Source organism: Methanosarcina vacuolata Z-761, assembly GCF_000969905.1.
Taxonomy (GTDB): Archaea; Halobacteriota; Methanosarcinia; order Methanosarcinales; family Methanosarcinaceae; genus Methanosarcina; species Methanosarcina vacuolata.
In genome coordinates, this window is sequence record NZ_CP009520.1 from 2,941,247 (window position 1) to 3,402,619 (window position 461,373).

Annotated in this window: 363 protein-coding genes, 9 tRNA genes and 3 pseudogenes (1 of these 375 running past the window's edge); 183 read left to right on the plus strand and 192 right to left on the minus strand. The window is 40.2% G+C overall.

Annotation, left to right across the window (positions count from 1 at the left end):
• Both MSVAZ_RS12160 and lonB read right to left on the minus strand, forming a co-directional pair.
• Positions 1 to 1,074 carry the 5' portion of a TldD/PmbA family protein gene (locus MSVAZ_RS12160; RefSeq protein WP_198146841.1) on the minus strand. 255 nt of this gene lie to the left of the window's left edge, so 1,074 of the gene's 1,329 nt are visible here — the first part of the coding sequence; its start codon is at positions 1,072 to 1,074; the stop codon falls past the left edge of the window.
• Positions 1,075 to 1,085: 11 nt separating this feature from the next.
• Positions 1,086 to 3,182 (minus strand): ATP-dependent protease LonB, encoded by a 2,097-nt coding sequence (gene lonB, locus MSVAZ_RS12165; protein ID WP_048121328.1) that lies wholly within the window; start codon positions 3,180 to 3,182, stop codon positions 1,086 to 1,088.
• A gap of 942 nt (positions 3,183 to 4,124) precedes the next feature.
• Here lonB and MSVAZ_RS12170 point away from each other — a divergent pair.
• Positions 4,125 to 5,075 (plus strand): tetratricopeptide repeat protein, encoded by a 951-nt coding sequence (locus tag MSVAZ_RS12170; RefSeq protein ID WP_048121330.1) that lies wholly within the window; start codon positions 4,125 to 4,127, stop codon positions 5,073 to 5,075.
• Positions 5,076 to 5,166: 91 nt separating this feature from the next.
• Here MSVAZ_RS12170 and MSVAZ_RS12175 read toward each other — a convergent pair whose 3' ends face one another.
• Together MSVAZ_RS12175 and MSVAZ_RS12180 are read right to left on the minus strand one after the other, a co-directional pair.
• Positions 5,167 to 6,828 (minus strand): IS1634 family transposase, encoded by a 1,662-nt coding sequence (locus MSVAZ_RS12175; protein ID WP_048120006.1) that lies wholly within the window; start codon positions 6,826 to 6,828, stop codon positions 5,167 to 5,169.
• Between the two features lie 289 nt (positions 6,829 to 7,117).
• Positions 7,118 to 7,456, minus strand: a complete 339-nt coding sequence (locus MSVAZ_RS12180) for a hypothetical protein (RefSeq protein ID WP_048121332.1) — start codon at positions 7,454 to 7,456, stop codon at positions 7,118 to 7,120.
• 225 nt (positions 7,457 to 7,681) lie between these two features.
• Between MSVAZ_RS12180 and MSVAZ_RS18920 the strand changes: the two genes are divergently transcribed.
• Complete coding sequence (locus MSVAZ_RS18920; RefSeq protein ID WP_084626137.1) at positions 7,682 to 11,062, plus strand: tetratricopeptide repeat protein; 3,381 nt, start codon at positions 7,682 to 7,684, stop codon at positions 11,060 to 11,062.
• 237 nt (positions 11,063 to 11,299) lie between these two features.
• Here MSVAZ_RS18920 and MSVAZ_RS12190 read toward each other — a convergent pair whose 3' ends face one another.
• Positions 11,300 to 11,512 (minus strand): zinc ribbon domain-containing protein, encoded by a 213-nt coding sequence (locus tag MSVAZ_RS12190; protein ID WP_048121334.1) that lies wholly within the window; start codon positions 11,510 to 11,512, stop codon positions 11,300 to 11,302.
• Positions 11,513 to 11,720: 208 nt separating this feature from the next.
• Here MSVAZ_RS12190 and MSVAZ_RS12195 point away from each other — a divergent pair, with 208 nt between their 5' ends.
• The 3 genes from MSVAZ_RS12195 to comE all read left to right on the plus strand — a co-directional run bounded on the left by MSVAZ_RS12195 (position 11,721) and on the right by comE (position 15,291).
• Positions 11,721 to 12,179, plus strand: coding sequence for a hypothetical protein (locus tag MSVAZ_RS12195; RefSeq protein ID WP_048121336.1), 459 nt, complete (start codon positions 11,721 to 11,723; stop codon positions 12,177 to 12,179).
• A gap of 558 nt (positions 12,180 to 12,737) precedes the next feature.
• On the plus strand, positions 12,738 to 13,988 hold the full coding sequence (locus MSVAZ_RS12205) for a cysteate synthase (RefSeq protein WP_048121340.1): 1,251 nt from the start codon (positions 12,738 to 12,740) through the stop codon (positions 13,986 to 13,988).
• Between the two features lie 154 nt (positions 13,989 to 14,142).
• On the plus strand, positions 14,143 to 15,291 hold the full coding sequence (gene comE / locus MSVAZ_RS12210) for a sulfopyruvate decarboxylase subunit beta (RefSeq protein ID WP_157206084.1): 1,149 nt from the start codon (positions 14,143 to 14,145) through the stop codon (positions 15,289 to 15,291).
• Between the two features lie 200 nt (positions 15,292 to 15,491).
• Here the strand turns inward: comE and MSVAZ_RS12215 are convergent, their stop codons facing one another.
• Both MSVAZ_RS12215 and MSVAZ_RS12220 read right to left on the minus strand, forming a co-directional pair.
• Entirely contained in the window at positions 15,492 to 16,808 is a 1,317-nt protein-coding gene (locus MSVAZ_RS12215) for a methanogenesis marker 16 metalloprotein (protein WP_048121344.1), read from the minus strand.
• A 142-nt stretch (positions 16,809 to 16,950) separates the two neighbouring features.
• Positions 16,951 to 17,718, minus strand: a complete 768-nt coding sequence (locus MSVAZ_RS12220) for an MBL fold metallo-hydrolase (protein WP_084626138.1) — start codon at positions 17,716 to 17,718, stop codon at positions 16,951 to 16,953.
• Positions 17,719 to 18,248: 530 nt separating this feature from the next.
• On the opposite strand from MSVAZ_RS12220, the gene MSVAZ_RS12225 reads away from it, so the two are divergent.
• The 8 genes from MSVAZ_RS12225 (at position 18,249) to MSVAZ_RS12255 (ending at position 19,892) form a co-directional block, all read left to right on the plus strand.
• Positions 18,249 to 18,322, plus strand: a tRNA-Val gene (locus MSVAZ_RS12225).
• A gap of 95 nt (positions 18,323 to 18,417) precedes the next feature.
• Positions 18,418 to 18,492 (plus strand) — tRNA-Phe (locus MSVAZ_RS12230).
• A gap of 7 nt (positions 18,493 to 18,499) precedes the next feature.
• A tRNA-Gly gene (locus MSVAZ_RS12235) sits at positions 18,500 to 18,571 on the plus strand.
• Positions 18,572 to 18,630: 59 nt separating this feature from the next.
• Positions 18,631 to 18,704: transfer RNA gene (locus MSVAZ_RS12240), tRNA-Val, on the plus strand.
• Between the two features lie 94 nt (positions 18,705 to 18,798).
• Positions 18,799 to 18,873, plus strand: a tRNA-Phe gene (locus MSVAZ_RS12245).
• A 7-nt stretch (positions 18,874 to 18,880) separates the two neighbouring features.
• Positions 18,881 to 18,952, plus strand: a tRNA-Gly gene (locus MSVAZ_RS12250).
• 602 nt (positions 18,953 to 19,554) lie between these two features.
• A complete protein-coding gene (locus MSVAZ_RS21580; RefSeq protein ID WP_269746773.1) occupies positions 19,555 to 19,683 on the plus strand; it encodes a hypothetical protein in 129 nt (42 codons plus the stop codon).
• On the plus strand, positions 19,680 to 19,892 hold the full coding sequence (locus MSVAZ_RS12255) for a MoaD/ThiS family protein (RefSeq protein ID WP_048121346.1): 213 nt from the start codon (positions 19,680 to 19,682) through the stop codon (positions 19,890 to 19,892). The genes MSVAZ_RS21580 and MSVAZ_RS12255 overlap by 4 nt, the downstream gene beginning before the upstream one ends.
• 491 nt (positions 19,893 to 20,383) lie before the next feature.
• Here MSVAZ_RS12255 and MSVAZ_RS12260 read toward each other — a convergent pair whose 3' ends face one another.
• Positions 20,384 to 20,782, minus strand: coding sequence for a hypothetical protein (locus tag MSVAZ_RS12260; protein ID WP_011308457.1), 399 nt, complete (start codon positions 20,780 to 20,782; stop codon positions 20,384 to 20,386).
• Between the two features lie 1,397 nt (positions 20,783 to 22,179).
• Here MSVAZ_RS12260 and MSVAZ_RS12265 point away from each other — a divergent pair.
• The 3 genes from MSVAZ_RS12265 (at position 22,180) to MSVAZ_RS12275 (ending at position 27,438) form a co-directional block, all read left to right on the plus strand.
• Complete coding sequence (locus tag MSVAZ_RS12265) at positions 22,180 to 23,463, plus strand: HEAT repeat domain-containing protein (protein WP_048121349.1); 1,284 nt, start codon at positions 22,180 to 22,182, stop codon at positions 23,461 to 23,463.
• Positions 23,464 to 23,528: 65 nt separating this feature from the next.
• Positions 23,529 to 25,442, plus strand: coding sequence for an outer membrane protein assembly factor BamB family protein (locus tag MSVAZ_RS12270; protein ID WP_048121351.1), 1,914 nt, complete (start codon positions 23,529 to 23,531; stop codon positions 25,440 to 25,442).
• A 79-nt stretch (positions 25,443 to 25,521) separates the two neighbouring features.
• Entirely contained in the window at positions 25,522 to 27,438 is a 1,917-nt protein-coding gene (locus MSVAZ_RS12275) for an outer membrane protein assembly factor BamB family protein (protein ID WP_084626139.1), read from the plus strand.
• 496 nt (positions 27,439 to 27,934) lie between these two features.
• Here the strand turns inward: MSVAZ_RS12275 and MSVAZ_RS12280 are convergent, their stop codons facing one another.
• Positions 27,935 to 28,543 carry a hypothetical protein gene (locus MSVAZ_RS12280; RefSeq protein ID WP_232316085.1) on the minus strand — a complete coding sequence of 203 codons (609 nt, stop codon included), beginning with the start codon at positions 28,541 to 28,543 and terminating at the stop codon, positions 27,935 to 27,937.
• A gap of 279 nt (positions 28,544 to 28,822) precedes the next feature.
• On the opposite strand from MSVAZ_RS12280, the gene MSVAZ_RS12285 reads away from it, so the two are divergent.
• From MSVAZ_RS12285 to MSVAZ_RS12295, 3 genes are all read left to right on the plus strand, one after another.
• A complete protein-coding gene (locus tag MSVAZ_RS12285) occupies positions 28,823 to 29,302 on the plus strand; it encodes a hypothetical protein (RefSeq protein ID WP_048121355.1) in 480 nt (159 codons plus the stop codon).
• A 719-nt stretch (positions 29,303 to 30,021) separates the two neighbouring features.
• Positions 30,022 to 30,105 (plus strand): hypothetical protein, encoded by an 84-nt coding sequence (locus MSVAZ_RS21310; protein WP_332310051.1) that lies wholly within the window; start codon positions 30,022 to 30,024, stop codon positions 30,103 to 30,105.
• A gap of 196 nt (positions 30,106 to 30,301) precedes the next feature.
• On the plus strand, positions 30,302 to 31,705 hold the full coding sequence (locus tag MSVAZ_RS12295) for an MATE family efflux transporter (protein WP_048121357.1): 1,404 nt from the start codon (positions 30,302 to 30,304) through the stop codon (positions 31,703 to 31,705).
• 264 nt (positions 31,706 to 31,969) lie between these two features.
• Here MSVAZ_RS12295 and truD read toward each other — a convergent pair whose 3' ends face one another.
• From truD to MSVAZ_RS20440, 7 genes are all read right to left on the minus strand, one after another.
• The gene (gene truD, locus MSVAZ_RS12300; protein WP_048121359.1) at positions 31,970 to 33,286 is read right to left on the minus strand and encodes a tRNA pseudouridine(13) synthase TruD; all 1,317 of its coding nucleotides are present in this window, start codon (positions 33,284 to 33,286) and stop codon (positions 31,970 to 31,972) included.
• A gap of 38 nt (positions 33,287 to 33,324) precedes the next feature.
• Entirely contained in the window at positions 33,325 to 34,569 is a 1,245-nt protein-coding gene (locus tag MSVAZ_RS12305; RefSeq protein WP_048121361.1) for a transglutaminase-like domain-containing protein, read from the minus strand.
• 126 nt (positions 34,570 to 34,695) lie between these two features.
• Entirely contained in the window at positions 34,696 to 35,043 is a 348-nt protein-coding gene (pth2, locus tag MSVAZ_RS12310; RefSeq protein WP_048121363.1) for a peptidyl-tRNA hydrolase Pth2, read from the minus strand.
• A 250-nt stretch (positions 35,044 to 35,293) separates the two neighbouring features.
• On the minus strand, positions 35,294 to 36,283 hold the full coding sequence (mptN, locus tag MSVAZ_RS12315; RefSeq protein ID WP_048121365.1) for a tetrahydromethanopterin:alpha-L-glutamate ligase: 990 nt from the start codon (positions 36,281 to 36,283) through the stop codon (positions 35,294 to 35,296).
• A gap of 258 nt (positions 36,284 to 36,541) precedes the next feature.
• Entirely contained in the window at positions 36,542 to 36,931 is a 390-nt protein-coding gene (gene nifU / locus MSVAZ_RS12320; RefSeq protein ID WP_157206085.1) for a Fe-S cluster assembly scaffold protein NifU, read from the minus strand.
• 39 nt (positions 36,932 to 36,970) lie between these two features.
• Entirely contained in the window at positions 36,971 to 38,161 is a 1,191-nt protein-coding gene (gene nifS, locus MSVAZ_RS12325) for a cysteine desulfurase NifS (RefSeq protein ID WP_048121368.1), read from the minus strand.
• A gap of 549 nt (positions 38,162 to 38,710) precedes the next feature.
• Positions 38,711 to 39,013, minus strand: coding sequence for a hypothetical protein (locus tag MSVAZ_RS20440; protein ID WP_048121370.1), 303 nt, complete (start codon positions 39,011 to 39,013; stop codon positions 38,711 to 38,713).
• Positions 39,014 to 39,035: 22 nt separating this feature from the next.
• On the opposite strand from MSVAZ_RS20440, the gene MSVAZ_RS19620 reads away from it, so the two are divergent.
• A complete protein-coding gene (locus tag MSVAZ_RS19620; RefSeq protein WP_084626140.1) occupies positions 39,036 to 39,266 on the plus strand; it encodes a hypothetical protein in 231 nt (76 codons plus the stop codon).
• A gap of 476 nt (positions 39,267 to 39,742) precedes the next feature.
• Here MSVAZ_RS19620 and cobT read toward each other — a convergent pair whose 3' ends face one another.
• From cobT to radC, 11 genes are all read right to left on the minus strand, one after another.
• Complete coding sequence (gene cobT, locus MSVAZ_RS12335; RefSeq protein WP_048121372.1) at positions 39,743 to 40,792, minus strand: nicotinate mononucleotide-dependent phosphoribosyltransferase CobT; 1,050 nt, start codon at positions 40,790 to 40,792, stop codon at positions 39,743 to 39,745.
• A gap of 810 nt (positions 40,793 to 41,602) precedes the next feature.
• The gene (proS, locus tag MSVAZ_RS12340; RefSeq protein WP_048121374.1) at positions 41,603 to 43,045 is read right to left on the minus strand and encodes a proline--tRNA ligase; all 1,443 of its coding nucleotides are present in this window, start codon (positions 43,043 to 43,045) and stop codon (positions 41,603 to 41,605) included.
• Positions 43,046 to 43,775: 730 nt separating this feature from the next.
• Complete coding sequence (locus MSVAZ_RS12345) at positions 43,776 to 44,417, minus strand: ZPR1 zinc finger domain-containing protein (RefSeq protein WP_048121376.1); 642 nt, start codon at positions 44,415 to 44,417, stop codon at positions 43,776 to 43,778.
• Positions 44,414 to 44,797 carry a cell division protein SepF gene (locus tag MSVAZ_RS12350; RefSeq protein WP_048121378.1) on the minus strand — a complete coding sequence of 128 codons (384 nt, stop codon included), beginning with the start codon at positions 44,795 to 44,797 and terminating at the stop codon, positions 44,414 to 44,416. Before MSVAZ_RS12350 ends, MSVAZ_RS12345 begins: the two co-directional genes overlap by 4 nt.
• 170 nt (positions 44,798 to 44,967) lie before the next feature.
• On the minus strand, positions 44,968 to 45,453 hold the full coding sequence (locus MSVAZ_RS12355; protein WP_048121380.1) for an RNA-binding protein: 486 nt from the start codon (positions 45,451 to 45,453) through the stop codon (positions 44,968 to 44,970).
• Between the two features lie 155 nt (positions 45,454 to 45,608).
• Entirely contained in the window at positions 45,609 to 46,763 is a 1,155-nt protein-coding gene (locus MSVAZ_RS12360; protein ID WP_048121382.1) for an MFS transporter, read from the minus strand.
• A 457-nt stretch (positions 46,764 to 47,220) separates the two neighbouring features.
• On the minus strand, positions 47,221 to 48,339 hold the full coding sequence (locus tag MSVAZ_RS12365; protein WP_048121384.1) for an MFS transporter: 1,119 nt from the start codon (positions 48,337 to 48,339) through the stop codon (positions 47,221 to 47,223).
• Positions 48,340 to 49,865: 1,526 nt separating this feature from the next.
• Positions 49,866 to 51,656, minus strand: a complete 1,791-nt coding sequence (locus MSVAZ_RS12370) for a thiamine pyrophosphate-dependent enzyme (RefSeq protein ID WP_048121386.1) — start codon at positions 51,654 to 51,656, stop codon at positions 49,866 to 49,868.
• 210 nt (positions 51,657 to 51,866) lie between these two features.
• Entirely contained in the window at positions 51,867 to 52,811 is a 945-nt protein-coding gene (gene mmp11 / locus MSVAZ_RS12375) for a methanogenesis marker protein 11 (RefSeq protein ID WP_198146842.1), read from the minus strand.
• Positions 52,812 to 53,246: 435 nt separating this feature from the next.
• A complete protein-coding gene (locus tag MSVAZ_RS12380; protein ID WP_048121389.1) occupies positions 53,247 to 53,825 on the minus strand; it encodes a flavodoxin family protein in 579 nt (192 codons plus the stop codon).
• A gap of 201 nt (positions 53,826 to 54,026) precedes the next feature.
• Positions 54,027 to 54,716: a RadC family protein gene (gene radC / locus MSVAZ_RS12385; RefSeq protein ID WP_048121390.1), complete on the minus strand. Its 690-nt coding sequence runs from the start codon at positions 54,714 to 54,716 to the stop codon at positions 54,027 to 54,029.
• 275 nt (positions 54,717 to 54,991) lie between these two features.
• Here radC and MSVAZ_RS12390 point away from each other — a divergent pair, with 275 nt between their 5' ends.
• From MSVAZ_RS12390 to MSVAZ_RS12400, 3 genes are all read left to right on the plus strand, one after another.
• Complete coding sequence (locus MSVAZ_RS12390; protein WP_048121391.1) at positions 54,992 to 55,849, plus strand: molybdopterin synthase; 858 nt, start codon at positions 54,992 to 54,994, stop codon at positions 55,847 to 55,849.
• A gap of 281 nt (positions 55,850 to 56,130) precedes the next feature.
• Positions 56,131 to 56,865 (plus strand): molybdenum cofactor guanylyltransferase, encoded by a 735-nt coding sequence (gene mobA / locus MSVAZ_RS12395; RefSeq protein WP_084626141.1) that lies wholly within the window; start codon positions 56,131 to 56,133, stop codon positions 56,863 to 56,865.
• 239 nt (positions 56,866 to 57,104) lie between these two features.
• Complete coding sequence (locus MSVAZ_RS12400; RefSeq protein ID WP_052727973.1) at positions 57,105 to 59,765, plus strand: COR domain-containing protein; 2,661 nt, start codon at positions 57,105 to 57,107, stop codon at positions 59,763 to 59,765.
• A gap of 225 nt (positions 59,766 to 59,990) precedes the next feature.
• Here the strand turns inward: MSVAZ_RS12400 and MSVAZ_RS12405 are convergent, their stop codons facing one another.
• The 3 genes from MSVAZ_RS12405 to MSVAZ_RS21320 form a co-directional block, all read right to left on the minus strand.
• On the minus strand, positions 59,991 to 60,500 hold the full coding sequence (locus MSVAZ_RS12405) for a DUF523 domain-containing protein (protein WP_048121392.1): 510 nt from the start codon (positions 60,498 to 60,500) through the stop codon (positions 59,991 to 59,993).
• A gap of 263 nt (positions 60,501 to 60,763) precedes the next feature.
• A complete protein-coding gene (locus MSVAZ_RS21315) occupies positions 60,764 to 62,620 on the minus strand; it encodes a PGF-pre-PGF domain-containing protein (protein WP_052727974.1) in 1,857 nt (618 codons plus the stop codon).
• A gap of 728 nt (positions 62,621 to 63,348) precedes the next feature.
• Positions 63,349 to 63,543: a hypothetical protein gene (locus tag MSVAZ_RS21320; RefSeq protein WP_229396899.1), complete on the minus strand. Its 195-nt coding sequence runs from the start codon at positions 63,541 to 63,543 to the stop codon at positions 63,349 to 63,351.
• Here MSVAZ_RS21320 and MSVAZ_RS21325 point away from each other — a divergent pair.
• Positions 63,503 to 64,147, plus strand: a complete 645-nt coding sequence (locus tag MSVAZ_RS21325) for a DUF7847 domain-containing protein (RefSeq protein ID WP_449288754.1) — start codon at positions 63,503 to 63,505, stop codon at positions 64,145 to 64,147. The genes MSVAZ_RS21320 and MSVAZ_RS21325 overlap by 41 nt on opposite strands.
• A gap of 648 nt (positions 64,148 to 64,795) precedes the next feature.
• Here MSVAZ_RS21325 and MSVAZ_RS12420 read toward each other — a convergent pair.
• Together MSVAZ_RS12420 and MSVAZ_RS12425 are read right to left on the minus strand one after the other, a co-directional pair.
• Entirely contained in the window at positions 64,796 to 65,704 is a 909-nt protein-coding gene (locus tag MSVAZ_RS12420; protein ID WP_048121396.1) for a TIGR00269 family protein, read from the minus strand.
• A gap of 240 nt (positions 65,705 to 65,944) precedes the next feature.
• A complete protein-coding gene (locus MSVAZ_RS12425) occupies positions 65,945 to 67,069 on the minus strand; it encodes a DUF21 domain-containing protein (RefSeq protein ID WP_048121398.1) in 1,125 nt (374 codons plus the stop codon).
• Between the two features lie 474 nt (positions 67,070 to 67,543).
• Between MSVAZ_RS12425 and MSVAZ_RS20445 the strand changes: the two genes are divergently transcribed.
• The 7 genes from MSVAZ_RS20445 (at position 67,544) to MSVAZ_RS12460 (ending at position 75,261) form a co-directional block, all read left to right on the plus strand.
• Positions 67,544 to 67,846 (plus strand): hypothetical protein, encoded by a 303-nt coding sequence (locus MSVAZ_RS20445; protein ID WP_157206086.1) that lies wholly within the window; start codon positions 67,544 to 67,546, stop codon positions 67,844 to 67,846.
• A gap of 159 nt (positions 67,847 to 68,005) precedes the next feature.
• Positions 68,006 to 69,484 carry an MFS transporter gene (locus MSVAZ_RS12435; protein ID WP_048121401.1) on the plus strand — a complete coding sequence of 493 codons (1,479 nt, stop codon included), beginning with the start codon at positions 68,006 to 68,008 and terminating at the stop codon, positions 69,482 to 69,484.
• 61 nt (positions 69,485 to 69,545) lie between these two features.
• Positions 69,546 to 70,214 (plus strand): flavodoxin family protein, encoded by a 669-nt coding sequence (locus MSVAZ_RS12440; RefSeq protein WP_048121403.1) that lies wholly within the window; start codon positions 69,546 to 69,548, stop codon positions 70,212 to 70,214.
• A gap of 348 nt (positions 70,215 to 70,562) precedes the next feature.
• Positions 70,563 to 70,874, plus strand: a complete 312-nt coding sequence (locus MSVAZ_RS12445) for a glutaredoxin family protein (RefSeq protein ID WP_048121406.1) — start codon at positions 70,563 to 70,565, stop codon at positions 70,872 to 70,874.
• Positions 70,875 to 71,025: 151 nt separating this feature from the next.
• Positions 71,026 to 71,529, plus strand: a complete 504-nt coding sequence (locus tag MSVAZ_RS12450) for a ferredoxin-thioredoxin reductase catalytic domain-containing protein (RefSeq protein WP_231592226.1) — start codon at positions 71,026 to 71,028, stop codon at positions 71,527 to 71,529.
• Between the two features lie 983 nt (positions 71,530 to 72,512).
• Positions 72,513 to 74,414, plus strand: a complete 1,902-nt coding sequence (gene gatE, locus MSVAZ_RS12455; RefSeq protein WP_048121410.1) for a Glu-tRNA(Gln) amidotransferase subunit GatE — start codon at positions 72,513 to 72,515, stop codon at positions 74,412 to 74,414.
• Positions 74,415 to 74,877: 463 nt separating this feature from the next.
• Positions 74,878 to 75,261, plus strand: a complete 384-nt coding sequence (locus tag MSVAZ_RS12460; RefSeq protein ID WP_048121412.1) for a response regulator — start codon at positions 74,878 to 74,880, stop codon at positions 75,259 to 75,261.
• Positions 75,262 to 75,442: 181 nt separating this feature from the next.
• On the opposite strand, the pseudogene MSVAZ_RS19640 reads toward MSVAZ_RS12460, so the two are convergent.
• Together MSVAZ_RS19640 and MSVAZ_RS20450 are read right to left on the minus strand one after the other, a co-directional pair.
• Positions 75,443 to 75,837: pseudogene (locus MSVAZ_RS19640) on the minus strand (IS1 family transposase); the annotation flags it as partial.
• A complete protein-coding gene (locus MSVAZ_RS20450) occupies positions 75,837 to 76,001 on the minus strand; it encodes a hypothetical protein (RefSeq protein ID WP_156151084.1) in 165 nt (54 codons plus the stop codon). The pseudogene MSVAZ_RS19640 and the gene MSVAZ_RS20450, both read right to left, overlap by 1 nt.
• Before the next feature lie 1,235 nt (positions 76,002 to 77,236).
• Here MSVAZ_RS20450 and MSVAZ_RS12465 point away from each other — a divergent pair.
• Together MSVAZ_RS12465 and MSVAZ_RS12475 are read left to right on the plus strand one after the other, a co-directional pair.
• A complete protein-coding gene (locus MSVAZ_RS12465; RefSeq protein ID WP_048124008.1) occupies positions 77,237 to 77,821 on the plus strand; it encodes a YIP1 family protein in 585 nt (194 codons plus the stop codon).
• An 883-nt stretch (positions 77,822 to 78,704) separates the two neighbouring features.
• Positions 78,705 to 78,992 carry a hypothetical protein gene (locus tag MSVAZ_RS12475; protein WP_229396880.1) on the plus strand — a complete coding sequence of 96 codons (288 nt, stop codon included), beginning with the start codon at positions 78,705 to 78,707 and terminating at the stop codon, positions 78,990 to 78,992.
• A gap of 301 nt (positions 78,993 to 79,293) precedes the next feature.
• Here MSVAZ_RS12475 and MSVAZ_RS12480 read toward each other — a convergent pair whose 3' ends face one another.
• Positions 79,294 to 80,352, minus strand: coding sequence for an acyltransferase (locus MSVAZ_RS12480; protein WP_048121418.1), 1,059 nt, complete (start codon positions 80,350 to 80,352; stop codon positions 79,294 to 79,296).
• Between the two features lie 672 nt (positions 80,353 to 81,024).
• On the opposite strand from MSVAZ_RS12480, the gene MSVAZ_RS12485 reads away from it, so the two are divergent.
• A complete protein-coding gene (locus MSVAZ_RS12485) occupies positions 81,025 to 81,633 on the plus strand; it encodes a nitroreductase family protein (RefSeq protein WP_048121419.1) in 609 nt (202 codons plus the stop codon).
• Positions 81,634 to 82,478: 845 nt separating this feature from the next.
• Here MSVAZ_RS12485 and MSVAZ_RS20455 read toward each other — a convergent pair.
• The 4 genes from MSVAZ_RS20455 to MSVAZ_RS12505 all read right to left on the minus strand — a co-directional run bounded on the left by MSVAZ_RS20455 (position 82,479) and on the right by MSVAZ_RS12505 (position 89,048).
• Positions 82,479 to 82,661 (minus strand): hypothetical protein, encoded by a 183-nt coding sequence (locus MSVAZ_RS20455; RefSeq protein WP_157206087.1) that lies wholly within the window; start codon positions 82,659 to 82,661, stop codon positions 82,479 to 82,481.
• A 1,157-nt stretch (positions 82,662 to 83,818) separates the two neighbouring features.
• Positions 83,819 to 84,280, minus strand: coding sequence for a DUF7286 family protein (locus MSVAZ_RS21940; protein ID WP_449288755.1), 462 nt, complete (start codon positions 84,278 to 84,280; stop codon positions 83,819 to 83,821).
• The gene (locus MSVAZ_RS12500; protein WP_048121426.1) at positions 84,256 to 84,882 is read right to left on the minus strand and encodes a sarcinarray family MAST domain-containing protein; all 627 of its coding nucleotides are present in this window, start codon (positions 84,880 to 84,882) and stop codon (positions 84,256 to 84,258) included. The genes MSVAZ_RS21940 and MSVAZ_RS12500 overlap by 25 nt, the downstream gene beginning before the upstream one ends.
• 2 nt (positions 84,883 to 84,884) lie before the next feature.
• On the minus strand, positions 84,885 to 89,048 hold the full coding sequence (locus MSVAZ_RS12505; RefSeq protein ID WP_084626144.1) for a DUF7286 family protein: 4,164 nt from the start codon (positions 89,046 to 89,048) through the stop codon (positions 84,885 to 84,887).
• 745 nt (positions 89,049 to 89,793) lie between these two features.
• Here MSVAZ_RS12505 and MSVAZ_RS12510 point away from each other — a divergent pair.
• Positions 89,794 to 90,768, plus strand: a complete 975-nt coding sequence (locus tag MSVAZ_RS12510; protein ID WP_048121430.1) for a DUF2278 family protein — start codon at positions 89,794 to 89,796, stop codon at positions 90,766 to 90,768.
• Between the two features lie 277 nt (positions 90,769 to 91,045).
• Positions 91,046 to 91,645, plus strand: a complete 600-nt coding sequence (locus MSVAZ_RS12515) for a class I SAM-dependent methyltransferase (protein ID WP_048121432.1) — start codon at positions 91,046 to 91,048, stop codon at positions 91,643 to 91,645.
• Between the two features lie 1,225 nt (positions 91,646 to 92,870).
• Here MSVAZ_RS12515 and MSVAZ_RS12520 read toward each other — a convergent pair.
• Positions 92,871 to 93,149 carry a DUF5661 family protein gene (locus tag MSVAZ_RS12520; protein WP_231592227.1) on the minus strand — a complete coding sequence of 93 codons (279 nt, stop codon included), beginning with the start codon at positions 93,147 to 93,149 and terminating at the stop codon, positions 92,871 to 92,873.
• 189 nt (positions 93,150 to 93,338) lie between these two features.
• Here MSVAZ_RS12520 and MSVAZ_RS12525 point away from each other — a divergent pair, with 189 nt between their 5' ends.
• From MSVAZ_RS12525 to MSVAZ_RS19645, 3 genes are all read left to right on the plus strand, one after another.
• Positions 93,339 to 93,812 (plus strand): nucleoside deaminase, encoded by a 474-nt coding sequence (locus tag MSVAZ_RS12525; protein ID WP_048124010.1) that lies wholly within the window; start codon positions 93,339 to 93,341, stop codon positions 93,810 to 93,812.
• 372 nt (positions 93,813 to 94,184) lie between these two features.
• Positions 94,185 to 96,599: a phosphoenolpyruvate synthase gene (gene ppsA, locus MSVAZ_RS12530; RefSeq protein WP_048121436.1), complete on the plus strand. Its 2,415-nt coding sequence runs from the start codon at positions 94,185 to 94,187 to the stop codon at positions 96,597 to 96,599.
• Positions 96,600 to 97,214: 615 nt separating this feature from the next.
• Positions 97,215 to 97,379 carry a zinc finger domain-containing protein gene (locus MSVAZ_RS19645; protein WP_082091133.1) on the plus strand — a complete coding sequence of 55 codons (165 nt, stop codon included), beginning with the start codon at positions 97,215 to 97,217 and terminating at the stop codon, positions 97,377 to 97,379.
• 257 nt (positions 97,380 to 97,636) lie between these two features.
• Here MSVAZ_RS19645 and MSVAZ_RS12535 read toward each other — a convergent pair whose 3' ends face one another.
• On the minus strand, positions 97,637 to 98,287 hold the full coding sequence (locus MSVAZ_RS12535) for a MarC family protein (RefSeq protein ID WP_229396843.1): 651 nt from the start codon (positions 98,285 to 98,287) through the stop codon (positions 97,637 to 97,639).
• A gap of 422 nt (positions 98,288 to 98,709) precedes the next feature.
• On the opposite strand from MSVAZ_RS12535, the gene MSVAZ_RS12540 reads away from it, so the two are divergent.
• The gene (locus MSVAZ_RS12540; protein ID WP_048121438.1) at positions 98,710 to 98,910 is read left to right on the plus strand and encodes a hypothetical protein; all 201 of its coding nucleotides are present in this window, start codon (positions 98,710 to 98,712) and stop codon (positions 98,908 to 98,910) included.
• A gap of 393 nt (positions 98,911 to 99,303) precedes the next feature.
• Here the strand turns inward: MSVAZ_RS12540 and MSVAZ_RS12545 are convergent, their stop codons facing one another.
• The 3 genes from MSVAZ_RS12545 to MSVAZ_RS20460 form a co-directional block, all read right to left on the minus strand.
• Positions 99,304 to 100,533, minus strand: coding sequence for a calcium/sodium antiporter (locus MSVAZ_RS12545; protein ID WP_048121440.1), 1,230 nt, complete (start codon positions 100,531 to 100,533; stop codon positions 99,304 to 99,306).
• A gap of 279 nt (positions 100,534 to 100,812) precedes the next feature.
• Positions 100,813 to 101,382 (minus strand): GNAT family N-acetyltransferase, encoded by a 570-nt coding sequence (locus MSVAZ_RS12550; protein WP_156151087.1) that lies wholly within the window; start codon positions 101,380 to 101,382, stop codon positions 100,813 to 100,815.
• A gap of 955 nt (positions 101,383 to 102,337) precedes the next feature.
• Positions 102,338 to 102,478 carry a hypothetical protein gene (locus tag MSVAZ_RS20460; RefSeq protein WP_156151088.1) on the minus strand — a complete coding sequence of 47 codons (141 nt, stop codon included), beginning with the start codon at positions 102,476 to 102,478 and terminating at the stop codon, positions 102,338 to 102,340.
• 387 nt (positions 102,479 to 102,865) lie between these two features.
• Between MSVAZ_RS20460 and MSVAZ_RS12560 the strand changes: the two genes are divergently transcribed.
• Positions 102,866 to 103,930 (plus strand): Glu/Leu/Phe/Val family dehydrogenase, encoded by a 1,065-nt coding sequence (locus tag MSVAZ_RS12560; protein ID WP_232316087.1) that lies wholly within the window; start codon positions 102,866 to 102,868, stop codon positions 103,928 to 103,930.
• Here MSVAZ_RS12560 and MSVAZ_RS21330 read toward each other — a convergent pair.
• From MSVAZ_RS21330 to MSVAZ_RS12570, 3 genes are all read right to left on the minus strand, one after another.
• Positions 103,863 to 104,042 carry a hypothetical protein gene (locus tag MSVAZ_RS21330; protein ID WP_231592229.1) on the minus strand — a complete coding sequence of 60 codons (180 nt, stop codon included), beginning with the start codon at positions 104,040 to 104,042 and terminating at the stop codon, positions 103,863 to 103,865. The two genes, MSVAZ_RS12560 and MSVAZ_RS21330, sit on opposite strands and share 68 nt — an antisense overlap.
• A gap of 93 nt (positions 104,043 to 104,135) precedes the next feature.
• On the minus strand, positions 104,136 to 105,467 hold the full coding sequence (locus MSVAZ_RS12565; protein ID WP_048121445.1) for an acetate--CoA ligase family protein: 1,332 nt from the start codon (positions 105,465 to 105,467) through the stop codon (positions 104,136 to 104,138).
• Positions 105,468 to 105,953: 486 nt separating this feature from the next.
• Positions 105,954 to 106,310 (minus strand): winged helix-turn-helix transcriptional regulator, encoded by a 357-nt coding sequence (locus MSVAZ_RS12570; protein ID WP_048121448.1) that lies wholly within the window; start codon positions 106,308 to 106,310, stop codon positions 105,954 to 105,956.
• A gap of 206 nt (positions 106,311 to 106,516) precedes the next feature.
• Here MSVAZ_RS12570 and MSVAZ_RS12575 point away from each other — a divergent pair, with 206 nt between their 5' ends.
• The 8 genes from MSVAZ_RS12575 to MSVAZ_RS12610 all read left to right on the plus strand — a co-directional run bounded on the left by MSVAZ_RS12575 (position 106,517) and on the right by MSVAZ_RS12610 (position 111,986).
• On the plus strand, positions 106,517 to 107,176 hold the full coding sequence (locus tag MSVAZ_RS12575; protein ID WP_048121450.1) for a nitrite/sulfite reductase domain-containing protein: 660 nt from the start codon (positions 106,517 to 106,519) through the stop codon (positions 107,174 to 107,176).
• 443 nt (positions 107,177 to 107,619) lie between these two features.
• On the plus strand, positions 107,620 to 107,958 hold the full coding sequence (locus MSVAZ_RS12580) for a cupin domain-containing protein (RefSeq protein ID WP_048121453.1): 339 nt from the start codon (positions 107,620 to 107,622) through the stop codon (positions 107,956 to 107,958).
• A 69-nt stretch (positions 107,959 to 108,027) separates the two neighbouring features.
• Positions 108,028 to 108,372, plus strand: a complete 345-nt coding sequence (locus MSVAZ_RS12585) for a CGGC domain-containing protein (protein WP_048121455.1) — start codon at positions 108,028 to 108,030, stop codon at positions 108,370 to 108,372.
• Positions 108,373 to 108,517: 145 nt separating this feature from the next.
• Positions 108,518 to 108,946, plus strand: coding sequence for an ester cyclase (locus MSVAZ_RS12590; RefSeq protein ID WP_048121457.1), 429 nt, complete (start codon positions 108,518 to 108,520; stop codon positions 108,944 to 108,946).
• Between the two features lie 108 nt (positions 108,947 to 109,054).
• Entirely contained in the window at positions 109,055 to 109,483 is a 429-nt protein-coding gene (locus MSVAZ_RS12595) for a hypothetical protein (protein WP_048121459.1), read from the plus strand.
• A gap of 97 nt (positions 109,484 to 109,580) precedes the next feature.
• Positions 109,581 to 109,949, plus strand: coding sequence for an ATP-binding protein (locus MSVAZ_RS12600; RefSeq protein WP_048121461.1), 369 nt, complete (start codon positions 109,581 to 109,583; stop codon positions 109,947 to 109,949).
• A gap of 473 nt (positions 109,950 to 110,422) precedes the next feature.
• A complete protein-coding gene (locus tag MSVAZ_RS12605; protein ID WP_048121463.1) occupies positions 110,423 to 111,247 on the plus strand; it encodes a TrmB family transcriptional regulator in 825 nt (274 codons plus the stop codon).
• A gap of 340 nt (positions 111,248 to 111,587) precedes the next feature.
• The gene (locus MSVAZ_RS12610) at positions 111,588 to 111,986 is read left to right on the plus strand and encodes a carboxymuconolactone decarboxylase family protein (protein ID WP_048121465.1); all 399 of its coding nucleotides are present in this window, start codon (positions 111,588 to 111,590) and stop codon (positions 111,984 to 111,986) included.
• A 490-nt stretch (positions 111,987 to 112,476) separates the two neighbouring features.
• Here MSVAZ_RS12610 and MSVAZ_RS12615 read toward each other — a convergent pair whose 3' ends face one another.
• From MSVAZ_RS12615 to MSVAZ_RS12630, 4 genes are read right to left on the minus strand one after another with little or no spacing between them, the layout of a single operon-like run.
• Positions 112,477 to 113,415: an ABC transporter ATP-binding protein gene (locus MSVAZ_RS12615; RefSeq protein ID WP_048121467.1), complete on the minus strand. Its 939-nt coding sequence runs from the start codon at positions 113,413 to 113,415 to the stop codon at positions 112,477 to 112,479.
• Entirely contained in the window at positions 113,408 to 114,346 is a 939-nt protein-coding gene (locus MSVAZ_RS12620) for an ABC transporter ATP-binding protein (RefSeq protein ID WP_048121469.1), read from the minus strand. Before MSVAZ_RS12620 ends, MSVAZ_RS12615 begins: the two co-directional genes overlap by 8 nt.
• Before the next feature lies 1 nt (position 114,347).
• A complete protein-coding gene (gene nikC, locus MSVAZ_RS12625; RefSeq protein WP_048121471.1) occupies positions 114,348 to 115,187 on the minus strand; it encodes a nickel transporter permease in 840 nt (279 codons plus the stop codon).
• Complete coding sequence (locus MSVAZ_RS12630) at positions 115,171 to 116,121, minus strand: ABC transporter permease (protein ID WP_048121473.1); 951 nt, start codon at positions 116,119 to 116,121, stop codon at positions 115,171 to 115,173. Before MSVAZ_RS12630 ends, nikC begins: the two co-directional genes overlap by 17 nt.
• A 39-nt stretch (positions 116,122 to 116,160) precedes the next feature.
• On the opposite strand from MSVAZ_RS12630, the gene MSVAZ_RS12635 reads away from it, so the two are divergent.
• On the plus strand, positions 116,161 to 116,415 hold the full coding sequence (locus tag MSVAZ_RS12635; protein WP_048121475.1) for a hypothetical protein: 255 nt from the start codon (positions 116,161 to 116,163) through the stop codon (positions 116,413 to 116,415).
• Here the strand turns inward: MSVAZ_RS12635 and MSVAZ_RS12640 are convergent.
• The 4 genes from MSVAZ_RS12640 to MSVAZ_RS12655 all read right to left on the minus strand — a co-directional run bounded on the left by MSVAZ_RS12640 (position 116,377) and on the right by MSVAZ_RS12655 (position 121,630).
• Positions 116,377 to 117,069 (minus strand): class I SAM-dependent methyltransferase, encoded by a 693-nt coding sequence (locus MSVAZ_RS12640; protein WP_048121477.1) that lies wholly within the window; start codon positions 117,067 to 117,069, stop codon positions 116,377 to 116,379. The two genes, MSVAZ_RS12635 and MSVAZ_RS12640, sit on opposite strands and share 39 nt — an antisense overlap.
• Before the next feature lie 11 nt (positions 117,070 to 117,080).
• Positions 117,081 to 118,643, minus strand: coding sequence for an ABC transporter substrate-binding protein (locus MSVAZ_RS12645; protein WP_048121479.1), 1,563 nt, complete (start codon positions 118,641 to 118,643; stop codon positions 117,081 to 117,083).
• A 351-nt stretch (positions 118,644 to 118,994) separates the two neighbouring features.
• Complete coding sequence (locus tag MSVAZ_RS12650) at positions 118,995 to 120,572, minus strand: ABC transporter substrate-binding protein (protein WP_232316088.1); 1,578 nt, start codon at positions 120,570 to 120,572, stop codon at positions 118,995 to 118,997.
• 293 nt (positions 120,573 to 120,865) lie between these two features.
• The gene (locus tag MSVAZ_RS12655) at positions 120,866 to 121,630 is read right to left on the minus strand and encodes a class I SAM-dependent methyltransferase (protein ID WP_048121481.1); all 765 of its coding nucleotides are present in this window, start codon (positions 121,628 to 121,630) and stop codon (positions 120,866 to 120,868) included.
• A 277-nt stretch (positions 121,631 to 121,907) separates the two neighbouring features.
• Here MSVAZ_RS12655 and MSVAZ_RS12660 point away from each other — a divergent pair, with 277 nt between their 5' ends.
• Both MSVAZ_RS12660 and MSVAZ_RS12665 read left to right on the plus strand, forming a co-directional pair.
• Complete coding sequence (locus MSVAZ_RS12660; protein ID WP_231592234.1) at positions 121,908 to 122,816, plus strand: class I SAM-dependent methyltransferase; 909 nt, start codon at positions 121,908 to 121,910, stop codon at positions 122,814 to 122,816.
• Between the two features lie 219 nt (positions 122,817 to 123,035).
• Positions 123,036 to 124,610, plus strand: a complete 1,575-nt coding sequence (locus MSVAZ_RS12665) for an ABC transporter substrate-binding protein (RefSeq protein ID WP_232316089.1) — start codon at positions 123,036 to 123,038, stop codon at positions 124,608 to 124,610.
• 197 nt (positions 124,611 to 124,807) lie between these two features.
• On the opposite strand, the gene MSVAZ_RS21585 is transcribed toward MSVAZ_RS12665, so the two are convergent.
• Positions 124,808 to 124,939, minus strand: coding sequence for a hypothetical protein (locus tag MSVAZ_RS21585; protein ID WP_269746774.1), 132 nt, complete (start codon positions 124,937 to 124,939; stop codon positions 124,808 to 124,810).
• 527 nt (positions 124,940 to 125,466) lie between these two features.
• Here MSVAZ_RS21585 and MSVAZ_RS12675 point away from each other — a divergent pair.
• Together MSVAZ_RS12675 and MSVAZ_RS20465 are read left to right on the plus strand one after the other, a co-directional pair.
• Entirely contained in the window at positions 125,467 to 126,552 is a 1,086-nt protein-coding gene (locus tag MSVAZ_RS12675) for a glycosyltransferase family 2 protein (protein WP_198146746.1), read from the plus strand.
• Positions 126,553 to 127,164: 612 nt separating this feature from the next.
• Positions 127,165 to 127,326, plus strand: a complete 162-nt coding sequence (locus MSVAZ_RS20465; RefSeq protein ID WP_157206089.1) for a hypothetical protein — start codon at positions 127,165 to 127,167, stop codon at positions 127,324 to 127,326.
• Positions 127,327 to 127,408: 82 nt separating this feature from the next.
• Here MSVAZ_RS20465 and MSVAZ_RS12685 read toward each other — a convergent pair whose 3' ends face one another.
• From MSVAZ_RS12685 to MSVAZ_RS12765, 17 genes are all read right to left on the minus strand, one after another.
• Positions 127,409 to 128,752, minus strand: a complete 1,344-nt coding sequence (locus tag MSVAZ_RS12685) for a beta-propeller fold lactonase family protein (protein ID WP_449288753.1) — start codon at positions 128,750 to 128,752, stop codon at positions 127,409 to 127,411.
• A gap of 226 nt (positions 128,753 to 128,978) precedes the next feature.
• Positions 128,979 to 130,148, minus strand: a complete 1,170-nt coding sequence (locus MSVAZ_RS12690; RefSeq protein WP_048121489.1) for a C39 family peptidase — start codon at positions 130,146 to 130,148, stop codon at positions 128,979 to 128,981.
• A gap of 1,223 nt (positions 130,149 to 131,371) precedes the next feature.
• A complete protein-coding gene (rpsJ, locus tag MSVAZ_RS12695; RefSeq protein WP_011021276.1) occupies positions 131,372 to 131,680 on the minus strand; it encodes a 30S ribosomal protein S10 in 309 nt (102 codons plus the stop codon).
• A 36-nt stretch (positions 131,681 to 131,716) separates the two neighbouring features.
• The gene (tuf, locus tag MSVAZ_RS12700) at positions 131,717 to 132,985 is read right to left on the minus strand and encodes a translation elongation factor EF-1 subunit alpha (protein WP_048121492.1); all 1,269 of its coding nucleotides are present in this window, start codon (positions 132,983 to 132,985) and stop codon (positions 131,717 to 131,719) included.
• A 353-nt stretch (positions 132,986 to 133,338) separates the two neighbouring features.
• Positions 133,339 to 135,531 (minus strand): elongation factor EF-2, encoded by a 2,193-nt coding sequence (locus tag MSVAZ_RS12705; RefSeq protein WP_048121494.1) that lies wholly within the window; start codon positions 135,529 to 135,531, stop codon positions 133,339 to 133,341.
• 69 nt (positions 135,532 to 135,600) lie between these two features.
• The gene (locus tag MSVAZ_RS12710; protein WP_048121496.1) at positions 135,601 to 136,167 is read right to left on the minus strand and encodes a 30S ribosomal protein S7; all 567 of its coding nucleotides are present in this window, start codon (positions 136,165 to 136,167) and stop codon (positions 135,601 to 135,603) included.
• Positions 136,164 to 136,592, minus strand: a complete 429-nt coding sequence (locus MSVAZ_RS12715; RefSeq protein WP_048121499.1) for a 30S ribosomal protein S12 — start codon at positions 136,590 to 136,592, stop codon at positions 136,164 to 136,166. The genes MSVAZ_RS12710 and MSVAZ_RS12715 overlap by 4 nt, the downstream gene beginning before the upstream one ends.
• A gap of 106 nt (positions 136,593 to 136,698) precedes the next feature.
• Positions 136,699 to 137,124 carry a NusA-like transcription termination signal-binding factor gene (locus MSVAZ_RS12720; RefSeq protein WP_011308589.1) on the minus strand — a complete coding sequence of 142 codons (426 nt, stop codon included), beginning with the start codon at positions 137,122 to 137,124 and terminating at the stop codon, positions 136,699 to 136,701.
• 20 nt (positions 137,125 to 137,144) lie between these two features.
• On the minus strand, positions 137,145 to 137,441 hold the full coding sequence (locus MSVAZ_RS12725) for a 50S ribosomal protein L30e (protein ID WP_082091135.1): 297 nt from the start codon (positions 137,439 to 137,441) through the stop codon (positions 137,145 to 137,147).
• Positions 137,442 to 137,698: 257 nt separating this feature from the next.
• The gene (gene rpoA2, locus MSVAZ_RS12730) at positions 137,699 to 138,958 is read right to left on the minus strand and encodes a DNA-directed RNA polymerase subunit A'' (protein WP_048121503.1); all 1,260 of its coding nucleotides are present in this window, start codon (positions 138,956 to 138,958) and stop codon (positions 137,699 to 137,701) included.
• Positions 138,958 to 141,600: a DNA-directed RNA polymerase subunit A' gene (locus MSVAZ_RS12735; RefSeq protein ID WP_048121505.1), complete on the minus strand. Its 2,643-nt coding sequence runs from the start codon at positions 141,598 to 141,600 to the stop codon at positions 138,958 to 138,960. Before MSVAZ_RS12735 ends, rpoA2 begins: the two co-directional genes overlap by 1 nt.
• 12 nt (positions 141,601 to 141,612) lie before the next feature.
• A complete protein-coding gene (gene rpoB / locus MSVAZ_RS12740) occupies positions 141,613 to 143,427 on the minus strand; it encodes a DNA-directed RNA polymerase subunit B (RefSeq protein ID WP_048121507.1) in 1,815 nt (604 codons plus the stop codon).
• A 14-nt stretch (positions 143,428 to 143,441) separates the two neighbouring features.
• Entirely contained in the window at positions 143,442 to 145,037 is a 1,596-nt protein-coding gene (locus tag MSVAZ_RS12745) for a DNA-directed RNA polymerase subunit B'' (RefSeq protein WP_048121509.1), read from the minus strand.
• A gap of 211 nt (positions 145,038 to 145,248) precedes the next feature.
• The gene (locus MSVAZ_RS12750; protein ID WP_048121512.1) at positions 145,249 to 145,485 is read right to left on the minus strand and encodes a DNA-directed RNA polymerase subunit H; all 237 of its coding nucleotides are present in this window, start codon (positions 145,483 to 145,485) and stop codon (positions 145,249 to 145,251) included.
• Between the two features lie 88 nt (positions 145,486 to 145,573).
• A tRNA-Lys gene (locus MSVAZ_RS12755) sits at positions 145,574 to 145,650 on the minus strand.
• A gap of 620 nt (positions 145,651 to 146,270) precedes the next feature.
• The gene (locus MSVAZ_RS12760) at positions 146,271 to 147,041 is read right to left on the minus strand and encodes a UPF0280 family protein (protein ID WP_048121513.1); all 771 of its coding nucleotides are present in this window, start codon (positions 147,039 to 147,041) and stop codon (positions 146,271 to 146,273) included.
• A gap of 157 nt (positions 147,042 to 147,198) precedes the next feature.
• On the minus strand, positions 147,199 to 149,181 hold the full coding sequence (locus MSVAZ_RS12765) for a DUF460 domain-containing protein (RefSeq protein ID WP_048121515.1): 1,983 nt from the start codon (positions 149,179 to 149,181) through the stop codon (positions 147,199 to 147,201).
• A gap of 731 nt (positions 149,182 to 149,912) precedes the next feature.
• Between MSVAZ_RS12765 and MSVAZ_RS12770 the strand changes: the two genes are divergently transcribed.
• Positions 149,913 to 150,269, plus strand: coding sequence for a hypothetical protein (locus tag MSVAZ_RS12770; RefSeq protein WP_156151090.1), 357 nt, complete (start codon positions 149,913 to 149,915; stop codon positions 150,267 to 150,269).
• 527 nt (positions 150,270 to 150,796) lie between these two features.
• Here the strand turns inward: MSVAZ_RS12770 and MSVAZ_RS12775 are convergent.
• Positions 150,797 to 153,418, minus strand: coding sequence for a DUF3656 domain-containing U32 family peptidase (locus MSVAZ_RS12775; RefSeq protein WP_048121520.1), 2,622 nt, complete (start codon positions 153,416 to 153,418; stop codon positions 150,797 to 150,799).
• A gap of 1,408 nt (positions 153,419 to 154,826) precedes the next feature.
• Between MSVAZ_RS12775 and MSVAZ_RS12780 the strand changes: the two genes are divergently transcribed.
• The 4 genes from MSVAZ_RS12780 to MSVAZ_RS20470 all read left to right on the plus strand — a co-directional run bounded on the left by MSVAZ_RS12780 (position 154,827) and on the right by MSVAZ_RS20470 (position 161,509).
• The gene (locus MSVAZ_RS12780; protein WP_048121522.1) at positions 154,827 to 156,299 is read left to right on the plus strand and encodes an MATE family efflux transporter; all 1,473 of its coding nucleotides are present in this window, start codon (positions 154,827 to 154,829) and stop codon (positions 156,297 to 156,299) included.
• 354 nt (positions 156,300 to 156,653) lie between these two features.
• Positions 156,654 to 157,718 carry a calcium/proton exchanger gene (gene cax, locus MSVAZ_RS12785; protein WP_048121524.1) on the plus strand — a complete coding sequence of 355 codons (1,065 nt, stop codon included), beginning with the start codon at positions 156,654 to 156,656 and terminating at the stop codon, positions 157,716 to 157,718.
• A gap of 633 nt (positions 157,719 to 158,351) precedes the next feature.
• Positions 158,352 to 160,667: a PGF-pre-PGF domain-containing protein gene (locus tag MSVAZ_RS12790; RefSeq protein WP_048121526.1), complete on the plus strand. Its 2,316-nt coding sequence runs from the start codon at positions 158,352 to 158,354 to the stop codon at positions 160,665 to 160,667.
• A gap of 638 nt (positions 160,668 to 161,305) precedes the next feature.
• A complete protein-coding gene (locus MSVAZ_RS20470) occupies positions 161,306 to 161,509 on the plus strand; it encodes a hypothetical protein (RefSeq protein WP_048156873.1) in 204 nt (67 codons plus the stop codon).
• Here MSVAZ_RS20470 and MSVAZ_RS12800 read toward each other — a convergent pair.
• Genes MSVAZ_RS12800 through MSVAZ_RS12815 form a run of 4 tightly spaced genes read right to left on the minus strand, consistent with a single transcriptional unit; the run spans position 161,504 to position 168,383 of the window.
• Positions 161,504 to 163,099, minus strand: coding sequence for a hypothetical protein (locus MSVAZ_RS12800; protein ID WP_048121529.1), 1,596 nt, complete (start codon positions 163,097 to 163,099; stop codon positions 161,504 to 161,506). The two genes, MSVAZ_RS20470 and MSVAZ_RS12800, sit on opposite strands and share 6 nt — an antisense overlap.
• The gene (locus MSVAZ_RS12805; protein WP_048121531.1) at positions 163,080 to 164,558 is read right to left on the minus strand and encodes a hypothetical protein; all 1,479 of its coding nucleotides are present in this window, start codon (positions 164,556 to 164,558) and stop codon (positions 163,080 to 163,082) included. Before MSVAZ_RS12805 ends, MSVAZ_RS12800 begins: the two co-directional genes overlap by 20 nt.
• Positions 164,545 to 167,670, minus strand: a complete 3,126-nt coding sequence (locus tag MSVAZ_RS12810) for a tubulin-like doman-containing protein (RefSeq protein ID WP_052727976.1) — start codon at positions 167,668 to 167,670, stop codon at positions 164,545 to 164,547. Before MSVAZ_RS12810 ends, MSVAZ_RS12805 begins: the two co-directional genes overlap by 14 nt.
• Complete coding sequence (locus tag MSVAZ_RS12815) at positions 167,667 to 168,383, minus strand: hypothetical protein (protein ID WP_048121533.1); 717 nt, start codon at positions 168,381 to 168,383, stop codon at positions 167,667 to 167,669. The genes MSVAZ_RS12810 and MSVAZ_RS12815 overlap by 4 nt, the downstream gene beginning before the upstream one ends.
• Positions 168,384 to 169,043: 660 nt before the next feature.
• On the opposite strand from MSVAZ_RS12815, the gene MSVAZ_RS12820 reads away from it, so the two are divergent.
• Positions 169,044 to 169,739: a type 1 glutamine amidotransferase gene (locus MSVAZ_RS12820; RefSeq protein ID WP_048121535.1), complete on the plus strand. Its 696-nt coding sequence runs from the start codon at positions 169,044 to 169,046 to the stop codon at positions 169,737 to 169,739.
• Positions 169,740 to 169,786: 47 nt separating this feature from the next.
• Here MSVAZ_RS12820 and mprF read toward each other — a convergent pair whose 3' ends face one another.
• Positions 169,787 to 172,432, minus strand: coding sequence for a bifunctional lysylphosphatidylglycerol flippase/synthetase MprF (mprF, locus tag MSVAZ_RS12825; RefSeq protein WP_048121537.1), 2,646 nt, complete (start codon positions 172,430 to 172,432; stop codon positions 169,787 to 169,789).
• Between the two features lie 770 nt (positions 172,433 to 173,202).
• Between mprF and argH the strand changes: the two genes are divergently transcribed.
• Both argH and gatD read left to right on the plus strand, forming a co-directional pair.
• Positions 173,203 to 174,678 carry an argininosuccinate lyase gene (argH, locus tag MSVAZ_RS12830; protein WP_048121539.1) on the plus strand — a complete coding sequence of 492 codons (1,476 nt, stop codon included), beginning with the start codon at positions 173,203 to 173,205 and terminating at the stop codon, positions 174,676 to 174,678.
• A gap of 366 nt (positions 174,679 to 175,044) precedes the next feature.
• A complete protein-coding gene (gene gatD / locus MSVAZ_RS12835; protein WP_048121541.1) occupies positions 175,045 to 176,319 on the plus strand; it encodes a Glu-tRNA(Gln) amidotransferase subunit GatD in 1,275 nt (424 codons plus the stop codon).
• An 87-nt stretch (positions 176,320 to 176,406) separates the two neighbouring features.
• Here gatD and MSVAZ_RS21945 read toward each other — a convergent pair.
• A pseudogene (locus MSVAZ_RS21945) lies at positions 176,407 to 176,746 on the minus strand (hypothetical protein); the annotation flags it as partial.
• A 432-nt stretch (positions 176,747 to 177,178) separates the two neighbouring features.
• Here MSVAZ_RS21945 and MSVAZ_RS12840 point away from each other — a divergent pair.
• Both MSVAZ_RS12840 and MSVAZ_RS12845 read left to right on the plus strand, forming a co-directional pair.
• On the plus strand, positions 177,179 to 179,440 hold the full coding sequence (locus MSVAZ_RS12840; RefSeq protein WP_048121542.1) for a tetratricopeptide repeat protein: 2,262 nt from the start codon (positions 177,179 to 177,181) through the stop codon (positions 179,438 to 179,440).
• 145 nt (positions 179,441 to 179,585) lie between these two features.
• Complete coding sequence (locus MSVAZ_RS12845; RefSeq protein WP_048121544.1) at positions 179,586 to 179,918, plus strand: hypothetical protein; 333 nt, start codon at positions 179,586 to 179,588, stop codon at positions 179,916 to 179,918.
• 18 nt (positions 179,919 to 179,936) lie between these two features.
• Here the strand turns inward: MSVAZ_RS12845 and MSVAZ_RS12850 are convergent, their stop codons facing one another.
• Positions 179,937 to 180,299: a VOC family protein gene (locus MSVAZ_RS12850; RefSeq protein ID WP_048124026.1), complete on the minus strand. Its 363-nt coding sequence runs from the start codon at positions 180,297 to 180,299 to the stop codon at positions 179,937 to 179,939.
• A 138-nt stretch (positions 180,300 to 180,437) separates the two neighbouring features.
• Between MSVAZ_RS12850 and MSVAZ_RS18930 the strand changes: the two genes are divergently transcribed.
• The 3 genes from MSVAZ_RS18930 to MSVAZ_RS12865 all read left to right on the plus strand — a co-directional run bounded on the left by MSVAZ_RS18930 (position 180,438) and on the right by MSVAZ_RS12865 (position 185,561).
• Positions 180,438 to 182,459, plus strand: a complete 2,022-nt coding sequence (locus MSVAZ_RS18930) for a tetratricopeptide repeat protein (RefSeq protein ID WP_052727977.1) — start codon at positions 180,438 to 180,440, stop codon at positions 182,457 to 182,459.
• Positions 182,460 to 182,707: 248 nt separating this feature from the next.
• Positions 182,708 to 184,294 (plus strand): IS1634 family transposase, encoded by a 1,587-nt coding sequence (locus tag MSVAZ_RS12860; protein ID WP_048121546.1) that lies wholly within the window; start codon positions 182,708 to 182,710, stop codon positions 184,292 to 184,294.
• Between the two features lie 52 nt (positions 184,295 to 184,346).
• Positions 184,347 to 185,561, plus strand: a complete 1,215-nt coding sequence (locus tag MSVAZ_RS12865; protein WP_048121548.1) for an ATP-grasp domain-containing protein — start codon at positions 184,347 to 184,349, stop codon at positions 185,559 to 185,561.
• 122 nt (positions 185,562 to 185,683) lie between these two features.
• On the opposite strand, the gene MSVAZ_RS12870 is transcribed toward MSVAZ_RS12865, so the two are convergent.
• Positions 185,684 to 186,046 (minus strand): SpoIIAA family protein, encoded by a 363-nt coding sequence (locus MSVAZ_RS12870; RefSeq protein ID WP_048121550.1) that lies wholly within the window; start codon positions 186,044 to 186,046, stop codon positions 185,684 to 185,686.
• Between the two features lie 566 nt (positions 186,047 to 186,612).
• Between MSVAZ_RS12870 and MSVAZ_RS12875 the strand changes: the two genes are divergently transcribed.
• On the plus strand, positions 186,613 to 188,337 hold the full coding sequence (locus MSVAZ_RS12875) for a SulP family inorganic anion transporter (protein ID WP_048121552.1): 1,725 nt from the start codon (positions 186,613 to 186,615) through the stop codon (positions 188,335 to 188,337).
• A 97-nt stretch (positions 188,338 to 188,434) separates the two neighbouring features.
• On the opposite strand, the gene MSVAZ_RS21335 is transcribed toward MSVAZ_RS12875, so the two are convergent.
• Together MSVAZ_RS21335 and MSVAZ_RS21340 are read right to left on the minus strand one after the other, a co-directional pair.
• Entirely contained in the window at positions 188,435 to 189,070 is a 636-nt protein-coding gene (locus tag MSVAZ_RS21335) for a hypothetical protein (protein WP_232316090.1), read from the minus strand.
• Positions 189,067 to 190,518 (minus strand): alpha-amylase family glycosyl hydrolase, encoded by a 1,452-nt coding sequence (locus MSVAZ_RS21340; RefSeq protein WP_232316091.1) that lies wholly within the window; start codon positions 190,516 to 190,518, stop codon positions 189,067 to 189,069. The genes MSVAZ_RS21335 and MSVAZ_RS21340 overlap by 4 nt, the downstream gene beginning before the upstream one ends.
• 412 nt (positions 190,519 to 190,930) lie before the next feature.
• Here MSVAZ_RS21340 and MSVAZ_RS12890 point away from each other — a divergent pair, with 412 nt between their 5' ends.
• The 3 genes from MSVAZ_RS12890 (at position 190,931) to MSVAZ_RS12900 (ending at position 193,053) form a co-directional block, all read left to right on the plus strand.
• Complete coding sequence (locus MSVAZ_RS12890) at positions 190,931 to 191,860, plus strand: ATP-binding cassette domain-containing protein (protein ID WP_394297490.1); 930 nt, start codon at positions 190,931 to 190,933, stop codon at positions 191,858 to 191,860.
• Between the two features lie 3 nt (positions 191,861 to 191,863).
• The gene (locus MSVAZ_RS12895) at positions 191,864 to 192,700 is read left to right on the plus strand and encodes an ABC transporter permease (RefSeq protein WP_048121555.1); all 837 of its coding nucleotides are present in this window, start codon (positions 191,864 to 191,866) and stop codon (positions 192,698 to 192,700) included.
• Positions 192,701 to 192,792: 92 nt separating this feature from the next.
• On the plus strand, positions 192,793 to 193,053 hold the full coding sequence (locus tag MSVAZ_RS12900; RefSeq protein ID WP_048121557.1) for a UBP-type zinc finger domain-containing protein: 261 nt from the start codon (positions 192,793 to 192,795) through the stop codon (positions 193,051 to 193,053).
• A gap of 134 nt (positions 193,054 to 193,187) precedes the next feature.
• Here the strand turns inward: MSVAZ_RS12900 and MSVAZ_RS12905 are convergent, their stop codons facing one another.
• Both MSVAZ_RS12905 and MSVAZ_RS18935 read right to left on the minus strand, forming a co-directional pair.
• The gene (locus MSVAZ_RS12905; RefSeq protein ID WP_232316092.1) at positions 193,188 to 193,670 is read right to left on the minus strand and encodes a hypothetical protein; all 483 of its coding nucleotides are present in this window, start codon (positions 193,668 to 193,670) and stop codon (positions 193,188 to 193,190) included.
• Between the two features lie 237 nt (positions 193,671 to 193,907).
• Positions 193,908 to 194,438: a GDSL-type esterase/lipase family protein gene (locus MSVAZ_RS18935; RefSeq protein ID WP_232316093.1), complete on the minus strand. Its 531-nt coding sequence runs from the start codon at positions 194,436 to 194,438 to the stop codon at positions 193,908 to 193,910.
• A gap of 466 nt (positions 194,439 to 194,904) precedes the next feature.
• Here MSVAZ_RS18935 and MSVAZ_RS12920 point away from each other — a divergent pair, with 466 nt between their 5' ends.
• The 5 genes from MSVAZ_RS12920 (at position 194,905) to MSVAZ_RS12940 (ending at position 199,943) form a co-directional block, all read left to right on the plus strand.
• Positions 194,905 to 195,615 carry an SDR family NAD(P)-dependent oxidoreductase gene (locus tag MSVAZ_RS12920; protein ID WP_048121561.1) on the plus strand — a complete coding sequence of 237 codons (711 nt, stop codon included), beginning with the start codon at positions 194,905 to 194,907 and terminating at the stop codon, positions 195,613 to 195,615.
• Between the two features lie 310 nt (positions 195,616 to 195,925).
• Complete coding sequence (locus MSVAZ_RS12925; protein WP_048121563.1) at positions 195,926 to 196,636, plus strand: SDR family NAD(P)-dependent oxidoreductase; 711 nt, start codon at positions 195,926 to 195,928, stop codon at positions 196,634 to 196,636.
• 52 nt (positions 196,637 to 196,688) lie between these two features.
• Positions 196,689 to 197,357, plus strand: a complete 669-nt coding sequence (locus MSVAZ_RS12930) for a phosphoribosyltransferase (protein WP_048121565.1) — start codon at positions 196,689 to 196,691, stop codon at positions 197,355 to 197,357.
• 865 nt (positions 197,358 to 198,222) lie between these two features.
• The gene (locus tag MSVAZ_RS12935; protein WP_048121567.1) at positions 198,223 to 199,257 is read left to right on the plus strand and encodes an inorganic phosphate transporter; all 1,035 of its coding nucleotides are present in this window, start codon (positions 198,223 to 198,225) and stop codon (positions 199,255 to 199,257) included.
• Positions 199,254 to 199,943 (plus strand): TIGR00153 family protein, encoded by a 690-nt coding sequence (locus tag MSVAZ_RS12940; protein ID WP_048121569.1) that lies wholly within the window; start codon positions 199,254 to 199,256, stop codon positions 199,941 to 199,943. Before MSVAZ_RS12935 ends, MSVAZ_RS12940 begins: the two co-directional genes overlap by 4 nt.
• A 240-nt stretch (positions 199,944 to 200,183) precedes the next feature.
• Here MSVAZ_RS12940 and MSVAZ_RS12945 read toward each other — a convergent pair whose 3' ends face one another.
• A complete protein-coding gene (locus MSVAZ_RS12945; protein ID WP_048121571.1) occupies positions 200,184 to 200,408 on the minus strand; it encodes a hypothetical protein in 225 nt (74 codons plus the stop codon).
• 162 nt (positions 200,409 to 200,570) lie between these two features.
• Here MSVAZ_RS12945 and ilvD point away from each other — a divergent pair, with 162 nt between their 5' ends.
• A complete protein-coding gene (gene ilvD, locus MSVAZ_RS12950) occupies positions 200,571 to 202,232 on the plus strand; it encodes a dihydroxy-acid dehydratase (protein WP_048121574.1) in 1,662 nt (553 codons plus the stop codon).
• Positions 202,233 to 202,560: 328 nt separating this feature from the next.
• Here ilvD and MSVAZ_RS12955 read toward each other — a convergent pair whose 3' ends face one another.
• On the minus strand, positions 202,561 to 203,358 hold the full coding sequence (locus tag MSVAZ_RS12955) for a helix-turn-helix transcriptional regulator (RefSeq protein ID WP_048121576.1): 798 nt from the start codon (positions 203,356 to 203,358) through the stop codon (positions 202,561 to 202,563).
• 184 nt (positions 203,359 to 203,542) lie between these two features.
• Here MSVAZ_RS12955 and MSVAZ_RS21865 point away from each other — a divergent pair, with 184 nt between their 5' ends.
• The 5 genes from MSVAZ_RS21865 (at position 203,543) to MSVAZ_RS12975 (ending at position 205,368) form a co-directional block, all read left to right on the plus strand.
• Entirely contained in the window at positions 203,543 to 203,647 is a 105-nt protein-coding gene (locus MSVAZ_RS21865; protein ID WP_084626146.1) for an ISAzo13-like element transposase-related protein, read from the plus strand.
• Entirely contained in the window at positions 203,604 to 203,729 is a 126-nt protein-coding gene (locus MSVAZ_RS21590; RefSeq protein ID WP_269746775.1) for a hypothetical protein, read from the plus strand. The genes MSVAZ_RS21865 and MSVAZ_RS21590 overlap by 44 nt, the downstream gene beginning before the upstream one ends.
• 685 nt (positions 203,730 to 204,414) lie before the next feature.
• A complete protein-coding gene (locus MSVAZ_RS12965) occupies positions 204,415 to 204,714 on the plus strand; it encodes a hypothetical protein (protein WP_048121580.1) in 300 nt (99 codons plus the stop codon).
• A 212-nt stretch (positions 204,715 to 204,926) separates the two neighbouring features.
• On the plus strand, positions 204,927 to 205,172 hold the full coding sequence (locus MSVAZ_RS12970; protein ID WP_048108655.1) for a type II toxin-antitoxin system HicB family antitoxin: 246 nt from the start codon (positions 204,927 to 204,929) through the stop codon (positions 205,170 to 205,172).
• Positions 205,141 to 205,368: a type II toxin-antitoxin system HicA family toxin gene (locus MSVAZ_RS12975; protein WP_048121582.1), complete on the plus strand. Its 228-nt coding sequence runs from the start codon at positions 205,141 to 205,143 to the stop codon at positions 205,366 to 205,368. The genes MSVAZ_RS12970 and MSVAZ_RS12975 overlap by 32 nt, the downstream gene beginning before the upstream one ends.
• A gap of 91 nt (positions 205,369 to 205,459) precedes the next feature.
• Here MSVAZ_RS12975 and MSVAZ_RS12980 read toward each other — a convergent pair whose 3' ends face one another.
• Complete coding sequence (locus MSVAZ_RS12980) at positions 205,460 to 205,678, minus strand: type II toxin-antitoxin system HicB family antitoxin (protein WP_048121584.1); 219 nt, start codon at positions 205,676 to 205,678, stop codon at positions 205,460 to 205,462.
• A 674-nt stretch (positions 205,679 to 206,352) separates the two neighbouring features.
• Here MSVAZ_RS12980 and MSVAZ_RS12985 point away from each other — a divergent pair.
• Entirely contained in the window at positions 206,353 to 206,559 is a 207-nt protein-coding gene (locus MSVAZ_RS12985; RefSeq protein WP_048121586.1) for a type II toxin-antitoxin system HicB family antitoxin, read from the plus strand.
• Positions 206,552 to 206,767, plus strand: coding sequence for a type II toxin-antitoxin system HicA family toxin (locus MSVAZ_RS12990; protein ID WP_048121588.1), 216 nt, complete (start codon positions 206,552 to 206,554; stop codon positions 206,765 to 206,767). The genes MSVAZ_RS12985 and MSVAZ_RS12990 overlap by 8 nt, the downstream gene beginning before the upstream one ends.
• Positions 206,768 to 207,283: 516 nt before the next feature.
• On the opposite strand, the gene MSVAZ_RS12995 is transcribed toward MSVAZ_RS12990, so the two are convergent.
• From MSVAZ_RS12995 to MSVAZ_RS13025, 8 genes are all read right to left on the minus strand, one after another.
• Positions 207,284 to 208,303, minus strand: coding sequence for a PDDEXK nuclease domain-containing protein (locus tag MSVAZ_RS12995; RefSeq protein ID WP_048121590.1), 1,020 nt, complete (start codon positions 208,301 to 208,303; stop codon positions 207,284 to 207,286).
• A gap of 243 nt (positions 208,304 to 208,546) precedes the next feature.
• On the minus strand, positions 208,547 to 210,316 hold the full coding sequence (locus MSVAZ_RS13000) for an IS1634 family transposase (RefSeq protein WP_048119006.1): 1,770 nt from the start codon (positions 210,314 to 210,316) through the stop codon (positions 208,547 to 208,549).
• A 790-nt stretch (positions 210,317 to 211,106) separates the two neighbouring features.
• On the minus strand, positions 211,107 to 212,012 hold the full coding sequence (locus tag MSVAZ_RS13005) for a DNA adenine methylase (protein WP_232316094.1): 906 nt from the start codon (positions 212,010 to 212,012) through the stop codon (positions 211,107 to 211,109).
• A 2-nt stretch (positions 212,013 to 212,014) separates the two neighbouring features.
• A complete protein-coding gene (locus MSVAZ_RS13010) occupies positions 212,015 to 212,944 on the minus strand; it encodes a hypothetical protein (RefSeq protein ID WP_048121592.1) in 930 nt (309 codons plus the stop codon).
• Positions 212,945 to 212,954: 10 nt separating this feature from the next.
• Complete coding sequence (locus tag MSVAZ_RS13015; RefSeq protein WP_048121594.1) at positions 212,955 to 215,126, minus strand: hypothetical protein; 2,172 nt, start codon at positions 215,124 to 215,126, stop codon at positions 212,955 to 212,957.
• 1 nt (position 215,127) lies between these two features.
• Positions 215,128 to 215,268, minus strand: a complete 141-nt coding sequence (locus tag MSVAZ_RS20475) for a hypothetical protein (protein WP_157206090.1) — start codon at positions 215,266 to 215,268, stop codon at positions 215,128 to 215,130.
• A complete protein-coding gene (locus tag MSVAZ_RS13020) occupies positions 215,269 to 216,876 on the minus strand; it encodes an ATP-binding protein (RefSeq protein WP_048121596.1) in 1,608 nt (535 codons plus the stop codon).
• 4 nt (positions 216,877 to 216,880) lie between these two features.
• A complete protein-coding gene (locus MSVAZ_RS13025; RefSeq protein ID WP_048121598.1) occupies positions 216,881 to 217,936 on the minus strand; it encodes a hypothetical protein in 1,056 nt (351 codons plus the stop codon).
• Between the two features lie 515 nt (positions 217,937 to 218,451).
• Here MSVAZ_RS13025 and MSVAZ_RS13030 point away from each other — a divergent pair.
• Positions 218,452 to 219,294 carry an MBL fold metallo-hydrolase gene (locus tag MSVAZ_RS13030; protein ID WP_048121601.1) on the plus strand — a complete coding sequence of 281 codons (843 nt, stop codon included), beginning with the start codon at positions 218,452 to 218,454 and terminating at the stop codon, positions 219,292 to 219,294.
• A 275-nt stretch (positions 219,295 to 219,569) separates the two neighbouring features.
• Here the strand turns inward: MSVAZ_RS13030 and MSVAZ_RS13035 are convergent, their stop codons facing one another.
• Together MSVAZ_RS13035 and MSVAZ_RS13040 are read right to left on the minus strand one after the other, a co-directional pair.
• Positions 219,570 to 219,911: a HepT-like ribonuclease domain-containing protein gene (locus tag MSVAZ_RS13035; protein WP_048121603.1), complete on the minus strand. Its 342-nt coding sequence runs from the start codon at positions 219,909 to 219,911 to the stop codon at positions 219,570 to 219,572.
• The gene (locus tag MSVAZ_RS13040) at positions 219,908 to 220,198 is read right to left on the minus strand and encodes a nucleotidyltransferase family protein (protein WP_048121605.1); all 291 of its coding nucleotides are present in this window, start codon (positions 220,196 to 220,198) and stop codon (positions 219,908 to 219,910) included. The genes MSVAZ_RS13035 and MSVAZ_RS13040 overlap by 4 nt, the downstream gene beginning before the upstream one ends.
• A gap of 481 nt (positions 220,199 to 220,679) precedes the next feature.
• On the opposite strand from MSVAZ_RS13040, the gene MSVAZ_RS13045 reads away from it, so the two are divergent.
• Both MSVAZ_RS13045 and MSVAZ_RS13055 read left to right on the plus strand, forming a co-directional pair.
• Positions 220,680 to 222,188, plus strand: coding sequence for a serine--tRNA ligase (locus MSVAZ_RS13045; protein WP_048121607.1), 1,509 nt, complete (start codon positions 220,680 to 220,682; stop codon positions 222,186 to 222,188).
• 691 nt (positions 222,189 to 222,879) lie between these two features.
• On the plus strand, positions 222,880 to 223,503 hold the full coding sequence (locus MSVAZ_RS13055; RefSeq protein WP_048121615.1) for a 30S ribosomal protein S3ae: 624 nt from the start codon (positions 222,880 to 222,882) through the stop codon (positions 223,501 to 223,503).
• A gap of 114 nt (positions 223,504 to 223,617) precedes the next feature.
• On the opposite strand, the gene MSVAZ_RS13060 is transcribed toward MSVAZ_RS13055, so the two are convergent.
• On the minus strand, positions 223,618 to 226,212 hold the full coding sequence (locus MSVAZ_RS13060) for a DNA topoisomerase I (protein WP_048121617.1): 2,595 nt from the start codon (positions 226,210 to 226,212) through the stop codon (positions 223,618 to 223,620).
• Positions 226,213 to 226,887: 675 nt separating this feature from the next.
• Here MSVAZ_RS13060 and thiC point away from each other — a divergent pair.
• The 3 genes from thiC to MSVAZ_RS13075 all read left to right on the plus strand — a co-directional run bounded on the left by thiC (position 226,888) and on the right by MSVAZ_RS13075 (position 230,117).
• Positions 226,888 to 228,174: a phosphomethylpyrimidine synthase ThiC gene (gene thiC, locus MSVAZ_RS13065; protein WP_048121619.1), complete on the plus strand. Its 1,287-nt coding sequence runs from the start codon at positions 226,888 to 226,890 to the stop codon at positions 228,172 to 228,174.
• A gap of 733 nt (positions 228,175 to 228,907) precedes the next feature.
• Entirely contained in the window at positions 228,908 to 229,507 is a 600-nt protein-coding gene (locus MSVAZ_RS13070; RefSeq protein WP_052727979.1) for a UPF0228 family protein, read from the plus strand.
• Between the two features lie 244 nt (positions 229,508 to 229,751).
• Positions 229,752 to 230,117, plus strand: a complete 366-nt coding sequence (locus MSVAZ_RS13075) for a hypothetical protein (RefSeq protein WP_232316095.1) — start codon at positions 229,752 to 229,754, stop codon at positions 230,115 to 230,117.
• A gap of 173 nt (positions 230,118 to 230,290) precedes the next feature.
• Here MSVAZ_RS13075 and MSVAZ_RS13080 read toward each other — a convergent pair whose 3' ends face one another.
• From MSVAZ_RS13080 to MSVAZ_RS13095, 5 genes are all read right to left on the minus strand, one after another.
• Positions 230,291 to 231,997 (minus strand): ATP-dependent DNA ligase, encoded by a 1,707-nt coding sequence (locus MSVAZ_RS13080; RefSeq protein ID WP_048121624.1) that lies wholly within the window; start codon positions 231,995 to 231,997, stop codon positions 230,291 to 230,293.
• Positions 231,998 to 232,177: 180 nt separating this feature from the next.
• The gene (locus tag MSVAZ_RS13085; RefSeq protein WP_048121626.1) at positions 232,178 to 233,173 is read right to left on the minus strand and encodes a homoserine dehydrogenase; all 996 of its coding nucleotides are present in this window, start codon (positions 233,171 to 233,173) and stop codon (positions 232,178 to 232,180) included.
• 26 nt (positions 233,174 to 233,199) lie between these two features.
• The gene (locus tag MSVAZ_RS13090; protein ID WP_048121629.1) at positions 233,200 to 233,703 is read right to left on the minus strand and encodes an amino acid-binding protein; all 504 of its coding nucleotides are present in this window, start codon (positions 233,701 to 233,703) and stop codon (positions 233,200 to 233,202) included.
• Between the two features lie 113 nt (positions 233,704 to 233,816).
• Positions 233,817 to 233,978, minus strand: a complete 162-nt coding sequence (locus tag MSVAZ_RS20480) for a hypothetical protein (RefSeq protein ID WP_157206091.1) — start codon at positions 233,976 to 233,978, stop codon at positions 233,817 to 233,819.
• A gap of 133 nt (positions 233,979 to 234,111) precedes the next feature.
• Positions 234,112 to 235,128, minus strand: coding sequence for a helix-turn-helix transcriptional regulator (locus MSVAZ_RS13095; protein WP_232316096.1), 1,017 nt, complete (start codon positions 235,126 to 235,128; stop codon positions 234,112 to 234,114).
• A gap of 264 nt (positions 235,129 to 235,392) precedes the next feature.
• Between MSVAZ_RS13095 and MSVAZ_RS13100 the strand changes: the two genes are divergently transcribed.
• Entirely contained in the window at positions 235,393 to 236,412 is a 1,020-nt protein-coding gene (locus MSVAZ_RS13100) for an OmpH family outer membrane protein (protein ID WP_048121633.1), read from the plus strand.
• A 430-nt stretch (positions 236,413 to 236,842) separates the two neighbouring features.
• Entirely contained in the window at positions 236,843 to 237,109 is a 267-nt protein-coding gene (locus MSVAZ_RS13105) for a hypothetical protein (protein ID WP_048121635.1), read from the plus strand.
• 40 nt (positions 237,110 to 237,149) lie between these two features.
• Here the strand turns inward: MSVAZ_RS13105 and MSVAZ_RS13110 are convergent, their stop codons facing one another.
• A complete protein-coding gene (locus tag MSVAZ_RS13110; protein ID WP_048121637.1) occupies positions 237,150 to 237,479 on the minus strand; it encodes a phasin family protein in 330 nt (109 codons plus the stop codon).
• Positions 237,480 to 238,084: 605 nt separating this feature from the next.
• Between MSVAZ_RS13110 and MSVAZ_RS13115 the strand changes: the two genes are divergently transcribed.
• Both MSVAZ_RS13115 and MSVAZ_RS13120 read left to right on the plus strand, forming a co-directional pair.
• Positions 238,085 to 238,384 (plus strand): Hsp20/alpha crystallin family protein, encoded by a 300-nt coding sequence (locus MSVAZ_RS13115; RefSeq protein WP_048121640.1) that lies wholly within the window; start codon positions 238,085 to 238,087, stop codon positions 238,382 to 238,384.
• Between the two features lie 158 nt (positions 238,385 to 238,542).
• Entirely contained in the window at positions 238,543 to 239,091 is a 549-nt protein-coding gene (locus MSVAZ_RS13120; protein WP_048121642.1) for a rubrerythrin family protein, read from the plus strand.
• Between the two features lie 315 nt (positions 239,092 to 239,406).
• Here the strand turns inward: MSVAZ_RS13120 and MSVAZ_RS13125 are convergent, their stop codons facing one another.
• The 6 genes from MSVAZ_RS13125 to MSVAZ_RS13145 all read right to left on the minus strand — a co-directional run bounded on the left by MSVAZ_RS13125 (position 239,407) and on the right by MSVAZ_RS13145 (position 245,268).
• Positions 239,407 to 239,670, minus strand: a complete 264-nt coding sequence (locus MSVAZ_RS13125; protein ID WP_052727981.1) for a hypothetical protein — start codon at positions 239,668 to 239,670, stop codon at positions 239,407 to 239,409.
• Between the two features lie 74 nt (positions 239,671 to 239,744).
• Positions 239,745 to 242,612: a heavy metal translocating P-type ATPase gene (locus MSVAZ_RS13130; protein WP_048121647.1), complete on the minus strand. Its 2,868-nt coding sequence runs from the start codon at positions 242,610 to 242,612 to the stop codon at positions 239,745 to 239,747.
• Positions 242,613 to 242,654: 42 nt separating this feature from the next.
• Positions 242,655 to 242,825: a hypothetical protein gene (locus tag MSVAZ_RS19665; RefSeq protein ID WP_084626147.1), complete on the minus strand. Its 171-nt coding sequence runs from the start codon at positions 242,823 to 242,825 to the stop codon at positions 242,655 to 242,657.
• 197 nt (positions 242,826 to 243,022) lie between these two features.
• Complete coding sequence (locus MSVAZ_RS13135) at positions 243,023 to 243,229, minus strand: heavy-metal-associated domain-containing protein (RefSeq protein WP_048121650.1); 207 nt, start codon at positions 243,227 to 243,229, stop codon at positions 243,023 to 243,025.
• A gap of 589 nt (positions 243,230 to 243,818) precedes the next feature.
• Positions 243,819 to 244,463, minus strand: a complete 645-nt coding sequence (locus tag MSVAZ_RS13140; protein ID WP_048121651.1) for a flavin reductase family protein — start codon at positions 244,461 to 244,463, stop codon at positions 243,819 to 243,821.
• Between the two features lie 40 nt (positions 244,464 to 244,503).
• Positions 244,504 to 245,268: an ATP-binding protein gene (locus MSVAZ_RS13145; protein ID WP_048121653.1), complete on the minus strand. Its 765-nt coding sequence runs from the start codon at positions 245,266 to 245,268 to the stop codon at positions 244,504 to 244,506.
• A gap of 123 nt (positions 245,269 to 245,391) precedes the next feature.
• Here MSVAZ_RS13145 and MSVAZ_RS13150 point away from each other — a divergent pair, with 123 nt between their 5' ends.
• Entirely contained in the window at positions 245,392 to 245,748 is a 357-nt protein-coding gene (locus MSVAZ_RS13150; RefSeq protein ID WP_048121655.1) for a winged helix-turn-helix transcriptional regulator, read from the plus strand.
• Between the two features lie 478 nt (positions 245,749 to 246,226).
• Here MSVAZ_RS13150 and MSVAZ_RS13155 read toward each other — a convergent pair whose 3' ends face one another.
• The 4 genes from MSVAZ_RS13155 to MSVAZ_RS13170 form a co-directional block, all read right to left on the minus strand.
• Positions 246,227 to 246,475, minus strand: a complete 249-nt coding sequence (locus MSVAZ_RS13155) for a heavy-metal-associated domain-containing protein (protein ID WP_082091139.1) — start codon at positions 246,473 to 246,475, stop codon at positions 246,227 to 246,229.
• A 100-nt stretch (positions 246,476 to 246,575) separates the two neighbouring features.
• Positions 246,576 to 246,782 (minus strand): heavy-metal-associated domain-containing protein, encoded by a 207-nt coding sequence (locus tag MSVAZ_RS13160; RefSeq protein WP_048121657.1) that lies wholly within the window; start codon positions 246,780 to 246,782, stop codon positions 246,576 to 246,578.
• 767 nt (positions 246,783 to 247,549) lie between these two features.
• Positions 247,550 to 247,792 carry an SHOCT domain-containing protein gene (locus MSVAZ_RS13165; RefSeq protein WP_232316097.1) on the minus strand — a complete coding sequence of 81 codons (243 nt, stop codon included), beginning with the start codon at positions 247,790 to 247,792 and terminating at the stop codon, positions 247,550 to 247,552.
• A gap of 101 nt (positions 247,793 to 247,893) precedes the next feature.
• Positions 247,894 to 248,643: a hypothetical protein gene (locus MSVAZ_RS13170; protein ID WP_048121661.1), complete on the minus strand. Its 750-nt coding sequence runs from the start codon at positions 248,641 to 248,643 to the stop codon at positions 247,894 to 247,896.
• 715 nt (positions 248,644 to 249,358) lie between these two features.
• Here MSVAZ_RS13170 and MSVAZ_RS13175 point away from each other — a divergent pair.
• On the plus strand, positions 249,359 to 250,090 hold the full coding sequence (locus tag MSVAZ_RS13175; RefSeq protein WP_048121663.1) for a sulfite exporter TauE/SafE family protein: 732 nt from the start codon (positions 249,359 to 249,361) through the stop codon (positions 250,088 to 250,090).
• 439 nt (positions 250,091 to 250,529) lie between these two features.
• Here the strand turns inward: MSVAZ_RS13175 and MSVAZ_RS13180 are convergent, their stop codons facing one another.
• Positions 250,530 to 252,185 (minus strand): ABC1 kinase family protein, encoded by a 1,656-nt coding sequence (locus MSVAZ_RS13180; RefSeq protein WP_048121665.1) that lies wholly within the window; start codon positions 252,183 to 252,185, stop codon positions 250,530 to 250,532.
• 947 nt (positions 252,186 to 253,132) lie between these two features.
• On the opposite strand from MSVAZ_RS13180, the gene MSVAZ_RS13185 reads away from it, so the two are divergent.
• From MSVAZ_RS13185 to MSVAZ_RS13210, 7 genes are all read left to right on the plus strand, one after another.
• The gene (locus tag MSVAZ_RS13185) at positions 253,133 to 253,465 is read left to right on the plus strand and encodes an ArsR/SmtB family transcription factor (RefSeq protein WP_048121667.1); all 333 of its coding nucleotides are present in this window, start codon (positions 253,133 to 253,135) and stop codon (positions 253,463 to 253,465) included.
• A 196-nt stretch (positions 253,466 to 253,661) separates the two neighbouring features.
• Complete coding sequence (locus MSVAZ_RS13190) at positions 253,662 to 254,732, plus strand: ATP synthase subunit B family protein (protein WP_048121669.1); 1,071 nt, start codon at positions 253,662 to 253,664, stop codon at positions 254,730 to 254,732.
• 90 nt (positions 254,733 to 254,822) lie between these two features.
• On the plus strand, positions 254,823 to 256,211 hold the full coding sequence (locus MSVAZ_RS13195) for a helix-turn-helix transcriptional regulator (RefSeq protein WP_052725495.1): 1,389 nt from the start codon (positions 254,823 to 254,825) through the stop codon (positions 256,209 to 256,211).
• A gap of 873 nt (positions 256,212 to 257,084) precedes the next feature.
• Positions 257,085 to 257,420: a hypothetical protein gene (locus MSVAZ_RS13200; protein ID WP_048121672.1), complete on the plus strand. Its 336-nt coding sequence runs from the start codon at positions 257,085 to 257,087 to the stop codon at positions 257,418 to 257,420.
• 617 nt (positions 257,421 to 258,037) lie between these two features.
• Positions 258,038 to 258,988, plus strand: a complete 951-nt coding sequence (locus tag MSVAZ_RS13205; RefSeq protein WP_048121675.1) for a helix-turn-helix transcriptional regulator — start codon at positions 258,038 to 258,040, stop codon at positions 258,986 to 258,988.
• A gap of 593 nt (positions 258,989 to 259,581) precedes the next feature.
• Positions 259,582 to 259,743 (plus strand): symporter small accessory protein, encoded by a 162-nt coding sequence (locus MSVAZ_RS20915; protein WP_197078769.1) that lies wholly within the window; start codon positions 259,582 to 259,584, stop codon positions 259,741 to 259,743.
• 197 nt (positions 259,744 to 259,940) lie between these two features.
• A complete protein-coding gene (locus tag MSVAZ_RS13210) occupies positions 259,941 to 261,602 on the plus strand; it encodes a sodium:solute symporter family protein (RefSeq protein WP_048121677.1) in 1,662 nt (553 codons plus the stop codon).
• Positions 261,603 to 261,668: 66 nt separating this feature from the next.
• On the opposite strand, the gene larA (MSVAZ_RS13215) is transcribed toward MSVAZ_RS13210, so the two are convergent.
• The 3 genes from larA (MSVAZ_RS13215) to larA (MSVAZ_RS13225) form a co-directional block, all read right to left on the minus strand.
• Positions 261,669 to 262,928, minus strand: a complete 1,260-nt coding sequence (larA, locus tag MSVAZ_RS13215; protein ID WP_048121679.1) for a nickel-dependent lactate racemase — start codon at positions 262,926 to 262,928, stop codon at positions 261,669 to 261,671.
• Positions 262,929 to 263,247: 319 nt separating this feature from the next.
• A complete protein-coding gene (larA, locus tag MSVAZ_RS13220; RefSeq protein ID WP_048121681.1) occupies positions 263,248 to 264,510 on the minus strand; it encodes a nickel-dependent lactate racemase in 1,263 nt (420 codons plus the stop codon).
• Between the two features lie 318 nt (positions 264,511 to 264,828).
• The gene (gene larA / locus MSVAZ_RS13225) at positions 264,829 to 266,091 is read right to left on the minus strand and encodes a nickel-dependent lactate racemase (protein ID WP_048121683.1); all 1,263 of its coding nucleotides are present in this window, start codon (positions 266,089 to 266,091) and stop codon (positions 264,829 to 264,831) included.
• Positions 266,092 to 267,186: 1,095 nt separating this feature from the next.
• Between larA (MSVAZ_RS13225) and cooS the strand changes: the two genes are divergently transcribed.
• Positions 267,187 to 269,091 carry an anaerobic carbon-monoxide dehydrogenase catalytic subunit gene (gene cooS / locus MSVAZ_RS13230; RefSeq protein ID WP_048124042.1) on the plus strand — a complete coding sequence of 635 codons (1,905 nt, stop codon included), beginning with the start codon at positions 267,187 to 267,189 and terminating at the stop codon, positions 269,089 to 269,091.
• A 266-nt stretch (positions 269,092 to 269,357) separates the two neighbouring features.
• On the opposite strand, the gene MSVAZ_RS13235 is transcribed toward cooS, so the two are convergent.
• The gene (locus tag MSVAZ_RS13235) at positions 269,358 to 270,050 is read right to left on the minus strand and encodes a metal-dependent hydrolase (RefSeq protein WP_048121685.1); all 693 of its coding nucleotides are present in this window, start codon (positions 270,048 to 270,050) and stop codon (positions 269,358 to 269,360) included.
• Between the two features lie 309 nt (positions 270,051 to 270,359).
• Here MSVAZ_RS13235 and MSVAZ_RS13240 point away from each other — a divergent pair, with 309 nt between their 5' ends.
• Positions 270,360 to 271,544 carry a DUF2117 family protein gene (locus tag MSVAZ_RS13240; protein ID WP_048124045.1) on the plus strand — a complete coding sequence of 395 codons (1,185 nt, stop codon included), beginning with the start codon at positions 270,360 to 270,362 and terminating at the stop codon, positions 271,542 to 271,544.
• Here the strand turns inward: MSVAZ_RS13240 and MSVAZ_RS20485 are convergent.
• From MSVAZ_RS20485 to MSVAZ_RS13255, 4 genes are all read right to left on the minus strand, one after another.
• Positions 271,501 to 271,674 (minus strand): hypothetical protein, encoded by a 174-nt coding sequence (locus tag MSVAZ_RS20485; RefSeq protein WP_156151095.1) that lies wholly within the window; start codon positions 271,672 to 271,674, stop codon positions 271,501 to 271,503. The genes MSVAZ_RS13240 and MSVAZ_RS20485 overlap by 44 nt on opposite strands.
• A gap of 173 nt (positions 271,675 to 271,847) precedes the next feature.
• Positions 271,848 to 272,489: a type II toxin-antitoxin system VapC family toxin gene (locus MSVAZ_RS13245; protein WP_048121688.1), complete on the minus strand. Its 642-nt coding sequence runs from the start codon at positions 272,487 to 272,489 to the stop codon at positions 271,848 to 271,850.
• Positions 272,482 to 272,853, minus strand: a complete 372-nt coding sequence (locus tag MSVAZ_RS13250; RefSeq protein ID WP_048124048.1) for an STAS-like domain-containing protein — start codon at positions 272,851 to 272,853, stop codon at positions 272,482 to 272,484. Before MSVAZ_RS13250 ends, MSVAZ_RS13245 begins: the two co-directional genes overlap by 8 nt.
• A gap of 101 nt (positions 272,854 to 272,954) precedes the next feature.
• The gene (locus MSVAZ_RS13255; RefSeq protein WP_048121691.1) at positions 272,955 to 273,410 is read right to left on the minus strand and encodes a DNA polymerase ligase N-terminal domain-containing protein; all 456 of its coding nucleotides are present in this window, start codon (positions 273,408 to 273,410) and stop codon (positions 272,955 to 272,957) included.
• 804 nt (positions 273,411 to 274,214) lie between these two features.
• Here MSVAZ_RS13255 and MSVAZ_RS13260 point away from each other — a divergent pair.
• The 3 genes from MSVAZ_RS13260 to MSVAZ_RS13270 all read left to right on the plus strand — a co-directional run bounded on the left by MSVAZ_RS13260 (position 274,215) and on the right by MSVAZ_RS13270 (position 278,249).
• On the plus strand, positions 274,215 to 276,449 hold the full coding sequence (locus MSVAZ_RS13260) for a lectin like domain-containing protein (protein WP_232316098.1): 2,235 nt from the start codon (positions 274,215 to 274,217) through the stop codon (positions 276,447 to 276,449).
• Positions 276,450 to 277,349: 900 nt separating this feature from the next.
• Positions 277,350 to 277,895: a hypothetical protein gene (locus MSVAZ_RS13265; RefSeq protein ID WP_157206092.1), complete on the plus strand. Its 546-nt coding sequence runs from the start codon at positions 277,350 to 277,352 to the stop codon at positions 277,893 to 277,895.
• Between the two features lie 117 nt (positions 277,896 to 278,012).
• Positions 278,013 to 278,249: a hypothetical protein gene (locus MSVAZ_RS13270; RefSeq protein ID WP_157206093.1), complete on the plus strand. Its 237-nt coding sequence runs from the start codon at positions 278,013 to 278,015 to the stop codon at positions 278,247 to 278,249.
• 450 nt (positions 278,250 to 278,699) lie between these two features.
• Here the strand turns inward: MSVAZ_RS13270 and MSVAZ_RS13275 are convergent, their stop codons facing one another.
• Positions 278,700 to 279,614 (minus strand): DUF2156 domain-containing protein, encoded by a 915-nt coding sequence (locus tag MSVAZ_RS13275; RefSeq protein WP_048121698.1) that lies wholly within the window; start codon positions 279,612 to 279,614, stop codon positions 278,700 to 278,702.
• A gap of 246 nt (positions 279,615 to 279,860) precedes the next feature.
• On the opposite strand from MSVAZ_RS13275, the gene MSVAZ_RS13280 reads away from it, so the two are divergent.
• Complete coding sequence (locus tag MSVAZ_RS13280) at positions 279,861 to 280,397, plus strand: GNAT family N-acetyltransferase (RefSeq protein ID WP_048121700.1); 537 nt, start codon at positions 279,861 to 279,863, stop codon at positions 280,395 to 280,397.
• Positions 280,398 to 280,599: 202 nt separating this feature from the next.
• On the opposite strand, the gene MSVAZ_RS13285 is transcribed toward MSVAZ_RS13280, so the two are convergent.
• From MSVAZ_RS13285 to MSVAZ_RS13305, 5 genes and pseudogenes are all read right to left on the minus strand, one after another.
• Positions 280,600 to 281,010 carry a DUF3303 domain-containing protein gene (locus MSVAZ_RS13285; RefSeq protein WP_048121702.1) on the minus strand — a complete coding sequence of 137 codons (411 nt, stop codon included), beginning with the start codon at positions 281,008 to 281,010 and terminating at the stop codon, positions 280,600 to 280,602.
• A gap of 345 nt (positions 281,011 to 281,355) precedes the next feature.
• Positions 281,356 to 281,538 (minus strand): annotated as a pseudogene (locus MSVAZ_RS21350) (YkvA family protein); the annotation flags it as partial.
• A gap of 759 nt (positions 281,539 to 282,297) precedes the next feature.
• A complete protein-coding gene (locus MSVAZ_RS13295) occupies positions 282,298 to 283,467 on the minus strand; it encodes an ABC transporter permease (RefSeq protein WP_048121706.1) in 1,170 nt (389 codons plus the stop codon).
• 141 nt (positions 283,468 to 283,608) lie between these two features.
• Entirely contained in the window at positions 283,609 to 284,778 is a 1,170-nt protein-coding gene (locus tag MSVAZ_RS13300) for an ABC transporter permease (protein ID WP_048124052.1), read from the minus strand.
• A gap of 25 nt (positions 284,779 to 284,803) precedes the next feature.
• Complete coding sequence (locus MSVAZ_RS13305; protein ID WP_048121708.1) at positions 284,804 to 285,952, minus strand: hypothetical protein; 1,149 nt, start codon at positions 285,950 to 285,952, stop codon at positions 284,804 to 284,806.
• Positions 285,953 to 286,237: 285 nt separating this feature from the next.
• Between MSVAZ_RS13305 and MSVAZ_RS13310 the strand changes: the two genes are divergently transcribed.
• Both MSVAZ_RS13310 and MSVAZ_RS13315 read left to right on the plus strand, forming a co-directional pair.
• Positions 286,238 to 286,876 carry a TetR/AcrR family transcriptional regulator gene (locus tag MSVAZ_RS13310; RefSeq protein WP_048121710.1) on the plus strand — a complete coding sequence of 213 codons (639 nt, stop codon included), beginning with the start codon at positions 286,238 to 286,240 and terminating at the stop codon, positions 286,874 to 286,876.
• 270 nt (positions 286,877 to 287,146) lie between these two features.
• Entirely contained in the window at positions 287,147 to 287,725 is a 579-nt protein-coding gene (locus MSVAZ_RS13315) for a TetR/AcrR family transcriptional regulator (RefSeq protein ID WP_048121712.1), read from the plus strand.
• 735 nt (positions 287,726 to 288,460) lie between these two features.
• Here MSVAZ_RS13315 and MSVAZ_RS13320 read toward each other — a convergent pair.
• The 6 genes from MSVAZ_RS13320 to MSVAZ_RS13345 form a co-directional block, all read right to left on the minus strand.
• On the minus strand, positions 288,461 to 289,435 hold the full coding sequence (locus tag MSVAZ_RS13320) for an NAD(P)-dependent alcohol dehydrogenase (protein ID WP_048121714.1): 975 nt from the start codon (positions 289,433 to 289,435) through the stop codon (positions 288,461 to 288,463).
• Positions 289,436 to 289,483: 48 nt separating this feature from the next.
• Positions 289,484 to 289,735, minus strand: a complete 252-nt coding sequence (locus MSVAZ_RS13325; protein ID WP_048121716.1) for a hypothetical protein — start codon at positions 289,733 to 289,735, stop codon at positions 289,484 to 289,486.
• Between the two features lie 74 nt (positions 289,736 to 289,809).
• Positions 289,810 to 290,493 (minus strand): ABC transporter ATP-binding protein, encoded by a 684-nt coding sequence (locus MSVAZ_RS13330; protein WP_048121719.1) that lies wholly within the window; start codon positions 290,491 to 290,493, stop codon positions 289,810 to 289,812.
• A gap of 645 nt (positions 290,494 to 291,138) precedes the next feature.
• Positions 291,139 to 292,308: an ABC transporter permease gene (locus tag MSVAZ_RS13335; RefSeq protein WP_048121721.1), complete on the minus strand. Its 1,170-nt coding sequence runs from the start codon at positions 292,306 to 292,308 to the stop codon at positions 291,139 to 291,141.
• A gap of 164 nt (positions 292,309 to 292,472) precedes the next feature.
• On the minus strand, positions 292,473 to 293,642 hold the full coding sequence (locus MSVAZ_RS13340) for an ABC transporter permease (RefSeq protein ID WP_048121723.1): 1,170 nt from the start codon (positions 293,640 to 293,642) through the stop codon (positions 292,473 to 292,475).
• A 5-nt stretch (positions 293,643 to 293,647) separates the two neighbouring features.
• Positions 293,648 to 294,817 carry a hypothetical protein gene (locus tag MSVAZ_RS13345; RefSeq protein ID WP_048121726.1) on the minus strand — a complete coding sequence of 390 codons (1,170 nt, stop codon included), beginning with the start codon at positions 294,815 to 294,817 and terminating at the stop codon, positions 293,648 to 293,650.
• Positions 294,818 to 295,339: 522 nt separating this feature from the next.
• On the opposite strand from MSVAZ_RS13345, the gene MSVAZ_RS13350 reads away from it, so the two are divergent.
• A complete protein-coding gene (locus MSVAZ_RS13350; RefSeq protein WP_048124054.1) occupies positions 295,340 to 296,434 on the plus strand; it encodes a hypothetical protein in 1,095 nt (364 codons plus the stop codon).
• A 182-nt stretch (positions 296,435 to 296,616) separates the two neighbouring features.
• Entirely contained in the window at positions 296,617 to 296,814 is a 198-nt protein-coding gene (locus MSVAZ_RS20490) for a hypothetical protein (protein ID WP_156151098.1), read from the plus strand.
• Positions 296,815 to 296,843: 29 nt separating this feature from the next.
• On the opposite strand, the gene MSVAZ_RS13360 is transcribed toward MSVAZ_RS20490, so the two are convergent.
• From MSVAZ_RS13360 to MSVAZ_RS13375, 4 genes are all read right to left on the minus strand, one after another.
• On the minus strand, positions 296,844 to 297,527 hold the full coding sequence (locus tag MSVAZ_RS13360; RefSeq protein WP_048121730.1) for a DUF5591 domain-containing protein: 684 nt from the start codon (positions 297,525 to 297,527) through the stop codon (positions 296,844 to 296,846).
• Between the two features lie 356 nt (positions 297,528 to 297,883).
• Positions 297,884 to 299,065, minus strand: coding sequence for an aminotransferase class I/II-fold pyridoxal phosphate-dependent enzyme (locus MSVAZ_RS13365; RefSeq protein WP_048121731.1), 1,182 nt, complete (start codon positions 299,063 to 299,065; stop codon positions 297,884 to 297,886).
• An 80-nt stretch (positions 299,066 to 299,145) separates the two neighbouring features.
• A complete protein-coding gene (locus MSVAZ_RS13370; RefSeq protein WP_048121733.1) occupies positions 299,146 to 299,637 on the minus strand; it encodes an Lrp/AsnC family transcriptional regulator in 492 nt (163 codons plus the stop codon).
• 70 nt (positions 299,638 to 299,707) lie between these two features.
• Positions 299,708 to 300,085 (minus strand): 30S ribosomal protein S8e, encoded by a 378-nt coding sequence (locus MSVAZ_RS13375; RefSeq protein ID WP_048121735.1) that lies wholly within the window; start codon positions 300,083 to 300,085, stop codon positions 299,708 to 299,710.
• 573 nt (positions 300,086 to 300,658) lie between these two features.
• Between MSVAZ_RS13375 and MSVAZ_RS13380 the strand changes: the two genes are divergently transcribed.
• The gene (locus tag MSVAZ_RS13380; protein ID WP_048121738.1) at positions 300,659 to 300,985 is read left to right on the plus strand and encodes a DUF6951 family protein; all 327 of its coding nucleotides are present in this window, start codon (positions 300,659 to 300,661) and stop codon (positions 300,983 to 300,985) included.
• A gap of 218 nt (positions 300,986 to 301,203) precedes the next feature.
• Here MSVAZ_RS13380 and MSVAZ_RS13385 read toward each other — a convergent pair whose 3' ends face one another.
• The gene (locus tag MSVAZ_RS13385) at positions 301,204 to 301,614 is read right to left on the minus strand and encodes a PaaI family thioesterase (protein WP_048121740.1); all 411 of its coding nucleotides are present in this window, start codon (positions 301,612 to 301,614) and stop codon (positions 301,204 to 301,206) included.
• A 216-nt stretch (positions 301,615 to 301,830) separates the two neighbouring features.
• On the opposite strand from MSVAZ_RS13385, the gene MSVAZ_RS13390 reads away from it, so the two are divergent.
• The 11 genes from MSVAZ_RS13390 (at position 301,831) to MSVAZ_RS13440 (ending at position 315,244) form a co-directional block, all read left to right on the plus strand.
• On the plus strand, positions 301,831 to 302,532 hold the full coding sequence (locus MSVAZ_RS13390) for a methyltransferase family protein (protein ID WP_052725502.1): 702 nt from the start codon (positions 301,831 to 301,833) through the stop codon (positions 302,530 to 302,532).
• 342 nt (positions 302,533 to 302,874) lie between these two features.
• Positions 302,875 to 303,966 (plus strand): hypothetical protein, encoded by a 1,092-nt coding sequence (locus MSVAZ_RS13395; protein WP_048121742.1) that lies wholly within the window; start codon positions 302,875 to 302,877, stop codon positions 303,964 to 303,966.
• Positions 303,967 to 304,353: 387 nt separating this feature from the next.
• Positions 304,354 to 305,226, plus strand: a complete 873-nt coding sequence (locus MSVAZ_RS13400) for an ion transporter (RefSeq protein WP_197078770.1) — start codon at positions 304,354 to 304,356, stop codon at positions 305,224 to 305,226.
• A gap of 478 nt (positions 305,227 to 305,704) precedes the next feature.
• Positions 305,705 to 306,019: a hypothetical protein gene (locus MSVAZ_RS13405; RefSeq protein WP_156151099.1), complete on the plus strand. Its 315-nt coding sequence runs from the start codon at positions 305,705 to 305,707 to the stop codon at positions 306,017 to 306,019.
• Positions 306,020 to 306,902: 883 nt separating this feature from the next.
• A complete protein-coding gene (locus MSVAZ_RS13410) occupies positions 306,903 to 307,373 on the plus strand; it encodes a rhodanese-like domain-containing protein (protein WP_048121746.1) in 471 nt (156 codons plus the stop codon).
• A gap of 534 nt (positions 307,374 to 307,907) precedes the next feature.
• Positions 307,908 to 308,294 (plus strand): DUF2769 domain-containing protein, encoded by a 387-nt coding sequence (locus MSVAZ_RS13415; protein ID WP_048121748.1) that lies wholly within the window; start codon positions 307,908 to 307,910, stop codon positions 308,292 to 308,294.
• Positions 308,295 to 308,759: 465 nt separating this feature from the next.
• Positions 308,760 to 310,775 (plus strand): cation:proton antiporter domain-containing protein, encoded by a 2,016-nt coding sequence (locus MSVAZ_RS13420; RefSeq protein WP_048121750.1) that lies wholly within the window; start codon positions 308,760 to 308,762, stop codon positions 310,773 to 310,775.
• Between the two features lie 153 nt (positions 310,776 to 310,928).
• Positions 310,929 to 311,522: a Maf family nucleotide pyrophosphatase gene (locus MSVAZ_RS13425; RefSeq protein ID WP_048121753.1), complete on the plus strand. Its 594-nt coding sequence runs from the start codon at positions 310,929 to 310,931 to the stop codon at positions 311,520 to 311,522.
• Between the two features lie 343 nt (positions 311,523 to 311,865).
• The gene (gene cysS, locus MSVAZ_RS13430) at positions 311,866 to 313,290 is read left to right on the plus strand and encodes a cysteine--tRNA ligase (protein ID WP_048121755.1); all 1,425 of its coding nucleotides are present in this window, start codon (positions 311,866 to 311,868) and stop codon (positions 313,288 to 313,290) included.
• Between the two features lie 497 nt (positions 313,291 to 313,787).
• A complete protein-coding gene (locus MSVAZ_RS18940) occupies positions 313,788 to 314,042 on the plus strand; it encodes a CU044_2847 family protein (RefSeq protein ID WP_229393419.1) in 255 nt (84 codons plus the stop codon).
• A gap of 278 nt (positions 314,043 to 314,320) precedes the next feature.
• Positions 314,321 to 315,244, plus strand: a complete 924-nt coding sequence (locus MSVAZ_RS13440; protein WP_048121759.1) for a S16 family serine protease — start codon at positions 314,321 to 314,323, stop codon at positions 315,242 to 315,244.
• Positions 315,245 to 315,669: 425 nt separating this feature from the next.
• On the opposite strand, the gene MSVAZ_RS13445 is transcribed toward MSVAZ_RS13440, so the two are convergent.
• Positions 315,670 to 316,986, minus strand: a complete 1,317-nt coding sequence (locus MSVAZ_RS13445) for a metal-dependent hydrolase family protein (protein ID WP_048121761.1) — start codon at positions 316,984 to 316,986, stop codon at positions 315,670 to 315,672.
• A gap of 503 nt (positions 316,987 to 317,489) precedes the next feature.
• On the opposite strand from MSVAZ_RS13445, the gene MSVAZ_RS13450 reads away from it, so the two are divergent.
• The 5 genes from MSVAZ_RS13450 (at position 317,490) to MSVAZ_RS13475 (ending at position 328,805) form a co-directional block, all read left to right on the plus strand.
• Positions 317,490 to 318,347, plus strand: a complete 858-nt coding sequence (locus MSVAZ_RS13450) for a metallophosphoesterase (RefSeq protein WP_048121763.1) — start codon at positions 317,490 to 317,492, stop codon at positions 318,345 to 318,347.
• Positions 318,348 to 319,107: 760 nt separating this feature from the next.
• On the plus strand, positions 319,108 to 322,623 hold the full coding sequence (locus MSVAZ_RS13455) for a PAS domain S-box protein (protein WP_048121764.1): 3,516 nt from the start codon (positions 319,108 to 319,110) through the stop codon (positions 322,621 to 322,623).
• A 522-nt stretch (positions 322,624 to 323,145) separates the two neighbouring features.
• The gene (lysS, locus tag MSVAZ_RS13460; RefSeq protein ID WP_048121765.1) at positions 323,146 to 324,693 is read left to right on the plus strand and encodes a lysine--tRNA ligase; all 1,548 of its coding nucleotides are present in this window, start codon (positions 323,146 to 323,148) and stop codon (positions 324,691 to 324,693) included.
• A gap of 600 nt (positions 324,694 to 325,293) precedes the next feature.
• On the plus strand, positions 325,294 to 325,995 hold the full coding sequence (locus tag MSVAZ_RS13470) for a class I SAM-dependent methyltransferase (RefSeq protein WP_048121768.1): 702 nt from the start codon (positions 325,294 to 325,296) through the stop codon (positions 325,993 to 325,995).
• A gap of 461 nt (positions 325,996 to 326,456) precedes the next feature.
• Positions 326,457 to 328,805, plus strand: a complete 2,349-nt coding sequence (locus tag MSVAZ_RS13475; protein WP_052727983.1) for a HEAT repeat domain-containing protein — start codon at positions 326,457 to 326,459, stop codon at positions 328,803 to 328,805.
• 73 nt (positions 328,806 to 328,878) lie between these two features.
• Here the strand turns inward: MSVAZ_RS13475 and MSVAZ_RS13480 are convergent, their stop codons facing one another.
• From MSVAZ_RS13480 to argC, 7 genes are all read right to left on the minus strand, one after another.
• On the minus strand, positions 328,879 to 329,931 hold the full coding sequence (locus tag MSVAZ_RS13480) for a PDDEXK nuclease domain-containing protein (protein WP_048121770.1): 1,053 nt from the start codon (positions 329,929 to 329,931) through the stop codon (positions 328,879 to 328,881).
• 78 nt (positions 329,932 to 330,009) lie between these two features.
• Positions 330,010 to 330,861, minus strand: coding sequence for a DNA-3-methyladenine glycosylase family protein (locus tag MSVAZ_RS13485; protein ID WP_048121772.1), 852 nt, complete (start codon positions 330,859 to 330,861; stop codon positions 330,010 to 330,012).
• Entirely contained in the window at positions 330,839 to 332,275 is a 1,437-nt protein-coding gene (locus MSVAZ_RS13490) for an ADP-dependent glucokinase/phosphofructokinase (RefSeq protein WP_048121774.1), read from the minus strand. The genes MSVAZ_RS13485 and MSVAZ_RS13490 overlap by 23 nt, the downstream gene beginning before the upstream one ends.
• A 152-nt stretch (positions 332,276 to 332,427) precedes the next feature.
• The gene (gene pfkC / locus MSVAZ_RS13495; protein WP_048121776.1) at positions 332,428 to 333,897 is read right to left on the minus strand and encodes an ADP-specific phosphofructokinase; all 1,470 of its coding nucleotides are present in this window, start codon (positions 333,895 to 333,897) and stop codon (positions 332,428 to 332,430) included.
• Between the two features lie 367 nt (positions 333,898 to 334,264).
• Positions 334,265 to 335,452 (minus strand): bifunctional ornithine acetyltransferase/N-acetylglutamate synthase, encoded by a 1,188-nt coding sequence (gene argJ, locus MSVAZ_RS13500; RefSeq protein ID WP_048121778.1) that lies wholly within the window; start codon positions 335,450 to 335,452, stop codon positions 334,265 to 334,267.
• A gap of 19 nt (positions 335,453 to 335,471) precedes the next feature.
• Positions 335,472 to 335,936: a CBS domain-containing protein gene (locus tag MSVAZ_RS13505; protein ID WP_048121781.1), complete on the minus strand. Its 465-nt coding sequence runs from the start codon at positions 335,934 to 335,936 to the stop codon at positions 335,472 to 335,474.
• Between the two features lie 77 nt (positions 335,937 to 336,013).
• Positions 336,014 to 337,027 (minus strand): N-acetyl-gamma-glutamyl-phosphate reductase, encoded by a 1,014-nt coding sequence (gene argC, locus MSVAZ_RS13510; protein ID WP_048121783.1) that lies wholly within the window; start codon positions 337,025 to 337,027, stop codon positions 336,014 to 336,016.
• 858 nt (positions 337,028 to 337,885) lie between these two features.
• Between argC and MSVAZ_RS13515 the strand changes: the two genes are divergently transcribed.
• The gene (locus tag MSVAZ_RS13515) at positions 337,886 to 338,308 is read left to right on the plus strand and encodes a nucleoside 2-deoxyribosyltransferase (protein WP_048121785.1); all 423 of its coding nucleotides are present in this window, start codon (positions 337,886 to 337,888) and stop codon (positions 338,306 to 338,308) included.
• 509 nt (positions 338,309 to 338,817) lie between these two features.
• Here MSVAZ_RS13515 and MSVAZ_RS13520 read toward each other — a convergent pair.
• Positions 338,818 to 339,555, minus strand: coding sequence for a Dph6-related ATP pyrophosphatase (locus MSVAZ_RS13520; RefSeq protein WP_084626148.1), 738 nt, complete (start codon positions 339,553 to 339,555; stop codon positions 338,818 to 338,820).
• 1,035 nt (positions 339,556 to 340,590) lie between these two features.
• Here MSVAZ_RS13520 and MSVAZ_RS13530 point away from each other — a divergent pair.
• The 3 genes from MSVAZ_RS13530 to MSVAZ_RS13540 all read left to right on the plus strand — a co-directional run bounded on the left by MSVAZ_RS13530 (position 340,591) and on the right by MSVAZ_RS13540 (position 345,854).
• Positions 340,591 to 341,013 (plus strand): N-acetyltransferase, encoded by a 423-nt coding sequence (locus MSVAZ_RS13530; RefSeq protein ID WP_048121790.1) that lies wholly within the window; start codon positions 340,591 to 340,593, stop codon positions 341,011 to 341,013.
• A gap of 1,233 nt (positions 341,014 to 342,246) precedes the next feature.
• The gene (locus MSVAZ_RS13535) at positions 342,247 to 343,197 is read left to right on the plus strand and encodes a glycosyltransferase family 2 protein (RefSeq protein ID WP_048121792.1); all 951 of its coding nucleotides are present in this window, start codon (positions 342,247 to 342,249) and stop codon (positions 343,195 to 343,197) included.
• Positions 343,198 to 343,640: 443 nt separating this feature from the next.
• A complete protein-coding gene (locus MSVAZ_RS13540; protein ID WP_232316099.1) occupies positions 343,641 to 345,854 on the plus strand; it encodes a hypothetical protein in 2,214 nt (737 codons plus the stop codon).
• A 523-nt stretch (positions 345,855 to 346,377) separates the two neighbouring features.
• Here the strand turns inward: MSVAZ_RS13540 and MSVAZ_RS18945 are convergent.
• The 6 genes from MSVAZ_RS18945 to MSVAZ_RS13565 all read right to left on the minus strand — a co-directional run bounded on the left by MSVAZ_RS18945 (position 346,378) and on the right by MSVAZ_RS13565 (position 352,382).
• Entirely contained in the window at positions 346,378 to 348,729 is a 2,352-nt protein-coding gene (locus MSVAZ_RS18945) for a PKD domain-containing protein (protein ID WP_052727984.1), read from the minus strand.
• Between the two features lie 679 nt (positions 348,730 to 349,408).
• Positions 349,409 to 349,483: transfer RNA gene (locus MSVAZ_RS13550), tRNA-Pro, on the minus strand.
• A 15-nt stretch (positions 349,484 to 349,498) separates the two neighbouring features.
• Complete coding sequence (locus MSVAZ_RS20495; RefSeq protein WP_156151101.1) at positions 349,499 to 349,672, minus strand: hypothetical protein; 174 nt, start codon at positions 349,670 to 349,672, stop codon at positions 349,499 to 349,501.
• Complete coding sequence (locus tag MSVAZ_RS13555) at positions 349,647 to 350,198, minus strand: UbiX family flavin prenyltransferase (RefSeq protein ID WP_048121796.1); 552 nt, start codon at positions 350,196 to 350,198, stop codon at positions 349,647 to 349,649. The genes MSVAZ_RS20495 and MSVAZ_RS13555 overlap by 26 nt, the downstream gene beginning before the upstream one ends.
• A 169-nt stretch (positions 350,199 to 350,367) precedes the next feature.
• Positions 350,368 to 350,790 (minus strand): prenylated flavin chaperone LpdD, encoded by a 423-nt coding sequence (gene lpdD, locus MSVAZ_RS13560; RefSeq protein WP_231592247.1) that lies wholly within the window; start codon positions 350,788 to 350,790, stop codon positions 350,368 to 350,370.
• 395 nt (positions 350,791 to 351,185) lie between these two features.
• Entirely contained in the window at positions 351,186 to 352,382 is a 1,197-nt protein-coding gene (locus tag MSVAZ_RS13565) for an HD domain-containing protein (protein ID WP_048121798.1), read from the minus strand.
• 114 nt (positions 352,383 to 352,496) lie between these two features.
• Between MSVAZ_RS13565 and cofD the strand changes: the two genes are divergently transcribed.
• From cofD to MSVAZ_RS13625, 11 genes are all read left to right on the plus strand, one after another.
• The gene (cofD, locus tag MSVAZ_RS13570) at positions 352,497 to 353,426 is read left to right on the plus strand and encodes a 2-phospho-L-lactate transferase (RefSeq protein ID WP_048121800.1); all 930 of its coding nucleotides are present in this window, start codon (positions 352,497 to 352,499) and stop codon (positions 353,424 to 353,426) included.
• Between the two features lie 451 nt (positions 353,427 to 353,877).
• Complete coding sequence (locus MSVAZ_RS13575; RefSeq protein WP_232316100.1) at positions 353,878 to 354,993, plus strand: FmdE family protein; 1,116 nt, start codon at positions 353,878 to 353,880, stop codon at positions 354,991 to 354,993.
• A gap of 260 nt (positions 354,994 to 355,253) precedes the next feature.
• Positions 355,254 to 355,529, plus strand: a complete 276-nt coding sequence (locus MSVAZ_RS13580; RefSeq protein ID WP_048121802.1) for a hypothetical protein — start codon at positions 355,254 to 355,256, stop codon at positions 355,527 to 355,529.
• The gene (locus MSVAZ_RS13585) at positions 355,514 to 360,490 is read left to right on the plus strand and encodes an NACHT domain-containing protein (RefSeq protein WP_048121804.1); all 4,977 of its coding nucleotides are present in this window, start codon (positions 355,514 to 355,516) and stop codon (positions 360,488 to 360,490) included. The genes MSVAZ_RS13580 and MSVAZ_RS13585 overlap by 16 nt, the downstream gene beginning before the upstream one ends.
• A gap of 504 nt (positions 360,491 to 360,994) precedes the next feature.
• The gene (gene hpt, locus MSVAZ_RS13590) at positions 360,995 to 361,567 is read left to right on the plus strand and encodes a hypoxanthine/guanine phosphoribosyltransferase (RefSeq protein ID WP_048121806.1); all 573 of its coding nucleotides are present in this window, start codon (positions 360,995 to 360,997) and stop codon (positions 361,565 to 361,567) included.
• Positions 361,548 to 362,555, plus strand: a complete 1,008-nt coding sequence (gene dph2, locus MSVAZ_RS13595) for a diphthamide biosynthesis enzyme Dph2 (protein ID WP_048121807.1) — start codon at positions 361,548 to 361,550, stop codon at positions 362,553 to 362,555. The genes hpt and dph2 overlap by 20 nt, the downstream gene beginning before the upstream one ends.
• A gap of 148 nt (positions 362,556 to 362,703) precedes the next feature.
• Positions 362,704 to 363,297 (plus strand): METTL5 family protein, encoded by a 594-nt coding sequence (locus MSVAZ_RS13600; protein WP_048121809.1) that lies wholly within the window; start codon positions 362,704 to 362,706, stop codon positions 363,295 to 363,297.
• Between the two features lie 306 nt (positions 363,298 to 363,603).
• Positions 363,604 to 364,563 (plus strand): exosome complex RNA-binding protein Csl4, encoded by a 960-nt coding sequence (locus MSVAZ_RS13605; protein ID WP_048121811.1) that lies wholly within the window; start codon positions 363,604 to 363,606, stop codon positions 364,561 to 364,563.
• A 142-nt stretch (positions 364,564 to 364,705) separates the two neighbouring features.
• The gene (locus MSVAZ_RS13610) at positions 364,706 to 364,984 is read left to right on the plus strand and encodes a DNA-directed RNA polymerase subunit L (protein WP_048121813.1); all 279 of its coding nucleotides are present in this window, start codon (positions 364,706 to 364,708) and stop codon (positions 364,982 to 364,984) included.
• A 495-nt stretch (positions 364,985 to 365,479) separates the two neighbouring features.
• Positions 365,480 to 366,640: an O-phospho-L-seryl-tRNA:Cys-tRNA synthase gene (pscS, locus tag MSVAZ_RS13615; RefSeq protein ID WP_048121815.1), complete on the plus strand. Its 1,161-nt coding sequence runs from the start codon at positions 365,480 to 365,482 to the stop codon at positions 366,638 to 366,640.
• 416 nt (positions 366,641 to 367,056) lie between these two features.
• Positions 367,057 to 367,422 (plus strand): hypothetical protein, encoded by a 366-nt coding sequence (locus tag MSVAZ_RS13625; RefSeq protein WP_048121821.1) that lies wholly within the window; start codon positions 367,057 to 367,059, stop codon positions 367,420 to 367,422.
• A 231-nt stretch (positions 367,423 to 367,653) separates the two neighbouring features.
• Here the strand turns inward: MSVAZ_RS13625 and lysA are convergent, their stop codons facing one another.
• Positions 367,654 to 368,916: a diaminopimelate decarboxylase gene (gene lysA, locus MSVAZ_RS13630; protein ID WP_048121823.1), complete on the minus strand. Its 1,263-nt coding sequence runs from the start codon at positions 368,914 to 368,916 to the stop codon at positions 367,654 to 367,656.
• Positions 368,917 to 369,329: 413 nt separating this feature from the next.
• Positions 369,330 to 371,084 (minus strand): DNA polymerase/3'-5' exonuclease PolX, encoded by a 1,755-nt coding sequence (gene polX / locus MSVAZ_RS13635; protein ID WP_048121825.1) that lies wholly within the window; start codon positions 371,082 to 371,084, stop codon positions 369,330 to 369,332.
• 707 nt (positions 371,085 to 371,791) lie between these two features.
• Between polX and MSVAZ_RS13640 the strand changes: the two genes are divergently transcribed.
• Positions 371,792 to 371,863, plus strand: a tRNA-Gly gene (locus MSVAZ_RS13640).
• Between the two features lie 551 nt (positions 371,864 to 372,414).
• Here the strand turns inward: MSVAZ_RS13640 and MSVAZ_RS13645 are convergent.
• The gene (locus MSVAZ_RS13645; RefSeq protein ID WP_048121828.1) at positions 372,415 to 373,896 is read right to left on the minus strand and encodes a type I restriction-modification system subunit M; all 1,482 of its coding nucleotides are present in this window, start codon (positions 373,894 to 373,896) and stop codon (positions 372,415 to 372,417) included.
• Complete coding sequence (locus tag MSVAZ_RS18950) at positions 373,897 to 375,465, minus strand: restriction endonuclease subunit S (RefSeq protein ID WP_052727985.1); 1,569 nt, start codon at positions 375,463 to 375,465, stop codon at positions 373,897 to 373,899.
• Between the two features lie 238 nt (positions 375,466 to 375,703).
• Between MSVAZ_RS18950 and MSVAZ_RS13655 the strand changes: the two genes are divergently transcribed.
• Positions 375,704 to 375,988, plus strand: a complete 285-nt coding sequence (locus MSVAZ_RS13655; protein WP_048121831.1) for a hypothetical protein — start codon at positions 375,704 to 375,706, stop codon at positions 375,986 to 375,988.
• A 459-nt stretch (positions 375,989 to 376,447) separates the two neighbouring features.
• Here the strand turns inward: MSVAZ_RS13655 and MSVAZ_RS13660 are convergent, their stop codons facing one another.
• Both MSVAZ_RS13660 and MSVAZ_RS13665 read right to left on the minus strand, forming a co-directional pair.
• Positions 376,448 to 376,864: a transposase gene (locus MSVAZ_RS13660; RefSeq protein WP_232316102.1), complete on the minus strand. Its 417-nt coding sequence runs from the start codon at positions 376,862 to 376,864 to the stop codon at positions 376,448 to 376,450.
• 29 nt (positions 376,865 to 376,893) lie between these two features.
• Entirely contained in the window at positions 376,894 to 377,253 is a 360-nt protein-coding gene (locus tag MSVAZ_RS13665; RefSeq protein WP_048119490.1) for a transposase, read from the minus strand.
• A gap of 534 nt (positions 377,254 to 377,787) precedes the next feature.
• On the opposite strand from MSVAZ_RS13665, the gene MSVAZ_RS13670 reads away from it, so the two are divergent.
• Positions 377,788 to 378,363 (plus strand): hypothetical protein, encoded by a 576-nt coding sequence (locus MSVAZ_RS13670; RefSeq protein WP_048121833.1) that lies wholly within the window; start codon positions 377,788 to 377,790, stop codon positions 378,361 to 378,363.
• Between the two features lie 8 nt (positions 378,364 to 378,371).
• On the plus strand, positions 378,372 to 378,866 hold the full coding sequence (locus MSVAZ_RS13675) for a hypothetical protein (RefSeq protein ID WP_048121835.1): 495 nt from the start codon (positions 378,372 to 378,374) through the stop codon (positions 378,864 to 378,866).
• Here the strand turns inward: MSVAZ_RS13675 and MSVAZ_RS13680 are convergent.
• Positions 378,832 to 381,651, minus strand: a complete 2,820-nt coding sequence (locus MSVAZ_RS13680) for a type I restriction endonuclease subunit R (RefSeq protein WP_048121837.1) — start codon at positions 381,649 to 381,651, stop codon at positions 378,832 to 378,834. The two genes, MSVAZ_RS13675 and MSVAZ_RS13680, sit on opposite strands and share 35 nt — an antisense overlap.
• A gap of 632 nt (positions 381,652 to 382,283) precedes the next feature.
• On the minus strand, positions 382,284 to 383,753 hold the full coding sequence (locus tag MSVAZ_RS13685) for an NAD(P)/FAD-dependent oxidoreductase (RefSeq protein WP_048121839.1): 1,470 nt from the start codon (positions 383,751 to 383,753) through the stop codon (positions 382,284 to 382,286).
• 827 nt (positions 383,754 to 384,580) lie between these two features.
• Here MSVAZ_RS13685 and MSVAZ_RS13690 point away from each other — a divergent pair.
• On the plus strand, positions 384,581 to 387,340 hold the full coding sequence (locus tag MSVAZ_RS13690) for a NosD domain-containing protein (protein ID WP_048121841.1): 2,760 nt from the start codon (positions 384,581 to 384,583) through the stop codon (positions 387,338 to 387,340).
• Positions 387,341 to 387,563: 223 nt separating this feature from the next.
• Here MSVAZ_RS13690 and MSVAZ_RS13695 read toward each other — a convergent pair whose 3' ends face one another.
• The 4 genes from MSVAZ_RS13695 to MSVAZ_RS20505 all read right to left on the minus strand — a co-directional run bounded on the left by MSVAZ_RS13695 (position 387,564) and on the right by MSVAZ_RS20505 (position 394,290).
• Entirely contained in the window at positions 387,564 to 390,302 is a 2,739-nt protein-coding gene (locus MSVAZ_RS13695) for a DEAD/DEAH box helicase (RefSeq protein WP_048121844.1), read from the minus strand.
• A 271-nt stretch (positions 390,303 to 390,573) separates the two neighbouring features.
• Positions 390,574 to 392,445 carry a DUF2207 family protein gene (locus MSVAZ_RS13700; RefSeq protein WP_048121846.1) on the minus strand — a complete coding sequence of 624 codons (1,872 nt, stop codon included), beginning with the start codon at positions 392,443 to 392,445 and terminating at the stop codon, positions 390,574 to 390,576.
• Positions 392,446 to 392,869: 424 nt separating this feature from the next.
• The gene (locus MSVAZ_RS13705; RefSeq protein ID WP_048121848.1) at positions 392,870 to 394,075 is read right to left on the minus strand and encodes a serine/threonine-protein kinase RIO2; all 1,206 of its coding nucleotides are present in this window, start codon (positions 394,073 to 394,075) and stop codon (positions 392,870 to 392,872) included.
• A gap of 41 nt (positions 394,076 to 394,116) precedes the next feature.
• The gene (locus MSVAZ_RS20505) at positions 394,117 to 394,290 is read right to left on the minus strand and encodes a hypothetical protein (RefSeq protein ID WP_157206096.1); all 174 of its coding nucleotides are present in this window, start codon (positions 394,288 to 394,290) and stop codon (positions 394,117 to 394,119) included.
• A gap of 251 nt (positions 394,291 to 394,541) precedes the next feature.
• Between MSVAZ_RS20505 and MSVAZ_RS13710 the strand changes: the two genes are divergently transcribed.
• Positions 394,542 to 394,754 (plus strand): hypothetical protein, encoded by a 213-nt coding sequence (locus MSVAZ_RS13710; protein ID WP_048121850.1) that lies wholly within the window; start codon positions 394,542 to 394,544, stop codon positions 394,752 to 394,754.
• Between the two features lie 318 nt (positions 394,755 to 395,072).
• Here the strand turns inward: MSVAZ_RS13710 and MSVAZ_RS13715 are convergent, their stop codons facing one another.
• Positions 395,073 to 395,471 (minus strand): transcriptional regulator protein, encoded by a 399-nt coding sequence (locus tag MSVAZ_RS13715; RefSeq protein WP_048121852.1) that lies wholly within the window; start codon positions 395,469 to 395,471, stop codon positions 395,073 to 395,075.
• A gap of 794 nt (positions 395,472 to 396,265) precedes the next feature.
• Here MSVAZ_RS13715 and MSVAZ_RS13720 point away from each other — a divergent pair.
• Positions 396,266 to 396,559 (plus strand): hypothetical protein, encoded by a 294-nt coding sequence (locus MSVAZ_RS13720; protein ID WP_048121854.1) that lies wholly within the window; start codon positions 396,266 to 396,268, stop codon positions 396,557 to 396,559.
• An 889-nt stretch (positions 396,560 to 397,448) separates the two neighbouring features.
• Here MSVAZ_RS13720 and MSVAZ_RS13725 read toward each other — a convergent pair.
• The 10 genes from MSVAZ_RS13725 to MSVAZ_RS13770 form a co-directional block, all read right to left on the minus strand.
• On the minus strand, positions 397,449 to 398,483 hold the full coding sequence (locus MSVAZ_RS13725) for a hypothetical protein (protein ID WP_048121856.1): 1,035 nt from the start codon (positions 398,481 to 398,483) through the stop codon (positions 397,449 to 397,451).
• 642 nt (positions 398,484 to 399,125) lie between these two features.
• Positions 399,126 to 399,536 (minus strand): hypothetical protein, encoded by a 411-nt coding sequence (locus MSVAZ_RS13730; RefSeq protein WP_048121858.1) that lies wholly within the window; start codon positions 399,534 to 399,536, stop codon positions 399,126 to 399,128.
• 629 nt (positions 399,537 to 400,165) lie between these two features.
• On the minus strand, positions 400,166 to 400,672 hold the full coding sequence (locus MSVAZ_RS13735; RefSeq protein ID WP_048121860.1) for a gamma carbonic anhydrase family protein: 507 nt from the start codon (positions 400,670 to 400,672) through the stop codon (positions 400,166 to 400,168).
• Positions 400,673 to 400,990: 318 nt separating this feature from the next.
• Positions 400,991 to 401,338 (minus strand): hypothetical protein, encoded by a 348-nt coding sequence (locus tag MSVAZ_RS13740; protein ID WP_048121867.1) that lies wholly within the window; start codon positions 401,336 to 401,338, stop codon positions 400,991 to 400,993.
• Positions 401,339 to 401,811: 473 nt separating this feature from the next.
• Positions 401,812 to 402,855 (minus strand): hydrogenase expression/formation protein HypE, encoded by a 1,044-nt coding sequence (gene hypE / locus MSVAZ_RS13745; RefSeq protein WP_048121869.1) that lies wholly within the window; start codon positions 402,853 to 402,855, stop codon positions 401,812 to 401,814.
• Between the two features lie 116 nt (positions 402,856 to 402,971).
• The gene (locus MSVAZ_RS13750) at positions 402,972 to 403,172 is read right to left on the minus strand and encodes a hypothetical protein (protein ID WP_048121871.1); all 201 of its coding nucleotides are present in this window, start codon (positions 403,170 to 403,172) and stop codon (positions 402,972 to 402,974) included.
• Positions 403,144 to 403,812: a hydrogenase nickel incorporation protein HypB gene (gene hypB, locus MSVAZ_RS13755; protein ID WP_231592660.1), complete on the minus strand. Its 669-nt coding sequence runs from the start codon at positions 403,810 to 403,812 to the stop codon at positions 403,144 to 403,146. The genes MSVAZ_RS13750 and hypB overlap by 29 nt, the downstream gene beginning before the upstream one ends.
• Positions 403,813 to 403,858: 46 nt before the next feature.
• The gene (gene hypA / locus MSVAZ_RS13760; protein ID WP_048121873.1) at positions 403,859 to 404,260 is read right to left on the minus strand and encodes a hydrogenase maturation nickel metallochaperone HypA; all 402 of its coding nucleotides are present in this window, start codon (positions 404,258 to 404,260) and stop codon (positions 403,859 to 403,861) included.
• On the minus strand, positions 404,253 to 405,371 hold the full coding sequence (gene hypD, locus MSVAZ_RS13765; RefSeq protein WP_048121875.1) for a hydrogenase formation protein HypD: 1,119 nt from the start codon (positions 405,369 to 405,371) through the stop codon (positions 404,253 to 404,255). The genes hypA and hypD overlap by 8 nt, the downstream gene beginning before the upstream one ends.
• 19 nt (positions 405,372 to 405,390) lie before the next feature.
• Positions 405,391 to 405,651, minus strand: coding sequence for a HypC/HybG/HupF family hydrogenase formation chaperone (locus MSVAZ_RS13770; protein ID WP_048121877.1), 261 nt, complete (start codon positions 405,649 to 405,651; stop codon positions 405,391 to 405,393).
• A gap of 1,251 nt (positions 405,652 to 406,902) precedes the next feature.
• On the opposite strand from MSVAZ_RS13770, the gene MSVAZ_RS13775 reads away from it, so the two are divergent.
• From MSVAZ_RS13775 to MSVAZ_RS19680, 5 genes are all read left to right on the plus strand, one after another.
• On the plus strand, positions 406,903 to 408,063 hold the full coding sequence (locus MSVAZ_RS13775) for a hydrogenase small subunit (protein ID WP_048121878.1): 1,161 nt from the start codon (positions 406,903 to 406,905) through the stop codon (positions 408,061 to 408,063).
• 7 nt (positions 408,064 to 408,070) lie between these two features.
• Positions 408,071 to 409,846 carry a nickel-dependent hydrogenase large subunit gene (locus MSVAZ_RS13780; RefSeq protein WP_048121879.1) on the plus strand — a complete coding sequence of 592 codons (1,776 nt, stop codon included), beginning with the start codon at positions 408,071 to 408,073 and terminating at the stop codon, positions 409,844 to 409,846.
• Between the two features lie 25 nt (positions 409,847 to 409,871).
• Entirely contained in the window at positions 409,872 to 410,636 is a 765-nt protein-coding gene (locus MSVAZ_RS13785) for a cytochrome b (protein WP_048121880.1), read from the plus strand.
• A 91-nt stretch (positions 410,637 to 410,727) separates the two neighbouring features.
• Entirely contained in the window at positions 410,728 to 411,213 is a 486-nt protein-coding gene (locus MSVAZ_RS13790) for a hydrogenase maturation protease (RefSeq protein WP_048124075.1), read from the plus strand.
• 333 nt (positions 411,214 to 411,546) lie between these two features.
• Positions 411,547 to 411,984, plus strand: coding sequence for an SRPBCC domain-containing protein (locus MSVAZ_RS19680; RefSeq protein WP_048121882.1), 438 nt, complete (start codon positions 411,547 to 411,549; stop codon positions 411,982 to 411,984).
• A 369-nt stretch (positions 411,985 to 412,353) separates the two neighbouring features.
• Here MSVAZ_RS19680 and MSVAZ_RS13800 read toward each other — a convergent pair whose 3' ends face one another.
• Positions 412,354 to 413,274 carry a peptidoglycan-binding domain-containing protein gene (locus MSVAZ_RS13800; RefSeq protein WP_048121884.1) on the minus strand — a complete coding sequence of 307 codons (921 nt, stop codon included), beginning with the start codon at positions 413,272 to 413,274 and terminating at the stop codon, positions 412,354 to 412,356.
• 298 nt (positions 413,275 to 413,572) lie between these two features.
• Between MSVAZ_RS13800 and MSVAZ_RS13805 the strand changes: the two genes are divergently transcribed.
• The 4 genes from MSVAZ_RS13805 to cgi121 all read left to right on the plus strand — a co-directional run bounded on the left by MSVAZ_RS13805 (position 413,573) and on the right by cgi121 (position 418,345).
• Positions 413,573 to 414,820: a hydrogenase small subunit gene (locus tag MSVAZ_RS13805; protein WP_048121887.1), complete on the plus strand. Its 1,248-nt coding sequence runs from the start codon at positions 413,573 to 413,575 to the stop codon at positions 414,818 to 414,820.
• The gene (locus tag MSVAZ_RS13810) at positions 414,820 to 416,610 is read left to right on the plus strand and encodes a nickel-dependent hydrogenase large subunit (RefSeq protein ID WP_048121888.1); all 1,791 of its coding nucleotides are present in this window, start codon (positions 414,820 to 414,822) and stop codon (positions 416,608 to 416,610) included. The genes MSVAZ_RS13805 and MSVAZ_RS13810 overlap by 1 nt, the downstream gene beginning before the upstream one ends.
• A 14-nt stretch (positions 416,611 to 416,624) precedes the next feature.
• Positions 416,625 to 417,416, plus strand: coding sequence for a cytochrome b (locus MSVAZ_RS13815; RefSeq protein WP_048121890.1), 792 nt, complete (start codon positions 416,625 to 416,627; stop codon positions 417,414 to 417,416).
• A gap of 398 nt (positions 417,417 to 417,814) precedes the next feature.
• Complete coding sequence (gene cgi121 / locus MSVAZ_RS13820; RefSeq protein ID WP_231592250.1) at positions 417,815 to 418,345, plus strand: KEOPS complex subunit Cgi121; 531 nt, start codon at positions 417,815 to 417,817, stop codon at positions 418,343 to 418,345.
• A 279-nt stretch (positions 418,346 to 418,624) separates the two neighbouring features.
• Here the strand turns inward: cgi121 and MSVAZ_RS13825 are convergent, their stop codons facing one another.
• Positions 418,625 to 419,356 (minus strand): type 1 glutamine amidotransferase, encoded by a 732-nt coding sequence (locus MSVAZ_RS13825; protein WP_048121895.1) that lies wholly within the window; start codon positions 419,354 to 419,356, stop codon positions 418,625 to 418,627.
• A gap of 488 nt (positions 419,357 to 419,844) precedes the next feature.
• Here MSVAZ_RS13825 and glpX point away from each other — a divergent pair, with 488 nt between their 5' ends.
• The 8 genes from glpX to MSVAZ_RS13865 all read left to right on the plus strand — a co-directional run bounded on the left by glpX (position 419,845) and on the right by MSVAZ_RS13865 (position 428,712).
• Complete coding sequence (gene glpX, locus MSVAZ_RS13830) at positions 419,845 to 420,933, plus strand: class II fructose-bisphosphatase (RefSeq protein ID WP_048124077.1); 1,089 nt, start codon at positions 419,845 to 419,847, stop codon at positions 420,931 to 420,933.
• Between the two features lie 320 nt (positions 420,934 to 421,253).
• Positions 421,254 to 422,594, plus strand: a complete 1,341-nt coding sequence (locus MSVAZ_RS13835; protein WP_048121896.1) for a tRNA (N(6)-L-threonylcarbamoyladenosine(37)-C(2))-methylthiotransferase — start codon at positions 421,254 to 421,256, stop codon at positions 422,592 to 422,594.
• Positions 422,595 to 423,134: 540 nt separating this feature from the next.
• Positions 423,135 to 423,566 (plus strand): NifB/NifX family molybdenum-iron cluster-binding protein, encoded by a 432-nt coding sequence (locus MSVAZ_RS13840; RefSeq protein WP_048124079.1) that lies wholly within the window; start codon positions 423,135 to 423,137, stop codon positions 423,564 to 423,566.
• Between the two features lie 445 nt (positions 423,567 to 424,011).
• Complete coding sequence (locus tag MSVAZ_RS13845) at positions 424,012 to 424,389, plus strand: NifB/NifX family molybdenum-iron cluster-binding protein (RefSeq protein ID WP_048121898.1); 378 nt, start codon at positions 424,012 to 424,014, stop codon at positions 424,387 to 424,389.
• A gap of 144 nt (positions 424,390 to 424,533) precedes the next feature.
• On the plus strand, positions 424,534 to 425,766 hold the full coding sequence (locus MSVAZ_RS13850; protein ID WP_048121900.1) for a cation diffusion facilitator family transporter: 1,233 nt from the start codon (positions 424,534 to 424,536) through the stop codon (positions 425,764 to 425,766).
• Positions 425,767 to 425,868: 102 nt separating this feature from the next.
• The gene (locus MSVAZ_RS13855; protein WP_048124081.1) at positions 425,869 to 426,750 is read left to right on the plus strand and encodes an ATP-binding protein; all 882 of its coding nucleotides are present in this window, start codon (positions 425,869 to 425,871) and stop codon (positions 426,748 to 426,750) included.
• Positions 426,747 to 427,679, plus strand: coding sequence for a nucleotide-binding protein (locus MSVAZ_RS13860; RefSeq protein ID WP_048121902.1), 933 nt, complete (start codon positions 426,747 to 426,749; stop codon positions 427,677 to 427,679). Before MSVAZ_RS13855 ends, MSVAZ_RS13860 begins: the two co-directional genes overlap by 4 nt.
• Positions 427,680 to 428,055: 376 nt before the next feature.
• Complete coding sequence (locus MSVAZ_RS13865) at positions 428,056 to 428,712, plus strand: hypothetical protein (RefSeq protein ID WP_232316103.1); 657 nt, start codon at positions 428,056 to 428,058, stop codon at positions 428,710 to 428,712.
• 197 nt (positions 428,713 to 428,909) lie between these two features.
• Here MSVAZ_RS13865 and MSVAZ_RS18960 read toward each other — a convergent pair whose 3' ends face one another.
• Positions 428,910 to 429,305 carry an MFS transporter gene (locus tag MSVAZ_RS18960; protein ID WP_052725516.1) on the minus strand — a complete coding sequence of 132 codons (396 nt, stop codon included), beginning with the start codon at positions 429,303 to 429,305 and terminating at the stop codon, positions 428,910 to 428,912.
• A gap of 183 nt (positions 429,306 to 429,488) precedes the next feature.
• Here MSVAZ_RS18960 and MSVAZ_RS13875 point away from each other — a divergent pair, with 183 nt between their 5' ends.
• On the plus strand, positions 429,489 to 429,854 hold the full coding sequence (locus MSVAZ_RS13875; protein WP_048121904.1) for a cupin domain-containing protein: 366 nt from the start codon (positions 429,489 to 429,491) through the stop codon (positions 429,852 to 429,854).
• A 47-nt stretch (positions 429,855 to 429,901) separates the two neighbouring features.
• Here MSVAZ_RS13875 and MSVAZ_RS13880 read toward each other — a convergent pair whose 3' ends face one another.
• Positions 429,902 to 430,159 (minus strand): hypothetical protein, encoded by a 258-nt coding sequence (locus MSVAZ_RS13880; protein ID WP_048121906.1) that lies wholly within the window; start codon positions 430,157 to 430,159, stop codon positions 429,902 to 429,904.
• Positions 430,160 to 430,593: 434 nt separating this feature from the next.
• Positions 430,594 to 431,151, minus strand: a complete 558-nt coding sequence (locus MSVAZ_RS13885; RefSeq protein ID WP_048121908.1) for a TATA-box-binding protein — start codon at positions 431,149 to 431,151, stop codon at positions 430,594 to 430,596.
• A 742-nt stretch (positions 431,152 to 431,893) separates the two neighbouring features.
• Between MSVAZ_RS13885 and MSVAZ_RS13890 the strand changes: the two genes are divergently transcribed.
• Positions 431,894 to 432,136, plus strand: coding sequence for a cupin domain-containing protein (locus MSVAZ_RS13890; RefSeq protein ID WP_084626149.1), 243 nt, complete (start codon positions 431,894 to 431,896; stop codon positions 432,134 to 432,136).
• Positions 432,137 to 432,147: 11 nt separating this feature from the next.
• Here MSVAZ_RS13890 and MSVAZ_RS13895 read toward each other — a convergent pair whose 3' ends face one another.
• Positions 432,148 to 436,485 carry a HEAT repeat domain-containing protein gene (locus MSVAZ_RS13895; RefSeq protein WP_048121910.1) on the minus strand — a complete coding sequence of 1,446 codons (4,338 nt, stop codon included), beginning with the start codon at positions 436,483 to 436,485 and terminating at the stop codon, positions 432,148 to 432,150.
• A gap of 245 nt (positions 436,486 to 436,730) precedes the next feature.
• Between MSVAZ_RS13895 and MSVAZ_RS13900 the strand changes: the two genes are divergently transcribed.
• A complete protein-coding gene (locus MSVAZ_RS13900) occupies positions 436,731 to 437,384 on the plus strand; it encodes an exonuclease/endonuclease/phosphatase family protein (RefSeq protein ID WP_332310052.1) in 654 nt (217 codons plus the stop codon).
• A gap of 222 nt (positions 437,385 to 437,606) precedes the next feature.
• Here MSVAZ_RS13900 and MSVAZ_RS13905 read toward each other — a convergent pair whose 3' ends face one another.
• From MSVAZ_RS13905 to MSVAZ_RS13915, 3 genes are all read right to left on the minus strand, one after another.
• Positions 437,607 to 440,990, minus strand: coding sequence for a HEAT repeat domain-containing protein (locus MSVAZ_RS13905; RefSeq protein WP_048121912.1), 3,384 nt, complete (start codon positions 440,988 to 440,990; stop codon positions 437,607 to 437,609).
• A 163-nt stretch (positions 440,991 to 441,153) separates the two neighbouring features.
• On the minus strand, positions 441,154 to 442,923 hold the full coding sequence (locus MSVAZ_RS13910) for a chloride channel protein (RefSeq protein WP_048124087.1): 1,770 nt from the start codon (positions 442,921 to 442,923) through the stop codon (positions 441,154 to 441,156).
• A gap of 329 nt (positions 442,924 to 443,252) precedes the next feature.
• Positions 443,253 to 443,825, minus strand: coding sequence for a flavodoxin family protein (locus MSVAZ_RS13915; RefSeq protein WP_048121914.1), 573 nt, complete (start codon positions 443,823 to 443,825; stop codon positions 443,253 to 443,255).
• A 250-nt stretch (positions 443,826 to 444,075) separates the two neighbouring features.
• Between MSVAZ_RS13915 and pta the strand changes: the two genes are divergently transcribed.
• The 10 genes from pta (at position 444,076) to MSVAZ_RS13965 (ending at position 457,297) form a co-directional block, all read left to right on the plus strand.
• Positions 444,076 to 445,077 carry a phosphate acetyltransferase gene (gene pta / locus MSVAZ_RS13920; protein ID WP_048121916.1) on the plus strand — a complete coding sequence of 334 codons (1,002 nt, stop codon included), beginning with the start codon at positions 444,076 to 444,078 and terminating at the stop codon, positions 445,075 to 445,077.
• Positions 445,078 to 445,203: 126 nt separating this feature from the next.
• Positions 445,204 to 446,430 (plus strand): acetate kinase, encoded by a 1,227-nt coding sequence (locus MSVAZ_RS13925; protein ID WP_048121918.1) that lies wholly within the window; start codon positions 445,204 to 445,206, stop codon positions 446,428 to 446,430.
• 167 nt (positions 446,431 to 446,597) lie between these two features.
• The gene (locus MSVAZ_RS21595) at positions 446,598 to 446,720 is read left to right on the plus strand and encodes a hypothetical protein (protein ID WP_269746777.1); all 123 of its coding nucleotides are present in this window, start codon (positions 446,598 to 446,600) and stop codon (positions 446,718 to 446,720) included.
• Positions 446,717 to 447,346 (plus strand): acetate--CoA ligase family protein, encoded by a 630-nt coding sequence (locus MSVAZ_RS13930; RefSeq protein WP_232316105.1) that lies wholly within the window; start codon positions 446,717 to 446,719, stop codon positions 447,344 to 447,346. The genes MSVAZ_RS21595 and MSVAZ_RS13930 overlap by 4 nt, the downstream gene beginning before the upstream one ends.
• Positions 447,347 to 447,782: 436 nt before the next feature.
• Positions 447,783 to 448,391 (plus strand): helix-turn-helix transcriptional regulator, encoded by a 609-nt coding sequence (locus MSVAZ_RS13935; protein ID WP_048121920.1) that lies wholly within the window; start codon positions 447,783 to 447,785, stop codon positions 448,389 to 448,391.
• On the plus strand, positions 448,388 to 449,236 hold the full coding sequence (locus tag MSVAZ_RS13940; protein ID WP_048121922.1) for a hypothetical protein: 849 nt from the start codon (positions 448,388 to 448,390) through the stop codon (positions 449,234 to 449,236). The genes MSVAZ_RS13935 and MSVAZ_RS13940 overlap by 4 nt, the downstream gene beginning before the upstream one ends.
• 5 nt (positions 449,237 to 449,241) lie before the next feature.
• Positions 449,242 to 450,741 carry a HEAT repeat domain-containing protein gene (locus tag MSVAZ_RS13945; protein WP_048124089.1) on the plus strand — a complete coding sequence of 500 codons (1,500 nt, stop codon included), beginning with the start codon at positions 449,242 to 449,244 and terminating at the stop codon, positions 450,739 to 450,741.
• Positions 450,742 to 450,952: 211 nt separating this feature from the next.
• A complete protein-coding gene (locus tag MSVAZ_RS19685) occupies positions 450,953 to 453,127 on the plus strand; it encodes an S-layer protein domain-containing protein (RefSeq protein WP_232316106.1) in 2,175 nt (724 codons plus the stop codon).
• A gap of 435 nt (positions 453,128 to 453,562) precedes the next feature.
• On the plus strand, positions 453,563 to 455,419 hold the full coding sequence (locus MSVAZ_RS13960; RefSeq protein ID WP_052727987.1) for an S-layer protein domain-containing protein: 1,857 nt from the start codon (positions 453,563 to 453,565) through the stop codon (positions 455,417 to 455,419).
• Positions 455,420 to 455,956: 537 nt separating this feature from the next.
• Positions 455,957 to 457,297, plus strand: coding sequence for a YVTN family beta-propeller repeat protein (locus MSVAZ_RS13965; RefSeq protein ID WP_084626150.1), 1,341 nt, complete (start codon positions 455,957 to 455,959; stop codon positions 457,295 to 457,297).
• Between the two features lie 176 nt (positions 457,298 to 457,473).
• On the opposite strand, the gene MSVAZ_RS13970 is transcribed toward MSVAZ_RS13965, so the two are convergent.
• The 3 genes from MSVAZ_RS13970 to MSVAZ_RS13980 all read right to left on the minus strand — a co-directional run bounded on the left by MSVAZ_RS13970 (position 457,474) and on the right by MSVAZ_RS13980 (position 459,507).
• Positions 457,474 to 457,668, minus strand: a complete 195-nt coding sequence (locus tag MSVAZ_RS13970; RefSeq protein ID WP_048121925.1) for a 4Fe-4S dicluster domain-containing protein — start codon at positions 457,666 to 457,668, stop codon at positions 457,474 to 457,476.
• A gap of 509 nt (positions 457,669 to 458,177) precedes the next feature.
• On the minus strand, positions 458,178 to 458,474 hold the full coding sequence (locus MSVAZ_RS13975; RefSeq protein ID WP_048121927.1) for an Hsp20/alpha crystallin family protein: 297 nt from the start codon (positions 458,472 to 458,474) through the stop codon (positions 458,178 to 458,180).
• Between the two features lie 490 nt (positions 458,475 to 458,964).
• Positions 458,965 to 459,507: a uracil-DNA glycosylase gene (locus tag MSVAZ_RS13980; RefSeq protein ID WP_048121929.1), complete on the minus strand. Its 543-nt coding sequence runs from the start codon at positions 459,505 to 459,507 to the stop codon at positions 458,965 to 458,967.
• 306 nt (positions 459,508 to 459,813) lie between these two features.
• On the opposite strand from MSVAZ_RS13980, the gene MSVAZ_RS13985 reads away from it, so the two are divergent.
• Positions 459,814 to 461,052, plus strand: coding sequence for a phosphoglycerate kinase (locus MSVAZ_RS13985; protein WP_048121931.1), 1,239 nt, complete (start codon positions 459,814 to 459,816; stop codon positions 461,050 to 461,052).
• Positions 461,053 to 461,373: the final 321 nt, after the last annotated feature.

Sequence of the window (461,373 nt, forward strand, 5' to 3'; positions counted from 1 at the left end):
TCCTCCTCTTGAGCCTATGAGGTACATCCCGTCTTTTACTTCTTCAAGCATCTCTTCAAACCTGGCATCCCCGTTGTCTATGAAGGTATTGCTCATCCTGACAACGGGCATTGAATAGCCCTGAGCCCTGCAGTTCCCTGGAGTTCCCCCAAGTTTCGCTGCAGTTTCCCGGGAATGAAGATATGAATTAAAAACCCCGTTCTTGATTATTTCTGTCCTTTTTGATTGTGCCCCTTCGGCATCAAAAGGATAGTATCCGAACTCATGTAGGGTAGGGTCATCGATAATCGTAACAAGGGGAGATGCAATCTGTTCTCCGATCCGGTTTTCAAGGATGGAGTCCCCTTCGAGGACAAGATCGGCTTCAGATGCATGCCCCACGGCTTCATGGGCAAAAACACCAGCCAGTTCCTGGTCAAGGATCACAGGCATTTCTCCACCTTTAGGGGTTTTTGCTTTGAGAAGTTCAATTGCGGAATTTCCTGCCTTGCCAGCAAGTTCCAGAACATTTTCTTTCTTGAAAAGCTCATACCCGTAACCAAAGCGGCTCTCTCTGCCTGCCTGGTATACTCCGTTTTCCGAAGCAACTGCCGAAACCGCAAAACCGACGTTCATAAGCTCATAAGCACCTTCAATTCCATCGGAACTCCTGTATTCGACTTTAAACTCGGATTCCAGGTACATTACCTTGGTACTGTTGATGCCCTTTACTTTTGCATGGGTTTCTATGCTTTTTAAAAGATCGACTTTTTCCTCAATAGGAACATTCCTTGGGTCGATTCTGACCTCAGGGAGATTCTTTACTTCCGGAGGATTTATGGTTGCGAGTTCCACGTCTTCCCTGGGGGTATGTGCGTTCATAGAAAAAGCAAGTTTTGAGGCCGCCGCTACGCCCTGTTTAAGGTCGACTTCCCCTTCCACAGATGTATAGCCCCAGGAACCACCACAGAGAGCCCTTACACCGGCCCCCCGTGTAAAGTTTCTGGATAGTTCCTCGATCTTTCCGTTATCCAGAATAATTGAGGTGGAACTGCCCTCAATTACCCTGCAGTCATAAAATTTAATATCCTGCATAATAGTCATAATCAGTTCCTGCACCCGAAAAGGTTCTTAGCCTGCACGGAAGCGGGTGAAACCTCAGGAATATCGAAGCTGAGCTTTGTAATGTTTCGCAATTTTTCGATAATTGAGTTCTTTTTCGGACCTACAAGGCTGTGTTCCATTACCTCCGCAATAGAGGAGACAGGAATAATCTGGATTTTGTCCTTGTACGCCTTTTCGATAAGGACATCTGCCTCGTTTGCTTTGGGGATAATTACTTTCTTAATCCCGGCCCGGGCTGCAGCCTCAATTTTATAGGTAACTCCACCTACAGGCAGGACATCTCCCCTGACTGAAAGGGAACCTGTCATTGCCACGGTCTGGTCTACAGGAATCTTCTCAATGGCAGATATGACAGCTGTTGCAATGGAAACTGATGCACTGTCTCCTTCAACACCTTCGTAGGTCCCTACAAACTGGATATGGACATCATGTCTGGATATATCCGTACCTGTCATGTTCTTAATAACGGCAGAGACATTTAGTACTGCTTCCTTCGCAATCGTCTTAAGCTTACCTGTTGCTATAATACGCCCTTCGGCTCCGGAAAGTGCCGGGGTGACTTCGGATACTATGGGAAGTACAATTCCTGAATCTCCACCCATGACTGCAAGCCCGTTGACTCTGCCCACAGCAGAACCTTTTCTAAGGAAGGATTCGTAATCTTTGCGGTTTTCCAGATAACTATCTGCAAGCTGCTGTTCAATAGATCTTGCAATTCTTTTTGCTGCAAGTACGTGCTCAGCGGTTGTTAATGGAGCGCCTTCGGAATGGGCAATGTCTCCTGCCACGCGTACAAGTCCACCAAGGTCACGAAGCTTCAGGGTAAGGTGCCCTTTCCTGCCTGCCCGCCTTCTGGCTTCCCGAATTACTTCTTCCACTGCACCTTCGTCAAAGTGAGGGATGTGCCCGTCCCGAACAACTTCCTGGGCAACGAAACGGACCATTTTCTTCCGGTTCTCAGGAGTATCTTCCATAGAATCCTGCATGTAAACTTCGTAGCCGTAACCTTTTATTCTTGACCTGAGCGCAGGGTGCATCTTCTGCACAGCGTCGAGGTTTCCTGCAGACACCATAATAAAGTCACAGGGTACTGGCTCGGTCTTGACAAGAGCTCCTGAACTTCTCTCGGACTGTCCGGTAATCGGGTATTCCTTTTCCTGGAGTGCAGTCAGGAGACTCTGCTGGGATTCCAGCCTGAGAGTGTTGATTTCGTCAATAAAGAGCACACCCTTGTGGGCCTTGTGGATATCTCCGGCTTCTACTCTGTCATGAGCAGGGGTTTCAAGCCCACCGGACTGGAATGGATCGTGCCTCACATCTCCAAGCAGAGCTCCTGCGTGGGCTCCGGTTGCATCGATATAAGGTGCATGCTCTTTGTCATAGTTTGAAACCGCCAGTTTCGGGATCATCATTTCTTCTTTAGGCAAGAACTGGCGGGTTAGCATGAGAATCATAATACCTGCAATAATGCCCCAGAGTAATTGACCAACAAAATAAGAATAGATGATAATGCCCACAACAAAAAGCATCATGAGCATATTTCTGGCCTGAGCTTTCTTCCTGGCCTCCATCTTGTGAGCCATGACGATTTCTCTGCCCTTTCCGGCAGGAACTTCCCTTATTTTAGGATTGTTAAGGTCTTCCATGTTAGGATATACAAGGATATCCTTTAGCTCTTCTTTAGGGAGAAGTTCTGCCATTGCTTTCGCAAGCAGAGATTTCCCTGTTCCTGGGGTCCCTATCATCATAATGTGCCGTCTCTGACCAGCCGCTTTTTTTACGACTTCGACGGCATGTTCCTGACCCAGCACCTGGTCGATAAGAAGTTTGGGTACATCTATATTAGAAGTATTTTCAAAAGAAAAACCGATATCAACATATTCATAATCGTCCTGATCGGACTCAGACTCGGCCTTTACTTGATTGGATTCAGGCCCGGTCATACCCCCACCGGACTCCTCCTTCTTCTGATCGGCCTTAGACGTGTCTACATCCTGAACGGGCTTGCTGATGTTTTCAGCGGGTTCGTCCATCTTCCCCGAAGACTCGTCTATGTTCTGATTATTATTATACACCATGGTTAGCTCACATATTCGAACGTTATTCAATAGACGTTACTGATCGATATATATACTTGACGTTATCGAAAAAATAAATGCTTTTAGTGATAAAATGATTGGCAAAAGGAGATGCCACAATAACGAGTTCCTCAAGTTACTGTGACCCCTCCATCTTTCTGCTAATTATATTAACTTACTGCATATATAATTAACCTGCCAGTATATCTCCCATTTATAGAAATGTTTTGTTATATAGAATTAATAGGACCTTTTTGTTGTTATATCATTTGCTAGATTTTTTTGTTTGGCTATAAAATGTAATGAAAAATTAATTCTCAAATCATTTAGATAATTTCAACTCTTTTATGCTATCCCCCCTATATATACATTGAGCATTATTCGCTAATTCATACTAGAGTTACTTAAGAGCTGATTCATAACTGGTTTAGATCATTTCAGATCAGTTCAGACCGTTCAGGTCAGTTCAGGTCAGTTCAGATCAGTTCAGATCAGTTCACATAATTTCAGATCATTTCAGATCATTTAAGATCATTTCAGATCGTTTCATATCAGTTCACATAATTTCAGATCATTTCAGATCAATTAAGCCCATTTCAAACCAGTTAAGACAATTTCAGATTATTTCAGATCATTTCAGATCAGTTAAGATTTTTTGGGTCAGTTTAGGTCAGTTCAGATCAGTTCAGATCAGTTCAGACCAGTTCAGATCAGTGCAAGGTCAGTACAGACAATCTCAGATTAATTCAGACCGATTCAGGCCAGTTCAGATCATTTAAAACCAGTTATATCAGTTTAAGCCAGTTTAGGCCAGTTAGCCCAGTGCATGTCGGTTTAGAGCTAGCTTAGAGGTATCAGGACCTAACTTTAAGCTATGTCCTGCCGGCTGTCCATAAACCGGCATCGACAGCTATTTAAAAAAACAAGGGGCATTTTTCTCTTATGTCCAGAAGCAAGGTAAGAAATATTCTCCTTCTGAAGCAAATTCACAGTGCAGTAACCCATATCAAAAAAGGCAAGCTGGATAAAGCCCTTGAAACCCTAGATAAAGCCGAAGACTCTGCAAGGAAAGCAAAAGCCACTGACGCTGTATATTACATTCTTTTTATGCGCGGAGGCATCTATTATACTGAGTCGAAATACGATGAAGCCCTCGAAACCTACGAAAAGGCCCTCGATGCAGGCTTAGAACTTCTTAAAAACGATCCTGAAAACACCAATTACCAGCACTACATGGGTACAACTCTGAGCAATACCGGAAACCTTCTCAAAAGAAAAGGCGAAAATCCGCAAGCTGCGGAATATTATGTCCGCGCCCGTGAGACCTATGAAAACCTCCTGGCAAAAGAACCTGAAAATGCAGTCTTCCGGTCTGCTGCCGGCGAGAACCTGAACAATTATGCAGCTCTCCTTACGGACATGGGTTCTTTTGAGCAAGCATGCGAAGTCCTCAGTCAGGCAATTGAGCTTTATGAAAAGCTGCTTGAAGAAAAGCCAGAAAACCTGGGCTATCAGGCTGAACTTGCAGTTGCGCTCAGCCGGCTTGGAAACTGCCTGGTCCAGCAGGGCCCGGAAAAATCCGATACTGCAAAACAGAGCCTTGAAAAAGCCCTGACTATGCAGGAAAACATCTTCAACCAGCAGCCTGAAGATGCAACTATCAAAGATGCTATTGCTTTAACCCGGGAAAGGCTTGAAAAACTGGAAACAATGAAAATACAGGAAAAGCCTGAAAGCCTGGAAAACCTGGAGAATTCGGAAAATCAGGAAAAGCAAGAAAATCTGGAAGAACAGGAAACCTTGGAGAACCCGGAAAAACTGAAACAGGAAAAGCCAGAAACTCTGGAAAACCTGGAGAATCCGGAAAATTCGGAAAAGCCGGAAAAGCTTTAACTTTGCTTTCAAAGATGACTGATTTTACGTTATCCTGCGGCTTTATCTGTGTATGCCTAATAAAAGAATAATCCTACCAATAACGATTCTATTACGATGGCAGATATTTCTCCAGATTCAGAAAAGAAAATAACGATGCTTGTTTAGTGTCCATTTCTTCCACAATAATTTTGCTTTTTTTGGATTCTTTTTCCTGAACTACTGCAATCTTAATTTCAGACAGTTTTTCAATCAGTTGTTTCATAGAAAACCCATATATCTTTGCTTCCCAGGCCAAATATCTGTAGAAAAGCAGGCCAATCATAGCCAAAAATACATGAACCCTTATATTTTCATCCTTGTGGTGATAAACTGGTCCTACAGGGACAAGTAAATGGTCGTTCAACAGCTTAAAATCGTCTTCAACAAGATTTTTACTGTTATATGTTTTCACTATCTTTTTAGTATGCCACTCCTGCTTATCCGTAAACAGAATATTCTTACCAAACGTTTTTTCACACCTTTTTTCGTTTTCCTCATCAACCCAGAACTTCAACTGAGGTTTTTTCTTACCTTCAGGAGCTGCAATTATTTCGTATTTTATGACAGTCCTGAATTTTTTCAGAATAATTTCTGAAACTTCATTTTCGACACTGCTTCTGTTTCTCTCTTTTCCTTTACTGCTTTCTAATCTTCTCTGCAGGTCTTGGAGTTGATCAATTATTTTTGATTTGTTTGTTTCATAAGTGCTTTTTTGAAGTTTGTAAGTCCCTTCATTATAGGTAATTACGGTTGTGAATTCTGTTCCGTAGAACTGATGTTTTGTCCGGCACCCAAAAATCTCGCTACCTTTTGTGTTTTTATACAAGTAATTATACCTTGAAAGTGGAACATCAAGGAGTTCCTCAGCCTGATTTGCTTTTGCGGCTCCTACAAAACTCATTTTTGAGATTACCTTTTCAATGTTATCCTTAGAGTTGTTACCTTTATCGAAAACAAGAACAAGATCTTCAGAACAGATATTTAATTCAGTCAGTCGATTTATGATTTTGTCTACAATGCCCGAAAATTCTTCCGAATCAGGAACATTTCCAGGATAAGTTTCGTGAATAAAGGGTATATTGTTTTCATTTACAGCCAGTGATACACAAATTTGATTTTTGTCTTTACGATGCTTTTTGTTATATCCTTTATGAAGCAGTTCACTTTTTTCATCATAATTAGTGGCAAAGGTAAACCAGTTTGATTCATCAACAAACATTATTGATGGAGTTAACCCCTTCTCAACAAGAACCCGACAAAGGTCGTCTTCAATCTTTTTCATCGTATCTGAATCAATGTAACTCATTTGGTTCAGGAAATTCTGGCAATTTAGTTTGTGAGGAAACTTCCACATGAAAGATATTGGGGATTTTTTGAACCAGTCTTCGATCCCGTTTTCACTTAAAATGCCGTGACTTTTCCCAATTATATCGAGTAAAAGGTATTCTCCAACACTCAATCCATCTATTAATTTTTTGTCAGTATGCTTGTTTACTATGTCAATGAATCCAAGTTCTTCATTTACATGAAGGAGTGCGGCAAGCTTGCCGTACTCAAAAGACTTAAGTTTATCATAAGGCATCGATTCACATTGTTTTTTCATTTCAAGTATTTTTTCTGCACTACCCAGATAAATCTGAAAAACAGTCTTTACCTTTCCGTTAACCCTGGCAGCTTCTACAATGTACCAGTAAGGTTTGCCTTTGATAAGTTTCTTTCTCAAAAATACCATACTCTTTAATTAGGATCAACATTTATAAATACTTTTCCAATTAAATCGTTAGTATTAGACCTTTTAAAGTGAATTTAGTAGTTAGGATCAACAAATTAAAGAGAAATGAAAAGGCATCTGATAGTGGTTTTGAGGAGAAATCCAAGCAAAAATCGCACTTCTTTGAAAGTAAAGTTTAAGGATTTTATCTCAAATGCGCCGACAGCGTCATAGAGAGCTGAGTCATAGAGGAAAGCGTAATAGAGCCTGTAATCTCTTAAAGCTCGCAACAGCCCGAACACTTTAATTTTTAAAGGTTATCCTTTGAAAACAGCAGCATGTGTACATAAAGCAAAATCAGCAGTCCTGCAACGACCCCTGAGAGGAACTGGAAAGTAAAGTACGAGTAAACAACCAGCCCAAGCACGAAGAGAGTAACAAGAATGTTTGCAAGCCGGACTTTCTTCCTCATCTGGGGATCTTGAGGAGTTCCTGCTTCTTTTTCATCCAGGGAACACTCCCTTAAGTAACTCCTTTCCCTTTTTATTAGGAAATAAAGCCTCAGAATGAGAACATCAATAACTATGCCCCAGAGAAGCTGTCCGATATAAAAGGTATAAAAGAGGATAGCTGCGAGAAAAATACTCACAAGCAGCAGGTATATCTTTTCTTTTTTTCTAAACTCAGGAATCTCGATTCTACCCTCCCCCCGAATCTCGATCTTATTCTTATTTCATTTATCTGTACACATTATTTACCTTTTCCCTGTGTGCTAAGAATAAGAAGCAAAACACCTCTTATTCTCACACTTTTTGCTACAACTCCATAGTAAAAAAACAAAATGTTTAAACCATCCTGAATTTATTCTTTTATTATGTCAGAGAGTTTGAGAGATTCAGCAGAAAGACAATTTCAAAAGACTTTATCTTTAATGCAAGAAGGCAAATTAGAAGAAGCTTTAAAAGAACTTGAACAAGCCGAAGAAACCGCAAAGTTTCTCTTAAAAGATCCCAAAAACGAATTTTTTCAGTCAAACTTCCAGAAGAGCTTTGACGATGTTTTCACTCTTGGGTATAACTTACATAAAATAGGACGTTTCTCTCAAGCGCAAAATTTCTACGAACTATCTCTATTGATCTCTCAAAAACTCCTCAATAACGATCCCGAAAATATAGCTTACCAATCTTACGTAGGAGGGACACTAAACAATTTAGGAAACTTGCTTTCTGATATGGGACGCATTGAAGAGGCAAAACAAAGGTATGAAAAAGCACTCGAAATGAGGCAAAAACTACTCAAAAACGGCCCCGAAAACGTATCTTACCAATCTTACGTAGGAAAGACACTAAACAATTTGGGAAACTTGCTTAAAAATATGGGGCTCGTTGAAGAGGCGAAACAAAGGTACGAAAAAGCACTCATAATCTATGAAAAACTACTCGAAAGCGACTCCGAAAACGTATCTTACCAGTCTTACGTAGGAATGATACTAAATAATTTAGGTACCTTGCTTTCTGAGATGGGGTTCATTGAAGAGGCAAAACAAAGGTATGAAAAAACACTCGAGATCTATGAAAAACTACCCGAAAACGTATCTTACCAATCTTATGTAGGAACGACACTAAACAATTTAGGAAACTTGCTTTCTGATATTGGGCTCATTGAAGAGGCGAAACAAAGGTACGAAAAAGCACTCAAAATGAGGCAAAAACTCCTCAATAACGACCCCAAAAACATAGCTTACCAATCAGATGTAGCAATGACACTAAACAATTTAGGAAACTTGCTTAAAAATATGGGGCTCGTTGAAGAGGCGAAACAAAGGTACGAAGAAGCACTCGAAATCTATGAAAAACTACTCGAAAGCGACCCCGAAAACGTATCTTACCAATTTTACATAGGAGGGACACTGAGCAATTCAGGTGCCTTGCTTTCTAATATGGGATTCATTGAAGAGGCGAAACAAAGGTACGAAAAAGCACTCGAAATTTACACCGAACCTATGCAATACCTGACGATAGGTAGAAAGACCCATTCGATAATGAAACTTATTGAGTTAAATACAGAACAGGCAAAAAAAGACAATCAATATGATCAGATGAGATGCCTGAAAGAAGCAGTCGAGCTGTGCAAAAAATATCAGGATTTTTTTATTAAATATGAGCTGAAGCACGAAAGAGAACTGGTTACTGGGGCAGGGCTGAGTGCATATATTGACTTTCTGCTCAAGAACATCAGAGCTGAGCCCAATACAGGAAAACGTGCAGGTGAATATAAAAAAGCTATAAAAGCAGTTGAAGAGCTAAAATCTGTTGAAGAAGACGAGGCTGTTTCAAAACTATGTGATTCGACCTCATATTACCTTTCTGGAAGAAAACTTGTAAATGAAGCACTTTCTTCAAAGCAACCTAATCTGGAGCTGCTCAATCAGGCAATAGAACAGTTTAAAAAAGCAACTGAAACTTATGAAAAAGCAAACGTTTGCTATTGCGTCTATACCGGGCTGTTTGAAATTCTAACGGAAATTGAAAAATCTAAAGAAGTTGATGTGCCAAGATTAAAGAATGTTGTAGAGGAGGTTACCAGAACTCTGTCTGATGATGATAATCCAAGCATCTGCGCTTCATTTATGGACCTCCCACAGATTTTTGAAGAAAAAGATTGTAAAACTAGGGATAAACTTCTTTTTGATTTCTTGGAAAAAATTAATTCAATTGAATATCGGCCTCTTGAAAACCTTTTTGAGTATATTCACAGGAGAACAAAGGACTATTTTGAAGAGCCTTTCAACCCTATCAAGCTGATCTACGAAAATTGGAAACTCAAAGTTATCTTTGATGACCCTGAAAAAGTAAAAAGCAAGTTAACAATCAAAGCAGGAAACAGAACGCTTTTTAACAAATTCCTTACCTCCGAAGAAAAAGAAAACAATTCTCTTGAAATTGATTATCTTGAAAAAAAATATTTCCCGGAAGGAAAAGACGAAATTACTTTCAGCGTAAGAGGGCAGAAAAAACCAGTCATAAAGTCAATTGATTATTTTGAGAGCATACAAGGAAATAAGAAAATTCGGATATTACAACATGACTGCTGCAATAACTCTTTTGAAGGTTCTAATTTACGAATTGCGGCTGTGCAATTGAAATATCATGCTTATGAAGAAGATTCCATTGTGAAACTTACGGCTGATGAAGCTTATTACAGGAAAATAATGGCAATTCTTGAAGCTGTGAAGGAAAAAGCTGACATTTTGGTATTCCCTGAGTTTTCTATACCTTTTGAATATCTCGAAGATATACAGCAATATGCCGATGAAAATGGGGTTATTGTCGTTGCAGGCAGCCACTATGTTCAGGAAAAGAACCTTGAGAAGTATGGAAAACTGTTCATCCGCGAGTTTAGAGAAGAAGATTTAAGGAAAAATATCTCTCCTATTGTGATTCCTGATTCTAAAATCATACACAATGAAAAAGCGCTGGCAGCAAGGGATGAAAGAGGATGCGGTTTTGAGGAAGGTATGGAAGCAGGTGAAGTGAACCACATTCTCAAACTTAGAGAAGACCTTAGAGTGGGGGTTATGATCTGTTATGAGTATGTGACTGATGATTTGAGAAAGCGTTTGATACGTGCCTGCGACGTAATCCTTGTGCCTCAGACAAATCCATCTCCAAAGATATTTTATAGAAAAGCAAACAGTGAGCTCAATATCCAGCTTTGTGCTGGAAACCGGGCACACGTTATGGTAAATGGAATCTATACCTGGGGAAAGGATAAAACAACAATACATGGAGGGTCTACTGGAGTTGTTTTAACACTTGACAAGCACTCGTACTCAAAACTTGGGGAGAATGAAACCGTCATAGAGCCAGTTGACGGCGTAATGGAACAATTTGTATATATAATGTCAATAAATACGGATTTTAATACATCAAGGGATACTCAGACAGGGCAGGAGCCAATAACCTTAAAGCTCATCCACATTTTTGAAGAAGCTGAAATTCCCGATAAATTAAAAGAAAAAGGCAGGGAATTTGTGGAAATAATTAACAGAATAAACTCCTGTAATGATCATAATGCATTGAAATGCATGCTTATAAAAGAAAGGGGAAGTATTGAGAAAAAAACAGATGATGTTGAAACGTCCCTAATAAAACAATTCTCTCCTTTAACAAACAAACATATTCAGAATCTTGATGAACGTAAAATTGAAGAATTAAAAGAAAAATGCCTTTTTCTTGTTATCCCTAATAATTAAAATCAATCTCAGAACTAATAATGTGCAGGCTTCGTGAGAATAATTCCAAATTTTTCCGTTTATTGCACTTTCACTGATTCTTCTGCTTGGGTTCTATTCACAAAAAGGCCGCTCTCCTTCGTCGAGCGTGACAAGCTCCCGTAAAGATGCTACTCTCCAGTCCCGGACAATAAGCAATCAAAAAAACGAAAGGATGGAAAAAAAGTAATTTCCACCAAAAAATCCTTTATCGGCTAATTACGAAGTGAACAAATCGAAAACGTCTCCCAACATGCTGCTCTTGGTCTGGTAGAACTCGGTGTATTTGCAGCGCTTGCAGGTGACATGGGTGAATCTTTTGTTCTGGATATCGAAGATTTTACTTAAAAAGCCGCCTGTGGTGCGGATCTCGCCGGTTTCGTAGGTGGTATTTCCGCATTTGGGGCAGATGAAATGAATATCTTTACTCATTTTATGGCCTCTTTACTCTCTTTTAGATAATCTAAACGGTGGAATACCTTTAGTGTTGCGATATTTAATGATATTGCAAGTAGTCTAAATATAGAAACCCTTGCAATAAAAATGACGCATTTTCCGTTTTGAAATCGGTCAGGCATGATAGAAAAAAGATTTGCAGGAAAGAGATATTAAAAAAGAAGAATATTACTGAGTAAGAACCATGAAAACAAAACCAATAATTGTAATTGCCCTTCTAATCTCATCCATTCTACTGGCTGCTAGATTCGTTCCTGGAACCAGTGCAGATCAGTTCAAAGAAGGAAAATATATTCACGTTGACAATATAGTGATTCAGTTTGACAAGACTGACGCGACTGTCAATATAGACTACCATCTCAGTCCCTTTGCTCAGGTATATATATCATTTTTTGGAAGTAAAAACCTGGAGCCCAAGATTAAGGAGATTTTCTCCGAATTTAAGGAAGTAAAGATTCAAAAGATAGGAAGGTCAAGTGCCTCGCTCCAGATGCTAAATATTTCCAGGAAAGAGGCCGGGAGCTACCTGTGTGATCCTTATGAATTAGGAGTGCAGTCTGACGTTGTCACCTTTGTTTATCCTCCTAAAGGCAAGGCAAGGAGTTATGAAAATGTAAAAGTCACTCCGCCGGTCTTTTATTAAGGAAAAGAGAAACGTTGATAAAAGTTACCTGCTTAGCCTTAATTCCCCATCTACTTTTAGTTTCTTCTACCTCTTTTCTTTCTTCAATAGTCTCCTTTCCGGCACGTCATTTTTTCCTTTCCATTCCTTCGTCTTTGCTTCCCGGTTTTGTTATCATTCCTTTTCAGTTTTTCTTCTCTTTTCTTTCCAGTTTTTCCTTCTTTCTTTCTCAGATCCCCCCTCTTTCTCTTTTCTTTCCAGTTTTTCCTTCTTGCTTCCCAGTTTCGTTATCATTCCTTTTCAGTTTTTCTTCTCTTTTCTTTCCAGTTTTTCCTTCTTTCTTTCTCAGATCCCCCCTCTTTCTCTTTTCAGTTTCCCAATCCTTTTCTCCTCTAGCTGTCTTCTAGCTGTCTTATCAAATTTTTCCAACTTGTTAATTTGATAAAGTGGTTCTCTTCTCATTAGTAAAATAAAATAGCCCAATAAGACAACTAATTCAATAATATAACACAAAAAGAGAATTATATTCACTTTTCAGGAATACATATTTAATTAGAAGCCCAATTTCCTGTGATAGCGATGGGAAAATTCAAACTGAAATGTCTTAAGTGCGGAAGAGAGTACGGCCAGGAATACAGGCTCACCTGTGAGAACGATGACGCTTTTTTGCGGGCGGAATACCTCGAAAAAAGACTGGAATTAAGAAACCAGCCAGGTATCGGAAGGTTTCATTCCTGGCTCCCGGTCCAGGAAGAACTTACTACGGATGCGGGGCCTATAACTTACAAAAGTGAAGCTTTTGCCAGAGAACTCGGGCTTTCGAACCTTTATATAGGGTTCAGCGGGTACTGGCCTGAAAGAGGGGCTTTCATTAAAACCTGCAGTTTCAAAGAACTCGAAGCCCACCCGACCATGCAACTCCTGAAAGAGACCGGAGGAAAAGCCATAGTCCTTGCTTCTGCTGGAAATACCGGCCGGGCCTTTGCGCACGTATCGGCTTTGACAGGAACTGATGTCTACATAGTTGTACCGGAGTCCGGAGCTTCAAATCTATGGCTGCCTGAAGAGCCCACTGAATCTATCCATCTCATCAGTATGAGTCCAGGAAACGATTACACTGACGCTATCAATCTCGCAGGCAGGATTGCAAAGCTGCCTGGCATGATTCCCGAAGGCGGAGCAAGAAATATCGCCAGAAGAGATGGAATGGGCACTGTGATGCTGGATGCAGCAGTAACTATAGGAAAAATGCCTGATCAATATTTCCAGGCAGTCGGAAGCGGCACAGGAGGAATTTCAGTATGGGAAGCCGCAATGCGTCTCAGGGACGATGGGCGGTTCGGGCAAAAAATCCCTAAACTTCAGCTTGCCCAGAACCTTCCTTTTGTTCCCATGTACAACGCCTGGCAGGAAAAAAGAAGAGAAATCATTCCAGAACTTGACATGAAGGATGCAAAGAAACAGGTAGAAGAAACCTATGCTACCGTGCTTACCAACCGGACTCCACCATATGGGGTTATGGGCGGGTTATACGATGCACTTACCGATACTGATGGAATAATGTACGCAGTTACCAGAGAAGAAGCCATTGAAGCTAAGGCCCTTTTCGAAGCCATTGAAGGAATCGACATTCTGCCTCCGTCAGCAGTTGCAACAGCTTCTCTACTAAAAGCCGTGGAAGCAGGAAACGTTGATAAGGACGAAACTATTCTCCTGAACCTTGCAGGCGGAGGATACAAACGCCTGAAAGAGGACTATACACTTTACCAGATCGAGCCGGTAGCTACTGCCAAAAATCCTGATATTTCCTTAGACGAGCTGAATATCTAGATGAGCTGAATATCTAGACGAGCTAAATATCTAGACAAGCTGAATATCTAGACAAGCTGAATATCTAGACAAGCTGAATATCTGAGTCTAAAACAACTCTAACTAAAAACAGTGAAAATATAAAGAATATTAAGAAAGCTGAAGAGGCATGTGCATGGCAAGTCCGGAAGAAGAAGTCATAGCAATAATGAAAAAGGCAGGTATCGACCTTGCCGCAACTCTGCCCTGCGACAGGATCAAAAACCTGCTTCCCCTGGTTTCTGAGAATTTTCCTGAAATCAAGTTAACGAGAGAAGAAAATGGTGTGGGCATTTGTGCCGGGGTTTACCTTGCAGGGGGGAGGCCCATGATGCTTATCCAGAGCACAGGGCTTGGGAATATGATTAATGCTCTGGAATCACTTAATGTAATCTGCAGGATTCCCTTACCTGTTCTGGCAAGCTGGCGTGGGGTTTACGCTGAAGGAATCGAAGCCCAGGTCCCGCTTGGCACCCATCTCCCGGCAATCCTTGAAGGAGCAGGGCTTGCGTATACAATAATTGATGAAGCCGGAAAGCTATCTCTACTTGAAAATGTAATAAAAGACGCGTTTGAGAATTTAAGGCCGCATATAGCCCTAATTTCTCCGAAAGTATGGGAAAGCTCGAATTGTTGCGCCTGGGAAGCGGCTGGATTGCCCGAAAAACCCGAGATTATGGAAAGAACATGCCGTTTCAATATTAAGCAGGAAACCCTCAGACCATTAATGCTAAGGAACGATGCGATTTGCGCAATTGATTCTCAGCTTGATGGCGAAATTACGGTAACAAATCTTGGAGTTCCCTGCAAGGAACTTTATGCTTGCAGAGACAGGGAGCTTAACTTCTATATGTTTGGCTCAATGGGGCTCGTCTCGTCGATAGGACTTGGCCTGGCTCTTAGGACAGAAAAGACGGTAGTGACCCTTGACGGGGACGGCAGCCTGCTTATGAACCCCAACGCCCTGCTCGAAATTGCTAATGAAGCCCCAAAAAACCTGATTATTATTTGCCTTGACAATGGTGCCTACGGCTCCACAGGCTCGCAGGAAACCTGTGCTCTCCGCTATATTGACCTGGAAATTTTTGCAACCGCTTGCGGAATTCAGAATACGGCTAAGGTAAACAGCCCAGAGAGGTTAATAGAAGCTTTCAGTAAATTTCGGGCCATGCAGGAACTTTCCTTTATCCATGTAATCCTGAAGCCTGGAAATACAAAAGCTCCCAATATCCCCCTGAGCCCTGAAGAGGTTACAAAACGCTTTAAAGAGGCTTTAAAAGCTTGAAGTCTGAAAAAGTTACAAAACGCTTTAAAGAGACTTTAAAAGTTTGAGCTTGAAGAGGTTTAAAACAAAGAGATTCTAAAAACAAGTCTCCGAAAAAATAAGAATTAGAAGTAACATTTCAAAAAATAAAAATTAGAAGTTACGTCTTTAAAAGTAAAAATTACAGTTACAGGAGCATTAAAGGAGAGAAGAACATTGTCTTACTTTCTCCAGCTTATTTTTTCTACAGGTTCATTAAGTCTGAACCTTCCTGTGAGAATTTTCTCTTTGAGTTCTTCGGCAGCTATAATTGCCCTTGCACGATCGGACTGACGCAGTGTTACCTTAATATCTCTAAGGCAGCCTCCGGTTGAACACCTGACAGAACCCAGGTTTGCACTGAATGCTTCTCCCCTGCACCTTGAGATACAGAGTCCGCAGTTAAAGCAAAATTTCAGATTGTGTATAGCTCCGTTTTCCCCCCGACTTACCGCACCCATGGGACAGGCTTCGATTACAAGGCAATCCTTGCAATTAAGGCATTTTTCGGGTTCGTACTTAATATTCAGGTCCACGTTATCCCATACATCCCCATAGGTGATCTCACAGAGGGGAATTCTCCCTGCGAGGTCTACAAGCTTTAGCGGGATTTCCTTATCCAGCTTCAGGATATTTTCCAGCATTCCTCCGTGAAGAATGGGGATAGGAACAGCCCATGTATTGATAATTTCAGGACCAGCAGATGTTACAAACCCCCCCATGTACTCAGGGGTCATGTCATGCATATCAGCAAAACCCGTAAGGTTAGGATTATCCGGAGCGCTTCGAGTGCCAGCCCCGGTAACAAATCCGTCTGCTCCGTTGAGAAGTACTCTTGTCCCGATTCCTATAGTTTCGAGCTTGGGGTCGTTTTCAATTGGGTTTAACTCACCGCAGCCGCAAAAGGTCATTTCCTTAAACTCACCTTCAAAAGGCAGAGCGTGAAAGATGGTTTTGATAGACTCTTTTCCGGGATTTACAAACGCCCGATAATTCTTAAAGGAGTGTCTTGTTGCATTGAGTTTCGCATAGGGGATCTCAGATAACCGCGTTTCTACCGAGAAATGGTCTCCTTCACTGGTAGTTACATCAACTTTAATGTTTTTTCCTTCTACCATCTCCCTGAAAAGGTGTCCGCCCCCGTAGTTGGGATCAAACTTACTGTGAGCGGTTCCAAGTACTATCAGGTCCAAAATTCCAAGCCTTTCATTAGGGCAGGGACCAACAACTGCAGGCACGCCGTTTAGCAGGACTTCAGACGCCTTAACAAACGAATCAGGCTCTGATACTTTGAACGAAAGTACGGCATAGGTTCCACTCATAATGCCACGCGTTGCAGTTGTTACAACATCCACGTCTTCGAGCTTTATATCCTCCCCTGCTCGAATTCTTGCACTAATTTCCGTAGCCGTAAGAACGATTGCGTCTCCGGCATCAATTTTATCCTGGATTTCCGGGATTGTCCGGGACGTCTCTGTGTTATCGAATGCTCCGTTCATGTTTCCCTCAACCGGGATATTGAGTTCATCCTATTTTAGGAGTAAGGATTGCCTGAGGATCAGTTACTCTGGAGGAAAGAATAAGCGTGAAATTGGCCGTTTTAGAGAATGTGAAATTGGCCGTTTTAGAGAATGAATAAACTCAAAGGTCTTCTTTACTTTTTTTTGTCTTTTTTTCGTATGAGTTTTTTAGTTTCTGGAGAGGTATGGGTCTGCCATGACCGGGGAAATATGTCCTGCAACTTGAAGCAATCAACCCCTCCCAGCTTTCTAGAAGTTCGCGGATGTCGTTTGCAAAAGGGGGAAATACACTCCAGGGCATGACATTGAAAAGCGTATCTCCTACGAATGCAGCGTCATTTTCAATCACAAGGCTTATCGAGCCTGCAGTATGGCCAGGCGTGGAAATGACTTTTGCACCAGGGATATAGTTTCCAAGGTCATATTCGTTCCCTATTACTATATCAGGATTGACAGGTTGATATTTTGATTTGGAAACCATTAAGGAGTTCCCAATTTCCGAAATTATTTTTGAGAACCACATAGTACCTTTCGGAAAGGGAGTTATGCCCGTTTCCAGGCATCTTTTTTCGGATGCATGAACCAGAACTTTTGCTCCGCTTCGTTTTTTTATTTCGGCAAGGCAGCCTGTATGATCGTAATGAGTGTGGGTGAGAATGATCAGAACTATATTCCGGAAAACAAGGTTGTTCTGTTCGAGAGCAGTTTGAATGTTTTTGATTTTGCCCGGGCATCCTGCATCCACAAGAACTCCCCGGCCAGCTGAAACTATCAGATAAGAATTTGAGTGCCCCATTGGGATACTAATAATATTGTAAGACTTCTCGCATTCTGGTCTTTTACTTTTCAAGCTCTCACGGTCTTGCCGGTTGTCTTCGCTGGAAGTCATTCAGTTTTCTCCTCAAAATCTGGAAAGAGTTTCGTTGCTCTTTGCATGTTTTGCATTGTATTGCCTTTTGCATTGAGCCTCTAGTGCTGCCTTTATATTGAGCCTCTTTTTGTTTATTGAGTTGCTTTTACATTGAACTACCTTTTACATTGAGCCTCTTTTTGTTTATTGAGTTGCTTTTACATTGAACTACCTTTTGTTTTTCCTTTAACAGGTTTCATGTTTTCTAGAAATTAATATATGGTATTATTGACTTATTAAAAAATTAATGTTTTATAAAAACAAATCAGACGATTGAATTTGAAGAATTGTAAATGAGGGATTTTGCAATGCTTGCTGGAAAACCGAATCTCTAAAAAGATTCATCATTAGATTCCGAAAGAAAAATTAGGATACAAACTGTATAAAGATTTCATCTCTTTTAAGGTTGATTCGGTTAGAAAAGGTACATACCACCCAAAACTTATATAAATGATGATGCGCACTATGGAGTTGCACTTTTGTGCGAAAAACAGAAGCAACAAACTACTGGGCTCGTGGTCTAGACGGTTATGACGTCGCCTTGACATGGCGGAGGTCCTGAGTTCGAATCTCAGCGGGCCCACTAAAAAAATTTCCGGAGATTTTTCCGGAAAGTGAAAAAGAAAACGAAAATTCAGGATATCACTTAATCGAAGTATAACTTGAATTAACCTGCTTGCCCAGGTAGCTCAGTGGGAGAGCGCTGCCCTGAAGAGGCAGTTGTCCCCGGTTCGAATCCGGGTCTGGGCACCATCTTCAAACATCAGTAGTGTAGCGGTCATCACCGGGCGTTGCCAACGCTCGAACCCGGGTTCGAATCCCGGCTGGTGTATTACTTTTTTAATACAGTGCTTCGGATAAGTATTCCGACGCAAAAATCATAAGCAACATGGGCTCGTGGTCTAGACGGTTATGACGTCGCCTTGACATGGCGGAGGTCCTGAGTTCGAATCTCAGCGGGCCCACTAAAAAAATTTCCGGAGATTTTTCCGGAAAGTGAAAAAGAAAACGAAAATTAGGCTATCACTTAATCGAAGTATAACTTGAATTAACCTGCTTGCCCAGGTAGCTCAGTGGGAGAGCGCTGCCCTGAAGAGGCAGTTGTCCCCGGTTCGAATCCGGGTCTGGGCACCATCTTCAAACATCAGTAGTGTAGCGGTCATCACCGGGCGTTGCCAACGCTCGAACCCGGGTTCGAATCCCGGCTGGTGTATATTTAATTTTTTCCAATTTATTGAGTCACTTTCGAATAAGGTCAGGTTCAAGAATAAGGTAATTGTTAAGAATAACAGGTTGTATCGGTAAGTTTTTTACCTTTTTTCTTCTTTATCTACTCTTTTCTTTATCTACTCTTTTCTTTATCTACTCTTTTCTTTATCTACTCTTTTCTTTATCTACTCTTTTCTTTACCGGTATTTATTTGCGACATTTCCCGGACCTACCTGATATTAATATTTTTTGCTTTGAGTTTGAAATATTTATTATATTGACCAGCACTCCAATAAAACATTAGCTTCTAATTAAATACTTCCTATTTTTATTTTAAAATTTCAGTTTTAAATCTTTTTTGTCAAGCTTATGAACGATATCTGATTCAATGTTAACCTATAGTTATTGTTTGAGTTCAGAGGTGATGATATCCACGAGTTTTGAAAACCAGGTATGTTAACCAGGTATTGTCAACCAAAAAATTAATTAAAACATAAAATGATTATAATTATTGGATATACATCTCAAGAAGACAGAGAATAAGTCTGCTTGAAGAGATCTATACCAACTATGTTGCAAACCTGAAAAATCGTAAGGAGATCTAAAATGACAGGAAAGTTCCAGAAGAGAAATGCGGAAAGGAAAGGCGTTAGAAAAGAATATGAACTGGAGCAGAAGTTAATTAAGGAAGTCGTGGGCGAAATTCAGGTAAGCGGCGGTGGAGCAATAGAGTGAGTAGAAAAGTACATATAACAATCCAGGCTGGAGAGATTTCTGAGCAGACCGTAGAAGTAGCTGAGAGCGCTACCTACGAAGACCTGCTTAATACTTTGGATATAAATCAGGAAACAGTACTTGTATTAAATGGAGGGAATGCTGTTCCCCTTGATGGAACAGTCAGTTCCGATAAACTTACAATCCTCAGAGTTGTCACAGGGGGCTGAACTGCCAGCAAAAGGCAGACCCCTCCTTTATTACAATTCTTTTTTCCACCTTTTTTGAAGTTCCTGTATAGCGTTTCTGTATAGCGCTTCTGTATAGCGTTTTTATCACAGAGTTCCTTCACCCGAGTCCCGTCTCTGGGAGACGGTGCCGTTTCGCTCACTTCGCTAGTTCAAGCGGAGTAATCTTTGGAGAAAAGTTAGAGAGAGGTTCTATCTTCAACGCTCTCAGGAGAGTTAATTTACTCAAATTACCCCTGGGTCATGCATCACAAGTCATTTTAAAAACTGTTTGCCAGCAAGATATTTCAAAAAATGATTGACCGAAAACTCCACAACATGGTCGGCGTGATCAACCGGCGCAACGGTTGATCCAGAAAAGTAGAGAACAGGAATGAAAAATGACTCGAATAATTAAGATTTTTGTTTCCATAATGGTCGAATTCAAGAGAAGAATTGTCAGCCATTATGGAGCAAATTCGTTTTGAAGGTTTTTACTTTGAGGGAGTAAGAGGCACCTTTTTACTCATAACCTTCAGCTTCTTAATTGCTGAGATGGTTGCCTGAGATTCTTTGTAAATTTTGTCTTCGTAATAACTGATGATCTCGTCAACTGGCGCTGCAAGAGCATAGATCTTTATTGGGCGCCCTTTACCGGGTTTCTTTTCCGAACGAACGCTAACCCATGACTGATTGCGCATCAGCCTCATCGCAAGACTTACTTCTGGTTGTCTTAGTCCGGTACTGATTTCTATTTCACGGGATGAAGCCTCGTCAACATTCATAAGATATGCCATAGTTGTAGCGACATTTCTGGACATTCCAAGGTTTCTTAACGTTTCAATAAAAATGTGGTCGTTTTCGTCCAGCACTTTAACTTCATAGTCTTTCATGATAACCCCTTCTTTCATAGAATTTTATGGATAAGTTTGTCAGTTAAATAATATTAAGATACTTATGTTTAAGCCTTCAAGAAAGGTTTTTATAATTATCTTTTAAAACTGACGACAGTCTCTAAATATGCACACAGTATGTATATTTATAAGGTAACCTATTTCGTTTTGAAATTTTAAACATAATAAAAAACGTTTTTACGCAATGTAGTGGATTATTTCTGTTTTAAGTATAACAACCGGCATTAGAAGTAAATACCAGATGTCTATAACTGGCTACTAGAGCCCGTTTTATCCGTTTTATGAGATTGATGGGAAGAGCCTTACAGGTTGATCAATTAAACCTGTATAGGTATATAATTAGAAGGTTATTCATCTCTAACAATTAATAATGTACTCATACTATTTAAAGTTGTATATATTAAAAAGGAGTTGAAAAACTTTCAACTAGCCCTGACATGGGAAACTATTTAAGGTTTTTGATATATATCCGGTATTATAATAGTCTATTCTATATAAAAAATTTCAGGTATCATATTGACAATATTATAATTTTACTGATTAATAATTTGGACTCAGGTATCAGGGAAAAGTCGGATTCAAGAGCAACCTGAATATTTATACTCAATTCAGTGTTTGTCCATAATTATACAGTTGATATTTTCCTGATCAATTTCCGGTGCCAGAAGTGTTACATTTTGTGCATCAATATATGGCTATTATGACCTCACTGAAATTGCAAAAATACATGATGCATCATTAAGAGATGTTTAGGAATAACATCAACCAGTAGTTTATAATCAAATTTTCTGGAGCATCAAAAATCAGTAATCAAAATCAGTATTAATCTACAGGATCATTAACCATACTATCATTAACCACACTAATTGAAATCTCCAATACAGATTGAAAAGTGTCATCTTCTAAATTATACTTATGGGAATACTAACTATTTTCACTACAAACTTGATATTCATTCCAAACCCTTACGAAAACCTTGCTGAATAGAGACACCCTTGCCTTAAAAAGTCAGTTGAACAGTCCCATAATAGTTTATTAGGATAGATTCCAGTTACATGCAGATTTCCCATGCAGATTTCCCCGGCTGAATTACATTTCTTTTTCATTTGCCTTCATCATTAAACAAAATAAATTTTCCAAAAGAATAAGAAATATTTATATGTTTAAAGACTAAAAGGTCACTTCAAGCTAATTCTTAAAGATATTTCCTAAACTTTAATTTCCTAAACTTTAATTTCCTAAACTTTATTGACTATACCACAAATATATCAAAGATACTTGTAGTTATTACTATTGCATGTATTGCCGAGCACTAATTATTTGCTATGAATACCATAATCAGGCAGCTCTAAGATGAACATGGATCAAGTGGTCAAATGAGGATTGAAAGGCTAAAAACTTATCTTATATTTTTCACATTGGTTATTCTCCAGTTATCTATCTTTTCTGGTGTTAATGTAGCCAGTGCTGCTTCAGATGAGCAGGATATTGAGATCTTAATTGAGAATTTCAATGCACAGGATGTAAATGTCAAAGCTGATTCCGTAAAAGCTCTGGTTGAAGCTGGAGAAACCGCAGTAGGACCTTTAATCCAGGCGCTGGATTCCAAAGACCCGGAAATCCGTGAAAACGCAGCTATTACTCTTGGTAAGATCAAAGATGAAAGAGCTATAGATCCGCTCATCAAATTGTTGACGGATGAAGAATGGGAAGTTGAAAGTGCTGCAACCAATGCTCTTGTTGAAATCGGAAAGCCTGCTGTAGAGCCCCTGATTAAGATCTTGCAGGACAAAAACGAAGATGTTTTTCTCCAGACGAAAGTTATTGCAGTCCTTGCTGGAATAAAAGATGAAAGGGCAATTCAGCCTATGATTCAGGCCTTGAAAGAAGAAACAGAACTTGATGCAGATCTGGGTTATAACCTTGGTCTTATGGGCGAACCTGCTGTAGAACCTTTGATCCAGATCCTTGACGATGAAGACCCCAGAGTTCGGGTACGTGCAGCTGAAGCCCTCGGCAGAATTGGAGATGAACGTGCGATTAAGCCTCTTACAGATGCTCTAAATGATAAGGATGAGACTGTTCGGACATTTGCAAAAATGGGGCTTGAAAGCATTGAGACTCAAAAGAAAAATACGTTAATCGCCACTTATGGAAAGGAACGCGAATTCTATATTGAAGACCAGAGACGAGAATGGCTCGATCAACTTAACAAAATCTGCGACCTTTCGAGAGATCCCTTGGAACCTTATACTTATCCCCAGGGCCCGGTTATAAGCTCAGGCTGGGGTATTGAAAACCGCATAGGAGTAGGAATTCTGGAAGGCTCGGAAGTTAATAATTCCACTCTTGATAATATTTACAATGTATTTGACCGGTCTGGAAAAGAGATTGGAGTTAATGATGTGCCTGTTGTATTTAACTATGAAGGATTTGTTCAAGATGACCTGGTAATTGAACAGGATACGGCAGAAGAAACCGAAGAAAACAGGGAAAGTGAAGAACTAAACGTAAGTGAAGAAATTAACGGAGCTAAAGAAGCTAACGAAACTAAAGAAACGGCAAAAGATTTACAGTCGCCAGTTAGTATTCCGGGGCCTGGGATGATGTTTGTTTTGTCAGAGTTATTGATTTCAGCACTTATAGTAAACAGGCGCTGATTTGAATGTGACTCAAAAGACGCTGATTTAAATGTGATTCAAATCTTCGGTATGGGTTGAGGTATATGTGTCCTGCGATAAAGAATTCATTAATTCTTGCGTTATTATTACTTGTTTTTTCAGTAATTCCCACTTCAGTTGCTTCAGCGACTGAAATCGTTATCGATACTGGACACCATCATTTTGGTGACGATTTTAAAGAAGAATTGAATCCAGTTGATCCTGAAGGGCTGGTTTACACAGCAAATTTCACCCTGGACCCTTCAGTAGATATCGAAAGTGCAGAACTCACATTGACAGGCATAAGTATTGTTCCTGGCCCGACGGATGAATTTTCAGATAAAGTATATCTCAATGAGATAGAAATAAGTTCCCTTAATGACTATGTTCCGGCAGAAACTCTGGATTCTGTTGCAGTGAATATTACAATTCCGGTTCATCCCTCTCTTTTCAATCCAGGAAACAATACCCTGAAAATCAGCTCCGGAAGTGATGCTAATGGCAGTAACTACGATGACTTCGAGTTTTACGATCTTTCATTCCATCTAAGCGAAACTGAACCTGTAACCCTTGAGCCACCTTTGAAAGTTGCCTGGACTTATAAACTACCCTGGGAACTTGGGTATGAGATACCCTCAGAGGTAACACTTGCTGCGGGTGGAGTCCTCTACTTTGCTAGAGAGGACTTTGGAAAGACTATTATTATAGCAGTGGATGCGGAAACCGGTGTCTTACTCTGGAGTAAGGAATGGAGTGGTGAACAGGGTATTAGCCTGGGATATAATGACGGGGTTTTGTTTGCCGTACACTCCTCAAATATTGATGTACTGGACGCAAAAACCGGAAAACTGTTGTGGAGCAAAAAGTATCTGAGTGCCTCGTGGGGAAATCCCATTATTTTTGGAAATACGTTGTTTATCAGCACACCTGATGACAGATATGTGGCTGCTATTGATGCGGAGAACGGGGCTTTGAAGTGGGAATATGAATTCAACAGAACCGACTTTGAAACTGAAGGGAGCAGCTATTACAGGTTGTCAGGGCCTGTGGTGAATGGAAATATCGTGGTATTCAGATACTATGCCTCTCATTCCACCTATACCGAACCCATCGCGATACCTGAAGATCCAGAGTTAGAGCCGGAACTGGAAAAGCCCATAGTAAAAGAGGGTTTAATTGCGCTCAATGCGCATACGGGAAAGGCGATATGGGAATATGTATATCCAGGCGAGGTTTTATATTTCGAACCATTCCTTTACAGAGACCTAGTTTATACTACTCTTAGCGAGAGAGATATTATCGCATTGTCTGTTGAATCCGGAGAAGAAGTCTGGAAAACAAACAACGGCAAATGGTCAAATGTTGTTGAAGCAATAAATGGCAAGTTATTTGTTGATTTTTCAAGTCCTGGCATCTTACAGGCAGAAACTGGCGAAATCTTGAATGAGTATCCCGGTTCAAAAGTGAGTTTTTCCTCATCTGTTATCAGCGATAAATTCGTATATTCCACGGACCGGAACAATATACATGTTTCTAATTCCAGTACTGGAGAACTCATATGGAGCAGCAGCAAAATAAAAGGATATGATGTATCGAAGCCCGTACTTCACAAAGGCAAATTATACCTGATTTCATCAGAGGGGACGCTGTATGCATTTGAGCATGGGGAAGAAGGTATGTTCTTTACAAAGGGCCTGGAGAGTTCTGCATTATATTATTTCCCCCAGATTGCCATTGCTGCAATGTTAATTCTACTGGTCATACTTCTAATCAAAGTAAAAAACAGGGCCCTTATCTTTGGTTCCTGGCTAATAGCTCTAACAGGGGTTATTTTTCTATCTCTTAAAGCCTTAGAACCTTATATCGTAGGGTTTGTATTCGGATTAATGTCTGCTTTTGTCTTCTTGTTTATGTTTATAATCTTTCTAATTGGCATTGCATTTTTTAGGTATGGGATCAGGAAGGGGAAGCAGTCTTGAGGAGAATTGAGATTTTTGGAGTTGAGATTTTTGGAGATCACTGGATGAATAAAAAAATTACATAATTCGGAGAAGCATAATGAAAAGATTGTTGTTCATATCACTGCTATTGTTTGTTTCTATTCTAACTGTAGCTGCGTCCATTTCAAATGTTTCGGCGGCCGAAGTAGTTATCGATACCGGACACCATCATTTGGGTGACGATTTTAAAGAAGAATTGAACCCAGACGATCCTGAAGGGCTGGTTTACACAGCAAATTTCACACTGAACCCTTCAGTAGATATCGAAAGTGCAGAACTCACATTGACGGTCAGAAGTATTGTTTCGGGACCAACGGATGAATTTTCAGATAAAGTATATCTCAATGAGATAGTAATAGGTTCCCTTAATGATTATGTTCCGGCAGAAACTCCGGATTCCGTTGCAGTGAATATTACAATTCCGGTTCATCCCTCTCTTTTCAATCCAGGAAACAATACCCTGAAAATCAGTGCCGGAAGTGATGCTAATGGCAGTAACTACGATGACTTTGAGTTTTATGACGTTTCATTCCATCTAAATGAAACTGAACCTGTAACCCTTGAGCCACCTTTGAAAGTTGCCTGGACTTATAAACTACCCTGGAAATATGTTTGTGAGAAGCCAGCTGTTAAAACACTTGTTAAGGACGGGGTCCTCTACCTTGGTGGAGATCTTGAAGAGGGCCTTATAGCAGTTGATGCAGAAACAGGTGAACCACTATGGAATAAGGAATGGAGTGCCAGTCTGGCATATAAGAATGGGGTTCTGTTTGCTGTGCACTCTTCAAAAGTTGAGGCACTGGATGCAAAGACCGGTAGACCGTTATGGAGTAAGGAGTATTCTGATGTTGGGTGGGATAATCCCCTCGTTTTTGGAGATACATTGTTTGTCAGCACGCCTTACGACAGGTATGTGGCTGCTATTGATACTGAAAATGGCACTTTGAAATGGAAATACGAATTCAATATTACATCCTTTGAAACTGGTGGAAGCAATTATTACCAGATGTCAGGTCCTCTGGTGAATGGAAATACTTTTGTGTCCAGATATTCTGCCGTTCATTCCATCTATACCGAACCCGTCGAAATAGATCCTGATGAGCCAGAACCAGAGACTGATGAGCCTGAAGTAGAAGATGGTTTAGTTTCCCTGGATGCAAACACAGGAAAAGAGATATGGAGATACTCGAACTTAAGCACATACTCTTACAGCCCCTTCCTTTACAAAGACCTGATTTATATTGAGAATAATGGAACTATTCTTGCGTTGTCCGTTGAGTCTGGCGAAGAGGTCTGGAAAACAAATGCTGGCGAGTGGGCGGATATTATTGAAGTAAAAAATGATAGAATGCTCGTTAATACCGGCAAATCTTTCCTGTTAAATGCAAGCACCGGAGAAGTCTTAAAAGAACTCTCCTATCCCGACAAAGAATTCCCTTATCCCGAAATTCCGGTTGCTTCGTCCATGATAACTGACAAATATGTATATTCAACAGGCCCATATAACATAAGAGTGTTTAATTCCGATACCGGAGAAACGGTATGGGCCAGTAGCCGAATAAAAGGTACCTCAGTATCGGACCCAACGGTCTACAAAGACAAACTATACCTGGTTTCAACTGAAGGTATATTGTACGCCTTTGAACACGGCGAAGAAGGTTTGCTCTTTACCAGGGGGCTCGAGAACTCTGCTACTTATTATTTCCCCCCGATTGCTATTGCCGGAATGATTCTTCTGCTGGCATTACTCCTTAGAAATAGCAGTAATAAGTCCCTTGTACTTGGTCCCTGGCTGATAGCTTTGTCAGGTGTCCTTTTGCTCTCGCTTAAAGCTATCGATCCTTATACCTGTGCCTGGAGTTTACTTGGTTTTCTATCTATTCTGATCTTCTTTTTCTTCATGCCTCTAGCCTTTCTTGTTGGCATTGCGTTTCTTGTTTCCGGGATCAGAAAGAAGAAAGCCTGGGGAAAATAATAAGGAAGGGGGACTGATATTAACGCAATTGAAGTGTATAGGATCTTACCTGAAGGAGAAATGAAGAAATGATAAACAACACTGATGTATCGAAATACGGAACTGATGACAGAAAATTGTCAGATTTGAAAGATAAAACCCGGTAGAAAATAATCCTTTAATGCATTAGCCTTTTCCTTATTTTTCATTTCAGCAACCTAGTAAGCCTGTTTACAGGCTGGATAGAAAATCCTTCGGTGAGATTTGTTGTTCGGGAGATCTTCCTGAGATTGCCCCTTACTTTTGTCTTCTTCTGGCTGTTTGCACATTATGTTATCGAGAGGCCTTTATCCTTCTTTTTGATCAGAAAAACTATAAACGAGATCTGAAATGGATGGGAGTCGGGTTCGTTTTGCCTTTATCTGTGATCTTAATTTATAAAACATAAGGCAGAAAACCCCTGAGTCTTTAGCTCAGGGGATGAATGCCATTAACTTTAACCCTGATTCCTGATGCATCAGTTCGCGTTACTTGTGTCATTCTTTATTGATTCATTTCCCTCACTCTTTGTTGATTCGTTTCCTTCACTCTTTGTTGATTCGTTTCCTTCACTCTTTGTTGATTCGTTTCCTTCACTCTTTGTTGATTCGTTTCCTTCACTCTTTATTGATTCGTTTCCTTCACTCTTTGTTGATTCGTTTCCTTCACTCTTTGGTTCCAGGACATTACCAAAATTATTTGTTGTTTGTTCCGATAGATTCTGTCTCACGAGATAATCTTCGATCTCCAGTCTTTTCATTTCTTCAGGATAGTTTTCAGGAAGGTGTTCCATATCCTCAAGACTTTCAATCCGGACGGGCTCAAGTTTCTGGTCTTCTTCGAGCATTTTCCTTACCGTCTCGTTCTGTTCGGCAAGGGCGCGAATTTCATCGTTGCTGAGCCGGTTTAATTCGTCACCTTCTTCGAACCAGGGGTCGCCTTCATTAAACCAGGGCGCACCTGCGTTTTCTTCCCCTTCCTCTTCCCCTTCCCCTTGATCTGCAACTTTTTGTATGCCATCAGCAGGCGCAAAGAAGGCAACAGTCAGCAATAGCGCTATAACCAGCGCAGCCATTCCTGATTTCACGTTTCAAATCACCTTCCCTGCTCTGTCATTTATTTCTCTGTTTTCTTTTTTCCTTTGCATACTTTATCCCGACTCCATACTTTTTAAATATTAAATCTATTTGTCTTTTTTTCCTCACCTTATCAAACTAAAAGAAAAAGATTAAATTTTATATCATGATATTTTATATTAGTTTCATATTAGTTTTTTCACAGAAAAGTTATATGATTTAATATTTATTTCTTATTTTGTAAAATCGTCGATTTCCTGTATTCTACACTGGTCTGTGGAGAAGCTTTTATGAAGAAAACATGGACAGCAATAATCGTATTTTTCGTATGTGTTCTTGGAATTCTCGGTACATTTTACGAAAGCCAGCTCAAGGCAGCCGCTGATGTGGTCCTTTTTGGCCATGTGAGTTATACGGATGAGGAACTGCAGGAGTTGTATGAAAAATATGATATTACGGAAAATGACCTCAAATTTGCCAGAGGAGAACTTCCGAATTATCTGGACGGCACGGTTTTTCAAAGTAACTCAAGAGTCATTGTCAGCGAGACAGGAGAGCCACCGGAGAGTTCGAAAGAAGGTGTGGATTATGACGTTGTAATGAGCGAGCAGGAAATGTTAGCAATAATAGAGGAAGCCAGAGTGGCTTATATTGAAAAATATGGAGTAGATCCCTCAAACCCCAAAATTGACGAGGTCGACGGCTATCTTATCCCGGTACAGGAGGCAAAAAAACTCGCGTTTCTTAGCATGGTAAGAGAAAGAGAGTGAACTACTCGTTAAATCTAAAGATTTAACGGGCTTCCTAATTCATAGATGACCATCGACATTTCCAAAGGCTTTAATTCCGGCTGAAATAGCTCTCGATTTCACATATCACTGCCTTGGGGATACTTTTAAAGAAGAATTAACCACGGCTGAGTCTGAAGGACTGGTTTACGTCTTAACATTTTCCCTTAATTCGTCAGCGATATAGAAAGTGCAGAACTTATAGCGTCGGTTAAAAGCGTTGTTCCGGAATCAACTTTAGGGAATAATTTCCTTTCGTGGCCCCTACGCTGGCATTTGGGAGTCATGGAGGGCCCAATACCCTATATTCTGCCCAATGATTTCCTCTACAGCAGACTGGTTTTCATATTTATGGGCGTCGTTATGTTTGCATTTACCTGTAGAAAGTCTAAAACCTGAGTTTCGTCGTCTGTTCCTGCAGGACCTGTCCTGGAATGCAGAAGTGAATCTTATAACTATATTTTATGAATTTTATAATTATAATTTATAGTTGGTAGAAAATTTTTAATATAACTTATCCCAACAATACACCCCTTTTTTATTTATGGGGAGCAAAAGTGGAAAGTTCCAGGCTTCTTGAAAAAATGGACCATTATTATCAAAAAAATTTAAAATAATGTAAATTCTTAGAGGAATACAGAGATATTACCTGCAATGTCTTCCTCTATCTCAGGAAACTTAATTCCCTGGGCAATCCCACGATCTCCGAACTGGCAAAGACCATGGAGGTCAGCAAACCCTCTGCCAGCAACATGGTTTCTATAATGGCGGAAAAGGTCTGCTGAAAACAAAGTCTTCTACGAAAGACGGAAGGATCTGCCTGGTTGAACTTACCGATAAAGGAAAAAAGGTAGTTGAGAGCAAATACTGGGCCGATATGAGGTCCTATGAAAAGACCCGGGAAATTCTGTATGAAGAAGAACTTGAGGTTATGGAGAAACTCTTTGAGAATATAGCTACCGGGCTTGATGAGGTAAAAGTATGACAGATGAACGGGAAATGAGGTCTGCAAGTATCGGAAAGCTTTTCCTGAAATTCGTTCTCCCAGCAACTATCGGGTTGATCGTTGCTGGAATCCAGGGAGTGATTGACGGTTTCTTTGTCGGGAATGCTGTTGGTAGCCAGGGGCTTGCGGCGATAACTCTTGCATTTCCCGCACTTCTAGCCATAGTTGCTGTAGGGCACATGATCGGAATCGGGACTTCAAGCCTTGTGGCCCTGGCCCTTGGCAGAGCTAACCGACAGGAAGCCCTCAAGCTCGTACATAATGCTTTTCCCCTGCTCCTGCTTGCAGGAATAGGTCTCACCTCCATAGGGTTTGCCTTCTCGGATTCTTATCTTCGCCTCCTGGGAGCTTCTGGCCCGGTCTTTGACATGGCAAATAGTTACATTAGAGTCTTATTTTCAGGTTCTGTACTCCTCATTCTGTCCATTGCTCTCGATCCTCTTGTAAGAAATGATGGAAAACCAAGACTTGCTATGACATGCGTGGTTGCGAGTGTTCTCGTAAACATGGTTCTTGACTACGTATTTGTCATGCGAATGGGAATGGGGGTTGCTGGGGCTGCCATAGCCACGGTTATTGCTTTCTCTTTTTCCGGAATTCTGCTGGCTCTGTATTTTTTTAGCGGATGGGCCGGGCTGAGGCTAAAACCCAGTTCCCTCTCTCTGGACTCGAGAATTATTCTGAAAATTATGAAAACAGGTCTTCCTTCCTTTGCAATGCAGTTTTCAACTTTCATCCTGCTCTTTGCGAACGAGTACATGCTGCTCAGTTACGGCTCGGAACTTGCAGTTTCAGGCTATGGAATTATAGGTTACGTCTTTTCGATTTTTTCCCTGATCTTTGAAGGGATAGCAGTCGGGACCCAGCCGATCATCGGTTTTAATTACGGGGCCCGTTGTTATTCCCGGGTTGCAGGGACCTTGAAGATAGCTGTTATCTCCTGCTTCGTGACAGGGTTGATTGGTTTCATGCTTCTCTCTATGTATCCGGAACAGTTTATCCTTATCTTCAACCACGACAGCCCCGAACTCCTGAAAATTACTCTTAACGGCATGGAGATTTTCGTATTTGCCCTCCTTACCCATGGGACGGTTATGCTGGGTTCCGTATATTTCCAGTCGATAAACAAAATCAGATACGCTCTTTTTATCCAGCTAGGAACAGTTTTTCTCTTTCTCCTTCCTCTGCTCTGGATTTTACCTTCTTTACTTGACCTTAACGGGGTCTGGCTAGCAACCCCGGCTGCGGAGTTTCTGATGTTTTTGGTTGTGCTGGGCTTGCTCTGGAAAGAGTTCGGTTATCTCAAAAATGGAATAACTGTAAGTGAAGAAGGGCACTTCCATGCTTCTGAGATTGTATTAACTACCAACGACGAATAAATGGATGCATACTCCACTGTGAACACTGTCGTAAGAACTTCTCGCATACGGAATTCATGAATCCAGATATCAAGAAGGAAAAAATCGCATCGCCCTTTTCCAAGACCAGTCATAACCCGCTGCTTCCATTGTGAGCATTGCAGGCACAGGTTATTGGAAAACGACGGCTGCCCGAATAAAAAGAGTAGAAAGCTGCCTTTAGCAGCCTTTTTTTTTACGGGCTGATTTTTCTGCAGCCCGGCTTGTTTTGAGTTTCCAGCTTTCTCAGCTCATCTGCAACGGATCTACCTTCATGTACTCCCGCAGCACGGTTGTTGCGTAACTTCCCTTTGGCAGCATGAACTCAAGCACAGCTTTTGACTTTCCCGGGTTCAGTTCGTCTTCAGCAACCTCAAACTTCGGCTCAACCTGAAGGAGGATTTCCCGCCTTGTGCCTTTCGAGCTCATCTCAGGAACTTTTTCTATATTGAAACCTTGCAGAGGGACTTTGAGTTCATCGAGAACTGCCTGTTCGATCTCTCCCGGAATGCCTGACGCAAATTCCGTACTGTAACCCGGGAGGGGAGCGGTTACGAAGGCCCGGTTTCTCTTAATCAGGCGGTTCATGGCATTTACAGTTTCTGCGGTGGCTTTTTCGGTTTTTGAAGAATCCGGCAGGCCATGTTCATTCTTGAAACAGACAATATCGCCTTCTACAGCCTCATTTAAGGGAAGGCCTTTTTCGACCCTCCTGCACAGGACTGTGTTATATATGTAGGACTGGTAGCCGTGTACAAACATCCTGTAGAGGTTTTTCGGGAGAACAAGAAAAGCTCCTGCAAAATCATCCGGGTTTGCGATCAGATGGTTCATCATTGCTCTTTCATGCCCAAGGTGGAGATGATAGATTTTCAGGCCTTCTTTGAAATCGAGAGTATCTTTAACAAACTGGCGGGCTTTCCGTGTATCTTCCGGCTCATCAGGGAAGGGTTCGACAATATAGAGCAGGGCAGCTTTTTCAAAGTCTCCTTCAACAATGGCTTTTCCTACCAGATGCGTGACAGGACGTACCGAGCCGAAGCGCTGGATCCCGAAGAAGTTTGGAACGCCGCTCTGAGCCAGGATCTCTTTTGTGGTATTTTCGAGCAGTTTGTGTGTCTCCTCACTCGAATGGTTTATATTCCGGATGGTAATTCTGAAATTATTTCCCCACAGGTCTCCCAGCTCAACGGATTTTCGAGAGCGTCCAAGGACTTTCAGCTCTACGTCCTTTAAGTGGATCTTCTCAATTTCCTGGGCGTCAATATCAAAAATGCTGATTTTCTGAGTTGTAAGTGCACGTTTGTCCTTTGTGCCTGCAACACTGATTCGCTTCTGGCTTACCTGGAGGATTTTTGCGAGAGTCCTGGTCAGGTGATGTGTGTCCCAGTCGCGCTTTACTAGCTCAAGAATCAGGTATTTTCCTTCCTGTCCTTCCTCCCGGTTCGTAATTTCTCTGACAATAAAATCCTCTACTTCCTGCCGAAGCTGCCCTCCGAGGCCGTCAGTATCCGTGGAGTAAAGATTTATTCCGATCTGTTTTTCAATTTCCGGCACTTGCATGGATTAAAAACACTCCTCTATTACGTGCTTTGTGAAAATTATAAAGACCACCTGGGGTTGATATCAATAGCTTTTACTTCATTCGTATCTAAAAAGGTCCAGCTTCTATATGTTTCGTTTCCTTCAGCAGTTTTAACTTTCGCAGGGGCCGTTTTTCCGGGAAGCCCTCCTGCGTAAAGGCTTGAGGTCGGGTCGAGCATCAACCAGGAACCGTATTCGTCGGTCAGGTAATTTACATCAACGTTTCCGTAATAGGCCCTTACGCCTCTGACTGCAGCATCTGTCGCAGCGGTCCCATTGCCTATATATACTGCTGCAAAGGCATGAGTATTGGTCAGGTAGACCCGGGTTGTGCCTCCTACAGCCTCGAGCATGGATGAAAGGAGAATTGCCTGATCTTCACAATCCCCGGCTCCTATTCTCAGGGTAACGTTGGCTGGCTCCCAGATGTCATTACCTCTTGGGTCACTTACGTATTCGACCTTCTCTTTTACCATGTCAAAGAGGGCACAGACCTGATAGATATTATATGCTCCCGGATATGTGCGAGCCACCAGGACTGCCTTTTCCCTTATATCAGGTTCAGCTGGCTCCACAAGCTGGTTTATGGTCTCAAAGTAAGGCGAAGGATTGTCTCGGTATACTGGATTTGCTTTTTCTGGCATTGGCTTCAGGTTTACAGTAAAGTTTTTCAGAGAATAAGATCCGTAGTCATGCCATTTTCCTTCCGAGGTCGAGGCAAGCAGCCAGAGGACAATACTGAAATTTGCTTTTTGTTCTTCAGGGATATGAATCGGGATTACTCCGATATACTGCTCCTCACCGGGATTGATCAAAACCCCGCAGTCCTCAGAATAAATCCGACTTTCAGAGGCATTAACCGAAACCCCGTACCTGTCTATAAAAATTGGGTTTCGGCCTTCGTTTTTGAGATTGATTCTAACATAGCCCTTTCCCCCCTGGTAAAAATCTGAAGTCTGGTAGTTGCTGTTCAGGGAGAATCCAGGCTGCAACGGAGTTTTCAGGATGGGAGTGAGTTTATTTTCCCTGGGGGAGTATGTGAGTGTTGCCGGGAAAGTAAATAAAGCCGGTTGAGGTGTAAAAACACTCTCCTGGCTTTCGGAGTCCAGTCCTGAGGAGATATAACCTATTATTTCTTCTCTGAAATTCTCAATCGAATCCGAAGACAGCACTCCGGTGAGTGCGGCGAGTACGAGGCATACGCATAAAATAGCAATTATTGAGGCTACCTCTCTTCCTCTTGAAGCCTTTGAATTCCTCATGGTTTCCTCCTGAATTGAACGCAGGCGGAACCTTTTTCCTCACCAGATGATCTATTGCATCGATAGCCCAGGCTCGGTTTCATTTTAATACTGTATTCCCAAACCTGGCATTCAGGTTCTTGACACTTAAACAAGTTTAAGGTCCCGCGTAACTTTATCTATAAGCTCTTCTTTTGCCGGCCCTATTCCGAGGACTGTAACCGTTCCCGGCGGAATTTCCGTAAGTCCTGCGTCCTGTATAAGAGCAGTAGGTAGCCCTTCCCGTCTTGCTTTTTCCTTAAGTTCATACAGGTCATTAAGGGTAGGGACTTTAAGGACAATTTTTTTCTGTCCGCCTTCTTTCCATTTTTCAAGGTCACTTTTGCTTGCCCATTCTGAAGCAGAAATGGCAGCATGAGCTACCTGCACTGCAAACTTGCCTTTGGAAAGCTTCAGGTCCTCCCGGGTAACTATACACTGTTTATATTCACTCATTTTTTGCCTCGGGTTTATTGAAGGTCCGTCTGTTTCTTAAATGTTTTCAATGAGGGTATCCGGATCGGCTTTATATCTCGGTTTTGAGACTTATTCTTTGATCCTCTATATTGTGACCGAGCCGGGCCCGAAGTATTAAATCAAACAATTAAATCAAACAATTTTTAAAAATCTACGAAATTCAAATAGTTGTTCTACGAAATTCAAATAGTTGTATTTGATATTATAGGCGGCATCATTTATAATTATTTCATAAAATTTTTTCGATGTATTCTATAATATACTCTGCCGGATTTATCCCCCATGCATCAAAAATACCTTTTCCAGATGGTGTTCCATTGACTTCAAGAATTTTAGGGCCCCCCTCAGTTTGACCGGAATTAATATCAATTTCTTTACTAAGACTATCCTCGGTCATACCTTCTATAATATCAACACCGGCAAAAGTTGTGCTCACTGCCAGGGCAGCCTTTTCAGCAATTTCTTTTTGTTCTTCCGTGAGTGTACACTGGTCTGCACTTCCTCCCTGGCTCAGATTATTAACCCAGGAGCCGGATGCTGCTTTACGGTAAATTGCCCCAATAGCCTTACCGTCAACAACAAAGGCCCTGATATCTCTTCCCGGATTCTCTATGAACTCCTGTATATACAGCATACCTCTCTCTTGAAGCAGTTGAGTGAGAATTGGTTCCAGGGATGAAGATTCTACTTTTCTATCCGAAAACCGGACTTCGCCGTTCCTTACTCTTGCAATATCCTTTCCTTTATATCCAAAAACAGGCTTAATAACAGCGTCTCCAAATCTTGATATTGCCCTCAGGGCTGCTTCCATATCCTGCACAGCTACGGTTTTTGGTACAGGCAGTCCGGCCTTTGCCAGAAGATAGGAAGCATGATATTTATTTGCAGCATTCCGGATAGCTTCAGGGGAATTGACAACAGGGATTCCTTCGTCTCCCAGTTCACGAAGGATATCAAACCTGAAAGACACGCCTTCAAAAGCTCCTGCGCCCACATCTCTTACAATTATCGCGTCAAGGTCAGAAAGTTTTATATCTCCCACTTTGAAGGCCACAGTTGAGTTTTCAGCTTTCGATTCCCAAGCTGCCGAATTCATGCTGACCTTTGCAGTTCTGAGATCCAGAACAAAAGGAGAAAAACCCTTTTTTCTCGCTGCGTCAGTAAGTGCCCTGGCTGTCCAATCTTCCGGGTCAGTGATGACAATTCCTATTTTTTTCATAGATCATCATCGGGAGAATCCCAGATCAAGTTTACGATATGGAAGTACATGAGGTATGAAATACATGAGATCTGAAATGTATGAGATCTGAAATACATGAGGTATGAAATACATGAGGTATGAAATACATGAGGTATGAAATGTATGAGATCTGAAATGTATGAGATCTGAAATGTATGAGATCTGAAATGTATGAGATCTGAAATGTATGAGATCTGAAATATATGAAATCTGAACTTGTTTTCTATTTTATTTCTATCAGGTCTGTTCAGGAAGGGCCTCAAGCCCCTGCTTTTTTCGGTATTCATTTATCGCACTGTGGATTGCTTCTCTGGAAAGAACCGAACACTCCAGCTTGCCCGGAGGCAGGCCTTCGAGAGCCTCAGCAACGGCCTCGTTTGTAAGCCCCCAGGCTTCTTTGAGGGTTTTGCCTTTAATCAATTCGGTTGCCATGCTGCTGGACGCAATTGCTGCTGCACACCCGAAAGTCTTAAACTTCGCATCTTCAACTCGGTCGTCCCGAATTTTCAGGAAAATCTTCATGTGGTCCCCATGTGGATTTCCAGCTTCTCCGATCCCGCCAGCGTCCTCAATTTCCCCTACGTTTCTTGGGTTCATGAAATGGTCCATGACCTTTTTATTGTACACAAAACTCCCCCTGTTTTCATATTCCTGTACACTTGCGATTTATTTTTTACACGCGTTTTCAGGTTTATAGAATGGAGACATAGCCCTGAGCTTTTCAACGGTCTCAGGCAGGACCTCAAGTACATAATCAATGTCTTCTTCGGAATTATCATCTCCAAGGGACAGGCGAAGGGAACCCTGGGCTATCTCCGGAGGCAGTCCTATTGCTCTGAGCACATGCGAAGGCTCAGGAGAACCTGAGGAACAGGCACTCCCTGTAGAACTGCAGATCCCCATCTCGTCAAGCATGAGAAGAAGAGATTCGCCTTCGATGTATTCAAAACTGAAATTCAGATTGTCCGGAAGACGTTTTTCCGGATGTCCGTTAAGCCTGCAGTCCGAAATATTCAGGACTCCTGCAAGGAGGCGGTCTCTCAGTCTCTTCATTTTCTCATTATGCTTTTCTATATTTCCTGTTGCAAGTCCTATTGCTTTTCCCAATCCTACAATACCTGATACATTCTCGGTTCCTGCTCGCTTTTTGCGCTCCTGGCCGCCCCCGTGCATATAGTTGTCGATTTCTGTCCCTTCTCGCAAATAGAGCGCTCCTATTCCTTTGGGCCCATAGAACTTATGAGAAGAAAGAGAAAGCATGTCAACATTCTTTTCTTTCTTTTCCATCTCAAGGGGAATTTTACCAATTACCTGAACGGCATCAGTATGGAAAGGAATCTCATATTCTCTTGCGATCTCGCCTATCTTATGAATAGGCTCTATTGTCCCGATTTCATTATTCGCATACATCACCGAGATAAGGATAGTATCATCTCTAATTGCAGCTTCAACCTCTGCAGGGTCTACAAGCCCACAACTGTCTACAGGCAGGTAAGTCACATCAAAGCCCTGAGTCTCCAGGTACTTACAGGGATAGAGCACTGCATGATGTTCAATTGGTGTGGTAATGATATGTTTTCCTTTCTTTTTCCTGGCAAAAGCCGTTCCCTTGATAGCCCAGTTATCGGACTCGGTTCCTCCGGAGGTGAAATATATTTCCTCAGGACTAGCTCCCAGAGCCCTTGCAAGCTGTTCACGGGCGGCCTCTATCGCCTCTCTACCTTCTCTCCCTATTGAATACAGGGAAGAAGGGTTTCCAAAATGTTCTTTTAAAAAAGGCAGCATAGCTTCAAACACTTCAGGCTTTGTGAAAGTGGTAGCTGCGTGGTCCATGTAGACAAAGCGCTTTTCTCCCATCAGAACCCCCCTATGAAAATAGGGGTTTACGCAATATGAATTTATTGCATATTCCTCTTTCTGGAATTTTTTGCCAGATTAACGCAAGTATACTTCACCCATAATGTCGAGATTGATATAATTACTATAACTTAGCTGCTGCCTGTTAAACTGAGTCCATTAATTGACATCCAACATAAGCTAACTGATAGAGTTAAACTGAAATATCTATTTAACAGCGTCTAATAGCGTCTAATAGTTGTCTAATATCTGCCGTGAGTGCCTATCAGATAAGACCTGCTGCTGCTTTCGAATTTACTTTGATTTTCATTTTACAGTATACCTTTGAGGAAGTACGACCTCAACAAAAGGCAGCCTTTTACCCCTTAATCATATAAAAAATAATTCATTTTGAGCCAAAACTTATATCCTATCAGGAATAATATATTTGGTAGCTTGTTGTAGTATTTTGCAGCGAGGTCGGACAGGTATGATTTTTAAGCAATACAATCTTTTAGCTTAAAACGCCTTTATCTGAGGTCCTGTTCGGGGGAATTGATACGTTGTCAGTTAAAGGTCAAAAACGGCTTTTAAATGGAACTCAAGGTTGGGATCAGTAAGTTTTTCTGTACTGCTGGATATTCTTTCAGGTTCTTTGTGTACTGTCAGAATATCTTTTCGATTCCAGGGCTTTTGACCGCCTGATCTTGCAGTTTTAAAAATGGAAATCCAAGGGGGATTAGTTACGAATCGGCTAAAAATATGTCCAAAGTGCCATGCCAGATTAAAAGTGAGCTCAGATGGAAAGATAGAATACTGTAGTGTTTGTAAGTACTGGACAAAAGTGGGTACCGCAAGGCTCGATTCTATCATGATTTACGGGTGAGGACCCTGCATGAAAAATGAAGATATTTCTATGTTTTGCAGCGTATGCCAGACAATGTTAAAACGTCAAGTCCTGGGTCCTAATGTCTTCTATTATTGTCGAAACTGTGGAAGTATGATTTCGGAAGCATACTTATCAGGGGGAGTAAATATCTTCCACACTCAAAAACCGACATCTATAGACCCGACATCTTCGCCTTCAAACCCCATGAAGACGCCTGAAACTGTAATAGAGACTTAAATTGAAAAAAGGAGTTTAGTTTTTGTAAAACTGGAAAAATTAGCTTCTTAGGAGCTTTAATAGCTCTCAAGTTCTCTTTTCTAATTTTTAGTTATTATTAAGAATTTTTATCAGATCAAAAATTTTTCATTTCTTTTTATATTGATTATTGGTTTTTGAACAGCTTTACACATTTTATTCTGAAAAAAATCATCAATCTTCCTTGACTGAAAATTTCATATGTATCTGTTTTCAGCACTTCTTACCAGAACAAACGATTATAGAAATAAAAAAAAGTTAAGTTAAGATGCACATTTCAAACCCTGGCACTCTTGTGCCACTATGCTATACTAAAATGTTATTTTGTTGATATAAGGTCAATAAAATATCCAATAATCAAACATTATTTTCCTATATTGGCAGGGGTTCGAAATGTGCATTAAGAAGATTGTTTAAGGAGATTAATTCCGATAAAACCAGTTCTAAAGCGGCTTTTTTCAATGTCCTGCTTTGAGCAGTTTGCAAACGTTTTCTACTTCGGACCTGAACTCGTCCTGAGATATTCCATAAAGGCCTGCAAGATACATTGCTCCACCAGCCCCTGCGCCCTCCTTGATCGTACCAGTCTCATACCTGTGAAGCCCTTTGAGTTCGGATTTTCCAAAACCAGGGTCTGCAACGTAGACTGCGGGTACACCAAGGACTCTGGTAAGTTCAGTAAAGTTTGCGGATTTATCTTCCACAACATACCGGGTAGTGGCAATTGCCAGCTTTTCCGTATTGAAACCCAGGTGTTTTATCAGTGCATATACTGCTACCATCTGAGTACCTCCGGCAAGCACAACACTCACGTCAGTGCCCTGGAAACCTGCAACCAGACCTATAACAGCCGGCATCATCGGGTCTCCCATGCAGGAAATAGCTTTCATGGGATCGTCTTTCAGGCAGCCAAAAGTCAGACCTGATGCTTTCAAGCCTTCTTCAATGACCTGTTTCTTCAGGTCAAGGGGATTTTCATCAGCACTGCTGCTGACATTCCCGTTGTATCCCAGCGCCATTAAAACCCCCATTGCAGTTGTTGTGCCGCCTGGAATGCTTTCTCCAATAACTACATGGTCCACCTGGTTTCTGAGTCTTCTGCCCAGGAACTTTGCCCGCTCATAGATCCCCTGTACATCGTTGACTGCAACTGGTTCCCGGATATCTTCTCCGGGCTTTGCCTTGAGGTCAATGCATGGGACTTCCGGGGTTACAATAAGGCCGGAATTAATGAAATGGTAGGGAGCGTCCGTAAGTTTCAACGCCGAACGGGTCATAATTGCAGGAGTCGGAGTGTCATAAGGAGGAGTCATAGGGAGAACAGGTACACTGATAATATTTCCTGTTTCCATGAGTTCCGCATCCCCTGCAGGTGTATAGTCTGTAAGTTCAGCCGTTTTTCCTGCAGCTGAAAGCTTGGGAATATGTGCAGTTTTGGTATTGGAAAGCACACATAAAAACATCGGTCTTCTGGGTTTTCTGGTCACTTCCGGTTCGATCCAGGCCATATCATATCTCCTTTATGAATAGAATCAACTTACTCACTCACAAACTGTTGACCCGCAACCGTTGCGCCGGTTGATCACGCCGGATAGGGTTTGGGGATAAGGTTCTCAAACTCAAACTTTTTCCGGGTTTTCGGTCAAGCCTTTTTTGAAAAGGGTTGTGCCACAACCGTTGCGCCGGTTGATCACGCCGGATAGGGTTTGGGGATAAGGTTCTCAAACTCAAATGGTCAGGGTTTTTGGTCAAGCCTTTTCAAAAAACTGCTTTCCCGAAATCGTTGCGCCGGTTGATCATGCCGATAGGGTTTGGGGATAAGTTCATCAAATTCGAACTTTGCTTCGTTTTTGGGGTTTTCGCACAAACTTTTTTTGAAAAGGCTTGCGGAGGAACAGCTTTTAAGAAAGGTTGATTCTTTCTGAAATCCAATGAGAATTCTTCAACTTACTATTTAATATTTATCTATAAGCAAATATAATTTAATATTACTCAAGTTAAGTTTACTTTATTTCTCGCTCTTTTCGGGCTCAGCCGCTCAATATTAACTGAGCGTTTGTTAAAAATCAGTTGAGTACGTTTTTATATATAACTATTCCTGATAGTTTGTTTTCAGGTTCAGGTTGTAAAGACTCAACTAATAACATGCATAAAATAAAAAGAAAAAGATGAAAGCCGGAGCAGATACTTAATAATTGGCTTTCCAATTGTGCTACGCCGGCTTTTCAATTGTGCCAGATCGACTTTTCAATTGTGCCAGTCGACTTTTCAATTGTGCCAGATCGACTGTTCAATTGTACCAGAGCAGTTTTCTTGTTTTAATATGTTCTTGCCACGTAAACACGGGTTTCGGTTTCTTCTCCGCATATAGGGCACTTTTCTTTTTTGTCTCTTTTTTGCTCCAGAGGGATTCCAAGAATTCCTGCACCGATTACGTCTTCCATAGCAAGTCCGCATTCTCTCTTTCCGCACCAGGGAATTGTGGCAACACCAATCTGGATTTTTTCTTTTACTTCTTCAAGTTCGGCGCAGTCAAATATGCGGTTTTCAAGTTCGACTTTCGCTTTTTGATACAGACTTTCGTGGATTGCCTCAAACTTTGAACTCACGCCAGCTTCGATTTCAGAGAGCGGGATCTGTTCTTTTTCTCCGGAATCTCTTCTTACAGCTACAGCGACATTATTCTGAAGGTCTCTGGGACCGATTTCGAGCCTGAGAGGTACGCCTTTCATTTCCCACTTGTAGTACTTTGCTCCGGGACGAAGGTCACTTGCATCGATTTCGACTCTGACCCCGGCTTTAGTCAGGCGTTCCTTTACATCCTTGCAGGCTGCAAGTACCTCTTCAGCTCCCTTCTTGAAGATAATAGGGATAATTACAACCTGTACAGGCGCGATCTCAGGGGGCAAAACCAGCCCTTTGTCATCTCCGTGGATGGAAATCGTAGCTGCAATCGACCTTTCGGAAATCCCGTAACAGGTCTGATAGGCATAACGCTGTTCGCCATCAGGAGCTTCGTACTTAATATCAAAGGTCTTTGCAAAGTTATCTCCCAAATGGTGGACTGTACCAATCTGAAGGGTCTTTCCGTCAGGCATAACTGCATCAAGAGCATCGGTGTAATCTGCGCCCGGAAATTTATCCCAATCAGGTCTCCTTGAGCGAAGCACAGGAACTCCAAGCCTGCGGTATATTTCAGTATAGAGCCCAATAGCTTCCTTAACCTGAGCTTCTGCATCTTCCCAGGTAGCATGGACTGTATGAGCCTCTTTAAAGGAAGTAATCTCTCTAAGCCTTATCAAGGGACGTGTATGTTTTGTCTCATAGCGGAAAGTATTGACTATCTGATAAATTTTAACAGGGAAATCAGCATGTGACCTGACCCACATTTTGTACATTGGATAAATGGCAGTCTCACTTGTTGGGCGAAGGGCCAGAGGGATATCAAGGGGATCTCTTCCGCCGTGGGTTACCCAGTATACCTCGTCTTCAAAACCTTTAATATGTTCGGCTTCCTTCATGAACTCATTTTCAGGGATAAGTAGAGGGAAGAGAGCTTCCTGGTGTCCACTGTTGTCAAGAATTTCTCTGATGATATTATAGGTATTTCTTCGGATTGCAAAGCCGAAAGGGTACCAGACATATAATCCTTTTACAGGATAGCGGACATCCATTATTTCGGCCATCCAAAGGAGTTCGTTATACCATTCGCTGAATTCCTCTTTTGGAGGGAGTGCTGCTTCTTTTTCACTTTCTGCCATACCTTCACCGTATTATAGCAATCTGAAATAACTCTTAAATTCTTAAATTCATTGAACAAACTTTCAAATTGACCAACCTGGTTACTAAACTAATTTGGCAAGTGTTTAAATTGACCAGGTAGATATTAATTTGATCAATAGATGTAAATCGATCAAATAAATTGCTAAATTGACCAAATAGACGTTAATTTGATCAATACAGGTAAATCGATCAAATAAATTGTTAAATTGACCAAATAGGCGTTAATTTGATCAATAGATGTAAATCGATCAAATAAATTGTTAAATTGACCAAATAGACGTTAATTTGATCAATAGATGTAAATCGATCAAATAAATTGTTAAATTGACCAAATAAATTTTTAGGTAGTGGGTTTGAATCATTGAAAACCGAAAGCGCAAGAATCTCTCAATATATTCATTAAATACGTGAGATGTACTCGCTTTTTCGGAATTGATCAATAACTCAGGGACACGACCAATTTTTAAACTTGTCTGGTTTTCTTTCCCTCCGGAAATTCTAAAGGAAGATCTCTGGGCAGCCACCTTTTGAGTGGGTGACATTTTGAGAGATGGAACCTTGAGACTGTGGCATCCTGAGGTGAAATTACATTCATAACCATCAGTATGCCTGCCTTTATGAAATAGAAGTTAATAACTATATTGGAAGTATGCCCTTTGGAAGTATGCCCTCGGAACTTGTCAGGCTGTGAAAAACCGGAAAAAAGAATTAATCTCCGAGGAGCTGAACATTGTCTGAGACATCGTTTACGAGCTCGGATTTGTTAACATCGAAAACGACCATGCCGGTGTTTAGCGTCTCGGCTTCTTCTTCGGAGAGTCTGGTAGCCTTTACCTTCTTTGAAATGATCGCACTGTTTCCGAGAGGATCTTCGACTATGACTGTGATTTTTCTCTTGCCCTCGATCACATCTTCAAGCATACACAGGAGCTCCTCGCTGCGTAAGGATTTCTCTTTGTCTCCCTTTACCCACCTGCTCGCAGTCAGAAGAACATCCCGGACTCGTTGCAGTACGCCTTCAATATTCGTTACATATGACTCCGAAACTGATCCAGGTTCGATGGTAACTCCCATTTCCGGGATGCGGATTGTACCTGAGGTTGAACGGATGACCCTTGCATTCAGGTCTTCACTGGTTTCAACTGGCATCTCATAGCGCATGGGCTCCTTAATCGAGAGAATCATGGTATCTGCAAAACGGAAACTGCACTTGCATCTTGCACTTATATGCATGATCTCCCCGAAATAGGGAATGTTATCTCTCTGCCAGTTCATCACCAGATCTGTATGGCATAGAGGGCAGCATATTTTTGTTTCAAACCTTTCCTGTTTTAAGAAATCTTGATTCAATATTTTCCACCAGAAATCTTGGATCTGTCAATTTTAATGCCTGTAGGGGTTACAATTACGGTATTTCCTTTGACCCCTGCGATATCCCCATGAACATCGATAACAACGTCTTTCAGCTCTTTTAAAACTCTATCTCTGAGCAGGTCATCGCCTCTGATGTTTGAAATATCTACAATCAAGATATTTCCGTTATAAATTTCCTGCTTGAGCTGGGATACCTGGTTGATATTCGAGATCTCTGCGATCTTTACATAAGTTTCTGCAGGTTCGTCCTCGAGAACTTCTTCATATTTGCTGAGATCAATCTCAGTGTAATCCTCGGGACTTGTTGGACTTTTTACATTGCTGCTGCCAAGGAGCTTGTCGATGAGTTTTGCCATTTATGCGCACCTATTATATTTTTTTAAAATTCGAATCGCACTGTCCTATATTGAAATCTATATTAATTAATTTTGCTATTATAAAGCTGATCCGGATTTTCATTCAATTTAAGGGAGTTCACGTCCCCTGTCCACAGGTTTCATTCAATGAAATGTATTTTAGGGGACTTTCAGAATTCCGTGTTCCAGAGTTTGTCTCCTACATGGGTTATAGACTTTATAGCTTTACCTGAAGTAGCTTCTACCATTTCTGGCCCTCCCATAATAGCTTTTCCAATTGCAAGAGGTTTTTGATGAGTCTCTTCCACTATGATTACGAGGTCTCCTTCTTTTATTTCGGGGTCAGCCGCCACAACTCCAGGAGCCATAATATCCGCGCCGTTTGAAACAAAACGGATAGCTCCTTTATCCACGGTTACAACACGTTTTTTAAGTCCCATTTCAAGAGCTCCGCGGACGGTAGGAAAAAGATGTCCTTCTATTTCAAAAAGCAAAGGCTTGCCGTCCACCAGAATAACGGAGTATTCCTCAAGGGTAATTTTTTCCAGGGTTTTGTCTTCCAGATATGACAGCTCTTCGCCGAAAGTGGATAAAAGGTCTTTCAACATTTTGTTCTTGATATTCTTCCTTAGCTGGACTCTTGACTTTACTTTCAATTAATCACCGGATTTTCAAATGTTATGTTTTGTTTATAGCATAGGGTTTTTGTGCCTTTTAAAACTTATGTGGAGCTCTGGAGTTCTCTGAAATAGATTCCTGTCATATTTTTGTATTTATACTCAGAGTATTTGTTCAGGAATTTTAGGTATTTTTACTCAAGTTTTACAAAGAACACTGAAAGCAGCGTAATGGCACTTCCGAGAAATAGGGTCTCATAACCTAAAGTCCCAAGGAAGAAGCTCCCAAGGACCGGGCCCAGCCCGAGCCCTGCATAAATGCCGGTATTGAAAAGCCCCATTGCAAAGCCGCTTGAGTTAATTCTGGAAACTGCCGTAATAAGCCCTACGACTGCGGCTCCTCCTCCTGCTCCAATCAGGAAGAAAGCCAGTAAAGGCAGTTTCACCGAGAGAAAGATACCTGCTGCTGCAAGGATTATTCCTGTCCTGACTATATTTTTATAATTAAAATCTGCCCTGCCTGCAATCAGGGAACTGAGCATTGCAGCCAGATAAGAAACTGAAATTGCCAGCCCGAGCTCGGGTTTTGTCAGAAAGCTAGCGCTGTAATCCGCATAGTTCGCATTTAACAGACCTGTGGTTCCATAAAGAAGTACCGAAATTCCCCAGATCTTTCCCAACTCGGTTTGAAACATGGTTTTCCTGGACTTTACCAGGTAACTTTTTAATTCGGGAAGCAAAGAGGTATCCTGCTGACTTTTTACAGGACTTTTGCTTTCTGAGCGCGTAAATTCTTTTCCGTATCCGTTTGGAGAAAGCAAATCTCCGGCTTTTGAGAGAAGGAGGATGCAGGAAAGCCCTGAAAGAAAAGTGAAGCTAGCTATTGCGGTTTTAATTCCAAATCCGGCAAGCACTCCTGAGAAGAAAACACCTGCAGCTAGCCCAGCATTTAACAGGAAGTTAAACTCCCCAAGGCTTTGCTGGCTGTCTTCCCATTCTGCAAGTATGGAAAAAGCTGCAGGAAAAAAAGCCCCGCACCCTACTCCTTCCAGGAACCTGAAAATCCCAAGAATCAATGGAATGTCCGAAAATGTAATAACAAAACCTGATAAAGCGGTAAGGAGCATTCCAAATCTGATTACCTTCAGGTTCCCGATCCTGTCTGCCAGAATTCCGAGGGGCACAAGAGAAAGAAAAGCCCCCATAAAGTATCCGGAAAAGATAAGGCTTGAAACCGCAACACTTCCGCTATCTCCTCCAGCAAGTTCCGGAAGAATAGGGATTACTGCGTTTGATAGTCCCTGGAGCGCAAAAACTGAAGAATAAAGCGTTAGTTTTTTGAGGTTCATAGACTTTCCGATTATATGTACTCAGTCCTATGCTGATATTCGATTCAATGCTTATTATTTCTGTTTTCCAGAATTATTTTTACTTTTAAAAATTACTCTTATTTTAATAACTTTTCATGAATATCAGGAAATTCCGCGGAATAAATATCTTACGCAATATCTCTGTTATTCAATCAAAGGAAACTTAGTGAAATAAAACCTGATTAAGCAAATGTTACAAAAATAAGTTAAGCAAATATTACAGAAATAAGTTAAGCAAATGTTACAGAAATAAGTTAAGCAAATATTACAGAAATAAGTTAAGCAAATATCATAGAAATAAGTTAAGCAAATTTTTCACAAAGTTTTTTTTACTTGGTGACGTTGATCTTGAAAATCGATGCACCAACTCAAGCACTCAAAATTTGTACATAGTTTATTTTGTAACAACTCCTGAATGTCCCTATCAGAGGAATCTTCAATTCTTCAACATAATACCAACTGCAAGGATGCACCCATTTGCTATAAACAGCTTTTCAAAACTCACAAAACCTGTAAAAAGTCCTGCAATTATTGGGGCAAGAGAAAGCCCTGCATAGATAGTCGTATTAAAAAAACCCATTGCAAGACCTCTGTCAGCATTCATTCTGGCAACAGCGAGGGCAAAACCTACAGTTGCAACTCCTGACCCTCCTCCAAGGCTTGAAAACCCCAGCAAGGGATATTTTATTGCAGAGAGAGCACCAAGGGCTGAAAAGCCCAGTCCAATTCGTATTAAGGTTTTTTCCTTTACTTTGAAATGACCCCCAAACAGAGAGGTAATCATTGCACAGACATAAAGGCTGGAAATCGAGATCCCAAGTTGAGCTTTTGTTATAGTGCCCAGGCTGTAGTCAGGATAGTAGGCTACAAGCACTCCGATGGCTCCGTTAAGCAGAAAAGAACTGAGCCAGAGCCCAAAATTGCTACGGCTGAGGAGTTTCTTAGTTTCTCTGTAAGGCTTTATGAAAAGGCCGGAGCTTTTCAATGAACCTGCTTTCTCTGAGCTTTCAAGGCCAGCCAGTCCTCTGTACCTGGAAAACAGGCACGTTGTCAAAATGAAAGTAAGGACTGTAAAGATCAGGATTGCTCCTTTCAGGTAAGTGTCTGCCAGCAACCCCGAGAGAAATGCCCCTGTCGCCAGGCCAGCATTGAAAAGAAAAGTCAGCTCTCCTAGATAGCGTCCCGGGTTGTTGAGTTTGGATAATATGGCAAAGGAAGCCGGTAAAAAAGCTCCACAGGCAGAACCTTCTATAAACCTTGCAATTAAAAGAACCCAGAGGTTTTCGGAAAGTAGAATTGTCAACCCTGAAATTACCGTTAGAATGATACCTAAAGCTATGAATTTAAAATTGCCGAACCTGTCCGCAAGAATCCCAAAAGGTAGCATTGTTCCCAGGGCTCCGAGAAAGTAGGCGGAAAATAGCAGGCTTAAGGCGAATCCTCCAGAGGAATTATTACTCAGGCTCGCAAGCTCTGGAAGGATAGGGATAACAGCATTCGAGAGTCCCATTATGGCAAAAGCTGCTCCGTAAATCAAAAGCCTGTGAAGGTTCATAGCACTAAAAACCCTTAACCAAGTATTATAGTTTCTTGTCCGTAGTTTCTTGTTCGCAGCAGATCTTGAAAAGCGTCCTCTCAAAGGCTAAAATACCCGGAAACGATTTTTTTAAGGCCTTCTTCAGCCCTTTGCAGGACTTTATCCATTGTATAGAATAATGCGTTAAAAAGATTAAATTTGGTTACTAATCCCTGGTCTAAACATACATCACATTATTATTATAATAAACTGAATAGAATGGATAGCTATTTATATAATTAGTTTGAATAGGGGTAATGTGTAATGTGAGCGGGAAACTTTTTTCACATACCATACCCCCCACTCCCCATATGACCCCCCACTCCCCAACCCGCTCACACTACTTCTATTCACCAACTTGGTAAATATCAATCTGATCTTTTTTTTGAAGTGTCAATGAAACTTTGTTCTTAGTTTTTAGCTTCTTAATCCACTGTTTCTTCAGAATTACAGTTAACGTTCATCTCAAAACCACTTTTTGCTCTCAATTACCAGGATTATTCAGGATCAGGACGTCGCTAAAAATGTATCCTTTATGTGTTTCTCCATTCGTTTACCTCATACACTCCACCACTAATCTAACCTTCAGCTTTCATTTCAGCCATTATTCAGTTAGAAGTATAAACATCAAATCTAAACTTGTCCCCATCTACTAACTGAGGATTTCATTTAACAATCGTAAAAGGCTTGCTTAAGAATTCTTGTAAGAAGATCAGTTCCAATTGTACATTTATATGGATTGTAACTTGTTAAAATAATATCTTCTTTTCTTATAAAAAGATACTTTCCGTCAGAATAAGGTCCTTCAGATCCCAGTTCCTGCAATCTTTTAACAAAGGTTCGCCAATCGATAGGGACTAGTATATCGATTTTCAAATATATACATAATGAGAAAATAAATACATTTTATGACGCAAATATTATTTTAAAGTCACATGGAATTTTGTAACACGGAAAACGCAGCCGGTCGTATAGTGATTCTATCTGGATATTACAACCACGGAAAACACGGAAAGCACGGAAGAAACACGCCTTTACTACGGATTTCCGTGTCTTCTGTGCTTTCAGTGGTTTTCAAAAAATTCATTTCTGACATACTTTGGAATCGATGCACTGGTATCTAAGCAATTTAGTTATGGTTCATTATAATTAAGAATGAGACTAAGGATGAAATGTTGTCTATGTTACTATTAACACATCATAACTAAGTTTCATAACATTAGTGTTGAATAAACAACGAACCAAAAAAGAGAAGAACGATATATTTTAGATAGTGTTTTATCTATCAAATCTGACAAACACTTTTTACCTTGTTTGAGAATCATTTTTTCAAGAACCTTTCTTGTTCAAGAACCGTTCTGTTTAAGAGCCATTCTTTTCAAGAACCTTTCTTGTTCAAGAACCATTCTGTTTAAGAGCAATTCTTTTCAAGAACCATTCTTATGCTTACGGTTTTCAGTTGTTGTCCTGCCTCACAACTTTTTGGATTTTCCTGCCTCTAAAAATTAACAAAGTACTCCAGAACAATACTTCCTGCACTTTCCTTTTATAAATATTACAGAAAGCCCGGGAAGCGCAAGTTTTGCCAGGATCAGTTCCGAAAGTTTGGTATTCAAGATCGTCTTTTCGATTTCGTTCCCTGATTCTGTCCCATTACCAGCTTTATCAGTCACTTTTTCTGTTGAAGCTCCATCCACTGCTTTCTCTTCACTGGCATCGATATCAAAGACTGAAACATCAGGAGTTACTGCTTCAACCACTTTCCTGAGATCGGGAACGGCCTGCCCTCCGGTCATGGCTGCAACCTCATTCTGGAGTACAAGCACAAGCACATTGCAACCTGTAGCCGCGGCGCTCAGGAGCCCGAGAATACCCGAATGCGCCAGAGCGAAATCTCCGATAACGGCTATGCCTTTTTTCTCAAAGCCACATGCAACCGAGATTGCCGAGCCAAGAGCAAAACTCACATCAACTGCCGCAAGGGGTTCGGGTGCACTCCGGACGGAACAGCCCATATCGCCGGCAACCCGCACGTCAAGCGTGCTGAGATAGCGGTAAAGGGGAAGGTACGCACAGTCATTGCAGATCCCAACTCTGCTTTTCTTTTTCGCTTCGAGAGAAGTAGTATCGGCAGGTTTTAAGATCTCTTCTTCGATATGCTCAAGGGCAAATTCAAGATTTTCAATTTTGACCTGCCCGTATGGAAGATGTCCTGTCTTTTTCCCATAAACCTTGCCTGTAATCCGGATCTGTTCCTCTATAAAAGGCTCGGACTCTTCTACAACGAGTATCTTCTGATTGCTATTCAGAAAAGCCTTTATCTTTTCGAGGGGAAGAGGGTTTACAAGGCCGAGGGACAGGTGAGAAATCTCAGGATGAGAAATCTCAGGGTGAGAAACCTCAGCATGAAACTCGTTCTGCTTTTTCAGTAATTCTTCCACGACCGATGACATGAAACCTGAGGAAATGATCCCCAGATATCTATGCCCAGAACCTGATCCTTCTCCTGTATTTTTTGCTGTCCTTTTCCTTATTTCATTTAGGTCAGTGTTTTCAGCTTCCGCTTCCAGCAGAGGGTAGGTTCTGGAGTGAAAAAGCCTGTGTTTTTCTACCATTCGATTTTTCCAGATTGAACGGTCAAACTCAGGATAAGGAGAGGAAGACTTCTGAAGGCGGTTTATTTTTCCTTTAGTTCTTTCCAGACCTGCAGTGACCCTCAGAAGAACAGGCGTCCTCGTCTCTTCCGAAAGCTCGTAAGCCCGCCTCAATGCCCTGTATGCCATATCCGGCGAAGCCGGGTCAAATACTGCTATCTCTGCTATCCGGCCATACCAGCGAGAATCCTGTTCATTCTGAGAACCCTTTGCACCTGGATCATCTCCTGCAATTATGACAAGGCCGGCTCCTATGGTGTGGGTGACCGAGGTTATAAGAGGGTCTGAAAGCAGGTTCATCCCCACATGCTTTACAAGCACAAGCGCCCTTCTGCCAGAAACTGAAGCTCCTAGAGCGGTTTCAAGGGCAACCTTCTCATTTGTTAGCCATCTGGCACTATAATCCGGTATTTTAGGGGCATATCGCATTGTCTTGAAAGCTGCTGCCTCCTCAAGATCCAGAGTTTTTTCTTCCGAGGCTTTTAAAAGTTCTTTTTCCGCGGTTTTTCTTAAAAAAAGTTCCATAAGGGAAGTAACAGGATACCCGGGGACACCGATTACGAAGCTGACATTACTGTCAAGGGCTGCAAGGTAAAGGGCTTCAAACCCTGTGTATTCTGGTGCTTCTTTTTTTTCTTTCAAACTGATCCCACGCTGCGGAATTCAGAAGACGCCGAATTTAAAGTTTCGTAAAATCCGGGTTGAGACTTGAGTTCCATATAAAGTTCCATATAAAGTTCCATCTAAAATTCCATTTAAAGTTCCATTTAAATTAGTGTTCAAGCAATTTTAATCCGGTTTGAGTTTTCTATTTCGGCATCCTTGGTTTTTTATCCTGTTTTCTTAGGTTTCTTAAACGTTGTTTTTAAGTTTCTCGATGGCAAGAGGCTTGATCTCAGTACCCGGAATTATGGACTCATCAGGCCTTCCGAACCAGGGGAGAGAGGCAAGTGCACCTATTACTCCGTTGCCGTCAAGCAGAACTTCCACACCGTTTTCTCGGGCGCACTGCAAAGCCTCAGCTTTCAGGATCCTTTCAGTCCGACAGCGGTTGCTGTATTTATATAATCCTTTTGCATAGAAATCCGAAAGGACGACCAGTCCAGTTTGGGATGAAGCTGTGTATTTCTCAAGCGCTTTTTTGAAGGTATCTATCAGCCTTGATTTCGCTTTTTCATTCACACAGCCGAATTCGAGCACTGTAGACATGCAGTTCTGGGTTTTTTCCGGAACCGGGAAAAGCTGGACAAGAGAATGAGAAAGATAAACGGCTTCATGGCAGTCCAGTTTCTTTGCAATATTGTGGGTCAGGGTCCAGGTGGCTCCTACGTCTTTTGAGTCCGTGTCGTCTATGCCTATTAGGACACGGTCCCTGCGCGGGATTACAATTGTCCCCCTTGCGCATTTTTCGCCTCCTGATTCGGAGATTTTATAACGAAGAATTCCGTCTGCAAATGCCCTGCAACGGGTTGCGCCAACACCTCCGCCTCCTAACCCGGCATAGGTGATCTCCACCTCATCCCCTTTCACGATCACTGATTCGATACCTGCAGCCGCGACGGAAGGTTTGAGTTCCAGGTTTGAAGTTCCGGTTTTCATGAAATAACGGATCATATTTCCAGTCGAACGGGCTTTCAGGACAAGGGGCGCTTTTGCATAATGGTAAAGGGACCAGCAGGCCCCACTATAACAATTGGAGTGCTCAATTATCTCTGCATACTCATTTGCTGCGTCACAGATAGCATAAATGCCTCTATAAGGCACAGTATAAGGGTCATCCAGGATCACTTCCTCAATATCCCTGCTGTCCAGTGCACAGGCGTTTATATGTTTTGTAATTCAGAAAACCTCCTTTTTAAGGGAATAAGAAACTGGGAGGGAAATTTGTTTAATCGAAATGCCCGTCTCTTAAGATATATATAGATATCGTAATTTTAGTAAATTCGATAAGGTGAAATTCGATAGTACCGACTTGGCCGGACGATAAACTGCGTATAAACAACTTAATTCTGATATTTGACTATAGACCCTGATAATAGAAATCCACAGGTTCTAATTTAATAAATCACTCGCGCTCGATATGAGCTAACCGTTATAAAATAACTATTTATCTTTCTATCGGTAGGTTTACTTGCTATTTTTGTCCAGGAAATTTAAAGGGGAAATTTAAAGGAGAAATTTAAAGGAGACCTTGAAACCTTATTTTAATCCATTTGACACGCTCAATTACGCTCAACTATTATGGATTTTTTTCAATATCCACGCCATATTTTGGCCAAGGTTTTTCATATTGTCAATGCCTTCCTGATCCTGTTCTACTTCTCCAATAGCGTTTCCGTAAGCCATATTCCAGTAACTCGACCCTACAAGAAACATTTCTTTGCTATATAGAAAATTGTTCAGGGTATCAAAGGCACTTATAGCACCGCCCCTGCGAGCAGCTACAACTGAGGCTCCTACTTTATGCTTGAGAAGCCCTCGATTTCCTGCAAGTACAATACTCGCTCTGTCTATTAAGGCTTTCATTTGAGAAGTCACACCAGCTGAATATACCGGTGACCCTAGAATAATTCCATCTGAAGCAAGCATTTTTGCAAAACACTCGTTAAAAAAATCATCCGTAATGACACATTGCTTATTTTTGTTTTTATGGCAAGCCCAACAAGCTTTGCATCCTTCTATGTTTTTTCCAGATAGTTGAATGAGTTCGGTTTCAATGCCCTCTTTAGTCAATTCCTCAAATACGGTTTGAATCAGGATTGCAGTATTGCCATCTTTTCGTGGGCTTCCGTTAATGCCTATAACTTTCATAGTCTTCAACTACTTTTATTCAACTATTTTTTTCAACTACTTTTTTCAGCTACTTTTCAGCTGTTTTTTCATCTGATTTTTTCAGCTACTTTTACTTCTATATCGAAAGTTTTTGCATTGAGAGTTCCCTATTGAATTCTCTACATTAAACTCTTCTATATTGAGAGTTTCTACATTCAGAGTTCAGGTCGTTAAGTCGCTTCATCTTACAAAGCCTTCATCTTTGAGGCTTATGTATCTCCCTTCCCCGATAATAATATGATCAAGCACGTCAATTCCAAGGAGTTTTCCTCCTTCTACCATTTTCTCAGTAACCATTATGTCTTCTCGGCTAGGACTTGGGTCCCCTGAAGGATGATTATGTACCATGATTACCGATGCTGATGATTCCATAAGGGCGGACTTGAAAACTTCACGCGGATGAACAATACTCGCATTCAAGCTGCCGATAGATATGACTTCTTCTTTTAGGATCTGATTTTTTGTATCAAGGCAAAGTGTTATAAATTTTTCTTTTTTTTGTTCGCGCATTTTAGGATACATGAGTGTATATACATCCTTTGGCGAGCAAACTTTTCTTTTTGGCTCATCCACAAAAGTCTCAAGCCGGCGGGCAAGTTCGAAAACCGCAGCTATCTGGGCAGCTTTTGCCTTTCCTACCCCATGAACCTTCATAAGCCTTGAAACATTTGCAAGACTAAGCTGCTTGATGCTGTATTCTGAAAATATTCGGCTGGACAGACTGACAACATTCTCTTTATTTGACCCTGTCCTCAGGATAACTCCAAGCAGTTCTGCGTTCGAAAGCGATTCCGGCCCGTTTCGAATAAGCCTCTCTCTTGGGCGTTCCTCTTCAGGGATATCGTGAATTCTGACCTTATTTATTTCCATAATCAACCCCCTCTTTTCCCGTTAACGGAAAATTTCTCTATAAATCCAAAATTTAAGTTAGTCAAACAAGTTAGTCAAACAAGTTAGTCAAACAAGTTAGTCAAACAAGTTAGTCAAACAAGTTAGTCAAACAAGTTAGTCAAACAAGGTAGTCAAACTCTTGATAAATAATATCAAAGTTTTAATATTTGAATCTTCACAAAACACTTTCAAAAATTAAAATAAGAATAAAATGCCGGCCCTTACTTATACCGGAAAGTGCATAACGCTCTTTGATGAAAGTCATTTCAGTTGTCGGGTATAAAAAATCGGGTAAGACATCCGTAGTTTCAGCTCTTGTCCGGAATCTTTCCGGGTTCGGAACTGTGGGCACGATAAAACATATGGGTGAGCAGAGTCTCAATCCAGCAGAAACTGATACAGGCAGGCACTTTGATGCCGGGGCTGACACGGTAATAGGAATAACAGGCACAGAAGAAACAGGCACTGAGGTTGTCAGTTTTTCCAGAGACCTGAACCTTGAGGACGCGCTTGACCTGCTTTGCGACCAGGGGCTTGATTTTGCTGTGGTAGAAGGGTTCAAGGAAAGCAATCTTCCGAAAATTGCAATTGGCGACCTTCAGGGCGTTTCCAACTTAGTTTTCAGGCTGCCGGCAGAAATCGATATGCACGAAGAACTTACAGCTTCGCTTGTAGGAATAGCACTTGCACAGCCTGACCGGTACACCCTGGAAGCCCTGATAAAGAAAGCCAGGAAAAATCCTGCTATCCGAAAAGCAGGCGCAATCGGCACATTTACCGGCATTGTCCGCGAGCTGGCCGGAAACGAAAGAACCTCCAGGCTCGAATTCGAGAAATACGAACCGGAAGCTTCAAAAATCCTTGACCAGATCCGGGAAGAACTCAAACAAAAAGAAGGTATTCTTGAAGTCCTTATCCACCATAAAGTAGGCGTTATCAAAGCCGGAGAAGACATAGTATACATTGTTGTCGCAGCCGCCCACAGGGGAGAGCTTTTTTCCGCCCTCAGCGAAGCTATTGAACGCCTGAAAATTGAAGCTCCTATCTGGAAGAAGGAATTCACGGAAAAAGAAGAATTCTGGGTCCACGACAGAGAACATCCTGAAAATTAAAGGAAAAAATAGATCTAACCGACCTTCCGCAGATGTCTTGAAAAAAAGAACATTTTTCTGGCTATTGTTTTTGTGCATTTGTTCAATAATTTGCAATTATTATCTCAACTGAAACTTCCGGAAATAGAGGTTAGAATCTTTCAATGAAATTTGAATAAGCAGGGTAATTTTCAGAAAAAACGATAGCAAGAAAAATTGTGAAAATCGAATGGACATCTGCGGAAAGTCAGATCTAAGCAGAAAGGAAAATATAAATTATAGAGAAACCCGGAAATGATCCAATGGGCAGAAAAACAGACTTTAAAGAGACAGAAACCGGAAAAACAGAAGTAATAAGGGCTGAAATTGAAGAAGCCGAGCCCGAAAAAGAACAAACGAAATTCAGAAGTGCCATCGTGCTGGCAGGCGGCAGGGGCAGGCGGATGGGCACGGTTGAAAAAGCCCTGCTCGAATTTGAAGGAAAAACAATTATTGAGCGCCTGCTGGAAAGCCTTTTTCGGGTTGTGGACGAGGTTATTATCTCGTTCCGGGACAAAAAGCAGGAAGAAAAGTTCAGGCCGGTGCTTGAAAAATTTTCTGCCCGCGAAATCCGTTTCTGTTTTGATACTCTGGAAGACGCCGGCCCCCTTGAAGGCATCCGGGCGGGGCTGCTTGAATCCAGAGCAGAATATTCTTTTGTCTGCGCGGGGGATATGCCTTTTGTAAATTTCAGGGTTGTAGATCTGCTTTTTGAGAAAGCAAGTGGACATGATGCTGCCCTTCCGAAGCGGAAAGATGGAAAATTTGAGCCTCTACATGCGGTTTATTCAAAAAAATTGATTCCTGAAATTGAAAAAGCCTTTGAGAACGGAAGGTGTTCGGTACTTACGCCGGTTTTTGAAATGAAGGATGTTGTTTTTGTTGAGGTTTCGGAAATTCGGGAAATTGATCCTGAATTGAGGACTCTTGCGAATATAAATACTGCTGATGAGATGCAACGTATTATAGAGCTTTCGGGCAAAAAAGAAAAATCATAACAAATTCGATTACACGTTCGGAATAATTTTTGGAACGTTAAATTCACAAAACATCGCTTTCTGTTTTTTACCCCACATTTTTCGGCTATTCTACACTATCGATTAAAATCGAAAGTTATTTAGATGACAATTACTTCTATTTTTTGAATCAGTTTTCATTTTATGCATATATTATCAGGAATTGCGGTTTCAAAGAATTATTGAACTTTTGATTGTTTTTCTTTAGGCAGGGACTTCAGATGGAACTGAATGAAATCAAAGATCTGATTTTAAAAGCTAAAGAAAGTAACGCGACTACACTAGACCTTTCATCCAAAAGACTGATTTTGCTGCCTCCGGAAATCGCAGAACTCAAAAATCTTACTACACTTGACATATCAGGAAATCAATTGACTTCTATGCCTCCGGAAATCGCAGAACTCAAAAATCTTATTACACTTAACATATTTAGTAATCATTTGACTTCGTTGCCTCCGGAAATCACAGAACTCAAAAATCTTATTACACTTAACATATCTTCGAATCGATTAACTTCACTGCCGTCGGAAATTGCAGAGTTGAAAAATCTTACGACACTTAACATATCTAGTAATGAATTAACTTCACTGCCGTCGGAAATCACAGAACTGAAAAATCTTACTATACTTAACATATCTTCAAATCAATTAACTTCACTGCCACTGGGAATCGCAGAGTTGAAAAATCTTAATACACTAGATATATCTTGGAATCAATTGATTTCGCTACCTCTTGGAATCGCAGAGTTGAAAAATCTTATCACACTTAACATGGCTTGGAATCAATTGACTTCGCTGCCGCCGGGAATCACAAAGTTGAAAAATCTTACTACACTTTACATGTTTTGGAATCAATTGACTTCGTTGCCTCCGGAAATCACAGAACTGAAAAATCTTATTAAACTTGATATATCTCGTAATGAATTGACTTCGTTGCCTCCGGAAATCACAGAACTGAAAAATCTTACTAGACTTGACATATCTCGTAATAAATTGACTTCGTTGCCTCCGGAAATCACAGAACTGAAAAATCTTACTACACTTATCCTCTCTGATAATCAATTGACTTCGCTGCCGCCAGAAATTTTAGAATTAGGTATAGATATTGAGTGGGAAAGTAATTCGGCAGAAAAAGGAATATTCTTAGAAGGAAATCCTCTTGAAAATCCTCCAATAGAGATTGTAAAACAGGGTCGTGAAGCAGTTATCAATTATTTCAAGTCATTGGAAGGTGAAAAGAAACCGTTAAATGAAGTTAAAGTTTTGCTTGTAGGAGATGGAGAGGCAGGAAAAACCTCACTGTTAAAGAGGCTCTTAGGCGAAGGTTTTGATGGAAATGAGCATCAGACTCAAGGAATTAATATCAAAAAATGGGGATTTAAAGACAAAAATAAGGAAATAAAAGTTAATTTTTGGGATTTTGGTGGACAGGAAATAATGCATGCTACTCATCAATTTTTCCTTTCCAAAAGAAGCCTTTATATTCTTGTTCTGGATTCTAGAAGGGATGAAAAAGCCGAGTATTGGCTCAAGCACATAAAGAGTTTTGGAGGAGATTCTCCAGTACTGGTCGCCTTGAACAAGATTGATGAAAATCCCTCTTTTGAGTTGAATAGGAAGTTTTTGCAGGAGAAATACCCCTCAATAAAAGGTTTCTTCAGAATTTCTTGTAAAGAAGATAGAGGAATTGAAGGATTTTCCCGTAAATTAAAAAAAGAACTTTTGAAAGTTGAACATATGCAGATAGAATGGGCTAAAAGCTGGTTCGAGGTGAAGACAAAATTAGAAAAAATGAGTTGCAATTTTATTACTTATGAAGAATATCGAAATATATGTCTGGAAGAAAATGTGAGCGATAAGTCATCTCAAAACACGCTTGTTGATTTTCTTAATAATCTTGGAGTAATTGTACATTTTAAAGACATCTCACTGCTCGATACACATGTGCTTGAGCCGAAGTGGATTACTGAAGGCGTTTATAAGATCATAAATTCGGAGATTCTAGCTAAGAAGAAGGGAGTTCTTCGATTAAGTATGCTAGATGAAATTTTAGAGCAGAAGAAAGAAGGCGACTACTATTATCCTCCTGAACGTTATGGTTACATCATCAATTTGATGAAAAAATTCGAATTATGCTATTCAATTGACGAAGAAACTGTGCTCCTTCCTGACCTGTTGGCAGTTCCTGAGCCAAATTTTGACTTTGATTCGAATGAATCCCTGAAGTTTTTTATTGAATATGATTTCCTTCCACGCTCAATTATGCCTCGCTTTATAGTGAAGATGCACAGGGATATAGAAGATGATTTGCAGTGGAGAACAGGTGTAGTTCTCAAAAACAAACAATTTAATTCCTGTGCTGTGATCAGATCTGATAATGAAGCAAAGAGAATCTATATTAACGTAAATGGAGGTCAGAAACGAGACTATTTTTCAAGCATACTATTCAATTTGCGGGAAATTAACCGGAGTTTTGAAAAGTTAAAAGCTATCGAAAAAATTCCCCTTCCTGATGAACCCGAGATAGCTGTAAGTTACGAACACTTAGTTAATCTGGAAGAAATGGGCATTGATTTATTTGTACCTGAAGGATCAAAAAAGAAATATCGTGTGAGTGATTTGCTCGGAACAGTCAACAACTTGAGTAAACAAGAGGAATTGTTGGAAGAAATTCTGAACATTCTGAAGAAGAATAACGAAGACGAAAAACTTGAGGAAATCTTTAAATTTTTAAAGAAAATAGCTGATGAGTCTGATAATGAGGGAACTTTAGCTAAGAAACTAAATACAGTTATTATGTTGAAACCCAGTGTTGCAGGATGTGGAGTCGATTTCAACGAGGCAATTAACCTTTTTTTCAAAAGAAAAAGGCAGAAATCCTAATCAAAAAAGGAATCCAATCCTCTGTCATATGGAAACTAAAAATCCATTGTGGACACCTGTAAAAACCCATCCACAGAAAGAAACATGAAGATTCCTTCTTATAACCCTTAAATAAATCAAATAGTTAATCATGAACAGTTAATCAGGAACCAATGATTTTTACCTGATTTCTTTACATTCTGGAATCCTCAACCTTTCTTTACGTTCTGGCATCCTCGACCTTCTTTACCTTCCCGCATCCTCGATCTCAAACTTTACATTCCTCTTCTTAAGCTCTTTTATAATCTCTTCCATAAACACCCCAGGCCCCGGCGCATGCCTGTGATGAAACTCTTTTACCTTGCCTGGCTCTCCGCCAACGCTGGTTATTTCCACGCCGCAGGATGGACTTTTAGGAACGCCGAGGATTTTTATTTTTACGCCGCCGGCTGCAAGGTCTTCGAGCAGGTCTGCAAAATGGGTAAAGATTTCTCTGCAAAAGCGCCTGTAGGCAGGATGGTCAAGCTGGTCTTTAGTAATTTCCCGGCGCCTCATTCCGAAAAACATAGCTTCCGGGCAGGGGAGCTGGATAACGTTTGCGCCCCGCGTATCAATAGGCTGGACTGGTTTCACTCCTTTTACTCTTGCAAGGGGGTTGAGCAGGCAGTGACCTATGACCATGACTTCTTCGGTTTCGCCGCCGGCAGAGGGTTTTTCAGAAACGTGGGAGCACTCGTAATTTTCCAGCTTTTTCATATCCTCACCTGTATTTCGCTTAATAACGTTTTTCTCTCAGTTTCGGGCTCTTTTACAGCTTTAAAAATGGTAATCTTAAGGATATATGCTTCTATGCGCTCAAAAATCAATAATAAGAGGTGAATATTAATTTAAAATTATTTCTTCACCTCTTAAGTACTGCTACAGTTTCATCCTCGACCCTGTCACGATTTAATCCTGCCTAGACTCAATCCTGCCTAGACTCAATCCGGTCAAGAGCAACTTTGAAACTCTCCAGATTATCACTTTCTTCTAAGCAGGTATACTCCGGTAAGCCCGATTATCCCGTAAATCATTTCGAAGCCCGGAATACCTTTACTTTCTTCTTGTTCAGAAGTTTGCTCAGCGCCTGTTGTTTCATTTCCGGTATTGTTTCCAGTATTATTACTGAGGTTTTCAGTATTGGGTTCAGCCTGTGTTATATTTACGGCTTCCTCTGTTGTTGCCTTACCGGTTATTGCAAAGAATGAGAACACCTGGGGTTGTGCCGTGAAATACAGGTATTGGTCGTCTTCTTTTAGCAGGGTTACTGGCAGTTGTGACCATTTCTTGTCGCTGTAGCTATTGAGCATGATTGAATTCTGGTCGGTCTTCTTATCCTGCAGCCAGGACTTTTCAACCTTGAAACATACTTCGGGGTTTTCAATGTTCTTTGAGGTCGCAAATCCTGAGTTTCCGATCCAGAGGTTGAAGTACTTATATACCTCACCCGAGTCCAGTTCTGAAACCAGAGTGGATTTTCCTTTGAGCTGTTCGGCAATAGCTGTAATCTTACCTGCATTCTTCTTTGCATCAAAGCTGACATATACAACACAGGTTGCGTTCTTTTCGAAATCAAACATTACAGGCTTTCCGTTTAAAACCTGTGCCTGTGAAAGTTCCTTGACTTCAACGTTAGTTTGAGGTTCAGGGGAGCCACCGCCACCACCGCTACTTCCACTGCTGTGGCTGCTTCCACTACTGCCATCTGAACTGTCATCTGAATTATCATCTGAACTGCCATCTGAACTGTTATCTGAACTGTTGTCTGAAACGCCATCAGAACTGCTGCTATTATTATCTACAATTTCCTCTGGAGGCTCTGTTACGTTTTCGGAAGGATTGGTTGTTGAGTTATTTGATGCAGGAGGTAGCTCAGGCGTTGACGAATTCGCCCTTGTAAGAGCTGCATAGTCTATCTCACTATCGCTAAGTTTGACTGTCTCTTCTGCTATACCGTCTCCGTTTTCGTCATAATGTGTTTGAGAAAAGCCTGTCCCATTAGGTTTGGCCCAATAGTTTCCTGCAATATAGGGGCCACCTATAATGTTTTTCCCTGTTGATCTGGTAGTATTCCAGACGTTAGGGTAACCATAATCGTTATCAAAAATTACATTTACTGTGTTATTGAAATAATTGTTATAGATTTTGCTACTAGCATCTGCTTTATCATAAATCCCACATTTATTGTTAAAACTTATAGTATTGCCGGCAATATCAGCGCGACCTTCGTACAGCAGGGATATACCCTGATCATTTTCTGTAATTGTGTTATTTTCAATTTGTGAATTCCCTGAATCCCCAACAATGACTCCGGTTCCACATTTTGAAATCCTGTTGTTTTTGACAGTGGCACCGTAATAACATTCCCCAACAAAAACTCCGGACTCACAATTTGAAATTTCATTATCATTTATAGTAAAAGTAGAGTACAGATTTGTGTCAATGCCTGTATGATAATTCAGGATTTTATTTTTTTCAATTACGCAGTTAGAGAACTGAGCGAGATTTATTCCATAAGAAGTATCAGTACCTTTTAGGGTAAAACCTTTAATAGTTATCTCCTGTGCATCACCTGTGAGGTAAAAACCATCTCCTTGAATTGTCGTGTCTTCAGGATTACCTGACTGGGACATAATTACCATGTCGTATGTACTGAGAGTAACATTCTCATAATAAATACCAGGTTCTACAAGTATAGTATCTCCATGCGTTGCATTATCCACAGCTGCCTGTATTGATTCTCCGTTGTGTACTGTTATGTTAGCTGCAGCACCTATTCCAGATCCTGTTATAAATATAAAAAGTGATAATAATAATGCAATAAAACGATTTTTCATTTCCTACATCTCCAATTTAAGATCATTTTATTATTTTTGATATATAAGGTATATTATAACGTACACATTTGAGTTTAATAAATTTATATGTCTCAAAAAATCGCAAAATAAGTGTTTTAATTGGAAAGTCGAATATATTATAAATTACTTAAAAATTATTATCCTGACAAAGAAAAAAAATTAACTAAAAGGAAGTTTAAAAAAATAGAGGTTGACTCACGTAGGATTCCAATTTGATGATTTAGGAGATTTAGGGTATTCAGGATATTTAGCATGAAAATGTTGCCATCTGCAAGCACTTTCATTGGTGTGCGTGTTATTCGAAGAATATCATGTGCATTCAGGAGAACAGACAGATAAACTATAGTATTCAACTGACTTTCACATGGCTTTCACCTAGCTTTCACATGGCTTTCACATGGCCTTCCTCTGGCCTTCACCTGGCCTTCAACTGCTATCACCTTTGTACCGAAAATAAGAGATTATATATTTATCTTCTGCATATGTATTCAAAAATGGTATATGTGAGCCTGCATACCAGCTATACTTTTGCAATCTCTTAGGGTATGTTTGCAAGAGAAATGCAGGAGCACTGCCCTTATAAGTGGAAGGTTACAGCACATGTATGAAGATTTTGGGACAATACTTAACAGAGGATTTTACAGCTGGTTTAGAAATTTAAACATCTGTATTCCATTCATCCTTAATTTTCTGATTAATATGGTTATTTATGTTCTTTTCTTTGGCTTGATGGGCATTTTGCTCTTTACCTCAAATACAGGAAGTATTATCGATCCTGCAACCCTTTCCAACAAGGAAATTTTTTCAATATTATGGAATGGTTTTTCTGAGAACCTCGGTTTGTCCTTGTTTTTGATTTTCGTGTTTTTCTTGTTTGCGTTGCTCGTGCAGTCCTTCTTCACAGCAGGAGCAATAGGGATGGCAAAAAAGGCCTCTGAAACAGGTGATACCGGGATCTTTGATATGCTGGCTTCGAGTTCAAAAAACACCTTCAGACTTTTCCTTGCAGTCCTGTTGATTAACCTGCTTCTGCTTGTAGGAATCATATTTATAGTGCCCGGTGCCTTTGCAATAGGGGACCTGAATACGTTTATTCAAAATCCGGAAGCCTCGGTAAACGGCATGGTAGCGCTAGGCATAGGATTCATTCTCTGGATAGCTTATATTATATTTCTCAATCTCGTACTTTCCCTCAGCAGCTATGCCCTCGTGATTGACGAGCTTGGACCCCTTGAGGCTTTGGGTGAAGGTTTTCGTTTCTTTAAGAGTAATAAGCTGGACGTCTTCCTTATCTGGATAATCACTATCGGACTAGCTCTAATCGATGGATATGTCAACGAATTTATAGACACGGGAAACATCCTGTTTACAGCAATTACATCTCTGGTTCCAATTGCTATTCTGCAACCTCTCACGGCTGTCCTGTGGACACGCCTCTACCTTACCAGAAAAGGAAGAAAGCTCTATGACCCTTCAGATCTGCTCTCCGACCCGGATAGCTTCTGAAAATGAGTTTTTGAAAGGTCTTTTTAAAGGTTAATTTCTTGAAGATATTTCTGAAAGGTCTTTTCTAGAGGTTTGTTTCTTGAAGATCTTTCTGAAAGGTCTTTTCTAGAGGTTTGTTTCTCGAAGATCTTTCTGAAAAGTATTTTCTAGAGGTTTGTTTCTTGAAGATCTTTCTGAAAGATCAATTTTGAAGGATAATTTCTGAAAGATCAATTTTGAAAGATAATTTCTGAAAGATCAATTTTGAAAGATAATTTCTGAAAGATCAATTTTGAAAGATAATTTCTGAAAGATCAATTTTGAAAGATAATTTCTGAAAGATCAATTTTGAAAGATAATTTCTGAAAGATCAATTTTGAAAGATAATTTCTGAAAGATCAATTTTGAAAGATAATTTCTGAAAGATCAATTTTGAAAGATAATTTCTGAAAGATCAATTTTGAAAGATAATTTCTGAAAGATCAATTTTGAAAGATAATTTCTGAAAGATCAATTTTGAAAGATAATTTCTGAAAGATCAATTTTGAAAGATAATTTCTGAAAGATCAATTTTGAAAGGTTAATTCTGAGAGGCTATTAAAAAGTTAGTTCTGAGAGGCTGTGGCTTTTATTTTTATTTTTGTCTTTTTCTGCTTTTGTTTTCTATTTTTAAGCTCGGCCGAGCAATTTGCAGGCCTGGCATACATCTTCAGTACAGGTCTCCCCACAAATCCTGCATTTTCCAATTTTTGCGGGCGGCATTTCCTTAATAAGTGCTCCTACAAGCTTGTCAAAGCCTCTTAACAGGGAATATTTTGTTCCAGGGTGCTTTGCCTCAAAGTTGTTCAGAAGCTCCCTTATTTCTCCTCGAAGGGCTTCTCCTGCATATGGACATTCGCTGAAGTCCACAGGGAGGGAATTCACAAGGGCATAAAGTGCCACTTCTTTCTCAGGGATATTCCTCAGGGGTTTTGCCCTCAAGACCAGGCCTTCGATAGCTGCAGGCGGGGCAAGCCTGGCCATGCGCTCCACATCTCCCCTTAAATGGTTGAGAAGGATCGTCTGGGCTTCATCATCCAGGTTATGCCCTGTGACGAGTTTTGTTGCCCCAATTTCAAGCGCTGTTCTATTAAGAATATTCTTCCTGAGGACGCCACAGTAGCTGCATGCACCTTTTTCCCGGTCCATTGCAGCCAGCTCGTCCATAGTTACCCCGTGTACTTCTGTGAAGGACTTTATGATATGCCTCACCCCGAGCATCTTCGTGAGGTTTTTTGCAACTTCGAGGGAATGGGGGCGGTATCCTTGGATTCCCTCGTCTACTGAAATTGCAACGATTTCAATGTCCGGCCTGTTACCCAGAATTTTGTGCATTATATAGAGGGCAACCGAGCTGTCCTTACCCCCGCTTAGAGCAACAGCTATTACGTCATTTTTACGGACACTATACTCTTTTCGTATTGTCAGTTTGATTTTCCTTTCAACGTCTTCTACAAAATGTTTCTTGCAAAGGTGCATCCCGGAATATTTCTGAAAAATGATGGCTTCATGATTGCATTTTTTACATTTGATTGTCATTTGAATCCTTTTTTCTGCCAATTGTTTGAAAAATACTCTAAATAGCTGAAACCTGACTGACAAACAGATATAATTTTATTATTTTTAATTATTCTGTGCCAGAATTCATTTAGGAAAGGAACCGCTCGTATATATTGCTTTTTATGTATTTTTACGGAAGAGCGTTTTTACAGCTTTTTTGTCTATTTTCGGAATTTTTTCCGCATATTCTCTAATTACTCTCTCTTTTTCGGCTTATTTTCATTCTTTTTTCTGCTCTTCGCTTTCTTTCTTCTTTCCTCTTCTCAAACTTCTTATTCTAGCAACTCCTGGCTGAGAAGGTGGAACAGGCAGTTCACATCCTGATTTCAGATCACATTCTACTACAATTCCCCGCAGCAGCCGGCCCAGAATATCCGAACCCGTAATAATTCTTTTCTCCTGGTCCCAGTAGAGGATAAGATCCTGATCGATCACATCGTCTTCAGGGTATTGCGGATACACCTTAAACTGCCTGATTACTTTCTCAAGCCTGGTCTTGGGAGATCTCACCACAACCGGGAAGTGGCAGTAAGAAAGCGGAATAAATGGGCCTTTCTTGTAGACTGCATCCCTCAGGAAGCCGTCCGCATCAAGAACCATGACAGGCTCGTCCTGAGGGTTGGTAATGATTACCCATTTTTTCCCGGAGGCTTCTATCTTTTGCAGAAATGGATCAGCTGGTTCTCTTTTGAAAGGAGGAAATACCGGACGGTTATTTTCAACCGGGAGCGAGATTATGCTTCTCTGGTCTATTAGCGAGCCCTCATCGGAAATGCTGACATCGTCTATGGAGAGAAAGTTCAGAGCCCCGATTCCCTCAAAAGTGCCAATATCAGACTTTCCCGACTCAATATGCTTTTCGAGCATAATCCGCATGGACTGTTCCTTGAAGAGTTCAAGTTTTTCCCTGCCGAGCCACCAGTCAAGAATAAGGGCTGTAGGCTTGGCTACCGGATAAAGCAACGTCTGGTAGAACCGGACTACAGGGGTTAGTTTCGCTCCTAGTGACAGAGCATTTCGGGAAAAATAAGCCTGAGGTACTATCTCTCCGAAACTGGTGATCACGAAAGTAGAGAAGAGAAAAGCTGAAGCTCCTGTCAGCACGGAACCTGTAAGCTGGGCAATGAGGACATTCACAGCAATATTTCCCCAGAGCAGTGTCGTAAGCAGGAAGTTTGAGTCCCGCCGGATCTGCAAAATTTTGATAGCTTCTTTGCTGCCTGCTTCGGCCTCTATCTCAAGCCTGAGTCTACCAAGGCTGAAAAGTCCAATAGTCATTCCTGAAAAAATAGCGGACTGCATCAGGCAGAGTATGATTAGTATCCAGGTAATAATTTCATTCATTGTGAGTCTATAACCTCTATGATCTTCATATTGGCATAATTTAACATAATTTAAGTTTAATCCATAGGTAAATTATAGGTTAATCCACCAACGATTTTCGTACAAGCATAGGTTTCGGCTTAACCTGTCAATTTTTATAGATTTAACTGAGTCGCAGCCATCTTCTAAATTTGGCTTTCTGGTTTTGCATTATCTCGGCTTGTTGTAAATTTAGCCTTAAAATATAAACTTAACCTTAAGATCTTACCTCGCCTAAACCATTAATTTCTTTTAAACCTTATGCGGTTTTAACAGTACTGAAAGAAAATTTTCGGATAATCTTAATTCTAAGTAGTCTTAATTTAATTATTACTCTATTCTAATAGTTTAATTTGTGTTTTCAAATTTATTGCAACCCATTTTTTTCAAAAGGTTTGATCGAAAATCCCTGGAAACGTTTGGATTTGAAGACCTTATCCCCAAAACCCTATAGGCGTGATCACAACTCTTTTTAAAAAAAGCTTGCCCGCAACCCTTTTCAAAAAAGGCTTGACCGAAAACCCCAAGAACCGTTTGAGTCTGATAACCTTATCCCCAAACCCTATCGGCGTGATCAACCGGCGCAACGGTTGTAGCACAACCCTTTTCAAAAAAAGCTTGCCCGCAACCCTTTTCAAAAAAGGCTTGACCGAAAACCCCAAGAACTGTTTGAGTCTGATAACCTTATCCCTAAACCCTATCGGCGTGATCAACCGGCGCAACGGTTGCTTCAAGACTTTGCTTCAGCGTAATGTTTAATACAACAAATTGTACTAAATGACCGATTAGTCAGCCATAACGAGGAAAAGTATTAATGAAGAAGAGTATCGTCTCTGAAATAATCTATCCTGAGCATAAATCGATTGCGATTTTTCTGACACAAGCCTTAGATAACGACCCTTCTGATAAGTGATACACATGAAAAAAGATACAAATAACGCCGGATCACCTGCCAAAGATCCGGAAATCTGCCGTACACCTGATACTCCTGTTGTCGGCACAGGGAAACAGGTCGTGCTTCTTATTGCTATACTGGCGGGATTTATTACCCCTTTTGACGGTTCGGCAGTAAATATTGCCCTGCCTGCGATTGGGGCCGAATTTCACATGGATGCTATTGCCCTTTCCTGGGTTGCGACTGCTTACCTCCTTTCATCAGCATTGTTTCTTGTCCCTTTCGGAAAAATCGCAGACATTTATGGGAGGAAAAAGATTTTCCTCTACGGTATTACGATCTTCAGTATTTCGTCTTTAATTATGACTATGGCTTCCTCAGCGGAAATGCTGATTGGAGTGCGGGTCGTCCAGGGCATTGGAAGTGCAATGATCTTTGGGACAGGTGTTGCTATCGTTACCTCAGTCTTCCCGCCCGGTGAGCGTGGAAAAGCTCTTGGCACTTACATTACTGCAGTTTACATTGGGCTTTCCGTTGGCCCCTTACTTGGAGGCGCAATGACGCAGTATCTTGGCTGGAGGAGCATCTTCTTCGTAAATGTTCCAATAGGTATTACGGCAATTCTCCTTATCTTATGGAAGATTAAAGGTGAATGGGCTGAGTGCAGAGGGGAAAAGTTCGACCTGATAGGGTCAGTCATATATGGTATAGCGGTAGTTTCAGTAATGTACGGTTTTTCAGTTCTCCCGGACTTTAAAGGGGCTGCCCTCTTAGCTATGGGAACTCTCGGAGTAATTATTTTTGCCCTATATGAAATTAGAACACCTTTTCCTGTCCTTGATATTGGCCTACTGACAAAAAATAGAATTTTTGCCTTTTCGAACTTATCCGCACTAATCAATTATAGCGCTACTTACGCAGTGACCTTTCTTTTAAGCCTCGATCTCCAGTACACGAAAGGCTTCACTCCAGAACATGCCGGACTTATCCTGGTAGCGCAGCCGGTCATCATGGCTATGGTTTCGTCAATTGCCGGTCGGCTCTCTGACAGGATTGAACCTCGGATTGTTGCGTCCGCAGGGATGACATTTACTGCACTTGGGCTCTCCCTTCTAATTTTCCTTACAGAATCAACTCCTCTCTGGCGCCTCATTATTACTCTGATTATTCTTGGTATAGGTTTTGGGCTTTTCTCGTCTCCAAACACGAATGCAATCATGAGTTCTGTCGATAAAAGGTTCTACGGCGTTGCATCGGGAATAAACGGGACTATGCGGCTCCTTGGCCAGATGCTGTCTATGGGTATCGCAATGATGATCTTTGCAATTGTTATCGGTCCCGTAGAGATTACGCCTGAATATTATCCCCAGTTCATTTTAAGCCTGCATTATGCTTTCACGCTGTTTACGGCTTTCTGCATTATTGGAATATTCGCCTCTCTCGTGAGAGGAAAAAGGAACCCTGTAACTGACGCCAGTATCCCAGAAAAAGGCAAAAAATAATACGTTAATCCTGTGTAATTCATGTAATCATTGCGTAACCCATTTAATCTAGGTGGTAATCGTGAAAATTCTTGGAATTAACGCAAGCCCGAAAGGAAATGAAAGCAAGACTCTTCAACTGGTAAAATCCGTGCTCAAAGGCGCGGAGTCAGAAGGTGCCAACGTCGAACTGATAGATCTCTACAAACTGCGTATAGAATACTGCACAGGATGCGGAGCCTGTTATGCGACAGGAGAGTGTCCTCAGATCGATGACTTTGAGGAGCTTCTTGACAGAATTCTGAACACCGATGGAATTGTTTTTGGAGCTCCGAATTATATTAACTCGGTTCCGGCCCCTATGAAAGCTTTTTTTGACCGACTTTCGGATGCTATCCATTGCCAGATGCTGACCGGAAAATTCGGGTGCTCAGTGTCCACAGCAGGAGGAGGCAAGGCTGATGTGGTTGTAGACTATATGAACAGCGTGCTCATGACTCTTGGTGTTACCGTTGTCGGCGGCCTTGGTGTTGCAGTCGGGATGTATCCTTCTGCACTCGAGCAGGCTGCGGAAGACGCCGAAGAGCTTGGTAAAAAGCTGGCAAAATCGATTCGTGGAGAAATAAAATATCCGGAACAGGATGAAATGCATCGCCAGACAACAGAATATTTCTGCCAGCTTGTAAAATCTGATAAAGAGCGGTTTGCCCACGATTATGAATGGTATGTCCGGATGGGCTTGATAAAATAAGAATTATTCGTATTCCTTATCCTGTATGCTTGAAGATGTAGACGAAAACTGGTGTTCAAAAAACTGGTGTTCAAACTTGAAAAGCCGGGCAGATAACAATTTCTTCACACCTTTTTTGGGTTTCAAGGTGAAATTCGATCCGGCTGAAAATTCTTATTTTACTGGTCTTTTCTATTGGCATGTCTAAACTTATATACTTTAGTTTATATTTTCTTATAAGCAATTTATAATACTTGCAGCCTGGCAGAGCTTCAATTTGTCTGAAGGCTCAGATAAAAACGCGCTTTCAAGGTAAAGTAACTCATAGGCATACTGCCATAACTTCATCGTAGCCGGGGGTTTAACAGAATGGATGTATCTACTCTGGATAAAGAAAAAGGAGATCACATTTCCGGAATTGACAAAGGTAAGATTGTAATGTATGGCCTTAGCACCTGCGTATGGTGTAAAAGGACAAAGAAACTGCTTACTGATCTTGGTGTAGATTTCGATTTTATATACGTGGATAAGCTTGAAGGAGAAGAAGAAAACCAGGCTGTTGAGGAAGTAAGACACTTCAACCCTTCAACCTCTTTCCCGACAACTGTTATAAATGGGGAAAAAGCGATTGTGGGTTTTAGAGAAAAAGAAATCCGTGAAGCCCTTGGATTTCAGGGATAAATCAGACTGAAGATTTTGTAGGAAATAATTCGTTTTTCATAAAAACTTTTTTTGAAAAAGTTTTCGATAAAACTTTTTCTCAAAAATTTTTGTTTAAGGGGGAATTGGGCTGAAAGAAGAAGCCGCTGAAGAAGATATAACCGAAGAACTGGTGGACAAAGTCTATAAGCGCTTGAACAATCAGGTTGAAAAATCGGGATATCACCTTAACCCTGACGTTGAGTTCACAAAGGATCTTGTACGGGGCCTGCTCGAGAATGAACGGCGGTACGGCTACTGGTCCTGCCCTTGTAGGCTTTCTGCTAATAACCTGGAAGAGGACCTGGATATTGTCTGTCCCTGCTACTATAGAGACCCTGACCTGAATGACTTTGGAGCCTGTTACTGTGCGCTTTACGTTTCAGACGAGGTTAGCCGGGGAGAAAGAAGCGTAGAATCGATTCCTGAAAGGCGCCCTCCGAAAGAACAAAGGGATGCCGAAAGGGCCGAAGAAAAGAAAAGATCCGAGATGATGGAAACTATGGAATTTACAGGGAAACTTTCAAAACCGGTGTGGAGATGTAAGGTTTGCGGATATCTCTGTGCCATGGACGAACCGCCTGGAGTCTGTCCTATCTGTAAAGCGAAAAAGGAAAGATTTGAACGATTTATGTAAGGTTCAGTAAATTTTTTTCTTTACTGTTTTTCTTTTTAATGGAATTCTCTTCAAATTTAGTGGAGTTTCAACCACGGAAAAAATGGTAACGTCTTCAAATTTCACAGATAGAAGTTTTATAGATAGAAGTAAATTTCAGGTGTTTGCTGAAAATTTAAAAATTTAACTCAATTTAAAAACAACTTCAAGCGATGAATTCAATTTTATGACGATATGATAAAATTGTTGCACATTTTTCAAATTGGAAAATTCTCGATTGAATTTAAAGAGGATACGAGATTTCTTCTGCACAGATCAACACTAAAAATAATTTCAACACTAAAAATAATTTCAACACTAAAAATAATTTCAATGCTAAAAATAATTTTAGAGAAGAATTAATCTACCTGGGAGCAGCCAGCACTTCTTTACTTATTTACTGATTTTATTACTTCGCGAGTCAATTCAATTGCTTCACTTTTAGATTCACTCTTATATACAGAGATACCTTTATACATTTTATAATGCCTTTTACATTTAATTTTCTACTCAATAATTATTCAATTACTCAACAATTGATCAATAACAATTGAAATTGCCAGTGCAGCACCTAAAAAAGCTAAGAAAGGAATCGGGCGCAAAAAGGTTATAAAAGAAGAGAGGAAGTAATTAGCCGAAGGGCTTAAAACCGAAAGGAGAACAAAAAGAGCTGGATTTAAAAGATAAGACTTAAAAGAGAATTAAAAAGGGCTGAAGAGAATAATAAAAATTAAATAAAATTAAGAAAAGGTTACAGAAAATTCAAGGAAAGTTTAAGGGAATTCAAGGAAAGTTTACAGGAAATTCAAGGAAAGTTTAAGGGAATTCAAGGAAAGTTTAAGGGAATTCAAGGAAAGTTTAAGGGAATTCAAGGAAAGTTTACAGAAAATTCAAGGAAAGTTTAAGGGAATTCAATTAAAATTAAAGAGAATTAAGGCGCTTCCTGCTTAGATTCGGGTGAAAATATGGAAAAATATGATTATAGTGAACTTGGGCTGAAAGCCGGACTTGAAATTCACCAGCAGCTGGATTCGAAGGAGAAGCTGTTCTGCAGGTGTCCGACCCTTATAAGGGATGTCAAGGACTCAGACTTCGAGTTTTTCAGGTATCTCAGGGCTACGGAAAGTGAGATGGGAGAAAAAGACAGGGCTGCGGTGGAGCAGACCAAGATCCGGAGGAAGTATATCTATAAGGCTTATGACACGACCTGCCTTATAGAAAATGATGAAGAGCCTCCAAGAGAACTCAATAAGGAAGCCCTGGACATTTCTCTCGGGATTGCAAAACTCTTCAACATGAAGCCTGTCGACCAGATGCATGTTATGAGAAAGATCGTGGTAGACGGGTCTAACACAAGCGGGTTCCAGAGGACTGCTTTTCTTGCAAGTGATGGATTTATTGAAACCTCCCAGGGGCATTGCGGAATTGACAGCCTTTGCGTGGAAGAAGAAGCTGCCCAGAAAGTAGAGGAAATCGGAGACTCGATCATTTATTCCCTGGACAGGCTGGGAATCCCGCTTGTGGAGATCGCAACAGCACCGGATATCAAGTCTCCTCGCCAAGCAAGGGAAGTCGCCGAGCAGATAGGAATGTTCCTCAGGTCTACAGGGAAAGTAAAGAGAGGACTTGGCACGATCAGGCAGGATGTAAATATCTCAATTGCCGAAGGCGCAAGAGTCGAAATAAAAGGTGTTCAGGCGCTTGACCTTATAGAAGATATTGTCCGCAGGGAAGTTGAAAGGCAGTTAAATCTTCTTTTTATCAGACAGGAGCTTATGGAGAGAAAAGCTTTCGTCTGCGAGGAAATCTACGACATAACAGGGCTTTTTGTAGACACGAAATCCAAGGTCCTACAAAAAGGTGTGAAAAAAGGTGCAGTTCTTGCGGCCCTTCTCAGGAAGTTCGATGGGATGGTAGGCAAAGAAGTGCAGCCAGGAAGAAGACTTGGGACCGAATTTTCAGACAGGGCAAAGACTGCGGGCGTTGGAGGGATTTTCCACACCGACGAACTTCCCAACTATGGGATCACCGAAAAAGAAGTCAAGACCGTCCGGGATGCGATAGGCGCATCTGCAGGGGATGCCGTAATAATGGTTGCGGACGAACCTGAAAAAGCCAGGCTCGCAATTGAAGCGGTTATTCAAAGAGCAAAAGAAGCAATTGAAGGAATTCCTGAAGAGACTCGAAAAGCTCTTCCCGATGGAAACACCTCCTATATGCGTCCCCTTCCTGGTGCTGCAAGGATGTACCCTGAAACCGATGTGCCTCAAATCGAAATATCGCAGGAATACTTCGATTCAATTGAGGTTCCCGAACTCCTTACTGAACGAGCGAAACGTTTTGTCTCCGAAAATGGCCTGAATATAGAGCTTGCTGAAAAAATAGCTTATTCAAGGCATCTCCCTCTCTTTGAGGAACTGATAGAGATTTACAAAAAAGATGAAAATGTAAACTCAACCCTCATTGCCAGAACTCTTGTAGGGATCGTTCCTGAAATACGGAGAAACGGGGTAGAGACCGAAAACCTTACGGATGAGCATTTCAAAGGGCTTTTTGCAGCTATTTCAAATCAGGAAATCGCAAAAGAAGCAATCCAGGACCTTTTGGCCGCTCTTGCAAAAGAGCCTGAACTGAACGCGCCGGAAGCGATCTCAAATCTCGGACTCAGTGCTTTTGACCCCGAAGAAGTCGAAAACTTCATTAAGAAAACCGTCAGGGAAAGAGGAGACTTTATCAAGGAAAAAGGTCCGGCAGCTCTTGGTCCCCTAATGGGCATTGTCATGAAGGAATACAGAGGCACTGTTGACGGAAAAATCCTTAGCCAGATGTTGAAAAAAGAATTGGATAGCTTCATTAATCAGGGATAACTCCCTTCTTTTTTCGTTTATCTTTTATCTCTGTTGTTTATTCTTCATTTTTATTCTCTGTTATTTATTCTTCATTTTCATTCTCTGTTGTTTATTCTTCATTTTTATTCTCTGTTATTTATTCTTCATTTTTATTCTCTGTTATTTATTCTTCATTTTTATTCTCTGTTGTTTATTCTTCATTTTTATTCTCTGTTGTTTATTCTTCATTTTTTGTTTTTATTCATTATTTTCTTGAAAAACACTTTTTTACGTCTTCCCATACCTTAATTTTTCTTTCAAGCTCCTATTTATGAAGTAAAAAATAACTTTATATAAAAGATAACTTTTTATATTAATTAAGACATTTATACTAATAGCATTTAGTGGTAGTTGTGGGTGCAATTTTGGTACATAGGAGATGATAAGTGGCGTAATGATCCACAAGAAGGTTGCAAGATAATAACCTCAGGAGAAGATCCCCGTGAAAATACTGCTTGTAGATGATGACCCTTTGTTTTTGGAGCTATCAAAAACCTTCTTAGAAGTCTTTCATGATATATCCTCGGATACTGTAGACTCTGCAAGGGAAGCCCTTCAGAGGCTGGAGAAAAACTCCTATGATGTGGTAGTCTCAGACTATGATATGCCTTTAATGGACGGCATCACGCTCTTGAAAACTATTCGTGACAAAAGGATTGACACTCCTTTCATCCTGTTTACAGGTGTAGGTAGAGACGAACTTATGGACCAGGCAATTGAGAATGGCGCAAATTCTTTTATTCAGAAAATAGGAGACCCAAAAGCTCAGTATTCCGAGCTATCAAAGAGAATCTGGCAGGCTGTAAGTAGCAACGCAGGCTACTAAGAAGAACAAAGTAAGAGCTTTGAACCCTGCGGTAGTTCTTAACAAAATTTAAAATATTTATATCTGTCAATAGCTGTTGCTGGGTCGGTTTTCGAATCTTTTATCTTGACAGGCTTTTAAAGAGCACGACATATAACATACAATTGAGTCCACAATTTCTGCCCCTTTTGCAGGTGTATCCTTTCCCGGTTCGTGGGCACTCCCTCAAAACTCCAAAATGTTTCAAAAGAACTTCTTTATAAAGGTTCAACCCATCTGTGACAAAAAAAGGAATTTTATCTGAAAGATATTTATTAAGCAACTCAACTAACTTCTCTACAAAATACTGTTTTTTCATATACATTTAAAGCTAAATCAATAGTTTGCTCATCTTTGCGAAGATCATGATAAAAAGTGCCTGTATGGTCATTGAATACTTTGCCGCAATGTTGGTAAAGATATCTTCTATTTTTTCCCACGACTTATGTAAGTTCCAGTCCCAGTAATATTGCCTTGACCAGTAAGACCATAGAGCTTGCAGTTTTTGTTCGGACAAGCAACGTCAAAGAATTGTGGCTCTGGACCTCTTTTTCCCATTACTCATTCGGACTTAGAGGGTCTATCCTGAAAAGCAGAATCATGAATAGTGCAGTTACGGTCCCTGTCCCCCATAAAAGTGGGTCTCTGGTAAAAGTCAGGAGCACGCCCATTAACAGCAGTAAAGTCCCAATAGTCAGTAAAATCTTAAATTTTTTCTCCAATTTTTCCCCCTCATTTCCCTTTTGAGTATTAATTTTTAAGTCAGTATCAGGCGCTAAAAAACGTCCAATAATTATTCCTCATAGATAATTGGTTTTCTTTCATTATCTATTTTTTGACATTACTCCTTTGGCTATAAAATCCAGTAAGAATGATGGTTAATATAATTAGAAAGAGATACTTAATCCGGAAATAATACGGCGATGAACATTGGGTTGATAAATGGGAAGCTGAGGTAGCACTGTACTACAGGGTGAAAGAGAAAAATTCAGTTCAAACTTAAAAAAATTCATTTGAATATGAACGGCTTCAAAACCCAGGTAATTTGATGGTTACCGGCTGGTTGGCCAGGGAAGATAGCGTCAACAAATATGACATACTGAAAATATTTTCCTTATGTTTATATACTTTCATGCCGTGCGGCAAGAATCTATGCCATGGTGCGACAAGAAGTTATAAAACGTATTGCTTAGACGCTATCTCTTCCGCTTGAGATAATCCTACTAAGATATGTGTTGATAGTAGCGTCAATATGTGAAGCTCTTAGGACAACGTGGAAAGTCTCTAGTCCAAAACCAGACAATCCGCCATACGTGCCATGAAGAATCAAAAATGAACCACCGCATGAGTCGTCAAGCGTACAAGCGAAACTGGACTAATACGCTTTTGGGTTAGATGGACGGTACGCAATTATTGAAATATAAATTGTTAGATATTTTGGGGATAAGGAATATAAAAGTGTGTAAAAGTTATAACGTTTTGAGTTCAATTGAAGTTTTGCCAAAATCAACGAAATGGCATTAAAAGCAAAAAAATTGCTTAAAATAACTTATTTCATCCAAAAATCCAATCAAATGCCTTTAAAATAGAATCGCAAAATGTAGATGAATATAGAGAGGAATATAGAGTTCAGTGATTAGAGTTCAGTGATAAAAGCCTGATTAAAGATACCTATTGTTAAAAAATTATTTTATGTGATTTTCTTTTACAAATTGAGTGAAAATAAAATAGTAATTACGTGTTGAAAAGTTAACTAGAGAATTTTTCACTATTACACAACTAAAAAGTACCATAATTAAAATTAATGTTAGAATAATTCATTAAATTGAGTTTAAACTGATTTAACCAAATTTTTTAGTAAAATAAATATTATTATCTAATATTATTGAAAAATGAGAAATTTAATCGAAAAATAATAGAACCTCAATTGTATCTAAAATTTCAAAGTGAGATAGCTATGAATTATATCAAAACCTGGAAAGAGGTTATGCTAAGACCTTCTGATTTTTTCAGGAGAATGCAAACAGCTGAAGGATACACTGATCCGCTAATTTTTGCATTAATTAGCATTATCCTAAACGTGTTTTTCTTTACACTGTTCCGCGACGGTATGTTAAGATTTGGTGTTCAGCCTAGCATATTAACATCAAGCACTATGCAGGATTCGGGATCCAACTTTATTATATTTTCGAATATTATTGAACCATTTATTATATGTATCCAATGTGCCTTCATCATGGCTCAGGCATTCAATCTTGCTTCTAAAGCACTTGGAGGAACAGGAAATTACAATAGTACTGTGAATTTCATGCTTTATACAAATGCTCCAGCGGTACTTGCCTGGATTCCTATTCTCAACTTCATCGCTGGAATTTACTATGTATATCTCAACATCGTGGGTGGTATGATTGTACATAATGTAAGCATGAGAAAATCCATAGCGATTCTTCTTCTATCGGTTATACTATTCATTTTATTACTTGCCTTATTGGTTATATTTATCTTATGTATCTATTCAGCGTACGAAAAATATGCCTATTGATATTGATTTTAAGATTTCATTTAGATTTTAAAAAGCAGAGATTTCAGATATGAAAACAGTTATGGCTCCTCGTCATTATCGTGGGTAAGATGAATTTCAATTCACAGCCGTGTTGGATTTTGTGATGGTTATACACAAAAAACAGCGAAGAGCCGATAACAGAAGATTTGGTATTAACTCCCGGAGAGACCAGAAAAAATAGAAATAGTAATACGCTTAAAAAAATAAAGAATAAGACTACGAAAAAAGGGAGGACCAATGCAAGTTACTGCCCGTTTTGAAAAAAGATTACATATCCTCGTGATGGTAGGCTCAGTTCTTAATATCGTACTCATTGTGAAATTATATACAATTTCAGGAGATTGGATCCAGTTGGGGGCGATTGGTGGGTGGCTAGCAGCGTTGATGTACGCGTATCTAGTTCTAAAAAAATGTCCACATTTAGCAGATACAGAAAATTCTTAAGTTTTTGAATGAGCCTATCCCAAAAGTAATGTTATGTTGAAACATCTGCTGAAAATGGGGTACAGGGACGCAGGGGCAGAAATCTTTTTGTTGGTCATTTTCACTTTTCCGTTCATCCTATCAGACTATTTTTATTTCCTTTATGTCTCCTTAGCTGAATCACGCCCGTTCCTTATTTAACGCTGTAAATTCCAGTTGCAACTTCTTAACTTTCTCATACACTCCGAAGAACGAATAAAAGTGCATAAATTAAAATAGTAACAGAAAGTAAGGGTTTGTGACTCTTATGGATTCAACGCATGAAATATATCTCATAGCTGGAGGTCTATCTTTTCTTATACTCCTCCTACTGCTTTTGAATTTGTATAAAAGCAGGCTTATTTCATATTCACTCAGGCTTTGCAGCTGGATCTGCGGGATGGCGATAAGTTCGGACAGTCCCTGGGTTAAGATGCTTGTGCTTCATCTTGTGTTTTTCATTCGACTTCTCATGTATCTTGCTATTGTTTCTCTCGAGCAGGTCGATAAGCTAACTGCCAGAGGACTTTTGAAGCAGTATATCTCAGGTACCAGAATTGTCCTTTCTGAATATACACTCTCTTTCCTTCACTCTTCAAAAGCGATTGAAAGGCATATTCACAGCCTTGAAGCTGAACCCATAAACCGAAAAAATCGATATTTGAGAAAGAATTCTTTAAGAAAATAATCTCTAAGAAAACAAGCTCTTTAAGAAGATAATCTCTTTAAATCAGTTTTCATCTGTATTCGGTTAAGAAATCTGTTAACCATAACATGACTACTTCAATTATCTATTCATTAGGGTTTTCTAAAGGTGTTTTACGTGAAGCAGAATGCCAAATCAGATAACCCGTTTACTCTTAATGCTCATGTTCTGGAAAGAGTGAATAAGTGGGAAGCTCTGATTTCAAGGTCAAAAGTAAAAGTGTGTATGTTTTTACTGTAAAATGTAAAAGTGTAAACAATTAAACAAAATATACCATCAGAGGTTATGGAACAATCTTTTTAAGTAAAGGTACTTTTTGTAAAATCAACACAATAATAAATGATAAAACAACCAGCAAAAACGTCACCAACGGAATTGATACGATTGGGCTTAATACCTTTACCGATAACAAACGTATCCCTGACACTCCGTGTACTATAAAATGTAATAGCATTGGATGGACAAGGTATATTCCCATAGTTGCTCTACCAATTGCGTTTATTAATTTTCCAGATGCCGACCCTATACCTACTGAAAAGCGACTGAATATCGCCTTTATCAATATAAACAGACATGGGGAATAAATTACTGATGTTATGGCAAACAAAACATGAACCGAACCGTAAAAATATTCACTTCGACCAGTAAGATAATAGGTCCCAATGATCGTAACTACTATTGAAACTATAACCAGAAGACTGGATAAGTATACTATTTTCTTAGTTATCCTGGTTTTTTTAATTACATAGCCTATGAAAAAAAAACCAAAATCCCAGGTTGCAGCCACTAAGGGTATTCCATTTCTGTATCCGAGTAATCCTAATAAGCTACTTATGGGCACAAAGAAAAGCCACAATACTAAGTAATAACGTACATCATAAGCACTTGCATGCACCAGGATTCTGCGTAGCAAAGGAGTAATGAGATATAATCCGATGATTACATAGAGGAAGTATAAATGAAAATATATTTTGTTAGCAAATAATTGCTGCACAAAATTAACAGTGAATAAGCTAAGCACATTATAATTATTCTTGAATATCCAATATATCATTGACCATGCCACTAGAGGTATAACGACCTTGCTAAATCGTTTTGAAAAGAATATTTCGTCATCTTCTTGCTTATCCAGCAACAAATAACCGCTTAAGATGAGGAAAATGGGCACCGGAAACCGTATGAATCCGTTATATATGTTTGATGCCCACCAATCTGTAAGTGGGATTTTATTCCAGTAAAAAATAAACGAATCTTCTACGTGAATAGCTACGACGGCAATTATTGCAATAATTCGAATTATATCAATCCAAAGAAGCCGATTGTTTTTAGTAATATTATCCAACTTGTTACCTCTAAAAATTCAAGCCATTTTTATTAATATCCTCTAAAATTTTCTATTACAGACGGCCTCAAAACTCGATTCATTTCTACAATTAGATAATTAACTTGACATTGTTGACTTTAAAATCAGACCGGAAGTTACTCTAAAGTTCAGTTATATATCTGCCTTAAAGCAGGATGAATTATCTCAATTGCAGAATTGACTGTAGTTTTGAGACAGCTTGATTAGTGAAATTTTGTTAACTTAATTTCATACTTATTTTTAAAAATCTGACCTACAACGTACGTTAAGACATATTTAAGTTAAACTGAAAATCCGGTGTGCTTTAAATCTTAAACTATATAAAATGAGAGTGTTTTATCCTGAATTTATTTCGTTTTTTGATTTCGTTTTTTGATTTCTTTTATTACGTAAATATCGTATCCAGATGACCTAATATTTTAATTTAACTTCAATATTTGTTTCTTTTACATAATCGTTCCAAAATACCAAATGAACTGGAGTTTACTCAGCGTTTAACCTTTTACATCGCTTGTTGTTGTATTGTATATTGAACTTCCAAATGGTTTTGAACTTGCGAAATCATTTCAGGATACAACATCGATAAACGTTGTTTTTAATCTGAGATAGCAATTAAATAGATTCGCTCTTTATTCTGTTAATGGTGAGTTCTTGACCGACAATAGCATAACTACCGGAGAAAATATTTCAAATGCAGTGCTAGACAATATTTACCAGCGTCGATCTGTGCGCAACTTTTCTGACAAAGAGGTTTCCGACGAAGTAATCAAAGAGATTATAAGAGCGGGAACATATGCCCCTACAGCCGTGAATAAGCAGCCATGGCGGTTTGTGGTCATAAAAAATAAGCAGCTCATCGAAGAATATGATAAACGTGCTAAGAAAGCTTTCCTTGCTGCATACAAAGATACCGAAAACCCAGAGCTGTCAAAATTTGTGCAATTTTTATCGAAACCGGCAACTCGAATCTTCTATGAAGCGCCTGTTCTCATTTTATTGTTTGCGTCTCCCGATGTTATCAATGAGCATGACTGTTCTCTAGCCGCTGAGAATATGATGCTTGCAGCTCAATCTTTAGGAATCGGCAGTTGCTGGATAGGTCTGGCTGAAGGCCTGGGCTACGATATGGAATTCCTGAAGGAGGTAGGAGTGCCAGAGGGTCATAAGCTTATCGCGCCGCTGATCTTCGGATACCCGGCAAAGCAGAACCTTAAAGCACCTGCTCGTAATGCTGATGTCATATTAAAATGGATAAATTAACCCTCCGAAATAAGGGCATAATATAAATTTCCCACTGTTCGGGTTTACAATATATTTAGAGCCTATCCACAGTGTTTTTATTCACTTATCTTTTTTGAAGAATATGAAAAGAGGGTTGATAGCCGGTGACGATGAGAACCGTTTTTTGGAACGGGGGTGGTGGTGTATATACTTGGGTTGGTTAATACAGTTATGAGAATATGTTCCCGTTCCTGGATATAATAAGTAGTAGCATCTACTTAAATAATACTGAGAAAAATAATAGCACTGATACAATAATTGTGTGAATTTTACTAATTAATGAATTGGAATCACCTATCTGTGGCTCAAAGTGTAAATATAGTTCGGTGATAGAAGAAGCAAAAAATACTCGTAATCTGGATGATGAACAGGTTTTTAACCTGCTCGCCGATGTTTGCAGAAATTCAGATGCTCACTACGAAAGCGCCATTGGATTAGTACTAAAGAGTTAATTTTTTTACTGAGTTTAATCTTAGTGACTTTACTGGTTCTACAAACTTATTCTAAAATTCTACTCAAAAAACAAGATATAAGTAAGCGGGGAAGAGAAACCCCGCCAACGGGTTTGTGAGGGGCAGGGAAAGAATAAGACCTGCCCCTTATGATTACAGACCAAACCTAGGAAATAGGTCTGCATATGAATATCAGTGTTAAAAATATTTAAGTGTTTTCGTGGTGTTTATTTTAGATTCTCAATGTCTGTGCATGTCACAGAACCTCAGCAATTCCAGTCATTTACCACGTCAGCAAGCATAAATACAATAAACTCTTCAAATTCCTTTGGAATAAGAATGAAGCTGAGATCACTGAACTGTAATAACTTATTACGCAATTGTTGATTTGCTATTTTGATCTTGTGAGCTGCAGACGAGAGCAATCTGCAGCTCATAAGGAGATCTGTCTGGAAGTACAAGTGCATCGATTGAGAAAGAGGTTACTCCGAGACGAAGCTTTTTTGTTGAAAATAAGAGTTGTATGGATCCTGGGTATTTTTTGAATCGAATCACTTTGTACCTCCAAAATATAAATAAACCAAATTTATTATATAGTTTTTGGATATATTCTATATATTTTGAGTTTTGCTATTTAGCTTTATTTTCTTAGGGGTGATTGGCAAGGGATGAGACGTACCAGCTACCCTAAGCCTTCCTAATAAAATTATGTTTCTCAACCTGTTTTTTACTGGCGAGAGAATCTGAGGAATAGAAGAACAAGTGCCGAAAATTTTATTAGAGTTTTCGTCGAGAGTTACCTTAAGCTTGTTACTCCGTAGTCACGGAATAATGAATCAAAAGAAGTGATAATTGAGGGGGTAAGGGGGGTTTAGCATACTGCAAGCCAAAATATTTTCCGTGGTTCGTTTACGCCTCTCGAGCGCCCTTTCCTCTTTTTAAAGTTTAGCTTACATGTGTCTTTTTAGTTGAGAAAAGGGACTTTGCTTCCTCTCTTTGTGAAATTAAAAAACAAAGATTTTTATTCCGTATGAGTGTGGCAATTGTTTATCTGTTGGATATAAATCCGTTTACTATGAATTGCCAATAGAATACTTTCACTATGAATTGGTTAACTTTATGTGCATCGATACTTATTATACGTTATCTCTGAAAAGAGAAAGTATTGTCCGAGGATGCATCGTGAGTGCGTTCCTCGAAACAAATAGGTTTGCATATACATTGGAGACTATATGAAATATATACGCATAAATTCTAATGGTGTCTTTGGATTTGAAGTTTCTGATCGAACATTGTTTATGGTTTTTTTGTTATTTCTGGAGATCTTTCTTCAGTTTTAATGTTTGTGGCAGTAGTACTGCTTTTTTCTTCTTTTTATCTGTGTCCCTTTCCTATCCTTTAAGAGTATTCGTGGTAAGAGTCTCATGCCTACAAAAAGCCTTCATGTGCATAACTTCATACAGGTAATTTACGTCCAAGTCACGTAAATTTCATATACTTCAAAAAGGTGACAGAGTGGGGTTTCATCCTATAAAGAACAAAAATACTAACACATCTTATTGTAAGAATGTAAAAATAGCACTGATACAATAATTGTGTGAATTTTGCTCATAGAGCCTATCCTGAAACTCAAAATTTGATTTTTGAGTTTCGTATTTGGAACAGTCAGTTGAATACCTAATCATTAACTGATCCTGAAACCTCATGATGATTTAGAACAAAATCGGTTTTGGGATAGGCTCATTATTAAGAACGATTGCATCATCTTTTCTCACATATTTCTGACCTTTGTGACCAAAATAAGGTTCAGGAATCGCTTCATTGTCGTTATCAATGGCCGTAAAAATTTCATATTCTCCTTTTACTTCATAAGTCCACACATTAACCGTAAAAATCCAGTGTGGCGGCAATACCGGCAACCCATATGGAACAGAGGCCATCGTCCCATCCAGTTTTTTTGAAATTTTGTCTCCGATTTCACCGGAATATCTATCAGCAGTTTCATTTGCCAGATTTTTCAGCTCGCTATCAATTTTTCCAAAACCGGCATCAATAACTTCGCCTTTGTTTACTGTAAATGCGCAGATCCCATCTGCAACTCCGATTTTGATGTCGGTAACTCCTCTATATAGAATAGCTTCAAGTTCATTTACTGTCGAGATAATCTGAGGAATACAAGCACAAGTGCCGAAATCGCAGTTACTAACTTAAAAGCTGGTGCAGATGCTGATGAAGGTGAATTTTCTGAAGCTGGCTTTTTTGAAGTGGGTTGATTTTCGGACTCAGATTGCTCAGAAGTAGGAGTTTCGCCTTCGTAGTGTCCGTTGGAGATTGTGCAGTAGGCGATGGTGAATTCTCCTTTTATAGCAGGTTCATCTTCTCCAGGAAGGTTAATCTGATACCAAAAGTTTAATGGAATAGAACCTCCAGCCCATTCATCTGTAGGTACAATCGTCCATTCAAAAGTATATTTGCCAGGATCTAAAGACTTAATGTATTTTGTTTTTTCAAATTCTGATGGACCATCCACAACTTCAAAAAAATTTCCACCTAAACTGCAAACTTGCACAAACAAAGTACTGGTTTGATTTAATGTCATATCTACTTTTACTTTGAAAGGCTCTCCAATTTTAAGTGTAGGTTTTGCAACCTCTTTTCCAGGTAGTATTTTATCATTATAATAAACATCAATCGAGCCATATTGACTACTTGCAGATGCATTTCCCACCAACAGTAATAAAATAAATCCAAACCATATAACAGATTTTAAATTCACAATTAACCACCATTTTCGAGTAATAGAGCTTGATAACCCGTGGACTCTTCTGTCATACCTTTCACTTTGTCTCCTACACCTTTGGGACCAGGACCAACGATTGTTGAAGCGTAACCGTTGAACCTAAAAGTAATTGGCTTATTTTCACCGAGATAATTTTCGTTAAGAGTAATCGATTGCTTTTCTCTAACGTACTTCTGCCCTTTATGCCCAAAATAAGGTTCAGGAATCACTTCATTATCGTTATCAATAACAGTAAATACCTGATATTTTCCCACAATTTCATAAGTCCACACATTAACCGTAAAAATCCAGTGTGGCGGCAATACCGGCAACCCACATGGAACAGATGCCATCGTCCCATCCAGTTTTTTTGAAATTTTGTCTCCGATTTCACCGGAATATCTATCAGCAGTTTCATTTGCCAGATTTTTCAGCTCGTTATCGATTTTCCCGAAACCAGTGTCGATAACCTCACCTTTGTTTACTGTAACTGCGCAGATCCCATCTGCAACTCCGATTTTAATATCGGTGTCTACTCTGTTCAGAATAGCTTCAAGTTCATCAGGTTCAACAGGCGGGTTTGAATCTCGAATTTCCGTTTTCATTATAAAAGCAAGTTCAACTGCCAGTTCATCCGTTGTAGATTTTTTGAGAATTTCATTGTCCGAAAGCCCGTTAAGGTAAGTTGTCGTGACTTCCCTGATTCGACTATCCTCTATGCAGTCGGAAATAACAGGGTTTGAACTAACCTCTTGAACTACATTTTCAAGAATTTGAGACCTCATTTCCTGCGCATACATGTGTTTCAGGTTATAAACTTCCGTGTCAAGACGAGTTGTATCCAGCGAAATATTCTGCTCGCTGAGGTTCTGTTCAAGCAGGAAAACTTCTGCGTTCAGGTTGGAAATACTCTGGCTGATCTGCTGTGCCATTTCAGTTTTTACGTACTCATCGCTTGAGGCAATAATATCTCCAATTTCCTCGGAAATGCCGGTTGTGAAAACGCAGGTATTCCGGACACCCAGGGGGTAAATCGTTTTTCCGCTCATTGTGTCAGTCCATTCGTATTCCTTCCTCAGGTCAAAATCAGGGTCATGGTATAGATAGTTCGGTTTCTGGTCAACGATCAGGGTCAGATTTTCTGTCCAGTTGTATTTGCTTTCCGGCTGGCCGGTGACGGTCATTGTCGAGATTATACCCATGTCCTTCCCCAGAACCGAAGCAGCCTTCTCGATTGCAGGATTATTAAAAAGGGTCATAGGACCTGAGGTCACGCTGTCAAGCAGACCGGTATCAAGGCCTTTTTTCTCAAGGGCTTTGAGGATATAGGAGTTGAGGTCAGAATCCAGTTTACGGTTTTTCTGGTCGATATCCTCAAGCAGCTTGCTGTACGCTTCACTTTTTGCAATGTACCTGGCCGAGTCACTTGAAGCGTACATTGTTCCTGACGGCGTTAGGTACTGTTCTTTATTTACGTAAGCGTCCCGGTCTTTTTCCAGTTCCACAACAAGTTTTTCCGCAGTTTCTACCTGAAGGGCTGTTGGGTCCTGGCCGGGAGAATCAAGAAGAGAATAATTGAAGGATGGATTGTCCTTTTCCACCGAATCCAGCATTGAAAGTACTTCTTCTGCCATAATTCGGTGTAACCATGATGGGATATCGCAATTAACAGCATGTTTGGTTAAATATTTTCCATCAGGATAAGCCCAGAACATGCTTTCTATTTCTCTTAAATCCAGATATGCATCTCTGTATTTGTCGGCAGCATCGGAACAGCATGGGTCAAACCTTTCGGTTTTAGTTGTACCGTTGTCTGTGCTGTTGTCTATGCTATTTTCTATGCTATTTTCTATGTCGTTATTGCCTGTACTGTTCAAATAGAGGGTTGTTTCCCGGTATTCCCGCTCGATAGGGTCAGAATAAGTCAACAAACCGGAATAGCCGCCCGCTGGAGGACATTTGTGGTAAATTATTGTTAGGTTTTCAGCTTCGGTTTCGGCATGAGAAAGGGATACGATATTGATTTTGCTTGCAGTTTGGGAATCCGAGCCACTTGACGTATCAGAATGCGTCACAGTTGTGTAGTTTCCATCAGGCAACTGTTCCCTGGTTTTCCATCTGTAGGTATAATCGTAAGCATAGTCTATTTTCCAATTTGTCCTTATTTTGTAGGATATATCGTACCTTATTCTCCAGTCAAAAACGTGATATTCCCTATCCAGGTAGCCTTCGCTTCGGTTTTCGACCATAAGAGTATCGTTACTTACGTAGGAGAAATGAGGTTCAATCTTCACATCGGTTATATCAACCGAGTTCAGGCTGACAGATGCCGATGTGACCGACCAGCTGGTTACATCTCCTTCAGGAGGGTCAATTGAAGGGTTTAAGGATTCGGAGTAAGAAACTTGGATTGGATAATTCCAGGAATAAGACGGCACAAGAGACCCCCTGTGCGTTCCGGATGCATAATATCTCGAATACCACCTGACGGTTTGCCCGCTGAACGAAACTGATTCCGGGTCAAAATTTGCAGTGATTAGAGAGCTCATCGGGTCTGGAGAATCAAAGCCATCTCTCAGGACCTGTCCCTGGACTGATGCGGTATAAACGCTGTCCGTGACCGAATGGATGAGGTCAGGATTTTTCTCTGTCCACACATGATCGTTGAAGACCCAGCCGTCAAGAACCCCATCAGTATAATCGGATGCTGAAAGTTCGATTTTTGAACTTTTGGAGAGGTCTTCAAAAGAAGTGTTTGTCGCTTTAAGGGATTCATCTATACTTTTTTCAATATCCAGAGAGAAGGATTTATTCTGGGCAAGCGAATCGTAAGTCGTTGTCAGGTTTACACCTTTATCCATTTCGTAAGCCGAAACTGAGTTGTTAAGACTGGTAGAGTTCAAGCTGGAATTCAAGCTTAAACCTTTATTCTCTCTTCTGGAATTGAAAATGTCTTCGTAGAGGACTTTTCCATTATAGTAGCTTGTGTAGGTAAGAGCCAGAGGGTCAACCGAATCAAAAATTCTCTTCTGGGTATAAAGTGTAGCCCCATTGATTGAACTTGAAAGTGCAGGATTGGTCAGGATATTCAGAGGGCCGTTTGCATAATGCTGCCAGGGGCCATAGATAAAAGTCCTCAGGTTTGTTGCTCCCAGCACTAAATTTGATGTCGAGTCAAGCCTCGAAGAGTTTCCAAGCTCGGTTTCGTACTCCCGGACAAGTTCTTCGAGAAGAGGTTCCCTTGACGTGATCAGTGTGGAAAGCTTCATACTACTATTGAAACTTTCTCCGGATTCAAGGTTAACAAGAGTATAGTTCAGGGCAGGAATTTCAAAAACATAATAAATAGTGTAATTTTTGTCAGTAGGTGAGATTTCACGCTGCAGACTTCCGGTTACTTTTCTTATTCTTATCTGTTCGGGTTCTATATCAGGTTCCACATTAATTGCATATTCCCTGAAAGTGTGGCTGTTTCCCTGGTAGTTTGTAGAAAGCAGCGTGTTAAAAGCGTCTGCTGTGATATCTTTTACAGGGCTTACTTCAATCACGAACCAGTCAGAGGCTTTGAGTTCATCCCCGTAATAAAGTTCAATTGAAGCGTATCCCGAGGTTGCGGAATCCGGAATTTTTACGGCTTCCTCAAGTGAGACCTTCTGGAAAAAACCGGTTGCCTGGCCGTAGTTCACAGTCTTGATTTCGCGGCCTGAAGAGTCGTTGACAATCAGCAGAATATCCCGGTTTTTCCAGAGGGATTCGATCTTGCCCCAGATATCGGAAGGCAGATTTATAGAAATCTGAAGTGTATCCTCTCTTTCGAGGTTCTGGTTTTTTGGGATTACCATAAAACCGTCTTCCGAAAGCCTGCTAACAGCATCGCCTTCAGGCAGGATTACAGGGTGTTCTCCCTGCCATTCAAGGGCTTCCATTCCTGCATAATTGAGGCAGCGAGCAAGGTCGAACGAGGCGAGGTTGATGGCATCCTGCCTGGGATCACTATTCTCGGTCGTATAAATGGTTTCAGCTACTTTGCTATCTATTTTTAAAAGATATGTTGAAGTAAAGGTTGCAGCAAGCAAAATGAAAATTCCAATCACTGCATAGGGTATATAGGCACTGCTATCTTCAATGAAAGATGAAAAATCGTTAGAGGACTTCCCGACCATCAACCCCATCTCCAAAAACAGGAATGTAATAATAAATCAATTAATAAGCCAACAAAATCTAAAAAATATTAAAGAGTTTACACAATAAATACTTTACTTCTAAGAGGAAAACACTTTGTCAAGAACAATAAATTGGGCATAACTAAATATGGAAATATACGTAGGAATAAGTTAAAAATATCATAATGAATAAGTAAAAAATATCATAATGAATAAGTAAAAACTAAAAGCTTTCCGGGATGTTTTCAAGAAGATCAGGGCAAAATCGTAAAGGGATTTATTTTCAGGAAGTTGCCAGATAATTGTCATGCTATTATAATTATTTTCATGTGTATTTAGACAAATGTGTATTTGGATAAATTACTAAGATTTTCGGTCTTGCAGGGTTGATATATAGCTGGATAACCAATGATGTATTTTGGATACTTTTTTAAAAATCAATCTGAAACATAATAAATTTAAAATAATTATATAATTTCAGTTAAAGATTTTTATATTGACAACCTATTCTCATTAATTTAATTATTAGTTTAACAACTACTGCAAGGACCTGACATATTAAGTAGATTCATTCTTGCTTTACTAGGTTTTGATTGCCAATAGTCGAATGCTAGCGGAGCCAGTTCTAATTTTTGGCGATTCAGAAGAATAAAAAAGCGTTCAAATCTAGCAAAGCATCCGACCTTCAGTAAGTTATCAAAGTTCCGGGATGTGCGGGTCTTCAATAGCTTGGAGAGTAGATATTATGCCTTTAAACGGATATGGTGTACTCAAAGGAAAGGCCATAGATACGAGGAATGGCCAGGGATCAAGCCCTCATTTTCAGGTGAAAGTAAGTAATGATGACCTCTTCAGGATAGCCATTAATGTCAAATCCCAGGTTGAGCCTTCAACTGTGCTCTACTATGCAGATGAAGATTTCAGCCATCCTATCCTGAAAGACCTTGTGAATCTACCCTTTGGTTTTAAGGAACTGGAGAGCAAGCCTGATGGAATGGCGCTGGACTTCATTCGAGGCAACCTCTTTGATGCCATGCAGATGAAACTGCTGCCTCCAGACCTTCCTGGGCCTGATAACGACCTCAATGAGCTTTTCCATAAATATGTACAGAAAGCAATTTCCATGGAGAACAGCGAAATCTATGCCTTTGGCCAGCGATGGGGGCCAGAGGAGGATAAGCGTGATAAATACTTCGGTTTCAAGCCTGGAAATGGTATACACGATATACATATGAACCAGGGAAATAGCTCTGACTGGATGAACGACGATGGAGTATGGCAGGATGGTGGCATAATATTTCACTATCCGGACGAAAACCGATGGGTAGCCGTCTTCCTTGCTTTTCAGTCCCAGTCCTTCCACACTGAAGATGCCACAGGTCACGCAATCCCGGAGATTGTCGAAAAGAGTGTGTCTATAGTTGCTGCCCTGGTGAACCCGGGAGCAGGATTTGAAAGTAGTGTAACCCTCCTTAATGCCACACCTGAGCCTATTATGCTTGCCGGATGGAAACTGGTTGACAGGAAGAAGAAAAAGACAGGCCTGACAGGAACCATAGACCCAGGCTCCACCCTGCGATTTCCGATCACACAAGGATATTTCAAACTGCCCAAAACCGGAGGCATTATAACCCTTCTGGATGACAAGGGCCTGAAGGTGGACGGAGTTAGCTATACAGAGGAGGATGCCACCAGAGAAGGATGGACTATAATTTTCTAAGTCCATTCCATTAACTTTTTTGTGTCGTTAAGGTTTTACGCTTAGGTTTTATGCTTAGGTTTTATGCTTAGGTTTTATGCTTAGGTTTTATGCTTAGGTTTTACTCTTAGGTTTTATGCTTAGGTTTTACGTTTAGGTTTTATGCTTCATATTATAGGGAAAAATTTTGAGATTTATCAAATTATTTTATCTACATTTGAACATCTTCCCTTCTTATTGATAATTTTCCTTGCATATCCCAAAAAAGCTAATCATGAGAAACGCGTAAATTTGCTTAATGTCCATTGTTTCAAAGTATAACCGAATTGCACCCATATACGAACTGATAGATTTGCCTCTGGAATATTTCTTTTTCCGTGAATGGAGAAAAGAAGCTCTTTCAAGCCTGAGCGGAAAAATTCTGGAAATCGGGGTGGGCACCGGAAGAAACCTGGAATTCTATCCGGTAGGCTGTAGGGTAATAGGTATCGACAAAAGCGAAGGCATGCTCCAGAGAGCCCAGGAAAAAGCCGAGGGAAGGAAAAACATTACCCTTTATCCTATGGATGCCGAACATCTTGAATTCCCTGATAACAGTTTCGATTATGTGGTCACAACTTTTGTTCTATGTACAATTCCTGATCCAGTGAAAGCTCTTAAAGAAATGAAACGAGTCCTGAAACCATCAGGGGAATATATAGCTCTTGAGCATGTGCACAGTGACTACCCTTTTGTTGACTTCATAGAACATTTAATTAATCCGGTTCTGTTTTTCTTGCTTGGGGATCATGCAACTCGGCATACCGTGAAGAATATTGAAAAAGCCGGCTTTACAATTAAGGAAGTGAAAAAACTGGCTTTTAAGGACGTTTTCAGGAAGATCAGGGCAAAACCTTAAATTTTTTACTAACGATTCTGTTTATAGATAAACAAAATTTTAAAATTAATAGATAATTATTTTAAAAATAAGAAATATTATGTAGAAATATGTAAAAAGATTAAAACAAAAAACGGAGACTGATAAAAGTAATTTAATAAGAATAATTATCGGATCTGGAATATTTGGCTCCATTTCGACAATAAAAATGTCCTTTATTATTATTTTTTGTAGTTTCAGTTAAAAATCAGTGTCACAAGGACTAAATATTTACTTCTATATATTATTTGTCTCTTTTAATATATATTAACAATATTATAATCAACCTTTAGTAATTTTTAATTTAAATTTAATTCAAAAAGTTCTGAAAAAAACGATATCAATAGAAAGGAAGGACCGAAGAATGGATACTCATGAAAGAGCATATGCTGAAGTTAAGGGCAGAATCAAAAGAAGTCGATAGATATCAAAGCTGGGCTGCAGTTAGAGAAGAATTGAAGTGAGAGGTAAAAATAGTATAGAGAGGGATTTTCCTCTCACTTCTTTTTGCTTCTTATATACGGAACCGGAATAAGGAATGGCGAACCTCATTTCCGTTTCCCTTGAAACCCCTTCTGAACTAAAGCTGGAGGAATGGCAAAAAACCTCAATAGCTTCTTCACTCAGGCGGGGTTTCGTATTTGTGGAGGGCAGGGTTGAGGAATGGCGAACCTCTTATACCTTGCTCTGCATTTTCGCTAAATGCTACTCATGAACCCCATTCAATATTAGCATTTAGAACTGCATGATATAGAATATCAATCACATATAAAACATAAGTGGAAATGATTTTTCTTTTTCTTTGATGTAATAAAGAACACTCAAAATTTTCAAGCGGCTTATCTCCTAACTGGGCTAAAATTGCTTAAACAAGCCATAATTTGTTAAGCCATTGCACAACATAACCACAAAGAATTTATAGGAGAACTTTGAAAATTATTTAGCTAAATTCTACCGCTTGTTCAAACTAATTTTTACTACATCTTTTTCTACTTTCTTTTAAATTTCTTTTATATTTCGTTCTCTGCATGAGCTCATCCAATAACCACTTTTTTTCAGTCGAATACCCCGCTAGCTTGCTGCGGGGTACACCAGTGAAACTTTGATTTCTTTACTAACAGTAATTGTCGAACAGCCTGTAAAGGTCGGGATATTCGTGATCCTCTGCGCTCTCTTATAATAAAAACAAGATTAAGAAACACAGTGTTTACTTATTTTCCCAGAATTTCTCGGCTTCTTCTTCCATTTCTTCCAGTCTATCATAGTAATCTGGAAATTCGTTCAGATGAGCCAGGGCGATTTTCCCCGTCATTATGGGATCGTCGTTAGTAACATTTGTCAAGGGATCCTGAGTTCCATGTTCGAGCTCAACATCCATGCCTCTGCGGAACTGGTCAACATCAAACTCATCCCATTTTATTCCAAGCTGTTCCCCAACTGCTTTTGCCTCTTCAGCAGTAAATTGCTTTTTTGTCAAACTTCTCACTCCAACTGATTATTTAATCTTTGACAATTGTTTAATAATCATTTGATATTATTGAATAGATCTGTACTTAAGGATTTTCCTGTAAAACCAGGCTATGTATTATAGTTACTTCGCAAAGAGGAACTGTACTTTTGATAAAAATCTTGAGAAGAAGTGAATAAGACCATAAAAGAGTATGAGAGAGCAAAAATGCTAGACAACGATTCTTTATTTATGAAAAGGGCAATCGAACTTTCACTTGAGAATGTGAAGAAAGGCGGAGGTCCTTTTGGGGCAGTAATCGTCAGAAAAGGGGAAATCCTTGCAGAGAGCTGCAACATGGTTACTGCACTTAATGATCCTACGGCTCATGCCGAGATAAATGTAATAAGAGAAGCAGCCCGGAAACTTGATACCTTTGATCTCAGTGGCTGTACTATTTACGCTTCCTGTGAGCCGTGCCCAATGTGCCTTGGGGCGATTTACTGGGCCAGAATTGGTAAAGTTGTTTTTGCCAATACGGCATCTGACGCTCAAAAAATTGGCTTTGCAGATTCTCGAATTTATAGTGAGATCTCACGCCCTCCTCAGGAGAGAAATATAGAATTCCGACAGCTCCTAAGAGAAGAGGCCTTGAAGGCTTTTAAGGCGTGGGAAGAGTCCGAAAATAAAATAGAGTACTGAGAAAACCAGAACCAGTACTCAAATTCAAGAATAAAATCAGTAATTTAGATCCGACAGGAAACTATATTTGGTGTAAATTTTTATTAAAAATGTTTTTCTATAAATATTTTTCTAAAGAAAGGATTATTTATTGCTATTTATTTACTAAAATTTAAGCTTCCTGCCTTTATCTGCAGGTAAGCTCTTTACCAGTTTTTACTTAGCGGGATTCTTATTTATATTATTACAGCATAATTATATTGAGGGTTAGACTTAATAAAGAGTCCTCTGCTTATATAGTGGAGAGCTTTCCAAACTCTACATGAAGCTTTAAATGTATTGTCGCATATTTTAGATTACAGCAAATAATTTTAAAAGGGGATTTTCGGGGAGATGTTTGATAACAAAAGTAAGTACATCCGCTGGTTTGAAGAGACTACGATTGATGATGTCCCAATTGTCGGCGGGAAGAACGCTTCCCTTGGGGAGATGTACAGGGAGCTTACTTCAAAGGGGGTAAAAATCCCAAATGGTTTCTCAGTTACTGCTGAGGCTTACTGGTATGTCCTCAAAGCTGGAGGGATTCTAGAGAAACTTAAAAGCACAATTGAAGGACTCGATACCTCGGATATATCAGAACTTTCAAAAAGGGGAAAAGCTGCAAGGGACCTGATCCTTGGGGCAGGAATTCCGGATGAACTCTGGGAGGAGATCAAGACCGCGTATGACCGCCTATGTGAGCAGTATGGAGAAAATACTGATGTAGCCGTGCGAAGTTCGGCAACGGCTGAAGATTTGCCTACAGCTTCTTTTGCGGGTCAGCAGGAAACTTACCTGAATATTCGGGGGTATCCAGGGCTTAGAGATGCGTGCATACGCTGCTTTGCATCCCTTTTTACTGACAGGGCTATTTCCTACCGCGTGACCAATAAATTTGATCATTTCAAGGTCGCTCTTTCCATAGGAATCATGAAAATGGTCAGGTCGGACCTTGCTTCCAGCGGGGTTATTTTTACTCTGGATACGGAGACCGGCTTCAGAGACGTAGTTTTTATTACAGGGGCATATGGACTTGGAGAAAACATTGTTCAGGGACAGGTCAACCCCGATGAATTTTACGTCTTCAAGCCGACTTTCAGGCAGGGTTTTAAGCCGATTATCAAGAAAAAAGTAGGAAGCAAGGAGATCAAGATGATCTACGGGCGCGGCGATTCAAAAGTGCTCACCAGGAATATAGAGGTTCCTGAAGCTGACAGGCTGCGCTTCTGTCTCAGTGACGAAGAAGTACTCAAACTTTCCGGGTATGCTATTGCTATAGAAGACCATTACTCCGAGAAGTACGGGGAATCGCGACCCATGGACATTGAATGGGCCAAGGACGGCATAACAGGTGAACTTTTCATAGTGCAGGCAAGACCTGAAACGGTTCAGTCCCAGCGGCGTAAAGATATCCTGGAAACCTATGTACTTGAAAAAAGGTCCGAAATCCTTGCAAGAGGCAGGAGCGTAGGCGACAAAATTGCATCCGGAAAAGCCCATGTAATCCCTGATATCTCAGACCTTCCTTCTTTTAAACCTGGAGAAATCCTGATTGCGGATACCACGACTCCGGACTGGGAACCTGTAATGAAAACCGCGGCTGCGATTGTCACGAACAAAGGAGGCAGGACCTGCCATGCAGCGATTGTCAGCCGTGAGCTGGGGATTCCTGCAGTTGTAGGAGCAGGCAATGCAACCGAAGTGCTTGAAACAGGCAGGGAAATTACGGTTAGCTGTGCCGAAGGAGAGAATGGACTTGTGTACGAAGGGATTCTTCCTTTTCATAAAGATACCCTGATCCTGAAAGATATGAAACGCCCGAAAACCGAGATTATGATGAACCTTGGAAACCCGGAAGAGGCTTTTGGCCTTTCCATGATCCCAAACGACGGAATAGGGCTTGCAAGGCTGGAGTTTATCATTACGAGCTATATCAAGGTGCACCCGATGGCTCTTGTGCACCCTGAAAAGGTTAAAGACCTTAAAATCTTCCGGGAAATCGAGCAGCTTACCCGAGGCTACAGGAGAGAAGATTATTTTGTCGAACAGCTCGCCCAGGGAGTTAGTACCATTGCTGCGGCTTTCTATCCTAAGCCGGTTGTAGTTCGTATGAGTGACTTCAAGACCAATGAGTACGCAAGCCTGCTTGGAGGCAGCTATTTTGAAATGGAGGAAAGCAACCCCATGATAGGGTTCAGGGGAGCTTCCCGCTATTTTGATGAGCGCTACAGGGAAGGATATGCTCTTGAGTGCAGGGCTATGAAAAAGGTCAGGGACGAAATGGGGCTTACAAACCTTATTCTTATGATTCCCTTCTGCAGAACGGTTGAAGAAGCGCGGAAAGTTATTGACGAAATGGAAAAAAACGGGCTCAAAAGGGGAGAAAACGGTCTTCAGGTCTATGTTATGTGCGAGATTCCGAACAATGTTCTGCTTATCGATGAATTCAGTAAATTCTTCGACGGTTTCTCAATAGGTTCAAATGACCTAACCCAGTTGACCCTTGGCGTTGACAGAGACTCCGAACTTCTTGCCGCTGAATTCGATGAGCGGGACCCCGGTGTTATTAAGATTATGGCAATGGCTGTCCAGGGAGCAAAACGGAATGGAAGACATAGCGGGATTTGCGGACAGGCTCCAAGCGATTTTCCTGAAATTGCAGAGTTCCTGGTAAAAGAAAAGATAGATTCCATTTCACTTAATCCCGATTCGGTTATGAAAATCACCCTCAAGGTTCTGGAGACTGAAAAAGAACTGGAAAGGAGCTGAAAAGCCAAAAAATAGCTATTAAGATAATGAAAAACTGAAAAAGAAATTAAAAGATAATGAATAGCTGAAAAAAATCGAAAAGACAGTAAATAGTTAAAAAAGGGGGAACATAGGCTATTCGCCATTCTCTATGGATAAAATGATTTTCAATTAAGACCGCATTGGTTTTTATGAGAAAATTATGAAGATATCCACACAAAACAACAAAGAGCCGGAACATATTTAGAAAAGCTGGAAGAGTTAGGAAGATGATAATAAAAGCTAAAAAAATTAAAAGCTAAAAAGGAATCTTAAAAGCTAAAAAAGATCTTAAAAGCTAAAAAAGATCTTAAAAGCTAAAAAGAGATCTGCAAAGGAACCTGGAATATAAGAAGTGATCTAAAAAACCAGAATGAAATAATTGAAATAAGTATCGGAATAATAGATTGATTTATATCTAATTAATAATTAAAAGGGGAGAAATATTAATGCCTTTTTTAAAATATTGTCCTGAGTGCCATTCTAAACTCGAAGATGATCTCTTCGAGAAATTTCAGTATTGTCCTGTATGTGGGTACTGGACAAGAAAGGAAACTGCAAGACTTGAGCCATTAATAATCATGGAGTGAGACCGAAATGTTTGAATCTTCTGCAAAGTGTGTCCGATGCGGCACACCTCTTAGAAAGCAGGTAATCGGTTCAAATGTATTTTATTACTGTAAAAAATGCGGGTGTACATCTTCGGCTATTTCTGCCAGTACATCATCTCAAAGTGCAATTCAGCCGACAAGTCATTTTTGAAGAGACCTGCATCCAGAAATACATCTCAATAACTCTCAAAACCGAAGATTTAAAACAAAACCAGCTCAGGTCAATTAACCTTGTATGATCAGGCCGGTTTTGTGTTATATTTTTTCATTTTGCTTTCTTTTTATTGAAAAAAGTAAATCCCAATGCAACCAGTACTGACTGTTTTAATAATAGAACTCAGAAAAATGATGTAAAAATAGAATGTAAAAAACGATTCTGGAACTTTGTCCCTTTCCTGAATTACTGTCTTATTTTGTTAAACTAAATATGTTTATTAAACCTGCTGAAGTAAGGTTTACTGCAAGAGCTGCAAGAAGAAGTCCCATGAGCCTTGTAAAGACAAGCATTCCATTGTATCCTATGAATTTGTGGATTCTTCTTGAGAAGAGAAAGATGTACAGGCAGAAAATGAAAGTCAATATGATTGATACGAGGATTATTATTTTTTGCTCAATATTTTCTGTGCTTCCCATCAGGACGATTACCGTACTGATTGCACCTGGACCTGTAAGAAGAGGCAGACCTATAGGAAATACCCAGATATCTTCACGTTCCTGAGACTGCGAAATCTCTTCTTCAGTAATGCTTTCTCTTGAGATTTTGGCATGCATCATATCAAAAGCAATGCTGAAAAGCAGTATCCCACCTGCAACCCTCAATGAATCTACACTAATGCTGAACAATTCAAGTATTATGTTGCCGGTTACTGCAAAAAAAAAGGCAATTAGACAAGCAAGTGTGACTGATTTTTTTGCAATTTGATTTTTTTCGTCACGAGTCATCTTGCTGGTCAGGGAGATGAAAGTTACTACTCCGCTGATTGGACTGATAACAACAAAGACAGATGTGAATGCGTAGATGAAAAACCCGATATTTTCAGTAATTATCTCAGTTATCATCTTTTTACTCCTACCCTTTTAATACTTTATAACTTATACATATAATTTATCTTGTGGGGCATTTACGTGCTTGGTCCGAGAATCTATATTTGTATATGTTTAAGACTGACAGTGTATTCGTTAACAGGTAAAAATTAAGTATTTTTCGTAGTTTATTTATATATAAATTATGAAATATTATGAGCAGAAATTAGATATAAAGATATCCAGGAAGTCAAAGGAGTTTTAAAGTAAAACATAAGTAAGTCGAGTAATACAAGTAAGTCAATAATACAAGTAAGTCAATGAATTCTAAGTCAAGCCTTAAGTCAAGTAATACATAGCGAGTTAAGTAATACATCAATGAATTCTAAAGTAAACCATAAATGAGTCAAACAAAATATAAATGAATTCAAATCTGGATAAATACAGGCTGTGGTTTTATGAACGGGGAAAAAATCGAAAAAAAGCTATTTGAAGAACTCAATTTTATCAAAAAACAACTTGGGGAAATTAAGGAGCATATGGTGGATATAGATAGCCTGCTAACTGAGGAAGAAAAGGAACTGGTGCTTAAAAGTTTTGAAAACGAAGCAAGAGGAAAACTAGTACCTTTAAATCGGTTGGAGGAAATCAGGCTTTAAAACATATGAATTTACTTAACACCATTAGAAATATTTTTTATTGAGTCAATAACAATTTTTGCTAAAAAGAAACTTTTCTTAAGGAATGATAAAAATATAACTTCAAATTTTCAGTTTGGGAATCGATCTATAGTTCCATTTCCCTAAATAATCATTTTTGGCAACAAAAACCTTTGATATTATATTTGAATCATTCCTAAAAGACAGAATCTTACTAACATATTCTTAAACCTGCTATATTTTTGAATTATTCGCTATTCTCTATGGACAATACTATTTTCAATTCAAAACCGCACTGGATTTTATGAAAATATTATGAGGATATCCACACAAGAAAACAAAGAGCCTATTTTTGATTCCTATATTTTTCTGGGTTTACTTAAAAAATTGTTTTTACCCCAACCGGAGGATCAGGACCATGAAACTCAGATAGAGAAGGAGCAGGATAAGTCCTTCGAACTGTTTGACTCTCCAGCCCGTTCGTATAAATAAGATGAGCAGAAAGCTCATTATCAGCATAAAAGGCGCTATGTAGTAAATACTGAGGCCGGTTATCGAGATAGGGTGGACAAGCCCTGAGCAGCCCAGTATCAAAAGTATATTTGCAATGTTTGACCCTATGACATTTCCAAGAGCAATGCCAGCATAATCGCTCCGGGCTGCTGAGATGGTTACCATGAGTTCGGGAACTGAAGTCCCAACCGCAACAAGGCTTATTCCTATAAGCGTCTCCGGAACTTCCAGCAGCATAGCAAAGAAAACTGCCTGTTCGACAAAATACTTTGCTCCAATTATGATTGCAACTCCACTTGCTATAAGCTTGAAAAATTCTATTAAAAGGCTGGCTTCTTGAGGTTTTTCTTCTGTAATGTCGACATCAATATCTTTATGTTCAGGCTCTGTTTTAGATTTGGTTGTCAATTCGGTTGTCAATTCGGTTGTCAACTCGGTTGTCAATTCGGTTTTAGTTCTCATTCCAATTTTGGATTCGCTTTCGTTTTTCTTTTGGGTTATTTTTTCGGATTTCCAGGTGCCTTTTTTCATGCCTCTAGAGTTTCGATTTTCTATTCCGTATTCCCGGGCCTGGGGTTTAATTTTTGATTTCAGATCGAAAAAATATTCAAATTTGAAAAAATAAATCATAAAATCTTTAAAATAGATTTCTTCTTCGTGTCTTTTCACTTTTTCGAGCAGGAATAAAAGATAGGCGAGATAAAATAAAATGAAAATTAAGGCTTCTAACCTCGAAATTTTGAAGTCAAGCATAAAAAGAAAGAGGAGAAAAGAGGCAAATAACATTATATAGCCGTCCCTTCTTAGCATAACTTCTTCTGTCTTGATATTTGTCAGGAGAGCAGCCGTACTTGCAATCAGGCCTATATTGGCAATGTTTGACCCGAGTATATTGCCTATGACTATACCGCTTGCTTGCTGGAAAGATGCCGTAAGAGAGGATGCAAGCTCAGGTACTGACGTGCCCACAGATACAAGAGTCAAGCCTATTACAAATTCGGATACTCCAAACCTTCTTGCGATCTGAGATGATGTTAATACGAAGAGGTCTGACCCTTTTACGAGCAGTACGAGCCCGCCAAGAAATATAAGGATATTAATTACAGGCACATTGAAATGAGAATCCGAGGTTTATTTAAATATATCTTTAAACATAATATTAACCTGAAGTTGTCACACTGAAAAAATTATTTTTGAACTATAAAATGGAAAATACATAAAAAAATAAGTAATATAGTGAAATACATTAAAAAGAAAATAAACGGCTCTTTGTCATTCCCTGTGGATAAGATGATTTTCAATTCGAGATCGCATTGGTTTTGATGAAGACATTATGAGGATATCCACACAAAACAACGAAGAGCCAAATAAATAATACAAGGAAACGCTTCAAACAAGCCTCAGTTCCATCTCATAACATTTTTCACTCTGGCCGCAGATATTTTTTACCTGTTTTATTTTCCGAAAGCCTATTTTTTGGTATAAGTGTATCGCAGGAAGATTGTTTATATTGACATATAAGAGAACGGATGATATTCCGTTTGCCTTCATCTCCTCAGTACTGCTCTTCAATAACCTTTCAGCAAAACCTCTGCCTCTAAAATTTCTGTCAATTGCAATTGAGGATATTACTGATTTTTTCTCAAAGCCTTTGAGGGAAAGTGCAGGTTTTATGTAGTAGGCACAGTAGCCCACGATTTCATCCACGTTCTTTATGACATAAAATATATTTTTTGAATTCTTTGAATATCTTATAAGCTTTTCCGAGCTTCCGTTTTTAAATCCTTCGGCCTGGATTCTAAGAACTTCAGGAAGCATGTGTTCTTCTATAGAAACAATATCTCCTTTTTCTATTGACTTCCATTTTTTTACCAGTAGATTTCCAGTGGTATCACACAGCAATTTCTTAAGACTTATCAAGTACCCAATTGATCGGGCGTGAATTTTGATATTACCCATAAAAGTCACTCTTGGGCAAGGCCGTAGGTGAAATTCTCTTTTTGGAGCTTATGGCTTCAAACCATTAAAAACTTCCGACTTTTTAGTGACAGAAATTCCATACAGCCAGGTAATCATATGCACCTTAAAAAATACGATTTTTATTTAAATATATCTATTATAAATTTTAACTCTGTTCATTTAGGTAATAAGTTCAAGTTTAATTTCTTTTCGATTTCATCACTCTTCTGAGGCACTTCCGTTAAAATAATCTGGCAATCTAAGTCCAGCATATAGACTTTGCGGAATTGCTCTATAAGGTCTCCGAGGGAATATTTACTTGATAAATAAGCCTTTCGTATACAGTTTTGAATTTTTGCGTATCCATAAAGAGACAAAAATGAAATGAAAAGATGACCGAAAAGAGCAACTCGTTATCCTGTAGATAAAGCGTATCCTCTTCCAACAAGTTTATATAAGTGCCATAATGCTTTTCTACTGTATCTCTTATTTTGTACATGAGAAAAACATCTTCAGGTGTAAGATATACATTTGATACGAGCAAGATTTTTCCAGCTTTTTCCAGACCTTTGTTGAACGTATTAATGGTGATTTTATTTTTATCGTGTTGCTTAATTGAAAATCATTTTATCCATACGGAATAGTAAAGAGCCAAAATATATTCTTGTTGAAATGAAGTAAAAACTGAAATGGGTATTATCCAACTGCACAATTTAAAATGATTTTGAAACAGCCTGATGTGAAAGCGTCGCAAAAGTCCAAAATTAACTAAAATTCAGCCGATCATATCATAGCAAATAAATTTCATAATTTGATATGATGCCAATTTATGAAATTGAAGTTCGATGACTGCATGTAATTAATTAGAATCTCTAGACTTTTACGACGCTCTCGATGTAGATGTATTAAATGTTATAAAAAATTAGAATAAAGTTTTTTGTTTGTAACATACTGTTTATTTAGGCCTTTTACTTTCATCGGGTTCCTCTTCTATGTTTATTTGTTCTGCCGTATCTTCTTTCATTTCTTCTAGTGATTCTAGTTTTTCTATTAATTGTCTTTCTTTATTATCATTCTTTACTTTTCTTGCTGGCATTTGTTCACCTCTATAGATTGATGTCTGCTAGACTAATAAATATATTGAAATAATTATTATATCCCACATTTCGGCCCTCTATCAAAAATAAGATGAATTTTGCAATAACTGAATAAACTTTTTTACTCAGCAGCGGGCACATTCTCAACAAGATCAATGATTTTGGCTTGAATCCCACAATGTTCAAAAAAATTAAGTTTAAATTTTGAGAATTAAATAGAAATTTCGTCATATATAAAAATAAATAGAAAATATTAAGAAATTGATATTGAATAAGGATTAAAATTAGTAATGATCTACGAGAATAAAAAATAGTTGTGCTTTTTGAGAGGATCGGAATATAAGCTAAATGAAATTAATGTTATTGATAAAAGAGGGAGAAATTTAATGGATGATATGTTCAGATTTGCGGATGAGTTTGGCCCATTTAAGATCATCCATGTTTACGAACCGTCTGCGGACTTGAAAGCGATTCTTGTTGTGGACAATATAGCGCGAGGGCCTGCTATTGGAGGGGTCAGGATGGCCACGGATGTGAGTACTGAGGAATGTTTCAGGCTGGCAAGATCCATGACTCTCAAGAATGCGGCTGCAGATCTTCCTCATGGGGGCGGTAAAGTAGTCATCTACGGGGATCCGCGAATGCCTCAGGAAAAGAAAAGCCAGATGCTTCGAGCACTTGCCAGTGCCCTCAGGTATGAGGAGGAATATATCTTTGCCCCTGACATGGGGACAGACGAAATCTGTATGGCCTGCATAAAAGATGAGATCGGAAGGGTGGTAGGCCTTCCATGCGAGGTTGGAGGAATTCCTCTGGATGAAGTAGGGGCCACAGGTTGGGGAATTGCGCAGGCTACCGAAATAGTGTTACAGTACTGTGATTTCGAGCTGAAAGATGCTCGCGTGGTTATTCAGGGCTTTGGGGCAGTTGGGAGGCATGCTGCTCGTTTCCTGACCCAGAGAGGAGCGATTCTTGTAGGAGCTGCGGACTCAAGGGGTACGGTTCATGATCCCGATGGTCTTGACGTGGATACCCTTATCAGGCTTAAGAAAGAAGGAAAAAGTGTGCTTGACTACCCTGGAGGAAAAAAGTTTGACAGTAATGCCGTTATTGCCATTCCCTACGACATCTGGATTCCAGCAGCCCGTCCCGACGTGATCAATGAAAATAATGTCCATCTCTTGAACACTAAATTGATTATTGAGGGAGCAAACATTCCGATCACAGGAAAAGCCGAAAAAACCCTCTACGAAGCAGGTATTCTCTACGTCCCGGATTTTATCGCAAACGCGGGCGGTGTGATCTGTGCGGCTGCAGAGTATCAGGGAGCCACCCAGTGCACAGCTTTCGGGTCAATTGAAGAAAAGGTGAGAAAAACACAGCTCAGGTACTGGAAACTGCAAAAACGAAAGGAATCCTCCCAAGGGAAGCTGCATTCCAGCTTGCCGTAAAACGAGTTAAGCAAGCTATGGCGTACAGGCGCTGGTCGATCTTTTCTTCGGGGCCGGGCTTTGTGTAACCTGTCGGACTTTGTGTAAGCTTTATGTGATTCTCCAATCTCATTCTTTATTTTTTAAATTTAAAGCTATTCAGAATTTCTGAACCTCATATCAAGGTTCAGTTTATTTCTTTCCCCCGCACAATACCACTGCTGCCCTAACCGCCTGTCAGGAGTAAAAAAACCGGTATTCCGATAGACGTAAAAGCCGAAGACATTTCCCTGCTGAACCTTCCGCCCGGAGAACAGATGAGGACTGGCTTTTCACAATGACTGGCAAAGACTTTGATTTTTTCCGCGACCCCTTTGGAAAGAAGAGGTGGGCCCCACAGCAGGCTCACTATCGCAAGGTCGTATTCTTCACCAAAAGCTTCCTGTAGAGCATCAATGTAGTGTTCGTCCTTTACATTACCTGTCAGGTCAACAGGATTTCTAACGGAAGCAAAAACCGGGAGTTTCTTTCTCAGTTTGCTAATAGCTTCTATGGACAGATCGGGAACCCTGAGTCCAGCTTCCTCACAGGCATCAGCGATGGAAATTCCGATCCCTCCGCCGTCAGTTATTATGAGAACCCTTTTTCCTTTTGCCAGCGGATATCTGTTCAGGACTTTGCAGGCATCTTTTAATTCCTCATAACTTTCAACTTCTATTATACCTGCTTTCCTGAAAGCAGCTTCATAAGCTTCATATCTTCCGCTAACAGCCCCGGTATGAGAACTGGCTGCCTTTGCGCCTGGATCCCTTTTTCCGACTTTGAGAGCCACTACCGGCTTTTTTTGAACACATCCCGATGCAGCAGCAATGAACCGACGTCCATTTACCACAGACTCAATATAGAGAGCAACGGCTTTTGTTACTTCGTCTCTTGCCAGAAATTCAAGACAATCACTTTCGTCCACATCCACTTTATTTCCGTAGCTTACTACCCGTGCGACTCCTGCTCCCTCGTTTGCCATTTCGTCCATAATCATAGCGGCAAAGGAGCCACTTTGAGTAAGCACCGAAACCCCGCCACTTGAGGGCCTTTCGACTTTATCACTGCTTATAAAAAAGGTATCCACTTTTGAGGCTGTATCGTAGATCCCAAGGCAGTTCGGCCCCATAGCCCGGATCTTTTTTTTCTCCAAAATATCTTTCAGACGGACTTCCATTTCCTTTCCTTCAGGTCCAATTTCCCGAAAACCTGAACTGACAATTATTGCTCCTTTTATATTTTCCACAGGGCCTTTGAGGATTTCAAGGACAGTAGAGGCTGGCACTGCAAAAATTGCAATGTCGATTTTGTCCTTTATGTCACCAGGAGCTGGATAACATTTAAGCCCCCTGATTTCCTGGTAACCCGGATTTACGGGGTATATCTTTCCCTTAAACCCCATTTTCAGGAGATTTTCCAGGATTGTACAGGAGAGCTTTTCGGGATTTGGTGAGGCTCCTATCAGGGCTATGCTTTCAGGCTTAAAGAAAAAGTCAATCTGTCCTTCAGTGGTCATCAATGGCCTTCCGAATAATCTGCAGATTATATTTTAGATTATATTCAGATTATAGCTTTGAGCTTAAATATTTACACTTACCAAACTATGGCTTTATAGTACAAAAAGAAGAAAAATCTGAAAAAATTCGAGTGGATAAAGAAAAGCTCATAAAAGGAGATTTTAAGGAGATTTTAAGGAGATTTTAAGGATAGTTTAAGATAGTTTAAGGATAGTTTAAGGATATTTACAGAACCTTCAACCGCTACAAGCATGGAAAAACTGGACAAATGGAAGTTACAGTGCCCTTTCAGTACCTTTGTCAATGCCTTATTTTCTTTCTCGCATATTTATGTTTTTGAATTCTCATTACTTAGTGCTTGCAACGAAATAACCTATGCAACTTATAATTTATTGTAACTTTGACTGGTGACCATGATAGTGAAAATCACCACGCCAGATCGGGAATATGCATATGTTGTTCTGTGATGTGGCCTTATTCACAGTTTAGCGCTCACAGTACATGCAAATAGCCTTTTCGCACTCCTCATTCTGGAATTTCCACTTCAGTCCCCAGCGTTTAATTGCCTGTATTATTTTCACGAAATCCACTCCGCTTTCGGTCAGGTAATATTCGGATTTTGGAGGATTTGTTGAATGATCAACCTTCTTTTCAATTAAGCCCTCAGTTTCCAACTCTGTCAGCCTTTCGGAGAGAATTTTGGGGGTTATGTAGCCGAGTTTCCTTTTGAGTTCATTAAAGCGCTTTTCCTTTTTTTCCCCTTTATGCAACTCCAGAAGGATATGAATTGTCCATCTTTTCCCGATGATATTCATGGTCTTGTAGACTGTGCAGTCTTTCATAGTATAAACATAGAAACTGTCTAATATATAAATTAGTATCTCTAATATACTGATATCAAAAGAATACTAATATAAAATATGTTTTATAAAACAGATTTGTATTAATTTCCGATGAAAGTTTTCCTGTATCTGGCAAAACATAATGTCAGAACTTCTGGGAATCTAACTATGTAGTATATTTTGAAATTGTGGAGAGTCTGATAACCATGAAAGACAACTTACCGGAAAAAGGTGCAATCGTTCAGAGAGACCGTGAAACCTATGCAATCGCCCCCCATATTCCAGGAGGAATTGCGGACCCTAACACCCTCAGGAAGATAGCCGACGTTGCGGAAAAATATGGAGCCGCTGCCCTTAAGATGACTTCTGCCCAGAGGATTGCAATCGTGGGTCTGAAGGAGGAAGACCTTGATAATGCATGGGCTGATCTGGACATGAAACCCGGCGCAGCTGTAGGGCTTTGCGTAAGAAGTGTAAAGTTCTGTCCTGGGACTACTTTCTGCAAACAAGGAAAACAGGATGCAGTAGGCCTGGGTCTTAAACTGGATGAAAAATACCACGGAATGTCGATGCCTTCCAAGTTCAAGATGGCAGTTTCCGGTTGTCCAAACTCCTGCTCTGAGCCTGCCATTAAAGACATAGGGATAATGGGCACTGCAAAAGGATATACCCTGATGGTAGGAGGCGCCGCGGCTGCAAGTCCAAGACTTGCTGAGGTTGTTGCAAAAGAACTGTCAGAAGAGGAAGTCCTTGATGCAGTCGAGAGAATTGTTAATTTCTATAAAGACTCTGGCACAAAAAAGAGGCTTGGAAAGTTCATTGAAGGCATGGGCCTTGAGGATTTCAAAGCCCAGGTAGGTCTGTAAAATCAGATAAGTTTGAATGTAGCATTTACAGCTCTTAAATTGCGTTATTCAGTTTGAGTGCTTTCTGATCTGCCCCAATTCAAAGTTTTGTCTCTGTAAACTCTAACCAACTCTTAACCCACAGGACAATCCAGAGTTTCAGGGATTGAAATTCATAACACTTTCCAAAATAGCGGAAAACTTATACCGACCAGGCATATATGGGACGGGTCAGAATATAACATAGACGGACATCAGAATAACATACATAATATAAGTGTAATTAAAAAAATCCAGAATATTCTCATAAGCCTGGTCGGTATCAACACTAAGGCACAATGTTAAGGCATAATGCTAGGTTAAGACATAATGCCAGATTAAGACATAATGCTAAGTTAAAGCATAATGCTAGGTTAAAGCATAATGCTGAAAAATAAAAAACTATGGTCAAAAGGGGAGAATTAATGAAAGTTACCGAGATGAAATCCTCACCTGAAAAACCGAACCCTCACAATGTGAGTGTCCGGATGCTCTACAATACTGAACACGCGCAGGCAGTACATATAGAGCTTAAGCCTGGGGAAGCTTTAAAAAAGCACATGACTCCCACAGACGTCTTTTTCTACATTCTTGAAGGAAAAGGCATTGTTGAAATTGGGGACGAACAACAGGAAGTTAGCCGGGATATGCTAATTGAGAGCCCTGCAAAAATTCCCCACCGCCTTATGAACCCGGGAGATGAGATTTTCAGGGTGCTGGTCGTAAAAGCTCCGAGACAAACCGAAGCTACGCGCATGTTGTAAAGCGTAAAGCAAGTGTAAGGACGGCTTTTGAAACTAACGGTTTTTGAAGCGGTTCAATACGAGGCATAAATGGAAAAAAACGCAAAACCTACAAAAATTGCAGTCGTGCGCTGTGACATCGTCTCGGAAACCTGCCCGGGTGTAGGCTGCTTTAAGGCTTTCAACGAAAGAAAGTCACACTTTGAGGCCTACGACGAAAATACTCAGATGATAGCATTTTTCACATGCGGAGGCTGTTCGGGAAGGAGAGTGTACCGTCTGGTGAACACCCTCAAAAAGCATGGCCTTGATGCCGTACATCTCAGTTCCTGTATGCTTATGGAGGACACTTATCCTAAATGTCCTAACCTGGACAGTATAAAAAAGACGATTCAGGATGCAGGAATACAGGTTGTGGAAGGTACTCATCACTGAAGACAAATAACGATTCAAGACAAATAACGATTCAAGACAAATAACGATTCAAGACAATCCATCACCTAAGGCAGCTTTTGGTAAAAAGATTTATAGGCAAGAAATACATCAAAAGCCGACAGATAAACACGCAAATGGGGGAAATATGTCTACGGAAGAGAACAAAGCAATAGTTCGCCGATTCTTCGAAGAAGGCCCTTCTAAAGGAAACCCGAGTGATGCTGACGAGTTGCTGTCACCTGATTTCACTCTACATGTTCCTCTCCCTGCTTCCCCGGGAGTCAAGGGAATAAACGAAGTAATTACTGCATGCAGGGCAGCCTTCGAACACCTCAATGTTACAGTTGATGACATGATTGCCGAGGGTAATATTGTGGCTGCACGTTTTACAGCTCGCGGAGTACACAAAGGTAACTTCATGAATTTACCGGCTACAGGCAAGCCAATAACCATGACTGGTATAGAGATTTTCCGCATTAAGGACGGTAAGATCATTGAGCTGTGGGGTGAAGCTAACCTTCTTGGCCTGATGCAACAGCTAGGGATTGTTCCTGCGCCTGAAAATCAGGATTGAACGTCATCAGGTGCCGGTATCATTTACGTTTCTTGCATTTAAATTATGTTTCTTACATTTAAAACTTCATAACAAAAATAGAACTTACGAATGAGATAGGGTAATAAAATGAGCCATGATATAACTCGGGACCGGAATATCGAAGAAGATGAAAATTACGAAGGTGCAGACCTTGAGCTTCGGGACATTCCACTTCCAAACACAGGCAATATTCTCTACTCGATTTTAAACTCTTTAAACCATAATATTGCAAACTTTTATGCTTACACGAAGTTCAAAGACTATATCTCTGAAAAAACACTGGATATGGAACTGCTCCAGAGAAGCATGAGCATCCATAGAGATTTTTCAGCCCTGTTCCTTCACACTAGAGAAGAACTGGTACTCGTTTATCCCGATCTTCTGGAACAAGCCGAAAAGCTGTTGTTCAGAGGGAATACAGGCACGGACTTCATAAATTATACCCGCAAGCTGTGCAAATTAATAAATGACTATAAGAAAATGCTGTACAGGGAAGGGTATTTGCCGGAACTTTGAATGTAACTCTCACTCAAAGACATTTTATTCTGGAATTTCACTGCGTTTCACAATTAAAATATATTTTTAATTGGATGTTTCAATGGGGGTCAATTTAATGGTAAAACGAATGATAGTAAAAATTGACGAAAATAAATGCACAGGCTGCGGAAAATGTGTTGCACCCTGTGCCGAAGGTGCTATTAAAATCATTAACGGAAAAGCAAAGGTCGTATCCGAGGAACTCTGTGACGGTATGGGCTTTTGCCTCGGCATATGTCCCGAAGGCGCAATCTCAGTTGAAGAAAGATATACCGTCGAATTTAACCGGGAAAAAGCCGAAGCTCAGCCCCGGAAAAAAGATATCTCTATCCATTGCTTCACCTGTGGAGCAGGCGAAGATACCAGCTATCTCCTCCCACTCAGGCACAACATGCAGAGCCTCTGGGTCTGTACCCACTGCCTCCCAAAACTGATTCACGGTTAATCCAGTTATTTTAGAATTCAACCCTCTTGAACCATAGCGTAGCGAAAAGGGCTTCGTCCTCCCGAGACGGGACTCGGGATGAAAAGCCTATGGGTATGTACCCGCTGCCTTCCTAAATTGATTCACGGTTGATCAGGAATTTTATAATTCAGCCCTCTTGAGCGAAGCGAAAAGGGCACCGTCCTCCCGAGACGGGACTCGGGATGAAAAGCCTATGGGTATGTACCCGCTGCCTTCCTAAATTGATTCACGGTTGATCGGTTATTAAATATCTTCCATGCTGTATAGCCACCTATGGAACTCCTCATGTTTTTCGGGACCTGTTATTTCAGTTTCTACCGCTTCAAAGGTTTCCAGCAAATCTTTCTGGGCAGCCTGTAAGAGGCAGGCATCTGCGGGTAAAAAGATCCATTTTCTAATATTTGGAAATTATTTTTCAAAAAACTTTTAAGATTTCAGGAATTGAATCCTGTATGCAAAATAAAAGGCTTCTTCAGGACATAGGGCTGAGTGCTTATGAAGCAGCTGCATATCTGTCTCTCTTGAAACTCGGGATCTCCGAAGCAAATCTCGTTTACAGGGATGCAGACGTGCCCTATGGGAAGATATATACCGTTCTGGAATCGCTGGCAGGAAAAGGTTTTGTAGAAGTCCAGGCTTCAAGACCTAAAAAGTTCAGGGCGGTTGATCCTGAAATTGCCTTAAACTCATTTTTTGAAAAGCGAAAATCCGAGTTTGAAAAAGAAATAAGGGCCTTAAAGGGTTTTGTTGAAGAAGCAAAACAGGCCCTGAAAGCTATACCGGTTCAGAAACGAAAAGATGAGGTCTTCTGGACGACTGCCGTAACCGAGTCCGACATCAGAAAGTTTGCCGTTTCTACTTATGGAGAGATAAAAAAGTCAGTACTTGTAATTCCTCCTTTCTTTGGAATGCCCATCATTCCTAGCTTGCTGCCTGAAATCTTAAAAGCTATTGACCGTGGGGTTAAAATAAGGCTGCTGGCACCTCCTCGCTTTGCAGCTCTTTCTTCAGTGTTTTCAATGCAGGGAGAAGAGAATTTTGGAAAATTTAAAAAAGGCATAGAAGTGAGGCTTGTCCAGAGGAACTTTAACTCCTGCTTTGGCATCTTTGACGACAGTGTTGTGGTGCTGTTTCAACTCCATCCACAGGATAATGACCGCGTCCTTTCGGTTGTAAAAATCCGGGATACAGGGCTTGCAAAAAATATGAGTACGGAATTTGAACTCCTCTGGAATGAGGGAGAAGAGTTTGATTTTGAAGACGTAGCTGAAAGATAAGTTTTCCGTAGTCAAGGAACAGAATCTATTCACCAATTTGGAGTGAAAAATCAACCACGGAAACCGTGGAAAACACAGAATAAAGAAAAGGATAAGGAAAGAGGGAAGGATAAAGGAAAGAGGAAAGGGAAGGGTAAAGGAAAGAGGAAAGGATAAAGGAAAGAGGAAAGGAAAGGGTAAAGGAAATATGGACACAATTCTTCCGTGCTTTCCTTGTCTTCCGTGGCTATAAAGTAAATGCTTAAGTTGGGGACTACGAATTCTCAGGAATAGATAAATAACATATATACAGATACTATCATACTAATAACCAGTTGAATTATAGTAGGAGTTAACAAACATGGGAAAACATGGGGAAGAAAGTCATGAAAGACATCATGAAGGGCACAGAGAGCTTGAACACGAAGAGTTACTGGAAAGTATGAGCGAGAAACTAGGTTTTACCCCACACATTCTTGAGATCCTTGGAGAACTGGACAGCGAGTCGCTTAGAAAATATAATAGGTGCGACAAAAAATTACTGTCAGACGGCGCTCTACCTGCAAAGGTGAAAATCCTTATCGCGCTTGCTGTTGTTGCATCCAAGCAGTGTGAAAGGTGTACGGTTGTGCAGATGCAGAGTGCACTCAATAATGGGGCAACCAAAGAAGAAATAATGGAAGTTATGGATGTTATATTCATAACCTCAGGGGCACCTGCCGTAGCAGCTTGCAGGGATGCATTAAAACTACTAAAGTAAGATGTCTTTAATTTTATAGAAGACTTACATTTTTAATTTTACAAAGAATTTTTAGACGCCTGTAAGCCTGGATCTAACAGCTCGGGCTGAATTATGGTATTTATAAGACAGAAAAGCTGTAGAATTTACTAACAATATCTTTAAAATTCTCTATATTAAATTTTTTTCAAATTCATTTAGTTTAAGACGCTCTTGCGAAGAATCCATTATTAATTCCTCGGTTTTTTACTGGTATTTCGGAGTTTTCCGTCTTTCCTGAGAATTCCAGGCCCGGGCAACGGAAGCAATAGAATGTGAACTTTTCTCAGGCAGGATTGTCAGGTATCTCCAGCTACCACAATTACGCAGAGTTTCCGTAGCATTTTATCAGGTTAGTTGTTTGGACTGAATCATGTTCATCAGATTAGTCGTTGGATGGCATCATGTTCATCAGATTAGTCGTTGGATGGCATCATGTTCATCAGGTTAGTTGTAGGATGTATCACTTTCATCAGGATAGTTTTTGGACGGCATACTTTGATTTCCAGCACCTCACCAATCTCCCCGAAACATCCCGTAGTTTCTGTGGCTTTTTACAAGCATCCGTTTTCTCCCGGCATAATCTGTAGTAAGAACAGCCTGAAAAACCATCAGACAGCTCTCCAACCTCCTCCGACACCACAACCTCAAGCGACATATACCGTGCTGCATCCAGAAGAGCACGCGTATAAGGATGCAGAGGCCGGTCAAACACATCATTTCCCTCTTCAACAATCTCACCTGCATACATCACCAGTACCCGGTCCGAAATAGCCTTTGCTGCCTCAAGGTCGTGCGTAATAAACACCAGGCTGAGACCGCGTCTTTTCTGAATCTCTTTGAGCATCGTTACAATAAACGCCTGCACCGACACATCAAGCATCGAGGTCGCTTCGTCACAGACCAGCAACTCAGGCTCCAGAGCAAGCGCCCTGGCAATTACTATCCTCTGCAGTTCCCCTCCTGACAGCTCATGAGGGTATCGGGTCTTGTGCTCCGCAGAAAGCCCTACCTCTGCAAAAAGGGCATCTACATTTGCCGAAATCTCTTCTTTGGAAAAAACTCCGCAAATCACTAATGGCTCGGCAACCGACCGTTCAACCGTCCACCTCGGATCAACCACATCATCTGGGTTCTGGGGGATCAACTGGATTTTTCCCATAAACTTCCTGAGATTATTCCAGTTCATCCCTGTCAGTTTTGCCCCATCGAAAAACACTTCCCCTGAAACAGGCGCAAGTTGCTGGACAAGCATCTTTGCAAGCGTTGACTTTCCACACCCCGACTCCCCGACAATAGCTACCGTTTCACCCGGACAAACCTCAAGACCAACGCCATAGACGGCTGTTTTTTTAATAGTTTTGATCAGTCCTGATGTGTAAACGTAACGCAGGTTCTCTGCCTTAAGCATACATCCAGCACCTCACACATCTTCCGTTCATATCCACAACCGGCGGATTCTTCAGGCACCTGTCCATTTTATACGGGCATCGAGGATGAAACCTGCATCCTTCAGGCACCTCGATCATCGAAGGTGACAAGCCTGGAATTGGGTGCATACCACGCTCAGGCACCGCATCTAAAAGCGCCTGTGAATACGGATGCAAAGGTTCTTTGAAAAACACATCCTTTCCCGCAATCTCTATAATCTGCCCGCAATAGTTTACCGCGATTCTGTCTGACATCGCCCGGGCAAAACCTACATCATGCGTAATTAAAAGAAACGCACAGCCGTCCGAAGCAACCTTATGAAATATTGCTGCAATATTGCGCTTCTTAAGCACATCAATACCTTTTGTCGGTTCATCAGCGATAATAAGTTCAGGATCTGCAGCCGTTCCCATTGCAACCATCGCCCTTTGCAACATTCCGCCACTGTACTGGAACGGGTATTCCCTTTCCCGCACCTCAGGAGGGACGATATCAAAATACTTCAGAGCCCGGAATGTCCTGGCCTTTGAATCCTCTTTACTCATTCCAAGATGTGCCTGCATCGGCTCTGCAATCTGAGTGCCAACTCTTATTCCGGGATTCATCGCAAGATATGGATTCTGGGCAATTGATGCAACCGTTTTGCCGCGGACTTTTTGCATTTCCTTCTCGGAAAGAGCTGAAATTTCCGTACCGTCAAGTTCTACTTTCCCGGAAAACACCGCATTTGGAGGAAGCAACCGCATTATTGCCTGGCCAAGAATTGACTTGCCGCTACCTGACTCCCCAATCAGTGAAAAGATCTCGTGTTTGTTAATAGAAAATGTTGCATCATCAACCGCGTGAACTGTTCCCTGCCCGGTTGGGATTGTTACAGAAACACCGGATACTTTCAGTAATAAATCAGGCATATCAGAACCTCCCTTCAAGTTCAATATTTTTCATCTTCTGGTCAAGTGCATCCCGCAACCCGTCGCCGAAGTAGTTGAATGCAAGAACAGTTATCATTATAAAAAGCCCCGGGAAAAGCATCAGCCAGGGAGCAGTTGTGACATACGTACGGCCTGCATTCAGCATTGCACCCCATTCCGGTGTTGACGGCTGCACCCCAAGCCCAAGGAAACTTAAGCCGGCCGCTGCAAGAATCACATTTCCAATTCCAAGCGATGCCATAATCAAAACCGGAGAGATAATGTTTGGAAGAACATGCTTTATCATCACATAAGTGTTTGAAGCACCAACCCACCTGGATGCCCGAACGTAGCCTTTTGTCTTGACATCAAGTGTTGAACCGCGTGCAACTCTTGCAAATACCGTCCACTCGACAGCAATTAAAGCAAGCATCATGTTTTCCATCCCCTGTCCCAGAAACGCGGTAATTGCAAGTGCCAGAAACATCGACGGAAAAGCAAGGAAACTATCCGTTAACCGCATGATAACCTCATCCAGCCACCCGCCGTAATATCCTGCCAGAACGCCAAGTGTTATTCCTATTGCAAGCGAAACGCTGACAACCGCAAACCCGACGAAAAGGGATGCTCGCGCACCGTACATCACCATTGTCAGGATATCGCGGCCAAGGTTATCGGTACCGAACAGGTGGTCAGAAGACGGAGGAAGCAGACGGTTTTGCAAATCCTTTTCCGTGTAGTCATAAGGAGCTAAAACACCGGCAAACACAGCTATGAAGATAAGCCCGCAAAGAATCATCAGGGAAAAAGCAATCTGCCGGTTTTTAAGAAGTTTTATCATAGCGTATCTCCGGGTTTGCCCAAACGTAGACCAAATCTACAAAGAAGTTGACCAGAAGGAAAATGACAGCAACAAAGAGCACTGAACCCTGTACCATCATATAATCGTGGGAAAGAATTGAGTCCACCACAAGATTTCCAATACCCGACCATCCGAAAATTGTCTCAACAACAACCGAGCCGTTTAAGAGAAAACCAGTTGACAGACCGACCACCGTGATAACCGGAACAAGTGCGTTTTTCAATGCGTGCCTGATGACAACGATTTTTTCCGAAAGCCCTTTTCCGCGTGCGGTCTGGATGTACTCCTTTCCCATGACATCCAGCATGCTTGAACGGATCATCCGCATCATTACAGCCGCTGAACCTGTCCCAAGAACAACTGCTGGCAGAATCATGTAGCTGATGTCTGTCCCGTGTCCAAATCCGGATGCTGGGAGCCAGTGAATGATTACCGAGAAGAAAATTATCATCAGATAGGCTTGCCAGAAGTTCGGTATGGATACTCCGAGAAGAGCGCCAAAGCGGCAGGCGTCGTCAACAATAGTGTTATGTTTCAGAGCTGAGACTATGCCGAGAGGGATGGCGATAACAAGAGCAATTGCAAGAGCGAGAACGGAAAGTTTCAGCGTATTTTTGAATGCATTCAGAACAGTTTCAAACACCGGCTGTTCGCTCATATACGAGTAACCAAAGTCTCCGACAGCCGCACCTTTGATCCAGTTCAGATACTGGATGTAAAACGGCTGGTCAAGACCGTGGGCTATGCGGAAAGCCTCGACAGCTGCTTCATCATATCCACCCGAGGGACTCGTCATCATAATCTCTGCTGGGTCTCCTGGCGCGATGTAGATGAGTGAAAAACTCATGAATGAGGTAAATATGAGGACCGGGATGAGATACAGAGCCCGGCGGATGAAATACTCATTTAGCATTGCAGTGCCTCTGGAAAACTTCCCCTCTTCCTTGCAGAAATGAGATCCAGAAATTCCAGGTATGATGCCGAATATGATGCCGAATATGATGCCGAGTATGATGCCGAGTATGATGCCGAGTATGATGCCGAGTATGATGCCGAGTATGATGCCGAGTATGATGCCGAGTATGATGCTGCGTATTCTTTTGGATCACATTTCAGCAAAAACGAACAATATCTGTCATCTGCAATTTTGTATTCCATTTTTTATTCCTCAACATTTTATTCCGGTGGCCAGATATGGAACAGATAAATAGTCATAACCTTCCGGATCGCATCTTTTCATATACTCTGCATACTCGGGAAGAGATTTCCAGGAGACCTCAGAAAACCCATTATTTTCCATGATGTCTGTAATCATTTCAGGCGAGTTGCTGTCATAAAGCGGAAGATACTCAATTAATTCATCATGATTCCTTTCTTCCTGGTTGTAATTCCTGTTTGGAACGTATCCTGGCTGGAACCATTGGCCGTCAATTGCAAGAATCCTGCCCCCGGGTACCAGAACGCGGCAGCATTCACTAAAGAATTTATCATGGTCTGTGAGTGTCCAGAGAAGGTGCATGTTTACGATAACATCAAACGTATTGTTTTCAAAAGGCAGGTTTTCTCCATCACCTTCAACAAACTTAATTGACAGATTACGGTTCTTTGCCCCTTCTTTTGCACGTGCAAGCATCTCTTCTGAGATATCAAGAGCAGTGACATTGTGTTCCATTTCGGCAAAAACAAATGCCTGGATACCAGGCCCTGTTCCGATATCAAGGACATTGAGTTTTTTACCAGCTGGCAGCTTCTCTAAAAAGAGTTTTTGCATCAGGAGAATCTCTTCATCAAGGTGGTCACGATACATTTTCCGGTAATTTGGACTGATCTGATTCCAGTGTGCTGTAATTTTGTCTTTCATTTTTTAATCCCTCAGGCAAGTTCCATTTTCGTTGTAATGAACGTGTATTCATTTGGATAAATTTCAAAACCTTTGAGATTGGGGGAGAGTCCGTCAATTTCTTTCTTGTATGCTATACAGACCAGTACTGCATCATTCTGGACCTGTTCCTGAATCATGTCGTAGAGTTCTGCACGTTTTTCTTTGTCTGTCTCAGCCCTTGCTTCAAGAATCCACTTATCAACCTGAGGATTAGAATAGCGTAGCCATGTGGATGCGTAGGTTCCGTTTGAAAGGAAGTGGCTGGACACGAAATAGTCAGGATCTCCTACAGGTGCAACACCCCAGGAATAGAGTGCAAGGTCATAATTTCCGGCTACTGCATCAGCGCTAATTGAATTTGTTTCGGCAATTTTTATTGTAGTGGTGATGCCGATTTTTTCAAGCTGAGCGGCAATTACTTCTGCCATTGGCTGGTGTGCTGCCTGTTTTGTATAAGTCTGGATTTCAATTGTAAACGGCTTACCGTTGTAGTAGAGTTTGCCATCACTTCCCTGTTTAATTCCTGCCTCAGCAAAGAGTTTCAGAGCTTTTTCAGGGTTATAAGCGTAGGCTTCAATTTTGTCGTTCGCACTCCATGGCATGATGTCAGGGAATATTCCGATTGCTGGAGAGCCGGCAACACCTTCGAGGGCTGTGTCAACGATCTCCTGGCGATCAATTGCATAATTGAGTGCCTGACGAACTCTTACATCGTTGAATGGTGCTTTTCCTTCGTTAATGTACATGAAGTAGGTTCTAAGCGTTTCTCGGGATACGATATTAATATCAGGATTAGCTTCAAGAGTTGTGTACTCGCTTTGCAGGACATCTCTTGTAATGTCAACATCGCCTGATTTGAGCAGAAGAGTTCTTGCAGCGGCATCTTTGCTGTACTGGATAGCTATCCTGTCAATTTTTGGCGATCCGCCCCAGTAATCAGGATTCTTTACCAGTTCTATACTGGCACCAGGCTCAAATGAGATAAACTTGTATGGTCCTGTTCCAACCGGTTCTTTGTCGAGATCACTGGCTTTAGGACTTACAATTGACATGACGGTGTCTGTAAACATGAGAATCGTTGGCGCGTATGTTTCATTTGTTTCCACAACGATTGTGTAGTCATCGGTTTTGTAGACGTCTTTGATAAAAGAGTATTCTGCAGAACGGCTGTTTGATGGGTCAAGTACACGGTTAATGGAATAAATTACAGCGTCAGCATTCATTTTTGTTCCGTCATGGAAGGTTACATTCTTGCGGAGCTGAATTTCCCATTCGGTATCGTTTAACTGTTTATAGCCTGTTGCAAGTTCAGGCTGGAGACTCATATTTTCGTCGTAAGAGAAGAGCGTCTCATAGACTCCAATTCTTCGCATAGGCCAGCCTTCCCATGAAATGGAGGGATCAAGGCTTCCTCCTGTATCAGGGCCAGTCGTGAGAGCTACACGAAGAACTTTTTCTTCAGAACCCTCTGTCTGAGCACAACCCGAACAGATGACGACTGCAATAAAAAAGACTGCAGTGCAAGCAAATGATAACTTCACCCTTAACGCCATGTCAATACCTCTTATAGTCTAAAAAATTGTAATTATTCGGCTGGGTAATAATAGCATATCGTAACTATCCAGCCTAGATAAAACAATATCAATATTCATTTTTCACTTTACTGATTTTTCCGGAATGAAGAAACCTTGAAAATATCCGTTTCCAAACATAATCCTGTTATTTCAGAGATTGTTCACGGCATGTTGTTATCGTATGTCGTTGTCGTAAAAGGAGAGACCCATTATAACTCACTACAGAAGTTTTCTCCTCTGCAAATCTCTCCCCTGGGACATACATTTCTACAAATAACATCAAACCTGCTGTCTGCAAACGTTAGCTTTTCCTTGCGTCCTCCTGTAAATTTATGCAAATCCGATGTCCTTGGTGATGATTGTGTACTCGTTTGGATACATCACAAAGCCTTCAACATTCGAGGAAAGAGCATAAATTTCGTTGGCATAGAATACGGGCAGTACTGGTGCATCTTCCTGAATATGTTCCTGGACCTTATCATATAGTTCGGCCCGTTTCTCTGTGTCAGATTCGTTTCTTGCTTCGAGAATCCATTCGTCTACCTGAGGGTTTGAATAGCGGAGCCAGCCTGATGCATAGCTTCCGGTAGATAGGAAATGGGTTGAAAGGAAGTAATCGGGATCTCCGATCGGGGCCGTGTTCCATGCACTGAGGGAGAAATCATATGTCCCTGCAAGAGCGTTTTCTTTAAGTGCGGCACTTTCCAGAATTGTGACCTTTGAGGTGATGCCAATGTCTTCCAGCTCTGAGGCGATTACTTCCGCACTCGGCTGAAGAGCTGCACGTTTTGTGTAGGTCTGGATTTCAACGGTGAAGGGTTTCCCGTTGTAGTACAGCTTACCATCTGTGCCTTTCGTGATTCCTGCTTCTTCGAAGAGTTCCAGAGCTTTTTCAGGGTTATATTCGTAGGATTTAATCCGGTCGTTTGCGTTCCATGGCATGATATTTGTGAATACCCCCGTTGCCGGGATACCGGAGACTCCTTCAAGCGCTGTATCTACGATTTCCTGGCGGTTGATCGCATAAGAGAGGCCCTGGCGGACTCTGGTGTCGTTGAATGGGGCTTTGCCACCATTTACATAAAGGAAGTACGTGCGCAGGGTTTCTCTGGAAGTGACGTTTATATCAGAATTATTCTTAAGTGCTGAATACTCGCTCTGGAGTGGATCTCTGGCAATGTCTACATCTCCTGATTTTATCAGCATGGTTCTGGCCGTGCTGTCTTTATTATACTGTATGAGTACGCGGTCAACTTTTGCTTCCCCACCCCAGTAATCAGGATTCTTTTCGAGTTCAAGGCTTGTACCCGGTTCGAAGGACACAAACTTGAAAGGTCCGGTCCCAACAGGTTCGGTGTCAAGGTTTTCTGCTTTTGGACTTACAATAGACATGATAGGGTCTACAAGGGATGAAATTAATGGAGCGCAAGTGCCATTGGTTTCAATAACAATGGTGTAATCCCCGGTTTTTTGTACATCTTTGATGAAGGAGTACTCGGATGATCTGCTGTTTGACGGGTCAAGCACTCTGTTCAGCGAAAAGAGAACCGCATCAGCATCCATTTTTGTCCCATCATGGAAGGTTACACCCTTACGGAGCTGAATTTCCCATTCGGTATCGTTTAACTGTTTATAGCCTGTTGCAAGTTTGGGCATGAGGTTCATGTCTGCATCATAATAAAACAGGGTTTCATAGATGCCTGCCTGATGAACATACCAACCTGTCCAGCCGTTGGCAGGGTCAAGACTGCCGCCAGTATCAGGCCCTTCGTTAAAAACTACACGAAGAACTTTTTCTTTAGACGCCTCTTCAGTATTATCAACACATCCTGCACAGAGCAGTGCTACAATCAGAATAACGGCAATAGCAGGGACGGAGAGTTTTATTTTCAGTTTATTAAATTTCACTATTAACACCAATATACATAAATATTTAATAAATTATTAACACTATTTTTAACTAAGTTATGTATAATGTATATTTAAGGTGTGTGATTTTATTCTATAGTTATGTAGATGATTTGATAAAATTCCGAGTTTTTTGAAATAGGAACTTTCCAATAAGCTGTATCAGTGATTGGACAGCTACTCTGTCGTCGGGTTTAATCAGACCATCATTTTGAGAAGTACTGAGTGTAATTTGTGAGATTCAGAGAGTCACTGTCAAAGCCGAGATAAAAGCACAAAAAATTAGAAGGTTTTTATTCGCTCTTAATTCCAGAAATCATGTATCGATTAGTTGATGAGCTGATTTTTCGGTACCATGTCAACTCTTTTTTCTGATATTCCTGAATTTTTGAGAGATCATGAACATAAATATTAGAAAGACCTGCACTGGAAAAATATACCTTTGCCTTTTCCTGCGTAACTCCCCCCATATTTGGAAGAGCCTTCTCCACCGAATCAATATAATGATACTTTTCCTTTCGCAGCTTTGGTGTGAATAATTTTTCTAATGTATAAGTCATCTCTCTCCCGAGCTTTGCAGACAACGTCCCGTTATCCCAGCATCCTTCAATAACAATAACAAAACCCCCGGGTTTGATAACGCGTTTCCAATCTAAGAGAGCTTTTTCAGGATGCGGCAGAGTCCAGAGTAGATGACGGTTTACAACAACATCAAAAGTATTGTCCTCAAATTGTGTCTGTTCAGCATCCCCGATTTCAAATGTCATTGAAAGCCCGCACTCCTTTGCTTTTTCTCGCCCGATGCTCATCATATTTTCTGAAAGATCGATTCCCTTGACACGATGCCCCATCTCGGAAAGAACTAATCCCATTGCACCGGTCCCGCACCCAACATCCAGAACATCCAGAGGTCTGTCAGGCAGCCTGACGGAAAAAGCTTCTTTCCACAATTCTCTTTCTCCATATGTTTTCATCCCATGGTTTACGTGACAGTCATAATTCCAGGCTCCTTCATCCCAGTACTCTCTGATCTCTTTTTTTAATGTAGCATCCTCCATCTAACTCACCTTTACATTTTACTCAGAATCCCATACAGAATATATATAAGTTATTTGCTATTTATCTTATTAAAATTATGAAATAAAGAGTATAAATAATAATTTATTGCTAATTATACTGATTTAAATACATAATCTTTATAAATAATAATACTAATTAATAATTTATTCTTACCCGATAAATGTAATTTTATGAAAAAAGATGTAAAAATTACAAACTGTCATACCGGCTCTCATAATATCAATTATCGTTACGCAATCATTACGAGGGCAATTTATGACGAGGTTCAGACTTTATGACGAGGTTCAGGCAGTTATTCAGGATGAGATGCCGTTAATCCAAATTAATTATGTTACAAACACTTTCGCTCTGGATAACAATGCTGTTCCAATAGAAACAGTGTTTAATATAATTTTATTTGAGGAATCGAAAATGAATGAAATATTAGAAATGAAAGATAAATTAGAAATGAAAGATAAAATTTTAGAATACTGGGACTACAGAAGTTCTGATTATCACACAGAATATGCCAAATGTATGGACGAGGAAATTGAGATTTGGAAATCTGTTTTTTCAGAAATTCTGCTAACGGATGAAAAAATCCGGGCAGTAGAAGTTGGAACAGGTCCTGGGCTTCTGGCAATCTCTCTTGCCGCAATGGGACATGATGTAACTGGTGTTGATTTGTCAGAAAATATGCTTGAAAAAGCAGCGAAAAATGCCAAAGAAAAAGGTGTAGATGTTTTGTTAGTACAGGGAGATGCAGAAAAAATTCCTCTAAATGATGGAGAGTATGATTTCGTTTTGAGCAAGTATCTTCTCTGGACTCTACCCCAACCGGATAAATTTATGGCTGAGTGTTGCCGGCTTTTAAAAGACGGTGGCCTTATGATGATAGTTGATGGCTTGTGGTTCCAGAACCCTGATGGGACAGAAAAGAAAAGCAGTCGTTATGAAAAGTTTAATGAATTGTATTCTGATGTTAAGCCGAATCTGCCTCTTGCGAAAAACAATACACCTGAGAGGATAACTGCCCTTGCACAATCTCATGGGTTTGATGCTGTTTCATGGAGGTTTTTGGAAGATTATGATGCGTTCTTGGAACGAAATGATCCTTCTGGTCATGCCTCAAGTTATATCCAGCCTCCGCATATGGTTCTTGCAAAAAAAAGAAGTCATAATTGATTAATCTTTTTTACTCTTCGTAGTTTTGTGTTATCAAGTTGTGCACTTAAGGCATTAAACACCTTCAGAGGACGTTATTACTTATCTTTTTTTATCTGACGATTCTTATCCGCACAAAACCGCGAAGATCCGAATCTCAATTTCCAGGAAAGTCAACAAAAAATTTACTTTAATTTATACTTTAGCTATGCTTTCACAGATTCACACAGAGTGTAGGTTATGAAGAAAAATATTTCAAAATCACAGGAAATCACCCGGGCTTTCGTAATGTCAGTTGTTGTACTTGCTGTAATTTTATGTGTCGGATGCGTACAAAGCGAAAATTCGGAAGAAAAGAATCTACGTATTGTTTTACACAGTGGCCCAGACACTGGTGGAAGCCTTGATCCTGCATATAAATGGGAAGGGTGGTATACCCGGCAGACAGGAATTTATGAAACACTGTTCTACTATGATACCGAGATGAGGCTCCAGCCTGAACTTGCAACAGGCTATAAACAGTTAAACGATACCGAATGGGAAATTCAGCTCCGCAAGGGTGTAACCTTCCATGATGGGACAAAAATGGATGCTGATGCAGTCATTTATTCCATTAACCGTGTACTTGACCCATCAAACAGCCGTTCTGTCGAATACTCATTTTTGGACAGCGTTTACAAAACCGGAGAATATACGGTTGTAATTAAGACAAAAGAGCCATATGCTCCGGCAATATCTGCATTTGCCGATCCGGTTATGTCAATTGTAAGTTCAAACGCAGAAAACCTGGATACCAAACCGGTTGGGACAGGCCCCTTTAAGTTTGTCTCATTTGAATCTGGAGCCAGTATGGATCTGGAAAAGAATCCAGATTACTGGGGTGGAGAACCCAAAATTGATACTGTTTCTGTACTCTTCAACTCAGATGGGGCTGCAAGATCGCTTATGATTATGTCAAAGGATGTCGATATTTCAAGAGATTTCCAGCGCAGTGACTATGCAACCCTTGCTGCAAATCCTGATGTCCAGATTGTATCCCAGGCAGGCCTTCGTACCTTCTTCCTGTATGTGAATGGCAATAAAGCACCATTCAATGACACCAGAGTCCGCCAGGCACTTAGTTATGTGCTTAACCGTCAGGAAATTGTCGATACAGCTTTAGAAGGAATCGGAGGGGTACCGGCTACTGGTATATTCTCAGGCTCGCTTCCATGGAATGCAAATGACCAACTTGCAACCTGTGATAACGACCAGAAAAAGGCACTTGAGTTATTTTCAGAGGCAGGAATCACAAAGGGTTCAGATGGGAAAATGTATTACAACGGTGAACCTTTTTCAATTGAACTTCTGATTTATACCAAACGTTCTGCAAATCTTCCTACCGCTGAAGTAATAGTTTCACAATTAGAAAATTTTGGAATTAAATCAACAATTAGAGTTGTCGATTCCAGTACTATCCCATCTGAATGTAGTACTGGAAATTATGATCTCTCTTTGACAGATTGGGTTACAGCACCAAGCGGAGATCCTGACTATTTCCTTTCGCTTCACTATCTTTCAACAGGTTCCTATGCTGCATGGACTGGTTACTCCAATACCAAAGTTGACGAGTTGATTCTCAAGGCCAGGACGACATTTGATGCGGATGAAAGGTATAAACTCTATGACCAGGTCCAGGTATTGACTCAAAATGATATGCCATTAATTCCGATTTTCTATGGTACAGATGTTTTTGCTCTCAGTTCCAATGTAACCGGATTTGAGATATATCCAAATGAGCTGACGGTTCTGACATCAAAGATCGACCTTAAGTGAACGTGTTCAATAGAGACAGTTGCCCGGGTTTATTTCATTAACCCAGGCAATTGCTGCTCTACAGAGGTAATATATCAAAAGAACTAAAATTCATCCAGGAAGGGATTACCATTAATACAACTTTTTTTGCCTGTTTCTGCGATGTGACATCGGTTTCAATGATGCAGGAACTTCTCCCCGGAAACGTCGCTTTCGCATCAGGACTTATTCTCGGGCTTTGTGGGCGTTGAAGGAGTAGGAGCTTCGATTATTGGATAGGCTGCTGATATCATGGGATCGCTTTCGGATGCAATGTTTCTGTTGATTACTCCTACGATATTATGTCCCATTCTTGCATTGTTTGTCCGGTATCCAGCAGGGAATTAAAAATTACAACTCACAATAATCAAAGTTGAGCTGGCGCATCCCGCTGCAAGCTAGCGTGGCATTCAACTGAAATAACTATTTATCCGGATAACATTTCTAAAAATACTACCATATATACAGGTGTTAAGACACTTTTCCATACGCGGTTGAACCTATAAAATATCTAACACCGGAACTGACAGTACCTAAATAGACTTTAAAATCGCAGAACTAGTGGGGTATCACATAAAAAGTGAACTTTATTCAAATGAAACTTAAATTTTTGTATAATCTGCAGTACTGTAATTTATTCTCCGTATATGTCAGTACAAAATTATCTATATATAGAAAAAGAGTGAATTGTAAATTTATAAGTTATAATATATTGAAATAACTTATCATACTAACATAAATCGTGTTATTATAAAATTAAGTTTTTGAAATTTAGTAATTAAACTCTATTATCGTCCCAGTGTATATAGTTAGGAGAAACTGCGAAATGGCAACTGTTATGCCCCAAAGAAACAACGTCATAGCGTTTGTGCCAGCTCATAATGAAGAGAATATAATTCGCTCGACCATAGAGTCAATTCTTACTCAAACTGTCAATGTCGATGTTCTTGTAATTAGTGATAATAGCACAGATAATACTGTAAGTATAGTAAGAAGTATGGCTGCCACCAATAGTCGGGTAAGTTTGATAGAAACTGTTGGAAATAAATATAAAAAATCTGGGGCATTGAACGCTGCATATCAAAATGTAGATCTCGATTCTTATGATTATGTGTTGTCAGTAGATGGCGATACAGTTCTGGCTCCCGATCTTGTTGAACAAGCATTAGTTGAATTTAAGCTTGACCCTCTGCTTGGTGCCGTGTGCTCTCGTGCCGGTGTAGTCAAACAGGAAACTAACGGATTTTTTGAAAAGCTAGTATATCACTGGCAGTATGTCGAATATGCAGAGTTCGACAGAAGCCGAGTTAGTCAAGATAGAGGCATTAAAGTTGCTCATGGAATGTGCACGGCATATAAAGTAGAAGCAATAAAAGCAGTCATGGCAAGGCGTATAGCTACTGGAAAACTCGATTGTGCTGTGTACGATGTGCATAACATTACCGAGGATTATGAGTTGACGGTGACCTTAAAAGAACTTGGTTATCATATTGCTGCCGGTTTTGGCATGTATGCCTGGACAGATGTCCCACTAAAACTAAAAGAGTTATGGAAACAACGGGTTCGCTGGCTTCGTGGCGGGCTTGATACACTGTGGGAGCATGGGTGGAATAAAAGCACCAGAAAAGACATCCTGAACGCTGGATTCTTCTGGATTATGCTTTCTTTCCAGATTATTCTGCTATATTATGCTCTGTATGACATAGTTAGGGGTGTTTATCTGCCCAATAGAGTGTTCATTCTGGTAATGAGTATAATGTACATAGACTGTGTTTACACACTTCGATATGTGCAAAATCCAAGTAAATGGGACTATCTTGTAAGAATGACATTTATTCCACAGCTATTTTATGCGTGGTTTACTATCGCCCAGCTAGTCTATGCATACTACTTGTTCCTCTTTAGACCGAATCAGGATTGGTAATATATGTTATGGATAAAGTACTTGCAAATGTTCATTTCCGTACTGATTCTGGCTGGCGTTTTTATAAAATTGTCAAGTGATGCGTATAAAACAAGAAGTTTACAGAAAAACAGGAATGGAATATTAAAATCAAACTGGAAAATACCTGACGAAATGATTCAAAAAGCAGATTTTAAATTTGACAAATCTGAAGTGCTGTTCATCGACAAATAGAGAATCAACAAAACTATATAGTTTATAATAGGTTTACTGATTCTTGTCTTTTGCTTCAGCAAATTTTAATAACGTAGCTTCTACGACTTGCGAAGCTTAGTTTTTCATTTTGTGATTGCGAGGAAGGTACTGTCAGGTTAAACTTGCCTTTCAAAGATGTGTGATTTTACGTATCTAGAGACTTTGTTTGTGTATGCCTAATAAAAGAATAGTCCTTACGGTAACGATTTTGTTAGGATGACAGGTATTTCTTTAACAAAATTTTTGAAAGATTTTAGTTTTCGTACCTGTAGCTTTATTTTTTCTAGAATCAAAGTTGCGCTGGCGCACCCCGCTGCAAGTAACGGGTATGTTCGCGCCACCGTTTCAAATTCGACTGAATAAAAGAACACGCAAATTATGCATATAAAAGACCTTCTGAACAGTTCAAGCCTGCTTGAGAAATACCTTGGCAAGAAAGTCATGTTTCCGGAAGTAGGAGAACTAAAATTAGCTGTCGGCTTGGCTTTTGATCTTACTGCCAGGCGAAGTGAAACCAACTACAAAAGACCGGGGGATTAGCCCTTCTTTTTTTTCAAGAGGCTGAAAACAAACACGCAAAAGACATTATGCCATTCAGCTGTCTGGCAATCCAAGCCCTGTATTACTTCTTGCTGAACTTCCACCCTCCATAAAGACAGATCAGACTTTCAAATAATAAAAAACCTGGAGTAGAGATATTTTTGCTCGAATCGTTTTCACCTGGGCTATTGCCATTATCAGATTCAGAATTATTATTGTTTGAATTATTGAATTCAACAGCTTTTTTCTCTTCAGATGACGAGAATTCAGTTTCTTCGACTCCTATATCTTCAGTTGCATTGGAAGCTGTCCTTGTGCTTTGACCAGTCATATTAGTATATATAATAGGCCCAATGGCAACTCCAGTAGGATAGTTTATAGTATATTTTCCTGAATTCACAGTTGCTATAACTTTGTTTGTAGCTGTGTCAATTACGGATACATTGTCGCTTTCGGCATTTGTCACATATACCTTTTTTCCGTCCGGTGTGATTGCAACTCCTAAAGGAGTAATTCCTACATGAACTGTGGCTGTAACAGTGTTAGTTACTGTGTCAATTACAGAAACAGTGTTACCGGGGTCATTGTAGTTACCGGAGTTTGTCACATATGCCTTTTTTCCATCAGGACTGACTGCAATATCACTTGGGCTATTTCCTACGGATACGGTGGCCGTAACATTGTCTGTAGCTGTGTCGATTACAGAAACTGTGTTGCTGTCTAAATTAGTCACGTACACCTTATTTCCGTCAGGAGCAAACGCAACTTCATAAGGACTATTTTCTACAGATATAGTGGTTATAACTTTGTTTGTAATCGCGTCAATTACAGAAATAGTATTGTTGAAAGGGTTCGTAGCATAGATTTTTTTTTCGTCAGGACTAATGACAACATTACGAGTAATCATCCCCACATTAATCTGTGCCATTAAAGTATTTGTAGATGTGTCAATTAAAGAGATATTGGTGCCATCACGGTCCGTCACATAAACTTTTGTTCCTGCAGGGTTGACTGCAACTTGCATAGGATAACCTCCTACATCCACTGTGGCACTAACCTTATTCGTCGCTGTATCAATTACAGAGACAGTAGCAGTGGAGATCCCTGGGGTTACCACATATACCTTTGTTCCTACAGGGTTGACTGCAATATCTCTAGGCCAGCCTTCTACAGGCACAACGGCTTTAAGATTGTTAGTTGCTGTGTCAATTACAAAGATAGTTTCGGTGGCGATTCCCGGACTCGTAACATATGCAAATGGAGCTGCACCTGTGATACCCACCAGTATTAAAATCGCAAGTGCAGTTATTCCAAAAGCTCTTATGAGGGTACCTTCTCTGCGTGCTTTATTAGACATTCTAACAGATGAGAGTGGAACAAAAAAATTGTTAAGGAGTGTTATTAATATAGTTTTACTTTTTTTCATCTTTCAATCCCCTAAGCGATATTTATCTTTTATACCAATGCTATTATAAAAAAATAGTACTTGTGGTATTTTTTTAATATGTATATTAATATATAGTCATTTACACAAGTTTTTAACAAATATATTAAAATAAAGAAAGCTTTGATAAACTCGCTTTCTGGTTATTTATATAAAATGTATATTCAATCTTTGAAATCAGAAATTTATCGAATTATCTTAGAAGATTTCAGCGCACATATATACGCTTTTTTTCTTTACTGGAGCCCAATTCAATTTTTGGTGTACCATTCGAGCCTTCAGGCATTGGATCGTTAATATAAATATAGAAATATCCGTTTTGAATTAAGTATCCGTTACAAACTCGAAAATGATTTGGATTGGTAAGCATACTGAAAAAAGGTCTCCTCTTGTCAATTTCTGTAACAATTTCCGAATTAGTCATACTATTATCTATAGTTCCCGTTTTTCCCCATTTGTTTTTAGCCCATTTTACTATGTCAGCAGATGAGAGTCCAGACTCGGGTTCCGGATCTTTCCAGGGGAAATTGTAATATATAGACTTTTGCGTTGGAGTTGGATATCCATAGTATAAAGAAATCATTTGAATACATGCTGGACCACACCAATACTCATTTTGTTGCCCACGAAGAGGAACACCAAGTTTTTTACTTGTTGAAGCCATTACCTCCATATCGCCACTTATTTTTTTAATATCTTCTTCAGTGACTGCCGTATTAACATCAACTCCTTTATCGACTGCTGCTTGTTCTATAAATTTTGTGAGCTGATCACTTTTCTTCCATTCCTTTAAATTTTCTTCAACTCCATTCTCCAATTTCATTTCATGCATTGACCAAACCCCAAGCTCGGTTTCAGTTTCAGGTTTATCTTCTACCTCTTCAAGGGTATATGCATCTACAAATATCCGATGTTCAACTCCAGTGGTCTTATCTTTTATAACGGTCATTGCCCCTATGCTTGGGTAGCTGTATACAACCAAATTGGTTGATTTGATTTCTCCAGTTGGATAATTTTTCTTGGCAATTTCTTTTGACTTTTTCATGGCTTCTGAAGCTTTATAAGGTATAGGATCAAATGCAATGTCATTGAATGAATTTCCCAGCGTTTTATTGGCATAAATGTCAATTGTACCTATCAATTTTTTTTCTTTATATACTGAAAATTGATAAAATAATTTCTGACCATTTATGTCATAAAGCTCAATTGGTTTGGGATCAATAGATGCTTCTGTCCAGTTTTCAAAGCCTGGTGCATCGGCTGCTATAAAACTTATCATTTGTGCATTTGCGTGCTCAAAGGCTTTCTCTGCAGTTACAGAATAATTATCCTCTTTCTGTGCACTCGACTTTGTTCCAAAATCCAGTGATTTTTGCATTTTTGATCGAAAATCTGAATTAGCAAGAAGAATTCAGTTGGCTCTTCGCTGTTTTGTATGGGCTGAAAATGATTGCTTAGTTAAAAAGTAGCTAGACTAAAAAGAGAGACATCAAGCTTGAATGTGATTTTCAACAACAAACGTTTCTATATTTTAAAGATGTTGCTTTAACATTTAAGAGGCAAATGGTTATTTATCCACTCAGAACAGCGAAGAACCATCCCGTTTTTCTCAAAATCGATATTCGCTATCTAAAGATTTGAATCACTAAGTTGTATTACACGGATGATGACCATTTACAAAATCTAGTGATTTTGAATTTTACATTCATCACTAGATTTTGGTACTGAGTCGTGCACTCACAGCTGGTATCAACGCCATAACCAGCATTGTCAAAAGAAGTATTCCTATTCCAATTTTATTCTTAACCATTTATTTCACTCCTAGATTTTTCCCTAGGAGGCGGAATCAGGCAAGCTTAAATACAGACAAAGCTAACATAATAACTGCCTCTTAGGGCATCTTTTATGGAGTTCGTATGAACCGGGAAAGTACATTTGAACTCCATAAACTTCTCTTTCTTAACTCTTTATAACTTTTCCGGCCAATTTCTCTAACTGTGTGATTCTTAAACGAATTTTGAGTCTGGATTACTTTCCAATATTTTTATTGTTTAATGATTTGGCCATAAATTATTTATTTGAGTATTATGCCTCAACTCATATTCAAACATACATATAAAAGAAAAGATTAGTTAATTTTAGAATAAATAAGTTTTATTCAAGTTAATGAAAAATAAATATAGTCTTTTTTGTTTATAAATTATCCAATTCTGATTATATTAGTGTAATCAATTAAAGAGTTCGAAGGACGGGAACTTACCGTTATTGTGAGTTTACGGAATTGATCCTTCTTTTTTCCTAAAAAAGAGAGTAAAAAAGTGAAAAAGAAAAAATAAGGTAAAAAAGGTAAAATAAGGTAAAATAGGGTAAAAAGGATGCTATTAAGGATAATATCTACAAACCCATATCTAAGCAAGATCATATCTACAAAAAGACGAAATTTACATAAACGCTGGCGGAAAGGACGTCTGAATTGACGGCCGCCGGCAGATTCCTCATAAATTTATACTGAGGAAAACAATATATTCTAAAGTAAAGAAGTGAAAAGGAATTTGCAAGACCGGGTACAGAATGTTTCTGTAGCCTGTCTCTATTTCTCGATTATCCTTCGAGTACGATTTCGATATTGATATCTTTAGGAACCTGGATTCTCATAAGCTGGCGAAGTGCCCTTTCATCGGCTGCGATATCGATGAGACGCTTGTGTACACGCATCTCCCAGTGGTCCCAGGTTGCAGTTCCGTCTCCGCTTGGGCTTTTTCTTGTGGGAACTACAAGTTTCTTTGTGGGTAGCGGAACAGGTCCTGAAATATTAACTCCTGTTCTTTCCGCAATGGATTTTACCTGATTGCAGACTCCGTCCAGATCTTTGGGGCTGATGCCTGACAATCTTATTCTAGCTTTCTGCATACCTTTTTTCTCCTTAAAAAATGAAAAAGGAGAGTGTTATTTCTGCTTAACACTCATGCACATGCCTGCGGCAATTGTCATACCCATATCACGGATAGCGAACCTGCCGAGCTGTGGAATTTCTTTTACTGGCTCAATTACCATCGGCTTTGTTGGTTTGATGGTAACGATTGCTGCATCTCCGGCCTTAAGGAAGGTCGGGTTTTCTTCCTTTACCTGCCCGGTCTTCGGGTCCAGCTTCTTGTTAAGCTCGATCAGCTGGCATGCGATCTGGGAAGTGTGGGCGTGGAAAACAGGGGTATATCCGGCAGTGATTGCGGATGGGTGCTGCAGAACGACAATCTGTCCTACAAACGTATCAGCTACTTTTGGTGGGTTGTCAACATGGCCACAAACATCTCCTCTGCGGACATCGGCCTTGCCGATACCACGAACGTTCCAGCCGATGTTATCTCCTGGAAGGGCCTGTGGAATTTCTTCATGGTGCATCTCAATGGATTTTACTTCACCAGTTGCTCCGCCTGGCATGAAAACGACCTTGTCGCCCTTCTTCATGGTACCGGTTTCGACTCTGCCTACAGGCACAGTTCCAATACCGGAGATTGTGTATGCATCTTCCACAGGGATCCTGAGAGGGAGAGTGGATGGTTTTTCAGGCTGTTTGAGGTTGTCGAGGGCTTCCATCATGGTTAAGCCCTTGTACCAGGGAGTCTTATCACTGTGTTTTACGACATTATCCCCGTTGAATGCAGAGATAGGAATGAAGGGAATTTCAGCTGGCTTGAACCCGATCATCTTAAGGATACCGGATACCTGTTCCACGACTTCCTTGTATCTTTTCTCGCTGTAGTCTGAAGCATCCATCTTGTTGATTGCAACAATAAGCTGGTTGATACCGAGAGTTCTGGAAAGGAAGATGTGTTCCTTAGTCTGGGCCATTACACCATCAGGGGCTGCAACGACAAGGACAGCGGCGTCAGCCTGGGAAGCGCCTGTGATCATGTTCTTTACGAAGTCACGGTGGCCTGGACAGTCTACCACTGTGAAGTAGAACTTATCTGTGTCGAATCTCTTGTGAGCGATGTCGATTGTTATACCTCTTTCACGCTCTTCCTTAAGAGAGTCCATAACCCATGCGAAGGCGAAGGATTCCTTACCCTTCTGCTTTGCTTCTTCCTTATACTTCTCGATAATGTGTGCAGGTACAGCTCCTGCGTCATACATTAAGCGTCCGACGAATGTTGATTTTCCATGGTCAATGTGACCAATCACTGCTAAGTTCATGTGCGGTTTGTCTGCTGCCATATTATAATTCTCCTGTAATTCTGGATGAGTTTCATTCGTATATCAAATATTTACTATATTAAGATTAGGGCGGATCTCAATACTGATTCATCTTTTCTATATTCTTTTGTCCGATCAATATTGTTAGTTTTCTCTTTCCGGATACTCTCTTGAACCGCCACTTGGTAAATTTCCAGTAGTCTGGACTGCTTTCCCCAATATAGGCATACCTTATTTTAAAGTTTTCCGATTGGCCGTATTCCCAAACCAATAGGGATACTCTTCCCTTCCAGATCAGTCCGGGTACTCTTGTCTATCCTTTTCGAGGACAGATATATCCATAAAATATTAAGGAAAAGCGGAAAAGATTCCGCTTACATTGAAAGGAAGTCAGAAGCTTTGGGCAATTCTTTCTTCAGGCCCTTCCTTTCTCTGATCTGACCCACAATTTCATTCTGAATACTGGTAGGCACAGTGTCAAAGCCTCCGAATTCGGTGCTCCACATGGCACGTCCTTCAGTTGCAGACCTGATCTCACCTGCAAATCCGAACATCTCAGCTACAGGCACTCTGGCCTCAATAATTGCCAGGTCTCCTTCCGTACTCATGTTAAGAATAATTCCACGGCGGCCCTGCAGTTCCTTTGTTGCACCACCCATTAAAAGCTGGGGCACCTGAACAAAAACCTTCTGATAAGGTTCGAGCAGAGTGTCGTCTGCCGTAAGCATGCCTGCCTGAATAGCCTGCCTTGAAGCTGGAATGACCTGAGCCGGACCTCTGTGAATTGCGTCTTCGTGAAGCTTTGCATCTACAAGCACACATTTCACGTTTGCTACAGGTTCCCTTGTAAGCGGGCCTGCACGCATGACTTCCTCAAACCCATCAAGTATGAGTTCCATTGTCTCATTCAGGTACTGGATACCTTTGGTCATATCAATAAAGATATTGGAATTGAAGATCCCGACAATGCCTTTTGCTTCTTCTTTCTCCATTCCGAGATCGATAAGCTTCTGCCTGCGTTCAAGTTCAGGCAGATTCATATGGATATCACCGGACTTGATAGCATTGACAATCTCAAGGTCAAGGGGTTCCACATAGATATAGAACCTGTTGTGCCTGTTTGGAGACTTTCCTTCCATAGGTTCGATCTTTTTCTTAATGGTTTCCCTATAAACGACAATTGGCTTGCTTGTGGTGATTTCCACATTCTTGTCTCTTTCGATCCTGTGGGCAATAACCTCAAGGTGAAGTTCTCCCATACCTGCCATCAGGTGTTCCCCGGTTTCCTCATCAAGAGTGATCTGAAGGGTTGGGTCTTCCTTTGCAACCTGTCTGAGCACTTCAATCAATTTAGGCAGGTCTTTGGTATGCTTTGCTTCCACAGCCACAGTCACTACAGGTTCACTCACGTGCCTGATGCTTTCGAAAGGTGCCATTCCATCAAGGGTTGTTACTGTGGACCCTACGATTGCTTCTTTTAAGCCGGTAACTGCAGCAATGTTTCCTGCAGGAATCTTGTCCACCTCAAGCCTTTCCGGACCCATGAAGATACTGACCTGCTGGACTCTGCTTTTCTTTGCAGTCCCTGAGGTAAAGACCTCCATACCACGGCTAAAAGAACCGCTAAACAGCCTTCCTGTTGCAACTTCACCTGCGTGGGGGTCAACTGAAATGTCAGTTACCATGAACGCAAGGTCTCCGTCTGCATTTGCATGGGTCATTGAAGTTCCGATTTCGGAGTCCTCGTCTCCATGCCAGATTACCTTTACCCTGTCCTTCTGTGCTTCAAGAGGGTTTGGCAGGAAGTGAATAACCATATCAAGAACAGCTTCGTGTAGAGGACACTTTTCTGCCAGGGATTTCATGTCTCCGGCTTTACAGAACTCATACACGTCATTAAAAGAGACCCCGGTTTTCTTCATCATGGGCACACTGATTGCCCAGTTATAAAGGGCTGACCCAAAAGCAACAGTACCGGCTGCAGCATCAACTCTCCAGCCTGCCTTGTACTTTTCAGGGTTCATGTTCTTGATGAGCTTGTTCACGTGGTCAATAACTTTTCCAAGGCGGACCTGCATTTCCTGGGAATCGACCTGGAGCTCATTGATCAGCCTGTCAACCTTGTTAACGAAAAGTACAGGCCTGACATGTTCCCTGAGTGCCTGCCTTAGAACGGTCTCGGTCTGGGGCATTGTACCTTCAACTGCGTCCACGACAACAACAGCCCCATCCACAGCTCTCATGGCACGAGTGACATCCCCACCAAAGTCGACGTGTCCGGGAGTATCGATCAGGTTAATCAGGTAGTCTTCGTTATCAAAAGTGTGAACCATGGAAACGTTGGAGGCATCGATTGTAATACCTCTTTGTTGTTCCTCTTCGTCGGAGTCCATGAATAACTGTCTGCCTGCAAGTTCCTTGGAAATCATGCCGGCACCGGCTAACAGGTTGTCCGATAATGTAGTTTTTCCGTGGTCAATGTGCGCAACGATCCCGATATTTCTTATCTTTACCGGTTCATTCATGAGCGACGTTACGCGCTCGACCATTTTCTTCCTTCGTCCCATGCTAATACCTTGTAAACAAATGTAATCTAGATCTATAATTTCTTATATCGAGGCAACCCGCATAAGCGATTAACGTGCTGCCTTTGCTACTCTTTCCTTTGCATCCTTCCTGTTGATAGCGAAGGACTTCGTGTCACGATTTGCAGCGCCTATTAATTCAGTTGCCAGGCATTCCGCAATCGAGCGCTTGGATTTGAAGGCTGCATTGTTGGTTCCCATACTGATGTAGCGCAGAGCTGTGTCCACACGCCTCTGGGGTGCAGTGTCTACTGCTTTTGGCACGGAGATTCCGCCGTACTTAAGCCTCACTACTTCTTCCCTGGGACCTGCGTTGGCAATGGCATCCACAAGCACCTGGATAGGGTTCTGCTTGGTTTTCTTGTTCACGATGTCGAAAGCTTCTTCAACGGCGCTGAGAGTCTTCTGCTTCTTTCCTGTGTTTACCTCGGTCCTCATCAGGTTATTTGCCAGACGTTCTACAATCGAAATTTCTGATTTGTTAAACTGCTGCCTGGCATGCTTTCCACTGCTGTGAGGAACAATAACAGGAGTAAGACTGACATAGCGCTTAATTCCTAGGTCTCGGACTTCAACTTCAGTCGGGTCCCATTTGCCGAATATCTTCAAGAAAATCATCTCCTGGGTTTTTCCAATCTGCCGATGACCATCTGGTTCAGGGACACGTTATTTACGGCAATAACTTTGAAGCGTACGCCTGGAATATCACCCATAGCACCACCCATGCGGCCTCCAATCCTTTCCACAGTCACTTCATCGTGTTCATCAATGAAATTCACTGCGCCGTCTCCAGGACAGAAAGCAGTTACCTGACGCCCGTTTTTAATGAGCTGGATTCTTACGCACTTGCGGATAGCTGAGTTTGGCTGCTTTGCTTCAACTCCTACCTTTTCTAACACAATACCCCGACCCTGCGGCGCACCACCAAGCGGATCGGCTTTCACATTCAGCCCAAGAACTCGCCTGCCGTAGTATGTATCTTTCCAGCGGGCATTTTTCCTGGTTTGTTTGAGAATATTAGCTGCATATTTTCCTTTAGCCATTGTTAATTTCTCCAAATTCGAAATTGATCTCAGTTTTCTAGAGGCATACTGGATGCCAGATTGTCCTTCAACGCCGGATTAATGGATCAATGTAAATTAAGTTAGATTACTGCAGGATCACATCTTCTATATTATGATGGCGACGGGCAAGCATCTTTACTTTTTCTATATTTTTCCCATTGCGGCCTATGGCAAGCCCCTTCTCTTTATTGGGTACCTCTACATAAGCTAATCGCTTGCCATTTTTGTTTATAATGTTTACCGAACTCACGGAAACAGGTCCGAAGGCGTTCTTCAGGAAGGTGACAGGTTCATCTGAATATTCCACAAGTTCTATTGGTTTGTCCAGAGCCTTTTTAACACGGTTTATATTCTCCCCATTTCTGCCTATAGCAAGTCCCATATCACCCTGTTTTACGACATATACGAGCCTTTCCTCTTCAGGAATGCAGTCGAGGATTTTAGCTCGTGTCATATTTTCAAATAACGCAATGTACTGGATGCTTTCTGCAGTAAGTCTTATTTCACCCAAGACGTTGCCAACTCCTTCTGTTAAACTGTAGCAGCCAGGATATCGGATTCTCCTACTTCGAGGATTGCCATGGCTGCAATCGTAAAGGGCTTACCGCATACGGGCCCGAGTTCTACACTTGTGCCTTCGTATTCCAGGACAGGGACATTTGTTGCCTGAACTTTCTTTTTAATTTCTTCGGGGCAGTTTGATGCCAGGACCACCATTTTTGCAGAACCATCTACAGCTGCATCCACGGTCCGGTTGGCTCCAACTATTACTTTTCCTGTTTTCACAGCCTTGATAAGAGATTTGTCAACATTGATCTTCATTTTCATCAACTCTGTCTCAAATGAGCTCGTCTACTCTATCTCTTTCCTAATAAAGATTTTCCAAGCTCGGTGAATATATGGTACTCTAAATACCTGATGCCTTATATTTATTTTCTGGTTATGATCCTCACAGACTCGAGTTTCTGCATCAGGATTTTCCGAGTTTTGTAAAGGTAATGAATACCTGATCTGAAGTGGTCTTCTATCAGGCTACGAATTTAAATAATTATAGGTTGAGTTTCAGGTTTTTTGCCCTGAGACCTTCACTCTTCTGCTGCTTCTGCTGCTTCTGCTGCTTCTGCTGCTTCTGCTGCTTCTGCTGCTTCTGCTGCTTCTGCTGCTTCTACTGCTTCTTCGATTTCATCTCTTCTTCTGGTTATAAGATGCACGTCTCCGGTACCCATACGGATAGGCTGGCCTACGATAATATTTTCCGTGACCCCCTGGAGTTGATCCACATCACCGCGCATCCCTGCATCCAGCAGGTGATTTACCGTAACTTCAAAAGCTGCACGGGCAAAGACACTTGCCTTTTCACCTGAAATTCCATGCCTTCCTATCTGTTTTACTTCCCCGTCACAGGTCATAAGATCAGACACGAGCATAATATGTCGGATGTCCACAGTAAGACCCTGTTCACGTAGGGTATCTGTCGCTTCCTTAATAATCGCATTCCTAGCAGCTTCGATCCCAAGCACTTCATAAATTTCATTAATATTATTTGTACTTGTTCTTGTCTTGTCCACACCTTCGAACTGAAGCACTTCACGCAGGGCCGAACCTTCAGTATAGAGTGTATATTCTTCCCCTTCCTTACGGACTACCACACGCTTGATCCCTTCTATCCCTTTCAGGGTGACATTGTGGATACTTTTTGCAAGCTGGAGAAGCTCCCTGTAAGAAGGCTCTCCCGGGGCAATAATAATCTGGTTGTCTATATCCGGGGAAATGGTAACCATTACATTCAATTCTTCATTGAACCTTTCTTTTACCTGGTCTATAGTAATATTCCTGCCTTCCATCGCCTTCTCATGCAGGTCAATTATCAATTTCATCTGGGAAAGGTCAGTGGTCACATCAGCAATATGGTCGATTTTCGTTGCTTCAATTTCCCAGGCAAGAGCTCTTGTTTTTTCCCTGTCGTAAGCATAATCTTCAGGATTATCTTTAGAAAGGGCAATTGTCATCATAGGAGTACTCGGAATTTTTCGAGCATCCACAATTTCTATAAGACGGGGCAGACCGAGAGTAACGTTAATCTCAGCCACACCAGCGTAGTGGAAGGTACGCATTGTCATCTGGGTACCCGGTTCCCCTATAGACTGAGCTGCAACCACACCGGCAGCGTCACAGGGCTCAATGCATGAGGTATGATACTCTTCCATTACATTTTCTATAATCTCTTCCATTTCCTTCTTACTTACTCCGGCTTTGATGACATCCTCTCTGAGAGTATTAAGGATATTTGAAGGGAGAGGCAGATCTTTTATCATACTATCGATTGTACTTTCACTGATACTCATCAGGCCACCTCCCGGTTTGCTATGGAACGGACAATCCTGTGAATTGTATCGGGTTTGCTGAAATCGCTTTTTGTAGGGTTAATCCCATCTTCTCCATATTTAAACTGCACGAGCACACCTCTGGTATCCCTGACTGTAAGGTCATACTGGACCTCAAGATCCTGGAGCGCATTGACAAGTCTCCTCTGCAGGTACCCTGATTGCGATGTCCTGACTGCGGTGTCCACAAGACCTTCCCTACCACCGATTGCATGGAAGAAATATTCAGTCGGGTTAAGCCCGCTTTTGTAGCTTGCCTTTACGAACCCGTGGGCATCTGAACCAAGATCCCCCTTCTGGAAATGGGGCAGTGTCCTACCTTCATACCCTCTGCGGATACGTTCACCACGCACGGCCTGCTGGCCAACACAGGCTGCCATCTGAGTAAGGTTCAGGATGGAACCTCTAGCCCCCGAACGGGCCATGATAACTGCCGAATTTTCAAGCCCCATATGGCTGTCTGCTATGTTACCTGTCTCGTCTCTGGCCTTTCCAAGCTTCTGCATGATGCTCATTTCAATTGTCTCATCAAGGGTTCTTCCAGGAAGAGGTTCAAGCTCCTTATTCTGGTAAGATTTGATGAGGTTCTGCACAGCATCTTCAGCTTTGCCGAGGACTTCATTGATCTGGATCCTGGCTTCTTTCGGAATATCTTCATCAGCGATTCCGAAACTCAGGCCTGTCCGCATAATAGCCCTAACTGCAAGCATGGTCATATTATCTATAAAGCGAGCTCCGGCTTCAGGGCCTATTTCCTTGATAATACGGTCCTGAACTTTTCCTTTGAATGCTCCGATGGCTGCCTCGTCTATCGTTCCTTTAATGAGCTCCCCGTCCCGGATTACCACATAGGCATCGTTCGGGCACTCCTCTTTCTTGCAGGTATCGCAGTGCGAGCAGACCTGGGCTGCAAACTGTGTATTAAGGTTTTTAGGCAAGATCTGGCTGAAAATTTGCTTTCCTGTCCAGTAGGGCTTTCCGTCTGAATCGTGCCCTGCAGGAGAAGGCAACTCTTTGATACCGCTTTTTCGGAGCATATCGTAAGCGTCATCGGCGGAGATGTGATTCTCAAAACGTGTCAGCAGGAAAAGCCCTGAAATATGGTCATGGATCCCGCCTATAATAGGACCGCCGAAACGCGGGGAAAGAATGTTTTCCTGAACCTGCATCAGGATCTTTGCCTCAGCCCTGGACTCTTCGGTCTGAAGGGCGTGCATGTTCATCTCGTCCCCATCAAAGTCAGCGTTATATGGAGGGCATACAGCAGGATTCAGCCTGAAGGTCTTATTCGGAAGCACCTTCACAGAATGAGCCATAATACTCATCTTGTGCAGAGACGGCTGCCTGTTAAAGAGTACAATATCTCCATCCTTTAACTGACGTTCAACTGTCCATCCGAACTCCAGCTTTTCGGCAAGGTCGTCTTTGTTTACATTAGTAACTTTTATACGTCTGCCATCGGGACGCAGTACATAGTTTGCTCCTGGGTGTATATCCTCCCCATTGCGCACGTAAATCTTGAGCTGTTCTATATTCCTTGGTGTTACCACCGAGGGCATTGTCAGGATCCTTGCAATGGGCATAGGAACCCCTACCTCATTAATACTCAGGTTTGGGTCCGGAGAAATTACCGTACGGGCCGAGAAGTTAACACGTTTACCTGACAGACTTCCTCTAAAACGCCCTTCCTTACCCTTTAAACGCTGAGAGAGAGTCTTTAATGGCCTGCCTGACCTGTGCCTTGCAGGAGGTATCCCTGAGACAGAATTGTCAAAGAAGGTTGTAACGTGATACTGAAGGAGTTCCCAGAGGTCTTCAATAATAAGCTGAGGAGCGCCAGCTTCCCTGTTTTCCTGGAAGCGCTGGTTAATTCTGATAATGTCTACGAGTTTGTGGGTCAGGTCGTCTTCACTACGCTGCCCAGATTCAAGGGTAATCGAAGGACGGACCGTAACAGGAGGTACAGGCAGGACGGTAAGGATCATCCATTCAGGCCTTGCATTCTTCGGGTCCATTCCTATAACCCGAATATCGTCGTCAGGGATATTCTCAAAACGGTCCCTTATCTCGGTAGGGGTCAGCTTCTCCCCGTTTTCGAGATACTCGCTGGGTTTTTCAAATTTAATTTCCAGCTGTTCCTCGTTACAGTAGGGGCAGGTCTTTACTTTGCTGGCCTCTTTATAAGCCTCGTTAATCAGGTCATCAGGCATATGCCCGATTTCCTCAATGCCTATAAGCTGGTCCAGAAAATGCTGTTTCTGCGCAGAGTCAAGCAGAATCCTGCTACATTTTCTGCAGGTTGCCCTGAGAAGTTTTCGGATTACTTTATTGAAACCAACGTGAACCACCGGGGCGACAAGTTCAATGTGCCCGAAGTGTCCAGGACATTCGCCTGCTCGCCCTGAACAGGTCTTGCAGCGAAGCCCGGGGTCAATAACTCCGAGTCTCGTGTCCATAAGCCCCATGTCAATTGGAAATCCGTCATCGTCGTAAGTGTCGGCTGTGATGATCGGAGTTGAACTCATTTTACGGATCTCTTTTGGAGACAGTAAGCCGAATTTAATAGAAGCAATTCTTTTCGGAATTGGAGGTACATTTGCCATATCCGCCTCACCTCATACCGCATCTTCAAGTTTAAGCCTGGGCGCAACTCCCAGGGATTTGATTTCGTCCAGCAGTAGCTTGAATGCATAGCTCATTTCCACAGGGTATATATCCGTGTCAGCCCCGCAGGTTGAGCAGAAAGCGACATTTCGCTGCTTATCATACGTTGCAATCATTCCACAGTGAGAGCAGACAAGTTCCACAACCTTGTCCGACTCGTCAAGCAGCCTTTCTTTTAATGACATGGCAGCTCCGTGCCCTACCAGCACATCACGCTCCATTTCTCCGAATCTGAGACCACCTTCTCTGGCTCGGCCTTCGGTTGGCTGGCGGGTAAGCACCTGTACAGGTCCACGGGACCTTGCATGCATCTTCGAAGTAACCATGTGGTGCAGTTTCTGGTAGAGAATGACCCCAACAAAGACATCTGCAGGGATCATCTTGCCGGTTGCTCCATCGTAGAAAATTTCTTTTCCGGTATGGGCAAACCCATGCTTTTTCAGGGCTTCTCTGAGGTCTTCTTCGTTCTCCCCTGAGAAAGCTGTTGCATTAACCCGTCTGCCTTCCATAGAACCTACTTTTCCCCCAATCATTTCCAGGACGTGACCTACAGTCATACGGGAAGGAATTGCATGTGGGTTGATCATCAGGTCCGGAGTCAGGCCGGATTCCGTAAACGGCATATCTGCAATCGGGACTTTCAGGCCGATAACTCCTTTTTGCCCGTGCCTTGAAGCGAATTTGTCCCCAATGTCAGGAATCCTTTCATCTCTTACTTTTACTTTGGCAAGCCTGGTTCCGTTAATGGATTCAGTCAGGATAACCGTGTCAACAATTCCGGTTTCATTTGACCGCATTGTGATCGAGCTTTCTCTCCTCTGCTCTACTGAAATCCCGAAGTCTGATGGTTCTTCAAGGAACCTTGGTGGACTGGTCTTTCCGATAAGCACGTCGTTGGGGCCTACCGGAGTTTCGGGATTTACAAGCCCATCTGTATCCAGGTTCGCATAGGCTTCTGCACTGCGCGCTCCACGGTATTCGGAGTCAGGGATCTCGAACTTGTCTTCCTGTCCACCCGGATACCTGCGTTCTTCTCCTTCAAAAGTCCTGAGGAAGTGACTTCTTCCGAGGCCTCTATCAATTGAGCCTTTATTGAAAATCAGGGCGTCTTCAATGTTATACCCTTCATAGGACAGGATTGCGACCACAAAGTTCTGGCCCGCAGGTCTGTCATCAAAACCGATTGCTTCAGAGGTTCTGGTTCTGGTCATTGCTCTCTGAGGGTAGTGAAGGACATGAGCCCGTGTATCAGGTCTGAGCTTCTGGTTTGCGGTTGCAACCCCGATACACTGTTTGATCATGGCTGCACCCATGGTGTTACGCGGAGATGCATTATGTTCAGGATAAGGCACCATTCCCGTAGAGATTCCAAGAATAAGTTCAGGATCAATCTCCATGTGAGTGTGCTTTGGAGTAAGGTCAGCCTCATAGAGTCCTATGTAGGCATTTTCCTCTTCTTCGGCATCGAGATACTCTATGCAGCCTTCTTTTACCAGGTCATCAAAGTTGATTTCTTTGTTCTTAATTTTCTCTACGTGCTCTGGAGTTACCTTGAGAGCCCCGTTCTCCACAACCAAAAGGGGTCTTCTTGCTCTGCCCATGTCGGAGTTTATAATTACTTCTCTTGTATTGTTGTTAAGAGCGACATTGACCTGCCTAGATATGAACCCCTGCCGCCTCATCTTTCTAAGCTCGTCCACAAGTTCCGCAGGGTTATCGTGGGTCCCGACAAGCTCCCCGTTTATGAATACTTTTGCTTTAGTCATCTGGCATCGACCCCTCAATCACCGAACATTGATCCGGCATCGTCCATATCTGAATAATCGTAAAACTCATCATCTTTGAATTTGCTTTCGCTTTCCGAAGGCTCTTCATATTCTTCAACAACCTCTTCTCCGAACTCATCAAGTATGGTTTCTTTTATTTTGGCCGGGATTTCAGGTACCTTTACAACCACGCGCTCGACATTCAGGTCATGAAGGATTTTTTTTATCCCGTCGATATTTTCGATACCTGTTGAAAGTTCAACCATCTCGGCAAAGTTTTTCACCAGGCCACAGTTCGGGCCTTCAGGAGTTTCCGAAGGGCAGAGCCTCCCCCACTGGGTTGCATGCAGGTCTCGGGCCTCAAAGTGAGGCTGGGCTCGTGAAAGGGGCGAAATTACCCGGCGCAGATGGGAAAGCGTGGAGATATAGTCGTTTCTATCAAGGAGCTGAGACACACCTGTTCGTCCTCCAACCCAGTTTCCGGTTGCCAGAGGGTGCTGCAGGCGATCAGTCAACACATCGGCCCTGACTATTGTTGCGACGTTCAACTCCCTGTTTCTCATATTTGCGCGCTCGAGCTGGTATTTTATATCTCTTGCAAGCCTGTTGAAGGATACCCTGAAGAGATCTTCCATCAGGTCTCCTGCGAGTTTTAGCCTTTTATTTGCATAGTGGTCTTTATCATCTTCCGAACGCTTGCCAAGGGCCAGCTCAAAACAGGACTCAGCCATTCTTGCAAGGAAGTGAGCCTTGGAGATCCTGTCTCTCATGTCGTTTCCAAGATGAGGGAACAGATACCTGTCAATAACGTAGTTTGCTCTTTTTATCTGGTATTCCTTGGCCTGACCTGCAGCGACCCGGGCCCCGATTTTCTCGATTGCTTCTTCCTGGGTCTCGACTTCGGCTTCTTCAAGGTTTTCCAGCATGAACTTGATAATTTCAGGATCGCTTGAAACTGCATTTACAATATCTTCGTCAGTTACAATCCCAAGAGCTCTCATCAGCGTAATGAAGAAAACTCTGCCTGAAATAGAAGGGAAAGAAACCTCAAGCAGGGACTTTCGTCCTCTTTCTACGATTACGAGAGCCCTGTATCCGCGTTTTTGTGAGAAGACCTTTGCGACCTCTATCATATCGCCGTATCTCTCGCCATACTCTACAAGAATTTTGTTAGGGGCGAGGTCTTCAAGGGTCATAACCACCCTTTCGGTACCACCGATAATGAAATATCCCCCAGGGTCAAGCGGGTCTTCTCCATACCGTACTTTTTCGGTTTCGCTAAGCCCTGGAAGGTTACATATCTTGGATTTGACCATGATAGGAAGCTGCCCTATTTTTGCTTCCATTACTTCAGACTCAACTCCTTCTTTTACCACGCTCATTTCGAGGTAGAGAGGACCTGAGTATGAAAGGTTCCTGAGCCTTGCCTCGTTGGGATAGAGTTTTTCGATTGCCCCGTCGGCTTCCTTTACCACAGGATGTTCTACCCGGATTTTTCCAAGTTTGAGGTAGGTATCCTCGATATCGGTTTCTATTGTTCTCTGTTCATCTATGATTTTTTGCAGCCCGTAATCTATAAACTTGTTAAACGAGTCTATATGGTGCTGCACTATCTTGTCCCGTGTAAAATAAGCCTGCGACAGTATACTTGTTTCTAACGCGATGATAGCACCCTCTTTGCTTTATTAAAATGAAAATCAAGAGATTCTGATCCTTGGATCGATGTGCAACTGTTGAGTTTTGCCATACGATGGTGCATGGAATTCAAAAAGGCATTCCGTAAAGAAAATTTGATCATACAAGCGGTTTACTCCCCTCCGCTTATTCGATCACAAGTCTGTAGTAATCTGCCTCCCCTGCAGTTTGACTTTTTCTTGTGATTTTCACTACGTCTCCAACAACAGCTCCTATTTCCTTACAAACAGGGTCGTGCACTTTGATTTTCGGAAGTTGCTCCTTTTCAATGGAATACTTGCTTAAAACAGACTTTAACTCGCCTTCAGGCATGATTTCATGTTTAGGGACCGACTCATGGTCGAGCAGGCTGAATTTTGTCAAATCCTTTCCTCCAAAAATAAAGTATTCAAAAAATTTGTCAGATCATTTCTCCCGTGGATGGCCTTTCCGCCGGGTATAATTAAGAACATGGCGGGCCCGTAGGGATTTGAACCCTAGGCCGACTGGTTAAAAGCCAGTCGCTCTGCCTGACTGAGCTACGGGCCCAGTTGCTTTTTTCTTCACTTTACTTTTTTGCACCTGGATATTATTTCATGCTACCCTGCTGCCCCGCTGCCTCAGGGAGCACCTATCACACCAGTGCAACCCTCTAATTCCAGCTATTCTATAAATAGTTTATGGTGAAAGTGCCTATTCTTTTATAATTTTTGTACATATAAGTTAAAATTGTTTCTTTCGTGACGAATTTCAACCAAATTTTTTCCAATTTTGCCGGAAAAATATATGTACGAGAATTTTCAACTTTTTAAAAGTAAGGCCAAGAATTCAATTTATTTCTCTTATTTACGGGTAACTTGAGACTTTTGCCCCGATTCTTAATAATGTCTCGGTTTTCCCGATAGTCACCCTCTCCAAAAATAAAGTACTAATCAAAGATTAATCAAAGTCAAATCCAAATTTCTAAATTTAAACATTTTTAAAAAATGGAACTCGGATGTAACTGGGATTTCTGAACCTCAATGTTCCTATCTTTTTGTAGTTATGAGTAAGAGCAATAAGACAAAGTAGAAAATCAGATTTGAGGATGAGTTCTGGGTAAACTACCGCCAAACTAAAGATTTAGTGGCTGAGCACCATATAATCATGTTAAGGGGAGCATCGGAGAATCACGCTTTAGTTATATACTCATACCTGACATCTGCCCTCGTAATCCCTGGCACCTGTCCCCACATGCCAATATATTCTCCCTGGATTACAAGTGCTCCTTTTATTCCTGAAATTCCCTTTACGGCTTTGAAAGAAGACTCTACAGATTCCTTTCCTATACCTACCTCATTTCCAAGAGCCGTTGCAGCCGCATCTGCCAGGGAAACGTCATCTGAAAACACTGCAGCCGCATCTGCCATCCCGAAGCTGATTGAAGGGCCAACTGTTCCTGCTGAGGTGCATACGCCTGTAATCGAGTCTCTGGTTTCGAACACCAGCCCCAGGTTTTTAATAGGGGACTGTCCTGCATAGATCCCAACCACAACAGGCCTGTCATTGATGAGTGCAATATCTCCGCCGTTATCGACAATAGCATACTTTGCTCCTGCTTTAACCATTGCTTCCACAGCAAGAGCCGAAATCGTACCTGCAACCGCACTCATTGGCCCTATACCCATAGTGTTTCCTGCTTTTACCATCCTTCTTACAACCTCAGGGGCATTTTCAGGGCATTCGTAGGGTTCGAGAGTAAGCTGAAAATAAGGATCGGAAAGAATGTAAGTCTCAAGGGCTGCCCTGTGGATGCGTATCGCTTCTTTTGCGGCTTCGATATGGGCCTGGTTATCGGCTGCAATAGTAACTATGGTTTCCTTGAGCTGGAAATGTTCTTTAATTGAGGTATTAACAGTTTTTTTATCAGAGTCTTTAGCAGGTTTTATGGGGTCTTGCATGTTGATCCAGATAGGTTTTATTGCTTAAAAAAGAGGTGCTTCCCGAATCGCTGCCCGATATGTCGCTCAAATCGTCACCGGAGTTCAGCCTCTCTAGCGGGGAAAGTCCTTACAAATGAGGAATATGGAGAGGCAATGGAATTTAAAAAGTGCCTTCTTATACCAGGCCCCTGCGCCTTTCACTCCTATATTCGTCAAAGAGGCTTTGCAGTTCGTCCTCTTTGGCTTTGTGACGCCTTGCATCGGCTTCTTTTTCCCAGTCTGCAATTGCGGCTTTAAGGGTTTCTGGTTCGGCCATTGCAAAGTCTTCAGCCCTCTCAAGCGGGATATTCTTTAAAACCGGAACATCGCCTTTGAAGAAGGTTTCCTCGGCTGCGTGCGAGATATCCTCAGGGATGAGTACGGCTCGGATTCCGGCTTCTACAAGAATCTGAGCGGTTGCAGTTCCGCCTCCGCTTGGGTTTTCAAGGAAAACTACATCACCTGTCTTAAGCCCGTATTTTTCCTTTGTTTCGGCAATGGACTCCTTCGTAAAGGCAGCAATAACTTTGACAGCCGTACCTTCACCACGGACCTCCATCTTCTGGATTTTACGCAGCTTGTTGCTTCTGCGCCGCAGCTCCTTTACGGTTTTGTTTCTATGGCTAACCTCTTTCTTCAGGCTTTCAATAGTTTCGTCCCTGATATTGATTTCTTTTGATTTCCGAATTTCGCTATAAGCTTCCTTTTTGAAGCTGTTCAGTCTTGACTCGAGCTTTGAGATTTTCCGGTCTTTTGAAATCAGTTCTTTCTTTAGTTCCTCAAGATATTCCTGAAGGTTCTGAATCTGCTCGCTCTGCCGCTGGACAGTCTCTCTCATTTTCAGGAGAGATTCGTCAACTGCCCTGTCCTCCGGCTTTTCGGCATGTTCTCTGGGCTTTGGTTTTTCAGGCTCACCTGATGCCCGGGCTTTTTCAATTGCCGCCTCTATCGAAGCTCCACTGATCACATAAAACTTTATCAGCTCAAGATCTGCATTTTGCGGAGCTTTCTTTTCAATCCTGGAAAATATGTTCTTATAACTCCTGTAGGTGAGAAGAGCAGCAGTCAGTGCATCCCTTTCGTGGTCATTCGAGTAACCAAAAGTCCTTCCAAGCGCTATTTTTTCCTCGGCAGAAACCTCAATTCCAGGACTTGCAGGTACTGCGTTGAAGCTTCTTCGGATTTTCTCAACTGAACTCGGCATTGGAGTTACATCGCTGGCAACAACTGCAGGTTTTCCGTATTCGGCAATAAGTTTGACAACTTCATCAGGAGCAATCCCCCTGGAGCTTTTCAAGTAAAGAAGCTCTCCGTCAAGAGAGAGAATCGCTATTCCCACGGTTGTTCCAGGATCGATTCCCACTATTGTAAACTTACGTCTCGGATTCTTCGGTTTAAGGGGAACATATCGGATTTTATCGCGTTCAACACTTCTTACGCTTACCTGAGAATCGTTACTTGCCATTGGATGTATCGGTATCTCTCCACGTTTTGCATAAACTGTGAATTCAGACCTGACATAGCCTCCGAAACCTTTTACGTTTACGGTTTCGAATCTGATACCTTTTTCCCGAGAAAGGTCTTTCAGGGCATTCTCAATCTCCCTGCTCCTTTGCAGCACAGCTCCATGTACCTTCCTGCGGTATCGGTTCTGGCTCCAGCCCCCCCTTCCAAGGGAACGGGCTCTACTAACTTTAATTTTTGTAATATCTTCAAAAAGGGAAACTTCATGCCCAACCCCCAGATCTGCAAGACGTGCACATGCTTCGGCTTCGTCATTCGGGTTTTCGGGATCAAAAGAAAAACCATATTTCCGTGCAAGCCTTACAAGTGGTTCAGGGTGAAGCCCACCTGTGACCTGGACAAGTTTAACGCCCTCAGGCAGCTTTTCCATAAGAGATAGGAGCTCGCTTCGGTCGGCTGCAAGCTCAAAAATATTGTCAACAGCTATTATCTCCGGCTTTTCCCTCTGGATCATATTAAAGATTTTCTGGCGACGGAGCATACTTTGGTGGAAAACTTCCCCGTCCTTAAGGATAGCAAGTGCATACCTGGGAAGTTCTCTTGCCCTGGGAGAGCCCCGGGCAATATCAATTCCATAGATAATCCTTTTTTGCATGAGCGTCTATATTTTATTTTTTATTCAATATATATTTAACTGCACCTGTTTTGGTATTTAAAAGTATTTATTTATGTGGTTTTTGGAGTAATTTACAGGCATTTAAGAAAAGGCGGGATAATCTGGATAGGCCTTTACTGGTACCCTGATAGAACAGGTTCGAAGAACCCAGGATTTAGTCTTTTTTGCACTGCGTAACCTATTTAAGACTTTAGTTTACTGATCGCAGTATGCTTTGCTGTTTGAATTTCGTTTAAGGACACTTCAGACCTATTAATGTATTTTTATTTGGTTTTACATGCAGTAAAACAGTTTCTGATAATCCAGTTTTTTGAACAAATCTTTTTGCAAGGTGTTTATTTGTCTAAAATGTATGTCAAGTTTAGGATTTAGCGTCTGAATTATAAAAACAGTAGCAGAGTAATTAAATTCACTAAACACATCGAGTTATATAAGCTCTTTTGTACCTGATTCTGGCACTTGATTGCACAAATTTGGAAATACTGTCAAAAGTATCATATACAAGGTCTATAAATATATCAGTTAGTAAGTATTGAAGATACTTTACATATTTCTCGGGGTTTATTTTAAGAATCTTTTAATTTGATACATAAAGATTCTCGAGAATAAAATAAAATTCACACATAGAGTGTGAAAAATTCAACAGTATAAAAAAATAGTTTGAGGTGTAATAGATGTTTAAAAATCGGCTTATAATAGCAGGTTTATTGATGTGTTTAATCCTGGCAATGGTCCCATCAGTCTTGAGTGCTGCATCTTCTGATAAAGGAGTATCTATGGGCTCAAGCGTCCAGCAGTCAACAGCTCCAGCCTCAGTGGATAAAGTATCCACAACAGCCGTGAAAAATGGCATAGCAACCGCTTACTGGCTTGAACTGCAGGCCTATCCTTCAACCAATACAAGAGCCCTTTGGCTCAATGTAGATAATGACTGGAGGTACTTATCCAAACCATCCAGCAATATTGAAACCTCTGTACAAAATGCATTTGCTAATCCTGATGTCTTCCAGGTTAAAGTCTGGTACTCTGGACAGAAGATTGTTGGATTAGTAGTAATGACTAAATAATTGTAAGCAAAGATAACTTTTTAAATCATATTAAAAATAGAACTGTAAAGTATATTTACAGATTTTGCCCCTGGATACTTTTCAGGGTTTAAGCAGTTGCCGGCTTTGAGGCAACTTTTAATTTTTTAATAATCACACAAAGAATTTTTGGGTTTTTGTAACGGGTTTTTGTAAATAGAGCAACCAGATTTCTTGCAATTCACTTTCGGCAGATAACCTGTTTTTCTTAATACATTTTTTGATTGCATTTTTGTTGAAGAATACTCTTTCTGATCAGTTTCAAGTCTTTCATATTTGAATATCATATCAAACAAAAATACCTGAACTAAAACTATTTTTCTGCCCTATTCTGCACCTAAAGAAACCTGAACTAAAACTATTTTTCTGCCCTATTCTGCACCTAAAGAAACCTGAACTAAAACTATTTTTCTGCCCTATTCTGCACCTAAAGGAAACTGAACAAAACTATTTTCTGCCCTATTCTTCACCTAAAGGAAGTAGCGTTTTTCATTAAAAGGAATTTGACCTTAAACTCCCTTAAAATAGTGCCCTGTAGTATATTCAACTCCTCTTGCAGGTTTCAGCCTGGTTTCTTTTCCTGCAAGAGCTTCTTTGTATGCCGCTATAATCTCTTTTATCTCAGCCTGTGTATTAAATGAAAGATCAAGCCGAAGCACATCCACACCGTAATCTTTCAGGTTTTTGACGTACTTCAGCATATCAAGCACTTTTGAGTTATAAATCAGGGTCCGGGTCCCCAGGCGCTCTACCGGAAATTCGGAACTTTCCTGGTCAACAAGAAGCACTTTGCTGTCCTTTCTTACAATTCTTCTGTCAACAAGGGGCTTTAAAAGGTCATTTTCCGTAATGAGCATAAGCTCTCTGCCGTAAACAAAAATTTCAGTCTGTCCTGAGCCCTCGCAAGTTTGAAGGGCCTCACAGAGATTTTTGATCTCGCTCAGGTTCAGTTCGCTTGAAAGGGTCGATCTGTATGCTCCTGCCTGGTAAAGAGTGCTGGCAGTAAAAGCATTGAAAATATTGAACTCTTTCCCTGCGGTAAAGGGTATGGAAAGCTCTTTTGCAAGCTGTAAGGTCCCGAAATCAGAACAGGCTATCCCGAAACCTGCCTCTTTAACTTTTCCCAGCAAGGGTTTGAGTTTATCCAGTTCATAATCATGATTTATAAGAGGAACCCGGAAAACAATTTCGACCCTTTCAGCTTTCAAATCTTCAAGCTTTTCCGCATTTTCAGTTGCGGAAAGCTCTTCAAACTTCGAAACCGGAACATAGATAACGTCTGCACCGGCGAACGCGGCCTCGAAGAGAGAGTGACTTTCATTTACTTCAACACTAAGAAGGAGCCTCTTTGAAGCTGAATTTCTGCCCCGGGTTTCACTGAGGGTTTTGTTGAGGGCCTCATTAACGGCTGGAGACTGCTCATATTGATAACTCGCTTCACTGCAGCGGCTTTGAGAGCTACACAGGTGACTGAAATCCTCAAGCTTCGGGTGCTTTTGCTCTCTCTTATCTACACTGAGGATTTTTTCCAGCAGGAGGTCTGCTGCCTTTCTCCTTGCATTCTTCAGCACGCCGACCGGAATGAAAATATTTTCATCAGCATCAATCTCAACAGAGACTGCCTCAAAAGAAGTGTCCCCAAGACTTTCCATTGCTTTTCGTATCTTCTCGGCTGTAGTTGGGGCTTTCTCAGCTTCCTGGACGACATAATCATCCGTGAATTCCACAAATGGAACCTTCTCTGTGGTCTCACTGGTCTCTCTGGGATTTTCACTTTCTTCTCTAATCACAACCGTAAATCGCTCTCCTTTCCTGGCTCTTACTTTCAGGCTTACAGGAAGCGTTTTTAGTTTTGTTTTTTGAAGGGTGTCGAGGAGCCGTGTATCTGTTGTAAGGTAGAGTTCATCACCTCTCTGGACTGCTCTTCCTGTCTTCGAGCTGATTTCAAGCCCTACTTTCTCACCTTTTTGAGCACTTATTATATGCTCGCCTGAGATTGTGAGTAGGCCTGTAACTGCCGAGCCGAGCATCCGCTCTCGCGTGAAAATACTTATACCGTCTTTTACCTGGATGTCCTGATTCAGCCGAACTGTGAGTTTCGTATTCCCTTTTGAACGGGAAATATCAAGGACTTTTCCAAGGAACGCTCCATAGTTTGAACTGTATTTAGGATGAGATACGCCTTTTTCTCCGAGTATGAAACCTCTTGTAAAGCCTCTGTAAAAGAGTTTTGCAAGTTCGGATTCTCTTGCTTCAAGTTCCTCTTTTGTCGGATTCTCTCCTGGACCACAGATTCCTTCGACTGCAGCCTTATAGGCAGCAGCACTTGCAGTAACGTACTCAGGCTTTTTCATCCGCCCTTCTATTTTAAGGCTTACAACTCCGGTTTTTATGATTTCCTCAAGCCCTGTTAGTGTGGAGAGTTCGGCGCAGCTGATGGGATAACTGCCACTGAGATGTCTTTCGTCAACTTCCCTGCCGTTTACAACGAATCTGTACCGGCGTCGGCAGGGCTGGGCACAGGCCCCCCTGTTTGCGCTCCTGCCATGCAGGAAACTGCTGAAAAGACATTTGCCCGAATAGGAGTAGCAAAGTGCTCCATGGACGAAAACCTCAATTTCTGCATTTGAGTGGTCCACGATGTCCTTTACCTCAGCCGCAGTAAGTTCCCTTGAGACTATAACTCTTTTTGCTCCCAGCCCTGCTGCAAAATCGACTCCTCCTTTATTATGGATAGTCATCTGGGTACTTGCATGAAGCTCAAAGTCCGGATAGATTTCATTTAAAAGCCTGAGAAGCCCCAGGTCCTGAAGGATAACTGCATCGACTCCGGCTGCATATGCACAGTCTGTAATCTCAAGCGCGTGCTGCAACTCTTTTTGCTTGATCGGGATATTGAGGGCAAGGTAAACAAGAACTCCGTGTGAGTGCGCCAGTTTCACGGCCTCGTCAAGGTTCTCAATAGTGAAATTCTTTGCACCCTGACGGGCATTGAATTCGCCAACCCCGAGATAGACTGCATCAGCTCCTCCTCGAATTGCAGCAAGAAGGGCTTCTTCGTCACCTACGGGAGCCAGGACTTCAGGGGGGGTACATGTATAATTTTCAGTAGGATAATTTTCAGTAGACATTTTTGATCAGTTTGTTCTTTCCGGCTGGAAGGTTTTGTAACTATGAAGAGAAAGCTATACAAACGGTTTACATGAAAAGCTTAGCAGAATGCAGATAGATGAGTAAAGATAAGTAAAGGTAAGTAAAGGTAAGTAAAGGTAAGTAAAGGTAAGTAAAGGTAAGTAAAGGTAAGTAAAGGTAAGTAAAGGTGAGTAAAGGTAAGTAAAGGAATAAAGTTCAGTTTAAGACGTAAAGGTACTTCTTGCATAAAAATGGATGGGTAAGCCCTTGACTTTTATTGTGAGAAAACTTATTGTAAACCTGAAAACTTTAAACTTACTGTCATCGTAAATCTGATCTTATTGTTATCGTAAATCTGATCTTATTGTTATCGTAAATCTGATCTTATTGTTATCGTAAATCTGATCTTATTGTTATCGTAAATCTGATCTTATTGTGTAACTATTCAGCCTATATAAAACAACATCAATAGCCACCTTGTTTAATATTTAATGAGCACTTTTTTGGAAGGTTCATTTTTTTAAATTGTTGGTTATTGATTGCGTTTTTCAGTCTTGCATGGGTTAGCAATTTCACGTATGTGACAACTCTGAATCAACATCAGTAGATTGATTTGGGGCACCTGAATAGTTACCTTATTGTTATCGTAAATCTGATCTTATTTTGGATCTGCAGCTGTTCATTTCAGACTTATTTCTGCTTATTTGCAGATTTGATAGCCCTTGAGTAAATCTAATGTTTTTTTAGAGTTTTTAGTTCGAGCTGAACCATTTTATTCACGCTTTTAACTTTAGACATATTAATAAATATTTTTGCTTAAAACAGAGCTAGTTTATCCACTTAAACACTTATAAGACCTCAAATTAAAGAACCTGTTAAAATAAAAACGAGTGCAAATCTATATATAATTATAAATATTTTTTATTATATAAAATTCGCTGTAACCAGATAACTATCTGAATCTGGTTTTACTTGCTTTGTTGCATGATTGCACAGGATTCTTGGTTCGTTTGAATCCTCTTTTACTCTTTAAACGGTGAAGCTTCGTAAAACGAATGAGTGCTGCAGGGATGCGCACAAATTAACCCACAGATTATACGCAGTTACCAGTTCGGCATAGACAGACTAATTAATTCTGCAACAGGGCAGCTATACTTGAATCTGCGTATTTTCAGAAGCTTCGTCCAGGATGAGTTATGACCTCATGTAAACTATTTGAGAGGAACGACTCTTATTGTCTCGATCCCTCAATAGGTAAAACTTTAAAAAAACACCAATCTCTACAGAAACACAATACAACCTACCTTACTTTGAACAGGTTCTTCTACCTGACAACGGTAAAAACAGTCTCGGGATCTCAAAACCAGACCTCTGAAAGATGGCTTTACAGCATAAGGAGGGGCTGGAATGGTAAGTGACGAAGAAATGAAATCCGGGGACATAGTGAATCTATTCTTGAAATTTGCATTCCCGACCGTCGTTGGAGTCGTCATTGCCGGAATCCAGGGAATAATTGATGGCCTTTTTATAGGAAATGCTATTGGAAGCCAGGGGCTTGCAGCAATTACCCTTGCCTATCCCGCTTATATGGTTATAATCGCGGTGGGAGTAATTATCGGGATCGGTGCATCAAGTCTTGCGGCCCTCCAACTTGGAAAGGAGAAACTCAGCCGAGCCCTGGATATAGTACACAATGCTTTTTCCCTGTGTATTCTTGCAGGAGCAGTTTTTACTGTAGCCGGGCTGATTTTCTGTGAAACTTCAATCAACATCCTTGGAGCCAGCGGGAATGCTCTAGCTTTTGCTCGCGATTACCTGAGGATTATCTTCGCTGGTTCAGTTTTTATGATCCTTTCGGTTGCCCTTGAACCGCTGGTCAGGAACGACGGGAAACCCCGGCTCTGTATGAACATCATGATTGCAGGGGTAATTGTAAATCTCGTGCTCGATTACCTTTTTATCATGCATATGGGCATGGGAATGGTGGGTGCCGCCTTTGCCACAATCATTTCCTTTGCTCTCCCGGCATTACTGTTCATGAATTATCTCTTTGGCAGGGAGGCAAAATTGAAACTCCAACTTAAAGCCATGAAATTCAAACTTAGAACCCAGTTCCAGATTCTTAGAGCTGGTCTTCCCTCTTTCGTCATGCAGTTTTCACTGGCTCTCATACTCTTTGCGCACAATTACATGCTGCTCAGGTACGGTTCCGAGCTTGCGGTCTCAGCTTACGGCATTATAGGATATGTCCTTTCAATATTCTCTATGCTTTTTGAGGGAATAGCCCTGGGAGTGCAGCCGATTATAGGTTTCAATTATGGAGCTGGCTATTATGAAAGAGTTTCAAAAACCCTGAAACTGACAATTCTTTCATGTGTCTTGACAGGAGTTTTCGGATTTGTATTAATCTACCTTTTTCCCGAAAAAATGGTGCAGATCTTCAGCCAGGGAGACTCCGAACTTCTGGAAGTTACCCTGCGAGGAATGAAGATTTTCATATTCTCTTTGCTCGTTGAAGGTACCGTGCTTCTCACTGCTATCTATTTCCAGTCAATAAACCGGGTAAGAGCAGCACTCTTCATCTACCTTGGAAAGATTTTTGTTGTTCTCTTTCCTCTGCTCTTTATCCTGCCGATCTTCTTCGGCCTGGATGGAGTGTGGGCTGCATCTCCGGCTACGGAGTATATCATGATGCTGGTAGTTCTGGGAATGCTTTTGAAAGAATTCAAGCTCCTCAGGCATGCTGCAAAAGCAGAACCCAGGCAATCTGCCGGTACAAAAAAAGCACTACCTGTAGTCAGAAACAGTGGAAAAGCCGATGTTGAGGAAAATCCCAGACTTGTTACTTTCAAGCCTGCCGAGAAAAGGGAGACATTATGAGATTCTTCCCTAAAATCCAGTCTTTCTGAGATCCAGTCTTTCTGAGATCCAGTCTTTCTGAAATCCAACTTTAAGGCTTTAAAATGGAGAAAAAACTCTCCCATTTGACTTTAATATTTTTGATTTCAAACGGAAGCTTCGGATAATAATTTCAAATTAAAGCGTCAGCTCACGCTTCTGATACTTTATTATTCCTACCTTTTTTTTCGTTTGATTCTTGAGTTTTCCTCCCTATCTGGCTTGAGGGATAAAAATATCTTTCAGCCTTGTTATTAATACATGAGATGAAAAGGGCTGGTATTCTAAGTCGCCTTATGGTAACTCTTTGCCAGGTGGCAGAGGAGATTCATTAATATGGAAAAAACAAAAATCCTGGAAAACATTTTCAAATTATTTCTTATCTTTGTGCCGCTGAGCCTGCTCGCAGAGTATACACACTCTTCGCCCATAGCAATTTTTGTTTTAGCTTCGCTTGCAATCATACCCCTTGCGAAATTTATCGGTGAATCGACAGAGGAAATTTCGGCACGTACCGGCCCAGCACTGGGCGGGTTATTAAACGCTACCTTCGGGAACGCAACAGAATTAATCATAAGTTTTTTTGCCCTGCAAGCAGGACTTACTGAAATGGTAAAAGCATCGATTACGGGCTCCATCATTGGAAATCTGCTTTTGATTCTGGGTATGGCGTTTTTATTCGGAGGTCTCGGAAAAGATGAGCAGGAGTTCAACACGACAGCCGCAAAGACAAGTGCCTCCACTCTCTTTCTTGCAACTACAGCTATTGTCATGCCGGCTGTTTTCGTCCTTACTTCCGAAAATCCTTCTGATACAATAGTCGAGACCCTGAGCATTGCAGTTTCGGTCATTATGGCTGTGTCATATCTTGCGAGCCTGCTTTTCTCGCTTCACACCCACAAGCACTTATATACTGTTGATACGGCAGAGTATGTTGCCAGGTGGAGCGTCAAAAAATCTATTGTGGTTCTTTTCGCATCAACAGTTACGGTTGCTGTTATAAGTGAAATCCTGGTCGGCTCCATAGAACCGCTTGCTGAAAATCTTGGCTGGACGGAACTATTTATAGGTATGATTTTCATAGCAATTATTGGAAATGCTGCAGAACATGTATCGGCTGTCACAATCGCAATTAAAAACCGAATGGATCTGGCGCTCCAGATCGCAATCGGCTCGACAACTCAAATCGCTATGTTTGTAGTACCGGTCCTGGTATTCACGAGTTATTTTTTCGAGAACCCCATGAATCTGATTTTCACAACTTTCGAACTCGCTGCCATAGTCTCTGCCGTCTTAATGGTCAAATCCATAATAGAAGATGGCAAAAGCAACTGGTTTGAAGGACTACAGCTTCTTGGAACATATGGAATAATGGCCGTGGTCTCTTTCCTTCATCCATAATCGACAAAAAGTAAGCGACAAAAAGTAAGTGACAAAAAGTAAGTGACAAAAAGTAAGCGACAAAAAGTAAGCGACAAAAAGTAAGCGACAAAAAGTAAGCGACAAAAAGTAAGTGACAAAAAGTAAGTGACAAAAATAGGAGTGCAACAATCAGGAAAGAATGTGAGCTTGCAAGATACTTATTTCTTATATATCTTGCAAGTGCCTGGTATAATAATCCAGAATTTCTCTAATTATAAAATTAGTGTCTTGAGAATTTAGTTATTGGTCACATGTTGACTCTGAATCGCTATATGTTGATCAGAAGCTATCAAATATTATGCTAAATAATTAAATTGCCATGACATCAGGGCTAATATACCCAAACTTTTTTAATTTAAAAAAAGATCAACAAGTAACTAAAAATAGAAAAAATTTTACTTGTACAATTATATAATATCTAAGCAGCCTACTTATTTGCCGAGTTTACCTGATATACAAATATAGATGTAATTAAGCTTGATATTTTTGATCCAAAATTATATTATTATCGGGAAAATCAAGGGCTGTTAATTTCATCCAAAAGCCTGAAGATACAGATTATATAAATTGTACTCTGGCTTTGAGAGATAAAAGCTACGTGGGGGAGGGTAAATGAAAATTAATAGAAAGCTATGTGCAATAGCTTTAGGTTCAACAACCTTAATTATTATATTTTTAGTTTTAATTTCAACTCTAGCATCAGCGACACAGGTGACAAGAATTGGTAATGGATCTGATCCTGCTATTTATGGTAACAAAGTAGTATGGACAAATAGTGGTGTCATCCAGGTTTATGATTTGACCGCCGGAACAGTCACTACAGTTACTTCTTCTGCTGCATCCTATCCGGCTATTTACGGCAACACATTAGTGTGGCATGACGAAAGCAGCAGGACACCAAGGCTTGCAGTATACGATATATCAACCGCCGCAAAAACTTACATCACACAGAATGTAGATCAATCCAGCAGACCTGCTATTTACGGCAACAGGATCGTTTGGAGTGCGGATTACAATGAATCAAATTACAATTACAACGTGTATATGCGGGACATATCAACTTCCAAACAGACCAAAATTGCAGATGGAAACAGTCCTGACATATATAATAGCAGGATAACATATGGTTATGAGGATACAGATGGGAGAACCATAGCTGTTTACGATATTAATACTAAGGAAACTACAAATGTACACTCTTCTAGCCAGATATTTAGTCCCCGTATATACAGTAATAAAGTAATATGGTCAAACTTCTATTCCAGGGACGGATTTATTGAAATGTATGACCTTATTACCAAAAAAACCATAGATGTTACCAGTGATAATACAGGTAATACCTTATATGGACCTGATGTCATTGCTGATGCGGGAGATGACACCGGTACTCATATTAACATAAACGGAGACAAAATCGTATATTCAAAATCTGGCGATGACCAGTTTGGTTATGCAGGTGTATACGTTTATGATATTCCTTCCGCAAAAAGCACTCAAGTCTACATTTATCCAAAAGAGACTTACACTACACCTGATATATACGAGAACACTATTGTATGGGGAATAGACAGTAACCACGGTGGGGGAGCAGCTAACGATAGCGACAATAATGGTATCTATTTGAGTGATCTTTATTACATAAACACCTTGCTACCGGCAGCTGAATTTACTGCCAACGTAACTTCTGGAACTGCACCTTTAGTTGTGTTATTTACTGCCAGCGGCATTGATGGAGTTTCGGCTTCATGGCTCTGGGACTTTGGGGACGGAATTACCTCTAAAAATGAAATGAAGGCGACGCACACATTTACGAAACCTGGCACATATAACGTTACTCTAAAGGTAACCAGTGCCGCTGGCAATATTTCTATAGACAAAACGGGTTACATAAAGGTCACAAATTCGACCACTCCAGAAACGGGGGTTCCGGTTGCAAATTTCAGTAGTAACGTTTCCGAGGGGTATGCTCCTCTGGAAGTACAGTTTAATGATTATTCCCAGAATGCAACCTCAAGGGCATGGGACTTCAATTCCGACGGAAATGCTGACTCAAGTGACCCGAATCCTGTTTATGTATATGAGACTCCTGGTACGTATTCTGTTAACCTGACAATCTATAATGCAAACGGTTTCTCTTACCTGATTAATACAATAACTGTACTGGAAAACAATTCCAGCGACGACAGTAACTCAAACAGTGACGGAAACAGCAAGAGCGGTGGTAGTAAAAGCAGTGGTAGCGGAGGTGGAGGAGGTGGTTCTCCTGAGCCTGCAAAAAACATTGAAGTAAAGGAACTTTCACAGGTGTTCATTACAAATGGAAAAGAGGTAAAGTTTGATTTTACTAAGAATGCAACCTGCGTTGTTTCTGTGAACTTTGATGCAAAGAAGACTTTGGGCAAAACCACAACCACCGTAGAGATGTTAAAAGGAAAATCTTCTCTGGTTTCCGAATTACCCTCTGGAGAGATATACAAATCTTTTAATGTTTGGGTTGGGAATGGTGGAATTGCAACCTCAAAGAACATAGAAAAACCGACCGTTTGTTTCAAGGTTGAAAAATCCTGGATTGAGGATAAAAAGATCGATCCAGCTTCAATCACCCTTAACAGTTACAGAGAGAAAAAATGGGAACAGCTGGAGGTAGAACCATCAGGAAAAGATGACAAATTCCTGTATTTCACAGCAAAAACCCCGGAATTCTCTTCCTTTGCAATAACAGGCACAGCAAAAAAAGCCTCTGATGAAACTGTGACAGAACCCCAGCCTGAGACAGAGACAGGAGCAGTTAATAATAACTATATAAATCAAAACGAGACTGGGAACGAAGGAACGGAAGCTGAACAAAAAATTACATCGACACCTGGATTTGAAATCGGTTTAGGAATAGCTTGTATCCTTAGCGTATTCCTTTATAAACGTAAGTAAAAAAGCAGAATCTCAGTTCAATACTTAAGGCAACAGATGAGAGGATTAAACTCTCATTTTGTTCTTTTTGGTTCTTTAATCCTGGCACATGGAGTTTTATCTATATATTTATATAATTATTATGTTAATCGATATTGAGATCTCAAATTTTATCATTCTAGTCCAGTGCAAATGAGAGGTTGTAACCTGTTACCTTAGGCTGAATAAAAAATGATATCTTCAGATACTCTGCAAAAACGAAATTGAAAATAGCAATAGTTTTATATTTAATAAATTTCTTGACAGTTTTTCGAAAACTTGGAAAAAATATTGTTTTAGGTTTTATTGTTTCAGGTTTGGTACTACAAAGCTGATGAGCTTTTTGTCAGATTTTAAGCCACTGCATCCATAGCCGGATTTTCCTGTTTTTATAATCTTTTTGAACCCTCACTTTCTATTTTTACGGCCTTTCTTTTTTAGATATTTTACTTAAGGCCATCACAAGTGTTAAGACGAATATTATAGCAAGGAATATTATGTTTACGGGGCTGGTTAAATCTGAATAGTTATTGACAAAACCAGCAGTGAGAACATCAGTATTCCCAAGACGTAGTCCGTAGTAGGCTCCTTCTATAATTAATACTATAAGTGATACTAAAATGGCTATTAGAAAACTGCGTATTATAGTGTCAGACTTCATTCTTGATCAGCTTTATAACTACACACTGGAATATAAATACGTTTATTTCAGCCGGGTACTCTGCGGGTTTGCCTGGGAGAGTGAAACTTTCCACGAACAGCAGAAAGTTAAGCTATACTTTGGTCATGGGCAATGTATGGCTGGAACCCGTTGTAAATTATGAAAAAATGGAAAGTAAGTAATCAAAAGCCTTCTCTAAATAAAGAAATAAAGATGGGGCTAAATAGATATAAAAATAAGATGCAGTTATGATGATTATAAACAGAGCACTAGTATAAAAAATTATTCTGATATTCCTGCTTTTCTTCCCTTGTTTTAGTGTTTTTTTTGTTTTCAGGTAGTCTGTACCTTGAATTTGATCCAGATTTTCAGCTTCGTCTTCACTTAGCTTTAAAACAAAATCATTTTTTTTGATACTAACCAGATCTTCGATCAAAGTCCCGAGAAGGATTCTTCCTTCATCTTTTGGCTTTGGAGGCGCTTCAGCGGCAATGAACTTTAAAAAGCTAATTTTGTCTGAATATTCAAATAGTTCTAGTGCCTTTTTAATTTCTTCCTTAAAAGATTTGTACTTAGAATTTTTTAAAGAGTTCTGTGCCCGCCTGCCACCTAAATTGTTTAGAGATGATTTCTCCAGTGAGGTATTACTAAAGAGCAAATTAAACAGGTCTTCATCATGTTCTTTGTATATACCTATTATAAGGTCTTTAATTGGGCCTTCAATATATACATTATTTGAGATTAATACTTTATAAAGATCTTTTTTACATTCTGGAGATTCAATTTTGTTATATATATCTAAGAGAACCTTTTTAATAATGGAATTACTGATATCAGCAGGTTTTTTGACTAACCCTTGAAATATTTCAACTTTCTCTTTATCCTCAAATTCGTTTAAAACTAGATCAGAAGGACTACGATAATGCAACGAGTCATTTAATATTTTATTTACAACAGGGCTTATAAAGTCTGATTGAGTTTGACTTCCTTTTGAATGAGAAGTTTTATCTTTTAAGGGTTCTTTACTCAGGTCTTTATAAAAATCCCATAATTCTGATTCAGAAGATTTTCTGTATTTTCCGTTTTCTCCGATCTCAAAATCTGGGTTCGGTTTCATCAAACTAATAGATACTTCCGTCTCCGAAGGATACTGAGAAACATCTACACTAAACGTATATCTATACCTTAATCTTTCAATTAATCTAATAATTAAGGAAAGACCACTACTGAGGTCCGAGACCTTAACTGATACTTTTCTGCCAGCAAGAATCTTACCTGCTGTGTATTCTAAAACATCATCATTTATCTGAATTTCTCTTATATTTATAAAATCCTTTTCATCCCAAAGCCCTACTAACCTGTATTTCTTCAAATCTAGTCTCTCTACCTCAGATTCGACACCTTCATATAACTGCTTTAATGACTGAATATCAGAAAATTGCTTTAATAACTGAATATCAGAATTAACTCTATTTTCGGAATGTAAATTTTTGTAGACCTGAATGAACACAATTCTTTCTTCTCTTCCATTATCAGTTTTTACACTCAAACTACATCCCAAAATTACTTCGTTTCCGTATTCTTTTGACTTTAAATAGAAAGCACTCCTTTTTGTATCAAGCTGCGTTGCCAGTTCAGTGTATTGTCCAAAAAGTATATTGCCTTTTAATAGCTGGCCCGTTGAATTATATATCCCGTAAGGAGCAAAATCCTTTGGAGTTCCTTCAAGAGGATTAGAAGCTGAATTTTTCAATCTCAACAACCCTCCAGGGATTTATTTTTAGACATTTTTGTTGCGTTTCTGCATCCCCATATCCCATAATCTGAGGTTTCATGGTTGCATCCACACTAACGGTGTACATATAGATCGGTATTTTTTCTGATTTATTCACAATTTCCTTGAATGTGTTAATTTCATAAAACATTTTATATATTTTATGTTCTATATCTTCCGCTTCTTTTGAGTTTTCAAGAATCTGAGAGAGGTCCTCGAACTTATCAGTCTTAGTTACTACAATCGCATACGATTTCTCATCCCCAAATGTACTGATGATATGTGAGTATTGACCGAAAAGTTTTGTCAAATTATGTTTACCATCACCATCACGGAAATTAACGATATAATCCCCATCCACAAGGAAAATGATTTTACCTGCATTTACTAAACTTTTATATATATGGGCAAAAACAACTTTCTCCACAGACTGTGCAAAGTTATCAGGATTAGATTTTTGCAATTCCGTTACATAACTCATATCTTCTATTTTATTATTCAGTTCGACAGTTTCTGTACCGAAACTGTCGTGAAGGTCATCAATTGTTTTCTGATATATAGTTGAGTCAAAATCTTTTGTATGTTCTCCCCCATAGTCGATAAATTTCATTCTTACAGGCTTAAATCCTTTTTTACCTGATAACTTATATAGTGCAAGATCTGTCCGGAGGTTGCTTTTTGGTAGTTCTCCGTTTTCCAGAGCAGCGAGCATATTTCCAATCTTTAAACTTTCTTTGTTTTTTTCCGATACAATAAATTCTTTTCTTTCACCTCCTAAAAAAGCTATGAACTGATCATATAACGCAAGCAGCAATAATGTTTTTCCCGATCCTGATGGACCATATACAAATACATCATAAGCCCTTATACCGTGAATGGTCTCCTTCAAAAGGAACAAAAATATAAACAAAATTACTATTAAAAATATAAATTTTGAAATCTCGTTTTGTGGGATTTCTTGAAAAGACTCATTCATAGTAGTAAAAGCTCGAATGATTAGATATAATGAGGTAAATACAAAAAAGGCCATGATCAACCGACGTAAATACATCGCAAGTCTGTCAAAGGAATTTTTAAAATATGAATAAAAACTTAGGTATCCACCTTCTAACATTCCAAGTATGAATCCGTCAACAAGTAAAAATCCACTTACGTAAAAGACATACAAAAATGGCAAGAACACTGAAAGTAAGAAAATTCCTCCAATTATGGAGTTTCGCTCAAGAATCATCCCAATTGCACTGGAAATAAAAGATGCTACGAGAAAACTGAGAGTGAGCTTTACGTACCATTTTGTATCTGCTATCCAGTAGGACCTACTCATATATAAAAAAATAAGAGATAGGAGAAACCCAACTAAAACAAAAATAATTTCTAAATTTGTATTATTTATAGTGATGTCCAGGCCTAAAACTGTACCTTTTTTACTTATTCTCAAGTTTCAAGGCCTCCTTTAATGGCTTCACTTCATAAAGGTTCTTGATTTGCTGGGGTATTTCCTCTATCCTTTCATTATTTGCAATATTTCCTGCTTCTTCTGGACTTAAGAGAACATTTCGAGTTATGTATTTTCCATCCTGAAGTTTGAGGACGTGATGCAGGATATTTTCCTTATTCTTTGCATAAATTTCCCAGTACCCTCCTCCAGCTACAAGTGGGTAAATATTGTCAAGAAAACTTGATGCGGCAAAAAAGGTAAGAGCAATCTCCCAGGGTTTCGTATGTCCGTGAGTAGTAAACAGGGAATCATTGGGATGCTGCAAAGACAGGCTCTGATTGATATCTACGCCGATCTTGCTCTTCATGAGTTCAGAACGTACATATCCGGAGGTGGATGATACAACTAAAGCAGCTTTATCAAAAGTCCATCTTTCGGTATCAGTTAGTGAAATTTTTAAATAATTTACTCCAAGTGTTCTACTGTCAAATAAATTCTGATATTTGGCTCTTGCAAGGTTTATGAGTTTGTCAAGCTCTGATTTTCCGTTCGTATCCATGTCAAGGTTGCCCATATCAGATTTGTCTTCCACAAGAGACAGTATCTGGGGGTTAACACTTCCAAGTTTAGTTTTGTATATGCCATTCGTCGTTGCAATATCTATTTTTTTATTGATGTTCTCAAAATGTTCATAGAAAGAATCATAATGTCGAACGAAAGCTGCCCGGGTTGAATATGTTTCGTTCATGGAGACATCGACTTTTTCAAGCATATTCCGCTGAAGGTTCTTTTCTTTGAGTTCTCCCTCCAGACCTTCTTTGTATTCAGATAGCTCTTCCTTCTTTTTGAAGTAGCTAGCATCTTCCAGATAGAGATCTCTCAGATACTCTCGCAAAGATTTCCTGATTTTTGCCTTGTCATCGGATATGAATATTTCATCTAGTTTTTCAGTGCTTATATTATTATTAAGATCAGTAAATATAAAATTATTTATATGTTCTCGAAGTTCATCATTCTTTTTAATTAAATCTATAGTCAAAAAATTATCCGGTATGACTATAGTAAAGGGGGGATCGAGACGAATACCCCATTGTTTTTTATTTAAATTGATATAATCTTCTGCTTTTCCAGCTTCTTGTTTATATTTATTTTTCAGTGCCTGTTTGTTCCCTAATATAAGCCTACGAAAGCTGAACTTTTCAACTTCTTCGGACATATAGTTATAAAAATAATAATTAGTGATAGCATCAATAAATTTACTTAGGTTTTCAAGATCATATTCATTATCTTTTGAGACTGCCTCAATTTCTGTTTTAATATTTTTAGTGCCTGCAGATAAAAACCAATTATTTTTATCTCTCCCCACAACTTTCCCGGTGCTCAGTTTTTCTATATATTCATCTAATATTTCTTTCAACTTTCGTTCTTTATCAGGAAGGTATTTGATATTCCTGTTGGTTTGCGCATAGACCCCAAGGTCACTATCGATATCGTTTAAGATATTATTGATGTTTTCATCTACTCCGGTGGAAACAGAATCTAACTCAGCTATATCTTGCTTGTTGACCTTCAGCTTCGTATTCAGAGTTTGAATTTCCTGACTCTTAGCGTTCAGCGCTCCATGAAGAGGAGAGATTTCCAGTTTTCCTTTCAGGATATTGATCATTACAGACCTGCACTCTTCATTCTCAACAACTGCAACCCGTTTGAATAAACTTGCAGTTTTTTCGAGCGTCTCGAGAGCTTCTGGAATCAAGCGGAATAATTTTTTATCGGTTTCATCTTTGAGTTCAGGTGGCGTAACGCCTTGAGTGGAATACTTAGCTCGTGAAATATAAGACGTCAGTTCATTATATGTTCCAATCTCATCAAATTGAATATCTGAAATATTATAGCCAATGAATGTCTTTATATTTTCCACGCTGTGGTACCTGAGCCGTTCTGCGATGTCGTTTGTCCATACTCTTATGATATTTTCACACTCGGTTTTTAGGAACCCAAAGACTTCAGTCGTTGGAGCGGATTCTCCATTTATATTGAACTTAATAAGGAGCCCTTCAACAGCCTCGTTTATTTTTTTCCTTGCAACAACAATCTCCCCGAGTTCGTCAACAATCTGGCTGTACCGCTTCTTTAATTTCCTAAGTTCTTCTACGGGATATTCGATTACATGCGAATCAGCAAACAGAAAAGATGAATAGGGCTTTCTTGTGTCACATAGGTGAATATCACTGTTCTCTATATGGAAGAAGTTAATGAGAATCTGCGGGAAGACAGAATCAAAGTCACCTACGGCTTCTAACTCATGCTGTCCGTTGGCATATTCCGTGGGACCCAGGGTTGTAAATATTATATGATCGAAAAGGTTCTCATCACGAAACACATTTAAGTATTCAAGCTCTGTAAGAGAAATGGCAGCATTAAGCTGTTCTTTTTTTCCTTCTTTTGTTGTTGGAAGCACTGCAAAGAGATATATTTTATTTTCCTGTTTTTTCTTGATATATCTTGCAAGATCTATGAACATGCCTGAGCCAGTACCTCCCCCGACCCCTACTATAATAGCTGTGGCTTCAGTAGTCGAAAATGTTGGAAATCCATTCGACTGCCCTTCACTCAGAACTTTATACAGAATAGCTTTTGAGACAGCCCTTCTGCGATGCACACCACCCCCGAAGTCGTCCATGATGAAGGGATCAATACCTTTCAGGCCCTGGAAGGTAACTCCATTTTCGGGATCATTCAACCACCAGGTATTGATCGAGCGGAATCCCTTTATGCTCGCTGAAACTTTAGAGCTGGTTAAATCGGATACATTTGTAACATTTGCAAGTTCTGGCAGATAGTAGGATTTAAATTCGATGTTTCCCGCGCTCTCCAACTTATTTACTTTCGCCATGATTTTTGTTGCCAGCTCCTCATCTATTTCAGATTCATTGGCGTCCGTATCCATTGTATAAATTTTAAGTTTGTTTCTGCCCTTAGAGTAGTAGTGGAGCAACCAATCATAATCGCATATCTCACGAGCAAGTTTTTTTCCGCATCCTCCCAAACCTATGATTGTTAGATTAGTAGGATATTTTAAAGATTGCCTTGAGTCGTCCATGTCTGTCATTCGATAACCTCTCGGCTGTTATTCATTCTTATACCGATTATAATACCGATTATTAGGCCCGCACCCACACCTATAATAAGCCACCAGTATGAAGGCCATTCATCATCTTCAGTCAAATGATCAGCAAGTGTTTTTGACTCTGTAACAAGTCCTTTGTCGTGAAGGTCCTGCAGATAGGTCTTGAAAAAAGGGTCATCTATTTTATTTATTTGTTCTCTGAATGATTCAACTTCCGGAAGTGAAATTTCGAAGGGGCGTGTTTCCACGCTTTCGATCTGATCTCCTTTGCTATTTATAAGCGTGATTCTATCATAAGCATAGCCCGTATTTTTTTTATATTTAATGAGTGTTACACCATCATACTGTTTTTCTTCAGATATATGCGGAATTTGCCCTTTAATATTAACAACGATTTTTGTTGTGCTTTCATTAACCGGGAAATCGAATTTGTTGGAGTCACTTGTAACTTTTAAATTTGTGATATTATATAAATGAGAATTATCAATTTTAACCAAATCTGTGTCAAAAGATATGTAATCTGCAGCTGGTGAAATATTATTTATTGTTAGTGTATAATTTATTACCTGTCCCTCTGAAACTTTATCTTGTGTTTGACCGTTAATCTCAACATTTGTTGCTAATGCTGTACTTCCAAGAAGTAAAAGTAAGAACAGTGATAAAAATAAGTAGTTTACACTCTTGAACGATTTCATTTTTTATTACACCGTCGCTTTAAATTATTCAACAATAGATTTTCTATTAAACAGTTAGAATATTGAAGTCTTTTTAATTAAATATTTGTTTAAATATTAATATATTATAACTTACACATTTATCGTAAACATGGTAAATATTTAGGTATTAACAAGAATGATAGTCATAAACTAAACATTAAGAAATGCAGTTAATCAGTAGAGTCTAATTTCTCATTCGGATATATAACTCAAACCAATGGTAAACCACTGAAAAAGCAGACCAGGAAGAATAAGAGCACAGAGATTTCAGTACTCTCAATGGTTATAAAGTCTGAATTGAGTCTTTTCCATGCCCGTTGGTGTTTCTACTTATAAATTTGGATTATAGTGTTTAACTGTGTATTAATTTGTGCATTGACTATAAATAGTTTACACTATTGAGTGACCTTATTAACTCACAACTTTACCAACAGTTAAATACACATTGGCAGTCTGTACTGGATTTCACCTGACATTTCGCAAATATTTTTAAGAAAATAACATTATTCTGCAATTATTCAGCCTGAGTAAAACAACATCCGATTCGCATAAAGTATGACCTATCCAGATCCATTTCATTTAAGGTTTAAACAAGTGTTGAACTATTTATTTAAATGAAAGAACAAAAAATGACCTCTTATGAAAATCCACGTTCTCCAGCATTCTTCCATAAATACCCTCGGCACCATTGAAGAGTACGCAAAAACTAAAAACTACAGGCTTGAATCAACCCGTTTTTACGAAACGATAAGCTCTCCAGAACTTGATACTTTTGACCTTCTTATCATCATGGGCGGCCCGATTGGAGTTTACGACTATAAAGAAAATCCCTGGCTGAGAGATGAAAAAACGTTTATCAAGCAGGCAATCGAAGCAGGAAAACCTGTACTGGGAATCTGCCTCGGTGCACAATTGCTTGCCGATATCCTTGGGGCCCACGTATATGAAAATAGGCACATGGAAATGGGATGGTTTCCTGTAAAGGCGCCCGGAAGCGAGAATAAGCCGGAATTTCTTGAAGGGCTGCCGGACGAGATAACAGTTTTTCACTGGCACTCCAGGACTTTTGACCTTCCCGCAGGGGCCGTTCAGCTTTTTGAAAGCGAAGGCTGCAAGAATCAGGGGTTTATCTACAATGGCAGGGTTGTAGCACTTCAATTTCACCCTGAAGTAAATGAAGACAGAATTCTGAGTTTGATCAAGCGGTTTGGGGATGTGATGGCAAATGGGCCGTTTGTTCAGAAAAAAGAGGAAATGCTCGGGCAGAGCAAATATCTGGCTGCCACAAAGGAATTCATGTTTTTAGTGCTGGATAAATTTGAAAAAATGATTTAAAGAGTGTTGAACTATTCAGCTATTCGGTCATTCAACCGGCAGAAGACTCAGGTGAGTTCTTCGGATGGCTTTTCCGGTGCCTGATGCCCTGTGAGGCTTGCTGTCCGTTTATTTTCTTTTGAGAAAATTCCTTTCATTCCTCCTGAGATCAAGGCTGCAATATCTTTCAACACAAGGCCCTGTTTTAGCCCTTTGGGAAGAGCAATATATTTCGGGCTCCAGACAGGGTTGAATTTCTCTTTAAAATCCCGAAGTCCTTTATAGTTATAAAAGTGTTCTCCGTGGGTAAAGATTAAAGACCCGATTTTATGCCACATCGGAGCGAATTGCCGCGTTTCAAGCCCTGACAGTGGAGCCATCCCGAGTGAAAAACGCCTGTACCCTTCTTCTTTTCCCCAGAGCATGAGCTTGACAAAAAGATATTCCATCGTCCTGTCAGGGGCGTCGGGCTTGTGGCGCATGAGGTCAACACTGATTTCTTCATTATCCGCGCCTGTCCAGATATTTGCAAAAGCAACGATTTCGGACTCGTTCCTGACAAGGGCAATAGGGAAATTACTCAGGTATTTCTCGTCAAAGTAGCCAATTGAGAATCGCTTTTCTTTTCCTGCTTTCATTTCCAGCCAGGCATCCGAGATATTTCGAAGTTCAGGCATAAGGCTCCGAACCTCTTCTTTAGAGACAATTTCAAACCAGTATCCTTTTTTCTCCACATTCCTTACGGTATAACGGAAATCTTTGCTTGCACTTCCTTCCAGGGTAAAAGTCTCAAGGGGAACTTTCGCCTCTTCCCCGATTTTTATAAGTGTCAGGCCAAGGTCAAGATAAACCGGAATATATTTTTCGCTCACCTCATAGAAAGCAGCCCTTCCCTGGTGCAGCTTGCTCATTTCATAAAAGTCCCAGATCAGCTCTTTTGCCTGGCTGCTGGTTCCAACGATATCTCCCATTGCAACCCAGGTTTTTCCGGAAACTCCATACATTAAAAAAGCCTTCTTTTCATCATCAAAAAGCAGATATTTGTCCCTGGTAAATACCAGGTTTCCAGCCGTTTCCTCACTTTGATTAATAATTCTTTTTGCAAGCTCCATCTCATCTGCCCCTGGAATGTGAATGTCCCTGGAAAAGGGGCTCAGGATTTTTGCCATCCCAAGAACAAGAAGCAGAATGAAAGCTCCAACCGTAGCCCTTAAAAAACTGGAGGCCTGGGAATTGACCCCGAACTGCCACCAGAGTTCGTTTGAATATTCCACATTATGGTATGAAAAAAATCCAAGCCATACAAAGCTTACGAAGACCAGGATTATTGCAATTACATTACTCCTGCTAAAAGACTGATGCATAAGCGAGGATTTTCTGTAAAAATATTTTCTGCAGGGAAGCAAAAATAAAAACAGGATAAAAAGAATCGAAGCTTCATGGTAATCAAAGCCTTTCAGGAGGGCAAATATTCCGCCCATCAAAAGTACGGAAAGAGAAAGAATATAGGCTCCGTCAATTCTTTTCCAGAGGCCGTTTGCCATGAGCAGAAGTAATACTCCCATAATGCTTCCAAAAAGCCTGGAGGCTTCGATTAAAGGAAGAGGAATAATGTAATTGAGGTCATGCAGGTACCTTGGATCTGAAGGTAGAGCTCCGGAAAAGAGAAGGGAAACTCCTCCAAGGAAAACAAGAATCGAAAAGACCTGAGGCGCTAGCTCGGACAGGCTTGAATACGTAGCTTTTTCAATTTTCCTCAGGAATTCGTCTCTCTCTTGATATTCATAGAACATAAGGGCCAGCAGCCCAATAAGGAAGGGCATGAAATAGTAAATTGTCCTGAAAAGGAGAAGCGGTTTAATTATATCGACCGTACCGAAATACGGTTCCAGCATAAACAGCATAAGGGTTTCAAAAACCCCAAGTCCACCCGGGACAGTACTTATCAGCCCTATAATCTGCGCCAGCGCAAAGAACACAAGGACATGAAGCAGGGTAAGATGTGGATTTGAAGGCAAAAGGAAATAGATAATACTTCCCGAAAGCAGGTAATCTACTGACGATAAGCCAAGCTGCAAGAACGCTATTCTCGGTTCAGGGATCCTGATCTGGTAACCTTTTGTCATGAAATTCAATTTTCTGAACGAGAAAAAGAAATAAACAGCAACACTTAGCAGTAAAAGAACTCCAATAATGTTTAACGGGATAGGGATCTCGGGCACGTAATCCGACAGTTTCACAGGATAGAATGTGAAAAGCAAACCACCGACAAAGCAAAACCCAACCCAGAAAGTGAGTATGCAGAAAATAATAATTTCCCAGATCTGGCGCAGGTTCAGCCCATTTCTTGAGTACAACCTGTATCTCAGGGAACTTCCTGTCAGGATATTAAAACCAACACTATAACTTATGGACGTACTGATAAAAGAAGCCCTGGCAGTCTGCTTATAAGGCAGAGGATTATTAATATGGCGAACTGCCAGGTAATCATAACCTGTTAAAGCAAGATAACTCAAGAAGGTTAAAAAGAACGCAAGCTCTATATGGCTCAGTGGAATGCTGGTAATACTTTTGAGTACATACATCGAGTGCAAATGGCGTACCTGTTTATCCAGAGTCCACAAAGCCAGAGAAAATATAACCACTGGCAGAAGGTAGCCTGCAAACCTCTCTATTTTAAGAGTCTTTTCCCTCATACTTTCTTTGTCTGTCATTGAGATCAGCGTTTTTCACTTACCTTTTTTCTCGCTTAATTCGTTCATAATTTCTAACCTGACTTATTCATAATTTCTAACTAAGCTCTTTATTAATTTCTTATTTAAACCTTTTTAAATTTTTTACGTAATTTTTTTTTAATTGCTTAGCAAATATTTTTAATTTTGTGTTTTAACAGACAAAGTAATTTCCTTAAAATATATACATATCGGCTCTAATCCCAGGAAACTTCTCAAAATATTTGTTTTGAGTTAGAGAATTTATTAAGTTGCCTATTGCAGAAGAATTAAAACAAAAAGTAAAGAAGAAATGTAATAATTCAGGATGTATCAATAAAGCCTGTAAACACCAACTACATGAATTTGAAGAGGATACGAAATTTCCACTCAATTTGAAGAGGATACGAAATTTCCATTCAATTTGAAGAGGAGACCTAAAAAACAGTTGCCTACCTGAACAGTTAGCCTTAAAAGAAAAACAAGGATAACTTCCCGAAACCGATTCATATTTAAGCGTTTGAAATAATACCACGCTACAAATGTTACTTTAAATCTTGCATCAAGTATTTCATTTAAGTCTTATATTAAATCTTATAAGCCTCATATTAAATCTCAGGTTAAATCTTATAAGCCTCATATTAAATCTCAGATTAAATCTCAGATTAGTTTCACAGATATATTGCCACAGACATTAACAGAAATTAGATTCGTATCAACAGGAATTATACTCACACCTACCCATATCACAAAAATCAGAGAGAGGAAAACCGATGAGCAATATTTTACGCAGAGGCAGGCTGGAGGCTGCCCAGGACGAGGAAATTTTACGTTATACCTCCTCTATGGAAGCTGACAGGTGGATTTTTGATGCTGACATAGCAGTAGACCTTGCCCATACAGTAATGCTAAAAGAGCAGGGCATCATAAATAGGGAGGACTGCAGCAAAATCCTTAGTGGGCTTTTGAAAATCCGGGAAGAAGGGATGGAAAAGCTCGATTTCAGCTATGAAGACATCCATATCTCTCTTGAGTCAAGACTCATCGATATGGTTGGGGAAGACGTTGGGGGCAGGATGCATTCTGGGCGTTCCAGAAATGATGAGGTTGCGACCTGCATCAGGCTGGTGCTCAGGGAAGAACTGACCGGGCTGCTTGAAGAAATCCATAAGCTGAGGCAAACGCTTCTTACCCTTGCGGAAAAACATACCGAGACGCTCATGCCTGGTTTTACTCACATGCAACATGCCCAGCCGACAACGCTTGCTCATCACCTCTGCGCCCACGAAGCCGCTCTTGGCAGGGACTTTGATAGGGTTCAGGACGCTTACTCCAGGGTAAACCTCTGCCCGCTTGGGGCTGCTGCTTTTGCTTCCACGGGATTTAACCTGAACAGGAAAAGGACCCAGGAGCTTCTGGGCTTTGACGGCTTGCTTGAAAATTCAATGGACGCGGTCAGCACCAGAGACTTTCTTATTGAATGCGCCTCAGGATTTACAAACATCATGATAAACCTGAGCCGCATGGCCGAAGAACTTGTAATATGGTCCACTTCCGAATTCAATTTCATAGAACTGGACGACATGTACGCTTCTACTTCTTCAATCATGCCGCAGAAGAAAAATCCTGACACTGCCGAACTTATGCGCGGGAAAACAGGAGTAGCAGTGGGCGCACTAATGTCTCTGATTACTATCTGCAAAGGGCTTCCCCTGAGTTATAACCGCGACCTGCAGGAAGCAACCCCAAATATCTGGCGGTCTGTAGAAACGGTAAGGGCTTCAGTAAGGGTTATGGAAGGGATGATAAAAACTATGAAAGTCCACCCTGAAGTGCTTGCTGCCCAGTCAGTTACAGGTTTTACAACCGCTACCGAACTTGCGGATACCTTTGTCCGTGAAACCGGAATTCCTTTCAGGACTGCCCACCAGATCGTTGGGATGCTCGCAAGGGAAATGGAAAAACCAACTCTAGAAAAAATAGATTCCGTAGCCGAAATTGTGCTGGGCGAATCTCTTTCAAGCCGGGGGCTCACAGAGAAAATGGTAAAAGAAGCCCTGAGCCCGGTTTCGAACGTAAAGAGAAGAAAAATCACTGGCGGACCAGCTCCCGAAGAAATGCAAAATTACCTCTCGAAAAGGCAGACCGAGCTTGAACTTAACAGGCAGGAAATTGCAACCCTGAAAGATATTACAGACTCAGCTTTTGAAAATCTGCTTGCAACCGTTAATGAGTACAGGAAAACTTGAGTTATGAAGAAACAAACTCCATACTTAAGTATACTTTATGTCGATAAACTAAGTATTAATACTGAGTATTAATATTACATTGACCTCTTAAACTCAGTATTAATCTCAGTATTAATATCGGTATTAATCTCAGTATTAATATCACTATCACATTGACCTCTTAAACTTATTAGTATTAATTTCAGTATAATTTCAGTATTAATTTCAGTATTAATTTCAGTATTAATACTACTTTGACTTACCAGTATCATGCAAAATGTATAATATTGTAAAAGTAGCCAGGTATTATACAGGAATGTCTGTATGATACCGGAATACCGATTATCTATACAGCATTAAAATAAGTTATCATAAAAGGGATTATTTATGGAATTCAAACAGGGCGACCGGGTACGTATTGAAAAGAACGGCACTGTCTACGAAGGCAAAGTGATGCCGTCCATGGAAGGATATATTACAATAAAAATGAACAGCGGCTACAATGCCGGTTTTTCCACGGATAAGGTAAAGATAACTCTTCTGGGAAACAATGGAGAAAACAAAAACGGAGGCCGGAACGGCGGAAAAGGACCTAAAACGGCAGGAGAAGAGGTCCAGAAATCTGGAAAAAAGCTTCCAAAGGTCGCTATTCTTTCCACAGGCGGAACGATTGCAAGCAAAATAGATTACAGGACAGGTGCAGTAACTTCCCAGTTCACTGCTGACGATATCCTTGCAGCTATCCCTGAACTCAGAGAGATAGCTGATTTCAAAGGCAGGGTAATCTCAAGCATTCTCTCGGAAAACATGGATTCGGAGTCCTGGCAAAACCTTGCCCGTGCTGTCGTAGAGGAAATCGAGGCAGGTGCTGATGGGGTAATCGTAACCCACGGGACAGATACCATGATGTACACGGCTGCAGCCCTTTCCTTTATGATTGAAACGCCTGTGCCAATCGTTATTGTAGGTTCCCAGAGAAGTGCAGACCGTCCGAGCAGTGACAATGCCATGAATGCAATATGTGCGGCCCTTGTTGCTATTAGTGATATTGCTGAAGTTTCGGTTGTTATGCATGGAACAACCTCAGATGATTTCTGCGAGATCCACCGTGGAACGAAAGTCAGGAAAATGCATACTTCTCGCAGAGACGCCTTCAAGTCAATAAATTCCCGACCTATAGGAATCGTGGATTACGATACAAGGGAAATAAAAACTTTCATTGACTATATTAAACGTGGAGAAAGACCTCTCAAATTCAAATCAGGCATGGAACCGAAATGTGCCCTTGTAAAATTTACTCCCGGTTCAAGTCCCGAAATTCTTGACCATTACATTGACAGCGGGTACAGAGGACTGGTTCTCGAAGGTACCGGGCTTGGGCATGTTTCTACAAAATGGATTCCCGGGATCCAGAAAGCAACAGATGCAAAAATGCCTGTTATAGTTACGTCCCAGTGCCTTAATGGCAGAATCTGCGACCGCGTCTATGATACCGGCCGTGATATGCTGAAAGCAGGAGCAATCGAAGGGGAAGATACCCTGCCCGAAACCGCCCTTGTTAAACTTATGTGGGTGCTCGGTCAAACCGATGAATTTGACGAAGCTGTCAAAATGCTCAGGGAAGATCTCAGTGGAGAGATTACAAAGTGCTGTTTTAAGTAAGAAATCATATATTTATCAGATATTTAAATCAGATATTTATCAGATATTTAAATCAGATATTTATCAGATATTTAAATCAGATATTTCTTTCTTCACTTCTTTTTCCTGAACCTCATTTTTGTTTATAGTTTGAATGGTATTTGTTCGAACAGATTTGAGAAAGATTTGAGAAGATCTGCAGGACTCCAAGGAAAAGTTGAGATGGAATGGCTTAGTGATTGGCTGTTAGAGCATTTACAACAATAAATTGCCATTTTTTTCATATTTTTCCTATAGAGAGGAGAATCAAACCATAAAGGTAATCAATGCAGGTTAAAGCAACACAACGAGTTTTTGTTTGAAAACAGGATTCAAGATGTTTATCTGAAATGTATTTTTTTACAGAAATATTATTTAACTTGATGAAGTTAGATGTTATTTGTTTCATGAAACTATATTTATAATGGAAAAATTATACTTCATAGTTAACGTGGAAAGGAAATGTGATAAAGTCAAGCTAATATAAAAGTCGGAAACGATAGGAAAAAGAATATTATCTTAAAAACGCATATGAAATTCTTCTAATTACAGGCACAAAGAAATGAAAGTACTTGGAAGAACTCTCATGCCAAAAACGCATATGAAATTCTTCTAATCACAGGCACAAAGAAATGAATGTACTTGGAAGAACTTTCATGCCAAATAAATTATGTTTCATTTTTACATCAGGTGTCGAAATGTAAATTATATCACAAAAACCGATTTTTGTTATATCTATAAATCGTCATCTGTCTCACAATATAAAAAATTACTTATATGTTTCAAAACAATGAATTAAAAATTATTTTTTGGGTTGAAGTTCATTGAGGTAGGCCAGTAAATGGATAATGATATGGTAGAAGAACTGCGGAAAATCGTAGTTGAATCTCTGCAATCTGAAGAAGGAAATTTAAACAAAGCAGTTGACCTTGCAATTAACTTTTCAACAAAAAATTCGATCTCTTTCGATCAGTTATTAGATCTGATCACTCTTTGTGGGTCTGAAGGATCCTATGAATTAGTATATATATTTGCAAAGACCGCTGCAAGCTTATCAACAGGACCTTCAAAAGCAGTTGCTCATTATAATGCGGGAACTGCTTCTTACTTTTTGAACCTACCTGTGGAAGCAGAAGAACAGTATAAGCTTGCTCTGGAAGCAGACTCAAATGATGCAAGCATACACTCAAATTATGGAATTCTCCTGAAACAAATGGGGCGCCTTGAGGAGGCAGAAAAACAGTATAAACTTGCTCTGGAAACAGACCCAAAACATATCAGTACACACTCCAATTACGGTAATCTCCTTTCAGATACGGGGCGCCTTGCGGAAGCAGAAGAACAGTATAAGCTTGCTCTCAAAGCAGATCCCAAACATGTCAATACACACTCCAATTACGGTAATCTTCTTTTAGCCATGGGGCGACGCGATGAAGCAGAAGGACAGTACAAACTTGCTCTCAAAGCAGACTCCAAACATGTCAATACACACTCCAATTACGGCAATCTCCTTTCAGATATGGGGCGCATTGAAGAGGCAGAAAAACAGTATAAACTTGCTCTGGAAGCAGACCCAAAACATATCAACACACACTCCAATTACGGAAATTTCCTTTCAGATATGGGACGCCTGGAAGAAGCAGAGGAACAGTATAAACTAGCTCTGGAAGCAGACCCCAAAAACGTCAACGCACACTCCAATTACGGTAATCTCTTCCAAAAAATGGAGCGCCTGGAAAAAGCAGAAGAACAGTATAAGCTTGCTCTGCAAGCAGACCCCAATGACGCAAGCACGCACTCCAATTACGGCAATCTCCTTTTAGCCATAGGACGGCGCGATGACGCGGAGGAACAGTATAAACTTGCTCTGGAAGCAGACCCCAAACATGTCAACACACAATCTAATTACGGTAATCTCCTCCAAAAAATGGGGCGCATTGAAGAGGCGAAACAAAGATATGAAAAAGCACTCGAAATTAGGCAAAAACTCCTCAATCAAGACCCCGAAAACATAGCCTATCAGTTAGATGTAGCAATAGCAATCAACAATTTAGGCGCCTTACTTTCGGATATGGGGTACATTGAAGAGGCGAAACAAAGGTACGAAAAAGCACTTGAAATCAGGCAAAGACTCCTCCAAAAAGACCCCGAGAATGCAGCTTATCAATCTTACGTAGGAACGACGCTCAACAATTTAGGTGCCTTACTTTCTGATATGGGGCGCATTGAAGAGGCAAAACAAAGGTACGAAAAAGCACTTGAAATCAGGCAAAAACTCCTCCAAAAAGACCCCGAAAACGCAGCCTATCAATCGGATGTAGCAATAACAATCAACAATTTGGGTGCCTTGCTTTCTGATATGGGGCGCATTGAAGAGGCTAAACAAAGGTACGAAAAAGCACTTGAGATCAGGCAAAAACTCCTCCAAAAAGATCCTGAAAACGCAGCATACCAATCTTACGTAGGGACTGCGTTTAACAATCTAGCAGGAATCTACAAAGATATGGGAAGATATGAAGAGGCAATGAACCTGTATAGCAAATCTCTTGATATCCGTGAAAAATTGCTGGGGCCAGGGTATTCTGATGTTGCAAATACTCTAAACAATATGGCTGTTCTCTACAGAGAAACCGGGAGATATGAACAGGCCCTTGAAACGTTTAATCGTGCACTAGAAATCCTGAAGAATGTTTATGGATCAGAACATCCTGATTACGGATCAGAACATCCCGATTACGGATCAGAGCATTCTGATTACGGATCAAAGCATTCTGATTACGGATCAAAGCATCCTGATGTTGCAAATACTCTAAACAATATAGCTGTTCTCTACGAAGAAACCGGAAGATATGAACAGGCCCTTGAAACGTTTAATCGTGCACTAGAAATCCTGGAGAATATTTACGGACCAGAACATCCTGATATTGCAATTACTCTAAACAACATGGCTATTCTCTATAGGGAAATGAGAAGATATAACGAAGCTCTCAAAATGTTTAATCGCGCACTCAAAATCCTGGAGAGTGTTTATGGACCAGGCCACCCTTATATTCAAAAAATTCAGAGAAATATAATTAGCATTAACAAAAATACTGGCAGATAAAAAGATCCCTTCTTCAAGCTGGACGGGAATATTAAAACATTTGCATAAAAAAAATTCTGATTTATAAAAAGAGGGAGAGTAGAGAGTTCTGAATCACATTCCCGAATATAAAAAAAGTCCGAAAGACAAATTAGATGATGTTTCTGTGGATTACAGCGCCAGAGAAACTATCTTTGTACCAGGTGTTTATATACGTATAAATGAAGATACTCTAAGAGTTTGTTTAAGTAATCACCTGAAACGATTAGAGAAGAAGAGTCGCTGGACTACTCCTTATGCTATATTTGCCACTATTGTAATAGTACTTGTCACTTCTGATTTTCATGATTTTATCGTCAGTGGCGATACATGGCAAAAATTATTTTATATTGCTGGTATAATATCAGCTTTCTGGTTTATTAGCTCAGTTTTGAATGCACGAAAATCAGAAACTGTAGACGATATAATTAACGATTTAATTGAAAAAGCTCAAAAATAACGTTTAAATTATTTATTTTCATCTATTTTTGGAGTGTTCCACGTATTCTATTACCGCACCATCGGGATGTTTTACTGTCATGTTCCTGCCGGTTGGGACCTTATTCGGGCCCCGTATAATTTCTGCACCTTTTTCTTCCAGATAAGCCTTGAATTCGTCAAGAGAATCGACAAGAAAAGTAGCCTGCGTGCTTTTGAAGGGTTTTAGAGCTTCATCCGAGCCGGCTATTAGCAAAATATTCCCTACTTGAACCAGTTCAAGGCCGATTTGCGGGATTTTAAAGCGCATAGCTGCGGGAGAGCCGAGGAGTTCTTCATAGAATTCGAGGGCTGAGTTAAGGTCGTTTATGTAGAGGCGGGAGAGGGTTTGAAGGATTTTCATTATATCACAAAAACCGATTTTTGTTATACTTCTATAAATTATCATCTTTTCCACAATATAAAAAATTATATATATGTTTCAAAACAATGAATTAAAAATTATTTTTTGGGTTAAAGTTCCATTGAGGTAGGCCAATAAATGGATGATGTGATAGAAGAACTGCTGAAAATTGTAGTTGAATCTCTGCAATCTGAAGAAGGAAATTTAAACAAAGCAGTTGACCTTGCAATTAATTTTTCAACAAAAAATTCGATCTCTGCCAGCCTATTATTAGGTCTAAGCAATTCTTATGGATCAAAGGGATCCTATGAATTAGCTTATATATTTGCAAAGGCTGCTGCAAGCTTATCAATAGGGTCTGAAAAAGCAGTTGCTCATCATAATGCTGGACTAGCCGCTGATTATTTGAACTTAGTAACTGAAGCAGAAGAACAGTATAAGTTTGCTCTGGAAACTGATCCAAAACATATAGCTGCTCACTCAAACTACGGAAGGCTTCTTAAACAAATGGGACGCCTAGAAGAGGCGGAAGAACAGTATAAACTTGCTCTTGAAACTAAGCGTGCTCTAGAAACTGACCCAAAACATGTAGTTATTCACTCAAACTATGGAAATCTCCTAGAAGAAATGGGGCGACTGGAAGAGGCGGAAGAACAGTATAAACTTGCTCTAAAAATCGATCCTAACTATGCAGCCGCTCACTATAATTATGGAATTTTACTTTCAGAAATAGAGCATTGGAAAGAAGCAGAATATCATTATAAACTTGCTCTAAAACTCAATCCCAAACATGTAGATACCCACTTAAATTATGGAAATCTCCTTCAAAAAATGGATCGCCTTGGAGAAGCAGAAGAACAGTATAAGCTTGCTCTGGAAGCAGACCCCAAACACGTGAATACACACTTAAGTTACGGAGTTCTCCTGCAAGAAATGAGGCATCTTGAAGAAGCAGAAGAACAGTGCAGACTTGCTCTGGAAGCAGATCCCAAGAATGTGAATGCACACTATAATTACGGAATTCTCCTTGCAGATATGGAACGTCTTGAAGAAGCAGAAGAACAGTATAAAGTTGCAATAAAGCTAGATCCCAAGGAGCCAAATATCCATGGTGCTTACGGTTTACTTTTATTATCAAAAAATTTAGAATCAATCGAAGCTATAAACGAAACAAAAATAGCATCCCATTTATTTGAAGAACGTGGGGACAGGATAAAGGAACATTTATCTTTTGCGTGGTTTTACGAAGAACTTGCAAATAAATATTATAATTTGAGAGATTACCAAAAAAGCGGCAAGTACGCTGACAAATCAGGGGACGAATACATTGAAGCCGGAAAGCAGGCAGGAGAAAGTTTCAAGGGCACTTCTTTAACCAAAGGCTATACGCTTAAAGGAAGAGCTAAAATTCGAACACTTGAAATTAAAACTCCTTTTTACAAAAATATTATTAAGAGAATCTGGAACAAGGAATCTTACGAGATTGAAAAATTCACGAAAATCATTGATTGTATAATGGATGCATCCAGATGCTATGAAAAAGCGGCTAACGTGTCTCCAAAAGATAATCAGTTATGTGATGCCTGTTCATTTTCAATGTTTTGTCTTTCGGACATGCTCGACTATATGCTTGCAGTTACAAAGCAAGAAAAAACACCTCAGCTTGAAGACAAATTGGAAAATTGGAATGAAAAGTTGTCAATTGCTAAAAACGCGTATAAAGAGCATAGTAAAGGAGAACTCTTTATTGAATCTCTTTATAAATTAAAGGATTGCATACAAAATCTGAATAAATATAGAAAGCATGGAACGAGAGAATATGGAAGAGCTTTTGAGGAATGTCGCAAAGAATTAACTGAAATAGCAAATAATATAGAAGGTCCGCTTCAGAAAATCATCGAGGATGCAACGAAAAAAATGGATATCTGTTGTCTCAAACAATTACCTTATACAGGTACTGAGACTGGATCTATACTTCAACCCAGTAAATTATCTGAATTTTTGAATTGGACTTTAGATCCAAAAAGAATAGGAATAGGAGTATTTGGAATCATAATTACAGTTATTGTTAATCATTACAATGAATATCTTTTTTCTTTGATCAAAAGAACTGTAACTATGCTTCTCAGTAAAATACAATCCATTTTAATCTGTTTTTAGAAAAAGCTGGTTTTACTGTGCTCAGATTTATTTCATTCTAGCCCACAACAAATTATTCCACAACAAATATTACTAACCTCTTTATTATCTGGCTTCAGGTTTCAACCTTAATTCCCAAATTTTAAGCGCATACTTTTTGTATCCCTATTTTGCTCATTTAATTCGTGTGCAGATGCATACTAACTTACTCATTTCCAAACAACAATTCAAAAACTATCTATACTATTATGCGCTTATTATATAAGCGCATGAAGTCTATCCTCCGCATCAAGAAAATAAATGGAATTGAGTACTGGTACGAAGATATTCCTTATTACGATAAGGAAAAGAAACAAATTCGCCATAAATCCAAATATGTTGGCAGAAACATAAACGGTAAACCTGTTAGAGTTCGTGACGCATTAAACTCTTCCGATGAAATCGTGCAAGATGAGACTTCTTTCGTTTCCAGCAAACCTGTAAATGCTTATAACTATGGTGAGTTCCTTCCATTACAGAAAATAGTAGAAGAACTCAAAATTGAAGAGTATCTTGGTGATCTGTTCAATGAAAAAGACAGGAACATGATACTTTCAATGGCACTTAATCGTGTAATTCGTCCTACAGCTATGTATAACCTTAAAACCTGGTATGAGAATTCTGTTCTTTCTCTCCAGTGGCCTGAGTTACCCTTGAAAAGTCAAAACATCAGTAATCTACTTGCAAAAGTAGGTAATAGCGACATTCCATCCATGTTTATGGGTAAAATGTTTAGAAATCTTGGGACAAAACGCACATTAATGTACGATCTTACCAGTTTATCGAGCTACTCACAACTAATTAATCTTCTTGAATACGGATACAATAGAGACAATTGCGATCTTCCTCAAATAAATCTCTCCATGATTGTGGATAAGGAAAAAGGAATTCCGGTGATGTATGACATCTATCCTGGAAGTATTGTAGACGTTACAACTCTTAAAAATACTCTAAAAAAGATAGAAGCTCATGGAATGGAAAACTATACACTGGTAATGGATAGAGGATTTTTCAGCAAGGGAAACATTGAGGAATTAGTAAGGGAAAAGATTCCTTTTATTATGCCAGCTACAATGGCACTTAAAAGTGTCAAAGAGCTTATGAGTTCAGTACAAAAAGACATCGAAAGTCCGGAATATCTTCATAAGTTTCACAAAAAACCAATATTTGTAAAGCCAGTGACTCTTGAGGAAAAGGAATTCAAGATCAATGGATACTGTTTCTATGATCCAAAGAGAGAAATGGACGAAAAAAGCACATTTTACTCCCGTCTTTATGATATGAAGGAAAAACTGGAAGAAACAGCAATACCAGGATGGAGAAATGCGGCAGAGGTGTTCAAAGAGAGAGCAAGGGAAATGGCAAGTTTCTATTCGTGGAAAAAGATAGATGACCATTTCAAAATCAATATCAAGAAAAATGCAGTATCGCAGAGAATAAACAGAATGGGGAAGTTTTTCCTTTTTTATTATGGAGAACGTGATTGGGTAGAATGTCTCACTTACTACAGAGAAAGAGATATTGTTGAGAAAGGATTCAAAGTAATGAAAAATGATATTCAGTCGCTTCCACTAAACACAAACAAAGATTCAACAACAAAGGGATTCATTTTTGTCTGCTTTATCGGACTAATTATTAGAATGAAGCTACTGAGTATGATGAAGGAAACAAAAATTATTGAGGATTATACAGTAGAGAGTTTACTTTTAGAGCTTGAGAAGATCAGAAAAGTAGAACTGCAAAATGGAGAGGTAATAGTTACAGAACTCACAAGAAAGCAAAAAGAAATTATGGAAAAATTGAATTTATGCGCTTAAAAAAAGCGGAAGTCAGGTTTCAAACTGAAAAACAACAAGAAAGGTTAGAAAAATGTTAATCCTCGATTACCCCTATGTCTCCGAATTACTAAAAAATACTGCTGCGGAATTACAGATTCCTGTTTTAAAAAATGAAATGGCAGCCGGACTAAAGACTGAAAAAAAGCTAAACCTTCTTGAAGAAGCTGAATTTATCAAATTAATAAAAGAAAAAGGTGAATGTATCCTTTATTCCAATTCAGAAAACTCAATTGGCTGGATATCTGAAAATCTTGGTTTTACAGGGCTGCCTGAGAAAATCGAGCTTTTCAAGAACAAAGTAAAGTTCAGAGAGCTGCTTGAAAGGCTTTACCCCGAATTATATTTCAAGAGTGTTAAATTTGAAGAACTGGACGAAATCCGGGTTGAGGATATCGAAAAACCGTTTATCATAAAGCCTGCTGTTGGATTTTTCAGCCTCGGGGTGCATAAGGTTTCCACTAACGAGGAATGGGATTCGGTCCTGAAGTCCATAAAGGCTGAGGTTGAAGAGATCAAAAAGCTTTATCCGGCGCCAGTTTTGAATGTGGAGAATTTCATTATCGAAGGAAATATCGAAGGGGAAGAGTTTGCGGTTGACGCTTATTTCAACCGTGAAGGAAAGCCGGTAGTCCTCGATATCTTCAAACATATTTTTTCCTCGGAAAATGATGTCAGTGACAGGGTGTATTTTACTTCGAAAACGATTATAGAAACCTACAGGGAAGCCATTGAGGATCTTTTAAAGGAAATCGGAAAGCTGGCCGGGCTCAGGAATTTTCCCCTTCACCTGGAACTTCGAATATCGCAGGACAGGCGAATCCAGCCGATTGAACTGAACCCGATGCGCTTTGCCGGCCTGTGCGTTACTGATATTGCATATTTTGCATATGGGATTAACACTTACAGGTATTTTCTGGAACAGCTTGAGCCGGACTGGGACAAAATTCTTGCAGATAAAGAAGGGAAGAACTTCTGCTTTATTATGCTTAACAAATCGGAAGACCTCAATTTGAAGGACGTAAAGGCTTTTGATTACGAAAAACTGCTTTCAGACTTTGAAAAGCCTCTGGAACTCAGAAAAGCGGATTACGAAACACGCGGCTACTTCGGGTACATGTTTACCGAAACCAGAGACAGTAGCTGGAGCGAGATTGAAAGGATTCTGAAATCGGACTTGAGGGAATATATCACTTTCAAAGAAGTAGTGCCCGCAAGTTCTGTGCTCAAAAATAATGTTCAAAAATAATGCTCAAAAATAAAGATAATTAAAGAAGTAACTATAAATTTGCCCATTCTAAATAGTGAAGAGCCTTGATTTTTAACCTATCATTTCTATGAAGGTTCATTTACTGATTTTATTCACTGATTTCATTCACTGATCCATGTTTCTGCTTCAAGAAGCTCTTCATTCTTATAGGTCCTCACTGGAAAAGGAACAATAAACTTAATGATTTCAACGGCAACATCCATCCAGTCAACGTCTGAAACAACTGCAATCTTTTCAAAGGCTGTAATGTTCAGTATGCCAACCTTGGCGTCCTCCAGCATGGCATTAAGGGTAAACCACTCAAGTTCCTTATCCATGTGATAAAGAATACGAACCTTACCGTACATCTTGATTTTTTCCTCAACAGCAGGAATTAACACATTTTTGTAGTCATCTCCAGTTACTTCTCCACTCACATTGACTGCTACGACATTTCCCGGCAAACCCTGCATGATCTCTATCATTTAACTCCCCCTTCAGTATACAAGAACTGTAGCGCCCCACATATTCAAATGTTTTTTCCTGCAAATTGCTATCCGAGAGCAATTCAATAATTTTCTTAGCCTCATGACATTAGAGTTTTGAGTTTTTGAGTTGGTTTTTGAGTTGAGTTTTTAGTTGGTTTTTGAGTTGAGTTTTTGAGTTGGTTTTTGTAGTTGAGTTTTTGAGTTAGTTTTTGAGTTGAGTTTTTAGTTGAGTTTCTAATTTATTAATTTGAATGAATATAAACTTTGACTCGGACCATTATATTCATATCATATTCAAAAGACTCATCATGAAAAATGAATCGGACTTAAGCGGTTGAACTGAGAAAACAATAGCACCATAACCAGAAGTTGTTGAATGAAGAAATATACAAATCAATAGAAACGAATCGATAATTATAATTAAAGTTGTAGGTCTAAACATATGACCTGAAGGATAAGATCAAAGGTTTGCAAATTCAGGCGGATATTAGGCTGGTTTGATATATCCGTCATTCAAGATTTCAATCAAAAAATTACCTTATTGTAAGGAGATTAGAACGAATATGAAACCTGCGCAGAATTCCAGAAGATCTTTTCATTTTTCCCTCTTTCAGGGAATATTACCCCTCAACTCCAAACAGATACCCCTGGAAATTATCGCAGGGATAACATTCGCAGCGTTTGCCATCCCCGAAGTTATGGGATACACTAAAATTGCAGGCATGCCTGTAGTTACTGGAATCTACACGATCCTGTTTCCAATGTTAGCTTTTGCCATTTTTGGTTCATCCCGTCATCTTGTCGTTGGCGCCGATTCAGCAACCGCGGCAATTATAGCAAGTGGACTAACAACGATAGCCGTGCCGGGATCTTCTCAATATGTTGCATATGCGAGCGCAATCGCTCTACTCGTAGCAATCTTGCTTTTCCTTGGAGGTTTGTTCCAGCTTGGTTTTCTCGCTGACTTCCTCTCCTACACGGTCCTGATAGGATTTCTCACAGGTGCTGGTATCTATATATCTATATCACAGATTAGCGGGATGCTTGGGATACCTTCAGAACCAGATGGGACATCTGTGCAGATTATATCTTTAGTAAGAAATCTCTTTCTTACAAATACCCCCACGCTCCTGGTCTCATTATCCGTAATCGGGGTTATTGTTCTTGGCGAAAAGATCAGCCACAAATTTCCAGGTTCACTAATAGCGATTATTGGCGCAATTGCTGCAAGCCGGATATTAGACTTTTCTTCTTACGGGATTAGCGTCCTTGGCACAGTACCACAAGGCCTGCCGCAAATTTCTATTCCTCAAATCCCGCTTTCAAATCTACCAGATATTTTCAACATATCCGTTTCTTGTTTTATTATTATCCTTGCCCAGAGTGCTGCAACATCTCGTGCTTATGCCATTAAGTTTTCCGACACTTTTAATGAAAACACAGACCTCATCGGATTGAGCCTTGCTAATGCAGCAGCCGGGATATCAGGGACTTTCGTTGTCAACGGCAGCCCAACCAAGACTGAAATGATAAAAAATGCAGGAGGTAGGACACAGCTTACTCAGCTCACAACAGTCTTAACTGTTATATTAGTCCTGTTGTTCTTTACCAGGCCATTCGCCTATTTACCCACAGCTGTACTTTCGTCTATGGTATTCCTCATTGGTCTGCATCTTATCGATATCGAAGGGATGACCGCCCTTCACAGACAGCGGCCTGTTGAGTTTGCTGTCGCTTTGATAACGGCTATAACGGTCGTAGTTATAGGTGTCGAGCAGGGAATCCTTATAGCTATTATACTCTCGATCATTGCTCACCTGCGCCATAGTTACAGGCCACTTAACCTTCTGCTTGTTCCAAAGGCAGGAGGGGCTATGAAGACATTTCCACTGGAAAGTGGGCAGCAAGCTGTTGAAGGATTGTTAATCTACCGTTTTGGTTCAAACCTCTACTTTGCTAACGAAGACCGCTTCGCGGAAGAAATAATAGACCTTGCCATAAAAAATGGCTCACTTAAATGGTTTTGCATTTCTGCCACAAACATTGGAGATATCGATTTCACTTCCGCAGAGACGCTCAAAAAAGTGTATACCCAACTGCAAAAACTGGGCATTACTCTTGTATTAAGTGAAGTAGTACAGCCTGTGATGAGTGAGCTGGATAAAGACGGCATAACCCAAATGGTTGGTAAAGACCATATCTTTGAGTCAGTTCAGGATGTTATAGAGGCATATAAAAGATCAACAGATAGTTCGTCACATAGATCTACAGATAATTTTTCGCACTAATCTTAAAGCTTCAACTTTTTCCAGTGCCTGGAATTTCTGCACTATAACCCTTTTTGCACTGTAATCCTTTTTGCACTGTAATCCTTTTTTAAAGCGATCACTTTGAAATTAGCACAACTACACTCCTGCCCTGCACAATGTAGCTGTTCCCGCTGACCTGAGTTTCTTCTCCGGCTCCGGCAATTTCCTGAGGAGAAGGCAGGAACGTATCGACTGCTCTATACCAGCTTCTACCTATACATTTGAGTTCAGGAATCTCGAACTCAAGAGGCTCCCAGTACATATTCATCATAACATGTATATCTTCTTCGTCTCCGGGTTCTCCCATGGTAAAAGAAAGGACTCTTGCATGAGGGTCGTCCCAGCCTGGACTGTAGAGCTTGCACCCATGCCAGGAAATATCTTTTAGCCCACGTTCGTTTTCCTTGCCTGTAAAATATCGGGGGCGAAGGATGGTAGTATGGCGTTTTCGAAAATCACTCATCAATTTCCAGAAGCGGAACATATCGCGATTTTTCTCTACTAAATTCCAGTCAAACCAACTCGTCTCATTGTCCTGGCAATAAGCATTGTTGTTGCCTTTCTGAGTGCGTCTGACTTCATCTCCCATGCAAATCATCGGAACTCCTATAGACAGCAACAGAATTGCAGCGAAATTTTTGATCTGCCTTTCCCGCAAGTTTTCAATTTCTGGGTCTTCGGTATCTCCCTCAACCCCGCAGTTCCAGCTCAAATTATTGTCAATTCCATCCCTGTTATTTTCCCCGTTAGCCTCATTGTGTTTGTAGTTATAAGAAACAAGGTCGTTAAGTGTAAATCCGTCGTTCCGTCGTGGCACGTCACGAAATTAACACTATTGATCGGAAGCCTTGATTCGGACTGGTAGAGGTCAGGGCTCCCGGCAATCCGGCTTGCAACCCTCCTTACAAGCCCGGGATCTCCTCTTACAAAGCGGCGGATCTCATCCCGATAATAACCGTTCCATTCAGCCCACCTCGGGCCCGGGAAGTATCCTACCTGATTGAGTGCAGCTGCATCCCAGGCTTCAGCAATCACTTTTATGTATCCGAGAGCATCGTCAAGTTTAATCTGCCATATAACAGGGGGATACTTCATAACCTTCCCATCGGTATCCAGCGAAAGGATAGAACCCTCATCAAACCGAAAACCATCAACATGCATCTCTTCTGCCCAGTATTTCAGGCAGTCTACTATCAGCTTCTGGGGAATAGGATGATTGCAGCTCACTGTGTTTCCACAACCCGAATAATTGCTGTAGTATTGTTTGTCAGGTTCCAGGAGATAATATATGCTGTTATCTATACCCTTGAAAGAAAATACCGGACCCAGGTTGTCTCCTTCGGCTGTATGGTTAAAGACCACATCAAGAATTACCTCAATTCCAGCTTTGTGCAGAGCTCTGACCATGTCCCTGAATTCTTCCATATGAGCTCCGTACTCAGGATTCACACAATAGCCGCTGTGAGGCGCAAAAAAACATATTGGGTCATAGCCCCAGTATTGTTTTCTTCCGTCAAGGCTTGTTGCATCATCAAAATCATATCCTCTGGAGGGATCAAGAGGACCGCCTATCCGATATGCATAGTGGATTCCAGGCTTCAGGCCCCGCACATATACATGCCAGAAGTGAAATGTTTTATTAAGAGCAATACTTGTGGCTTCAGTGATTTCAATACTTGTAGCTTCGGTGGTTTCAAGATCCTCGGAAACTTTAACTGAATTCTCAATATTTTCAATATCCCCAGAAACCTTAACTGGATTTTCAATACTTTCAATATCCTCGGAAACCTTAACTGAGCTCGCAATATTTTCAATATCCTCGGAAACCTTAACTGAGCTCGCAATATTTTCAATATCCTCGGAAACCTTAACTGAATTCTTAATATTTTCAATATCCTCGGAAACCATAACTGAATTTGCAATATTTTTAGAATGAGTAAATTTTCCAACTCTGTTTGTGTAAAGGATAAGAGCAGGTTTCAGATCATCACATCTGTGAAAAAGCAGAAGTTCAACGTAATCTGCATGTTCGGAATAAATAGAAAAATTTACTCCATCTTCATCAGGCGTTGCCCCAAGAGGATGGGGATATCCTCTTTCGATAACATAGTGATACTTCTTAAAAGTCTGTTCGTGATCCGTATCTAATTCTCCTAACATTTTTTGGCTCTAGAAGCATCCCTGAAGTTCTGCAAACTGTAACTCAAATCAAACTGTGGCTTAGATTATCCAGCTTTTCGGCCGTTGACAGACTACCTGCTAACTAACCTGTTTACTTTCTTTTCTCCTTTTAAGCAAATAATTTTTGCTGCCTTTATCTATTCAGGCTCGCAAAAGAGCCATTTCACGAAATATTCCTTTCCAGTAGCCCTTAAGAATTCATCTGTGGCTTTCGATACTTAGATATGGTTTTATCCATATTTATTAACCAGTTTACTTTCTACAGAAATTCAGGCAAAATACCTATTTATCAATGAAAGTTTCATTTCCTTTATAGATAGAAACAGAGGGAGTACTGGTTCTGGAAGACAATATCATAGAAGTAACTAACCTTGAATATTTTTTCGGCGAGATAAAAGCCGTCGATAACATCAGTTTTACGGTAAGAAAAGGGGAGATATTTTCTTTTCTCGGGCCAAACGGAGCTGGGAAGAGTACTGTGATTAATATTCTTACCACTCTCCTGCCTATGCAGAAAGGCAGAGTAACTATTGCAGGCCATGATTTGAGAACTGAGCCTGAAAAAGTAAGAGAATCAATAGGAATTGTCTTTCAGGAGTTGACTCTTGACAGGGATATGACTGTTCGGGAGATTCTGGAATACCACGGAAGGCTCTATTCCATGCCAAAAGCTCAAAGGCAGGCGCGTGTTGACGAATTGCTAAGTCTGGTCGAGCTTGAAGCAAAGAGGGATGTCCTGACAAGATACCTGAGCGGCGGAATGAAGCGCAGGCTTGAGATTGCGAGGGGACTCATGACCCGCCCGAGAGTGCTTTTCATGGACGAACCTACAATCGGGCTTGACCCTCAGACAAGAATCAGAATCTGGGATTACGTAAAAGACATCAACCGGCAGGGCACAACCATTTTTCTGACAACCCATTATATGGACGAAGCCGACCAGCTCAGTAACAGGATAAGCATCATAGATCATGGGGAAATCATTGTCACAGGCAAGCCCTGGGAGTTAAAAAATGCACTTGGTGAAGATCTTATATATCTCGAAACAAGTGATAACAGGGAAGCTTCCAGTCTGTTAATGAAACTTGATACTGTAAAAGGAATTCGAGACAAAGCAAAAGGAATAATTGCTATGGTCAATATGGACGGTACCTACCTGCTGCCTGAGATCATGGATAAACTTCGGAACGGGGGTATTAAGATCAGGGCTGTTAACCTCAAAAAGCCATCAATGGATGACGTTTTTGTTCATTATACCGGAAGGGAGCTCAGGGATACAGGAACCGAAAAAACGATTGTGGCAAAACCAGGAAGGCGTTAAGAGATGCATAAAGGCTTTCTTACCATATACTGGCGTGACATGCTGAGGTTTGTCCGGTTTCGAACTCTTCTGTTTACTTCCCTTGTCCAGCCTGCACTCTGGCTAGCTTTTTTCGGAGTAGCAATGTCAAACAACTTTGAAAGGCTTACTGCAACTATGCCGGTTATTCCCGGGGTGAGGGTTGTGGGATACCTGACTTTCATAGGTGCAGGCGTTATTGCCATGACCACGCTTTTTACAAGCCTTTTTGGGGGGACAGTGCTGCTTTTTGACAAAAACTGGGGGCTTATGCGGGAGACCCTTTCAAGTCCTCTTCCAAGAATCCATATAATCATAGGGATAGGACTTTCAGCCATGACAAAATCCTTTATCCAGGCTACTGTGATCATGGTTTTTGGGCTTTTACTGGGAGTCCAGTTTTTTGAAGGCTACACAGTAACACAGATTCTGGTTTCACTCATCGGGATCATGCTTTTTATAGGGACATTTTCTCTCGGGTTTCTTTTCCTTTCGGCTGCAATAGCAATAACAATGGAAAGCCCGGAAGGGATGCAGGCTGTAATAACCCTGCTTACTATGCCTTTCTTTTTCACGAGCAATGCACTTTACCCTGCGAATTCATTTCCTCCTGTGCTCCGGGCTCTGTCCACAGTCAATCCGCTCACACATCTTGTCAGCGGAATAAGATATTTTGCAATAGGGAGTGAATTTTCGTCAATTGGACTTCGCTATACTTACACTCAGGGAGAGGTTATTGTCTCCTTCCTGGCTCTCCTGGCTTTTGCGGGAATAATGTTTCTTATTGCAAGGTGGAGGTTTACCAGGGTTACAGTTACGTAATTTCAATACTGCTCATTTTTAACGCTGTAAATAAAAGTAAAAAGGAAAAGTGAGAGGGTAAAGTGGGAGGGTAAAGTGGGAGGATAAACACTATGGCCTGTACACACAGGAATATGATAAAAATTAAAAACATAGAACAGGGCTCAAAGGGTTGTGAGGAATGTCTGAAAAGCGGAGATAGCTGGGTACACCTGAGGGTTTGCCTGATCTGTGGGCATGTGGGCTGCTGTGACCAGTCAAAAAATAAACACGCAACAAAGCACTTTGAAGAAACCGGGCATCCTGTGATCCAATCTTTCGAGCCAGGTGAGGACTGGAAGTACTGTTATATTGATCGCCAGTATCTTGAGTAAAAGTATAACGCGAATGTCAGATTTTCGAATAATGCTTCGCGTTGCCAGGGCAAAAAATTTTCGACACTGTAATAACAGGAAAACATTTTGAAATACGATAATTACTATCTTTTTTGAATCCGCATTCTCTACAGCTAATCCTTTTTAGATCCAGCCTGGAAGTAATTAGAATTTTTTGCGGGAATTTTCCCTGATGCTTTTCCATCTAGAGCTTTTACCCAATTTTCCCCGTCCCATTTTTTCCAGTGCATCATTATCATTGCACGGTTTAACAAAAGTTCTTCCCCTGAGTCTATGAAATCGTTTCCATTCTTGAGTCCATGTTCGAAAGTATATCTCAGGCGTCCAGAGTACCATTCCAAAAATCGTGAGAATGCTTCGAATTTCGATATTCTCAGATTATGCATAAAGAATGCGATACAGATTTCTTGAAGTTGGTCTTGTCTCGGTAGCCAGATATAATTAATAGAATTATTTCCAGGGTCGAGTAAAACCTCAATTTTTTCAAAAGCTGGATTATAAACAAAATCACCGGATTGGAATACCCACTTCTGCTGAATTTCCTTCGCTAGTGAGCACATTCTGATATACTTCTCTGATGTGTCCATTTCAACCAACCTCAAAAGGAAATATCGAGTAATGGTTAAAAGGTTCACCTGAGCTATGTGAAAGTATTAACCTTAAATGGTTAATATAACAGACCTTAAATGGTTAATATGATCGACCTTAAATGGTTAATATGATTGACCTTAAATGGTTAATATAATAGACCTTAAATGGTTAATATAACAGACCTTACAAGGGAATCACAATTTTTTTCAGTTGTTTTGAACCTATGATGGCACCAGTTACCTCTAGTGTTTAAACAAATTGATGTCAATCGAATTTCCCATAGCAACATAACCAGCAGCGTTTGGATGGCACCCGTCTCCAGAATCGTACTCTTGTCTCAGATTATCATGACCATCGCCCAGCACAGAGTTGAAATCTATCACTTTATAGCCTTGTACATTTGAATATGATAGAATCCACTTGTTCAGGTTGTTTGTTTTTATTTTCAAATTCCGTGGAACATAAGTCATTGGTGTGATTGAGCAAAGTACTGGTGTAATTCCATTTTGTATGGAATTCTTGCACATTGCAGCTAGATCATCTTCAATAACCTGTTCAGGCTGTCCAAGGAGAAGGTCATTGATACCGCCCATTATTATAACAAAATCCGGATGGTGTGATATCACATCTCTATCAAACCTGGCTAGCATCTCGTAAGTCTGATCTCCGCACTCACCAGCGTTGTGTATTACTGCTCCAGACAATCGTGATTGCAATATTGAAGGATATGAAGTTCCATTTCCACAAAAACCGTATGTGATGGAATCACCCATACACACTACAGATATTTTATTGTTATTTAGTGTATTATTTTTTAGTGTATTATTTCCGATGTCTGCATGACCAGAAAGGGATATAGATGACACAAACATGAGTTGTTATATATTCAGTGTATTCATAAATTTTCTTCTCATATTCGACTCGTAAATCTGGATTAACTTAAAGCTTTTGCCATCTTCTCAGGGCTTATGGAGGGATCTTCACATAATCTCAGACGCATTGGAGCGTCAAAAATGGTACAACCCAAAACGAAATATTATTCGTCTGCCGGAATTCGCACCAGAATTCTGAATAAAAGGCTGACAACCGAAGAAATTGAGAATATCAAAAAGCTCATTCTCGCGAGAAGAACTTCTTTTCAGAAACTTAATTTCCAAAAATATATCCCTTTTTTCTCCGTTTTATATTTTATTTAATAAAAAATAATTATATAAATATAAACCGATAAAAGGAGTAGCAATGAGTTTAGCAGGTCAAACAGCTCTTGTAACTGGAGGGAGCAAAGGGATAGGAAGAGCTATCTGCCTTGCTCTGGCAAAAGAGGGAGCAAACGTCGTTATTGCAGCAAGGAATGAGAGTGAAATCAAAGAGATCGTAAATAAATTAAAAGCAATGGGCAGTAAAGCCATGGCTGTCCAGGCTGACGTGCAGAATGAAGAGGACGTAAGACGCCTGATTTCAATGACAATTGACAAATGCGGCAGGCTTGATATCCTTATCAACAACGCAGGAGTGGCTTACAAAAAGAAGCTGGAAGATACCACCCTGGAAGAGTACGAACAAATGATGGATACCAACTTAAAAGGAGTTTTTCTCTGCACAAAGTATGCGATTCCATACGTCAGAGAGAGCAATAATGGAAAAATAATCAATATATCTTCGGTAGGAGGATTACACGGGCTTCCGAATTTTTCCGTATACTCTGCCTCTAAATTTGGAGTAAACGGAATAACAGAATCTATTGCGTCCGAGTTAGAAGGAGAAATAAAAGTCTACGCTATCTGCCCTGGCGCTGTGGATACGGGTATGTACAGGTCACTATTTTCGGACAAGCCTTCGCTCAAGCCAGAGCACATCGCAGAAAAAGTGCTGGAACTTGCCTCGCCTGATTCAAAAGTTACATCCGGAAAGATAATCGAGATGCAGGCTCTTCCAGTCCCTCAGCTTTAATTATAAATACCAAGGAGCAGGCCTCCGATAACTATAGGACAGTTATGGGACAGTTATGGAACAGTTATTGGACAATTCTGGCAGCTTTATAACAGGTAGCTCTGGCAGCTTTATAGTATCTAAATTATCTTTTTGCCAGGTCTTCTGCATTCTTTTGCCGGACTTTCCTTTTCTTTTTAAGAGAGAACTCTTGATTGCAGTTTAGAAATAGTGCTTCCAAAATTATAACCTTATCCTGCTTGACAATTAATAAAATGACTGTAGAGTGACTGCTGACTGTAGATTAACTGCTGACTGTAGAGTGACTGCTATGAGATTGAAAGGCCAGACAGCCATTGTAACCGGCGGGGGAAAAGGAATTGGCAGGGCCATCTGCCTGTCACTGGCAAGAGAAGGAGCCAACATTGTAATTGTTGCAAGAACCGAAAGAGAAATTAGAGAAACTGCCAGGCTGGTGGAGAGGGAAGGGAGAAGGGCCCTTGCAGTAAAGACCGACATTCGAAAAGAAGATGAAGTCATAAACATGATTTCAGAGGCAGTAAATGCTTTTGGAAAAATTGATATCCTCGTGAACAATGCAGGAGTGGCATACAGGAAATACCTTGTAGAGACTTCAACTGAAGAATATAATGAGATTATAGATACAAACGTGAAAGGTATGTTTTTCTGCACAAAATACGCTCTTCCTCACCTACTTAAAAGAGGAGAAGGCAGGATTGTAAATATATCTTCGGGAGCGGGAAAGCATGGCATACCGAAGCTTTCGATATATTGCGCTTCAAAATTTGCAGTAATTGGTTTTACAGAGTCTCTTGCTTACGAAGTAGGAGGTGGACTTCAGGTTTATGCAGTCTGTCCTGCAGGTGTGGATACCGACATGTACCGCTCGCTTTTTTCAGATGAACCTGTTCTCAAGCCTGAAGATGTTGCAAACAAAGTTTTGGAGCTTTGTTTACCAGAAACCGTTCTTCCTTCAGGTTCTTCAGTAGAAATTTACAGGCGGCCTATGAGGATATTTTGATTTTAATATTTGTACGGAAAAAAGGCATAATTTTTGAATATAAGGTGGAAACATGTTCAAAAACCGTAAAGACGCAGGGGAAAAGCTTGCAAAAGCTCTTGAAAAATACAGGATTGAAAATCCTATTATTCTTGCTATTCCACGTGGGGGAGTGGAAGTTGGACTGCAGGTTGCAGCGAAGCTGAATACCGATTTTTCTCTAATTATTTCAAGGAAACTACCTTTCCCTGACAATCCTGAAGCCGGATTCGGGGCAATAGCCGAGAACGGAAGTACGTTTATTTTAGAAAATGCACACAACTGGCTTTCAGGAGAAACCATTGAACGGATAAAACAGGAGCAAATTGCTGAGATTGAAAGGCGCATAAAAGCTCTCAGAGGAGGAAATTCCCTGTCCGAGCTTGAGGGAAGAACTGTAATTCTAATTGATGACGGCATTGCAATGGGCTCTACAATGCGGGCAGCCATTGAACTTTGCAAAAACCGGAAGGCCAGAAAAATAGTGGTTGCAGTGCCTGTAGCAGGAGTAGAGGTCGCAGAAGAGCTTCAAAAAATAGTAGATGAGCTCGTGGTGCTTGAGATTCCTGCATATTTCAGGGCTGTTGCTCAGGCTTACGAGAGATGGTACGATGTTTCGGATGAAGAGGTGCTGGACCTGCTCAGAGAGAATATCAGGAAAAAAGAACTGAAAGATCAGGAATTTCATGAGCTTGAAACCTGAAAAATATCTTCCTCTACTGTTCTATATCAAATGATCTGTACAGTTAAATGATCTCTACTGTTAAATGATCTCTACTGTTAAATGATCTCTACTGTTAAATGATCTCAGTGTTTGCATAATTTCTGTCAATTAATTCATATTAAATAATCCATTTGAATAACTATGGAAATATTATATAATTAGTAATCTTAAAAAACCAAATTCTCTTACATTAATACTCTGTTACATTAATACTCTATTATAGTACTCTATTACAATTAGTAATTATGCAATAACTTCTCTGCTTTTCCAGAATGAAGTTCTGGAGCAGATTTAGAAGCCTTCCACAAAATATATCCAAAGACTTCTTTTTTAAAATTAAACATTTTTATTGAAGTTCTGGAACAGATTTAGAAGCCTTCCACAAAATATTTCCAAAAACTTCTTTTTCAAAATTAAAAATTCTTATTGAAGTTCTGGAAAGGCACATCCGAATAAAAACTTTACGTTATTTTGAATAACGGAAAAGCTTTGTTCTCTTAGAGTTTGTCCATGTTATCTTCAGATAGGAGATTTAAAGCTGCTAACCCTGAGGTAAAGAGAATATGAATATATCAAAAATAGTTGTATATAGATCTATAGATTATATAGAGCGCTCGAAAATATATGGAAACTATAAAATATAATGAAATGGTCTGAAATAGCATACAAGCTCAGAATTAAGAGAAGTGTTCAGGAATTAATGAAAATAATAAATCTTTGGATAAATGAAACAGATAAACTTATTATAATAACTAAAAATCGGAGTTTATGGTTATTATTAGTTAAGGGTTATTATTATAATTACTAAAAGATTTGAGGTTTAATATTTCTGGAGCAGAAAAAAATGGATGTACTTATCATAGCGCTTATTTTAGCGGGCCTTTATATGGCCTGGAATATAGGGGCAAATGACCTCGCAAATGCTATGGGGACTTCAGTTGGAACAGGATCCTTATCAATCAAGCAAGTGATTGTTATTGCTGCTGTTTTTGAACTTTTAGGCGCCGTATTGTTCGGTGGACGAGTAACCTCTACAATTGCCAATGGGATTGTCCCCATCAGCATCATTGGCAAAGTCCACCCAGGTATTGTGGCGGTCGGGATGCTGGCTGCGATTCTTGCGGCAAGTTTCTGGGTAACTCTCACCACTTTTTATAACCTTCCCGTTTCAACCAGCCATTCTATAGTTGGCTCAGTGCTCGGCTTCGGGCTGATTGCAGCTTACAATGGAACGATCTCTTTTTCTGACATCCACTGGGGAGAGCTTCTGAAAATTGTTGCCAGCTGGTTTATATCTCCAGTTCTTGGAGCGGTTTTTGCTTATCTGACCTTTTCCCTGATAAGAAAAATCTACCTTCATAGAGCTATAGACCTGCCTTTTGTTGAGAAAAAATTCATATCCTTACAACTCATTACTGGTTGTTATATTGCATTTGCACACGGGTCAAATGACGTAGCAAATGCGATTGGTCCTCTCTGTGCAGCACTTAATGTTATGGGAGTTTCAGGGACAGAATCCGGAATTCCTTTCTGGGTGCTTTTACTGGGAGGTCTTGGAATGGTAATAGGAATGGCCACCTGGGGCTATAAAGTAGTTCTAACAATTGGCTCAAAGATTACGCAACTTACTCCTACACGTGGTTTTTCTGCCCAGTTCGCAACAGCGACAGTGGTTTTGCTTCACAGTTACAGTTCCCTTCCGATTTCGACTACACATACTCTTGTCGGCTCGGTTATAGGGGTTGGACTTGCAGGCGGGATTGCAGCCGTTGACCTGCGCGTGATCTGGAAAATTATTTCTTCCTGGGTAGCAACAGTTCCTATAGCCGCACTTACATCGGCATTGATCTTTGTAGGATTAAAGGTGATCTTTTTATGAAAGACTACATCCGTTCTGTCCTTGACGTGGTTGCTGAATCTCCCTTTTTGCCTCTGGAAACACACGCAAAAAAGGGAGTGCTGGCAGTTGAAAAGCTGGCTGAAGCAATGGAAGCCTACTGTGCAGGAAACCAGTCCATTCTGGAGGAGAGAACAGATGAGATTGACAAACTGGAACATGAGGCTGATAAACTCAAACAAAAGATAAGAGCAAGCATTCCCTCATCAGTAAGATTGCCCGTGAATAAAAAAGACCTCCTTTCCTTTCTTAAGCAGCAGGACTCTATTGCGGATTATGCTCAGACGGCTGCCTACTGGATGACCCTTCGGTCCTGTAAGGATGTCCCTGAGGAAATCAAAAAAGGCTTTCTGGAACTGATGAACACTTCCCTGAAGACTGCAAGGCTTTACGATGAACTTGCTGGCGCACTTTACAAGCTTCTCGCAACTTCCTTCAGCAAGGAAGAAATCAAAGAAACTATGACCATCATCCCTGAAGTCGAAAGACTGGAACATGATGTGGATGTGCTTGAAACCGCACTCCTGAAAAATATCTTCGAATACGAGGATGTTCTCGGAGGCGCAGGCGTCTGCCACCTTATGGGACTTGTCGAAAGAATAGGAGGCATCGCTGATAAATCCGCAAGCGCTGCTGACCGTCTGAGGACAATGATTCTCAGAAGATAACTTTTTAGTTATCATCTTTTTACAACACATTTTCCTTTTCGGCTATAACATTTACCGTATCCTCTTCAAATTGAGTGGAAATCCCTCAATTTCCATTCAATGAACTTTTTTCTCTGATGAGTTGATCCAGAGGAGCCAGAGATGGTATCTCGAATTTGTTGGCGAATCTATCACATAGAATCTGTCACATAGAATCTGTCATATAGAATCTGTCACATAGAATCTATCACATAGAATCTGTCACATAGAATCTATCACATAGAATCTATCACATATGTACTGATATGTATTTACACCCAGTCTCTTTGCTGTCTGAAAAATCGTCATAAATGTGTCATTTGCCTTTGTTCCTTTCTCTGTTATGGTTTGAAAGCTCACATCTCTTTTTCTGACCTTTGCTCTCGCCGCCAGTTCCACCACATTATTATGCAGCGGAAACTCTGGCAGAACCAGTACCTTTAACAAATGTTCCCTGCTTTCCTTCTCCTTAGCGATTCTTTCATCCAGCTGTTCATATCCTGTTTCTTTTTTACAAGTCTTTCCTCCCCAACCTGTTTATACTATGAAGTTTTTTCCTATCTATACATTATACTTAGTTTTCATCATGAAACTTTAAGGAGATTTAGAATGAGAAGCGATATCATCAAAGAGGGACCTGAACGTGCTCCCAACCGTTCACTTCTGAAAGCGACAGGAGTCACAGATTCCGAGATGAGGAAACCATTCATCGCAGTCGTTAATTCCTGGAACGATATAATTCCTGGCCATATTCATCTGAATAAACTTGCTGAGGCTGTAAAAGCCGGGATCAGGAACGCCGGGGGAGTTCCTTTTGAATTCCATACTATAGGAGTATGTGATGGAATCGCAATGGGACATGAGGGTATGAAATATTCCCTTCCCAGCAGAGAAGTTATTGAGGACACGATAGAGATTATGGTTAAAGCCCATCAGTTTGATGGGATTGTCCTTATTCCCACATGTGACAAGATTGTGCCAGGTCACCTTATGGCAGCAGGCAGGCTTGATATCCCTGCAATTGTCGTAACCGGAGGGCCTATGCTTCCGGGTTATGTTGATGACAAATATACAGACCTGATTTCAGTTTTCGAAGGAGTGGGCGCTTACAGCGCAGGCAAACTCTCAGAACTTGATCTTAAAAGGCTTGAAAATCTTTCCTGCGGAGGAGCCGGGTCATGTGCAGGGATGTTTACCGCAAACACCATGGCCTGTGTGACCGAAGCGCTTGGCCTGAGCCTTCCTGGCTGTGCAACTGCTCACGCAGTAGATGCAAAAAAGGTCCGGATTGCCAAGGAATCAGGTGAGCGTATCGTCGAAATGGTTAAAGAAAACCTGACTCCCAGAAAGCTTGTCACTTTAAAGTCTTTTGAAAACGCAATAATGGTAGACATGGCAGTCGGGGGGAGCACAAATACCACTCTGCACCTTCCTGCCCTTGCCCATGAATTCGGGCTGAATCTCCCTCTTGAAAAATTTGATGAACTGAGCAGGACAACACCCCACCTGATCTCGCTTCGCCCTGGAGGCCCTAATTTCATGCTACACTTTGACAGGGCCGGGGGAGTTCAGGCAGTCATGCAGAGGCTTTCCTCCAAACTTCACCTGGATCAGCTTACAGCAAATGGCAAAACTATCGGGGAAAACCTGAACGAGTTTGAGATTATTAACCCAAAACTCAATAAAGATATAATTGCAACTCTCGACAAGCCTATCCATGCCGAAGGGGGAATTGCAGTCCTTAAAGGCAACCTTGCCCCTGACGGTTCGGTCGTAAAACAGGCAGCCGTTGACCCTAAAATGCGCGTTTATACAGGCCCTGCCAAAGTTTATGACTGTGAAGAAGCTGCTATGGAAAGTATCCTTGCAGGCAATGTAAAACCTGGAGATATTGTAGTTATCCGCTACGAAGGCCCAAAAGGCGGCCCTGGAATGAGGGAAATGCTTGCAGCTACAGCCGCAATCGGAGGCATGGGCCTGCTGGAGTCTGTGGCTCTGATAACTGACGGGCGCTTTTCCGGAGGCACACGCGGACCATGTATAGGACATGTCTCTCCTGAAGCCAGCGAAGGAGGGCCAATTGCTCTGGTAAAAGACGGGGATATGATAGAGATTAATATTCCTGAAAGAGTTCTGAACCTTAAAGTCCCAGAAGAAGAGCTTGCGAAAAGAAAGGCGGCATTCGTACCTCCAAAAAAGGAAGTTACAGGCTACCTTGCAAGGTACCAGCGTTCCGTTCACTCTGCAAATACAGGTGGAATAGTGGACTAAGCTTTTCAAGGTATTTAAAAACTTTATATCGGAAGGGTTCATCCTTCCTCTTTTTTAACCCTCTTCAGCAAATGAAGAATATTTGTTCTTACAAGTAAATAAACCGCCCTGGCTCCGCTCGGCATCTTCACCATAATAGCCGCCTTAACCGCAACCGTTGCGCCTGTTGATCACAAACCGTTGCGCCTGTTGATCACAAACCGTTGCGCCGGTTTATCACGCCGATAGGGGTCGGGGACAAGAGTCTCAAACTCAAACACTTCTCGGGTTTTCGCTCAAGCCTTTTTTGAAAAGGCTTGCGGGCAAGCAGTTTTTTGGAAAGGCTGATTTATTCATGTGATATTTGTGTAATCTGGATAGAATTCTTGAGCAACTCATCAAAAAGCTCACTTCCAAACTGGAGAGCTGAAGGCTCGTAACTTATCAGGCTTTCCCTATCGAAATGCTTCTGGCTTTTCGGGAAAAGGGAAATCATGACAAATCTGTCGGTTGCGGTTAGATTTGCGATCCGGAGTTCTCCAGAGTACAGGAAAAACTTCACGCTCTCGAATGTCAATATATTCTGGAGGTCTTCGAAGTAATCCTTAGAATAGTGCTCAAAAACAGGGCCGGACATGAGAAAGGAAAGCTTGACTCCATCTCTGGCAAGTTCCTTACACATCGAAATAAGCGAGGGGTCAAAATAGGCTATACATTCAAGAATACTACTCGATTTAGAGAGGTTTTCAACGATCTTTGGGTCAAGTTCAAACATCCTGTCCAGATCTGGCTGAATCAGGTCACACTTTCCGAGTTCTCCAAGCCGCCTTCGGAAAGAAGAGGGAATTCCCTGAAAATCTCGTTCAGCCCAGTAATCAAAATTGTCCTCAAAGACATCAATTATGCTGACAAGAGGCTGCATCTTTTCAACAAGGACTTTTCCTATAAGTGAAAGGCTGTAGATTTTGTCTTCCTGAACGACCAGGGATTTTTCTTTTAATTTTTTTATTTGAGGCAAAATGGCAGTGGACGTTACCTCAAGGGCTTCCTTGATCTCATCTATGTTTTTCGGACCGCCTTTCAGAAAGAGCAATAACTGCTTTCGCTTGTCGGAAAGAAAAATCAACTCTAGAAGTTCGAATTGCAACCCTTTTCAGTCTCCTATTGAATTATATATAGCTAAATAGATTAAAGCTGTCAAAGATATATAAGTTACTACTGTTTTCAACTTTTTAAGTGGACGACTTTATTAAAATTATATATTTGTTGGGCGGATTGGTCAAATAGACTGAACTTAAAAATTAGTAGATGAAATTGGGATTGAGATAAGAATGGCTCATTATCCAGCACATACCTTGAAATACAGCCCAATAGAGCGCAGGTTATTCTGTTATGTCACAAATGCCTGTAAAGAGTGCCGTTTTCAGCAGCATTGATGTGGTCAAAAGCCTTGTTGATAAGACTTCTATATCAACAGGACTTAAAAGTGTTTTCGACTATCAAGGACAAAATATGTGAAACGGGAAGAAAAGTAAGTGGGACCTTCAAGGAAAACATGAAAATTGTATTTAATGATTATTTGGGGAAGTGGAATTATAAAGCAATTCCCAATGTGAAAACATGAAGTATTGGCATGAAAGTATCTCTAATTTCGCACTCCTAGCCCTCGTTCAAAATTTCTGATTATATTGGACACCAACATCACATTTTTGTCCTGTTAAATTTGGGTCAGTGTCAGGAATATGAACTTGAGAATTCTATGCCTTCATGTAATGTCAGGTTCCTCTTTCTTTACAATAATGAAGATTTCACTAATTATTTCATTCGAATACCCCGCTAGCTTACTGTGGGGTGCGCCAGATCAACTTTGATTTGAAAATTTGCAGTGATTATCTCAACTGAAGCTTAGGAAAATGTCTTCTGGAAGTCCTCACTGAAGGCAAAAGGCCAAAGAGTTTGAAGGCCAAAGAGTTTGAGAAATTTCAAAAAGATACGTTTGAGCAATCAGGAAAATTTTCAGAAAAAACGATAGCAGAAAAACATTCTGAAAATTGATAGGACATATGAGGAAGTCGGATAAAAATAATATTAATTCCATTCTACTGGTTGAAAAAGCCGGCTTGACGGCTGCAAGAAAAAGGTTACTGAAAGGAATTAATAGTAGTGCCCTTATAATCAGATTTACCGAACCGAGGAGAAGATAATGCCTACAAAAGAAGAGATAGAGAGCCAGATTATGGACCTCTGGGACGAGATCTTTGATCTTGACGACAAAAGTCAGGAAGAATTAGAGGCTAAGTATGCAGAATGGCGGGAAGTAGAACCGCGACTTGATGAAGGGGTAGATGAACTCGTAATACATATAGAGTCAATGAAAGGAATCAGTGACCAAAGCCTGATTATCTACAAAGAGGTTAAAGAAATCAAAGTCAGGTACAAGCAGCAGAAGGATGAGATACAGGCAAAAATAGATGCGCTGAATAAAGCAAAAGAAAAGATGTAAAGATGTCACTGGCTGCCTTTCTATGCAAAGACCGAAAATTAAGATACCTTCAATACATTTTATAATTCTTTTGTTCTTGTTTTTTCATTCAAGGCTGCCACTGGCAAGTTCTTCAGAAATAAATTTTTAAGAAGTATCTTTTTTTTAGCCAGGCTTTTCAAGCCGTCATCAGCAAGATAAACATTTTATAGCAATGCGGAAATTTCTTAATTATGGTAGAAACGTACAGGTTTTCAGCCGTAGTTCATAAAGAAGGAAAATGGTATGTTTCATGGTGCCCCGAACTTGATATTGCAAGCCAGGGAGAAACAATTGAAGAAGCCATTGAGAACTTAAAAGAAGCAATCGAACTCTATCTCGAAGACGAAGACGCTCAGATCCCCGCAGCTGGCCAGGTTTTTACCACAACGGTGGAGGTATCTTCCCATGCCAAAACTTCCCACCCCGTCAGCTCGTGAAGTTATCAGGGCACTCAGCAGCCAGGGGTTTCAGATAGTATCGCAGAAAGGAAGTCACATCAAAATGAAAAAAATAACTCCGAGTGAAACACGCATTGTTATCGTCCCCGACCATCCGGAAATTCCGGCAGGAACCTTAAAATCAATTATCCGGCAAGCAGGAATGACAGATGAAGAATTTATCCGGCTTCTGTAATTCTTTCGTATGTCCAGAACTCTTTAGAGACTCTATTTTTTAACTTTGTCTCTTCTACCTTTTTGCTGGGAAGAGGCACTATTTTATCCATTCAAAACTCAACTTTGACCTTCTGTATCCCGACAAAATCAAGATGTTCCTTTTCTCCCTCTTCGGCTTCAACCTCAAGGTACAGCTCAATTGCTTCTTTTATTCTTCTGTTTAATTCGTCAAGACTCTCTGCCTGTGTATGACATCCTGGAAGTTCAGGCACAGAAGCTACATAGACTCCATCTTCGTCCTTTTCAATAACTACAGTAAATTCTCTCATTGACTGGCCTCGTCTTTCAGATATAAATCATATTCCAATGATTTTATTTATAGCTGTGTTAACTTTCTCGTTTACTCTTTGCAGGTCTGTTTTCAGGAAGAGGATTATATGGAAAAGCTGATTTCAAAGAAGTCTTCAGATCTATTTCTGTAAAAATATATTTCCCGCGCCTACTGCTCCCCTCTTCCACGCCTATGGTTTTTTAGTTTTTGATCCTTCACCAAATCGATCTGCGACAGAATCTCTAGTGTCGAGTCAATCATCAAGGATTCAATAATTCCGAATAATTGCAATCGATTTTATACGACATTTTGTTGTTGACTCAACACTAGATCATGAAATTCTCAAACCGGACCACTGAATGCAAAATTTCTGATAGCGACCGGGAATTCCTAAGATACTTGTTAAAAGCTTAAGGAGGGGGTTCTGGAATTTACTGGGAATATCTGTTGGGGAACTATTTACAGAGAGGTTAAAGAAATCAAAATCAGGTACAAACAGCAGAAGGATAAGATACAGGCAAAAATAGATGCGCTGAATAAAGCAAAAGAAAAGATATAAAGATGTCACGGTTTGATTTTTCAGGGTAAAGGCTGGAAGTCTGCCGTTTATCTACAACGCTAAAATCATCAGAGGCAGAGTATATTAAATATCAAAATTACCAATTATTCTTTATGCGGTTTACAATCAAACTTGAAGAATCTGAGGACGGAGGCTATACTGCCCAGTGCCTCGAAATTCCTGCTGCTATTAGCGAAGGAGATACTAAAGAAGAGGCACTTGAAAACATTAAGGAAGCTATTCAGCTTGTCTTGGAAGTAACAAGAGAGCAAGCTCAGGTACTGGGAGAAATCGCTACTGTGGAGGTTTCAGTTGGCTAAATTGCCTTCGACTTCCGGAAAAAAGGTTATAAAAGCTCTCGGAAAATTGGGTTTTGTCGTTGTAAGGCAGAAAGGAAGCCACGTAATTTTGCAAAGAGAATCAAACCTGGTCACCGTACCACTTCACGACCCTATTAAAAAATCTACATTAAACGCAATCCTGAAACAGGCTGATGTTTCACTTGAGGAGTTGCTTGAGCACCTTTAATTTTAAGTAACTTTTTTGAACAGCTTAATTTTGTGCAAGATTTGATTGACTGAAACGGGGATTTTCGATTGCCTTCAGATGGGACAACGCAGAGTATATTTCAAATAGACTACCTAATTATTTCTGTAAAAATATATTTCCCGCGCGTACTGTTCCCATCTTCCCCACCTACCGTTTTTTAGTTTTTGATCCTTCCCAAACCGATCCGCGACAGAATCTCTAGATCGTGAAATTCTCAAACCGGACCCCTGAATGCAAAATTTTTGATAGCGACCGGGAATTCCTGAGATACTTGTTAAAAGCGTCCGGAAGTGGTTTTGGAATTTACTGAAAGTCTCTCTTGAGGAACTGGGTGATGTGAAGGAGGTCATTTGAACTTTCCGGAATCAGGGAGTTTGAGAATGTTCTAAGGATGCAGGAAAGGAAGAAGGAGGAGAGGGGAAGATTTGGCGGGATTTTCTTACTTTGGTTTTAGATGGGGATTGTGTTTTGATTGAAATGGAAAAACTGGCTTCTTTACTTTATTTCCTCCAAGAATTTCGAAATTTCTTCAGGAGAAGGTAATTTTCCTTTGAGTTTTTCTGGCAGGGTAGAAACGATTCTGTACTCAGCAACTCCAATCGGCTTGTTTGATTCGCGAAGAGCATATTCTACAATGGTTTTGTTTCTGGATTTGCAGAGGATGATGCCAATAGAGGGATTTTCGTGGGGTTGCTTTACAAAATCGTCCAAGAGGGCCAGATAAAACTGCATTTTTCCTATGTATTCTGGGAAGAATTTGCCAATTTTAAGTTCTACTGCGATGAGACAATTTATAGCCCGGTGGAAGAGAAGAAGATCGATGAAGTATTCTTCATCTTCTACCTGAATGCGGTACTGACTGCCTATAAAGGCGAACATTCCTCCCATTTCACGAAGGAAAACTTCCAGTTTTAAGAGAATTTCCTTCTCCAATTCCTTTTCTGAGTGTTTTTCCTCAAGTTCGAGGAAATCGAATATATATTCGTCCTTGATTGCTAATTTTGCCTGAGATTGAATTTCTGCTGGAAGGGTTGTTTTAAAATTCGTCTGGTTGAGCAGAGTCTTTTTGTATGTATCGTTTTCGATCTGAACTATCAGAACGTTTTTTGTCCACCCGAATTTTCGGGTTGTACGTAGATAAAACTCGCGTTCAAGGTCATCTTTACATTTTTCCATAATCACTATATTATGAGTCCACCCAATTTCTCGCACCAATGGTGCGAGTTTTTGATTATCAGTATATGTGAGATAAAACATCCTCATGCGCCAGATATTTGAAGCAGAGAAACCCCTTACCCCCGGAAACTCCTCTTTTAGGTCTTTTGAAAGCTGGTCGACAACGGACTTGCCCCATGTCTCACTTTTTTGCCTTTCAACAATCAACTTTCCAATATCCCAGTAAACTGAGATCAATTCCCTGTTTACAGCTTTTAAAGCCTCGTACTGACCTTTAAGGATTCGATTTTTGATTTCCCCGAACAGTGTCTTATATTCAGAAGTTCCAATATCTTTCATATAATCACCCCCTGAAAAAATTACATAAATGAGTTCTATCTTTCTCTTTTATTTACATTTCGACCCCCTTTTAATTTTTCCACCGAATTTTCGTAGACTTTGTAGTATTTGCCCCTTTTTGGATTCTAATTGGTTGAAAATATTCATTAGTTCATCTTCCCTCTATTGAATTCAACCCAAAATTCCATAGCTTCAGCTATGGAATTTGATTTTTATGTTCTACGTGCTTTACAACTAAGGGGATTATCCTGTTTCTGAGTGAAGTCCCAACAGCTCTAACAACTTGCACAGATGATCTGCTTTCCCAGACTTTGAATAAATAATATGTTCATCCCCTACAGTGACAACACTATGCAGTGAAAATAACCTTAACAATTTATCCGCAGTAGGATTCACTAAAGGTCTTCCAGCAAAATCAATTAGTGATGGCTCATTTTCATTTTTAAGGTTCATTCTGGTGATAACCCTCATCAATACCCTTATGAGCAGTGAAACATGAAGCAACATCATCAACGCATCAATACGCTCAGGTTTTTCTAGGAAAATGGTAGATACCATAGTAGGTTTTTTCAATTCTTCAAAATTGGCTTCGATAACTCTTTGTTTTTTGTAATCCTGAAGTATCTGCTTATTGTTTTTTTCATCTGCTGGAATGTTGGTAATTAAAACAAAGGATTCTTTGTCCTGTTTGTACTCTTCCACACGCTTCTCATTTTCGGTCAATTTATCCAGCTTGACTACAAATTTTTCAATAATAGTAGGAGGCTTTTGATCTTTAGAAGGTCTTCCTCTCGACCTTTTTTCTGTGACTATTTTTTCAACACTGAGTTTAATGTCAAGCAATGAGTTTTTATGCTTCTTAAGGAACGCACCAATTTCTTTTTCTGCGTCTGGTTCACAGGAAAATGGTTCCTTAAACGACTTCTTTACGTCATCCACAATCGCTTGTTTCTCTTTTTCAATACTCTTTTTTACTTTGCTTTCCGCATCATCACCCTTGATCACAACCAATCGAAGCTTATTTTTATAGATAGTTTTCACAAAACCTTGAGCATCATATCTTGCAGCTCGTTTTGATTTTTCATCTTCACAACAAATTCCAAGATATTCCCAATCATTCAGCAAATAAGCTTTTTTTATCGCTTTTTCAGCAATTTTAGAGTTAAAATTGGAAGGACAGTGAGATATAAATCTTATTGGATCTTTATCTCCGTATATAATCTCTATATTCTTTTTGTTAACCAGTTTTGAATCTGCTATAAATGTATAGCCACCACAACTATCACCAAAAAGTCCCTGCAAATATTGTATTGCACTCTTAAACCAGGTACTATCTGCAGTATTTCCATCCAGTGTTTGTTCATATACTGGAATCCCATATTCATCTACAAGCATTCCAGTCATAATTTGCTTCATTTCAGGGTGCTTGTCTTTACTGTGTCCATGAGTTACATTCAACCCTTCATAACCTTCCTGTTCACAGACCTTACATTCTCCGTAAAATACATGGGATGTTGTGTCTGCATGAAGTATATGGCTAACAGGGATTTTGAAATTCACATAAGAATTGGCTGCTATTCTGCTAAATAATCCAGTACTACCTGCCTCAGCAATCCGATCCAGTAATTTCGCAAGATGATCATCATTGAAATCAGTACGTAGATAATTCCCACCAAAAAGAAGCTTCAAGTCAAGACCTTCAAGTGCTTCTTCAATGCGGTAAAGAGGACATCTTTTATCATTTCTTAAAAAGGGAGTTAAAATGATACTTCTTGCAAGTGTTGCAGGAGAAACTGACCACTGATCTTTATCCCATCTAACATTATCATTGATGATCTCGTCAAAGCCGAGTATGTCAAGAAACTCGCGGCAAACGATTAAAACGAAAGGTGTTTCCGTTTTTTGGGAGAAAGTTTTGGCATTTAAAAGGTGGGATATTTTTTTAAAATTCTTAGTACCTTTTGCAGAAGGAGAAAGCTTTTTGGTTTTTGCTTTTTGATCCGTTTTTTTCATGTAAGATATTATTTGAAAGATATTATTGAAAAAAACTTTGACAAAAAATCCATTTGATGTCGTAATCAATATGATAAAAAAATAAATTATGTTTAATTTTTAAGGGGGGGTCGAAATGTAAACTTTTACAGGCGCATTCAGTCGTATCTGCCTTTACGCATAATTTCCATTTGTTTTGTAGCAAATTTCTCGCACCAATGGCGCGAGATTTTAAAAGTTTACATTTTCAGTTTCTTTACGTCTCATTTAAATTTACTCAGGTAAATTATTTGTGACTAAAATCCACGTTCAGGAATTTCTTGACTGAGTTTGAGGTCTGTGAATTAGAGGTAAATTAATTATTAATGTTCACGCTGGCTCACAATCGAATAAAAGTCAAAACGGTCTGGATATTTCTGTAAAAATATATTTCTCGCACGTACGGCTCCCTCTCTCCCCACCTACCGTTTTTTCCAAAATCATGGAATTCTCAAACCGGACCCCTGAATGAAAAATTTTTGATAGCGACCGGGAATTCAGAAGATACTTGTTAAAAGCTTAAGGAGGGGGTTCTGAAATTTACTGGAAATATCTGTTGGGGAACTGGTTGATGTGGAGGAGGTCATTTGAACTTGCCGGGATCGGGGAGTTTGAGAATGTTCTAAGGGTGCAGGAGAAGAAATAAGAGGAAAAATGGGAGAGTTGAGGGAGGGTTTTGCTTACTGAGGTTTTTATGCAGGAGGTGAGGAGTGAAGGTCTGCGGAAAGTATTTTATATATTTATAAGTAGTTGAAATTGTGGAATTATTATTTCATATGATTACAGTAGAAGACTCTAGTTCTTTCAGATCAAATTTTTCAAGTGTATTGGTGCGATTTTTTTCAGACACATCATAGTTTGTGATCAAAAGCTCGCTCCCTCTTTTTAATTTTTCTTTTTTTACATTAGTCATTCCATATGCTAAATTCCAAGGAGTTATATGTGCAAAACTAAAAAGGTCTCTTATTTCAGGCGAATCATCACAAGTTAAAAGCCACTTATGTTTGCATTTTTTTACATCTTCAGCAAATTTTTGATGGTCAAAGCTGGTGTGCAAATTGCCATTTATCCCGTACAATTTTGAATTTTTTGACGTTAAATATGGAGGGTCTAAGAAAATAAAGACATTATCACCGGGTTTATTTAATAAATAAGTATAATCATTGTTTGTAATCTTTACGCCATTTAACAGATTTGATAATGGTACTAGTTTGTCAATCATTGAAGATGTAAATCTTTTGTCATACGATTCTTGAGAGTAACCTCCTGAATCAATAAGTCCCGAGAATGTGATCCTATTCAAAATGAAGAATCTAATTGCCCTCTCAAATTCACTCCATTCACAAGTTTTATTTCTATAATATTTGAAAAGATCTTTACCTGAGTTGAACTGATTTTTCATTGAAATTACAGCGTCTTTAAATATTTCCCCATCTTCTTGTAAAAACTTCCAGAAATAGTACAAGTCAGAATTTATGTCGTTTATTGAGAAATTAGTGCAATCCGGCATTTTTTGTTTGATTGCAATAAATACCGATCCGCCGCCCACAAAAGGTTCTCTAAAATTCTTAAAGTGCGGAGGTACAAAATCCAAAATTGTTTTTAAAGCTTTAGATTTTCCTCCTGGATACCTTAAAACAGAACTCACTCTAGAACGCATACTCATCTTCGTCTTCATCTTCATTTCTTTTTTTTTGCTTTATCGAGTTCTTCCCATAATGCACTATTTTCTGCTATCTTGAATAAGGAATTACTTATTGCGTTTTGATAACAAATATCAGCAAATATGAAATTGGTTAATTCTTCTAAACTGTATACATAGTTTTTATGGGTATATAATATATTATTGCAAAAAGAATCAATCTTAGTTTGATCCTCAAAAGAGAGGTTTCCACCGAATACTTTCCATAATAAATAACTAAGTTTCTCTTCAGAAATCATTCCTTTTTCTTCATCATAAATATCTAACCAACTTTTCCCTTCTTTTTCATTAAATTTGTATATTCTTCTTGTATTTTGGGGAAGATTAACTAATCTGGCAAAAACTGAATTAACAGGGCTTTCTCTGGTCTCGTCAGGAATACTGTACTTAAAGCCTTCTATTGAGTTATTTAAGAACTCTATTGTCTTTAAAATAATTTCATGAATATTTTGAATGGCTTTTTTTCCATTTTTTCTATTAAGAGGTGTTTTTTCATGAAAAGATCGAAGGGCAATCAGAGAGAGAATAACAACTTTTTCCTTGTCGGTCAACTTTTCTCCCCAGCTTATATCATATTTATATTCATCTATATCATCCATCAACTTTGTTAAACTTATTTTATCTAAGCGCCTTTCTACTTCCCAAACACCCTTCGCAGTCATGACATATTTAGACAAATCATTTCCACATCGAATGAATCCTCTTTCTATTAATTCATTAATAATTTGAGGATCTGCATTTTCGGAAAAAACTGCAGAGTTATCCAAGTTCTGCATTACATTATTTTTTCGTTCTCTTAATAGGGTCAAAAAAATAGAATCTTTATGTACTTTGGCCGTGCTGGATATCTTTTTTGACAGCTCATCATAAAAACTCTCTTTCAAAACCAACAAGCATTCTTCTGACATTATTGCACCATCAACAGAGCTCTTCAATCGTTAAATCATTATCGACAGCTTTTGCAAAAACTGCCATTAATATTTTATTCTGTTTGATTTGTTTTGCAAGAATATTTTGGATAGGCTTAAGAGAATTAGAGTCCATAGTTGCACCTTCATCAAAAATAACAATCATTCTCCTTTTATCATCTTCTGGCCTATTTAGTATTGCTTGAATATACATACTCATTGATTGACCAGTACTGATGTCTTTCATATCAATTTCCCTGCCATCTTCAAGCAATATCGATTTATTTAAAAAATCGATTTTAGTTGGTTTCAGGAACTCGTCAATATAAGGAAATTCTGGTATTTTATTTGCAAAATAATGTGAAATCGCTTCATTATATTGCTTTTCAATCTCTGAGTTTAGTTTATCTCCTTTGGATATCTTATTGATAATTTCATCATACTTAGCAAAATTTTTGTCAAGCGTATCAATCAACTTACTTAGACGATCAATCTTTGTAGCGTGTGAATGATATTTGTGAGGCTCTTTGCTTTCTAATGTTTTTAATTTATCCTGCGTTTGTACCTTTATATTTAGGATCTCATTTTGTTTTCTTTTGTGCTCTTCTAATTTTTTTCCCCTGTTTTGGATTTCTATTATAAAAGATTCTTCACCTTGCATGAAAACATTACTATACTTTGGATACTGAGCAAGGATTTGTTCTCTTTTATTAATTATTTCTCCTGGGTCCGAATTTTCATCGATAACCATATTATTTTTCTTTGCTAAGTTTTTGTAGTAATCTATTTTTTCGATTATAGGCTGAAGCTCTTGATTTATCCCAGCAATGTTATTATCTATTTTTTCATCATCATTTTTAAGTAATGACCTATCTCTTTTGTCAGACAGCATTCTTAGACTTTCTAAATCCTGTTGTAAATTTTCAATTTCCGATTCAGTTTCAGATATTATCTCCAGACAAGTATGCAAATCATCATAAATATATTTAAAAGTCTTGTTATTATCATATTCCTTTTCAAGTAGTTGTATAAACTCGTCTATACTTTTATCAAAACCGGGAATTGAGATTTCTATAGACCTGTATTGCTTAAATACATTTATGAGTTCCTGATAAAATGAGCCCTTCTTCCCAGATTCCCGGATATTTTTTTCTCCAAGATAATTATTTATTTTTTTCTTAAAGAATAGAAACTCAGAACATATTTTTGAGTTTACTGTATATGTTTTTATACATTCTTCCCACTTGATAGCTTTTATCTTGTCTGTATGCAGTTTCACTTCGTCCAAACCACGATTGATAAAAAGCTGTTCTAAAGTGCAACTTAAGTTATAAACTGATTTTTTTATTTTATTTATATTTGATACAATTTTTTCTTTTTTATTTTCATATTGCGTATTGAATCGTTTTACATTAGTACGATTTTTAGATTTATTTTTGTTTTCTATATCAATAGCCTGCATTAAATATAGTGAGTTTTGAATATACTTCTCAAATTCTCTCAGCGACAAATAAAGTTCCAAAATACCGATTTCTTCTTGAAGCTCTTCAGTTGCATCATTTATTTTTGTTTCTTTATCAGTATACTCAGATAGAATAAATTTCAATCTTTCAATTTCTTGATCATTTCTTGAATGCGCAATTTCTGATTTCACTTCCCCAAGATAATTTCTAAAATTAGATATTTTGTAATGATATCTATTTTGTTCGTTCTTAACTTCACTTAATATTTCTGTAATATGATTCAGAGGATCTTCAGGAATATCATATACTAAAAAATATTTCTCTTTGAATGTTTGCAAAGGGATATACGTTTCTTTGTCGTCGATTATTTCTTTAATTGTGATGTCTTTTGAAACAGGATCTTCTTTAGATGAGATTAGTTTGATTTTACCGTCTTTGCTTGTGAGAACTAGATTAAAAGTATAATCTTGATTTTGACGTGAAGCCATATATTGTATATCTGATCGAAGAGATTTAGAAATCCGACAATCTGAATCTTCAAGTCTGTCTCCATAAAGTGCAAGAGCAATGATATTTAAGAATGTGCTTTTTCCTCTTGCATTAGGGGCTTTTATATAAACGGCGTTGCCATTTATTTTTCTTAGCTTCGGATCTGTATTAAATATACGCTGATGATTCTCCCCTTCTTTTCGTAAAATCTCGTACTCTACTTCTAGCACACTACTCCTCCATCACATCTAGTAATTTTTCAAGTAGCTCCTCCTCAAAATATCCCTCTGAAATTAATTGCAACACTTTGACTTGTTTGTCGTCATCTATAAGCTTAGATAAAAGCGAAAGTATCGATACATCTGTATCCATTTAACTCCCTCTCTTTATTACACCAGCAAAAGCCAATGGAAACTTTAACATTTTTAATTGCGACATCTCATGGATATTTGCAACAGCAAAACCTTTTTCCAAATTTTGGATTTCACTATCAGAGATATTAATTCCGTGAGTTCTAGCAATTCCTGAATCGGATTTAAAGAAAATTTTAGTATTGATAACGTTAGAAAGCCCTCTTGGAATATCGCTAGGATTTTGTGAAGAGAAAATTACACCAATTTCTTGACTCCTACCTTGGCGGCAAATGGTATCTAAATCCCCAAGTGCTTCTTTAGAACTCTCGGTATTATAAAATTGGTGAACTTCATCTATTATTATAAGAATAGGAACATTACTTCGGTTAGAACTTTTTAAATCAACAATCTGATGAAGTAAATGTCTTAGTAATACAGAGCCAAATGTTTTTGATTTTTCATCTTCTAAATCAATTACAGACATCATCCCATGCTGGAGTATATCTTTTCCACTCAATTTGTAAGCTTGCGAATCGTCAAAATAAGCTCTTGCGATATTTAAATTTCTCAAAATATTAGATGCTGTTCCTGGAGCAAGAGGTGCAATCCCAAAATCTCCTCTAGCAAACCTTATTGGAAAACGATTTCTTTCATCTTCTCTTTGGTTAATTTCAGTGAACCAATTAACAAAGTTATTAAAAGTTATTTCATTTGCTTCGTTTGTTTCATATCTTTCCTCACGCCAATATCTGAAAATATCAGGTAGATATTGTGCTGCAATATCACTAATGGATTGAAGTATTCCGTTGAGAGCTTCAGGTTCTATTGTACGCACATCTAAGGAAATTGATTGTGTTATAGTTGGTGTTACCCCTCGAGTTGGTTTGATAGTAGTTGTCGCAGGATAATATACTTTGAAATTATCGACTTTGCGTTCTTTTTCCCCAATAAATTTCCACTCCTTTCTAATATCCTCGTTCAAGTGGTTTGAAGGCTTATCCATTTTCAAAAAGTCAACATCTTTCACATTTATTGCAAGGACTGCTCCTCCCTTGTCAACGAAATGTTGTGCAAGATATTTAGTAGCTACTGTTTTTCCGCTTCCTGTTTTACCACATACCAAAGTCTGGTAGAAAAATAAATCACTTGGAAGATAAGTGTACAAAAAATTGTTGTTATCATCTACTAGAACTTGATTTTTGTTGCCGTGTACTGTTGCAAGAAAAACCTTTGGACCTCTTTTTGTGTTTTCATCCAACTTATTATGTCCCATAGCGATGTCAATCTCATCCTGATTTGAACGCCTTGCTACTGAAAGGATATCAACAACATTTACTTTACCGTCAGTTCTCTCGTTGAGATCTTTAATAACACGTGCAGATATTATATTTTGCCATTTTAAATCAGCTTTTATTTTTCCTAAATCCATGTCCACAGTCATTGGTGAAGGACTATATGGATACTCTTGACTGCTTTCCTCAACTTGTAAAACAAAAAGAGGTTTATTTTCATTATCAGTGTCAATTATAGTTAAATAAGAACCTTTTGGAAGAAGGCCAGATGTCCCTCTTTTGGAAACAAGTTTATATCTATTATCCCTGTCAGGAGCTACCACAATCCATGTCATTTTCTCACCTAAATCCTCTCGCTTGATTCATAGTCGGTTGAAATGTGGATTCCAACATAATTTTGTTCAAATTATACATTTTCTTGTTTTCACGTGCAAACTTTTCAGCAATTACAATTGGTCTTATTTGAGAGTTTTTGGTTTCACCTTGAATTAAATAGAAATAAAATATGACATCCATTAACTGGGTTACTAATTCCTTGTGTATATAGTAGGTTGTAGGATGAAATTCGATTCTTTGGGGTGATGCCTGAAAAGGTTTTATGTAACAGAATACTTTGGAGTTTTCAGGGACCACTTGATCGGTATACCTAAAAAAATTAGTTCTTTGGCCTATACCTAAATAGTTATGTGCCCAATGCATATCTGAATTAAACTTTCCATTCAATTCCAGGGTATTGTCAGTAACGAGATTACTCGAGCTATTTTTTACAACAAATATTGGAATGATGTGTTTTCGCAATAATTCCGCATTCAACTTAATATTGAATCCAGTCATTTGTTTTCCAACGAAAGGACCGTCGATGAAAAGGATACAGTTCTCTGGTACGTTCGATAAGATAAACTTATTTCTATCGCTTGCGTAATCTCGTTTAAATACAACTTCTATCTTGTCTTCATTATCCATAGATTCGACATCAGCTGTTTGAACAACATTAGCATCTTTTAAATCACTATTTTTTTCTAATAGAAGCTTTGAACGAGTGTAAAAGTTAAAAGATAAACATGTGGATGCTAAGTAATCGTCGTCATCTATCATTATGAGAGAGTGACATGTTAGGTATCCAGTACCCTCTAAAACTTGAAATACATCAAAAGACTCATCGTAACCTAAAAACATATACTGATTAATAAGATTCTTTCCTTTCAAAGCATCTAAAGCAATATTGTTAAATTCCTCTTCTAGAGTTAGTTTTCCCGAACTAGAGTGGTAGTCATCTTTTACGATGTTTGGAGAAATAGGTATTTGTGGCAAATCAATATCTCTTTTTATGGACTCCACTTTTTCTTTGAATTGAGGATGAAGAAAAAAGTTGTTTGAAAAATGTATCTTCTCCATTTTATCCTCCAAAAATACTTAAAAATAATCACTTGTTTATAGAAATAAGTATGTTATCCTAAATATGTCTTGCGAAAAATCTTGTATTTTCCGAATTAATTGTGTTATTTACAATATGTAAAGTCATATATTTCAATAGGTAATTTCGGAAGATCCAATAGATAACCATGAAAGTTTTGGAGGCTATGGAGAAAGCAGCGAAGCTATAACTGGAATAACAGACCACCGATAAAATAATTTAGAAGAAGCCGCTTTTTCTTTTTATAAAGAATTCCTTTTATCTTTAATGATTTCCTTATTTTCCCACAGAACCACGTGCAGTACTAAGGAATGATTTAAGTATAATACCAAGGTATTTGTTGCCAAGAATCATTATTGAGATAATGAAAGTATGGATCAATTTCTGAACTGCAAATTTGAAGTTATATTTTTATCATTCCTAAACTCAACTCTCAATATTTTTTCAAGTATTTGATAATAATACTATTATACCCCGCAGGCAAAATAAACACTTTATGAAACTCACCGTCCTTGTTGATAATAACACCCTTATTGACAGGTATTTCTTTGCCGAGCCCGGTTTGTCTTTTCTGCTGGAGGATTCAGGCATACGAGTTCTTTTTGATACCGGGTATTCGGATATCTTCCTTACAAATGCCCGGAAAATGGGGCTTTCACTTCTGGACCTTGATTATCTGGTCCTATCCCACGGGCACCTGGACCACACCTGGGGACTCGAACATCTGGTACGTTTATTCACAGAAGCAGGGATAGAAAGGCTTCCCAGCAGACCTCCGGTTCTCATTGCCCATCCCCTGGCCTTCGAAAGCAAAAAAACTGAAGAGATAGGGGAAATCGGAAGTCTGTTCACTCCCAAAAAGCTTTCAGAACACTTCAGGCTACAGCTCTCAAGTACTCCCCTCTGGCTGAGCGAGAAGCTCGTTTTCCTTGAGGAAATCCCCAGGAAATTCACTTTTGAGGCAGAGACAGCTGTCGGATATGTGCAGGACAGCGAGGGGAACAAAATTCCAGACCTCCTTCCGGATGACACGGCACTCGTATACAGGGCAGAAGCAGGGCTCGTAATCATCACGGGCTGTTCCCACTCCGGGATCTGCAATATTACCGAATATGCAAAAGAAGTCTGTGGAGACAGCAGGGTCCTTGATATAGTAGGTGGCTTTCATCTTCTGGAACCCTCAGAAGAACGGATGCGTGGGACCCTTGAATACCTTAAAAAACTTGATCCCGGCTGCGTGCATGCCTGCCACTGTACGGACTTAAACTCAAAAATCGAGCTTTCAAAGGTTTGCAGGCTTAAAGAAGTTGGAGTTGGCCTGCAGATTGAGTATTTTTAACGATTTATTAATTCTCTTCTTCTTTTCTCTTTTTTACTTTGCTTTCAATCAACTTTTCGGATAAGGTCAAGAATAAAAAGTAAACGCGATATCAATCAACAATTTCTTCAAAACTCAACTCCCCGGCAGCTAAAGGATGCAGGAGAAGTTTGGACTCATGGAACTTTTTTATAACTATGTCAATTTTTCTTGAAACTTCCGGAGTGTAGTATGCTTCTATGCAGAGTAGAGAATCATTGCATTTCTTGAGACCATAGGGAGAAAAACATATTCAATTATTTCTTTAACTCGTTAACTAACATTTTAATTCTGCTTTCAAGCACTGGAACATCACTTACTATGGTATCCCATACAAGGCTATAATCCACATTAAAATAGGCGTGTATTATTCTATCTCGCATACCTGATATATTTCTCCAATCTATATCAGGAGCTAAAGCCCTTATATCTGCAGGAACAGCTTTTGCAGCTTCACCTATTATCTCTAACTGGCGGACAACTGCGCTTTTTGTTTTCTCATCATTCAGAAAAGTTTCTCTGCCCATTCCCTCAGTGAAATCTTGTATAGCTACAGCAGCGGACATTATCTCGGAAAGATAAAGGAGAGGGGATCTCATACCGGTACCAGCTCTTTTAACACGTCATCTTTCATCATCGGGTGGAGAGCTCTCTCTGAAACAACATCAACTGGAACTCCAAATAAGTCCTCAAGATAATATCCAAGTCCCACAAGGTGTAAGAGGGTAGCTCCTTCTCCAAACCTCACAAGGACATCAATATCACTTTCTTTTTTTTCTTCGCCACGTGCGTACGAACCGAAAACTCCCAGGACTTCAGCTTTGAACTCTTCTTTTATTTCGTCCTTTTTTTCTAAGATAAGGAGCCGGATCTGGTTAACATCCATATATGTTCCTCTGTATCCCACAATGTTTGTTTCTACCCACTTTTACGTTAATCTACGTTTGAGTGATCTTTCCGCGTATAAAGTACTGTGTCCTTTGCATAATATATAATCTGCTGTATTACAAATTTGTACTTCTTTTTCCGCTTCCATTTTTCGGAAAGACCGGTCACTACATGACCGTAAACGTAGCCGGGGTCAAGTTTTTGGTTAATTCATTCCAGTCGCGAGGTTAAAGTTTCATCTCCAGAAATCGGATAATAGACATATTGCCCTATTCGATATGCCCTATTCTGCGTCTGAACTTAAGGTATATACTATCAAAGTATAATTATAATGCATTAATAATTGATCTTCTCATCCGAGTTATAAATATTCGCTATAGAATAAGCATTTATATCAGAAAAAGAATTTTAGACTCTGTTTACGTCATTACCTCTATTCACAATACCTTATTCCATACCAGATAAAAGAGGCTCAAACTTTGAAATTACAGTTCAATCTTAAAGCTTACTTTAAAACAAGTGCAGACCCTACTCCTGCAAAGGATGTTATAGCTGCGCTTTTTGAAGAGGCAAACGGTACCCTTCTCACCCGAGGGGCGCCTGAAGGACAGGGAGCAAAGGTTACGGAATGGAAGCTCGGGGAGGACAGGATCGAGCTTTCGCTCCAGTCCGGCGGGTATGTTAGAGTGCACGATGCAATTTTCCGGCTGAGGAAACAGCTCTCTGAGGCACTAGGTAAGAAATTCAAGATAGGGATTCGTGGAATTGAGGTTGAGTCTTTCATCATTAGGATGCCGGCTGACCATGAGCTCCGGATGCTCAAAGTGCCTTATATCAAAAGTATGGAAAACATTGAAGGCGGGATTGAGCTCGAGCTTGAGGTCGGAGAAGCTGAGATGAAGAACCGAGTGCCGGACAGGATTCTCACTCTTCTTGAAGAGAAAATCGAGGCTGCCCAGTACGGGGCAAAGGCCGAGCACTGGAATCTGCTCTGGCAGAGAGAGCCAATGGAGCATCCCTTCAAGGAAGACCCTACCCAGGCCATGATGAAAGAAGGCTGGCTCAAGCGAGGTTCAAGCCGTGGGCAGTGGATCCACGGTCCACAGTCCACAAGGATCTTCCGGACTTTCGAAAAAATTGTCCTTGAAGAACTTCTCGAACCTTTAGGATACAGGGAAATGATTTTCCCGAAACTTGTTACCTGGGAAGTCTGGATGAAGTCCGGGCATGCAAAGGGTGTCTACCCCGAAATATATTATATATGTCCTCCGCAGACAAGAGATCCCGATTACTGGGAAGAGGTTGCCGATTACTACAAGGTTACCCATGAAGTGCCCACAAAACTTATCAAAGAAAAAATCGCAGAGCCAATCGGAGGCATGTGCTATGCTCAGTGTCCGCCTTTCTGGATGTACGTAGCAGGGGAAACTCTTCCAAACGAGGAAATTCCTGTAAAGGTCTTTGACAGGTCCGGAACCTCCCACAGGTATGAGAGTGGCGGAATTCACGGAATCGAAAGGGTCGATGAGTTCCACAGGATTGAAATCGTCTGGATCGGGACAAAGGAAGGAGTAATAAAGTGCGCAGAAGAACTGCATGATCGCTATATGCATATCTTCAACGACATCCTGGACATCGAGTGGAGAAAAGCAAGAGTTACCCCCTGGTTCATGGCACAGGAAGGGCTTCTCGGTCTTGCCGAAGAAAACACTGTAGGGACCACCGATTACGAAGCCTGCCTGCCTTACCGTGGGCCGGATGGAGAATGGCTCGAGTTCCAGAATGTGAGCATCAACGGAGACAAGTATCCCAAAGGCTTCAATGTGAAACTTCAGTCCGGAGAAGAACTCTGGTCTGGCTGTTCCGGAGTCGGGCTTGAAAGATGGGCTGCGGTCTTCCTTGCGCAGAAAGGGCTTGACCCTGCAAATTGGCCTGAGGAGTTCAGAAAGAGAGTAGGCGAAATGCCAAATGGCATCCGTTTCCTTTAAACTTTTCTTTAATTTTTCCCAAATTTTTCTTCAAACTTTTCTTCAAATTTTTTTCCTTAGAGTTTTCTTCAAACTTTTTTCCTTACAGTTTTCTTCAAACTTTTTTCCTTACAGTTTTCTTCAAACTTTTTTCCTTACAGTTTTCTTCAAACTTTTTTCCCTAATTTTTCTTCAAACTTTCTTCCCTAAACTTTCTTCAAACTTTTCTTAAACTTTTTCTTCAAACTTTTTTATTTTCTCTTTTTAGCAGATAGGCAGAAAGTGTTTCTAACCGATTTGTTTATATACTGATATGATATGTATAGTGAGCCATTAACTAGTTAGATGCCGCTAATTTCTGAGATCTTCTGGCGATTTTCCGGATCATATTTTTTGATTATCAGGAGCCTGTAGTTGCCGGAATATAGGGGACGGGTCCAGGTTCGGAAGCCTATTGAAGCTCGGAAGTTTCATCTTGAAAGGGAAACGCTAGTGCAAAAAGCACCACAAACTGCGCCTGGCAGCGCAAAGTCTGTGCAAAAGCGCTGAAGGTCATTCATGCTCATTGATTAAGGAAAAAGCTCACCCGAGCATCCGGAATAAGAAACTGAAAGGCTTGAGGGCCGCAGGATAAACCAGCAGCATAGAAAATTCAACTAAGTACTAGAAATAATACAAAATCATAAAAGGAATATTACTTCGGAGGAATCACTTGGCAAGAAAGAAAGTACAGAGAAAGCTTGACGGATGGAAATCCAAGGAATGGTATAATATTGAAGCTCCTGCTTACTTAAACAGAGCTATTGTCGGTAACACTATGGCAGGAGATCCTTCTCTTCTTGTAGGACGCAATATTGAAACCACTGTTGGGGAACTTACCAACGATATGACCAAGAATAACACTAAGGTCATCCTCAGGATCAACAATGTCGTAGGAGACGTTGCAACTACTGACCTCATGGGCCACGAACTTACAACCGACTATATTCGCTCAATCGTGAAGAGACAGACCTCCAGGATTGACGCAAATATCGATGTTAAAACCAAAGACGGCTATGTCATCCGTGTAAAGCCTACCTGCTTCACCATCAAAAGAGCACGTTCAAGCCAGATCAAAGCCATCAGAGAAATGATGGTCGAAATCGTCAAAAAGCGTGCATCAGAAGCCGATTTCGAGACCTTTATGCAGGAAGCAATCCTTGGCAGGCTCTCAGCAGCCATTTACAGGCAGGCCAAGTTCATCTACCCGCTCCGCAGGGTCGAAATCCGCAAAACCCAGGTTGAAGCAGCACCTGCACCTGCTACATCCGCTGCACCCGAACCTGCAGCAGCGTAATTTCGTTCTGGTTCAATACCAAGAAGCAGGGGAAAATCCGAAAGGATTTTCTTATCTATTTTCTTATCTATTTTCTTAGTTTCTTTAGTATACGAGTTTCTCTCTCTTACTGTTTTACTTACTCTTTTTCAGGCCCGCAGCCGATACTTTTGAAGTTTTTTCTGTTATTGGGCTTGATGGCAAGCTTGTTGACAGGCTTGCTGCTGAACTTGTCTCTGAACTCGCTGCCGGTTTTGCTGCTGAACTTGCTGCAGGACGGCGTACCGAAGCCTTTTCCCTGATCCTTGTTTCGGCTCCTTTGCCTGGTTTTTTCCAGTATTTTCTGCCTTCCGGACAGCGCCGGTTTACACAGAACTCTTTCTCAGGGCTGTCGTCTTCTTCTTTCAACCTGAACAGCTTCCAACCGCAGGTTTCACAGGTTCTGTCAAGCAGGGTCAGTTTTCCGGTTTTTGGGACTGAATGAGTATATCCGCAGCGTTTCGTGCAGCCCAGGAATCGGGTGTCTTTAAAGGTGATCAGGAACATATTTCCGTCACATTCAGGGCAGGAGCCGACCGTTTCTGGGGGATAGCATTCTTTTTCAAGGTCGCAGGTAAAGCAGGGGCCTATGCCCACAGCCCAGTTATACTTATTTCCTACTTTCAGGACAGCTACTCCTTCCTTTTTACATTCCTTGCTCCTGAGTACGGTCAAAGCCCCGGCTTTTGGCAGAGGATAAGAATTTCTGCAATCGGGATAACCTGTGCAGCCCACAAAGCGGCCTGAGTCAGTCTGCACAATCCTGAGTACGTGCCCGCAAACTTTACAGGTTCCTATGTAGTTTTTCTTGTCTTCAAGGGCAGCTTCATCCTTAATCGTGCCTGCTATGCTTGAAGTCAGCTCCTTTTTGTTTGCTTCAAGCTGGGCGTACATCTCCTTGATCAGGGCTGTGCCTTCGTCAAGGGCAGTTTCAAACTCTTTTTTTCCGTCTTCTACTTCCTGAATAAGAGCCTCGATCTTTGCCCTTATTTCCGGCTTTACTAGAATCGGAACGGTCAGAGAGAGACCATCCATAAGGGTAAAGCCTGTATCCAGAATAGAGATGGTTTTTCCCTTTGTCTCAAGATACCCTCGCTTCTTGTTTGTTTCAATATGGGTGGGAGCTGTTGCCTTTGTCCCGATTCCGTTTTTGTCCATAAGGGTCAAAAGTTCGGCTTCGGTCAGTTTCTTTGGCGGGCTGGTTTTGGACTTTGTATTGCTGAGCTTTTTTATGCCCACTTTCTGGCCTTCTTCTACAAACGGGAGAAGTTTATCCTTTTTATTTTCGAAAGGATAGACTTCGAGCCATCCCGAATCCTTGAGCACGGTCCCTGATGAGTCAAAAGGTTCCTCATGTACGAGCAAATGGAGATGCGTTTTTTCGAAAACGGCTGCAGGCATAAGGTTTGCCAGAAAATGCCTTGCTATAAGGTCATAGACTTCAGGTGCCTGAGGGATATTTACTGCAGAGCTAACCTCTCCTCTTGAAGCCGCTCTTATCGGGTGGATCGGAGGGTGGTCGTGTGCATCTTTTTCCCCGTTTTTCGGGACAATTGGAGCTATAAGGATAGACTCTGCAAAAGGCCTGTATTCCTTCTGGCGTGCAAAATCAAAGACAAGGGACTTGAAATCAAAGTCGTCTGCGTATTTGTTTGTCTCGGTCCTGGGGTAGCTGGTAAACCCTGCAAGGTAAAGCTGTTCTGCAACCTCAAGGGCAAGCTCCGGGCTTATTCCGAGGAACTTGGAGGCCCTTTTAAGGAATTCTGTAGTATTTAAGGGATTAGGAGGGCTGGTTTTTGTTTCTTTTACGGTCTTTTTTGCAATTAACCCTTCTTTTGCCCCTTTCAGCCGTTTGAAGATCTCCGCGGCTTTTTCTTTGTCATGAATATTTCCTGCCCTGTGAGTGCCTTCGAAGTCTCCTCCTTTTATTTCTCCTTCTTTTCCCCCTTCTTTTCCCCCTTCTTTTCCTCCTTCTTTTTCTCTTTCTTTTCCACTTTCTGCCGAGAAAATCGCTGTTATCTTCCAGAAGTCCTTTGCCTGAAAAGCCCGGATTGTCTTTTCTCTTTCGTATACAAACCCGCAGGTAGGCGTCTGGCAGGGGCCGATAGAAAGTATGTCCTTTGTTCTTGCTCTTTCCCTGACCGAAAGCGTGACAAAGCGAGTGAAAGCTGCTCCCATTTTAAGGTCCAGAATCTGTCTGGCTTCTGCAGCCATTGCCATGTTGTAGTCCGGGTCTATCAGGCTTTCAAAAGCTTTTTTTACCTCCTTTGGGGAGAGAGACGAAAAACGTGCCCTTTCAACCGGCACATTTGTTACTTCTTCTGCAAGTGTCTTGGCTTCAAATCCTATGTTTTCTCCTTCCCTGTCATAGTCGCAGGCAAGGACGATCTTGTTTGCTCTTTTTGCCAGATTTTTTACTGCAGCAGCGTATTCAGCTCGCGTTACAAGTTTTTGCGGGTCGACTCCAAGAAGCACACCCGGATTGACTTCATTCCATTTGTTATATTGCTCCGGAAAGTCATAATTCATAATATGCCCGGAAAGTCCCATTACCAGCCACTCTTCACCTTTCCACTTAAATTCATATGCTGGCAGCCCTTCAACTGTTATCCTCTCAACTTCCCCCTCGCCCAGAATGCTGGCAATCTGGGATGCTGCCTTATTCTTTTCTGCAAATGCGACAACTGTCATATAAAATACCCTGATTCCGTTCTTGAGATTATATTGGGATCTAAAATAGTATTAATAAGAAATGTGTGTACGGAAACGCATAATGAAGCTAATTGAAACACATAATTAAGTGAATTAGGAAATGCACCTGAAAGATTTTCCTTCTTTTTTCTCGTTTCTTTTATGTGCATCGGCTTAATCTTACTGGTAAGTTCAATTAGTTTACTGGTCAGATTCAATTATTTTACTGGTCGAATTCAATTATTTTACTGTTCAGGTTCAATTATTTTACTGGTCGAATTCAATTATTTTACTTGTTAGATTCAATTATTTTACTGATCAGGTTCAATTATACCGGTAAGCTGTAAAAGCCTTTACTTTAAAAACAGTTTCCGTGGTTTTCTTTCTGTGCATGCTCTGAATAATATACACACATTATTTATATATTTGACTGCTTATACATATTATATGACTTACCAGACATGAAAAGATATATATGAGTTGTCTGTTCTAGTCTGCAAGATATAAGTACCGGATTTATCTTTATCCTTATTATTCTGGTCAACCTTATAATATGCTTATGAAATGTCGGTTAGTTGCAGTCAATGATATTGCTGTTATTTGAAATGTTTTCATCGAGATCTGTTAATTAATATAATATTATAATTTTTCATTAACCTGCAGTCTGGAGTAACAATGACACTGATGGAAGATGCGAAGAAGGGAATCATCACACCCTCTATAGAAGCCGTGGCAAAAGCTGAAGGAATTGACCCTGAGACTGTCCGCTCCTGCGTGGCAAAAGGGCTAATCACTATCCCTGTAAATAACAGGCGAGAGACCCTTCCTATAGGTATTGGCAAGTATATGAGCACAAAGATCAATGCCAATATCGGGACATCGAGAGACTATATAGACATTGATGCCGAAATCGAAAAAGCAAAGGCCGCAGAAACTTTCGGCGCTCATGCCGTAATGGACCTTTCTACAGGCGGAAATCTGGACGAAATTCGCACTCAAATCCTGAAATCTGTTAACATTCCAGTCGGAACGGTCCCAATCTACCAGGCTGCAGCTTCCAGGAAAGTTGTTGTGGAAATGACTTCGGATGATATGTTCAATGCCGTCCGGAAACATGCCGAACAGGGAGTTGACTTTGTTACCGTTCATGCCGGAGTTAATTTAAACTCACTTGAACGGCTGCGCCAGAGCGACAGGATCATGAATGTCGTGAGCCGTGGAGGCTCTTTTACCCTTGCCTGGATGCTGCATAACGGAGAAGACAACCCCTTCTATGCCGAATTTGATTATCTCCTTGAAATCGCAAAAGAATATGATATGACCCTGAGCCTTGGAGACGGCATGCGTCCAGGCTGTATTGCCGATGCCTCTGACCGCCCGAAGTTTATGGAGTTTATCACGCTCGGTGAACTCGTAAAGCGGGCAAGAGCTGTCGATGTCCAGACTTTTGTAGAAGGTCCGGGCCATGTGCCTTTAAACGAAATCGAACTCAGCGTTAGGGGCATGAAAGAGCTCTGTAATGGTGCTCCTCTCTACCTTCTGGGCCCGCTTGTGACTGATATTGCTCCCGGCTTTGATCACATTACAGGCGCTATCGGAGGAGCAGTTGCAGGGATGCACGGCACAGATTTCCTCTGCATGGTAACTCCTTCGGAACACCTTGCCCTTCCAGCCCTTGAGGATATAAAAGAAGGCCTTCTTGTAACAAAGGTTGCAGCCCACACTATTGACCTTATAAAAGAAGGCCCGAGAGAACGCGCCTGGGAAAAAGATCTGGCAATGGCATATGCCCGCAGGGACCTTGACTGGGAAAAACAGTTCGAACTGGCAATCGATGGCAACAGGGCCCGCAAAATCCGAGATGCCAGAAAAACTGAAAGCGATACCTGCTCGATGTGTGGGAATCTCTGTGCCTTGAAAATTGTAAAGGAGGCTTTTGAGAAAAAGAAAATGGAAGAATGAATTTTTACCATTTTCCAATTCTTTTCTCATTTAACTCTTTTTTGTATCTTCTTCAAATTAAGTGGAGATCTCTCACTTTCAATTTTCATTCAACGAACTTTTTTTCTAATGAGTTGATTTACTGATTAGTTTAACGATGGTTTGAAAAACCAAAATTAGGACAATCTTACTCCTCAGGGTAATGACGAAATCGATAGTCAAAAAGGGTAAGGTGAAAAGTACTTTCATTTCTTTGTGCCTGTTATTCGAAGAATTTCATGTGTGTTTTGAATGAAAGTTCTTTCAAGTACTTTCATTTCTTTGTGCCTGTGATTCGAAGATGATTAGAAGAATTTCATGTGCGTTTTGGTAGAAAACAACTGATCAAACTTAATGGATAAATGGAGAATTTTAGAATTTTAAAGACATCCTATTTCTTTTATCAACGGAGTGGAAATTCCCTCTATATAATGCGTAGACCAGAATATTTGAATTTGTTGACTGTTCCTACTATTCCAAAAGAGTCAACTATTCCTGCGAGTTATACATAATATATCAAATGACTGGTAATATTAAGAAATACTATGCTAAAAGGAAATCATAAATTAAGCATATAATTTGATAGTTTAATAATCTGGTTAAAACCTTTACAGTTTATATAATTTGTTTTAATAGTAATTAATGGAGTTCAAATTTACTCTACAGGACCCATTTTAACTATATATACCCGGGAGGTATAGGTGGCAAATTTTTCATGATGAAAAAATCAATTTATAAAATATTGTTTATTGTCATTATTATTGCTTTTCTGATTATCGTAGTACCCTCAGTACTGTTTACACCTGCACACGTTAAGTCGAATATGTCAATTGATAATGAAACACCTGTTAAAGAACAACAGATAGCTGGTTTATTTATTGAATTTGAAAATGGAACTACTGAGCAGGAAGTTAAAACTATTCTTGAAAATTCCAATATACCTGTAAACTATAGTATAGATTACAATACTGACATTAGTGCAGGAAGGAACTATGCAAAAGTAGAAAAAGACAAAAAAACAGCTGTAGTAGATGAATTTAAGAAAGGAGAAAAAATTCCTGAACCTGATTTTCCTCCTGATATCAAAAAAGGGGATTATTACATAGTTGTATCCTCAATAGGTTTTGAAGACGAAAATTTTCTTAATGTGATGAAAAGAAATAATCTTCAGGTGAAAATGACAACTATATGTTATGTTTCTTTTGGAAATGAACCAAAAAATTGGATTCCAGAGAGTGAAGCAATCAGGATAAGAAATGAACTGGAAGCAAATGAAAAAGTCTTTATTGTAAATTTTGACGGTGTTGCATACTAAGATAAGTAATGATTTGACTCCTAGAAAAACTAAAGCGCTGGACTAAGGATGACCTCTTTCTGTGAGCTGTTACAGATTATAAACGGAGCTAAACATGGGGAATAAGGACTTCCTTTTAATTTTTTGACTATATAAATTATTTGATTTTAGAGGGGGCCTAAATATTAAAAGTCGCCAAAAAATATTCATCTTTTTAGGAATTCTAATACTGATTTTGCTGAATTATTTCGTCGTTTTCCCATATTTGTTAGTTGGCTCTCCTGACCCTTTATTTTATATATATAATAATGATCTCCAGAATCATGAGGTAACAGTTGAAGTATTTGATTCGTATAATGAATCTATATTCAAAGGAACTTATGAACTATCTCCTGACGAGCAAATCGCACAGCCGAAATCATTCTGGCTATTGCTGAGATGGTCAATGCCATGGTCTAAAGGAAAATATACATATTTTGCAGAGGGAGAGTATCAATTTAAAGTTATTTTAGATGGAGAAACTACAGACACCTGCAGAACACTGCCACATGCCTGGAGTTCTGTAGTGATAGATATAGATAAAAAGAATAATTCTGACTCTCCAATGCGTATAAGAGTAGTAACCGTGTAACCTATTGAACCCGCAGGAAACTAACTATTATGTTGATAATTTTGGGATTTTTCGGTCAATCCTTTTTTTAAAAGGGTTGCTTTTCAGCGAAACGAGATAAAAGCTTTAAATCGTATTAAAAATAGTTAAAAAGTTGAGAGGTTACCGCAAAAAGAAACGGCAACCGCAGCCTTTTACAACCTTTTCAACTGCTGGCTATATACCTTTCCAATTCTCTGTATCGTATCGGCTTCTTCGGGGTCTTTGTCGTCCCGGATGCGGATAAAGCGCGGAAAACGAAGCGCAAAACCGGAATCATAATTGGGGCTTTTCTGGATTTCCTCAAAAGCGATTTCCAGGACTACTTTTGGCCGGATTGCAAATACACCACCTGCCTCTCCACCTTCCATAAGCCCGGAAAGTATCTCTGTGAGCTCCTTTAGCTGGTCATCGGTCAGGCCCGTGCCTACTTTCCCGATCTGAAGATAATGCAGAGTTTCTGGGTCATAACAGGCAAGTGTGTAAGAGCCTATGAGATTTGCGCGCCTTCCAAAGCCCCATTCGGCGCCTACGATTACAAGGTCAAGAGTTTCCATAAGAGGCTTTTTCTTAAGCCAGTTTTTGCCGCGCTTACCAGGAGAATAAAACGAATTTGGGTTTTTGACCATAACTCCCTCATGTCCAGCATCTAAGGCTTCCTTATAGATTTTCTCTATAAGCTCAAGGTCTCCTGTTATTACCTGTTTGTCCACGCAAATGGATTTTGAATCCTCAACCGAGCTTTCCACGCAGGACTCAAGCGCTTTTCGCCGCTCAATAAGAGGCAGGTCTATCAGCGTTTTTCCGTTTAAGTACATTATGTCAAAAAGGTTGAGCTGAATAGGGATGCCAAGGGCTTTTTCTTCCACATCGTACTTGCGCCGGAAGCGTTTAAGGATCTCCTGAAATGCCCTGGGCTTACCATTCTCGTCCACTGCGACGGCTTCTCCGTCAAGGATGGCAGATTCGGCTTTTACATGCTTGCGCACGATATCCACAAGGTCAGGGAGAGAATTTGTAACATTTTCAAGCTTTCGTGAGAAAAGCGTAACTGAATTTCCATCCTTATGGACCTGGATTCTTGCCCCATCGAATTTCCATTCAATCGCAGCCTCCTTCATTTCTTTGATATCGTCAATTATGTCAGGGCTGATCTGCGAGAGCATCATCTTAATCGGGCGATTGATTTCAATTCCCAGGTGTTCAAGGGATTCCACCCCGCCTTCCTTGGCAGTTGCAGCAACTATCCCCAGGTCGTTCGTAACCATAAAGGCGTGCTCAACAACACCCGCAGGCACGGAAAAAGCTTTTGCAATTGCATCTCTTACAACGCCTTCTCCGACGCCTATGCGGAGTTCCTCAAGCGCAAGCCTGGAAATATACTTTGCTTCCCTTGGGGTCGAGGAATTGAAGAGAAACTGAAGGTTCTTTATCTTAATGTCCTGTGAGCCTTTTCCTGAGGCTTCAGAGGCAATTTTAAAACGGTTATAAACTTCGGTTATTGAGAGCTCGGGCTGTTCTTCGAAGAAAGAGGAAAAAGTAACCTGATTTTTCCTTTTCTCCTTGAGGATAAGAAGGGCTGTGTCCCCTATATCCCCGGTAGTCCGAATAAGAGATTCTATACTTTTTACTGGCATTCCGGAAGCTTTGGATAAGGAAACATACAGCAGGCTCGTGCCAATTCCCAATTGTTCTCCACTCCAGGCAGGAAAAACCTCACTCATAATAAAATGAGTTGCAATGGGCAACTCTTCAACATCAACCATTTTAAGAAGGTCAGCAACCCTACTTGTAGTATCAATTGTACTCGAGATTTTTTCAATCGCCTGGCAGGTTTCTGCAAATTCCCTGAAACTTGTCATGATCAACGCAGCTTTTTAATTTTATTTTTTCCGAATTCGGGACAAAACCTGAATTCTTAACCTGAATTTTTAACCTGAATTTTTAGCCTGAATTCTTAACCTGAATTCTTAACCTGAATTCTTAACCTGAATTTTTAGCCTGAATTCTTAGCCTGAATTCTTAGCCTGAATTTTAACCTATCAATTTCCATAAATTGCGATCAGATCGCTGAGAATCGCACTTGCAGTTTCAATTGGGCCTGCGCCCTTACCAGTAACCGTAATTTCTCCTGCAAGTTCAGTTTCTACCGACGCCACATTCAGCGTCCCTCCTACTGCAAGGGGATGGTTGATAGGTACGAGTCTGGGGGCTACATGAATTCTTTCCCTGCTTACTTCCCCTATAAGCTTGATCACATGCCCTCTTTCATAAGCCATCTCAAGGGCTTCAGGTGTAACTTTCGTGATTCCCGTAACCTCAACGTCGCTATAGATAGCATCAAGTCCGAAAATTGCGTTGGCAAGAATGACAAGTTTGCAGGCCGTATCAATTCCTTCCACATCGTATGTAGGGTCGGTTTCAGCAATACCGAGCTGCATGGATTCGGCAAGAATGTCATTGTAGCTTGCCCTTTCCTCCAGCATTCTTGTCAGGATATAATTACAGGTCCCATTTAGAATTCCTTTGATACTTTTAACCTTATTGCCTGCAAGTACCTCGTTTGACAGGTTGATAATAGGCATTGACCCACCAACGGTAGCTTCGAACCTGAAATGAGAGCCTGATGCCTTTGCGGCTTCCATGAGTGCTCTGTACTTAAGGGTAAGAGGCCCTTTATTGGAAGTAATAACATCTTTTCCGGTCTTGAAGGCCGCAAACATATTCTGCAAACCTGCCCCGCCAGTTAGTATATTCGTCGGGGTAGTTTCGATTACAAGATCATGAGCTACGGATTGGATAACCTCGACTCCAGAGATATTCTTAAGAGCTACCGTTCCGTCTGTCCTCTTCCTGGCAAGGCAGTCGGCAAGATCTACACCCTCAGGATTAACAGTTGCGCCCTTTGAGTCTACAACAGCAACTACTTTCACTTCCAGCCCGATACTTTCCAGATACTCTTTTTTCATAAGGAGTACTTCAGCCACGCCCTGTCCGATTGCACCGAACCCGAGAATGGAACAGCACACTGTTTTCATGTTTTCAAATCTCCTAAAACTATTTTTCAGGCCTGGATATCAATTGGAAGAACCATAAGCAGGTCTTTTTTTGCCGAGACTTCTTTGAGAATGGCGAGTGCCTTATGCAAGTCCTCTTTACCGACAGCATCGATTCTCATGAGGGCTGAAGAAAGCATATTGATACCGGGCATAGAAAGGGAAAGGTCTGCAACCTCAGCAAACCCTGTCCTGTCAATCTCATCAATCGTATCCTGGATCCCTGTATGGACCACGTGCCCTATGAGCACTACATTTATGCTTTCCCTGAAACGGTGTTCACCGACTCTTACAACTCGAATTCCATTTTCTTCAAGTTTAGCCTTTATTGTCTCAATGCTTTCAGGCCTGGTTTCAAGTACAAGCTGTACAGGTACTGTTTTTCGTGGGGTTCTCTTCTGATGGTGATGTACTACTGTTATCAGGTTAGCCTTACATTCCGAAAGGGGCTGGAGGGCTAAAAGCATCTGCCCGGGTACATCTTTTAATTCAATGTCCATGGAAACTCGCATGTTGTCCCTCGTGCATTTTTTAATAATCCCTTGTGCGATTTAAATAATCATGATTTAAATAATAATTTTACCAGTATACAATGTTCATTCACGCATTATTAAACAGCTTACTGTCAGGGTTGAGGTGGTATATCAGGATATCCGGCTTTAATCAAGCCATCTAACCTCTTGAATTTGAATTTCATAACCTGAGTTTCAAATCCATTCCCGCGGAGCAGGGCCTTATTACTCAGGTTTGCGATCAGGACATTTATATTGGTAAGCAATTTTAGCATAAGAGATCAAAAAGGGTGCTCAAATATACCGCGTACTCTATTGTTAACCTTTTCTGTTGCTTAGTCAATGAATTCAGTTATATAGTTTACTGTTTTATAATCCTACAAAAAAACTTTAGGGTACAGCATCTGCTTATTCCTTCTTGCTGTCATGTTTGGTCTGCTTGGAGATATGCACGTCCGGGATACGGATTATATTTCCTCTTCCTCTTTTGAATTTCTCAATTAGCCCGCGTTCCTCAAGGTCAGAGAGCATAAGACTGACTTTTGACTCCGAATAGGGGGATTTTCTTCGTAGTTCTCTCTGGGTGATTCGGTTTCCACTAGCTCGGACCATCTCCAGAAGTTCCTTGAGATCCTCAGGAAGATTGAGCTTTGAATGTTCCTTAGTTTCAGAACTCGATTTATTAGGCTCCCTCTCATGGAAAGGAAAACTCGATATAGTCTGACCCTCTTCTATAGGCCTTTTCTGCTGTATAGGTCTGTCAGTACTGGATGTTCTTTCGAACTTTTCAGCAAACTGCTCAGAGCTCAGTTCCGAAATTTCACTTATGTTTTCTGCTGAATCGGCTGTATTTTCGGCTGAGTTGGTTGCGGCCTCTTCAGAAAATATTGCATCCTTTATTGGGTTTTCGGACTCCAACAAATATGGCTCTCGGTAACCTTCAGAAAAAGAAGGCTTTGCCGATTTTTGATGTTTCTTCCCTAAAAGGTAGGCTGCCAGCAGCAGGGCTAGCATCAGGACTATAAAAACCAGGAAAGCAGGAGCTAAAAAGGCATAGCTAGAGTTTGCCTGAGACACAGGCTCTTCCTCTTCATAATCCAGATAAGGGGCTTCAAAGTTATCCTGATCCAGAAGCTCTTCATGAGAAGGCGGGAAAAGGAGGAGATCATGTACATACTCTCCTTCACCTGATACCTCAACCTTTTCCTGAGCCGTATAAATGACCTTATTTCCTTCAAGATAGCTGGCATTTATTGTATAGGTTCCGGGGGTGAGGTTGAAAGAATACTCTGAATCCGTTGCAATAACGTTCTGTTCCGGGGTAGAATTAATCTCTACAACTGAGTTATTAAGAGGCTTGAAAGTATCCCACTCATAGACTGTCCCGTGAATTGTGGCCGCGATTGCATTTCCCTGAAAGACCATAATGAGAAAGAAAATAAGTGAGAAACTGCATAGCTTTCTAAAATTCACGAGATGTTAAATGGGTTTTTAGCATAAATCTTTTACTTTTCTTTGTAAAGAGCTTGTAAAAATAACGCACGCCTATTAAAGCTTTGTAAAGGAGTCGAGAAATGTATCAAGCTTGAAATCCCATATCTAAGTTTTAATAAGATAAATTCCGAAAAGAATAATTATATTTACTTGATCCTTATAACGTTGTAATAACTCATAAAGGGAGGAAGTCAGATGAAAAAATCAAGAATTGTTCAAGATCTGGCTTGTTTTACGATTCTATTAACCTTGTTCAGTTTACTGTCAGGAGGCTCCCTCGCTGCCAGAAACTCTTCTGATCATGTAAACAGCAATCAGAACCAGTATATGCGTGAAGATATTCTCGTTTCATATAATGAAACTGACAACGTAAGTGAGAACAACAGTTCTGAATCCAATGTGAAACAAGAGCAAAAGAATCTCAGCACAAAAAACCAGAATAAAGTTTCCGAATACAAACAGGAAAGAAAACAATTAGAGGAAGAACTCCAGCTTCAGAAACAGGAGTATAATGAAGCAAAAGAAGATTTTCTCAAAATAAGAAACCGCATTCAGGCAAAAGAACTTGACCCTAACTCCGAAGAGGCTCGAAATGCCACAAAGTCCTACCTTAACTCGAGTATTAACTATATGATAGCTCACCTTGCAAATGTAGAGAGCAATATGGAATATTCAAACGGGAACAGAACTGACGAAAACGTTATTGCCATAAATGAAAAGATAAAATTGCTTGAAATTGAAAAGGCAAAAGTTGCAAACGTGTCAAGCCAGAAAGAGCTTCTGGTTGTGGTCAGGTCTGTGCGTGGGATATGGAATGATGCCGAGAAAATCAGCCTTTCAAGCGCAGGGCAGACTGTAAGTGAGAAAATCGGAGAATTTCTTGAAAAATCCGAAAACCTCTCGGAAAGACTTAATGTAAAAATTGGGGATATGAAAGAGACCGGCATTGATACATCTGAACTTGAGATCAAGCTTGCCAGTTACACTTCTTACATAAAATCCGCGCAGGAAAAGAAAGTAATGGCAGATTCCCTATACAGTGGTGAGAATGTAACCCGGCAAGATATGCAAACTGCGAATAATTACCTTCGTCAGTCACTCACTGATATTAGTAAAGCTAACAAGTTACTCAGAGTAATTTTCGGCGAGCTCAAAAATTACGAAACCGAAGAGGATAACGGAACTAAGGTTAGAAACCTAACAACACCTGGATAAAAAGAGGATAACGGAACTGAAGCCAGAACCAGATAATAGTTAGACAAAACAGCCTTAAAATTATCATAAGTACCGAAAATATCGTAGATATAGTAAATATTTAAATATAATATCATTAGTATTATAAACGTAACACCGTTAATTTTAAATTTAACATAATTAATAGTAACGTCTATAATTTTAAAATTAATGTGAGTAATAACCAAGTATAATATATTTAGTTTTAAAAGTAATACATTTGGTTCTAAATAGGAGATTCCTAGTTATGAATGTGATACTTTTATAACTAAACGTAATACTATTATTAGTTAAGAAATTAAGTGTATTCCCCCAAAAGAATTACGGTTTCTAATAAAGGGAAAAAATCTAGCTCAGGGGATGAGACTGGAAAATTTATTGAAAAAAAACTACATAATTAAGGAGGTAGAAAATGGTTAAATTCGTTCACCTGCTTGTACTGTCAGCTTTAATTATCTGGCTTGCAGCATCCGGTTGCGTCGGGAACAATACGTCTGAAATAGAAAAGTCAGGAGTAAACTCAAACGCCGTTGGGGCAGGGAATGGTGTACCAGCTACAGATATGGAAATGGAACTTACACAGGCAGAAATCCAGGAGGTTGATTCTGATATGGCAGATCTCGAAGACTTGCTTAAATCGGCAAGCCCTGAAGAAGAGATCGAAATTGAAGAGTTGTGAAATAGAAAGGAAAGAAGTGAAAAGTTGTTAAAAATTGTTTTCACTTAAAAAACATCTTTTCTTTGTTTTTGATTATTTGAATTTCGTCTTCCAGCGTTTCTATCCTGGACTCAAGTTCATGCAGATCTTTTTTAGTAAAGATATTATCGGTTTTTGATATAGATTCCTGAATCTTCTCAGAGATTTTCTTCTCAAGATCAAGCTTCTGTTTTTTTCTTTCTTCAAGCATATCCTGGACAGCTTTTTTGCCTTCTTCCTTACTGATGTCCCCTTTGTCAACAAGTTCCGTTACAAGGTCGTTTATCTTATCTTCGGTTATTGCCCAGAGGCCGGCTCCTATAAGCCCGAGTTTTCTGACGGATTCCCTCATGTATTAACACTCACTTTTGAATTATCAATCTGGAAAAGTTCACATGAAATAATTCTACATGAAAATAGTTAAATGATATGATCTCACGGATATATTAAAAATTCCCTATCATAGGAAGTAGGTAATGTCTGGCTTTGTTTGAGATGTCTTGTGCGATCTACTTTCTATTACAATTTTCTATTTTGACCCGCGCCTATATGACAGTTTTAGGTTTTGATCTACATCATATGAAAGTTTTCTGTTCTTATATTATTTGTCTGTGTTTCATATAAATGTTTTCTGATATAGTTATAGGATTCTTACTTTACGTGACATGGGATTGAGTTCCCTTCAAATTAATATTTTTAGAATTACAGGATTACCATTAAGGAAACTATGTATCAAGATTCTTTTTTAATTTATTTATATATATCCGGTCAAAACCCAGAGATACAGAGTATCTAAACACCCTTTGTTTGTATTAATTTGCATTCAAATCCGGCCAAAATTTCGTAAGCCGGAGTGATAAAGCGCCGCTGAATTTGCGTGTTTAACGTTAACAAATTAATTAACCGAATGAAAATATATAAATATGTTAATTGATAATGTCATTTGGGGGTAGTTCTATGGCAGAAACTTTAAAAGTCTCACCATCTATATGCGCATATCCTGACGACAAATACGAAAACCTTGAAATTGAAGTAGTACTTCCTGGGGTGGATAAAAAAGATATTTCTTTTAAGATTACCGAAGACGGTTTTTATGTAAGAGCCAACAAGGAAGGGGTTGAATATACGGACAGTTACGCAGTCTGCTGCCCGATAGTCCCGGAAAAAACAGTGGCCAAATACTCAAATGGTGTACTTAAAGTTACAGTACCTTATCAGCAGCCATTTGAGAACGCGGTAGATGTAAAAATTGAGTAAGGCAATTTTGACTCACGCAGTTGAGCCGAAAAATCAATCAAATTAAGCCTCAACCAGTTTAAACCAGGATATTTTTGACATATATTTTCATAATTGATTTTTTCAACTGCGTGAGCCCAAAAGTATAATGTTCAGTTTCATAAAAAAGAGGTTTTTAAATGAAAAAAATGACAGAACAGCATCTTATCAACGCATTCGGAGGAGAAAGCCAGGCACATATGAGATATTTACATTTCGGAAACCAGGCCGAAAAAGAAAAATTCTATAATGTAGCCCGCTTATTTCGTGCAATTGCCCATGCAGAATATGTACATGCAGGAGACCATTACCGCGAGTTAAGACATCTCGATGGAGGACTTGTTGCAAATAGTATGGCAGCTTTTGGCCCTGGCGATTCCTTAAAGAATCTTAAGCTGGCCATTGATGGCGAAACATACGAGATTGAAGAAATGTATCCTGTATACATTGAAGTTGCAAAATTCCAGGGAGAAAAAAGAGCACAAAGAAGCTTTGAATGGTCATATGCCAGTGAAAAAATGCATAAACAACTTTTTGAAAGGGCATTAGACTCGGTTAACTCAGGAAAAGACATTGAACTCGGTCCTGTCCAGGTTTGTGAAGTGTGCGGATATACCTTTGAAGGAGAAGCACTCGACAGATGTCCTATTTGTGGCGCCCCAATAAACAAATTTACTACGTTTAAATGAATAATTATTCTGAAATCCTCACTAACTAATGCAAACAGGCAAATTTCTATTTATTAAGTCCAGACTATTTTCTAAAAAGCTAAATCTGGGCTAATTTTTTTACTGGAAAGCCCTCTTTTTAGAATAGATTTTTCGTTTATTTTCCTTACTGAAAAGCATCTATTATGGAAATGTAAGAGAAGAAACTTGATTAAGATATTAAAAAAATAAATCGCTAAGAAATTTGAGTGAGTTATACTTTTCACAAGCAGTTTCACAAACAGTTTCACAAGAAGTTTCACGAGAGTTCTTCAAGCCCTCAATACCAGAAAAAAATCAGTCTGGAATTTTATTGTTTTTCTCCTTGCTTTCAACCCTGTCTGCAATTCTGGGCCAGAGAGACAGTGAAATTATCATGGAAATCACAAAAACAAAAATTGAGCCCGCAGCCATATCGACCCTGGTGTAGGCAATTTCCCCTTTAGACGCGTTGGTTAAAAAAGATCCTGAAAGAAAAAGGATAACAAGCACTATCGAAGTGGTAAGGCTTAACAGAAACATTACTCTTGGCCTGCTATCTATGGAACCATCTTTCATCATATAACCTCCAGTCTTTCTATTATTTTGTAATCTGTCCAGATTTATATTGTTAAATTTTAAACTATCTGCCCCTTTTATTTGAGTTTGCTTCTTTTCATTAGCAGGGAATTCGTAGTCACTGAGACCGAGCTGAGTGCCATAAAAGCGGCGGCAAGTTCAGGTGTAATGAGGATACTGTGGAAGAAGGGATAAAGAATCCCGGCTGCAATAGGAATACCTATCGTGTTATATCCAAAAGCCCATAGAAGGTTCTGCTTGATCTTGTTTATTGTAAGCCGGCTCAGCTTAATAGCTACGACCACATCTCTTGGATCATTTTTGATAAGCACAATTTTTGCGGATTCCATTGCTACATCCGTACCTGCTCCCATTGCAATTCCAACATCAGACTGAATCAACGCAGGAGCATCGTTAATGCCGTCACCCACCATTCCGACAAGCTTGCCCTCTTCCTGAAGCTTCTTAATTTCATTTGCTTTGTCTTCAGGAAGTACCTCTGCCAGCACTCTGGGAATACCTACTTCTTTTGCTATTGCATTGGCTGTAACAACATTATCGCCTGTGATCATAACTACTTCTAGACCCATTTTATTAAGAGTTTCAATAGCCTCTCTTGAGTTTTCCTTCAGGGTGTCAGCAACTGCAACAAGGCCAATAATTTCTTCTCCGAAAGCTACGAGCATTGCAGTTTTTCCGCTCTCTTCAAAAACTCGCATTTCAGCTTTTAATTCTTTAAAGGAAAAACCTTCTTCTTCCATAAGTTTGCGCGTGCCAAGCAAAATTCTTTTTTCTTCAAAATAGGCTTCTACTCCTTTTCCAGGAATGGAATGGAAGTTTTCTGCTTTTCCGGGACTGATTCCCTGTTCTTCAGCCCCGTTTACAATAGCTTCCCCAAGAGGATGCTCGGACCCTCTCTCAGCCGTTGCTGCAATTAAAAGTACGTCCGTTTCCTTGTGACCGGGAACGGCAACCAGATCTGTCAGCTTCGGAGTGCCTGCCGTAAGCGTGCCTGTTTTGTCAAAAACGATAGTATCAAGTTTATGCGCTCTTTCGAGAGCCTCTCCACCTTTTATAAGGACCCCGTTTTCCGCACCTCTACCGGTACCGACCATGATAGCGGCAGGCGTTGCAAGCCCGACTGCACATGGACACGAGATTACAAGGACGGTAATGGCTATAAGCAGGGAAAATAGGAATGGACTGATCCCACCTAGAGTTGCGGATTCCCCTACTCCATAGCGCCAGTAACCTATGAAAAACCAGAAGAAAAAGGCCAGAAGCGCAATAATATGCACGATTACTATGAAGTTCCCGGCAACAACATCTGCAACCCTCTGGATTGGAGCTTTTGTAGTCTGCGCAGTCTCAACAAGCCTGATTATCTGGGCGAGGGCAGTATCAGCCCCAACCTTTGTAGCCCGAAAATTGAAAGATCCTGTCTTGTTAAGAGTAGCTCCTATAACGGTATCATTCGGGACTTTCTCTACCGGGATGCTTTCTCCTGTGAGCATGGACTCATCTACTGCAGAACTCCCCTCAACTACTATGCCGTCAACAGGAATTTTTTCTCCGGGCCGGACAACAACAATATCTCCAACTGCTACTTCTTCAACAGGAATTTCCTTTTCAATGCCGTTTACAAGGATTCTGGAGGTTTTTGCCCTGAGGCCCATCAGTTTTCTAATTGCTGCAGAAGTCTGGCCTCTTGCCCTTGCCTCAAGATACCTGCCAAGGACAATGAAAATGATTAGGAAAGCCACAGTGTCATAGTAAAGACTATTATATCCGGGGCCAAGATCAAGAAATGTTGCTGCTACGCTGATAAGGTAAGCTGACCCTGTCCCTGCTGCAATCAGCAGGTTCATGTCAGTTACCCCATACTTGAATCCCTTTATAGTCCCGACAAAAAATTGTCTGCCAGGGAAAAGGAGTACAAGAGTGGATAGTATAAAAAGAACAATATGATTGGAAAGGAAATCAGGTACAAAGGACAGGAAAGGAAACATCATGCTCATGTTTCCCAGCCCTATTGGAATTCCCAGAACAAGAGCAATTATCAGGTTATTTCTCTGCCTCCTGATTTCAGCATCTCTGGACATCTGCTCTCTGTCTTCATACTCAACAGCCTCAGTTTTAACAAATGCTCCATAGCCAATTCCCTGAACTGCGGCAATTATTTCTCTGACAGAGACGCGGGAGGAATCAAACTCTACAACTGCCTTTTCAAGTGGGAAATTCACAGACGCTGAAATTACGCCTTCAGTCCTGTTAAGGACTTTCTCAATATTTGCAGCACAGGAAGCACAGCTCATGCCCTCAAGATTCAGAGTCACTGTGTCTTTTTCTACCTTATATCCAATAGATTCGATGGTTTCACCGATTTCTTTTGGAGAAATCAGCGAGGGCTCAAAAATAACATTTGCCCTTCCAAGTTCAAGGTTAACAACTACTGAGTATACTCCTGCTTTTTTCTTCAGTACTCTCTCAATATTTAAGGCACAGGCCGAACAGGTCATGCCGGAAACTCCAAGCGTGATTTCTTTTCGACCGGTTTTCAGGCTTGAGATCCCTGGTTCCTCTTCTGGCAGTTCACAAGTTTCAGTGAGGGGACAGGTTTGAGGAACCTCTTCAGGTCCCTCTGGTCCCTCTAAAACAGGCTCCGCAGTTTTTGACGTCTCCCCTTCGACCTCTGTTATTTCGGGAACTTCTACTCCAGCCTCTTTCTTAGCTTCGTTTTCACCTTCTGTTGGGTATCCTGCCTTCTGAATAGCTGCCTTGATGTCATCCAGGCTTACTTTTTCAGGATCAAAGCTAACCGTTGCACTTTCGGATTCAAGGTTTACGTCAACGGTTTCTACCCCCTCAAGAGAAGAAATTGCATCCGCTACTCTTTTTTGGCAGTGACCACAGGTCATGTCATAAACTTTTATAGTAACTTCCATTGGATCTGCCGCCTATCCAGATTTTTCAGGACTGCCCGGCGTTTAAAAGATTCTTCCGAGCTCTTCTACAGTTTTATATCCAGTTTTAAGCAAAATCATCTGTATGAAACACGTATCAGTTATCCGGCTGCCATAGGCTACATTCATGGTTCTTTCAAGAGTATTGGTATTTACTCTGGAAATCCCATTGATAGAGGCAACCTGTCTTGAAATCTTATTCTTGCAATGCCTGCATGAAAGTTTGGCCTACTATAAACGCAGTCTTCCCTATACGTTTACCCCCAAAGCACAATTACGTTTTTCAAACAGGTGCTTTACCCATATGTGAAAGCTTGTACTTTTTAGTATAACTTTTTAGTATAATAATCTTGATACATAATCTTGAGACCGGTAAGAGATATGTAGCCACATTAGATAGGTTCATATCCGGCTTCTCTGACCGCATCTTTAACCTTTTCAATGTTTGCCTTTCCTTCTTCGTAATCAACAGTTACCTGTTTGGTCTGAAGGTTTACGTCTACCCTCTGTACTCCTTCCACAGCTTCGACTGCTTTTTTAACTCTCATCTGACAGTGCATACAGGACATGCCTTCAACTTTTATGGTTTCTTGAGTCATATTTTCTATCTCCAACTATAAACCTAAAACTTTTTTAATATAAATAGAACTTATGCAGTTGAACTAAAAAATCAACAGCATCAAACCGTTAACTGTTTTTACGAGTTTCTCACGCTGAATCATTATTTACGAGTTTCTCACGTTAAATCATTATTCACGAGTTTCTCACGTTAAATCATTATGGTTTTAAAACCAGTATCTTGAAAATTCAGTTATTGGTCACATGTTAACTCTGAATCGCTATCTGTTGATGAAAAGCTATCAAAGATTTGCTCAATAATTAAATTTCCATGAAACTGGATTCCTGGGTTAGTAGGCTTAAGCTAAACACATAGTTAGCTATCAATAGAGATCAATGTACCTGAGAACGTTGTTTTTTCAGTTGAACTGTGCAGTACTGACTGAAAAAACAGTAATAACTGAGAAAAATAATATTGTAGTCACGAGGCTAAATAATGCAACTACCTAAATGGTAGAATGAAGTTTTTTTGTTGCAACAATTACAGGCGTGACTATAGATTCTCAGCAGTTTAAAACACGAGCTTTTTGAACTTATTTAGTTCTAGTTCATTAAAATCTTCCATACTCATTACTTGCATTCTTGACCCTCCTCTTTTTTATATATCCTTTTGAGAGGGTCATTACCGTTTTTAAACATAGCTCCATAAGGCTCAAATTTACCGATATCATTGACAGTACAGAAATGCATGCCCTCGTCTGACCCTGTCATCATTAATGGTTTAGCTTTTTCGACGTCCCAGGAACCATTTTCTTTGTTGTAGACGCTATCTTCCACCCCAAGATACACTACTTTACCAAGAATCAATGCGTAAGGAAAGCCATTGCATACTTCAGTAATTATATGGTCTAGTTTACATTCCATCCAGGCGTAGCATCCTTCAATCCCTGGAGCCCTGATCTTTTTTGAAGGTTTCTCCTTTAGACCGGCTAATTCGAATTCATCAACATCAGGAGGGACATGTGAAGCCGTTGGTATCACTTTATCTGCCATATCAGTACCAGGCATGTTAATAACGAATTCCCCTGTGCTTTTTAAATTGTCTAACGTATCTCTCCTTATTGCTGAAGCTACACAAACTAAATCTAATGGACGTAAAACAGGCATAAAGCAAGAATATGGTGCTATATTTCTAATTCCATTTTCACTGATTGTTGATATGAATGCCACTGGCAAGGGTACTATCGATTCTCTTTTGAAGTTTTCTAATATCATATTACCACTGCGCTATCTACAATTGTCTTCTTTCTCGATTTCAAGAATGAATTCCTGAGATTAGAAAATCAGCAACTGACTCGATTTCTGGAAGTTCTACTTTTAATTCATCTCCTTCAAACCCTGCTAGGAAGATCTCCGTGTTTGACGGGACTGAAGTTAGAATACGGTTTTTGTCCACGGTTTCCGTCATTAACTGAGTCCCTATTTTGTCTGCGCGGTTTAGAATAAAATATAGAGGTTTCCCGGCTTTCTCGGCAAGTTCACTTATTTTTTCTGAAAGCCTTATGGATTCATAAGATGGATCAAGTACCATTAACACAAGGTCACAACCTTCTTCAACTCCCCTTCCAAAATGCTCTATACCAGCTTCAGTATCCACAAACACAACATCTTCAGGAGTAGTTTCCGTGTTTTTTAGAAAATTCCTTGCAAGAGCACCCATCGGACAGGCACATCCCTCTCCAAAGTCATGGATTTTGCCTATAGTTATCATTTTGATGTTTCCTTTTTCTACAGTATAAGCTTCGGGAATGTCGGAAATTTGCCATGTGTTCTCAAAAATACTGACAGTGTCTCCCTTCTGATATGCCTGCATTAACTTTTCTCCAAGGGTTTTTTTCCCTCCAAGATAATTCATGAAATCTTCGGGCATTTCAAGACCTAGCTGTTTATGAAGCCCGAAGTTTGACTCGTCACTATCCACCACAAGCACATTGTAACCTTTTCTATCCATAGATTTTGCAAGCAGAGCAGTGATAGTACTCTTGCCGCTTCCACCTTTTCCACATACAAGGACTTTCATCTTTTCACCTCTGTTTAATAATGTTTAGTATTAAAAATAACTGAAATAATAACATAAAATATTAATAAATAGGATACTTTTCTATAGTATTAAAACTATAAAGTTAATAGTGATAAAGTGACTATGAAAAAGAATAGTAACGGAATTTGTTTGTGCCCCATAGAAGGGATTATCACCATAATATCCAAAAAATGGGCCATTCAGGCGATCAGTGCCCTTGGGCATCACAATAGATTACGATTCAATGATCTCATGAACACTCTTGAGGGTATCAGCCCAAAGTCACTTACCGACCTGTTAAAAGAACTCCAAAAAGAAGGCCTTATCCAGAGAGAAGCATTTCCCGAGATACCTCCGAGAGTTGAATACTTTTTGACAGACGATGGAAAAGAGCTTTGTGAAGTAATAATCCCTTTAATACAATGGGCAGAGAAACGGGACAACCTGCATAAGGAAATCTTTAATTCAAAGACTTTTTAATATCTTCTGGGATAGCCGAAATTTGACATTGATTTCGATGACAGTTGACCTACATCGTTCAAAAAACCCGGAAATAATCAAAAGTCTCGTAATTCCATCTGCAAAAACACAGTTTTTCCTTTTTTCCTCAAAACGACTCTGTGTATGAAAGAGAAAACGTAGCTGCTTGATCATATGGATGATGGCTTTCAGAACTGTACATTTTAAGGTTAAAATCCCTTCAAACTTCAATTTGTTTAATATACCTTTAAAAATCCAGTTTGAACTTAATCAGTTTTCATTTCATCATCAAGAGAAAAAATAGAACCTGCTATTCAATTCTAAATAGCATTCGCTATTCTTTTTTGACAATGAACGCAGGCCATACTGTAGGCTCTAATAGTGCCTTCCATCAGATCTGCCACTATTCAGATGTTGGATCCGCCATTATCCAGATGTTGAATCTGCCATTATCCAGATTTTCAAGATTGCCCTGCGCTTAAAAGATTCTTCCGGGCTCTTCTACGATTTTATAGCCAGCTTTAAGCAAAGTCATCTGTATAACGTACGCGTCAGTTATCCGGCTATCATAGGCTACATTTACTGTTCTATCAGGAATGTTGATGTTTACTCTGGAAACCCCATTGATAGATGTAACGAGTCTTGCGACCATATCCTTGCAGTACCTGCATACCAGATCATCTACTATGAATGTTGTCTCTCCGATGTGTTCACCCCCGCAGCACAACTATATTTTTCAAACAGGTGCTTCACCCATATGTAAAATTTGTATCTTTTACTATATATTCTTTGAAACCAGTACCAGATATTATTTGCGTGAGACTACATTAAACAGGCTCATATCCGGTTTCACGAATTGCAGCCTTGACCTTTTCGAGGTTTTCCTCCCCTTCTTTGAAATCAACAGTTACCTGTTTGGTCTGAAGGTTTACGTCCGCTCTCTGTACCCCTTCTACAGCTTCAACTGCCTTTTTAACCCTCAACTGGCAGTGCATACAGGACATGCCTTCAACTTTTATGGTTTCTTGAGTCATGGTTTCAATCTCCGTATAACTCTACCTGGTAACATAATAAATTAATCTAATAATTTCCTGGAATATTTTATAATTGAATAATAGTATGTCCTATTTACCACAAATTCTTTGCGCAAATTCAGGATAATGAGACTGAGATTATCACTACATTAAATAATGAAAGAAACAAAACTCGGAAAATTTTGGAGAATTGAAAATCATCGTATCCATCAGGAATGGTGAAGAGCCAAAAAATCTCTAACCAGATTATTTTTAACCAGATTATCTCTAACCAGATTATTTCTAACCAGATTATTTCTAACCAGATTATTTCTAACCAGATTATTTCTAACCAAGTTATCTCTAAACAGATTTTTCGATCTTATTTTAATATTCTGAACTGGAATTTCACCTACCGCTAATCACAGAAAGGCGCAGAAGCACAGTCACAACCAGAACAAAGCCAATTATCAAAAGTGCTGTGCCGCTTGACCACGCCGACAAGGTCATTTTCGATCAAACCTTCTACAAACGGATGCATTGAGACGTTCAGGGTTTTTGGTCAAGATTTCCACCGGAAAGGTTGCGTCAAGCCATATTAAGAATGGTTATCACCATGATAATGATGTTTTCGCTCAAGCATTTTTTAAAAGGCTTGATACTCACCACATCCTTTTTTTGACATAATCCCTATGAAATATCTTTGAATATCTTTGAGTATCTTTGAATATTTTTAATGAAAATAAAAATAAGTTGAAAGTTGTTCCTGCTAAGCAGGTTGAAGGCTTTCAAACCAGGCGTTTTTTCATTTCTTCAAATTCTTCTTCAGTAATTTCACCTTTAGCATATCTTTCCTTTGCAATGTCCAGTGCAGACTTATCTTCACCTCCTCTGGTTTTATTTTGCTCAACAAACCACCTAATTAGCAAATAAGCTAGCACAATTATGAGAATCCAGAAGAGGATCCCGAAAAAAATACCTCCATACCCCATGCCGTAACCGTAATGATCCATGAATCCATTTATTGTCACCGCCTCCCAATATAGCAGTTAATCCATCGTTTCACCATTTCTATCTTTACTATTGGACACAAACACTTACACTTGAATCTGTCAATTAGAATAACTATAATTCAGCCTGTAATGTTTTCCTCGCCCAGATAAGGTCCGTGCCAGGTATGTACCCAGATCTGACCACTGTAGGCATTTACGCTCAACATCCCTTCAATATCTTGTCTCCCAAAATCAAAAGTGTAATAACCGGGCATTTCGTGTGATTCCAGTACCTGTGCTCCCGGCAGGTAGCCTGTTAAGAAATCTCCTGCCAGCTTTTTAGTCTCATTTAGATCATACTCAGGCGCTCCGGTCGTTGTTCTGCCAGCTCCAAAGCGTGTGTTCCACATCATATTTGGTCCTGGTTCAGGATAGACTGACCCTGAATAACGATCCACCAGTACTTCAGCTATATCCTGACTGCTGTTTGTGTCCTTTAAAACAGCATAATAGTTGCCGCTGAATATCATGACGTCCTCGACCTGAATATTCGAGCCATACTGGCTGGAGAAGTTCTCCAGGCTTTTCAAAGCCTCATCCTGAGTTACAGGTTTTGACTCAGGATAATATATTGCCATCATATTGCCCATCATATTGCCCATCATCCCCGGTCCATAGCTATAATTGTAGCCTGGATTGTTCATCATTCCCGGTCCATAGCTATAGTTATAGCCTGGATTGTTCATCATTCCCGGCCCCATCTGCCCTGGCTGATAATCTCCCTGGCTGTAGGTTGAACTGTATGTCATTGGCCTGAAAGCTAGAAAAACAAGAAGCACTATTACTGCCAGTACTAACAGACCAATTATGATATTTTTGCTGTCTGCCATGATCGCCTCGAATTAAATTCTGCATCGGATTAAGTTCTGATAGTTAAATCAGCAGCTAACCGGACTTTTTATATAACTGTTAAATATTTTTATCAAATTATGGCAAGTAACTCTGATTTAACTATGTTTAGCATGAAAATGTGCCATCTGCAAGCACTTTCATTTGTTGTGCATGTTGTTCAAAGAATATCATGTTCATTTTAGACGAAAAAATACAGTCAAACTCCTGCAATTAAATTAAAACGGGGTGCTTTGAACAATTGAATGAGCTTGTTCAATTTTTGGTGTATTCTTATGTGAACTTCGGCCAGGTTTCTGTTTTATTTTGAGACCCTAAACCTCAGCTTTTAACCACAACGGTTAATGTCCCACCTTGAAGACAAAAAATGAACGACCACCATAATACCCCAATAATTAAAGATATGTTAATTTATTTATAATTATCACCTAATGCTTTAAGATAGATTGTCACCCTCGTTCTGGAGAGTGACCTGTCTTTTGGGGTACAGCACTTCCAGAAGAACCCAGATCATAGCAAGGGCAGCGAGGCCTCAAGATGCAAAATGCAAGAAAAAATTGTGTCTAATTAAGTTTAACTAAATCTAATTAAGTTTAACTAAGTCTAATTAAGTTTAACTAAGTCTAATTAAGAATAAGTAAGTCTAATTAAGTCTAATTAAGTTTAATTGAATCCGGTTGAATACGGTAGGAGAGCATGTTTGTTTATGAAGAAGTTGTCTATATAGCCCTGCTTACACTGCTGGCAAGCCTTATAGGAACTATGGCCGGATTTGGAATATCCACAATCATGGTACCTGTCTTGCTGATTATCCTGCCTCTGCCTCAGACTTTACTACTGGTAGGCATAGTTCACTGGTTTAATGATATTTGGAAGATGCTCTTATTTCGAAATGGAATAAGATGGAAACTTCTTCTTGCCTTCGGGCTTCCAGGGATCTTTGCCAGTTTCCTGGGATCATCCCTATCCTTGAGAATCTCAAGGGAAATTCTTTCAAGAGCTTTAGGGGTGTTCCTTATAGCCTACGTTATCTTCATTATTTTCAACCGAACTTTCAAACTGAGCCAGAAGTTATCAGTAGCAATATCCAGTGGAACCCTTACCGGATTTTTTGCAGGTATATTTGGTATAGGCGGGGAGATAAATGCCGTAGCCTTAAGCGCTTTCAACCTGGAAAAAGCTGTTTACATTGCAACTGCTGGAGCTATAGCTTTTATGATCGACTCTACAAGGATAGCAACGTATATACAGGGAGGTACGAGACTTGACCCTGTCCTTGTATCAGGCTTTTTGATCTTCATACCCGTATCTTTAATTGGGGCAATGATCGGGAAAATCGGAATTGAAAAAATACCCCAGGAAAAATTCAGGAATTTTGTGGCAGTTTTCATATTTCTATTTGGTTTGAAGCTGGTGTTATTTCCTTAACCTTACTTTCGGCAGGTCGACATAAGAAATTTTAATATTTTTCTTGATATCGTTTTTCAACATTTGATAGTTATCTAGTAGAGTTAAAGCTGGTTAACGTGTGGCTTAACCCCAACGATATATATAAACACTGAATCTTTTTTCTATCAAAGTTCAGCATGAAATATTATGTTTGGATAATATGTAAACCTAATTACTACATACAACAAGGGATCATTATTTCAAAATCGACATCAATAAAATTATAGAAAATGAAATGTCGACCTGCCGAATCTAGGCTTAACTTAACGACAGCCTTTCTTCTGGTGGATGCAGATCAGGTATGAGAAAAAAAGAGTCTTCTTCAGCAGTTTTCAGTCGTTAGCTACCAAATTAAGTAATTAAGTAATTAACTATTAAGACCTGAGTTTACTGAAAAATTTTTGATTTTTATTTACCTTTATTTACCCCGGATCACAAGAAGAAGTACTATCAGAACCGATCCCCCAAACCCAGCCAGTCCGACCCAGGAAAAAATACCTCCGTTTAACAGGATGTAAGTTGAAGCAATAAGCAGGACAGCCAGGTAGAGTTCTTTCGAAAATGTAGTTTTCCTTGTTTCTTTCTGCTTTATGGAAAGAAACTTATCCCCCATTCCTTCCATTTTATCGGCGACTTCTCGAATCGCAGCCCTCAGTTCAGCTTTTTCGTCCACTGGCTCGGTGGAAAATTCGATATGAAGAGCAGCCCCTTTTGAAGCATTAAGCTTTTTATAAGCATCCATCAACACAGGAATAGCAATGGTTTTAATGTTGTATCTCGGGTCCAGCTCCAGGCAGACTCCTTCTATAAGCAGGATCGCCCTCTGCAGGGTTGAAAATTCACCGGGCAGCCGAATATCATATTTCAAGCCGAGTTTTGCATAATTGTCACTCTGCCTGCCTTCAAGCCCGTAGTTCTGGTTTGCAATCAGGCTATCCATATCTTTTCTGAGCCTGCGGATATCCACTTCACGCGCATCCGCACCCCCGATTTTCAGGAAACCCTGAGTCGCTCCTTCCACATCTCTGTTATTGATAGCGTAATAAAACTCCAGCATATTTTTTTTGAGTTCGTCATCGATACTGCCTACAGCCCCGAAATCGATAAAGGCGATGGTATCGTTTTCCTGGACCAGCATATTGCCCCCGTGAGGGTCGGCATGATAAAAACCATCGATATAAACCTGTTTAAGATAACTTTTGGTAATGGTGCGCGTATATTCCGATTTCTTGCTCTGGGGCACAGGCATATTGATTATGTCCTTAATCTGGATTCCCTGGATGAACTCCATTGTAAGGACATTAGCTGAACAGTAGTCGGGATAAATTCTGGGCACAGACACGTTTTTCACGTTCTTGAAATTGTCCTCAAAACGCCGCATGTTGACGGCTTCGGTTCTCAGGTCAACCTCGCGGGTGAGCATTTCCCGGATCTCAAGCAAGAAAGCATCGATATCAAAATTACTCCCCAGGCCGAGAACCTTTCTCATAACAGGCCTGAAATCGTCCAGGATAGAAAGGTCAATGTTTATAGTATCAATCAGGTTCGGGCGAAGAATCTTCACGGCAACCGGTTTCCCTTCCATAACTCCTTTATAAACCTGGGCAATCGATCCGCAGGCAATGGGATCCGTATCAAAGCTGTCAAAAATATTAATAAAAGCCTTTGCTCTCCTTTCCCTGGAAGCCTTAAGCTCGGCTTCCGTTTTTTTTCGGTTTCGCTCTTCAGGTGGCTCGAATTCGCAAACGCAGGCAAGGTCAAGAGATTCAGCCATTTCTTCAAAAGGTATCGGTTTAACTTTGTCCTGAAGGTTTGCCATTTCTATAACATAAGTCTGCGGAACAAGATCAGGCCGCTTGCTCATAGTTTGTCCCATTTTGATAAAAGTAGGCCCAAGCTCTTCGAAAGCTTCCCGGAGTTTTACAGCCGTCTGCCTGTTTTCGAGATCAAAAGTACAGGTGCACTCAGGATTTGAAATATAATTTTTGCGCAGATCCCGATAGAGTTCCGGAATAAGGTTGTATTTTAAAAGAACCCTCATAACCTCAAGGTAGCGCTTTGTTTTCCCCAGCATCCGTAAATAACAAAGATCTGTTAATTTATATAGTTATTTTCTGCAGTTTTGGATTTAAGTTGAAATTTGTGAGCTTTAGAGAAAAGTTAATCCATGAGATCCAAAGAGGTAAAAATAAGGCTTTTCGTTGTTTTGTGTGGATATCCCCATAATATTCTCATAAAAACCAGTGCGGTCTTGAATTGAAAATCATCTTATCCACGAGAATGACGAAGAACCATCATTATAATGGCTCTTCGTTGTTTTGTGTGGATATTCTCATAATGTCCTCATAAAAACCAATGCGGTCTCGAATTGAAAATCATCTTATCCATAGGAAATGACGAAGAGCCATTATAATCATCTTAAATATAGTGATGTTGCACTAAATGTGTATGTGACTATATATTGTTCGGATCATATGTAAACCTGATAACTACACACAATAAGGGAACATCATTTTAAAATCACCATCAATAAAACTGATCATAAATAAACTGTCGACCTGCCGAAAGCAGATATTGTAAGAAAAAACCCAATTTTGGCCTTTAAAGGAAAATAAGCGTTTAAAATAAACTATTTAAGGGTTATAAAGGATTAAATCCCAAAATAGTATCATTTAAAGTGTAAATTGTAAATTTAATCCATTAATACTCCTAAAAAAGTAAGTATTCTTTTATTTTTAAATCCAGATATAGCATCTTAGTCAGGAACATATCGATAAATAACATCCACCCAGAGACCCAGAGATACGCTATCACAATGCAATTTTGTGACGTAATCAAAAAACGATCAAAGCATTTATAAAAGCATCGAAGAAGATTACGAGGAAACCATGTGTGTAATGAAACCATGTGTGTAATAGACCTGCAATACCAATTCGATAGTTCCTGACTAATCTATTTAATGAGTTAATTAAAAGGATTTCGAAAATACTTAAATACGAGAAAAATGTAGCAGGGATAAAAATGCCTGATAACCCGGAGGAAAAATTGCTGATTTTGCAGCTTTCCGAAGATTCCAGAAAAATTGCCAGACTTATTTCAAGTGAAACTTCAATCAGAATACTTAAATTGCTTAATAAGAAATCAATGTCGGCAGGAAACCTTGCCGATGAGCTTGGAGTGCGCCTGAATACTCTCAAATACAATCTGGACTCCCTTCTGGAAGCCGGAATGATTAGAGTAAGGCACGTAAAATGGAGCCAGAAAGGAAGGGAAATAAAAATTTATGAGGCATCGAAAAAAGTAATTGTTTTTCTGCCCGCAAAAGAGAATGTGGAAACTCCTATTTTCATATAAAGTCCGAGTAAGACAACATATAAAATATTAAGGAGTAATAACCCCCAAAATTGTTCTGAAGTTAATTCCCGACTTCAGTGTTTCGGAACGATTCTATTCTGAGAAAGACTTTTAAAAATAACCAAATATTAATATACGAACTCGATTAAAAGATACAGTCCAGCAATGAGTTCTATTCCGTAGGACGTGGCCCAGTATGAAAATCAAATTTTTGTCCTTGCTCCTTATAATAGCAGCCATTATCGTGATCTCAGGCTGTGTTGATGAGGAGGCTCAGGGCTTTAATGGTAAAGCTCAAGAAGATCTAGCTAGGACTATTTTTTTCCCTTATGTAGGGCTCCTGGACCATGGGGAATCTGAAATACCAGGCTCATACCCCCATGAGTTACCTCCAGATAAGTTTAATTCAGATCCTGATATCCATACGCTAAAAGATGCAACATCCCTTCTTGACAGAAACATCGAAAAAGCAGAAACGATTTCATTAAAGCTTGAAACCGGAATTGAGCGCTACAAAGCAGAAGGAGAAGATGTTAGCAGACTTGAAACCCTGCTTGAAGAGTATAACCGTCTTATAAATGAAGCAAAGCAGTATCGAGCCCTTGCAAATGCAACCTCAGGCGGAGAAAATAACAGCTCAATCGCGAATTCGAGTCAATATAATGGTTCATCCGAAAATATAAAAGTAGATTATTTGGTTCAGTCTCAGAAGAGTATGATGCAAGCTAATAATGTCCTGAGAAATATTTTCGAGGAACTTAACTCCTTAATGGGAAGTGAAGAACTCAACAATACATCCCGGCTTATTTCGGCAGGAGAAGGAAAAGCTATTCTTATGGGCAATTTTACCCTGAATATGCACCTGGAAAACGGAGAAATGGTAATAATGGGCCTTTCTAAGGATTCCGAGATAGATATAAATGGGGATTATACATTTGAGGAAAATACCGACACGCATGATACAGTGCGCCTTTACCATATAAATTCTGCCGATGTGAAGATATCCGGTTCCCGTAAGACAGTAATGTTAAACAATGAAAACATTACTCTCACTGCAGATGGCGAGGGTTATGTAGCTTTCCAGGGAGACGGCACCTATAGTGTTGAAGAGGCAGGCAGAGTAATAAAAGAAGATGAATGGGCGAAACCTTTCTTTGAAGAAGTAATGAATCCCCAAAAGCATGGGCCTGACGAAAAGTACAATAATACCGGATATGGGCCTGATAAGAATAACAATGGTATAGTAATCGGGCAAGGAAGAATATGAAGTAATATCACACTAACAGAGCTTCTCCGGAAATCGAATGCAGGAGAGATATTCTGGAGACGCGGTGAAGGTTCCAGGAGACTATTAAAAATGCCTGGAAAAATTGAAAATCAATATACAACTCTGGGTTTATCGAAAATGAATCTAAGGCTCTATATTATTTGTATCGCTACCGTACTTGCTTTAGCAGGACCTGCTTTAGCAGATAGTACGGCCAATGTTCACGGGACGGCATACAGATGGGATACCTTCGAGCCTCTAGATAATGCAGTGGTCGAGGTAAATTCTACTCCCTCACAGTCCATGGTAGCGAAATACGGTGTGTATTCTTTTGATCTGATACCCGGAGATTATAATATTACAGCCGATTACTATGAGAACAGCAGTGTTAAATATTCAACAAGTGAGATTATTACAGTTAAAGACCAAGGAAAATATTTACTCGATCTCCTGCTCTTCCCAGTTTATTCGGAAGAACTCATGGGCGACTCCAAACTAAATGGATATTCCGAAGACCAGAACGGGACTGCAAAAAGCTCTTCTAATACAACAAATTCGCTAACAGACACATCCACAGGTCCGACGACAAGTAAAAGTAATTCTAGCAGCATGGATCTGGCTGACCAAAACATAACTGGCAATATAAATGCAAATTACCTGTTGATAGCAGCTCTTTTACTTTTTATCCTGCTTTCAGCAGGCTACCAGGTATCCAGAAAGGATAAAAAACCAGAGAAAAATCAGCCTTTAAAAAGTGCACATAAAATCTCAGGCATCGGAGCAGATGAAAAAGGACATACTACGGGAGGTTTTATCAAACCAGTTAAGGTGCCCGAAATCTCGGTAGAAGTCCATGATGGAAGGGTAGAAGTCCCTCAAGAAAGCTTAGAGCCCGAGCTAAAACAGGAGTATCAGGCACAGGAATCTCAGGTAAAGCCCCTCGAAGCTGCACCTTCAACAGGACCAATAGTAAATCCTGTAGAAGAGCCTGTGACAGAGGCTGTAAAGGAATCTCTACAAGATCCTGTAAAAGAATCAATAAAAGAACCTGTGAATGAACAGATAAAGCCGGTAGTAACAGCATTATCACCTAGAATCCCGGAAGAAAAAGGTCAGGAAGACTGTGAAGAAATTAAAGTGGACTCTCAGGAGAACGAAATAAAACTGGTTGAATCTGAGCCTCAAAAAGAGAAACAGGAAACCGTCTCTGAAGAAGCTGCTGATAAACCCACAGAGAGTCCCGAAACTGAAACTACTGCTTTCAAAAAGAAGCTCCCTCTTCCCGCAGACCTTCAGGAAGTCATGGATATAATTCGAGGCCAGGGAGGCAGGATTACACAGAAGGACTTGCGCAGCAAACTGAAGTACTCCGAAGGAAAAGTTAGCCTCATGCTTGCAGACCTGGAAAGAAGAGAATTGATTGAGAAGTTCAAGCGAGGGCGTGGAAATGTTGTTATCCTAAGAGATGAGGAACGCTGAAAGTCAGTATTTTTTCCAATTCTCTGAGTATTTTTCCAATTCTCTTAGTATTTTATTCAATTCTCTGGTATCACAGGAGATTCCAGAGGAAAAAACATATTGAGGCCATTCCAAAACCAACTTTATTCTCAAAACTATAAAATTTTCAGAATTGTTTTCATTATCCGAAGATCAAATAATAATCACAAATTAAGGGATCTGTAATTTAATTCTGTCAATGTCCATGTCTTCTTAGTAATTTCGGATTCCTGTGCAGACATCTTTTTTTCGACTGTTTTCCTTGAGATTCTATTGTTATCCTGTCTGAAAGTCAAATTTTGTCTTTCGAGTTTTATTATAGTTTTTTTGAACTGGAAGCCACAGTTAACCAGTATAAGCTGTGAAAAACCGGTATTTTAATTGAATCTCATAAAAAAGGGTTTTTACTATCCTGATATAAATTTTACGGAGTATACCAAGTTTAATATTAAATTAAAGCTTTAAAAATAATTATTTTATTAATTTAACAGTTTTCAAGCCAGGCATATTATAAGTATACTTATATTTAATCCGGCCAATATTAGAATTGTCAGTTAATATCTACCGGTAAAACAGTTAGGCAATTTCTTCCAGAGCTGAGAGATCAAGTAGAGTGAGATATCAGGTAGAAATTGCATACGCATGAAGATCTCAAGTTAGCTTAGCAATTCAAGTTAGCTTAACAATTAATTTCATGTTGGGGAGTTTAAAAAAGAGTTCAGGCTGGTGAATTTAAGTATCGAGTTCAGGGGGGAGTATAGGGAGTTTAAAAATTGAATTAAGGTTGGGGGTTTAAGGATTCTTTTCACACACATATAAATTATTTTTTCAATCAAACAGGTCAGGAGTTAATTTATGGTAAATACAAAATTTGATAGATTAAAAAAGATTTGTGCCGTTTTTCTGGTACTTTGCTTTGTATTATCAGTAACGGCTGCAGCAGCAAGCGCAGCTGACAATAGCAAGAATAAAGATGGATACAGAGACGGTTATAAAAAAGGCTATGGAGATGGCAGAAAACAGGGTGAAAAAGATTGCAATAAATATGGCAGCAAAGATGCCCTCTCAAAAATACCTTCTCCACCAAATGATAAAAGAGAGAACAAAAAATACAAAGACAGTTATAGTAGAGGGTATCAAAAAGGATACATCGAAGGTTACAATGGATATAGGTATACGTGCCTGAAATAAAATACGTGCCTGAAATAAAGGATAAAAACCTTAAAATCCAGAATGAATAAAGGTTGTTTCTGAGATAATACAAAATTATCAGAGTAGAGGATTTTGTGTAAGAACTCCTGTTTTCGTGACCCTGTCCGGTAACACTGCCAGTCTTCCTGTTTAACGATACAGTTTTGAGCTTTCTGGCGATTTTGTTTGGAAATTTTTAAAAATTTATCCGTTTTAATAAAAAAGAAAGGCTTCGCAAAGAAGGATTAGAGCACTGTATCGTTTTTTTGTATTATTTAAAATTGTAATAAATAATAACCGATATATTTATTTATCATCTATACTTACTTAATTGTAATTTATAGCCGTAATAGTCTATAAACGTGGGGAGGGTGCTCAGTGAGCCAGCTTCAAAATTCTGTATTTGACTTTCAGAAGCAATTTTGAAACATGCTCATTATAGCAAAATTAATTTTAGGCCTGGGGGCAAGCCATTGAAATTATCCAAAAAAGCGGATATATATTCTATATTCGGAAAAATTTAGAGAAATTTTATGCTCACAACTTTTAGCAGCTGATTCCCATAGCCTCGACTTACAACACCGGATTAACCGGTAACACTGAATTAACTGGTAGAGATGAATTTGAGGTTCTACATTCTGTGTATTGCTGCTCTACTCGCTTTAGGGATATCTCCTACTTCAGGAGTACCTTTCTTAGCAGATAGCAACATCACTGCAACAATCCACGGGGCAACATATGCATGGGACACTCTTGAACCCCTAAATGATACTGTAATTAGTATCAATTCCAATCCTCCTCAATCAGTACTGGCAAAAAACGGCATGTATTCCTTTGAACTCGGGCCCGGAGACTACGTTATTACAGCCAGGTATTACCGGAACAACACTGTAGTCTATTCAAAAGAAACAACTCTGAAGATTGAAGAGGAAGGAAACTATGTCTTCGACCTCCTGCTTTATCCGGTCTCCGAAAATCCGGTAAAGGAAAAAGCCGAAGACAAAATAAGTAATGTCAATAATGTAAATAGTGTTAATCCCACCGAAAAAGCCAGAACTGACCTTTTTACTGTAAGCTTCCTGCCAGTAGCCTTTATGGTTCTTTTTCTGCTTGGCGGAAGTTATAAACTATCCAGAAAGCAAAAAACGATGAAAATAAACAGGTTTCAGGAAGGGAAGTTCTATGCATCCGGGATTCTGGCAAATGCCCTCGCTAGAATCCCTGGTTCTGGAGTGAAGCTGGAGTTCGAAAACGCCCCGGAGGCCTCATCAAAAGAGCCGGTAATAGAGCCTGGAGAAACAGAAATAGAAATTGCAGATAATTCCAAAATCGAGCCTGCTGATTTAAGAAAAGCTCCTCTTACTAAGGATCTCCGGGAAGTCCTGGATGTGATTAGGGGCCACAGGGGTAGAATTACGCAAAAGGATCTGCGCAGCAGGTTGGAGTATTCCGAAGTAAAAGTCAGCCTCATGCTTTCAGAGCTGGAAAAGAGAGGACTGATTAAGAAGTTCAAGCATGGGCGTGAGAATATTGTGATTTTAACAGACGATGAGCGAAAGGGAAGCTAAGGAGTTGCCACATAATAAACTACACACAGATTTTGATTGGGCGCTTTGATTATCATGATTTACGTCACAAATTGTTGTATCCTTAAAGGATTTCACTGTTCTTAAAGGATTTCACTGTTTGGATTTTTTTATTGTCGAGAGATATCGTGTACAAATGACTCACTATTTTACTTCAACTTCGAATTTTGTTCATTTTACATGATCATTCTATAGTATCAAAATGGAAGTGGAATTAACTCAAGTTTAATTTTTTGAGTCGCCTGCTGGTTGTATCGTATATTAACTTTCAAATAGTCTTGAATCTGCGAAATCATTTCACGACACAACAGAAAAAGAAAAATAAGACAATAAGGCTGGCTTTTAATAATCTTAGTATAAAAATCCCTCCAGATTTTGGAATTAAGTTTACGATCCAGTTAGATCTGTGGCAGAAATGCATAAAATTGTTTATTTGGTTTGTAGAATTCACTTCGTTACTTTCTGCTGGAGTTTTACCTTACTCAATATATTTAAATAACAATAAGCTTAATGTACAATGCTAACAAGTATCACGTTAACTATTATCAGGATATTTTCCAGGAAGGTTATTGTAGATGGTACTAGGAATAAATGATCCGCAAATTTGGCTTGCATATCTTGCTTGTATATTTAGTGCACTCGGATGCATGGTTTATGGAGCATTGAACTGGAGAGAGGAGAAAGAAGAACAGGCAGTAAAAAGCAGTACTCAGAAACAGGTGACTCAAGATCAGTAAACTAGTGTCTAAGCAATTTAGTTATGAATAACTATAATTAAAAAAGTGACCACGTATGAGATGGTGTATACGTATTAACGTATCATAATTAAATTGTCGTGACACTGGTGAGTTACTCTAAAGAGCTCACATCAATCAAACCTTTTTGGTAATGCCTGAGAAAAAACAGTAGTCGAAACTATTCTGGAGTAATTTTTATGGCAGTCAGTACTTCAACTCTAATCCTCCTTGTTGTTATCTACTTTACGTGCACCTTCTACGTTGCCCGGCTGGGGTATAAAAAAAATTCCCAGACTGATGGGTATATGCTTGCAGGCCGACGCGTACCCCCGGCAATTATGGCCCTCTCCTATGGAGCTGCGTTTATCAGCACTTCTGCAATTATAGGGTTCGGAGGAGTAGCCGCTTCCTTAGGAATGGGACTTCTGTGGCTTGTCTTCATGAATATCTTTTTCGGAATTTTCATTGCCTTCGTGGTTTTTGGCCCAGGGACCCGTCGCATGGGACTAAACCTTGGAGCCATCACTTTCCCTGAATTTATAGGAAAACGCTTCCAGTCAAGGTTTATCCAAGCCTTTTCCGGGCTTCTTATAGCTGTTTTTATGCCGATCTACGCAGCAAGCGTGATTATAGGGGCAGGCCGATTTCTTGAGACCACTCTTGGGATAAACTATAACTTCGCTCTTCTGGTCTTTACTGTTATCATTGCTTTTTATGTGATTAAAGGTGGCCTTCTCTCAGTAATGTATGTGGACGCAATGCAAGCCACTATTATGTTGATAGGAATGACCTTTTTGCTGATATTTACTTACAGCAAACTGGGAGGAGTCGTAGAAGCTCATCAGGCCCTTACCAATATGGCAAACCTTGTGCCTCAGGCGCTTGCTGACCAGGGACACAGGGGCTGGACTGCAATGCCAGCTTTCAATTCCCCAATCTGGTGGACAATGGTTTCCACAATTGTTATGGGAGTAGGGATAGGAGCACTTGCACAGCCACAACTTGCAGTCAGGTTCATGACTGTAAAGGACGACCGTTCCCTTAAAAGAGCAGTTGCCGTTGGGGGTCCCTTCCTTCTTATGATGGCAGGAGTCGCATATGTTGTAGGAGCTCTTTCTAACGTATACTTCTACAAGACTACAGGAAAGGTTGCCCTTCAGGTCGTCCCGGGTGGAAACACTGACCTTATAATTCCCGCATATCTGAACCACGCAATGCCCGCGCTGTTTGTGGCAATATTCATGCTAAGCCTGCTTTCGGCAGCAATGTCTACTGCAGCTGCCCAGTTCCACACCATGGGTACGGCCATAGGGTACGACTTTTATCAGAACGGCCTTATGAAAGGCAAGTCCAGTTCGAGCACAGTCCATGTGACAAAAATAGGAATTGTCTTTACCATCATAGCAGCAGTTATTCTGGCTTACATTCTTCCTGTAAGTATTATCGCAAGAGCTACTGCCATGTTCATGGGACTGTGCACATCCGCTTTCCTGCCCCTCTACATTGGAGCCCTGTTCTGGAAACGTACAACAAAAGCCGGAGCAACTGCAAGTCTTGTTATAGGGTCGATAAGCAGTCTTTTCTGGCTGGTGTTTGTCCATGCAAAAGAAGCAGTGCCTCTGGGGATCTGCCAGGCAATTTTTGGAAAAGAAACATTACTTACAGGCACCTGGCCCCTTGTAGACCCGATTATGATCGCAACTCCACTGTCCTTCCTTGTCCTGATTGTAGTAAGCCTTATGACACCCCGGTTCTCTCCAGAGTTCCTCAAGAAGGCTTTCAGGCTCAGGTATGAAGATGAAGAAGAAGAAACATCGGAAGCAACATCACACAGTGCAGCAGATTCGGCAGGCGTTTAAGCCTGCACCCACACTTTTCGGTTTTAATTCGGCTTCCTTAATATTCCCTTTATTTTTATGAAATTATCAGTTTTCTTTTCTAACAGGCAGGGTCTGCCCTCCATGAGGCATAAGGTGAATTTTTGCGTCAGGATTTTCCAAGAGCACTGCAGACAAGGCATCCTCTGCACTTGCCATCGGAGTAAAGAATGCGTTTCTTGTTTGCTCGTTCGAAAGTTTTGAGACCAGGTAAAGCTTAAATCTCTTTGAAATCCTTGCAATGATTGCTGTTTTATGCCCCCCGAACTCAAAACATTTTTTGAAACGTTCGATTGCTTCATCCGGGTTTTGACACTCCCTGTTCCAGCATTCATAGACCTGGTTTCCTATCCCCTCAGCGCATTCGGCTACAAGGATGATGGAACCTCCTGCTTTCACAGCCTGAGTTGCATTATCAAGCGCCTTATTTGCCTGGAAGAGATTGATATCTTTAGGAAAGCCTCCGCAAGAAACAATTACCGCATCTGCTGGTTCTACAGGCACCTTATACATAGAATCCACAACTTCCACACCTTTTCTGTGTGCCTCGATAAAATCGCCTGCAACAGCAGTAACTATCTCTTTTTTGCTGTCAAGAACCACATTCAGGATAAAATCAAGGCCGAAAATTTTTGCAGCTTCTTCCATGTCCTGCCTGACAGGCCCATCAACCCTTCCGGAAACAGCTTTTTCATCAATCATCATTTTATGGTTTGTGAGAACTGTTTCTTTCGAGCTTACACCAGGCAGAACTGATTTTGCCCCTCCGCTGTATCCCGCATAGTAATGGAATTCGATGCTTCCGGTCCCTATAACAACATCAGCACCCATAATGCCTTCAAATATCTCAATTGGGGTTCCACGGGAAGTTATGCCAATGCGTCTGCATCTGCCGGTATCATGCTGAATGCAACGAATTTTTTTGTAGACTTCTTCTCCAACCAGCTTTCTTGATTCCTCTTCGGTCTGGTTTCGGTGAAGCCCGAGTGCAAAGACAATAGTAATATTTTCGTCCTTTGCTCCTCCAAGGTAAAGCTCTTCAAGTAGAGGAGGAAGAAGCTTCGCAGTTGGAGTTGGACGTGTAACATCGCTTACAATAATTGCAATTCTCGAATCCGGGTTTACAATCTCAGAAAGCCTTTTTCTTTTAATGGGATTTTCAAGAGCTTTTTTAATTAAAGAAGTTGGATCTTCCTTTTTTTCAGGCTCTGAAGGCAGAATAATACTGGATATGTTTCTTTCCGGGATATCCAGCTCAAGTGCCATGCTTCCAAAAGCTAATGATGTTGTTTTTGTGTTTTCAATCATATTTGGCACTTCACTTGACCTTTTTTCGATATTTGTTTTTATAATTGTCTTCTTTTACAGCTATCATTTCATATCTGTCTTTACAGCTATCATTTCATATCTGTCTTTACAGCTATCATTTCATATCTGTCTTTACAGCTATCATTTCATATCTGTCTTTACAGCTATCATTTCATATCTGTCTTTACAGCTATCATTTCATATCTGTCTTTTATAGCCATCTTCTCATAGCTGTCTTTTATAGCCATCTTCTCATAGCTGTCTTTTATAGCCATCTTCTCATAGCTGTTTTTTATAGCTGTTTTTTATAGCTGTCTTCTTACTTCATTACAGGCAGAGTCCATCCGCCATTGGGCATAATATGGATTTTAGCATCAGAATTTTCGGAAAGAATATTTTCAAGCGCTTCTTCTACGCTTTTTACAGGAATAAAGAAAGTATTTCTGCTTTCCGTGTCCGGAAGTTTAGAGACAAGATAAAGTTTGAAGGTTTTTGCAGCCCTCCCAACAGTGGCAGCTTTGTGTCCCCCAAACTCAAAACATTTTCTGAATTTCTTTATTGCCTCATCTGGAGTTTTGTATTCTGTACTCCAGCGCTCATATACCTTATCCCCGATCCCTTCAGTACATTCAGCCACAAGCACTATTGAGCCTCCTTTTTTTACGGCAAAAACTGCATTTTCAAGGGACTTTGTCGCCTGGAAAAGGTTAATGTCTTTTGGAAAGCCTCCGCACGAGACAATTGCTGCATCTGCAGGCTCTACAGGCACCTTGTACATGGAATCAACAACTTCTACGCCTTTCCTGTGAGCTTCGATGAAATCTCCAGCAACGGCAGCAACTATCTCTTTTTTGCTGTTAAGCACGACATTAAGGATAAAGTTAAGGCCCGCAATCCTTGCAGCTTCTTCTATATTTTGTCTTGCAGGACTGTCGGTTCTGCCTGAGAGAGGGTCACCTTCAAAGAGTTTGCTATAAAAACTATGATAAGAAAGAATAGATTTTTCCGAACTGACTCCCGGAAGAACAGATTTCCCTCCTCCACTGTATCCAGCATAATAGTGAAATTCCAGGGTTCCTGTGCTTATGATAACGTCGGAGTCTGCTACTTCTTCAAAGACCTCTACAGGCGTTCCGAAACTTGTCTCTCCGAGATGCCTGCACCTTTTCCTGTCGTGCTGGATGCAGCGAATTTTTTCGTAAACCTGCTCTCCAACCAGTTTTCGTGATTCCTCTTCAGTCTGGTTTCGATGGAGCCCGAGGGCAAAAACAATAGTAATATTTTCATCCTTTGCCCCTCCAAGATAAAGCTCTTCAAGCAGAGGAGGAAGAATCTTTGCAGTAGGAGTTGGCCGAGTAACATCACTAACTATGATTGCAACCTTCGAATCAGGGTTTACAATCTCAGAAAGCCGTCGGCTTTTTATGGGATTTTCAAGCGCTTTTTTAACAAGGGAAGATCCTTCTTCCTTTATTTCAAACTCCGAAGGCAAAATAACACTGGCAAGATTTCTTTCAGGAATTTCAAACTCAATTCCCGTACTTCCAAAAGCAAGTGATATTTTTTTTATGTTTGCAGTCATGTTTATGCCGATGTTTTATCTTGATATTATTTTTCTTTTTATTATTTTACAACAATAAGGTTAAACAAGTATAAAAAGAACTAGAAGACAGTTTCAAATGGCAAGGTAGTTTTAAATGAAAAAGTAGTTTTAAATGAAAAGGTAGTTTCAAATAAAAAGGTAGTTTTAAATGGAAACGCAGTTTCAAATGAAAAGGTAGTTTTAAATGAAAAGGTAGTTTCAAATGGAAAGGTAGTTTTAAATGAAAAGATGATTTCAAATGAAAAGGTAGTTTTAAAGGCGGTTTACACCTTCATCTTTTTATCCATAGCACCTTTTTTATCGCCTTACAGGCAAAGTCCACCCACCATTTGGCATAACATGGATTTTAGCATCAGGATTTTCGGAAAGAACCTTTTCAAGTGCTTCATCTATACTTTTTGTCGGAATAAAAAAAGCGTTTCTACTTTCCGTCTCTGGAAGTTTTGATACCAGATAAAGTTTGAATTCTTTTGCAGTCCTCCCGACAATAGCAGCTTTATGCCCGCCGAACTCAAACCGGTTCTTAAAACGTTTTACTGCATCTTCAGGAGCCCTGCATTCCCTGTTCCAGCACTCATAAACTTTGTTTCCTATTCCCTCAGAACATTCTGCTACAAGGATAATTGAACCACCCCTTTTTACGGCAGAGGTAGCGTTTTCAAGGGATTTTGTTGCCTGGTAAAGATTGATATCCTTTGGAAATCCGCCGCAGGAAACAACTACGGCATCCGCAGGCTCTACAGGTACTTTATACATGGCATCGACATACTCTGCACCTTTCCTGTGGGCTTCGATGAAATCGCCTGCCACGGCATCAACTATCTCTTTTTTGCTTTCAAGTACAACATTCAGGATAAAGTCAAGGCCTGCAATCCTTGCAGCTTCCTCTATATTCTTTCTTGCCGGGCTATCAGCTCTACCTGAAAGAGGATCTCCTTCAAAGAGTTTGCTATAAAAACTATGGAATGAGAGAATGGATTTTTCGGAACTTACCCCTGGAAGGATGGACTTTCCTCCTCCTCCGTATCCTGCATAATAGTGAAATTCCAGGGTTCCTGTACTTATGATAACGTCGGAGTCTACTACTTCTTCGAAAACCTCTACAGGCGTTCCGAAACTTGTCTCTCCGAGATGCCTGCACTTTTTCCTGTCGTGCTGGATACACCTTATTTTTTCAAAGATATCTTCTCCTACAAGCTGGCGGCACTCTTCTTCAGTTTGTAAACGATGAAGTCCGAGGGCAAAAACAATAGTGATATTCTCGTTTTTTGCTCCTCCAAGGTAAAGCTCTTCAAGTAGTGGAGGAAGAATTTTTGCAGTAGGAGTTGGCCGTGTAACATCGCTAACTATGATTGCAACCTTTGAGTCAGGGTTTACAATCTCAGAAAGCCGTTGACTGTTTATAGGATTTACAAGCGCTTTTTTAATAAGGGAAGTCCCTTCTTCCTTTATTTCTAATTCTGAAGGCAGGATGATTCTGGATAGGTTTTTCTCAGGTATATCAACCTCCAAAATCCCGCTTCCAAACGCAAGTGGAATCGTTTTTACATTCATAGTCATGGTCATTCCGATGTCATAGTATTAATTATATAAAATCGTATAGGTAAACAATAGAGAATCAAGTTTTAAAAAAATCCGAACTGTCAGTTAATATTACTGTTATATTATAATTAGGTCAATTTAGTGTAATTAGTTTTTCTATTATATTTTGTTTCCGCTTCTTTTTTCCAGAAGCTTCAACGAAATTTTCGGTAACATTTGCAGTGTTTCATTTCCTGCTATTAATTTACACGCGGTTTTAAAACTTGGCAGGTGGTGCTTTTACTCATCAATCCCATTCTAAAAACGATCAGATTTGCACATAATTAAGAATTTTAAAACCCGTTTCATAATCAGAAGATCAATTGACCATTAAAAATTAGAAATTCAAGGACATAGTTCTGAGTTTTACGTAGTTCTGAGTTTTACGTAGTTCTAAGTTTTACGTAGTTCTAAGTTTTACGTAGTTCTAAGTTTTACGTAGTTCTGAGTTTTGGGATGAACTCACAATATCTGCTTTGTAATGCACATTCCAACTTTTGATACTTTTGTATAGTTTCAAAATCACAAAAATATAAGAATTATTGTAATTTATTAGCAAGATAGCCAATATAAGATAAATATTGACCTATTTTTATAGTCATAGGAATGTTAGTTGTAATATGATGTCAATTGTAAGATATACTTTTTCACATTTCAAAGCATTGAGTCCTAAAAAGTAAATATTTCCTGCACTGAATAATCACTGAGTATAATTAAAATAACGCGGACTAAAGTAATACAAACTAAAGTAATATAAACTAAAGTAATCAAAAATAAAGTAATCAAAAATAAAGTAATCAAAAATAGGTAGTGGGTTTGAATCATTGAAAACCGAAAGCGCAAGAATCTCTCAATATATTCATTAAATACGTGAGATGTACTCGCTTTTTCGGAATTGATCAATAACTCAGGGACACGACCCAAAAATAAAGTAATACGAACTAAAGTACTACAAACCTGCATACCACCGATAATATATTTAAAAAACATTTAGATGTATAAGTGCCAGAAATAGCTTTTTTGGTGCTTAAGAAGAAGCCGGAGAAGGGAAATCATAATGGGGAAACGATTACAATGGACAAAGAAAGAATTTCTTATCACGAATCTGTTCTGAATATGTACGAGCGGATAAAAAAAGATGGGATGACAAATGTCTGGGACCGCTACGAAGCCCAGGGTATGGGAGGAAATCCGGACAAAAGATGTGCTTTCTGTATGGGAGGAGTACGCTGCGACCTGTGTTCCAACGGACCATGCCGTTCGGATGCTGCGAAAGACAAAAGAGGAGTATGCGGAATCACTGCCGATGGTATGGCGATGCGGATGATGCTTCTCAGAAATGTAATGGGAGCTTCTACTTACCACTATCATACGGACCAGACCATCAGGACTTTGAAGGAAACTGCCAGAGGCAACACTCCTTACACAATAAGGGAACCTGAAAAGTTAAGGACGTTTGCAAGCCGGCTGGGGCTCAAAACCGAAGGGTCTGACTCAGAAGTTGCTCTTCGCCTCTGTGAGTTTGTAGAAAAGGAGTTTAACAAACCTGCCTACGAACCGAGCCAGATTGTTGAGTTCCTCGCCCCTCCCGAAAGAAAAGAAAAGTGGAGAGCACTGGACATATTTCCAGGCGGAATCTACGGGGAGATGATGCTTTCCACAAGCTCCTGCCTGACAAATGTGGATGGGTATTATGCGAGCCTGGCACTAAAAGCCATGCGCCTGGGAATTGCAATGGGATACCAGAGCCAGATTGTAAACGAATATTGCCAGGATATCCTTTTTGGAATTCCCAGTCCCCATACTATGAGGGTAGACCTCGGTGTACTTGATCCCGAGTACGTGAATGTGCTCCCTAATGGACACGAACCATTTATCGGCTTTGCCATGGTCCAGCTTGCCCGAAAACCGGAATGGCAGGAGAAAGCAAAAACTGCAGGGGCAAAGGGCCTGAGGGTTATTGCCAGCATTGAAACAGGGCAGGAAATGATCCAGAGATGGGAGGAAGATAATGCTTTCTACGGATTTACCGGCAACTGGATTTCCCAGGAAGCGGTATTTGCAAGCGGAAGTGTGGATCTCTTTGCAGCAGATATGAATTGTTCTCTTCCTGTTGCTCCCCTTTATGCCGAGAAATACAATTTTAAACTCATGCCTGTGAGTGAGCTTGTGGCCTTTGAAGGCATAGAGGAACGCCTGAACTATAATCCCACCGAAGCCGAAAAGCAGGCAGCACAACTCCTGGATATGGCGATTGAAAATTTCAAAAAACGAAAAAGCTCGATAGAATCGGTTTCCAAGCTCCCTATGAAAGAAGCCGTGGTAGGCTTTTCAAATGAGAGCATCCTTGCAGCGCTTGGAGGCAGCTTTGATCCTCTCCTTGATGCTATAAAAAACGGAGCAATTAAAGGAATTGTGGGGATGGTGTCCTGTACTACCTTAAGGGACTACGGTCAGGATGTACACAGCGTTGCTGTAGTAAAAGAGCTGATCAAAAGAAATATCCTTGTTCTGTCCCTTGGTTGCGGGAATGGGGCCATGCAGGTGGCAGGCCTCTGTATCCCTGAAGCCAGAGAATTTGCAGGAGACAGTCTAAAAGCCGTATGCAAAGCCCTGGGCATCCCACCAGTACTCAGCTTTGGGACCTGTACTGACACGGGTAGGCTTGCCGACCTCCTCGGAGCCATCTCCGGAGCTCTAGGAGGAGTTCCAGTTCCGGATCTGCCGGTTGCGGCTGCAGCCCCTGAGTATATGGAACAAAAAGCCACAATAGATGCGATCTTTGCTCTGGCCCTCGGGCTCTATACTTATGTGAACCCGGTCCCGACAGTCACAGGCGCCCCGAATCTGGTCAAACTGCTTACCGAAGACTGCCGGGAAGTTACAGGCGGGGTCATGAATGTGGAAAAAGATGCAGTAAAAGCTGTTGATGGGATAGAACAACATATCATGGAAAAGAGAAAAAAGCTTGGAATCTAATCACATAATATAAGCTTGGAATCTAATCACGGAATATAATCTTGAGATCTAAGCATGGAATATAAGCTTGGAGTTTGAAAACCAGAGAATAACAGATTTCTAAGAAGAATAGATCTAATAAGAAGAATAGATCTAATAAGAAGAGAGCCGAAAAATCCGGATTTATCTGCCCTCTTTTACATTTTGTTTTTAAATAGGATAGACCAGAAACTGAGAAATCAAAGATCAAATCTAAGACCAAATCAAAGATCAAATCAAAGATTAAATTAAAGCTTTATTGATTCTCCGGGTTTCATGATAATGACTTTTGTGTCGACTTTTGCCTCAACTGCTCTTTTAAACTCTTCAGGGTCCTGTTTTATTACGTCAAATGTGCTATAGTGCATAGGAATTACAATTTTGGGCTGAATTAGTTCTACGGCTTTTGTAGCTTCTTTTATGCCCATTGTAAATTTGTCGCCTATGGGCAGGAGGGCCAGTTCAGGTTCATAGAGTTCACCTATGAGTTTCATGTCCCCGAAAACCCCAGTGTCTCCGGCGTGGTAGATGGAATGTCCGTTGATTCGTATAATGAAACCTGCCGGGGAGCCACCATCGAAACTAAAACCCGAAGCATCGATTGAAGAGGAATGGAGCGCTTCGGTCATGGTCAGCTTTATGCCTTCTACATTTACTGTACCTCCCTTGCCCATACCCTCTGCAAAAACTCCTTTTGATTTGATATAGTTTGCAACCTCATGAACGGTGATTATCCGGCATCCAGACCGTTTTCCGATTTCGATCGTATCTCCAAGGTGATCGCGGTGTCCGTGAGTCACAGCTATTATGTCGGGGTTCAGTTCTTCAGGGCTGCACGGAGCCAGTGGGTTCCCTGAAATAAAAGGATCGATCAACAATTTCTTATCAGCTTCGAACAAAAAAGCCGAATGCCCGAGCCAGGTAATCATTACGCCAGCCATCTTTTTGCCTCAAGAGTATTACTTTTATTAAAATAATTCAATGTTGTCAAGAAATTAAGTTGTCAGTAATTTAGCTATCAGTGAGTAATTTAGCTATCAGTAAGTAATTTAGAATTTAGCTATCAGTGAGTAATTTAGCTATCAGTATTTTCGCAATCAATAATTTAATTTTCGATAATTCTTGACTGACCATGAAATATTAACAATAGAGAATGAAAGATAAAGCAAAGATAAAGCAAAGATAAAGGAAAAATAAAGAATTGTACTGAGGATCATGTTAATATGCTTCTTCTGTCAAACGGAGGGAAAATGAAAATCGGTCTGGTAATTCATGGTCCCGAAGTGATTGATTCGGGAGAGGCTAAAAGAGTTTTTGAAAAATTTTCCTGTGTGGGCAAAGTCGAGGCGAAGCTTGGCGGAACAATGGGAAAAGTAGCTGTCCTGGATGCCGGACTTGAAAACATTATAGACATAAGTCAGCACCAGAAGCCAAGTGTCTGCATTGAATCGCTTTTTGAAACATCAGACCTTGTATGCCTCCTGAACCGAGGAAAAACCATTGAAACCGGGAAGGCATTTGGAGAAATGGTTGCTGCCCGGCTTAGAGAGCCGGAGATAAAACCTCTTATCCAGATCGAAAGCCCGGAAAGTACCGATGGAATTCTGATACCTCTTAATAAAAAAGCAGGAGAATACGGAGAATATCTTGAGAAGCTTTCTGAAATCCTGGGGCTTCCTGTGGAAAGTCCTTTGCCCCTTCAAAGTTCGAGAGTTCAAAATTCTGTTCTTGTAGAAAAGTGCCCGGCAACAGGCAAAATCCAGGTTATACGCAAGCTTTCAGGCGTTTTTCCAGGAGAAAAGATTCTGGTAAACGGAATCGTGATTGGAAAAGCCTTTTCTTCCAGAGTAAGCATAATTTCAGAAAACGGATTTATTGTCGCAATCGAAGGGGGAGAAATAAAAGAGCATGGGCTCGAAAAACTTCATAATTATGAAAAAAGATACCCTGTTGACCTTGCAAAAGCCTGGGTAAAAAGCGGCGGCCTGAGAAGAAGCAATTTCTCTCCCCTGCAAGCCCGGAAACCTAACGTGTGCGGCAGAGTATCGGTTTTTCCTTCCAGGCCAGCCGCAGGAAGAGTCGTACTTATAGACCATGCTGCAGAAGATACTTTTGAACTGGTTAACGATGCCGAACTTGTAGTTACCATAGGAGACGATACCACAACAATAGCAGGCGATATTCTCTCCAGGCTTGGAATTCCCATTCTCGGGATCACGGATGGAGATTGTGACAGGCTTGCTTGCCAAACGGCCATTTTTCCAGGTTCTATTGTGCTCAGGCTGGCAGCGGGAAACGATGACATTTTGGGTAAAAAACTGAAGCAGGAACTTCTAGGGGGAGAAAACTCTGCGGTTTTAGGAGATATATACGCTTTTAAAGAAGATGTGATTAAACTTGCCGAGCCCTTGATTGAAGCTGTTTTTGAATATTGAGAAGTCCGGCATCGCAGAAAGTTTTCTGAGCTTCTAAAAACAAATATACGGATAACTCCAGAGCGTTCTCAAAAGTCTCTATAGCTTCCTCAAGCCTGCCGGCGGCATCAAGAGTTTCACCCTTTACCATCAGTGACCAGTGAATAAGAGCCGGCGCTTTTACTTTTTCCGCAAGTTTTTTGGCTTTTTAGACTTTTTCAAAAGCTTGTGAGTAATTCTCATTCTCAATAAGGTTAGGGATAGACTCCAGAATTCGCATAGCAGAATCTATCGCCTGTCTGGACATAGAAACTAAAAGCTGACTTATTCTCTCCCCCCTCTCCCCACATCCACCAGTCTCTCATTTGCGGTCAGAATCTCGACTCCGAGTTCGCTGAAATCTTTGTCATGGGTTACGAAAACCATATTTTTTGCTCGGCAGATCTGGGCAAAGAGAAGGTCGTTGAAATCGTATTTTCCCTGCTCGAACATGTCCATGATTTCAGGAAGGTCTATAGCTTCCATTTCGGGGTCGCACGCAAGGGTACTTTTGAGAATTTTTCTTACATTGTAAGCTATATCCTGAGCGATTGCCCTGAAGGGCAGAGAATTTCGAAATTCCTTGAACCTCGTAAATTCGGTCTGCTGCTTGAACTCGATTCTGGCGAAGGTGTTTATGAATTCTGAAATTATCATGCAGTTTATATAGATCGTGCCGTCGGAATTCATTATTTCTTTCAAAGCCTTTGAATAGGCGTCCGACCGCTGGTCAGGCCAGCCGATTGGGCCATAGATATACAACCAGATGTTGGTGTCAAAGAAATATTTTTTGCCTTCTGGAAAATTATATTTCTCTATGGAATGTACCTTTACAGGAGCAGGTTTTGCGGGTCTTGGCCCTCCGGCGCGAAGCCTTGGGCGGCGCCTAACCGGAAAAACAGTTGCTTGGTGAACGCTCTTATGCATCTTCTCCTCCAAGTACATCTTTCAGCGCCTTTCTGCAGGTATACGCATGTTCAAAATAGGTTTTCGCCCGCTCGATTACTCTCTTAAGGATGATCTCATCTTCTTCGGAGATATCCATGAATAAGAGGTTGCTCTCAATCTGCTCTGCAGGAAAACAGCCATAAAGCTGCCCTATTGCCGAATTCAAAAAGGTAGGCGTAAGCTCATTCACGTATGCAAAAGAGAGTTCGATTTTCTTATTTTCACAGAGCGCAGCCTTAATAATCTCATAAACTTTCTGTCCGTCACAGGCGGCAACGCAGCAGTTTTCCCCGGCAGTTTCAAAAACATTGATCTTTACTCTTTCTTCCGTAAGTATCCCCATATGCTTATACTCACAATGATTTAAAAAGATCAGGGTCTGACCCATGTTTCACTCTTGAGACACAGGCTTCGTGTTCAGAAATATTAAGTTAAAGTCTGCTTTTAGCTGGCCTTTTTAAAGAAGAGCCAGCCCTTTTCGCCTTTTCCGTACTTTGTCCGTATTAAAACATAAATCCCTTTCAATTCTTCTCCTTCAAGTGCCACTACAATTTCCTTTTCCTCACGTTTCAAAAGCTCAAAAGTTCCCTTATCCCATATCTCAACCTTGCCGGCTCCGTACTCCCCTGCCGGGATTTCTCCCTCAAAATCGGCATATGCCAGCGGATGGTCTTCAGTCTCGATAGCAAGCCGTCTGATGCCTGCCTCCTTCGGGGGCTCCTTTGGCATAGCCCAGCTTTTCAAAACTCCATCCATTTCCAGGCGAAAATCATAGTGAAGCTTACGCGCATCATGGCGCTGAACCACAAAAATCGGTTTGTCGGAGATTTGTTTAAAATCACTGGTCAGCGGTTCAGGAGTCTTTTGAAAGTGTCTTTTCTTCTCATATTCTTCAAGCATGGAGGATCAATAGAAAATATGGTTTCAAACGGATTTCAAGCTTATTTCTGCTCCTGGCCAGAGCATAGTCCGAATAAATTTTCAAAAACTCAGTATCAGTTTGCAGGAGTACGGTTTCAAATATCGCTACATGGATTTTTCTTCTCTGGCAATGTCAAGCAATGTCAAGCAATGTCAAGCAGAACTTTACGAATTTCTTCGCTTTTTGCCAGATTTGCCATTTGCTCATAAATGTTGATAGCACTCAGTTCAGCAATTATGGCAGCTCTAAGGATCTCTTTATCAAGGTCTTCGGGTCTGGTTTTTTCAAGGATTACAAATGCTTCCGAAAGTAGGGTTCTGCCCTTCCTTAAAGTGTCTCTATAAAGTGTCTCTATAAAGTGTCTCTATAAAGTGTCCATATAAAGTGTGGACGGATAAAAATAATGTTTCTTTCTATCTGAAATTACAGCCTCAATAAAGTAGTTTGTAAAAATTAAATGAATGAAATTAAAATTAGATAAGTGAAACTAAATAGAGAACTAAATATAACATTGTAATTATTTATACTAATTAATATGTTTTTAGTAAGGATAAGATGAGATTAATTTGATAGTTTGCAATCGATATTTAGCTTTTGTGAAGAAAAAATAGTTCATAAAATATACTAAAAAATTATACTCAGTTGGAAAAGAACTTATAGACAAATCTCATAAATAGTTTTAGAAGTCAATTGCAAAATAATGATAAAGATATATATTCCGGCAAGCTCCAAAAAAGCTGATACAGGCTCGCCAGGAAACGATCTCACCGAGGCTAAAGATCTTGAAAAGAATAAAACATTCCCTGCTTAAAAAAATAAAATCTTTTCTGCTTGTGTTTATGGTTTTGATTTTGTGCCTGCCAGGCAGCCTGGGGTTTGCCGCCGGAAATACCGAAGAACCTGAAACGCTGCAAAACTTCACACCTTCTGCTGATTCAGTGGTTGAACCCGTAATCAAAACAGCCCCCATGAACCCCGAGTTTCTGGAAGACCAGCAGACTGACTCAATTGAAGCTTTTTCTTTTGTGGGCAATTACGGACAGCTTTCGAATACAGGGTATAAACCCTCACCTGTAGACCTGTCAGAACTTGCAAGTTCTGAAGGAAGACTTTTACTGAGAGCTTCAGGTTCAGACCTTCCGGCTGTTTATGACCTGCGCAATGAGGGAAAAGTAACATCAGTAAAGAACCAGGGAAAGGATGGAAGCTGCTGGGCTTTTTCAAGTATTGCTTCCCTTGAATCTTACCTCCTGGGAACAGAAGGAAAAAGCTATGACTTTTCCGAAAACAACATGAAAAACCTCGTCTCAAAGAACTATTCACAGGGATTTGATCTTACTACTGATGACGGTGGCAATGCATTCATATCAACAGCATACCTTTCTCGCTGGAGCGGGCCTGTAAATGAATCTGAGGATCCTTATGATGATTTATCTTCTTATTCACCCACAGGGCTTTCTGTACAGAAACATGTGCAAGAAGCACTTTTCCTGCCCGACAGGACAGAATCCCTGGATAACGAGGTTATCAAGAATGCAATTCTGGAGTACGGAGCTGTGTACACCACAATATACTGGAATTCCGGATATTATCAGCAAAGAAACTATGCTTATCGATACCCAGGAAGCCTGTCTGTCAATCATGCTGTAGCCATTGTGGGCTGGAATGATTCTTTTGACAGGAATTACTTTACGCAGATCCCTCCAGGAAACGGGGCTTTTATAGTGAAAAATAGCTGGGGCGACACCTGGGGAGAGGAAGGGTACTTTTATATTTCCTACTATGACACAAAACTCGGATACAATGAAAACGCCGTGTTCACATCTGAAAGTCAGAACAATTATGACCACGTCTACCAGTATGATCCTCTTGGATGGACAGTATCAAAAGAATATGAAGGAAGCCTTGTTGCCTGGGGCGGCAATGTTTTCTCCTCTGAAAGGGACGAAACCCTCAAGGCCATAGGATTCTATACTACGGACCTTAATACAGCTTACGAGATATACATATATAAAAATCCTGTTTCCGGGCCTGTGAATTCTGGACAGGGGTACCTTGTACAGGAAAGCGGCAGATACTCTTTCCCAGGATACCATACACATGTGCTGAATTCGGCAGTTCCAGTACATGCCGGAGAGAGATTTTCAATAGTTATAAGATTCGCTAATCCTTCAGCTTCAGGGCCTCTTGCAGCCGAACAACCTGTAGCCCGTTACAGCAGCAAAGCCCAGGCCAATGCCGGAGAAAGTTATGTGAGCCCTAATGGAGTCACTTGGGAAGACATATCAAGCAATTCGGAAGCAAACCTCTGCATTAAAGCTTTCACAACCAGTGCGCCCCTTGAAGCTGACTTTTCTTCAAACGTCACAACAGGAATGTATCCTCTTACAGTCCAGTTCACAGACCTTTCCAGTAATGCCCTTTACTGGAAGTGGGATCTAAACGGAGATGGGAAAATCGACTCAACAGCCCGGAACCCGATATATACCTACGGGTCTTATGGGAATTATGATGTTTCTCTGACTATCGGTAACAGTAACGGATCTGACACCGAAACTAAAATCGCTTATATAAAAGTGGTCCCCCTTTCAATCAACTCAGCCAGCCCCGTAGAGAATGTAACAACCTACAAAGGAGAGAAACAGGAATTCAGTATCAGTACAAATTATGCCTGCGATATAAGCTGGTACCTTAACGGAGAAAGTAAAGGTTCCGAATCCAGCGTTAAGGATAGCTCATACACGGAGACCATTCGCTCTCCAGGCTTTTATAATGTCACAGCAATTGCCAGAACAGGAGACGAAAAAATTGCACGGAGCTGGAACTGGACAGTCCTCGCATGGAATCCCTGGGATAGCTCGGATTCCCGGGAAGGGGAAAATATAAGCACCGAAGAGCTGCAGGAAGCTATCCATATCTATCGCAGTGGCATACAAATCCCTGAAACCGGAGCAGAACTCACGGACGAAAGGCTTAAAGAACTGATACAGCTCTGGCGGGAAGGTTCAGGGAATTAATGGTTACCGCGATAATAAATGGAAAGGAATAGAAAAAAGAAAAAAAATTAAAACCGAAAAAGAGAAGGAAAAAATTAAAACCGAAAAAGAGAAGGAAAAAAGAAAAAATGACTCTTCGTCATTCCCTGTGGATAAGACGATTTTCAATTCAAGACCGCATTGGTTTTTATGAAGACATTATGAGGATATCCACACAAAACAACGAAGAGCCTCCTTTTATTTTGTCATATTGCACAAAATGCCTTATTTTTCAGCAATATTGAACTATAAAATTTATTTTGTAGAAAAAGTTTCTTAAAGCAATTTATAACATATTTCATGGATTTTTAGAATATGAATATTCTTAAAGAAGATTTTTGATTGTGCAATAACGCAAAAAGCTCTATTTATAGCTCCAAAACATAATTAATAGTTATATATTTATGAAAATTGAAAAAAATAAAACTTATTAAATGTTATTTTAATATATATATGTGATATTAATTAAGCTCTTATTATTTAATTTTATATTCAGTGGAATTCCATGGTGAAATTTTAAGCCATTAAATATAATTTTTTGATTAAATAACCAATTTTAGTCCATTATTTTGCATTTAAAGCATTTTCAGCAAATTTAATAAAACATCTCTGTCATGTTTTTGAACCACAATATCGATATTGTAAGCCGGTTTTTAATTATTGTGTTATTTGTATATAAGATTAAAGATATTTATTTTGATTATAAAATTAGCTAACTTAGCTAAATATATTCTAAAATATTGAGCAGAGATTCTTGAAAGGATGTCCGAGATAGAGCTAATCAAAGACGAACCCTTGAAAGTTATGGATAATATGTTCGATGATATTGAGCAACAAATATTGGGAGAATATCCCGAGCTAGAGCTAATCAAAGGCAAACCAGTGATAGTTACCGATAACATGAAGCGAGTTGCATGGTCTATCATGCCGCGTTGGCTGTTTGACGAAGTGATTCATGAGCTGTTCTCAAAGAATATCTCGGATTTCTTTTGGCCAAACCAGAATGAAATGTTCTTTACGCCTAACATGCAGGAAGGTAATAATATTCGCAAATATACATCAGTTGGTCTGGTAAGGAAAATCGGAGCCGATCGCATAGCACAGTGTTTTACACTCACATGTTGGGGTCCCGCATTTGACTTTCAGGCCATAGGAAGGATGATAGATGATATTACTGCTCTAAAACCTAAGACTGAAGAATTGGACGATAGATATGGGCGAAGCCTGCTACGAACCGTTGTCGGCGATCGATATGTAATTACCCATGCTGTAACGATAGAGCCCGCATTTCCAACAGAGTATATCCGGCAGCTTGGCAGGCTCGGATATGACGTTCATTATATAGATTCTGAACAGGAACAGCTTGAAGCTTTGAAAACACTTGCAGAGGCTAAAAATGAGGAGGTGTTTAAAGACACCTTCAATTAATTTTATATATTTATTCACAACCCTACTATTTTTAAAAACAACTTATTCCAGTTGAATACCCCGCTAGCTTGCTGGGGGGTGAGCCAGCGCAACTTTAACTCTATATATCTCCTTGATTTGCTTGAAACAGAAAACACAAACTTGAAAAATACAATTATTGGTCACAAATATTTAGCAAAGCCTGGTATAAGATTTCTTTTTGAAGAATACCCTCAAACAAAAAAAAGCAAGGAAAAAATTAATTGTATTGGCTCGCAAGGACCTGGAGTTTTTGCAAGAACAACTGAACAATTAGTTTTAATTTTCCTATACGGAGCCTGTGCAAAATTTTATAATTATTTAAAACAATTTTAAAAGCATGTAAACAATAAGTTCCAGCGTCATAACTTAATTTTGAACCCCTGTAATCGATGTTATATTTGTTATTATTTTTATATGTGTTTTATATTTAATTTATAAAAAATTTGGAAAATACCATGTCTCCTACATTACTATTCAAGAGTTTCACTGAATTAGGAATCCCTGAAATATACACAACGATTTTTATTATTATCTTAATATATTTATTTTTTAAAAATTTAGATAATAAAAGGTAAATCGGCACAAACGTAGGAATGTATCTTTTAAAGAATCTTGAATTATAATCACATAAAAATCACGTAGATTAAGCTTTAATAGACTGATCCTTTTTAAGTTCAAAAAGTAAATGGATTCCGTTATTGAATTGTCGGACAACCTGTTTATCTTAAGGGTAGTTCACATGTCGGCATGTATTAGAGTGCAGGCATGTATTAGAGTGCATATTCAAGTGACAAATGGAAAACCTGTTCGTCGTTTGAGCGAATAAACCTCTACCATGTGGTGCGGATGATATCTCAGCTTAGCCTCTCGAAGTCCACTGACGCCAAGATCGCTTTCCCTATTGATGTATTCCACCTCATTTGCAAGAACCGCTGCAGTTTCGGCATTGATTACCTTGTATATTCCATCATACTCCGGAAGCCCTTTCTCAAAATGGATTATCGCCGTATTACTATCGAGGCGCTCAAAAAGAGAGATGGCACTTACCTGTAAACCGACCCTTATCAAAAGGCCTCGCAAGCGTAACTCGGTCAAGTGCTCGATCGCATAAAAGATAGCCTCTATCTCGTGGGCAAGAATGAAATTATCTTCGCAGTTTTTGCTCTCACACCACCTCACCAGGAACTCCATTATCTCTTTTTGGTTTTCTGGGGTTATCGGCTCGACCGAGTAATGGTAATTCTTTCGAAATTTGTTAATCTGGTTGCGGATCTTGAGATATTTCTTTCCAGGAAGCTCAGCAAGGTCGTGAGCCCTGTACACATACTCAAAATGGTTCAGATCTGGAACAAAAAGAAGATCAGGATCGATTTTCTTCATCAATTTTGCAGTCTCAGGTTCAATGAGCATAAGGGGCTTATTATTGTCACCCATGTCCAGCGCCAGCCGTATTACTTCCTGCATGAGTTCAGGATCATGGGGACCTATAGGCGGGTGTAAGCGTGTCACTCCTGCGGCAGTGCATACAAGAATTACGTTCCCTCTCACATATGCATACCTGTAATGCATGAAATGGTTCCAGCAGATTATGCTCGTGAAAGTGTTGTCGCTGTGGGTTTGCGGGTAGAGTGCGTAATGGTTCTCGAAAAAAGCCCGATCTGCAAGCGTGACCGGTTTGAAATCTTTTTTATCAAGCATTTTAAACAAGACTTTTTGGCTTCATACTTATTGCTTCATACTTATTTTTGTTGGATATATCAGGCTAGCAAAAATTACATACATTAGGAGTGGATTCAAATAAACTTAGTCTATATTCTGTTTCATAAATTCAGTTTCATAAGTTCAGTTTCATAAGTTCAGTTTCATAAGTTCAGTTTCATAAATTCTGTTTCATTAAACCTATGAAATTATCTATATCTATCGATTCAATAAAGGAATCAAAAAATGTCTGAGTGTAAAAAACTTACAAAAGAGGATATAAATCCCGCAGAGGATGGAGTAAAACCCGGGTTGAAAATCCGCGCCGCAGAAATCGAGGATGTTCCCCTGATTCTTAAGTTCGTCAAAGGCATTGCCAGGTTTGAAAACCTTTCCCACCTGGTCACAGCGACAGAAGAATCCCTGGCAGAGGCTATGTTTGGAAAAAGACCCTATGCTGAAGTTTTCTTTGCAGAACTGGACGGGGTTCCAGCCGGGTTTACTGTCTTTTTTCACAACTTCTCTACTTTTCGAGGAAAGCCAGGGCTCTATATAGAGGATATATTTGTAAGACCCGAGTTCAGGAGAAAAGGGATTGGAAAAGCAATGTTTCTCCACTGTGTAAAGCTTGCAAAAGAAAGAAACTGCGGAAGAATGGAATGGGCAGTCCTTGACTGGAACCCTGCAAGGGAATTCTATGAATATCTTGGAGGAAGCCCTGCCGCTGGGTGGCAGATCTACCGCATGGACGAGGAAAAATTTGAAAGCGCGCTTGAAAAATAAATTTGAGGTAAAAATTCTCAACAGGACTAAAATCTGCTTTCAGATCACGGTTTTTTCATTGGGACCAGGGCTTTACGTTGTAGCCGGGTCTTTAGGTTGAACTAAGTTTTTTAGGTTGAACTAAATTTTTAGGTTGAATTAGGTTTTTAGGTTGAATTAAATTTTGGAGTTGGATCTAGATCTTCATGACCGATCTAAGTTTTCATGTTATATCTTCCTGTTGAACAAAAGAATGGTGTTCAAGGCGTTCAATTCTCTTTTCAAGGTTATCTATTTGCTGAAAAAGTTCTTTTGAAACTTTTCCACCCTCTTCCTGCTCAGCGCCTGGACCATTTCCTCCGGTTTTCTCGGCAAGTTTTTGGGCAAGCTGCATAAACTTATCCAGTTTCATAACTGGAAACGTTTCGAATTTGCACAGCCCTATGAAAGGAAACACGGAAGCAGCGTATGTTTTTTCGTCTTCAGTTTCATAAATTATAAACGTGCGATAGCCAGTAAGGTCAGTCCACTCGTCGATTACTTTTATGCCCTTCGGGTATTCATAATTCGCATAGAATTCCGCAACTTTCAGGGAGTCTTTAGGCTCCCAGGTTATTATATCCATGAGTAACATTTCCTCATACCCCTAATATCAAAACGTGGTTTGAATCCCATTTAATAGGAATCCTGTTCTACTAAATTCGAATCGACTTCAAAAATACATCTGGTAAAGTTAAGTATTGTTTCTCTTCAGATGGGCATATACTTTTAGGAATAAATGTTCAGCAAAACAGATCCGAAAAAGGCTTTTTATTTGTTAGCTACAGCTCAAGCTGTCTCGAGTTAAAATATTAAGAAATTTTACAATCTTGTGCCTGAATTGAACCTTAATAGAGCCTGAACAGAATTTTAAGAAATGAAAATCTAAAAAACACCGTGTTTTCTGGATAACGATTTACTTTCTTAAAATCTGAACATAATTTTCGATATACACATCTTTAGGTACTGATCTAATTGCAATGTACAAAAGCACAGGGACGACTATCATATCATCAAGATAACCAATTACAGGTATGAAATCCGGTATTAAATCTATTGGTGATAAAGCATAGCCTATGGCAATCCATAATAGTATTTTTGCAGTTTTGGGAGTTCGAGGATCTACATATATAAGTTTACATAGTTCTATGTACTTTTTTGCATTATTCTTTATTTCTTTTAGTTTCAACATAACTAATATAAATACAGAACTGATTGTTTATAAATAATTATCTGTATTATTTAATATGTATATTCAGTAGTCTGTAAAAACAATACTCTGATCAGCGAATATTGAATAAAAGCGAACAAGTCTAACCTTACGAGTATTTTAAAAGAGGACTCTACAACTTCGAAGCAGGTGCATTCTATGGCACACTCTTTTTTTGGGATTCAGGAGTGTAAGGAATCTTCGTTTAGGAATGTAAGGAATCTTCGTCTAAGTGAGTTACTATAGTAATATTTTTATATTATTTTAAACTGACCTTATAGATAAGAAAGTACAACTTTCGGAGACGAAATTCAGATAAATAGTTAGTTTAAAAATAAATGAGAGCGTCGTAAAAGCAACGACCATTTTCCATACAAGATTAATAATCTCGAGGAAAATGCCTCCAAAAATTGAAGAGATTGTTGGAAGGAATAAATTTTACACTGAAATTTTTTTGATGGCTAACCATTAGCTACTTTTACGACTCTATTACTCGATTTTAGTTTAAATGCGCAATTTCTCAAATTTTATTGGGTAACTACTATGTGACTACTATGTCAAGATTAGGCGACTGCTAGGGGACTGCTAGGTGAACAATCTTAAATTCATAAATGAATTATACGCTAAAACCAGGCAGCACACAGCTTTTTACACCCGGAAAAAGTGATTGTATCAAGCACTTTCTATGGCTGTTACAGGGTCAAGCTTTGCAGCTTTCCTTGCAGGGTAAATACCTGAGATTATGTTGATTATGAAAGCGAAGAAAGCAGCATATACGAAGTTGAGAGGTTCGACTTCAAGAGGAAGTGTCTGGAGCCCGAAATACATCTCCTGAGGGACTGCGATTTTATAACTCTGTAGAGTAATGGTTGCAATATAACCCAGAATAGTACCCAAAACCAGCCCAATAGCTCCAAGAATTACAGACTGGAAAAGAAAGACAATCATTATACTTTTTTGAGAGGCTCCCATAGCTTTTAAGATGCCTATTTCTCTGGTTCGCTGGGCAACAATGGTGATAAGTGTGTTTGCAATCCCGAACCCTGCAATCCCGTAAATAAGGACGTAAAAAACGTTTACGAAAACCTTCTGAGTGTTTAGAAGATTAAGGATTTCTGCATTTGCTTCTATCCAGCTTACTGCGTTAAGCTCGGTTTCCCTTTCAATTGAGCCCGCTATGATGTCGGCCTGGTATGGGTCTGCGACCCTGATCCCTATTGTACTTACAACACCGGGTTCATTGAAAAAATCCTGCACCGAGTCCAGCCTTGAATAGGCCGTTACTTCATCTGCCTCAGTTCCTGTATGTATCAGACCTATAACCTTGAAAGAAGTTGTTTTTGAGCCCGGAAACACTGCATCTACCCGGTCCCCAGGCTGAACTCCAAGATTTTCCGCAAGCTTATCACCAAGTATTATTCCGTGCCTTGTATGAGTCAGCGATAGAAAGCTCCCTTCTACTATGTCCCTGCTTACTCGCATAACCTTATCTTCAGCCTCAGGTTCAACCCCCTGAAGTGAAATACCTTCTGCATTATCCTTATATTCCAGAGCTGCCTGACCCAGATATTTTGGAGAAACCGCTATAACTCCTTCTTTTTCAAAAATCAGGGCCGAATTGTATTTGTAAAGATGAATGAACCCGTCTTTTTCATCCTGAGGATTGATAACAATATGGGGACTGTTCTCAGTGCTGGACTTTATAAGCTCTCCTTGAAAGCCTGAAAGCATTGCCATCATCACAGTAATTACGGCTACGGCAAGGGCAACTGCAAGTATGGCAAAAAAAGTTTGCCTTCTTCTGGAAAAAACTTGCCTTAATGCGATTTTCAATTCATACATATGAATTAGCTCCTGGAGATGATACATCTTAGGGTTCTTGGTCAGCAGGGAATCTCATAATTTCCAGAATATCCAATCTGTTAAAATAATTTATAACATAATTTAATCTGAACAAGACAGGGAATAATCTGAAATCTGTATTTACTTTGAACTGATAGCCTTCACTGGATCGAGTTTAGCTGCCTGCTGGGCAGGGTAAATCCCGGCAATAAGGTTCAGCAGAAAAACTGCAATAATAATGACCAGAATATCTCCGGTTCGGACTATGATGGGAATAGTTGCCATGCCACCGTAAAGTTCTGAAGAAGCAGATGGCATTTCGTACTGGCCTAATCCCAGAGAAATTGCAACTCCTGTAAGTGTCCCGATAAGTGCACCTAGCAGACCCAGAATGCCGCTTTGAAGTACAAAAATTGTCCTGATACTGGAAACTGTAGCTCCCATAGCCCTAAGCATGCCAATCTGGTTTGTAGCACCGATAACTGAAAGATTCAGAGCGCTAACCACCCCAAAAGAAGCGATAACTACAATCAGACCAAGGACTACATTGTTGGAAGTGCTCTCAATGGCAATCGTCCTGAGGATTTCAGGATTGGTTTCGGTCCAGCCTTTTGCCTTATAACCGGTCTTTTCTATCTTAGCAGCAATTTCCCTGTCCCTGTTAAAATCTTCAAGTCTGACAGAAAGACCGTTAATCACATCCGGAACATCGTAGAACTTCTGGGCGGTATCCAGAGATGTATAAGTGAGTGACTCGTCCAGAGGCGAGCCAGTATTGAAGATCCCGACTACTCTCAGAGACAGAGGGTTTGCATTGGGAAAAGATACATCAACCGAGTCTCCGAGATTAACCTCAAGCTTATCTGCCAGTTTCGAGCCGATTACCACTGTATTTCTGGAATATTCAAGCTCCCTGAAATCCCCTTTAACCATATCAGCTTCAATAGCGCTGATATTGTTTTCCTGTAGAGGGAGAACGCCTTTCAGCTCGGCATTAAAGGAATTTGTCTTGAACCTGAAGGAAGCTTTTCCCGTAAGAAAAGGAGAAACTGCCGAAACACCCTGGATTTTGTCGATATCGTCAATAAGGTTTCTATAGAGGTAAATATAGTCTTCACCTTCTTGCGGAGATACCGAGACATGAGGAAGCTTATTTACCGTAGTACTATAGAGTTCGCCAGTGAAACCAACCATAAGAGCCTGGGAAACGGTTAGTACCATCACGGCAAGAGCTATAGCTACAACTGAAAGAATTGTCTGGAATTTTCTTGCCCGAATCTGCCTGAGCGCGATAAAGAGTTCATAACGCATGGGACTCACAGCCTTTAATCTGGTTTCAAATTTTATTCCTGAAAAAGATAAAAACCGTTGCAAGCCCTGAAACTAATGCTGCTGCAGAAAAACCTGGGAGTCCATTATCATCTGAAGTCTCGTTTTCTGAAGTAGTATTATTTACCAGACTAACACTGGAATTCTGAGATAGATCGGATTCGATGACTGTTTCCCTGTGTTCAGTAACGTCACCGTCGTTTCCCAGAAGCTCGATCTCAAGCCTGTATATCCCTTCAGGAAGCCTGTGGCTCCAGGCCACTTCAACTGTTTCGTCGTCGTTATTCAGCAACACTGGAACCCTTTGCTGGACAGATTCAACAAGACTGGAGTTCCCTTTTTCAGAATTTGCTTTCAGTTTGTATACAGAAAAAACCAGTTTTCCTTCAAAAGGCACCTGAGAACGCCCATAAACAGTTGCACTTGCTCCGGTTTCATCTTTGTAGATATCGGTAATCTCTGCATCATCTCTGGCAGTAAATCGCTCGGCTGAGCTTATAACCTCTTTATCAGGAGAATAAACCTGAATCTTTACTCTTCCAGAATACTCTTTATTGTTTTCAAGAAGTGTACCCCAGGGAGCGGAAAAAATATCCGGAACGCTGGTAAGTGATAATTTTTCAGCTTTTGTTGCATAAATGACATCCGAACCATTTACAAGCATATATTCGATATCAAAAAGTGAGGCTTCTTTTGGAGAGAGTGCAACACTGATTCCCTGGGAGTTAGCAACCAGGTCATTGACCTGAAGCCTTGACGCAGAATTGGTGCCGTAAGCAAAATTATATTCAGACTCTGAAAGAACCTCGTTTCCTTCAAGAAGCCTGGCCTTTATCTTATAAGCTCCGCGTTCGGAACTTCCTGAATTCCAGAAACCAACCTTTATTACCTGTTTATTTACAGGAATGCTATCTATTGAAAATACCTGTCTGTCAAGTGTTTTCTCATTTGTTCCCATGGGTCTGACAAGAAGCACCTCAAGATTCAAGTTGTCTTCTGGCTTGTCCGAGTAGAGGGTTACATCAAAGGACTCAAGATCGCTATAAAGGTCGGCTATGTGGGCTGTACTCGTTTCTTCAGTGTGAGAATTCTCGGATGCAGAGGCCGGAAAAACGGATATAAGGTAAAAAGTAAGTAAGAAAAGTGCAGCTTTCATTGTCTTTTACCCCGGTTCTGTGATAACAATTATTAAAATATATTTTTATAAAAATCGTTTAACTGCGTTTCAATTAGAGACATTGAATTATTTCTGGACTTTGTATAAAATTCTATTAATCTTTTATGCATACAACTTATTAATAAAGATTTTTGAACATTGTTCACTTATGGCATTACTGCATACAACTTATTAATACCAATTTATGAACGTTGTTCACTTATGAATTAATGCATACAATTTATTTATAGAAGTTTTGAATATTGTTCACTTAGGAGATATCCGATGCAGGACAAAAAAACTGTTCAAGAAGATCGAAATAGCACAAAACGGGATAAAAAAGCAAAAATCATCTCCATCCAGGATGCCATGTGCATGCTGATTGAAACAAAAGGTTATGAAAACGTGACTATCCGGGACATAACTGAGGCTGCCGGTGTGAGTATAGGACTGATCTATAAGTATTTCCCGGAAGGCAAGTATGACATCCTTAAGGAGATCAGTTATAGATACATGGATAAGTTATTAAGGATAAAACAGCCAGAAACTATTGATTTTAATGATTTCCCGGGTTACATGAGGGATGTTATAAAAAATATGCAGCAATTCTACAAAGATAACAGTCCTTTGATAAAAGCGTTGACCATGGCCACACTGAGCGATAGTGAAATAGTGGACGAAATCAAAAAGATGGATGTCAAAGACTACAAAGCCGCATCCGAATTTTTTTGCAGTTTCAGTGGCGTTGATATAAATGATAAAGATCCTCTGGAAGTTTTTGTGTACTGGGGGATCACGGTAAAAAGCATTCTCCTCTTCAGTATGATCTACCTCTACAGCACACCTCTCATAAACGAGGAAAACCTGACTGATCTGATGGTTGACCTATCTTTGAAGATCTGGGGTTATCAAAAAGGAGCGTGAGTTTATCCCAGGTACACACCAACCAGAGTCGACAGTGGAAATGCGTGACAGTGGAAATGTGTGACAGTGGAAATGTGTGACAGTGGAAATGTGTGACAGTCCAAGTGTGTGACAGTCTAAATGAGCGACAGTGCAAACATCACAGAAAGTATCAGACAACTTCATGGATCAGTTTTTTGTTAACATCCTATATTTTTGATGATAAATATCTTTTTATGATATAAAAATAACATATGTTATATAACAAAGGATATTCTGAGAAAGATCTGTATGCCACCCAAAACAAAATTTGACAGAGAAGCTATTGTAGAGGCCGGTTTTGCCATCGCAAAAGAAGAAGGCTTTGCCGGCATCACCGCTCGCAGCGTAGCAAAACGTCTTCATAGCTCTGTTGCGCCGATCTATATCAATTTTGAAACAATTGAGGATTTGATTAAAGCTGTGATCGAGCGTGTTTTTGCCCTTTCGGATGAATTGCTGAAAAAACAAGAAGGATCGGACCTTTTCGAAAATATAGGGAAAGCCAGTTTGGTGTTTGCGCGAGAGTACCCAGTCTTGTTTCGTGAAATGGTAATGCAGAAAAATCCATACGTGGCTTCGTACGAAACCTTTCAGGATACTATGGTTGAAGCACTGGCTGAAGACGAAAACCTGCGTGGTTTGACATATGATGAACGCAAGCGCCTGCTTTTAAAAATGCGGATATTTCAAACGGGGATCTCAGTCATGACCGCAACCGGTAATCTGCCTTCCTGGCTTGATGACCAGGCTGCTGAGGCGCTGCTTCTGGAAATGGGTGAGGATCTCCTGCGTATACAACAAATAAAACAAAAGGAGAAGGGAGAATGAAAAAATAATTATTATAGGGTGGGGGTATCGCCGGATTGAGTGCGGGCATCTTTTCCCTGAAAAATGGTTTTGAAAGTATTTTTCTTTCAACATCTAAACTACGCGATCTTCCTCTGAAAGTAATGAATGCGATACAACTCGCTAGAAATTAAATAAGGATAATGAGATTAGAAACTGGAAAGTCCGTAATTTTAGTGGAGATAGTTGAAAATCTTCAAAAAACAGGGTTCCAGAGTAAGAGAAATAGAAGTTGAAGAATAAGAAACTGAATAAAAATAGTTTTAAGATTCGGATGGGATGGATAAAACGGAAACATAAGCCCCACTTTCCGCAGTAAATTTTCGCATATTCACATTTTTTCCTGTTATCGATTTTCAATAAAACGTAGATTTATCGGACTTTTATGCAGGAAGTAAAGCAGCTATATGGTGTATCAAAGAGACCAAAAAACGATATCAGTCAATTTTCACCAAGTTACATTAAAAGTCCAAATTAATTTGATTTGTTTCAAAAACGCTATCAGAAAAAATATTGATTTTTTAAAAAATACTGCGGAATGTGGGATAAGCAGAAAAACGAAGTTAATATGACAATGTACTATTAATTAAAGGCGCTAAATTACCTGAAACAAAATCCTGAAGTCGATTCATTATAAACAAAAGACCAAAAATAGCCCTCTAAGACTTTACTAGATAAAGCCATTATTTATCAGTAGCATTTTGTTATGCTTTAATGTCATTGGTCTAAAGTTATTATTACATTTCCCTTTTTATGTCCCTTTTCGACATAGCTGTGCGCCTCGGCAATGTATTCTAGAGGATAGTGCTTATCTATTACTGATTTTATCTTTCCTGACTCAGCAAGCTCTTTGAGGAAGATAAGGTCTATAGCTTTTTTGCTTGATGGTCTCAAACCTGTGGCTTCAAATATTGCCTTTTTCCAACTAAACTTCGATGTCCATAACATCTGAAGCATAACTCCCGGTGAAGGAAAAGTGGTAAGATAGATTCCATTTTGATTTAGCGAATTTTTACAACGTGAAAATGAGCTCTTTGCTACAACGTCAAAAATGATATCATAAGTTTGACCGGTTTTAGTAAAATCCTCTCTGGTGTAGTCGATTACCTTCTCGGCACCAAGAGATTTGACCAGTTCCACATTTTGAGTACTGCATACCCCGGTTACTTCCGCCCCATAGTACTTAGCAAGCTGTACCGCAAAAGTACCTATCGCCCCGGAAGCGCCATTGATAAGGATTTTTTGTCCTTTCTGAATGTTTGCCTTGTCTCTAAGGAAAGGCAATGCTGTTAATCCTGCATAACAAACAGCTGCGGCTTCCCCATAGCTCAAATTGGCTGGTTTTAATGCCAGTACCTCTCCTTCGGGCAGACATTTGTACTCGGCATGAGCGCCAAAAGTTACACCGCATGATCCAAAAACCTGGTCGCCCTTTTTGAATAATTTAACGTCTTTGCCTACTGCCTCAATTTCTCCGGCTATCTCATCCCCTGGTACAAATTTGGGTTTTTGAAGACCGGAGAAAAATCTCGAAATAAATGGCTCACCTTTTCGAAAGGCGCAGTCCGCAGGTGTTACCAATGCCGCATATACTCGTATCAGTACTTCATTGTCCCTGGGAGTAGGTTTTTCTATCTCTTTGAGTTGAAGAACATCCGGTGATCCGTATTTCGTGCATACGATTGCTTTCATGAGTATATACTCCTTTTTTAATATGACAATGTAATTTACATGCTTCCGTTATTTATTCCTTAACTTATCTAATACCTCAGAGCCCGGGGAATCACCAGTCAGGTAAATAATAATCTGAAAGATTATCAGGATTACAGCAAGAATGACATAACGAGTTGTCGTATTCTCAATATTATCTATACTGGCAAAAACCGCAGCTAAAACTACTATAGTTACCAGCCAACCCTCTAAGCTGATGGGACGATACCCCCATCCAAGAATTCTCTTGGTAAACCATGCTTTTTTAGTAATTCTTGTCATATTTCACATCTCCGTTTGTGATTTACTTCTTTAAGTTTTTTGTGTTCAGTTGCTATTTTATAACATTTTTCTCCTTACTGAACGGTGATTTTTCCATCTACAAGCCTGATAATTTTATCAGCTTTTGAAGCCAGGCTTTCGCTATGAGTAACTACGATAAATGTCTGATTATACTCCCTGTTCAGCTGCCTGAGAAGTTCATAGATCATGTCGCCCGTTTTTGTATCAAGGTTACCTGTAGGTTCATCCCCGAGCACGATTGCAGGAAAACAGCTCAACGCTCTTGCTATTGCAACCCTCTGGTTCTGTCCTCCTGAAAGTTCATTAGGTTTGTGATCCATTCTCTCTTCAAGCCCGACTTCTTTCAGAAGTTTTTCGGCAATTTCCTTTGCTTCTTTCCTCTTTTTCCCAGAAATCAAAAGTGGCATCATTACGTTTTCCAGGGCTGTGAAATCAGGGAGCAGGTGATGATACTGGAAAACAAAACCAAGTGTCCTGTTCCTTATCTCAGAACGTTCTTTATCCGACATTTTTGTTACATCGTTTCTGTCTATCAGGAGAGTACCTGAACTAGGGGTGTCCAGCAGGCCTATCAGGTGCATGAGTGTACTTTTGCCTGAACCCGATGGTCCGACAATTGCAACGAATTCTCCTCTCTCAATTTTCAGGTTCACATTATCAAGGGCATTAAACTCCACTCCGTTTTTATAGGTCTTTGTCAGGTCTTTAAGCTCGATAATTGGGCTTTCTTCTGTCATACTTATTCATCTCCTCACTTAAACTATAATGATTTAGGCAGTAAGTGTTTAATCTGCTGTGTATGCTATTTTCCAGTTCAACTGAGTGAGTTTTACAAAATTTAAGTCAATATACAAAATTTAAGTCAATATACAAAATTTAAGTCAATATACAAAATTTAAGTCAATATACAAAATTTAAGTCAATATACAAAATTTAAGTCAATATACAAAATTTAAGTCAATATACAAAATTTAAGTCAATATACAAAATTTAAGTCAATATACAAAATTTAAGTCAATATACAAAATTTAAGTCAATATACAAAATTTAAGTCAATATACAAAATTTAAGTCAATATACAAAATTTAAGTCAATATACAAAATTTAAGTCAATATACAAAATTTAAGTCAATATACAAAATTTAAGTCAATATACAAAATTTAAGTCAATATACAAAATTTAAGTCAATATACAAAATTTAAGTCAATATACAAAATTTAAGTCAATATACAAAATTTCGGGATAAAACACAACGAAATTACAAGCGAAAGTCAAATATTACAGTTTATTTCACTCCTATTACGGTTTATTTCACTCTTATTACAGTTTATTACCCCTTTTACAGTTTATTTCACCCATGTGAAATGCGAGTAATTTATATTCAGGCACTTTCAATGGCTTTTACAGGGTCAAGTTTTGCAGCCTTCCGCGCAGGATAGATTCCTGAGAAAATGTTGACAATAAAAGCAAAGAGAGCCGCATACACGAAATTGAACGGTTCAATTTCAATAGGAAGGGTCTGAAGCCCGAAATACGTCTCCGGAGGGACTTCTATTTCATAGTTCTGGAGTGCAATTATCGAAATATAACCAAGAATTGTACCGAACATCAGGCCTATTACTCCAATGATCGTGGATTGGAAAAGAAAGATAGCCATAATACTCTTTCTTGAAGTTCCCATAGCTTTCAGGATACCTATTTCCCTTGTTCTCTGAGCAACGACGGTGATCAGAGTGTTTGCAATTCCAAAGCCTGCAATTGCGTAAATCAGGAAATAGAAAATATTTACAGATACCTTCTGGATACCTAAGAAGCTGAGGATTTCAGAGTTTGCTTCACTCCAGCTTACAGCGTCAAGCCCGGTTTCTCCTTCAATCGAAGATGCAATGGCGTCTGCCTGGAAAGGGTCTGCTACTCTGACTCCTATGTTGCTTACAACTCCCGGTTCATTGAAAAAATCCTGCGCCGAATCGAGCCTTGCATAGGCTGTTACCTCGTCTGCAGAAGTTCCAGTATGAAAAAGGCCTATGACCTTGAAAGAAGTTGTTTTTGAGCCCGGAAAAATAGCATCAACCCGGTCTCCCACATTGACTTTAAGGTTTTTTGCAAGTTGATCCCCGAGTAGAATCCCGTATCTTGTATGAATAAGGGCCGTGAAGTCACCTTCCACAACATCCTCACTTACCCTCATAACACCCTCTTCAGCCACTGGGTCAACTCCCTGAAGAGAAACTCCTTCGGCATTATCTCTGTATTTAAGCGCCACCTGGCCAATATATTTGGGAGATGCAGCTATAACTCCCTCTTTTTCGGAGATCAGGGCCGAGTTGTATTTGTAGAGGTGAATAAACTCCTCTTTTTCATCCTGAGGGTTGATAACAATATGTGGATTGTCCTCAATACTGGACTTTATAAGCTCTCCTTGAAAGCCAGAAAGCAACGCCATCATTAATGTGATTACGGCAACTGCAAGGGCAACGGCAAGTATAGAAAAAAGGGCCTGCTTTTTTCTGGATAATACCTGCCTCAAAGCGATTTTCAATTCATACATCTGAATAAACTCCTGGATATGAATATGTATCAGAGTTTTTAGGAACTGTAATTGTATAACTTTTAAAATAGTATATTGAATGAGATTTTTAGCCAACTGGATACTTGCATTTTCACCTTTACAATTAATTATGAAACGGGCTGTGAAATTGCATTATGCTGCACTCACCTTGAAGTGATAGCTTTTATAGGGTCCACTTTTGCCGCATGCCGTGCAGGATAAACTCCTGTAATCAGGTTAAGTAGAAATACGGCAAAAATGATGAATAAAGTATCCAGAAGGTGCACGGCAACAGGGATAAAGGAAATATTTCCGTAAACATCGGATGGATCTGGCTGGATCTCATACTGCCCTATTGCCAGAGCTATAAGGACTCCTGCAAAAGTGCCGAAAAGAGCGCCTAGAAGACCTAGAATTCCGCTCTGGAAGACGAAAATTCTCTGGATGCTTGAGACCGATGCGCCCATAGCTCGAAGCATACCTATCTGACTCGTTGCACTGATAACCGAAAGATTAAGTGTACTGACCACGCCAAAGGAGGCTATGACAACAACAAGCCCGTATATGATGTTGTCTGTTGTGCTTTCGATAGCAAGGGTGCGGAGGATTGCAGAATATGTCTCTGTCCAGCCCTCTGCATTATAACCAAACTTTTTGATCTCGTTTGCGACTTCCCTATCCCGGTTAAAATCACTGAGACGGAGAGAAACCCCATTAACCACATTCGAGGCATCATAGAATTGCTGGGCAGTATTCAGGGAAGTATATGTCAGGGACTCGTCAAGAGAAGACCCGGTATGAAAGATCCCCACAACTCTGAGAGAGAGAGGATTCGCATTTGGAAAAGACACATCTATAGAGTCCCCCAGATTAACCTCAAGTTTTTCCGCCAGTTTTGAACCTATAACCACTGTATTTCTCGAGAATTCCAGTTTCTGGAAACTTCCCTCAACCATATCTTCTTCGATAGATCCAATTTCATTCTCCTGTGAAGGGATTACACCTCTAAGCTCAGAATTAAGGGAATTGTCCTTGAATTTCAAAGAAGCCTGCCCTGTAAGGAAAGGAGAAACTGCAGTAATTCCCTCAATTGAGCCAATCCTTTCTATCAAAGTATCGTAGAGGTAGATGTAATCCTCACCTTCTTCTGGAGAGACCAGGACATGAGGAATTTTGTCCACCGATGTGTTATGAAAATCCTCTGTAACACCTACCATAATGGAATGAGAAATTGTAAGTATCATTACGGCTAGAGCTATTGCTCCTACCGAAAGTAGGGTCTGGAATTTTCTTGCCCTGATCTGTCTAAGAGCAATTAAAAGTTCATAACTCATGGGGTTCACGGCCTTTTTGATTTTTTATTATGTATTTTAAAAAAGGCAAAAACCATAGCAAGCCCTGTAGTTCCTGCAATAACAGAAGAGCCAGTGATACCATTCCCATCATTTTTGTCTGAGGTTTCATTTCCTGTATCAGGAACTGTCTTACTTTCATTTATAAGCGAAAGATCAGACTCAATAATGGTTTCCTTGCGTTCTATAACATCTCCGTCGTTACCGATAAGTTCAATCTTAAGCCTGTAAACTCCTTCAGTGAGCCTTTCTTTCCAGGCGACCTCAACGGTTTCGTCATCATTATTCAGCAACACTGGAACTCTTTGCTGGACAGACTCAATAAGATCGTCATTTCCTTTTTCAGAATTTGCGTTCAGTTTGTATGCTGAAAAAACCAGATTTCCTTCAAAAGGTACCTGGGAACGCCCTAAAACCGTTGCACTTGCCCCGGTCTCGTCTTCGTAGATGTCAGTAATCTCAGCATTGTCTCTGGCAGTGAAACGCTCTGTTGAAACTATAAACCCCTGGTCTGGGGAGTAAACGTGGACCTTTACTCTTCCGGCATATTCATTATTATTCTCAAGAAGAGTACCCCAGGATGCAGAAAAGGCTTCAGGAACACTTGTCAAGGATACCTTTTCGGTTTTTGTTTCATAGATTACGTCGTGCCCGTTTACAAGCATATATTCGATATCAAAAAGTGAAGCCTGATTTGGAGAGAGCACAACAGAGATTCCTTCGGAGTTAGGGACAAGATCATCTACCTGAAGTCTGGAAGCTGAGTTGCTGCCGTAAACAAATTCATACTTAGATTCTGAGAGTACCTGTCCCTGTTCCATAAGCCTTGCTCTCAGAGTATAAGCTCCACGTTCGGGATTCCTGACATCCCAGAAGCCAACTTTCGTGACTCTTGTATTCGCAGGAAAACTGCCAGTTAAAAATTCCTGTGTAGAAATAGCTTCTTCACTCCCTCTTCCCGGCCTGATAAGGGATGTCTCAAGGGTCAGGTTCTTTTCCGGCTGGGCTGAGTAGAGTGTTACATCAAAGGACTCGAGATCGCTGTAGAGTTCGACTATGCGGGCTGGACCTGTTCCATTGGTCTGTGTGGCATTTGCTGCAGAGACCTGGAAGGCCGATAAAAGAAGCAAAGCAAGTACGAAAAGTATTGATTTCATGATTTTACCCCGATTCGATAACAGAACATTGTTTTAATCTGAAAGACTTTTTACTATTTTTTGAGCTACGCACAAGTTTACTAAGATTCCATGAATACAGCATATTATTCTTCAGTCAGTGATTCAATCACAGCATCCTGAATGGTTTCATGCTAAGTCACGTATGGATTTTCTGCATTGCCAGTTCACGAAACAAGACCGGACACTCCCGTGCAAACACTGAACTGTTTTTCCTATATTTTCGAAAAGGCCCGATACGTCTTGTTTTTTCATCATTTGTTTTAGATGACAGATAGAATCTCATTAAATAACATGCGTTATCTAACAATTGTTAGTTATCGTATATATAAATTTGCTTACAATTAATGAACAATGTTCACTTAGGATATTTCATATACCTGCTAAAAAATGTGTTCAGAACAAAAAGACAAGCGTCAAACGGACAATAAGGCGAAATTCATGACTTCTCAGTTCTGAAAACACATGGAAACTGTTATAAATCCCCAAACAGATAGCAGTCATATGGATCATGATGAAGACCGCAAAATTGGTGAAGATGGATTATCCCTGTCCGAGTTTCTCGTGCCGGATACTCCGGAGATAAAGGAACTGAAAAGCATTTACACGAATGAATACGAGTACAGCGAATATCTGAGTGAAATCGAGTTTTCAATTGCTGAATATTACCACAACGAAAACCGGAAAGTAACGGACAAAGATGTCATAAAGGCATTGAAGAATATCAAGCTAAACCGCAACAAGCCAATTAGTTTTTTTGAAAGGCCTCTTGAAAAGAAAATTGTAGATAGCCTGGTTGAACCTCTTGAGGAAAGCCCACTTACCGATCATGAATTTACCCTTGTCCTTGACTACGTTTTGTGGGTCATTGACAACAGGTCCTGGCTAAAGGACAAACAGGCCTACATAAAGTGGATTACGTATGTGCTTGGTTTTTTTTCAGAGGATGAAGAGAAAAAATACGAAAGTCAATTCAAAAAATTTGCAAGTAAAATGGGCGTATCCGGAGCTCAGGTTGATATGCTCCTCATGAAAAGAGAAATGACCGATGATTTCTTTGATGAGGAAGATCTTTTTGAAGATGAAAACTTATTGGAAGTACTGGGGCCAGACGAAATTTTTGAAAATGACAGGACGGCAGAAGATCTTGAAACCGGTTTCTTTTTAATGGAGGACGATGAGAAATTTGATTTCTTACTGGAAAATGGCCCGGATTATGTTAACCTTGTTCAATCCTATGTCCTGGAACTTATGGAAAAGGATGGTTTTGAAAAAATTCAGGAATTTTACCAAAAATTCAATGAAAAATACGAAAACTTTTTCCCTCTGCATTTTATTATGGGGACCGTCTACATTGAAAATGATCCGACCCTTGCAAAGTTCTATTTTGAGGAAACTTTGAAAGCTGTTGAAAATTACGGCGACCTTCCAAAAAGTTATAAATATGAAATAAAACAGAACCTCGACTCTCTTATAAAATACATTGAAGAACCCGCTGAGAAACCAGAGGAAAAAGCCCGTTCAAGCAAAAAAGGTAAAAGGAAAGGGGTATCAAGAAAAAAAGCTTCAAATGAGGACGATGAAATCAAATGGCTCTAATGTCTTCAGTTTGAATCCTGTCCTGTATTGTCACGCTCGACCCAGGAATATTAACATCCTTTTCTTTTCCCCATTTCTCATTTTAATTCTCTTTCCTTGGCTTTCTTTTTTTAAGAAGGACGCTCAGCAGGCTGGTTTCGAATGCAACATCAATGCTTTCTGGCAAGAAAATTCCTTAACCGATGACCGATGTGAAGAAAAGGAATACACCTCCTATAAACAATATGATGAAAATAAAATCGCCATTACTACGTTCAACAAGGTCTGGAAAAGCTGGAAAAATCTTGCTTGTATTAAATATAAATCTGGCACTTGAAGATGTTTTTCTTAGATACAAAAAAGAGATACAGTCAAAAAATATTATGACGCATATAAATTAAAAAAGAAAGAGAAAAACAGAGATTTCATTTTAAAGGAGGTACCAATCAGCATCATCAACTGATAGATCTTCTTTAAGTCCTACTTTTCTCTTTGGGAGCTTAAGAGCATCTGTAATTGCGTCTGAAAAGTCCTGAAGATACTCTTTTGAGGAGAGGCTGTTATAAATAAAAGGCTTATCTGGCTGGATCATTTTCTGGATAGTTGATTCTCTTGGCACGATGTCAACTTCTATGTCAACCATTTCTACGGCTTTTTCCATTGCAGTCCGAAAGTCTCCGATACAGTAAGCTATTCTGTGTTTGTAATTTTCCCTTGTCTTTTCAAGATAAGCGGCAAGTCTTTCGCTTTCCATTTTTATAAAATCTCGTTTGATTTTCGTCACGTTACATTTGCCCATCATAAATGTGTAATGCATGAAAGGGTACTGCGTATCAAGTTCCCTGGGGGTAATTCCACAGGTTCCGAAGGTTACTATATGTACATCCTCAGGTTTTGCAATCCCAAAGATTATTCGATCGAATTTTTTGTGAGAGGGACTTTCGTGATAGGGTTTCCTTTTGGCACAGGGAACAAAAATACATAGTTCCCTATACGGAGCCTCATATTCGTTCAGGACCCATTCGTTAGCCCTTATCATATCCGGGTGATAAATTACCCTATCAGTGTCAAGAGGTTCTTTAGAACGCTCATCTTCAGGAATAATGGGTTTCATAAACGTCAAGCTAATTGAGCCTGGAAATTATATATATAGTTAACTAACTTCGGCAGTTTCAGGGTTTTATGAGCTTTGGAAATGTCCTCAAAAATTGAATTGGACGTTAGTATAGTAATCAAAAGTAATGAATAATAAACAGAAGTTGTCATCGATACTTGAAAATGAGCAAATATTGTTAAAAATACACAAACGTTATTAAAAATAAGCAAATGTGAACAAATAAGCAAAAAAAACAAAGTTCTATCGAACTTTAAGCAATAAAGCAAATAATGAAGAACAGGTTAATAAAGAGACCCGAATAAAAAAAGATTTGATGAAAATTTTGAAAAGTGACTGGAGATCACTTTCTGAGTTTACTGCTTTAACCCGTCCACAAAGTCTTCCATTCTATCTAACGCTTTTCTAATGTCATTTATGGATGCGGCATAGGAGCAGCGCAGGAAGCCTTCACCAGCCCCACCAAAAACATCTCCCGGAATTGTCACAACTTTCTTTTCGTCCAGAAGGCGCTCTGCGAATGTTGAAGAAGAGAGCCCGGTGTTTCCTATATAAGGGAAGGCGTAAAATGCCCCTTTAGGGTTGCAGCATTCAAGCCCTATCCTGTTAAATCCTCTGACAATAAAATGCCTGCGTCGGTCATATTCTCGGATCATCCGCCCCATTTCATCTTTACCGTGACGGAGTGCTTCAATTGCTCCGATTTGAGCCGTTATAGGAGCACAGAGCATGGAGTACTGATGGATCATCATCATTGAATGGATAATCTCTGGAGAACCCATTGCAAAACCAAGCCTTAGTCCTGTCATTGCATAAGCCTTGGAAAACCCATTAAGCATCACAGTCCGCTCTTTCATGCCATCAAGGGAAGATAACGGAACATGCTTGCCTTCATAGGTAAGGCACTCGTAAACTTCGTCCGAGATAACAAACAGATCATTCTCCACAACAAGGTCGGCAATATCCTCGAGGCCTTCCTGTGTCATGATCGCTCCTGTAGGGTTGCTAGGGAAGTTGAGAATTATTGCTTTTGTCTTGTCCGTGATTGCAGGTTTGAGGGCTTCTGCAGTCAGGCTAAACTCATCATCCCTGTGGGTGGAAACGATAACCGGCTTACCTCCTGCAAGAACAACAGAAGGTACATATGCCACATAGGAGGGCTGGACGATAATAACTTCATCGCCAGGATTGACCACTGTCCTTACTGCTATATCCAGAGCTTCACTCACACCTGTGGTGATGAGTATCTCGGATGAAGGGTCATAATCCAGACCATAACGCCTGTAATAAGTTCTGGCAAGTTCGTCCCTGAGCTCAGGAAGCCCGTAGTTTGAGGTATATGAAGTTTGCCCTTTTTCCAGAGAATGAATACACATCTCACGGATATGCCACGGAGTAATGAAGTCAGGCTCTCCTACACCAAGGGAGATTACATCCTCAAGTCCGGAAACCAGATCAAAAAAACGGCGTATTCCCGACGGAGGAATTTCTTTAATAACGTCGGCAACAAACTTAGAAGAATCACATGAAGGTCTCAAGCAAAACACCCTTTAAAAAGTATATATGTATTATGAAACATAAAATCGGATAGGGATATCAGGTTCTGAACCGGCTCGTATCAGGATGATACTGGTAGCCTTTGAATCGTTTCAGGTTCATGAAGAATGACCCCATCTTCTTTATACGTTTTCAGTACGAAGTGGGTTGAAGTGCTCTGTACCTGATCAAGGGTTGCAATTTTCTCTGCTACGAAAAAGGCCACGTCCTTCATCGATTTTCCCCGGACAGTAAGGGATATGTCGTAGTTTCCAGATAGGAGCCTGACTGACCTGACTTCCGGAAACTTGTAGATTCTTTCTGCAATTGCCTGATAGCCCTGATTGCGCTCGAGAGTAACCTTCAGCTCAATAACGGCATAAACGTAGTTCTCCCCGACCAGATCCCAATCAACTATGGTTTTGTAGTGCCGGATAACTCCCGTGTCTTCAAGTTTTGCAATTGCCTGGGAAACCTCCTCTGCAGACATATCTGTAAGGGATGCTATTTCCTCTGGACTCGTTCGTGCATCATTCTCAAGAATTTCCAGTATATGTCGAATCTTTTCATTCATGTTGGTCACCGGCACAAAATTATGGGAATTTGACAAATAATCCTTGTCTCGGGGATAAATCATATTTTATTTATTCAATTAATACAGCATTTACAACTCCGTCTTGCCCTGGTCTGCTTGTAACTTTAGCAGTTCCAAGAGGAGTCCTTATTACTGAACCTTTTGTCAGAATGTTACGCCTGATATAGTGTTTGTTTGCAACGTTATCGATAACTGTCTCAATGGGAGCAGAAGTGGTTTTTCCGTCTTTGGGATTGGTTATGTTTGCAATATTGCACTGAAGAAGTCTTACCTTCCTGTTGCCTCCCATAGTGTGAACGTTTTTCCTCTTTATTTCACTTATACGAGTTTCTGCAGACTCACGGCCCATTTCAAACTTGCGCTTTCCGCGGGCAGCAATAACTTTCCCACCGGTCACTTTTCTTCTGGAGCTACCTTGCCATCTCATATTAAAACCTCATTGTGTATTGAAATTATGATCAATGCTTATCTTTAATGATTATTTATGTATTTTGCTATTGTAATTCTGTACTTTCCGATTGTAAATATACTGTAATCCTGATTATCCTGGTCTGGTGATCGTGTCAGGTATAAGTATAATTATCGCTTATGCTCTGATTATATATTAATTTATTAGCAGGAGTACCTAACTAGCATATTTGCTATGGACTAATCAATACAAATAGAATCGTATAAGAACTTTGCGATCAGCCAGCCAGAATCAAACTCAATTTTACACCCTGCCTGTATCTGTAAAAGGAGATTAGATTTAGAGAGTTGTAAATAAAAATATGATAGTAAGTTCACAAGTGCAGGCGAAGAAAAAAGGCATATGCTAAAAATTATATAAAAATAAGGTGAATGAATCTGGTAAATAAATCTAAAGTGAATGAATCCAAGGTGAATGAATCCAAGGTGAATGAATCTGTTTGCAGGTTAAAGTTAAAATATTAATTTTCTATTTAAAGTTTAATGCTGAAAAAGGACCCGACGTTCCAGGAAATAACGAGGAGAGATAACAATGGTTACAGAGATTTCATTGAATACAATATGCGGACATACGACAAAGATAATTGCCACTAAAGAGGGAAAGAGCACTCACATACATATTAAATCTACATGTAAAAAACTTCGAAAATGGGGCACGCATTTTGATATGGAAATGAAAGACCTTATGGGAGGTCCCGAAAATATTCTTAGCCAGAAATCAGCTAAAGCGCCCCTTACACCTACCTGTCTTGTCCCGGCAGCAGTAATGAACGCTTGCTGGCTCGAAAATGGCATGATTTCAAAGAATCTCGCCCGAGAAATGGGAAAAATGGAGATTATTTTTGATAAATTGGAGTGAATTTTCCGTACTCCAAAAACCCCTAAATTTCCTTTGGTCAGTCTTGGATCGCATTATTAGTACCCTGCTGATTTGTTGAGATTGGGACTTACGCGGCTGAACTGAGAAATCAATAGCATCAAACCCTCAACTGTCTAAACCACTAAACAAGTCACAACGCCTAAAGTGCTTGATTCTGTACTTCAGTGCGTAAGTCCTGGAGATAAACTCATCTGGATTCAAATGCTGGAAAGCTCATCAAGTGAAATCTTTTTCCTGTAGCCCATACCATGGAATATTGCTACAAGATCTCCTTTATCATCAGTTATATTTACAGTATATGTTGAAATTTTGGGGTTTATTGAGGTTTCTTTTGCTTCCGCTGTGAGAGTCTTGCCTGTTGCGGCTTTTACAAAAGAAATATTTGCATTGATAGCAACAGCAACATTGCCGTAAGCATTTGACGCTGCAGCAAAAGTGAGATCTGCAAGGGTAAATATTGCACCTCCCTGAACGGTTTTCAAGGCATTAAGGTGCTTTTCCTCTATATTCATGCGAGCTTTCGCATATCCTGGAGAGGCTTCTAAAATTTCGATTCCTGAAATTGCAGCAAAATTGTCATTCTTAAGAAAGTCTTTAATATTTTTCATGTAATAACTCCAGTTATTGTCAGTAAAGTCGTGCTCTATTCTGCTTATTTTTAATTAAAGTTATTCTTCTGAATGTAAACTTACTTCTGAATCTACCATTTTTAGAAGTTAATTTTTAGAAGTTCATTTTTAGAAGTTATTATTCCTGCCGAGCCCCTAATGCAACCATCAAAATCTTTTTGAACACTAAAACTAATTTCACCTGGGATTGAAGTGGTGGAAAAAAATGCATTATTCTGGAAGGCAGTTGTCAAAAGGGCTGTACAGGTTATTGCAGGCCTATTCTTGTTTATGGTAGCGTTTTTTCTTTCTGCCGGTATGATTGATCTGCCCAGAGCATGGTTTTTCTTTAGCCTTTATTTCATCTCGGTGCTCTTTAACATGGTTATTTTCCTCAAATTCAATCCTGAGATCATAAGAGCACGGAGTGAAATGAGATGGGGAGAAATGAAGTGGTGGGATAAGCTATTTGCAGTGCTTTATATCATATTTCTTTTCATAATGTTTATTGTGTGCGGACTTGATGTGGGAAGGTTCCAGCTTTCAAGCCTTGGGATGGAGTTTCTATCTGTCGGCGTGGTAATTTTCATAGTGGGCTGGGGTTTTGTAACGTGGGCAATGGTCGAAAACAAATTTTTTGAAACTACAGTCCGCATCCAAAAGGAAAGAAAACATAGGGCTGTTATCACAGGGCCTTATGCTATCATCCGGCACCCGGGCTATGCCGGCATGATACTGTATTACGGCTGTGCTCCGTTAGTCATTGGTTCTCTTTACGGTCTGATCCCTGCACTGTTACTTGCTGTTGCTTTTGTTTTCCGCACATACTTCGAAGACAGGATGCTCTACGAAGAGCTTCCAGAATATAGAGAATACACAAAGAAGGTAAGGTATCGGCTTGTGCCGTTTATCTGGTGAGGAATAAAAGAATCACTTTTATTCTCGACTTTATTTTCAACTAGAATAGTTTCATAACTATTTTCATGACCATGTGCCCGATAATTATTCAGAAAATAAGATTCAGAACTACAGCTTTGATTTTTGGGATGAGCTCTATGGATATGTGACAGAGAACTACTTTTAAAACGCCATCTGACCCTTAAAACCAGACTAATCTGTATAGTTGATAGAGATTAATTATTTATAAGCGGGCCGTTTATTATTTACTGGATTTATATTAAATTATGTTTTATTTAATTTGACATATATAATAACATATATAATCGACCTGCTGGTCGAGCTCGTATACGGGGGTTAAGAATGAAAATGAAATTAATCGTTTCTCTGTTAGCTTTATGCCTGACATTGTCCATTGTGTCTGTGCAAGCGCAGACTGACACAGACATGGCCGGAAATATGAACAATATGAGTGCGATCCTGGCCGGAAATATAGATGAAACCATTACCTGCAACATGACCGGAAACGCGGCTATAGTCGGTATGGATAATATAAGCGGAGAAATGGGGAACATGACCAAAATTGGGAACATGACCAAAATTGGGAACATGACCAAAATTGGGAACATGACCAGACCCATGACATCTAATATAGTCGGAAAGGTAGTCATAGTCAAAGATGTTGGAAATATGACCGAAAAAGCGCTTATAATCGGCAAAATGGAGAATCTGCCCGGAAAAGTGGTTATTTTCGGAAAAATGGATAAAGGTGTAATGGCCGCAAGAATGGAGAACATGTCCGGAATATCAGAAACTCTGCAAAACATGACCATAGTCAAGGTCGGAACCATGACTGGGACTGTAACATGCAATATGACCACAGATATGGAAAACATGACCGGAATGGCCACAAGAATGGAGAACATGACCGGAAGAATGGAAAACATGAATGTGCTCGCGGCTGGAGATATGACTGGAACCATAACATGTGATCTAACTGGAAAAATGATTATAATCAGAAACATGGGCAGTATGGAAGAAGTGGCCGGAAAAATATTTAGTATTCCCGGAATGGCCGAAAAAATGGATAACATAACCGGAAAAATGGAAAACATAACCAGACCCATGACGTGTAACATGACCGGAGGCATGATTATATTTAAAGATATGAATAACATGACCTCAATGGTCGAAAAAATGGATACTATGCCAGGAATGGCCGAAAAAATGGATTATCTGAGAGGAATGGACGCAAGCACAGTTGTACTCGAGGATATGGACATGACTGGAATGGCCGGAGAAATGGGAAACATGACCAGAATGCACGGAAAAATGGGTGTAACCGGAAAAAAGATTATGATCCGAAATATGGATGACATGACTCAAATAATAACCAGAACCGTTACATGCAACATTACTGGAAACACGACTACGATTAAGAACATGGGGGCATGACCGAAAAATTGGGTTGAATAGCTATTGATCAGTAAAATGTTCGTGTAATGAAGCATGAATAAGGAAAGGATTACCTGTCAGCTTGATTAGAAAATCCTACTCAGGAAGTACTGCAAACATATAGTACTTACAGTTCTTTCCTCCTTTATTTTTCTAGTTTTTATCGTTCATTATCTACTTGACATGTTTGCCTGATCTCCAAAATCATCCTTCCAATCTATTTCTGCTCTTACTGGAGATTCGGGCGTCAAACAAACTTCCAGGCTAAAATAGATTTATCAATAAGTCTATGAATGCCCTAAGAATACTTATTATAATTATAGTTCTTTTTTACAATGGAAGTACACTAATCTGCATGTGATCATATACATTGATGAGAGTAAACACATGGATAAAGAGCAATTAAAAGAAGAACGAATGGAATTACTTTCCCAGATTGATTCTCTTTTTGATTTTCCTCTCACGTCACTGTCAATTTTATGGCTGATTCTTATTATTATCGACTTAGTGTCTGGTCTTTCATCTACATTGCAAACATTAAGTTTTTTTATCTGGGGAATATTTATAATTGATTTTTTTGTCGAACTGGTAGTTTCCCCGAAAATGAAGGATTATTTAAAGGAAAACTGGCTTGTCGCTCTTTCCCTGTTTTTGCCTGCATTGAGAATTCTTAGGCTATTTAGCGGACTCAAAATGGTCAGGTTTGCAAGCCATGTCAGATCTCTTCATCTGGCCAGTGTTCTCTCTTCTTTTTATCGGAGTTTAAGAACAGCCCGGCAGATAATAGAGCAGCGGGGTTTGGGATATATCCTGCTGCTTACGACTTTGATAACTCTACTTGGAGCCGCGGGGATGTATGATTTTGAGCGGCAAGGTTTTACTTCTTATCCGGATGCTCTCTGGTGGACGGCAATGATTATGATTACAGCAGGAAGCAATTACTGGCCAAAAACCATTGAAGGAAAGATACTGGCCTTTCTATTATCTGCTTATGCTTTTTACATTTTCGTCTATGTAACTGCGGCCCTTGCAAGCCTTCTTGTCGGAAGTGAAAAGTCGTTCTCAAAAGAGATTGAAGAACTGCGCAGCAAAGTACAGCGCCTTTCCAGTAAAATTAACAGGTTTTCAGAAAGGGAAAAAAGTAGATTTGCAAAAGTTCTCAATCTTTTTTGCTACTGGTTCTTATCTATTTTCCGAATTCCTGAGCTATTATTTATCAGGCAAAAACCTATAAAATTTGCAGATTATTGCATAGCCTAAAATTCGTTTTTTAATTTAATTCCTTAAATTGACAGGGCAATTTCAAATTGCGGAGCCAGCATAAACGCTCTTTGAACTAAGTATATATTAGGTTTTGAAATAAGTCTTTTAACAAAAAAGATTGCAACTCAAAAGAATAAGCTATACAAAATAAAATTGTATAAAACAAGCTGTAAATAGTATATTATTAAATATATTCTATTAATTAACAATGGTTTCTTATTTATATTTCTATATCTATTATATTCTTTGAGTATAATCTCCTGTTGGTACGTACTATTTGTTGGGGCAACTTGGGATAATTTTAATCGGCAAATTTTTTCGGCACATCAAATGAGATCAAAATCTGTCAGTAATATGTCTTTCAGAATAACGTCAATAACTAAGTGATAAAATTATACTTAAGTGCTGTATCTACCGATAAAACTGGTTGAAACACCGACAGCTTAGTCGTATCAAATTGAAGGAGTGTGTACAAATGAGAATACTTAGGAAGACAATAAGTGTGTTAGTGCTGGTCTTTTTTGTAGCATCTCTTACAGCTGGGTCAGCCAGTGCAGGCTACTGGAAAAATGATTGCAACTGCGACAAGGATAAATGCAGTGACTGGGGATGCAAAGATAAATGCGGTCACAAAGATAAATGCGGTCACAAAGATAAATGCTGTAAAAAGGATAAATGTGACTGTGACTTTGACTTCGAAGCCTTCTTTGGAGGTAGCTTCTTCGAATCCAATTACTTCTTCGGAAATGATTGCTTCTATGGATTAAGCGACGATTGGTTTGATTGCTAGTGAAATTAACCAGGCTTTCATGATATAAGTATGAAACAAATTATCACTCATTCGTAATGTCTTACATCAGGCTGCAGGGACCATTAAGTCCTCAATAGTTCAAGTTTAGAGTTTCTATGGGGAGTACTCTTAACAGAAATTATGCGTTTAAGTAGTGGTGTAAGCACGTACCTCTATCACATAATTATGGATTAGACAGTTTGAATTCTCATGCGACTGGTTCTTTAGTTAAACTGCGTAGTTTCTTTCCCTACACTGGATGGCAGTCGTCGAAATGCATTTACGAATGAGTCTCGTTTTATATTTCATAAATTTCATAATCGTACGAATCTGTTGTATTTTTTTGAAACTTATCGGATTTCTAATTTTTCGGATTTCTAACTTTTAGGGATAATTTCTAACTTCTGGGGACAATTTCTAACTTTTAGGGATAATTTCTAACTTCTAGGGACAATTTCTAACTTTTAGGTATAGCTTGATTAAGGATAAATTCCTGAGACTCAAACTGCTAACTTCTACTTTGTAACTGATGGTTAGTGTTACATTTTTCCTGTTACTGATTTAATTTATACAGGATTTATCTCTTAACTCTCAATTAATTTTTTTGACCAAATTTAGCTCATCCTTTAGTGCTATATTTTTTGATTCGGGGTTTACTCGATAAACTGCTAGACTGGAGATCACCAATAAAAATAAAAAAAAATATAAAGTGAAAATTGGATTAGTTTATAATTGGCTTAGTTTATTTAAGAAATAGAGTTGTATCTGGAAAGTAATTTTTATAGAAACAAGTAGTTCATAGAAACTGTGTGCATATGACAAAGAAATAAATGTATCCATTAACTTTTCAAAGTCTCAAATATACAGCGCTGGAGGAGTTTGATTGAATAAAGGAAATTTGATGCATTTTGGTGCTCTTATTTTTCTGCTTCTGGTAGCACTTTTAATCTTTTCGGAACAGAGAAAGGAAAACACCTCAGGGCTTGAGAACGTAAGTGTACAGGAAGCAAAAGAGATGATTGAGAAAGGCGACGTATTCGTACTTGACGTTCGAACGCCTGATGAGTTTAACTCATCTCATATCAAAGGAGCGACCTTGATTCCGGTAAGCAATGCCTTTGGATCAAATTTGAGTTCGGATAGGCTGCTCAAGGCTCGTATAGATGAAGTTCCTCAGAAGAAAATACTGGTTTACTGCAGAACAGGACGCAGAAGTGATACCGCAGGTATAATGCTTGTAAACGCAGGATATTCACAGGTTTATAGTATGGTAGGAGGTATTAATGCCTGGATTAATGCAGGGTATCCGGTTGTCAGTTCGGAAGATAAGGAGGCTGAAGACTCCCATAATTGAGATCACATAGTCTATTAATCTGTATCACCTACTACCTCAGAGAAGGAAACGGTTTTACCGTCCACAACCCTCCGATTTTTACTTTTTCGCTTCTCAGTGCAATCAACAATTCTAATTATCGTCCTGCTTTTCCAATATATTTCAATTGAAACCTGTTTTCTTTCAATTGCAGTGACTTCAAACGAAATAACCTGAAACGAAATAGCCTCAAACGAAATAGCCTCAAACGAAATAACCTAAAACAAAATAACTTGAAACGAAATAACCTGAAACGAAATAACCTGAAACGAAATAACCTGAAACGAAATAACCTGAAACGAAATAACCTGAAACGAAATAACCTTAAATGCAGTAGTCTCTTAAGATCACTACTACATACTCGCTCTGTGATTACTCTATACTCGTTCTGTAACTGAAAAGGCTTTTATTCTCCAGACCTCTAAATTTATAATGAACTAAAAATTCTAAAACTGGTTCTATAATTACTTGGGGAATAAAAACCAATTTGAGTATTAAGTTTGGGGGTAATAGAATATGGGAAGAGATGCACCAACCGAAGAGAAGAACATAACACCGCGAGACAGGAATGTAACTTTTGAAAGAGGAACGGAGTTTGTGGTTCCTTATGTAAAAGAAAATATTAACAGGTGTAGATGCTCGCAGTGTCCGGTTCAGGCTAATAGTCGATGTGCGCAGAGTGAAGGTCAGAGTGTAAAACAGGCATTGAAGAATGCGCCTGCAGGTGAGGTTCCGGATCCCGAGAAAGTTCCGGGAGTTTATTGCTCGGAAGGTCCTGCCACATGTCAGGATCTTGATTTTGATAGACAATGCATCTGCAGTTCATGTGAAGTCTGGAAGGAATATGATCTCAAAAATGCAAATCCAAATAATCATTTCTGTCAACATGGAAGAGCAACCTGATCATTCATTTATTCCATATGCTCAACATAATTAATTTTTACTTTTCAATCTCGTATTGACTCTTTAATTTAATATTTAGTCAGTGTATTTAAATTTCACTTTAAATTTCATTTTTTGTTCACTCTAAATTTCACTTTAAATCTCACTTTTTGTTCATTCTAAATTTCACTTTTTGTTCATTCTAAATTCCACTTTTTGTTCACTCTAAATTTCACTTTAAATCTCACTTTATTTCATTAGTTTTTCTTAGTTTTAGATGCCATGAAAGCAGTTTCCTGGATTTATGAGAATTTGGCCTAGAACCGAAAATACTATATCTTTTAATAAATATTGTTATTGAACAGTTGCAAAATTTTGGAGCTGACGAGTATAATCTTAATACTTAGTTCTCGGGTCTATCTTAGGTTTTTCAAGAATTCTAAAGGCTCAAATAGCCCTATTTCAACATATGGAGGAGCAAAATAAATGGTATCCTCTTTACTGGCAAACGTTGACGTACTTCTTGGCTTTGCTATTTTGATTCTCACGATTTTCTACAGATTTCAAGTCCCTCCTGTACTCGGTTTTCTTGTAACCGGAATGCTGATTGGTCCATATGGGCTTGGTATTCTCAATGGAGGACAGAATGAACTGAATGCCGATCTCGGTGTAATCTTTTTGCTCTTTACAATTGGAGTTGACCTCTCCTTAAAAGAACTATGGAAGATGAAAAAGGCTTTATTTTTGGGTGGAACTCTCCAGATCCTTTTAACTACGTTTCTGGTCCTCATATTATGTTCTTCTCTAGGCTTCAGCTCAGCTACATCTGCCTTTATAGGATTCTTAATTTCGCTTAGCAGTACTGCAATAGTACTCAAAGTCCTCCAGGACAGAAACGAAGTTTATACACAACATGGGAAAACCTCACTTGCAATTTTGATATTTCAGGACCTCGCTATCGTTCCCCTAATTCTGATTACCCCGTTATTGGCTGGAGATTCTCTAAATTTTGAAGGTTCGCTTTCAACCGTTTTTCTCAAAGGTTCACTGGTCATTCTGGTTTTTATCCTGAGTGCCAAATTTTTGATTCCCTATATATTCTACCATGTGGGCAGGACAGGCAATAAAGAGTTATTCCTTGTCAGTGTTGTCTTTATCTGCCTTTCTACCGCTCTCTTTACCTCAAGTATCGGACTGTCTCTTGCTCTTGGCGCGTTTTTAGCTGGGATTGTCATATCAGGTTCCCAATACAGCCAGCAAGCAATGGGCAATATTGTACCTTTGAGAGATATGTTCATGAGTTTCTTTTTTGTGTCTGTAGGGATGCTCTTGAACATCGGATATTTGCTTGATCATCTCTCTATCCTGATTTTTGCTTCAATTGTCTTAATTTTTATCAAATCAATAGCAGGAGTGACTATAACATTTCTTCTCGGCTACCCGCTCCGTACAGCTATATTGACAGGGTTTGCGTTGTCTCAGGTAGGAGAATTTTCTTTTGTTCTATCCCGATTGGGGGTGGAATATTCTCTCATGACTGAAGATACTTACCAGGCGTTTCTTGCAGTTTCTATAATTACCATGGGAGTTACGCCTTTTTTGATTAATTCTTCCTACAAGCCTATCGATTTCCTTGTCACAAAAGTTTCAGAAACAACCAATGGCATGAAGCTAATACATGGATTATATTCAAAACCTATTAAAGAGGAAGAACAGGCCGAGCCTGAAATGAAAGATCAGTTAATCATCGTAGGTTTTGGTTTTTCCGGAAGAACAGTATCGAAGGCTGCAAAAGCAGCAGGCATCCCTTATATTATCGTAGAAGCAAACCCTGAAACTGTTGTCCAGGAAAAGCAGAAAGGGGAGAACATCCACTATGGAGATGCAACCTTTGAGGTTGTACTGGAACATGCAGGCGTTAAGAATGCAAGAGTTCTTATTATAGGGATATCGGATTCAAATGCCACAGGTAAGATAGTAGAAATTGCAAAAAAATTGAATCCGAACATCTGCATCATCGCAAAGGTGAGAGATCTACAGGAAATGAAACGCCTTAATTCCCTGGGAGCTGATGAAATCATCCCCGAGGAGTATGAAACTTCAGTAGAAATCTTTGTCCGCGTGCTGGAAAAGTATCTGGTTCCAAGAGAAGACATTGAAAAACTCGTAAATGATGTGCGAGCTAATGGCTACCGGATGCTGCGGAAATTGTCCGGGAATACATGTGGTGATAGCGAGTTCAATATAAAAGACGGGCTTCCGGGAGTTGATATTCAGGTTCTCAAAGTAGAGGATGGTTCAAGTTTCGATGGAAAAGCCCTTGCAGACCTGAATTTCAGGACAAAGCACGGAGTTACAGTACTTTCGGTTCGCAGAGGCTCGGATCTGATTTACACTCCAGAAGGCAATTTCATCCTTCATGCAAAAGATGCCTGCATCCTTCTGGGAAAACCTGAGGATCTCTGCAATATAAGGAGGTTCTTTGAAAGTATTCGCGGATAATCAACAATTTCACTAATTAAAATTTCACTAATTAAAATTTCACTAATTAAAATTTCACTAATTAAAATTTCACTAATTAAAATTTCACTAATTAATTTCAATGTCTCCTCTATCTGCAACACAAATATATTCCATGCATCCTGAGTTCTTCCAATGCGTCAGATTATTCTCGCGTCTGCATCTCCGAGGCGACAAGAACTGCTTAAACAGCTTATAGGCGATAATTTCCGGGTCTATTCCAGTTCCTATATGGAATCTACCTACCCTGGTCTGCTCCCTGAAGAACTTGTCTTAAGGCACTCCACCGGAAAAGCCAGAGACGTGGCTAAACACTTCAATTCCGGGCTTGTAATTTCTGCTGATACATCGGTGCTTTTTAATGGAGAACTTATGGGAAAACCAAAATCTTCCGAAGAAGCAGAGAAAATGCTGAAACTCTTAAGTGGACAGCGATTCCTGGTTATAACCGGGCTTACAGTCCTTGACCTTGACAGCGGGACAGAAATCAACGAACTGGAATCCACGACAGTCTGGATGGATGAAATAAGCAATGAACAGATTTCAGCCTATGTCAGAACAGGAGAACCCCTTGATAAAGCAGGGGCTTTTGCTGTTCAGGGAAAAGGGGCAGCCTTTGTGAAAAGGATCGAAGGAGACTTTTTTAATGTTGTCGGCCTTCCTCTTTTCCGGCTGGGAAAGATCTTGCAGAAAGCTGGAGTATCTATATTTGAGGGAAATTTGCCCTGAAACCGTTGAGCTGCAACCGTTGACCCGCAACCGTTGCGCCGGTTGATCACGCCGGATAGGGTTTGGGGATAAGGTTATCAGACTCAAACGGTTCTTGGGGTTTTCGGTCAAGCCTTTTTTGAAAAGGGTTGCGGTCAAGCCTTTTCTCAAAAGGGTTGCGGGCAAACAATTTTTTTAAAAGGCTTGCGGCAAAAGTAATAAAGCATTTCTTAACAATTAGGTAACAATACAGGAATTAGAATAACTCTTAAATTGAATTCCCATAGATTAAAGAGATTTAGTCTCACTTTAGCAAGTGTTCTAACAAAATATTCAGGTACTTAAATTTCCAGAGGCGTTCCGGATGCTCCAGGTTTACAATACCCTTACACGAAAGAAAGAGATTTTCAAACCGTTAAAGGAAGGTGAAGTTTCGATTTACGCCTGCGGGCCTACAGTTTACAACATGCCGCATATAGGCAACTATCGTACTTTTCTGATGGCAGATAATATTGTGAGAAGTCTTGAGTACCTTGGATATAAAGTAAAACTTGTAATGAACATTACTGATATAGATGACAAAACCATCAGGGATTCGAAAGCATCCGGAATGTCACTTAAGGATTTTACGGATAAATATACGGCAGAGTTTTTTAAGGGCCTTGATATGCTGAACATAAAAAGGGCCTCAGCTTACCCTAGAGCTACGGAAAATGTTGACAGCATGATTGGACTTACGCAAAAGCTGATAGATAAAGGGATGGCTTATGAAAAAAGCGGGTCGGTCTATTACAGAATTTCAGCATTTCCGGATTATGGCAAACTCTCAAAGCTTGATTTTGATAACATTATAATTGGCGCGTCGGTGGATGTGGATGAATATGACAAAGACAATCCCCGTGATTTCGCTCTCCTGAAAGCTTCAATCCCTGAGGAAATCGAAAGGGGAATTTATTATGAGAGTCCATGGGGAAAAATCCGCCCTGGATGGCATATCGAATGCTCGGCGATGGCCATGAACTGCTTCGGGCCCACTCTGGATATGCATTTAGGAGGAGTGGACCTTATTTTTCCTCACCACGAAAATGAGATTGCGCAATCGGAAGGGGCAACCGGAAAACCGTTTTCATGCAACTGGATTCATGGAGAACACCTCATAGTTGAAGGAGAAAAGATGAGCAAGTCCAAAGGAAACGTCTTCACCCTGCCCGAGATTGTCGAGAAGTACGGTGGGGAAGTTGTACGCTTTATGTTTCTCTCAGTCCACTACCGTAAAAAGCTTGACTATTCCGATGCCTTTGCAGAAAATGCTAAAAATAATTACTTAAAGCTTAAAGAAACGCTCGATAACCTTGAATTTAGCCTGGAAAGCGCAGAGGATGCAGCTTATCCTGGAGACGAGGAGGTTCTTAATACCCTTCCTGAACTTGATATCCAGTTCAGGGAAGCTCTTGAAGACGATTTCAATACCCCGAAAGCCCTAACGGTTTTTAAAGAACTTTCACGTACAGCTAACAGGTATCTTGAATCCGAAAAAAATCGACAGGTCCTTGAAAAGCTCTATTCTCTATACAGACAGTTTTCGGATGCTCTGGGTCTCTTTTACGAGTCAGAAAAAAAGAAAATCCCCACAGAAGTGATGGAACTGGTTGAAGAGCGTGAAGCTGCCAGAAAAAAGAAAGACTGGGCAGTTTCAGACGCTATCAGAGAAAAAATAAAATCTATGGGATATATTGTACAGGATACAAAAGAAGGGCCCAATGTAAAAGAAGCCGAAGAAAGTTTATAAAATTACTAAGGTCTGAACTTCTTTAACTCGAATTCTCAAAAAGTCAATATTGGCTCTTCGTCATTCCCTATGGATAAAATGATTTTCAATTCAAGACCTGATTGGTTTTTATGAGAACATTATGAGAATATCATGAGAATATTATGAGAATATCATGAGAATATCATGAGAACATTATGAGAACATTATGAGAACATTATGAGAATATCCACACAAAACAACGAAGAACCATAATTATTTATTCATTTATATACTATTTTATTTACGTTAATCTATTCTTACTCAGGGTTGTACTCTCTTTTTCTGTGAGATGCACCCATATCGTCTAATGGGGGGAACAGTTTCTGGATAAAGTAACTGTTGATGAAAAAGTCACTGTTAATGAAAAAGTTGTTGAGAATTCCGGCAGGGAGGCTTTAAAAGCAGGGTATATTCTAGCCGAACTGGGGCATGCTCCAGGTACAATAAAAAAATTTGCGCTCGTATCTCCTAAAGCCCTGGAAGAGAAATCCACAGAATCGGTTGATAACGCGATGCTTATGATTAAGGAGATTTCTAAAAAAGTTGTAGGCAATCTGGAGGACACTCCCCCTGAGTTCAGACCATCTCAGATGGAACTGACTTTTAACTTACTGCTGACAATGAATGGAAAGGCAGTTATCACCAAATCGGAAAATGAGAAAAACCTGAAAGTAATGTTAATGTGGAAGGATAAAGGAGAGGAGACTGAGAAGGAAATCCCTGAAAAGTAAGGTTGAACTCGGCATATACACTTATATAAATTCTTAGTTTAAACTTATGGATTCGAATAGAGGGCTTCCTGAATCCATGTATTCATCTATTGGAAAACAGAGTATTCACTTCTTTGTAATCAACATATTCATTTATCTGTAACTAACATATTTACCATTGGGTCTTTAAGTTAAATCTGTGATTATATGTTCTAAATGTCTCTTGCAGTTTTCAGGCATGGTTTCCATACGGAAGAATAAGTATGATCTAAAGAAGCAAATCGAAAGTGATAGGTGGTATGAAGTCCAAACTTCTTGTTTTTTTACTGGTTATTTCGCTTTTTGCAAACGCTTACTTTGTCCTGTTTGAAGAACAGCCTTCCTTTGAGGGAAAACAGGTCCAAGAAATGCAGACTCAAATAAATTCCCTTGAAACGGAAAATAAAAACCTTAAGACACAGATAAATCAGAGTAATGAATCGCTTCAGTCTTATGCTTCTCAGTTAAAGTCCTATCGCGAAAGAGTCTTTGAGCTTGAAAATGGCTCTCAAATATGTCCTGTAGGAGTTGAAGGCTTTGCTACTCTCCAGGGACCTGCGGTTTTCCAGAAAGTAAAACTTGAGAGATCAGGTTCCTTTATATGGAAAAATGTTTCTGAGGAAGGAGCTTTGCTCAATATCTCAACTGAGATCCAGCCTGGAAAAGGCCGTGTGCTTGTCCAGACAACTCCGCTGATGGGTGTGGTCTTCCAGGATGCTGCAAACACTGCAGTTTTCGTCGCTGAAAACAAAACCGGTAGACAAATGTCAAGCAGTGATATTATTTTCAGCATTACCGCTTCGAATGAAACTCCGGGAGTCGATGGTCCCAGCGCAGGAGCTCTCATGACCCTGCTTACGATTTCAGCCATTGATAACAATACCAAACTGAACAATAGTATAACCCTTACAGGCACGATTGACGATGAAGGCAATATCGGTCAGATAGGTGGAGTTCTGGAAAAAGCTAAGGCAGCAAAAGCCGGGGGTAAAACCCTTTTCCTCATTCCGAGGGAAAACAACCAGCTTGTTACATATAAATATGTAGAAAGGAAGCTTGGCGGTTTTAATGTCATTGAGAAGCAGTCTGAAGTCGTAGATGCTAAAGAGTACATAGAGAAAGAGGTGGGAATCAACATCGAGTATGTGGATACTATTGATGATGTACTTAAATATGAGAAATAAAATATGGATTCGAATATTTACTGTAACTCAGATTGTTTTTCCGGGGATTCTTTTTATCCCCGGAATGATCACGTTCTCCTGTTTGACGGTATAGTTCCCAGGAATAGAACAGTCCTTGGTGATTCCCCAGACGATACAGAAAGCTAGGGCGACGAAGATGTTAGTGGAAATTATCTTCTCGAAGACAAACGAAGATACATGTATGGCAGGATTTTTGAAGTACAGGGCGAGTTATAGAGATGCGGAAAATGATAAAAAGCTCTAGGAAAGGGTCGAAAAGTTTTCGGAAAAAGAGTTAAGATGAGCACTGAGCGTTATTAAAAAAAGGTTATTCCTGAGCAAAAGTATTCACTTCTTCAAACAGACCGGCCAAGGCAATTCTGATTTTCCCTTCCTTGTCAACACTTCTCATTTTGACCCTCCTCTCATTTATTGTTCTGGGTTCTTTCATGGAGAATGTTCTTGTAGATCTTCCCGTCCTTCATGATCACCACGAAGTTCTTGTCCGGGTCCGCGACAAGGTCTATGTTTTGCAGCGGATTCCCGTCCACAAGCAGCAGGTCGGCAAGCGCGCCTTCCTTCACCACGCCTAATTCTCCGGGATAGGGATCGCGCGGGCCGCAAAGTTTGATCAGCTGGGCATTATCGTGAGTGGCCATTTTCAGAGCTTCATAGGGTGTGTACCACTTCTTCATCTTGGCCAGGAATTTGCCCTGTTTCGCGGCGAGCGCGGGGTCGAACAGCATGTCGGTGCCGAAGGCGGTTTTGACCTTGTACTTTTTGGTGAGCGCGATGACTTTCTCCAGGCCGGCAACACATTGCGCATACTTGGCCGTGCTAATAGGATTCTCGAATTTGAAAGCGTCTTCGTCACCAACCGACATCGGTTGCATACTCCACCAAACGCCCTTTTCTGCCATCAGTTTCGCTGTTTCCTCCTCAATGAAGAAACCGTGTTCGACGGATAGGGCACCGGCTTCTATCCACTGCCGGATGGCCTCGTCGGTATTGGCGTGGATCATGACATAGGTGTTCCAGGTCTTGGCAACTTCGCAGATCGCCTTCATCTCCTCAAAGGTGTATTCCGTGACATCGAGCGGATCATAAAGTGAAGTCACGCCGCCGCCTGCCATGGCCTTGATATGGCTGGCACCCATGCGAAGCACCTCCCGGGTGCGCTTAATCACCTCTGGCACCCCATCTGCGATCAACACGTGCCCGACTCGCTGCATGTAGTCGAGCGGAGTGCCTGGATTCTCAGGTACATCATTAGGGTCACGGAAATCGCCGTGACCGGAGGTCTGGCTGATATATGCGCCGGCAGGATAAACTCGAGGGCCGTCGATCAAACCCTCATCAGTGGCCTTCTTTATTGAGAAAACATTGGCACCGGCATCCCTCACCGTTGTGAAGCCGCGCAGGAGGGTTTCTCCAGCCGATTTGGCGGCCGCTATGCTGAGAAAGCCGAAATCGGAACTAAGTATTTTGCTGATAGGCCAAAAACAGAACATGGTATGCCAGTGGGCATCGATGAGCCCGGGCATCAGCGTGCGCTCCCCGCCGTCGATCACCATCGCGCCGTCAGCGGTGATCTTCTGGGCCGAGATCTGCTTGATCAGATTACCTTCAACAAGAACGTAGGCGTTTTCGATGCGCTTCTCATGAACGCCGTCGAAGATGTGAACATTGGTAAAAAGAGTCTTTGGTTTGGCTGCCTGATCAGCCGGTGTTGTTACTCCCATTTTTCTTTACCCCCATCTGAAATTTCCCCCTGTTTCAATGGATAATAACTATTTTATTCAATTCTATGTATATAAATGGCAGCATATATAGGTTTTTGGAATACAAAATTGCGTTCTAACGGACAGCAAACAATGTGGTATCTTGTGCAGCTTGTCTGGTTCAGAGAGTTGTAATACTTATACTTCTCTTATTTGGAGTAATAGTAGGCCTTAGGTTGCAGGAAAACACGGGACAACGGCGATAAGGCGGTTGGTTGATCGTACTTTTTGTTCTTCTCTCTACTATCTTCTGGTTCTTCTTGGTTTTCGGATTTTTTACAAGAATCGCGTTTTGTATCATGATATTTTCCTCTACCTATTATATACAGTTCAGTCCCGACCATTTAAATATCGTAAACTACATATTACTACAGGTTTGGAAAGTCATACTTTATTTCCAAGAATAGTTTTCTTTTCAGAAAGAATAATTTTTTCAAATCCTGAAAAACGATATTTCACCGATTATGCTCCCTGAAATCACCCCAATCCTTGAAGAACCTGCCCTCATCGTCAGGAACACAGAAACCTCACTGGTAGTTGCAGACATCCACCTCGGAATCGAGTGGGACCTTTACAGGAGCGGGATCAATTTGCCCAGCCAGATGAAAGGGAGACTGGACAGGCTTCTTGGCTATATCCAGGCAAATTCCCCTGATAAAGTAATACTTCTTGGGGACGTGAAACATAATGTTCCTAAGGTCTCCTGGCAGGAGAAAGACGAAATTCCTCGCTTCCTCGAAACACTTGCAGAACATACACACGTTGATATTATCCCCGGAAACCATGATGGAGGAATCGAACTTCTTTTCAACAGGCACAAGGATATAAGGGTTCATTCCGCACGCGGTGCAGTTATTGACGGAACAGGATATTTTCATGGGCATACCTGGCCTGCATCTGAAATACTGGCTGTATCTCATGCAGTCACCGCCCATAATCATCCCACTGTTCGTTTTACAGATTCCTTTGGTTACTCCGTAGTTGAACCTGCCTGGATCAGAACAAAGTTTAATATGGAAGTCCTGAAAATCCATTTCGGAAACCTTGATTTTGAGAACCCTGCACAGTGGGCAGATCCTGAACTCTTCGTAATGCCGGCTTTTAACGAGCTATGCGGAGGTGTGCCTTTTAACGAGTCCACTCAGGAAGAGTTGCTAGGGCCGGCTTTTTCTTCAGGTGGAATTAAACTTGAGGCTTCGGAAGTGTATTTACTTGATGGAACAAGGCTCGGACTGCTCAGGAATATTCGGAAGCTGAAGCATACCAGAGTTAGAAACAAGAATCAGAATAGAAGATGCAGGAATTCAAAAGGCTCTACATAAGATGATCTGGCATGTAGACAAAGAATTTAGCTTTAAGAATTTAGCTTCAAGAATTTAGCTTTAAGAATTTAGCTTTAAGAATTTAGCTTTAAGAATTTAGCTTTAAGAATTTAGCTTCAAGAATTTAGCTTTAAGAAGTTAGCTTTAAGAAGTTAGCTTTAAGAAGTTAGTTTTAAGAAGTTAGTTTTAATTAGACAGAAGATTAGGCTCCAGTCATATAATGGACTCTTGTCATTAAATATAGTTTTTTAGCTTGAGTTACAACTAACCGCAGCCTGTATATAAAAATAGTTGTCTCTAACTCTGACTTTAAGTTTCCAACCACAATGAAATGCTTTTCAATTTTTGTCCTGGTTTTATTTAGGAATCAATTCAGTATTAACATTCCCGTAATATCCAAATCTTTTTAAAATTTAGCGCATATTACTAATCTAAACAAACATGATATTCTTTGAATAACATGCACAACCAATGAAAGTGCTTGCAGATGGCAGCATTTTCATGCCAAATATTTAAATGACTTAAAAACAAGTGAAAACTTGAAGAATCAAAGGGTTTTGGAATATTACATTAACTTATTTATCTACTGACATATCACTAAAATCGTCCGCGAATTACCTCTCTATTTTTACAAAGAAATAATTAATCTACTCAGTACTATAATAACGATTTAGAATAGTCTCCAGGTCTCTAAATGATAATTGCTCACAAACATTAACTGCAGGATTTAAAATTATTTTTTGTGGTCAGGGAGTGCGGAATGAGAGAAACACTGAGAAACTCTGGTATTGATATTATTGGAGACGTGCCCTGGGGAACACATTTCTGCCAGTTTTATCAGACAAAAAAAGAGTTAATGGACATAGTTGTCCCTTATTTTAAAGCAGGGTTGGAAGATAATGAATTTTGTCTCTGGGTTACGTCACAACCCCTGGAAGTAGAAGAGGCAAAAGAAGCCTTGAGAAGAGCCGTTCCTGATATTGATATTTATCTGGAGAAAAAGCAAATTGAAATTATCCCTTATAACTCCTGGTATTTGAGAGGAGAAAGTTTCGATTTTGAGAGAGTTTTAAATGGATGGGATGAAAAATTAGGTGAAGCTCTAGCCAGTGGTTATGGAGGACTCAGGGTAGCAGGAAATGCTTCTTGGTTGAAAAAAGGATATTGGGATGATTTTGGTGATTATGAGAAAAAACTGGACATTAATATCGGCGAACGACAGATAATCTCTCTGTGCTCATATCTTCTTAGCATGTGCAGTGCAGCAGATACTATTGATTTAGCTTTTAACCATCAATTTTCTCTGATTAAAAGGAAAGGAAAGTGGGAAAGGATCGAAAACCCCGGGCAGAAAAATAAGACTGATTGCAAGCAGACTGAGAAAGCGTTGATCCAGAGTGAGAAAGCGTTGATCCAGAGTGATCAGTACATCAAGCAGAAGTTAGAAGATATTCCTTCACCTTCTCGGGAAGTGGGTAAACTGGAAATCAATGATATCATTGACGCCCAGTCGATCCAGTTTATGATGGACTGCTTCTATAAGATTGCTCACATTCCCATGAGCCTGGATGATCTCAAAGGTAATGTTCTGGTAGGCGTAGGATGGCAGGAGATCTGCACGCAATTCCACAGGGTTCACCCCGAAGCCTGTAAAAACTGCGTAGAGAGTGACACAAAGTTATCTGTGGGCGTTTCCCCTGGAGAATTCAAGCTATATAAGTGCAAAAACAATATGTGGGACATAGCGACTCCCATCATAGTTGGTGGTCAACACCTTGCCAATATCTTCTCAGGCCAGTTCTTTTTTGAAGATGAACCTCTGGACTATGAGCTTTTCCGATTCCAGGCCAGAAAATATGGTTTCAATGAGGAGGAATACATAGCAGCACTTGAGAAAGTCCCACGGTTGAGCAGGGAAGCTGTGAATACAGGCATGGCCTTCTTTATAACTTTTGCCAACGTGATCTCGCAGTTAGGCTACAGCAATCTTAAGCTGGCTCAGTCGCTAGCTGAACGTGAAACACTTCTGGGTGCACTGCAGGAGAGTGAGGAGCGTTTCCGTTCAGTCCTTGAGAACTCACTCGACGTTGCTTACAGGCGAAACCTTCAGACTGACAGATACGACTACATGAGCCCGGTGGTAGAGAAGATTACTGGCTTCTCTGCCAAGGAAATGAGTGCAGTGAATGCCAGTGAGATTCTTGATCGCATTCATCCCGACGACCGTCCCAGAGTTCTTTTGAAGCGGGACCAGGCATACGATACTGGCTCTGGAACTTTGGAGTACCGGTTTAAACATAAGGATGGCAAATATCGCTGGTTCTTAGATCATTATACGGTTACCAAAGATAGAAACGGCAAGATGCTCTTTATTGGAGGTATCGTCCACGATATTACAAAGCGCAAAAAAGCAGAAGAAGCTCTAAAAAAAGCACATGAAAATCTAGAAGAAAAAGTTAAAGAACGAACAATCGAGCTTGAGAAAGCTTACAATTCATTGAAAGAAAGTGAGAAAGGCCTTGCCGAAGCTCAAAAAATGGCTCATATTGGAAACTGGGAATGGGATATTGAAACTGATAAAGCCTACTGGTCTGAGGAAATGTATCGTATTTTTGGACGTGATCCTCAAGAGCTAGCACCTTCTTACAATGAATATTTAAGTTACATACATCCCGATGATCTAGACTACTACCGCAACGCCCTTAAAAAAGCTACAAAGGAAGATCTTTTTGTTATCGATTACAGGATTGTCTTAGCAAATGGGGAAGAACGCATAGTCCATCTAAAATCAGAATTCGTGTCTAATGGTGAGAATACCCCCACAAAAATAAAAGGAATAGTTCAGGACATTACTGAAAGCAAAAAAGCTGAAGAGAAAATACAGAAACTGTTGAATGCAATGGAATCATCGGATGATGCTATTATAACTGAGTCTCTTGAATGTGTTATTACAAGCTGGAATAAGGGTGCAGAGCAGATTTATGGTTATTCATCTGAAGAAATTCTGGGGAAAAATGTCTCAATCCTTGAACCGGATGATCTCAAAGGGGAAATAAGACAGTTAATTGAAAAGATTAAACAAAAAGAAAAGATCCGGCATTACAAAACTCTTCGGCAGAAAAAGGACGGTACCTTAATAAATGTTTCAATAACTCTTTCTCCGGTTTTTGACGCATCTGGAAAGCTCGTGGCTATCTCAAGTATTGTAAGAGATGTTACTGAGCGTATCAAGGCGGAAGAAGCACTGCGTGAGAGCGAAACGCGTCTACGTCGATTTTACGAATCAGATATGATCGGTGTGTGTTTCTACAATCTGAAAGGTTCGATAACAGAAGCTAACGACAAGTTCCTGGAGATAGTTGGTTACACTCGCGAAGACTTGCTGACTGGGCAGATTAAATGGGATAAGATGACTCCACCGGAGTACAGTCAATTGGATGAGCATGCCATGGCGGAACTCAAATCAAAAGGTGCAAGTACGCCTTATGAGAAGGAATACATCCGCAAAGATGGCTCGCACGTACCTGTTATCATAGGGGTAGCTACTTTCAATAAGGTGCTTTATGAAGGATTAGCCTTTGTTCTCGATATCACCGAGAAAAAAAAGGCAGAGGAAGCTCTGTCAAATCTCGAGACTGCCCGTAAGAAAGAAATCCACCACAGGATAAAAAATAACCTGCAAGTTATCTCTTCTCTTCTTGATCTTCAGGCTGATAAATTCGATAATCCGAAAGTTATTGAGGCTTTCAGGGAAAGCCAGAATCGAGTTATATCTATGGCTCTCATCCACGAAGAACTATATAAAGGAGAAGGAACTGACACTCTGAATTTTTCTGAATACCTTAAAAAATTGGCTGAAAATCTTTTCCAAACTTACAGACTTTATAGTAAAAATCTTAACCTATTCACAGATCTGGAAGAAAATGCATTCTTTAATATGGATACTGCTGTCCCATTAGGAATAATTGTTAATGAACTAGTTTCCAATTCCCTCAAACATGCATTTACTGAAGACCAGGAAGGTGAAGTCCGAATTAAGCTTTGCAGGGAAGGGACCAATGATGAAATAAGTAAATCTCTTTTCAGCCTGACAGTTTCAGATAATGGGATAGGAATTCCTGAAAATTTAGAATTAGAGAGTCTAGAATCACTCGGACTTCAGCTAGTAGATATTCTTGTTGACCAGCTGGACGGGAAAATCGAGCTTAAAAGAAAACAGGGAGTTGAGTTTAAAATTACGTTTAGTGTAGTGGAAAATCCGAAGTCTATGAATTAATAAACACAGGATACATTTTCAATAGTAATATGAAAGTTTTGCAATGAATTTAAAATTAATTTTTCTCATAAAGTAATGATGATTTCACTAATAATTTATTAATATATGGACTCGTTTTCTCAATGTTTATATAATATGCGTGGATGTATGGAAAAATTAAATGTCAGGACTCAGGCTAATAGACAGTCGTTATTCTTGATATTCGCACTTGTAGCTTTCAGCCATGGAAGTGTGAATAAAAAATTCACTATCCAGCAACTTACATATCTAAGAATTCATAAATCTCCGTGAGACCTTCCAAGATTCTTTTCTGTTGTGGGCACCCAGGTTGATTTATTAATGGCTGATTAGCTGATATTGATTTATTATTGATTTATTATTGATTTGTTCATGGCTAATTTACTTACTGACTTATATATGATTACTGATCAAGTTAATAATTTATTATCGGTTTACTGATTGATCACTAATCGATTACTAAGCGGTTTATTCGCATTCACCTGAATAGGATGTACTGATTCGATGAGCATGGAAATTAACAATGAAAAAATGTCAGATAGCCTTGTACCGTCTGACAATGAATCTGACAGTAATGATATTTCAGATAGCAGGGTCTTTGATGATTCTAAACTTACAAAACTAAACGGTATCAGAAACCAGGGACTTAACCCATACCCCTATAAGTTTGAAAAGAATGGGGATATCTGTGAAATCCAGAAAAAGTTCGAGGACTTTGAAAAGAATGAAGGCTTAACGGTCAGAACCGCAGGAAGGCTCTACAATATTCGCAGGCTTGGAAAAATGATATTTGCCGATCTTGGAGACCAGGGGAGCAGAATTCAGGTTACTTTAAGAAAAGGAAATCTTCCTGATGAGGATTTCAATACTTTTAAAACCCTGGTCGATTCGGGAGATATCGTAGGTGTTCAGGGCACACTTTTCAGGACAAAAAGGGGTGAAAATTCCATCAGCGTGTCCGAATTTTCCCTTCTCTCAAAATCCCTCTGTGCCCTCCCCGAAAAATTCCACGGCTTAAAAGACGTTGAAACCAGGTACAGAAAAAGGTATCTTGACCTTATAGTCAATGCTGATAAGCGAGAGATTTTCGTCATGAGGAGCAAACTCATCTCCGAGATCAGACGATTCCTTTCTGACAGGGAATTCCTGGAATTTGAGACTCCGATACTCCAGAATGTCTACGGAGGCGCAAACGCAAGGCCTTTCACGACTTTCCATAACTGTCTCGGGCAGAAACTCTTCCTTAGAATTGCCCCTGAACTTTATCTTAAGAGGCTTATTGTTGGCGGTTACGAGAAGATCTTTGAGATCTCCAAGAATTTCAGGAACGAAGATATTGACACAACCCATAACCCTGAGTTCACCATGATCGAAGTCTATGAAGCTTACAGGGACTACAATGACATGATGGACTTAACCGAAGGCCTGATCTCGGAACTTGTGGTCAAGCTGACTGGTAGCTATGAAGTTAAAATTGGAGAAAACACGCTCAATCTCCGTACCCCCTGGAAAAGAATTTCCATGGAAGATGCCTTAAAAGAGTATGCTGGACTTGATGTTTTTGCACACTCGCTTGAAGAATTGAAACAAATCGCAATCGATAACAAGATCGAGGATTACGAAAAGGCAAAAACTTACGGAGAGTTCCTTGCCCTGCTATTTGAGGGCCTGGTAGAAGACAAGCTGATAAACCCTACTTTCATTTATGATTTCCCTGTGGAAAATTCCCCACTTGCCAAAAACCACAGGTCAAAAGAGGGCTTTGTCGAGAGATTCGAACTCTTCTTAAACGGCTGGGAACTGGCAAACGGTTATTCCGAACTGAACGATCCTATTGAACAGCAAAAAAGGTTCGAAGAACAGGACAAGAAAAGAAAGTTAGGAGACCTTGAAGCTCAGACCATCGATTACGATTTCGTAAATGCTCTCGGATACGGAATGCCCCCTACAGGCGGCATGGGGCTTGGAATCGACAGGCTTACCATGATCCTTGCGGGCCTGGACTCTATCAAAGAAGTAATCCTTTTCCCGCAGATGAAAAGGGAAGACTGAGTGATTTCAGACTTAATTTTATTCTATAGGTCCGAGTTCGTTCTATAGGTCCAAGTTCGTTCTGCAGGTCTGAGTTTGTCCTGCTAAGCGGACGGCCAGTTGGGGAGAAAATCCCCTTCTTTTTTATTCCGGAGAAGCTTACTCCTGAAAAGCCTGAATGGCACCTTCCCTGGGCAGCATATTATTTGATTTGGCTGAATTGGTCATCGGTTAAGGAATTTTCTTGCTTGAAAGCTATCTATTTTGCATTAGGAGCCGGCCTTAGAAGCCGGCCTTAAATTTTTGCCTCTTTACATGAAATCTGTACCCTGTTCCAGCTTACAACTCATTGAAATAGATAATAAACGTTGAGACATTGCTGCAATTTGTCATGCTTCCTTACTTAACCAAAGACGTATGTGATAGGTTTTCACCAGTTGAGATACTGTTGAAGTTTAAGGGAAGTAAAAACATAAATTATAGTGAAAATAACATAATTATTAAAGTTACTAAGAAAATAAGAGAATTAGATAAAATTCTACAATTCAATATATTCCCTACAAAAACTGGGAGTTGAGGTAAAGAATTCAGGTAATTGGATATACTAAAGGAAGGACCGCTATGAACCAGTATCCACAATGGTATTATGATGAATTCAAACAAGTCGGGGTAGACTATACAGATCTTGAAGAAGTCAGGGCTTATGATCTATGTATGCAGAAATTGAGAGATATTGAAAGTGAATTCAATAGTATTCAAGGACTTATTAATATTAAGGACACAGATTTACTTCTTGAAATCGGAACTGGGACAGGGGAACTGGCACTCAAATTTTCAGCGCACTGCAGAAAAGTTGTGGCTATCGATGTTTCGAAAAAAATGATAAATTTTGCGAAAATGAAGGCTGAAGGCCAGAAAAAAACAAATATAGAATTTTATAATGCTGGCTTTTTAACATATGAAAACTACGATGAACCTTATGATGTCATTGTCACTCAACTAGCTTTACACCACCTTCCAGACTACTGGAAAATGATTGCTCTGAGACGGATCTACGGAATGTTGAAGGAAGGCGGAAAGTTCTACTTACGTGATGTTGTTTTCCCTTCACTGATTTTGGATTATGACAGTTATTTTAATAAAATTGTAAATGACCTTAGAAAATCTGCAGGGGACAAACTTGCTGAAGAGACCGAAATCCACATAAGGGAAGAATTTTCAACGCTGGATTGGATTATGGAAGGTCTCCTGAAAAACGCTGGGTTTTGTATTGAATCTGTTAAATGTGATGGGTTTATTGCAGGTTATCTTTGCAAAAAATGATATGTTTGAAATGTAAGAGACTTGAAAAGCAACTGATTTTATAAAAAGTATCAAAAAGGTTCAAAGAAAAATATTAGGTGGCAGACGGCGTTTTCGGAGTTGATATCAAAAACGGAAAATGCGTCTTTGAAACCTGAAGCAAGTACCCGACGGCAAAAGGGCTTCTCGAAGACCGGCTCGTGAGATGTTCACTTGGAAAACAGGTGTATACGAGCGTGAATAAAGAGATTGGGATTATAGAGGATGTCAAGATTTGCAGGTTAGAGGATTCTGATTTTAGAGTTTTTTTAAGGGAATGGATGTAATATCTGTTGGGAAATTAAATTGTGCTCAATTAGCTAATTTTACTCAGAGCGGAATTTTTCCGTAGAAATATTTTTTAACGAATCTTTTCAATCCCAAAAATCAAAAAGAAACCGTTTTAAGCTTGAAGTTTTATTGAAACTTATGGTGTTGGGCAGTTGTTAGATCAAGACAAAATTCATGATCAGTGTCTTAGAGAAGATCCAAAAAAACGCATCAAGGCACTAGAACAATTAGAATTTAAATTTTTCTCATTATCAGATAAACAAAAGGCGTGGAAAGACTTACATGTATTAACCAATGATGAATATTGGGGAGTGAGGTATAAGGTAGCTTATGTTCTTGGTTCTGTTTTTCCCTATCTACCAGATAAACAAAAGGCATGGAACGACTTACATGCATTGACCAGTGATGAAGACAGGGATGTAAGGGTTAAAGCTGTCTATGCTCTTGGCTCTGCGTTTTCTCAAATGCCAGATAAACAAAAGGCATGGAAACACCTAATTAGACTGACCAGCGACGAAGACTGGAGGGTGCGAGATAAAGCTGCCTCTGCTCTTGGTTCTGCGTTTTCTCATATGCCAGATAAACAAAAGGTTTGGGTCGACTTACATGTATTAACCAATGATGAATATTATGATGTAAGGTCTAGTGCAGCTTTTGCTCTTGGTTCTCTGTTTTCTCAACTACCAGATAAACAAAAAGCTTGCGAAGATTTAACCAGACTGACAAAAGATAATGATGAAGATGTGAGGCTTAAAGCTGTTTATGCTCTTAATTCTGCGTTTTCTCAATTGCCAGATAAACAAAATGCATGGGAACATTTGATTAGACTGACAAAGGACAAAGATAGCCGTGTGAGGTACGATGCGACGACTTCTGTTCTTGTTGCATTTTCTCAAGTACCAGATAAACAAAAGGCATGGAAATACCTAATTAGACTGACAAAAGAGAAAGTAGTAAATACAAGGCATAAAGTGGCTGCTGCTCTTGGTTCTTTGTTTTTATATGTACCAGATAAACAACAAGTATGGAACGACTTAATAAAACTAATCAAAGATGAAGACATTTTGGTGAGGTATAGTGCTGTCGACGCACTTAGTTCTGTTTTTTTTAACGTGCCAGACAAGAAACAGGCATGGAATGACTTAATTAGACTGACTAATAATGAGAACAAGTCTGTGAGGACAGGTGCTGCCTCTGTTCTTGGTTCTGCATTTTCTCAAGTGCCAGATAAACAACAGGCATGGAATGACCTACATAGACTGACAAATGATGAAGACAGTTCTGTGAGGCTTAGTGCTGCCTCTGCTCTTGGTTCTGCGTTTTCTCAAGTGCCAGATGAACAACAGGCATGGAACGACTTAATTAAACTGGCCACTGATAAAGATAGCACTGTGAGAAGCTATGCAAATCATTCTCTTGGAAAAGTTTCCATATTCAAGGCTTCCCAATCAGAAAAAGAAGAAGATTACAAAAATGAATTGGAAAAAGCGATTGATTTTTTTGAAAAGTCAGCAAGAGAATCATCTTACTGGATAAATCCGTCTCGATTTTGCCTCCCCTTCTATCGTTCTTTTCATACAATAATATTCAAAAGACTGGAATCAAAAGAAGAAGTGGACAAATATTTGGTAGAAGCAAAAAATGCCGTTGAAGGTTCAAAGAGTAAAGAATTACTTTTTGAAGCTGTTGAAAACCTTGCAAACGCATTAAAAAAAGTTGAGAATCTCAGAAATTTGAACTTAGAGACAATGAAAGGCGAGATCGGTTTTTATAGACAATACTGTGATCGTGCAGCAGAACTCATGAGAGATACTGAAGAAACAGCACCTTTTGCAACAGTAGCTATGAGAAAGGGGTTGCCTATACTGGACAGAAACCTAAAAGAGCTTCTCGAAGATATTCAAAAGAAAGCAAAAAACGCGTGCAAAGAATCGAAAGGGACCGATGCAGAAGAAATTGCATGTGCTATTAATAGAGAAATCCAAACGTGGGAAATCGGCAGTCAGGAGGAAATGGCTTTTAATGTGGAAAACCTGATTTTTACCTTAGAATCAAATATCCCAAGAATACAAGAGAATCAGTATATTTTCAACAGGATTCAACAAATAAGAGAACAAAAAGATGTTCCCAAACAGTATGGGATCATATCTACTATCATCCCATTGATTCCAAAAATATACATGGAACAAAAAGTGGACGAGCTTGAAAACGATATTAAGGGAATAAAGGAAAAAATAGACTATGTAATCATCTCTCTGAAACCTGGAATAAAAGAAGAAATTGAAATCTCTGTAGGAACTGAAATTTTAGGTACTGGTGTAACACACAAAATTACGATACCCTTGCAGGAAATTTCTTACTCAGAACTGAAAGAAGACCTTGAAAAAATAACGGGAAGAAAAATTGATAAATTATCCAAAGTGCCAAAAAAGTTGGCTAATAAAATCAAGGGTTATTTACTCCTGCATGACAAAGAAGATGTTCTTGAAAAGTTAATTTGAACCCTCTTTTCGCGATATTATTTCTAAGCAGTTGAAAACTGAGACTTTACTTCATTTTAGTTTTCTTATCTAATCATTGTGCTTCCAGCCTGGCCCGTGCGGTCTTGATGGCGCGGTGAAGCCTTTCAGCCAGCAGTTCACGGGACGGTAGTTCTGTTAGATACTCAGCCACATGGATACCAGAACGATTCAACTCCAGCAGCTCGATTTGTTCCTGTTTTTTTCCGGCGCAGAGAATAATCCCAAGAGGTGCCTCTTCTCCCTGTTGACGCTCATATTTATCCAGCCAGCGCAGGTAAAGCTCCATCTGGCCCTTGTACTCGGCTTTGAAATTTCCAAGCTTCAGATCAATAGCGATCAGCCTGTGCAGGGATCGGTGGTAGAAAAGAAGGTCAATGTAAAAATCGTCATTGTCTATCTGGATATGCTGCTGTCTGGCAACGAAGGCGAACCCGGCTCCTAATTCAAGCAAAAAAGATTCCAGTTCACGCAGGATGGCATCCTCAAGGTCTTTTTCAAGATAACGGTCTTTTAGCCCCAGAAAATCGAGGACATATGGATCGCGGAAAACAAGCTCAGGTGTCAGTTGATCCTGTCCTCTCAGAGCAGAGAGTTCGTGACGAATCACTTCTTCCGGCTTACGTGAAATAGCGGTGCGCTCATAAAGCATAGAATCGATACGTTCTTGAAGTGTACGCGTGCTCCATCTTTCGATTCTGCAAATCTCAGCATAGAACTCGCGTTTGAGAGAATCTTCAATAGGTATGAGTATCTTGAAATGTGTCCAGCTTAATTGTCGCCTCAGCGCAGCGACAATTTCCTCATCCGGAAAAGCTTCTGCGAACTGGATCATCCGGCGCAGATTTTTCTCTTCAAATCCCCGGCCAAACTCAGCAGTCAATTCTCTTCCAAGTGAGATGACGATCTCCTGTCCGTATTCCGCCCTCTCCCCTCTGAGGATTTCTTCCAGGATGCGTTTGCCAATATGCCAGTAGAGCGCTGTCAACCCGGCATTAACAGCAGTCGCCACCGCCGAACGGGTTTCTTCTATCATCTGGCGGATATCGTTCACCAGCAGGGACTTATTTAAAGACTGGCCGACCTCCTTCCTGTCTTTACGGTTCATAGCTTTTTTCCCTGTCCCCTATATCTAATTCAGCAGTTATTCTAAAAAGAACTAGTAAAAATAACTAGTGAAGAGAGTTTAATAAAGGCTCACAAACCCTTCCATCCTTTTCTGATAATACAAATACTCCTGGGCATACCCGCAGTAGTGTCCGAAATAGTCCCTTCCCCATTCCCCCATACAGCTCATGTTTGTGCAGGTTTCAAAGTAACTGTCATCTATATGGTAATGCTGGATAATCTGCTTGATGTGAGTATCAACTGGAAAGGCTTCCATTTTATCAAAAGCGAAAAGAAGCACGCAGTCAGCAACCTTTTCCCCAATGCCCCTGAGCCTCATAAGGCGTTCCCGCGCATACCTGTACTCCAGGCGGAAAAGGACGTCAAGGTCCAGCTCGCCCGACGCAACTTCTTCAGCTGCGGCTATTATGTTCTGGGTCCTGAAGCCCAGTTTGCACTTGTCAAGCTCGGCGGGATCGACATTTGCAAGAGTTTCGGGGTCAGGAAAGCTGAAATAGCCTGGCTCGAGTTCCTGCCCGAAAAACCGGCTGAGCAGGCAGATTCGTTTCTGAATTGTGGGGATGTTTGAGGCTGTTGAGAGCATATAGGAGATAAGGCATTCCCAGGGGTCCTGCCGGATCAGCCGCAGACCCCGATATTTGCGGATCGCCCTGTCGATTAGCAGGTCCCGGTTTATGCTTTCGTAGATAGAAGGCATGTTGTCGTCCAGGCGGAAATAGCGAGTAAGAAACTCAGGCTGAAGCTTTGAATCGACAATCAGTTGCCCGTGGTCCTGCGAAAGCCGGATAACCTGATCTCCGACAACGCCTGTCCACCAGTCTCCGTCTCGTACCCATCGGAAGACCTGTCCGCAGTCGAGAGTATGATTAAGGTCAAAAAGTTCGGGTTTAAGCCTGTACGTCCAGCTCAAGCCCCCTGAGAAAAGTACCTGCCGTTAACGTATCTCCCAGCCCGACCGTGGTTACTGGAGACCTGGAAAGCATTGTAGGCAACATGCAAATAATATAATTCTCCCTTAAAGTATAAGCCCCCTGCCCAAGAGTTTTTCCATTAAAAGCCTTAACAAAAGCTGCAATCTGTTCTCTTCCAAACGGGCTCTCCTGAAGTTTCGAAGCTTCCTCTTCCACAAATTTCCGCCCTTCAAGCCTGCCTGAAGCTGCATACACACCTGCACACCTGACTCCGAATTCCAGGGATTCAAGCTTTTCTCGGGCTGCCCTCTGCAAAATTGAACTTTCGGATTCGTCAATTTCAAATTCAGAAACTGCTCTGGAATTAAACTCAAAACCGGTTTTAAACATAGCCAGCACAAATTCCCTGGTATGGATTATAAGCTTCTTAAGCCCGTGCCCTGATGCCAGCCTGAAAGCCGCACTGGATATAGCATCTGCATCCATATGCTGAAGTCTCTCTCCGGAAACGCCGTGTAAATTAGAAAACACTGCAAGCTCGTCTTCATTCATTCCAAGGCTATCGGAAAGTTTTGCAAACTTCAGAAAGACCGAATTTGCAATTTCTTTACTTGCAAAATGTCCGAGTTCCAGGTGAATCTGAAGTTTATTGTTCCTGGTTTTCCAGCTTTTTAGCTGAGAGAAAGTATCATCAAGAATTGTCTTATAAGTGCAGCCATTGGGATAGTTCTCAAGCAGGAGATGAAAACCCGATATGAGTACTCCGTCGAGCTCGCAGGCGTGTTGGAGAGCATACTGCTCAAACGCAGGGTTGACAAAAAGCCTGAGATTCAAATGATCGAAGGTAGCTATGAAGCGGTTTTCCCTCGGAACCCGAACCTCTTTCCCATAAAGGGAAAATGTCTCCCCCTCAGAGAAATCAAATACGAAATGTATGGGCTCCTGGCTGCTGGAAAAGGCACCTTTATTTTCTTCAGGTTCTGTGCTTGCGTTTTCCGTTATCTGCATGAGGGGTTCCGGAAAATAGATCGCCTTTTTTGAAAAGAGAGAAAGCTGGGTTTTAGAGGGAACTGCAACATTCGGTATTACTCTGGAAGCTCCTAGCTGGGAAAGAACATTTGCCATTATTCCTGCATTTCCGCCCATTCTTACGAGGGATTTTCCAAAATAGCGTCTTTTAAGAAACTCGAAAACGGACTGATCAAAAACAAGCCACTCGGCTCCACATCCATTTTTCATACAGTATGTAAGCCCTGCTACAAAATCCGATTCCGAAAAGATTTTTCCGGGAGGGTTCTCGATTTTGTCAAGAATTTCAGCCTCTTCGAAGGTTTCCAGCAGTTCCGACATCTCGGCCCCGCTGATCCTATACACCGAATCTATGTTGACATTATATCCGCAAAGTATATTCATCTAACCAGTTCCTGTATCCCTTAAATAGGAGGCGAGTGGAGGCAAATAAGTGGAGGGCAAATGGATGGAGGGCAAATAAATGGAAGGCAAGTGGAAGGCAAATGAGTGGAAGGCAAATGTACAACTTTGGATACGTCAAAGAGAATTTATTTTCATGCCTGATCCTGTTTCATTCTTGCAAGCATGGCTGCAAAAGCTCCTGCCGAGATTGCATCACCTATCCCGACTGTTGCTTTGGGCTTATCTACCACCTTGGAAGGAATTAAAACCGCATCATGGTCAGACCCATAAAGATATCCGTATTCGAACTCCTCATGAGTACAGAGTTTCTTCCCTACACAGTAAACCCTGAAGTTCTCCAGGTCTTCTATGCCTTTACTTGAAACCGGAACCTCCAATCCTGCTTCTACGTCCTCAAGGTTCTCAATTTTTCCTTTAAGGGCTTTGGCACCGGCCAGAGTTGAGGAAAAGAGCAGAGCATCCCTGTGTTCTTTAAGTGTAAGAGGATGGCCTTTTGCAAGGACACAAATGTAAAAGCCAAGAGAATGAACATGGACCCTTTCAAGCGACAGGTCCTTTAAAAGCTGAACAGCTCCATGGTAAAGAGAGGTTATCCCGGTCTCTTCTTTTCTTATCACGGAATAAGAGAGTTCTTCATGCCCCAGGACGTTCAGGGCATTTGCCACTTCTACGGTATCAAGGCCCAGGGAATGAACATGTTTGGCGACAATTTCGGTCAGGATAGCCTTTCTTATTACCCTGTTCTGAATGGATGTAAGTTCTACATGAATGCGGAGTTCAGGATTTAGAGCCTTGAGTTTCTCAATAGCTTTCACGGAATGAGAAACATAGTCCTTATACGTAGACCCATCCTCGTACTGCTCTTTTATCATCTGATAACCTGAAAGCATTGCCCCGTCAATCGGAAAGAGTGAATCGAGGTGCTCATAGATTTCCCTGTCCATGTCAAGGCGTATCCATTTCGGGCGGGAAGAAATTATAAGGCGGTTATCTCTCGGGATCTGGAATTTGCTTCCACCGCAGGTTACGTCCATGCCTTTGGAATACTCAAAAATCCAGTTGACTTTTGACTCGGTTCCGGGTTTGAAGGCTTCTCGCGGGGGTTTAAGTACAACCTTTCCATCTTCTACCTTAGGGTGCAGAAGATTGTCAGAAGCCACAAAATATTCTGCCTGTTCTTCGGAAAGCCAGGGAATATACGCCACCACTTTTTTTATTTCAAGGCGGGCAAGAAGATTGGAAATTATTCCTGCCTGGCCGCCCATGCGTGCATAGTCAAAACCCAGGTGCTCTTTCAGCCATTCATGAGTATCCGAGGTATGGGTCGGAATTTCAGCGGCTTTACCCTCTCGCATGGAAATCAGCAGGCGAGCCATGAAATCAAGAGGCTCTTTTATTTCTCTTGGGTATGTTTCAACTCTTGCCTGAATCTCAGCCTCATTAAAAAGCCCCATAAGCATAGACAGTTCTTTGTCTGTAAGGTGCTTGATAGCATCAATATTACTGTTGTAAGCTACAAACATGCCTTCCAGATAAGGAAGGGCTTTTTTGACATCGTAAAAAGCATCATTGTAACGCTGTTCCCATTCTTGTATATCCACTTGAGAAACCCCCTGGAAATATAGATATGAACCTGAAATAATTTTCAGGGACTAGGGGAAAACCCGGATTTTTCCCGAAGTAACTTCATTTATATTTCGAATTAATCTTGTTTACATTTTTTATTTCCTTTCACCTGTTTTTCAGCCTGTATATCATTCCTGTAGTCAGTCCTGTTTTTCGGTCCTGCTTTTTTAGTCCTGTATCAGTCCTGCTTTTTTAGTCCTGTATCAGTCCTGTATTTTCAGTCCTGTGCCAGTCCTGTTTTTCCAGTCCTGTACTGCAGTAAGTTATATACTGGCTTTAAGCCTGTATTCAATATTGTATTAAGTATTCAACACTGTATTCAACACTGAACTAAACACTGCATTAAGTCGTATATTCTGCGTTAATCCTGACATAGTCATAGGTCAGGTCGCAACCCCAGGCTGTTGCCTGTTCCTCTCCCAGATTGAGGTTAAGGGTAATGACAATTTCTTCATTTGCCATTATTTTTTTCAAAAGCTCGAGATCCGAAGAACTGGAAATCTCGCCGGAATTTACAAGTTCAACCTCTTCTCCTCCTCCTGAGAAAGAGAGAGAAAGCATTTCCTGTTCAAGTTCGGCACCTGAGTAGCCTGCGGCGGCTACAACCCTTCCCCAGTTTGGGTCCTTTCCGAAAATTGCGGACTTAACCAGAGGAGAACGTACAATTGCCTTTGCAACAAGTTTAGCGTCCTCGTGTGTTTTTGCGCCAACTACCCTGGCTTCAATAAGTTTTGTAGCTCCTTCTCCGTCTTTTGCCATTTTCTTCGCAAGCTCGGTGAAGACGTAAATCAGCCCCTCCTCAAAGTCATCCAGACAATCCATACAGGGCTTGACTCCAGACTTGCAGGTGGAAGTAAGGAGGACCATGTCGTTTGTGCTTGTATCCCCGTCAACCACGACCATATTGAAAGTTTTATCCACTGCTATTCTGAGAGCAGCATCCAGTACGTCGGCAGGCACTTTCGCATCGGTATATGCAAAACAGAGCATAGTTCCCATATTGGGTTCAATCATCCCCGAACCTTTGGCAATTGCTCCTATCCTGATCCCGCAGTCCATCTCAATAGCTGCTTCTTTTACAACCCTATCCGTGGTCATCATTGCTTTTGCAGCTTCACGGCTGCACTCAGGAGAACTGCCCAGCCCTTTGAGGACTTCAGGGAGATGTTCCGCGATTAAGGAGACATCAAGCCTTCTGCCAATTACTCCTGTCGAGGCAACTGCAACCGTGTCAGCTTCAAGACCAAGCTTCTGGGCAAGTACGGATGCCATTTCCATCGCATCCAGAAAGCCGTCATCGCCTGTAAAGGCGTTTGCGTTTCCACTATTTACAATTACTCCCGAAAGACGGTGATGAGTATCGATTACTCCCTTACTAAGGGTAACCGGAGCTGCTGTGACCTTATTTTTTGTAAAAACGCCTGCTGCAGGCCCCTGTGCAAGAATGACAGTCAATCCCATTTTTCCGGTTTTAATTCCGTTTGCAGATACACCCTTTACTGCACAGATTCCACCTTCTATTTCCTTCATGAAAGACTCTCCTTTTTCCTCAGAGCTTTGCAAGACCTTCGATAATATCGCCGCGAGTAATTATCCCCACCACGCGGTTGTCCTCAGTTACAGGAAGCCTGTTGATCCTGTGCCTTATCATATGCTCGGATGCCTCTTCAACAGATGCCTCGGAAGAGATTGTGTGCACATCCCTTATCATAATCTCTTCTATCTTTGTGGAACCCACATCAGAGAGCATCTTCTTTGTTTCCTCCCAGCCAAGGAGTTCCCTGATAGGAACCTCAATAACCTCAAAGGGGCTTGGAAGCCAGAGTTCCCCCTTTTCGGGGAGTATCAGCAGTTTTAGCAGGTCCGCTTCACTTATGATTCCCACAAGCTCTTCACCGTCAAGGACAGGTGCTCCACTGATATTGTTTTCCTTCAGGACTCTTGCCGCTTCCCGGACTGTATCATCAGGCTTGCAGAAAACAACGTTCGGGTTCATGACATCTTTTACATTCATCTGACTATACCCCTTGAGACAAATTCTATTCTTTAATTTAATCCGTCACCAGTTATATTTTCTTGCTTTGGTTAAGTTTACGGAGCTGCAGCAGGCAGCCAGAGCCCAGATTTCTCGTCCAGTCCGAACATAAGGTTCATATTCTGGATAGCCTGTCCGGAAGCACCTTTGACCAGGTTATCGATTGCAGAGAGCACGACAACCCTGTTATTTTCCTTATCTGCTTCAAAGCTTATATCACAGAAGTTAGAACCTCTGACTGCGGTTAAGGAAGGAACTCCTGAGGGGAACCTTATAAACGGCCTGTCCCTGTAAAATTCCTCGTAAATTGTCTTTAAGTCGTCCGCGGAGAGAGGTTCTTTTGTAAAGAGGTGAGCAGTTGTAAAGATCCCCCTGATAGATGGAATTACATGGGGAGTGAAATTAATGTTCCTGAGCTTTCCATCAAGCCCGGTCAGTTCCTGGACAATTTCAGCCCTATGCCTGTGAGCTGTAAGTTTGTATGGGATGATATTTTCCGCCAGGTTTGGATAATGTGAGTTTTGAGTGGGTGAGATCCCAGCTCCTGAGATTCCTGTTTTGGAATCAAAAACCGCAATATCGATAAGTCCAGCTGCTGCAAGCGGGGCTGCTGAAAGGGTTGCCCCTGTAGGAAAACACCCCGGGTTTGCCACGAAATTCTCTTCTGCGACTTCAGGGTGGAGCTCTACAAGCCCGTAAACGGCATTTCTCGGGTCGCTATGCTTTATCCCGTAGATTTTCTCAAATTCTGAGGTTTCAAGCCTGTAGTCCGCGCTAAGGTCAACAACCTTAGTGTTGCCGTCAAGCAGTTCAGGTACATAGTTCATACCAGTTCCGTGAGGTACTGCAAGAAAAACTACGTCACAGCGCTCCCTTATATCTTCAGAGTCAGGATTTTCATATTTCAGGTTGAGAAAACCTTCAAGATGCCTGTGAGTGCTCGTTACAGGCTTCCCTGCAAGGCTTCGGGAAGTTGCCAGCTCTACCTTGACATTCGAGTGGTTAATGAGCAAGCGCAGGAGTTCTCCTCCCGTATATCCCGAAGCTCCTATTATTCCAGCCTTAATCATAAGTGTCACTGCCTGTGTAATACTAATACAAGATAATTAAATTTGTTATTGAAAAAAACAAATATAAAATCTGTTTCTGTTATTAATTGATGTAATGAGGTCTGCTAGAAAAGCTGGTTCCGGCTACAGCACCATACCTTTTTTCGTAAGCACAGTTTTTTAAAGGAGAGCTCAACTTGTAATCAATATCATTAGATATTCTTTACATAACCGATCTATAAAGGAAATTAAATTGAACTTCTGCAATAAAATTACAAATTGAGTTAGATATGCGCTTTTATAATTAAATTACAAAGTAAATTGGATATGTTGAGTTAGATATGAATATGTTGAGTTAAAGATACTTCTTCAACTTCTCAATAAACAGATCTCAAGTGAAATCTGCTTTGATAATCGAAATTTTTCCTGAAAGCTTCTGCCTGGATTCCAAACTTACTGCTGATTGTCTACTTTCGTAAAGGATAAGAAGTTTACTTTTCCCGGTTCAGGGCATCTAGCTAGAAGACGCTAATCATAAGGAAGCCTTATAGTGGAAACTCCCCAAATTTATCAGTAAATTTAATTATGAAGGTTTTTTCACAAATTTGTCAGTAAATTTAATTATGGAAGTTTTTTCACAAATTTATTAGTAAATTAAATTGTGCAGGTTTTCTTTCCGAATTCTAGAGAGAACGACTCATATAATTTTAAATCAGTAAGATTTAAATTTTTTAATATATAAGTATATTCCAGATGAAAATTGCTAAGGCACTTAGCGCCGGAAATTGGAAGTTTACAGGTAAATGATTTTATCTTTGGAGACTATCTTACTATAGGAAAATTTGCGACATACCCTTTAAGTGTCAGGAAGAAAAAATCATGAACAGAAAGAAGACAGTCTATCTTGCAGGTCCCCTCTTCAGCCATGCAGAACTCGATTATAACGGTAGATTGAGGGATTTGCTGCTCAGTAAAGGATTTTTGGTTTTTTTACCACAGGAAGATGCAGAGGATACGGTAGATGAACGCGAAAAACAAAATCAGGAGTGTATTTTCAATAAATGTGTGGAAGGTCTGGACGGTTCTGACATTGTAGTTGCAGTTCTGGATGGTGTGGATGTAGACTCAGGAACTGCCTGGGAGATAGGCTACGCTTATGCAAAAGAAAAGCCTGTCATCGGTATTCGAACCGATTTTAGGTCTCTCTCCGATGGGATTGTTAACCTTATGGTAGAGATGGCTATAGTCTCCCTTGCAAAGGATGAAGACGAACTGCTGAAAATGATAGAAAAATTCCGGTAACTTTAGTGGCTGACTTCTAACTGTCTCTGTTCCCGAACTTTTAGGTCCCAACTTTTCTTTGATCCCATTTTTCTTTGGTCTCATTTTTCTTTGATCCCATTTTTCTTTGATCCCATTTTTCTTTGGTCTCATTTTTCTTTGGTCTCATTTTTCTTTGGTCTCATTTTTCTTTGATCCCAACTTTCCTTTGGTCCCACTTTTCTTTGATCCCAATTTTTCTTTAGTCCCAATTTTTCTTTGCTCGGAGCTACTTGTGACCCGAACTACTTTTTCCGTTTATCAGAATTTACTCTTGAAGACAAAATCACAGATAACATATCAGGAAATCAAAGTTATGCTGGTGCACCCTGTTGCTTGCATGGGCATGTTTGTGCTACCGCTCTAAATATGGAGTTTAAAGGAACTACTAACCTTTAGAGTTCTGACTGAATAACCTTGACTCCAGAGTGAAACCGGCTTAATAAAAGATGAAGCAAAATGTTCAGGCTTTGAAAGCCTAATGCATAGGCTTATTTTTTCTCGACCTCAAACTTTGATATCTCCAGGAACCAGTAGCTTCCCCTTAAGACCATTTCACTCTCTATGACCTTTATTTTGTTTTTGAACAACGGGCTGTCAGTAACAAAGGTATGGAATTCCCCGTTTTCACCACATGGATCGATTGAAGGATTGTGATTTTTCAGGTCGCGTATGAAATTTTCATCTATTTTTCGGCCCAGCCACTCTTTCCCTAGCAAATCGGCTTTGACGCTGAGCAGGATCACCTCAAACCCAGAATTTATGAGGTCATTTATGATCTGTTCGGAATTACTCTGCCAGAGAGGCATTATTAACTCAAGGCCCAGGTCCCCGCATATCCTGTCTACGAGTTTTTCGTGTGTGCCGATATGCCCGAAAACAGCCCCGTCTATTTTCTCCCCACTATCCATTAAATTACGGACCACTGTTTTGAATTCCTGTTCATATGAAACAAAGTCTTTATGGATAAGAGGAATTCCAAGCGCCTCAGACTGTACATAAACCAGGTCAGGACTGATGTCATGGGAGCCGCGCCTCTGAATTTCCCTGAAGTTCAGGAGATGGGAAACCTCAAAACCTTCCGAGATTGCCCTGTAACATGCAAGACAACCGTCTTTTCCTCCTGTCCATGAAACAACCACCCTGCCTTTGTCACTTTTGCTTTCATCAATCTTGCTTTCATCGATATTGCTTTCATCGATCCTGGCTGAAGTTGGATTGGTTCTCATCTTCCATATACATGCACAATTTGAAAAAAAGTCTTTTGTTTTTCACCGGCTGTCTCTCCGAAATTCCTCAAAACCTGTTAGGCCAAGTTTCTTCCCTACATCAGCAAATATGCCCTTAAGGATTAGTTTGAAAGCACACTTACCCGTAGGCGGAAAAAAGAGAATGAAAAGGAGTTATAAAGATGCCCTTTATATCAATGAAGTGTTAAAACCCTCTTTTTAAATTAAATATGTAATTACATCTGAATTGGAATTAGTTGAGAAAAGATCAGTTGCAGAAGCTAGAATCTATAACGATTATTAGGTAAAAAAATTTTAATATAGAATGCCCAACATAATAACTACTGGAGGTTAAAATAGTGACCTTTGTGAACGGATATAATTTCACAAAAGTGAAAACTTCACATGGGCCTGATATGTACGTCTCCAGATATGGGAAGCTGGTAAAGATCGTTCCATTCAGTCCACAAGTGGAGTTCTCCGACAAATACACCAATGACTTGATCCACCAAATCGAGTCAGTGGAGTGAAATAATAGCAAATTTTTCCGACTTTTTCTTTTTGATTCGGACCTATTTTTATGAAAGCCTTTTTTTCAGGCCGAAGCTCGCTCGGTCTGGCATTTTTTAGACTATTTTCACTATATATATAACTTGTGTTTACCTACATTTTTTATATACAGTTCTTGCTTTCAGGCATTTTCAGGAGCTTTCAGCTTAGAGCACCTTGTTTATGAAAGCATTTGTTAACTTTACATAGGTAAAAGAAGTCTTAACAAATAGAAATCCGGTAAACTAATCTTCAATTATAGGGAAAAGAATAAATGTTAGAAACTAAGGAAAACCATCAAGTTGCTCCGGAAATAAGAAAAATCAATAAATTGATCCAAAAGAGAAAATAAAGTCGATATATTAATTAAAAATGAAAATTAAAGTTGATAAATTGGTTAAAAATAGAAATAAAAGTCAATAACTTGATACAAAAAAGAAATGAAAGTCGATAATTTGATCCAAAAGAGAAAGGAAAGTTGATAAATTGATCCGAAGCTACAGGAAAACCGACCTTGAAGAAATGGTAAGAATCTGGTATGAAGCCTCCGTTATTGCCCATTTCTTTATCCCGGCCTCATTCTGGGCTTCGCAAAAGAACGCAATGAAAGAGAAGTACCTTCCACTCGCTGAAAACTTTATTTTTGAGGACGAAGGGCAGATTGCAGGATTCATCTCCCTTGTTGGAGAACACGTCTGCGCCCTCTTCGTAGTGCCGGAAATGCAGGGTCAAGGAATCGGCACGGCTCTTCTCGAACATGCAAAGACCCTGAAAGGAAGGTTATCCCTAAAAGTTTACAGAGAAAACAAGAGTGCACTTCACTTTTATGAAAAGTGCGGGTTTGTGGCAACGGGAGAAGAGGTTGATGAGTATACAAGTTGCGTGCAGATTTTGATGAAATGGGAATGAAATAGTTTTTTTGAAGAATTAAGGGTTTCAAACGCTTTATGGCAGGGCAAATCAAAGATAAAAGACAAAAATAAAAAAACTATGGAACTTAATACTTAACTCTAATTCTTAGCAAACCCTTGCGATTGACAAAAAATAGCGATCAACACTCATTAGTCAGCGGTTAAGGAATTTTTACTCTTATGAAATCGATTTCGGAACACTATAACTATTCATTAATATATCGATCTCTAAACCTTTTTCGATTAACATGTAGACCCAAAGCCTGACTTTTATATATAGACCCCAGAGCCTCAAAAGTTAGATTCACTCCGCAGTTTTTCAGTACAATTTTCAACAAATTTAGAAAGAATATCCTGGAAATTCTTGAATTTCTGATTAAGTTTTCTGCCTGGTTTTTTTTGCAAGCTTTTCGATGCCGTGAATTACATACTGATGAAGAAATTAGACAAGTTTGAGAGTAAAGCAATCGTGCCAGTTGCTATCACTTATCGAGATATTTGCTTCGATTTCGTATTTCCGGATCGTATTTTCAAGAGTAAGGGGAGATTGGAACATCATTGAATAAATTGAACATACATCATTGAATAAATTGAATATATTTGAGTAATATAAAATCCGTAGCAAGAATGGCATTTTTAACCCTTAACTGCTGACCAATGCAAAAACATTAAGTCAAAAATATTCAAAATAGGGAAATAAATTGGAAGAAAATGTAGTAACAGCTCCAAACAAGAGATAATTTGACAATCTCTAAAACAATTAAGAAAAACTACGAAGAGCCAGAAAAGTAGTTAAATTCCTATTTGCATTATTTAGTGGGAGTAGGTAAAAATGGGTTACAGTTATGTCCCATATCTCGATAGTTTGAGCACCGAAAGTTTGGACTGCTTTGCAGTTGAACACTTAGTTATATTATTTAGAATATATAGATAAGAATGGATTAAAGTAGTAGTATATTTCTCGGTAGCTTGAGTATCGATGGTTTTGGATTATTTTGACATCTGGTTAGAAAGACTGGACCGTACCTCCAGGCAAATTATGTACAGTAGTATATATAGTTGTATTTTTATGAGTATTGGATATTTAAATGGACATTTATATATATTTTAGATATATGCATCTCAAAAAAAATCAGTTCCAGAATCAAGAAATTATACAGCAGAAGCAATTTATACAGCACATACTCCAGCGTAGTTTTCAGAGTGCGCTGCCCCATTCCAGAGGATATGCATGTCTAGTAAACCCAATCTATCAATTATAATCCCGGTCTATAACGAAGAGGAAAATATACTGGAATTATATGAGAAACTATGCAATACCCTTTCACTGCCTCACCTAATTGAAAAAACATATGAAATAATTTTTATTGACGATGGGTCCACAGATAGTACTTTTGAAGAAATAAAAAAAATAAAAAACTCTAAAGTCAAGATTGTAAGGTTTCAGAGAAATTATGGAAAGGCTGCAGCTCTGTCCTGTGGATTCAAAAGGTCAAAAGGGGATATTGTCATTACTCTGGACGGGGACCTACAGGACGATCCAAAAGAAATCCCCAGGTTTATAGAAAAACTAAAAAAGTATGACATGGTTTCCGGCTGGAAAAACAAAAGACAAGACCCTATTTCGAAAACGCTGCCTTCAAAATACTTCAACCGGTTAACTCGATTCATAACCGGAGTCAACATTCACGACTTCAACTGCGGGTACAAAGCATACAATAGCTATGTTGTAAAAAATATAAATGTGTATGGAGAGCTCCATCGTTACATCCCGGCTCTTGTTTACTGGAAAGGTTACACCGTAGGAGAGATTGAAGTTGAACATCACCCGAGAATACATGGAAACTCAAAGTATGGAGTCGAAAGGCTATTGAAAGGATTTCTGGATCTTATAACAGTTACATTTCTTATGATATACAAAAAGAGGCCTCTACACATTTTCGGAGGCATAGGAATCCTTCTTGGGTTATCCGGAATAATTATATCCGTATACTTAATGGTTTCGTGGGCAACAGGATTAAAAATAGGAGATCGGCCTCTTCTCATGCTTGGAATCTTACTTACAGTCACTGGGGCTCAGTTTATCTCCCTTGGCCTGATAGGAGAACTGATCACAAACTTGAGAAATAACGATGATTATATAATAAAATACGATAGCTATGAACTGGAAAATGGCAGGTAAAATTGCGTTATTTCGGGTTTAATGTTTTACCAGCTCCATAATTTTGGGTTTAATGTTTTACCAGCTCCATAGAGACCTTATCCAGATAACTCCAAAAGATAGAAATTAATGAATAAAGATATGCCCGAAAATGCCGGTTGTTCATTTATAACTAATGGAGATGGTGTTTCAGAAAGTTTTCGAAACAGCCAGAGAAATGACCGGCAAAAATCGTAAATTTTCTACAAAAGATATAGAGTTACTTATGACTCTTATCAGAGTCTGAACCACTAACTTAATAATACCCTCGAAATTCTATACAAACAAGAGTAATAAGGAATGACGAAGAGACAGAATTAATAATATATAAAATTATATGAAATTAATTAGTTAGGTGACGGGTTAGAGGATGATCCCAAATAAACTTGAAAATAACCGAGTAAAATGATTATCGAATTTTACCCATGAGAGGTACAATGATATCGGGCACACAAAAATGGCTAAAAAAACACTTAATTGATAGCCAGATATTGAATGATTATAAAAAAAGTTTGAAAGAATATACCAGTGTCTTAATACTTTACACTTTACTAACTTTTATACTTACTTATCCTGTAGTTTTCAAGATATGCAATTATATTCCGGGAGGTGGAGACGCATTTCAGTGGATAAGAATACTCTGGTATACTCCAGTAGCCATATTCAACCCTGGCCTAACAAACTTAACACACGACTATTTAATATTTTATCCGGATGGAATCCCAGCTTCACCCTTTCAGTCGGCATTTAATCAAATCCTTTCATACGTGTTATCCAGTATAATAGAAATTCATGTAGTGTATACCATACTATGGTTATTCTCATTTATTTTTGGAGCATACGGTACATATCTGCTTGTAAGATATCTGACAGGTGACAGGACTTCTTCCTTCATAGCTGGAATTGTGTTTGCTTTTTCACCGTATCATTTTGTACATTCACTTGGCCATTTTGGAGCAAATAGTATTGAGTGGATACCTTTCTGCGCCCTATACTTGATGAAAATGTTTAAAGAAGGTGGAGTTCGAAACAGTTTTTTTGCAGGAATATTCTTTATTCTCGTAGCCATGAGCGACCTTCAATATATGATGTTTATGGGAATTTTCGTGATGTTGCTGTTTGTATATGAAATATACGTTTTTTTAATAACAGAAAAAAGAGGTTATATAGAAACACTGAAAAGAATATTCTACAAGTACGCCTTATTCGGATTTGTTTCATTTATAGGTATAATACCTCTCGCCCTGGAAAACATTTTAACAGCTACATCCAGTGATAACTTTTTAAAATTAAATCCCTCTGAAACAGTCACGTATTCAGCTGATTTACTGAGCTTTTTTCTTCCTTCGGTTTTGCATCCCGTTTTTGGGAATATCATGACAGATATTTATAACAATTTTTCAGGAAACACCAGTGAAAATACGATGTTTATCGGATACACTGTGATTTTACTCTCTTTATTTGCAGCTTATAGACTGAAAGGAAACAAATATGTAAAATTCTGGCTGATAGCTGCCTTATCTTTTTCGATAATCAGCCTTGGCCCACTTCTTCATGTAAACGGTAAGACCTCGTTTACAGAATTCAATACTACTGTTCCTCTTCCGTATTTAGCTTTGTATTATTTGATCCCATTTCTGGACAACTGCCGGACATCTGGTAGATTTTTTGTAATTGCTTCGCTTTCATTCGCAGTTTTGCTGGGTTATGGAGCTTCAGAACTGCTAAAATCCAACAGGATAAATAAAAAGGCAACTGTAATTGTAATAACTGGTTTGATAATTTTTGAATATTTAGCAGTTCCTGTATCTTTATCGCCTGTCGATGAACCCTCGTTTTACAAAGAGATTTCACAGGATAAAGGTAATTACGCATTGCTTGAAATCCCTGCAACTAAAGATTATGTAGCAGGTTCAACCATCATTTATTACCAGACAATACATGGAAAATCCGTCATAGGTAACTGGGCTGCCAGATATCCATCTACTGCAAGAAATTTTGAATTAAATACACCTGTGGTAAGGGAATTAACTTATTTGCAATCTACTGATGATATTCTGGATCAGGATATAGATCAAGTCGGAACATCAATTTTAAATTATTATAACATCTCGTATATTGTTTTGCATACAAATTATATGAATGACACAGAAATTGACTTTGCCGAGAAACTAATCCAAATGAATCTCAATGCGGAACGAAAAACCTATGAAAAGGACTCCCTAATTGTGTACCACGTCAAAAAAGAGCCTCTAAAATCATTTATGGTCTTAAAAGACGGATGGAACTCACTGGAAACATTAAATTTAGAACCAGCTCGATGGATATCAAATAATGCTACAATATTAGTTTATTCGAATAGCTCCAGAAATGCCACACTAAATTTTAATGCACTCAGTTTCCAACGTCCGAGAACTCTGGAGGTTTACAATGGCAAAACTCTTCAAGATAGACAAACTATCAGTACAGAACTTTCCAGGTTATCTGTTCCAATTAGCTTAAAGGAAGGCGAAAATCTCATTCTTCTGCATGTGCCAGAAGGAGCTGATATCCCAAGTAATATTCCAGAGTTAAAAAATGAAGATAGCAGAGAATTGAGCATAGAAGTTCAAAATGTTCGATTAACCGACTCTTCGTAATTTCAGGGGGTAGTTTGAAATTCAACTTTTTTAATTTTTGATAGGCCATAGGTATCCCCTTCAAATTGAGTGGTCTTCAAATTGAATGGAAATCCTCACTTTTAATTTTCATTCACTGAGCTTTTTTATCTGATGAGTTGAGCCAGATATGGCATCTCAAATGTACTTACCACAGAAAAAATATAATTAGCCATTTTGTCATATTTTAAAAATAATTCCCCCAAACCCTTCAGCCTTGACATTTTATTGTCTTTTCAATTTAAAGTCTTCATTTTTTGAAAACTGTAACATATCCAGCCATAGTTTTAGTGTTACTGCCCTTAACAGACTCTACCGTTAAGCTTACAGTATATATTCTGCTTTAATGTCTGTGTGTGCAAGATTCTTGACTGTCGAATAAGTACGTCTCCAAAACTCCATTTCCATGAAGTTGGAGAGCCTGTATTTTTGTCAGTAAGTTGCACTTTCAAGAAGATTTTTATAAGGTTGAAGCAGCTGAAAAAGCAGTAACATGTGCCTTTAATTATTTTACGACAATATAGTTCTTTATTGTTTTCGTGTTTGTTCCTGCAGCATTCTTCACTGTTAAGCTGACCGTATATTTCCCTGCCTCATCGTATGTGTATGAAGGATTTTTCTTAATTGAATATGTTCCGTCTCCGAAACTCCATTTCCATGAAGTTGGAGAGCCTGTACTTTTATCCGTAAACTGTACCTTCAGTGGAGCTTTTCCTGAGGTTGGAGTTGCAGAAAATGAAGCAACAGGTTTTATTGGAGCTGTTTTTACAGTTATATAGTTCTTTATTGTTTTCGTGTTTGTTCCAGCTGCATTCTTTACTGTTAAACTGACAGTGTATTTTCCTTCTTTACTATATGTGTGTACAGGAGTTTTAACTGTGGAGGTTTTTCCGTCTCCGAAACTCCATTTCCATGAAGTTGGAGAGCCTGTACTTTTATCCGTAAACTGTACCTTCAGTGGAGCTTTTCCTGAGGTTGGAGTTGCAGAAAAAGCAGCAACAGGTTTTATTGGAACTGTTTTTACAGTTATATAGTTCTTTATTGTTTTCGTGTTTGTTCCAGCTGCATTCTTTACTGTTAAACTGACAGTGTATTTTCCTTCTTTACTATATGTGTGGACAGGAGTTTTAACTGTGGAGGTTTTTCCATCTCCAAAAGTCCATTTCCATGAAGTGGGTGAGCCTGTACTCTTGTCAGTAAACTGCACCTTCAGAGGGGCATTTCCTGAGGTAGGAGTTGCAGAAAAAGCAGCAACTGGTTTTATAGGAGCTGTTTTTACAGTTATATACTTGGACTTTGTTACCGTATTGCTACCGCCAGCGTTGCTTGCTGTAAGTACTACTGTATAAGTTCCTGCTTTAGTGTATGTATGCACAGGATTCTGCTCGGTTGAAGTTTTTCCATCTCCAAATGTCCATTTCCATGAAGTTGGACTATTGCTGCTTTTATCAGTAAATGTTACCTTCAATGGGGCATTTCCTGAAGTTGGGGATGCAGAGAAGTCAGCAATTGGTGGGGTCGGTTTTTCTGGTTTGGTTTCTACATTGTCTATTTTGAATCCATAGGCTGTATCTGATCCGTCAGTCTGAAGCTTCACTTTCATAGTGTCTTCAGTGTACCAGTCAGTCCAGAAATCGTCTCCATTATTGCTTCGATCATAAGTTACGAGTTTATTACCCTCCTTATCTAGAATAGTTAATTTATCCCTATAATCAGCAATTGATAATTTTGTGAAATGTAACCTCATCTGAGTAGCACCAGATTCACTTATTATAGGCCATGTATAGTCAAAGTTATTTGCATAAGAATGATATGACTCTGGTAAAGTTGATGGAGGAGCCATATCAGTTCTTGTCTCTACCTGATCTATTTTGAATCCATAGGCTGTATCTGATCCATCAGTCTGAAGTCTCACCTTCATAGCGTCTTCAGTGTACCAGTCAGTCCAGAAATCGTCTCCGTTATTGCTTCGATCATAAGTTACGAGTTTATTACCCTCCTTATCTAGAATAGTTAATTTATCCCTATAATCAGCAATTGATAATTTTGTGAAATGTAACCTCATCTGAGTAGCACCGGGTTCACTTATTATAGGCCATGTATAGTCAAAGTTATTTGCGTAAGAATGATATGACTCTGGTAAAGTTGATGGAGGAGCCATATCAGTTCTTGTCTCTACCTGGTCTATTTTGAATCCATAGGCTGTATCTGATCCGTCAGTCTGAAGCTTCACTTTCATAGTGTCTTCAGTGTACCAGTCAGTCCAGAAATCGTCTCCATTATTGCTTCGATCATAAGTTACGAGTTTATTACCCTCCGTATCTAGAATAGTTAATTTATCCCTATAATCAGCAATTGATAATTTTGTGAAATGTAACCTCATCTGAGTAGCACCAGGTTCACTTATTATAGGCCATGTATAGTCAAAGTTATTTGCATAAGAATGATATGACTCTGGTAAAGTTGATGGAGGAGCCATATCAGTTCTTGTCTCTACCTGGTCTATTTTGAATCCATAGGCTGTATCTGATCCATCAGTCTGAAGTCTCACCTTCATAGCGTCTTCAGTGTACCAGTCAGTCCAGAAATCGTCTCCGTTATTGCTTCGATCATAAGTTACGAGTTTATTACCCTCCGTATCTAGAATAGTTAATTTATCCCTATAATCAGCAATTGATAATTTTGTGAAATGTAACCTCATCTGGGTTGCACCAGATTCTTCTATCGCAGGCCATGTATAGTCAAAATTATTTGCATAAGGGTGATCTGACTCTGGTAAAGATTCAGCCGAAGAGGCAACAGTACATGTTATTATACTTATTAAGAAGCAACATATTACAATCTTTGAATAATTCATTTTAGAACTCCTTCCTATTTCAGGTACTCAAAAAATAATTTCACAAGGTAATATTTTTGCAATGCTGTACTGATCAAAATTAGAGACTTTAATATGTTTTGATTTTTTGATGGAAGTCACTGAATGCGAAAAACAATGGCAAATACAGGCAACTCTACAATACATATTAAAATCTCCAAGTTTACAAAAAAATAACCTTAAGAGACCGTCTCAAAACTCAACTAATTTTTAAACTTTTCTATATTACCCCACAATTGAATAAAAATATTCGAAACTATATAAATTAAACAGAAATCTGGCGTGAATACAAAAAATTCATGTAGAAACTGCAGCAGTCTTTCCTACGAAAAACTTTAACATTAATACAAAGTTTTCCATGCTTCTGCGTGTGCCAAAGGCTCATGAGGGTTTACACACCAAAAGTGAAAGAATGCTTTTAGAATTTTCAACTCAGCGTAAACAAATTAAAAAACCAAATTGTAAACTCAGTTACTTAAAACTGGAAGAGAACAATTATCTTAAGTTTGCTTAAAAAATAGATTCCACTCTTTTGCGAAACATGATCAATTAATTATAACCACTATGCAAAAGTGGTATGGTAGAGAAGAGAATAGAAAAAACATAACATAAATTTCAAAAATAAAAGTTCTAAAAAAAAGCATTAGAAAAAATATGTAAATGGGATAGCGCGGATTTGAACCGCGGTCCAAGCGTCCCAAACGCTCGAGGATGGACCAAGCTACCCTACTATCCCAAGGGGTACTTCCCTTCAAACGATATTATCCTTTATATAGCTTTCGTTAGAACATGGGCCTGTCATGCTTTCTCTGGAAAATTTTACTGAGAAAATCAAAACTCTTTCTGCCTGAGCTTCCCAGAATTTTGAATTTCTTTCTGATTCTCTGAGGCTCTTTTCATTATTGCCAGCGTCTATAAATCTCATTTTCTACCCCGAGCAGGTCAAGAGTTCTTCCCACCATAATATCTACAAGGTCTTCAAGAGTTTGGGGTCTCGAATAAAATCCCGGGCAAGCTGGAAGGATACTTGCTCCTGCTTTTTTAGCTTTGAGCATATTTTCGATGTGTATGAGGCTAAGCGGGGTTTCCCTGGTCATCAGGATTAGTTTCCTCTCCTCTTTGAGGCAGACATCTGCGGCTCTTGTAAGAAGGGTATCAGATACCCCATTTGCAACGGCTGCAAGAGTTTTCATGCTGCAAGGGGCGATAACCATTCCCCCTGTCCTGTAGGAGCCACTGGCTATTGGTGCTGAGAAATCTTTCTGGGCGTAGCTCCATGTTGCGAGTTTTTCCACTGCCTCTGGAATATAATCAGTTTCAATTTCGATTATCTGTTTTGCGGCATCCGTCAAAACCAAATGGGTTTTTATTCCTTTTTCCTCCAGTACTTCAAGAAGGCGAATTCCATACTGGACCCCTGAAGCTCCGCTGATTCCTACCGTTATCTCCATTTTATCCTGCCGTTAATGTTCCTGCTGATACTTTAACTCATCTCTGTGCTGTTATTATCATTATTCTCTCTATACAGTTATTTTCATGAATCTTCCTAGCTGTTATTTTCATGAATCTCTCTAGCTGTTATTTTCATGAATCTCTCTAGCTGTTATTTTCTTACTCATCTTATGCTTTACTTCTATTATTCATCTCATGCCGTTGATTCAAATCTATATCTTGCTCTTCCAGTTCGTCGCCTTTTTTGTAAAAAGAAATGAAGCTTTCCACCATTTCCCCTGAGGCTAAAACTATGTCTTTTATTTCTTCAGGGGTGATATCATCCTGGTGTATTCCGACAACAAACACCGAAGTCTTCTTTGTGGCTCTGCTCACCTGCCTTGCCCCATCCAGGGCAAGATATTCCTCCCGGTGCCCAGGCATTGTTATCACCGATGAACTTGCTCTCTGGTTTTTCTCATCAAAAAGCCCGACAGCAACAGCTCCCACATGTTCCTCTCCGCCTGTAAGGGTCAGAAGGTAATCTTCTCCTACCTTTTTTGCACCAAGTACAATCTCAATTTTCCCCACTTTCCGTTTAATCTGAAACAAATTCCTACCTCGACCCTTAAAATTTCAAGGAAAATCCGTTTTTCCTTTACGTTTTTTAGAATTTTTATTTTTTAGAATTTTTATTTTTTAGAATTTTTATTTTTTAGAATTTTTATTTTTTAGAATTTTTATTTTTTAGAATTTTTATTTTTTTATAAAACGTTGTTTTTAGACTCTGGTCCAAAATCTAGTGATTTTTGTATTTTTCGATTGAAATCATGAACTTGCAGGAAGAATTCGTTCTTCAATCAAACTCAATATTTGATATCGAAAGACTTCCATCGAGAGGACGTATTTAATGGATTATAACCAATTATAAAATCTAGTGATTTTCAATTTCACGTTTATCACTGGATTTTGGTACTGAGTCTGTTTTTATTTTATTTTACTCTATTTTAAATATCACTTAATTTAAACTGTTTAAGGGGTTTTTTAACGTCAAAATAGTCTCTAGCGGCCTTTCCCACGGCTTCACAGTACTCTTTCGGGCTATATACTCCCATTCTCCAGTTATCCATTTGGGCTTCCTGTAAGATAGATACAAAATGAGAAGCTTCGTTAAGAGGAATAATCTTGTGGTCAGTTTTTATCATGGCTTGCATTTCCAGCATTTCGGGTGTCTTAGGAATGTCCACAAGCACATACTCAGGATTAACCCCTGCCAGTTCTGCAATTTCTTTTTCGACCCTTCTGATTCGGCCACGGTGCCTCAGTACGGCTTTTCCTACTTCTGCCAGGCCTACATATAAAGCCCGTTTATAGAGTTTACGGGCATCAAGCAGCCGTGAAAGTTCTCCTGCATATCCGGTTGCGTTTCTCATAGATGCAACAAGGTCTATATCGTCCATCTGCCTGAGCTTAAACGGGTCAAGTTCATTATTTTCAATCATATACTCCACTGCTCTAGAACACATAACTTCAGAAATCCTGGTTACATGATGATAGTAAACCGATGTGTTCATCCAGAAACGTGAGACCAGAAGTGATTCGGCAGCTTTTAGACCACCATAATCTACAACGAGCCTATCCTCGTAAAAATTCATCTGCTTTATTAGACGATTATAATCCACAACGCCGAAGGCTACACCTGTGTAACGAGCATCCCGAACAAGATAGTCCATTCGGTCCACATCAATCTCACTGCTAAGAATCTGCCCTAGAGAAGTTTCTCCTTTTATGTGTTTTACAAGGTTTCCGGGAGAAATTCCGTATTTGCTCAGGACTTCTCTGATCTCTACTTTTCCCAGGATTTCCTTTACATCGTCATGCCTGCGCCGCGTGTATTTATCAATTACGTTCTCGGTAACGTGAGAAAAAGGTCCATGCCCTATATCATGCAGAAGAGCAGCAGCTTTTATTTCGGTTTTCTTGTCCTCTTCAATCGAGTCTAGACCCCTGGTCAGCGTGGATGCAAGATGCATTGTTCCAAGCGAATGTTCAAAACGCGAATGATTTGCTCCCGGGTAGACAAGGTTTGAAAACCCAAGCTGTTTGATCCTTCTCAGGCGCTGCATCTGGGGTGTGGAAAGAAGGTCCTGAACTAAATCATCCAGCTCGATGTAACCATGTACGGGATCAAGGACAACTTTCATTATTCTTTAGACAGATCTCATTATATATTGTTGTTACTACTACTCTGATACTGTAGATTTTGCAGAAACCCCTGATACCCGAAAGTTTAAAAGAAAGCCGGATATGGTATTATCATGATTATATTTTCAGGCGGCACCGGAACTCCAAAGCTCCTTGACGGGCTCAAGGAAATCATCCCAGCAGAAGAATTAACTGTTGTTGTAAACACTGCCGAAGACCTCTGGATTTCGGGAAATCTGATTTGTCCTGACTTGGATACAGTACTCTATCTGTTCTCGGACCAGATCGACCGAAATAGATGGTGGGGCATAAAAGACGACACCTTTCTGACTTATGAACGTATGCAGAAACTGGGCGTTATTGAAAGCATAAAGCTTGGGGACTGTGATAGAGCAACCCATATAATTCGCTCGAACTTTATCCGTAATGGAATCTCCCTTACAGATGCGACTTTAGAGCTTGCGTCCATTTTCGGAATTGATGCAAAGATTTTGCCCATGTCTGATGATCCTGTTTCTACCTATATAGAAACTCCTGAGTCAATTATACATTTTCAGGATTTCTGGGTCGGAAAACATGGAGAACCCGAAGTGCTGGGTGTTGATATAACGGGAATTTCCGAAGCTTCGATTTCTCCAAAGGTACTCGAAGCCCTTGAAAATGACGACAAAATCCTAATAGGGCCAAGTAACCCAATCACAAGCATAGGGCCTATCATTTCCCTGCCAGGCATGAAAGATCTGATGAAAAAGAAAAAGGTCGTTGCAGTCAGCCCAATAATCGGCAATGCCCCTGTAAGCGGACCTGCCGGGAAACTCATGCAGGCTTGTGGGCTTGAGGTATCTTCAATGGGAGTTGCAGAATATTATCAGGACTTCCTGGACATCTTTGTTTTCGATGAACGGGATCAGGCGGACGAATTCGCATTTGAGAGGCTTGGATGCCGCGCTTCCCGTGCAGATACTCTTATGACCTCAACTAAAAAAAGCAAGGAACTGGCAGAGTTAGTGGTAGCATTGTTTGATACTATTGCTTGTCCTTAATTTCCGATTTTAACCATTTTTTATTTTTACTATTTTTTATTTTTACTATTTTTTATTTTTCACTATTTTTTATTTTTCACTACTTTTTATTTTTCACTACTTTTTATTTTTCACTACTTTTTATTTTTCACTACTTTTTATTTATATTAAACACTTTTAATTTTTACTAATAAGTATTTTTACTTTTTTTTGTTTTATTCTCTTCAAATTTTTTTCATTACTTATCTTACCCATTTTCTTAACTTTATATTTCTCTTTTTATCTATTTTCTAGTATATTTACAGCGTTAACAAAATTCGAAAGTTTTATTTAATACATTTGGTATTGAAAATAACACTAAAAAGCATAATCTATAAATTTTGTATTATTAATTAAATAATAATTTCTAGAAAGTGCTATTTTTATAACTAGACTAAGAAGACATTAATTTAGTTCATTTGGAGAAAAAAGCATGATAAAAGCAGGTATAACAAATCTAAGGAGAATCAGCACAAAATTCATTTATCTTGTTTTCCTGACTGCCCTTGTTCTTTCCCTTGGATCTGTTCCAGGAATGGCAGCTGAAAATTGTAACTCGAACTTGATGGGTCAAGTCTTTGCTGCAGCCGAAGCAGATCTCGGAGCTATTGGACCAGAAAACACACTTATTATTACAGATATAGGCTCTCCTGAAGAGTCCTATGTTTTCCTAGATGATTTCTACTCAGAGTTTTATAACAGAGACCTTCTGTACACAAAAAATCTCCTTGTTGTCCAGAACTCAAGGAATAGTCCCCTATGGTTTGCATTTTTCAATAAATGCAGCGGGAAGTGCACTTATATCGAGGTCTCCGATGAAAACGAAAGTAAAATTAGCTACAAGGTAACGGAAAACATAGACTTTGATAAACTTTCGAAAACCAATAAATCGAGAGATGCGTGGAGTGAAAAAGTAAACAATTCGGTATTTGACGGGCGTGAGTTTGCTATTCTTTCAATTTCGAACGCCTGGGCTACAGGGAAGCTTGATTATGAACTTATGCAGTGCCTGGAACTGCACAATCATTTCTGTCCAGGAGTTTCAAGCGGTTATGTGCTTGCAGGCTGGATGGAAGAAAACTACCCGCTTAAGGAAGGCGTGAGTTATACGGTTTTCTCCTGCCCTAACTGGTGCAAAGACGATGTTTTCGTAAAGCGCTGGGATGTGACTCCAGGAACAGGAGGTATCTGGGTCTCTAAATTAACAGATAACGAAACCGAAGCTCTAGGTGGTTCTCCTGCAGGTATTTTCGTAGTCAAGGATAAAAATGCCGGAACTATGAAAGCAGTAGTCCTCGGGTTTGACTTTGACGTTGTCGATGCGAACAGTGGTGCAAAAGACGATGATCCAGGATGGGTCTCGAAATATTTAGCTGATCTCTGGCTTATGGATAAAGAAAATTGGGACACAAAAGGACTTGTCTCGGTAATTTCAGTGAAGGATATTGATGCCGATACCCTGAGCGAAATGGAGCTAGCAGACAATAATCCTTATGTGGTTCTCGGACTGCTTAATTCGACAGAGAGTACTCAGCCCTCGGAAAACTGAGCTAGTAGAACAGACAATTAAACTAATCTCTAAATAATCTCTAAACCCTAATCTCTAAACCCACAAAAGTTTAATAAGGTGTGTATGAGGATTCCAGTAATCCTCATATCTGCCTCTTTCTCTTCCTTTTTTATTTTTTTCAATTGGCTTTTCCTGAGTTCATTTGATCTTCTGTTTGAAATGCATCAACCTTATTTAATATACAATAATCTTTAGTAAATTTAGAAAATTTTAATAAAGAGCAAGCAAATGTTATGCGCATGGATGATGACTCTGTTGAAAAATGGCAACAAGCCGACGAAGAAATACGAAAAAATCTGTTACCGGGCGTGAAGATTGTGCGCACGTTACGAGAACATAAGAACATTATAGGTCGCACCGCTTGGTCACAGGCAGTTTTTTCATTTTGCTCGTTGGCGGATGAGATTTTTCTTGCTGATAAATACTGTCTAAAGTGCTTTTATCTTCTCCCTAAGCGAGACAAATACACTAGCAATCAAGATGAAATGAGGACAAATCAATGCCAATTGAATTAACATTTAAACAGATTTGTGAGTTCATCAAGAAAGATGATCGCGGGTTGATTGACGACGTGGACAATCTGCTCGGTCTCGCCTTTGCATCTTCGCCTTTGTTTATTGGCGCTGGATCTGTCGCTCTTCTGCCGCTGATTCCAGTGAAAAACGAAATCGTGAAGATTAGTAAGAGAGTATTTGAGGCACTTAAGTCCAAGGATGACGATGACTACCTTGCTAGGCGCCAGCGAATGGAGATGGCTTATGGTCTGATCTGTTTCACGGCATTCTTCGATGCTCTTGACCGACAAATTCCGGAACCACTCAGTGAAAGAATCGAATTACTAAAGAGAAGAAAGATTTCTCGCGAAGAATTCTGGGGTAAGAATTTCTGCCCAGCGGAAGTTTCAACGGATGATCCTACAAATACTATCACAGAAAACTCACTGGCAACTTTGACAACGCAGTTTCCTCATCCAGTTGAAACGTTGGATCAGCAGATTAAGCGGAATGCGGAACTTTGGGACAAAATGGCGAAGGATTTCCGTGAGTTTGTTCAGAATTCGGTATTTTGGAAGGAGGCAAATGAGGAGGAACAAGCTCAAATCCTCACTTGGATCGAGGAGGTTCCACAGGTAGCAGCTGAGTGTTTCGAGGCTCAATACTTCGAGCTTGTCCGACGTTACGAGGATTTTGCCGTGTGGGCGAATCTACAAGAGCACAAAAATGCTCAAGGTCTTCTCTGCTCGCTTTCAAAATATGTTCAGCAACAGGCTGCTTTAGAGATGGCCAGTAAGACCACAATAGATATTGGCTTCGAAAGAATGCGTGAAGTAGTTCTAAGTATTCCAGAGACCTTAGAAATCAAAAAAGCCACTGAGATTGCCGACGGTCTGAAGCATTATTACGATAAAGAAGTAGTTGAACCGATTGCAGAAGGGGTTGAACCGCAAGGAGACAAACCATGTCTCCGCTTCCCCCTTATATGCAACGCTTTCATCCCACAATCTTTTCAAGTACTCCTTTGGGAAAGCAAGCTGAAGAGCCTGGAGGATGAAGCCACCTGGAAAGGCTTGGAAAGACGAGAAGACTTAGCAGCATTCTTGCTCAGTTATCTCAGTTCGCCATTCAGCACTGAAGCACCGCTGGTTATTCTTGGACATCCAGGAAGCGGCAAATCCCTGTTGACAAAGGTTCTTTCTGCCCGATTGATGTCGAACCAATATACAATAATTCGTGTTCCTTTACGCGAGGTTAATGCAGATGCTCGCGTCACGGAACAGATTGAGGAACGAATTCACCAGGTTACAAGTGACAGCATACGTTGGGCGAAGTTCAGCGGTTCGTTCAAGAACAGTCCTCCACTTGTGATTCTTGATGGCTATGATGAATTGTTACAGGCTAGCGGCAAAGTTTTTTCGGGATATCTGAAGGACGTGAAGACCTTCCAGGAAAACGAGACTACGATGGGACGACCCGTTCGTGTGATTGTAACAAGCAGAATCACGCTAATTGACAAGGCAACTATTCCTCTAGGCGCGACAGTTATTCGCCTCCTCGAGTTTGATAAAAGACAGTGTGATAAATGGATTTCAATTTGGAACCAAGAGAATGCGACCTATTTCAAGGAGACAATGACCAATGAGTTCGCTCTGCCTATAGAAAACAACGATGGATCAGACAAGATCCTATCACTGGCAAAGCAACCACTCCTTTTGTTGATGCTGGCGCTTTATGATTCAGAAGACAACCAGCTCAGAAATAACGATTCGCTTGATCGGACAATTCTTTACGACAACTTGCTTCGTCGATTTGTGAAGAGAGAAAGAACTAAAGATCGAAATTTCGAAGAACTTGAGGAGTCAGATCAGGAAACGGAGCTAGATTTGGAGATGAAGCGTCTTGGTGTGGCGGCTCTTGGCATGTATAATCGTAGGAAGTTATTTATTATTTCTTCCGAACTGAACAAGGATATCGAGTTTTTCGATCTAAAGCGTCCAGTTCCAACCGGTCCCGGAAGGTTATTGACACAGGCTGAGCTATTGTTAGGGAGCTTCTTTTTTGTTCACAAATCCAAGGCACAAATAAAAGCTGGTGCGTCTGAGAATCACCAAGAAGCATCAGCCTTTGAGTTTCTGCACAACACCTTCGGAGAGTTCCTCACTGCTGATTTTATTATTCGGCAGGCGATAACTGAAATCGTACACTTAAAGGTGATGAAAGAGAACGATCTTCACCAAGAGTACAACAATCATCTTGATGCAGCCGATGGTCTTTCAAGAGTATGGTTTGCTAGCTTGGTTTACACACCACTGTTCACTCGACCAGTAGTTCTTGAAATGATGCGTGAATGGATAGGTCATGCGTTAAAACGCAGACATTTGTCGAAGCAAGAATTCCTGTCTTACTTGGATATAATAATTGAATCTCAGATCAAACGGCTTCTTAACAAAAGGGATTTCCCGTCTATCATGTGGAAGGAAGTGGCCCAGGAAGGGTATCGTACACCTTTCGACGACAAACCACTTTTAGGTCATATTGCTATCTACAGCATCAACCTTATTCTCTTGCGAATAATCGTTGCTAATGAACCGTTTGTATTCGATGAAAGTCGGATTAACATCCATGAAGACGGCACACGTCCTTGGGAGCGGCTGACTCACATATGGAGATCATGGTTTTCCTTGGATAACCTTAACGGCATAACTGCTGTTATGCTTTCAAACAGGCTGGAATCTCAAATCATGGTGAAGGCTAAAGATAAGTTCCAAATCGCTGAAAGCCAAAATCGATTATATGAATTCCTTAACGTGTCAATTTCTTTTGGAGACAATATTTCAAGTAGTCTTACGAGTCTCTTATTATTTGAGCCATCAAAGGATAATCAATTGAGTATTGAAGATATTGACCAAAGATTAAAATCCGAAAAGATTGACCTACAGTTCCAAATCTCAATGAAACGGATGATCCAGAATGAGACTCACGTAAACTCTGAAAATGCTCAAATATTCGCAAAAGAGGTTGAACAAATATTGGAGATAGCTCTTAAGGATGATAAGTTAGAAGAGCTTGAATATATCATTCTGAGTCTTTGTCATGTAGCGAGACGACTGAGATTAGAAAATATCGACATAAATATTCCATCGAGAAAGTTAGCTAGGATTGCCAAGCTGAATCCGCAAGTAGCATATTTACTTTGTCAGCTGGCAAAAGAAGTTCACGATAAATCGTGGACTCGTTTTTTAATTAGCGAATTTATTGATGAACTCGACTTTGAGAAACTGAGCAGCTGTAAACCTGAACTAGTGTTGGCCTGGGTGCAACTTCTGAAGGAGGTTAGAGGCGGGAGACATTTGGTGTGGTTTAAACCTAAGCTTCTAGAGCGAGTGTTTTACCCCCTAGACTTTTTGAAACTTAGCAAGCAGAACTCTGAAGTAGCGTTGGCTTGGGTGCAACTGGTGAAGGAGATTGAACTCGAAAGCCTCCTGCAGCAGATGGATACTGAGTTTTTAGAGCGCGCGTTTAATCCTAGCGATTTTCTGGAACTTAGCAAGCAGAATCCTGAAGTAGCGTTGGCTTGGGTGCAATTGGTGAAACAAATGAGAACAGTGAACTTCCTGCAGCAGATGGATACTGAGTTTTTAGAGCGCGCGTTTAATCCTAGCGATTTTCTGGAACTTAGCAAGCGGAATCCTGAAGTAGCGTTGGCTTGGGTGCAACTTTCGAAGGAGGTTGGAGGAGAAGTCTTTCTGCGGTGGATAGATCTAAAGTTTTTCGAGCAAGTATTTGACTTATATCGTTTTTTAAGACTTAGTAAGCAGAACCTTAAAGTAGCTTTGGCTTGGGTGCAACTTGTGAAGGAGGTTAGAGGAGAAGTCTTCCTGCAGCAGATGGATACTGAGTTTTTAAAGAAAGTATTTGTAGAACAAATATTTGACTTCCCACGTATTCTGAAACTGAATTGGCAGAATATTAGAGTTGTCTTAGCCTGGGTACAACTTATGAAGGAGATTGGAGGAGCGAGCTTCCTGCAGCAGATGGATACTGAGTTTTTAGAGCGCACGTTTAATTCCCGCTACTTTTTAGAACTGAGCAGGCAGAACCCTGAAGTAGCACTGGCCTTGATACAAATTGTGAAGGAGATCGGAGGCGTGAGCTTCCTACAGCAAATGGATACTGAGTTTTTCAAGCGAGTGTTTGAATCCAGAGATTTTATAGAACTGAAAATGTGGAACCCTAAAGTAATGATGGCCTGGGTACAACTTGCTAAGGAGATTGGAGGAGAAGTCTTCCTGCAGGAGATAGATATTGAGTTTTTAGAGCGAGGGTTTGATCGAAACTTTTTGGAAATGAGCATTCAGAGCCCCAAAGCTGCACTGACCTGGATGCAATTTATTAAGGAGGTAAGAGGCGAAAACTTCCTGCAGCATATAGATCCTAAGTTTTTCTCGATGGCGTTTAATCCACTTAACCTGTTGGAAATTAGCAAATGGAAACCTGAAGAGGTGCTGGTCTGGGTGCAATTTATGAAAGATGTTGCAAAAGAAGTCTCACTGCAAAGGATGGATCTAAATGTTTTCGAGAGAGCATTTAATCCATTCTACCTGTTGGAAGTTGACAAACAGAACCCCGAAGTGGCGCTTATCTGGATTCAACTTGCAGTGGATATTGGGTGCGAAAGCTTTCTTAAACAGCATGGTGAAGAAATTATTGATCAGTGGTCTAGCATGTTTAGCTCTGTGCAGATTTTCCGACAAAAGTCGACTCCCTTTTCAGCCCCGTTAAGATTGGCACGTATCATAGAGTCACCGAATGCAATCGAAAAGGTTCTTAGATGCTTGGTTTCTTCATTAAATCCGTCCGAAAGAGAGCAAGTATCTCTCGGGACACTACCATTGGTATCCCTCAGCGACCTTAAATGGCTCGCGAAAGAAACTGGAAGTCCTGAAATTAATTCGGCCTTGAGCCGTATTCTTAAATAAATTACATAGCTTCGCCTTGACTAAAGGACCCAAAGTTCACCATCTTAGGGCTCGTAACGAAATAACCTAATTAACACATTATTATTTTGGAGCAAAATCGATGGGACTGCTTATGAAAATGGCAAAGTACAGTGTAAAAATGGGCTTAGGTTATTTCGCGGTGGGTACTTAGCAAGGTTCTAGCGGTCTCACCTTCATGGGCCTGTTCAGATTCTTCATTCCATACTTGCTGCGTGTCTGGGTCAGCCTCCATAAGACACTGACTCTTATCCTTGTAGGATAAATCGGCTGCGGGTATATAGAAGCCTTTGGACATGATGTATGATCCCAAAATTATATCAAGTACTTTGAAGTTTCCCTAAAATTGGTTTGTCCTGTAGCTCCTTCGCCTTTGCATTTTTTACTCTGCTGCCTGAAAACAATTCACTTAAAGCACGATAGAATAATATTCTCTGGAATACTACTTACAGGAAATACCGCAACAGCCAAAAAAGAGATAATACCATGCTTGAAAAACTGAAAACCTCACTAATTAATTCTCCTGTGATCAAGCGAGGAGAATACAATTACTTTATCCATCCAATCTCTGATGGTGTACCGTCCATAGACCCCCATATGGTTGAAGAGATCGCCGAATATATTCTTCAGATTACCGACATCAAAAAAGTTGATACTATTCTTACCATAGAGGCTATGGGTATTCCTGTAGCAAATGCCCTTTCTCTGAAAACGGGAATTCCTTTGACCATTGTTCGAAAGCGGCCTTATTTCCTTGAAGGAGAAGTGGAACTTTCTCAGAGTACAGGGTACTCGAAAGGAGCTCTCTACATAAACGGGCTCAAGAAAGGGGACAGAGTAATTATCGTGGACGACGTCATCAGTACTGGCGGAACGCTGATAGCACTCGTAAAAGCCCTGAAGACTATGGGTGTAGAGATTCTGGACGTAATTTCCGTTATCGGCAGAGGGAATGGCTATTTGCAATTAAAGGAGCTCGGGGTTGAGCCTAAAATCCTCGTTACGATCGACGTGAGCGAGAAAGGTGTGGAGATCAAGAATGTCTTTGGGAACGAGTAATGCGTTTGACCTAAGGCCTGACTATATTATCAATGTAATAAATAAACTGGGCGCAAAAATCGTAGGTTTCCAGTTTCCTGAAGGGCTCAAAAGAAAAGGTCCGGAGCTAGCAAAAAAAGTTGAAGAAGCTACCGGAGCTGAGATTATCATCTCTGGAGACCCATGTTTCGGGGCATGCGACCTGGATAAGACTTTGCTTGAGCAGGTTGATATCCTTTTTCACTTCGGGCATGCCGAGCTGGAAGATACGAAATTTTCCGAAAAGATCTATTTCATCGAAACACGTTCCGCAGTTGACATCCAGACAGTTGTTGAAAAGGCTGTCTCTGAACTTAAGGGGCAGGTTATAGGGCTGATTACTACTGTCCAGCATGTCCATAAGCTCCCTGAAGCTTGCGCTGTCCTGAAGGCAAATGGAAAGACCTGCGTAATCGGGAAAGGAGACTCCAGGCTAGCATATCCGGGCCAGGTACTTGGCTGCAATTTTTCGACAGCAAGGAACGAGGTATGTGATGAATATTTATATATTGGAAGTGGAGATTTCCATCCTTTAGGTGTAGCTCTTTCCACAAAAAAGCGGGTCCTTGCAGCCGATCCCTTTTCCGGAGAAGTTCGCGAGGTGGACCCCTCAAGAATCCTCCGCCAGCGGAGCGCAGTAATTGCAAAATCACTGGATGCAAAGGTTTTCGGGATAATCGTATCGAGCAAAAACGGGCAGGAAAGAATGGAGCTGGCTTTCTCTTTGAAAGCGCTTGCGAAAAAGCACGGAAAAGAGGCACACCTTATCCTGATTGATCTTGTCACTCCGGATCAGCTTCTTCAATTCAAAGTAGACGCTTTCGTGAATACTGCCTGCCCAAGGCTTGCAATCGATGAAGTTGGGCGTTTTCCCTCCCCAATGCTTACGCCTCAGGAATTTGAGATAGTGCTTGGAGAGCGAGAATGGGAAAAACTTGTGCTTGATGAAATTACCGAAGAGCCGGTATAACTTTTTAAATGCTGGTTATGTCCAGGTAATATGTTAAGATCCAGATAATAAGTTAAGGTCCAGATAATAAGTTAAGGTCGAATTATTAAACTAAAATATACAAATGAAGAATTAAAATTAAAATGAATAGAAAATTTAAGTAGATGAAATGAAACAGAGAAAACTTGAGATACTCCTGGAAGAGTTGGAAGACTTTTCCAGTCCTGAACTTGAACTGGAGCAGTACCAGACCCCTCCTCTTTTAGCTGCGGAAATTCTTCACTTTGCTTACATGCAGGGAGATCTTGATGATTCGGTGCAGGATTTGGGCTGCGGTACTGGTATCCTTGCAATTGGGGCAAAGCTTCTGGGAGCCAGAAAAGTTGTAGGTTACGATACGGATTCAAAAGCACTTGAGACCGCAAGAAAAAATGCCCGAAAACTTGGAGTAGAAGTCGAGTTCGTATTATCAGACATTTCCGACATTAAAGAACGCGTAAAAACAACGGTTATGAACCCTCCTTTCGGGGCAAGAGTGAAAGGCAGAGACCGGCCTTTTCTTTCGTCAGCGTTAAGAACAAGTGAAGTGATATATTCAATTCACAACCGCGGAAGCCTTGCTTTTATCCAAAAGTTCATTAAGCCTGCAGTCATTACACACTCCTACGTTGCGAAATTCCCTATAAAACGAACCTTCGATTTCCATAAAAAAGAACGAGAGGTTATTGATGTTGAGATCTACAGGATTAAGATCTCCGGATAATCCAGACGCAAGTAACATTTAAAGGCATCAAACTTTATAGCTTTAGTGCAGGACTTTACCTCAAAAGGGGAGCTATTACACTGCTTATAATAAGTATGCCTGTGTATTACCAAACTATATAGTGCGTCAATAGGGCAAAAGTGACAGATAATAGGAACATGATAATTTATACCATCTATTGAGGTTGATTATCTGTCAATTGAATGTGCCAGTATCCAATTGAATGGCTACCAGCATTCCATATTATTGATAGCTGCTGTGATTACGATTTATATCGACTACTAATAATAGTCCAAATGAGGGATCATGATTAGAATTAGAAAAAGTAAAACTACGAGAAAAAAATTGACTGGCCCGAGCGAAGGAAAGCCGGTTGCCGAAAATGTAACTCAAATTACTTCAGAAAGCAGAGACCAATTCAAAGGCCAGTCGAGAGATCAGTTTAAGGCCCAGCCCAGGGAACAGGTTAAAACTCACCCAAGGGAGCAGTCCAGAGATCAATATAAGAGCCAATCAAGAGATCATTTCAGGGGGCATCCTAGAGAACAATTAAAAGGTCAGTCCAGGACTCAGTCAAAGGACCAGTTCAGGGGAGACCAGGGCAAGAAAAGAAGGTTCCCTTACCAGAAAAAAGGCTCAAGGGAAAGATCGGATCTGCCTGAACCCAGAGTTCCTTACGAAACCAAGACTCCGGAAGAAGAGCTTGAAAAAGGAGGTTTTGTGCTTCCTGGAGAGCTTGTGGGAACGACTGAAGAGTTCAAGCCCGGGGAAGGGACAACTGTGTCTGCCGGAGATATTTACTCTACAGCTACCGGAAATGTACTTATTGACAGGAAAGCCAGAGTAGTTTCGGTCAGGCCACGCACACTCACTCCGAATATTCTTAAAGTAGGAGATATTGTCTATGGAAAGATAACTGACGTGCGCGAATCCGGAGCAATGGTGGAAGTTGCAGGAATTGAAGGCAAAGAAGAAAGGGAAATTGTCAATGTGCGTTCGGGAGACATCCATGTGTCGAATGTGCGAGACTCTTACGTTAAAAGACTTTCAGATGAGTTCAGACCTTATGATATAGTCAGGGCCAGGGTTCTCGACACTGAAAGAATACGCCTTACAACAGCTGAGGATTCCCTGGGAGTTGTAAAAGCCTACTGTTCAAACTGCAAAGGAGAACTCGTGCTTGAAGGGAAAAAGCTTAAATGCCCCGTCTGCAATATGACCGAAACTCGCAAAATCTCAACCGAGTACGGAAAAGGAATAAAATAATTTTATTCTCCTGCAGGTATGGGTTTCTGCACAGTAAATAATCAGTAAATTATCAGTAAATTATCGTAAATTATCGTAAATTATCGTAAATTATCGTAAATTATCAGTAAATTATATTACTCACACTTACAGGTGGTCACCAATGGAACTGAACATTCTCTCCAAAACAGACAATGAGCTTGAAGTCGAGCTCAAAGGCGAGACACATACCCTTCTAAATATACTTAAGGATCTTCTGATTAAAGACCAGAGGGTTGAGATCGCCTTCTATGATATGAAGTACGTAAGTATCAGTGACCCGATCCTTTACATCAAAACCGATGGTACAAACCCTATTGAGGTCTTAAAGGACGCTGCTTCGAAAATAATAACTCAGTGCGACGAATTTACTGATGTCTTTAGCAAAGCAGTAAACGCCTGAAGTATTTGAAAAATGGTGCATAACGTCTTTTTAAAGGCGTTTTGCTTTCTTTTTCCGGTAAATCCGGGATCTTTCCAGCAGGGGGCTCTTGATAGTTATTAAGGAGCCTTTGCTATCTTAAAATCTAAGGAGTTTTGGAATACTTTTTTATGAATCAATGCGTATCCAGAGTAAACAAGAATCTTAAACGCGAAGTAGGGTAAAAGCATTTAATTGGATGGAGTAATTTCGATTCTTTTTAGTTCAAAATACTGTCCTGAATCTGCAACTTAAAAATCATAAACTAACCTGTAACTATATTGAGGTTGATCTGTAACTATATTGAGATTAATCCATAACTAATATTGAGATCAATCCGTAACTGATATTGAGGTCAATCCATAACTAATATTGAGATTAATCCATAACTAATATTGAGATCAATCCGTAACTGATATTGAGGTCAATCCATAACTAATACTGAAGTATGAAAGATAAATTGAGGTATAAAAGAAAATGAAACTTGATGACTCATCCCTTCAGAAGTTCGGTTTTATAAAAAGAGAGACCCTTGGTAGTATAAATATCGACCCTCTTCAGACAGGCGGGCGGTTGACTGAGGCTGCAAAACAGGCTCTTGTAGAGTGGGGAGACGGATATTCTGTATGTGATTTCTGCGGAGGGGTTCTGGATCAGATAAAAAAGCCTCCAATTTATGATTTCGTACATAAGGCCCTTCCAGAGTTTCTGGGCTGTGATGAAGCAAGAGTCACAAATGGTGCACGGGAGTCCAAGTTTGCTGTCATGCATTCTATTGGAAAGCCGGGTGACTGGATTGTACTCGATGGACTTGCCCATTACTCTTCATATGTTGCAGCCGAAAGAGCAGGCCTTAATATCAAAACCGTACCGCATTCAGGCAGTCCCGACTATTACCTTGACCCTGAAGGGTATGCCACAGCAATAGAAGAGGTTACAAAGGAAAGTGGAAAACCGCCGGCTCTTGCACTTGTAACTTACCCGGACGGAAGTTATGGAAACCTACCTGATGCAGGAAAGATAGCGTCGGTCTGCCACGAATACGACGTCCCTCTCCTTCTAAATGGTGCATATGCCGTCGGAAGAATGCCGGTATCTGCAAAAGAATTCGGTGCAGACTTTATTGCAGGCAGCGGGCATAAATCGATGGCCGCATCCGGACCTGTCGGAGTTCTCGGGGTAAGTGAAGAGTATGCTCCTATCGTGTTCAGGAAATCCAAACATAACAAGGTAAAAGAAGTTGAGCTTCTGGGGTGCACGGCAAGGGGCGCTACGGTTATGACCCTTATTGCATCTTTCCCGGATGTGGTAAAGCGTGTTAGGAACTGGGACCAGGAGGTCGAAAATGCTCGCTGGTTCTCGGCAAGGCTTGAGGGAATGGGCTTTATCCAGCGCGGGCAAAAACCCCATTCTCATGACCTTATGTTCTTTGAAGCTCCACGCTTCTATGAAATCTCCGAGAAAGTCAAGAACGGAAGATACTTCCTCTATAAGGATCTCAAAGCACGCAATATTCACGGTATCAAGTCCGGGCTTACCAAATATTTCAAACTCAGTACTTTCGGGCTTGGGAAGGAAAAACTTGAAGCTGTAGCGGACTCCTTTGAGGATATCCTGAAAAAATATGAAGATATTTAAGGATGTTTAAGCCGGTCAACGGTCAATATATAATACTTCCGGGAGAACTCAACCAGGGTGCACGATCCGGGTTCTGAATTTTCCCTTCTCTTTTGAAGCAAATAAATTCAAAGATCCAAGATCCCGGAGAAAAGTATTCAAAAGGTGCGCAAAAAAAGTACATTTTTGGAATATCTGCCAAATTTATCTGCAGAGTCCAGGTACTTTTACTGAGTCCAATACCTTTTACTGAATCCAATACCTTTTACTGAATCCAATACCTTTTACTGAGTCCAGTACCTTTTACTTTTTCTACTCCACATTTTCCATATACCTTCTTGTGCGAATTTAATACCCAGACAGTTAATCTCTCTGATGATTAAATAGCATGAGCCCTCTAATTATTATGAGAATTTAATCATTATGGGGGAGTATGCTTGGAAGATGATAGTGGAGATACGTTTAAGTACAAACTTGGTAAGTGGGTTCTAAGCATAGATGAATGTGCTTTTATGGATCTTATGGATATTGGAAAGAAAAAGTCTATGCCTCAATATCTGATCGAGTCAATTGATAATTGGGTAAACAAAGAAGAACCACTTATAACAGATGAATTTATTTCGGAAATGTGCGACTTTATTAAAAACGAAAATGAAGTCCTTTACGACCGTTTGGTGAAGAAATGCGCACTGAAAGGAATAAGTGTAGGCGAAGGCATATTTGAATCACTGAGTCTTTTGAACTGTGGAATGATAAGTACGCAGGAGTGCAGACAGTATGGAGATGACTTTTCTGATGTGTGATATTTCTGTCTTATATTTTCACTCTCTTGAGTAAGTTTAATTTTGTACTTCAATTTTGTACTTCAAACGTATAAGTCCTGAATACATTTCATGTAAAAGAAAGGTAATTCAGGTGCAGCAGTAAGATTTCGCAATGAAATTTCTCTGCTATTCACCTGTCTTTAGTTTTTCAGCAAATTTTTTTTGAATCTTTTTTGGAACATTTATTCCAATTTTCGCTGAAGAGTTTTCTTACTTGAAACCCTTCAGGGCTTCGAAATCCAGGGTTGCAAAGTAGTCCTCAATAGTTTCGGCTCTCCTGATCTGCACAACACTTCCGTCCTTCCTGAGAAGGAGTTCGGCAGAACGGAGCTTTCCGTTGTAATTGAAGCCCATAGCGTGTCCGTGAGCTCCTGTGTCGTGGATTGCGAGGATATCTCCGATTTCAATTTTAGGAAGCGGCCTATCAATTGCGAATTTGTCATTATTCTCACAGAGGGAGCCGGTTACGTCATACTTATGGACAGGAGCCTCGTTTTCCTTTCCGAGCACTGTTATATGGTGATAGGCTCCGTAAATGCCCGGCCGCATCAGGTTGGCCATACAGGAGTCCATCCCGACATAGTCCTTATAGGTGTGTTTGAGGTGCCGAACCTGGGTAATCAGGTAGCCATATGGACCTGTAATTACACGGCCGCATTCCAGGAAGACTTTGAGAGGATAAAGCCCGTTAGCCGTGATTGTGGCTTCGTAAGCCTTTTTGACACCTTTTGCCACGGCTTCGAATGAAACAGGTTCTTGTTCAGGCCTGTAGGGGATGCCTATGCCTCCGCCGAGGTTCACAAACTCGAAATTTATGTTGAGTTCTTTTGAGATTTCAACTATAAGTTCAAAGAGGATTCTTGCGGTTTCCACAAAGTAATCAGCATTTAGTTCATTCGAAGCCACCATCGTGTGCATTCCGAACCGCTTTACTCCCCTGTCCCTGAGTATGCGGTAGCCTTCAAAAAGCTGGTCTCTCGTAAAGCCGTACTTTGCTTCTTCAGGCTTTCCTATAATAGCATTTCCTTCCTTAAGAGGGCCAGGATTATACCTGAAACAGACAATTTCAGGAAGTCCGGCATACTTTTCAAGGTAGTCAATATGGCTTATGTCATCAAGGTTTATGTATGCTCCAAGCTCTTTTGCCTTCAGAAACTCTTCAGCAGGAGTATCGTTTGAGCTAAACATTATGTTTTCCCCAGCAATTCCTGCTTTTTCAGCAAGAATTAACTCCGGTAAAGAACTGCAATCCGCACCAAAACCTTCTTTTCTCAAGATTTTAAGAATAAAGGGATTTGGAAGGGCTTTTACAGCAAAAAATTCTTTAAAACCCGGAACCTCCCTGAAAGCTGCTTTCATTTTCTCCGCATTTTTCAGAATGGCTTTCTCATCGTATATATGAAACGGGGTGGGATACTTTTTAATTATTTCCTGAATTTTTTCTTTGGTGAAGGGAAGGTCCTTTGAAACCATATTATTACCTTTTATCAATTTTTGTTTAATGGGGTTTTGTATTCATTTGAATTTTTACTCCTTTATTAGTCTTTCTGCCCCGAGTTCAGTCACCCGAGTCCCGTCACCCGAGTTCAGTCACCCGAGTCCCGTCTCGGGAGGACGGTGCCCTTTTCGCTCACTTCGTTCGCTCAAGAGGGCTGAACTAGGGCAAAAAAGGCTGTTTTCTAAATGCGCTCAGGAAGTATGATTTATTCAAATTTTGTTTTGGGTTACGCGGCGGTGTGGTTATGACCTTTTTAATAAAAGGCTTAGCTGCAACCCTTTTGAAAAAAGGCTTGACCGAAAACCCTGACAACGTTTGGGTTTGAGAACCTTATACCCGAACTCTATCCGGCGTGATCAACCGGCGCAACGGTTGTGGCACAAACCGATCACTGATTGGGCTTTTTGAAAACTTGTTTAAGCCTGGAGTGGGGGTAGGTGTTTATAACGTCTTCTTTTTCAAGCCAGCCCCGCCGCGCCTGTCCGAGGCCGTACCGCATGGAGGTTAGATCGGAAACGGCATGGCTGTCTGTAGATATACAGAATTTTAGTCCAAAGGTCTTTGCACGCAGGATAAGCTCGTCATTAAGGTCAAGCCTTGAAGGCTGGCTGTTGATCTCCATTACTTTTCCATTTGCAGCGGCAACTTCAAAGACTTTTTCAAAATTAACGGCATAAGCCTCTCTTTTCCCTAGCAGCCTTCCGGAGGGATGTGCAAGGATATCAAGATATTTGTTCTCCAGAGCCGTGACAATCCTTTCGGTCATTCTCCTTTCAGGGAATGCAAAACCGGAATGTACAGCTCCTACCACAATATCGAGTTCTTTGAGAATTTCATCAGGATAGTCAAGGCTTCCATCTTTCAGGATATCTACCTCAGATCCTTTGAGGATTTTTATCCGGAATTGTTTTGAGAGTTTGTCGATTTCTTTCCATTGGGCTTTTAATTTCTCAATATCCAGGCCGTTTGCAACCTTTTGGGAACGGGAATGATCGGTTACTGCGATATACTCATAACCAAGAGCTTCTGCTTTTTCAATCATGGTTTTTAGACTGTCTTTTCCTTCACTGTATTCGGTATGCATATGGAGGTCTCCCTTGAGATCACCTGCTTCTACCAGCCTGGGTAGGGAATTTCTTGCAGCGGCTTTAATTTCTCCCCGGTTTTCCCGAAGTTCGGGTGGGATATAGGCAAGCCCAAGTCTTTCATAAATATCTTCTTCACTGCTGCCTGCAATCTGTTTACCGGATTCTTTTAAATACAGCCCGTACTCCGAAAGTTTGTAACCGTTTTTTATGGCAACGTTTCTAAGTTCTATATTGTGCTCCTTTGAGCCCGTAAAATACTGAAGAGCTGCTCCGTAACTCTCAGGCGGGACTACTCTCAGGTCAATAGCTGTCCCTTCTCTCAAAATTACGCTGCTTTTTGTGCTGCCTTTTAAGATCACCTGTTCAACGTCCGGAAGCGAGACAAAACAGTCCATTACCTTCAAAGCCTCTTCTTTTTCAGCTTCTGCCAGGATATCGATATCCCCGATTGTCTCTTTCAACCTGCGGAGTGAACCTGTGTATATTATTTTAGAGAGGTCGACTTTAGAGGTTCTGCTTTCACACTGGGCTTTTAAAGCGGATATAACTTCATCTGCTAGTGGAAGTGCTTTTCCGAGGGCTAGCCGGGCATGGCTTTTCTCATATTGCTCAATTGCCCTTGCCAGGTTCTTTTCACTTTTTTCTCCAAATCCTTCGAGCCTCTTTAGCCTGTGGGCAATGATCGCGTTTTTAAGATCTGAAAGTGTCCTCACACCAAGGGCATCGGAAAGCTTTTTGATTTTCTTTGCCCCAAGCCCTCGAATTTCCATCAGTTCTGCGGTGCCTGAAGGGGCTTTTTCTTTAAGCTTTTCAAATTTTTCCACTTCGCCTGTTTCCAGATACTCAGCAATGTGGTTGGCAATTGACTCCCCTATGCCCGGAATTTTAGTCAGCCCGGATTTTCCTTCTCTGGCATAGATTTTTTCTATGTCTTCTCCAAGGTTTTCGATCATCTGAGCAGCTTTCCGATAAGCCCGTGGTTTCCATTCAACCTGCTGGTACTCAAGAATGTCAGCAGCTTCATAAAATAACTCGGCAATCTCTCGATTTCTCAATTGTTACCCCCTGCCCCTTGTATTTTCGCATCCAATTTCTTCTTTTACTACCTTCTCCTTTCTTTCCTTTTTTCAATAAATCTTCAAATGCCTTTCCTTTCTTCAATAAATCTTCAAATACCTTTTCCTGAAGCTTCTTTTATCTCTTTTAGCCTTCCAAACACTTTATTGATTGCCAGAGACTTTCCTTCTCCCCGGTTTAACTCAAAAGCCACATCCTCAAGGTCCCCTGTCCTTGAATATCTATTTTTAACCTCTTCTTAGGAAACTCCGTATGCTCCGGCAATAGCTTTTAAAGCGAACTTATCTCCTATTCCCAGTGCCGTATTCTCAAAGGCAGGTCCTATACTCCCGAGAAAAAAGTATGCACTGTCCTTTCCTTCCTTTCCTTCCAGTCCCTATAAAAAATTAGCAATTTTCCTGACGATTTCCTTATGGGACGTTATGTTTTCAAGTGTCTCAAAAAGATCCACAAGCTCTATGAATCGAGCCATTACCCTATCCCCGAAAAAACGCTTTGAAATTTTTCTCTATACTATAATTCAATTCGCAGGTCTTTATCGCTTTGCACCCTCAAATTTCAGAAATAGAGTTTTTCCTTTTTTTCCCATGAAACAATTATCCCTGCCGCTCTTTCTTCGTTACCGAAACCTTTAATATCTAAAAGATGCATGAGGAGAATACACATCACTTCTATACATCTTCATGCGACTGTGGTTTAGTGGCTATGACCTGAGCTTCCCAAGCTTAGAACCCGGGTTCGAATCCCGGCAGTCGCATTGGAAACCATTAAAAATAAGTCTTTTTTCATTGGTCATCGGTTAAGGATTCATTTCCGTCCCCTGTCACTCTTTTTGAACTCAATTCTTTCATTTTTTATTAAAACCATTCATCTCTAAACCTTTCTTTGTTTACATGAGGACCTGATGCTTTACTTTCATATACGCTCATTATCGTTTCAAAAATTCTTTGAATTCCACATATATGCAGAATTACTGTCAACAATTTCAATTTTTTTGTCAAATTATCGTCCAGAGTCTTTTGCAAGCTCCCCTATTCCGTGAATAACACACTGATGAAGAAACTCAACAAGGACAGGTCCTGGACGATGAATATGGTTGTTAGGAGCTTTTTAGCACATTATTTTTATTTTTAGGCTTGACTCAACTTCAAGAGTTTTGCTTGTAACTCTCAGGCCTTTTTGATGAGCCCAAGAAAACTTTTCATTTGTTTGGTTCATAAAAAACGCACATGAAATTCTTCTAATTACAGGCATAAAGAAATGAAAGTACTTGAAAGAACTTTCATGCCAAAGTAAGATTGGAGAAGGTTATTCTCCACTTTCCAATTCCTGGTAAATACTGCTGAACTGTTCCAGCGCCGATTGAAGATTCTCAACGAGTTCGGCTGCGATCATGTCAGGCTCTGGAAGATTTTCGGAGTCTTCAAGGCTTTCGTCTTTGAGCCAGAAAATGTCGAGATTGACTTTATCCCGTTGAATGAGTTCGTCGTAAGTGAAACAGCAGAAGCGTTCGGCTTCAGTTCTGGAATTTATATCTTCAGGGTTGTAACATTTGATGAAGTCTTCGAGGTCTTCATAGCGGAGTGGATTTGTTTTGAGGGTGAAGTGCATATTGGTTCGAAGATCGTAGATCCAGAGCTTATCGGTCCAGGGTTCACTTCTGCCGGGCCGGTTGTCAAAAAAGAGCACGTTTGCTTTTACGCCCTGAGCATAGAAAACCCCTGTTGGGAGGCGCAGCAGGGTGTGGACATTACAATCCTGAAGCAGCCGTTTTCTCACGAGTTCTCCAGCTCCTCCTTCAAAGAGCACGTTGTCTGGAAGCACGATTGCAGCTTTTCCTGTGACCTTCAGGAGGGTTCTAACGTGCTGGAGGAAATTGAGCTGCTTGTTTGAGGTCGTTGCAACAAAATCATCCCGCTCATAAGTCAAGGATTCTTTTTCAGCTTTCCCTCCGCCGTTTACAATTGTGATGCTGCTTTTCTTCCCGAAAGGCGGATTTGTCAGGATGTAGTCAAAACGCTCGCCCGGATCTGAGATCAGGCTGTCTCCAACGGTTATGGGACTCTCTTTTCCGCCTATGCCGTGAAGGAAAAGATTCATTACACAGAGTCGGGCTGTGTTATCAACGATCTCCCAACCCCGGAAAGTTTTTTTTCTCAGGAAATTTTTCTGGTCCCGGTCTAGCGGATTTCTCCTGTATTTTTCCGGGCTTCCAATGTAGTCGTGTGCAGCAAGGAAAAAACCACCTGTTCCACATGCAGGATCGCAGATTGTCTTTTCCGGCTCAGGCTGCAGTACGGCAACCATTGCTTTGATGAGCTGCCTGGGCGTGAAGTACTGGCCTGCTCCGCTTTTGGTGTCCTCGGCATTTTTCTCAAGCAGTCCTTCGTAGATCTCGCCTTTGACATCCATATCCATCCCTGTCCACCTTTCGCCGTTGATAAGCTCAATAAGCCGTTTCAGCTTCGCCGGGTCCTGGACTTTATTCTGGGATTTCCTGAAAATGACCCCGAGCATCCCTTCTTCTTTTGCCAGGGTTTCAAGGATATGCCTGTAATGGATTTCAAGCTCGTCCCCATCTTTTGTGACCAGGCTTTTCCAGTCATACCCTTCAGGAATGGTGAAAGCTGAAGTTCTCGCAAAAGGTGAACTTGCCTTTTCCTCAGCCATTTTCAAAAAGAGTAAATAAGTAAGCTGCTCAACGTAATCTCCGTAACTTATCCCGTCGTCCCGCAGCACATTGCAGTAATTCCACAGCCTCTGCACGATTGTTGAAGATTCACTTGCCATTTAGAACAACTCCGCCTGTTTTATTTTTCCTGATACTTCCATTTTTGTTTTGGCTTTCACTTTTCTTTCCTTGCCTGGCTTTTTCCGACTTTCAGCCCTGCCTTTTTCCTGTTTTATTCTCTCAAGCAGGACAGAGGCAGATTCATCATTCGGGTATTGAGGTACAAGTTTACCTTCAAAGGCTTTTTTAAGGATAGACTGACGAAGTTTTTCTGCTTGAGCAAGGGACTGGTCTATGATTTTTTCTATCTGGTCGATGACAGAAATTTGATACTCAATTGTAGAAATGATTTCTCTTTGTTCTTCTATAGGAGGTAGACTAAGGATTATGTTAACCATTCTTGTCAATCCAAGATCCTGATTCCCGACGCCGTGTGTAAAACGCTGTGATTGTGCATAACAGAAAGGTGAATTGAGTGTGTGTTGTAAATAGAATGGGTCAACTAAACTAACGAGTTTAAGGACTGCTACATGAACCCATACACTGAACTCAAAATCATATGTATTTACACGTGCAATTCCCGTCGTTCCACCTTTTGTGTATAGAATATCTCCTACTTCGGGTTTGCATCTTTGAGACAATTCTTTGTGCAGCTCTTTTGTTATGTATTTCACATTATCAAAATCTACACCTGAAGGCCTTACATTTCCTCCAGTTATAAATGGAATGCCTTCCTCAGCGTATTCAGGACTATAATGTGGCCCATCTTTTACTGACCATGTTAGTTGTCCAAGGTTTACCCAAGTCCAACTGTTCGGTAATTTAGGTAGATCAATGTCATCAACTGCTTTTGGTTCGCTGTAACTTTCTTTCCATTTGTCACTTTTTGGAATTTTCCCGTTTAATTTCATTTTTTCTAATTGTTCTTTTTCCCAAGTAATACGGCGTTCAATTAAGATTTTTGCTAACAGATTGTTGGCAGATTCAATCTCAGGATTGAGTTTTCTCCATTCCTCTGTCAATTTCCCCTCAAAAGCCGCCTTCAAAACCACCCGCCTGTAATTTTCAGTCTGAACCTTCGCCTTTTCAAGCTCCTGAACTCCGGCATCCAGATCGGTGAAAAGTTCCTCGATTCTCTGGACTATGCGGTGCTGTTCAGCGATAGGTGGGAATGGGATAAAAGAGGTTTCAAATTTGTTTTTAGTAATATGAGCTAAACCTGCTGTCCCGTGTGCTTTTCTTACATATTCTGTAACATTCCAATTCATTACATGCATAAGAAATTTTTTGTCCGTATAGGATTCGTTTATATTGACTTTGAATATATGTTGATTAAGAACAGCGTCTCCTCGATTCCATATATGAGCCCCAAAAGAAGTTCCTGGGGTGCCTGACCAAGCAAATAACAGCTGTCCATTATTAAAGTAATATTTATCCTCTACTTGAAAATCACAATAATTGAACTCTGATTCTTCATTATTAAGATTTTGAATTCTCACAATTGGAATACCATGTGAAGACCATTCAATAGGTTTAAAGGCTTTTCCATTGATCAAATCGCAAATTTCTCCAATTGTTGTCCAGCACCAATTATCAGGGAGCGCCGGTAGATTTTCGGTATCAGTCATCTGGGTTCTCCGTGCGTTTTTAAAAGAATTTAATTTATATAACAGTTCTCTTTTAGTTTTTGGATAGAAGCAGAAGAAGGTTATTAGCGTATTTTAAGGAACTTGTATTATAGTAGTGTTGAAACATTGTCACAATATTTATTTATACTTATTTAAGTAATAATAAATGATGCGGTTTTGTCTTTTGAATATATTTATTTTTAAGCCGTAACTGTAAATCAAAAGAAGGAGCCTTTTTATGGGAATTTTTAAAGGACTTGTTTATGTAAAACATGGAAGGGTCGGAAGCAAATCTGAAGGCCCGGACTACTATCTGCAGACCTGTGATGGTGAGTATCTGCTAAAATATGTGGACAGGTGTTTATGGAAACCGGATTACTATCTTGAGTTTTTCTGCCGTAAGTTTGTTGAAATTAATGGAGAGTTTGATAAGGAAGCAAATACAATATATGTAAAAGATATAAGCGAGATCTGTGTGGGGCTTATCCCTCAAAATCAAGAGCTGTTGACAAAGAAAATATGAATATACTAATTTTGGCTCTTCGTCATTCCCTATGGATAAGATGATTTTCAATTTAAGACCGCATTGGTTTTTATGAAAATATTATGAGGATATCCACACAAAACCACGAAGAGCCCTAATTTTCTTAATTTTTTCATTTCTACTTTAATTTTTTTAACTTAAACCTAAAAGGCTAAATAGCTATGTCGAATGTTCGAGATACTTTTTGTATTTTTTTGTGTTTCTTAAGAAGCATCAGTAGATTTTCAGTATCAGTTATCTGGGTTCTCCGTGCATTTTTAAAAGAACTTAATTTGTATAATCGTTCTCTTTTGGTGTAGGATAAAAGTTGGAGATAAATTATTAGTATTTTCAATGGAACATGTCACTTTCGTGAAATTTATTTAATACAAAGTGTGTTTTTCCCTTGACGGAATGAAATAGTTATTGGTATTAATATTTTTAAGAAATTAAACGAGCCTATCCCAAAAGCTCATTTACTCTAATTATTGCTGCTACCATTACAACTCCTAAATATGATGTCTCTTTAATTTCATATCTTGGAAATACTTTCTTGCATGACTCTATCCAGCTAAAGAACCTTTCTACTATGCTTTTCTTTTTGTATTCTTCTTGATCTACTTTTATTGGTCTTCCTCTCTTCTTTTTCTTCCTATTTCTTTTATTTACTGGTATATTGGACTTTATTCCTCTTCTCCTGTTATATTTTCTAATTTTAGCTGTATCATACATTGCATCAGCTGTTACTTTGGAAGGCCTGTTAACAGGCCTTCCTACAGGTCTCTTTATATTGAAATTTTTAAGTGTAGGTATATAAAGTGTAGAATCATTCTTATTTGCAGGAACAATAATAATCGAGAGAGGTAAACCTTGCAAATCTACTAAAACGCTTATTTTTATTCCTTTTATTTTTTTGTGGCCATCGTAGCCGATATCCCCCCTTTTTTAGCCGGAACATCCTTTGTATCAGTAAAGCAGTGAGAAAGATCTATTTTATTCAAATCGTAACCTTTGTTTAAAAGTTCATTGAAAATCTTCTGATATATGCCATGTTCACACAGATATAGATGGAATCTATGTACTGTTGACTTAGATCCATATTTCCTGGGAACGTCTTTCCACGTACAACCTGTCATAACAACGTACAAAATACCGTTCATTAACTTCCTCAGATTTGCACGTGGCCTTCCTGTAGGCGGTTTCTGTGGAGGAAGATAAGGTTCCATGGATTCCCATAGAACATCATCGATTTCACGAAATGACATAAAGGTAAATTTATAATTTCAACATAATATTGCTTTTGGGATAGGCTCAACATTAAAACTTGCCATATATTTTTAAAGCTTAATGCGTTGCTTGAGACTGTTTTTAACATCACAAAATTCTAAAAGTTTCAACAAATATGTGAAATTAACTTTTACTCATAAAATTTGGAGAGAATACAAAAAATCATTTGAAATAATCATCTTTTGTCAAAAATTAAGAAATATTTTTCCCCCCATAGTAATTCTTCTTAGTTTTAATTCTCATAATTACATAAATTACCTATAATAATATTTGTTTATTTATGCTGAAATCTTTTCAATTTTAAATATTAAAATAAGATGTTAATTGACTGAACTATATAAGAAATTTAGGTAGTATTTAAGATTTATAGAAATCCCATGGATAAAGATTTTTACATTTTTTTGAAAACTCTAAGTAATTTTAGGATTCATCTTCAAAGCCAAAACGTAAATCCTTAATTAATTCATAAATTATGAGGCTTATTGCAAATATATATGTAGGTGATCCTGATTATGATGGATAATATTAAATTTGATGAAATCTCGTACAATATTATATTCGAAAGGTATCAAAGAGAATTTCAAAGAACCCTAAATATTGAAAATAAGGCATCTAATGTAGTTGGTTTTGTAGGAGTAATATTTGGACTTGATTCAATTAGTGGGCTATATGTTTTTGAACAGATAAAAACTGGAGATCTATCCTTTGGTAGTATTCTATTTTATGTATTAAGTCTAGTTTTTTTAATAATTTCAATACTTCTTGCTGTTAAAGTGTTATACGTAAAAGAAAGGTACATTGTACCTGAACTTACCTATTTTATGGAGAATTATGTTAAAACTGGAAAAAGTAAAGAAATGATTTTATATAAATTATCTGAGCTATTCGTTTATGCTGTTGATGGTGGATGTAAGTTTGAAGGAAATGCAAATACTAACATCAGAGACAAGTTTGAAGGAAATGCAAGTATAAATGATCGAAATGCTAACCTTTTACGTTACTCTTTTTCATTTTTTCTGAGTGGAGTTGTTACAAGCCTAATCTTCATGTTTTCAGTTTTAATAGGACTATATAATTCATTTTACTGAGGGTGTTTATGGCACAAAGAGGACAAAGATCGGATGAAATAGTTAGAATTGTTGAAAAAGAATTAGCAAATGAATTTTCAAACCAATTATCAAGGAAATTTGAGGAGTGGATGAATGATTTTTCTATTAATATGGACAACCATTTAGAGGAATTTGGAAATAAAATAAACGAATTATCTGATAAAATAACCTCACTGGAAAATAAAATATTTGATGAGCGCCTTAAAAGCAATATAGATTTAAGACTAGGAGGACCTAGATTAGAAGGATATGGCATGGACTTCGGATTGGGACGTTTCAGACTAGAAGGTCATATGGTACGAGAAGCTGATGAGTTTACTGCCACTTGTGTCGAACCTCCTAAAGGATTCATTTACTTGGTTCCGATACAAGACACTTTTGAAACACTAATAGTTGATAGTGAGAATTTATTGAAAAGAGGAGAGAATCTATTAGATAAAAATCGCTTTATCCAGTCAACACTTCACTCAACTCCTCCATAATCCCCACTAGATCCTCCCCAAATAACTCATAAGCTTTAAACGCCCCTCCTTTCCTGTTAAACGGCACATTCTCAAAGTCCTCAACCTCGATATCCAGCGAGGACGCAATATGGTCCTTGATCATTCTGAGCCACTCTTTCTGTTCTTCTGAAAAGGTTCTGCCCGAAGCTTCCTGAGCTGATAGCCATTTTTCAAACCTTGATTCAACTGTATCCGGAAAAGGTTCGAGAATATCGGATTCTCCGAGTTCGAAGCGAAGGATGGAAACTATATTGGTAAGGAGTTTTCCCGGAGTTGCCTGTTTGACTTTTGACAGGTCGAGGGCTTCGTAGGCTTGCCAGAGTTTTTCCGGGGTCAGGTAGTAGGGAGGCTTTTCTATGGATTCGGCAAGCTGTTTGATTGCACGGTATGTGAGGTGCCTTTTTCCGTAAGGGGTGTTGTAGATTATCTGAAGGGCTGTAAGTTCGTCTTTGTTTTCTTCAATGAATTTGTGGAAGTTTTCTATGGTTTTTTGGGCTTTTTCTTTTGCATCGGCGTCAAAACCTGCGTAAAGAACTCGATCTTCGCTTACCGTGTCTATTACCTGTTCGTTTTTGCGGTGCAGGTCAATGAGGAGGTTTCGAAGAGTTGGAGAATCAAAAGGAGCACAGGCTTCAGAGGCGAGGATTTCTCTGGCTTTTTCCAGCTGGACGGACGAAGGAGAATCAGTATTGAAGAGGATTTTTGCTTTTGCTTCCTGAACATCCGGGTCAACAGCGTCAAGGAGAGCATTTGTAAGGACGCTCAGAGACTTGCCGCCTGACTCATTTTCGATCTTTTCCCGGTCGTAGGAAGTGATTTCTCGGTCGAGGCGGGCCAGGCGGCCAGCAAGGGTTGTTAGGGTATCTTCATCCCGGCTGCCAAAAGCGACCTGTATCAGAATTTTGTCAAAAGGAACGGTCTTTTTTCTTTCAAGGGGACGGGAATCGGTCTTATCGCTCTCGCAGATCCCTACTGCATCCACGATTATAAAATGGGTCTTTCCTTTCGTGCAATCTGGACTTATTTCCTTCATATCATCCAGGTTTATCGTGCGGGTGCCTCTTCCTTTCATCTGCTCAAAATAAACGCTTGAACGGACGTCCCTCATGAAGAGAACGCATTCAAGGGGTTTTATGTCCGTCCCTGTGGAGATCATATCCACGGTTACGACAATACGCGGATAATACTTATTCCTGAAATACTTGATCAGGGTTTTCGGGTCTTCTCCAGTGACCCTGTAAGTGATTTTCTTGCAAAAATCGTTGCCTTTTCCAAATTCTTCCCTTATAATCTCAACAATATCTTCAGCATGAGAGTCGTCCTTTGCAAAAATCAGGGTTTTTGGAACTTCGGATCTGCCTGGGAATATTTCAGTAAAGAGTTTTTCCTTAAATGTTCTTATTACGGTTCTTATCTGGTCTTTTGAGACAACCGAGTGGTCAAGCTTCTTTTCGTCGTAGGAAAACTCGTCATCAAGTTGTTCCCACCTGATCTTTCTCGTAAGTTTATCCCGTTTGTCTATATAAAAGCCGGCTTCAACCTTGCTACCTTTTTCCGTAATTTCAGTTTTTATTCTGTAGACTTCATAACCTACGTTTACACCGTCTGCGACGGCTCTTTCATGTGAATATTCCATGACAAGGTTCTTATTAAAAAAACCTAATGTTTGATTTGATGGCGTTGCAGTCAACCCAATGATAAAGGCATCGAAATACTCAAGCACCTGCCTCCATAGGTGATAGATTGATCGGTGGCATTCGTCAGTTACAATGAAATCAAAATACTCAATAGGGATGTCAGGGTTGTAATCGATTGTTCTTTCCTTTTTTGCCTCTTCTGATTCCTTTCCCGCTTCTTTCCCTGAAAAGTCTGCCCAGCGATCAAAAGCCGATTCTTCCTCAAGTTCCGGATCCAATTCTTTTTCTCCTTTGAGCATTGAATACAGGCGTTGAATCGTAGTGATGCATACTTTGCAAACAGGGTCTAGGCTGTTTGATTTCAGGTGCTGTACGTTGTATACTTTTGTAAACAACCGCCCATCACCAGGAATTGGATAGCTATCAAACTCCCGCAACGTTTGCTCTCCAAGGTTATTTCTGTCAACCAGAAAGAGCACTCTTTTTGCTTTTGAAAACTTGATCAGCCTGTTAATAAAACTCACAGCGGTATACGTTTTTCCACTGCCTGTCGCCATCTGTATCAAGGATCTTGGACGGTTGTCTGCCAGTGATTTCTCAAGGTTTTGAATTGCTTCATACTGGCAATCCCACAGTTTTTGCCTATCCAGCGGAACTAGCTGTGAAGTTTTAATAAGTCTACTTCTCAGTGTATCTTTTTCCTCAATCAATCCTTTAAGGGTTTCTGGTCTATGAAACGAAAAAACTCTGCGAGAACGAGCATCAGGATCTCTCCGGTCTCTGAAGTTTGTCTCATCGCCTGTGCTTTCATAGCAAAAAGGAAGCGGCTCATTTACTGCCAGAAGATCTGCCAAACTGCTTTTTGCATACTTTTCAGACTGTTCGGCAACTCCGCTCAGGGTAAATCCTTTTGGTTTTGCTTCAATAATGCCTACAGGTCGCCTATCAGCAAAGAGAAGATAATCCGAAAATCCGACTTTCAGGTGGGCTTCCGTGACTGCAACCCCTATACTTTCACTGGGTTTCATTTCGTATAGATCCTGAACTTTCCAACCTGACAGTTCAAGCATCTTATCGAGATCTTCACGAGCAATTTCTTCGGGCTTTTTGCTACTTTGCAAAACCATAGATACTCTTCCGGTTTTTAATCACAGCCGACAATAAATAATAATATTGTAAACTTGGCTAACTTTAAAACCTTTACTAATTTATCTTAATGAGCGCTTATTTATTTTTGTAAAAGGTCTGCGCCAAAGATTTTTTCCCGCATAACGCAGGTTTAGAAAAATGTAATTCACTCTTTTCCAACTTAACAGCTAAAAACAGGAAATGACTCATAAAATAATTTCAAAAAAATTTTAGATTATACTCTTATATGTTAAAAGTTCCAGCTTACATAACTCCATTATACTGGTAATATAATCATTAAACTAATGGAACTAAAGTTTACTATATTCCACTAACAATTATACCAGTAAAGTAACATTATACGTTAAAAATATTATATAAGATAAGCTCATGGTATAAATTGCGTCCCCATCTATCTAAACAAAACTCCACTAGCAACATCTACTCCACAAAGATCTGCGGCATACAATCAAAGGGATTAAAATTTAGATTGAGTCCTGAATTTTATTCCAAACCTCTTTTCAGACTAAGAAGCGAATTTTTTAATGTATTTCAGTAAATCCGGGCTTTCAGATGGGGACGTAATCTTTCTTGAAACAAATTTTCTCTCTGTTTTTTCCTTCGCCTGAGTTCATTCTATTACTCCTTCCTTTTCTCTTTCCTTTTCTCCTTCCTTCTCTTTGACCATATTCATTATCCCCTCAGCCGCCAAAATTCCGGTAGCAGCGGCGTTGACTATGTCCCTTGAAAGTCCTGCCCCATCTCCGGCTGCAAAGAGGTTTTTGATGCTGGTTTCCATTTGCCTGTCGACTTTCAGGTGCATTGCATAGAACTTGACTTCAGGGGCGTACAGCAGGGTTGAATCTGAGGTAACACCTGGAATGATTTCATTTAAGGTTTCAAGGCCTTCGATTATATCCATGACTATCCTGTGAGGCAGCGCCATTGAAATATCGCCTGGGGTTACGTCTTTGAGTGTATTTACAACAAGGTTTTTTGCAAGGCGTTCTTTTGTAGAGCGTCGGCCCCTTCTTAGATCACCCATGCGCTGCAGAACTGGCTTTCCTCCCCCAATCGTGGTTGCAAGTTTTGCGATTGAACGGGCGTATTTTGTGGTATTTTCAATGGGTTCGGTAAGCTCGACTCGGACAAGAAAAGCAAAATTGGTATTTTCGGACTCCTCGTTTGCCAGAGAATGCCCGTTAGTTGCAATAAAGCCTTCATATTCTTCTTTTACGACATATCCGCGCATATTTGTACAAAACGTCCTGACAAAATCATCGTAACGGCGGGTCTGAATATGGAACTTGGGATCGCGGTTGATTTTTGTTACAGGGTCCATAACGATGGCAGGGACTTCTACCCTTACCCCAATGTCAATTCCTCCGTACCGGGCTTCAATTCCATGCTTCTCAATCATCTCCGAAACCCAGTTGCAGCCACGCCTCCCGGGAGATAGGAGCACGTAACTGGCCCGGAGTTCTCGCCCATCAGAAAGTATAATCCCTTTACAGGTCTCGTCTTCAATCAGCAGATCTTCTACCTCGGTTTCAAGCAGGAAATTCACTCCTTTATTAACAAGATCCTGTTTGAAGCGCCCTATAACTGCAGGGGCGTTATCTGAACCTATATGCCGCTGCTTTATCTCAATAAAACGAGCCCCGACCGAAGCAGCCCTGCGTTTAAGCTCTTCAATTTCCGGGCCTTCGGTCAGCAAAGCTCCCTGAGGTGCCCCAAACTTCAAAAAGACCTTATCCACTTTTTCTACGAGTCGCCAGGCTTCGGTCTGGTCACCTGTAAGGGCTGCCAGATCTCCTCCAACATCAGGCCGCAGGTTTAAAGTTCCGTCCGAAAAAGTCCCACAGCCCCCAACCCCGCACATAATATCGCATGGTGTGCAGTGCATGCAGTATGTATGGGTTTTCATAGGACAGAAGCGTTCATCTATATCCCTGCCCATATCCACAATAAGAATTTTCAACGGCTTTACCTCCGCAAGCTCGTAAGCCGCAAACATTCCGGCAGGCCCTGCCCCTATGATTATTACATCGTAGTCTGAATTTTTCCCCTCTCTCCCAGACAGTTTCTTTTCATTATCCATGTTCATCACCCTTTTAATTTTGTAAGTATTGGAACAATCCTGAGTTTCCGGTTTCAGAAATTTCCAGTTTCAAAATCCCAATCATAAAATCCCAATCATAAAATTTCAATCTCAAATCCCAATTCAAAATTATAATCTCAAAATTTTAATTTCAATGTTTAGAATTTGTGACAGTTTAGCATTTCAGACGTTTCCAACCTCAAAAATCCAATCTTGAAGTTTCCAGTTTGGACATTTCCATATGAGAAATTGAAATTCCTGAAAGTTATGACTAAATTTAAACAAAATCTGTTAAGAACCCCTTCTGTAAATCCCCAAATCTCAAACAAAGTATTTAACTAGCTCTTAAATTGCCTTTTGTGCTTTTTTGCTCATAAAAAAATCAATTTTTATACTTAACCTGAATTAAAATTATTTCTATATACGTATAAATGTACCGAATCAAAGGAAGCCTGAAAAATACAAACTATTACACATAATTAAGTATTCTACACATGATTAAGTATTAATCAGCTATGAAACTGTCTGTATAAAAAACTTCCATTTCATTGAAAATATAGCTTAAAGCGTAATTTGAAATATCTGTATATCAGGATCAAGGTCCAGATTAAAGAATTTAAGGATTAAAATAGAACAGAAATTAAATTTAGAGATTAAAACCTGTTAAAATTACATATAACTCTGCAACATACATTATTTTTGCTGAGGAAGTAATCAAGGATATATAATAAAGAAAATAAATTCTATTAGTCCTTAAATCATATATCTTTTTTGAGGATTTGTGATCTTATTAGTATGATATTTCTGGTTTAAAGGGGGAAGTAAAGGTGTGGGTAAATAAATTCATAATCCTTTTAGTAGTTACTATCTTTTTCATGATTCTAATTCATAGCCCTGCATCTGCAAGGGAGATTCTGGTAGGTAATAGTAGTTCAGGTGCAGCTTTTCCATCTATTCAGGAAGCGGTAAACGATTCATCTCCAGGGGATATTATTCTTGTTTATCCGGGTATCTATAATGAGAGTGTAGATATAGGAATAGATAATCTGAACATTCATTCTGCTTCCGAAAAACCTGAAGATACTGTTATTCAGACTTTCAATTTGGCGGCTAACAACATAGTTGTCAGTGGATTTAGCATACACGAGAATGTTAGTTTGAGGCCTTTTTATTCATCTGGTCAGGGATTTATCGAGAACTGTATTGTCAAAAATAACCTTTTTTTAGAAAACAGTTCAGGTATCCTTCTCGATAATTGTTACAATTCCACTTTTGAAAAAAACATAATAATAGGGACTGAAGCAGGCATCAGGGGTAGTGAATGCTATAATTGTATTTTTTCTAACAATAGATTTTCCAATTCGAGTATTCACTTAAGTTCAGGAGGCAGCGAGATTAACATTACGATAATTAACAATACGTTTCTGAATGGTCAGATCGGCATCAACTACTGCAGTAAAAATAAGATTATAAACAATACTATAGATGGATCTGGATCTGGAATCTGCATCATCGATTCACATGATAATATAATAGACAATAATTCAATCTCCAACTGCCTTAGCGGTATTTCTGCAGCTTTCATCTCCGGTGATAATCAGATTACAAATAATACCCTGACCTCAAACACTGAAGGGATCATTATTGCTCATTACTCTTCAGGGAATACAATAAAAAATAACACAATTTCAAACAACGATATTGGCATATCTCTGGGGGACATTGCTCTTGTAATTGACAATAGAATTGAGAGAAATAGAAAATGTGGAATCTCTCTGGATTTATCTCCCAATGATCCTACTTCTACTGGTACCATTTTGATTTACAACAATTTTTTCAATAACACAGTTAACCTCTTCAATAATACTGAAATCGACTATCTCGAACGTGGCTTAGATGACGCTGTCTGGAACACTACAAAAACCCCGGGAAAAAATATTGTAGGAGGCCCGTACCTGGGCGGCAATTACTGGGCAAAGCCTGATGGGACTGGCTTTTCCCAAAACTGCAATGACTGGAACGGGGACGGGATTGGTGATTTACCTTATAATATCAATGGAACTGAGTATGATTATCTTCCTCTTGTATATAGATCCAAAGATAAACAGCCAGTCTTTCCTGTTGCCGACTTCAGTGTCAACGTAACTGGAGGTTATGTACCTCTTTCCGTCCTGTTTACAGATCTCTCGCAAAATGCAACATCCAGAGCATGGGATTTTGATAATGACGGAATCGTGGACTCTAAAGATAAAACACCGGTTTATGTGTATCCTATGTCCGGTACGTATGCTGTCAATCTGACAGTAAGCAACGCAAACGGTACTTTCTCGAAACTATATCCAATAACCGCATACGATAGGCCTCGATACATTCTCAAAGAGGCTCAGATCACCACAAACAAATATAATCAGACGATGCCTGCCATCTACGGAGACAGGATTGTATATTTAGATGACCGCAATGGACCAAGATACCACGACATCTACATGTACAATCTATCCACTTCCAGAGAAACTAGAATTACAACAAATAGTTCATATCACTATAATACGGGGCCTGAAATATACGGGGACAGGATAGTCTGGCAGGAGTTTCGCAGTACCGGTAGTCCCGATGTACTGGACAAAACCGATATACATATGTATAATCTTTCCACTTCCAAAGAAATTCAGATTACTAACAGCGGAAAAGCATTTTATCCTGACATTTACGGGGACAGGATAGTCTGGACGGATACTCGCAACGGAAATGGAGATATTTATATGTATGACCTTTCCACATCAAAAGAGACCCGAATAACCACAAACGAGTCGCATCAGGATAATCCCGCTATCTATGGGGACAAAATTGTGTGGGAAGATTCTCGCAATGGAAAAGGCTATGATCCTACCGATATCTACATGTACGACCTCTCCACTTCCACGGAAACTCAAATTACTGCTGACGATTCAGATCAATACTCTCCTGATATCTATGGAGACAAAATAGTGTGGAAGGATTCTCGCAATGGATCGAATATTTATATGTACGACCTTTCAACTTCTAAGGAGAGCAGAATCACTAACATCCAAGGCTATCCGGGATATCACGCTATCTATGGTGACAGGATAATATGGGTAGATGATCGCAATAGAAATGGTGATATCTATATGTATAATCTCTCTACCAATGCGGAAACTCAAATTACTTCAAATAAATCATTGCAGTCAAGCCCTGCAATCTATGGTGACAGAATAGTCTGGACAGATTCGCGTAATGATTATACAGTCAATGGTCTTCCCCACACAAATTCGGATATTTATATGTGTACGGTTTCGGGAATAGAACCGTCACTGAAAATACCTGTTGCTGACTTCTTTGCGAATGTAACATCAGGAGATGTTCCCTTAAAAGTATTATTTACTGATAACAGTACAGATGCACCGATGTTCTGGTATTGGGATTTTGGAGATGGAATTAAGTCAAAACATGCTTTAAACGCAACGCACACATTTACTAAACCGGGAAAGTATGATGTGAGCCTTACAGTAACGAATGAAAACGGTAGCAACACCAGGATCATACCTCAGTATATTACAGTAACCTGAAGAATGGATATCTTAGATTGAAAAATCAATCAGTAAAAGGTCAAGGCTATGGGAAAAAATAGGAAGTAATCGATCAACTCTGAAAAAAGCTCTGAAAAAACTCCCACAATAATTAAAGAACTGCCTAAAGAACCCCCTAAAGAACTCCCATAGTAATTTTCAATGAAACGGGTCCTTAGCCTTGCTGGCCAGATTTGAAAACTATCACAGAACCTTTAATTTTTTAGTTTACTCTCCTGATAATTAGCCTCTTTACAACCTTCTTCTCATCTTCTCCTCTAACAGCTTCCTTTCCTTCATTCTCTGAAACTTCAATCCAGAGCCTGAAGTTATAATCGTTGCCTGCTCCAAGGTCTCGGATGCAGATTTCAAGAGGCTTTTCCCTTGTAGGTTCTTTTTTTCCTCGGAGTTTCTGGTGGAAAGTTTTTGCGGCAGCTTTTTCGGGGGAAGGGGCAGAGATTACTCCAATCATTCCTCCATTTTCGTCCGTAGCAATGAAAGTCTTTTCTTTTTTCTCCTGCGCTTCTGGAGTTTCCTGTTTTATGGTTTCCCGCCTGAGCTGACGCCTGACCCTGCTCAGAGCATCTTCTGTACTTCTTATTTCAGGAGCTGGTCTTGAGGCTCTAACTTCGGATAGGTGTTTTTCTTTTCGTTCAGGCGGAATATAAGGGGCTTTCCCAAGGAGTTCGTGCAGGAGCATGATTGCAGCATGTTTATCAAGGGGTTCGTTATTGTTTCCACACTTTGGGGACTGAATACAGCTTGGACAACCGCTTTCACAGGGACAGCTCTCGATTGCTTTTAAAGTGCCGTCAAGTACCTCTTCAATAAGGTCATAACCCTTTTCGGCGTACCCTACACCACCCCGGTGACCGTCGTAAATGAATATCCCGCTTTTGCCTCCAAGGTCAGGATGAGAAGGTGTGGAAACTCCGCCTACGTCACTCCTGTCCACAAGCAGGTGAAGAGGATACATTGAAATCATCGCATGCTCTATAGCATGGATCCCGCCTGCAAAATCCAGTTTATGTTCTCCTACAAGCTCCTGCAGCCTGTCCGGAAGCTTAAGCCAGAGAGCCATTGTCTGGAGGCTGACAGGAGGCATCTCAAGAGAATGGGCGCTCATTACATCATTGCTCTGGGTCTGGATTTTCCTGTACCCTATAACCCTGTCCGTTACCTCAACTTCCCCAAGCCCGACTTCGACCTCCGATGCGTGTAAAAGCGGTTTTACAGCATAAGTCTCCTGTACAAGCACAGACGAGTCAATCATGGGTTTCGTATAATAGGTGTCATGCGTTTTTATGGCATGGATTTCCTTCTTTTCGTGGTCGATTCTGTTTATATAGTAGGATTCTCCCCTGTGCATATAAACAGCCCCAGGATGGCACTCCCTGAAGGCGAGAGTTTCCTCAATGTCTTTTTCAATAGGGAAGCGCTTTTCTCCCTCAAAAGCAAGGAGAGAGTAAGTATTATTATCAATTCCCCTAAGCGAAACGTGTTTGTAAGGAAACGGGTCCGTTGAATACTTCAGGTCGTCACCTGCAAGCAGGCCTTCGGCTTCCAGAAGTTCCACGACTCTTGAATACCCTTTACCGAAGAATTTCTCATCCGATGCCCTCAGAGGAAGCTCTTTTGCGGCACAGAGCAGGTGCCCTGCAAGGATATACGGATTTTTGGGGTTAAGCACCGCATTTTCACTGCTTCGTGTAAAAAAGTCGGCTGGGTTTCTCATATAATACTGGTCAAGGGCGTTTGTGCCTGCCACAAGGATAACAAGGCTTTCATTTCCGCTCCTGCCTGCCCTGCCTGCCTGTTGCCTGGCACTCATTACTGTTCCCGGATAGCCGTCAAGAATACAGGCGTCAAGCCCTCCTATATCTATCCCCAGTTCAAGTGCATTTGTAGAAATAACCCCTCGAATTTCCCCTGAATTCATTTTCTTTTCAATTTCTTCCCTTTCCTGGTCAAAATAGCCACTTCTGTACGAGCAGATTGCAGGAGAGAGATTTCTGCTCCTCAATAGCTCCCTACAACTCCTGTACATCCTCTCAACTCCCTGCCTGGACCGGGTAAAAGCCAGAGTCTGAAGGCCTGCCTGTACAGCCTTTGAAAAAAGCGAGGAAGCTTCGGAAAAACTGCTTCTCCTCAGTGTGCAACCCTTATTATTCAGATAAAGTGGCGGGTTCCAGAAAATGAATTGCTGGCTGCCCTGAAAAGAGCCGTTATTATCAACCACAGCGGCTTTTCTCCCTAGAAGAGTTTCAGTATGGTCTTCCGGATTTCCTATGGTTGCAGAACAACAGATAAACTGCGGAGATGCTCCATAGTACTCAGCCACACGCAAAAGCCTCCTGAGCAGGTTTGCCATGTTGCTGCCAATAACTCCGCGATAGTAGTGGCTCTCGTCAACAACTATGAACCTGAGATTCGAGAAAAAGCGCCTCCAGAGATGATGCCACGCAAGAAAGCTCATGTGAATCATTTCAGGATTTGTTAAGACCACATTGGTTTGCCCTTCTCTCACCTTCCTTTTCTCGGCCTCTGAAAGGGCGCCTGTATAACGGGCTATGCCTGCGCCTGATTTCAGCGACCTTTCAAACTCCAGAAAAGACTTTAACTGGTCATTTACAAGCGCATTTAAAGGGGAGATATAAAGAGCAGTTGCTTCAGGTTCATTGAGAATAGTTTCAAAAATAGGAACCATGTAAGTAAGGGACTTTCCGCTTGCAGTGGTCGTGCAGAGTACAATATCATTTCCTTCCCGAATTTTTTCTATAGCCTCAGCCTGGTGCACATACAGATCTTCGATTCCGATGCCTGAAAGGGCTGCTTTTACCTGCGGTTTAAGGGAAAGAGGAGCATACAGAGCTTCCCTTGCAGGAATTTTCTCATTATGGACGATCTGGTTTTCATAGCGGCTGGAAGCTTTTATCTGATTTAAAAAGTGAGAAATATCCATTTTTTCGGCACCGTTTTATTTTATCCGGGAAATGTTATTTTTATACTATTTTGCTTTTTTCTTTCCTATTTTCTCGCTCGTTCAATGCTCTGAAGTCCCCAGAAACAGAAAAAGTACAAGAAATTTTCGAGACAGACCTCTCACGCCTTTCATATCTTTTTCTTTCACAGTTTTTTCTTTCACAGCTTTTTCTTTCAGAGCTTTTTCTGTGCATTTCCCTATGATCGGACAGTCTACTGTCCTTTTATTTCAAGTTCTTACCTGGCACCGTCTACTCCAGAGAGACGCCATCGATATTGTCTTCTTCGAGATTGTCTTCTCTATTTATATCTCTGGAACATGATGAAGAGAAGGCATTTCCACAACTGCATTCTGATCTGCTATAATTGGAACTTATGGGATAGAAGCGGCTCTCTCTTAACTGTTTAGACGGGACGATCAGAGACATATTTTGAAGCATTTCCTTTGCGATTCCGAGAGAGATAGCGTACACCAGATAAGAATCCCAGGTCTCTATTGATTCAGGAGAATGCCCTTTAAGAGCAGAAAGGTCTGTAAGATATTTTTTGAAATTATCACATCGTTTATAGTAAAGGCTTCCTTCGGGGGTCCAGCGCCCAAATATCTTTATGAACATGCCTGAGCACCTTATCATAACGAACCCAAAAATCCCAATTAAACTGGTCAGTACATTTATCTTTGAAGCCAGAGGGAACACCTTTGAAGGGAAAAATCCCGAAATCAAAATATAATAAACAATTGAAGCTATTAGAATGGTTCGGGCAAACCAATACATATATATGTTTCCTGTGAATTGAAAATATTTAGCAAATGAAGTGTGTGCTTGAACTTTTTTGTTCCAGGAAGTTAAGAATTGATAGAAACTATTTCCGCTTTGCAGTTCTGTTTCAAGTTTTTTCCAGGAGACTTTTCTTTCGGAAGCATGAGTTTTTAACAGATAAAGCACATCTTTTTCAAAATCTTCCAGTTCAGATAAGCTTCCTTCAGCCTTCGAATATATTTCATTGTTAAGAAGTTCAACGATAAAGTCTCTGGACCCGGATTCTGGCGTATGAGATGAGTCTAATTCTGGTGTATGAGACAAGTTTGATTCTGGAATATGAGATGAGTCTAATTCTGGTGTATGAGACAAGTTTGATTCTAGTGTATGAGATGAGTCTAATTCTGGTGTATGAGATAAGTTTGATTTTGGTGTATGAGATGAGTCTAATTCTGGAGTGTAGGATGAGTCTATCTCTTCAGGTTTTAAATTTCGTAAAGAGAGATATCCACGGTTAACGAGATCCATAACCGTAGCAGTAAATCCGTCTATTGTGGGAATACCCATACGCCCCATTACAATGGCATTTACCACTGCAGGTTTGGAATTATCAGGCACTTCCGTTTCAGAAATTTTTTCATAATCGATTTTTTGTTCTCTTCCATATATATAGTATATAAGTAAAGGAAAAGCCAGAACAAACAGTGCAAATAAAAAAGTCTTCCTATAAAGGCTATTTAAGATCATATTTTTCTGTTGATATGCATTTTCAATCGCTACTATTCTTCCAAGTCCTCTAGCCTCATCTACCTTGACAGAACCGAAACCTGAGGATGTAATTCCTGGGAAGACTGCTCGGACTTCATACCATTGAGTAGAAGGGATTTCGCCTGCCCTTAAATTAATGGCACTATTTTCGATGTTTACTTCCTGCGTATAAACAACCGGATGAGTCCAGTATCGAATTTCACTTTCTTTTTTCACCGGAAGCATAATATTTCCTTTAAAACTCTTCAGAGGTTTCTCCCACTCTTCTCCCCACAGCTTATAACCCAATTCGGAGCCATTCCGGATAGATTCAGCAGGTAACGCTTTGAGTTCTCTATGTATGTCAATGTAGTCTCCATCAAATGCGTATGAAATCGATTCCCTAACATCGGTTATCCCGCTGGCATTAACAATTATATTTGTCTCAGCTCTTTCAAGTGAATATTTTGCACTTGCTGAGGATACCAGGCAGAAAGCAAGCAGCAAAAGAAGAATCGTTTTCAGTAGAGTTGCTTTCGATAAAATTGTTGTCAATAGTGCAGAATTAAGATTCGCTTCTATGGCAGCTTCAAAAGAAGCATCTGAAAGCTCCAATTAAGTCCCCCCAACCCTGTATTATATTCTGATAATTATATAATCCAGAATATTCTTAATACTTGGGTTTGAACTTGGGTTTGAACTGGCTCGCAGATATGTATATTTCGAAAAGTATAGCTCAGGACAGAGATAAGTCCGGATAAGATATAAGCCAAAAGATAAGATATAAACCTGGATTAGATATAAGTCAAAAGATAAGCGCTCTATTCAAGATATAAATCCAGATAAGCACTCTATTACAAAATATTCGTGCTTTTAACAGGTTGTATCTACTGTAATCTGTTAAATTAATCCAGACAAAAAAACAAATAATCAGTTACATTTTCGCCTTCTATTCCTATATAACATGAACTTTCCCTGTTTTTCACCGAGTTTAATACTGAATTTTCATCTGATGTAATTTGATCGCGTATGAAGTAATTCATTCTTTATCTGAAGTCTCTTTTTCCGAGGCAGCTTTTTTGAAATCCTGTACTTTTCGATCTTCGGCTTCGATTTTGCCGGCTTCGATTTCTTCAGCCTCAAATTCTTCAGTCCCAAATTCTTCGACCTCAAATTCTTCAGCTTCGAAATTTTCGGCCTCAAATTTTTCAGCTTCAAAGTCTTCTTCCTGAAAAATATCCTCTTCAATATCCTCTTCAAAGCCTTCTTCCAGAGCTTCCTCAAGCTCCCCTTCCTCTACAGTACCTCTGCTAGTCCCGCTTTCTGTGCCTTCTATTATATCCTCTGTGTTTTTACCTGCCTGACGCTTAATTTCGCGGATTGTTTCATCAAGCTCCCTTTTAATTCCGTATTTTCGGAAAAAATGAGTCAGGACATTTGAAACATCCCTTTCGAGAATTTCGTCGGCGTGAGGATGTTCAGGAGTGATATACTGAGGCCAGTCAATTAGCTGGACGCCATCTTCGGAAGCAAATATATTATACTCACTGAGGTCGGCGTGGATGACCCCCAGTGAATAGGTAATTTTTACCTGTTTAAGGATCTCATCGAGATACCATTCGGGGTCAATAAGTTTTGTTTTTGAAAGAAGACTGCCTTTTGCAAGCTCCATAACTATTGCATGCCTGTTGTGGTCAAAGGGCTTCGGGATTGAGACCTCTGGATACAGAGTGGTCATGATGTTGTACTCCCGCTGGGCTGCAAGCCTGGCTGCATAGATCCAGGAAAAGTGTTCCCTTTCCCCAAGGTGCTCACGTACACGCTTTATTTGCTTGAAACTGGTCCTTCCTTCCCTGTGAAACTTGATTACAACAGGAACAGGTTCCCCAATTGCGAGCTCAGGTGGGAGGATTGCTTCATAGATAACCGATTCCTTTCCTACCCCGACTTCGTCCCCTATTGCACTGATACTCTTTCGCTTGACAAATGCATTAAGGGCAAGAACATCGTATCCTTCAAAATAAATCTGAAAACCCTCGTAAGGCTGGGTGTTCCTGACTACAAGCTTATTTTTCACAAGTTTTTTTAGCTTGTATTCAAGCTTCTCAAAAGGCAGCCTGGTGTATTTATTCAGTTCTTCCATTGGCACCCATTCAAAATGCTTCATTCCGGTCTCAATGCCAGTCAGGATTCTGAAATCCTTTGAGTTAAGATCTTTAAAAACCCTCAGCGCTTCGTCGATCATCTTGATACTAGATATAGTCCTCGATATTTAAATAATAGGTATCATGAACCCAGTTTCGATGCTAGAGTTGTGCCAGCCGAGTGTTCATCCTCTAACTTATCCTCATCCTCTAACTTATCCTCATCCTCTAACTTATCCTCATCCTCTAACTTATCCTCATCCTCTAACTTATCCTCATCCTCTAACTTATCCTCATCCTCTAATTTTTCCTCCAACCTTCATATCTGGAAGATAAGCACACGCTCTTACCGGTCTTTAAAGAGCAGGACGAGAAAAGGGCTTTCTACCAATTATTTTGCCCATGGATTGAAATAAAACAAAATAGCAATTTTAGAAGAGTATATAAGGGAGTTAATAAGAGATATTAGAGAAATGTGGGGGACTCAAGAGAGAACCTCGACATTGAAAAACGTTTATCTTTTATCTAGGAGCTTGAAAAACTATAAAAATTATTTTTGAAGGAACCATGGATAAAAAAACTGTCTTAGATAAAATAGATGAGTTATCGTTAATTTATGAAAATGGGGTTTTATCGCATCCCTACTGGTATATCCCGCCGAATAAAAGGTATTTAATTGCGATCCATGACGAACTATTTAAAGGAAAGTCAGAACTTAAACTGACATTAAATGAGGTCGCAGCCTTATTATTGACCCACAACTTAATTGAATTAGATTAAGTACAGGAAAATTTAGTTAGTAAGAGCCACTAAAACCAGGAATCGAAGGCGTATACTCCACACATCTGACCAGAAACATATACCTGAACCCATTTACAATTGCAAAGACTATTGCTTGGGATAAGGACAGGCTTAGGATATCCGGCATGAAGGTCTTGATTATCAGAGGACCAGATGCACAATAAAAATGAGAAATTGAAAAGCTAAACAAAGTTACACACAAGCAAGTTGTCAATATTAAATGTTTTTTTACTCCATAATAGTGAATTCCAAAAAAGGATTGTCAACCATTATGGAGCTAACCCTGTTTGAAATCATTCACTTTGAAGAAGCAAGAGGCACTTGTTTGCTCATCACTTTCAGCTTTTTGATTGCTGATATGGTTGCTTGAGATTCTTTGTAAATCCGGTCTTCGTAAAAACTTATGATCTCTTCAACCGGGACAGCAAGAGAATAGATTTTCATCGGCCGCCCTTTTCCAGGCTTTTTTTCCGAGCGCATATTAACCCAGGAATGATTGCACATTAACCTCATTGCAAGACTTACTTCGGGTTGCCTTAATCCGGTGCTGATTTCAATTTCCCGGGATGAAGCTTCGTCTACATTCATAAGATATGCCATGGTTGTAGCGGCATTTCGTGACATTCCAAGATTATTTAATGCTTTAATAAAAACATAGTCATTTTCGTCCAAAACTTTTACTTCAGAGTCTTTCATGATACCCTCCTGATATTTCGAGTTTATGAATAGTTTGTCAGCTATATCTTTTACAATTACTTTAAAAATTAGATAATAACTTATAAACAGTTTTAAAATATATACATTTGCACGAAAATAGTATCTTCATTGGTCATCGGTTAAGGTTTAAAATGTCATTCTTGCCACTGATTTAATAGTACTTAAATATATTCAATTTATTCAATGATGTTCCAGTCTCCCCTACTCTTGAAAACACGACCGGGAATATTTTCCCTTAAATTCGGCAGGTCGATATTCCACTTTTGATGATTTTTTAATAGGCGGGTTTTGGAATGATGATCCCTTATTGTGTGCAGTTTTAAGGTTTACATATGATCCAAACATAATCTCTCATACTAGAAATTCAATGGAAAAATGATTCAGTGTACATATAGTAGTAGAAAGTAGTAGAAAATAGTGGAAAGTAGTAGAAAATAGTGGAAAGTAATAGAAAAATAGTAGAAAGTAATAGAGAGTAATAAAAAGTAGTAGAGAAGACATTTTATACGACCTTTTAATATTTCAGCTGGTATCCAAGTGTATATAACTTCTCTCAAATACGATTATTTAGAAAGCTTTAAGCTTCGAAAATACATATTTTTAATTGCTGTTTGAGGTACTGTCCCTGGAAAATCAGGATTGAAGTATCCTGGGCTGAGTTCAGGAAGATATGTCTGCATTTTTATTAATGTCATAATTGTTGCGATCATCAAATCTAAAGCCCAGTGTGACGGAGTGAATTGCCCCACTTATCGTACAAAGGAGTTACAATCATGCGTGACAAGAAACTGATCCGAGTACTTGCAGAGTATCTTGCAAAATGCACAGAAATCCACGCAAGGAACGAATCGATACCACCAGAGATCCTGGAGAAGTTCATGATCGATATCGTAAGCTGCCTGGAAGTAGGGGGAGTTGGCGATGTCGGAAAAGAGCTGGTCCCACTCAAAAAAGCACGTGCAACTATCAGGCTTGCAAGGCGCGAGTTTGAGTGGCAGTGCGACAATATAGACAACCCTGAAGACTGGGAAACCTGCCTGCGGAATGCAGTATCAGGAAATGTATAATTTTTAAAGTTCTCCCCGAACTCCGTGGAATTTCGGGAATATTTCAGGCTTTAGCCCCTGCAAAACGAGGATTTAAAGGATCTTCACATCTCTCCGGGAACTGGCTCAGCTTAAACTCTGTAGGTTGTTTAGCAGGCATTCATGCGTTTAAAATTGTACCTGTTAACAACACGGGTCAAAATACAGGTCAAAAACAGAGTCGAAAACAGGGATCAAAGACAATCCTTGAGATCCGCTAATTATGAAAAGCTGGGATAATCTAAATAACAAGAGGTTGAAACCGGATAATTATAAAAAAGCTACAAAAATAATGTAGTGGAAGTCGTTTCCTGTGATGTAGTAATCAAGAGGAAGGCTCTCAAATCCTATCAAACAAGTAAGCGTTCGCATTTTTCAGATTTGGCTAAAGACCCCCACTAATTTTTAGCCTTGAACTTTTCATTAGTACTGGTTTCTTACTTTAAGGTACTTATTTGCCTCAGAAACTATCAGACTTATGCAATTGAACTGGGAAACAGTATTATGAAACTTCAATCAGTTTCAATCATAATCAGTTTCAATCATAATCAGTTTCAATCATAATCAGTTTCAATCATAATCAGTTTCAATCATAATCAGTTTCAATCATAATCAGTTTCAATCATAATCAGTTTCAATCATAATTAGTTTCAATCATAATCAGTTTCAATCATAATCAGTTTCAATCATAATCAGTTTCAATCATAATCAGTTTCAATCATAATCAGTTTCAATCATAATTAGTTTCAATCATAATTAGTTTCAATCATAATTAGTTTCAATCATAATCAGTTTCAATCATAACCAGTTTAATTATTATGTATATTACAGGCCTGCCAGTATTTTATTATTCTGTTCAGGTGCTAACCCCTCAGATTCCAGTTCTCTCTTTCCAGGATCCGGGTACATAGCGAGGCTTGTAGCTAAACTTCTCACTTCTCTTAGGAGCTTCTTTTGTTCCTTTCCAGAATCCAGGCTCATAACGAGGTCTGTAGCTATCCTTTTTTGCATGTCCTTTCCATAACCCGGGAATGTAACGCTGTTTGTATCTCATCTTCCCGATTTTCGGATTCTGTGTTGTTCCTTTCCAGGAGCCAGGAATATAACGCGGTTTGTGATCAAATTTCTTCATTTCTGGAGTTTCTATGGTTCCTTTCCAGAATCCGGGAATGTAACGCTGTTTGTATCTCGTCTTCCCTATTTTCGGATTCTTTGTTGTCCCTTTCCAGGAGCCAGGAATATAACGCGGCTTGTGGTCAAATTTCTTCATTTCTGGAGTTTCTATGGTTCCTTTCCAGAATCCGGGAATGTAACGCTGTTTGTATCTGATCGTACTTATTTTAGGGTTCTCTTTTGTTCCTTTCCAGAATCCAGGTACGTATTTTGGCTTGTGAATGAATTTATCTGCTTTTGGGGCATCTGAATTTCCTCTCCAGAACCCGGGAATGTAGCGCTGCCTGTACCTGAGACTCCCTATTTTCGGATTCATTTTTGTTCCTTTCCAGAAACCGGGAATATAACGCGGCTTATGATCACCTTTTTTTGTTATTGGAGTCTCTTCAGTCCCTTTCCAGAGACCTGGAATGTAACGCTGTTTATACTTAATTTTCTCCATCTTTGGATTCTCTTTTGCCGCTTTCCATAATCCGGGTATGTATTTCGGCTTATACCCGAGCTTCTTTACCCTTGAAGTCTCTACGGATTCCTTCCATAATCCGGGTACATAACGCTGCCTGTACTTGATCTTACTGATTTGCGGATTTATTTTTGTCCCTTTCCAGGAGCCTGGGACATAATGGGATCTGGAGCTAGACTTCTCATTCATTCCTTGATTCTTTTTTACTTCGGTTTTCACTTTTTTAATTTTTATTCCAGCTTCTTTGTTTAGTTCATGTTCCTTATGCATGTCACTAGCCTCTTTATTTAGTTAATATAGTTTAACTGCGAAATTAGCACATTAGCGCATAAAACATTAAACTCGTTAGATAATACACCGCTAACATATAAATAAATATTTAACAGTTTACTAGTGGGTGTTTAAATTCCTTTGAATAGTAGGCCGGTGTTTTTACAGGGTTCCGCTCTGACTCAACCGTAACTCTGAACGTCTCCACTAATTGTTCTATGATAGAGCGCCACACTTTTACAAAAAAATAAAATGTATTGATAAGTGCCGACGATTTGTATTCTATATCTAAAAAACAAATATGTTTATTGAAAAAATATAAAAAAGTAGTGTCTCGAGTAGTGTCTCGTAGTCCTAACTTATATATTGAAATTCTGAGTTGAAATTCTGAAAGGGATTTCACTCCTTTTTTATAAACAGCTTTGATCTTGTTTTTCAGGTAGATGGTAAGCTACTGATATCACAGGTCAGGCAATTCTACCTATAAATATGATTGCTTCGTTTTCAGATTTTTGTTTATGATATTTCCTGCCAGTAAGGAAGATCAGGAGAAAACAATTTTTTCTAAGCTCATTTTTCCTCTAAGCTCATTTTTGTTCTCTAAGCTCATTTTTCCTCTAAGCTCATTTTTGTTCTCTAAGCTCATTTTTGTTCTCTAAGCTCATTTGCTCTCTGTTCTGCTTCTTCTTTTGTCTGGAAAATCTCATTAACGCAGTTACATTTTCTAATGTTGTGGTCGCAGTGATAAATAATATACAGAATGTCAGACAGGCTGTCAGTGGGTACATAACTTAACTCGGATATTCCTCTGCCGACACGGGTATAACTTTGCCCGTCAATCTCGAGTTCTCCTGCATCTTTCATCGGATCATATCCAAAAAACACCTCGCTGTCCAGTGCTGCCTGCCATTCTTCTACGAAATATTCAGGCTGGCCCTCAATGTAATCTTTCTCACAGTCCGAAGTGCCGGAACTTTTTATATATTCAAACATATTTTCATATATGTCTACAGGTTTTACTTTTCCGTAATACAGGATGTTTATGTTTCTCATTTTCGTTTCATCTCCCTTTCGAATTCGTATTAATCTTTACGCACTTTAAAGTATTAAAGGAAAAAGCTAAAGAAAAAAACTGATTCTTCCTTCAGTTTAAAAAGTTTAAATAAAGCATGTGTAAAATAATTATATTGAAACGTTACTTCTTTTTTTCTCAATATCATGATTTTGTCTTTTTACCATCCTGTACGCATCTACTACTGCAAATATCCAGGCGCCGACAAACGTAACAAATCCAATTAAAAGAGCCATCAAACATAAGCTAATTCCCAATGCAGCAAGTACTGCAAATCCTCGAAGAGGATCACCTGCGTAAACCTGGCCGAGCCCTGAAACTACGCAGGATAATAGCGCTGCGATTGGAGGGCTTTTTTCCTATTTTTTTCTCTGTGCCACAATCAGGACCGATTTTAACTTCCTGATGAACCTCTGCATCGCATATTCTGCAACATTTTTTTCTCCATTATACTACTCCGTTAAAACCGTATATCTTTAATTAGCATGTTGCTAAAATATACTCCCAGCCATTTACATTTTTGGATTCTTTTCAAGCCAGGTGCACAGTTTAAACCATAAAAGTTCGATAATTTGTAGTAATTCACTTCTTCAGTTCTTTCGTGTATTTCTCACTTCTTCCTGTACTCTCTGACAAATTCCACATATTCGGCAGCATTTTCTGCTATGGCTTCAATCTCAGATTTCTCAATTTCCCTTTTAACCTTTCCCGGAACTCCGATTATCAGGCTGTTCTCAGGAAATTTCTTCCCTTCAGGAATCAGCGCGTTTGCACCTACAATAGAATTTTTTCCTATTTCAGCCCCGTTCAATACTGTAGAATTCATCCCTATAAGCACATTGCTTTCTACTCTGCATCCGTGAAGCACAGCTCCGTGTCCCACACTTACATCATTTCCTATCTGAACTCCATTCTCGGGGTTTGCATGAATAACCACATTATCCTGGATACTCGTCCGGCTCCCGATTTTTATCTTATTTCTGTCCCCGCGAAGCACGGCATTAAACCATACACTTGAATAATACCCTATTTCAATATCCCCGATAACGTCTGCAGAATCCGCAATAAAAGCCGTCTCTGAAATTTTCGGGCTTTTACCTTTAAAATTCATTATTATGAATATCCCTCCGCCTTTCCAAATTCAGTTTTTTTTAGTAGAATAAATTATATCCTTTTCCAATTTCAATTCATGTCATACAGGAAACTTTGCTCTTCATAAACCTCAAAAGTTTCATTCAGGCTTTTTATAACCAAAATTGCCGTAGATAACAATCATATCTTCGCCTTATATTTTATAAAAATCAGAAAACAGAAAAATTAAGTGGAAATTACTTTGTTTCAGAATAAGACTCTCTTCTTTTTCTCAATAATTACACTTCTTTAAGACATCTTGCTTTTGGGATTGTCTCAAAAGTGAATTTTACTAAATTCTTATTTAAATTGCATAACGATAAATAAGGTATGCAATCACCAGGATTGCCAGAACAGAACGGAAATTATGCCCGGATTCCGGGTGTATACTGCTTCTATTTTCAGGATTTTTTGGCTGAAGTAAATGATCTATTATCGAAGATATTGAAGGATCTGTCAACTGCTCTTTTCTCCTGTATCTGACCATGAGTGCGAAATGAATTAATGTTATAATAAAGGCCAGGATAAAAGTTGCAATACCTTCTACTGATATGTATCCTGCAATATTCAGGGCTCCCACGACCAAAAATGATGCAAAATATACTGCAACTGAGCGCCATAGTTCCTGTTCCACAATTGGGTCTCGGTTCATATTTCGGCTTCCTTTCTATTTTCAGTAACTTTCCTGCTCGATAGATTTACCTGGGATACTTCTATAAATTGTTTTTTTTCTCTGACTGCCTTATTCTAAAACCTTTTCAACTTATTTTATCATTATACTACAAATTTCTATAAGGTAATTTACTTTTAAACATTATTTGATACTAGTGGCTGAGAGATATATAAAAATGTAAACTGAAAATATAGACTGAAAAGACACTGAGAAAGAGAAAACGAAAAATAGAGATTGAGAAAGAGAGTATGAAAAATAGATACTCAGAACAAGAAAATGAAAAGATAAAGTGAAGTAAAAAATGAGACAAAAATGTAACACAAAAGGAAAAGGAAAAGGAAAAGGAAAAATAAAAAATGAGTCCAATTAAACGAGAGGAAACGATTGTACGTCAAAACTCAATTCCAATAGTATCTTATCATAAATCAATCTCGGATAGTGCCTGATGATTTTTAGCATACTCTGGGAATCGGGTCTCCGGCAGGTACATCTACAAAACGCATACCACCGAAACGGTTTCTCAGGACTACTTCTTTCTTATCTGGAGTGACTTCTCCTATAACAGCTGCATCCCTGCCGTAGGGGTGCTGCCTAAGGATTGAAAGCACTTCTTCTTCAAAGCCGGGTTTGACTCCGATAACTGCTTTTCCTTCATTTGCAACCTCAAGGGGATCAAGGCCCAGCATCTCACAGGCTGCGGAAACGGCTGGTTTGAAAGGAATCCAGTCTTCTTCAATAAGAATGCCTGCTCCGGATTTTGCTGCCATCTCGTTCAGGGCATTTGCAAGCCCTCCGCGGGTCGGGTCTTTCATTGCCGTGATCACGGGTTCACCCTCCGGGGTTCTGAGTTTCAGGAGGGGTTCTATGAGTTTCCAGAGTGGGGCTGAATCCGAGGCAAGGTCAGTATCAAAGTCAAAACCTTCCCTGTGAGCCATAAGCGAAATTCCGTGGTCGCCAATAGTGCCTGTGACCAGAATTTTGTCTCCCGGCCGAAGCCCTGAATCTCTTACAGGGCTATCCGTAATTCCCAGGCCTGCAGTGTTCAGGATAATAGAATCAAGCGCAGTTTTCTCTACGGTTTTAGTGTCGCCTGTTATTATGGGTACACCAACCTCTGCGGCTGTTTTATCCATTGTTTTAATTATTTCCTCAAACTCCTTGAGTGGAAAACCTTCAGGGACTATGACTGCACAGGTAAGAGCAAGGGGCTTTGCTCCCATGACCGTAAGGTCATTGACAGTGCCTGCAACTGCAAGCCTTCCTATATTGGTATTCGGGAAAAAGGCAGGTGTAATCACGTGACTATCAGTAGTCAGTACAAGTTCGCATCCGTTGTTGAAGCTATCAAGCCTGACTGTGGACCCATCATCAAGACATTCGAGTCCAATTGAGCCTGCACTTTTATTGTGAAAGTTTTTAAGAATTATTTCTCCTATAAGTGCCTGCATAACTTCTCCGCCTGCACCGTGCTCAAGAGAAATGGTATTTGATTTCATATAAGTCTCCTTTTTTCCGCCTTTTAAACCCTTCTGGATCTTCTCAATCTACTTTAAATCTTTTTAGTCCGAGCTTCGAGTTAATCTCTAGAATCTGATTTCTCATTTTATCCTCATTAACCCTGGCTCGGATTAATTCTTTTTAACCTGGGTTCTACCTTAATTCTTTTTGACCTGGGTTCTACCTTAATTCTTTTTAACCTGGGTTCTACCTTAATTCTTTTTAACCTGGGTTCTACCTTAATTCTTTTTAACCTGGTTTCTACCTTAATTCTTTTTAACTTTGCCTTATCTATTCTGAGCTTTTTTAACTCCAAGCTCGATAAAGCTAATCCAGGTTTCCAGGCTTTCCCAGTCATGCTTTGAAGTAAGGATAACTGGCACACTCGGATTTAAGGAAAGAATATCGTTTCGCATTTTTTCGGCATCGACATCAACCGCGTGTGCAATGTCAACTTTATTTATTACTGCAAGATTTGCAGTCTTGAATATCATGGGGTGCTTGAGGATAATATCGTCTCCCTCGGTCACGCTCACGATTACAACCCTCAGTTGTTCCCCCAGTTTGAAGTCCACAGGACAGATAAGGTTGCCTACGTTCTCAATTAGAAGGAGATCCGTGTTACTAAGATCGATTTCATCCAGGGCTTTTTCCACCAGTTTTGCATCAAGGTGGCACTCTTTTCCGGTATTTACGGGAATGGTAGGTACATCGAGTTTTCTGAAACGGGAAGAATCCATTTCTGCGATTACGTCCCCTGCAATCACAGCTATCCTATACTTATCCTTAAGTTGCCTGATAGCTTCTTCAATCAGAGTGGTCTTTCCTGATCCGATTGCACCCATAACATTTACCGAGAAAACCTGATACTTGTCAAGTTTCTTTCTGTTTTTTTCAGCAACTTTATCATTTGCCTTGTAGACATCATGTCCCATATCAATTACATGCATTAACATAAACATCACTTGGGGAGTTATTTTTTATTTTTTACCTTTTTGAGGTTCAATCCTGGTTTTCAGTTTCGATCTCGATACTTTTAATAATCAGCTCTCTTCCACCTATCAGCTGAGCAGGCTTTCCGCAGACTGGACATTCCATAACTGCCGCATAAGCCAGAAGTTCACTTTCGAATTCACATTTCGTTCGTATCTTTTTTTCATCTATTGCTCCCGTGTATCCACATTCACATTCAAGGGAAGGCGGTATCATTTCTACAATAAAATCCGCATCTTTGGCAATACTTTCCTCTGCAAGGACTTTAAAACAGAAGTTAAGTTGTTCCGGATTAGTATGAGATAATCTTCCCATCTGAAGAGTTACGTGCTTAACTTCCGTGGCTCCGTGCTCTTTGGCAGTAGCCATTACCTGCTCGAAAATTTCACATGCAATGGATAATTCATGCAACCCTGTTGCCTCCTTCTCTTGAGTACCTGAACCAGTTATAACACATACCTTCCTGGCTTACCATACATGGGCCTGCAGGACTTTTCGGGGTACATTCTTTCCCGAAATTCGGGCATTGAGAAGGCTTTGCTTTTCCTGTAAGGATAGCTGCGCAGATACAGCGTTTTTTGTCTTTTCCTCCTGTTTTCTTTCGGACATCTTCAAGAGCAGAAGCATACAGATCTTCATACTTTTTTGCAGCGTCCTTTTCCTCAAACTCCTTTCTGAGCACAAGTCCTGAATTCTCGATTTTCCCTATGCCTCGCCACTCAGAGTCCGAGGTTTCAAACACTTCATTCATGATTTTAAGGGCAATCTGGTTTCCTTCAGGTTTTACAGCTCTCGGGTAGCCGTTATCTATTCTTGAGATTCCTTCTTCTGCCTGCAGTTGTAACAGGTTTATTCCAAGGAGAATATCTCCGGGTTCAAACCCACTTACGACAACAGGAAAGCCTTTTTCTGCAAGAGACTCAAAAGGTTTTGTGCCTATTATAGTTGCCACATGCCCGGGAGCTATAAAGGCATCAACATCTGCATCACTGGCAAGGAATTCGACTGCAGGAGGAGTTTGCTTCTGCGAGGCAAGGAGGCTGAAGTTTTCGGGGGTCTTTCTTAAAAGAGCAGCCGCATTTGCAGGAACCGTAGTTTCAAAGCCTATTCCAAAAAAGACTACCTCAAGTTCTGGCTTTTTTTCTGCAAGGGCAATTGCATCATCAATACTATAGACCATCTTTACATTTGCCCCTTCAGACTTCGCGTCCAGCAAACTTTCGGCCGAACCCGGAACACGCATCATGTCTCCAAAAGTGACAACGGTTGCCCCACTTTTTGCAAGGGCTATTGCAATATTAATATCTTCTTCAGGAGTCACACAAACAGGGCATCCGGGGCCGCTTATTACCTCAATATTTTTAGGAAGGACACTCCTTAACCCATATTTTGCTATAGTCCGCTCATGAGTCCCGCAGACATGCATTATGCGAAGTGGCTTATCCAAGCTTCTGATTCTTTCCAGGAGCTTTCTTTCAAGTTCAGGAGCCGCTGGCTTTGAAGGTGAATTCCCGTTTTCCATTTTTCATCAGCGTCCGCTTTCAGGTAGATTCGCTTTCGGGTGTTTCTATCTCTTCAAGTCCCGCAATCTGTCTGAGAAGGTGCATTGTTTCTTCACTTTCTTCTTCCGAGATTTCGGCTATTGCATATCCAACATGGACAAGAAAGTGTTTCCCTATCTGGGACTCGTTAGCGCCTCCCATAAGGTCCATATTCACATCTCTGCAGATTCCGCCCATGTCAATCGTTGCAGTATTCTCGTTTACAATGGATTTTACTTTTCCAGGAATAGCTATACACATGTTTCCTCGAACCCTTTTTTTTTAAAATCCTTTAGTTTATACAAATTATTTATTAATGAGATAAATTCTTGTATTAAGGCTTTTACAAGACTTATTTTACAAGAGATATATATTTGTAATGTATTTACAAGAGATATATATTTGTAAGGTATATATATTTACAGGTACCAAATGAGCAAAAACCCCTCCAGTTTTACTTCCTTAACTGGCTAAACAGCTTTTATCCCCTTACTTGTTTTTATTTCTCTACTGCTGCTTTTTAATGATCGCGTTTTCATTCTCCACTTGCCGCAGATAGAAAAATGGAGGTATCGTGAACAAGAACCTAATTTTAAGTTTTAAACAAATCCATTGTCAAAAATTATTTTTTGAAACTCTATGGTTCTATATTATATTCTTTTTGTTTTTTCTTTTCACTTGCATAATTTAAAAATGTTTTTTGCCCTAATCTTTTACTTGCTTCAAAAACGTTTTTGAAAAGGCCCTAAAACCGCTCTATTTAACTCGGGATGCTCAAGATATAAAAGCCATAGGTAATTGAGGCTTGAGTAGTATTATATATGTTCTAGCTTCACATAATAAGATCAGCTTCTTTAGCACTTCTTTTCCGTTTTAAGTTTCTATTGAGTGTACTTTTCAGAACACTGAAGATCAGAGTTAATAGAGATAACTCGGGATTAAAAGCTTTTCAGCTTTATAGTAAAGCAGGATTCTTTTGGTTACTTGAGAGTTAAACAGGATCAGTTGCTACATCTATTTCCTTCTTATGAAATCTCAGTTCTGGTTGAGAAAGCTCAATATACTAAAATATCCCTTAAAAATAAGTGATTCTTTCTTTGCATTTCAAAACTTTTCTGCATTTTATCTTCTTTTTATGTGTTTTGTCATAATACAGGTAAGTTTTTAAATATGAATTGCGACTTCAGTAGTAACTTTTAACTTTTGAAATTAAATTAATTATTTTGATCCTCTTTTCTCTTTCAAGAGGCTTTAATTCCCCGTATATGTACTATAATACACAACAATATACATTGAGTTGTGCTATTTATATTTGAAGCTTATTATATATGATATTGAATCATATCCCTCCAATGCAGCCAATTAATATATTTATTGGAGCGTGTAAAAAACCTTAAATACTATTCCTACATTGAAAACATTAGTGGTAAATTTATGTATGTATTTATATAATTACTGTGGACAATTATTCAAAATTTTCTTTCGGATGTATAATTTGGGTAAAATCAAGATGTGGTAGAGATGAGTACTGGAATAAAAAATCTTGTCCGTACACTGGACAGTGTGGACTTCTTAAAAATGGATCGACGCACTTTCATGAAAGCATTAGGTGCAATGGGTGCAGCTACATTCCTTGGCACATATAAATCTGAGATTGTAAGTGCGCTTGAACTCGCAGAGACCAAGCTTCTTTGGATCCACGGTTCCGAATGTACCGGCTGTTCCGAATCGGTCTTAAATGCAGGTAATCCTGACCTTGTACAAGCACTAGAAAAGCTTAATGTCAATCTTGCTTACCATGAGACTCTTTGTGCACAGCAGGGAATTTGGAATGATGGTAAGCTTGTAAACACCGCTGAGCTTAACTCCGAAATTCTCCAGGAAGAAATTTATAAAGAAGGCAACTACATTCTGGTCGTTGAAGGCGGAATTCCAAACGGTCCGGATGGTTCAGGCCGCTACCTGGTTATTGGAAACAAGCCTTTCAAGCAGACCCTTGGAGAGGCTGCAAAGAATGCTGCAGCTGTCGTTGCAGTTGGAGCCTGTGCCTGTTGGGGAGGAATTACCAATGCAGAAAGCGATGTTGCCAAGGACACTGACTATAGAGGAGTAGCATTTTCAAAAACCGAGGCATCAAAAGGTATGCTTAAAGAACTTGGCATTGATAAGCCCGTAATCAATATTCCTGGTTGTCCGGCTCACCCTGATTGGGTACTCCTTACCCTGGGCGCAGTTATTCTTGGTAAGATTAAGATCCCAGATGACCTTTCTGCCGTTCTGGACGAGTATAACAGGCCAAAAGTCTTCTTCCCTCCAGACCATGTTGTGCATGACAACTGCCCCCGCCGTGGATACTACGACCGCGGAGAGCTTGATGAAGAGATTGGTGGGCCAGGGTGCCTGTGGAAACTTGGATGCAAAGCTCCTTACGCCCATGCAGACTGTGGAATCCGCAGGTGGAACGGTTCAGTAAGCATGTGTACTCAGGCAGGCGGCCCCTGTATTGCCTGTGTTGAACCAGGCTTCCCAGACTCCTCAAGACCCCTGTACGTTGAACGTGAAGATGTAGGAGTTGCCGGAACAAACATTGATACAGTAGCCAAAGTTGCAGTTGGAGCAGCTGCAGTTGCAGCAGGCGTACATGCTGTTAGGAGAATGGGAAAAGGAGAGTGAGTGAAAAATGGTAAACGTTACAGTTGATCCCTTAACTAGAATTGAAGGTCACCAGCGCATATCCACTGAAGTAGGTGCTGACGGTGTTATTACCGATGCCCAGTCATCTTCTCTTATATTCAGGGGTTTTGAACGCATTCTGCAGAACCAGGATCCAAGAGATGCAGCTTTTCTTACTCAGAGAATTTGTGGTGTCTGTCCTCTTGCTCATGGATTAGCATCCACAAATGCTCTTGACGACCTTTATGGCGTAGCTGAGAGCGTTCCAAAAGATGCTCTTATGATGAGAAACATTTTCCAGGGCCTGAATATGGTTGCAAGCCATGCAACTCATATATATGTTCTCTTTGGTCCTGATCTTGCAAACCCGGCATACAAAAAGGTCCTTACAACACTTGGAGACACCGGAAACGCAGTCTGGAATGAAATGGTTGGAAGGTTTGCCCCAATCAGCTACAAGATGGATGGCGCGGCTGTACCTGTAGGGAGTTCCTATCTTGCAGCAATTCCTGAGAAGAAACGCCTTCAAGAGGCTATTGCACTCATTGCCGGTAGAATGCCCGGTCCTTCATCCCTTTATCCAGGTGGATATACCTACCCGGCTACTGTCGGAGATATAACCAAACTTTCCACTTACTATCTGCAGGTCATGGACTTCGTATCCAAACATACTCTGAAAGTTGATTTCAATACCTGGATCAAAAATACCTATCAGGCAAGCTCTCCTCAAAAAGCAGTAAGCTTTGTTACTGAACACCTGACTGACCTTTATAATAAAACATCGACTTCAAATGACTTCTCCAAAGATGCAGGTTGGGGAGATGTGGAATTCTATGCAGCTTTTGGTTCAGAACTTGTAGGAGAAAAGATTCTCGGTCTTCCAGCAAGCCTTAAACATGATACAATCGGTGGGTACAAGGACCCAGCAAAGATCTGCTTCGTTTCATATGGCGGATACTACAAGTACAAAGACGGATACGACCCGAAGAGCCCAGCAGGAGACCGTATTTTCACCTCAGGTGTGGTAACAGGAAAGCTCGAATACCAGAAATTTGATCCGGAAAAGATTACTGAGAGTACTGCTCACTCCTTCTACCAGAACAGTTCCAATGACCTCGCACCAGCAAAAGGTGAAACCGTTCCATATACTGATCCAAATAAAATCGTTTACACAGGCGGTTCAAACAGCCAGTACAGCTGGGACAAGGCTCCGAGATATGACGGAATGGCAGGTGAAGTCGGGCCTCTTGCACGCATGCTAAATATAAAAGAGCCTCTAGTAACAGGTCTGGCTCAGGCTTTCGCTGAGAATGGTTACTCTGCAGCTAACGTTTACACCAGGATGCTGGCTCGTATGCAGGAAACTGCAATTCTCGCATATGAACTTCTCAACTGGGTAACAGTTGATTACAACCCAAACGGCAAGATTTCCGTGCCTATAGACCTTAATACAGCTAAAAACAATTCGGGAATGGGCCTGTGGGAAGCACCTCGTGGAGCTCTTGGTCACTGGATCTCTGCTGGCAGCGATGGAAAAGTTACCAACTATCAGTGTATAGTTCCGGGTAGCTGGTTGATGTCCCCAAGAGACAGCAAAGGAATTCCTGGCCCACTCGAACAGTCTCTCATTGGTTCAAAAATCAATACAGTTGGAGATGTCGATTATACCAATCCAGTTGGCATTTTCCATATGGGAAGGTCCTACGATCCTTGCATTTCATGTGCAGTCCACACCATTGACCTGACTGGGAAAAACGCTCCAAATACACTAAGAATCCTCTAAGTATAGTACAGGGAGATGACCCACAATGAAATCTAAAGGCGACAAGCCGATGATTGTTGAGCGCTATACAGTAACTGACAGGATAGCTCATACTGTCCACGCTGTTGCAATGTTAGTGCTCATCATTACCGGGTTAAAGATCTATATGGGATGGGAATTTATGAGTTTCCATACCGCCCGCGGTCTTCACATGATAGCGGTCCCATTCCTGCTTGCAGTGAACTGGATCCTTATTCCTTACAACATCTTCTCTGAAGGTCATGGGTTTATGGGAAAGATCTCGCACTTTACGGACCATTATATTTTCGGCCCTAAGGATGCAGCTCGCTTTGGCGGTATAATTGGTAACTTCTTCAGGAAAGGCAGATATCCGGCATTCAGTATATATGATGAAACTACTGGCCACTACAAGACCAAACTTCATCCCTTAATGAAGATCCTGATCGTGCTTGAAGGTACAGCTATCTTCTTAATCGCGGTTTCAGGTGTTGTGCTTTACAAGCTCGACTGGTCACTTTTCGGCCTCCCAATAGCCTCATGGATACTGACTATAACAGGCTTTATTTCGCCGTTATTCAACCTGTCTCCTCTGGAATTCCTCAGGGTACTTCACCTGCTGATGACCTACTGGTTTGTTTTTGAACTTGTAGTTCACGTGGGTATTCTGGAATTCGATCCTCATGTCTGGAAGTACTATAAAGCTATCTTCCTGACAGGAAAAGAGGATCTGAGAGATACTCATTATTCTGAGGTTCTCCCAGCTTATTACCCTACAAAGGAAAAGCCGTGAAAATATCATAAAGAAAAATATCAAATTTAAGGTAGTACAGGCATTTTTGAAAAGCCTGTATACCTTTTTAACTGCTTTTTTGAGTGAAAATATGTCTATACTAAATGCTCCTATACGCATCCTTGGCTGCGGAAGCCCGTTAATGGGAAACGATGGTGTTGGCCTCAAAGTCATTGAGGTTCTTCAAGAATCAGAACTTAAAGACCTCAAGGATATCGATATCATGGATGCAGGGGTCTGCGGGCTTGACCTTCTAAATCTTCTCGATGACGCCAGGAAAGTCATCATAGTTGATGCAATTCTGGCTAACAGCCCTCCAGGTTCAGTACACCATATAGAAGGGAAGGAATTACTTGAAGGCGTAGAGTTTCACCCCCTGGTTTCAGTACATGACCTGACAATTACAGATGTATTGAAAATAGGAGAACAGGTCCAAGAACTTCCAGAAATTGTGGTCATCGGGATTGAAATCGGATCAATTGTCACGGAAGCTACGCTGGAAATCAGTCCAGATGTCCTTAAAGGTGTGGATAAAGCCATAAAGCTCATCAAGGAAGAGGTCTTTTCTTCACTTTAATTTTATTTTTACTATTTACTTTAATTTTTGTTTTGTTCAATTTTCCCAACTTTTCCCCACTTTTTAGTTCTGTTTTTTTCCCTTTTTTAATTTTGGCTTTGCCCTCTGTTTTTAGTTTATATTTTGCCCCATATTTGCTATTTTATTAATTTCAATTCTTTCCTTCTACAGTAATTTATATCTGGTAAAAGGCCCATTTGAATATAATATATTAGAAAGAATTTATAATTCCGGGGTGGGAATATTTCACGATTCCTTCGTCAAGTAGTACTTAAAATACTTTCTTTTGGAGCAATTTTCTATGTAGCAACGCTTGTTGCTGCAAATACCTCTATTACTCAGAAGAATCTCGAGACCGAAGTTATCATCAACGTACCGGCTGCCAGGGTATGGCAAGCGCTTACTGATTTCGGGGCATACCCACAGTGGAATCCGTTTATCCGTGAGGTGACCGGAGTTTCCAGTCCAGGTGAGAAATTAACAATTCAAATTCATCTAGGCGACCGTGTTATGACAATTCGGCCAACTATTCTTGTCATTCAGCCAGAAAGAGAGCTGCGCTGGATCGGTCATCTGTTAATTCCTGGGATATTCGATGGTGAGCACAGTTTTGTAATAGAGCCAGCTGGTGAGAACCGAGTGCGTCTGATTCAGCGAGAGACATTTAACGGGCTTTTGGTGCCGTTTTCGGGTTCCCTGCTTGGCAATACTAAACGGAATTTTAGTATGATGAATCTGGCACTTAAAGAGCGCGTGGAGCAGGCAAACTAAGCTAAGCCTGAAATCCTGCTGGACAAATAAGTTAAATTTCAAGCCCCTGCTGGACAAATAAGTTAAATTTCAAGCCCCTGCTAGACGAAACTCTAGAAAAAGAACCGGATATAATTCCGGAAAAAGAAAAAGTGAGGTTTCTGTTTCTCAGGGTGTGTTTCCAAACGGAGCTACGAGCCCAGAAAAAATTTATACAATCGGGGTCAAGGGCCCAAGAACCGATTCCTTTAATCAACAGATTTTTCGAAACAGATCTCTAAATTTTAAATATCATCTTTTTTATTATCCTTTCAGGTTAGTATAGATCTCTTTTTATTGAAACTTCCATTTAAAACTGTTTATATTAGTAAGGCTCTTTTCCCTTTACGGTTACTCGGATTTTCCAGGCACCCAGTTGCTATAGAGTTTCCATTCAATCAAAGAGTCTTCACTGTCGGTTTCGATGTAAAATCTCCATATAAAAGGCTCTGTTATCGCAGAGAATTCAAAATTTACAAGAGTATCAGGCAAAAGTATAGATTCTTTTGCTTCACCTGTATTTGTTTTTATCATAATACTTGATTCCTTAACATTCAGGTTACTTACTTCGAGACGTACCGATTTTCCAGCTTCAGCTTCAAAAGAAGAACTACTCCCACTCCAGGTTCCTGCAGTATGGAATTTACGTCCCTTACTATCAACCGTAGGGGGTAGTCTGGTCATAGGTGGAGTTATGGGTCTAGTTACATGCACAGGCTTTTGGTCAAGCGGAACTGCCTGGGTTTTCAGGATTGGAGGTCCCGCTACCGGTGCTTCAGGAGGTTGTGGTATTTTAACCGCAGGAGCCCCTACTCTCGGAGCACGTGGAATCTCTACTGGCGGGACTTCAGGTGCTCTTACCGGTCCAACCGGAGATGCTCTTGGTGATCGAACCGGAGATTCCGGGAATAATGGAGCAGAAATTTCTGATACCTGCGGCTCAGTTACTGGTGAAACCGAAGGCTTCCGGGCGCCCGCGAAAAATTCCTCATCAAGACTTCCTATAGTCTCTGACCCTATTATACCATCAACTTTCAGGCCTCTTGACTCCTGGTAACTTCTAACCGCAAGTTCGGTTTCCCCGCCAAAAATACCATTGGCTCCAACTTCAGGCACGGGAAAATCCAAAAATATTAAAGCCTGTTGAACTTTCCTTACCGCAGAGCCGCTATCTCCTTTCTGGAGAACTATTTCTTTGTCATAGCAGCCCTCCAGAACTTCATCACCTGCAAATCTCGACGACCTTAAGTCGTGACCATCCCCAATAGTCATATTCTATCCCCCATATTTGCCGCACAACTTTTCCCTGAAATATGCAGCGTTATCACTAAACGTTACTAGCCTTAAAATTTCAATAAATAAAGTAGTGATATTAAAATATATAAGTTTTTAGAAAAATTATATTTATTAAATGACTTAAATTTAATTTAAACGATCTTCTGCTATTGCAAAGTAAAGGAGTTACCTGTAACGCGGGTTATCGAAGATTTGTTAGTCTTTTATAGATATGATAGTCTTTAATATATTGGACTCTATTTTTTATATATATTTAGATATAATTATTTGTAACATGGGGGGAAGTGGAACGGATAATGACGACTTACTTGAAAAGTTTAAAAATCTCGATTTCATGAAAATGGATCGGCGGACATTTATAAAAGCTGTGGGGGTATTAGGGGCTTCACTGTTTTTGCAAACGTATAAAAACGATATAGCAAAAGCTCTTGAGTTTTCTGAAACTAAAGTTGTATGGCTTCACGGAGTAATGGATAGTGGCTGTACCATATCAATGCTGGACGGAGGATCTCCTGATATCATCGAATTCCTTCAGGAGTACAATCTCAAACTTCTCTATCATGAAGTTTTAATGATGCAGCAGGGGATTTTCGTAGATGGGAAGCTCGCAAATACCAGTGATCTTAATTCAGAGATTGTACTGGATGAGATCCTGGGAAGGGAAAAAGATTATGTTCTGGTCTCCGAAGGAGCAATTTCGAACGGACCTCAAGGTTCCGGGAAATATCTCATGCTGGGAGGAAGGACCTATAAAGAGATTTACGCGAAAGCTGCTAAAAACGCTTTAGCAATTGTTGCAATTGGGAATTGTGCGACTAACGGTGGGGTGAACTCTGCTAAGAGTGATATAGTCGAACTTATGGACCCACGTGGGGTTGCTTTTACTATGGAAGATGCTTCAAAGGGGATTTTAGATCTTCTTGGCATCGAAAAGCCTGTAATTAATCTTACTGGTTGCCCTACTCATCCAGACTGGGTTTTTTTGACAATAGGTGCAGTTGTTTTGGGAAAGATAAAGATACCTGATGATTTGCCTAATGTCCTGGACCACTGGAAACGTCCAAAGGTTTTCTTCCCGCCTGACCACGTTATTCATGATAATTGTTCTCGTCGCGGGTACTATGACCGTGGAGAGTTTGAGCTTACAGTAGGTGGGCCGAAGTGCCTATGGAAACTGGGGTGCAAGGGACCCTATACCCATGCAGACTGTGCTACTCGCAACTGGAACGGCCATCTCAATTACTGTCCTCAGGCAGGATCTCCCTGTATTGGCTGCGTCCAGCCGGGCTTCCCTGATAGCACCAGGCCTTTTTTTGTGGAAATTGAGAAGACAGGAATTGTAGGTACGAATATCACTACTATAGCGGGCGTGGCAATCGGAGGCGCGCTACTTGCTGCAGGGGCTCATGCTGTAAGGAGAACTGCCATGAAAAGACCTGAGGACGAGGAAGGCTTTGCCGAAGAAAGCACTCCAGAAGAAACCGGAGAGAAACCCATAGAGGAAGCCGGAGGTGAAAAATAATGGTACAGGTCACTGTTGATCCTGTTTCGAGAATTGAAGGGCACTACAGGATCAATACCGAAGTCAATGGAGAAGGCGTAATTACTGATGCACAGAGTAACGGTTTGCAGTTAAGGGGTTTTGAACGTCTCCTGCAGCGCCAGGACCCCAGGGATGCAGCACTTCTGTCCCAGAGGATCTGCGGGGTCTGTCCGGTTAGCCACGGCATAGCTGCAGCAAATGCCCTCGATGAACTTTTTGGAGTCGCAGGTGAGGTTCCCAAAAACGGTCTTTTAATGCGAAACATCCAGCAGGCTCTGAATTACATAGCCAGCCATGCAGCACACGTCTACGTGCTCTGGGCCCCTGACCTTGCAAACTCAGCTTACCGTGACATCCTGGCAAAATACGGTGATGTTGGAAATTCAGTCTGGAAAGAACTTCAGGGGCGTTTTGCACCTTTGATTTATCAGATTGACGGTGCCAGTTATCCGGCAGGCTCGTCCTATCTGGGCGCTATAGTGGAATTTCGCCGTTTGCACGAAGCCATTTCTTTAATAGCTAGCAAGATGCCACATCCGGTTCTTCAGCATGTTGGAGGTGTAGTTTATTCTCCGACTGTTGCTGATATCGGGCAAATTCTAAGCTATGTCACGAAAACGATGGAGTTTGTTAAAGCATTTACTCTTGGGGTCTCTCCCGATACCTGGATTGAAAATACTTACAGAGCTTCTTCTCCTCAAAAGGCTGCTAATTTCGTTCTTAATCACCTGCAAGAACTTCTGAATAAATCCCTTGACAGTAAGGACTTCTCACACTCGGCTGGCTGGGGAGACGTCCCTCTCTTTGCGGCTTTTGGCTCGGAGCTTATAGGGGAAAAACTTCTCGGCCTGCCTATCAGTATGAAAATGGACCTTGCAGGGACTTACAAAGATCCCGATAAGATTGGTTTTCTTTCCTACGGAGTTTTCTTTAAGCCCGAGAAAGGAGATGGATATGACCCTACAAGTCCTGCTGATAGCAGAGTTATTCCCTCCGGCTATATGGATGGATATTTCAAGCTTGAAAAATTTGACTACAGGAAGATCTCAGAAAGTATTAGCCACTCCTTTTACATTGACGATGTAAACGATCGTCCTCCCTGGAATGGGGTTACGGTTCCGGAAGGGACCCCCGAAAATATTGATTATACAAAAGGATCAAAGAGCCGTTACTCGTGGGCAAAAGCCCCTCATTATGACGGCATTCCGTGTGAAGTCGGCCCTCTTGCCCGTATGATGGTTATGGGAGAACCTCTTGTTACGGCATTGGTAAAAACTTTTCAGGATAACGGCTACTATCCTGTCAACAACTATACCCGCATGATTGCAAGGATGCAGGAAATTCTTGTAGTGGTCCCGGAACTTATAAAATGGCTCACGCAGGACCTTCAGGCAGGCGGAAAGGTTGCTGTGCATACCGATCTTTCCATGGCAAAGAGTTCCACAGGAATGGGTTTATGGGAAGCTCCGCGAGGGGCACTGGGGCACTGGATTGCTACAGATTCGGATTCTATGGTAACTCTTTACCAGGCTGTGGTTCCGAGCACCTGGAACCTTGCTCCAAGGAATTCGCAGGGAATCCCAAGCCCTGTTGAACAGGCCCTAATAGGCACCAAAATCTCGGCTGCCGAAAATGCACTTGGAGTGGATTATTCAAATCCTCTCGGAATCCTGCATACAGCCCGGTCTTACGATCCCTGCCTGGCATGTGCAGTTCATACAATTGATAAAACCGGAAAGCACCCGGACTATATAATCAAGGTACTTTGAAGGAGGTTGAAAGTATGGTACGATCTGCTCAAAGACCTGCTTCCAGAAGTGTAATTGTTGAACGTTATACGTGGCTTGAGCGGGTTACTCATCTGGTTCATCTTGTTACCCTGTTTATCCTGCTTATTACGGGATTCAAAATCTACTTTGGTTGGGGTTTCATGGCTTTTCAAACAGCCCGAACCTGGCATATGATTGCTGTGCCTTTTTTCCTGGTTGCAAATTGGATTCTGGTCCCATACAACCTTTTTTCCTGCAAAGAAGAAAGATGCAGTGTCAGAGACAGGACCGTGCATTTTAAGGACTCTTACATTTTCGGAAAAGCTGATGCAGAACGGTTCATTGACATAATAAAGAATTTTTTTGGAAAAGGCAGGTATCCGGCATTTAGTATCTATGATGAAACTACTGGTCACTACGAGACTAAACTCCATCCTGTGATGAAAATACTGATTGTCCTTGAGAGTATAGCAATTGTTATTGTAGCAATTACAGGAGTAGTGCTTTACAACCTTGACTGGTCTCCTTTCGGAATTCCCATTGCGGCATGGATACTTTCCGTAACCTGGTATTTTGCGTCCTTTTTCAATATCAATGCTTTGGGTTTACTCCGATTATTACATCTGCTTGCAGCTTACTGGTTTGTCTTTGAACTTGTGGTCCATGTAGGAATTATTGAATTTGATCCATACGTATGGAAATATCATAAGGCAATATTCTGGTCCGGAAAAGAAGATCTCTCAGATAGGCAGTTTGTCAAAATAATTGATGAGGACGAGCAAAAAAGAGTAACAGGTGAACACTGATAACAAAAGCAGATAGTGAATAATGCTGATAGTGTAGAATGCAGACAGTATATAGCAGTTAGTATGTAGCAGTTAGTATGTATTTGTTAAGCATATAAATGTGTAAATGATTATATACTAATCTATCATTATTATATATGGTAATTGAGATGTATGGATTTGGGGAAGTTCGAAGAAGAATTAACCCGATCATTCTCAACCTTTTAATCCTTTTCTTTTTGGTAATGCTTGGGCTGATGGTGGTAGAGTTAGTTCTTAAAAGTTTAATCATTTATAGCCCTTTTTGAGAGTTCTCGGCTTTTCTTTTATTTCCATCTTTTATCTTTTCTTCATTCTCTCCATTTTTGTTTCTTCTACAACCGAAATCCTTATTGTAAAGCCCGCGATATGGCAGGACTATGACAATGCAAAGGGAAATCCAGGTAATCTGCGGGAATGTAAATATCCCTAATCTTTCCGGCTTTCTAAAATCAATAAATTCGATAGCTTCCGAAAATGATGTCATTATCCAGGGTTTGAACGCAGACCTGATCGCAGGGGAAAGACACCTTCATTTTGCAGTGGGAAAAGCTCTTCGGGCAATTGCTGCAGGCAGGAACATAGCAAACGATCCCGGTATCGAGATTATGCGGTATGCGTCCGGAGAGAGGCAGATTGAAAGGAGTTTTTCGATTGGGCTATGTAAAGGGGAAAACAATGCCGTATTCGTGCTGCTTGGAAAAATGGACAATCTGGTGCTGGCTCTCTCTGCATTAAAAGAACTCATTACTGAAAAGCCCTGTTCCGAGCTGCTTGCATATTCCGATTACAAAAAGCAGGGAATCCTTTCTGTGTTCGGGATCACGGATGCTGAAATTGAAGCTTCAGGGAAGGAGCACATTCCCGAACTTGTGATTGAGAGGGTAGCGCTGGCAGATTTTGCAAAGTAAAAAAGGGCAATCTGAACCTGCGTCTATAATTTCTCTTCAGCTTCTCTTTTTCATCTATCTTTTTCTTTCATCTTCTGTTTCTCTTCAATCTCTCTTTTTCTTCAATCTTCTGTTTCTCTTCAATCGCTCTTTCTCTTCAATCTTCTGTTTCTCTTCAATCTCTCTTTCTCTTCAATCTCTCTTTTTCTTCAATCTCTCTTTTTCTTCAATCTTCTGTTTTTCTTCAATCTCTCGTTCTCTTCAATCTTCTGTTTCTTGTTTCTACGTAATTTTTACCACTTAGTTTTCTTGCCCACATTTTTCTTCAAACCAGTTCATGAGAGAAAAGGCCAGGTTCCTGGAACTATCAAAAAAGCTTTCCTGCCCAAGTATTTCCTTTTCAGACTGGATATATTTTCCTGATACAAGATCGTGCCCTGAATCCCTGATCAGATTTCTTACCCACTGCCTGTTGGCTTCAGGGTGAAACTGTAGCCCGAGAACATTTCCATTGTAAATAAATCCCTGATTCGGGCAGGCCTCACTTTCAAAAAGCTTCACTGCTCCGGCTGGAATTTCAAAGGTGTCTCCATGCCACATAAAACCGGTAAACTCAGGAAACATGCAGGACGGAAGCTTTGAATCCTTTAGCTCGCTCGGGCTTTGTTCGATATTTTCTTCTATAGACCGTACCGTATGCCAGCCGATTTCCTTATACGGATTTTTCGTAACTTTTCCTCCAAGCACTTCGGAAATCATCTGAGCTCCAAAACAGCTCCCAAGCACGGGTTTGCCGTCTTCTATTACTGTTTTCACAAATTCTTTTTCAGGTTTTAACCAGGAATATTCCTCTTCCTGATAAATGCTCATGGTGCCGCCCATTATAAGGAGCAAATCGAATTCTTCAGGGGCAGGAAAAAAAGAGTTTTCGTAAAGCAGGGTTTTCGTAAGTTTATATTCTTTATCATCTATCCAGGTCCCTATACTTCCCAGGGTATCGTTTTTCAGGTGTTGTAAACAGTGAATTCTCATGGGTGTTTCCCCTTAAAGTATATTGAGCAGAAACTGCTCTTTTTGAATTAAACTTTAAATGCACTTCAGGTAAGGCTTAAATCAAATTGTCTAGCAACTGTTTGTTTTAGGAAGCATTCTTAATTGAGTTTCAGGCAAGCTTTAGAGCCTGAATTTCTGGCAGTTTTAAGCCAGACTTTTTTAGCCATCAGTTTTAAGCCAGGTTTTTTTAACCATCAGTTTTAAGCCAGGCTTTTTTAGCCATTTTTTTATACTTCTTATCTGTATGCTTTATTTTGGAGTCTTCTTGAAGGCCCTCTATTTGGACTTTCTGTGATGAACGCTTCATAAATAAATATATGACTCCATATATGCCTTCATTCGGCCAATAGATTCATTAATATACTATTGTGTTATGAGATCAATTAAATATAAAGAGTAAATTGCCGAAAAAAGATTTCATATCAGGAAGCAGATTATTCGCAAGTAGAAAATGGGAGTTGATTCTTATATCTCATCCAAAAACCGTAGAGGAAATGATTGATTGTTCAGGGCCTATAGAATGTGATTTATTGCCCAGACTTATTCATGTGACCGAAGCTGCTGCCATTGCCGCAGCGTACCAGATGGGGCGTGGGAACAAAAGTTTTGCCGACCAGGTAGCAGTTGCCGCCATGCGAAGGATGCTGAATAAACTTGACATGAAAGGCATAATCCAGATAGGGGAAGGAGAAAGGGATGAGGCTCCCATGCTTTATATCGGGGAGCACGTAGGAACAGGAAAAGGAAACCTTGAAGTCGATATTGCAGTCGACCCGCTTGAAGGGACAAACCTTACTGCAGATGGCGGGCCTGGCTCAGTTGCAGTTATGGCAATGGCTGAAAGGGGAGGAATTTTCCACGGCCCTGATATCTATATGGACAAGATTGTTGTCGGGCCAGATGTAGTGCGCTACGAAGAGGAACACCCTGATGAAAAGATTGACCTGGATGCTCCAGTCAGGTACAACCTTGAGATAGTCGCAAAGGCTCTCGATAGAAGTATTGAAGAGCTTGTAGTCGTTGTGCTTGACCGGCCAAGGCATGCCCAGAAAATAACCGAAATTCGGGAAGCAGGCGCCCGCGTAAAGCTAATCAGTGACGGAGACCTTATGCCCGGAGTTTCAACTGCAATCCGTGGGTCAGGCGTTCATATGGTAATGGGCGCAGGCGGTTCGGGTGAAGCAGTACTCACAGCGGCTGCAATCAAAATCCTGGGCGGAAAAATCCTTGCAAGGCTTGTGCTTCCCACGGTCGCAAACGGAAAGAGCCAGGATAAGGTCGACAAAGAAATTGAAGAAAAAATGCCAAGGCTCGAAAAAATGGGAATCACCCTTCAAAACATCAATGATGTCCTTGATACCAACAAGCTTGTGCCAGGGAACGACGTGATCTTTTCAGCATCAGCTGTAACTCCCGGCCATTTTCTGCGAGAAGTTAATCTGTTCGGTAGCGGGGATGCCAGGGTACACACAATCTCAATGGGTGCATCCGGATCTGTCAGGTTTACGGACAGTATTTATATAAAGGATAAGCGTGAGACTCCTCTCTACCTGTAAATCCTTTTATTCTCTTTTTTCATCTTTTTTAAAACACGGACTTTGCGAAGATACAGAATTTGATTACAGAACTTGGCTACAAAATTTGATCACATAACTTGATTACAGAATTATAAAATACAGAACTTGATTACAGAATTATTGAACACAGAACTTGATTACAGAATTATCAAATACAGAACTTGATTACAGAATTATCAAATACAGAACTAAGGAATACATAATTCAAAATTCAAAGTTTCAAAATTCAAAGTTTCAAAATTCAAAGTTTCAAAATTCAAAATTACGAAATTAAAAAACATAGAGTTTAGAGTTAAATCATGAAAGTCTATCTTGAAAGTTTTGGCTGTTCGGCGAGCCAGGCCTCGGCTGAAATAATGAAGGCAAGCGTCGAAAGACTGGGGTATGAACTGCTGGGCCCTGAGGCTGCCGATCAGGCAGAGGTCTATATCTGCAACTCCTGTACGGTAAAATACACTACGGAACAGAAGATCCTGTATAAAATTCGCAGCATGGGCGAGAAGAACGTGGAAGTTATCGTTTCAGGCTGTATGCCTGAAGTCCAGCTTGAGGACATCCTGCATGCAAATCCCGAAGCCCATATCCTAGGGGTAAATGCGATTTCTCGGCTTGGAGAGCTTCTTTCTTCAATCGAGCAGAGAAAAAAGGAATGTATTCCCGGAGGAGAACATCTGGAGTTCCGGGCTTCCGAACCTGTGGGATTTCTCAATGTTCCGCATGAGCGTTCCAACCCTAATATTCACATCTGCCAGATCTCGCAGGGCTGCAATTTTGCCTGTTCCTACTGCATTGTAAAATATGCAAGAGGCAAGCTGCACTCTTTTTCACCGGATGAGATCGTCGAAGATATCAGGTCAGCTGTTGTCGAGGGTTGCAGGGAAATCTGGCTTACTTCCCAGGACGACAGCCAGTATGGAATGGACACGGGTGTCAGACTTCCGGAACTCCTGCGCATGATCTCAGAAATTCCAGGCGACTTCAAAGTCAGGGTTGGAATGATGAATCCTTTTTCTGTCCTCCCCATCCTCGATGACCTTGTAGATGCTTTTGATTCCGACAAGGTCTTCAAACTTCTTCACCTCCCAATCCAGTCTGCTTCTCATTCGGTCCTGAAGAGAATGAACCGCCTGCACAAAATGGACGTAGTGGACACGATAATTACTAAATTCCGTTCCCGTTTCGAGGATTTATCCCTCTTCACCGACATAATTGTAGGCTTCTGCGATGAAACCGACAACGAGTTCAAGGAAACTGTCGAATGGGTACAGAAATACCGTCCCGAAAAGGTTAATATTTCAAGATATTCTCCTCGCCCGCACACTAAAGCCTTTTCTTTTCGGAACCTTGACTCCAGGATTTTAGTTCAGCGTTCTCATGAATTGCATAAGGTCTGTGAACAAATCAAGATTGGGTCCAAGCAGGCGATGATCGGCTGGAAAGGTCGGGCCTTTGTCTCGAAATATACGGAAATCGGGGATATTCTCACCCGCACGGATGCTTACCGTCCCGTTGTTATACGCGGCTCGAATCTAAAGCCTGGCCAGTATGCAAATGTTGAAATTGTTGCTGCAAAACCTGGATATTTCCTTGGAAAATTGATTGAAGACCGACCGGTTTCTGAAATAGAAGAAATTCAATAGGGAATGCCAGGTAAGGTGTATATTTAATTTTCATCATGGCTGTTTTCAATTTCTTCAAATAACATTTTTTAGAATCTCTACTCAAGGAATTATCTTTCCAAAACCAAAGTTCGAAGTATGCGAGTTTGAAAGCTTCTAGTTTTTCTATAACGACCAAAATTCAAGCTTTAATTGAGTTCAAGATCTAATTGAGTTCAAGATCTATGAATTCAAGATCTATGAGTTCAAGATCTATGAATTCAAGATCTATGAGTTCAAGATCTATGAGTTCAAGCTCCAATTGAGTTCAAGATCTAATAAAGAAACTCATGATGGTTTTATTGTGGTTTGATTTTTTATATCCAGACTTTTTTTAAAACTTGAATATTCTGGACTTTCTCTGAAGCTATTTTCTACAGATATTCTGCTCGGTACAGGATAGATACAACAAGTTCCCGGGCACATAGAAAAGTATAAATACTTTTACTCATATGAGTGAAAATAGGATTCCAAGACTTTTGAGTATAGATGGTCACAAAGGAAACAGGTGGAGTAAAAAGAATGAACATTTGCGTAACAGCCAGTGGTGAGGGGCTCGACTCCGAAGTGGACCCAAGGTTTGGGAGATGTAGCTACTTTGTAATTTATAACCCTGAGACCAGACATGTGGAATCTATATCAAATGCCGCTGCGTTCACTTCTGGCGGTACCGGCATAAAAGCAGCAGAAATTATTGCAAACGCAGAAGTCGATGTCCTCTTAACAGGCACAGTGGGGCCCAATGCTTTTTCGATGTTCTCAGAGCTTGGTATTGATGTTCAAGTCGGAATAAAAGGTACAGTGCAGGAGGCTATCAGGCAGTATAAAGCTGGAGAACTTCAGTCAATCCGCAGTCCCAATACCACTCCTGGTTCTGGCATGAGAAAAGGAAATGGCATGGGAAGGGGAATGAAAGGAGGTGGTATGGGAAGAGAGACAGGTAGAGGCAAGTAATCCTTAGTCTTGATAAAGTTAGTAAAATAAAATTTCTGAGAAAGACACATTCCTCCATGTGTGAAAAACGGTATTATTCTCCTTTGTTTGCGAAAAACGGTATTATTCCCCACAATTTGTTAAAAACGGTATTATTCACCAGAATTTGCAAAAAACGGTATTATTCACCAGAATTTGCAAAAAACGGCATGATTCACCCTAATTTGTGAAAAACGATATTATTACCCATAGTTTGCAAAAAACGGTATTAATCCCCATAATTTGCAAAAAACGGTATTATTCACCAGAATTTGCAAAAAACGGTATTAGTTTCCATAATTTGCGAAAACAGCATTATTCACCAGAATTTGTTAAAAACTTACATATTGTGTAATCTCAAAATATGTGTCAATGCAATCAAAAAACACCACTAATTGATAAAACGATAGGCAATGCAGGTGATTATATGAAAGTAAGTATTCCTACAAGAGATGAGAATGGTCTGGACGGAATTGTTGAACAGCATTTTGGAAAAGCTCCGACCTACACCATAATAGACACAGAGACCAACCAGGTAACTGTAATTCCTAACACCAGTGAGCACATGGGAGGACTCGGACTGCCTCCAGAGTACCTTCATGAAAATGGAGTAGATATAATGCTCTGTGGCGGACTCGGATTCAAGGCTGTCAATATGTTCGAATCTTATGGAATCAAGGTTTTTGTGGGGGCTGGCGGTACTGTAAGGGATACGTTTGAGGCCTGGAAAGCAGGAAAGCTCCATAACGCGACTGCTGAGAATTCCTGCTCCGAACATGGGCATGACGACCATCACCATCAATGAAATCACGAAAAGTACTGTCAGAGAGAGTAGTACTGTCAGAGAGAATAGTACTGTCAGAGAGTGTCAGAAAGGTTTCAATTTTCTAAAAATTCGATTGTCTAAGTTGTGATATGAATAAATGACTCACTTAAAACGGATCTTCAAATGAATGCGCAAGACAACCTGGAACTGGGGGTTAAAACATCAAGGAACGCAACCCTGGCGCTTGCATTCCTTGCTTTCCTTAAAGGAGCTGTGGGTATTTATTCCGGAAGCACAGTCTTGTTTGCTGATGCTGTCCACACTGGTCTGGATATTTTTGCCTCTCTAGCAGTCTGGATTGGGCTCAAGATAAGCCTTAAAAGCAGTAAGCATTTTCCTTATGGGTACTACAAGGCAGAGAATATCATAGCTCTCTTTGTTTCTCTATTAATCCTGCTTTCTGGCGTTGAACTGTTAAGGGAAGGCTTTACAGGCGCAAATACTACTTCCCAGATTGAATTTCAGGGGCTTGCCCTTGCAACGGCTGTTTTTTCAGTACTTACAATCTATGGCCTTTCCATATACAAACGAAATGTAGGGACAAAGATCAATTCTCAGTCCTTAATAGCTGACGCAGTGCATTCTTATACGGACGCCTTTTCTTCGATGATAGTGGTTGTGGCAGTCCTTGGCTCTATGTTAGGGGTCTCGAAACTTGACAGTTTAGGTACTATTATAATTTCTCTTTTGATCTTCAAAATGGGAATCGAAAGTGCCAGGGATGCAGTGCTCACCCTGATGGATGCCTGGCTCGATGAAGAGGAAAGTGAGAGAATTAAAAAAGACATACGCAATATCCCGGGCTTGATGGACCTTGAAGACCTGAAACTCCGAAAATCCGGACTTGTGGTTTTCGGGGAAGCTACGGTTGAAGTTGAGGGTGAAACCGACCTGAAAAGGGTGGAGCTGCTCTCTGAGGAAATCAAAACGGCTGTTAAAAAAGAAGTGGAAAACCTGGAGCATATTGTTGTTAATGTAAAGCCTGTACAACGGAAAAATTTTAGGTTAGCTCTTCCCGTTTTTGATAAGAATGGGTTTCAAGCAAAGCTTTCGGAGCACCTTGGAAAAGCTCCTTATTTTCTCTTTGTAGAGATAGAAGAGGGCAAGGTTGGAGATTATCAAATTATCGAAAACCGATTTTTTAATTCTGAGAAAAAAGGAGGCATGAAAGCCGTGGACCTGATTATTCAGGAAAAAGCAAACGTCCTTGCGGTAAGAAATGTCGGTGAAGGCCCATACTATATGCTCCGAGATAATTTTATCAAAATTCTTCAAATCCCCGATGGGGTAGATACTGCCAGAGAAGTCCTCGACAGGTTCCAGAACCTTGAAGAAATCACAGTGCCTGCGAAATAACATGGAAAATTACAGTTTCTGAAAAATAATATGGAAAATCACAGTGCCTGCGAAATAAACATGGAAAATTACAGTGCCTGCGAAATAACATGGAGATCGGATATGAAAATTGCAATTGCAAGTGGAAAAGGAGGAACCGGGAAGACCACGGTTTCTTTAAATCTTGCCCTTTCTCTTTCAGATGTACAGCTAGATGTACAGCTAGATGTACAGCTTTTTGACTGCGATGTAGAAGAACCTAACTGTAATCTTTTCCTTGGTTTTGACCTTGAAAAAGTAGAAGATGTAGTTTGTCCAGTACCTGTAATCGATCAGGAAAAATGCAATATCTGCAGGCAATGTTCGGACTTTTGCCGTTATAACGCCCTGGCAGCCCTTCCTACCAGAGTTTTGTTTTTTCCTTCTCTTTGCCACGGATGCGGAGGATGTGCTGTTCTCTGCCCGGAAAAGGCAATCCAGGAAACTCATAGGTCCCTTGGAGTAATCGAAAAAGCAAAAGGAAAAAGTTCACCTGAGTTTTACAGGGGGCTTTTAAATATCGGGGAAACGATGACATCGGCTGTTATCAAAGCGCTCAAGAAACATATCGATAGCCGGAAAACTGCAATTCTAGATGCCCCGCCTGGAACTTCCTGCCCTGTTATTGCTTCTGTTGATGACGTGGATTACTGTGTGCTTGTGACTGAATCAACCCTTTTTGGTTTCCACGACCTCAAGCTTGCCGTAGGCGTTGTAAGGGCGCTTAAAGTTCCCTTTGGGGTTATCATTAACCGCTGGGGGTTAGGGGACTCAAGGGTAGAAGAATACTGTAAAGCCGAAGGAATCCCGGTCCTTCTCAAGATCCCAAACGATCTCAGAATTGCAGAACTCTATTCTCGCGGCATTCCCTTTGTTCGAGAAATGCCGGAATGGAAAGAGAAGTTTCTCGATATGTTTGAAGCAATAAAACTCCAGCTTGCAGGTGTAGAGGAAGAGATAACATGAAGCAGCTTACTGTAATCAGCGGAAAAGGCGGGACTGGAAAAACAACCCTTACGGCAGCTTTTGCCTCGCTTGCAAAAAATGCTGTCATTGCCGATTGCGATGTGGATACAGCTGACATGCATCTGATCCTGAAACCCGAAATTCTGGAAAAAGAAGACTACTACGGCTTTGAGGTTGCCAGGATTGACCCGGAACTCTGTATCGAATGCAGAAAATGCAGAGAATTTTGCAGGTATGGAGCGGTAAATGAAAATTTTGAAGTTGACCCTTACGGATGCGAGGGATGTGCTGTTTGTACCATTGTTTGTCCCAATGGAGCAGTTTCCATGGAACAAAGAGTATCGGGGCAGTCCTTTTCTTCCGAAACTCGTTTCGGGCCTATGGCTCATGCAAAGCTCGGCATCGGAGAAGAGGCAAGCGGAAAACTTGTAAGCGCCGTTCGAAGCAATGCAAAAAAGCTTGCAGAACAATATCATAAAGATTTAATCATAATTGACGGACCTCCTGGAACAGGCTGTTCCACAATTGCAGCTATTACAGGTACGGATCTGGTTCTGGTGGTAAGCGAACCAACCGTTTCCGGAATTCATGACCTTAAAAGAATTATTGAGCTTGCTGTACATTTCATGATCCCGACTGTCGTCTGCATAAACAAGTCTGACATAAATGAAGAGAATACTCAACTGATTGAAAATTTCTGTGCCGAACAGGAAATTCCGGTAATAGGCAGGCTCCCTTATAATGACATTGTAACGAAGGCAATGCTTCAGGAACAAACCTTGATAGAGTATACTAAAGGCAGCGAGTGTTTAAATGAAAGTGAGTTTTCGGATCAGGTCTGCCAAATCTGGGCCAGAGTGGAAAATATACTGATGGGTGTTCAGGATAAACAGAAAGGGATTAAAACTCTCAAAATGAAAAACTTATAATTTTAGGTTATAAAACATACAGTATCAGGTTCAGAGCTTCAGATTCTTTTTTCATGGGCCATCAATTTATATAAGATTTATTTTATATAATCATTAAAAACTAATGATCTCCAATCAATAATCTCCAATCAATAATCTCCAATCAATAATCTCCAATCAATAATCTCCAATCAATAATCTCCAATCAATAATCTGCAAAATAATAATCCCTAAAACTACAAATAATCCCTAAAACTACAAATAATCCCTAAAACTACAAATAATCCCTAAAACTACAAATCTTTAAAGCTAACAATATCTCTGCGCTTAATTTTTGATAACCGGGTTTTTGCCTGTACTTCTTTAATCGAAGTCGATTTTTAAATATGGGGGTTTAGTGCTGAAAGATATCGCTGTTGGAACCTGTGTACACCTGTTATCCCGGATAGATGACAAAGCTCTTGCCGAGTTCTGGAAAGAAACCTCTGCTGGGAAATCTCCGATAGTTGATTCTCAGGGTAATCTGGGTTATTCCCTGTTGAGCGAGGACGGCATTTTATTTATCAGAAATGATTTTGCAGTTACGAGTTATGAGCAGTTTGAGCTGGTTTTTGGAGACCTTTTCCTGCCAGACACGGTTCAGGAACTCCTTATTAAAGATAAAGTGCTGCTTCTTATGGTGTGCAGGAAAGGCACGCAGGACTTTTTACTCTCCGAACTTCGTACTGATGTCAAGTTCATGCTTGACCTGCCGCGTGGAGAATACTTCTTTTTTGTATTTCTCCTGGACGCAGGCGCTGAATCCCTTTTAAACTCCACAGTCCACGCCATAGGTTTTCCATCCAGGATGCATTTGAACAGCCCGGAGCTTGAGACCTTTTATCTCAAACACCCTGTTGACATCTGGGAATTTGTAGATCCTTCACCTATTGAGATTAAACGCGGAGGGCCTTTCTATATCAACATGATTATGATAAACATCGAACAGATTCCGGGCTGTTCCCTGCTTTTTTCCGAACTTCTGCAGGAAGATGAATCCACGCCTCCTCTTTGAAATCTTTTCTCTTAAATGAGCCCTACATCTAAAGCTCTGCATCTAAAGTCCTGTTTTCTCTCTACTTCAGGTGCAGATTGAGGACTTCAGGTGCAAGTGTAAAATTAGTATAATTAGTATGGTTTTTCAGATTCCAGAAGTTCAAAAATCGTAAAATTAAAATGAAAATATATTATCCATAATATATGATAAGAAATTCAATTTCTCACAGTCGTTATTTGTTGAACTGCAAGGATATCAAATAATGTAATTACTCCAGCCACGAAGAAGATTACTGAAGGTATTGTGCTATAAATAATAGAACCTCCTGTAGCTAATGAAAATAGAAAATAAAGCGCGTATAATGGACTTATAATTAAAATAGCCCACATAACGTATGTGAGTGCATCCTTACTCATATTTTCGCTATTGATTTCCGGTTTTTTATTTGGTTTCACATTTTTGCTATTGGTATCTGGTTTTTTATTTGGTTTCACATTTTCGCTATTAATATCTGGTTTTTTATTTGGTTTCATATTTTCGCTATTGGCATCTGGTTTTTTATTTGGTTTCACATTTTCGCTATTGATATCTGGTTTTTTATTTGGTTTCATATTTTTATGCTCCGAGTATCATTATTCATCGAATTGTCTCCTAATATTAATTAATAATGTAAAACATATATAATAATTTGAGCCTGGGGTAGTTTTTTCAAGAAAAGTTCCAGATAAGAAAGTTTAGGTGCAAAGTCTCTTGAATGAAAAAATAGTTATAATTGCGGTTTCCAGTAATTCACAATGCAGCTCTTTACCAGATACGAAGAAATAGAACCTTACGTCACAAAAGACGGTTCAATTATCCGCGAACTTATGCATCCGTCGGTCCACGGCAACTCAAATCAGAGCCTTGCCGAAGCCACTGTGCCAGCCGGAGGAAAAACCCTTCTTCACAAACACCACTTGACCGAAGAAATTTATCACATTACCGAAGGCAGCGGGATAATTACTCTTGGCTCTGAAGAATTCAAGGTCAAAAAAGGAGATACTGTTTGTATTTCTCCCGGCACTCCGCACAGAATTCAAAACACAGGAAATACGCCGCTGAAAATTCTCTGCTGCTGTGCGCCGGCTTATTCGCATGAGGATACGGAATTGGTGGAATGAATTCAGGAATCAAAAGAAACGTTTTTTGAGTGGAGAGTTCTCTTATATTAAGCAATTTGCTCCGATATGTTTGCATACTGAACACTTATTTCATTATACTCAGCATCATTGAGTCCATCCATTTTTCTCTTTTTAAGTAGCTTAGCCTGTTTTGACTTGTAAATCGCCAGGCAGTTCCTCCCCGCATCTTCTCTTGTGAAACATTTGTCTTCGATTTTCTCTATTTCAATTGAACTCAGTTGCTTCCCACTACCGGTTGTGAAATATCTTACATAAGGTTTGAATCCTGAATCCTTAAAAAGCATTTCAAAATCTTTTTTGTCATCTCACAGAACGAAACTCCTTTCTTTTTCGACCAGTTCCTTTTGATCAAGAATAAATATCTCCCGCCATCTTGGACTTTGCTGGAAAGTGAATACATAATGTCTGGAAGGTAAACAAGTTCAATTTCAGGTTGTGGTACAAAAAATCTAGCTTTGTTACAAAATCAGTGTAAACCTTCACAATTAAGAAAGTTAGTCACTCTCATCGCCGGGAAAAAGGTACACAAAGGTAAAAATCATAGTATCAAACTGCAGAAATATTATTTTTGCATCACAACTTTATGCGTGGCCTTAAGATCCTCTTTGTCTTGGCCGGGCTTCTCGAATTATTTTATTAGGGAAGCAATAGCACCATATTTAATTTGGTAAATGAGGTACAATAATCTTTAAAAATTGGATCATTTTTGAGGTCCTATTTAAGAAAGTAGTCCTAAGTTATCAAACTCTGTACTGATGATCCGCAGACCCTCCTCGCAATCCTCTGGAATTTTGCCACCTGCGATTACCAGCTTACCAGAACTGAATATAAGCACTACTAGTTTGGGAGCATCGATCCTGTAAACAAGCCCGGGAAATACTTCTGGCTCGTACTCAACGTTCTCCATGCCAAGGGCCATAACAATTGTGTTCAGGTTTAGGTTCGTTTTCAAATCAGCGGTGGCTACAATGTTCTGAACATGAACTTCAGGGTCTAGATCTATTTTATCGAAGCCGATGTCCTTTAGTGTGTTAGCCAGAGTGATTATGGCCTTATGGGCGTTCTCGACGCTCTTGGATCCGGTGCATACCACTTTTCCGGAAGTGAAAATTAAAAAAGCAGCTTTGGGATTCTGAATTCTGTATACGAGGCCGGGGAACTTCGCTTTGTTATATTCTGCGCCTTCCAACCCAGACTCCATTATTTTTACCAGGTCGAAATCTTCCGCCAACGTGGTGGATGCCACTATGTTCTGTATAGTTATTATAGACTCCATAAAACACATATCCTAAATGTTTTTAAATAGATGTAATTATCGGTTAAGACACAAAATGAGGTTCCATTACAAAAAAAATTATTAAATTTATACTCTAAAATAAATAAAAAGTCATTGGTCATCGGTTAAGGAATTTTTCTTGCCTGAAAGCTATCGATTTTGCACTTTAATCCTGATTAAACTTTTGCCTTTTTACATGGAATCGATACCTTGTTCCAGTCCACAATATATTAAAACCTTAACTCTGCCACGAATAGGGAATATCTTTTTCAATAACAATGCTCTTGATCATGTTTCACTCAGAATCATTAAAACACAGTATATAATTTTTCAGTGGGTCCCCCCGGAAAGAAAGATAACAAATTGATGTTTGAGCCTATAGGTCTCGAATTTAAAAATAAGCAAAAATGCAAAAATTACTTATTTTATACCCTATAGGAAATAAATTTCTCCATATTTTTCAGTTTATTTCAAACAAAATTTTCAAACAAAATTTTCGATATCTATAGAACAAATCGCATTAAATGTATAAAAAATCTCTGGTAATTTGAAAGCAATAGAGGGAAAAATGCAAAAATCCTTTAAAAAACAACATCAAAAGATACAATACTTGAATTGGTTTATTCCCTACGCGAAGGAGAGTCAAGGTTAAAATTTATAACAATTGTTGTGGAAATGGAGGCAATTTATCACGATTCCTCACTTAACCGAAGACGCATAACAGAGCCTTGCCGAAGCTACCGTGCCAGCCGGTGGAAAAACTATTCTTCACAAACATCACCTGACCGAAGAAATCTATCACATTACAGACGGTAGCGGGATAATGACTCTCGGTTCTGAAGAATTCGAGGTCAAAAAAGGGGATAACGTTTGTATTTCTCCCGGCACTCCGCACAGGATTCAAAACACAGGAAATACGCCGATGAAAATTCTCTGTTGCTGTTCGCCGGCTTATTCACATGAGGATACGGAATTGTTGGAATGAGTTAAATAAAATTAGATTCTTAAGAATTTTTCGTCTTTAAATAAAATGACCTTCGATTTCTCTTCTTTTTCGATTTCAGAGAGGATTTCAAATGCGGTATTAGCTGAATACTCGTGATCTGATTCCAGTAAACCTTTCAGCTGCTCTCTGTTTTTTACAGTACAAATCTCTACAAGTGCCTCTGCCGCACTCAGCCTCACATCTGAGTCATCATCTTTCAGTGCGTTTATTAGCGGCTGCACAGCTGTATCCGATTTAATATTTCCAAGTGCCTCTGCCACACTTCTCCGCACATATGAATCTTTATCTTTCAGTGCATTTATCAATGGTTTTACTGCTGTATCCGATTTTATGTTTCCAAGTGCCTTTGCCGCTCTCCACCGCACATATTCATCTTCATCTTTCAGTGCGTTAATTAGCGGCTGCACAGCTGTATCCGATTTAATATTTCCAAGTGCCTCTGCCACACTTCTCCGCACATATGAATCTTTATCTTTCAGTGCATTTATCAATGGTTTTACTGCTGTATCCGATTTTATGTTTCCAAGTGCCTTTGCCGCTCTCCACCGCACATATTCATCTTCATCTTTCAGTGCGTTAATTAGCGGCTGCACAGCTGTATCCGATTTGATATTTCCAAGTGCCTCTGCCACACTTCTCCGCACATTTGAATCTTCATCTTTGAGTGCGTTGATTAACGGCTGCACAGCTGTATCCGACTTGATATTTCCTAGTGATTCTGCCGCATATCGCCGCATATATGAATTTTCATCTTTGAGTGTATTGATTAGCAGTTGCACGGTTATATTCGACTTGATATTTCCAAGTGCCCCTGCTGCTCTCAACCGCACATTTGAATCTTCATCTCTGAATGTGTTGATTAGCAGCTGCATGGCTGTATCCGACTTAATATTTCCAAGTGTCTCTGCCGCATAATGCCGCACAAATAAATCTTCATCTTTGAGTGCGTTGATTAACGGCTGCACAGCTGTATCCGACTTGATATTTCCAAGTGCCTCTGCCACACTTCTCCGCACATATGAATCTTTATCTTTGAGTGCATTGATTAGGGGTTGCACTGCTTTATCCGATTTAATATTTCCAAGTGCCTCTGCCGCATAATGCCGCACATATAAATCTTTATCTTCGAGTGCGTTGATTAACGGCTGCACTGCTACATCCGACTTAATATTTCCGAGTGCCTTTGCTGCACTCCTCCTCACCTCTGAGTCTTTATCTTTGAGTGCGTTGATTAACGGCTGCACTGCTTTATCCGATTTAATATTTCCGAGTGCCTTTGCTGCACTCCTCCTCACTTCTGAGTCTTTATCTTTGAGTGCGTTGATTAACGGCTGCACTGCTTTATCCGATTTAATATTTCCGAGTGCCTTTACTGCACTCCTCCTCACTTCTGAGTCTTTATCTTTGAGTGCGTTGATTAACGGCTGCACTGCTACATCCGACTTAATATTTCCAAGTGCTTTTGTCGCATTCAGTCGCACCTCTGAATTTTCATCTTTAAGTGCGTTGATTAACGGCTGCACTGCTTTATCCGACTTAATATTTTCGAGTACCTTTGCCGCACTCCTCCTCACTTCTGAGTCTTTATCTTTGAGTGCGTTGATCAACGGCTGCACTGCTTTATCCGACTTAATATTTTCGAGTGCTTTTGTCGCATTCAGTCGCATCTCTAAATTTTTATCTTTAAGTGCATTAATTAACGGCTGCACTGCTTTATCCGACTTAATATTTCCAAGCGCTTTTGTCGCATTCAGTCGCACCTCTGAATTTTCATCTTTAAGTGCGTTGATTAACGGCTGCACTGCTTTATCCGACTTAATGTTTCTAAGTGCCTCTGCCGCTCTCCATCGTACACTTGGATTTTCATCTTTCATCGCATTGATTAGCAACTGCACGACTGTATCCGACTTAATATCTCCAAGTGCTTCTGCCACCCTCCGCTGCACATACCAAACTTCGTCTTTGAGTGCGTTGATTAGAAGCTGCACAGCTGTATCCGACTTGATAGTTCCAAGTGCCTTTGTTGCATTCAGTCGCACCTCTGAATTTTCATCTTTGAGTGCATTGATTAGGGGTTGCACTGCTTTATCCGACTTAATATTTCCAAGTGCCTCTGCCGCATAATGCCGCACAAATACATCTTCATCTTTGAGTGCATTGATCAGGGGTTGCACTGCTTTATCCGACTTGATATTTCCAAGTGCTTCTGCAGCCCTCTGCTGCACATACCAATCTTTATCTTTGAGTGCATTGATAAGGGGTTGCACTGCTTTATCCGACTTGGTCTTTCCAAGTGTCTCTGCTGCAATCTGTCGCATCTCTGAATCTTTATCATTCAGAAATTTAACTATTATACTAATTCCAGTGGTTCCTATTTTTCCCAGACTTTCTATATAACTTATTTTTTCCAGTTTATACCTAGAATCCATTTTATCGGCAAGTAAAACACACAGTTTTTCCTTTATTTTGTCACTTGCTTTATTTACGCACTTTGAAGCTAGGAAAATTTCGGGTTGAAATATTAACTTTTGATCTTCTTTTGGAAGCATTGAATCAATAAATTCGTCAATCGAGTCCAAATCTAGCATTTCAGAGGTGAATATCACAACTTCTTCCCATTTTGGATGACTAAATGCCTCCGATACATCAAATCCTGCTTCAAAAAGCTCTTTTAGCTTTATAGCTGCAAAATATTCCTGAAAAGACTGGTGGATTCCATATGATACATAATCATCATTTTTATAAAGTACTCCAAGATTGGAGCAGTCTTCAAGAATCAACTGAGGGCGAATTTCTTTAAATAGAGAATCTTCAGAACTTTTTTTGACAAATTTGAGAGCTTCAGAATATTTACATGAAACTTCATTTCTGCACTGAAGTTTAAAATACAGGTCAGTAAGGGCATTCTCAATTTGTATTCTATCTGCGTGAAGACTTTTTCCTTTTTCTTTCTGATGATTAAAAAGAGTAGAAATAAAAGCTTCGTACAATTCAGAACGGTTTGAAGGCAGTAAGTCATTGGAATTGTCTTTTCTTCCCATAGCAACTTTAATGGCGATGTAAAGCATCATCGGGTTAGATAGTATGGATTTTAGCTGTTGGTTGCTAAGGATTTTGTCTTTGAGAGTATCTGCTAGTTCTCCATTTGAAACGTATCGACTTATGAATACCTCTATTTTCTCGTCTGTTAGTTTTTCCAGTTCTGAGACTTTGAAACTATTTTTTACACTCTCAAAAAAGCCTGGTCTTGAAGAAATAACAAATCTACAATTGTTGTAATCAGCAATGAAATTTGAAATCTTATCGTAGGGATGGAACTCATCGGTAGTTGAAAGTAAATCAAAGCCGTCAAGGAGAATAATTACTTTTCCTTTCAATACCTTTTCTAGAGTGTTCTCTGAGATTCCTTTCTCTCTAGCTTTCATAGCGACGTATGCGTCAAAAGGTTTCTTTATGAATCGCTCTTCACTTATATAAGAGTTTAATTCAATGTATAGAGGAATGTTTTCGTTTTTTCTCTCAAGATAACTTTTAGCAAGAGTATAACTCAACCATTTAAGTGTGGTCGTTTTTCCTGAACCTGATTCCCCAGAAATAATAAGTTTTATCTCTTTCTCAACAAGTTCAAGAACTTCAAATTCTTGTTCTTTATTGCTTTCCTCATCGTGAAATTTTAAAGTTACTGGTAAAATTTCTTTAGCTGAAAGCTCTGTATATACTTCACTGATTCCGGTTTTTCCATCTTCGTCTATTATTTTATTTAGGTATTTTTCTAATGCTTTTTCAAAGTCTACGCCGGATTCTTTTTTATCTTGATTTTCTCCACCGCCCTTGATTACTTCTTTTATTTCCTGAACGTTATGAGATATTTCTTTGACGTCTTGAGATATCTCTTGAACTCCTTGATTTGTTTCTTGGACTGTTTTACATGTTTGTTTTGCTAAGTAGAGCCCAAGATAGTCTCTAAGTTCAGGTTCTTCTTCTATTTTGGTATCTATTATCTCAAAAAAGGAATTTAAGATTAAATCTGCATCTTCGTGGGAGAAATCCTCCTCACTGAATAATTCAAAAAACTCATTGATCAAAATGTTTGAGCAATCAAGCTTATCCGGGCTTTTCAGATATTTTTCGATTGCTTTTTCCACGTTTTCCTGATGAAAAAAAGTATCAATTTGTATTCCAGTCAATTTATAATTTTTATTTGAGAACTCTTCAATTGCTTTATCATATACTTTTGAAGAAGTATCAGAAATATATTCAGGGATATTCTTGAAAGACTCATATAAGAGGTTAGTAAATAAGCCTAAAGCTAATTCTGAAATAACCATTGTATCCCTGTTGATATGAAAATCTCTTCCTTAATTCTCAATCAACTCTTTATAAAATCATCTATATTAATTCTTTCTATTTTATTCGGTAAAGGCTGCTCTCCTCCGTCGAGCGTGACAAATCTTTCCTGATTCTTTATAATCAAATTCAAAGCTTTTTAGTAATTAGTGACTGTATCAATAGTCTTAATATGAAAATCGTAACTTGGAACTGTAATATGGCTTTCCGGAAGAAATAAAAACAAATTCTTCCTTATAATCCCGATTTATTGATTGTTTCTGAGTGTGAGCATCCGGATAAATTCAGCGATAAATTTTACGACGATGTTTTATGGATAGGTGATAACAGAAACAAGGGTCTGGGTGTTTTCAGTTTCAATGATTTTGAAATTGCAATCCATGAATCTTATTGTGAAAATTACAGATATGTCCTTCCTGTCACAGTGAACGGCGGTGAAGCAATGAATTTTATTGCTATCTGGTCTCAGAACAATAAAGAGGACCTAGGAAGGAGATACATTGGAGAAGTTTGGAAGTCACTGAATTACTATAAGGACTTGTTCAGATTTCCAACGATTATTGCAGGTGATTTCAACTGGAATGTTATCTGGGATCAGGGGAATCAGAAATATCCTCTTTACGGAACACTCACTGATGTAATTAATTTGTTAGAGCAATTTGATATTTTCAGTATGTATCATACTTTTACAAATACAGAGTTCGGGATTGAAAAGGAACCGACGCTTTATTTCAGGAAAAATCAGAAAACTCCTTATCATATAGATTATATTTTTGCGCCTTCTGAAATAATTAATCGCGGGAAATCGTTTTCGGTTGGTAAATATGAAGATTGGATTTCTCTGAGTGATCATATGCCTTTAATAGCAGAATTAGAATAACTACTCACTTCTTGGAACTTCTTTACGGAAATCTTGTATTATATTCTCTTTATCTGTCTTCTCTTATTATATGGGAAAGGCCGCTCTCCTACGTCGAGCGTGACAAAGACGACCCAATATGGCGAATATGGTTTCACGGGTTAATTTTTCCATTTATTGGGTTGAAATGAGGTTATTTTATCCTTTATTGTGATCTTCTACTGCTTTCTACAGTTTTTTAATTTATTCCCAATCTAAAAACAGCTCGGTTTTTAAGATTTCCTCCATTTCAATGCTTTCCAGGATCTCAAAAGCGAGATTTGCCGTAAATTCGTCTTCCGAGTCAAGTAAAGCCTGCAAACGTGGCCTGTCCTCTTCAGTACATATCTTTTTGAGAGTTCCGGCTACTTCGGCTTTTACAAAGCGGTTACAATCATAAAGGCTGTTGATAAGGGGTTCGACGGCCTTTTCAGGTTTTATCCTGCCGAGAGCTTTTGCAGCAGCCAACCGCGTAAAATCATCCGTATCCGTAAGGGCGGCAATAAGGTGATCAACTGCGTTTTCGGCTTTAATCTGGCCGAGAGCTTCGGCTGCTCCTGATCTTCCTTTATTATTTGGATCCATCAGCGCATCAATAAGAGGTTCTATAGCCTGGCTGGATTTTATTTTACCAAGGGCTTTTGCAGCTTCTTCTTTTACAGAGCCGTCGTTATCAAAAACCAGAATAGCTATCAGGGGCTGGAGAGCTTTTTTTGATTTTATCTGGCCGAGGGTGTCGGCAGCAAAACGGCGTACGGTTGCGTCCCTGGACTTGAGGGCACTGACCAGCGGAGGGATAGCTTTTTCACAATCAAAAAGGTTCAGGGATCCGGCTGCAAGCCTCCTGACTTCATCGTCCTCGTTATCAAGGGCGCTGATCAGGGATTCAAACGCTCTTTCACTTCTGTTTTCGGACAGGCTTTGCAGGGCTTTTGCTGTTTCTTTTCGCACAAGTTTATCTTCGTCTTTAAGAGCGTTATCAATGAACTCAAAGATCTGGTCCGATATGCAATCAGGAATCCCATAAGGATTTATCTGGCCAAGGGCTCTTACTGCTCCCTGCCTTGTGAAAGGGTCCTGAGACTTAAAAATCCTGATAAGGGGGTCAAGGACTTTTTCGCATTCCAGTTGCCCGAGTGCATTTGCAGCTTCCTTCCTGACAAAGCGGTTTTCATCCCCGAGGGCAAAAAGCAGCGGAGCAATGGCTTTTCTAACTTTCATCATTCCGAGAGCTTTTGCGGCTTCCAGTCGGACTAAATGACTGTTGTCCTGGAGTTTATTTATCAGGGTTTTAGCAGCTTTCTCGGACTTTATTTCTCCAAGGGATTCTACGGCTGTCTTTCTTACAAACTCGTCCTCATCCGAGAGTGCTGAAACGAGGGAGTCAAGCGTTTCCTCGGACCCTACTCCCCCGAGGGCTTTTGCAGCTTCCCTTCGGACGAAACGGCTTTCGTCCCCAAGCATATTGACGAATGTTCCGGAAGTTTTGTCCGATTTGATTTCTCCAAGGGCTTTTGTAGCGATCCAGCGTACAAATTCATCTTTATCTTCAAGGGCATCTACAAACGGTTCAACAGCCCTTTCCGACCTCATCCGGCCCAAGGCTTCAGCAGCTCCCAGCTGGACAAGTTTGTCTTCTTCCTGAAATGCTTTTATAAGGGCTTCCGCCACTTGCCTGGAATTTGTCTTTCCAAGGGCTCCTACAGCTCCAATCCGAACAAAGTCGTCTTTGGCCCCGAGTGCGGAAATAAGGACTTCCATCGCTTTCTCAGATCCAATCTGCATTAGCGCATTTGCAGCCTCCAGCCGGACAGCCCGGTTCTTATCTTCAAATGTGTCCCTGAGCAGTTCTATTGCTCTTTCGGACCCTATTAAGCCAAGAGACTTTATGGCTTCTATCCGTACAGAATAATCTGCATCCCCAACTGCAGCCTCAAGTGGAATAAGTGCCATCTCGGACCTGGTTTCCCCGAGCACTTTCGCAGTCTCTCTTTTTACCCTGATATCTTTATCTTTAAGTGCTCCAGTATTGGCCCTGATCCCACAGGCTCCGAGCCTTCCAAGGCTCTGAACAGCCTTTATTTTTTCTACAGTATACCTGCTGTCAAGTTTTCTGGCAAGCAAAGCACATAGCTTTCCTTTTGTTTCGGGACTGGCTCTCCCAGCACATTTTGAAGCCAGATACAAGTTTCCGCTTGAGACCATCAAATTTAAAAGTTCGTCTCCTGATTCGAGCAAGTCCGAGGTGAGCATTATCACATTCTCCCATCTCGGATTCCTGAAAGCCTTTGAGATATCCATCCCGTTTTCACAGTATGTTTTCAGCTTTAAAGCCGCAAAATATTCCTGAAAAACTCGATTTATTCCGAACTTTACTTCGGAACTCTTTCTTATCAGAAGTCCAAGCTCTAAGCAGGCCTGAAGGAGTTTTCCCGCCTTTAACCTACCAGACCTGCTGCACTCTGTAATCCTTCCAGATTTGCTGCACTCTGTTTTGCTGCACTCTGTTTTGCTGCATTCTGTAATCCTTCCAGAGCTGCTGGCTTCTATATATGATTCTGCCACTTCAAGGGCATAGCTATACTTACATGAAACCTTATTCTTGCACTGGAGTTTGAAGGCCAGATTCATAAGGACATTTTCAATATTTGTTCTTTCGGTGTTCAGCTCCTGAGAATCTATTCTTCCAGTACCTAGCTCCTGATAACTTATTCTGTAATCTTTAAAAAGCTCCGAAACAAAAACCTGATAGATTTCTGCCCGGACGAAAGGAATTGAATCAAAAAAATTAAAGTGCTGGACACCTTCATGTTTTCCTCTTCTTCCCATATGTGCCGTTGAAAGTTTGATCCAGAGATAAAGCAGCAGAGGATTCTGGAGGATAGGCTTTGACTGAATCTCACCCAGGCTTCTGGCTTTTAAAAGCTTTGCCTGTCTCTTATTGGGAACGTACTTTTCTATAAACAGCCTGATTTTTTCATCAGTCAATTTTTCAAGTTCGGAAAGTGCAAATGTACTTTTTAAACTATCAGACGGCTCGGGTCTAGAGGCAATAACATATCTACAGGCTTCATACTCGGAAATAAAATCGGAGATCTCATCAAAAGGGGAAAAATTCTCTGAAGGCATGAGCAAATCAAGCCCATCCAGTAACAGCAGGGCTTTTCCTTCGAGCAGCTTCTTAAAATCCGTCTCAGAAATGCCTTTTTTCGTTACCTCTGCTTTTAAGTAATTAGAAAAAGAACCTTTAACATAGGACTTAAGTTCTATATATATCGGAACAAATCCTTCTTTTTTCAGGAGGTATTCCCTGGCATAAACCGTACTCAGCCATTTTAGGGTGCTTGTCTTTCCTGAACCTGCTTCCCCGTAAATTATCAGGTGCCTTTCTTTTTCCACGATTTGTGAGATCTTGAAGTCATAGGCAAGAGAAACCCTTTCTTCAAAAAGCCTGCGCGTGATTGGTAGTATTTCTCTGGCGGATAATTCTACATAGTTAGAGTTTTTATCTCTATCTTCCAGTATTACGTTTTTCAGGTACGTCCCCATGTACCCGTTTGAACTACTTTCAGTTATAGACTCAGGCATAAGGTCCCCCCAAAATATCTAAATGGTATTTCCTTTCCAGATTCTATTCTTATTGTCAGGGGATCTTTTTTAGGTTTACTGCTTTCAGTATGTACCTTCAGTAAGTATCCTGACTATTTTCAGTAGGTATCCTGACTATTTTCAGCAGGTATCCGGACTATTTTCAGTAGGTATCCCGGACTTTTTCTACGACTTTCTTGTTATATGCATTTACGATGTCGCTTCGGGTAATGAGGCCGAGTAGTCTGGTTTTATCCTCTCTGTCCACGACTGGAAGCCTGCCTATTTGCTTTGAAGCAAAGCGTTTGAGGACCGCATCAAGGGTTTCATCAGGATAGGCAACTTCCAGACGCCGGGTGGCTATATCCTTTACTTTTTTGTCAACGTCTCCGGACTTTACTTTGCTCCGGAGGTCTGAAAGGGTTACTATACCTGAAAGTTTGCCTTTGGAATCAAGGACTGGAAAACCGACGTGGCGGCTTACCTGCATTAGGGTTGTAAGTGTCTCAACACTCTTCTCCTCAGAGACTGTCTGGACATATGTGATCATGGCGTCTTTTACAAACAAGGAGCTCATGATATCCACTTCCCTGCCTTTTCGGATCTTAAATCCTTTCCTGCGTAGGCCCTCCGTGAAAATGGACTCCGGATAAAGGGCATTTGACATCACATTGCTGAGTACGCAGGCAAACATGAGAGGAAGAATCATATTATAATCCCTTGTAATCTCAAAAAGGATCAGAATGGCAGTAAGGGGAGCCCTGGCAGTTCCGGCAAAGACTGCACCCATCCCGACCATAGCATATGCCCCTTGCTCAGCTAAGGTCCCCGGAAAAAACAGGTTTGCGACTGTCCAGAAAGCCCCTCCCAGCATTGCACCTGTAAAAAGGGAAGGGACAATCGTTCCTCCTGAGCCACCAGAGCCCAGGCTCAGGGAAAAAGCAAGGATCTTTAAAAAGAGCAGGATTATCAGGATCTTGAAAGTAAACTGGTTGTTGAGGACATCCGTTATTACAGTATAGCCCATTCCCATAACTCTGGGATAAAAAATACCCATTGCGCCGACTGCGAGCCCTCCCAGAGCAGGCTTGAAAACGGGATGGAAAGGGATTTCCGAAAAAATATCTTTTGTGTAGTAAAGCGTCCGGATCAGGACTGTAGAGACGATCCCCGCAAGAAGTCCGAGCACAAGGCAGAGTCCGAGTTCTTTGTAGGGGTTAATCAACTGGTAAGGCGAGATCTCTATAGGTTTTATTCCGAAAAGTGTGCTTGAGACAAGGGTTGCAAAGACCGAGGAAATAACTATCGGAATAAAAGTCCTGGTTTCAAGTTCCCCGTAGATTACCTCTACCACAAAGACAACCCCTGCAAGAGGGGCGTTAAACGCAGCTGCAATTCCGCCGGCAGCTCCACAGCCTAAAAGGATCTGAAGCTGCCTTTCCGTGCTATTCAGGATTTTTCCCATAAAAGCCCCGGTACCGGCTCCTGCAAGGATTCCGGGTGCTTCCTTTCCCAGGGAACCTCCTGAACTGATTGTGATTATTGAAGTAAAAACTTCCAGAAAAACATCCTTGAGATTAAGCCTTGCTCCGCGGAGGGTTACGGTTTCTATAAGCCCGTCAACGCCGTATTTCTTTTTCATCAGAAAATGGGAGATTAGTCCTACCAGCAAACCCCCAAAGGCAGGCACGAATAACACATAATAGTGTGGGAACTCGTGCAATGGGAACCCTTGCTGCATACCCAGAAAAGTGTTGCTGTACTGGAGAGTCCTGTCATAAACTCCGATCACGAACCCTGTAAGGAGCCCGATTATAATAGCAATTGTATTGACTCTGGCAGTTTCGGTATCAAACCGGGCAATATACTCTGTTATCCTGGGATATTCTCTTACATTGTGGAATACCACTCTGTGCTCTGGACTAACTTCCAAAAACTCGTGCCTCTTAAATCCTTTTATCTCTTCCTTTTTCTTGAACAAAAAGGTAAGTTTCAGGTTTATTTTCCCTGAGTATTTTTCACTCGAAGGATTTCAAGCATTTATTTAAATGTATCATTATATTATATTATACAATGTATGCCCAGAGTACAGCCTGTGAAAATCGAAGATTGTTTTCCTCGATTTTTTTCACTATATTCAGCCTTCTTAATCTTTGTTATATTCAGCCTTTTTAATCTTTGTTATATTCAGCCTTCTGCATCTTTGTTAGATTAAGTCTCTTTATCTTCAGTATTTTCTATGTACCGCCCTTTATTCAATTCTTATCTTTTGTTATTCTGGATAAGTTCCAGAACCTCACAGAGTTTTTTTGCAGTTTCGGAAACGGTCTGCATACCTATGGAGTCTTCTTCTGCCGGGTTCCAGGCTATTCCTCCGAAATGAGAATTATCACCAACTATAATCATGCCGTGAATATGCATCCAGTCATGGATTGATTGAATGGTTTTTTCCTGACCTCCGTTTCTTGAGCCCCCGACTGAGAGAGCGGCTCCAACTTTGTTTTTAAGTGAAAAGTTATTGCGGCGAAGCAGGACACTTCTATCAAAAAGGGCTTTGAGCTGGGCAGGATAATTTCCCATATAAACGGGAGATGCAACAATTATACCGTCTGCGGACCTCATTTTTTCATAAACTTCTTCCATATCGTCTTCAATTACACATGAGTCATTCTCCATACAAGCTCCGCAAACTTTGCAGGGTGCAATCTCCATGTTTGAAATAAAAACGGTATCAGTTTCAAAACCCCTTTCTTTTGCTATTTCGAGAGCGGTTAAAATCATTTTTTCACAGTTTTTTCCCTTTCGTGGGCTGCCTGAAATCCCCAGTATCTTCATTTAAATCATTCCGAAATTCTTTTATATTATTTATCACGTATAATCAGTAATAATTGTAAAGTATACCATCTGCCAAAAATATCACAGATCGTTATATATTTTAAAGAAAAAAAGTCCATATATAAGTTTTTGTTGGCAGTCTTAATTATATATTTATTATTTTTATATATATCCCTATTCATTTTACGTAAATTTATATATTAAGACCCAGCTAACTTAAACTACTCCAATTATATAGGAGGTTGGTTGATTGGTAACATTTTTAGAAAAGATCAGTGAAAGAGCAAAGAAACTCAATAAAACAATCGCTTTACCTGAAACTGAAGATATCAGAACCCTCCAGGCAGCTGCCAAGATTCTCGAAAGAGGTGTTGCAAAGGTCGTCCTTGTTGGTAAGGAAGAAGACATCAAGGCCCTTGCTGGAGACCTTGACCTCTCAAAAGCAAGAATTGTAAACCCTGAAACATATGAGAGAAAAGACGAATATGTTCAGGCTTTCTACGAGTTGAGAAAGCATAAAGGTGTTACACTCGAAAGCGCAGCCGAAATTATGAAGGATTACGTCTACTTCGCTGTTATGATGGCAAAACTCGGTGAAGTCGATGGTGTAGTCTCAGGTGCTGCTCACTCTTCCTCTGATACACTTAGACCCGCTGTGCAGATCGTCAAAACTGCCCCGGGTGCAGCTCTAGCATCTGCTTTTTTCATCATTGCCGTACCAGACTGTGAATACGGGTCAGACGGGACATTCCTCTTTGCTGACTCGGGTATGGTCGAAATGCCCAGTGTTGAAGATGTTGCAAACATTGCTGTCATCTCTGCAAAAACCTTTGAACTGCTGGTTCAGGACACACCATATGTTGCAATGCTTTCTTACTCCACCAAGGGAAGCGCACACAGCAAACTGACCGAAGCAACAATCGCTTCCACAAAGCTTGCGCAGGAAATTGCCCCTGATGTAGCAATCGATGGTGAACTCCAGGTAGATGCAGCAATTGTTCCTAAAGTTGCAGCTTCAAAGGCTCCGGGAAGCCCTGTTGCAGGCAAGGCCAATGTCTTTATATTCCCAGACCTCAACGCTGGAAACATTGCATACAAGATTGCCCAGAGGCTTGCAAAGGCTGAAGCTTATGGCCCTATTACCCAGGGACTTGCCAAGCCAATTAATGACCTGTCCAGAGGATGCAGCGACGAAGATATAGTCGGTGCCGTTGCAATTACCTGCGTCCAGGCTGCAGCACAGGACAAATAAATAATTTAAAACGTTTCTATATTTACGAACGTTTTAGGAAGCTTTTTATTGACTTTCATATATAAAATATTTTATTGTATATATAAAACGTAAATTAAAAGCAATCTAATGAATTGGGGTTTAAACATGAAGGTACTGGTAATAAACGCAGGAAGCTCATCCCTAAAATATCAATTAATTGATATGACTAATGAGTCACCCCTTGCAATCGGTCTCTGCGAAAGGGTCGGAATCGATAACTCGATCATTACTCAGAAGAGGTTTGATGGCAAGAAGCTGGAAAAGCAGGTTGACCTGCCAACCCACAAGGTAGCTCTCGAAGAAGTTGTCAAGGCTCTTACCGACTCGGAATTTGGTGTCATAACAGACATGGGTGAAATCAACGCTGTCGGGCACAGAGTTGTGCACGGTGGCGAGAAGTTCACAACATCTGCTCTATTTGATGCAGGTGTAGAAGCGGCTATCAAGGATTGTTTTGACCTGGCACCCCTTCACAATCCTCCAAACATGATGGGAATCTCAGCCTGTGCAGAGATCATGCCTGGAACGCCGATGGTTATTGTTTTTGACACTGCATTCCATCAAACAATGCCCGCATATGCCTACATGTATGCTTTGCCATATGATCTGTATGAAAAGCATGGAGTAAGAAGATACGGTTTCCACGGGACTTCCCACAAGTACGTTGCCGGAAGAGCCGCCCTTATGCTTGGAAAGCCCATAGAAGATACCAAGATTATTACCTGCCACCTTGGAAACGGTTCAAGTATTACAGCAGTGAAAGGTGGAAAATCTGTTGATACCAGTATGGGCTTTACTCCTCTTGAAGGGGTTGCAATGGGTACCAGATGTGGTTCCATTGACCCGGCAGTCGTTCCCTTCGTTATGGATAAAGAAGGCCTGTCAAGCAGAGAAATTGACACTCTCATGAACAAGAAGTCCGGTGTGCTTGGAGTTTCCGGGATCAGCAATGACTTCAGAGACCTTGATGAAGCAGCTTCTCACGGCAACGAGAGAGCCGAACTTGCCCTTGAGATCTTCGCATATAGTGTTAAGAGAGTCATTGGTGAGTATTTAGCTGTGCTCAATGGTGCAGATGCGATTGTCTTCACCGCAGGTATTGGAGAAAACAGCGCAAGCATCAGAAAGAGAATCCTTGCTGGTCTTGACGGCCTCGGCATAAAAATCGATGAGGAAAAGAACAAGATCAGAGGCCAGGAAATCGACATCAGCACCCCTGATGCGAGTATAAAGGTTTTTGTCATTCCAACCAATGAAGAACTTGCCATTGCAAGGGAAACAAAGGACATTGTTGAGACCGAAGCTAAACTACGCAGCTCGGTACCTGTTTGATCGTAAAGGAGAAGTCTCCTTTACTTTTTCTATTTTTGAGTTTAAACAGTATTCTTTCGTTTTCCGCTTTTTTCAAGAATTGTTTTTCCAGCCCTTTCAGAGCTGAAACTTATGTTGTTACAAAATTAATACCCTTAATGAATAACTGTCCTTAAGTTATCATGCTTATGAAGCAGGTGGATATTGTTCCTCGTACATCCGGACAAGATAGGGCATTGGTAACCAGGATTTTTGGAGCTGCCAGAGCAAAGAACAGGCACATACTGGGTCTTGAGCTTTTGACATTTTGAAAGCTTACGGCATACCTTTAATAAAGACCAGGTTTGCAAAAACTGCAGAAGAGGCTGTAATCGCAGCAGAAGAGATAGGTTATCCTCTTGTAATGAAGGTCGTTTCTCCACAGATATCTCATAAATCCGATATTGGAGGAATCAAATTCTCCCTTCAGAACGCTGCTGAGGTGAAAACTGCCTACCAGGACATGATAGAAGGCATCCAAAAGAAACTGCCGGATGCATACCTTGAAGGTGTACAGCTTCAGCCCATGCTCTCAGGTGGCAAAGAGGTAATTTTAGGGATGGTTCATGACCCCACATTTGGACCCATGCTGATGTTCGGGCTTGGTGGAATTTATATAGAAATTCTCAAAGATATCCAGTTTGCGATAGTCCCTGTTGACGAAAGAGAAGCCAGAGAAATGATTACAGGAATCAAAACCTATCCCTTACTTGCTGGAGTCAGGGGTGAAAAACCTTCTGATATTAACGCGCTTGTAGACATAATTTTCAGGGTTTCGAACCTTGTTTTCGATTTTCCGGAGATTGAAGAATTCGAGATAAACCCTATGATGGTTTTTGAAAAGGGAAAAGGCGCACTTGCTGTGGATTTGAGGTTGATATTGAAGAGTGACATGTGATTTTTTTGGGGTCAAGTACAACCGCTGACCCGCAATCATTGATCCGTAACCGTTGATCTGTAACCGTTTATTCATAACCGTTTATCCATAACCGTTGATCCGTAACCGTTGCGCCGGCTGATCACAAACCGTTGCGCCGGTTTATCACGCCGATAGGGTTTGGGGATAAGATTCTCAAACTCAAACTTTTATCGGGTTTTCGCTCAAGCCTTTTTTAAAAAGGCTTGCGGGCAAGCAGTTATTTGAAAAGGCTTGTGGTCAATTTTTCGAGTTTTTTCCAAATCCTTATGAAAAACTTATTTTCGCAACCCTTTGGCAGTGGTTTCAGAATTCTGAGACGTTTCAGGCCTGGTCATAGTAAAATTATAACATTTGTTTCGTACATACTGGGAGTAGTAAATGAGGTGGTAAGACGGCCCAGGAACGGAAAAGATTCATGCTGGCTGTGGGTATCCTGCTTATTTCGAGCACTGTAGCTATTAATCTCCTACTTGAGGATTCACCAGTGGTAATCCAGCTTGAAGGGGACACGTTCAAGGTTGTGGATATCCCGTACGTGTATACTGTAAAAGAAGCGTATATTCTCCTTTTTTCCGGGTTTCTTGGAGGTCTGGCGCTGGCTCAGGTTCTACTGTACCTGGGGGTTCAAGGATCTGAGCTTTCAATAACAGGACAAGAAGCACAGGTAACTGCTTTCAACGTTATCACAGAGAAAGCTCCAGAGAAGATTTTTGAGGTCTCGCTTGAAAATGATCCTGTTGAAGAAAACCTGTACAGAGATAACATCGACCCCACAGATGTCCTTCTGCGGGCCCTTGAAGGAGATGAAAGGAAAGCCATTGAACTGATTGCAGCAAAAGGAGGAAGAATTCTTCAGAATGAACTCGTGAATTCCCTTGACTTTTCCAAGGCCAAAGTTTCTCGAGTTCTCATGAACCTGGAAAGGAGAGGCATAATAACAAAGAAAAAGTACGGGCTTACAAACTGCATTTCGATAGCTGATGAACTTAAGGATAACGTTGGGATTAAGGGTGAAATGAAATGAGGAAAAGTGCTCTTATTTCGATTTCAGTTGTTTTACTGGTCCTGGTTCTCGGAGGGGCATGGTACTATGGAAATGGGGCCGATGTAAAAATTACTGATATGTATGTTTCTCCTTTTGGGGCAGGTGACTCTGGAAAGCTGAACATAACGCTTCAAAATAACGGTTTAAAGCCCGTTGATGTATGGCTTGAGATTGACAACGCTTTTGTGGACGAAAATGGGGTGAGCTACTCAACATCGAGGCTGATAATTTCCGATAATTCCACAAATCCATGGGATGAAGGAACAGTTTCTCTTCAGAAGCCTATCGAGCTTGTTCCCGGAAACAATTCAGTCAGTGTATGGCTCGGATATAGACTTCCAGGGGAGTACCCTGTAAATGTCAGGGTCGTTCAGAATAGCAGGCTTCTGGATGAAGATACTTATCTCGTAAATGTCCCGTTTCCTGAACTCCACCTGAAACTGGAAGATGAAATGGAGCACACAAACACTTCTGATGTTTACAGGGTTTATGGCTATCTCCTAAATTACGGGCTGAGCTCTGCAGACAAAGTGAGTACTAACTTAACAGTGACGAACGAGAAAACAGGGGAAATTGTGTTCACATCTTCCGGGTTTTATTCCGTGAGTGGACAGGATAAAAGTGCCCTCAGAACCTGGCCAGGTTATCCATATGCAATTGTGGAAATTGCTCACGGCAAGCCTTCAGGAGATTCGTACATGCCTGTACAGAATGTGATTGTTGGGAAAGAAGGAGATCGTTTCCTGCTGAATGTAACATCCCGATGGCAGGACCAGGTAACATCTGCCGAATTGCATATTCCGGCTCAGGAGGAGGGTAGGTGAGGCACATGATAAAAAGAGATGAGCTTTTCAGTTGCAAAAGCGCAAAACTTTTGGTTCTTATGCTTTTGCTTTTCGGAAACTGTGCTGGCTGTCTTGAGAAGGACCCGGTAGAGGCCCATGTGAATTCACTGGTTCAGGGTCTAGGAGATGAGGACGAGAGAGTCAGTTCGGTTTCAGCTAATGAACTTTGTGAGATTGGGGAACCTGCAGTAGATCCTCTTATAAAAGCTTTAAAAGACGATAATTCACAGGTTCGAAGCCTTGCTGCCCAGGATCTTGGAATAATAGGTGACAAAAAAGCTACAAACTCTTTAATAGAAGCTCTGAAGGACCCGGTTCCGGAGGTTCGTATGAATTCAGCTTTTTCACTTGGTGAACTTCAAGCAACTGAAGCTGTTGAGCCCCTTATCGAGCTTTTGAAGGACGAAGACGGAGAGGTCGTTCGTTATACGGTAATTTCACTTGGAATGTTGAAAGATCCCAGGGCTACTGAACCTCTTTGTGAGGTTCTGAAACGCGATGATGCCAGTATAAGCTATGATGGCGATTCGGATATGCGTTATACCGGCAATTCGGATATACGCTCTGAGGCTGTGTTTGCCCTTGGAGAAATAGGAGATCCGCGAGCAGTTGACACCCTCCTGGACCTATTAAGTGATAAGGAAATTGGGAGTTATGCAGCTTCCAGTCTTGGCCTTATGAAAGGTGAATACGTGTTCGGAAAACTTATTAAACTGCTGGAAAACAAAAATCCTACAATCCGGACCAACGCCGTATCTGTATATGAGCATATTCAGGATCCTGCTGCTGTCCCTATTATGATTCGGATGCTGAATGACCAGGTTCCAGAAGTACGTAGAGAAACTGCTTACGCTTTGGGTCATTTTAATGAGTCTGAGGAAATTGCCCAGACCGAAGAGCCCTTAATTAATGCCCTCGGAGACAGCAAAGTAGAGGTACAGGCAGCTGCTGCTGGTTCTCTTGGACTTATTGAGAGCAAAAAAGCGATTCCACTCCTTGCAGAGATAATTCAGTCTAAAGATTCTACTCTCTGCGAGACTGCTATCTATTCCCTGGCGAGATATAAAGATCCTGAGGCTGCAGACGCTCTTATTGACGCTCTTGGAAATGAAAACTGGCATATAAGAATGGAAATTGTTTATTCCCTTATGGAAGTTGGGGACACAAGGGCAGTCGACCCTATAATTTCCTTACTTGTGGATGAAAATTATGAAGTAAGAAAAAGTGCTGCAAGCGCACTTGGAAAACTTGGCGATAGGAAAGCTGTTGAGCCTATTATTAAGGCCCTTGAGACCGAAAGAGAGTCGGATGTCAGAATTACTGAAGTTCAAGCTCTTGGGATACTGGGGGGACCAGAAGCCATCAAATGTTTGAGTCGGGTCAGTACTGACAAAGACGAGTATAAATACGTCAGGAATTCTGCAGAGAAAGCATTGGTGATACTCAAGGGAGGTGGGACAGTGAATGCCTCCTCTTTTTATTAATAATTTATTTGGGTTGTAGAGATACGAATTTAATGTAATAAGTTTTGAATCGAAATAATTTCAGGATGAATAAATTTCACAAATATTTCAAATTTTTACAGTCTACGAGCTGTTGATTAATAACGTCAAATATTAGCGGAAACTTTGCTAGGGGAACTTTACTAGGTTTGGAATGTCCAAAAAAATACTAAAACAAGGAGGAAACAACTTAATGAAAAAATATACAGTATTTTTGGTGGCTACTTTTACTATCCTAATTTCAGTTGCTGCCGACACTGCAAATGCAGCAGACAATGCTAGCAACATAACCAGCGTTTGTGATATAGCCGAAACCGATTATAAAAGCGAGAGCTGGTCTAACGGACAATATCCAGTAATCGATTTATTTGGAGAAAAAGAGGTCCCACTGTTTACCACCAATGGAAGCACTGGGAATGTACATGTTAACAAACTTGCCAAGTTGCTTCTTGATGATAATAATACTTACACCCTCCTCCAAGGCGGTGAAAAACTCGATCTTGGCAACGGATACGCTCTTGAAGCTAAACAGATCAATATTGACAATGAGGAAATATGGTTTGAGTTCAGTAAGGATGGAAAATATATTGCTGATCAGATAGTCCCAGCCAATACTGATGGCAACAATACATGGACTGTCACCCTTGACAATGTTCAGGGTGAAAACAATGTCGTTGCCATGAAAGTTCATGTCAAGAATATATTTGTGGGTGCGGTAGACAATATCGTTCAGATTAACGGTCTCTGGCTTACTGACTACACAAATGCTACAACTCTCAAGGTAGGAGATAAAATCGGAGAATTTACTCTTGAGAATATTGTCAGCGGAGTAAATACCTCTAACATGGGAAGCCTTGTTTTTGAAAATAATACGGGATCTTCAGTAGCTTGTAATGTTGTCGGTACTAATTATAAATGCAACAGCTGGTCTAATGTAGCAGCAGACACTGCAAGTACAGAAGACACTGCAAATACAGCAGACATAGCAAATACAGAAGACATTGCAAGTACAGAAGACACTGCAAGTACAGAAGACAATGTAAGCAATATGACCGATGTTTGCAATGTTGTCAGTACCAGTTATAAATGGGTATCTAATGAACAGTATCCAGTAATCGACTTATTTGGAGATAAATATGTTCCGCTGTTTACCACTAATGGAAGTATCTGGGATTCACATGTTACCAAGCTTGCCAAGTTGATTATTGACAGTAATGAACATCAAGTTCTCAAAGACGGTGAAACAATCGAGCTCGGCCAGGGCTACGCTCTAGAAGCAAAGCAGATCAGTATTCCCAATAGTCAGGCCTGGCTCGAGGTCACAAAGGACGGAAAATATGTTGATGATCGAATAGTTACACTCAATGATGACAAGAATACAACATGGAATCTTACTCTTGACAACGTTCAGGGCGAAAACAACGTTATTGTCATGAGAGTTCATGTTGACAGTGTAGGCGGATTGGTAGAAGATAATATCCTTCAATATAGTTGTGTTACGATTGACGGAATCTGGCTTATTGATTATTCAGATGTCATAAACCTTGAAATCGGGGATAAAATAGGAGGATTGACACTTGAAAAAATAATCGGTGGCACGAATATCTCTAACCAGGGGAGCCTTGTTTTTAAAAATGCTACGGGATCTTCTATAAGTTATAATGTTGTTGGTACTGATTATACATGTGAAAGCTGGTCTAATCAATACCCAACTATCAATTTATTTGGAGAGACGTATTTTCCGTTGCTTGCCAATAGCGACAAATCACGGAAACCTTATAACGACCCAATCTGGGAATGTCATGTTGATAAGATTGCTAAACTCATTCTTGATAGCGATAAGAAACACCTCCTGAAGACCGGTGAAAAAATCGATTTCGGCCAGGGCTACAGTCTCCAGGTCAAGGAGATCGACGTTGATGGAGAGAGGGCTTGGATTGAATTCGATAAAGATGGAAAATATGTAGATGACACTATCGCTTTAACTTATCCCAATGAGCATTATTGGACTTGTTTACGTGACAATATTCAAGGCGAAGACAATATTCCTGTCCTGAAAGTCTATGTTAGCAAAGTCTATCAGGACGGAAACGACAGTATTGTCCAGATTGGCGGGATATGGCTAATTGATTATGCAAATGCCAGAACCCTTAAAATCGGGGATAAAATCGGGGAATCAACGCTTGAAAAAATAGTTAGCGGGACAAACTCATCTAACCCAGGAAGTCTTGCTTTCAAGAAAACTCAAGCTGTTGATTCTTCACCTACATCCGAAGAGAAAACGGTTGTGTCCACTAACAAGAGTACAAGCCCATCTATTTCATGGGATTTGGACTTCTTGAATTTTATCACAAGCAAATTTCGATGAAGAAGACCCCGGCTCTACAAAAGCATCAAATACCACAGTCTAAAGAAAAAAATCAACAAACAATTTCCAGCTTTGTAGAAATCCTCTTCAAACAGACAGAAACGGATCATCTTCAATTATCGAAAATCCAGCCCATATCTTGAGTTGCAGGTTTAAGACTACTCCACCCACTCCAAGAAGATTTCTACAGAGCCTAATTTCCTTAATTCATGTTTTTATCGGTCTAGCAATAAAATTTGGGTCTTGTCGAAAGACTTTATGTTGTTTTCCTGGTTTTTGATCGATAACGGTCAACGATTAGTGGAAACTATGCTAGATTTTGAAGATCCAACAAACTACTAAAAAACTGAGTATAGTTAACTCGCCCTGGACGAATTAAAGCCCAGAGGACGGCTTAACAACCTGTAAGTAGCAGGAACAAGGAGGAACAGTAAAATGAAAAAACATAAAGTAATTGCACTGGTTGCTCTTACTCTACTAATTTCAATAGCAGTAAACACCGGAGGTGCAACAGACAATAATTGCAATAAAGATAATATTTGTAATGTTGTCGGCACCCATTATAAATGCAGTACCTGGTCTAACGAACAATATCCAGTAATTGATTTATTTGGGGAGAAAAATGTTCCATTGCTTGCTAACCACTGTAATATATGGAATGCACATGTTAACAAGCTTGCCAGGTTGATTCTTGACAGTAACGCAACTTATACCCTCAAAGATGGCGAAAAGCTCGACCTTGGTCAGGGATATGCTCTTGAAGTCAAGCAGATTGACATTGACAATGAGAAGGTCTGGCTTGAATTTACCAGGGATGGCAAATATATTGCTGATCAAAACGTTTCAACTACTACTGATAGCAACAAGACATGGAATGTTACCCTTGATAATGTTCAGGGTGAAAAAAACAATATTGTTGTCATGAAAGTTTATGTCAATCAGCTATTTGCGGGGGCAGTAGACAATATCGTTCGGATTGACGGGATCTGGCTAATTGACTATGCAAATGCCAGAACCCTTAACATTGGAGATGAAATCGGAGGATTCACACTTCAGAAAATCATCAATGGAACAAATTCGACTAACCTGGGGAGCCTTATTTTCAAAAATGCTAAGAAATCTCCTGTAAGCTGTAATGTTGTCAGTGCCAGCTATAAATGCAGTAGCTGGTCTAATGAACGATACCCAGTAATTGATTTGTTTGGAGAGAAGAATGTTCCCTTGCTAGCCAATAATGGTTCAATCTGGCAATCACATGTTGGCAAGCTTGCAAGGTTAATGGTTGACAGTAATGAGACTTACACTCTCAAAAACGGTGAAAAAGTTGACTTTGGAAATGGTTACGCTCTCAAAGTCAGACAGATCGACATTGATAGTGAGAAAGTCTGGCTAGAGTTCACTAAAGACGGACAACACATAGCTGATAAAAATCTCTCCGTTAATACTGATGATGAAAACAAGACATGGACTGTTACTCTTGACAATGTTCAGGGTGAAAATAATATTGTTGTCATGAAAGTCCACGTCAAACAGTTATTCGTAGGTGTGGAGAACTGCATTGTTTTTATCGATGGCATCTGGCTGATTGACTATTCAAATGCCAGAACCCTTAACATTGGAGATGAAATCGGAGGGTTAACACTTCAGCAAATCATCAATGGAACAAATTCGTCTAACCTGGGGAGCCTTATTTTTAAAAATGCTACAGAATCTCCTGTAAGCTGTAATGTTGCCAGTACCAGCTATAAATGCAGTAGCTGGTCTAACGAACGATACCCGGTAATTGATTTGTTTGGAGAGAAGAATGTTCCACTGATTGCCGATTACGATCCAATCTGGAAATGTCATGTTGACAAACTTGCCAGGCTTGTCCTTGACAGCGGTGACAAATTCACCCTGAAGGACGGCAGTAAACTTGGTCTCGGCCAGGGTTACAGTATCAAGGCCAGGCAGGTTGACGTTGCCGGTAAGAAGGTTTGGCTTGAATTCGATAAAAATGGAAAATATGTAGATGATACTATCCTTTCAACTGGTGAAAATTGGACTTGCTACCTTGACAAAATTCAAGGTGAAGACAATGTCCCTGTCCTGAAAGTACATATTAGTAACGTCTATCAACGTGGAAACACCAGTGTTGTCCAGATTGACGGGATCTGGCTGATTGACTATTCAAATGCCAGAACCCTCAAAATTGGGGATAAAATCGGAGGATTCACACTTGAGAAAATCGTTAGTGGAGTAAATAAATCTAACATGGGAAGCCTTGTTTTCGGAAAAATATCAAATAGCTAACTACCTGCACCAACCACCTTAAAAACAAACATTACCCACCCTAAAAACAAAAATTACCCACCTTAAAAACGAATTAATGTATCGATTCCAGAACTAGTCCATCATTGAAAAAATTCATTGTTAATGAATAAATTTGAAATTTCAAATCTGTGAAGGTGTTTTGGAATCGATACACTGGGAAACATCATAAAGAGTTACAGCCTGAGTTCCCAGGTTTCAAGATCTAAATCGAATTTCACAAGCCTAATAGTTAGAGGATTTGATTCTAAAATTTGATTCTAAAGTTAGAGCCTGAAGTTTATATGCTTAAAAAATTAGCATAATTCGATATCTTGAGATGTTTATGCGCTTAGAAAAGTGGGACTTAGGTTATAGCAGAAGACTGTATGTATGTTAATTAAACTATAATAACTACTTTATAATAATTAAATTATAATAATTTATAATAATTAAACTGTAGCAATTAAATTATATTAATTAATTTTTAATGCCAAAACACGTCACTGTCATTAGACAAATGCTGATCGGGGAAAATAGATGAAAAGTAAAGTTATATCAGTAATACCGATTTCCACTTTTTCGTTTTCACTCTCATCTATTGCAATATCTAACAAAGTATGCAGAAGATGTAACATTTTAAAAGCTTTTAGAATAGCGGCACTTACGGTTTTAATACTGATGGGTATCGCAGGTGCATCACCATTTGCATATATTGCAAACTTAGAGAGTAACAATGTTTCTGTAATTGACACTGCTACAGATACTGTTACAGCTACGGTGAATGTGGGAAACGAGCCCTCAGGGACTGCAGTTAGTCCGGACGGAACAAGAGTATATGTGACAAACTGCATGAGCAATAGCGTCTCTGTAATTGACGCAGCCAAGAATAAGGTAATAGACACAATATACGTAGGAAGCTACCCCTTAGGAGTTGCATTCACTCCAGATGGAACAAAGGCGTATGTTGCAAACACTGCGAGCAACACTATCTCTGTAATTGACACGGCAACAAACAATGTTACAGCCACAGTAAAAGTCGGAAACTTGCCTTACAAAATTGCAGTCTCCCCGGATGGAAAAAAGGTATATGCTGTGAACTCCGGCATTCCTCCTGACTACCAGGGTAATGTTTCTGTAATCGACACGTCAACAAATAATGTTACAGCCACAGTAAATGTGGAAAAAGATCCGCATGGAATTGCAGTCAGTCCGGATGGAACAAAGGTGTATGTGGTTAACTCCAATAGTTATCCTTACTACAAAGGTACTGTTTCTGTAATTGATACGGCAACAAATAATGTTACAGACACAGTAAATGTGGGAAGCTTGCCACATGGAATTGCAGTCAGCCCGAATGGAACGAGAGCATACGTAGCAATAGATATACCTGGTAGATATTCAGGTAAAAGTAATATTGATGCAACTTCACATACAGGCGCTGTTGATGTTATTGACACAACTAAAAACGAGGTTATAGATAGAGTGAGTGTCGGAAATTATCCTTACGAAGTTGCAGTCACCCCAGATGGAAATAAGGTTTATGTAATGAACTATGGGAGCAATACTACTTCTGTAATTGACACAGCCACAAACAACGTTAATATTACGGTGCCCGTAGGAAGATCCCCTACTGCTGTGGCAATTGGTCCGGTAATAAAATCCAGTTCTACTATTGGATTAAATGGTACTTCTTTCTTGACCCCTATAAAGCAAACCGAGAACCAGACAAATGATACCGGGATGACAGCAAACGGAGGAACAGCGGGTAAGCAGAAAAGAGAATCTGTCCCTACTCAAGCATCAATTCCTTTTCTAAGCTCTATTTGGGTACTTGTAGCATTACTGGGTGCAGTTGCATTTGTCAGAAAGATGAAGTAATGACGCTATTATGTTGCCACATCTTGATTTAACCCAGCAATTCTAAGCAAGGAGGACTTTATTTTTCTCTCTTGCTTTTCAATCAGTCTTGAGCCTCATGGCATTAAAATATTTACATATTTATAAATAACCCGCTGAGGTTTAGTCCCAAAGAATTACGAGGAGAATTTTTCAATTTAATCTTCAACAAGTTCGATGGCATCTTCCGGGCAGGCTTCCACACACTGGTTACACTCTATACAATTTTCCGGGCGGGCTACAACTGCCTTTTTTACTTGATCAATTTCCTCGATATCAAAAACGTCTGCAGGACAAACTTCGTAGCAGGCAAGAGCTCCGGTACACTTTTTATAGTCGATTACTGGGTGCATTTTCTCCCTCCACAGTATTCTTTCCAGATTAAAACCTACTTTCGGCAGGTCGACATAAGGAATTTGAATATTTTTCTTGTATCGTTTTTCAACATTTGATAGTTATCTAATAGAGTTAAAGCTGGTTAACGTGTGGCTTAACTCCAACGACATATATAAACACTAAATCTTTTTTCTATCAAAGTTCAGCATGAAATATTATGTTTGGATCATATGTAAACCTAATTACTACATACAACAAGGGATCATCATTTCAAAATCGACATAAGTAAAATTATAGAAAATGAAATGTCGACCTGCCGAATCTAGGTTAAAAGTTAAATTTGCAGCGCGAATACTCTATCAATAACGATTTTGTTATTTCGCCTTTTCACTGAATTTCAATGTCTACAGTCTTTTTTACTGGATTTCAAGTTTCAGTCTCTTTTACTGGATTTCAATGTCTACAGTCTCATTTACTGAATTTCAACGTTTACGGTTTCTTACTGGATTTCAACGTTTACAGTCTCTTACTGAATTTCAATGTCTACAGTCTCTGAACTCTCTCTGTAAGGCACTATGACAAACAGTTTTCCATCACAATATCTGGCGACCGCTTTTTGAGGGACAACCGCGCAGCAGAATGCATAAGTCCCGGCGTACTCGACTCCGGTCTCTTCTCTTTTCGCTCTTACGAAAAAGCCTTCTTCAACCATCTTTAATTCGATGTTCTCTTTCTTTACTCCAGGCAGATCGATCTGAATTTCAAGGTTTCCTTTGTCATCAGAACACGAAACTATATCAGGAGACATTTTCACCATGGCCATGATACCCTCCCAAATAATATTTTCCCTAGCAAACTACATAATACAACTAATTTCGTCCATATATCGGCGAGTTTAGTGTAAGGCGTTAAGGCACCTGTGTTCAGAATTTCATTTTGGAATATAGATGCTTTGACATTCAGATATTTGAATATTAGATGTTACGGCACAAGATTTGAATCTTAAATGCTACGGAATTGGATATTGAAATCTTAAATTTACGACATTAGATGTCGATTTTTTATTCAAATTCTTGTTCCTGACCTCCACACAAACCCCAATAATAGAGTAAAAATCTCGATATTTATAATTTGTGAATCGATATATCGATTCACAGACCGTTTCACACCGTGTTATTCTGATTTTTGAAGGTAAAACAGACGTAGCAAAGCTTTATTGCAGGATTCTTGAAGTAAAGATCTCCTAATTGGCAATTTTCGGGCGGGTAAGTTTTTTACTTTTTTTGCAAAGGCTTGACTTTCATCCGGGATGTTCAACTCCATAGCTCACGGTTTTTGTCAATGAAAGCACGCTGGATCTCTTTTTTTGAAGAGGTGTAAATCAGGGCTGCGGGATGGTAAAGTTTCAGGATTGTTCTTCCCTCGTGTTCCACAGGGACTCCCCATTCGAGTTTTTTTCCGGGGCAAAAGGACTTTTCGGCTGTATTACCAAGAAGAATTATGATTTTCGGGCTAAGCAGGATTATCTGAGAAAGCAAGAAGGGCTTACAGCACTCGATCTCGTTTGTACTGGGTCTTCGGTTTTCAGGGGGGTGGCATTTGACTGTGTTTGTTACCATCCAGTCTTCTTCGGAAAGCCCCATGTACTCGATCATTTTATCCAGTTTTTTTCCTGCCCTGCCGTAGAACGGAATCCCGGTTTCGTTTTCGTTTTTTCCGGGGGCTTCTCCTATGAAGAAAACTTTCGGGTTACAGGAACCTTTTCCTATGACTCTTTTGATTGCACTTTTATGGAGTGGGCATCGGGTGCATTTAATTATCTCCCTTGAAACAGTTTCGTATCCGGCTTCCACCATCGTTCTGATTCGGTCCTCAAAATCTCTATGGTTATCCTTTTCATATGTCGTCGCCTTGTACCTCCTTTAATATTTTTATATGTGACCCGATATATTATTGAATTGTGGCCAGTTTTTGATTCTGGTTTTTATATAAAATTCGTAATCCATCTCACGAGACCTGCATACAAACAAACTTATTTATGGAAAAAATTCCATGACAAACATAACCACTATTCAATGATAAAAAATTCTCTGAAATTTGCTGTTAAATTTTATTCTTCACTATATATATAAAAAATCTCATTCACAAAGGTGCGCTGAGGTATGACTTCTAGAGACTTTCTCACAATCGATGATTTTGACACACACGGAAAGACAATTCTTGTAAGGGTTGACCTGAACTCCCCTATGGATCCACAGGGTAATATTCTGGATGATATGCGGATCCGAAGCCATATTGCCACCTTGAAGGATCTTGAGGACGCAAAAGTTGTTTTGCTTGCACACCAGAGCAGGCCCGGGAAAAAAGACTTTACTACAATGAAGCCTCATGCCAACCTGATGTCCAAATATCTGGGAAAGCAGGTTCTCTATGTAGATGATATCTTCGGAACTTACGCAAAGACCAGAATTGCTTCTATGGAAAATGGAGATGTCATCCTGCTCGAAAATGTAAGGTTCTATTCCGAAGAAAGCCTTGAAAGAACTCCAGCAGAACAGGCAAAAACCTATCCGGTTAAAAAACTGGCACCTTTTGTGGATATCTTCCTTAATGATGCCTTTGCCGTATCTCACAGGTCTCAACTTTCCGTAGTCGGATTTACTGAGGTTCTCCCTACCGGAGCCGGGAGGGTCATGGAAAAGGAACTCACATCTCTGGACCGAGGGGTCAAAGGAGGGGAACGGCCAACAATTTTCGTGCTAGGAGGAGCAAAAGTTGATGATTCGCTCCATGTGGCGGAAAATGTGCTTGCAAATGGAGGGGCTGACCGTGTACTCCTGACCGGAGTAGTCGCAAATGTGGCACTTGCGGCATCTGGCATAGATATAGGGAAAGTAAATCTGGACTTCATCAAATCCCAGGGCTATGAAGACCAGATTGAAAAAGCAAAAGGTATACTTGCAAAATTCAAAGATAAAGTTGGCCTTCCCAGGGACGTGGCTTTAAACGACAATAAGAAGCGGGTTGAAGTACCTGTCTCTGAACTTAAATCTGATTCACTCCCCATAAACGACATTGGGCTTGAAACCATCGTGAACTTTACCAGTGAAATCGAAAGTGCAAAAACTGTTATCTTAAACGGTCCTGCAGGGATTTCCGAAGTTGCCGAGTTTGCCCTTGGAACGCACGAGATTATAAAAGCTGCTATTAAATCCGAGTTTTCAATTATTGGCGGTGGGCATATTTCGGCAGAAGTCGAGCATCTTGGGCTTGCACACCGTTTCTCTCACATCAGTACAGGTGGTGGGGCACTAATTGATTATCTCTCCGGAGTAAAGCTTCCTGGTGTAGAGGCTCTGAAGGCTGCAGCTAAGAGATATGAGGAAGCTAAGAAGATCTAGTTGTTCTGTTTCCTGCAAGTTATAACATCTGTGAAAATAAGTATTCTATTAGGGAGTTTCCTTCTGTGAGTTCTCTTCTATAAAACTCCCTGGCTTTTCTTTTTAAAACGCCCTTTTTCATTTTCCGGCTTCTTAAAAGTAAAATCCCGGAAATATACTTTTACCAGCACCGATAAACATACTGTTATACTAGCTTCCACGTAAATATTATCATACTAACCTTAGGTAGATGCATATCTGGCATTTGCAGCCAGTACTGGTAATGCCGGTAGTAATCACATATAATGCTGGTTAATAGTTAAAGGCAAAAATTCAAAATAA

Coding starts and splice junctions, on each gene's coding strand:
- lonB (WP_048121328.1), bottom strand. CDS start 3,182: ATGGTGTATAATAATAATCAGAACATAGACGAGTCTTCGGGGAAGATG.
- MSVAZ_RS12170 (WP_048121330.1), top strand. CDS start 4,125: ATGTCCAGAAGCAAGGTAAGAAATATTCTCCTTCTGAAGCAAATTCAC.
- MSVAZ_RS12175 (WP_048120006.1), bottom strand. CDS start 6,828: ATGGTATTTTTGAGAAAGAAACTTATCAAAGGCAAACCTTACTGGTAC.
- MSVAZ_RS18920 (WP_084626137.1), top strand. CDS start 7,682: ATGTCAGAGAGTTTGAGAGATTCAGCAGAAAGACAATTTCAAAAGACT.
- MSVAZ_RS12190 (WP_048121334.1), bottom strand. CDS start 11,512: ATGAGTAAAGATATTCATTTCATCTGCCCCAAATGCGGAAATACCACC.
- MSVAZ_RS12195 (WP_048121336.1), top strand. CDS start 11,721: ATGAAAACAAAACCAATAATTGTAATTGCCCTTCTAATCTCATCCATT.
- MSVAZ_RS12205 (WP_048121340.1), top strand. CDS start 12,738: ATGGGAAAATTCAAACTGAAATGTCTTAAGTGCGGAAGAGAGTACGGC.
- comE (WP_157206084.1), top strand. CDS start 14,143: ATGGCAAGTCCGGAAGAAGAAGTCATAGCAATAATGAAAAAGGCAGGT.
- MSVAZ_RS12215 (WP_048121344.1), bottom strand. CDS start 16,808: ATGAACGGAGCATTCGATAACACAGAGACGTCCCGGACAATCCCGGAA.
- MSVAZ_RS12220 (WP_084626138.1), bottom strand. CDS start 17,718: ATGACTTCCAGCGAAGACAACCGGCAAGACCGTGAGAGCTTGAAAAGT.
- MSVAZ_RS21580 (WP_269746773.1), top strand. CDS start 19,555: ATGACAGGAAAGTTCCAGAAGAGAAATGCGGAAAGGAAAGGCGTTAGA.
- MSVAZ_RS12260 (WP_011308457.1), bottom strand. CDS start 20,782: ATGAAAGACTATGAAGTTAAAGTGCTGGACGAAAACGACCACATTTTT.
- MSVAZ_RS12265 (WP_048121349.1), top strand. CDS start 22,180: ATGAGGATTGAAAGGCTAAAAACTTATCTTATATTTTTCACATTGGTT.
- MSVAZ_RS12270 (WP_048121351.1), top strand. CDS start 23,529: ATGTGTCCTGCGATAAAGAATTCATTAATTCTTGCGTTATTATTACTT.
- MSVAZ_RS12275 (WP_084626139.1), top strand. CDS start 25,522: ATGAAAAGATTGTTGTTCATATCACTGCTATTGTTTGTTTCTATTCTA.
- MSVAZ_RS12285 (WP_048121355.1), top strand. CDS start 28,823: ATGAAGAAAACATGGACAGCAATAATCGTATTTTTCGTATGTGTTCTT.
- MSVAZ_RS12295 (WP_048121357.1), top strand. CDS start 30,302: ATGACAGATGAACGGGAAATGAGGTCTGCAAGTATCGGAAAGCTTTTC.
- truD (WP_048121359.1), bottom strand. CDS start 33,286: ATGCAAGTGCCGGAAATTGAAAAACAGATCGGAATAAATCTTTACTCC.
- MSVAZ_RS12305 (WP_048121361.1), bottom strand. CDS start 34,569: ATGAGGAATTCAAAGGCTTCAAGAGGAAGAGAGGTAGCCTCAATAATT.
- pth2 (WP_048121363.1), bottom strand. CDS start 35,043: ATGAGTGAATATAAACAGTGTATAGTTACCCGGGAGGACCTGAAGCTT.
- mptN (WP_048121365.1), bottom strand. CDS start 36,283: ATGAAAAAAATAGGAATTGTCATCACTGACCCGGAAGATTGGACAGCC.
- nifS (WP_048121368.1), bottom strand. CDS start 38,161: ATGGGAGAAAAGCGCTTTGTCTACATGGACCACGCAGCTACCACTTTC.
- MSVAZ_RS20440 (WP_048121370.1), bottom strand. CDS start 39,013: ATGATAGAATCGAGCCTTGCGGTACCCACTTTTGTCCAGTACTTACAA.
- MSVAZ_RS19620 (WP_084626140.1), top strand. CDS start 39,036: ATGAAAAATGAAGATATTTCTATGTTTTGCAGCGTATGCCAGACAATG.
- cobT (WP_048121372.1), bottom strand. CDS start 40,792: ATGGCCTGGATCGAACCGGAAGTGACCAGAAAACCCAGAAGACCGATG.
- proS (WP_048121374.1), bottom strand. CDS start 43,045: ATGGCAGAAAGTGAAAAAGAAGCAGCACTCCCTCCAAAAGAGGAATTC.
- MSVAZ_RS12350 (WP_048121378.1), bottom strand. CDS start 44,797: ATGGCAAAACTCATCGACAAGCTCCTTGGCAGCAGCAATGTAAAAAGT.
- MSVAZ_RS12360 (WP_048121382.1), bottom strand. CDS start 46,763: ATGAACCTCAAAAAACTAACGCTTTATTCTTCAGTTTTTGCGCTCCAG.
- MSVAZ_RS12365 (WP_048121384.1), bottom strand. CDS start 48,339: ATGAACCTTCACAGGCTTTTGATTTACGGAGCAGCTTTTGCCATAATG.
- MSVAZ_RS12380 (WP_048121389.1), bottom strand. CDS start 53,825: ATGAAAGTTATAGGCATTAACGGAAGCCCACGAAAAGATGGCAATACT.
- radC (WP_048121390.1), bottom strand. CDS start 54,716: ATGGAAATAAATAAGGTCAGAATTCACGATATCCCTGAAGAGGAACGC.
- MSVAZ_RS12390 (WP_048121391.1), top strand. CDS start 54,992: ATGAAAGTCATTTCAGTTGTCGGGTATAAAAAATCGGGTAAGACATCC.
- mobA (WP_084626141.1), top strand. CDS start 56,131: ATGGGCAGAAAAACAGACTTTAAAGAGACAGAAACCGGAAAAACAGAA.
- MSVAZ_RS12400 (WP_052727973.1), top strand. CDS start 57,105: ATGGAACTGAATGAAATCAAAGATCTGATTTTAAAAGCTAAAGAAAGT.
- MSVAZ_RS12405 (WP_048121392.1), bottom strand. CDS start 60,500: ATGAAAAAGCTGGAAAATTACGAGTGCTCCCACGTTTCTGAAAAACCC.
- MSVAZ_RS21315 (WP_052727974.1), bottom strand. CDS start 62,620: ATGAAAAATCGTTTTATTGCATTATTATTATCACTTTTTATATTTATA.
- MSVAZ_RS12420 (WP_048121396.1), bottom strand. CDS start 65,704: ATGACAATCAAATGTAAAAAATGCAATCATGAAGCCATCATTTTTCAG.
- MSVAZ_RS12425 (WP_048121398.1), bottom strand. CDS start 67,069: ATGAATGAAATTATTACCTGGATACTAATCATACTCTGCCTGATGCAG.
- MSVAZ_RS12435 (WP_048121401.1), top strand. CDS start 68,006: ATGAAAAAAGATACAAATAACGCCGGATCACCTGCCAAAGATCCGGAA.
- MSVAZ_RS12445 (WP_048121406.1), top strand. CDS start 70,563: ATGGATGTATCTACTCTGGATAAAGAAAAAGGAGATCACATTTCCGGA.
- gatE (WP_048121410.1), top strand. CDS start 72,513: ATGGAAAAATATGATTATAGTGAACTTGGGCTGAAAGCCGGACTTGAA.
- MSVAZ_RS12465 (WP_048124008.1), top strand. CDS start 77,237: ATGAATTATATCAAAACCTGGAAAGAGGTTATGCTAAGACCTTCTGAT.
- MSVAZ_RS12475 (WP_229396880.1), top strand. CDS start 78,705: ATGGCGATAAGTTCGGACAGTCCCTGGGTTAAGATGCTTGTGCTTCAT.
- MSVAZ_RS12505 (WP_084626144.1), bottom strand. CDS start 89,048: ATGGTCGGGAAGTCCTCTAACGATTTTTCATCTTTCATTGAAGATAGC.
- MSVAZ_RS12510 (WP_048121430.1), top strand. CDS start 89,794: ATGCCTTTAAACGGATATGGTGTACTCAAAGGAAAGGCCATAGATACG.
- MSVAZ_RS12515 (WP_048121432.1), top strand. CDS start 91,046: ATGTCCATTGTTTCAAAGTATAACCGAATTGCACCCATATACGAACTG.
- MSVAZ_RS12525 (WP_048124010.1), top strand. CDS start 93,339: ATGCTAGACAACGATTCTTTATTTATGAAAAGGGCAATCGAACTTTCA.
- ppsA (WP_048121436.1), top strand. CDS start 94,185: ATGTTTGATAACAAAAGTAAGTACATCCGCTGGTTTGAAGAGACTACG.
- MSVAZ_RS19645 (WP_082091133.1), top strand. CDS start 97,215: ATGTTTGAATCTTCTGCAAAGTGTGTCCGATGCGGCACACCTCTTAGA.
- MSVAZ_RS12535 (WP_229396843.1), bottom strand. CDS start 98,287: ATGATAACTGAGATAATTACTGAAAATATCGGGTTTTTCATCTACGCA.
- MSVAZ_RS12540 (WP_048121438.1), top strand. CDS start 98,710: ATGAACGGGGAAAAAATCGAAAAAAAGCTATTTGAAGAACTCAATTTT.
- MSVAZ_RS12550 (WP_156151087.1), bottom strand. CDS start 101,382: ATGGGTAATATCAAAATTCACGCCCGATCAATTGGGTACTTGATAAGT.
- MSVAZ_RS20460 (WP_156151088.1), bottom strand. CDS start 102,478: ATGCCAGCAAGAAAAGTAAAGAATGATAATAAAGAAAGACAATTAATA.
- MSVAZ_RS12560 (WP_232316087.1), top strand. CDS start 102,866: ATGGATGATATGTTCAGATTTGCGGATGAGTTTGGCCCATTTAAGATC.
- MSVAZ_RS21330 (WP_231592229.1), bottom strand. CDS start 104,042: ATGAGATTGGAGAATCACATAAAGCTTACACAAAGTCCGACAGGTTAC.
- MSVAZ_RS12565 (WP_048121445.1), bottom strand. CDS start 105,467: ATGACCACTGAAGGACAGATTGACTTTTTCTTTAAGCCTGAAAGCATA.
- MSVAZ_RS12570 (WP_048121448.1), bottom strand. CDS start 106,310: ATGAAAGACTGCACAGTCTACAAGACCATGAATATCATCGGGAAAAGA.
- MSVAZ_RS12575 (WP_048121450.1), top strand. CDS start 106,517: ATGAAAGACAACTTACCGGAAAAAGGTGCAATCGTTCAGAGAGACCGT.
- MSVAZ_RS12580 (WP_048121453.1), top strand. CDS start 107,620: ATGAAAGTTACCGAGATGAAATCCTCACCTGAAAAACCGAACCCTCAC.
- MSVAZ_RS12585 (WP_048121455.1), top strand. CDS start 108,028: ATGGAAAAAAACGCAAAACCTACAAAAATTGCAGTCGTGCGCTGTGAC.
- MSVAZ_RS12590 (WP_048121457.1), top strand. CDS start 108,518: ATGTCTACGGAAGAGAACAAAGCAATAGTTCGCCGATTCTTCGAAGAA.
- MSVAZ_RS12595 (WP_048121459.1), top strand. CDS start 109,055: ATGAGCCATGATATAACTCGGGACCGGAATATCGAAGAAGATGAAAAT.
- MSVAZ_RS12600 (WP_048121461.1), top strand. CDS start 109,581: ATGGTAAAACGAATGATAGTAAAAATTGACGAAAATAAATGCACAGGC.
- MSVAZ_RS12605 (WP_048121463.1), top strand. CDS start 110,423: ATGCAAAATAAAAGGCTTCTTCAGGACATAGGGCTGAGTGCTTATGAA.
- MSVAZ_RS12610 (WP_048121465.1), top strand. CDS start 111,588: ATGGGAAAACATGGGGAAGAAAGTCATGAAAGACATCATGAAGGGCAC.
- MSVAZ_RS12615 (WP_048121467.1), bottom strand. CDS start 113,415: ATGCTTAAGGCAGAGAACCTGCGTTACGTTTACACATCAGGACTGATC.
- MSVAZ_RS12620 (WP_048121469.1), bottom strand. CDS start 114,346: ATGCCTGATTTATTACTGAAAGTATCCGGTGTTTCTGTAACAATCCCA.
- nikC (WP_048121471.1), bottom strand. CDS start 115,187: ATGATAAAACTTCTTAAAAACCGGCAGATTGCTTTTTCCCTGATGATT.
- MSVAZ_RS12630 (WP_048121473.1), bottom strand. CDS start 116,121: ATGCTAAATGAGTATTTCATCCGCCGGGCTCTGTATCTCATCCCGGTC.
- MSVAZ_RS12635 (WP_048121475.1), top strand. CDS start 116,161: ATGAGATCCAGAAATTCCAGGTATGATGCCGAATATGATGCCGAATAT.
- MSVAZ_RS12640 (WP_048121477.1), bottom strand. CDS start 117,069: ATGAAAGACAAAATTACAGCACACTGGAATCAGATCAGTCCAAATTAC.
- MSVAZ_RS12645 (WP_048121479.1), bottom strand. CDS start 118,643: ATGGCGTTAAGGGTGAAGTTATCATTTGCTTGCACTGCAGTCTTTTTT.
- MSVAZ_RS12655 (WP_048121481.1), bottom strand. CDS start 121,630: ATGGAGGATGCTACATTAAAAAAAGAGATCAGAGAGTACTGGGATGAA.
- MSVAZ_RS12660 (WP_231592234.1), top strand. CDS start 121,908: ATGACGAGGTTCAGACTTTATGACGAGGTTCAGGCAGTTATTCAGGAT.
- MSVAZ_RS12665 (WP_232316089.1), top strand. CDS start 123,036: ATGAAGAAAAATATTTCAAAATCACAGGAAATCACCCGGGCTTTCGTA.
- MSVAZ_RS21585 (WP_269746774.1), bottom strand. CDS start 124,939: ATGGGACATAATATCGTAGGAGTAATCAACAGAAACATTGCATCCGAA.
- MSVAZ_RS12675 (WP_198146746.1), top strand. CDS start 125,467: ATGCCCCAAAGAAACAACGTCATAGCGTTTGTGCCAGCTCATAATGAA.
- MSVAZ_RS20465 (WP_157206089.1), top strand. CDS start 127,165: ATGCATATAAAAGACCTTCTGAACAGTTCAAGCCTGCTTGAGAAATAC.
- MSVAZ_RS12685 (WP_449288753.1), bottom strand. CDS start 128,752: ATGAAAAAAAGTAAAACTATATTAATAACACTCCTTAACAATTTTTTT.
- MSVAZ_RS12690 (WP_048121489.1), bottom strand. CDS start 130,148: ATGCAAAAATCACTGGATTTTGGAACAAAGTCGAGTGCACAGAAAGAG.
- rpsJ (WP_011021276.1), bottom strand. CDS start 131,680: ATGCAGAAAGCTAGAATAAGATTGTCAGGCATCAGCCCCAAAGATCTG.
- tuf (WP_048121492.1), bottom strand. CDS start 132,985: ATGGCAGCAGACAAACCGCACATGAACTTAGCAGTGATTGGTCACATT.
- MSVAZ_RS12705 (WP_048121494.1), bottom strand. CDS start 135,531: ATGGGACGAAGGAAGAAAATGGTCGAGCGCGTAACGTCGCTCATGAAT.
- MSVAZ_RS12710 (WP_048121496.1), bottom strand. CDS start 136,167: ATGATTTTCTTGAAGATATTCGGCAAATGGGACCCGACTGAAGTTGAA.
- MSVAZ_RS12715 (WP_048121499.1), bottom strand. CDS start 136,592: ATGGCTAAAGGAAAATATGCAGCTAATATTCTCAAACAAACCAGGAAA.
- MSVAZ_RS12725 (WP_082091135.1), bottom strand. CDS start 137,441: ATGAAAATGAAGATCAATGTTGACAAATCTCTTATCAAGGCTGTGAAA.
- rpoA2 (WP_048121503.1), bottom strand. CDS start 138,958: ATGAGTATCAGTGAAAGTACAATCGATAGTATGATAAAAGATCTGCCT.
- MSVAZ_RS12735 (WP_048121505.1), bottom strand. CDS start 141,600: ATGGCAAATGTACCTCCAATTCCGAAAAGAATTGCTTCTATTAAATTC.
- rpoB (WP_048121507.1), bottom strand. CDS start 143,427: ATGACTAAAGCAAAAGTATTCATAAACGGGGAGCTTGTCGGGACCCAC.
- MSVAZ_RS12760 (WP_048121513.1), bottom strand. CDS start 147,041: ATGCAAGACCCCATAAAACCTGCTAAAGACTCTGATAAAAAAACTGTT.
- MSVAZ_RS12765 (WP_048121515.1), bottom strand. CDS start 149,181: ATGCAAAAAAGGATTATCTATGGAATTGATATTGCCCGGGGCTCTCCC.
- MSVAZ_RS12770 (WP_156151090.1), top strand. CDS start 149,913: ATGTGTTTAATCCTGGCAATGGTCCCATCAGTCTTGAGTGCTGCATCT.
- MSVAZ_RS12775 (WP_048121520.1), bottom strand. CDS start 153,418: ATGTCTACTGAAAATTATCCTACTGAAAATTATACATGTACCCCCCCT.
- MSVAZ_RS12780 (WP_048121522.1), top strand. CDS start 154,827: ATGGTAAGTGACGAAGAAATGAAATCCGGGGACATAGTGAATCTATTC.
- cax (WP_048121524.1), top strand. CDS start 156,654: ATGGAAAAAACAAAAATCCTGGAAAACATTTTCAAATTATTTCTTATC.
- MSVAZ_RS12790 (WP_048121526.1), top strand. CDS start 158,352: ATGAAAATTAATAGAAAGCTATGTGCAATAGCTTTAGGTTCAACAACC.
- MSVAZ_RS20470 (WP_048156873.1), top strand. CDS start 161,306: ATGGCTATTAGAAAACTGCGTATTATAGTGTCAGACTTCATTCTTGAT.
- MSVAZ_RS12810 (WP_052727976.1), bottom strand. CDS start 167,670: ATGACAGACATGGACGACTCAAGGCAATCTTTAAAATATCCTACTAAT.
- MSVAZ_RS12815 (WP_048121533.1), bottom strand. CDS start 168,383: ATGAAATCGTTCAAGAGTGTAAACTACTTATTTTTATCACTGTTCTTA.
- MSVAZ_RS12820 (WP_048121535.1), top strand. CDS start 169,044: ATGAAAATCCACGTTCTCCAGCATTCTTCCATAAATACCCTCGGCACC.
- mprF (WP_048121537.1), bottom strand. CDS start 172,432: ATGACAGACAAAGAAAGTATGAGGGAAAAGACTCTTAAAATAGAGAGG.
- argH (WP_048121539.1), top strand. CDS start 173,203: ATGAGCAATATTTTACGCAGAGGCAGGCTGGAGGCTGCCCAGGACGAG.
- gatD (WP_048121541.1), top strand. CDS start 175,045: ATGGAATTCAAACAGGGCGACCGGGTACGTATTGAAAAGAACGGCACT.
- MSVAZ_RS12840 (WP_048121542.1), top strand. CDS start 177,179: ATGGATAATGATATGGTAGAAGAACTGCGGAAAATCGTAGTTGAATCT.
- MSVAZ_RS12850 (WP_048124026.1), bottom strand. CDS start 180,299: ATGAAAATCCTTCAAACCCTCTCCCGCCTCTACATAAACGACCTTAAC.
- MSVAZ_RS18930 (WP_052727977.1), top strand. CDS start 180,438: ATGGATGATGTGATAGAAGAACTGCTGAAAATTGTAGTTGAATCTCTG.
- MSVAZ_RS12860 (WP_048121546.1), top strand. CDS start 182,708: ATGAAGTCTATCCTCCGCATCAAGAAAATAAATGGAATTGAGTACTGG.
- MSVAZ_RS12865 (WP_048121548.1), top strand. CDS start 184,347: ATGTTAATCCTCGATTACCCCTATGTCTCCGAATTACTAAAAAATACT.
- MSVAZ_RS12870 (WP_048121550.1), bottom strand. CDS start 186,046: ATGATAGAGATCATGCAGGGTTTGCCGGGAAATGTCGTAGCAGTCAAT.
- MSVAZ_RS12875 (WP_048121552.1), top strand. CDS start 186,613: ATGAAACCTGCGCAGAATTCCAGAAGATCTTTTCATTTTTCCCTCTTT.
- MSVAZ_RS21340 (WP_232316091.1), bottom strand. CDS start 190,518: ATGTTAGGAGAATTAGATACGGATCACGAACAGACTTTTAAGAAGTAT.
- MSVAZ_RS12895 (WP_048121555.1), top strand. CDS start 191,864: ATGCATAAAGGCTTTCTTACCATATACTGGCGTGACATGCTGAGGTTT.
- MSVAZ_RS12900 (WP_048121557.1), top strand. CDS start 192,793: ATGGCCTGTACACACAGGAATATGATAAAAATTAAAAACATAGAACAG.
- MSVAZ_RS18935 (WP_232316093.1), bottom strand. CDS start 194,438: ATGGGTGATTCCATCACATACGGTTTTTGTGGAAATGGAACTTCATAT.
- MSVAZ_RS12920 (WP_048121561.1), top strand. CDS start 194,905: ATGAGTTTAGCAGGTCAAACAGCTCTTGTAACTGGAGGGAGCAAAGGG.
- MSVAZ_RS12925 (WP_048121563.1), top strand. CDS start 195,926: ATGAGATTGAAAGGCCAGACAGCCATTGTAACCGGCGGGGGAAAAGGA.
- MSVAZ_RS12930 (WP_048121565.1), top strand. CDS start 196,689: ATGTTCAAAAACCGTAAAGACGCAGGGGAAAAGCTTGCAAAAGCTCTT.
- MSVAZ_RS12935 (WP_048121567.1), top strand. CDS start 198,223: ATGGATGTACTTATCATAGCGCTTATTTTAGCGGGCCTTTATATGGCC.
- MSVAZ_RS12940 (WP_048121569.1), top strand. CDS start 199,254: ATGAAAGACTACATCCGTTCTGTCCTTGACGTGGTTGCTGAATCTCCC.
- ilvD (WP_048121574.1), top strand. CDS start 200,571: ATGAGAAGCGATATCATCAAAGAGGGACCTGAACGTGCTCCCAACCGT.
- MSVAZ_RS21865 (WP_084626146.1), top strand. CDS start 203,543: ATGGCTCATTATCCAGCACATACCTTGAAATACAGCCCAATAGAGCGC.
- MSVAZ_RS21590 (WP_269746775.1), top strand. CDS start 203,604: ATGTCACAAATGCCTGTAAAGAGTGCCGTTTTCAGCAGCATTGATGTG.
- MSVAZ_RS12965 (WP_048121580.1), top strand. CDS start 204,415: ATGCCTACAAAAGAAGAGATAGAGAGCCAGATTATGGACCTCTGGGAC.
- MSVAZ_RS12970 (WP_048108655.1), top strand. CDS start 204,927: ATGGTAGAAACGTACAGGTTTTCAGCCGTAGTTCATAAAGAAGGAAAA.
- MSVAZ_RS12975 (WP_048121582.1), top strand. CDS start 205,141: ATGCCAAAACTTCCCACCCCGTCAGCTCGTGAAGTTATCAGGGCACTC.
- MSVAZ_RS12980 (WP_048121584.1), bottom strand. CDS start 205,678: ATGAGAGAATTTACTGTAGTTATTGAAAAGGACGAAGATGGAGTCTAT.
- MSVAZ_RS12985 (WP_048121586.1), top strand. CDS start 206,353: ATGCGGTTTACAATCAAACTTGAAGAATCTGAGGACGGAGGCTATACT.
- MSVAZ_RS12995 (WP_048121590.1), bottom strand. CDS start 208,303: ATGAAAGATATTGGAACTTCTGAATATAAGACACTGTTCGGGGAAATC.
- MSVAZ_RS13000 (WP_048119006.1), bottom strand. CDS start 210,316: ATGAAAAAAACGGATCAAAAAGCAAAAACCAAAAAGCTTTCTCCTTCT.
- MSVAZ_RS13005 (WP_232316094.1), bottom strand. CDS start 212,012: ATGAAGACGAAGATGAGTATGCGTTCTAGAGTGAGTTCTGTTTTAAGG.
- MSVAZ_RS13010 (WP_048121592.1), bottom strand. CDS start 212,944: ATGTCAGAAGAATGCTTGTTGGTTTTGAAAGAGAGTTTTTATGATGAG.
- MSVAZ_RS20475 (WP_157206090.1), bottom strand. CDS start 215,268: ATGGATACAGATGTATCGATACTTTCGCTTTTATCTAAGCTTATAGAT.
- MSVAZ_RS13020 (WP_048121596.1), bottom strand. CDS start 216,876: ATGACATGGATTGTGGTAGCTCCTGACAGGGATAATAGATATAAACTT.
- MSVAZ_RS13025 (WP_048121598.1), bottom strand. CDS start 217,936: ATGGAGAAGATACATTTTTCAAACAACTTTTTTCTTCATCCTCAATTC.
- MSVAZ_RS13030 (WP_048121601.1), top strand. CDS start 218,452: ATGAAACTCACCGTCCTTGTTGATAATAACACCCTTATTGACAGGTAT.
- MSVAZ_RS13035 (WP_048121603.1), bottom strand. CDS start 219,911: ATGAGATCCCCTCTCCTTTATCTTTCCGAGATAATGTCCGCTGCTGTA.
- MSVAZ_RS13040 (WP_048121605.1), bottom strand. CDS start 220,198: ATGGATGTTAACCAGATCCGGCTCCTTATCTTAGAAAAAAAGGACGAA.
- MSVAZ_RS13060 (WP_048121617.1), bottom strand. CDS start 226,212: ATGACAGTTGTCGCATTTGCAGAAAAGAATAAGGCAGCATCCCAGATT.
- thiC (WP_048121619.1), top strand. CDS start 226,888: ATGACACTGATGGAAGATGCGAAGAAGGGAATCATCACACCCTCTATA.
- MSVAZ_RS13070 (WP_052727979.1), top strand. CDS start 228,908: ATGATGAAAAAATCAATTTATAAAATATTGTTTATTGTCATTATTATT.
- MSVAZ_RS13080 (WP_048121624.1), bottom strand. CDS start 231,997: ATGACAAGTTTCAGGGAATTTGCAGAAACCTGCCAGGCGATTGAAAAA.
- MSVAZ_RS13085 (WP_048121626.1), bottom strand. CDS start 233,173: ATGAAAACAGTGTGCTGTTCCATTCTCGGGTTCGGTGCAATCGGACAG.
- MSVAZ_RS13090 (WP_048121629.1), bottom strand. CDS start 233,703: ATGCGAGTTTCCATGGACATTGAATTAAAAGATGTACCCGGGCAGATG.
- MSVAZ_RS20480 (WP_157206091.1), bottom strand. CDS start 233,978: ATGCTAAAATTGCTTACCAATATAAATGTCCTGATCGCAAACCTGAGT.
- MSVAZ_RS13095 (WP_232316096.1), bottom strand. CDS start 235,128: ATGGTCTTTCAGGGAAATGCAATCGCGGCCACAATTCACGGGACAGTC.
- MSVAZ_RS13100 (WP_048121633.1), top strand. CDS start 235,393: ATGAAAAAATCAAGAATTGTTCAAGATCTGGCTTGTTTTACGATTCTA.
- MSVAZ_RS13105 (WP_048121635.1), top strand. CDS start 236,843: ATGGTTAAATTCGTTCACCTGCTTGTACTGTCAGCTTTAATTATCTGG.
- MSVAZ_RS13110 (WP_048121637.1), bottom strand. CDS start 237,479: ATGAGGGAATCCGTCAGAAAACTCGGGCTTATAGGAGCCGGCCTCTGG.
- MSVAZ_RS13115 (WP_048121640.1), top strand. CDS start 238,085: ATGGCAGAAACTTTAAAAGTCTCACCATCTATATGCGCATATCCTGAC.
- MSVAZ_RS13120 (WP_048121642.1), top strand. CDS start 238,543: ATGAAAAAAATGACAGAACAGCATCTTATCAACGCATTCGGAGGAGAA.
- MSVAZ_RS13125 (WP_052727981.1), bottom strand. CDS start 239,670: ATGATGAAAGATGGTTCCATAGATAGCAGGCCAAGAGTAATGTTTCTG.
- MSVAZ_RS13130 (WP_048121647.1), bottom strand. CDS start 242,612: ATGGAAGTTACTATAAAAGTTTATGACATGACCTGTGGTCACTGCCAA.
- MSVAZ_RS13135 (WP_048121650.1), bottom strand. CDS start 243,229: ATGACTCAAGAAACCATAAAAGTTGAAGGCATGTCCTGTATGCACTGT.
- MSVAZ_RS13140 (WP_048121651.1), bottom strand. CDS start 244,463: ATGATATTAGAAAACTTCAAAAGAGAATCGATAGTACCCTTGCCAGTG.
- MSVAZ_RS13145 (WP_048121653.1), bottom strand. CDS start 245,268: ATGAAAGTCCTTGTATGTGGAAAAGGTGGAAGCGGCAAGAGTACTATC.
- MSVAZ_RS13150 (WP_048121655.1), top strand. CDS start 245,392: ATGAAAAAGAATAGTAACGGAATTTGTTTGTGCCCCATAGAAGGGATT.
- MSVAZ_RS13160 (WP_048121657.1), bottom strand. CDS start 246,782: ATGACTCAAGAAACCATAAAAGTTGAAGGCATGTCCTGTATGCACTGC.
- MSVAZ_RS13170 (WP_048121661.1), bottom strand. CDS start 248,643: ATGGCAGACAGCAAAAATATCATAATTGGTCTGTTAGTACTGGCAGTA.
- MSVAZ_RS13175 (WP_048121663.1), top strand. CDS start 249,359: ATGTTTGTTTATGAAGAAGTTGTCTATATAGCCCTGCTTACACTGCTG.
- MSVAZ_RS13180 (WP_048121665.1), bottom strand. CDS start 252,185: ATGCTGGGGAAAACAAAGCGCTACCTTGAGGTTATGAGGGTTCTTTTA.
- MSVAZ_RS13185 (WP_048121667.1), top strand. CDS start 253,133: ATGCCTGATAACCCGGAGGAAAAATTGCTGATTTTGCAGCTTTCCGAA.
- MSVAZ_RS13190 (WP_048121669.1), top strand. CDS start 253,662: ATGAAAATCAAATTTTTGTCCTTGCTCCTTATAATAGCAGCCATTATC.
- MSVAZ_RS13195 (WP_052725495.1), top strand. CDS start 254,823: ATGCCTGGAAAAATTGAAAATCAATATACAACTCTGGGTTTATCGAAA.
- MSVAZ_RS13200 (WP_048121672.1), top strand. CDS start 257,085: ATGGTAAATACAAAATTTGATAGATTAAAAAAGATTTGTGCCGTTTTT.
- MSVAZ_RS13205 (WP_048121675.1), top strand. CDS start 258,038: ATGAATTTGAGGTTCTACATTCTGTGTATTGCTGCTCTACTCGCTTTA.
- MSVAZ_RS20915 (WP_197078769.1), top strand. CDS start 259,582: ATGGTACTAGGAATAAATGATCCGCAAATTTGGCTTGCATATCTTGCT.
- MSVAZ_RS13210 (WP_048121677.1), top strand. CDS start 259,941: ATGGCAGTCAGTACTTCAACTCTAATCCTCCTTGTTGTTATCTACTTT.
- larA (WP_048121679.1), bottom strand. CDS start 262,928: ATGATTGAAAACACAAAAACAACATCATTAGCTTTTGGAAGCATGGCA.
- larA (WP_048121681.1), bottom strand. CDS start 264,510: ATGACTGCAAACATAAAAAAAATATCACTTGCTTTTGGAAGTACGGGA.
- larA (WP_048121683.1), bottom strand. CDS start 266,091: ATGACTATGAATGTAAAAACGATTCCACTTGCGTTTGGAAGCGGGATT.
- cooS (WP_048124042.1), top strand. CDS start 267,187: ATGGACAAAGAAAGAATTTCTTATCACGAATCTGTTCTGAATATGTAC.
- MSVAZ_RS13235 (WP_048121685.1), bottom strand. CDS start 270,050: ATGGCTGGCGTAATGATTACCTGGCTCGGGCATTCGGCTTTTTTGTTC.
- MSVAZ_RS13240 (WP_048124045.1), top strand. CDS start 270,360: ATGAAAATCGGTCTGGTAATTCATGGTCCCGAAGTGATTGATTCGGGA.
- MSVAZ_RS20485 (WP_156151095.1), bottom strand. CDS start 271,674: ATGGTAAAGGGTGAAACTCTTGATGCCGCCGGCAGGCTTGAGGAAGCT.
- MSVAZ_RS13245 (WP_048121688.1), bottom strand. CDS start 272,489: ATGCATAAGAGCGTTCACCAAGCAACTGTTTTTCCGGTTAGGCGCCGC.
- MSVAZ_RS13250 (WP_048124048.1), bottom strand. CDS start 272,853: ATGGGGATACTTACGGAAGAAAGAGTAAAGATCAATGTTTTTGAAACT.
- MSVAZ_RS13255 (WP_048121691.1), bottom strand. CDS start 273,410: ATGCTTGAAGAATATGAGAAGAAAAGACACTTTCAAAAGACTCCTGAA.
- MSVAZ_RS13275 (WP_048121698.1), bottom strand. CDS start 279,614: ATGCTTGATAAAAAAGATTTCAAACCGGTCACGCTTGCAGATCGGGCT.
- MSVAZ_RS13280 (WP_048121700.1), top strand. CDS start 279,861: ATGTCTGAGTGTAAAAAACTTACAAAAGAGGATATAAATCCCGCAGAG.
- MSVAZ_RS13285 (WP_048121702.1), bottom strand. CDS start 281,010: ATGTTACTCATGGATATAATAACCTGGGAGCCTAAAGACTCCCTGAAA.
- MSVAZ_RS13295 (WP_048121706.1), bottom strand. CDS start 283,467: ATGTATGAATTGAAAATCGCATTAAGGCAAGTTTTTTCCAGAAGAAGG.
- MSVAZ_RS13300 (WP_048124052.1), bottom strand. CDS start 284,778: ATGCGTTATGAACTCTTTATCGCGCTCAGGCAGATTCGGGCAAGAAAA.
- MSVAZ_RS13305 (WP_048121708.1), bottom strand. CDS start 285,952: ATGAAAGCTGCACTTTTCTTACTTACTTTTTACCTTATATCCGTTTTT.
- MSVAZ_RS13310 (WP_048121710.1), top strand. CDS start 286,238: ATGCAGGACAAAAAAACTGTTCAAGAAGATCGAAATAGCACAAAACGG.
- MSVAZ_RS13315 (WP_048121712.1), top strand. CDS start 287,147: ATGCCACCCAAAACAAAATTTGACAGAGAAGCTATTGTAGAGGCCGGT.
- MSVAZ_RS13320 (WP_048121714.1), bottom strand. CDS start 289,435: ATGAAAGCAATCGTATGCACGAAATACGGATCACCGGATGTTCTTCAA.
- MSVAZ_RS13325 (WP_048121716.1), bottom strand. CDS start 289,735: ATGACAAGAATTACTAAAAAAGCATGGTTTACCAAGAGAATTCTTGGA.
- MSVAZ_RS13330 (WP_048121719.1), bottom strand. CDS start 290,493: ATGACAGAAGAAAGCCCAATTATCGAGCTTAAAGACCTGACAAAGACC.
- MSVAZ_RS13335 (WP_048121721.1), bottom strand. CDS start 292,308: ATGTATGAATTGAAAATCGCTTTGAGGCAGGTATTATCCAGAAAAAAG.
- MSVAZ_RS13340 (WP_048121723.1), bottom strand. CDS start 293,642: ATGAGTTATGAACTTTTAATTGCTCTTAGACAGATCAGGGCAAGAAAA.
- MSVAZ_RS13345 (WP_048121726.1), bottom strand. CDS start 294,817: ATGAAATCAATACTTTTCGTACTTGCTTTGCTTCTTTTATCGGCCTTC.
- MSVAZ_RS13350 (WP_048124054.1), top strand. CDS start 295,340: ATGGATCATGATGAAGACCGCAAAATTGGTGAAGATGGATTATCCCTG.
- MSVAZ_RS20490 (WP_156151098.1), top strand. CDS start 296,617: ATGACCGATGTGAAGAAAAGGAATACACCTCCTATAAACAATATGATG.
- MSVAZ_RS13360 (WP_048121730.1), bottom strand. CDS start 297,527: ATGAAACCCATTATTCCTGAAGATGAGCGTTCTAAAGAACCTCTTGAC.
- MSVAZ_RS13370 (WP_048121733.1), bottom strand. CDS start 299,637: ATGAATGAAAAGATTCGACATATACTGGAAATTCTTGAGAATGATGCA.
- MSVAZ_RS13375 (WP_048121735.1), bottom strand. CDS start 300,085: ATGAGATGGCAAGGTAGCTCCAGAAGAAAAGTGACCGGTGGGAAAGTT.
- MSVAZ_RS13380 (WP_048121738.1), top strand. CDS start 300,659: ATGGTTACAGAGATTTCATTGAATACAATATGCGGACATACGACAAAG.
- MSVAZ_RS13385 (WP_048121740.1), bottom strand. CDS start 301,614: ATGAAAAATATTAAAGACTTTCTTAAGAATGACAATTTTGCTGCAATT.
- MSVAZ_RS13395 (WP_048121742.1), top strand. CDS start 302,875: ATGAAAATGAAATTAATCGTTTCTCTGTTAGCTTTATGCCTGACATTG.
- MSVAZ_RS13400 (WP_197078770.1), top strand. CDS start 304,354: ATGGATAAAGAGCAATTAAAAGAAGAACGAATGGAATTACTTTCCCAG.
- MSVAZ_RS13405 (WP_156151099.1), top strand. CDS start 305,705: ATGAGAATACTTAGGAAGACAATAAGTGTGTTAGTGCTGGTCTTTTTT.
- MSVAZ_RS13415 (WP_048121748.1), top strand. CDS start 307,908: ATGGGAAGAGATGCACCAACCGAAGAGAAGAACATAACACCGCGAGAC.
- MSVAZ_RS13420 (WP_048121750.1), top strand. CDS start 308,760: ATGGTATCCTCTTTACTGGCAAACGTTGACGTACTTCTTGGCTTTGCT.
- MSVAZ_RS13425 (WP_048121753.1), top strand. CDS start 310,929: ATGCGTCAGATTATTCTCGCGTCTGCATCTCCGAGGCGACAAGAACTG.
- cysS (WP_048121755.1), top strand. CDS start 311,866: ATGCTCCAGGTTTACAATACCCTTACACGAAAGAAAGAGATTTTCAAA.
- MSVAZ_RS13440 (WP_048121759.1), top strand. CDS start 314,321: ATGAAGTCCAAACTTCTTGTTTTTTTACTGGTTATTTCGCTTTTTGCA.
- MSVAZ_RS13445 (WP_048121761.1), bottom strand. CDS start 316,986: ATGGGAGTAACAACACCGGCTGATCAGGCAGCCAAACCAAAGACTCTT.
- MSVAZ_RS13450 (WP_048121763.1), top strand. CDS start 317,490: ATGCTCCCTGAAATCACCCCAATCCTTGAAGAACCTGCCCTCATCGTC.
- MSVAZ_RS13455 (WP_048121764.1), top strand. CDS start 319,108: ATGAGAGAAACACTGAGAAACTCTGGTATTGATATTATTGGAGACGTG.
- lysS (WP_048121765.1), top strand. CDS start 323,146: ATGAGCATGGAAATTAACAATGAAAAAATGTCAGATAGCCTTGTACCG.
- MSVAZ_RS13470 (WP_048121768.1), top strand. CDS start 325,294: ATGAACCAGTATCCACAATGGTATTATGATGAATTCAAACAAGTCGGG.
- MSVAZ_RS13480 (WP_048121770.1), bottom strand. CDS start 329,931: ATGAACCGTAAAGACAGGAAGGAGGTCGGCCAGTCTTTAAATAAGTCC.
- MSVAZ_RS13490 (WP_048121774.1), bottom strand. CDS start 332,275: ATGAATATACTTTGCGGATATAATGTCAACATAGATTCGGTGTATAGG.
- argJ (WP_048121778.1), bottom strand. CDS start 335,452: ATGAAGGAAATAGAAGGTGGAATCTGTGCAGTAAAGGGTGTATCTGCA.
- MSVAZ_RS13505 (WP_048121781.1), bottom strand. CDS start 335,936: ATGAATGTAAAAGATGTCATGAACCCGAACGTTGTTTTCTGCAAGCCT.
- argC (WP_048121783.1), bottom strand. CDS start 337,027: ATGATTAAGGCTGGAATAATAGGAGCTTCGGGATATACGGGAGGAGAA.
- MSVAZ_RS13515 (WP_048121785.1), top strand. CDS start 337,886: ATGAACAGAAAGAAGACAGTCTATCTTGCAGGTCCCCTCTTCAGCCAT.
- MSVAZ_RS13520 (WP_084626148.1), bottom strand. CDS start 339,555: ATGAGAACCAATCCAACTTCAGCCAGGATCGATGAAAGCAATATCGAT.
- MSVAZ_RS13535 (WP_048121792.1), top strand. CDS start 342,247: ATGTCTAGTAAACCCAATCTATCAATTATAATCCCGGTCTATAACGAA.
- MSVAZ_RS13540 (WP_232316099.1), top strand. CDS start 343,641: ATGAGAGGTACAATGATATCGGGCACACAAAAATGGCTAAAAAAACAC.
- MSVAZ_RS18945 (WP_052727984.1), bottom strand. CDS start 348,729: ATGAATTATTCAAAGATTGTAATATGTTGCTTCTTAATAAGTATAATA.
- MSVAZ_RS20495 (WP_156151101.1), bottom strand. CDS start 349,672: ATGAGATTTATAGACGCTGGCAATAATGAAAAGAGCCTCAGAGAATCA.
- MSVAZ_RS13555 (WP_048121796.1), bottom strand. CDS start 350,198: ATGGAGATAACGGTAGGAATCAGCGGAGCTTCAGGGGTCCAGTATGGA.
- MSVAZ_RS13565 (WP_048121798.1), bottom strand. CDS start 352,382: ATGAAAGTTGTCCTTGATCCCGTACATGGTTACATCGAGCTGGATGAT.
- cofD (WP_048121800.1), top strand. CDS start 352,497: ATGATTATATTTTCAGGCGGCACCGGAACTCCAAAGCTCCTTGACGGG.
- MSVAZ_RS13575 (WP_232316100.1), top strand. CDS start 353,878: ATGATAAAAGCAGGTATAACAAATCTAAGGAGAATCAGCACAAAATTC.
- MSVAZ_RS13580 (WP_048121802.1), top strand. CDS start 355,254: ATGGATGATGACTCTGTTGAAAAATGGCAACAAGCCGACGAAGAAATA.
- MSVAZ_RS13585 (WP_048121804.1), top strand. CDS start 355,514: ATGCCAATTGAATTAACATTTAAACAGATTTGTGAGTTCATCAAGAAA.
- hpt (WP_048121806.1), top strand. CDS start 360,995: ATGCTTGAAAAACTGAAAACCTCACTAATTAATTCTCCTGTGATCAAG.
- dph2 (WP_048121807.1), top strand. CDS start 361,548: ATGTCTTTGGGAACGAGTAATGCGTTTGACCTAAGGCCTGACTATATT.
- MSVAZ_RS13600 (WP_048121809.1), top strand. CDS start 362,704: ATGAAACAGAGAAAACTTGAGATACTCCTGGAAGAGTTGGAAGACTTT.
- MSVAZ_RS13605 (WP_048121811.1), top strand. CDS start 363,604: ATGATTAGAATTAGAAAAAGTAAAACTACGAGAAAAAAATTGACTGGC.
- MSVAZ_RS13610 (WP_048121813.1), top strand. CDS start 364,706: ATGGAACTGAACATTCTCTCCAAAACAGACAATGAGCTTGAAGTCGAG.
- pscS (WP_048121815.1), top strand. CDS start 365,480: ATGAAACTTGATGACTCATCCCTTCAGAAGTTCGGTTTTATAAAAAGA.
- lysA (WP_048121823.1), bottom strand. CDS start 368,916: ATGGTTTCAAAGGACCTTCCCTTCACCAAAGAAAAAATTCAGGAAATA.
- MSVAZ_RS13645 (WP_048121828.1), bottom strand. CDS start 373,896: ATGGCAAGTGAATCTTCAACAATCGTGCAGAGGCTGTGGAATTACTGC.
- MSVAZ_RS18950 (WP_052727985.1), bottom strand. CDS start 375,465: ATGACTGATACCGAAAATCTACCGGCGCTCCCTGATAATTGGTGCTGG.
- MSVAZ_RS13655 (WP_048121831.1), top strand. CDS start 375,704: ATGGGAATTTTTAAAGGACTTGTTTATGTAAAACATGGAAGGGTCGGA.
- MSVAZ_RS13665 (WP_048119490.1), bottom strand. CDS start 377,253: ATGTCATTTCGTGAAATCGATGATGTTCTATGGGAATCCATGGAACCT.
- MSVAZ_RS13670 (WP_048121833.1), top strand. CDS start 377,788: ATGATGGATAATATTAAATTTGATGAAATCTCGTACAATATTATATTC.
- MSVAZ_RS13675 (WP_048121835.1), top strand. CDS start 378,372: ATGGCACAAAGAGGACAAAGATCGGATGAAATAGTTAGAATTGTTGAA.
- MSVAZ_RS13680 (WP_048121837.1), bottom strand. CDS start 381,651: ATGGTTTTGCAAAGTAGCAAAAAGCCCGAAGAAATTGCTCGTGAAGAT.
- MSVAZ_RS13685 (WP_048121839.1), bottom strand. CDS start 383,753: ATGGATAATGAAAAGAAACTGTCTGGGAGAGAGGGGAAAAATTCAGAC.
- MSVAZ_RS13695 (WP_048121844.1), bottom strand. CDS start 390,302: ATGGATATTTCTCACTTTTTAAATCAGATAAAAGCTTCCAGCCGCTAT.
- MSVAZ_RS13705 (WP_048121848.1), bottom strand. CDS start 394,075: ATGATCGACGAAGCGCTGAGGGTTTTTAAAGATCTTAACTCAAAGGAT.
- MSVAZ_RS13710 (WP_048121850.1), top strand. CDS start 394,542: ATGGATAAAAAAACTGTCTTAGATAAAATAGATGAGTTATCGTTAATT.
- MSVAZ_RS13715 (WP_048121852.1), bottom strand. CDS start 395,471: ATGAAAGACTCTGAAGTAAAAGTTTTGGACGAAAATGACTATGTTTTT.
- MSVAZ_RS13720 (WP_048121854.1), top strand. CDS start 396,266: ATGCGTGACAAGAAACTGATCCGAGTACTTGCAGAGTATCTTGCAAAA.
- MSVAZ_RS13725 (WP_048121856.1), bottom strand. CDS start 398,483: ATGCATAAGGAACATGAACTAAACAAAGAAGCTGGAATAAAAATTAAA.
- MSVAZ_RS13730 (WP_048121858.1), bottom strand. CDS start 399,536: ATGAGAAACATAAACATCCTGTATTACGGAAAAGTAAAACCTGTAGAC.
- MSVAZ_RS13740 (WP_048121867.1), bottom strand. CDS start 401,338: ATGAACCGAGACCCAATTGTGGAACAGGAACTATGGCGCTCAGTTGCA.
- hypE (WP_048121869.1), bottom strand. CDS start 402,855: ATGAAATCAAATACCATTTCTCTTGAGCACGGTGCAGGCGGAGAAGTT.
- hypB (WP_231592660.1), bottom strand. CDS start 403,812: ATGTTAATGCATGTAATTGATATGGGACATGATGTCTACAAGGCAAAT.
- hypD (WP_048121875.1), bottom strand. CDS start 405,371: ATGGAAAACGGGAATTCACCTTCAAAGCCAGCGGCTCCTGAACTTGAA.
- MSVAZ_RS13770 (WP_048121877.1), bottom strand. CDS start 405,651: ATGTGTATAGCTATTCCTGGAAAAGTAAAATCCATTGTAAACGAGAAT.
- MSVAZ_RS13780 (WP_048121879.1), top strand. CDS start 408,071: ATGGTAAACGTTACAGTTGATCCCTTAACTAGAATTGAAGGTCACCAG.
- MSVAZ_RS13785 (WP_048121880.1), top strand. CDS start 409,872: ATGAAATCTAAAGGCGACAAGCCGATGATTGTTGAGCGCTATACAGTA.
- MSVAZ_RS13790 (WP_048124075.1), top strand. CDS start 410,728: ATGTCTATACTAAATGCTCCTATACGCATCCTTGGCTGCGGAAGCCCG.
- MSVAZ_RS13800 (WP_048121884.1), bottom strand. CDS start 413,274: ATGACTATTGGGGATGGTCACGACTTAAGGTCGTCGAGATTTGCAGGT.
- MSVAZ_RS13805 (WP_048121887.1), top strand. CDS start 413,573: ATGGGGGGAAGTGGAACGGATAATGACGACTTACTTGAAAAGTTTAAA.
- MSVAZ_RS13810 (WP_048121888.1), top strand. CDS start 414,820: ATGGTACAGGTCACTGTTGATCCTGTTTCGAGAATTGAAGGGCACTAC.
- MSVAZ_RS13815 (WP_048121890.1), top strand. CDS start 416,625: ATGGTACGATCTGCTCAAAGACCTGCTTCCAGAAGTGTAATTGTTGAA.
- cgi121 (WP_231592250.1), top strand. CDS start 417,815: ATGACAATGCAAAGGGAAATCCAGGTAATCTGCGGGAATGTAAATATC.
- MSVAZ_RS13825 (WP_048121895.1), bottom strand. CDS start 419,356: ATGAGAATTCACTGTTTACAACACCTGAAAAACGATACCCTGGGAAGT.
- MSVAZ_RS13835 (WP_048121896.1), top strand. CDS start 421,254: ATGAAAGTCTATCTTGAAAGTTTTGGCTGTTCGGCGAGCCAGGCCTCG.
- MSVAZ_RS13840 (WP_048124079.1), top strand. CDS start 423,135: ATGAACATTTGCGTAACAGCCAGTGGTGAGGGGCTCGACTCCGAAGTG.
- MSVAZ_RS13845 (WP_048121898.1), top strand. CDS start 424,012: ATGAAAGTAAGTATTCCTACAAGAGATGAGAATGGTCTGGACGGAATT.
- MSVAZ_RS13850 (WP_048121900.1), top strand. CDS start 424,534: ATGAATGCGCAAGACAACCTGGAACTGGGGGTTAAAACATCAAGGAAC.
- MSVAZ_RS13855 (WP_048124081.1), top strand. CDS start 425,869: ATGAAAATTGCAATTGCAAGTGGAAAAGGAGGAACCGGGAAGACCACG.
- MSVAZ_RS13860 (WP_048121902.1), top strand. CDS start 426,747: ATGAAGCAGCTTACTGTAATCAGCGGAAAAGGCGGGACTGGAAAAACA.
- MSVAZ_RS18960 (WP_052725516.1), bottom strand. CDS start 429,305: ATGAAACCAAATAAAAAACCAGATATCAATAGCGAAAATGTGAAACCA.
- MSVAZ_RS13875 (WP_048121904.1), top strand. CDS start 429,489: ATGCAGCTCTTTACCAGATACGAAGAAATAGAACCTTACGTCACAAAA.
- MSVAZ_RS13880 (WP_048121906.1), bottom strand. CDS start 430,159: ATGCTTTTTAAGGATTCAGGATTCAAACCTTATGTAAGATATTTCACA.
- MSVAZ_RS13885 (WP_048121908.1), bottom strand. CDS start 431,151: ATGGAGTCTATAATAACTATACAGAACATAGTGGCATCCACCACGTTG.
- MSVAZ_RS13895 (WP_048121910.1), bottom strand. CDS start 436,485: ATGGTTATTTCAGAATTAGCTTTAGGCTTATTTACTAACCTCTTATAT.
- MSVAZ_RS13905 (WP_048121912.1), bottom strand. CDS start 440,990: ATGCCTGAGTCTATAACTGAAAGTAGTTCAAACGGGTACATGGGGACG.
- MSVAZ_RS13915 (WP_048121914.1), bottom strand. CDS start 443,825: ATGAAGATACTGGGGATTTCAGGCAGCCCACGAAAGGGAAAAAACTGT.
- MSVAZ_RS13925 (WP_048121918.1), top strand. CDS start 445,204: ATGAAGGTACTGGTAATAAACGCAGGAAGCTCATCCCTAAAATATCAA.
- MSVAZ_RS21595 (WP_269746777.1), top strand. CDS start 446,598: ATGAAGCAGGTGGATATTGTTCCTCGTACATCCGGACAAGATAGGGCA.
- MSVAZ_RS13935 (WP_048121920.1), top strand. CDS start 447,783: ATGCTGGCTGTGGGTATCCTGCTTATTTCGAGCACTGTAGCTATTAAT.
- MSVAZ_RS13940 (WP_048121922.1), top strand. CDS start 448,388: ATGAGGAAAAGTGCTCTTATTTCGATTTCAGTTGTTTTACTGGTCCTG.
- MSVAZ_RS13945 (WP_048124089.1), top strand. CDS start 449,242: ATGATAAAAAGAGATGAGCTTTTCAGTTGCAAAAGCGCAAAACTTTTG.
- MSVAZ_RS19685 (WP_232316106.1), top strand. CDS start 450,953: ATGAAAAAATATACAGTATTTTTGGTGGCTACTTTTACTATCCTAATT.
- MSVAZ_RS13960 (WP_052727987.1), top strand. CDS start 453,563: ATGAAAAAACATAAAGTAATTGCACTGGTTGCTCTTACTCTACTAATT.
- MSVAZ_RS13965 (WP_084626150.1), top strand. CDS start 455,957: ATGAAAAGTAAAGTTATATCAGTAATACCGATTTCCACTTTTTCGTTT.
- MSVAZ_RS13970 (WP_048121925.1), bottom strand. CDS start 457,668: ATGCACCCAGTAATCGACTATAAAAAGTGTACCGGAGCTCTTGCCTGC.
- MSVAZ_RS13975 (WP_048121927.1), bottom strand. CDS start 458,474: ATGGCCATGGTGAAAATGTCTCCTGATATAGTTTCGTGTTCTGATGAC.
- MSVAZ_RS13980 (WP_048121929.1), bottom strand. CDS start 459,507: ATGGTGGAAGCCGGATACGAAACTGTTTCAAGGGAGATAATTAAATGC.
- MSVAZ_RS13985 (WP_048121931.1), top strand. CDS start 459,814: ATGACTTCTAGAGACTTTCTCACAATCGATGATTTTGACACACACGGA.